Origin of the sequence: Pedobacter gandavensis, from assembly GCF_032677645.1 — a bacterium.
Lineage (GTDB): Bacteria > Bacteroidota > Bacteroidia > Sphingobacteriales > Sphingobacteriaceae > Pedobacter > Pedobacter gandavensis_A.
Genome location: NZ_JAVTSB010000001.1, coordinates 460,980 through 804,642, shown reverse-complemented (window position 1 = coordinate 804,642; position 343,663 = coordinate 460,980). Strand labels below are relative to the sequence as shown.

At 41.7% G+C, this 343,663-nt stretch carries 299 protein-coding genes and 2 tRNA genes; 161 read left to right on the top strand and 140 right to left on the bottom strand.

What is annotated here, in order from left to right:
- The first annotated feature begins 200 nt into the window (after positions 1–200).
- The 4 genes from nagA (at position 201) to R2Q66_RS03480 (ending at position 4,492) form a co-directional block, all read left to right on the top strand.
- Positions 201–1,307: an N-acetylglucosamine-6-phosphate deacetylase gene (gene nagA / locus R2Q66_RS03495; protein ID WP_316746607.1), complete on the top strand. Its 1,107-nt coding sequence runs from the start codon at positions 201–203 to the stop codon at positions 1,305–1,307.
- A gap of 38 nt (positions 1,308–1,345) precedes the next feature.
- On the top strand, positions 1,346–2,053 hold the full coding sequence (pyrH, locus tag R2Q66_RS03490; protein ID WP_265840319.1) for a UMP kinase: 708 nt from the start codon (positions 1,346–1,348) through the stop codon (positions 2,051–2,053).
- A gap of 40 nt (positions 2,054–2,093) precedes the next feature.
- Entirely contained in the window at positions 2,094–2,657 is a 564-nt protein-coding gene (gene frr / locus R2Q66_RS03485) for a ribosome recycling factor (RefSeq protein ID WP_182960357.1), read from the top strand.
- 86 nt (positions 2,658–2,743) lie between these two features.
- Entirely contained in the window at positions 2,744–4,492 is a 1,749-nt protein-coding gene (locus R2Q66_RS03480; protein ID WP_316746606.1) for an ABC transporter ATP-binding protein, read from the top strand.
- 40 nt (positions 4,493–4,532) lie between these two features.
- On the opposite strand, the gene R2Q66_RS03475 is transcribed toward R2Q66_RS03480, so the two are convergent.
- From R2Q66_RS03475 to R2Q66_RS03450, 6 genes are all read right to left on the bottom strand, one after another.
- Positions 4,533–5,807, bottom strand: a complete 1,275-nt coding sequence (locus R2Q66_RS03475) for an MFS transporter (RefSeq protein WP_316746605.1) — start codon at positions 5,805–5,807, stop codon at positions 4,533–4,535.
- A 66-nt stretch (positions 5,808–5,873) separates the two neighbouring features.
- Complete coding sequence (locus R2Q66_RS03470; protein ID WP_316746604.1) at positions 5,874–6,506, bottom strand: thiamine phosphate synthase; 633 nt, start codon at positions 6,504–6,506, stop codon at positions 5,874–5,876.
- 6 nt (positions 6,507–6,512) lie between these two features.
- Complete coding sequence (locus R2Q66_RS03465; RefSeq protein WP_410479371.1) at positions 6,513–8,942, bottom strand: TonB-dependent receptor; 2,430 nt, start codon at positions 8,940–8,942, stop codon at positions 6,513–6,515.
- A 297-nt stretch (positions 8,943–9,239) separates the two neighbouring features.
- Complete coding sequence (locus tag R2Q66_RS03460; RefSeq protein WP_316746602.1) at positions 9,240–9,782, bottom strand: ATP-binding protein; 543 nt, start codon at positions 9,780–9,782, stop codon at positions 9,240–9,242.
- Positions 9,766–10,383 (bottom strand): nicotinamide riboside transporter PnuC, encoded by a 618-nt coding sequence (gene pnuC / locus R2Q66_RS03455; RefSeq protein ID WP_316746601.1) that lies wholly within the window; start codon positions 10,381–10,383, stop codon positions 9,766–9,768. Before pnuC ends, R2Q66_RS03460 begins: the two co-directional genes overlap by 17 nt.
- 58 nt (positions 10,384–10,441) lie before the next feature.
- Positions 10,442–10,966, bottom strand: a complete 525-nt coding sequence (locus R2Q66_RS03450; RefSeq protein ID WP_316746600.1) for a hypothetical protein — start codon at positions 10,964–10,966, stop codon at positions 10,442–10,444.
- Between the two features lie 421 nt (positions 10,967–11,387).
- Here R2Q66_RS03450 and R2Q66_RS03445 point away from each other — a divergent pair, with 421 nt between their 5' ends.
- The gene (locus R2Q66_RS03445; RefSeq protein WP_316746599.1) at positions 11,388–11,705 is read left to right on the top strand and encodes a carboxypeptidase regulatory-like domain-containing protein; all 318 of its coding nucleotides are present in this window, start codon (positions 11,388–11,390) and stop codon (positions 11,703–11,705) included.
- Between the two features lie 233 nt (positions 11,706–11,938).
- Positions 11,939–14,755, top strand: a complete 2,817-nt coding sequence (gene carB, locus R2Q66_RS03440) for a carbamoyl-phosphate synthase large subunit (protein WP_316746598.1) — start codon at positions 11,939–11,941, stop codon at positions 14,753–14,755.
- Between the two features lie 103 nt (positions 14,756–14,858).
- Here the strand turns inward: carB and R2Q66_RS03435 are convergent, their stop codons facing one another.
- The 7 genes from R2Q66_RS03435 to R2Q66_RS03405 all read right to left on the bottom strand — a co-directional run bounded on the left by R2Q66_RS03435 (position 14,859) and on the right by R2Q66_RS03405 (position 21,751).
- Complete coding sequence (locus R2Q66_RS03435; protein WP_316746597.1) at positions 14,859–15,815, bottom strand: DUF3137 domain-containing protein; 957 nt, start codon at positions 15,813–15,815, stop codon at positions 14,859–14,861.
- Entirely contained in the window at positions 15,815–16,372 is a 558-nt protein-coding gene (locus R2Q66_RS03430) for a LemA family protein (RefSeq protein ID WP_316746596.1), read from the bottom strand. Before R2Q66_RS03430 ends, R2Q66_RS03435 begins: the two co-directional genes overlap by 1 nt.
- 66 nt (positions 16,373–16,438) lie before the next feature.
- Positions 16,439–16,906, bottom strand: a complete 468-nt coding sequence (locus R2Q66_RS03425) for a DUF4920 domain-containing protein (protein WP_316746595.1) — start codon at positions 16,904–16,906, stop codon at positions 16,439–16,441.
- A gap of 360 nt (positions 16,907–17,266) precedes the next feature.
- On the bottom strand, positions 17,267–18,643 hold the full coding sequence (gene radA / locus R2Q66_RS03420) for a DNA repair protein RadA (RefSeq protein ID WP_316746594.1): 1,377 nt from the start codon (positions 18,641–18,643) through the stop codon (positions 17,267–17,269).
- Positions 18,644–18,768: 125 nt separating this feature from the next.
- Positions 18,769–20,319, bottom strand: coding sequence for an Rne/Rng family ribonuclease (locus R2Q66_RS03415; RefSeq protein WP_316746593.1), 1,551 nt, complete (start codon positions 20,317–20,319; stop codon positions 18,769–18,771).
- A gap of 250 nt (positions 20,320–20,569) precedes the next feature.
- Positions 20,570–21,445, bottom strand: a complete 876-nt coding sequence (locus R2Q66_RS03410; protein WP_316746592.1) for a tetratricopeptide repeat protein — start codon at positions 21,443–21,445, stop codon at positions 20,570–20,572.
- 3 nt (positions 21,446–21,448) lie between these two features.
- Positions 21,449–21,751 (bottom strand): HU family DNA-binding protein, encoded by a 303-nt coding sequence (locus R2Q66_RS03405; RefSeq protein WP_062550757.1) that lies wholly within the window; start codon positions 21,749–21,751, stop codon positions 21,449–21,451.
- A 172-nt stretch (positions 21,752–21,923) separates the two neighbouring features.
- On the opposite strand from R2Q66_RS03405, the gene mutY reads away from it, so the two are divergent.
- Both mutY and R2Q66_RS03395 read left to right on the top strand, forming a co-directional pair.
- Positions 21,924–22,976, top strand: coding sequence for an A/G-specific adenine glycosylase (gene mutY, locus R2Q66_RS03400; RefSeq protein ID WP_316746591.1), 1,053 nt, complete (start codon positions 21,924–21,926; stop codon positions 22,974–22,976).
- Between the two features lie 11 nt (positions 22,977–22,987).
- Positions 22,988–23,416, top strand: coding sequence for a single-stranded DNA-binding protein (locus tag R2Q66_RS03395; protein ID WP_316746590.1), 429 nt, complete (start codon positions 22,988–22,990; stop codon positions 23,414–23,416).
- 145 nt (positions 23,417–23,561) lie between these two features.
- On the opposite strand, the gene glmS is transcribed toward R2Q66_RS03395, so the two are convergent.
- The 3 genes from glmS to R2Q66_RS03380 all read right to left on the bottom strand — a co-directional run bounded on the left by glmS (position 23,562) and on the right by R2Q66_RS03380 (position 27,816).
- Positions 23,562–25,400 (bottom strand): glutamine--fructose-6-phosphate transaminase (isomerizing), encoded by a 1,839-nt coding sequence (gene glmS / locus R2Q66_RS03390; protein ID WP_316746589.1) that lies wholly within the window; start codon positions 25,398–25,400, stop codon positions 23,562–23,564.
- Positions 25,401–25,480: 80 nt separating this feature from the next.
- Positions 25,481–26,962: a DUF4270 domain-containing protein gene (locus R2Q66_RS03385; protein WP_316746588.1), complete on the bottom strand. Its 1,482-nt coding sequence runs from the start codon at positions 26,960–26,962 to the stop codon at positions 25,481–25,483.
- Between the two features lie 23 nt (positions 26,963–26,985).
- On the bottom strand, positions 26,986–27,816 hold the full coding sequence (locus tag R2Q66_RS03380) for a glycogen/starch synthase (protein ID WP_316746587.1): 831 nt from the start codon (positions 27,814–27,816) through the stop codon (positions 26,986–26,988).
- A 148-nt stretch (positions 27,817–27,964) separates the two neighbouring features.
- On the opposite strand from R2Q66_RS03380, the gene panC reads away from it, so the two are divergent.
- From panC to R2Q66_RS03365, 3 genes are all read left to right on the top strand, one after another.
- Positions 27,965–28,804 carry a pantoate--beta-alanine ligase gene (gene panC / locus R2Q66_RS03375; protein ID WP_316746586.1) on the top strand — a complete coding sequence of 280 codons (840 nt, stop codon included), beginning with the start codon at positions 27,965–27,967 and terminating at the stop codon, positions 28,802–28,804.
- 45 nt (positions 28,805–28,849) lie between these two features.
- On the top strand, positions 28,850–29,200 hold the full coding sequence (gene panD / locus R2Q66_RS03370) for an aspartate 1-decarboxylase (protein ID WP_062550751.1): 351 nt from the start codon (positions 28,850–28,852) through the stop codon (positions 29,198–29,200).
- 97 nt (positions 29,201–29,297) lie between these two features.
- On the top strand, positions 29,298–30,437 hold the full coding sequence (locus R2Q66_RS03365; RefSeq protein WP_316746585.1) for an acyl-CoA dehydrogenase: 1,140 nt from the start codon (positions 29,298–29,300) through the stop codon (positions 30,435–30,437).
- Positions 30,438–30,720: 283 nt separating this feature from the next.
- On the opposite strand, the gene R2Q66_RS03360 is transcribed toward R2Q66_RS03365, so the two are convergent.
- Complete coding sequence (locus R2Q66_RS03360; protein WP_316746584.1) at positions 30,721–31,068, bottom strand: phage holin family protein; 348 nt, start codon at positions 31,066–31,068, stop codon at positions 30,721–30,723.
- Between the two features lie 18 nt (positions 31,069–31,086).
- Here R2Q66_RS03360 and R2Q66_RS03355 point away from each other — a divergent pair, with 18 nt between their 5' ends.
- From R2Q66_RS03355 to R2Q66_RS03300, 12 genes are all read left to right on the top strand, one after another.
- Positions 31,087–31,521 (top strand): hypothetical protein, encoded by a 435-nt coding sequence (locus R2Q66_RS03355; protein ID WP_316746583.1) that lies wholly within the window; start codon positions 31,087–31,089, stop codon positions 31,519–31,521.
- 175 nt (positions 31,522–31,696) lie between these two features.
- Positions 31,697–32,161: a ribosome assembly cofactor RimP gene (gene rimP, locus R2Q66_RS03350; protein WP_316746582.1), complete on the top strand. Its 465-nt coding sequence runs from the start codon at positions 31,697–31,699 to the stop codon at positions 32,159–32,161.
- A 2-nt stretch (positions 32,162–32,163) separates the two neighbouring features.
- Positions 32,164–33,399, top strand: coding sequence for a transcription termination factor NusA (nusA, locus tag R2Q66_RS03345; protein ID WP_316746581.1), 1,236 nt, complete (start codon positions 32,164–32,166; stop codon positions 33,397–33,399).
- Between the two features lie 116 nt (positions 33,400–33,515).
- Complete coding sequence (gene infB / locus R2Q66_RS03340) at positions 33,516–36,584, top strand: translation initiation factor IF-2 (RefSeq protein ID WP_316746580.1); 3,069 nt, start codon at positions 33,516–33,518, stop codon at positions 36,582–36,584.
- Between the two features lie 214 nt (positions 36,585–36,798).
- Complete coding sequence (locus R2Q66_RS03335) at positions 36,799–37,728, top strand: glycosyltransferase (protein ID WP_316746579.1); 930 nt, start codon at positions 36,799–36,801, stop codon at positions 37,726–37,728.
- 50 nt (positions 37,729–37,778) lie between these two features.
- The gene (locus R2Q66_RS03330; RefSeq protein ID WP_316746578.1) at positions 37,779–38,720 is read left to right on the top strand and encodes a glycosyl transferase; all 942 of its coding nucleotides are present in this window, start codon (positions 37,779–37,781) and stop codon (positions 38,718–38,720) included.
- A complete protein-coding gene (locus R2Q66_RS03325; RefSeq protein WP_316746577.1) occupies positions 38,720–39,085 on the top strand; it encodes an FdtA/QdtA family cupin domain-containing protein in 366 nt (121 codons plus the stop codon). Before R2Q66_RS03330 ends, R2Q66_RS03325 begins: the two co-directional genes overlap by 1 nt.
- The gene (locus R2Q66_RS03320; RefSeq protein ID WP_316746576.1) at positions 39,082–40,164 is read left to right on the top strand and encodes a DegT/DnrJ/EryC1/StrS family aminotransferase; all 1,083 of its coding nucleotides are present in this window, start codon (positions 39,082–39,084) and stop codon (positions 40,162–40,164) included. Before R2Q66_RS03325 ends, R2Q66_RS03320 begins: the two co-directional genes overlap by 4 nt.
- An 8-nt stretch (positions 40,165–40,172) precedes the next feature.
- Complete coding sequence (locus R2Q66_RS03315) at positions 40,173–41,345, top strand: TDP-N-acetylfucosamine:lipid II N-acetylfucosaminyltransferase (RefSeq protein ID WP_316746575.1); 1,173 nt, start codon at positions 40,173–40,175, stop codon at positions 41,343–41,345.
- On the top strand, positions 41,345–42,064 hold the full coding sequence (locus R2Q66_RS03310; RefSeq protein ID WP_316746574.1) for a GNAT family N-acetyltransferase: 720 nt from the start codon (positions 41,345–41,347) through the stop codon (positions 42,062–42,064). The genes R2Q66_RS03315 and R2Q66_RS03310 overlap by 1 nt, the downstream gene beginning before the upstream one ends.
- A 16-nt stretch (positions 42,065–42,080) precedes the next feature.
- On the top strand, positions 42,081–43,217 hold the full coding sequence (gene rffA, locus R2Q66_RS03305) for a dTDP-4-amino-4,6-dideoxygalactose transaminase (RefSeq protein WP_316746573.1): 1,137 nt from the start codon (positions 42,081–42,083) through the stop codon (positions 43,215–43,217).
- Between the two features lie 27 nt (positions 43,218–43,244).
- Positions 43,245–44,342, top strand: a complete 1,098-nt coding sequence (locus tag R2Q66_RS03300; RefSeq protein ID WP_316746572.1) for a glycosyltransferase family 1 protein — start codon at positions 43,245–43,247, stop codon at positions 44,340–44,342.
- Here R2Q66_RS03300 and R2Q66_RS03295 read toward each other — a convergent pair.
- Genes R2Q66_RS03295 through R2Q66_RS03280 form a run of 4 tightly spaced genes read right to left on the bottom strand, consistent with a single transcriptional unit; the run spans position 44,339 to position 48,490 of the window.
- A complete protein-coding gene (locus R2Q66_RS03295; RefSeq protein WP_316746571.1) occupies positions 44,339–45,058 on the bottom strand; it encodes a glycosyltransferase family 2 protein in 720 nt (239 codons plus the stop codon). The genes R2Q66_RS03300 and R2Q66_RS03295 overlap by 4 nt on opposite strands.
- A 12-nt stretch (positions 45,059–45,070) precedes the next feature.
- Complete coding sequence (locus R2Q66_RS03290) at positions 45,071–45,877, bottom strand: glycosyltransferase family 2 protein (RefSeq protein ID WP_316746570.1); 807 nt, start codon at positions 45,875–45,877, stop codon at positions 45,071–45,073.
- Entirely contained in the window at positions 45,858–46,643 is a 786-nt protein-coding gene (locus R2Q66_RS03285) for a glycosyltransferase family 2 protein (protein ID WP_316746569.1), read from the bottom strand. Before R2Q66_RS03285 ends, R2Q66_RS03290 begins: the two co-directional genes overlap by 20 nt.
- 5 nt (positions 46,644–46,648) lie before the next feature.
- Positions 46,649–48,490: an ABC transporter ATP-binding protein gene (locus R2Q66_RS03280; protein ID WP_316746568.1), complete on the bottom strand. Its 1,842-nt coding sequence runs from the start codon at positions 48,488–48,490 to the stop codon at positions 46,649–46,651.
- Between the two features lie 153 nt (positions 48,491–48,643).
- On the opposite strand from R2Q66_RS03280, the gene meaB reads away from it, so the two are divergent.
- From meaB to recG, 6 genes are all read left to right on the top strand, one after another.
- Positions 48,644–49,537, top strand: coding sequence for a methylmalonyl Co-A mutase-associated GTPase MeaB (gene meaB / locus R2Q66_RS03275; RefSeq protein WP_316746567.1), 894 nt, complete (start codon positions 48,644–48,646; stop codon positions 49,535–49,537).
- Between the two features lie 411 nt (positions 49,538–49,948).
- Complete coding sequence (locus R2Q66_RS03270; protein WP_316746614.1) at positions 49,949–51,274, top strand: OmpA family protein; 1,326 nt, start codon at positions 49,949–49,951, stop codon at positions 51,272–51,274.
- Positions 51,275–51,353: 79 nt separating this feature from the next.
- A complete protein-coding gene (locus R2Q66_RS03265) occupies positions 51,354–51,488 on the top strand; it encodes a DUF6728 family protein (protein WP_316746566.1) in 135 nt (44 codons plus the stop codon).
- 22 nt (positions 51,489–51,510) lie between these two features.
- Positions 51,511–51,897, top strand: a complete 387-nt coding sequence (locus R2Q66_RS03260) for a RidA family protein (protein ID WP_316746565.1) — start codon at positions 51,511–51,513, stop codon at positions 51,895–51,897.
- Between the two features lie 3 nt (positions 51,898–51,900).
- Positions 51,901–52,812: an EamA family transporter gene (locus tag R2Q66_RS03255; RefSeq protein ID WP_316746564.1), complete on the top strand. Its 912-nt coding sequence runs from the start codon at positions 51,901–51,903 to the stop codon at positions 52,810–52,812.
- A 4-nt stretch (positions 52,813–52,816) separates the two neighbouring features.
- Positions 52,817–54,922: an ATP-dependent DNA helicase RecG gene (gene recG, locus R2Q66_RS03250; protein WP_316746563.1), complete on the top strand. Its 2,106-nt coding sequence runs from the start codon at positions 52,817–52,819 to the stop codon at positions 54,920–54,922.
- 18 nt (positions 54,923–54,940) lie between these two features.
- Here recG and R2Q66_RS03245 read toward each other — a convergent pair whose 3' ends face one another.
- Positions 54,941–56,158: a serine hydrolase domain-containing protein gene (locus tag R2Q66_RS03245; RefSeq protein ID WP_316746562.1), complete on the bottom strand. Its 1,218-nt coding sequence runs from the start codon at positions 56,156–56,158 to the stop codon at positions 54,941–54,943.
- A gap of 333 nt (positions 56,159–56,491) precedes the next feature.
- Here R2Q66_RS03245 and fumC point away from each other — a divergent pair, with 333 nt between their 5' ends.
- From fumC to R2Q66_RS03220, 5 genes are read left to right on the top strand one after another with little or no spacing between them, the layout of a single operon-like run.
- Positions 56,492–57,889, top strand: coding sequence for a class II fumarate hydratase (gene fumC, locus R2Q66_RS03240; RefSeq protein WP_316746561.1), 1,398 nt, complete (start codon positions 56,492–56,494; stop codon positions 57,887–57,889).
- 19 nt (positions 57,890–57,908) lie between these two features.
- Entirely contained in the window at positions 57,909–58,403 is a 495-nt protein-coding gene (locus tag R2Q66_RS03235) for a fumarate hydratase (RefSeq protein ID WP_316746560.1), read from the top strand.
- A gap of 44 nt (positions 58,404–58,447) precedes the next feature.
- A complete protein-coding gene (locus R2Q66_RS03230) occupies positions 58,448–59,254 on the top strand; it encodes a S1/P1 nuclease (RefSeq protein WP_316746559.1) in 807 nt (268 codons plus the stop codon).
- Between the two features lies 1 nt (position 59,255).
- A complete protein-coding gene (locus R2Q66_RS03225; RefSeq protein WP_316746558.1) occupies positions 59,256–59,705 on the top strand; it encodes a low molecular weight protein-tyrosine-phosphatase in 450 nt (149 codons plus the stop codon).
- Between the two features lie 17 nt (positions 59,706–59,722).
- Positions 59,723–60,286, top strand: a complete 564-nt coding sequence (locus tag R2Q66_RS03220; protein WP_316746557.1) for a DUF1543 domain-containing protein — start codon at positions 59,723–59,725, stop codon at positions 60,284–60,286.
- A gap of 265 nt (positions 60,287–60,551) precedes the next feature.
- Here the strand turns inward: R2Q66_RS03220 and cphA are convergent, their stop codons facing one another.
- Entirely contained in the window at positions 60,552–63,167 is a 2,616-nt protein-coding gene (cphA, locus tag R2Q66_RS03215; RefSeq protein ID WP_316746556.1) for a cyanophycin synthetase, read from the bottom strand.
- Positions 63,168–63,438: 271 nt separating this feature from the next.
- Here cphA and R2Q66_RS03210 point away from each other — a divergent pair, with 271 nt between their 5' ends.
- The 4 genes from R2Q66_RS03210 (at position 63,439) to R2Q66_RS03195 (ending at position 68,222) form a co-directional block, all read left to right on the top strand.
- Positions 63,439–64,314, top strand: coding sequence for a cyanophycinase (locus tag R2Q66_RS03210; protein ID WP_316746555.1), 876 nt, complete (start codon positions 63,439–63,441; stop codon positions 64,312–64,314).
- Positions 64,315–64,339: 25 nt separating this feature from the next.
- Positions 64,340–65,182, top strand: a complete 843-nt coding sequence (locus R2Q66_RS03205; protein WP_316746554.1) for an isoaspartyl peptidase/L-asparaginase — start codon at positions 64,340–64,342, stop codon at positions 65,180–65,182.
- A gap of 20 nt (positions 65,183–65,202) precedes the next feature.
- Positions 65,203–65,883, top strand: coding sequence for a hypothetical protein (locus R2Q66_RS03200; RefSeq protein WP_316746553.1), 681 nt, complete (start codon positions 65,203–65,205; stop codon positions 65,881–65,883).
- Between the two features lie 176 nt (positions 65,884–66,059).
- Positions 66,060–68,222 (top strand): carboxy terminal-processing peptidase, encoded by a 2,163-nt coding sequence (locus R2Q66_RS03195; protein ID WP_316746552.1) that lies wholly within the window; start codon positions 66,060–66,062, stop codon positions 68,220–68,222.
- Between the two features lie 69 nt (positions 68,223–68,291).
- Here R2Q66_RS03195 and R2Q66_RS03190 read toward each other — a convergent pair whose 3' ends face one another.
- A complete protein-coding gene (locus R2Q66_RS03190; protein WP_316746551.1) occupies positions 68,292–69,221 on the bottom strand; it encodes an SPFH domain-containing protein in 930 nt (309 codons plus the stop codon).
- A gap of 148 nt (positions 69,222–69,369) precedes the next feature.
- Here R2Q66_RS03190 and R2Q66_RS03185 point away from each other — a divergent pair, with 148 nt between their 5' ends.
- Entirely contained in the window at positions 69,370–69,555 is a 186-nt protein-coding gene (locus R2Q66_RS03185; protein WP_316746550.1) for a hypothetical protein, read from the top strand.
- Here R2Q66_RS03185 and R2Q66_RS03180 read toward each other — a convergent pair whose 3' ends face one another.
- Together R2Q66_RS03180 and R2Q66_RS03175 are read right to left on the bottom strand one after the other, a co-directional pair.
- Positions 69,556–70,668, bottom strand: coding sequence for a CapA family protein (locus R2Q66_RS03180; RefSeq protein WP_316746549.1), 1,113 nt, complete (start codon positions 70,666–70,668; stop codon positions 69,556–69,558).
- Positions 70,669–70,750: 82 nt separating this feature from the next.
- Entirely contained in the window at positions 70,751–71,305 is a 555-nt protein-coding gene (locus R2Q66_RS03175) for a C40 family peptidase (RefSeq protein WP_265840375.1), read from the bottom strand.
- A 226-nt stretch (positions 71,306–71,531) separates the two neighbouring features.
- Here R2Q66_RS03175 and pdhA point away from each other — a divergent pair, with 226 nt between their 5' ends.
- The 3 genes from pdhA to hisS all read left to right on the top strand — a co-directional run bounded on the left by pdhA (position 71,532) and on the right by hisS (position 75,680).
- Positions 71,532–72,527, top strand: a complete 996-nt coding sequence (gene pdhA, locus R2Q66_RS03170) for a pyruvate dehydrogenase (acetyl-transferring) E1 component subunit alpha (RefSeq protein ID WP_316746548.1) — start codon at positions 71,532–71,534, stop codon at positions 72,525–72,527.
- Between the two features lie 30 nt (positions 72,528–72,557).
- Entirely contained in the window at positions 72,558–74,219 is a 1,662-nt protein-coding gene (locus R2Q66_RS03165) for a pyruvate dehydrogenase complex dihydrolipoamide acetyltransferase (protein WP_316746547.1), read from the top strand.
- A gap of 75 nt (positions 74,220–74,294) precedes the next feature.
- Complete coding sequence (gene hisS, locus R2Q66_RS03160) at positions 74,295–75,680, top strand: histidine--tRNA ligase (protein ID WP_316746546.1); 1,386 nt, start codon at positions 74,295–74,297, stop codon at positions 75,678–75,680.
- A gap of 8 nt (positions 75,681–75,688) precedes the next feature.
- Here the strand turns inward: hisS and R2Q66_RS03155 are convergent, their stop codons facing one another.
- The 6 genes from R2Q66_RS03155 to hutU all read right to left on the bottom strand — a co-directional run bounded on the left by R2Q66_RS03155 (position 75,689) and on the right by hutU (position 81,999).
- Positions 75,689–76,156, bottom strand: coding sequence for a nuclear transport factor 2 family protein (locus R2Q66_RS03155; protein ID WP_316746545.1), 468 nt, complete (start codon positions 76,154–76,156; stop codon positions 75,689–75,691).
- An 11-nt stretch (positions 76,157–76,167) separates the two neighbouring features.
- Complete coding sequence (locus tag R2Q66_RS03150; RefSeq protein ID WP_316746544.1) at positions 76,168–76,560, bottom strand: response regulator transcription factor; 393 nt, start codon at positions 76,558–76,560, stop codon at positions 76,168–76,170.
- A 269-nt stretch (positions 76,561–76,829) separates the two neighbouring features.
- Positions 76,830–78,272: an SDR family oxidoreductase gene (locus R2Q66_RS03145; protein ID WP_316746543.1), complete on the bottom strand. Its 1,443-nt coding sequence runs from the start codon at positions 78,270–78,272 to the stop codon at positions 76,830–76,832.
- A complete protein-coding gene (locus R2Q66_RS03140) occupies positions 78,269–79,573 on the bottom strand; it encodes an AarF/ABC1/UbiB kinase family protein (RefSeq protein ID WP_316746542.1) in 1,305 nt (434 codons plus the stop codon). Before R2Q66_RS03140 ends, R2Q66_RS03145 begins: the two co-directional genes overlap by 4 nt.
- A 5-nt stretch (positions 79,574–79,578) precedes the next feature.
- Positions 79,579–80,232 (bottom strand): TetR family transcriptional regulator C-terminal domain-containing protein, encoded by a 654-nt coding sequence (locus tag R2Q66_RS03135; protein WP_316746541.1) that lies wholly within the window; start codon positions 80,230–80,232, stop codon positions 79,579–79,581.
- 111 nt (positions 80,233–80,343) lie between these two features.
- Positions 80,344–81,999 (bottom strand): urocanate hydratase, encoded by a 1,656-nt coding sequence (gene hutU / locus R2Q66_RS03130; RefSeq protein WP_316746540.1) that lies wholly within the window; start codon positions 81,997–81,999, stop codon positions 80,344–80,346.
- Between the two features lie 76 nt (positions 82,000–82,075).
- On the opposite strand from hutU, the gene R2Q66_RS03125 reads away from it, so the two are divergent.
- Both R2Q66_RS03125 and R2Q66_RS03120 read left to right on the top strand, forming a co-directional pair.
- Positions 82,076–82,408: a hypothetical protein gene (locus R2Q66_RS03125; RefSeq protein ID WP_316746539.1), complete on the top strand. Its 333-nt coding sequence runs from the start codon at positions 82,076–82,078 to the stop codon at positions 82,406–82,408.
- A gap of 354 nt (positions 82,409–82,762) precedes the next feature.
- On the top strand, positions 82,763–85,063 hold the full coding sequence (locus R2Q66_RS03120) for a TonB-dependent receptor (RefSeq protein ID WP_316746537.1): 2,301 nt from the start codon (positions 82,763–82,765) through the stop codon (positions 85,061–85,063).
- Positions 85,064–85,175: 112 nt separating this feature from the next.
- Here R2Q66_RS03120 and hutH read toward each other — a convergent pair whose 3' ends face one another.
- Positions 85,176–86,684, bottom strand: coding sequence for a histidine ammonia-lyase (hutH, locus tag R2Q66_RS03115; RefSeq protein ID WP_316746536.1), 1,509 nt, complete (start codon positions 86,682–86,684; stop codon positions 85,176–85,178).
- 84 nt (positions 86,685–86,768) lie between these two features.
- Between hutH and R2Q66_RS03110 the strand changes: the two genes are divergently transcribed.
- A complete protein-coding gene (locus R2Q66_RS03110) occupies positions 86,769–87,758 on the top strand; it encodes an alpha/beta hydrolase (RefSeq protein WP_316746535.1) in 990 nt (329 codons plus the stop codon).
- A 66-nt stretch (positions 87,759–87,824) separates the two neighbouring features.
- Here the strand turns inward: R2Q66_RS03110 and R2Q66_RS03105 are convergent, their stop codons facing one another.
- Positions 87,825–88,604 carry a zinc-dependent peptidase gene (locus tag R2Q66_RS03105; protein WP_316746534.1) on the bottom strand — a complete coding sequence of 260 codons (780 nt, stop codon included), beginning with the start codon at positions 88,602–88,604 and terminating at the stop codon, positions 87,825–87,827.
- 3 nt (positions 88,605–88,607) lie between these two features.
- Positions 88,608–89,621 (bottom strand): Gfo/Idh/MocA family oxidoreductase, encoded by a 1,014-nt coding sequence (locus R2Q66_RS03100; RefSeq protein ID WP_316746533.1) that lies wholly within the window; start codon positions 89,619–89,621, stop codon positions 88,608–88,610.
- Between the two features lie 172 nt (positions 89,622–89,793).
- On the opposite strand from R2Q66_RS03100, the gene R2Q66_RS03095 reads away from it, so the two are divergent.
- Entirely contained in the window at positions 89,794–90,165 is a 372-nt protein-coding gene (locus R2Q66_RS03095; protein ID WP_316746532.1) for a hypothetical protein, read from the top strand.
- Positions 90,166–90,250: 85 nt separating this feature from the next.
- On the opposite strand, the gene R2Q66_RS03090 is transcribed toward R2Q66_RS03095, so the two are convergent.
- The 7 genes from R2Q66_RS03090 to R2Q66_RS03060 all read right to left on the bottom strand — a co-directional run bounded on the left by R2Q66_RS03090 (position 90,251) and on the right by R2Q66_RS03060 (position 98,880).
- Complete coding sequence (locus R2Q66_RS03090; RefSeq protein WP_316746531.1) at positions 90,251–90,931, bottom strand: OmpA family protein; 681 nt, start codon at positions 90,929–90,931, stop codon at positions 90,251–90,253.
- 182 nt (positions 90,932–91,113) lie between these two features.
- A complete protein-coding gene (locus tag R2Q66_RS03085) occupies positions 91,114–91,812 on the bottom strand; it encodes an ABC transporter ATP-binding protein (protein WP_316746530.1) in 699 nt (232 codons plus the stop codon).
- On the bottom strand, positions 91,809–93,287 hold the full coding sequence (locus R2Q66_RS03080; RefSeq protein ID WP_316746529.1) for a DUF5687 family protein: 1,479 nt from the start codon (positions 93,285–93,287) through the stop codon (positions 91,809–91,811). Before R2Q66_RS03080 ends, R2Q66_RS03085 begins: the two co-directional genes overlap by 4 nt.
- Position 93,288: 1 nt before the next feature.
- Positions 93,289–94,569 (bottom strand): replication-associated recombination protein A, encoded by a 1,281-nt coding sequence (locus R2Q66_RS03075; protein WP_316746528.1) that lies wholly within the window; start codon positions 94,567–94,569, stop codon positions 93,289–93,291.
- A 12-nt stretch (positions 94,570–94,581) separates the two neighbouring features.
- Positions 94,582–95,988, bottom strand: a complete 1,407-nt coding sequence (locus R2Q66_RS03070; protein WP_316746526.1) for a DEAD/DEAH box helicase — start codon at positions 95,986–95,988, stop codon at positions 94,582–94,584.
- Between the two features lie 122 nt (positions 95,989–96,110).
- A complete protein-coding gene (locus tag R2Q66_RS03065) occupies positions 96,111–96,893 on the bottom strand; it encodes a DUF4197 domain-containing protein (protein WP_316746525.1) in 783 nt (260 codons plus the stop codon).
- Positions 96,880–98,880: a YfbK domain-containing protein gene (locus R2Q66_RS03060; protein ID WP_316746524.1), complete on the bottom strand. Its 2,001-nt coding sequence runs from the start codon at positions 98,878–98,880 to the stop codon at positions 96,880–96,882. Before R2Q66_RS03060 ends, R2Q66_RS03065 begins: the two co-directional genes overlap by 14 nt.
- 99 nt (positions 98,881–98,979) lie before the next feature.
- Between R2Q66_RS03060 and R2Q66_RS03055 the strand changes: the two genes are divergently transcribed.
- Both R2Q66_RS03055 and R2Q66_RS03050 read left to right on the top strand, forming a co-directional pair.
- A complete protein-coding gene (locus tag R2Q66_RS03055; RefSeq protein ID WP_316746613.1) occupies positions 98,980–99,558 on the top strand; it encodes a sigma-70 family RNA polymerase sigma factor in 579 nt (192 codons plus the stop codon).
- Positions 99,548–100,789, top strand: a complete 1,242-nt coding sequence (locus tag R2Q66_RS03050; protein WP_316746523.1) for a carboxypeptidase-like regulatory domain-containing protein — start codon at positions 99,548–99,550, stop codon at positions 100,787–100,789. Before R2Q66_RS03055 ends, R2Q66_RS03050 begins: the two co-directional genes overlap by 11 nt.
- Before the next feature lie 154 nt (positions 100,790–100,943).
- Here the strand turns inward: R2Q66_RS03050 and R2Q66_RS03045 are convergent, their stop codons facing one another.
- The 6 genes from R2Q66_RS03045 to R2Q66_RS03020 all read right to left on the bottom strand — a co-directional run bounded on the left by R2Q66_RS03045 (position 100,944) and on the right by R2Q66_RS03020 (position 106,091).
- Positions 100,944–101,954: an inorganic phosphate transporter gene (locus R2Q66_RS03045; RefSeq protein ID WP_316746522.1), complete on the bottom strand. Its 1,011-nt coding sequence runs from the start codon at positions 101,952–101,954 to the stop codon at positions 100,944–100,946.
- 12 nt (positions 101,955–101,966) lie between these two features.
- The gene (locus R2Q66_RS03040) at positions 101,967–102,608 is read right to left on the bottom strand and encodes a DUF47 domain-containing protein (RefSeq protein WP_265840400.1); all 642 of its coding nucleotides are present in this window, start codon (positions 102,606–102,608) and stop codon (positions 101,967–101,969) included.
- Between the two features lie 146 nt (positions 102,609–102,754).
- A complete protein-coding gene (locus tag R2Q66_RS03035) occupies positions 102,755–103,780 on the bottom strand; it encodes a sensor histidine kinase (RefSeq protein WP_316746521.1) in 1,026 nt (341 codons plus the stop codon).
- A 34-nt stretch (positions 103,781–103,814) separates the two neighbouring features.
- The gene (locus tag R2Q66_RS03030) at positions 103,815–104,462 is read right to left on the bottom strand and encodes an HD domain-containing protein (RefSeq protein WP_316746520.1); all 648 of its coding nucleotides are present in this window, start codon (positions 104,460–104,462) and stop codon (positions 103,815–103,817) included.
- 61 nt (positions 104,463–104,523) lie between these two features.
- Positions 104,524–104,784, bottom strand: coding sequence for a helix-turn-helix transcriptional regulator (locus R2Q66_RS03025; protein ID WP_316746519.1), 261 nt, complete (start codon positions 104,782–104,784; stop codon positions 104,524–104,526).
- 122 nt (positions 104,785–104,906) lie between these two features.
- Positions 104,907–106,091: a class I SAM-dependent RNA methyltransferase gene (locus R2Q66_RS03020; protein ID WP_316746518.1), complete on the bottom strand. Its 1,185-nt coding sequence runs from the start codon at positions 106,089–106,091 to the stop codon at positions 104,907–104,909.
- 72 nt (positions 106,092–106,163) lie between these two features.
- On the opposite strand from R2Q66_RS03020, the gene R2Q66_RS03015 reads away from it, so the two are divergent.
- The 3 genes from R2Q66_RS03015 to R2Q66_RS03005 all read left to right on the top strand — a co-directional run bounded on the left by R2Q66_RS03015 (position 106,164) and on the right by R2Q66_RS03005 (position 109,549).
- Positions 106,164–106,529, top strand: a complete 366-nt coding sequence (locus tag R2Q66_RS03015) for a DUF3127 domain-containing protein (protein WP_062550689.1) — start codon at positions 106,164–106,166, stop codon at positions 106,527–106,529.
- A 486-nt stretch (positions 106,530–107,015) separates the two neighbouring features.
- Positions 107,016–108,854 carry an ATP-binding protein gene (locus R2Q66_RS03010; RefSeq protein ID WP_316746517.1) on the top strand — a complete coding sequence of 613 codons (1,839 nt, stop codon included), beginning with the start codon at positions 107,016–107,018 and terminating at the stop codon, positions 108,852–108,854.
- Positions 108,854–109,549 carry a response regulator transcription factor gene (locus tag R2Q66_RS03005; RefSeq protein ID WP_316746516.1) on the top strand — a complete coding sequence of 232 codons (696 nt, stop codon included), beginning with the start codon at positions 108,854–108,856 and terminating at the stop codon, positions 109,547–109,549. Before R2Q66_RS03010 ends, R2Q66_RS03005 begins: the two co-directional genes overlap by 1 nt.
- Here the strand turns inward: R2Q66_RS03005 and R2Q66_RS03000 are convergent.
- Both R2Q66_RS03000 and R2Q66_RS02995 read right to left on the bottom strand, forming a co-directional pair.
- Positions 109,546–110,319 (bottom strand): GLPGLI family protein, encoded by a 774-nt coding sequence (locus R2Q66_RS03000; RefSeq protein ID WP_316746515.1) that lies wholly within the window; start codon positions 110,317–110,319, stop codon positions 109,546–109,548. The genes R2Q66_RS03005 and R2Q66_RS03000 overlap by 4 nt on opposite strands.
- A 4-nt stretch (positions 110,320–110,323) precedes the next feature.
- On the bottom strand, positions 110,324–113,131 hold the full coding sequence (locus R2Q66_RS02995) for an outer membrane beta-barrel family protein (RefSeq protein WP_316746514.1): 2,808 nt from the start codon (positions 113,129–113,131) through the stop codon (positions 110,324–110,326).
- 208 nt (positions 113,132–113,339) lie between these two features.
- On the opposite strand from R2Q66_RS02995, the gene R2Q66_RS02990 reads away from it, so the two are divergent.
- Together R2Q66_RS02990 and R2Q66_RS02985 are read left to right on the top strand one after the other, a co-directional pair.
- Complete coding sequence (locus R2Q66_RS02990) at positions 113,340–114,860, top strand: arylsulfatase (RefSeq protein ID WP_316746513.1); 1,521 nt, start codon at positions 113,340–113,342, stop codon at positions 114,858–114,860.
- A 164-nt stretch (positions 114,861–115,024) separates the two neighbouring features.
- Positions 115,025–117,310 carry a helix-turn-helix domain-containing protein gene (locus tag R2Q66_RS02985; RefSeq protein ID WP_316746512.1) on the top strand — a complete coding sequence of 762 codons (2,286 nt, stop codon included), beginning with the start codon at positions 115,025–115,027 and terminating at the stop codon, positions 117,308–117,310.
- On the opposite strand, the gene dapF is transcribed toward R2Q66_RS02985, so the two are convergent.
- The gene (gene dapF, locus R2Q66_RS02980) at positions 117,311–118,096 is read right to left on the bottom strand and encodes a diaminopimelate epimerase (RefSeq protein WP_316746511.1); all 786 of its coding nucleotides are present in this window, start codon (positions 118,094–118,096) and stop codon (positions 117,311–117,313) included. It abuts the gene before it with no gap.
- A 222-nt stretch (positions 118,097–118,318) separates the two neighbouring features.
- Here dapF and R2Q66_RS02975 point away from each other — a divergent pair, with 222 nt between their 5' ends.
- The 4 genes from R2Q66_RS02975 (at position 118,319) to R2Q66_RS02960 (ending at position 123,561) form a co-directional block, all read left to right on the top strand.
- Positions 118,319–119,854 (top strand): Do family serine endopeptidase, encoded by a 1,536-nt coding sequence (locus R2Q66_RS02975; protein WP_316746510.1) that lies wholly within the window; start codon positions 118,319–118,321, stop codon positions 119,852–119,854.
- 224 nt (positions 119,855–120,078) lie between these two features.
- Entirely contained in the window at positions 120,079–120,759 is a 681-nt protein-coding gene (locus tag R2Q66_RS02970; protein ID WP_316746509.1) for a succinate dehydrogenase cytochrome b subunit, read from the top strand.
- A gap of 29 nt (positions 120,760–120,788) precedes the next feature.
- Positions 120,789–122,768, top strand: coding sequence for a fumarate reductase/succinate dehydrogenase flavoprotein subunit (locus R2Q66_RS02965; RefSeq protein ID WP_316746508.1), 1,980 nt, complete (start codon positions 120,789–120,791; stop codon positions 122,766–122,768).
- 22 nt (positions 122,769–122,790) lie between these two features.
- Positions 122,791–123,561, top strand: coding sequence for a succinate dehydrogenase/fumarate reductase iron-sulfur subunit (locus tag R2Q66_RS02960; RefSeq protein WP_316746507.1), 771 nt, complete (start codon positions 122,791–122,793; stop codon positions 123,559–123,561).
- A gap of 81 nt (positions 123,562–123,642) precedes the next feature.
- On the opposite strand, the gene R2Q66_RS02955 is transcribed toward R2Q66_RS02960, so the two are convergent.
- From R2Q66_RS02955 to R2Q66_RS02940, 4 genes are all read right to left on the bottom strand, one after another.
- Positions 123,643–125,661 (bottom strand): TonB family protein, encoded by a 2,019-nt coding sequence (locus R2Q66_RS02955; protein WP_316746506.1) that lies wholly within the window; start codon positions 125,659–125,661, stop codon positions 123,643–123,645.
- Positions 125,658–126,035: a BlaI/MecI/CopY family transcriptional regulator gene (locus R2Q66_RS02950; RefSeq protein ID WP_316746505.1), complete on the bottom strand. Its 378-nt coding sequence runs from the start codon at positions 126,033–126,035 to the stop codon at positions 125,658–125,660. The genes R2Q66_RS02955 and R2Q66_RS02950 overlap by 4 nt, the downstream gene beginning before the upstream one ends.
- A gap of 173 nt (positions 126,036–126,208) precedes the next feature.
- Entirely contained in the window at positions 126,209–127,780 is a 1,572-nt protein-coding gene (locus R2Q66_RS02945; RefSeq protein ID WP_316746504.1) for a M28 family metallopeptidase, read from the bottom strand.
- A gap of 226 nt (positions 127,781–128,006) precedes the next feature.
- On the bottom strand, positions 128,007–128,180 hold the full coding sequence (locus R2Q66_RS02940; protein WP_316746503.1) for a hypothetical protein: 174 nt from the start codon (positions 128,178–128,180) through the stop codon (positions 128,007–128,009).
- A 309-nt stretch (positions 128,181–128,489) separates the two neighbouring features.
- Between R2Q66_RS02940 and R2Q66_RS02935 the strand changes: the two genes are divergently transcribed.
- Both R2Q66_RS02935 and R2Q66_RS02930 read left to right on the top strand, forming a co-directional pair.
- On the top strand, positions 128,490–129,518 hold the full coding sequence (locus R2Q66_RS02935) for a sensor histidine kinase (protein WP_316746502.1): 1,029 nt from the start codon (positions 128,490–128,492) through the stop codon (positions 129,516–129,518).
- Positions 129,515–130,270 (top strand): LytTR family DNA-binding domain-containing protein, encoded by a 756-nt coding sequence (locus R2Q66_RS02930; protein ID WP_316746501.1) that lies wholly within the window; start codon positions 129,515–129,517, stop codon positions 130,268–130,270. Before R2Q66_RS02935 ends, R2Q66_RS02930 begins: the two co-directional genes overlap by 4 nt.
- A 29-nt stretch (positions 130,271–130,299) precedes the next feature.
- Here the strand turns inward: R2Q66_RS02930 and R2Q66_RS02925 are convergent, their stop codons facing one another.
- From R2Q66_RS02925 to R2Q66_RS02915, 3 genes are read right to left on the bottom strand one after another with little or no spacing between them, the layout of a single operon-like run.
- A complete protein-coding gene (locus tag R2Q66_RS02925; protein ID WP_316746500.1) occupies positions 130,300–131,034 on the bottom strand; it encodes a lysophospholipid acyltransferase family protein in 735 nt (244 codons plus the stop codon).
- Between the two features lie 18 nt (positions 131,035–131,052).
- Positions 131,053–131,607, bottom strand: a complete 555-nt coding sequence (locus tag R2Q66_RS02920; RefSeq protein WP_316746499.1) for an NUDIX hydrolase — start codon at positions 131,605–131,607, stop codon at positions 131,053–131,055.
- A 14-nt stretch (positions 131,608–131,621) separates the two neighbouring features.
- Positions 131,622–134,114 carry a TonB-dependent receptor domain-containing protein gene (locus R2Q66_RS02915; RefSeq protein ID WP_316746498.1) on the bottom strand — a complete coding sequence of 831 codons (2,493 nt, stop codon included), beginning with the start codon at positions 134,112–134,114 and terminating at the stop codon, positions 131,622–131,624.
- 99 nt (positions 134,115–134,213) lie between these two features.
- On the opposite strand from R2Q66_RS02915, the gene R2Q66_RS02910 reads away from it, so the two are divergent.
- The gene (locus R2Q66_RS02910) at positions 134,214–134,813 is read left to right on the top strand and encodes a thioredoxin family protein (RefSeq protein ID WP_316746497.1); all 600 of its coding nucleotides are present in this window, start codon (positions 134,214–134,216) and stop codon (positions 134,811–134,813) included.
- Positions 134,814–134,901: 88 nt separating this feature from the next.
- Here the strand turns inward: R2Q66_RS02910 and R2Q66_RS02905 are convergent, their stop codons facing one another.
- Complete coding sequence (locus tag R2Q66_RS02905) at positions 134,902–135,183, bottom strand: ATP-dependent Clp protease adaptor ClpS (protein ID WP_316746496.1); 282 nt, start codon at positions 135,181–135,183, stop codon at positions 134,902–134,904.
- A gap of 77 nt (positions 135,184–135,260) precedes the next feature.
- Here R2Q66_RS02905 and R2Q66_RS02900 point away from each other — a divergent pair, with 77 nt between their 5' ends.
- The gene (locus R2Q66_RS02900) at positions 135,261–136,310 is read left to right on the top strand and encodes a beta-ketoacyl-ACP synthase III (RefSeq protein ID WP_316746495.1); all 1,050 of its coding nucleotides are present in this window, start codon (positions 135,261–135,263) and stop codon (positions 136,308–136,310) included.
- Between the two features lie 19 nt (positions 136,311–136,329).
- Here the strand turns inward: R2Q66_RS02900 and R2Q66_RS02895 are convergent, their stop codons facing one another.
- From R2Q66_RS02895 to dcd, 4 genes are all read right to left on the bottom strand, one after another.
- Positions 136,330–137,205, bottom strand: coding sequence for an SDR family oxidoreductase (locus R2Q66_RS02895; RefSeq protein ID WP_316746494.1), 876 nt, complete (start codon positions 137,203–137,205; stop codon positions 136,330–136,332).
- 3 nt (positions 137,206–137,208) lie between these two features.
- Entirely contained in the window at positions 137,209–137,970 is a 762-nt protein-coding gene (locus R2Q66_RS02890) for an enoyl-CoA hydratase/isomerase family protein (protein ID WP_316746493.1), read from the bottom strand.
- A gap of 7 nt (positions 137,971–137,977) precedes the next feature.
- Positions 137,978–140,671, bottom strand: coding sequence for a carboxypeptidase-like regulatory domain-containing protein (locus R2Q66_RS02885; RefSeq protein WP_316746492.1), 2,694 nt, complete (start codon positions 140,669–140,671; stop codon positions 137,978–137,980).
- Between the two features lie 90 nt (positions 140,672–140,761).
- Entirely contained in the window at positions 140,762–141,298 is a 537-nt protein-coding gene (dcd, locus tag R2Q66_RS02880) for a dCTP deaminase (RefSeq protein WP_316746491.1), read from the bottom strand.
- Positions 141,299–141,364: 66 nt separating this feature from the next.
- Here dcd and R2Q66_RS02875 point away from each other — a divergent pair, with 66 nt between their 5' ends.
- From R2Q66_RS02875 to R2Q66_RS02855, 5 genes are all read left to right on the top strand, one after another.
- Positions 141,365–142,006, top strand: coding sequence for a 4'-phosphopantetheinyl transferase family protein (locus tag R2Q66_RS02875; protein ID WP_062550659.1), 642 nt, complete (start codon positions 141,365–141,367; stop codon positions 142,004–142,006).
- Between the two features lie 10 nt (positions 142,007–142,016).
- The gene (lipB, locus tag R2Q66_RS02870; protein ID WP_316746490.1) at positions 142,017–142,712 is read left to right on the top strand and encodes a lipoyl(octanoyl) transferase LipB; all 696 of its coding nucleotides are present in this window, start codon (positions 142,017–142,019) and stop codon (positions 142,710–142,712) included.
- 76 nt (positions 142,713–142,788) lie between these two features.
- Positions 142,789–143,253: a DUF5684 domain-containing protein gene (locus tag R2Q66_RS02865; protein ID WP_316746489.1), complete on the top strand. Its 465-nt coding sequence runs from the start codon at positions 142,789–142,791 to the stop codon at positions 143,251–143,253.
- Positions 143,254–143,265: 12 nt separating this feature from the next.
- Positions 143,266–143,598, top strand: a complete 333-nt coding sequence (locus R2Q66_RS02860) for a DUF2752 domain-containing protein (RefSeq protein WP_316746488.1) — start codon at positions 143,266–143,268, stop codon at positions 143,596–143,598.
- Positions 143,599–143,644: 46 nt separating this feature from the next.
- Complete coding sequence (locus R2Q66_RS02855) at positions 143,645–144,334, top strand: SGNH/GDSL hydrolase family protein (protein ID WP_316746487.1); 690 nt, start codon at positions 143,645–143,647, stop codon at positions 144,332–144,334.
- 81 nt (positions 144,335–144,415) lie between these two features.
- Here the strand turns inward: R2Q66_RS02855 and R2Q66_RS02850 are convergent, their stop codons facing one another.
- From R2Q66_RS02850 to miaB, 11 genes are all read right to left on the bottom strand, one after another.
- On the bottom strand, positions 144,416–145,843 hold the full coding sequence (locus R2Q66_RS02850; protein ID WP_316746486.1) for an L-serine ammonia-lyase: 1,428 nt from the start codon (positions 145,841–145,843) through the stop codon (positions 144,416–144,418).
- Between the two features lie 96 nt (positions 145,844–145,939).
- Complete coding sequence (locus R2Q66_RS02845; RefSeq protein ID WP_316746485.1) at positions 145,940–146,596, bottom strand: MgtC/SapB family protein; 657 nt, start codon at positions 146,594–146,596, stop codon at positions 145,940–145,942.
- Positions 146,597–146,648: 52 nt separating this feature from the next.
- Complete coding sequence (locus tag R2Q66_RS02840; RefSeq protein WP_316746484.1) at positions 146,649–147,674, bottom strand: PorP/SprF family type IX secretion system membrane protein; 1,026 nt, start codon at positions 147,672–147,674, stop codon at positions 146,649–146,651.
- A 2-nt stretch (positions 147,675–147,676) separates the two neighbouring features.
- Entirely contained in the window at positions 147,677–153,649 is a 5,973-nt protein-coding gene (locus R2Q66_RS02835; RefSeq protein ID WP_316746483.1) for a PKD domain-containing protein, read from the bottom strand.
- A 133-nt stretch (positions 153,650–153,782) separates the two neighbouring features.
- The gene (gene groL / locus R2Q66_RS02830; protein ID WP_316746482.1) at positions 153,783–155,420 is read right to left on the bottom strand and encodes a chaperonin GroEL; all 1,638 of its coding nucleotides are present in this window, start codon (positions 155,418–155,420) and stop codon (positions 153,783–153,785) included.
- Between the two features lie 58 nt (positions 155,421–155,478).
- The gene (gene groES, locus R2Q66_RS02825; RefSeq protein ID WP_316746481.1) at positions 155,479–155,772 is read right to left on the bottom strand and encodes a co-chaperone GroES; all 294 of its coding nucleotides are present in this window, start codon (positions 155,770–155,772) and stop codon (positions 155,479–155,481) included.
- 238 nt (positions 155,773–156,010) lie between these two features.
- Entirely contained in the window at positions 156,011–156,364 is a 354-nt protein-coding gene (gene secG, locus R2Q66_RS02820) for a preprotein translocase subunit SecG (RefSeq protein ID WP_316746480.1), read from the bottom strand.
- 14 nt (positions 156,365–156,378) lie between these two features.
- Entirely contained in the window at positions 156,379–157,422 is a 1,044-nt protein-coding gene (locus R2Q66_RS02815; RefSeq protein WP_316746479.1) for a hypothetical protein, read from the bottom strand.
- A 31-nt stretch (positions 157,423–157,453) separates the two neighbouring features.
- Positions 157,454–157,972, bottom strand: a complete 519-nt coding sequence (locus R2Q66_RS02810) for an LptE family protein (protein ID WP_316746478.1) — start codon at positions 157,970–157,972, stop codon at positions 157,454–157,456.
- A 4-nt stretch (positions 157,973–157,976) separates the two neighbouring features.
- Positions 157,977–159,206 carry a sigma-54 interaction domain-containing protein gene (locus R2Q66_RS02805; RefSeq protein WP_316746477.1) on the bottom strand — a complete coding sequence of 410 codons (1,230 nt, stop codon included), beginning with the start codon at positions 159,204–159,206 and terminating at the stop codon, positions 157,977–157,979.
- 19 nt (positions 159,207–159,225) lie between these two features.
- Positions 159,226–160,674 carry a tRNA (N6-isopentenyl adenosine(37)-C2)-methylthiotransferase MiaB gene (gene miaB / locus R2Q66_RS02800; RefSeq protein WP_316746476.1) on the bottom strand — a complete coding sequence of 483 codons (1,449 nt, stop codon included), beginning with the start codon at positions 160,672–160,674 and terminating at the stop codon, positions 159,226–159,228.
- Positions 160,675–160,844: 170 nt separating this feature from the next.
- Here miaB and R2Q66_RS02795 point away from each other — a divergent pair, with 170 nt between their 5' ends.
- The 9 genes from R2Q66_RS02795 to R2Q66_RS02755 all read left to right on the top strand — a co-directional run bounded on the left by R2Q66_RS02795 (position 160,845) and on the right by R2Q66_RS02755 (position 171,972).
- A complete protein-coding gene (locus R2Q66_RS02795; RefSeq protein ID WP_316746475.1) occupies positions 160,845–161,645 on the top strand; it encodes a TIGR04325 family methyltransferase in 801 nt (266 codons plus the stop codon).
- Complete coding sequence (locus R2Q66_RS02790; protein WP_316746474.1) at positions 161,638–162,642, top strand: glycosyl transferase; 1,005 nt, start codon at positions 161,638–161,640, stop codon at positions 162,640–162,642. The genes R2Q66_RS02795 and R2Q66_RS02790 overlap by 8 nt, the downstream gene beginning before the upstream one ends.
- Before the next feature lie 65 nt (positions 162,643–162,707).
- Positions 162,708–163,187: a hypothetical protein gene (locus R2Q66_RS02785; protein WP_316746473.1), complete on the top strand. Its 480-nt coding sequence runs from the start codon at positions 162,708–162,710 to the stop codon at positions 163,185–163,187.
- 9 nt (positions 163,188–163,196) lie between these two features.
- Entirely contained in the window at positions 163,197–163,808 is a 612-nt protein-coding gene (locus tag R2Q66_RS02780) for an RNA polymerase sigma-70 factor (protein ID WP_316746472.1), read from the top strand.
- Positions 163,809–163,813: 5 nt separating this feature from the next.
- Positions 163,814–164,815, top strand: a complete 1,002-nt coding sequence (locus tag R2Q66_RS02775) for a FecR family protein (RefSeq protein ID WP_316746471.1) — start codon at positions 163,814–163,816, stop codon at positions 164,813–164,815.
- A complete protein-coding gene (locus R2Q66_RS02770; protein WP_316746470.1) occupies positions 164,815–167,364 on the top strand; it encodes a TonB-dependent receptor in 2,550 nt (849 codons plus the stop codon). Before R2Q66_RS02775 ends, R2Q66_RS02770 begins: the two co-directional genes overlap by 1 nt.
- Before the next feature lies 1 nt (position 167,365).
- Positions 167,366–168,196, top strand: coding sequence for a hypothetical protein (locus R2Q66_RS02765; RefSeq protein WP_316746469.1), 831 nt, complete (start codon positions 167,366–167,368; stop codon positions 168,194–168,196).
- Between the two features lie 86 nt (positions 168,197–168,282).
- Complete coding sequence (locus R2Q66_RS02760) at positions 168,283–170,109, top strand: hypothetical protein (protein ID WP_316746468.1); 1,827 nt, start codon at positions 168,283–168,285, stop codon at positions 170,107–170,109.
- 33 nt (positions 170,110–170,142) lie between these two features.
- Positions 170,143–171,972 carry a hypothetical protein gene (locus R2Q66_RS02755; RefSeq protein ID WP_316746467.1) on the top strand — a complete coding sequence of 610 codons (1,830 nt, stop codon included), beginning with the start codon at positions 170,143–170,145 and terminating at the stop codon, positions 171,970–171,972.
- Positions 171,973–172,019: 47 nt separating this feature from the next.
- On the opposite strand, the gene R2Q66_RS02750 is transcribed toward R2Q66_RS02755, so the two are convergent.
- The 4 genes from R2Q66_RS02750 to R2Q66_RS02735 all read right to left on the bottom strand — a co-directional run bounded on the left by R2Q66_RS02750 (position 172,020) and on the right by R2Q66_RS02735 (position 179,112).
- The gene (locus R2Q66_RS02750; RefSeq protein WP_316746466.1) at positions 172,020–173,084 is read right to left on the bottom strand and encodes a phytase; all 1,065 of its coding nucleotides are present in this window, start codon (positions 173,082–173,084) and stop codon (positions 172,020–172,022) included.
- A gap of 51 nt (positions 173,085–173,135) precedes the next feature.
- Positions 173,136–174,389: a right-handed parallel beta-helix repeat-containing protein gene (locus R2Q66_RS02745; protein ID WP_316746465.1), complete on the bottom strand. Its 1,254-nt coding sequence runs from the start codon at positions 174,387–174,389 to the stop codon at positions 173,136–173,138.
- Positions 174,390–174,446: 57 nt separating this feature from the next.
- Positions 174,447–177,221: a TonB-dependent receptor gene (locus R2Q66_RS02740; RefSeq protein ID WP_316746464.1), complete on the bottom strand. Its 2,775-nt coding sequence runs from the start codon at positions 177,219–177,221 to the stop codon at positions 174,447–174,449.
- 280 nt (positions 177,222–177,501) lie between these two features.
- Positions 177,502–179,112: a tetratricopeptide repeat protein gene (locus R2Q66_RS02735; protein WP_316746463.1), complete on the bottom strand. Its 1,611-nt coding sequence runs from the start codon at positions 179,110–179,112 to the stop codon at positions 177,502–177,504.
- 204 nt (positions 179,113–179,316) lie between these two features.
- Here R2Q66_RS02735 and R2Q66_RS02730 point away from each other — a divergent pair, with 204 nt between their 5' ends.
- A complete protein-coding gene (locus tag R2Q66_RS02730) occupies positions 179,317–180,609 on the top strand; it encodes an ATP-binding protein (protein WP_316746462.1) in 1,293 nt (430 codons plus the stop codon).
- Between the two features lie 2 nt (positions 180,610–180,611).
- Complete coding sequence (locus R2Q66_RS02725) at positions 180,612–181,217, top strand: hypothetical protein (protein WP_316746461.1); 606 nt, start codon at positions 180,612–180,614, stop codon at positions 181,215–181,217.
- A 72-nt stretch (positions 181,218–181,289) separates the two neighbouring features.
- Here the strand turns inward: R2Q66_RS02725 and R2Q66_RS02720 are convergent, their stop codons facing one another.
- The 5 genes from R2Q66_RS02720 to R2Q66_RS02700 all read right to left on the bottom strand — a co-directional run bounded on the left by R2Q66_RS02720 (position 181,290) and on the right by R2Q66_RS02700 (position 187,946).
- A complete protein-coding gene (locus R2Q66_RS02720; RefSeq protein ID WP_316746460.1) occupies positions 181,290–183,410 on the bottom strand; it encodes a S9 family peptidase in 2,121 nt (706 codons plus the stop codon).
- A gap of 98 nt (positions 183,411–183,508) precedes the next feature.
- A complete protein-coding gene (locus R2Q66_RS02715) occupies positions 183,509–184,573 on the bottom strand; it encodes a branched-chain amino acid aminotransferase (RefSeq protein ID WP_316746459.1) in 1,065 nt (354 codons plus the stop codon).
- 120 nt (positions 184,574–184,693) lie between these two features.
- Positions 184,694–185,656 (bottom strand): tryptophan 2,3-dioxygenase family protein, encoded by a 963-nt coding sequence (locus R2Q66_RS02710; RefSeq protein WP_316746458.1) that lies wholly within the window; start codon positions 185,654–185,656, stop codon positions 184,694–184,696.
- 9 nt (positions 185,657–185,665) lie between these two features.
- Positions 185,666–186,964 (bottom strand): HAD-IB family phosphatase, encoded by a 1,299-nt coding sequence (locus tag R2Q66_RS02705; RefSeq protein WP_316746457.1) that lies wholly within the window; start codon positions 186,962–186,964, stop codon positions 185,666–185,668.
- A gap of 4 nt (positions 186,965–186,968) precedes the next feature.
- The gene (locus tag R2Q66_RS02700) at positions 186,969–187,946 is read right to left on the bottom strand and encodes an NAD-dependent epimerase/dehydratase family protein (RefSeq protein ID WP_316746456.1); all 978 of its coding nucleotides are present in this window, start codon (positions 187,944–187,946) and stop codon (positions 186,969–186,971) included.
- A gap of 74 nt (positions 187,947–188,020) precedes the next feature.
- On the opposite strand from R2Q66_RS02700, the gene R2Q66_RS02695 reads away from it, so the two are divergent.
- On the top strand, positions 188,021–189,202 hold the full coding sequence (locus tag R2Q66_RS02695; protein WP_316746454.1) for a formimidoylglutamase: 1,182 nt from the start codon (positions 188,021–188,023) through the stop codon (positions 189,200–189,202).
- Positions 189,203–189,296: 94 nt separating this feature from the next.
- Entirely contained in the window at positions 189,297–190,445 is a 1,149-nt protein-coding gene (locus R2Q66_RS02690) for a TlpA disulfide reductase family protein (RefSeq protein WP_316746453.1), read from the top strand.
- A gap of 93 nt (positions 190,446–190,538) precedes the next feature.
- On the opposite strand, the gene R2Q66_RS02685 is transcribed toward R2Q66_RS02690, so the two are convergent.
- The 9 genes from R2Q66_RS02685 to R2Q66_RS02645 form a co-directional block, all read right to left on the bottom strand.
- Positions 190,539–191,399 carry a HipA domain-containing protein gene (locus R2Q66_RS02685; RefSeq protein ID WP_316746452.1) on the bottom strand — a complete coding sequence of 287 codons (861 nt, stop codon included), beginning with the start codon at positions 191,397–191,399 and terminating at the stop codon, positions 190,539–190,541.
- A 61-nt stretch (positions 191,400–191,460) separates the two neighbouring features.
- Positions 191,461–191,796 carry a HipA N-terminal domain-containing protein gene (locus R2Q66_RS02680; RefSeq protein ID WP_316746451.1) on the bottom strand — a complete coding sequence of 112 codons (336 nt, stop codon included), beginning with the start codon at positions 191,794–191,796 and terminating at the stop codon, positions 191,461–191,463.
- A complete protein-coding gene (locus tag R2Q66_RS02675; protein ID WP_316746450.1) occupies positions 191,793–192,011 on the bottom strand; it encodes a helix-turn-helix transcriptional regulator in 219 nt (72 codons plus the stop codon). Before R2Q66_RS02675 ends, R2Q66_RS02680 begins: the two co-directional genes overlap by 4 nt.
- 97 nt (positions 192,012–192,108) lie before the next feature.
- Positions 192,109–193,377 carry a sialate O-acetylesterase gene (locus R2Q66_RS02670; RefSeq protein WP_316746449.1) on the bottom strand — a complete coding sequence of 423 codons (1,269 nt, stop codon included), beginning with the start codon at positions 193,375–193,377 and terminating at the stop codon, positions 192,109–192,111.
- A 2-nt stretch (positions 193,378–193,379) separates the two neighbouring features.
- Positions 193,380–194,288 carry a hypothetical protein gene (locus tag R2Q66_RS02665; RefSeq protein WP_316746447.1) on the bottom strand — a complete coding sequence of 303 codons (909 nt, stop codon included), beginning with the start codon at positions 194,286–194,288 and terminating at the stop codon, positions 193,380–193,382.
- A 5-nt stretch (positions 194,289–194,293) separates the two neighbouring features.
- On the bottom strand, positions 194,294–195,748 hold the full coding sequence (locus R2Q66_RS02660) for an MBOAT family O-acyltransferase (protein ID WP_316746446.1): 1,455 nt from the start codon (positions 195,746–195,748) through the stop codon (positions 194,294–194,296).
- Between the two features lie 2 nt (positions 195,749–195,750).
- Positions 195,751–196,158: a VOC family protein gene (locus R2Q66_RS02655; protein WP_316746445.1), complete on the bottom strand. Its 408-nt coding sequence runs from the start codon at positions 196,156–196,158 to the stop codon at positions 195,751–195,753.
- Between the two features lie 25 nt (positions 196,159–196,183).
- Positions 196,184–196,420 carry an acyl carrier protein gene (locus tag R2Q66_RS02650; RefSeq protein WP_316746444.1) on the bottom strand — a complete coding sequence of 79 codons (237 nt, stop codon included), beginning with the start codon at positions 196,418–196,420 and terminating at the stop codon, positions 196,184–196,186.
- Positions 196,421–196,433: 13 nt separating this feature from the next.
- Complete coding sequence (locus tag R2Q66_RS02645) at positions 196,434–198,158, bottom strand: HAD-IIIC family phosphatase (protein WP_316746443.1); 1,725 nt, start codon at positions 198,156–198,158, stop codon at positions 196,434–196,436.
- Positions 198,159–198,617: 459 nt separating this feature from the next.
- On the opposite strand from R2Q66_RS02645, the gene R2Q66_RS02640 reads away from it, so the two are divergent.
- The 3 genes from R2Q66_RS02640 to R2Q66_RS02630 all read left to right on the top strand — a co-directional run bounded on the left by R2Q66_RS02640 (position 198,618) and on the right by R2Q66_RS02630 (position 200,808).
- Positions 198,618–199,490, top strand: coding sequence for a DUF6266 family protein (locus tag R2Q66_RS02640; protein WP_316746442.1), 873 nt, complete (start codon positions 198,618–198,620; stop codon positions 199,488–199,490).
- An 89-nt stretch (positions 199,491–199,579) separates the two neighbouring features.
- The gene (locus R2Q66_RS02635) at positions 199,580–200,587 is read left to right on the top strand and encodes a hypothetical protein (RefSeq protein ID WP_316746441.1); all 1,008 of its coding nucleotides are present in this window, start codon (positions 199,580–199,582) and stop codon (positions 200,585–200,587) included.
- 14 nt (positions 200,588–200,601) lie between these two features.
- Positions 200,602–200,808, top strand: a complete 207-nt coding sequence (locus tag R2Q66_RS02630) for a hypothetical protein (protein WP_316746440.1) — start codon at positions 200,602–200,604, stop codon at positions 200,806–200,808.
- A 52-nt stretch (positions 200,809–200,860) separates the two neighbouring features.
- Here R2Q66_RS02630 and purD read toward each other — a convergent pair whose 3' ends face one another.
- Both purD and R2Q66_RS02620 read right to left on the bottom strand, forming a co-directional pair.
- A complete protein-coding gene (purD, locus tag R2Q66_RS02625) occupies positions 200,861–202,132 on the bottom strand; it encodes a phosphoribosylamine--glycine ligase (RefSeq protein ID WP_316746439.1) in 1,272 nt (423 codons plus the stop codon).
- A 278-nt stretch (positions 202,133–202,410) separates the two neighbouring features.
- The gene (locus R2Q66_RS02620) at positions 202,411–203,652 is read right to left on the bottom strand and encodes a hypothetical protein (RefSeq protein ID WP_316746438.1); all 1,242 of its coding nucleotides are present in this window, start codon (positions 203,650–203,652) and stop codon (positions 202,411–202,413) included.
- 717 nt (positions 203,653–204,369) lie between these two features.
- Between R2Q66_RS02620 and secA the strand changes: the two genes are divergently transcribed.
- From secA to R2Q66_RS02580, 8 genes are all read left to right on the top strand, one after another.
- On the top strand, positions 204,370–207,681 hold the full coding sequence (secA, locus tag R2Q66_RS02615; RefSeq protein WP_316746437.1) for a preprotein translocase subunit SecA: 3,312 nt from the start codon (positions 204,370–204,372) through the stop codon (positions 207,679–207,681).
- Positions 207,682–207,751: 70 nt separating this feature from the next.
- Complete coding sequence (locus R2Q66_RS02610; RefSeq protein ID WP_316746436.1) at positions 207,752–208,210, top strand: SPOR domain-containing protein; 459 nt, start codon at positions 207,752–207,754, stop codon at positions 208,208–208,210.
- Positions 208,194–209,381 carry a M20 family metallopeptidase gene (locus R2Q66_RS02605; protein ID WP_316746435.1) on the top strand — a complete coding sequence of 396 codons (1,188 nt, stop codon included), beginning with the start codon at positions 208,194–208,196 and terminating at the stop codon, positions 209,379–209,381. The genes R2Q66_RS02610 and R2Q66_RS02605 overlap by 17 nt, the downstream gene beginning before the upstream one ends.
- The gene (locus tag R2Q66_RS02600; protein WP_316746434.1) at positions 209,381–210,322 is read left to right on the top strand and encodes a hypothetical protein; all 942 of its coding nucleotides are present in this window, start codon (positions 209,381–209,383) and stop codon (positions 210,320–210,322) included. The genes R2Q66_RS02605 and R2Q66_RS02600 overlap by 1 nt, the downstream gene beginning before the upstream one ends.
- Before the next feature lie 20 nt (positions 210,323–210,342).
- A complete protein-coding gene (locus R2Q66_RS02595) occupies positions 210,343–211,008 on the top strand; it encodes an SGNH/GDSL hydrolase family protein (RefSeq protein WP_316746433.1) in 666 nt (221 codons plus the stop codon).
- 56 nt (positions 211,009–211,064) lie between these two features.
- Positions 211,065–213,065: a DNA primase gene (gene dnaG / locus R2Q66_RS02590; RefSeq protein WP_316746432.1), complete on the top strand. Its 2,001-nt coding sequence runs from the start codon at positions 211,065–211,067 to the stop codon at positions 213,063–213,065.
- Positions 213,066–213,428: a YraN family protein gene (locus R2Q66_RS02585; RefSeq protein ID WP_316746431.1), complete on the top strand. Its 363-nt coding sequence runs from the start codon at positions 213,066–213,068 to the stop codon at positions 213,426–213,428.
- 7 nt (positions 213,429–213,435) lie between these two features.
- Positions 213,436–214,512 carry a glutaminyl-peptide cyclotransferase gene (locus R2Q66_RS02580; protein ID WP_316746430.1) on the top strand — a complete coding sequence of 359 codons (1,077 nt, stop codon included), beginning with the start codon at positions 213,436–213,438 and terminating at the stop codon, positions 214,510–214,512.
- A gap of 74 nt (positions 214,513–214,586) precedes the next feature.
- Here the strand turns inward: R2Q66_RS02580 and R2Q66_RS02575 are convergent, their stop codons facing one another.
- Both R2Q66_RS02575 and pgi read right to left on the bottom strand, forming a co-directional pair.
- Entirely contained in the window at positions 214,587–215,126 is a 540-nt protein-coding gene (locus R2Q66_RS02575) for a DUF4251 domain-containing protein (protein WP_316746429.1), read from the bottom strand.
- 75 nt (positions 215,127–215,201) lie between these two features.
- The gene (gene pgi / locus R2Q66_RS02570; protein ID WP_316746428.1) at positions 215,202–216,848 is read right to left on the bottom strand and encodes a glucose-6-phosphate isomerase; all 1,647 of its coding nucleotides are present in this window, start codon (positions 216,846–216,848) and stop codon (positions 215,202–215,204) included.
- Positions 216,849–216,969: 121 nt separating this feature from the next.
- Here pgi and R2Q66_RS02565 point away from each other — a divergent pair, with 121 nt between their 5' ends.
- The 4 genes from R2Q66_RS02565 to R2Q66_RS02550 all read left to right on the top strand — a co-directional run bounded on the left by R2Q66_RS02565 (position 216,970) and on the right by R2Q66_RS02550 (position 220,937).
- Positions 216,970–218,274: an amidohydrolase gene (locus tag R2Q66_RS02565; RefSeq protein WP_316746427.1), complete on the top strand. Its 1,305-nt coding sequence runs from the start codon at positions 216,970–216,972 to the stop codon at positions 218,272–218,274.
- 83 nt (positions 218,275–218,357) lie between these two features.
- Entirely contained in the window at positions 218,358–218,858 is a 501-nt protein-coding gene (locus R2Q66_RS02560; RefSeq protein ID WP_316746426.1) for a hypothetical protein, read from the top strand.
- Positions 218,859–218,939: 81 nt separating this feature from the next.
- Positions 218,940–220,017, top strand: a protein-coding gene (gene prfB, locus R2Q66_RS02555) for a peptide chain release factor 2 (protein ID WP_316746425.1) whose coding sequence is annotated in 2 segments (ribosomal slippage) — positions 218,940–218,999 and positions 219,001–220,017 — 1,077 coding nt in all. Because the reading frame shifts where the segments join, the coding sequence is not laid out codon by codon here.
- Positions 220,018–220,019: 2 nt separating this feature from the next.
- Positions 220,020–220,937: an alpha/beta hydrolase gene (locus R2Q66_RS02550; protein WP_316746424.1), complete on the top strand. Its 918-nt coding sequence runs from the start codon at positions 220,020–220,022 to the stop codon at positions 220,935–220,937.
- A gap of 1 nt (position 220,938) precedes the next feature.
- Here R2Q66_RS02550 and R2Q66_RS02545 read toward each other — a convergent pair whose 3' ends face one another.
- On the bottom strand, positions 220,939–221,808 hold the full coding sequence (locus R2Q66_RS02545; protein WP_316746423.1) for a transglutaminase-like domain-containing protein: 870 nt from the start codon (positions 221,806–221,808) through the stop codon (positions 220,939–220,941).
- A 44-nt stretch (positions 221,809–221,852) separates the two neighbouring features.
- On the opposite strand from R2Q66_RS02545, the gene R2Q66_RS02540 reads away from it, so the two are divergent.
- Positions 221,853–222,635 (top strand): class I SAM-dependent methyltransferase, encoded by a 783-nt coding sequence (locus R2Q66_RS02540; protein WP_316746422.1) that lies wholly within the window; start codon positions 221,853–221,855, stop codon positions 222,633–222,635.
- A 47-nt stretch (positions 222,636–222,682) separates the two neighbouring features.
- Here the strand turns inward: R2Q66_RS02540 and R2Q66_RS02535 are convergent, their stop codons facing one another.
- The gene (locus R2Q66_RS02535; protein ID WP_316746421.1) at positions 222,683–223,816 is read right to left on the bottom strand and encodes a BamA/TamA family outer membrane protein; all 1,134 of its coding nucleotides are present in this window, start codon (positions 223,814–223,816) and stop codon (positions 222,683–222,685) included.
- 161 nt (positions 223,817–223,977) lie between these two features.
- Between R2Q66_RS02535 and R2Q66_RS02530 the strand changes: the two genes are divergently transcribed.
- From R2Q66_RS02530 to R2Q66_RS02435, 20 genes are all read left to right on the top strand, one after another.
- Positions 223,978–224,958 (top strand): deoxyhypusine synthase family protein, encoded by a 981-nt coding sequence (locus R2Q66_RS02530; RefSeq protein ID WP_316746420.1) that lies wholly within the window; start codon positions 223,978–223,980, stop codon positions 224,956–224,958.
- A 252-nt stretch (positions 224,959–225,210) separates the two neighbouring features.
- A complete protein-coding gene (locus R2Q66_RS02525; RefSeq protein WP_316746419.1) occupies positions 225,211–226,506 on the top strand; it encodes a cytochrome c3 family protein in 1,296 nt (431 codons plus the stop codon).
- A gap of 44 nt (positions 226,507–226,550) precedes the next feature.
- Positions 226,551–229,622 (top strand): TAT-variant-translocated molybdopterin oxidoreductase, encoded by a 3,072-nt coding sequence (locus tag R2Q66_RS02520; RefSeq protein WP_316746418.1) that lies wholly within the window; start codon positions 226,551–226,553, stop codon positions 229,620–229,622.
- A gap of 23 nt (positions 229,623–229,645) precedes the next feature.
- Positions 229,646–231,118, top strand: coding sequence for an NrfD/PsrC family molybdoenzyme membrane anchor subunit (gene nrfD / locus R2Q66_RS02515; protein ID WP_316746417.1), 1,473 nt, complete (start codon positions 229,646–229,648; stop codon positions 231,116–231,118).
- Between the two features lie 2 nt (positions 231,119–231,120).
- Positions 231,121–231,657 (top strand): DUF3341 domain-containing protein, encoded by a 537-nt coding sequence (locus tag R2Q66_RS02510; protein WP_316746416.1) that lies wholly within the window; start codon positions 231,121–231,123, stop codon positions 231,655–231,657.
- Positions 231,650–232,237 (top strand): cytochrome c, encoded by a 588-nt coding sequence (locus tag R2Q66_RS02505; RefSeq protein WP_316746415.1) that lies wholly within the window; start codon positions 231,650–231,652, stop codon positions 232,235–232,237. The genes R2Q66_RS02510 and R2Q66_RS02505 overlap by 8 nt, the downstream gene beginning before the upstream one ends.
- Positions 232,238–232,251: 14 nt before the next feature.
- Positions 232,252–233,466 carry a quinol:cytochrome C oxidoreductase gene (locus R2Q66_RS02500; RefSeq protein ID WP_316746414.1) on the top strand — a complete coding sequence of 405 codons (1,215 nt, stop codon included), beginning with the start codon at positions 232,252–232,254 and terminating at the stop codon, positions 233,464–233,466.
- Between the two features lie 68 nt (positions 233,467–233,534).
- The gene (locus tag R2Q66_RS02495) at positions 233,535–234,773 is read left to right on the top strand and encodes a cytochrome c oxidase subunit II (protein WP_316746413.1); all 1,239 of its coding nucleotides are present in this window, start codon (positions 233,535–233,537) and stop codon (positions 234,771–234,773) included.
- Positions 234,774–234,793: 20 nt separating this feature from the next.
- Positions 234,794–236,674, top strand: coding sequence for a cbb3-type cytochrome c oxidase subunit I (locus R2Q66_RS02490; RefSeq protein WP_316746412.1), 1,881 nt, complete (start codon positions 234,794–234,796; stop codon positions 236,672–236,674).
- A gap of 92 nt (positions 236,675–236,766) precedes the next feature.
- A complete protein-coding gene (locus tag R2Q66_RS02485) occupies positions 236,767–237,825 on the top strand; it encodes a COX15/CtaA family protein (protein ID WP_316746411.1) in 1,059 nt (352 codons plus the stop codon).
- A 14-nt stretch (positions 237,826–237,839) separates the two neighbouring features.
- Entirely contained in the window at positions 237,840–238,715 is an 876-nt protein-coding gene (gene cyoE, locus R2Q66_RS02480) for a heme o synthase (RefSeq protein WP_316746410.1), read from the top strand.
- A gap of 10 nt (positions 238,716–238,725) precedes the next feature.
- Positions 238,726–239,316: a heme-copper oxidase subunit III gene (locus R2Q66_RS02475; RefSeq protein WP_062550594.1), complete on the top strand. Its 591-nt coding sequence runs from the start codon at positions 238,726–238,728 to the stop codon at positions 239,314–239,316.
- Between the two features lie 30 nt (positions 239,317–239,346).
- Complete coding sequence (locus R2Q66_RS02470) at positions 239,347–240,054, top strand: cytochrome c oxidase subunit 3 (RefSeq protein ID WP_316746409.1); 708 nt, start codon at positions 239,347–239,349, stop codon at positions 240,052–240,054.
- 19 nt (positions 240,055–240,073) lie between these two features.
- Positions 240,074–240,424, top strand: a complete 351-nt coding sequence (locus R2Q66_RS02465) for a cytochrome C oxidase subunit IV family protein (protein WP_316746408.1) — start codon at positions 240,074–240,076, stop codon at positions 240,422–240,424.
- On the top strand, positions 240,424–241,131 hold the full coding sequence (locus R2Q66_RS02460) for an SCO family protein (RefSeq protein ID WP_316746407.1): 708 nt from the start codon (positions 240,424–240,426) through the stop codon (positions 241,129–241,131). The genes R2Q66_RS02465 and R2Q66_RS02460 overlap by 1 nt, the downstream gene beginning before the upstream one ends.
- A gap of 23 nt (positions 241,132–241,154) precedes the next feature.
- Positions 241,155–241,724 (top strand): DUF420 domain-containing protein, encoded by a 570-nt coding sequence (locus R2Q66_RS02455; protein ID WP_316746406.1) that lies wholly within the window; start codon positions 241,155–241,157, stop codon positions 241,722–241,724.
- Positions 241,725–241,860: 136 nt separating this feature from the next.
- Entirely contained in the window at positions 241,861–242,109 is a 249-nt protein-coding gene (locus R2Q66_RS02450) for a hypothetical protein (protein WP_316746405.1), read from the top strand.
- A gap of 51 nt (positions 242,110–242,160) precedes the next feature.
- Positions 242,161–242,559 (top strand): DUF983 domain-containing protein, encoded by a 399-nt coding sequence (locus tag R2Q66_RS02445; protein ID WP_316746404.1) that lies wholly within the window; start codon positions 242,161–242,163, stop codon positions 242,557–242,559.
- On the top strand, positions 242,556–243,218 hold the full coding sequence (locus R2Q66_RS02440; protein WP_316746403.1) for a DUF2461 domain-containing protein: 663 nt from the start codon (positions 242,556–242,558) through the stop codon (positions 243,216–243,218). Before R2Q66_RS02445 ends, R2Q66_RS02440 begins: the two co-directional genes overlap by 4 nt.
- A gap of 5 nt (positions 243,219–243,223) precedes the next feature.
- A complete protein-coding gene (locus tag R2Q66_RS02435; RefSeq protein ID WP_316746612.1) occupies positions 243,224–244,066 on the top strand; it encodes a flagellar motor protein MotB in 843 nt (280 codons plus the stop codon).
- 92 nt (positions 244,067–244,158) lie between these two features.
- Here R2Q66_RS02435 and rfbC read toward each other — a convergent pair whose 3' ends face one another.
- Genes rfbC through R2Q66_RS02420 form a run of 3 tightly spaced genes read right to left on the bottom strand, consistent with a single transcriptional unit; the run spans position 244,159 to position 246,848 of the window.
- On the bottom strand, positions 244,159–244,713 hold the full coding sequence (rfbC, locus tag R2Q66_RS02430) for a dTDP-4-dehydrorhamnose 3,5-epimerase (RefSeq protein WP_316746402.1): 555 nt from the start codon (positions 244,711–244,713) through the stop codon (positions 244,159–244,161).
- A gap of 7 nt (positions 244,714–244,720) precedes the next feature.
- Complete coding sequence (locus tag R2Q66_RS02425; RefSeq protein ID WP_316746401.1) at positions 244,721–245,023, bottom strand: DUF4286 family protein; 303 nt, start codon at positions 245,021–245,023, stop codon at positions 244,721–244,723.
- Between the two features lie 16 nt (positions 245,024–245,039).
- Complete coding sequence (locus tag R2Q66_RS02420) at positions 245,040–246,848, bottom strand: tetratricopeptide repeat protein (RefSeq protein WP_316746400.1); 1,809 nt, start codon at positions 246,846–246,848, stop codon at positions 245,040–245,042.
- A 229-nt stretch (positions 246,849–247,077) separates the two neighbouring features.
- Between R2Q66_RS02420 and R2Q66_RS02415 the strand changes: the two genes are divergently transcribed.
- From R2Q66_RS02415 to R2Q66_RS02405, 3 genes are read left to right on the top strand one after another with little or no spacing between them, the layout of a single operon-like run.
- The gene (locus tag R2Q66_RS02415; protein WP_316746399.1) at positions 247,078–248,973 is read left to right on the top strand and encodes a prolyl oligopeptidase family serine peptidase; all 1,896 of its coding nucleotides are present in this window, start codon (positions 247,078–247,080) and stop codon (positions 248,971–248,973) included.
- A 10-nt stretch (positions 248,974–248,983) separates the two neighbouring features.
- Complete coding sequence (locus R2Q66_RS02410; protein WP_316746398.1) at positions 248,984–250,651, top strand: HAMP domain-containing sensor histidine kinase; 1,668 nt, start codon at positions 248,984–248,986, stop codon at positions 250,649–250,651.
- Positions 250,652–250,656: 5 nt separating this feature from the next.
- The gene (locus tag R2Q66_RS02405; protein WP_316746397.1) at positions 250,657–251,346 is read left to right on the top strand and encodes a response regulator transcription factor; all 690 of its coding nucleotides are present in this window, start codon (positions 250,657–250,659) and stop codon (positions 251,344–251,346) included.
- Here the strand turns inward: R2Q66_RS02405 and R2Q66_RS02400 are convergent.
- The 6 genes from R2Q66_RS02400 to R2Q66_RS02375 all read right to left on the bottom strand — a co-directional run bounded on the left by R2Q66_RS02400 (position 251,343) and on the right by R2Q66_RS02375 (position 258,066).
- Positions 251,343–252,221 carry a hypothetical protein gene (locus R2Q66_RS02400; RefSeq protein WP_316746396.1) on the bottom strand — a complete coding sequence of 293 codons (879 nt, stop codon included), beginning with the start codon at positions 252,219–252,221 and terminating at the stop codon, positions 251,343–251,345. The genes R2Q66_RS02405 and R2Q66_RS02400 overlap by 4 nt on opposite strands.
- 17 nt (positions 252,222–252,238) lie before the next feature.
- The gene (locus R2Q66_RS02395; RefSeq protein WP_316746395.1) at positions 252,239–253,516 is read right to left on the bottom strand and encodes a metallophosphoesterase; all 1,278 of its coding nucleotides are present in this window, start codon (positions 253,514–253,516) and stop codon (positions 252,239–252,241) included.
- A 36-nt stretch (positions 253,517–253,552) separates the two neighbouring features.
- The gene (locus R2Q66_RS02390; protein ID WP_316746394.1) at positions 253,553–255,052 is read right to left on the bottom strand and encodes a sigma 54-interacting transcriptional regulator; all 1,500 of its coding nucleotides are present in this window, start codon (positions 255,050–255,052) and stop codon (positions 253,553–253,555) included.
- 25 nt (positions 255,053–255,077) lie between these two features.
- Positions 255,078–256,175 carry a vWA domain-containing protein gene (locus tag R2Q66_RS02385; protein ID WP_316746393.1) on the bottom strand — a complete coding sequence of 366 codons (1,098 nt, stop codon included), beginning with the start codon at positions 256,173–256,175 and terminating at the stop codon, positions 255,078–255,080.
- A 211-nt stretch (positions 256,176–256,386) separates the two neighbouring features.
- Complete coding sequence (locus tag R2Q66_RS02380; RefSeq protein WP_316746392.1) at positions 256,387–257,268, bottom strand: cupin-like domain-containing protein; 882 nt, start codon at positions 257,266–257,268, stop codon at positions 256,387–256,389.
- A gap of 252 nt (positions 257,269–257,520) precedes the next feature.
- Positions 257,521–258,066, bottom strand: a complete 546-nt coding sequence (locus R2Q66_RS02375) for a fasciclin domain-containing protein (protein WP_316746391.1) — start codon at positions 258,064–258,066, stop codon at positions 257,521–257,523.
- A gap of 124 nt (positions 258,067–258,190) precedes the next feature.
- Between R2Q66_RS02375 and R2Q66_RS02370 the strand changes: the two genes are divergently transcribed.
- The 3 genes from R2Q66_RS02370 (at position 258,191) to R2Q66_RS02360 (ending at position 262,573) form a co-directional block, all read left to right on the top strand.
- Positions 258,191–260,053, top strand: a complete 1,863-nt coding sequence (locus R2Q66_RS02370) for a DUF1800 domain-containing protein (protein ID WP_316746390.1) — start codon at positions 258,191–258,193, stop codon at positions 260,051–260,053.
- Positions 260,054–260,076: 23 nt separating this feature from the next.
- Positions 260,077–261,342: a DUF1501 domain-containing protein gene (locus R2Q66_RS02365; RefSeq protein ID WP_316746389.1), complete on the top strand. Its 1,266-nt coding sequence runs from the start codon at positions 260,077–260,079 to the stop codon at positions 261,340–261,342.
- Positions 261,343–261,421: 79 nt separating this feature from the next.
- Positions 261,422–262,573, top strand: coding sequence for a formylglycine-generating enzyme family protein (locus tag R2Q66_RS02360; RefSeq protein ID WP_316746388.1), 1,152 nt, complete (start codon positions 261,422–261,424; stop codon positions 262,571–262,573).
- A gap of 35 nt (positions 262,574–262,608) precedes the next feature.
- On the opposite strand, the gene R2Q66_RS02355 is transcribed toward R2Q66_RS02360, so the two are convergent.
- Complete coding sequence (locus R2Q66_RS02355; protein WP_316746387.1) at positions 262,609–263,925, bottom strand: DUF3472 domain-containing protein; 1,317 nt, start codon at positions 263,923–263,925, stop codon at positions 262,609–262,611.
- A gap of 161 nt (positions 263,926–264,086) precedes the next feature.
- On the opposite strand from R2Q66_RS02355, the gene R2Q66_RS02350 reads away from it, so the two are divergent.
- Positions 264,087–267,245, top strand: a complete 3,159-nt coding sequence (locus R2Q66_RS02350) for a glycoside hydrolase family 2 TIM barrel-domain containing protein (protein WP_316746386.1) — start codon at positions 264,087–264,089, stop codon at positions 267,243–267,245.
- Between the two features lie 152 nt (positions 267,246–267,397).
- On the opposite strand, the gene R2Q66_RS02345 is transcribed toward R2Q66_RS02350, so the two are convergent.
- From R2Q66_RS02345 to hemW, 3 genes are all read right to left on the bottom strand, one after another.
- A complete protein-coding gene (locus R2Q66_RS02345; RefSeq protein ID WP_316746385.1) occupies positions 267,398–267,721 on the bottom strand; it encodes a phage holin family protein in 324 nt (107 codons plus the stop codon).
- A gap of 70 nt (positions 267,722–267,791) precedes the next feature.
- Positions 267,792–268,577, bottom strand: a complete 786-nt coding sequence (locus tag R2Q66_RS02340; RefSeq protein ID WP_316746384.1) for an SDR family oxidoreductase — start codon at positions 268,575–268,577, stop codon at positions 267,792–267,794.
- A 16-nt stretch (positions 268,578–268,593) separates the two neighbouring features.
- Entirely contained in the window at positions 268,594–269,736 is a 1,143-nt protein-coding gene (hemW, locus tag R2Q66_RS02335) for a radical SAM family heme chaperone HemW (RefSeq protein WP_316746383.1), read from the bottom strand.
- A 157-nt stretch (positions 269,737–269,893) separates the two neighbouring features.
- On the opposite strand from hemW, the gene R2Q66_RS02330 reads away from it, so the two are divergent.
- Positions 269,894–271,315, top strand: coding sequence for a sensor histidine kinase (locus R2Q66_RS02330; protein WP_316746382.1), 1,422 nt, complete (start codon positions 269,894–269,896; stop codon positions 271,313–271,315).
- 9 nt (positions 271,316–271,324) lie between these two features.
- Positions 271,325–272,008: a LytTR family DNA-binding domain-containing protein gene (locus R2Q66_RS02325; protein WP_316746381.1), complete on the top strand. Its 684-nt coding sequence runs from the start codon at positions 271,325–271,327 to the stop codon at positions 272,006–272,008.
- A 63-nt stretch (positions 272,009–272,071) separates the two neighbouring features.
- Here R2Q66_RS02325 and R2Q66_RS02320 read toward each other — a convergent pair whose 3' ends face one another.
- Positions 272,072–272,653 carry a YdeI/OmpD-associated family protein gene (locus tag R2Q66_RS02320; protein ID WP_316746380.1) on the bottom strand — a complete coding sequence of 194 codons (582 nt, stop codon included), beginning with the start codon at positions 272,651–272,653 and terminating at the stop codon, positions 272,072–272,074.
- Between the two features lie 208 nt (positions 272,654–272,861).
- Between R2Q66_RS02320 and R2Q66_RS02315 the strand changes: the two genes are divergently transcribed.
- The 8 genes from R2Q66_RS02315 (at position 272,862) to gldN (ending at position 280,624) form a co-directional block, all read left to right on the top strand.
- Positions 272,862–273,662, top strand: a complete 801-nt coding sequence (locus tag R2Q66_RS02315) for a Fic family protein (protein ID WP_316746379.1) — start codon at positions 272,862–272,864, stop codon at positions 273,660–273,662.
- A 102-nt stretch (positions 273,663–273,764) separates the two neighbouring features.
- Positions 273,765–273,887: a hypothetical protein gene (locus tag R2Q66_RS02310; RefSeq protein WP_316746378.1), complete on the top strand. Its 123-nt coding sequence runs from the start codon at positions 273,765–273,767 to the stop codon at positions 273,885–273,887.
- 66 nt (positions 273,888–273,953) lie between these two features.
- Positions 273,954–274,937 carry a DUF4271 domain-containing protein gene (locus tag R2Q66_RS02305; RefSeq protein WP_316746377.1) on the top strand — a complete coding sequence of 328 codons (984 nt, stop codon included), beginning with the start codon at positions 273,954–273,956 and terminating at the stop codon, positions 274,935–274,937.
- Positions 274,938–274,954: 17 nt separating this feature from the next.
- Positions 274,955–275,725, top strand: coding sequence for a uroporphyrinogen-III synthase (locus tag R2Q66_RS02300; protein WP_316746376.1), 771 nt, complete (start codon positions 274,955–274,957; stop codon positions 275,723–275,725).
- 222 nt (positions 275,726–275,947) lie between these two features.
- Entirely contained in the window at positions 275,948–277,309 is a 1,362-nt protein-coding gene (locus R2Q66_RS02295) for an SUMF1/EgtB/PvdO family nonheme iron enzyme (RefSeq protein ID WP_316746375.1), read from the top strand.
- Between the two features lie 31 nt (positions 277,310–277,340).
- A complete protein-coding gene (gldL, locus tag R2Q66_RS02290) occupies positions 277,341–278,150 on the top strand; it encodes a gliding motility protein GldL (RefSeq protein ID WP_316746374.1) in 810 nt (269 codons plus the stop codon).
- A 45-nt stretch (positions 278,151–278,195) separates the two neighbouring features.
- Positions 278,196–279,734 carry a gliding motility protein GldM gene (gene gldM / locus R2Q66_RS02285; RefSeq protein ID WP_316746373.1) on the top strand — a complete coding sequence of 513 codons (1,539 nt, stop codon included), beginning with the start codon at positions 278,196–278,198 and terminating at the stop codon, positions 279,732–279,734.
- A gap of 8 nt (positions 279,735–279,742) precedes the next feature.
- The gene (gene gldN / locus R2Q66_RS02280) at positions 279,743–280,624 is read left to right on the top strand and encodes a gliding motility protein GldN (RefSeq protein WP_316746372.1); all 882 of its coding nucleotides are present in this window, start codon (positions 279,743–279,745) and stop codon (positions 280,622–280,624) included.
- A gap of 71 nt (positions 280,625–280,695) precedes the next feature.
- Here the strand turns inward: gldN and uvrC are convergent, their stop codons facing one another.
- Genes uvrC through R2Q66_RS02265 form a run of 3 tightly spaced genes read right to left on the bottom strand, consistent with a single transcriptional unit; the run spans position 280,696 to position 287,543 of the window.
- Positions 280,696–282,501, bottom strand: coding sequence for an excinuclease ABC subunit UvrC (gene uvrC, locus R2Q66_RS02275; RefSeq protein ID WP_316746371.1), 1,806 nt, complete (start codon positions 282,499–282,501; stop codon positions 280,696–280,698).
- 24 nt (positions 282,502–282,525) lie between these two features.
- On the bottom strand, positions 282,526–284,751 hold the full coding sequence (locus tag R2Q66_RS02270) for a transglycosylase domain-containing protein (RefSeq protein WP_316746370.1): 2,226 nt from the start codon (positions 284,749–284,751) through the stop codon (positions 282,526–282,528).
- Between the two features lie 2 nt (positions 284,752–284,753).
- Positions 284,754–287,543 (bottom strand): tetratricopeptide repeat protein, encoded by a 2,790-nt coding sequence (locus R2Q66_RS02265; RefSeq protein WP_316746369.1) that lies wholly within the window; start codon positions 287,541–287,543, stop codon positions 284,754–284,756.
- A 111-nt stretch (positions 287,544–287,654) separates the two neighbouring features.
- On the opposite strand from R2Q66_RS02265, the gene R2Q66_RS02260 reads away from it, so the two are divergent.
- From R2Q66_RS02260 to R2Q66_RS02215, 10 genes are all read left to right on the top strand, one after another.
- On the top strand, positions 287,655–287,876 hold the full coding sequence (locus R2Q66_RS02260; protein WP_316746368.1) for an AtpZ/AtpI family protein: 222 nt from the start codon (positions 287,655–287,657) through the stop codon (positions 287,874–287,876).
- Between the two features lie 51 nt (positions 287,877–287,927).
- Complete coding sequence (locus tag R2Q66_RS02255; protein WP_316746367.1) at positions 287,928–288,317, top strand: hypothetical protein; 390 nt, start codon at positions 287,928–287,930, stop codon at positions 288,315–288,317.
- Positions 288,318–288,331: 14 nt separating this feature from the next.
- Positions 288,332–289,486, top strand: a complete 1,155-nt coding sequence (atpB, locus tag R2Q66_RS02250; protein WP_265840546.1) for a F0F1 ATP synthase subunit A — start codon at positions 288,332–288,334, stop codon at positions 289,484–289,486.
- A 40-nt stretch (positions 289,487–289,526) separates the two neighbouring features.
- Positions 289,527–289,736: an ATP synthase F0 subunit C gene (gene atpE, locus R2Q66_RS02245; protein WP_062551197.1), complete on the top strand. Its 210-nt coding sequence runs from the start codon at positions 289,527–289,529 to the stop codon at positions 289,734–289,736.
- 77 nt (positions 289,737–289,813) lie between these two features.
- The gene (gene atpF / locus R2Q66_RS02240) at positions 289,814–290,308 is read left to right on the top strand and encodes a F0F1 ATP synthase subunit B (protein WP_316746366.1); all 495 of its coding nucleotides are present in this window, start codon (positions 289,814–289,816) and stop codon (positions 290,306–290,308) included.
- 31 nt (positions 290,309–290,339) lie between these two features.
- Positions 290,340–290,888, top strand: a complete 549-nt coding sequence (gene atpH, locus R2Q66_RS02235) for an ATP synthase F1 subunit delta (RefSeq protein ID WP_316746365.1) — start codon at positions 290,340–290,342, stop codon at positions 290,886–290,888.
- A gap of 52 nt (positions 290,889–290,940) precedes the next feature.
- Positions 290,941–292,515, top strand: coding sequence for a F0F1 ATP synthase subunit alpha (gene atpA / locus R2Q66_RS02230; RefSeq protein ID WP_265840549.1), 1,575 nt, complete (start codon positions 290,941–290,943; stop codon positions 292,513–292,515).
- A 28-nt stretch (positions 292,516–292,543) separates the two neighbouring features.
- Positions 292,544–293,428 carry an ATP synthase F1 subunit gamma gene (atpG, locus tag R2Q66_RS02225; protein ID WP_316746364.1) on the top strand — a complete coding sequence of 295 codons (885 nt, stop codon included), beginning with the start codon at positions 292,544–292,546 and terminating at the stop codon, positions 293,426–293,428.
- 155 nt (positions 293,429–293,583) lie between these two features.
- Positions 293,584–293,799, top strand: a complete 216-nt coding sequence (locus R2Q66_RS02220) for a hypothetical protein (RefSeq protein WP_316746363.1) — start codon at positions 293,584–293,586, stop codon at positions 293,797–293,799.
- Between the two features lie 144 nt (positions 293,800–293,943).
- Entirely contained in the window at positions 293,944–294,795 is an 852-nt protein-coding gene (locus R2Q66_RS02215; RefSeq protein ID WP_316746362.1) for a DUF4349 domain-containing protein, read from the top strand.
- On the opposite strand, the gene ruvC is transcribed toward R2Q66_RS02215, so the two are convergent.
- Positions 294,788–295,351, bottom strand: a complete 564-nt coding sequence (ruvC, locus tag R2Q66_RS02210; protein WP_316746361.1) for a crossover junction endodeoxyribonuclease RuvC — start codon at positions 295,349–295,351, stop codon at positions 294,788–294,790. The two genes, R2Q66_RS02215 and ruvC, sit on opposite strands and share 8 nt — an antisense overlap.
- 43 nt (positions 295,352–295,394) lie before the next feature.
- On the opposite strand from ruvC, the gene R2Q66_RS02205 reads away from it, so the two are divergent.
- The 7 genes from R2Q66_RS02205 to R2Q66_RS02175 all read left to right on the top strand — a co-directional run bounded on the left by R2Q66_RS02205 (position 295,395) and on the right by R2Q66_RS02175 (position 302,540).
- A complete protein-coding gene (locus R2Q66_RS02205; protein WP_316746360.1) occupies positions 295,395–296,372 on the top strand; it encodes a lysylphosphatidylglycerol synthase domain-containing protein in 978 nt (325 codons plus the stop codon).
- The gene (locus R2Q66_RS02200) at positions 296,350–297,486 is read left to right on the top strand and encodes a glycosyltransferase family 2 protein (RefSeq protein WP_316746359.1); all 1,137 of its coding nucleotides are present in this window, start codon (positions 296,350–296,352) and stop codon (positions 297,484–297,486) included. Before R2Q66_RS02205 ends, R2Q66_RS02200 begins: the two co-directional genes overlap by 23 nt.
- Entirely contained in the window at positions 297,486–298,577 is a 1,092-nt protein-coding gene (locus R2Q66_RS02195; protein ID WP_316746358.1) for an ABC transporter permease, read from the top strand. Before R2Q66_RS02200 ends, R2Q66_RS02195 begins: the two co-directional genes overlap by 1 nt.
- Before the next feature lie 74 nt (positions 298,578–298,651).
- A complete protein-coding gene (locus R2Q66_RS02190) occupies positions 298,652–299,263 on the top strand; it encodes a ribonuclease HII (RefSeq protein WP_316746357.1) in 612 nt (203 codons plus the stop codon).
- Positions 299,264–299,281: 18 nt separating this feature from the next.
- Positions 299,282–300,484: a glycosyltransferase gene (locus R2Q66_RS02185; RefSeq protein WP_316746356.1), complete on the top strand. Its 1,203-nt coding sequence runs from the start codon at positions 299,282–299,284 to the stop codon at positions 300,482–300,484.
- A gap of 208 nt (positions 300,485–300,692) precedes the next feature.
- Entirely contained in the window at positions 300,693–301,772 is a 1,080-nt protein-coding gene (gcvT, locus tag R2Q66_RS02180; RefSeq protein WP_316746355.1) for a glycine cleavage system aminomethyltransferase GcvT, read from the top strand.
- A 51-nt stretch (positions 301,773–301,823) separates the two neighbouring features.
- Entirely contained in the window at positions 301,824–302,540 is a 717-nt protein-coding gene (locus tag R2Q66_RS02175) for a 2-phosphosulfolactate phosphatase (protein ID WP_316746354.1), read from the top strand.
- A 30-nt stretch (positions 302,541–302,570) separates the two neighbouring features.
- Here R2Q66_RS02175 and R2Q66_RS02170 read toward each other — a convergent pair whose 3' ends face one another.
- On the bottom strand, positions 302,571–303,374 hold the full coding sequence (locus tag R2Q66_RS02170; protein ID WP_316746353.1) for a patatin-like phospholipase family protein: 804 nt from the start codon (positions 303,372–303,374) through the stop codon (positions 302,571–302,573).
- 28 nt (positions 303,375–303,402) lie between these two features.
- Positions 303,403–304,383 carry a gliding motility lipoprotein GldB gene (gene gldB, locus R2Q66_RS02165; protein WP_316746352.1) on the bottom strand — a complete coding sequence of 327 codons (981 nt, stop codon included), beginning with the start codon at positions 304,381–304,383 and terminating at the stop codon, positions 303,403–303,405.
- A 104-nt stretch (positions 304,384–304,487) separates the two neighbouring features.
- Here gldB and R2Q66_RS02160 point away from each other — a divergent pair, with 104 nt between their 5' ends.
- Both R2Q66_RS02160 and R2Q66_RS02155 read left to right on the top strand, forming a co-directional pair.
- Positions 304,488–305,159, top strand: a complete 672-nt coding sequence (locus R2Q66_RS02160; RefSeq protein WP_316746351.1) for a porin family protein — start codon at positions 304,488–304,490, stop codon at positions 305,157–305,159.
- 33 nt (positions 305,160–305,192) lie between these two features.
- Positions 305,193–306,833, top strand: coding sequence for an NAD+ synthase (locus tag R2Q66_RS02155; protein WP_316746350.1), 1,641 nt, complete (start codon positions 305,193–305,195; stop codon positions 306,831–306,833).
- Positions 306,834–306,977: 144 nt separating this feature from the next.
- Here the strand turns inward: R2Q66_RS02155 and lnt are convergent, their stop codons facing one another.
- The 3 genes from lnt to rsmI form a co-directional block, all read right to left on the bottom strand.
- Positions 306,978–308,651, bottom strand: a complete 1,674-nt coding sequence (gene lnt / locus R2Q66_RS02150; protein ID WP_316746349.1) for an apolipoprotein N-acyltransferase — start codon at positions 308,649–308,651, stop codon at positions 306,978–306,980.
- A gap of 72 nt (positions 308,652–308,723) precedes the next feature.
- The gene (locus R2Q66_RS02145) at positions 308,724–309,392 is read right to left on the bottom strand and encodes a PH domain-containing protein (RefSeq protein WP_316746348.1); all 669 of its coding nucleotides are present in this window, start codon (positions 309,390–309,392) and stop codon (positions 308,724–308,726) included.
- An 80-nt stretch (positions 309,393–309,472) separates the two neighbouring features.
- Complete coding sequence (gene rsmI / locus R2Q66_RS02140) at positions 309,473–310,192, bottom strand: 16S rRNA (cytidine(1402)-2'-O)-methyltransferase (RefSeq protein ID WP_316746347.1); 720 nt, start codon at positions 310,190–310,192, stop codon at positions 309,473–309,475.
- 120 nt (positions 310,193–310,312) lie between these two features.
- Here rsmI and serS point away from each other — a divergent pair, with 120 nt between their 5' ends.
- Positions 310,313–311,584, top strand: coding sequence for a serine--tRNA ligase (gene serS, locus R2Q66_RS02135; protein ID WP_316746346.1), 1,272 nt, complete (start codon positions 310,313–310,315; stop codon positions 311,582–311,584).
- Positions 311,585–311,721: 137 nt separating this feature from the next.
- Here the strand turns inward: serS and R2Q66_RS02130 are convergent, their stop codons facing one another.
- From R2Q66_RS02130 to ileS, 5 genes are all read right to left on the bottom strand, one after another.
- Positions 311,722–312,036 carry a hypothetical protein gene (locus R2Q66_RS02130; protein WP_316746345.1) on the bottom strand — a complete coding sequence of 105 codons (315 nt, stop codon included), beginning with the start codon at positions 312,034–312,036 and terminating at the stop codon, positions 311,722–311,724.
- A 202-nt stretch (positions 312,037–312,238) separates the two neighbouring features.
- Positions 312,239–312,943, bottom strand: coding sequence for an SIMPL domain-containing protein (locus R2Q66_RS02125; RefSeq protein ID WP_316746344.1), 705 nt, complete (start codon positions 312,941–312,943; stop codon positions 312,239–312,241).
- Between the two features lie 168 nt (positions 312,944–313,111).
- The gene (locus R2Q66_RS02120; protein ID WP_316746343.1) at positions 313,112–313,714 is read right to left on the bottom strand and encodes a lipoprotein signal peptidase; all 603 of its coding nucleotides are present in this window, start codon (positions 313,712–313,714) and stop codon (positions 313,112–313,114) included.
- Positions 313,714–314,097 (bottom strand): TraR/DksA family transcriptional regulator, encoded by a 384-nt coding sequence (locus R2Q66_RS02115; RefSeq protein WP_062550535.1) that lies wholly within the window; start codon positions 314,095–314,097, stop codon positions 313,714–313,716. The genes R2Q66_RS02120 and R2Q66_RS02115 overlap by 1 nt, the downstream gene beginning before the upstream one ends.
- Before the next feature lie 4 nt (positions 314,098–314,101).
- Positions 314,102–317,494: an isoleucine--tRNA ligase gene (ileS, locus tag R2Q66_RS02110; protein ID WP_316746342.1), complete on the bottom strand. Its 3,393-nt coding sequence runs from the start codon at positions 317,492–317,494 to the stop codon at positions 314,102–314,104.
- Between the two features lie 239 nt (positions 317,495–317,733).
- Between ileS and R2Q66_RS02105 the strand changes: the two genes are divergently transcribed.
- Positions 317,734–318,078, top strand: a complete 345-nt coding sequence (locus R2Q66_RS02105; RefSeq protein ID WP_316746341.1) for an isoleucyl-tRNA synthetase — start codon at positions 317,734–317,736, stop codon at positions 318,076–318,078.
- An 88-nt stretch (positions 318,079–318,166) separates the two neighbouring features.
- On the opposite strand, the gene R2Q66_RS02100 is transcribed toward R2Q66_RS02105, so the two are convergent.
- Complete coding sequence (locus R2Q66_RS02100; RefSeq protein WP_316746340.1) at positions 318,167–320,551, bottom strand: phosphocholine-specific phospholipase C; 2,385 nt, start codon at positions 320,549–320,551, stop codon at positions 318,167–318,169.
- Between the two features lie 218 nt (positions 320,552–320,769).
- Here R2Q66_RS02100 and R2Q66_RS02095 point away from each other — a divergent pair, with 218 nt between their 5' ends.
- Positions 320,770–322,227 (top strand): PQQ-dependent sugar dehydrogenase, encoded by a 1,458-nt coding sequence (locus R2Q66_RS02095; protein ID WP_316746339.1) that lies wholly within the window; start codon positions 320,770–320,772, stop codon positions 322,225–322,227.
- Positions 322,228–322,258: 31 nt separating this feature from the next.
- On the opposite strand, the gene eboC is transcribed toward R2Q66_RS02095, so the two are convergent.
- Both eboC and R2Q66_RS02085 read right to left on the bottom strand, forming a co-directional pair.
- Entirely contained in the window at positions 322,259–323,152 is an 894-nt protein-coding gene (eboC, locus tag R2Q66_RS02090) for a UbiA-like protein EboC (RefSeq protein ID WP_316746338.1), read from the bottom strand.
- 267 nt (positions 323,153–323,419) lie between these two features.
- The gene (locus tag R2Q66_RS02085) at positions 323,420–324,571 is read right to left on the bottom strand and encodes a glycoside hydrolase family 105 protein (RefSeq protein WP_316746337.1); all 1,152 of its coding nucleotides are present in this window, start codon (positions 324,569–324,571) and stop codon (positions 323,420–323,422) included.
- A 327-nt stretch (positions 324,572–324,898) separates the two neighbouring features.
- On the opposite strand from R2Q66_RS02085, the gene R2Q66_RS02080 reads away from it, so the two are divergent.
- Both R2Q66_RS02080 and R2Q66_RS02075 read left to right on the top strand, forming a co-directional pair.
- Positions 324,899–325,720: an ATP-binding protein gene (locus R2Q66_RS02080; protein WP_316746336.1), complete on the top strand. Its 822-nt coding sequence runs from the start codon at positions 324,899–324,901 to the stop codon at positions 325,718–325,720.
- 19 nt (positions 325,721–325,739) lie between these two features.
- The gene (locus R2Q66_RS02075; protein ID WP_316746335.1) at positions 325,740–326,843 is read left to right on the top strand and encodes a DNA alkylation repair protein; all 1,104 of its coding nucleotides are present in this window, start codon (positions 325,740–325,742) and stop codon (positions 326,841–326,843) included.
- A 54-nt stretch (positions 326,844–326,897) separates the two neighbouring features.
- Here the strand turns inward: R2Q66_RS02075 and R2Q66_RS02070 are convergent, their stop codons facing one another.
- The 6 genes from R2Q66_RS02070 to R2Q66_RS02045 all read right to left on the bottom strand — a co-directional run bounded on the left by R2Q66_RS02070 (position 326,898) and on the right by R2Q66_RS02045 (position 331,388).
- Complete coding sequence (locus R2Q66_RS02070; RefSeq protein ID WP_316746334.1) at positions 326,898–329,141, bottom strand: S41 family peptidase; 2,244 nt, start codon at positions 329,139–329,141, stop codon at positions 326,898–326,900.
- A 521-nt stretch (positions 329,142–329,662) separates the two neighbouring features.
- Entirely contained in the window at positions 329,663–329,785 is a 123-nt protein-coding gene (locus R2Q66_RS02065; RefSeq protein ID WP_316746333.1) for a hypothetical protein, read from the bottom strand.
- A gap of 200 nt (positions 329,786–329,985) precedes the next feature.
- Positions 329,986–330,063: transfer RNA gene (locus tag R2Q66_RS02060), tRNA-Val, on the bottom strand.
- 48 nt (positions 330,064–330,111) lie between these two features.
- Positions 330,112–330,189 (bottom strand) — tRNA-Val (locus R2Q66_RS02055).
- Between the two features lie 127 nt (positions 330,190–330,316).
- Positions 330,317–331,042, bottom strand: coding sequence for a DNA repair protein RecO (recO, locus tag R2Q66_RS02050; RefSeq protein WP_316746332.1), 726 nt, complete (start codon positions 331,040–331,042; stop codon positions 330,317–330,319).
- Positions 331,032–331,388, bottom strand: coding sequence for a diacylglycerol kinase family protein (locus R2Q66_RS02045; protein WP_316746331.1), 357 nt, complete (start codon positions 331,386–331,388; stop codon positions 331,032–331,034). The genes recO and R2Q66_RS02045 overlap by 11 nt, the downstream gene beginning before the upstream one ends.
- 230 nt (positions 331,389–331,618) lie before the next feature.
- Between R2Q66_RS02045 and rlmF the strand changes: the two genes are divergently transcribed.
- Entirely contained in the window at positions 331,619–332,584 is a 966-nt protein-coding gene (gene rlmF, locus R2Q66_RS02040; RefSeq protein WP_316746330.1) for a 23S rRNA (adenine(1618)-N(6))-methyltransferase RlmF, read from the top strand.
- 41 nt (positions 332,585–332,625) lie between these two features.
- Here the strand turns inward: rlmF and R2Q66_RS02035 are convergent, their stop codons facing one another.
- The 3 genes from R2Q66_RS02035 to R2Q66_RS02025 are packed head-to-tail and all read right to left on the bottom strand — an operon-like array spanning position 332,626 to position 334,894.
- Entirely contained in the window at positions 332,626–332,931 is a 306-nt protein-coding gene (locus R2Q66_RS02035) for a hypothetical protein (RefSeq protein ID WP_316746329.1), read from the bottom strand.
- 5 nt (positions 332,932–332,936) lie between these two features.
- Positions 332,937–334,223, bottom strand: a complete 1,287-nt coding sequence (locus R2Q66_RS02030) for a DUF2130 domain-containing protein (RefSeq protein WP_316746328.1) — start codon at positions 334,221–334,223, stop codon at positions 332,937–332,939.
- Positions 334,208–334,894 (bottom strand): metal-dependent transcriptional regulator, encoded by a 687-nt coding sequence (locus R2Q66_RS02025; protein WP_316746327.1) that lies wholly within the window; start codon positions 334,892–334,894, stop codon positions 334,208–334,210. Before R2Q66_RS02025 ends, R2Q66_RS02030 begins: the two co-directional genes overlap by 16 nt.
- A 105-nt stretch (positions 334,895–334,999) precedes the next feature.
- Here R2Q66_RS02025 and R2Q66_RS02020 point away from each other — a divergent pair, with 105 nt between their 5' ends.
- Positions 335,000–337,279, top strand: a complete 2,280-nt coding sequence (locus R2Q66_RS02020) for a TonB-dependent receptor (RefSeq protein WP_316746326.1) — start codon at positions 335,000–335,002, stop codon at positions 337,277–337,279.
- Between the two features lie 23 nt (positions 337,280–337,302).
- Complete coding sequence (locus R2Q66_RS02015; RefSeq protein WP_316746325.1) at positions 337,303–338,445, top strand: putative sensor domain DACNV-containing protein; 1,143 nt, start codon at positions 337,303–337,305, stop codon at positions 338,443–338,445.
- A gap of 11 nt (positions 338,446–338,456) precedes the next feature.
- Here R2Q66_RS02015 and R2Q66_RS02010 read toward each other — a convergent pair whose 3' ends face one another.
- Positions 338,457–338,615 carry a hypothetical protein gene (locus tag R2Q66_RS02010; RefSeq protein ID WP_316746324.1) on the bottom strand — a complete coding sequence of 53 codons (159 nt, stop codon included), beginning with the start codon at positions 338,613–338,615 and terminating at the stop codon, positions 338,457–338,459.
- A gap of 315 nt (positions 338,616–338,930) precedes the next feature.
- Here R2Q66_RS02010 and R2Q66_RS02005 point away from each other — a divergent pair, with 315 nt between their 5' ends.
- Both R2Q66_RS02005 and R2Q66_RS02000 read left to right on the top strand, forming a co-directional pair.
- The gene (locus tag R2Q66_RS02005) at positions 338,931–339,299 is read left to right on the top strand and encodes a PadR family transcriptional regulator (protein ID WP_316746323.1); all 369 of its coding nucleotides are present in this window, start codon (positions 338,931–338,933) and stop codon (positions 339,297–339,299) included.
- Positions 339,296–340,849: a PspC domain-containing protein gene (locus tag R2Q66_RS02000; protein WP_316746322.1), complete on the top strand. Its 1,554-nt coding sequence runs from the start codon at positions 339,296–339,298 to the stop codon at positions 340,847–340,849. Before R2Q66_RS02005 ends, R2Q66_RS02000 begins: the two co-directional genes overlap by 4 nt.
- Positions 340,850–340,855: 6 nt before the next feature.
- On the opposite strand, the gene R2Q66_RS01995 is transcribed toward R2Q66_RS02000, so the two are convergent.
- Positions 340,856–343,573 carry a carboxypeptidase-like regulatory domain-containing protein gene (locus R2Q66_RS01995; RefSeq protein WP_316746321.1) on the bottom strand — a complete coding sequence of 906 codons (2,718 nt, stop codon included), beginning with the start codon at positions 343,571–343,573 and terminating at the stop codon, positions 340,856–340,858.
- Positions 343,574–343,663: the final 90 nt, after the last annotated feature.

Sequence of the window (343,663 nt, the reverse complement as noted above, 5' to 3'; positions counted from 1 at the left end):
AGACTTTTTTACAAAGCTATACTGTTCTTCAGATTACAGGATATCTTTCCTGCTTCCCGGGAACTCTAACGGCTGCCAGCCGGTTCCGCTTCGACTACCGCCATTTAAGAGCTTTCATATCCTTTCTTTATTTACTGTCGAAATAATCCATTGATATCTTATTCCTCGCTTATATTTGAGATTCTTAAACACATCTAATTATGATCGCGATAACCAATAGTCAGTTTTTTAATGAAGAGCCGCTCTTAAAAGGTCAAACCATTTTTATTGAAGATGGAAGGATAAATCGAATCTCTAATGAAGAGATTCCTGAAGGTTATCAAATTATTGATGCTGAAGGAAATTATATCAGCCCTGGGTTTATTGATCTTCAGATTTATGGTAGTGGTGGTAATCTTTTTTCTGCCTATCCTACTGCTGAAACTTTAAAACAGATGGATGAAGACTTGTTGGCTAAGGGTACGACCAGTTTTTTAGCTTGTGTAGCAACGAATAGCCCGGAAGTAGTGTACCAATGTCTGGATGCTGCGAAAGTATATCGTAGCGAGGCTAAAGGTTTTTTAGGACTTCATCTGGAAGGGCCGTACATTAATCCAAAGCGCAGAGGTGCGCATATAGAAGAATATATTTACAAAGCTACTTTAGATGAGGTAAAACATTTACTGGAGTATGCAGATGGTACCGTTAAAATGATGACCATAGCAGCGGAGTTACAGGACGAGGAGGTGATCCGTTATTTGGTGGATCAGGGAATCGTATTATCATTAGGTCATAGTGATGCTGATTTTAACCAGGCTACAGCGGCTTATAACAGTGGATTTAAGACAACCACACATTTGTTCAATGCGATGCCTTCAATTCATCACAGAGCCCCTAATTTGCCTGTAGCAGTCATGAATCACCCAACTGCAATGGCTAGTATCATCGCTGATGGCTGTCATGTGGATCTGGAGGTGGTAAAGATGACTTATAAAGCGATGAAAGACCGCCTGTTTCTAATTACAGATGCAGTAACGGCATGCGCAATCGGACCTTATCAGCATGTACTGAAAGGCGATAAATTTGTGACTGCGGATGGTACGCTTTCCGGTTCAAATATTACCCTTTTACAAGCCGTTCAGAATTGTGTATCACATTGTGATATTCCTGTAGGAGAAGCTTTAAAACTCGCCTCAGAAATCCCGGCACTATTAATGGGTATTTTATCTAGAAAGGGCGCTTTAAATGTAGGTAGCGATGCTGATTTACTGTTTTTATCTCCCGGACTACAACTAAAGAAAGTTTTTGTAAAGGGTTTGCACATTTGAGCCCTGATTAATTAAAACAAATAGTTATTTTTGGACTCATGAAGTATAAACGGATTCTGCTGAAATTAAGTGGCGAGTCGCTGATGGGCGATAAACAATATGGTATTGACAATGAGCGTGTTAAACAGTACGCTGAAGACATTAAGGCGGTACATGATGAAGGCCTTGAAATAGCAATTGTTATTGGAGGTGGTAATATTTTTAGGGGTTTAAGCGCCGAAAAGTCAGGAATGGATCGTGCACAGGCTGATTATATGGGAATGTTAGCTACCGTAATCAACAGTATGGCACTGCAGGATGCATTGGAAAAAGTTGGTCTTAAAACCCGCTTACTAACTGCAATTAAAATGGAGCAAATCTGTGAACCATTTATCCGTAGAAGAGCTGTACGTCACCTTGAAAAAGGTCGTGTAGTGATTTTTGGTGCTGGTACAGGTAATCCATATTTCACAACAGATTCTGCAGCTGCTTTAAGAGCAATCGAAATTAAAGCTGATGTTGTATTAAAAGGAACACGTGTAGATGGTATTTATACTGCAGATCCTGAAAAAGATCCTACAGCTACTAAATATGAAAAAATTTCTTTCAAAGAAGTTTATGATAAAGGATTAAACGTAATGGATATGACAGCCTTCACCCTGTGTGAAGAAAATGAACTTCCTATCATCGTTTTTGATATGAATAAGACAGGTAATTTCATGAAAATTGCCAAAGGTGAAGAGATTGGGACACTTGTTAAGGTCTGATTCTAATAAATTTTATATTTTTGGTTAAATTTTACAAAACATGAATGACCTCATAAAGAAACAACTACAAGATGCTCAGGCAAACATGGACAAAGCTATTGACCATTGTGAAGCTGAATTGACAAAAATTCGTGCGGGAAAAGCTTCTGCAGGGATGTTGGATGGCATATTTGTAGATTACTACGGTAGTGCTACCGGCTTATCTCAAGTGGCAAGTATCAACACACCGGATGCGCGTACTATTCTGGTTCAGCCTTGGGAAAAAAATATGTTAGTTCCTATTGAACGTGCCATTATGGAAGCGAACATTGGAATCAACCCTCAAAATGATGGTGTCGTGATCCGTTTGGTCGTTCCTCCACTAACTGAAGAGCGTAGAAGAGATCTTGTTAAAAAGGTAAAAGAAGAAGCAGAACGTGGAAAAATTACCATTCGTAATATCCGTAAAGATGCCAACGAAAAGATCAAGAAGTTAAAAGGCGAAAGCGTTTCCGATGATGAAATCAAAACCGGAGAAGGCGAAGTGCAAAAAATAACTGATGCATATATTATCAAAGTAGATAAACATGCGGAAGCAAAAGAAAAAGATATCATGACGGTTTAAGACCCGATTTATAATTTACTTGTAATTTAAAGGGAATGGGGCTGATGCTTCATTCCCTTTATTTATTTTTGGCTAGATTTAATTAAATGAAATTACTACTCGAATATTTACGTGCTCATAAATGGGTGGTTGCATTAGCGCTTTTACTGGCTGCAATCAATATCGGCTTCTCCTTACTGGACCCATACATCACTGGAAGAATAGTTGATGAGTTCATTCAAAAGAAGGATGTGCTGAATAGAAGCGAATTCGTCTGGGGGGTACTCGGACTGGTTGGACTGAGTGTCGGTGCAGCTATGGTTTCCAGAATTGCCAAAAATTTTCAGGATTACTTTACCAGTATTATTGTTCAAAAAGTTGGTGCAAGTATGTATGCTGATGGACTGAAACATTCTCTTGAATTGCCTTATCAGGTGTTCGAAGATCAGCGAAGCGGAGAAACACTTGGGATTTTGCAAAAGGTACGCCTGGACTCAGAAAAGTTTATTACCGCCTTTATCAGTATTCTCTTCGTGAGTTTAATTGGTATGGTATTCGTAATCGTGTATTCTGTTACGGTAAGTTATAAGGTTACACTGGTCTATTTTTCTGCAATTCCTATCATCAGTTTTGTAAGTTGGTACCTAAGTAGAAAAATTAAAACTATTCAAAAGACTATCGTTGCTGAAACCACTGCATTGGCAGGTTCAACCACCGAATCTTTGAGGAATATAGAACTTGTAAAAAGTCTCGGCCTTGCCAATCAGGAGATCGAAAGGTTGAATAAAACGACTTATAAGATTTTAGGACTGGAATTGAGAAAGGTTAAATATGTAAGAAGTATGAGCTTTGTGCAAGGAACAACAGTCAATTTTGTACGTAGTACGATGGTGGTGGTGTTATTGATCCTGATCTTTGAAAACACGATTTCTGCCGGTCAATATTTCTCTTTCCTGTTTTATTCATTCTTTCTCTTTGGACCTTTACAGGAACTTGGAAATGTAATTCTATCCTGGAGGGAAGCAGAAGTTTCTCTGGGGAATTTCAAGAAGATCCTAAGTACGCCATTAGATGAAAAACCGGTAAACCCAGTTAAACTAGGGAAAATTACTAGCCTTGAGTTTAAAGATGTGAATTTTAGACACCTTACGGGTAAGCACAATGCCTTAAATGATATTAATTTCCGTACCCATAATGGGGAGACGATCGCATTTGTTGGGCCTTCCGGATCTGGAAAAACGACCTTAGTTAAGCTGTTGGTTGGTCTTTATCAGCCAATAGATGGCGATGTGTTATATAATGATACTTCCAGCAAAGCGATTGATCTGGATATGCTGAGGGAGAAGATTGGTTTTGTAACCCAGGATACACAGCTTTTCTCTGGAACGATCAGAGAAAATCTCCAGTTTGTGAGACCTGATGCTACGGATGAAGATTGCCTGAGGGTGATGAAACAAGCCGCTTGTAACAACCTGTTAGCGCGTGCAGACAAAGGTCTGGATACGGTGATTGGTGAAGGTGGCGTGAAGGTTTCCGGGGGAGAAAAACAACGTTTATCTATTGCCAGAGCATTATTACGCAGACCTGATATCCTGGTTTTTGATGAAGCAACGTCTTCTTTAGATTCTTTAACTGAGGAAGAGATTACCGCTACGATCCGTGATATTTCTGTGCAAACAAACCATATTACGATCCTGATTGCCCACAGACTTTCTACGATTCGTCATGCAGACCGCATTTTTGTTTTGGAACGTGGACATATCATCGAACAAGGTAAACATGAGGACTTATTGGCCGAAACAGGCTTGTATTATGCCATGTGGAGACAACAGGTAGGGGAAAGAATAGAATACTAATCCTGATTGCCAGACAAGCTTTGGCGTTAAAAAGGTGAGGTTAATTTTGCTGGTCGTTGATTTCCTGCAAGGTTAACTTCATCATTCCTTTAGTCTTCATATAGGTAATTCCAGCCACAAGGATCGTCATACTTCCTCCGAATACGACTGCAGGGACAGTTCTCATGAGTTTTGCAGTGAGGCCGGACTCAAAGGCTCCAATTTCATTAGAAGAACCAATAAACATGCTGTTTACTGCGGAGACCCTACCGCGCATTTCATCAGGGGTGAGTAATTGCATAATGGTCGATCTGATAATCACACTGACGCTGTCGAATGCGCCTTCCATGAACAAAAACACCAGGGTCAGGTAGAAGTTTTTCGATAAGCCATAGCAGATAATGCTGGTTCCAAATCCGGTTACTGCAATCAGCAGATTTCTCCATGGTTTGTTCATTGGCGAGAAACGGGTCATCGCCAACATGGTAATCACGGCGCCACTGGAAGCAGCAGCCCGCATAAAACCGAGTCCTTCGGAACCAACTTTTAAAATATCGTTGGCAAATACCGGAAGTAGCGCCACCGCTCCGCCGAAGAAAACGGAGAAAAGATCTAAGCTCATCGCACCCAACATCATTTTATTTTTAAAGACAAAGTGGACGCCTTCAGTCAGACTTTTCACAATACTCTCTTTAGGGATATAGGTAGGTGGGTGTGGTTTTAAGAAAAATATGCAAATGAGGGCAATGCTGATGAAGGAAAGGATGACAGCATAGGTGGCAGTAATGCCATAGAAGCCATAGATTAAACCTCCTAGGGCTGGTCCCAAAATAGACGCAGCCTGCCAGCTGGAGCTGTTCCAGGTACTGGAATTCGGGTAAAGCTTTTTAGGGACAATTTGTGCCATCAGTGAAAAGGTTGCCGGACTAAAAAATCCTCTGGCAATTCCGATTCCAAAGACCATCAAGTACATTATTGGCACAATATAATCTACAGGTACATAGGCATGCATTTGTTGGGTGGTTACCACTAACATGATCAGTGAACACAGAAATACGCCGCTAAATATTTTCAGTAAGAGACCTCGTTTTTCTGATTTGTCGGCCACATAACCGCCATATAGTGCAATGCTGATTGCAGGAATTGCTTCGCAGAGACCAACGAGTCCGAGGGCTAAGGGGTCTTTGGTGAGGTGGTAAATGTAAAATCCAATGATGACTGCCTGCATTTGATAGGCAAACGTAAAAAAGAAACGCATTCCGAGGTAGGATCGAAACTCCCGGTATCGGAGTGCAGCGTATGGATCTGGTTTTTCTGTGGGTATATAGGCTTCCAAGAAGGTTGTATTTTTAACAAATGTATGTTATGGTGTTTCAATAACATACACTTGTCAAAAATAATATTACATGATACTGTCATAAAATTCGCTGTAAGCAGCGTACATATCTTCTGCCTGATTGATGGCAGCAGAAACGGCAATTCCGAAAATGCCTGTCAGCATTAATGGATCTACGTCACTTAAGGTAACACCGCCAACGGCGAGCACTGGTAAGTTGATATCTTGTGCTTTTAATGCTTTCATAGCCGTTGCATACCCTTCTACACCTAATAATGGCGCGTTGTTAGGTTTGGTTGTGGTGGTATAAAACGGTCCGAAGCCAGCGTAATCTGCGCCTTCTTTTGCCAGTCTGATTAAGCCTTCTAAAGTATTTGAAGACCCGCCAATCGTAATTGCTTCTCCGAGTTGTTCACGAAGTTTTACAAAATCTGCATCCATATCTTCTATATGAAAACCCTGGATATCGGCTTCTCCGTTCAGATGAATATGATCGGTAACGATCAGGGTAGCTCCCCAATCGTCACAGATTGCTGCAATCGCATTGATATCGTCTAAAAGTTCCTCATCGTTTTTAGTCAGACAACGGTACTGAATCCATTTTGCACCAGCGCTACAGGCAATATTTGCTTGTTCAATATGGCTATGCTGATGGATATCGTGAGTTATAAATTGTAGCTTTTCGATGAATTTCTTCATAAGTTGTTAAAATTTGAAATTTAGCGAAAGTAAAAAATTAGTTCCGGCCTGGGCATAATAAAAATTCTCTGTAGTGATATTTCCCTGGTAGGCAGAGCTATAGGTATAACCATTGCTCTCGTATTTTTCATTAAAGATATTGTTTACCAATAGGCCAACATTGATGTTTTTGATGCCTTTAAGCTGGAAATCATAACCTATTCTCGCGTTATTTACCCAATAGGAATCCAGTTTTCTGCTGTCATTTTGCGTATTGTCCAGGTATTGTTTGCCAACAAATTTGCTTTGTAGCGCTGCTGCAAAACCTTTGAAGGGTTTGTAGACCAGTTCTCCAGCAATGACAGATTTTGGCGAGAAAGAGATATCGGTGTTTTTGTAGTCGGAAGTGAGCAGGGTTTCTGAACCATCATCTTCATATTGTGTTACATAATTGATATAGTTCTGGATTTTATTCCTGCTAAAAGCGGCATTGGCGTTTATAGCAAATTGCGAACTCAGGATATAAGACGCATCCAATTCAACTCCTACACGGTAACTTTTATCTACATTCTGACGGTAAGCATCTGCGAATTCATTGATTTCTCCGGTAAAGATCAATTGATCTTTATAGAACATCCCATAAACATTCAGGCCCAGGTTTAGTCTGTTTTCTTTGTAACGGTAACCCGCTTCTAAATCATGAAGACGTTCTGCTTTAGGAGATGGCAATCCTACTTTTAGGTTGGTAAAATCATCACGGTTGGGCTCTTTATTGGCCACACTAAAGGAAGTGTAAACATTGCTTTCCTCATTGATAAAATAGGTTGCACCTACTTTAGGATTGAAAAAGTGGTAAGTATTGTTAAAATCAAGCTCCCTTAAGTTCTTGTCTTTTCCGGTGATTTTATAGTTGACAGTCCGGTATTGCAGGTCAGCAAAAAGGCTCAATTGCTCTATTGGGCTATAGCTTACTTTACCAAAGGTGTTGAAATCATTTTTGTTTCCTTTACCATCATAATAATGATCGGTGTTGTTACTGGTGGAAGGATATTTTGCCCAGATCACTTCTCCGAAATGTTTCCCTCTGTATTCATTATATGCACCTCCAAGCGTGAAATTCAAGTTAGATTGCGGCTTATAGCTAAGCGCATAAGTAGCACCATAGAAATCATTGTCTAACCAACGGCGACGAATTAAATCCGACCTTTTTTGAATAGCCCCATCCGCATTCATGGGAGGTAAGCCATATTTGCTCAATTTTTGATCGAATTTATATTCTTCAAAATACCCCTTTCCATCGGTATAGTGTAAGGCGGCGTTGAAAGAGAATTGCTCATTCACCTGTTTGGCATAAAGCGCCTGATAATGGTTTTGTGCGTAGTTGTCGGTCTGGTCTTTATAGGTAAACGAGTTGTAGGTTCTGTTCCCTGAATTCAACAGGTTCTGTGTTTGAATTTCATTAAATTCCTGACGTTTGCTGAAATCCAGCATGCCCTGTACATCACCTTTTAATCGTGCTTCAGGAATACCATCCCAGGCCTGGTAAGTTTTTTCCGTTCCGGAGAAGACGTTCAGACGAAGCAGTTCATTTTTTCCATGGTAGGCACCGGAAAGGTAGTACGATTTTAAATTTGAGGCTGCACGGTCGATAAAACCATCAGATATAATTCGGGAAAGTCGGCCATCGAAACTCCATTTATTGTCGATTAAACCGGTTCCTAATTTCACTGTGTTTTTAAGGGTATTGAATGAGCCATAAGTATTGTTTAGTTCTGCGTAGGCAAGTTCTGAAGGCGCGCTGGTCTGGATGTTCAAGCTTCCGCCAAAAGCACCGGCACCATTTGTAGAGGTACCAACACCGCGTTGGATTTGCACATTTTCGATAGAAGAAGCAAAATCCGGCATGTTTACCCAGAATATTCCCTGACTTTCACCGTCATTGTATGGAATTCCATTAATGGTCACATTGATTCTGCTGGCATCGCTACCTCTGATTCGGATGCCTGTATAACCGACACCTGCACCCGCATCGGAGGTTACGACTACTCCCGGGGTGTTGTTTAAAATAAATGGCAGATCCTGGCCGAAGTTGTTCTCTTGAATCTCCGCTTTGCTGATGTTTTTATAGGTAGTAGCGGATTTATCGTTGGCACGTGTGGCGTTCACGATCACCTCGTCTGCAAGAAAAGCAGTAGGTTTAAGGCTGATATTTTCCACCAGATCGGAGGTTAGTTCCAGGTTTTTTTCTGTGGTCTGGTAGCCGATAAAACTGACCACTAACGTATAACTTCCTGCTTTAAGGTTTTTTAGCTGGTATTTTCCCTGCCCATCAGCGGTTACGCCAAAAGATTTTCCTTTTAGGCGGATGGTTGCACCCGGTAATGCCTGATGGTTTGTTTCGGACACAACTCCCGAAAGCGTAAACTGTGCCTTTGTTAATACAGGCAACAATAACATAGCTAGCGCTATGGTCAATAACTTTTTCAATTCTTTGTTTTTTTTAGTTAAACCACTGTAAGTAAGGGGCACTTACAGCCCAGTTAAACTCCATAACTCCAATCCCTCCGCCGGCATTATCCGGATCAGGTGCATATATCTGTTTGTCGATATAATGGGTATGCTCTCAGCCTGTTTTTGTGTTTTTTACAAAACAAGGCACCCCTTTTTGATGGGTCAAAGGTATTGATAAAAATTGAATCTCCTATAGGGGGGACTTTGTTCCCGTTTTTTAGGCCGGATTTTCAGCGGGGAGGATTAAGAAAGCGCTTTACTGCCTTTTAGAAAATCGGCTACAGCAGTGATGGCATTGTTTAATCTCTCTTCAGTTCCGTTGATCACGACATAATTTGCCCTTAAGTTTTGCAATTCCTGATGCCATACCTGCATAAAATGTTCCCGTTTATGGGGGAAATCACGCAGTGGATCTTCCTGCCAGGGCAGGTCAATATCCATAAGCAGGTATAAATCATAAGTATGAAGTGGCAGTGCATTTAAGACCACTTCCGGTGTGTTTCCAAAAACCTCATCGCTCCAGACTTTAACCGTAATAAAAGTAGTATCACAAAATATCAAATCTTTTTCCGCAATGGCGAGGATGGATTCTTCCAGGGCTAATTGTCCGTGGTACATATTTACTTCATCCTGTAAATTGCAGGGTTCGGTTAAAGCAGCGCAATAATAACGCGCATACTCAGGCACCCAAAGTGTCTGGTAATGTTTGGCGAGTTGTTGCGCAATGGTTGATTTTCCTGTGCTTTCCGGGCCAACGATGGCGATTTTCTTAATTGGTTTGTTCACGGTACGTTTTCCTCCAGTCTATATATCCTTTGATGGCAATGGCGACCAGGAAAGCATAAAATATGGCACTTAAATTTAGATTTTTGTAAATATATAATGGGATATAGCAAAGATCAACAACAATCCATAGAATCCAATTTTGCAGGATTTTTCTACTGAGCATGAGTTGTGCTACAAAGCTGACTGCGGTACAAAAGCCATCTTCATAAGGTACGTTGGTATCTGTAAAATGATCCAGGAATAGTCCGAGGGCAACAGATAAAATGACTATAGATCCAATGGCCAGCCACCAACCTTTTTTCGACAGATTGGTTACCGGTTTATCATGAACCTGTTTTTTTCTGATCCAGAAATACCAGCCATAGAAGGCGGTAAAGAGAAAATAGAACTGCAAGGCCATGTCTCCATACATCTTTGCGTCTAAGAATACCCAGGCATAAGCAATCACGCTGATGATCGAAATTGGCCAGCTCAGTACATTCTCTTTTGTAGCCAGGTAGATGCAAATAAATCCGGATACTACGCCCAGCCATTCCAGCCAGGTGGTATGAATAAATTGATCAGCGATTAGCTGAAAAAATGAAGACTCAAGAAATAACATGAGCCAAAAGTAGTTATCCTAAAATTATTTGCATCATAAAAGCTATATGGGAATGTGGTTAATTGTTTGTTTTCGGAGAAGTACTAAAGCTCAATGATACGCGAACGCTAACATCGGTGGTTGTTTTTTCTCTTAACACATATTCCATTCTGATACTCAGATTTGTTCCTTTAACATAGTTGTCCAGGAAGCGGGAGTTGTCGATATCCAATACCAAACCGGTACCAATATTTTGTTGTACATCCGTTCTGGAGGCCACCATTACTTCTTCACCTTTTTCATTGGCTACAAATAATTTCACAGATTTGAACATGCCTAAACTTTTGCTGGCAGGATTACTGGCTTCCATTTTTGCAGAGGCGATTCTGATTTCTTTTACATAGTTTGTACCGTTTTGATTTCCAAAAACCTGGTCGAAACTTGTTGCGGCAGAGCTGGTAGAGATCGTGGTGTTACTTTTTGTACCTGCCGGAATGACTACCGTTGCGTTATAAGGGAAAGAAGATTTTATCAGGGATTGTACTGTAGCACAGCTCGAAAGCATAACAATTGCGGCTGCTACTACAGGGAATACTTTTTTCATTGGGTTATACATTGTTCTCATTTGATATGGTATATTTCAGATAGGAACGGCAAATGTTGTTCCAAATTGCCTCAGTGCGTATTTTACAACCAGTTTTGCCATCTCCGGACTTGTTTTGTCAGGTAAAAGAAGTGGCTGCAAAAACTAAATTCGGATGAGGAGGCAATAAGTTATATCTCATGCGTTTAAATTATAGCGGTGACAAATTAATCTGGAACCAGCTTTTAGCTGCAGGCAGATTAAAACATAATTCCATGCCGCTTGTAGTTATATAGTATAGCCGGAACGAACAAGGAGAACCGGGAACTAACAACTGAACCCCGTAAGGGGGGGGCAGAACAAAGTAACCAGCGGCATAGCAAAGTAAAACAAGCGCATAAAGAAGTAAAAACTATATAATTTAAATCTAAAATTTATCATAATGAAAAGGCTTAAATTGAATTTAATCGTAGTGGCAGGACTTTCATTTGGTTTATTGGCATTCAGTGCCATCAGAGAGGGCGGTATCCAGGGGAAAGTTAGTCCTGCGGAAGGCGCCTCTCAGGTATTGGCCATTGCAGGGAGAGACACCTTACGGGCAACTGTGAACAATGGGACCTTCGTTTTTAGTAAGGTTAAAGCGCAGACTTATACCGTTATTGTAAAGGCAAATCCGCCATATAAAGACAGTTCTGTAGAGAATGTTGCGGTGGTAGATAGTGCTACAACGGATGTTGGAGAGATTAAATTGCTACAGTAATTTATAGTAAATGATTAAAAGGGCTTTAGGTTAATTTCTGACGCCCTTTTTTATTTGAACTGTTTTTTAAAAAACAGCATATTTTTAAGGATCAAAAACGTAACTTTGCATCCCGACGGAAGAGTCGGGATATTCCCCTCGCACAGCAGAGAAAATCTCTAGACTATTCTGGTCTTTTAGAATGCAATTTTTACCAATTTCACTTATACTAACTTTAGACTTTTTAAAGCCTTATGCCTAAAGACACCTCCATACGCTCAGTATTAATTATCGGATCGGGACCTATTATCATTGGTCAAGCCTGTGAATTTGATTATTCAGGATCTCAAGCTGCCTTATCCTTAAAGGAAGAGGGGATTGAAGTTTCGATCATCAACTCTAATCCTGCAACCATCATGACCGACAAGGTGATTGGGGACCATGTATACCTTTGGCCTTTAACGGTAGACTCCATTGAGCAGATCCTGATCGAAAGAAAAATCGATGCAGTTTTGCCTACCATGGGCGGACAAACCGCTTTAAACCTTTGTAAAGAGGCAGAAGAGCGTGGTATCTGGGAAAAATATGGTGTTAGAGTAATCGGGGTAGACGTTGCCGCGATTGAGAAAACTGAAAACAGAGAAGCCTTCCGTCAGTTGATGATTGACATAGGTGTAGGTGTTGCGCCATCCAGAATTGCAAACTCCTTCCTAGAAGGTAAAGAAGCAGCTCAGGAAATCGGTTACCCACTAGTAATCCGTCCTTCTTATACATTAGGCGGTTCAGGTGGTGGTTTCGTGCACAAGAAAGAAGAGTTCGACCACGCTTTACAACGCGGATTAGAAGCTTCTCCAACGCACGAAGTATTGGTAGAGAAAGCAGTAATCGGATGGAAAGAATATGAATTGGAATTGCTTAGAGATAGCAATGACAATGTAATCATCATTTGTTCTATTGAAAACTTTGATCCAATGGGAATCCACACCGGAGACTCGATCACAGTTGCACCGGCAATGACTTTATCTGATCGTTGCTACCAGGATATGCGTAACCAGGCCATCAAAATGATGCGTGCCATTGGTACTTTCGCTGGAGGCTGTAATGTTCAGTTCTCTGTGAATCCTGATAATGATGATATTATTGCGATCGAAATCAATCCAAGGGTATCACGCTCTTCGGCATTGGCAAGTAAAGCAACAGGATATCCGATCGCAAAAATCGCTTCTAAACTAGCCATTGGTTACAACTTAGACGAGATCGAAAATCAAATTACAAAAACAACTTCTGCCTATTTCGAGCCTACACTGGATTATGTAATCGTGAAAATACCTCGCTGGAACTTTGATAAATTCAAAGGTGCCAACATGGAACTGGGATTACAAATGAAATCAGTAGGAGAGGTGATGTCTATCGGACGTACCTTCATCGAAGCACTACAAAAAGCTTGTCAGAGTTTAGAAATTGGCAGAGCCGGATTAGGTGCAGATGGTAAACATAACAGAAGCATCGAAGAGATCATGCACGGTTTGGAGCATCCAAGCTGGAATCGCCTGTTCTTAATCAAAGATGCCATGACTATGGGCGTTCCTTTGGAGTCTATCCGTAAGGTAACGAAAATCGATAAATGGTTCCTTTCTCAGATTCAGGAATTAGTACACCTGGAAGTTGAGCTAAAAAGATATTCTCTGAATAATATTCCTAAAGATTTCTTCTTCACGTTGAAACAAAAAGGATTCTCTGATATCCAGATTGCTTACCTGTTGGGTAATGTAACGGAAGATGAGGTTTATGACCGCAGAACAGCTTTAGGCATCAAACGTGTGTATAAAATGGTAGATACTTGTGCAGCGGAATTTGCAGCGCAAACCCCATATTACTACTCTACATTTGAAGAGGAAAACGAATCGATCCCAACAAATAACAAAAAAATAATTGTATTGGGTTCAGGTCCTAACCGTATCGGTCAGGGTATTGAATTTGACTACTCTTGTGTACATGGTTTGCTTGCTGCTAAAGAAAGCGGTTTTGAAGCAATCATGATCAACTGTAATCCTGAGACAGTTTCTACAGATTTCAACATGGCTGATAAGTTATACTTTGAGCCGGTATTCTGGGAACATGTTCGTGAAATCATTGAACTGGAGAAACCAGTAGGTGTGATCGTTCAGTTGGGTGGACAAACAGCCTTGAAAATGGCGGAGAAGTTAGAGCAACACGGCATCAAAATCATCGGTACATCTTACAATGACATGGATGTTGCAGAAGATAGAGGTCGTTTCTCAGACTTATTGAAAGAATTAGAAATTCCTTATCCAAGATATGGTGTTGCTGAGAACGCTGAAGAAGCGATTATCGTTGCACAGGAAGTAGGATACCCGGTATTGGTAAGACCAAGTTATGTATTGGGTGGACAAGGAATGAGCATCGTGATCAATGACGAAGACCTGGAGAAAGCAGTAGTTAAACTACTAGGTGATCTTCCTGGAAACCGTGTATTGATTGACCACTTCTTAGACAGAGCGGAAGAAACCGAGTCGGATTCTATCTGTGACGGAGAAGATGTGCATATCATCGGTTTAATGGAGCACATTGAGCCTGCAGGGATTCACTCAGGTGATTCCAGCGCGGTATTGCCGCCATTCAGTTTATCTGAAAAGGTAATGAACGACATGGAGACTTACTCTAAGAAAATCGCAAGAGCACTAAACGTAATCGGTTTACTAAACATTCAGTTTGCAGTAAAAGACGAGAAAGTTTATGTGATCGAAGCGAATCCAAGAGCTTCAAGAACCGTTCCTTTCATTGCTAAGGCTTACGACGTTCCTTATATCAATATCGCTGCTAAAGTGATGTTGGGTGTGAACAAATTGAAAGACTTTACCATCGAAAGAAAACTGGTAGGTTATGCGATCAAAGAACCTGTATTCTCTTTTGACAAGTTCCCTGAAGTTGTCAAGGAATTAGGTCCGGAGATGAAATCTACAGGGGAGGCTATCAGGTTCATTAAAGACCTGGAAGATCCTTACTTCAGAAAGTTAGTTAAAGACAAATCGATGTACTTATCGAAATAAATAAAAGAGTCCCGAAAGGGACTTTTTTATTTTAAAAGCTTTTTTAAAGCGAATATCCTCTTTGGAGCAACAAGTGCTGTCCGTTCGCAAAGTGGAATAATGGCTAGGCTCTTCCCCAGATTCGGGTGTTTAAATCCAGCGTTTCAATCACCCGGTAAACATGACGTACCAGGGCCATATCTTCCTGCATCACCTCATCATCCAGCAGGCTATTGAATAGTGGAGCTTCAAAATAATTCTTAGTTAATGGAAAGGCTATATTTACCTGATTTCGGATAAAAGAGAGGCTGATGGTGTATCTACACCTTTCGTTTAGTTCCAGGATCGACTCCATCATTAGCGGTGTCAGGATATAACGTGCTTCAATCTGATCTGAAGAATGGGTGATAAAATGCTTGTCAAATTCCGTGTTTTCTAACTTAACCAGCGTCTCTGAGCTGGAGAATACCGGGATATTGGTGGTAAACCATTCCGTAACGCTATCTCCAAATACTCTGGATTTAACGAGTGTTGCCCCTTTAAAATTCTTGTTAAAGTCAGCCTGAAAGATCACTCCGCGAAAAATATCATGCCAACTCTCCTGGCGGCCGTTTTTAGTGTTTCTTACCTGCTTGTATTTTGCGTGGACTTCCGAAAAGCTAAACTTTGTTTTTCCGGAATTTCCAAACACCAGGTCTTCACTTTTATAGCTATCCGGCCTTCTGTTGTACAATAAAGAACGGATGAACTCATTTTCATTTAAGCCGCTTTCAGGATCAATTTCCAGACTTTCGTCGATCATTTTCAGGGCCTCCGCAATCAGCTTTCGCTTAAAATCCAGGCGGTACTCGTCTATTGCTTTGCTGCCTAGGGCGATCAGGACAAAACCGGTAATAAAGCATAGTACTCCGGCAATTCCGATCAGGGAAATCCCGGATAAAAACCCAAACACAGCAATCCCGGCACCGGCGATGCAAAGGCCTACATGTATAATTCTCTTCTTGCGGAGTTCTTTGCGAGTGAGTTCTAAAGCAGCCAATACCTCCATTGAGGAAGGATTCAGGTAAGATTTTGTAGCCATTAACGGTTAAAAAGATCTTTTGCGTTGAGGCTCGTACGTTCAGTTTCCGGAATGGAGAGCACCGTTTTGGGCGTGTAATTCATCATTCCTGCAATGATACTGCCCGGAAACATCATGATGGCGTTGTTATAATCTGTGACTGCGGCGTTATAAGTCCTTCTGGCGGCAGCGATTTGCTCCTCGCTTTCGGTCCAGGTACTTTGTAGGTTTATGAAATTCTGGCTTGCTTTAAGGTCAGGGTAGTTTTCTACATTAACCATTAATCCACCTATTTGCTGACTCAGTTCTTTGTCCAGGTTCAATTTATCTTCATTACTCAGGTTGGGCGTACTGGCACGGTTCCGTAGGGCGACAATCTTTGTGAGCAGATCTCCTTCATATTGCATGTACTGTTTTACGGTTTCCACAAGGTTTGGGAGTAGGTCGAAGCGCTTTTTAAGCATTACATCAATAGCCGAGAAGGCGTTATCCGTTTGGTTCTTTTTTGCGATCAGGGAATTGTACATAGAAATTCCGATGAGTGCAAGGACCGCAATAATGATAATAGCAATGATCATAAATGAAAGTTAAGAGGTTAAAGAGTAGGGGAAGATATAAAATTTCCCTGAAAAAACAGGTTGCTGTTACTCCAGGATTACTACACCTTTAGCTTCAAAAGCCAGTTCTTTCTTTGGGGCGTTAATTTTTGCAACTTCTTCGGCAGATTTATGAGCATCTTCTGCATAATGGCGTAATGTTTCTACGGAGATGGTTTGTTTTTTAGCGAGACCATCCAGGGCTACTTTTTTACCTACGATATCCATCGGCATAAAGAATGCATAATCTTTGAAGGTGATGCGCATAGATTCACCTGAAGGAGTTTTCAGCGTCATCCAGCAGCCTTTTTTCTGGCAAACCTCTACTACTTCTCCCGTAATTTTCATTGGAACAGTTTTTTGATCGCCCATCGCGGCTTCTATTTTGGAAACAGGAAGTAAATTACCGGCGGTTACGCCATTTCCGAAGGATTTGCCGGGAATACCGGCAGTATCCTGTGCCAATGCACAAAAGGACATCGCGCAAAAGCTCAGACTTAGTATTAATTTTTTCATATGGGGTTAGAATTAAAAAGTTGATATTCTATTTGTTAACAGTAAAAATATCAAATTTTTCCTATACTGGACCTAACCAAAAAGCTATAAAACAAAAAAATCCTCGTTATCTATCGATAACGAGGATAATCATCCCTATTGTTGTTAAATCATAAATGATCAACGCTTTACATTAGACAACTTACAGGCCGGTTTTTAAAAACACTCTTCGTTTTTACTAAACAACTGATAATCAGTGCTATTTGAAGTAATGTGGCTTTAGGCGCCAAATATCAATGGGGAATAATATCCCCAATATGTAGAAATTGCATCAGAAAATTCCTCATATTGGGGAAATGTTCCCCCAAATAGAATTTATTCTTATCCAAATAGCAAAGAAAACACGTCTTCTATTTTGCTTACCGGAGTCAATTCTATCTTATATCGTTCGGTGATCAGGCCTTTCATATTATAGCTGGAGATAAAGATCCTTTCAAAGCCTAGTTTTTCCGCTTCCGAGATCCGTTGTTCAATGCGGTTAACCGCTCTGATTTCTCCGGAAAGTCCAACTTCAGCGGCAAAACAAATCTTGGAAGAGATAAAAATATCTTCATGAGAGGAGATAATCGCGACTAAAATCGCCAGGTCAATCGCGGGGTCTTCCACTTTAATACCGCCGGCAATATTTAAAAACACATCCCTGGTACTCAATCGGAAGCCGCATCTTTTTTCCAGTACAGCCAGCAGCATATTCATCCTTTTGGTATCGAAACCATTAGAAGAGCGCTGAGGCGTTCCGTAAGCGGCAGCACTCACTAAGGCTTGCGTCTCGATTAACATCGGTCTGGCGCCTTCTAAAGTGGCTGAAATCGCAATTCCACTCAGCTCTTCATCCCTTTGCGATAATAAAATCTCCGAAGGGTTAGAAACCTGCCTTAAACCGGTGCTGTGCATCGCATAAATCCCCAGTTCGGCTGCAGCGCCGAAACGGTTTTTAATGGAGCGTAAAATCCGGTAAACATGGTTCCGGTCGCCTTCAAATTGTAATACCGTATCCACCATGTGTTCCAGGACCTTAGGTCCGGCAATGGCGCCATCTTTGGTGATGTGGCCGATTAAAAACACCGGGGTATCCGTTTCTTTGGCAAATCTCAGCAGCTCTGAAGTACATTCACGAACCTGGGAAACACTCCCTGGTGTGGCATCAATATGCGAAGAATGTAAAGTCTGAATGGAATCTACAATCAGCAGATCCGGGTTCAGTTCTTCAATCTGTTTGAAAATATTTTGAGTAGAGGTTTCCGTCAGGATATAGCAATCAGAGGTCGGGTTGGAGATAATCCTTTCCGCTCTCATTTTTATTTGTTGTTCACTTTCTTCACCGGAGATGTATAAAATCTTTTTTCCGGGGATATTTAAGGCCAGCTGAAGCATTAAAGTCGACTTTCCGATACCAGGTTCCCCACCGATTAAGATGACAGAACCGGCCACCAGACCACCGCCTAATACACGATCCAGTTCCAGATCACCGGTTAAAATCCGTTCCTCAGTAATCGAGATAATGTGGTCTACTTTATTCGGTTTATTGACCCTTGTAGTGGTGGTAGAAGTTTTCCAGGCAGGCACTTTCGAGCCGGCTTTTTCGATTACTTCTTCTACAAAAGTATTCCATTCGTTGCAGGAAGGGCATTTGCCGAGCCATTTTGCGGTTTCATGACCGCAACTCTGACAGAAATATGCTGATTTAGTTTTAGCCAATTTACAGGAGTTTTAATGAAGTACGAATTTAAGATAATTCGGAATAAAACAGGTTTAAAAATCCCCTAAAAGCAAACAGGCCTGTTCCAAGAGGAGCAGGCCTGTTTAAAGAAATTTTATCGTGATTATAATTTAATCTCTTCGTCTTTAGACGAGATAAAATGGAATTCAGTTAGGTTATAAGAAGGAACCGCCTTGACTTTGATTCTTTGTCCGAATTTAAAGAACCACTTCCATTGTAAAGATATAAGCCCTTTTTTGATGTAAGCCTCAATATAAGGGTGTACACAAAGTGTAATATTTTTTTCGTTTTGCTCCTGCAAAATATAGGTCAGATTGTTTTCGATGTCATCCATCAATACAATGCTTGCCTTAATTTCACCCGTACCGTCACAGGTTGGGCATTTTTCACTGGTTACGATGTTCATTTCCGGTCTAACGCGCTGGCGTGTGATTTGAACAAGGCCAAACTTACTTGGAGGAAGAATGGTATGTTTCGCACGATCCAGGAGCATGAGTTCCTTAAGGTAGTCAAACAACATCTTACGGTTAGCAGGCTTGTGCATATCGATAAAATCGATCACTACAATACCACCCATATCACGTAAGCGTAATTGTCTCGCAATTTCTTTCGCCGCTTCTTTATTTACCTGAAGGGCATTTTCTTCCTGATTTTCTTTGCTTGCCGTTCTGTTACCGCTATTCACGTCAACAACATGCAATGCTTCGGTATGTTCTACAACTAAGTAGGCACCACCGGCCAGGTTTACTGTTTTTCCGAAAGCATTTTTAATTTGCTTTTCGATACCGAAGTGTTCAAATATCGGTTCTTTATGCTTGTAGATCTTAACGATCTTCTCCATCTCAGGAGAGATTTCATGCACATAAGAGCGAATGTCTTCGAACAAATTACTGTCATTCACGTAAACGTTGGTGAAGTCGGTACTTAAAATGTCACGGATAAGCGTGGAAGTACGGTCCATTTCTCCCCAAACACGTTTTGAAGGTTCTGCATCGGGCAACTTTTTAATAAAGTTTTCCCATTTGGTTACAGAGTCCAAAAGGTCTTTTTGAAGTTCGGCAACGCCTTTACCTTCAGAAACCGTTCTAATAATCACTCCAAAGTTTTTCGGCTTGATACTTTCGATAATCTTTTTGAGGCGATTACGTTCCGTATTGCTTTTAATCTTTTTGGAAATCGAGATGACATTAGAGAAGGGAACCAGCACAATATAGCGTCCTGCTATAGATAAGTCTGAACTTAAACGTGGCCCCTTTGTTGAAATTGGTTCTTTGGCGATTTGAACTGGTAAGACAAGATTCTTGCTGACCACTTCAGAGATCTTCCCAGCTTTGTTAATGTCTCCTTCTAGCTTGAAATTATCTAATAAAGTTCCGCTAACAGAGCCATTACGCTTGATTTTAGTAAGCTTAATTAAAGATTGTACTTGTGGACCCAGGTCGAAATAATGCAAAAAAGCATCTTTTTCGTAACCTACATCAACGAACGCAGCATTTAGACCAGGCATAATTTTCTTTATGCGGCCCAAATAAATATCACCTACAGCGTAGTTGTTATTGATGTGTTCCTTATGCAGTTCTACAAGCTGTTTGTCTTCAACTAAAGCTATGGTTACTCCCGAGGGAGATGAATCTATAATGAGTTCCTTTACCAAAAGCTACAGATTTTAAGGCGATTAGCCTTATTAACACATGGACAATAAAAAAAATATTGCTACCAACAATTAAGGCTACGATCAAATCCTAGCCTTAGTTGTTGAGCAAAACATTAAGAAAACCTATTTTTTCTTATGTCTGTTTTTTCTTAAACGTTTTTTGCGTTTGTGGGTAGCCATTTTATGTCTCTTTCTTTTCTTACCGCTTGGCATAATTTTTGGGTTTTAAATATTTTCGTAAATCTGTTTATTATTTTTTATTCTTTAACGCATTCACTTTATCATCGATAAACTTCGACAAGGTCGCGTTTGCAGCTAATTTTTTACTCTTTTCGTAAGCTTCAATAGCTTCCGTGTTTTTTCCAAGGTTTTCATAGGCCGTTCCCAGATAGAAATACGCATCTGGCGAAGGCTTCATGGCAATGATATTTTGGAATCTGGTTATTGCTTTATCAAATTGTCCCGACTTCATAGCGAAAGTACCTAAGCTCATATTTGCTTTTAAGTTCTTTGGATCTTTCTTTACAACGTCCATTAACATCGCTATCCCTGCCATTGGGGCGCCCATTCCGTTAACGATGGTAATTCCAAGGCCTGTTTTAGCATCATTACTGTTGGAGTCTATTTTCACTGCATTGGTGTAAGCGAAATTCGCTTTTTGCAATAATGCAGGTAATAATATACTATCACGGGTGTTGTCAAATGCCTTCATAAAAGTATCACCGGCAGATAACCAATTGTTCAATGTAGGTTCTTTGCTGGCAACGATTTCCAAATATAAGGCACTTGGAACGGTTTGCTCTAAATCATCCCATTTCTTTGCTAACAATTTTGCTTCGGCAGCTTTATCGGCTTCAGAAGCGCTGTTGTATGCATTTTCAAGGGCTACGATTTCAGCGGCTAAACTCGCATTGATGGTGTTTTTAGCGACAGTTGAAACCTCCTTAAGGTTGATTTCGGCTGTTGCAGGGGCTTGTGCCGACATAGAGCCACCGGCAGGAGTGCTGCTGGTTTGTTCTTTAGGCTTTACCAACCCTTTAATATCCCGTGTAAACAAAAACGCTACAAGCAGTACAACTGCTCCTATCAATATGGCTTGTTTAGTTCGGATATCTTTTATCATCATGAATTAGGCTTCTACGCTAACTATTTTTGAATTATTTTTCACTTTATCAACAAATACTTTTGCTGGTTTAAAGCTTGGAACGAAGTGTTCCGGGATAATAATTGCAGTGTTTTTAGAAATATTCCTTGCAGTTTTTTGTGCTCTTTTTTTAACAACAAAACTACCAAAACCCCTAACATATACATTTTCTCCACCAATCATGCTGTTTTTGATGACCTTGAAAAATGCCTCAACGGTTTCTTGTACATCTACCTTTTCAATTCCTGTTTTCGTTGATATTTCTGAAATAATATCTGCCTTAGTCATATTCTCTGTTATTAATTTATAGTGTGTTATATACTTTATAAGTGTTTTGGGGTTGCAAAAGTATTGCTTTTTAATGAGATAGGAAAATAAAAGATGATTTATTTCCACCCGGGAGTATCACTGAATTGCAAGTTTTAGTAAAAATAAATATTTAGCGTGTATTTTTGCGGTTATGAGTTTTCAGAGAGAAATCGTTAAATGGTATTCCGTCAATAAAAGGGAGCTTCCCTGGAGAGACACTACTGACGCCTATGTGATTTGGCTGTCTGAAATTATTTTGCAGCAAACGCGTGTAGAACAGGGTTTACCTTACTTCCAGCGGTTTTTGCAAAACTACCCGACCGTCAATGATTTTGCCAATGCCACAGAGGCTCAGGTACTTAAATTATGGCAGGGATTGGGCTACTATTCCAGGGGCAGAAATATGCTCTTTACCGCAAGGCTGATTCAGGAAAAACACGCAGGTATTTTCCCTACAAAATATACCGAGCTGATTCTCCTGAAAGGGGTAGGGGAGTACACTGCGGCCGCAATTTCTTCCTTTTCGGCCAACGAATCCAGGGCAGTGCTGGATGGCAATGTGTTCCGCGTATTGTCGCGTTATTTTGGGGTAGAAACGGCCATCAATAGTACCGAAGGAAAGAAGGAATTTACGGCCCTGGCCAATGCCTTAATTGAGGATCAGAATCCATCCATATACAACCAGGCCATCATGGAATTCGGCGCCTTGCAATGCAAGCCAAAATCACCGGATTGCAGCAGCTGCCCGGTACAGTCGGGCTGTGATGCCCGGGCGAATGACCGTGTTAATGTATTGCCTTTAAAACTAAAAACCTTAAAGAAGCGGACCCGGTATTTCAATTATTTTGTGTGTCAGGAAGGCGAAAACCTATTGGTGAAAAAACGGATTGCCGGTGATGTATGGCAGGAATTATATGACTTCCCCTTAATCGAAACGGAAAAAAATTACCTGGAAATTCCGGAAAGTTTTCTGCCGGAATTAAAAAATAACTTTGGCCCCGACTGTCTGATTACGCCAATCTCTGCACAAAAGCATTTGCTGACTCACCAAACAATATATGTTCAATTTTTTGGTTTAGACAATTATATCATTAACTTTAATAAGAATGCAGAAATAAAATGGGTTTCCCTGGCAGAATTTGAGGAGCTGCCTCAACCTAAAGTAATTACCAATTTTATGAATTCCAATTCAATTAAACAGTAAAAATAGATTCCATGTCAGGTATTAACAAAGTTATTTTAGTCGGACATTTAGGCAAAGATCCTGAAGTTAGACATTTAGAAGGAGGGGTAACTGTCGCTAGTTTTCCATTGGCAACATCAGAGACCTATAACAAAGACGGTAAGCGAATAGAGCAAACGGAATGGCATAACATTGTTTTATGGAGAGGGCTGGCAGAAGTAGCCTCAAAATATTTACAAAAGGGGAAATTGGTCTATATTGAAGGCAAGCTGAGAACGCGCTCTTTTGAAGACCGTGAAAAGGTAAAGAAATACGTAACAGAAGTGGTGGCGGAAAACTTTACGATTCTAGGTAGAAAAAGCGATTTTGAGCATACGCCGGTGACCACTGAAAACACCACACCAAAAAGTGAGACGGAATATCTTGATCCGAGCGAGGTATCAGGAGATCTGCCGTTTTAACCGGGAACAACATCCTGAAGAGAAAGGCATCATCCTGATAAAGGATATATCACCTTGATGATGGGTGTAAAAAAATTATAATGGCTGGAAGCTTTCCTCAAAAAGGGAAGATCTTCCAGCCATTTACTGTTTTAGGTGTTTAAAATTATTCTACGGTTACAGATTTCGCCAGATTTCTTGGCTGATCTACATTACAACCGCGCATTAAAGCGATGTGGTAAGACAACAACTGCAAAGGGATTGTGGCCAGTAAAGGCAGGAAAGCCTCACTAGAATCCGGAATCTCGATGCAATAATCTGCCATTTTCCTCACTTCAGTATCACCTTCAGTTACAATCGCAAGTACAATACCTTTTCTTGCTTTTACTTCCTGAATGTTGCTAATCACCTTCTCATAAGAAGAATTTTTAGTGGCAATTACCACAACCGGCATTTCCTCGTCAATTAAGGCGATAGGGCCGTGTTTCATCTCAGCTGCCGGATAACCTTCCGCATGGATGTAAGAGATCTCCTTAAGCTTTAAAGCGCCCTCTAGCGCCACAGGGAAACCGCTACCTCTTCCAAGAAATAGACAATTTCTCGAATCCTTGAATTTTGCAGCAATTTCTTTGATCAAATCATTAGATTCCAGTGCTTTTTGAATCTTATCTGGAATCCCATCTAATTCTGTTAGCAGTTCTACCAATTGAGATTTAGTGATGGTTCCTTTTTGTTGTGCCATATAGAAAGCCATCAAGGTCAGCACCGTTACCTGAGCGGTAAATGCTTTGGTAGAAGCCACACCTATTTCCGGGCCGGCATGGGTATAAACGCCCGCATGCGTTAAACGTGGAATAGAAGAACCGACCACATTACAAACGCCAAAAATGGTAGCGCCTCTTTCCTTGGCCATTTCAATAGCTGCCATGGTATCCGCAGTTTCACCGGATTGAGAGATCGCGATCACGATATCTTTTTCGGTGATAATTGGATTTCTATAGCGGAATTCCGAAGCATATTCTACTTCAACCGGAATCCTTGCATACTCTTCAATCAGGTATTCGGCCACCAGACCAGCATGCCATGAAGTACCACAGGCCACGATAATGATCCTGTCGATATTTTTCAGTTTCTCGGCATACTCCTTAATACCACCCAGTTGAACCAGACCTTCTGCCGGATAAATCCTGCCACGCATACAATCACGGATAGAGCGGGATTGTTCAAAGATTTCTTTCAGCATAAAATGCTCATAGCCACCTTTTTCCAGCATTTCCAGTTTCAGCTCCAGGGCCTGAATGTAAGGCGTTTGCACCACATTGTCGAGGCGTTTGATCAGCAACTCATCACGTTTTACCAAAGCAACCTCATTGTCGTTCAGATAAATTACGTTTTTAGTATACTCAATGATCGGTGTGGCATCAGAAGCGATAAAATATTCGCCGGCACCGACACCGATAACCAGGGGACTACCCTTTCTGGCGGTAATCAATTGCTCCGGCTGATCCTCATCCATTAATACAATGGCATAAGCACCCGTTACCTCATTTAAGGCCAGTCTTACGGCTTCAAAAAGATCTGTGTTTTCATTTTTGTAGATCTCTTCGATCAGGTGTACCAGTACTTCCGTATCGGTATCACTTTTAAATTCATGCCCTCTGTGGATCAGTTCTTCCTTTAGGGTCGCATAATTCTCGATGATCCCGTTATGAATAATGGATAACTTTCCGCTGTTAGAGGTATGGGGGTGAGAGTTCCGGTCGGAAGGAGCACCATGGGTTGCCCACCTGGTATGTCCGATACCGATAGTTCCCGAAAGGTCTTTTCCTTCAGAGAATTTCTCCAGTTCCTGAACTTTTCCTGCTTTTTTATAAATATTTAACCCCGTTTCATTGATTAGCGCAATTCCTGCACTATCATAACCGCGATATTCCAATCTTTTGAGTCCTTTGAGGACGATAGGCCAGGCTTCCCTGTGACCAATGTAACCAACAATTCCGCACATAATAAAATATGTTTTAAAAAATAAATCCCCCGAAATTAATGAATCTCGGGGGATATGAATATGCTTGTGGTTAAATTATTTTAATTCGCTGTCTTCAATTTGGTATAGAAGATATTAAGTTTCATTCGCTTTGTTCCGGCAGGCGCATCTTTTACCGGGCCATACAGGACAGAACGGTCAGCGGTGCTGGCGAAAGGAGAAACTGAAAATTCTGAAAACGCAGTTGGAGAGATGAAAGTACCGTAATCTTTGGTTTTTCCATCTAACAAGTCCTGAATATAGGCTGTGATGCTAAATACGTATCTTCTGTTTACAGAATCAAAGTATCCACCAAATTCTGCAGCAGTTGCAAGCGCTCTTGCATCGCCGTAATAAGCCGGACTAGAGCTCGTAGCTGGTGTAGAACGATCATTGTCGGGAACATTGGTTAATAAGCCAGCGGCACTAAGTCTCACTAATCTTAAGCGTTGTGCAGGTTTAAAATAAGCATCATCAGCCGGATCTACATCAATCACTAATTCTGCTTTGTTAACTGCTACTTTAGAACCAGCGGTTAAGGTTTTAAAAGCACTAAAATCAAAAGTGATTTTGTTTTTTAAACCCGTTAAGCCTTGTACATACGTTCTATCGTATTGCTTCGGAGATAGATCTGCCAGTTGTTCTTTAACCGTTGTTGTGCCTGTGTAATCATGTTTCACATAAGCAACTACAGGATTTCTAATATTATCAATCGGGAAAATTACAGAAACCGTATCCTGGGTGTTTTGTGCTAATCCGTCTTTTTTATAATAAATCTGAAGTTTAGCACCGTTATTCACGTCGGTTACTGGTGCAAGGTTGAAAAATGACATGGCACCCGGACCGCTTGCGCTGGTCACATTTACATACACGCCATTAAAGGTATTCACGAACAAATCGTTTCTCGAATACTTTAGTGTATCCATTTTGGCGATTCTGTTCTGAATTTTCAAAGGGTCCAGTTTTATTCTCAGCTGAGGGGCTACCAAAGCTGACGTATCAGGTTTTCCGGTAACGATATTGACTACTTTAAAGCTACTGTTTGGGTATTGTTTAATGTTTACACGTTGACCTAAATCACCATCAGTACCAGGAATCGTTTTATCTCCCCAGTTTGTAGAGCTTAAATATTCGGAGCGTAAGGCTAGATTTTCATTCAGTTGTCTTACGGTAAAAGTAAAATTCTGAGTAGAATCTCCGTAGAAGTTGCCTGCATAAGGAAGTACCAATACTGCAGAATCTACCTCGACATTTTTTCCAAAACGGTAATCGACTACGGTAGGCATATTGACTACCATTGCAGTACCGGCGGTGCTTTCACCGAAGATCGGATCATGCATAATCCCAATCGGGTATCTGATGAGTCCGGCAGCTCCAATAGGCTCCTCCGTCATCGTGCGGGAAGTCAGGGTTGTATTATCGTATAAGTCGCCGGTAATGGTTGAGCCATCTGGTGGTAAACCGATTGTGTTGTTATCTTTACACGAAGAAAAAAGAAAAAGACCTATCAACATGGTTAATAAGTCTTGTTTTGTAAATTTCATATTTAAATTAATAATACCTGAGTTTATGCTATAGAAACCAATTCTTCATCCGAAATCTCTTCATATAATGAATAGAAGTTTTCGAAATCCTCGGTTAAATTAAAGGCTAAAGTTGGTTTATTAGAATCTTTAACAAATTTTAACACATTTGCATCAATATTATCATGCGCTAATACTACTGCGTCTGAGTAAGTAATGGCACCAATATGAAGGGTGTTACAATCGGCATTTTCGAACATTTTAGTGTCCTCAAGCGTCATGGCATTCATTACCGCTTTCTTATGAAGATCTACGTGCAGCTTTTCAGTAAAGCAGTTCTCATAGATAGAATAAACTACTTTCGCATTTTTGAAGGTAGGGTCATTCTTATAAGAAGTTTTGATGTAAGCAGGAACTAAAGAAGTCATCCAGCCATGGCAATGAACAATGTCCGGAGCCCAGCCTAGTTTCTTAACAGTTTCCAATGCGCCTTTACAAAAGAAGATTGTTCTTTCATCATTGTCCGCATAGAATTTTTCTTCTTTGTCTCTGAAAACGTATTTGCGTTGAAAATAATCTTCGTTATCCAGGAAATACACCTGCATACGTGCAGCTGGAATTGAGGCAACTTTAATAATTAACGGGTTGTCATTATCATCGATGATAATGTTCATTCCTGAAAGACGTATCACTTCGTGCAATCTATTCCTTCTTTCATTAATGTTCCCGAATCTAGGCATCAGAATACGGATTTCAAATCCTTTATCCTGCATCGCCTGTGGTAGTTGACGGGTTATTTCTGAAATTTTAGTGAGTTCAAGGAAAGGCGACATCTCGTGTGTAACAATCAGTAGCTTCGTTTTGGCCATCTCCATATTCTGTAAATAAATAATTATGTTAAAGAAAAGATTATCAAGGGGCAAAGATAAGCAAAATAATAACATTTATCAATTATATAGGCGAGATGTTTTGTTTGGAATGGATTATTAACCAACTTTGCCCCTTGAAATTTTATAGGCTAGTTTGAAAGTTATAAACACCATCGCAGCGTTAAAGTCGTTGCTTGAACCAATAAAATTGGGTCAACAGAAAATTGCTTTAGTGCCTACTATGGGTGCATTGCACAAAGGACATGTATCCCTGATTAAGATTGCACAGCAACATGCTGATGTAGTGGTTTGCAGCATCTTTGTAAACCCGACACAGTTTACAGATCCCAAAGATCTGGAGAAATATCCCCGTCCTTTAGAACACGATATGCAAATGCTTTTAGCAGCAGGATGCGATGTGGTATTTATGCCTTCGGTGAAGGAAATGTACCCTGAACAAGAAGAATGGCACATTGATCTGGGCCCGGCAGAGTTCTTACTCGAAGGGGAATTCAGAAGAGGACACTACCAGGGTGTCACTCAAATTGTACATAAACTGTTCAGTGCGGTAAACCCTGACATCGCTTTCTTCGGACAAAAAGATTTCCAGCAGGTGCTGATGATTGAAAATATGGTGGCTTATTTTAAGCTTCCGGTTCAGATCGTTTCCTGCCCGATTATCAGAGAAGAAGACGGCCTGGCGATGAGCTCCAGAAACATACATTTATCTGCGGAAGACCGTAAAAATGCATTGGTTTTGAGTGAAGCGCTGGATTATGTAAAATCTAATTTTAAAAACCTTGCGATTCCGGAATTGCTGGAAAACGCGAAAAATATGATTACCGGCATTCCAGGTGTGGAGCTTGATTATTTTACCATTGCAAACGGTAAAACCCTGCTTCCGGAAACCGATAAAAATCAAGCGGATTTAGTGGCATTAGTGGCCGCAAAGGTCGGTCAGACGCGTCTGATCGATAATATGCTGCTGAATTGACAATCCATTAAACACCCTAACCACAATTTTTTGTAAATTTGAATTATGATTATCGAGATATTAAAATCGAAAATACACCGTGTTAAAGTAACCCAGGCAGAATTGAACTATGTAGGTAGTATTACTATCGATCAGGATCTGATGGATGCTGCGCAGATCATTGCCAATGAAAAGGTGCAGATTGTAAACAATAACAACGGTGAGCGTTTTGAAACTTATGTAATTAAGGGCGAACGTGGGACAGGTATTGTCTGCCTAAATGGAGCAGTAGCCAGAAAAGTACAGGTTGGTGATATTCTGATCATCATGTCTTTTGGTTCTTTACCAATTGAAGAAGCGAAAAAATACCACCCTGTTTTAGTGTTCCCTGATGATAACAATCGCCTTTTAAAATAGCAGGAATGTATATCGCATAAAATAATACTATGCAGCCATAGTAATCTGACCTGGAAATACTAAATTTGGCGGTACGTATATTTTTATCTATATAATTATGCTATTTCAATTAAGTGAAGAACAATTGATGATTCAACAGGCCGCAAGGGATTTCGCACAGACTGAACTTAAGCCCGGGGTTATCGAAAGAGATGAGCACCAGAAATTCCCTGCAGAGCAAGTAAAAAAGCTGGGCGAACTTGGATTTCTGGGGATGATGGTTTCAGAGAAATATAATGGCAGCGGGCTAGACGCGCTATCTTATGTCCTGGTGATGGAAGAGTTGTCGAAAGTTGATGCTTCTGCCTCCGTGGTCGTTTCCGTAAATAATTCTTTGGTTTGTTATGGACTGGAATCTTATGGTTCTGACTTTCAAAAAGAGAAATACCTGAAGCCACTGGCTTCCGGCGAAAAAATCGGTGCTTTCTGTTTATCAGAGCCTGAGGCCGGATCAGATGCAACTTCCCAGCAAACCACTGCTGTGGATATGGGCGATTATTACCTGCTAAACGGTACTAAAAACTGGATTACCAACGGAAATACCGCTTCCACCTATCTGGTGATTGCGCAAACCGACCGCGCTTTAAAGCATAAAGGAATCAATGCCTTTATCGTAGAAAAAGGGATGGAAGGCTTTACCGTGGGTCCTAAAGAAAATAAAATGGGAATTCGTGGTTCTGATACCCATTCACTCATGTTTAATGATGTTAAAGTTCCTAAAGAAAACAGGATTGGCGATGATGGATTTGGTTTTACCTTCGCGATGAAAACCCTGGAAGGCGGACGGATAGGTATCGCTGCACAAGCCTTAGGGATTGCCGCAGGTGCTTACGAACTGGCTTTAGCCTATTCCAAAGAACGTAAATCTTTTGGTAAGCCGATTGCAGATCATCAGGCGATTGCCTTTAAACTGGCAGATATGGCTACCAGTATTGAAGCAGCGAGAATGTTGGTGTATAAAGCGGCATGGTTGAAAGATCAGGGCCAGTCTTATACCCTGGCGGGTTCTATGGCTAAACTATATGCCTCTAAAGTAGCAATGGATGTAACGGTTGAGGCGGTTCAGATTCATGGCGGTTATGGTTTTGTAAAAGAATACCATGTAGAGCGTATGATGCGCGATGCCAAAATCACCCAGATTTATGAAGGAACTTCGGAAATTCAAAAAATGGTGATTTCCAGAGAAATATTAAGATAACTTAGTCTATCATTAGAAAAAGGGCAGTCGATTGACTGCCCTTTTTCATTAAAAGCGCTTTTTTACTGCCCTCAGCGTGGTTCCGGATTGTTGCCTGGTTACAGCAGGGGAAGTAGTCGGGTTGTGGTCGGGAAGAGTGGCATCTTCAGATAGGGTTGCGAAAGGGTTGCGAAAGAGTTTTCGCAGCCTTGCTTAGGGCTTTTGGTATGGCAACCCTATCGCAACCCTTTCCAGAGCCCCTGAAGGCTGGACACTCTTCCCGCACACAACCGGAGCGCTATAATTAGTCTCTATCTGTGCCAAGTACCGAACCCAGTATACTTTTGATGACGGCTACCACGATGGCTAATAAGGTGGCTGCCCAGAAGCCACTGGTATTAAAGGTGGTCATCAGATTATCAACCAGTAAAATCATAAGGACGGTGATGATGAAAGATACGAGTCCGAGGGTTAAAATATTAATCGGTAGCGTGAAGATCCTCAGTATGGTTCCAATGGTGGCATTGGCCAGAGAAATCAGCACTGCGGCAAGCACGGCAGTCCAGAAACTGTCTACGTGTACACCGGGAATAACTTTTGCGCCTAAAAATACGGCGAGACCCAGGATTAAAATTTCCAGAATAACCTTCATAATGTTTAATTTAGTGAGATGTTTAAAAATATTGTCAGGCTGGTCATGTTGGCAGTTGTGCCCTTTTTCCTTGCCGGCTGTTCCGATACAAATAATAAGCCACTTTCTATAGAATTCTCTGCAGACAGTTCTTCGATTGTGTTTAGGGAGGTTGATCCGAGGGGATTGGTGGCTTTAAAATCGATGGAAAACAGGGATTCTGTGTTACAGGATTTGGTTTCGGTGTTACAAACGCCATCGGAAAAAGATTCGCTGATCAGGGAGGAAGCGTTGGCGGGTTCGATTGAACTGGGCGACAGCAGCCTTGTGTTCAGTCCGATACAACCTTTTGTAAAGGGCCGGGCCTATTTGGTGATGACGCATTTGAATGTTCATTTTGCAAAGCCGGAAGAAATTATCAAAGGAAAATTAAGCTATACCATTAAGCCGCAACAAAAGGTGTTGTACAGGTAACAGAGCGGTTTGTGGGGCATGCTTTCCGTTCCGTATCTCGCTGAAAAAGTTGCACATACCGTACATATATCGTCATTTCCATTTTTATAATGTAAAAATATTTCATACCTTTGCCGTGTAATATAGGGCAAGAGGGGACAGGCGTCCCCTCTTTTCTTTTATTAGCAAATTGGTTATGCAAGCAGAAAAAAGAGTAACAGAGTTAGTTGAAGAGAAGATTTCGGATAGACCGGAGTTGTTTTTGGTAGAGGTAAGAATGCTTCCAAACAATAAGCTTATTATTCATGTTGACGGCGATGAAGGGATTAGTATCCAGGATTGTGCAGCGATCAGCAGACATGTAGGTTTTCATTTGGAAGAAGAAAATACCATCGATAAAGCTTATAATTTAGAGGTGTCCTCACCGGGTGTTGGTGAACCATTGAGACTTAAAAGACAATATGTGAAAAATATTGGCAGAGAGTTGAGTGTGAAACTAAGCGGTGGCGAGATTAAAGAAGGCAAGTTGCTTTCTGTTGAAGATAACGGCATAACCATTGAGGCGAAGGTTAAAGAAAAAGGTAAAAAAGCGACGCTGGAAACAACCAGTATCGACTTTAGTAGTATAACAGAAACAAAGGTTTTAATTTCATTTAAATAAAAATGAGCAATATTAATTTAATCGATTCATTTCAGGAATTCAAAGAGTTCAAGAACATCGACCGTCCTACAGTGATTAGTGTGCTGGAAGAGGTATTTCGCAGTATGTTGCGTAAAAAATACGGTACAGATGAGAATTGTGACGTCATCGTTAACCCGGACAACGGGGATTTGGAAATCTGGCGTACTAGAAAGGTGATGGAGGATGGTTTTTCTGAAGATGATGACCTGGAGATCGAACTGTCTGAAGTAAAGCGCTTAGATCCTGAGATGGAAGTTGGCGACGATTACATTGAGCAGATCACTTTAGAGAGCTTCGGACGTAGAGCAATTTTAGCTGCACGCCAGACGCTGGTATCTAAAGTATTAGAACTGGAGAAAGACGAGATCTTCAAAAAATATAAAGATAGAGTTGGTGAGATTGTAACCGGAGAAGTTTATCAGGTTTGGAAGAAAGAAACATTGGTGCTGGATGATGAAGGCAACGAGTTGATGATGCCAAAAACGGAACAAATCCCGGCTGATTATTTCAAAAAAGGTGATACTGTTCGCGCGGTAATCCTTAAAGTGGATATGATCAATGCAACTCCAAAAATTATCATCTCAAGGATTGCCCCTGAATTCTTACAACGTTTGTTTGAAATCGAGGTTCCTGAGATTTTCGACGGATTAATCACGATTAAGAAAATCGTGCGTGAACCAGGAGAAAGAGCTAAAGTTGCGGTGGAGTCATATGATGACAGAATTGATCCGGTTGGTGCTTGTGTGGGTATGAAAGGTTCCAGGATACATGGTATCGTTAGAGAACTTAAAAATGAGAACATTGATGTGATTAACTTCACGAACAATGTATCCTTATATATTACCAGAGCATTAAGCCCGGCAAAAATCACTTCTATTAAATTAGATGATGAAACTAAACACGCTTCGGTATATTTGAAACCGGATCAGGTTTCATTGGCTATCGGTAGAGGTGGACATAACATTAAATTAGCTGGTAAATTAACCGGTTATGAGATCGATGTTTATCGTGAAGCAGGTGAAGAAGATGAGGATGTGGATATTGAAGAATTCTCAGACGAAATCGACAGCTGGATCATTGATGAATTAAAATCAATCGGTTGTGATACCGCAAAAAGTGTACTTTCACTTTCAATTGACGAGTTGGTAAAACGTACCGACCTTGAAGAAGAAACCGTCAAAGAAGTGATGAGTATATTAAAATCAGAGTTTGAATAAAACGTTAACTTGAACAGTCAAAATTATGTGGCCATTAAAAACAAATCACATACCCATGAAATAAACAAGAATAAACGTTACTTTTGTATAAGAATTAAAAGAAAAATAGGATATCAATGTCAGACGACAAACCAATAATTTTATTTAAAGCAGTTAAGGAACTTAACGTAGGCATAGCTACGGCCGTTGAGTTTTTAGAAAAGAAAGGCTTTTCTGTTGAGAATAAACCCACTACTAAGCTCTCCCGCGACATGTATAATGCGCTGTTGAAAGAGTTTCAGGGCGATAAGATCGTAAAAGAAGAAGCCAATCAGATTGTTATTGGTAAAATTCGTCGTGATGAGCCGGAAGCAACTGAAAAAGTTGCGGAAGCACCTAAAAAGAATGTAGAATTCGAAAATGAAGGCATCTTAATCAAGAACCTTCATTCGTATACTCCTCCTGTAGAGAAAGCTAAAGAAGAAACTCCGGCAACACCGGTGGCTCCGATAGTGGAAAAAACAGAAGAGAAACCTGAAGAGGGAGCATTGCCGGGTGTGAAAATAGTAGGGAAAATCAATTTAGACGATTTAAACACTAAAACCCGTCCGGTAAAGAAAGACGAAGCACCTGAAGTGCCTCAGCCAGTGGCTGAAGTACCTAAAGTTGCGGAACCAGCACCAGCACCTGCTCCAGCGGAGAAAGCACTTGTAGAAGAGAAAGCAGTTGAGAAACCAGTAGAAGCTCCAAAAGCGGAAGTGGTTAAACCTGTGGAACAACCTAAGGTGGAAGAGACTCCAAAGCCTGTTGAGCAACCTGTTGCTAAAATAGAGCCAGAAGTAAAAGAAACTCCAAAACCAGTGGAAGCACCAAAAATAAGTGAAACGCCTAAAGTAGCAGAAGCCCCAAAAGTTGAAAAAACTGATGGCGTTGAAGTAATCAAGGCACGTTCTGTAAAACTATCAGGACCAAACATCATCGGTAAAATTGTATTACCGGTAACACCTGATCGTAAATCATCACCTGTAGCCTCATCGGCCGACAGCAATGATGCAAAGAGAAAGCGTAAGCGTAAAAAGACTCCAGGCCATCCTGGCCAGGGAGGTCATACTTCCGGTGGAAATCAGACAACGGCAGCTGGAGCTGCAGGAACAGGCACAACAGCGCCAAAACCTGCACCGACATTTACCAACAGACCTGATTTCAGGAACAATACGAATAACACTGCCAACAGGCCAAACTTCAGGAACAACAAACCGGGATCTCCTGGTAACGGTCCTAAAGAAGAACCTACGGAAAAAGAAATCCAGGATCAGATTAAAGCAACACTTGCACGTTTAAGTGGAGCAGGTAAATCTGGTAAGTTCGCACAACGTGCAAAATTACGTCGTCAAAAACGTGATGATGTTGCACTTTCTGCAGACGAAGCAGCAATGGAATTAGAGTCTCAATCCAAAGTATTAAGGGTGACGGAATTTGTTACGGCAAATGAGTTGGCTACGATGATGGATGAACCGGTAACAAAAATTATCGGTACTTGTATGAGTCTTGGTATGTTCGTATCCATCAACCAACGTTTGGATGCGGAAACCTTAACAATTGTTGCGGATGAGTTTGGTTACGAAATTCAATTCGTGAAACCAGATGACGAAAGTGATATTCTGATCGAAGAAGAAGATAGCGAAGAAGATTTAGTACCAAGAGCACCGGTTGTGACTATTATGGGTCACGTCGATCACGGTAAGACTTCCTTACTAGATTATATTCGTAAAGCAAACGTAGTGGCTGGTGAAGCCGGTGGTATTACACAGCACATTGGTGCTTATATGGTAACCACACCTACAGGTAAACAAGTAACTTTCTTAGATACTCCAGGTCACGAAGCCTTTACAGCGATGCGTGCACGTGGTGCGAAAGTTGCAGATATTGCCATCATTGTGGTTGCAGCGGATGATGCAGTAATGCCTCAGACTAAAGAAGCAATCCAACATGCTCAGGCAGCAGGCGTACCATTGGTATTCGCCTTTACCAAAATTGACAAACCGGGTGCAAACTCAGAAAAAATACGCGAGCAATTATCAACAATGAATATCCTTGTAGAGGATTGGGGAGGTACTTTCCAGTCTCAGGAGATTTCAGGTAAGAGCGGACTAAACGTAGACTTGTTATTAGAGAAAGTATTATTAGAAGCAGAAATGCTTGATCTTAAAGCTAACCCTAACAAACGTGCTACAGGTAGTGTAATTGAAGCAACATTAGATAAAGGTCGTGGTATCGTTACTACGGTTCTTGTTCAGGCAGGTACTTTAAAAATCGGTGATCCGATCTTAGCGGGTAGTTATAGCGGACGTGTTAAAGCGTTGTTTAACGAACGTGGTCAGAAAGTTGATAAAGCAGGCCCATCAGTACCGGTACAGGTATTGGGTATGCAGGGTGCACCTACTGCAGGTGATAAATTCAATGCATTAGAAAGTGAAGTTGAGGCCAGAGAAATCGCCAACAAACGTCTGCAGTTAATGCGTGAGCAGGGTCTTCGTACTCAGAAACACATTACTTTAGATGAGATCGGTCGTCGTTTGGCTATCGGTAACTTTAAAGAACTGAACCTGATTGTTAAAGGTGATGTGGATGGTTCAATCGAGGCATTATCTGACTCATTATTGAAACTGTCTACGGAAGAGATTCAAATCAATATCATTAGTAAAGCGGTAGGTCAGATCTCTGAATCTGATGTATTGTTAGCTTCTGCTTCTGATGCGATCATCATCGGTTTCCAGGTTCGTCCTTCGCCAGGTGCGCGTAAGCTTGCTGAAGCGGAACAAATTGACATCAGACTTTACTCGATCATCTACGATGCAATCAATGAGATTAAAGCCGCGATGGAAGGTATGTTGGCTCCGGAATTTGAAGAGAAAATCACCGCTAACGTGGAGATCAGAGATACCTTCAAAATCACTAAAGTGGGTACAATTGCAGGATGTATGGTATTGGATGGTACGATCACTCGTAACAGTAAGATCCGTATCGTTAGAGATGGTGTAGTAGTTTACACAGGTGAGCTGGCTTCGTTGAAACGTTATAAAGATGACGTGAAAGAAGTATCAAGAGGCTACGAGTGTGGATTGAACATCCAGAACTTTAACAACATCGAAGTAGGCGACATCGTTGAAGCTTACGAACAAGTTGAAGTAAAAAGGAAACTCTAAGTAAAAAATAATTTAAACTAAAAGGGTTGCGATTTAAATTAATCGCAGCCCTTTTTCATTTTAGGCCATAACCGGGGTCGTTTTTTTTTCGGTCCTTCGGTTCAGTTTATGTAGAAAGGATAGGGAAATCCTGAGTTTCGTTGATGATTTTGTATCTTTGGCTGATCTTTTTTATCAAGCTCGTTCGAATTTTTAAAATTACCAACCCCTCTATATGGCCTTAGCTCCAATTGTAGTGTTTTGTTATAATCGTGTTGCCCACCTGGAAAAGGTTATAGAATCTTTATTAGCCAATGAGGAAGCTGCGAATAGTAATTTAATTATTTACAGTGATGGGCCTAAACAGGAAGCGGACAAAATTGCAGTAGCTAAAATTAGAGCTTACCTTCCACATATCAGGGGTTTTGCGAGTCTGAAAATCATTGAACAACCTGTTAATATGGGCCTTGCTGCTAATATTGTGATGGGGGTCACAGCTGTTGTGAACCAATATGGTAAAATTATTGTAGTGGAAGACGACGTTATTCTGTCGCCGTATTTTCTTTCTTTCATGAATGATGGCTTAAGCCGTTATGAAAATAATAAAGAGGTGGCCTGTATCTGTGGGTATTTATATCCGGTTAAAAAACCAGTTCCTGCAGCCTTTTTTATTTATGGTGCTGATTGCTGTGTATGGGCAACATGGAAAGATCAATGGGAAATATATGAGCCTGATGGGTTAAAACTCTGGAATAAGCTTCAGGAAAAAGGAGCGAATTGGAGGTTTGATTTTGAAGGATCTTATCCTTATACCAAAATGTTAGCGGACCAGATTAAAGGACGGAATAACTCCTGGGCTGTCCGTTGGTATGCCTCTGCATTTGTACTGGATAGATTGACACTCTATCCTGGCAAATCCCTTGTAGAAGACAAAGGCTGGGATGATACAGGCGTTCATTGTGAGGCTACAGATGCTTTTGATGTTGAACTGCATAACGAGCCAATTTCACTGGATGGAATTGTTGTGGAACATAATCAACAGGCTTATCAGGCTTTCAAAGATTTCTTTTTTACTTTACATAACTGGTCCCGTTTTAAGCGCTTTAGAAAGTTATTTAAGCTGCGACTAAAGTATTTTTTACGACTAAATAAAGTTCCTTCTTAAGTATGTTGAATTTTTGTACCCTATTTAACTCGGTTTACCTAACCCGTGGAATGGCAATGTATCGCTCCCTGGAGCAGCAATGCCCGGATTTTCACCTCTATATCTTTGCCTTTGATGATCGCTCGTTTGAACTGTTAACCGAGCTTAACTTAAAAAAAGCAACGGTAATTTCCTTAGCTGAATTTGAGGATGAATCGTTATTGAATATAAAAGCAAGTCGCACAGCAGCAGAATATTGCTGGACTTGTACGCCTGCTACCGTAAGCTATTGTCTCCATACCTATCAATTGTCTTCTTGTATTTATATTGATGCAGACCTCCTGTTTTTCTCCGATCCGGCAATATTAATTGCAGAAATGGCTGCTGAGGAATCGGTGTTAATTACAGATCATCGCTACAGCCCTGAATATGATCAATCAAAAACAAATGGTAGATATTGTGTGCAATTTGTGTATTTCAAAAATGATCTGCGCGGCAGGAAAGCACTGGACTGGTGGAGGGCTGCCTGCATTGAATGGTGCTTTAACAGAATTGAAGATGGTAAATTTGGTGATCAGAAATATCTTGATGACTGGTCAGAGCGTTTTGAAGGCGTTCATGAGCTACAGCATTTAGGTGGTGGAGTAGCCCCATGGAATGTTCAGCAATATGATTTCAGGAAAGAAGGCCCAAACGTAACCGGTACGGTAATTTCCGGCGGCAAACGTTTTGAACTGGTATTCTATCATTTTCATCATTTTAAGTATTGTGAACAAAAGGCCTGGTCTTTGGGACCTTATACCTTGACAAAATCCGATATTAAAACGATATATAAGCCTTACGTTCAGGCATTGAATGAAGCAAAAGATGTATTGCTAACCCTAACAGGGGGAGAATACTTTCATGAAGTGACGGAAATTCCCAGGATTAGAAAATCACTGCGGAGAATGTTCCATTTCCATTGCTTTGGACATATAAACAATTATTATTCCACTAAATATTTAACAAAATAATGGCTTACGATATTTGTTTGAAAACTTTCACGGACGAACGTGGAAATCTTACGGTTATTGAAAAGGTAATTCCTTTTGATATGAAGCGTATCTTTTATATCTATGGAGTTGACGGCTCAGTACGTGGCGGACATAGACATCATAAAACTATCCAGGCAGCGATCTGTATTCAGGGAAGTTGTGTGATTAGCAATAATGATGGAACGAATAAAACAGACTATCTTTTGGACAGTCCGGATAAATGTCTGATCCTGGAAGCTAAAGACTGGCATCAAATGAAAAACTTTACCAAAGATGCAATATTGATGGTTTTGGCCTCGGAATACTTTGACAAGGACGACTATATTTATGAAGATTACATATGATAGAATATGAGGATTTAAAGAATTTAAACCGTCCGTTTTTTGCGGAGTTTGAAGCTAGCTTTCATGATACTTTAGAAAGTGGCTGGTATATCTTAGGTAAGAATGTCGCTAAATTTGAGCAGGAGTTTGCTGCTTATTGTGGGACTTCTCATTTTGTTGGACTAGCTTCAGGTCTGGATGGACTTGCGCTGGCTTTAAGGTCTTTCGGCTTTAGCCCGGGTGATGAGGTTATCGTTCCTTCCAACACTTATATCGCTACCATTTTATCTATCATCCAAAATGGATTGGTACCGATATTGGTAGAACCAGATATTCATACCTATAATATTGATCCTAAATTGATCGCGGAAAAGATCACTAAGCGTACCAAAGCAATTATGGTGGTGCATTTGTATGGCAAGGTTTGCGATATGGACCCGATCCTGGCTTTAGCAGATCAGCACCAGCTTAAGGTGATTGAGGATTGTGCGCAGGCACATGGTGCCATGTTTAAAGGTAAAAAAGCCGGTAATTTCGGTAATTTTGGCGCATTTAGCTTTTATCCTACAAAAAATCTTGGTGCATTAGGTGATGCAGGTGGGCTAACCACAAATGATGCGGAACTGGCAGCTCAGATTAAAATGCTGAGAAACTATGGCTCTAAAGAGAAATATATCAATGAAGTTGCCGGTTATAATTCCAGATTGGATGAAGTACAGGCAGGTTTTCTATCCCTGAAATTGAAATACCTCGATGACATCAATACTCATAAAAGGAAATTGGCCTCGCTGTATTTAAGTCTTCTGAAATCAGATTACATTTTACCGGATGTTCATCCTGATTTTTATGATGTGTACCACATATTCAACATCAGACATCCCCGACGAGATGAGTTGAAACGTTATTTGTTGGAAAATGAGGTGAAAACAGAAATTCACTATCCAATTGCACCGCATAAACAGCAAGCGATGAAAGGCTTAATTAGTGGAGAATTCCCCATTTCTACCGAAATACACGAAACGACTTTAAGCCTACCCATCTCTTTTTCACATGATGAAAATGATGTGCTAAAGGTAATTGATCTTTTAAACCGGTTTTAAAATCAGCTATGAATTATCACTTAATGATAGACGACAAGTTTATTAATGATTTTATTATTGATGCAGAAGCTGCTGCACCGAATCAAAATGTCTTTATAATTGATGCGGGCCCTCATCAGATCAGGCATGTAAAATCTGATCTGGCAATCTTTGCTCCTTATCATAGTCCTCTGTTTTTAGAGACAATTAAAAATATTCAGGAAAATGATCAGGTATTTATTCACTGGGCCTCAGATGCCGCGATTAACTTCGTGCTTCAATTGCCGGAAAAGATAAAAACAGGCTTGTTCTTTTGGGGTGGGGATATTGTCGAAATACCTTACTCCATCTATAAAAAAGATATCTATGGACGGCTGTCTTTGAGGTATTTTGAAAAATATGAGGAACGTCCTAAGGTAAAATGGAATCCCCTAAAACCAAAGCGGTTATTCCGGACTTTAAGCAACAGATATTGGAAGTATAAAGCCAATGAACAAAAGGTATTAGAGACTAGAATCGCCTTTTTTGCCAGACTTAATTATTTTTTCAACTGGAATATTCTAGATTTTGACTGGATTCTAAAAAATTATCAGACTATAGCGGTTTATAAGTACTTTTTCTATAATTTCAATCCCGTTCCGGCTCAGGAACTGGTTGCTAAAGCAAAGATTAAGCAGGAATATACAACGATTTTAATCGGGAATTCTGACACGACAACTAATAATCACATGGAAATACTGGAAACGCTAAAAAAGTTTAAATCTGAAGCGATTAAATTGGTGATTCCATTGAATTATGGCAATAAAAAATACGGTGACCTGATAGAAAAACGAGCGGTAGAAATTTTTGGCCGGGATAAAGTCATCGCACTGCGTAATTTTATGGACAGGGATGCTTATTATAGTATTTTAGATAACGTTGATCTTGCCGTGATGAACCATTACCGTACACAGGCTGCTGGAAATACCCTCGCACTGCTGTATCGTGGTAAAAAAGTCTTTATCCATGAGCGAAGTAGTACCTATCAGCTTTTAAATACAAATAACGTACAGGTGGGAAATTCTGCGACCATAGCTGAAATGAGCTTTCATGAATTTTCAAGTGTACCTACAGCAGATAGTATACAACATAATATCAAGGCAATTGATCAGCTGTTTAGAATAGAAGAGAAGAAAGCGGTTTTAAAAGATGCATTAGCCTAATGATTAATTCGATGAATGCACAATACGAAATGCTGACATGGGATACGGAGTTTTTTGGTTACCCTGTGGCAAAAATTAATGGCGGATGTTTGTCGGACGAAGAATTGGAATTTTGTCTTTTGAACTTAAACACCAAAGCGAAACTGGTTTATTATTCCAGCGAAAAACCTTTGGAGTCTGATCGGATATTGCATGAATTTAATGGATTGCTAGTAGACAAAAAAACAACTTTTGTCAAAGAGAACCCCCGTCCTGCAACGCTAAATCCGGCAATTGTGGAGTACAATGCCGATATGCCATTAAATGAATTGATTGATTTAAGTCAGGCCAGTGGCGTATATTCCCGATACAGGATCGATCCGCGGATTGAAAATGAAAAATGTGATGACTTATACAAACAATGGATATTAAACGCTATCCAACATCAGCTGGCTGATCGGGTCCTGGTTTATCAAATAGGTCAGAAACTTGCCGGATTGATCACCTTAGGTACAAAAAACAATAGAGCCGATATTGGTATTGTTGCGGTACAAGCCAGGGAACGTGGTAAAGGAATTGGTAAAGCCTTGTTAAGTGCAGCGGATGTATTCTCAAAGGAAAAAATGCTGACTGCAATACAGGTGGTTACGCAAGGCGCAAATCTTCCTGCCTGTGCCCTCTACCATTCTGCGGGTTATGAGGTGAGGAAAGTAGAATATTTTTACCACTTTTGTTTATAACAACTAATTATTTTTAATGATTCCTTTCAATAAGCCTTATCTAACCGGAAAAGAAATGCATTATATGTATCAGGCAGTAATGTCTGGTAAGTTATCCGGGAACGGTATATATACGGAGAAATGCCAAAAGTTGATGGAACAACAGTATCAGTTTGCGAAAGTATTACTGACCACCAGTTGTACCGATGCCCTGGAAATGGCCGCTATTTTAATTGATATCCAACCGGGTGATGAGGTCATCATGCCATCTTATACTTTTGTATCCTCTGCAAATCCTTTTATTTTAAGAGGGGCTAAAGTGGTTTTCGCCGATAGCGAGACAGATTCCCCTAATTTGGATGCGGACTTGTTAGAAGGCTTAATTACGCCTAAAACAAAGGCAATTGTTCCGGTTCATTATGCCGGAATGGCCTGTGATATGGAAAAAATAATGACCATCGCCGAAAAGTATAATCTATTGGTCGTAGAAGATGCTGCCCAGGCTATAGATTCTTATTGTAATGGCAAACCCCTGGGTAGCTTTGGGCATCTTTCCGCTTTTTCTTTCCATGAGACAAAAAACATTATTGCCGGTGAAGGTGGGATGCTCGTAATTAATGATGCAAGATTTGCAGACCGTGCAGAAATCATCTGGGAAAAGGGAACCAACAGGTCTTCCTTTTTTAGAGGTGAAGTAAATAAATATGGTTGGGTAGATATCGGTTCTTCTTTCCTGCCCTCAGAAATTACTGCCGCATTTTTATATGCGCAAATGGAAAACCTGGAAGACATTCAGCAGCGAAGAAAATCGCTTTGGAATTTGTATTTCCAGGAACTACAGGTGCTTCAGGACCAGGGGCAATTGAAGCTGCCTTTCGTTCCTGCTTATGGAACCAATAATGCACACATGTTTTACCTGATCTGTAAGGATGCAGCAGAAAGAACAGCGCTGATTACACACCTCAATGCCCATAAAATACATTCGGTATTCCATTATATTTCCCTGCATACCTCCCCTTATTTTGCGGATAAACATGACGGAAGGATGCTGGATCACGCAGATCATTATACGGAATGTCTGTTGAGATTACCTTTGTTCTATGAATTGGAGCAGCAACAGGTCAGTTATATTGCAGATTCTATTAAGGAATTCTATGCGCAACGGTCTTTGTAATCAATAGCTATTATTTAATCTAAGCGCATGAAAATTTTGTACGACTACCAGATGTTTGATGCACAAAAATTTGGTGGAATATCCAGGTATTTTGCTAACCTGATTTCCGGGATGAAAGCTTATCCCGAAATGAAGGAAAAAGTATCGGTACTGTTTACGAATAATTACTACCTGAAGGATAAAAAGAAATGGAAATTTGATCATGCTGCATGGAGGTTGCTCTTTAAAAACCCCAAAAGGCTGACCAAATGGAACAAGAACTACAGCAAATTCTGTATTAAAAAAGGAGATTATGATTTGTTCCATCCAACTTATTATAACCCGTATTTTCTGAAGTTTCTTGAGAAAAAGTTTGTCATTACCGTTCATGATATGATTTATGAATTGTATCCTCAGTATTTTGGGGCATTAGACCATACCCCTCAGAATAAGCGTAAGGTGATCGCTGCTGCAACGCATATCATTGCAATTTCTGAAACCACAAAGCAGGATTTAATGCGCTTTCTGGAGGTGCCTGAAGAAAAAATTACGGTAATTTATCATGGGCATACGCCCATTCGAAATGAAAATGAACCAGCGCTGGACCTGCCTGAAAACTACGTCCTTTTTGTAGGGAGTAGAGATGATTACAAAAACTTCGGTCTTTTTTCAGACGCCATGGCTTTGCTGATGCAAAAAGACGAAACCTTACACCTGGTTTGTACGGGAGGAGGGGTGTTTACTGAATCTGAACGTGCAGCACTCCAAAAATTAGGGATATTAGCACGCACAGGGCAGTACCAGGCCAGCGACGAGGGGCTGTACTGGATCTATAAAAAGGCGAGGTTGTTTGCCTACCCATCCTTATATGAAGGTTTTGGATTGCCAATTCTGGAAGCTTTTGAGGCTGATTGTCCGGTAGTACTCAGTGATACGCCGTCTTTTGTAGAAGTAGCCGCAGATGCAGCCCTGTTCTTTGATCCGAAGGATCCTCAGCAGATGGCAGATGCCTTTTTACAGGTGCTGTCAGATCAGGAGCTTTCTACCCGGCTCATTGTCTCCGGCAGAAACCGGTTAAAAGAGTTTAGCATGGAAGATTGTGTGGCCAGAACAATAGCAGTCTACAAAAAGTGCGGAAAGAATTAATCCGCTCTGTTAGGCTCTTTTCTGTTCAGTAGCTTCCATTTTAAAAGCTTAAATACAAATCTTGCCCAGATTTTTACACCGAAATACTTCAAAATTAATTGTGCCTTTTGCTTTTCAAATAAGGCGTCTTTTTGGACAGAAGAAATTCCTGTATGGTTGAAATTGGCAATGATGTAGTCTACAAATTCAATGTTAATCGCTGGATCTGCATAGCATTTCATATTCAGATGATGATCTGCTGAAATGCGGAAGCGTGGATCAAAAGTATATTTATCAAATACTATTTTAGGGTAAATCATAGCTTGGTGGCAAATCCCTGTTTTTGCCTGACTGTATGGGGTCAGATGGCCTAAGTATTTGCCTCCTCTTGCCAGCACACTTCCATAGTAAATGGTGTTCGGATCTTTAAGTACCTTCGCCATTTTGTCGAAATCCGGAAGTAGCGTATCGTCAGCGCCGATGAAATAAACCCAGTCTCCGGTGATCATTTTAAGCGCCTTGTTCATCGCATCATAAATACCGTTGTCTTTTTCACTTATCCATTTGCTAACCACATCCGGATTCTGTTTGATGATATCAAGGGTGCCGTCTGTACTTGCTCCATCTACGATAACCACTTCTAATGGACTATACGTTTGTTGCTTGATGCTATCAAGACAAGCTTGCAGGTCCTTTTCGGCATTATAGGTGACAATGATAATGGATATTTTATTCATGATGAGGGGTAATTATAGATATTGTGATAAACCTGTTTTACAGGTTTTCACCTGATTTGTAATGGTGTCGCTTAATATCGCATCATTGATGCTCAGTTGGTTTCTCTGCGCTTCGGGATGATAAATATGAAAAACAACGGCACCAAATTTTAATATTCTTTTGCGAATTCCTGAATTGATGAGCCTGATTGCCAATTCGCTGTCTTCTCTTCCCCAGCCTACAATCGCTTCATTATAACCATTCACATTTAGCAGATCTTTTCTCCAGAAAGCCATATTACAGCCTCTAACGTAAGTCATTTGCTTTGCCTTATATCTACTGGCCAGGAAAGTGCTTGCCGGATAGCTTCTTAAGCCATTGGAGAAATTTGTGATGCCTTTTGAAAAGACAGAAACAGCTGTACGCTGTTCCGCAATAAGTTTTTTCGACAATGCGTCAGACATCTGTACCCGGGTTCCAGAGACGAAGGTCCCGGTCTGTGCAAATCTGGCATGGTCTGCAATAAAGTTTTCTTCCAGAATCAGATCTCCATCAACCTGAACAATATATTCCTTTGAAGCTTTTGCGATCGCTTTATTCCTGATTTTAGACAATTGAAATCCATTGTCTTCCTGCCATACATGGATTAGAGGGATGCTGAATTTTGACCGGAAACTTTCGATCAGATCAGTGGTCTCTGCTCTTGAACCATCGTCGGCAATAATGATTTCATCCGGCATCAACCGTTGATTCAGGACACTGGCTAAACAAAGGTTCAGGGCCTCCGGCCAGTTGTATGTCGCAATAAGAAGAGAGATACTAGGCTTGTTGGTAACCATTGGCACAGGTTTTTAATTGATGTTGAAGCGTATAGCGTACCGCATCAGCATGATGAGATTCATTTGTTCTGGAAGCCTCAGGATGAGAAAGATGAAATTGAACCGCTTTGAATTTCACTATCTTTTTTAGGATTCCATTATTGATAAATCTAGCCGCCAGTTCTTCATCTTCATGACCCCAACCCTGTAAGTCATTGTTGTAGCCATTGATCAGGATGAAATCCGATTTCCAATAAGCCAGATTACTTCCTCTAACACTATTTGAGTTGTTTCTTTTTTTCTCCAGCAGGAAGGCCAGTAAAGGAAAACGAATGGCATTGAAGCGGTTGATAATGCCTGGTGACAGCCAGTTAAACCGGGTGATTTGCTGTTTGTAAACCTGAGAAATCCGCGCTTCTGAGATGTGCGCACGTGTTCCGCGGACAAAGAAACCCTGCTCTATGACGCTGTAATGGTCCTCGATAAAATGAGGATTCAAAATGACATCCCCATCTACTTGTACAATATAGCTTCCTGAACTGCTTTTTATGGCTTTGTTTAATACAATTGATTTTCTGAATCCATTGTCCTCATGCCAGATGTGTAGCAGGGGAACAGGAAAGTTTTTTTGTAGCTTTTGAATTAAAGCCTTGGTTTCTTCGCCTGATCCATCATCAGCAATCAAGACTTCTAAAGGAAGTTGTGTTTGATTTTGAATACTTTGCAGGCATAAATCAAGGGCTTTTGGCCAGTTATAAGTTGCTACAATAAGAGAAACTGCAAGCATATCGGTTATTCTGAAAAAGTTTGCATATCAATTAACCTTCTGTATAATCCGTTGTAGTTAAGCAGTTCGCTATGACTTCCGGATTCGATCACTTTGCCATTTTCTACCACCACAATCAGGTCCGCATTTTGAATCGTTGATAAACGATGCGCAATGATTAAGGAAGTTCTGTTTTCCATCAGCTTATACAAAGCATCCTGGACCAGTTTTTCTGATTCAGTGTCCAGCGCCGAGGTTGCTTCATCTAACAGCATCAAAGGAGGATTACCAAGTATGGCTCTGGCAATACATAGCCTTTGTCTTTGTCCACCTGATAAACGAATTCCACGATCCCCGATAGAGGTTTCGTAACCTTCGTCGGTATTCATAATAAAGTCATGTGCATTGGCAATTTTGGCGGCTGCCATCACTTCATCAGCTGTGGCATCAGGTTTTGCAAAAGCAATATTGTTAAATATGGTGTCGTTAAATAAAATAGATTCCTGGTTCACAAAACCCATCTGGCTCCGCAAGGATGCTACTTTTACCTCTCGTATGTCTATCCCATCAATCAGGATTTTACCTTCCTGTGGCTCAATAAATCTAGGGATCAGATCCATCAGCGTAGATTTACCACCACCAGACGGGCCAACAAGGGCAACCGTTTTACCTTTGGGGATTTCTATATTGATATGATCTAATATCTTTTTCTCCCCATAAGAGAAGGAAACATCTTGTAAAACGATAGACGAATTGAAAGATTTTATTTCGATTGCCTTTGGACTATCTACAATTTCTGGTTTCTCATCAATCAGGTCAAGCACTCTTTTCCCTGCGGCAAGACCACTGTGTATCCCACTGAAAGCATCAGAAAGTGCTTTTGCTGGTCTCATCACCTGAGAGAATATAGCAATATAGGCAATGAACTCTGAGGAGGTTAAGTCGGATTTTCCGGTTAAAACTAAGGAGCCACCAAAATATACAATTCCTGCGACCATCATCACGCCAAGGAATTCGGAGACCGGAGAAGCCAGTTGTTGTCTTCGAACCATCTTTCTGGTAATGTTCGAATACTTCACGTTTTCCTGATGGAACCTGTCTTTTACATAGTCCGTAGCATTAAATGCTTTCACAATTTTAATCCCCGAGAGTGCCTCATCAAGGTATCCAATCATATTGGCAAAAGTTTCATGTGCCTGTGTAGCCTGTTGTCTTAAACGTTTTACAATTTTGGCAATGATTAATCCGGAAAGCGGAATGATCAGTAAAGAAAAAAGTGTCAGTTTTACTGAGATAGAAAAAAGTAGCACAATATATACAATGAGCGTTACCGGTTCTTTAAATACAACCTGCAGCGTATTGGTTACGGTGAATTGAACAACCTGTACATCAGAGGACACTTTAGAGATGATATCGCCTTTACGCTGACTGTTGAAGTAACCTAAATGTAAGTTCATTACATTGTTGAACACATTTTTACGTAAATTCAACAAGGTATGTACCCGTAGATCCTCCATTGTTTTTGCAGATAGATATCTGAAAATGTTGGATAGGAAAACAGAAGCCACAATCATCAGACAGACATACTTTAAGGCTTGTGCATCACCATAATTCAAAATAAAATAATCTGTTAACTCTCTGAATTTAGCCATGATGTCCCACCAGGATTTCTCTTCAGTAATCGCAGGAGCTGCTGCTACAGCAACTTCAACAGCCTTTTTATGGTTAAATAAGGTGTCTAATAAAGGGGCCAGTAAGGCCAGATTTAACGTGTTAAATAAAATATATAGAAGTGTTGCAAACACATAAGGGATTGCAAACTTTTCTATTGGTTTTGCAAAGGATAGTAACCTGAAATAGTCTTTCATCAAGAATTTAAAATTTCCCAAAGGTACATAATTACATGCAGGTATAAAACAGGACCAGGGAAGGCTGATTTCGGGCGGGATCTTTCCGGAGTATTGATTTGATTCCTTATTATTGTATATAATTCTGTTTTTTGCATCAAACAATTTTTAGGAATGATTAATAAGGAGGGCCTGCTGAAAGGAATTACACAAGCGTCTTTTATCGCTTTGGCCAGAGCATTAACGCTGGTGGAAAATGATATTGCCCCTGCGGCAGAACTATTGCGGTCTCTGGAGTTAAATCAGACGCCTGTGATTGGGATCACCGGCCCTCCCGGCGCAGGGAAAAGCACGCTGGTTAATGCCATCACGAAACACTTAACGGAACAAAATAAAAGAATCGCTATTCTGGCGGTAGATCCGACTTCCCCTTTCAACTTTGGTTCTTTGCTGGGCGACCGTATCCGGATGTCTCAACACTTCAATAATCCTAACGTATATATAAGGTCTATTGCAACACGTGGTGCTTTGGGTGGGATTTCTGCCAAAACCATAGAAATGGTGGATGTGATTAAGGCCGCCAACTTCGACGTGATCTTCGTGGAAACGGTAGGCGTAGGGCAATCGGAAGTGGAAATTGCCGGATTGGCAGATAAAACGGTCGTTGTGCTTGTTCCGGAATCCGGAGATGAGATCCAGCATATCAAATCCGGTCTGATGGAAGTGGCCCAGGCTTTTGTGGTGAACAAGGCCGATCGGGAAGGTGCCGATACTTTTGCCAATAACCTAAAGAAGCTGGTGTATCAGCAACATCAGCAAATTCCTGTGTTTAAAACTGTGGCAGACAAAGATACCGGCGTTACAGAACTCTGTAGCTGGTTGCTCGAACCCACTTTAGCGGATAATCCACGCCGGCCTTTTTTAATGGCAGAAAAGGCGCTGAAGATTATTCAACATTACCGGATGGCCGGTTTAGACAAGCAAGCGCTGTTGCTTGCCATCACTGCCGCGCTGAAAGAACCGGACTTTAATATTTATAAATTTACTGATAACTGGACGAGGTCTTAAGATTCCCGGATCGGTTGTCTACACGCATTGTCTGGAAAAAAGGATTCTGGCTTAAGCCCGGCAGGACATTTTTGTCAAAAGAGGAAAATTTTATACCCTGATTTTTTATTCGGTGTGTTTTTTACACTTTATACCTGGTTTTGGGTATAAAGGCTCAATTTTTTGACAAAAATATGCTTATCGCCTTGTTTTTCAGTGTGTTTTAATTTTTTAAAACAAAAGCATATCTTCATTTGTATATTCTTATTTGGAAAAATAGGAGCGTATAGCCGCTTTAGTTTTAGCCGATTAGTCATGCCTGGAAACTTTGGAACGGAGTTTGTATATCTATTGTGGGAATTTAAAAAATTGTTTAGTTTTGCTACGCAAAAAATTATACAATTAATTTGTTTAACCTTAAAAAAGAAAATTATGAATTATTCTACTTTAAAAAAGGGTGTTGCGGTATCTTTCGTAGCATTAATGGGAGCAACGACTCTTGCTAATGCACAAGAAACTCCAGCTACTTCTTCTTCAGCCAAGGTATTTGGTGGAAGAGGTCAGTACAGATCTTGGTCTATTGGTGTTAACGGTGGTGTTTTATCTCCATTCTTAGCTATCGGTGGTACTAACGATTTCAACCGTGCTGACGTGAACTTAGGTTACGGTTTATCTTTAAGAAAACAACTAGGTCATGCATTCGGATTAGAAGGTAACATTTTCCGTGGAAAAGTTTCTGGTACTAACAAACAAGTTGCAGGTGCGCTTCCAGCTGGTATCAAAGATTTCGAAACTGAAATGCAATACTCTATTGACTTAAGAGGTGTTGTTAATGTAGCTACTGTAGATTTCTTACGTCGTGAGAACTCAGTAAACTTCTTCGTAACTGCTGGTTACGGTTTAGTTGCTTACAACCCAATCGTTAATGGTGTTGACAACAAAGGTAAATTTGGTGAAGACAAAGATAAAGACTTCGTAAAAGAAGCTTACATTCCAGTTGGAGCAGGTGTTAAATTTAAAGTATCTGACCGTGTGTCATTTAACTTAGGTTACACTATGCACTTCATCGATGGTGATAATTTTGACGGAGTATATGCTAAAGCAACTACTAAAGATAAATTCTCATACGGTTATGCAGGTCTTGAATTCTCTCTGGGTTCGAAATCTAAACCAAACCTTGACTGGGTTAATCCTTTAGCTTTAATGTATGATGAATTGAAAGATCCTTCATTACGTCAAGAAGTTGAAGCATTAAAAGTTCGTGTATCTAGCGTTGAAAAATCTGTTGAAGATTTGAAAAAAGATTCTGATGGAGACGGTGTTTCTGATCAATTCGATAAATGTGCAGGTACTCCAGCAGGTGTTGCTGTTGACGGTTCAGGATGTCCTCTACCTAAAGTAGAAGTTGCTGTTGTTGACGCTTCAAATGTAACTGGTTTCGAAAGAATCCAATTTGAATTTAACTCTTCAGTTCTTAAAACTGATTCATACCCTACTTTAGATAAATTATCTTCTGTATTGCGTGATGGTGGTGGTAAAGTAACTGTAAACGGTTATGCTTCATCTGAAGGTACTGCTGCTTACAACTTAAAATTATCTAAAGACAGAGCTAACTCTGTGAAAACTTACTTAGTTAACTCTGGAGTTAATGCTAAACAAGTAATCACTAAAGGTCATGGTGAAGCTAATCCAATCGCTTCTAACGATACTGAAGAAGGTCGTATCCAAAACCGTCGCGTTGAATCTGCTAGAGACTAATTATCTCTAAGTAAATATTAAAAAAAAGAGGGCTTCATTTTTGAAGCTCTCTTTTTTTTATGCCTACATTTGCCGGTGTATGTATCTATTTAGAAAGAAAGATCCGAACCGACCAACCAATATCAACCTGAAAATTATGCACGTCATTAATGCCGTTGCAATCGCAGTTTTCGTAGCTGGCCTGCTGTATAAGCTGATCAGCTGGCTTTCCTAGAACAAAATAAACCCATATAATTATGAAGCAAATATTCAATACCGACGATGCACCAGCTCCGATTGGTCCTTACAGCCAGGCTGTAAAAGCAAATGGTTTCCTTTTCTTATCAGGCCAGATCGCAATCAATCCGCAAAATGGTGAACTAAACATGACTTCCATCTCTGAAGAAACACATCAGGTGATGAGAAATATTAAAGCTGTTTTATTGGAAGCTTCTTATACCTTCGGTGATGTCATTAAGACGACTATATTCTTAACTGATATGGCTTTGTTTGCTGAAGTGAATGAGGTATACGGTTCTTATTTCGATAGCAAAAGCAATTTCCCTGCACGTGAAACCGTTGCCGTTAAAGGCTTGCCTAAAGGTGTAAACGTAGAAATTTCTATCATCGCTTCTAAAGGATAAGTTTTGGGTAAATCTAATCTGAGGTACTTCTTTGCGGGCATCCTGTCTTTCGCTATCTGGGGGTTTTTCTCCATTCCACTAAGAAATTTAAAGGCTTTTCCTTCCGAGGAAATCCTCTATTACCGGATCTTTACTTCTCTGGTTTTTCTGTGGATTGCGATACTGGTATTCAGGAAAAAGCAAATTAGAAAAGACCTGGATTACCTGGCTGGTTTAAGCAGAAAGGATAAGAACACGGTGGCCCTGCAAATTGCGGCCTCTACAGTCCTGCTCACTTCAAACTGGTACACTTATATTTATGCAGTCAATAATGTCAGTCTTCAATCGGCAGCCTTTGCTTATATGGTTTGCCCATTGATTACTGCGTTTGGTGGGTTCATCCTCCTCAAAGAACATTTATCGAAGCTAAAACTGATCTCCCTGGCCATCGCTTTAGGGAGTATCATCCTGCTGGCCAGCGGTTCCTTTGTAGAGGTGATGTGGTCGGTCATCATTGCTTCCCTATATGCATTTTACCTGATCATTCAACGGAAAATGCAAAACCTGGATAAGCTCAATGTACTGGCTTCGCAAATTGCTCTTGCCGTGATTCTGATGCTGCCCTTTTACCTGTTTCAACATGGCGGTATTCCTGATTCTGCCTGGTTCTGGAGCAATATCATTGTCGTGGCGGTATTCTTTACCATCATCCCCCTTTTCCTCAGCTTATATGCGCTGATCGGAATACCTTCTTCTACTTTAGGGATCATCATTTATGTAAATCCCATTATCGCCTTTAACGTAGCCATCTTTTACTTCGGAGAACAGGTAGATTCCAATAAACTGATCGCTTATTTGCTGCTGGTGGTCTCTGTTATCGTATTTAATTGGAGCATCATTAAAGATATCCTTACCTTTAGGAAAAAAAACATTTAAGGTCTTGTTTGCTTCCAATCTAGATACTACCATCGAATATCTTAAAGGCGTAGGGCCTAAACGTGCGGAACTCCTGCAAAAGGAGTTGCGTATTTTCACCTACGATCACCTGCTCAATTATTTTCCTTTTCGTTACATCGACCGTACCCGTTTTTATAAGGTAAATGAGCTGAACAGCGAATTACCCTACGTCCAGGTGTTGGGTCGGATTACCGGAAAAGAACAGATTGGGGAGAAACATAAAAAGAGAATCGTTGCCCGCCTTACCGATGAAACCGGCTCTATCGAACTGGTCTGGTTTCAAAGTCTGAAATATGTAGATGAAAATGTACAGCGTGGCAAGGTATATATCGTTTTTGGGAAGCCAACCGCTTTTAACGGCGGATTTAGCATCTCCCATCCGGAGCTGGAAAACTATCCAAGACCAGCCACCATCACCGGAAATTTAAGGCTGCAGCCCGTTTATAATTCCACAGAAAAGTTAAAGAAATTCTTCCTCGATAGTAAAGGGATTCAGAAACTTCAGGCCCTGGTGATCGAACAAAACCTGGGCGAAGTGAAGGAAAGTCTGCCGGCTTATATTCTGGATAAATACCAGATGGTGACTAAAAAAGAAGCGATCCTGAGCATCCATTTTCCAAGGGATGTGAAGGCTTTAAAAGGTGCAGAACGCCGGTTAAAATTTGAAGAACTTTTCTATATCCAGCTACAGCTGTTGCACAACAAGCAAATCAGGGAATGGAAGTTTAAAGGGCATCCTTTTAATGCGGTAGGAGATAGTGTAAATACTTTTTATAAGGATATACTCCCTTTTGAACTTACAGGCGCGCAGAAGCGGGTTATTAAAGAAATCCGGACAGATACGCAGCGTGGTGTTCAGATGAACCGCCTGGTGCAAGGGGATGTAGGAAGCGGGAAAACGGTTGTGGCCCTGATGAGTATGTTGCTGGCTAAGGACAATGGTTTCCAGGCTTGTATGATGGCACCTACGGAGATTCTGGCGCGTCAGCATTATGAATCTATCACTTCGCTTTTAGCGGGTCGTCTGGCCAGAGTTGGCATCCTGACGGGAAGTAGTACCAAAAAACAACGCACACAATTGCATGCGGAACTGGAAGCCGGAGAAATAGATATCCTGGTCGGAACCCATGCCTTGATTGAAGATAAAGTAGTGTTCAAAAACCTCGCTTTAGTGGTGATTGATGAGCAACACCGCTTTGGGGTAGAACAACGCGCTAAACTCTGGCGTAAAAACGTGATCCCACCGCATATCCTGGTGATGACCGCCACGCCGATTCCACGTACCCTGGCCATGACGCTATATGGAGACCTTGATGTTTCTTCGATTGATGAACTGCCGGTAGGTAGAAAACCGATTGATACCCGTCATTTCTTTGAAGGTCAGCGACTGCGGATGTTTGGTTTTATGCGGGAAGAAATCGCTAAAGGCCGACAAGTTTACGTGGTTTATCCCTTGATCAAAGAAAGTGAGAAACTGGATCTTTTGAATCTCGAAGCTGGAATTGAGCAAATGAGCTATCAGTTTCCCCGCCCGGATTTTCAGATCAGTATTGTCCATGGTCAGATGAAAAATGCCGAGAAGCAGTTCGAAATGCAGCAGTTTATCGATGGTAAAAGCCAGATTATGGTAGCTACTACGGTAATTGAGGTTGGGGTAAACGTGCCGAATGCCTCGATTATGATCATTGAGAATGCGGAACGTTTTGGGCTTTCACAGCTCCATCAGTTGCGTGGACGTGTGGGCAGGGGGGCAGAACAGTCTTTTTGTATCCTGATGTCGGGTAATAAACTGGGTGCAGATGGTCGTCTTCGTTTAGATACCATGGTAAAGACCAATAATGGTTTTGAGATTTCGGAGATTGATTTGCAATTGCGCGGTCCCGGAGACCTGACCGGTACTCAACAAAGTGGAGTATTGGAATTGAAACTGGCCAATCTGGCAACAGATCAATTGATTTTACAGGAGGCGAGAGCCACTGTAATCGATATTCTCGCGGGAGATCCACAGCTGGAACTCCCGGAAAACAGTCTTTTAAAAACATACCTCGCTAAAAGAAGCAGAGGTATTGCTTTAGATAAAATTTCTTAATTCGGAGCTGCCGCGATTTTAATCCTCGTCGCTGCCAGGTATTGACCCTGTGCCAGTATATGCGCCTTTTCTGATAACCGGCATGCCAAGGTGTTTATAGAGTTCGTCTAAATGCATTAAGCTGCCATTGGTTAAGTTACCCAGGAAGATCACCACAATGTTCTTTTGTACATCACGCACATAGATGTGTCTGAAACCATGCCACCATCCCGTGTGGTACACTACTTTTCTACCATTCTCGCCATCAAACATTCTCCAGCCGTAACCGTAGTTGAAATGACCATTGATTGCTTTGTTATGGCCGGTATAAGCAGAATCTAAACTTGCTTTAGTTAATAAACGGCCATTCTTTAAGGCTTTGTCATACAATACTAAATCGTGTATCGTACTGTAAATTCCCTTATCACCAACAGGGCCATCCAGGAAGTTCTGTACTACAGAATATCTCCAGCTGCGATCGTGACCAACAACATCCACAGGGATTTTAGGGTATACCGTAGTAGAGTAAACGTGTGTGTTTTTCATTCCCGCAGGTTTGAAAATATGCTCCATCATATAATCCGAGTAAGGCTTGCCGGTCACCTTTTCGATGATTGCTGCCAATACCATGTAATTGGAGTTGTTGTAATGAAAACGGTTGTCGGGTTTAGTATAGCGGTTAGGCTTATACTCGGCAATCAGGTTCATGACATCATTATTGCTCATTGGTTTTTTCTTGTCTTTCCAGATGCCATCTGTAAAATAAACGTAGTTCATCATCCCGCTACGGTGGGTCAGGAGCAATTTAACATTGATTCCCTCATAAGGAAAGTTCGGGTAAAATTTCTTCACATCATCTGTCAGCTTTAATTTTCCCTGCTCAATCAATTGCATGATCGCCGTTCCGGTAAAGGTTTTGGTGATAGAAGCCAGTTCAAATTCAGAATTGATCTTTAAGCTGTCGCGGTGTAGGTAATCTGCCCATCCAATTGCTTTTTCGTAAAGAATCTTGCCATCTTTGGCAACCAGCATATTGCCGTTAAAGCCGTATTTTTTATGTAGGTTCTGTACAAAGTCAGCAATCCATTTATCGCCTTTGGCAGGATTATACACCAACAGCAAGCTGTCGGCCTTGTCATCTTCCACCGTTCGCTCTTTACTTGGCTCTGCAAGTACCGCGGGTTTTTTAGAATTTGAACAGGAAAAGAATAATAATGTGGCTACTGAAGCTACGGCTAGAATATTACGATACGTCATGAATAATGATGGTGCTTTAAAGACCCGAAAAATAAGGAATATTAACCTTTTAAACGTAAAAGAGTTTTAAACATTATCAGCGCCTATTATTTAGCCTCCGAAATTGCCTACATTTGTTCAAATGAGCGTTTTACAGGGGATTTTTCCTGGATTCTGCTTTCGGTTTCCGGGATATTCAGGCCTTCGGAAGATCTGGCAGCAGATTCCTTAAAAAAAGAAAGCCTGGTTTACTGTTGCTGCTGCGTAAATTTTTCTTTACAGCATCAGGACATTGGAGAATAGCGCTACCATTAAATTATAAAAAACTAAATTTGTCATCACAAAAAAAACACTATGAATTTTAGAACTGAACACGATACCATGGGTGAAGTGCAGGTACCTGCCGATAAATATTGGGGGGCTCAAACTGAACGTTCACGTAATAATTTTAAAATAGGTCCGGAAGCTTCGATGCCAAAGGAAATCATACATGCTTTTGGTTACCTGAAGAAAGCAGCAGCCTTAGCAAATACAGAGTTAGGCGTATTAACTGCAGAAAAAGCAGCATTAATTGCTTTGGCATGTGATGAGGTGATCGCTGGTACTTTAGATGAGCAGTTCCCTTTAGTAATCTGGCAAACAGGTTCGGGAACGCAAAGTAACATGAACGCAAATGAGGTGATTGCCAACCGTGCGCATGTACTAAACGGTGGTACACTTGCCGATGCAGCTAAAGTTTTGCACCCGAATGATGATGTGAACAAATCACAATCTTCCAATGATACTTATCCAACAGCAATGCACATCGCTGCTTACAAACAAGCAGTAGAAATTACCATTCCGGGATTAGAAAAATTACGCCACACTTTAAGTGTGAAAGTAGCAGAATTCAGCGACATCGTTAAAACCGGCCGTACCCACTTTATGGATGCTACGCCTTTAACTTTAGGACAGGAATTTTCAGGATATGTACAACAGATTGACAACAGCGTTAGAGCCATCAAAAATGCTTTAGTGATGATTGCTGAGCTTGCGCTTGGTGGTACAGCTGTTGGTACAGGATTAAACACGCCAAAAGGATATGATGTATTGGTAGCTGCTAAAATCGCAGACCTTACCGGACTTCCTTTTGTAACGGCTCCGAATAAATTTGAAGCCTTAGCAGCACATGATGCGATGGTAGAATTGTCGGCGGCTTACAAACGTACTGCGGTTGCTTTAATGAAAATTGGTAATGACATCAGAATGTTGAGCTCTGGTCCACGTTGTGGTATCGGTGAAATCATCATCCCAGACAATGAGCCGGGTTCTTCTATCATGCCAGGTAAAGTTAATCCTACACAACCAGAAGCATTAACGATGGTTTGTGCGCAGGTAATGGGTAACGATGTCACTGTAGGTATTGGTGGTAGCAATGGTCATTTTGAACTGAATGTGTTTAAACCGGTGATTGCAGCTAATGTATTACAATCGGGCCGTTTGATCGGTGATGCCTGCGTTTCTTTCAATGATAAATGTGCAGAAGGTATTTTACCAAACTTACCGGAAATTAAAAAACACTTAGAGAATTCTCTAATGTTGGTTACTGCTTTAAACCCTTATGTAGGTTACGAAAATGCGGCTAAAATCGCTAAGAAAGCCCATAAAGAAAATAAAACGTTACGTGCAGCAGCAATTGAACTGGCTTTACTAACCGGCGAGCAATTCGACGAGTGGGTGCGCCCGGAAGATATGGTTGGCAGTTTAAAATAATTTATAAAAATACCCGGATATGTGGAGATTGATGTTAACCCTTTTACTGATTTCAGGCCTGTTTGCTGCTTGCACCAGACTGCCGAATGTACAAGGAAAAGGTGAGGCTTTTTTACAGGGTGTTTGGAATCAGGATAGTATTCCCCATAAGGAGGAGCTGCTGAATTATACGCAGCATAAGTTTAAATTTACCTGTGATTCGTTCTACGTAGATTTAATAACGCACTCCAAAGTGAATTACTATTCTGATTCTTGTTTTAACAATGGCGTTTGGAAAGAATATGCCAAAGGAGTTTATGAGGTCCGCAACGACAGTCTGATTCTGGAAGGCACTTATACCAAGGCCAATTATAAACAAAAGGTAGTCGGTTGCTATCAGATCGGAAGATATGTGAGAAGCTTTTTTGTCAAGTCCTTCGAACCAAATAAATTGTCGCTGGTGAATGCCAGTGACCAAAGGGAATGCAACCTGGTCTTGAAAGAAAAGATCGTTTGCGAACCCAAAGCGTTATAAGTAATCCTGTTATAAAAATAAACGCGCTCTAAATACGAATTCTAATGAACACAAAATCTATCAAAAGATCATTGAAAGTTGCCTTAACCGTTGCGGTTATGGCGTACCTGCCTCTAAATGCAAATGCATGGGGAATGCTTGGCCACCGTATCGTCGGACAAGTTGCAGAAAGTCACCTGTCAAAAAAAGCCCTTAAAGGCGTTAGAGGTGTATTGGGATCCGAAAGTCTGGCCATGGCGAGTAACTGGGGTGATTTCATTAAATCTGATACCGCTTATAATTATATGTACAACTGGCATTTCGTAAACCTGCCTGGCGGACTAGATAAACCAGGTGTTTTTAACTTCCTGGATACAAATAAGGAAGCCAATGTATACAACAAGGTATTGGAAATGACTGCTATCCTGAAAAACGAGGCAAGTACTCCAGATCAGAAAGTGTTGGCCATGCGCATGTTGGTTCATATGGTTGGCGATTTAAATCAGCCAATGCACACTGCACGTAAAGAAGATCTTGGTGGTAATAAGGTCTATGTGACCTGGTTCGGTGAAAAATCTAACCTGCACAAGGTTTGGGATGAAGCCTTAATCGGTTACCAGCAGTTAAGCTATACGGAATATGCTGATGCGATTAATCACCCGACTAAAGAACAACTGACCACATGGAAAAGTAATTCTTTAAAAGATTTCGTTTATGGTTCTTATGAGGCCTGCAATAAAATCTATGCAGAAACTAAACCAGAATCGAAATTAAGCTACAAATACAATTATGACTTCGCAGGTCTGCTGGATGCACAATTGCTGAAAGGTGGTATCTGTTTAGCCAATATCCTAAACGAAATCTATAGCTAATATGAAAATATTAATGGTTTGTCTGGGCAATATCTGCCGTTCTCCGCTAGCGGAGGGGGTGATGCGCCATTTAGTAGTAGAACAGGGGCTCGACTGGGAGATTGCTTCTGCCGGTACCGGCGATTGGCATATCAATCAGCCTGCCGATAAAAGGGGGATCGCCATTGCCAGAAAGTATGGCTACGATATCTCTAAACAAAGAGCCCGACACTTTAATCCGGAGCATTTTGAGGCTTACGACAAGATTTTAGTGATGGATCAGCAGAATGAAAAGGATGTCCTGAGACAGGCAGAAGCCGCAGAACATAAAGAGAAAGTAATGCTCTTTTTGCCAAACGACCTCGAAGTTGCGGACCCTTATTTTGACGATAAGCTATTTGAACCCGTATTCCTGCAAATTGAAGCCCGTTGCAGACAAATCATTGAAGAAATCAAATCACAATCCCTATAAATAGCCTCGCTTATCTTATGGAATCACCTAAACTGTTTATGCTCATGCTGGGTTGTAAACCGGCAGCTCGTCGGATTGAACAACATGATATGCTCTTCTCTATCGGAACCGAATTAAAGGATCTGAAACAAGAAATTCTTGATTTCTGGCCTGAAGCAGGGGAGAAGATTCATGTGGATGCCTGGCGTGAAGTAAATACAGTAGATGGCTATAAGATTGAAGTCGTACCTAAGGCTGCTCTAAAAGAACAGGAACAACAACATAAACTGTTTTTTATGAACCTTGGCGGCTATAAAGTCAATGAGTTCGATGAACCGCATTATAAGATGCTCATCGTGGCGCCTGATCTGGCAAATGCCATTCAGCAAGCCAAACAAACCGCATTTTATAAACATACCGGTTTTGAAGGGGCAACCTCTCATATCGATGATAAATACGGCGTAGATGTAGATGATGCTTTTGAAGTGGTAGATGTGCTACCCGAATCACTAAAAAACAATTACGAACTGAAAATCACTTTAGCAGAAGGATTAGTGGCTGATGAAATTCATCTGGGTTACTTTAAACTCAGCAGAATCTAAGAAACGCCGGCAAATTGGCAATCTGCGGGGTACTCTGGAAACTGTCGGCAACCTGAGGGAAATTCCTGCAATCTGCGAGAACTCTGGCAATCTGGATAAACTCCGGCAATCTGCAAACTGAGTAAAAATATAAAACGGGGATTCTTCTTTGAAGACCTTTGAATATTTGCGTTTCAGCAAAGATTCGAGGCTGAAAAGAGAAATCCCCGTTTTAATATCCTGCAGGGTCCCCGTTCTAAACCGAGGGGGAACCCTACAAGATTTTTTATACCCCAAATTCTTTATCCAGGTAATCTGTAACTTTAACAATCGCATCGTCAATCGTATCACTTAATATCGTGAAAAATGAACCCGGACGCGCAGTTGCCATAATATATTTCAGACAATCATCCCCATTATTATTGATGATAATGTCCATATCTGGTTTCACCTCACGAATCCCTGTAATCAATAAATCGATCAGTTCCTGCGGCGGTCTGCCACGAAGATATTTCTCCTGACAAATGATAATTTTATCAAACATCTGAGCAGAAATCTTTGCAATTTCCAGATTGTCAGAATCTCTTCTATCCCCTGTAGCAGAAATCACACCGATATGTTCCGTAGCATCCACTGTTTTCAGGTAAGACTTGATGCCATTGAAACCATCCGGATTATGCGCAAAATCTACCATGATTTTGAACTCTTTGAATTTGAAAGTATTCATCCTGCCTGGTGTTTGTGCAGCAGAAGGAATGAAAGTTTCCAAAGACATCCTGATGTCTTCAATTTTATAACCACAAAGGAAGGTTGCAAGCGTTGCAGCCAGTACATTCTGAATCATAAACTCTACGCTGCCACCAAAAGTTAAAGGCACATGCGTCACCTTTTCTACCCTGATTTTCCAGTCGCCTTTTTTAACCGTGATGTATCCGTTTTCGTAGATCGCAGCAATACCGCCTGCTTTACAATGTTCTACAATGACCGGGTTTTTCTCGTCCATACTGAAATAGGCGATGTTACAATCGGCAGCATTGGCAATTTTAATACAGTATTTATTGTCTGCATTTAACACGCCCCAGCCGCTTCTTTTCACAGAACCGATGATCACAGATTTCACTCTGGCCAGATCATCCAGGGTATGGATATCAGAAATGCCTAAGTGATCTTCCTGGATATTGGTGATGACACCGATATCACATTGGTTGAAACCCAGACCTGCTCTAAGGATTCCTCCTCTGGCAGTTTCTAACACGGCAAATTCTACCGTTGGATCTCTAAGGATAAACTCGGCACTTACCGGTCCGGTGGTGTCACCTTTCATCAACATGGTATTCTGCACATAGATCCCGTCGGAGGTTGTAAAACCTACTCTGGTACCATTGCTTTTCACAATATGCGCGATTAACCTTGTTGTTGTAGTTTTACCGTTAGTTCCGGTTACGGCAATAATTGGAATTCTGGTATTTTTCCCCGGAGGGTATAACATATCAATTACCGGAGCAGCTACATTTCTTGGCAAGCCTTCGCTTGGGGCAAGGTGCATTCTGAAACCTGGTGCAGCATTTACTTCCAACACAACGCCACCATTTTCTGTAAGGGGTTGTGTTAAGTTTTCTGCCATGATATCAATACCGCAAATGTCCAGTCCGATTACTCTGGAAATGCGCTCAGAGATGAACACATTTTGAGGGTGAACCAGGTCAGTTACATCAATTGAAGTACCACCGGTACTTAAGTTGGCGGTAGATTTCAGGTATACAATTTCTCCTTGCGGAGGAACTGTTTCCAGGGTATATCCTTTTTTATCCAGTAAGTCCAGGGTATCCCGGTCTACACTGATTTCGGTCAGTACATTTTCATGTCCGTAACCTCTTCTAGGATCAAGATTTTCTTTGTCGATAAGCTCCTGAATGGTCAGTTGGCCGTTTCCGGTCACATGAGCAGGGACGCGAAGTGCTGCGGCAACCATTTGATGATCGATCACCAGGATTCTGAAATCATAACCGGTAATAAACTTTTCAATGATCACTTTCCTCGAATAGTTTTGTGCGTATTCGAAGGCAGCTTTGGCTTCTTCATCAGTTTTTACATTGATGGTGGCACCTTTTCCGTGGTTTCCGTCTAATGGTTTAAATACCATCGGGTAGCCTACAGCAAGGATGGCATTGTCCAGATCTTCCGGATCCCAGATCGTTACGCCTTTGGCAACGGGAATCGCAGAATCCTGTAGTAAACGTTTGGTTTCATCTTTATTGCAGGCGATATCTACTGCGATAGAGTTTGTTCTTTCGGTCATTGTGGCACGGAAACGGACTTGATTTTTTCCGTAACCCAATTGCACTAATGAACTTTTATTTAATCTGATCCATGGAATATCTCTGGAGATGGCTTCATCAACGATAGATCCTGTACTAGGACCCAGGCGTTCCAGTTCTCTGAGTTCACGCATCTTTTGGATGTCATGCTCCAGGTCGTAATCTGTACCGGCGATTAGCGCTTCGGCAATTCTTACGGCAGATTCTGCGGCGTAAAGACCTGCTTTTTCTTCTAAATAGCTGAAGACAACATTATAAATTCCGTCTGTTTTAGTTTGGCGTGTTCTGCCGAATCCGGTGTCCATTCCGGCAAGGGTCTGGATTTCTAAGGCGATATGTTCAATCACATGGCCCATCCAGGTTCCTTCTTCGATCCTCATGAGTAAGCCTCCGGGTTCGCCTTTTGAACAACGATGTGTATACAGGGTAGGTATTAATTTTTCGATTCTTTCGCCAAATCCCTCAATCAAATTGGTAGGATACTGTTCCATCTCCTCCAGATCCAGTCGCATTTGAATTAATTTTTTTCTTTTGATAGACCATATGTTCGGTCCGCGTAGCACCTGTATGCCTAGTATTTTCATTCTAAATTTGTTATTTTGTGTTGGTAGTGACCATATTACGGGGAAGTTATCAGTTTCTGGGATAGGGTCGAACGGAGAGATTAAAGTAAGAATATTTTTCGAAAAAACCCCTATCAACCCGGTTAAATCCAGGGAATATATTTTAGGTGAATTAACGGACGGATTATTGTGCTAAATCGAAATGTTGATAGGGGAAAATATTGATAAATAATTCATTGTTATTGAGCATTACCCTATATATTTGAAATTTTTAGTAACGAAAAGATTTATAATGACTCCGAAGGGTAAACTAATAATTATAGGTGGTGCAATCAACACCGGAAGTTTCACAGAGACAACTTTTGGATTGCCCCAGAACATGAATTTCTTTGAAAGAGGAATTCTGAAGAAAATTACGACGGAATCTATAAAAGGCACTGCATCTCGTTTTGAAATTATAACTACAGCCTCTTTGATTCCTGAAAGAGTAGGAGAGGAGTATATTAAAGCTTTCGCGCAACTGGACGTTCAGGATGTGGGTGTTTTAGACATTATTACCAGAGAACAAGCCAATTCCGAGGAAAACTGTGCAAGGATCAGAGCCGCAGATGTGATTGTTTTTACCGGTGGTGATCAATTGCGTTTGTCTTCTATTTTTGGCGGTACGGCGATTCATCAGATTCTGCTGGATAAATACCAGGACGAAGCCGTGGTGATTGCAGGAACTTCGGCAGGTGCTGCCGCAAGCTCTAAAAACATGATTTACCAGGGAAGTAGTAAAGATGCTTTGCTGAAAGGGGAGGTTAAAATTACCGGTGGATTAGGTTTCATTGACGGCGTCATTGTAGATACCCATTTTGTACAACGCGGAAGAATTGGCCGGTTGTTATATGCAACGGCAAGTAGCCCCGGCATCCTTGGAATCGGTTTAGGGGAAGATACCGGCCTGTTTATTTCCAATGGAAATATCATGGAAGCAATCGGATCAGGCATGGTGATTCTGGTAGACGGCAGAAATATGACCGATACCAACCTGACTGATGTAGAAATGGGACAACCGGTTTCCATCAGCAACATGACGGTTCATGTGATGTGTGACGGCGATATCTATGACCTTCATGATCATAAATTAACCATCCATCACCCAAAAGTAGTCCCGATAGATTAACATTGATTCCTCCTAAATCATTAAAATGAAAATTATTATTCATGGCGGTTTTTTCAGTGAGTCTGGAACCAACCAGGAAACTAAAATAGCCAAACAAGAAGCCTTATCGGCTATTGTAACGGAAGCACATACCTATTTAAACACCCATACGGCATTAGAAACCGTAGTTTATGCAGTAAGTTTATTAGAAGACAATCCACTTTTTAATGCTGGATTAGGTTCACAGATTCAAAGCGATGGTGAGCTGCGGTTAAGCGCATCCTTAATGGATGGTAAAAGTCAGAAATTCTCTGGTGTAATCAATATTCAAAATGTTAAAAACCCGATACAGATATCCGAAAAGCTACTTAGTTACGATGATCGGGTATTGAGTGGCAATGGTGCATTAGATTTTGCCCGTAACCAAGGCTTTGAATTTTTTGATCCCGTGATTCCGCAGAGAAGACAGGAATATGAGGAGAAATTAGCGCAATCTTCCAGATTAGGGACCGTAGGTTGTGTCGCTTTAGACGCAGCAGGTAATCTTGCTGCGGCAACCTCTACCGGAGGTAAAGGATTTGAAATTCCTTGTCGTGTGAGTGATTCTGCCACTGTAGCAGGGAATTTCGCCAATGAACATGCTGGTATTTCCTGTACCGGCGTTGGAGAAGATATTGTGAGCGCCGCATTGGCCGCTAAAATTGTGACCCGTGTAACTGACGGCTTTACGCTGAAAAATGCCTGTGATAAATCATTTGATGAGTTAAAAGTTATTGATGGTTTTGCCGGGGTTATCGGCATTAGCGCCGCTGGCGAATTGTACCATACCGACTCCCATCCCTATATGGTATGGGCAGCATTTGACGGTAGTTTACAGGTGTTTAACTAAATTAGTTATATCTTTACAGGATGAACAAACTTTGTGTAGTTATTCTTTTCCTACTCCTTTCAGGAAAGGCAATGACACAAACCACTACTTTTCTTCCTCAGGAACCACCAGCAACGAGCGGCGCAATTAACATTGTAACCTCCAGTCTGGAAGAGGCGGATGGCAATACTTATTTTGCTGAAGCCCTGAAGAATGAAAGAAGAGGTGACCTCAATGATGCCCTTAATCTATACACTAAGGCGGCATTTGAGTTCAATTCCTCGAAACTTTTTGTTCGTTACGGAGAAGCGCTGATGAAGCTCGGCAATATTCACCTGTTGATGAATCATTATCCCGAAGCCGAACAGGTAATCCTGAATGTAGCCTTAAAGAACTATTCCAAAATTGGCAGTAAAACCGGCCAGATGGAGGCTTACTTCCAGTTGGGCAGAATTTATTTTGCGGCCAATAAACTGACACAATCACTTTGGTTTTATACCCAGCAGGGCATCCTGGCCAAACAGCTCAATAACAATAATGCTTATGTAGAGTCTGTTATCGGCATTGCCCAGGTCAAAATCAAGAAAAAAGAATATAATCTCGCTGTAAAAGACCTTAGCAGAGCAGAATTGCTGTTGAAATCAGGCAACAATGTACAGTTGAAGAACAGAATTAAGGAAACAAGAGCGCTAATTCCCTCAAAATTAGTCGCTAAGAAGTAATCCGCCAAACCCGCTAAATTATCAGCATCCTATGGGTTTTTGTATAGGTTTTTTAATTACTTTTGATAAGTTTACAGAAAAGAGACGGTAATAATACTGTCTCTTTTCTGTTTATTCGTGATATTGGTATCATATTAGTTGTGGATTATAAAATGGATTTTAAATTATTCAAAGAAATGTTAAAAAGAACATTACTGGTCATCTTTACTGCTGCTGTATTGGCATGCCAGGCCTCCCCAAAGCCACAACCGCAAGTTAAGGGTGTAACTAATATTGTACCCGACGAACGCCAGGCATTAGTTGTTAGAGAGGTTGTAGGCCTGATCGAAAACTATAACTACAAAAAGATAAAGCTCAATGATTCTATTTCTTCTTTGATTCTTGATAAATATATCAAGGATCTGGATCCATATAGATATTATTTTCTGGCTTCCGACATTAAGGATTTCGAACAGTTCAGGTATACCCTGGATGATGATTTCAGAAATGGCGACCTGAGTGCTCCCTTCTATATCTTTAACGTTTATCTGAAAAGATACAATGAATGGCTGAACTATACGCTGGAACAGGTGAAAGGTAAATATGATTTCAAGGAAGATGATACTTATGTATTTGACCGCGAGAAAATGCCATGGGAAACTACTTTAGCTGGCTTACAGGACATCTGGAAGAAAAAGGTAAAATACGACCTGGTGAACCTGAAAATCGCAGGTACGCCACAGGCAAAAAACATAGAAACACTGACTAAAAGATATGAAAACCTAAAGTCTCAGACCAATAAGGTGAACAATCAGGATGTGTTTCAATTGATCATGGATGCTTTTACAGAAACCATCGATCCGCACACCAATTATTTTAACCCAACAAATGCGCAACAGTTCAATGAAGATATGGCGCGCTCTTTTGAGGGAATCGGTGCCCGACTTAAACTGGAAAATGACATCCTGAAAATTGATGAAGTAATTCCTGGAGGTCCTGCTTTCAAAAGTAAATTATTGAGTGCCGGCGATCGTATTGTGGGTGTTGCACAAGGTAATGGCGAATTTGAAGACATTATCGGCTGGAGAATTGACAACTCAGTTTCTAAAATAAAAGGCCCTAAAGGCACTAAAGTAAGGTTGAAAATCATTCCTGCCGGACGTGAGCTTTCCTCTAAACCGGTCATCATTGAGTTAATGAGAGAGCGCATTGTGATGGAAGACCAGTCGGCTAAGAAAACTGTGAAAACAGTGATGTCTGAGGGTAAACCTTATAAAATCGGGATCATCAGAGTTCCTGCTTTCTATGCGGATTTTAAAGCGGCCAATGCCGGTGATCCAAACTACAAAAGCACCACTCGTGATGTGAGACTGTTGATTGATACGCTGAAAAACAAAGATAAAGTGGATGCTATTGTGATGGACTTACGTGCCAATGGTGGTGGTTCATTGGTGGAAGCAATTGATTTGACTGGCCTGTTTATCGATAAAGGTCCGGTAGTACAAGTGAAAAACACGAAGAACGAAATTGAAGTCAATGAAGATACCAACCCGGGTGTAGCCTGGAATGGTCCACTGGGTGTAATGGTAGATAGACTGAGTGCTTCGGCCTCTGAGATTTTTGCCGGTGCCATCCAGGATTATGGTAGAGGTGTGATCATGGGAACCCAAACTTATGGTAAAGGTACCGTGCAGTCTTCTATTGACCTGAACAGACTGGTTAATCCTTCGCTTTTGCAAAAGATTGCCGCTTTGGTTAACAAGGATGTTAAAACGACCATGACTGCTAAAGACGGTTCGCCAATTCAATTGGGACAGATTAACTTAACCATGGCTAAGTTTTACCGTGTAAATGGTAGCAGTACTCAGCATAAAGGCGTAATGCCGGATGTTCAGTTCCCTTCGCTTTATCCAATGAACAAAATTGGTGAAGATACAGAGCCATCAGCATTGCCTTGGGATGAAGTGCCTAAGTCGAACTTCGTGGCTGTAGCAGACCTGACTCCATTGAAACCGGAACTGATCAAAAGACACGAAGAAAGAATGTCGAAATCTTTGGACTATAAAACACTGGAACAAGATATTGCAGACATGAAAAAACGTGACGGAGAGATCTCGATCACTTTAAATGAAAACAAACTTAAAGCAGAACGCGATAGTCTGGAGACAAAATCGCTGGATAGAATCAACAAGTTAAGAGCTTCAAAAGGTCTTCCTCCGGTTAAAAAAGGAGATAAGGTGAAGAAAGAAGAGAACGTTGACTTTATTGAAGATGAGAGTTTACAGATCATGGCCGACTTAATCAAGTTAACTGATCCTAAGAAAACGGAATTGGTTACCAGACCAGGCGGTTTTAATTAGAAAATATAGCTTATAAAAAAAGGGGATGCCACAACGGCCATCCCCTTTTTTTGTGCAATGATATGCTGATTATTTGTCGTCTTTGTTTTTCTGAATCTGCATGGCCATCATTTCTTTCATGGTTTTATTCATGCCCTCTGTGGAGCCATCCAGGAAGATCACATTGCCATCGCTGTTTTCTGCGAAATGCTTGATAGATTCTGTCCACATGGTGAATAAGATCACGGAGATATCCAGATTGGCTTCTTCCATTTCCTGTGCGGCTTTGGTCATACCATGTGCAACTTCTGCACGGAATAAGGCGATACCTTGTCCGCGCAACTGAGCAGCTTCTCTTTCCGCTGCTGCGGCAATTTTGATGGCATTACCATCTGCTTCCGCACCTTTGGTTTTAGTAATCAACAGCGCCTGACCTTCGTTTTCTGCTGCTGCTTTTAAGTTGTTTGAAGCCACAACTCTACTCATCGAACGCATAATTTCATCATCGAAAGTAATGTCGTTCAACTGAAGATCCTGTAAATGATAACCCCAGCTTTCCAATACCTGGTCGATCTGGTGCTTTACATGGTCTACAATCTCATTTCGCTGCGCCAATACATTGGCTTGTCGCTGGGTAGCGACATAGGCTCTGATCGATCCTTCAATCGTCCGGATCAGGGCTTGCATCAGGTTGGTGGCATCCACAAACTTAAAGGCTACGTTTTTAATAGTTTCCTCATCGTGATTGAGTACCGAATAAAGCAGCATGGCTTTAAAGTATACATTGGCTTGGTCTTGTGTAACCGCCTGGAACGATAGCTCTACAGAACGGTTCTGTATCGAGATTCTCGATTGAACAACTTCAAATAATGGGATTTTGAAACTCAAACCCGGTCTTAGCAACCGTTGGTATTTTCCAAAAATTGTAACGACAGCAATGGTTCCTTGTTTTACGGTAACAATGGAGCTGGCTAAAATAACTAGTGCGATAAACACTATAATTAAAAGTGTAAGGTTCATAATGAAGCGTTTTTGGTGAATATGCTGGCTTCAAGATACGAAGAATTCTGATTTTCAGGTGATTCTGAATTGTATTCGCAATGATGGTGTCATTAGAAAAGAGTTGAGGCATAGATTTTGCCTTGTCATCATAAATAACACAAACCTTATGAATGTAAAACGCACTTTCGGAACAATATTAACCATCCTGGGTATTGTAGGACTTATTTATGCCGGTTATGGTTTCGTGAAGCATAGTCTGCAAAGCAGAGAGCTGATCGTAGCTGGAATTATTGGGTTGATCTTCTTTGTATCCGGTATTGGACTGGTGAAAAATACTAAGGACGAATCGTAACTATTTTTTACGGCTAATTTTACCTTCTTCAGAGAAGTCAAGCTGGTGGCCAGGGAAATCTGTATTGGTCAGGTGTTTTATTTTATGAAAAGCGCCATCCTGGTCGTCCAGTCTCAACCGGTTGATTTTATCCTGCTTTACAGAGATGACATCGGCCGACAGAAAATCGCCTTCGCCGTTTAATTTGATCTGAAGGAGTGGCGCAATGCCATTAGGGCCTTTCAGACTGAACATTCCGTACGTACAGAAGTTGCCCATACTGTAAGCGATGAACTTATTTTTGTACAATTCTACGGCTCTGGTTACATGAGGGCCATGGCCCAATACGATATCCGCACCGGCATCAATCACCCCGTGTGCAAAACGATAAACATCGCCACGGTTTTCATTGTAAAATATTTCATTTGCTCTCGGAACATGCTCAAATCTGGCACCTTCCGCACCGCCGTGAAAAGAAACAATAACTACGTTTGCCTCTTGTTTTAAGCGAGTTACGAGTTCTTTGGCTGCGGCCAGGTTGTTGATAGAAAGGGTGTTTTCATTCGGTGCAAAAGCACAGATCGCGTATTTTACGCTGTCGATTTCAAAGATCTGGAAAGGATGAGACTGTAAGCCCGCATAATTAATCTGTAAAGAATCCAGGATGGCCATGGTGCGTTTTCTGCCTTTACTGCCAAAATCGCCCACATGGTTGTTGGCAATACTCAGCACATTAAATCCGGCATCTTTAACAATTCCGGCATAGCGTTCCGGCATTCTGAATGCAAAACAGCTGTTGCTGACCGTGTCTTTACACTTAGTAGATTTCCCGGTATTCAGGAAACAACCTTCCAGGTTTCCGAAAATCAGATCTCCTTTTAAATAGGGAGCCACTTCCTGAAAACTGTTTACCGCATCATCAGCAGGAAGATTTGCTTTGGTAGGATAGGCAGAACCGAGCATGATATCGCCAACAGCAGTAATCCTGATGGTGTCTTTTTTTACTTTAACCTTTAGTGGGATGGTATCGGTTTGAGCCAATGAAACGGTAGGTACACTTGCGCGGTTTCCCTCGCAGCTAAATAACAATAATGCGGACAAACACAGTAGGGCAAGTGTATTTAATGATTTCATGAGTAAGCGTTGTTTTTTTTCATAAAAAAAGTCCTCCCGGTATGATATGGGGAGGACTCAATGTCTTGTGGTTTGTGAAGGATTATTCCTCCATCAGGTCGTTTTTCACAGGGTCCAGAATTCTGCCACCTTTGTAAAAATACCTTGAATAGTAAGGGTCGTTTAAATTGCTGATCACTACTCCACGGCTGGAAGAAGCATGAGCGAAGCGGTTATCGCCAAGAAAAATACCAATATGCGTAATGCTGCGGCTTTTGATCTTGAAAAATACCAGATCTCCTTCTTTTAACTCGTCTTTTGGCAATGGATCTACCATGCTAAAAATGTCGCGTGAATTGCGGAGTATAGTGGTGTTGAAAACTTTATCGTAAATCGCTTTTGTAAAAGCGGAACAATCAATGCCTTTCTTGGTATTTCCACCGAATCGGTAAGGAGTACCTATCCATTCGTAAATGAATTTGTAAAGTTTGATGTTTGAAGTTGCATCTACTGCAACACCCATTACCTGAGAAAAATATTGGGAAGCTAAATTATCAGGGTCTTCTAATTTATTGGTTTCTTTTGATTTTGTCTGTGCATGTACGGCTGAGAGGCTGCAGGCGACAATTAGGGTAGAAAACAAAAATCTTTTTATCATACTCTTAAGTTTGGGTAATAGACACTTACACTTAAACGTACACCACTGGGGCTTATTGTCCGGTGTCAAAACTATGTATTTTACAAATGTTATCCAAATGTAAACGGTTTAAAAGCAAAAGTTATCCACATTTTTTGTAACCTTAGTGTTCATTTTACAGGTTTTTGTTCAATATGTTGCAATAAAAAAGTAGATTTGCTCTTGTAAATAAAACCAATACCCAAAAATGAGTGCAGTAGAAATTAATAAAGATACCTATCTGAAGTGGTTTGAGTCGATGTTGCTGATGCGCAAGTTCGAAGAAAAAACAGGTCAATTATACGGACAACAAAAAATCCGTGGTTTTTGTCATCTATACATCGGTCAGGAAGCTGTCGTAGCCGGTGCTATTTCGGCGTTAAGACCAGAAGATTCTATGATCACCGCATACCGCGATCACGCACATGCCCTTGCAAAAGGTGTAAGTGCAAACAGCATTATGGCTGAGATGTACGGTAAAGCAACAGGATGTTCAAAAGGTAAAGGTGGTTCTATGCACATGTTTAGCAAAGAGCATAACTTTTATGGTGGACATGGTATCGTTGGTGGGCAGGTTCCATTAGGAGCAGGTATCGCTTTCGCTGAGAAATATAAAGGCACAAAAAATGTAAACGTTTGTTACATGGGTGATGGAGCTGTTCGTCAGGGCGCTTTACACGAAGCTTTTAATATGGCCATGTTGTGGAAATTGCCGGTTATCTTTGTTTGTGAGAATAATGGTTATGCCATGGGTACTTCTGTAGAACGTACTACAAACATGACTGATATATATAAAATAGGTTTAGGTTTCGATATGCCATGTGCTCCTGTAGATGGTATGGATCCTGTAGCAGTTCACACTGCAATGGATGAAGCTGCGCAACGTGCCAGAAATGGTGACGGACCAACCTTCCTGGAAATCAGAACTTATCGCTACCGTGGACATTCTATGTCTGACCCGGCTAAATATCGTTCTAAAGACGAATTGGAAGCTTACAAATCGAAAGATCCAATTGAGCAGGTAAGAGAAACTATTCTTAACGAAAAATATGCTGATCAGGCATGGATCGAAGAGATCGAAGCAAAAGTGAAACAAATCGTTGATGATTCTGTTAAATTTGCGGAAGAGTCTCCTTGGCCGGAAGCATCAGAATTATTTACTGATGTATACGTTCAAACCGACTATCCATACGTAACAGATTAATTTAGAACGCATTTCATTTAATAATATAGAATGGCTGAAATAGTTAGAATGCCCAAAATGAGCGATACCATGACCGAAGGTGTGATGGCTAAGTGGCATAAAAAAGTTGGCGATAAAGTTAAAAGTGGCGATGTAATGGCCGAAGTGGAAACCGATAAGGCAACCATGGATCTTGAATCTTACTGGGATGGTACCATTTTATACATCGGTGTAGAAGAAGGTCAATCTGTTCCTGTGGATGCAGTTATCGCTGTAATAGGTAAAGAAGGAGAAGACTATAAAGCGGCATTAGCGGCAGAAGAAGGTGCTGCGGCTCCTAAAGCTGAGGCTGAAACTAAGCCTGCTGAAACAGCTGCTCCGGTTGAAGATAAAAAAGAAGCAACAGCAGGAATTACGGATGCTGATCTTGAAAAGATCGGTGTAACAGTAATCAGAATGCCTTTGCTAAGTGATACCATGACTGAAGGCGTGATCGCTGAATGGCATAAAAAAGTTGGTGATAAAGTTAAAAACGATGATATCCTTGCTGATGTAGAAACCGATAAGGCAACTATGGAAGTAATGGGTTACGCTGACGGAACTTTATTGCATATTGGTGTGGAAAAAGGTGCTGCCGCGAAAGTGAATGGCATTATGGCAATTGTTGGCCCGGAAGGAACTGACATTAGCGCTTTCCTTAAACAAGGTGATGCACCTGTTGCAGCAGCGGCTGATAAAAAAGCTGATGCAGCAGTAGCGGAATCTGCTCCGGCTTCGGTAGCAGCAGAAACTACAGCAGCTCCTGCTGAAGGATCTGACCGCGTAAAAGCGTCTCCTCTTGCCAAGAGAATTGCGAAAGACAAAGGTATCGATCTTGCTAAAGTTGCAGGTAGTGCTGATGGCGGACGTATCATCAAAAAAGATATTGAAAACTTTAAACCAGCAGCGGAAGCAGCAGCCCCTCAGGCAGCAGCAAGTGCAGCTCCAGCGGAGAAATCAGCTTCAGTAAACATTCCTGCGTTTGTTGGTGTAGAGAAATATACAGAGAAACCAGTTACGCAAATGCGTAAAGTGATCGCGAAGCGTTTAGCGGAAAGCTTGTTCACTGCACCGCATTTCTACTTAACGATGGCGATTGATATGGACGGTGCAATTGCTGCACGTACCAAAATCAATGAATATTCTCCGGTAAAAATCTCTTTCAATGACATGGTGTTAAAAGCAACTGCGATTGCTTTAAAACAACATCCTAATGTAAACTCTTCATGGTTAGGCGATAAAATTCGTTACAATGAGCATGTGAACATTGGTGTGGCTGTAGCTGTTGAAGACGGTTTATTAGTTCCTGTAGTTCGTTTTGCTGACGGAAAATCATTGTCGCACATCTCTGCGGAAGTGAAAGACTTCGCACAACGTGCTAAAGCTAAAAAATTACAACCATCGGATTGGGAAGGTTCTACATTCACCATTTCTAACTTAGGAATGTTCGGAATTGAAGAATTTACTGCCATCATTAACCCACCTGACGCTTGTATTCTTGCGATCGGAGGAATCTCTCAGGTTCCTGTGGTTAAAAACGGTGCTGTAGTTCCAGGAAACGTAATGAAAGTTACTTTAAGTTGCGATCACCGCGTGGTGGATGGTGCAACAGGATCTGCTTTCTTACAAACACTAAAAGCATTATTAGAAGAGCCAGTAAGACTATTGGTTTAACTAATATCCTAAATAATCTAAAAAGCTGCTTCGGCAGCTTTTTTTATGCCTGTTACTTTTTGTACTTTTGTCGCTATGTCGAATATTAAACCTTCTCTAGTTAAAGGAACCCGTGATTTTTCACCCCAGGAAATGGTCAAACGCAATCATATTTTTGATACCATAAAGACGGTATTTAAAAAGTATGGCTATGCCGAAATACAAACCCCAACGATGGAAAACCTGAGTACTTTAACCGGTAAATATGGAGATGAGGGCGATAAACTGATCTTTAAGGTGCTAAATAGTGGTGATTACCTTTCTAAAGTAAAACCAGAACTATTGGCAACTGCCAATTCAAATGCCATCACTTCCTCCATTTCTGAAAAAGCATTGAGGTATGATTTAACCGTGCCTTTTGCCCGTTACGTCGTGATGCATCAGAATGACATTTCCCTGCCTTTTAAGCGCTTTCAGATTCAACCGGTATGGAGAGCTGACCGACCACAAAAAGGTCGCTACAGAGAGTTCTATCAGTGTGATGTGGATGTAGTAGGTTCGGATAGCTTGTTAAATGAGGCGGAATTCGTATTGATCTACCAGGAAGCTTTGAGTAACCTGGGTTTAAAAGACTTCACGATTAAATTAAATAACCGCAAAATCCTTTCCGGGATTGCAGAAATTATAGGTAAACCAGAGTTGATTATTGACATGACGGTTGCCATCGATAAACTGGATAAAATCGGCCTGGATGGCGTTAGTAAAGAGCTGCTAGAACGTGGTTTTACAGAAGCAGATCTGGAGAAACTGAAACCGGTTATCTTATTACAAGGGACCAACGAAGAAAAACTGGAAAGCCTGCGTACCGTATTGGCGGAGTCGCCAACCGGAATGAACGGGATTGCAGAGATCGAAACGGTCTTCAAATACCTGAAAGGATTGTTGCAGACTACTCCGGAACTTAAGCCGGATCTGGAACTGGACATTACCCTGGCACGTGGTTTAAACTACTATACGGGCTGTATCTTCGAAGTGAAAACCAACGAAGCTGCAATGGGTAGTATCGGTGGTGGTGGTCGTTATGATGACCTGACTGGTATGTTCGGACTTAAAAACCTAACCGGTGTAGGGATTTCTTTTGGTGCAGATCGTATTTATGATGTGTTGCTGGAACTGAATCTTTTCCCTGAATCTGTTGCTGCCGGAACGAAAGTCCTGATTAGTAACTTTGATGAGGCGGCAGAATTATTTGCCTTGCCTATCGTACAACAACTGAGAAACGCCAATATCGCAGCCGAACTTTACCCGACTGCTGCAAAGCTGAAAAAACAAATGAGCTATGCGGATGATAAAAATATCCCTTACGTGATTTTGATTGGTAGTGATGAGTTAGAAAGTGGTCTTTTAACATTGAAAGACATGCACAGTGGTGCACAGGAAAAATTATCCCTGACTGATATCATTGAAAAAATTAAAGATTAATCTCCGGATTAGTTTTTTGACATATAAGCGGCCAGTTTAGCGCTGGCCTGCTTTCTTACCTTGTTTCTGAGGAAGGAAGTCCAACCCAATAACATTCCGGTAATGCCCAGCGATTGTTTCGACCATTTATAGAAGTCGAACTGATCCCTGTGCCGGATGATTTTTCCGTTTTCGATCACAAACTGTGCATCAATCTGGTTAAAAACCTTTCTTCCTGTTGCCGAAAAAGTGTAATGCGCATCCCAATGGGCAGTAGCGCCATTTTCTGTGGCTTTAACCGCAGAAAATTCCACACGCATATCTTTTCCGCTTTCAATCAGCATCGCCCACATGGCGCGCAGTTCTGTCGCATTTAGATTGGTAAATACAGGGTCGCTGAAAGTTGCCTGATCGCTGTAGCAATGCTGCATGCCGGCAATATCCTTATTTTGAAATGCCGTATAGAATTTGGTGATGAGTTCCTGATTGGCGTTCATAGGCTTAAGATCTAGTAGACTTTTCCGGCAAGAATGCCCTCGATTCTATCGAGCAAATCGTCAATATCAAACGGTTTAGCTAAAAAACCATTCGGCTTAAAAGCACCATGCTGGATATTGGCTTCGGTATATCTTGCGGAGATCATTAATACGGGAATTTCCGCGGTGTTGGTGTCAGATCTGAGTTGCGTTAACAGTTCTCTGCCATCTCCATCAGGGAGCATAATGTCCAAAATGACAAGATCTGGCTTGCTTTGTTCAATATGGCTCATCATGTTGATGCTTTTGTGGAGACCGGTAACTTTATATGCTTCGCTTTGTAAGATCAGCGTGATGACATCAAGTATGGCATGATTGTCCTCAACGACGAGTATGTTTTTGTAAATTTTAGAGCTATTTGCCAAAATCGGGGGGGGTTGGATGTAATACAAATATATTTAACAGGATTGATTTGTTAATACATTTACTCGTTTTTATCAACAATTTCAGGTAAAAACATTTGCCAACAGGGAATAGGCTTAGATAGGGGGTATGGATTGGAATAATGTGGTAAATGTTGCGTTATTGTAAATAAAAAACATAAACCGATGAAACCTTTTGTGTTTTTGAGTGTCTTAGTATTAAGTTTTAGGTTTTTAAGGAAGGTGCAATTGTGGCGATTGTGCCTTTTTTATTACCCCTTAAACTCCGTTATTCGCCTGGCCATCCCATTGAAAATAAAGATATGGAAAGGAAACATCGCGTACCAGTAGACCCTTCCCCATAATCCGGAAGGGCGGAAGGTGGCAATCTGCGACAGGAAATATTGCCCATGAAATTCAATGATTTTAAATTCTAACCAGGCTTCTCCGGGGACTTTCATTTCCGCAAATAGCAACAAACGTTTGTGTTGCTGATCGGCCAGTAAAACCCGCCAGAAATCCAGTACATCGCCGGCATGGATGGAGGTATTGCTCGTTCTTCCCCTGCGGGTACCTACGCCGCCCATCAGCTTATCCAAAAAGCCCCTTAAATTCCATAACCAGTTGGCATAATACCAACCGCGGTTTCCGCCGATACTCCAGATGTTTTCAAATACTTCCTGTGGATCTCTTGTAAAAGGCATTTTAACCTTATACTCCAGGGTTCCGTTTTGTGGAACTTTAACCTGATCCATGAAGCTCGTATCCAGATAACCCCGGTTCAGGGCATCTTTCCAGCTGGAAACAATAGCGTTTTGCTCAATTTTCTCAAAAGCAAGCTCCAGGGTTTTACGGTAGGCTAAACAGCTGCCCGGAATCACCGTATGGATGTTATTTTCTTTACAAACCACCTCGTTTTTCATGCTGTCTACCAGACTCCTCGCCAAAGCATAGGGAACAGAAGTGACCATGTTTAGCCAGAGCGAAGATAAGCGGGGTGTAAGCAAGGGTAAGGTGATGATGAAGCGCTTTAAATGCCTTACTTCTGCGTACTGTAGCATCATTTCTTTATAACTCAGAATGTCTGGTCCTCCGATGTCGAAAGTCTGCCGGAGAGCTTTCTCATTTGACAATACGCCACTTAAATACCGGAGTACATCGCGTATGCCTATCGGCTGGCATTTAGTTTTAATCCATTTCGGGGCTACCATGACCGGTAATTTCTCCGTCAGGTCTCTGATGATTTCGAATGATGCGCTTCCGGAGCCGATAATAATCGCTGCTCTTAAAATGGTAAAAGGAATCCCCGATTGTGTTAATACCTCCTCTACCGCCAGTCTGGAGCTTAAATGTTCCGATAGCCCGGAGTCGTTCACAATGCCGGTCAGGTAAATTACCTGCTGGCATTGGGTAGGTTTCAGACATCCGATAAAGTTTTTTGCTGCGCGGCTTTCCAGTTCGGAAAAGCCATGTTCGCTGGCCGACATAGAATGGACCAGGTAATAAGCCGCAGTAATATCGGCTGGGATTTCTATTAAGCTTTCTGGTATGAGCAGGTCTCCACTGATAATTTGTACCTGATCACCAAAATCTGAGGCCTCTGCAAAACGCCTTTTATCACGAACCATACACACCACTTCATGCCCTGCTGCCAACAGCACAGGGAGTAACCGGGTGCCGATATAACCATTCGCACCTGTCAGCAGGATTTTCATTTTAAGGTATGGGGTTGAAAAGTATCCGTTTGTACCACAGACTTTAATTCCTGTAAAATGGTGTATAAGCCGAAATTGGTACGGTTCACATAGATGAAGTGTTTTACGCCTCTGGCCTGTTTAAATTCAGGCATGGTGGCCACTTTTTCCGCATATTTATACAGTTGATCAAAGAATTCAGGCTTACTGAAATCGAAGGTTTTGCTGGTATATGGTCTGGCAAAAAGTTCGATCATCTCACGGTAAGCCTTATAATAAAACTCAATCTGACTTTCGGTATCTTCGGGATGAATCATTTCCAGTTGCCTGAAAGCGACAATGGTTTTCGCTTTGTCCTGCAGCACATCTGTGGAGATCAGGGAGAAGAACGGATAGTAAAAATCATCCGGCATTTCCTTGATACAGCCAAAATCAATGACTCCCAATTTCTCATCGGGCGTGATCATGAAATTACCCGGATGTGGATCCGCGTGTACGGCTCTGAGTTCATGCTGCTGGAAATTGTAAAAGTCCCAAAGGGCTTGTCCGATTTTGTTTCTCAGCTCCTGTGAAGGGTTGGTTTTCAAAAACTCTTTCAGGTGCAAACCTTCAATCCAGTCCATGGTGATGATCCGTTTTTTGGAAAGTTCAGGGTAATATTTAGGGAAGACCACATTTTGTAAATGGCTGCAAGCTTCGGAAAACTCGATAGAGCGACGTACTTCCAGCTCATAATCGGTCTCTTCCAGTAATCTTTCTTCTACTTCTTTGATGTAAATATTGAGGTCTTTTTCGTTCATTCCCAACAGGCGGAAAGCAAAAGGCTTCACCAGTTTCAGGTCCGAAGAGATGCTGTCGCCAACACCGGGATATTGTATTTTAACGGCTAAGGTTTTTCCGTTTAGCTCTGCCTGATGCACTTGTCCGATGGACGCGGCATTGCTGGAATGCAGGTTAAATTTATCGTAAATCTGCTCCGGAGTTTTTCCGAAATGCTTGCTGAAAGTTCTGACGATGAGGGGGCCGGAAAGGGGAGGTGCATTATATTGCGACTGAGTAAACTTGTCGATATAAGATTTTGGCAGGATATTTTTATCCATACTCAGCATCTGGGCAACCTTTAAAGCACTGCCTTTAAGTTCGCTCAATGACTTATAAATATCAGTGGCATTGTCTTCATTTAGCTCATCTCTGCTCAGCTCCGGGTTAAATAATTTCTTAGAATAATGCTTGATATAATTACCACCAATCTGAATTCCTGTTTTTACAAACTTCGCTGATCTCTGTCCCTTCGTTACCGGAATACTCCCTTGTTCTTTCATGAATTTTATAGTCCCATCTTTTCTTTAAAGTTTCCGTTTCTGGATAAGAATTTCCCGTATTCCAGGAGGTTATCCAGCGGAGAGCGCTCAAATAGGTCGAAGGTTACATTGACACCTTTTTCAATGACTTCATCAGTTTTTTCAAATCCGGCACTGTCGTCAGTGGTCCAGAAGTTAACGATAAAGCCAAATTGTACCCAGACTGCGTCTTTATAACGCTTGCTTAAGAATTTGCGGTTGGCCAATTCGCCACTTTCCAGGCCTTCATTGATCACTCCTTCTGCGAAGTTCTCAAAAATCGGCCTTACGCCAGATAAAACCGCTGGTGTACCAAACTTATTCTGGTGTTTTTTTAAGCTATAGATGATGAAACTCCGGTGTCTTTTTAAAACTTCTACAAAGCTGTAAAAGAAAGAAAGGATTTTCTCTCTTGAAGAGTACTGGCTCCAAACTTCCTGCGCTTCGATTGCATGGATCGTTTCGAGGGTAAGTTCTACCCAAAGATTCTTTTCAATACTTTCAAAAGAGGGGTAGAAGTCATAAAAATCCGTCTCCGCAATCTTTAGTTTCTTAACAAAGCTATATACTGATGCGGGTTGTTCGCCATGGAGAAGTACATAATCAATGTACCCGTTCTTGATTTGTTGCGCAGTTGCCATTCCTTTTTATTTAATAAACGTTAAAGCGGTCTGCTTAGTTTCGCAGACCGCTCAATTTAGCTTATTATTCCATCACGGTTTTGTAATAAAATGTAAGGCGTCCCGCGGTGTTTATTTTAAACCCAGTCTATGTTTTCTTAAGGTGTCTTTTGCAATGTCATAACCAGCATCTGCATGTCTGATTACGCCCATAGCCGGATCATTATGCAATACGCGTTTGATCCTGATGGCAGCATCTTCAGTGCCATCGGCAACGATCACCATCCCGGCATGAATAGAATATCCGATGCCTACGCCGCCACCATGGTGTAAAGAAACCCAGCTGGCACCACCGGCAGTATTGATCAGTGCATTGAGGATCGGCCAGTCGGCAACGGCATCAGAACCATCCAGCATGGCTTCCGTTTCCCGGTTTGGAGAAGCCACAGAACCGGTGTCTAAATGATCTCTGCCAATCACTAAAGGCGCTTTTACCCGGCCTTCAGCCACTAATTTATTAAATGCCAGACCGGCTTTTTCTCTTTCTCCTTGTCCGAGCCAGCAAATTCTTGCCGGTAATCCCTGGAAAGCGATACGTTCCTGAGCCATGGTAATCCATTGCTTCAGACTCTCATTTTCCGGAAAAAGTTCCAGAATTACTTTGTCAGTTTCATAAATATCCTGTGGATCACCACTCAGTGCGGCCCATCTGAAAGGACCTTTTCCCTCGCAAAATAGCGGACGGATATAGGCAGGAACGAAGCCTGGAAAGTCGAATGCGTTTTCTACGCCGGCTTCCAATGCCCTTCCGCGCAGGTTATTCCCATAATCAAAGGTAATAGCGCCACGATCCTGCAAGGTCAACATCTGACGAACGTGTTTTGCCATCGTTTCATAGCTCTTTTTCACATAAGTCTCCGGATCTGCTTTGCGCAAATCGTTGGCTTCGGCTACGGTTAATCCCTCCGGGAAATAACCGATCAAAGGATCATGTGCTGAAGTCTGATCTGTCAGCGTATCCGGGGTAATGTTGCGGTCAATCAGTCGTTGGAGTAAATCTACCGCATTGCAGACTACGCCAATCGACAAGGCTTTTCCGTCTTTTTTATAAGCTAATGCTTTATCAATAGCGGTATCAATATCATGTTCAATTTCGTCGATATAACGTGTTTCCAGGCGCTTTTGAATGCGCCATTCTTCCACATCTGCGGCCAGACAAACGCCCTGATTCATGGTAATCGCTAAAGGTTGCGCGCCACCCATTCCGCCCAATCCGGCAGTCACGTTTAGCGTACCTTTCAGGTTGCTGTTGAAATGTTTTTTGGCCAAAGCCGAGTACGTTTCATACGTTCCCTGAACGATTCCCTGCGATCCGATGTAAATCCAGGACCCTGCGGTCATCTGTCCGTACATCATCAGGCCTTTATCTTCCAGCTCATCAAAATGTTTTTGCGTAGCCCACTTTGGAACCAGTTGCGAGTTCGAGATCAATACCCTTGGGGCATCTTTATGGGTTGGCAAAACGCCAACAGGTTTCCCCGACTGGATCAATAATGTCTCGGTATCTTCTAAATTCTGAAGTGCTTTAATGATTAATGCTAAAGCTTCCTTATTTCTGGCAGCTTTTCCACGCCCTCCATAGACGATCAGCTCTTCCGGCCGTTCGGCTACCTCGGGGTCAAGGTTGTTCAGTAGCATTCGCAATGCAGCTTCCTGTACCCATCCTTTACAAGTCAATGTATTTCCGGTTGGGGTTTGTCTTTTACTTAAATCTAAACTTAAATCCATTATGCGGTCATGTAAGGGCAATGTTATAAAACAAATGTATGTAATTATGTGAGATTGCGTATTTTAGCCCTCGAAATTGAAAAAGCGCCGTCAACATATCCATCAAATATTATCCATAGCCTTGCTTTGGGTGTTTGCGATAGCTTTGACGCCTTTTAGCGCCTTCCACCACCATGAGGAAGAAGTGCATTGCCAGAATGAAAAAATATGTACCCATAAATTACACGTTGGGAGTCATGTAGAAAACTGTCTGGTTTGTGCCGCACATTTCGAAAAAAACTACCTGCAGGAACAGACTCAGTTTCAGGTTTACCTGGAAACAGTCCCTGTCATTAAGCATTATGCTTTATTAACCGGTTCTTATACCGAACTCATTAGCACCTCACTCCGGGGTCCTCCAACCGTCTAATCTTTTTCTTTTCCTTCGGGTGATTTTTCCTTTAGGAGATTTTCCTCCGGGAGATCAAATAGCTTGTCAATTTTAGGGATTGGCCAGGTTGCTTATACTGGATTTTCAGGAATTTTTGCTGTTTTTAACGGTAGCTGTGGCTGCGGGATAGGAAAAATTAGAAACAGGCTAAGGATTTTCCTGGTCTCCCCGTATTTTGATCTTTGGAGGATGGCTGATCATAGCCGCAAAACTCAATTTATCATTTATAAAACTGGCTTCGGCCAATACAATGCTTTGCGCAATAGTATAGTGTACAACGCAGCATAAAACTGTACAATGAAACAGCGCAAAGCATCACTACACACCAAACACATGAAAAAGATACATCTGGTATTAATGGTTTTACTATACACCCTTTTCTCGGCTCCTGCATTTGCTGCCGGACTAGCAGAATTCAAAGGTAAAGTTACCGATGCCGACACTCAGGAGCCATTAGTTGGCGCAACGGTCTACATCAGCGATTTAAAAGCAGTGACCAGCACCAATGCCGAGGGAGAATTTATTCTTAAAAATATCCCTGCCAAAGGGCGATTCCTGCTGGAAGTCCGCTTTATCGGCTATAAAACCTATTCGCAAATCGTAGACTTGAGTACGATCAACAAGTTAAACATCGCTATGGCACCCTCTGCAATAGAAAGCGCGGAAGTGGTGATCACGGGCTCGCCATTTAGTGCGAACAACAAAACCAACAGTTTATCCGTCGTTTCTATAGGTAAAGATAAGCTGGCGCAGGCTGGCGGAACAAACCTGGTAGACGCGATCGCTAAAGTACCGGGGATATCTCAGGTGAGCACTGGCGGTGCGATTTCTAAACCAACCATCCGTGGATTGGGCTACAACCGCGTATTGACCATGGTTGATGGAGCAAGAGAAGAAGCACAACAATGGGGCGATGAGCATGGAATTGAAGTAGATCAGTTTTCTGCGGCAAGAATAGAAATCCTGAAAGGCCCGGCAAGTTTACTCTACGGCTCTGATGCTTTGGGTGGTGTGATCAACATTATCGATGATCTTGTTCCGCCTCCAGGCACGTTTAACGGTAATTTTACCAGTACCTATGCGACAAATAACGGATTAACTGCTTCTTCATTAATGCTTCAGGGCAATGACAATGGCTTCGTCTATCGCGGTCGCGCTTCCTATAAAAACGCGTATGGCTTTGCGTATAAAGATGCGGTAGTGCCGAATTCTGGTTTCAACGAATTCAATTTAAACGGGATGGTGGGTTTAAATAAGAGCTGGGGATATTCTCATTTGACTTTCTCCCGCTTCCACACCAATATTGGTTTAGTAGAACACGGGCCTAATGAGCAAGGCGAATATGTAAACGAAGAAGGCGAAGTGATCCCAAAAGCCGAAGCACAGGAACGCAGAATCGGATTGCCTTTCCAGAACATTAACCATTACCGCGCGGCATTAAACAGTAATTTTATTCTCGGAACCGGACAGCTGAAAACAACTTTTGCTTTTCAACGCAATATGAGGAAGGAATTTGAAGAAAGTGCCACAGAACCAGGACTAAACTTAAACCTGAATTCTTATACCTATGATGTAAAATATTACTTCCCGAATGCGGGGAAATGGGAGCCGGCAATCGGTGTTCAGGGCATGTACCAGAATAATGTGAATAAAGGCGATGAGTTCCTGATCCCTGATTATAATAGCAACAATGTCGGTGCTTTTGTGTACCTGAAACGTAATTTCGAAAAAGGAGCCTTCAATATTGGTGCCCGTTACGATTACAAAAAGGTAAATGGGAAAGCACTTTCAGTAGATGGGGAGCCTTTATTTACCGCTTTCGACAACCAGTTTTCTAACGTTTCCGGATCTGTAGGTTTTGCGTATGAGGTAGCTAAAAACCTCGTGTTAAAAGGAAATGCCGGATCTGGATTTCGTGCCCCGAATATTGCCGAACTGGCAGCAAATGGTCGCCATGAAGGAACATTCAGATACGAAATCGGGAATTCAAACCTGAAACAGGAAACCAGTTTACAATTTGACCTGGGACTGGAATACACGGCCAATTCGGTTACTTTCGGACTAAACGCCTATGCCAACCGCATCTATAACTACATCTACGCGGGTAATTTTAACAATGAAACTACCGGAATCACCGATGGTGGAGGCCTGACAGAAACCTTGCCGGTTTACCGTTTTGTGCAAACCAATGCCGACCTGATCGGGGGAGAAGCCTCTATGGATTTCCACTTGATCAAATCGCTGCATTTTGAAAACTCTTTTGCCTATGTCAAAGGAACTAACCGCGCAAATGATCAGCCCTTGCCTTTCATTCCGGCAGCATCGATCAATAACGAATTGCGTTTCGAACCAAGTATCAAAGGCCTGGCCGGAACCTATATGAAAGTAGGCTTAACCAATGTGTTGAAACAAGCGCGTTTCGATAGTTTTGAAACTCAAACGGATGGCTATACGCTGTTAGATGCCGGAATCGGAACCACGATCAATACTAAAAAAGGGAAACTGAACCTCTGGGTAACCGGACAAAACCTATTGGATACGAAATATTTTAACCACCTGAGCAGGTACAAAATGGAAGGGATTTACAATGCCGGACGTAATGTAACCTTCGGGATCAGCGTACCGTTCTTATAGGCGCTAATTGCAACATCAGCAAAGCAGCTGTCTCCTGAAATGAAGTGAACCCCAAAAGTTAGACAAAAACTTTTGGGGTTCACTATTTGTGAAGACAGCCGATTTGATTTTATTAAGCCTCTTTCGTTTTCAACAAACCTTCTTTTGTTCTCAAAAACACCACCGAAGCGGCGATATCAACCGCCAGCAAGCGATCTGCTTCATTAAAAGAAACAAAGCCCCGGTAATCTGCATGCAAAGCTGCTATCGCCTCAGAAGAGCGTAATGGCTTCCTCAGGTCTAAAGCCTGAGCGGCAGTCAATAATTCAATCGCTAAAATTCTTTCCAGGTTATTAACTACGCGTAAACACTTCGTTGCGGCATTTGCACCCATGCTCACATGGTCTTCCTGACCGTTACTGGAAACAATGCTATCCACCGAAGCTGGCGTACATAACTGCTTGTTTTCGCTGGCAATGGAGGCTGCGGTATATTGCGTAATCATCAAACCGGAGTTCAATCCTGCGTTTTTCACTAAGAAAGGCGGTAATCCCCGCTGACCGGAAATCAATTGAAAAGTCCTTCTTTCTGAGATAGAACCTAATTCTGCCAGGGCAATACAAAGGAAATCCAGGGTTAAAGCCAAGGGCTGGCCATGGAAATTCCCTGCAGAAATAATACGGTCTTCTTCCGGAAAAACATTGGGGTTATCGGTCACGGAATTGATTTCCGTTTCAAACACCGAGCGGATATAATTGATGCTGTCCTTACTTGCCCCATGCACCTGAGGTACACAGCGGAAAGAGTAGGGGTCCTGCGTTTGCTTGCCTGGTCTGCTGATCAGCTCGCTTCCGGAAAGCCATTTCGAAATGCTGGCTGCGGTATGTAATTGTCCGGCATGAGGCCTGATGACATGACTAAAAGTTTCAAAAGGATCGATTCTGCAATCAAAACCATCAATAGACATGGCAGCAATGGCATCGGCCCAATTCATCAGGGCTGAGGATTTCAACAAGCAAAATACGCCGTAAGCACTCATAAACTGTGTTCCGTTGATCAATGCCAGGCCTTCTTTCGATTGTAACTTTAAGGGTTCCCAACCTAATTTTTCATAGAGATTCGAAACCGCTATCTTTTCTCCCTGATACCAGACGATACCTTCGCCAATCAGGGGAAGGGCCAGATGAGCAAGGGGAGCAAGGTCGCCGGAAGCGCCTAAAGAACCCTGGGTATATATCACTGGTAAAATATCATGGTTGTAAAAGTCGAGCAGCCTGGAAACTGTGGCTAAGGCAATGGCAGAATGGCCATAACTCAGCGACTGGATTTTTAGCAGTAACATCAACTTCACGATCTCTGGAGCGACCTCTTCACCGGTTCCACAGGCATGGGAAAGCAGCAGATTATGCTGCAGCTGAGAAAGCTTTTCTGATTCAATCTCTACGTTTTGCAAATAGCCAAAGCCGGTATTGATCCCGTAAACCGGCCCCTCATGACGGGCTAACTTTTCGTCCAGGTAGCTTCTGCATTGTTCTATTTTTGCGATAGCTGCATCGGATAATTGTAGCAAAGTTTTCTCGGCGATAATCCTGGAAATCTGATCCATAGTTAACCGCTCCAAACCTATTTGGTGACTGCTCATACATTTTATATTTCCCCAAAAATATAAATAATGCTTAAGTTTAGAACTTTCAGTACCTATTATTGTTTTCCCTAAAATCATCCTATGTTTTATCAGAAATTTGTGCTTTACTTCTGCTTACTTTTCAGTGCCACAGCGAGTTTGGCCCAACAGGCAGATACCCTCTCTATCTCCTTAGAAAACGTTAAATACCCTTATCCAGTCAAGTATTTTCCAATTCATACCGAAGGACAGGATATCAATATGGCCTATATGGATGTGGCGCCTCAAGGCAAAGCGAATGGTAGAACAGTAGTATTGTTACATGGTAAAAACTTTGCTGGATACTACTGGACAAGCACGATAAAAGCATTGAGCGACCGCGGATTTAGAGTTGTGGTTCCGGATCAGATCGGCTTTGGCAGATCATCCAAACCATATATTCATTACAGCTTTCACCAGTTATCCCGCTGGACAAAACAATTACTGGACACCTTAGGCATTCAGAAAGCGAATATCCTTGGCCACTCGATGGGCGGAATGCTGGCTACCCGTTTCGCATTGATGTATCCTAAAAATACCGAAAAACTATTACTCGAAAACCCGATAGGCTTAGAAGATTACCGCAATTTCATCCCTTACCTGAGTACGGATCAGCAATACCAGAACGAATTAAAAGCGACGCCTGAAAGCGTAAAGAAATACTATCAAAGCTCTTATTTCACCGTTTGGAAACCAGAATACGACGAATTGGTTCGCGTTGCAGGTGGCATGACGAAGAGTGCAGATTTCCCAAGACTGGCCAGAGTTAACGCCATGACCTATACCATGATTTACGAACAACCGGTAGTCCACGAATTTATCAATGTACGTGTCCCTACGGTGTTGTTTATTGGAAAAGAAGACAAAACGATTGTTGGAAAAGGGCTGTTAAGTCCGGATCAACAGGCTCTACACGGACAATACCGGTTTTTAGGTAAGCAGACCGCTGCTAAAATACCAGGTGCAAAGATTGTAGAATTCGAAGGCTGCGGGCACATTCCACATATAGAAGTACCCACAGAATTCAATGTTGCCGTATTAGGCAGTTTATAAAACATAACTGGCAGTCCTATAATGGGCTGCCAGCTGTAAAAGTTTAGAAGTAAGCTATAAAAATAGCTAAGAAGCCTTCCCTGCCAGATCCTGCGAAAATATCTCCGACAAGCTTTCATAAAGCTCCGGGTGTTTCGACTTAAACTGATCTGGCTTTTCAAAGAAATATTCCGATACTACTGCAAAAAACTCCGCCTCATTGGTGATCGCATAAGGGTTAATATCTGATTTTCCCTTTTCAATTCTTTTCATCTCCTCATGGATCATTCTTACCCATGGCATCACATATTCGTGTCTCATCAGGTTTTCAGGGATACCATCAGTTGCACCGTCAGATTTATCCAGCAAGTGTACAAATTCATGAATGGCCGTATTCTCTTTATCCGCTGCATTGGAAAATCCTTTGATCAAGGCCGCTCTGGATAAGATCATTTGTCCGTTCATATAGCCAGAACCAACCATGCCTAAGATATTGCGCTGACCGCCTTCATACTGGAAATCCTCGTTAAAGGTATCCGGGTATAACAGGATATTGGTCAGGTTGCGGTAATGCCATTCCTCAAAACCAAATACCGGAATCACGGCACTGGAAGCAATCAATAACTTATCAAGTACAGTCACCGGAGTGCCTACACCTTCAATTTTTACCTCTGCCAGAAACGCAGAAATGCGTTGCTCAAACTTTAAACGGTCTTCTACGGTGAGATGCTGGTAATAAACCACATGCTGAAACAGCATCTGCTTATCTTCTTCGCTTAACATCACATAGTTTCGGTGACTGTCTTTTCTAAAGATAAAATAGATCACCAGCAGTAAGATCGGGATTAGTATAAAAAATGCCTGCATGGGTTAAGCCTCCAGTATTTCCAATTGTGTAATCACCTGTTCTTCGGTTACCGGGTAAGCCTCATTGTTCACAATGGTCTGATAAACCGCTTCAAATAAGGGCAGGTAACTGCCTTGCAAAGCAGGAATCTCCTGTGTAGTCTTTTTACCATCGGCATCCAGTAAATACAATTTACCTTCCGTTCCCGGGGCCTCAATACCATAAGCAGGGTCATTAACCTTCATGCCTGCCAGCAATTGCGCTTCCTGGGCATCCGCTCTAACCTTATGTAAAGAACCACTTGTTCCGTTGATTACAAATGCCGGTAAAGATTCTACCACCATCATATTCGAATGAACAAATACATTGACACTATTTGGATAACTCAGGTGAATCGAGAAATAATCGTCAACCTGTGTATTTACGCGGTTTTTACCCAGTATCTTATGAAAAGCATCAGGCTTACCGAAAATACTCAAAGCCTGATCCAGTAAATGCGGACCAAGGTCGTACATCAAACCAGCGGCAGCAATCGGGTCCTCTTTAAAGCTTTTTACGCCAATCGTAGAACGATATCTGTCGTAACGGAAATGTACTTCTGAAAGTTTCCCAAGTTTTCCGCTTTCAATCACTTCACGAACCGCTCTGAAATCACTGTCCCATCTTCTGTTTTGATAGAAAAGCACTTTCCTGTCCAGCGTTTTTGCCAGGGCAAGAATCTCTTTTGCTTCTTCCACCGTAGCGGTAAAGGGTTTTTCTACTAAAATATGTTTCCCTGCCTGTAATGCTTTTTTAGCATAATCATAGTGGGTATTGTTTGGCGTATTGATGATGATCAGTTCAATTTGTTCATCGGCCAGTAAATCTTCGATGGTATTATAGCTGATGATTTCAGGATAATCTGCAGCTGCATTTTTTTGATTTCGCTCGGTTACGGCACGTAAGGTAAAACCGGGATGCGCCTGTACAAAAGGGGCGTGAAATACTTTTCCAGACATCCCGTAGGCCATCAGACCGGTTATGATTGTTTTTTTCATAGGTATATTATTGTTTTTCAATGGTCATGTATTGATCATCTGCCAATAGTTTTATCGGTGTAAAAGCCTTTTTTCAACTACTCAGGTGATATAGGCTAAAATAGTAAAATCAGGGGCTAAACCCTTAATTTTATTGTAATAATGCACAAAGCTTAATTTGTATCTTTGAGGCATGAAACCTGCAGAAATACACGCGAAATGGAAAGTTTTGCAACAAAAGATAGCTCAGGAGTTTGATTCTGATGTACCCGATTTAAAGGTGATTTTGTTTTTAATCGGTGTACAGGAGTTGGGCAAAGGACCTGGCAAGTATAGTAAAAGACAAAAGGAAGAGTTAATGCACATTGCAACCTGCCGTTTATTGAGTGAAATGGGTTTTTATGAACTGGAAGGATTGGACCAGGATGGATGGCCACATTGGAAACTCACGAAAGCCGTTCCCTCATTTGCAATGATGGAGCAGGAGTTGTTACTAAAATCCCTTGCGGTATCTTATTTTGAAGATATCTACGGAACGCCGGAACAACAGGAAGAAGAACACTAAGCTGAGTAAAAATCTGATCACATAAAAAACCCCGAAGTACAATGTACGACGGGTTTTTTAACTTTATAGGTAGATGTGGATGTTCTTATTTTCCTTGTTGAGTCGCTTGTTGTTTCAATTGATCATTGGCAACAATTACCACTTCAACTCTACGGTTAGCAGCTCTTCCAGCCTCAGTGCTGTTGTCAGCAATTGGCTCAGACATACCTTTACCGATAGTGATTAAACGTGATCCAGGAATACCCTGAGACACTGCATAAGCTTTAACTGCTGCAGCTCTACGCTCAGAAAGACTCATGTTATAAGCTTCTTTTCCGATGTTATCAGTGTGACCAATTACTTTAACGTCCGTTCCCGGATATTTAGCAAGAGAAGCAACTAAAGCTTGTACATTAGCTCTTGCAGCTGGAGTTAAGTCAGATTTGTCGAATCCAAAAAGGATACCACTATCAAACTTCACGATAATACCTTCACCTTCACGGATTACTTCAGCATTAGGGATTGCATTTTGAATCTCTGCAGCTTGTTTGTCCATTCTTTTTCCAATAAATCCACCGGCAGTACCACCAACAGCAGCACCAATGATAGCCCCAACAGCAGTGTTACCCGCTTTTTTTCCGATAAGAGCACCTAGAACACCACCTGCAGTAGCACCAATACCTGCACCTTTTTGTGTTTTAGTTAAGCTATCACAGCCCTGGAATGTCATTGCACCCATTGCTAATGCGATACTAAATGCTGCTATTTTAAATCTTGAAGTAATCATAGTTTTATAATTTATTTTACTAAGACCGTTAATCAAACGGAATGCCAACTTTCGTGTTTTGTAAAATTATTGTGTCATAGGAATAATTTAACAGCTAAATGTCAGGAAAAAGAGAAGCCAGGGCCTAAGACCTGGCTAAAACAAGATTTAATACTGACTATAATTCTGTACAATGCCAGATCTTACTCTGCAAAATAAGCTTCCAGTTCACTTAATGTCGTTTCTGTTTTGTGTATATCTTTGATAATCACGCCTTTTTCCATTAAAATAATCCTGTCACATACGTCAGTGACATGGTTTAAATCATGACTGGAAATCAGGGTAGACATCTGGCGTTCTGCTTTTAGGGAGCGGATCAGCGTTTTCAGGCGGATCTGCGTGGTTGGGTCAAGGTTGGCGAAAGGCTCATCCAGAATCAACAGATCCGGATTTTGCATTAAGGCCGCGGCAATCCCGATCTTATTTTGATTTCCTTTAGAGAAGTCCCTGATATACTTGCCTTTCTTCAAAACTTCCCCGTTGAAGAAGTCCTCAAATTGGAGCAGAAATTCGGTTACATCTGCTGCGGTCATCTGATGAAGACTCGCAATAAACATAAAATATTCTTCGGCAGTGAGGTAATCAATCAGAAAACCTTCATCAAGATAGGAAGCGGTATAATCTTTCCAGCTGTCAGTGCTATCCACCAAGTCGCCTTTAGAGCGGATTTCTCCTGCGCTGGGGCGGATCAGATCCAGTACCATCCTAAACATGGTGGTTTTCCCTGCTCCATTGTTACCCACAATTCCCACAGTTTCCCCGGCATTGATCTGTAGGGATTCAATATCGACAACGGTTCTATCGCCGTAAGTCTTTTTTAAGTTTGAAATTTCTAAAATCATGATTTTTCTCTAAAGCCTGCTGCAATTTTGTATTTTCTCTTATTAAACTCTTTCACTAAAAAATCTATCCAGAAGCCCCGGGTCAGGAAGCCGGCAAGGCCGAATAATCCTAAGGCCAGCAGTCCCCAGTAAGGATGGCCGCTCAGAGAAAGGGGAAGGAAGATCAGGAATGGGCATAAAAAATAAGGGATACCCAAGATCCACTGACTGGCGCCTACGCCCTGGTAATTGAAGGCTGCCGCTTTACTAACATCGATGGCTTTATAATTCCGTGTGGCAAAGTACAACACGATAATTGTCCCTATCCCGACATTATAAAGGTATGCGGCCAAATGAATCACCAGTATTTTCCAGCTGATGAATCCATATAAACAGCTCAAAAGCGCAACCAATGTGGAAAATAGTGTGAATAACAGGAATTTCGCCCTGAAAAAGTCTTTGATGTCAATCTTATTCGCCATCAGGCCATCGAAATGTGCGGCCTGCCAGCCAAACATGAATTGCCCGTAAACACTGATCGAACTACCCGTCATGAATACAGCGGCAAAAATCATGATGCCAATCTGGTCCTTATCTAAGGCCTCTTTTTTATAAAACAGTAAGCCATAAAATAACAGGAGCGAACTCATGGTGATCGCAGAGCGACTTCTTTTATTTCTGAGAATCAGCTTAATTTCCAGGGCCACTAACGTACCTACCTTCCCAAAACGATTCAGAAAGGGGTAATCGGTACTGGCTTTTTCCGCTTTTGCGCTACTCAATTCCTCTACATATAGGTTACTGCGCAGATAGCGGGCATTGGCTACAAACATCAGCGCTGCTAATACGGTAAAGCCCAGTGCAGCGAAAGGATAATCGGTAATAAAGTAAAATACGGTATTTGAAATCGCGGCAATAGAGAACACTTTGAAATATTCCAGTAAGGCGAACCCAACGATCACCAGCAATACAATGGGTACCAGGGTCAGGTTCTGAATGCTCAGTCTTTTGATATATAAAGCCGCATAATTGTTAAAGATCATCAGGGAAAAGATGGCTACCACATACATCAGCGCGGCTAATGGACCATAGATCTCCGATATTGCGGTTGCGCAAAAAGGCAGGAATAAAAATAGGGGTAACACGTTAAACGCAGAAAACAGGGCGCTTACATTTAAAAAGTTAACGATCTTTCTCTTTGGAATTCTCAAATGAAGATAGGGAACAATGGCCAGGGTTGGCAAATCCTGCAATTGCATCCGCATCATAAAATCAACAGCGAAATAGTAAAGAATGAAGCCATTGAAAACATCAAACACATTTTTCTTAGGGAAAATCTGCTCGATAAAGCCTTCTAAGCCGATGCCCAGGAAAAACGCGGCCCCCAGTAGGTATAAGACTACAAATCCGATGAGCAACTGCGTCGCAATTGTTCCACCTTTATTTTTTGAGCGCCAGAAGGATTTCCATTGATGGTCCAGAAAGGTTGAAAGCATATTAATAGTTGTATTTATTTTTCCAGTTTTGTCGTAGCTTCTCCCTCAGTTTATCTTCCGCAGGGTTTTTCCCCGGGTCATATAATTTAGTGCCGCTCAACGTGTCAGGGAAATACTCCTGTTCTGAGAAATTCCCTTCAAAGCCATGTGCATACTGGTAGTCTTTACCGTATCCAATCTTTTTCATCAGCTTGGTTGGCGCATTGCGAATATGTAATGGGACTGGCAAATTGCCGGTTTGTTTCACCAGGGCCTGTGCTTTATTTATCGCCTCATAAGCGGCGTTGCTTTTTACCGAAGAAGCCATATACGTTACGGCCTGAGAAAGGATGATTCTAGACTCCGGAAAGCCAATGACATTGACCGCCTGAAAACAGTTGTTGGCCATTAAAAGCGCATTTGGATTGGCATTACCGATATCTTCGGAGGCCAGGATCAACAATCTTCTGGCGATAAAAGAAGGATCTTCACCACCTTCAATCATTCTGGCCAGCCAATACACAGCGGCATTGGGATCGCTACCCCGGATACTTTTGATAAAAGCGGAGATGATGTCATAATGCTGCTCGCCTGCTTTATCGTATAAAGCCAGGTTCTGCTGGGCATGTTTCAACACATTCTCATTGGTCAGTACAATCTTATCACCACCGATGCCATTAACGGCAATTTCCAGCACGTTTAATAACTTGCGGGCATCTCCACCGGATAAACGGATCAGGGCCTCATGTTCTTTAATCGTGATGTTTTTGGTCTTCAGTACCTGATCCTGTTTAATTGCTGTTTGCAATAAACCGGACAGTTCTTCTTCATCCAGGGACTTTAAAATGTACACCTGCGAGCGGGAAAGTAAAGCGGAAATTACCTCAAAAGAAGGGTTTTCGGTGGTTGCACCGATTAAAGTGACTAGTCCTCTTTCTACGGCACCCAGTAAACTGTCTTGTTGTGATTTGCTGAAACGGTGGATCTCATCGATAAAGAGAATCGGAAGACCCATGAAACTATTTTTGAGCGCTGCGGCCCGGTCGATCACGTCCCTGATGTCTTTTACGCCGGAATTGATGGCACTCAGGTTAAAAAAGGGACGGTCTAAAGTTTGAGATATAATGTAAGCAAGCGTAGTTTTCCCAACACCCGGCGGGCCCCAAAAAATCATTGATGGGAGCTGCCCGCTTTGAATGGCTTTACGCAATACGGCATCAGGGCCTACTAAATGCTGCTGGCCCACATATTCATCCAGATTTTGAGGGCGCATTCGCTCTGCTAAAGGAGGTAGGTTTTGCATAATCAGTAAGTTTTATTCCTGGTCTTTCGTCGCACTGACAGTTCCTGAATCAGGGCTGGCAGTAACGGCTGTATTGGTGGTATTAGTTTTTACGCTTGTATTGGTGTTCGCTGAACTTTCTGTAGCAGCAGTATTTGTGCCAGAAGGAGCAGCAACAGCAGCACTTTCTGAAGTTCTTGCAGCACCTGCAGGTTTTCCTTTAGGTTTTTTGCCCCATACTTTACGTTGTTGTGGCTTTTTGCGGTCAAATTTCTTTTCTCCTGCAAAACCTTCCGGAGCATCAGCCGGAACTTCTCCGAAATGTTCAGGAAGCGGCATTCTGTCGATCGTTTTTTCGATCAGTTTTTCAATATTCGCAAATTTACGCTTGTCTTTTTCATTCACCAGGGTGATTGCAGTACCGGTAGTTGCGGCTCTGGCCGTCCTTCCGATTCTGTGGATATAATCTTCCGGATCATGAGGTACATCAAAATTGATCACCAGACTGATCCCTTCCACATCAATTCCTCTTGATAAAACATCTGTTCCAATCAATACCGGAACACGTTTATTCTTGAATTCCGATAAAATGGCCTCCCTTTCTTTTTGCCCAAGATCAGAATGGAAAGCTTCTGCTTTAAATCCTAATCCACGGAATACCTTACCCAGGTTCTTTACTTTTTCCTTCGTAGAAGCGAAAATCAGAATGCTTGGAAACTCTATATTTTTCATGAGTTCAGTCAGTAATTTAACTTTCTGAGAGTCATGAACAAGGTAAGCTTGCTGGTTAATTCCTGCTGCCGGTTTAGAAATCGCGATACTGATTTGCTCAGGCTCATGAAGTAATTTAGCGGCAAGAGTTCTTATTTTTGGAGGCATCGTTGCGGAGAACAATACCGTTTGTCTTTTCTTAGGAAGGAAGCTTACGATGCGCATAATGTCATCATAAAAACCCATGTCGAGCATTCTGTCTGCCTCATCTAAAACCAGGTGTTGCAACTGATCCAGTTTCAGCAATCCAGAAGAAAGATGGGAGATTAAACGTCCCGGAGTGGCAATAATGATATCTACACCTTCGCGCATAGAGCGTTTTTGTTGCTCATAAGCGATACCATCTCCACCACCATAAACCGTTAAAGAGCTGATGTTGGTGAAATAGGAAAGTGCTTCTACCTGTAAATCTATTTGCTGTGCAAGCTCACGTGTAGGCGCCAATATCAAGGTATTGTTATGGCGGTTTTCCGTCATGCTGATCATGTTCATGATCGGCAATAGGTAAGCACCGGTTTTCCCGGTACCTGTTTGTGCGCAGGCAATTAGATCTTTTTTATCTAGAATTAGCGGAATAGCTGCTGTTTGAATAGGCGTCGCATTGCGAAAACCCATGGCTAGTAAACCCTCTAATAAATCAGGGTTAAAATTAAAATCTTTGAAATCCAATATACTTCTGTGTTGTTAGTATTATCCTATAAAAGTAACCTTTTATTTATGAGATGTCTAATGTTTTTTATGTGGTGGAGTACATGCATGGGCTTGATTATTAATTTATAAGCCCATGCTGATTACTTTTTCTGGTCGGCGTAACCGAATACTTTTTGTAAAAGCGGGGTCGACCTAGCACCCAGATTGTCTCTGATTTTAAGCTCTTCCTGAGCCACCTGGATAAACATGCCCTCTATCGCTTTTTGAGCTACATAGCTGGACAAGTCGGTATTTACCGGCTTCACCAGGGGAATTTTATTGTACTGTTTAGTGGCATCGCCCCAGTATTTTGCCGCACCAACTTTACTTAAGCTGCTCGTAATTACCGGTTGAAATTTCTCCATCAGCTGCGAGGTGGTTACTCTTTTAAAATAGTTGGTTGCGGCATCTTGCTGCCCTAATAAAATATTGGTTGCATCCGCAATCGTCATCTGTTTAATGGCCGAAACGAAGATCGGTTTCGCCTCTTTCGCTGCATCTTCTGCCGCTCTGTTTAAGCTCAAGACCACATTATCGGCAAGAGAACCCAAGCCAACGCTGCGTAAGGTTTTTTCTACCTTTAGTGCTTCCGGTGGGAAGAGGATTTTTACGGCAGCATTGCCCATAAATCCATCTTTGGCCGACAATAAATCTGCGCCTCTGCCGATTCCTAATTCTAATGCTTCTTTAATCCCGAATCCGATTTCAGAAGTACTTGGTGTACCCGTTGTACCGGTTACGCTATTGGCTGTATTGGTCGTTGCAGGTTTTGTAGCTGCGCTTACTTTTTTTAATATTTTACCGAGTTGTGTTTGACTTTGCGCTTCGATGCTGCTCAGACTAATTAAGCAGGTGGCGATCAAATAAATGCTAGTTCTTTTCATTGACTTTGTTTGTGTTTTCAATACTAAGCAAATCTTTGGCCAATAAAGCAGTCGACTTTGCTAATTTTAAAAACTCAGAACGGTAACCCTCTGTATCTTTTCCCTGTGCGGCTTCGGCAAGGCCGATTACCTGTTCAAAACTAGCACCCTGTTTAAAGTCCGACTGGCGTAATAGCAGGCCAAACTCTGCCACTGCGGCAGCAAAGCGGAAATTCTCTGAAGCACGGGCAAATGGAAAGGTCGTATCCAGCACTGCCTTTTGCAGCAACTTGCTTTTATCGCCATCCGGTTGTTTGTAACGCATTTTTACCGTCAGCATTTCCGGATTGTTGTTGGTGCTGCTCAAAGCCTTATTTTCCTGATATTTTAAAGGATCAACGGAAGGGGTAAAGCTGCTGTTGACGCCGTAAGGGATGATTTCATAAAAAGCAGTCACCGTATGTCCGGCACCCATATCACCCGCATCTTTAAGGTCGTCATTAAAATCTTTATCTTCCAGCAAGCGGTTTTCATACCCGATTAAGCGGTAAGCCTGAACCTTTGAAGGATTAAATTCTACCTGCAATTTCACGTCTTTGGCCACGGTAAACAGCGTGCCGCCAAACTCATTGATCAAGACCTTTCTGGCCTCCGTAATGTTGTCGATATAAGCATAATTTCCATTGCCTTTATCGGCAAGGAGCTCCATTTTGCTGTCTTTGGTGTTGCCCATGCCATAACCCAATACGGTTAGGAAGATGCCGCTTTTTCTTTTGGCTTCAATCAGCGTTTCCATTTCCTGATCACTGGATATACCTACATTGAAATCCCCATCTGTGGCAAGGATTACCCTGTTGTTGCCCTTTTTGATGAAGTTTTCTGCGGCTACTTTATAAGCCAGTTCTAAACCTTCTCCACCGGCAGTAGATCCACCAGCTTCTAATTTATTCAGCGCATCTTTAATGGTGGTGGTTGCAGAACCCGGGGTAGAAGGGAGTACCAAAGCCGATCTTCCGGCATAGACTACGATCGCTACGCGGTCTTCCGGACGCAACTGATCCGTCAGTAATTTGAAAGAAGAAACCAGTAATGGCAGTTTATTCGGTTGGCTCATCGAACCAGACACATCAATCAGGAAGACCAGATTGGCAGCCGGCAAATTCGCTGTTTTTATTTTCTTAGCCTGTAAGGCGATTTTTACTAGTTTATGTTGTGGATTCCAGGGAGCTGACGCGATTTCTGTCAGGATATTTACCGGATCATCTCCCGTAGGCTGCGGATAGTTGTAATCAAAATAATTGATCATTTCCTCAATCCTGACGGCATCTTTAGGCGGCAAACCACCATTGTTCAGGTAACGGCGCACATTGCTGTAAGACGCTGCATCCACATCAATTGAAAAGGTAGAAAGTGGCGTTTTTAGCGCGGCCTGAAAAGGATTCTCCACAATTGGGGCATAACTTTCTGTATTTCCGAACTGGCCTATCCTGATGCCGGGTTGTTGACTGCCAACGATATTTGTGCGCATGCCAGGGTATGCATTATATTTTTTCTGCGACTGGTTAATATGGGCAATTCCACGGATCATGACCTGTTGTTGTTTACCTTTAGTCATGACCATGGCCTGGTTCATCACATTATTTGAGGAATTGGACTGCGGATTCGGGTTAACCACTATAACTTCTTTCAAAACAGGAGGTTCGTATGATTCCGTTCCAATGCTCAACTGTACATTTAATGTCGTTTTCTTAACAATGCTGAGTCTTTGCGCCAGATAACCCGGTTTATTGAAAATCAGCTCCAGTTCCCTGTCTTCTAAAAAGAGCTCATAATGACCGTTTTTATCGGTTAAGGTTTTTTTACTCCCGGAAATATTGCTGACTTCTACGCCGGCAATTGGTTTTTTAAGGCCGAATTCAGTGACCGTACCTTGTATTTTTTTTATCGCGGAAGCATTAAATCCAAGTAGTACGAGTACAAGGAAAAGAGGGAAGAAAAACTTTTTCATAATTTCAATGGTTTACACAATGATGTAAGCTTTGACGAATTTCCACACCATTCTCAGAAAATATTTTTATACTTGATCGAATTATGTCCCAGACCGCAATTGAAGTTTATTAAAAATACAACCAGAATCCAGGAGCAGGACGATGCTGCTTTGATTGCCCGATATAAAATCAGTGGCGATCTGGAGTCATTGGGTCTGCTTTACAGTAAATATATGCACCTGGTGTTTGGGGTTTGCCTCAACTACCTGAAAGATGAAGAGCAAAGTAAGGATGCCGTGATGCAGATCTTCGAAGAACTCGTCATCAAACTGAAGGTCCACGAAGTGCAAAACTTCAAAAGCTGGCTTCATGTGCTATCCAGAAACTACTGTTTAATGGCCATCCGTAAAAATTCTAAGCATACCACCGTTTCTATGGAAGACAGTTTTGTGGAAAACGCGGAATTTGTGCATCTTGATCTTGATGATACGAAGGAAGAGACACTGACCGTGATGGAACGTTGTATGGAGAAATTGCCGGAAGAGCAGCGCATTAGTGTGCAATTGTTCTATCTGGAAGAGAAGTGTTATAAAGAAGTTGCAGACCTTACCGGATATGAAATGTTGAAGGTAAAGAGCTATATCCAAAATGGAAAGCGGAACTTGAAAATTTGTATAGAAAGGAATAGTGGTGAATAATGATTGGTTAGATATAGGAGTTTTAGAAGATTATCTGGACGGTAAGCTCGACGCAAAAACCATGAACAAGGTGGAGCGGGAAGCACTGGATGATCCCTTCGTTGCAGAAGCTTTGGCCGGACTCAGTGCCTCGCCGAAGCGTTCTCTGGCGTCGATTTCTTTGCTGCAAAAGCAGCTGAAGGAACGTGTTGCAGAACATCATGTGGCTAAGAAAACAAAGGTAATTACCTGGCAAAGGCTAAGTATTGCGGCAACAGCAGCAGTATTGTTTATCTCGGTGAGCATCATCTTCTGGATGAAAGAAGCAGCCAGAGAAAATCAGCTCGCCAAACAAGAAAAAGAAGTTGAGGTTAGTATCCAGCCTGAAAGCACGCAGTTAGCAGGGCCTTCGGCTCCAAAAGCAGCGCAATCCATTGCAAGTGCAGGAGCAGCAGCCGATGCAACAACTCCTTCCGCGGCCTCAGCCGCAGATGTAGTCGCTAAAGACGCTGTGGTAGCAAAAGCATTAAAGGAAGCAAAGCGTAACAGCTATGCGGTAAATACGAAGAAAAAAGCAAAAGCAGCAGTCAGTACTGATGAAGCAGCAGCTGTAACAACAAATACGGAAGCAATAACCACGGAGGCAGCAAATAGGGTGGCAGCGGTTATGGCAGCACCAATAAATGCTGATGCCAGTCGGATGGCAAAAACATCGGATTTAAACGAAGTAATGGTGGTCAGAGGAATCCAGGGTAAAGTTGCTTCCACAGATGGAACACCGGTTGCCGGTGCCAAAGTTACTGTGATCCGGGGATATGCTGTAGTTCCGGCAATAACGGATAGTAACGGTGCTTTTAAAATCCCTGTAGATAGCTTAACGAAAAATTATACCCTTGCGGTGACTCATCCGGGCTTTGCTCCCAATACTTTGGTTGCCCGATTAAATGCTCCGGTAGAAGTGAAGTTAAGAAAGCAAATCATGATCGGATCAGCTTTTAACCCTGTTGTTGGCTGGGAGAAGTACAACCAGTATCTGGCAGAAAACAACCGCCTGACTAAAGAAAATACGCTTGGTGCCACTGTCCAGCTCAGCTTTCTGATTGGAAAAGACGGCAAGCCTTATGATTTCAAAATACTAAGAAGCCCTGGTGATCAATACAATAAAGAAGCGATCAGGCTGATATCGGAAGGGCCTAAGTGGGAGTTACCATTGAGTCCGGAAGCAAGAGTGCAGCTAGGCGTCAAGTTCTAACCGGCCGCTATAAGGACAGTACCAAATCCAGTATGCTTAAAAATAACAGACATAAAAAAAACCGGAACAAGCGTTCCGGTTTTTTTGTGGGATAAAACCCGATATGATTTTTGCTATGCTGCGGATTAAACTGCAGCTCAGACCAATCTTAATACTAAAAGAAAAGGTGGATCACACTGAATACAAGTGCGGCAAGCGTAGCTGATACCGGAATGGTTAATACCCATGCCCATAATAAACTTACGGTTACACCCCAGCGTACTGCGGATACTCTTTTCAGTAAACCTACCCCAACAATAGATCCTGTGATCGTATGTGTTGTAGATACAGGGATACCAAAATGTTCGGTGATACCTAAGGTTACGGCACCGGCAGTTTCTGCGGCAACGCCTTCAAAAGCATTCACTTTAGTAATTTTAGAACCCATAGTTTTCACGATTTTCCAACCACCACTCATTGTTCCTAAAGCGATTGCCGCGTAACAAGAGATAGGAATCCATTCCGGCATCGTATCACCGGTTTTAAGGACATTTGCGGCTACCATGGCTACATAAATGATACCCATTACTTTTTGAGCATCATTACCACCATGCGTAAAACTCAGGGCAGCAGAAGAGATCAACTGTAATCTTTTGAACCATTTTTCTGCAACTGAAGGCCGCGCATTTTTGGAAATATGAAGGATAATAATAGATATAATCACGGAGATCACCATACCGATAACGGGAGCGAGCACAATAAAGGCTACTACTTTCAGAATCGGCGCAAGGTTAATTGCTTCCATAACACCTACACCTAAGGTAAAAGCTTTAGCCATACCGGCACCAGCAAAACCACCAATCAGTGTGTGTGAAGAACTGGAAGGAATTCCGAACCACCAGGTAAAAAGATTCCAGGTGATGGCAGCCAGCAGGCCGGCCAGGATTACCTCCAGGGTAATGAAGTTTTCCACTACCGTTTTCGCTATTGTATTGGCTACTTTGTGGTCAGTGAAATAAAAATAGGCAGCGAAATTAAATAGCGCAGCCCAGGCTACTGCCTGAAAAGGTGTTAATACTTTCGTGGATACAATGGTAGCAATAGAGTTTGCTGCATCATGAAAGCCATTGATATAATCGAAGGCAATTGCCAGGACAATTACAACGACCAATAAGGTAGTTACCATTTTATTGAAGGTTTAAGCGTTCTTTACCAAAATAGATTCCAACACATTTGCTGCATCCTCACATTTATCTGTAGCCATTTCTAAGGTCTGTAATACCTCTTTTTGCTTGATCAGCTCAATTGCATTGGTCTCAAATTCGAATAAACGAGCAATGGCAAGGTTCGTCACATAGTCAGCTTGATTCTCACCACTATTGATTCTTACACAAGCATCAGCAATCACGCGAATGTTTTTGAAACTTCTCAATTCTTTAATCGCATTGTTCAGATCAGTACACATTTCTACTAACAATTCTGCTAGTTTGATCATTGCATCACCAATATGAACAATATTATAAAGCTCAATATTACTTGCAGAAGCATGAATATAATCCGCAATATCATCCACTGCACTAGCCAACGCATGGATATCTTCCCTGTCGAATGGTGTAATGAAGTTCTTGCTTAATTCTAAGAAGATCGAATGGGTAATGTCGTCTCCAACATGCTCTAAACGTTCTACCTCTTTAATGTATTCTTTTCTTTTTTCAAGATCTGTTGAACTTAACGCTAGTAATAGTGCCTCAGAAATTTTCAATACATTGCTACCTGCCTGCTCAAATAATGGCTGGAACTTTTTGTCTTTTGGCGTGAAGAACTTAAAAATGCTATTCATCTGTTATATTATATTTTGTTTTAATTGTCAGATGAAAACCCGCATAACGCCCTGGCCATCCTACTTATAAAATATGATACAAAAGTATGAGTGTAATGTTAAGTTAATGTTAAGTGTTAAGATATTTTGCAAAAGCTTTGTCATTGTTAACCAATCTTTTGCAGGGTAAAGGCAAAAGTGGTCCCGATTTGCAAAGTGCTTCTTACCGAAATAATCTGTTGGTGTGCCTCCAGGATATGTTTTACGATGGCAAGGCCGAGCCCGGTACCGCCTTCTTGTCTCGATCGGTGAGAATCGATTCTATAGAAACGTTCGAACAGGCGAGGGAGGTGTTTTTCTTCAATTCCAATCCCGTCATCCGTCACTTCAATCAGATATTGGTCATGAAGTTCGAAAATCTTGATGGCCGTAGAGCCGTTTTCCCTGCCATATTTGATCGAATTCTGAATCAGATTGATCATGACCTGACGAATCTTCTCGCGATCCGCATTGACATAAGCAGGGTGGGTGTATTTGTCCTTGAAGGATATTGTGATGTTCTTTTTCTTCGCCTTGTCTTCCAGGCCTTCCATCACCTCTTTAGCGAGCACTACGAAATCGAACTTGGTATAATTAATCGGAATCTCACCGGTTTCTAATTTAGAGATAGAATCCAGGTCGTTGATCAGGTAACTTAAGCGTTCTACATTGTTCTCCGCTTTTTTCAGAAACTTCTGCGCCATTTCCGGATCATCGAGCAGACAATCCTGCAAAGTCTCAATATAGCCTTGTACGGCAAATAAAGGCGTTTTAAATTCATGAGAAACGTTCGATAGAAACTCCCTTCTGAACTGTTCCTGTTTTTTCAGGACATCAATTTCGCGTTTCTTGGCACCTGCCCATTCCTTCACTTCCTGCTCCACATCATTGATGGGGTCGCTGCTCACATATTCTCCTAAAGCATCTTTTAAGTCTTTTCCCAATTTTAAATTGTGAATCATCTTATAAATCAGCACGATTTTAGAATAAATGTATTTTTCCAGCAGGTAGTAAAATACAATGAAACTGGTGATAAAGGCTGCCCCGAAAGAAACCGCCATAAAATACCAGTCTTTTTGAAAATAGAAATTGACTAAGCCTATGGAAAGGCCTACTGCCATGGCAGCAATGAGAACAAGGACGCTTAACTTCATGCAGGCAATTTACAATTTAGATTTAAATTACACGTTAAATCTTTCCTTCCCACTCTTTATAGAAATGATCCAGATAAAGGAGCATAAAGTCATGACGCTGAGCCGCAATTTCTTTTCCTGTACCGGTCTTCATCAGGTCTTTTAACCTCAGAAGTTTCTCATAAAAATGATTGATGGTAGGGGAGCTGGAGTTTTTATAAACTTCCTTGCTCATGTGCATGTCTGCTGCAATTTCAGGATCATACAATACCCTGTTTTTATAACCACCATAGGTAAATGCACGGGCAATCCCGATGGCGCCAATGGCATCCAGGCGATCTGCATCCTGTACAATGTCTAATTCCTTAGATTGGAAAGTGACTGTACCCAGGCTGGCTTTATAACTTAGATTACGGATGATTTTTTGGACATGGTCGATTTGTTCCGGGTCTAAACCCAGTTCGGTTAGGAAATCTCCGGCCATTTGGGGGCCGATTTCTTCATCGCCATCATTAAACTTCGGGTCGGCAATGTCGTGCAGCAGCGCGGCCATGGCCACAATGAGTTCGTCGCCTTTCTCCGTTAAATTGATAAGCAGGGCATTCTTGTACACACGCTCGATGTGAAACCAATCATGCCCGGCCTCTGCGCCTGCTAAAGTTTTTTTAACAAATGCGATTGTCTTCTCCAGTAACACTTCCATAATCCTCTTGCTTTGCAGCAAAAGTATCTGAAATCAACCAAAAAAAACAGGTTGTGGAGAATTATCCGGAAGCTCTCAGGGCTTCAACGAATTCTGCCGGTTTGAAATAAAGTAGTTGGTTTGGCTTAACATCAAGGATGTTAGCGATTTGACATAAGCGCTCTACAGTTAATTTACTGTGGCCTAGTTCGATTTTGCTGTAAGCATTTTGAGAGATGTGAAGTTTGGCAGCAAGATACTCTTGTGTCAGTGACTTGATCTTTCTGATCTTTTTGATCGTCGATGGGATCTCTCTTACGTTGATGTCGATTTGTTCGTTCATGGTTTAAAGGGGAAGTTTAGTTTACAATTTATTCTATTATATATTACTAATATATAAACCTATAAACGTAAACTAAACTGGAATAGATTTAAAAAATGAAAATAAATCTAAATTTCTCTAAACTATTCCGCAATCTCCTTAACTTCTGGTCTTCTGGTACCGTCATACAACTCATATTCGAGCATACGGCAATCCAGTTTACCATTGTAAAATTCTATCTTTTTGGTGGCTTTAAGGCCGATTTTCTTTGCAAGGTCTGGGTTTCCGGTAAAAATATATCCGAAATATCCTTTACATTCCTGCTTCATAAAATCTCCTACTCTTTTGTAGGTTGCTTCCAGTACAGAATGTACTCCTAAACGCTCTCCGTATTCCGGATTGAAAACAACCACACCTTTTCCGCCTTCAGGAACTTTTGTTTCTGCGAAATCGCAAACTTCAAAAGTAATCAGGGTATCTACGCCGGCAGTTTGTGCATTTTTGCGACTGATATCAACGGCATCTTCGGAAAGATCTGTTGCAATAATCGTCAGGTCTACATTTTTAATCACCTGTTCTTTCAGAATACGGCGTTCTGCGAAGAACACTTCTTCATCATAACCCAGGATGTGCATAAAACCGTAGTTCATACGGAATAATCCAGGGCGACGGTTGGTAGCCAGCAAAGCTGCTTCAATAGCCAGTGTTCCTGAACCACACATCGGATTAACGAAAGGTGATTTTTGATCCCATTGCGTACTCATGATCACACCCGCTGCCAATGCTTCTAACATCGGTGCTTTTCCAGGGATTTTACGGTAACCGTGTTTGGCCAGCGTTTCTCCGGAAGTGTCCATAAAGATGTCCGCCTCACTGTCTTTCCAGTAAAGGTGTACCACCGCTTTATTGGCATCTGATCCTGAATTCGGACGAATTCCTTTTTTGTCTTTAATTCGATCTACAATCGCATCTTTTACTTTTAGATTGGCAAAAAGAGGCGTCGTTATGGTTGGGTTATCCACATTTGACGTCACCGAGAAGTATCCCGAGAAATCAATCAGCGATTCCCACTCCATATCTACCAGCTCCCGGTATAATTCCTCCGGGTTGTTGGCTTTGAAGCTTTTTAGGCAATATAAAATCTGACTGGCACACCTCAGGTTTAAATTCAACTTGATGCATTCCGTAAGGGTTATATTTAACTCCACTCCAGTAGGGAAATCCCTAACAATAGTGTAGCCCAGGGCTTTAACCTCTTCCTGAAGATATGGCGATAATCGCTTGTTGCAGGTTAAGATAACCTTGCTTTTTGTGTGGAAAACTTGCATAATATATTGTGCGAAGTTATCAATAAAAATATAGAGATTTGAACTTTGTACGAGAATAAAATAGTAAATGTTATGGAAATAAAAGGAAAAGTGCATGAAATTGGTGCATTACAACAGGTAAGCGAGACTTTTAAGAAACGTGACCTGATTATAGAATACGCAGAAAATCCTACTTATCCAGAGTACATCAGATTTGAAGCTTTACAAGATAAAACAGCTTTATTCGATAGCTTAAAAACTGGTGACGACGTAGAAGTTTCATTTAACCTTCGCGGTCGTCCATGGACTGATAAAACAGGAAAAACATCATATTTCAATAGTCTGGTAGTATGGCGTATCAACGCCCTGACTCCAGGTGCAGCAGCAGCAACACCAGCTTATGCTCCACCAGCAGATTTGAACAATGCTCCAGGTGAGGAAGACGATCTTCCTTTCTAAAGATCTTTTTTAAACGATAGACAAATTGACCACGAGCCTGTCCGATTATTCGGACAGGCTTTATTTGTTACCTTGCAGTTCTTAGGGAGTGTTCTGGTATTATTACTATAGTGCTGCTATACTGGTGCTGGTTGATGAGGAGTTGCCGGAGAGTTGGCGGAGCGTTGGTTAGGGGAAGCCTACGGCAAACCGTTACCAGCCCCTCTGCAACCCTTAAACAACTCCCCGCCAACCAGCACTACTATACCATCTATACCCTAACGGTATTCAATCGCTGCCTTCGCCAATCTGGTGCCATGCCCTCCGCCAGTGTCCCCGTATTTATTTTTTCTCCGGAAAATCCTGAAGTTAGTTTGAAAATCATTTTCCGCATGAAATGCATTAAATGGAATTTAAGCACCGTAAATTAGGCCCAATCAGCGTGTTAAAAAGTGTTAAATAACCAGGTTTTTGCCCAACCTTAGCTATTTTTGGGGTATTCCATAAATGAAAAAAAGAAGTCTTTGGTTAATCACCGCTCTAATGACCGTAGCCTTGCTTGGGGTCTTTGTAATGCAATTGTATTACATCAGGGAGGCGTACGCCTTAAAATCTCAGCTTTTTGAACAAGAGGTTAGTCAGGCTTTAAACGCTGTGGTTAACAAAGTGCAGAAGCGCTATGCCGCCACCCACCTCTACAAAAAAGAAGATCAGCTGAAAGAAGAAAGAGAAGCCGAACTGCGGGATAAAGCCCAGATTCTGGTCGAATTTAAAGAACAGCATAAAGTCAAAGAAGAACGCCGGAAGTTAGAACAGCAAAAGAAAATCATTGCCGATCTGAACATGCAGGACAGTGTGATCCGCAATACCTATCTGAATCCGACCATCATTCCCGAGCAGGAATATTTATCCATGGCAAGTGTAGAAAATGATAAAAAATCTCCTTTGCAGGTAGATATGAATTTTGGAGTGGATAAGGCCGGAAATGTGGTTACCGCCAATGTGAATCAAGTCTATATTCCCGAAAAATCACAAACCTTCCGGGTGTCTACCGATAAACTTCCGGATAGTATCCGATACCTTGCTTTTAATCCTTTTACTAAAAAACCATTGCTGATTACGCTGCCACGCGTTTCTCCAGACATGGTGTCTAAGTTTAAAATTGAAGATGAGATGGAGAACCAGAAATTTTCCAGGGCTTTTAAAGACCTGTTAAAAGATACGGTGATCATTAAAACCAATAGCCTGAACTACCTGGAAGATGTAGCCAGAGAAATGCGTCAGGAAAATGTACCGATGGATGAGCGGGTACCCAGAGATGTGCTGGATACCCTGATCAAAACGGAGCTCCTCAACAGGAACATCAAGCTCGACTATGATTTCTGGGTGAAAATGGCCAGCAAAGATTCTGTAGTCTACCGCAAGGTGGCGCAGGATAGCGGCGTGCCTGATCCTGCAAATCTGCATACAGTGACCCTGTTTAGCGATGATATCTTTAGAGATCCCGGACTGTTATACGTCACTTTCCCGAAAGAAGATTCTTTGATATTCAGCAACCTGAGCGTCACGATGGCCTCCTCAGCCGGTTTATTACTCGTACTCGTCTTTATTTTCGCTTATACGATTTACACGATCTTAAAGCAGAAGAAAATCTCGGAGATGAAAACCGATTTCATCAACAACATGACGCATGAGTTTAAAACTCCGGTGGCCACCATTATGATCGCCAGTGAGGCCTTAAAAGATCCGGAGATCACGGAAGACAAGAACAGAGTGAAAAGACTGGCAGGGATCATCTATGATGAAAACGTGCGCCTTGGAAATCATATTGAAAGGGTATTGAGTATCGCCCGTCTGGAAAAGAAAGAATTGAAACTGGAAGAACGCCTGGTGGATGTCAATGAGCTGATCCTCGTGGTGGTAGACAGTATGGACTTGCAGTTGAAAAAGAAAGGAACAGATTTGAAACTGGATCTGGGGGCTAAACAACCCATGATTTTAGCGGATGAACTGCACCTTTCCAATGTCATTTATAACCTGATTGATAACGCCAATAAATATAGCCCCGGAATCCCTGAAATTAGAATCGCCACCAGAAATACCGCTAAACATCTGGTGATTGAAGTGGCGGATGCCGGCATTGGCATGACAACCGAAGAAACAAAACGTATTTTTGATCAGTTCTACAGAGTGCCTACCGGCAATTTGCATGATGTTAAAGGATTTGGCCTTGGCCTCAATTATGTCCAGGATATCATTCAGCAGATGGAAGGAAAAATTAAGGTGCATAGTGAAAAAGACAAAGGCACTGTATTTGAAATAATCTTACCCCTAAACCGTAAATAATGAAAAGAATTCTATTGGTAGAAGATGATCCGAACCTGGGTTTACTTTTGCAAGATTACCTGCAATTGAAAGGGAAATTTGAGGTGGTACTTTGTGTGGATGGTGAGGAAGGCATCAAGGCTTTTTCTAAACAGGACTTTGACCTTTGCATTCTGGATGTCATGATGCCTAAGAAAGATGGTTTTACCCTGGGAAAAGAGATTAGAAAGATCAACCAGCAGGTGCCCATTATTTTTGCTACGGCGAAGGCCATGATAGAAGATAAAGCTTCGGCATACGACCTTGGGGGAGACGATTATATCACCAAACCTTTTCGTATTGAAGAATTATTGCTGCGCATCAATGCGCTGTTGAAAAGGGTATCTACCAAAGAAGCTGTAGAACAGGCTCCGGTAGAAACGCAATTCCAGATCGGCGATTATACCTTTGATTATACGACGCAGCTGATTCACTATAAAGGACAACAACAAAAACTCAGTACTAAAGAAGCAGAGTTACTGCAATTGTTGTGTTTAAAGAAGAATGCGGTACTGACCAGGGAAGAAGCTTTATTGAGCATCTGGCATGACGACAATTATTTTAATGGTCGCAGTATGGATGTTTTCCTGAGTAAGTTAAGGAAATACCTTAGGGAAGACCCTAAGGTAGAAATCCTCAACGTACATGGAAAAGGTTACAAATTATTGGTCAACTAGATCGTCAGGGCTTTTAGCACAGTTTGTGCATAAGAGCCCCAATCTTTTAATACCCCGTTCAGGGTATCATTTAGTCCTTTTGTATTTACGGCCTTACCTTTTACCGGCGCTTTTAATTCCGCTGCGGTAACAGGTTTGTCTTTAACGGAGGTGGCAAACCAGCTCACGTTTTCATGTGGCAGGGCCACCCCGAGGATCATGCCCGGTAAGCCGGAGAATGATTCCGGTCCGCCGGAAACAGGGATTTTATCCGTATAGAAAGCCACCACATAGATCGAGTCCATGATGATTGCATTGGCTCTTCTACACTCATATCCGGCAATATCTCTGGTCTCCGACGTCAGCTTCCAGTTGATCTTTCTCAAGCTGTCTCTGACTAAAAATGTTTCTTCAAATACTTTCTTTTGAGTAATGAAACTGCTGCTCGCCAGGTCGCTGAAAATGGTGTTATTCTGTGTGCTGTTCGGGTCAGATCCCCAAAATCCACTCACATCTTTTCCGGTATCCGGAAGCGGTGTGAAGAGCGACTTGTCATTTGAAAATGTCAATGTGCTTTTCAGAATTTTAAACTGTGGCTGATTTTTCTTGTAGGAATCATAAGCAGGTTGTAAATAGGTTTCATTGTCCTTGTTGATGCGCTTTTTAAGCGTTGCCCACATATTTGTTTTGCGTTCAAATTCAATGACTCCATCCGTAGTAAAGCGTACATTTTGTGCAAAGCTGCCCATAGATCCGAGCAGTATAGTCAGGGTGATTAGTGTCTTCTTCATTTGATTATTGTTTTGGAGCGCCTCCGCCCATTTTATTGAAATCCCAGATCAGTGATAACATAAAGTATCTCGTGATGGTATTGTATCTTCTTTCGGTAATTAAATTGCTGTTGGCACTTCTGCTGAAACCCGTGTTTTGATTTAAGAGGTCATTGCCGGACAGCGAAAGTTTCAGGTCTTCTGCTTTGAAGAACTTTTTACTGATTGCTGCATTCCAGATGAAACGCTCAAAAGTCTGGTTAAAGGATTTTGTTTTCCCACGGTATTGGTAATCTCCATCCGAGGCTATCTCAATTTTTCCTGGCAGAAAAACGTTGAAACCCATGTTTCCGTTGAACTTCCAGCCGTTGTCATTCAGGTTTTTCTGTAAGGAAGTTCCGCTAAGGGTATAAGCAGGTCCTGCGGAAATATAGAAGTTGTACTTTTTTTCTTTGTATTGTGAAAGTCTAAGTCCTCCTTCGTAATTCATGTTGTTGGTGGTATTGAATTCATTGTTCACCATGCTGTAACTGGTATTTCCAGATACCCCTCCATTTATGCCGGCACGTAAATCCAGAAACTTAATCTTCCGGTCGTAATAAACATTAGCCCGGTAACTGGTTGGCATTTTTCCTTCAATATTGATCGGTTTGTAGGTGTTTTTACCTTCGGCATTGGTGGTCGTTGAATTCGCGATGGCATTGGAAGTGAAATTCACATTGGCGTTAACCCAAACTGATTCGCCGCTCATCACTTTGTAATTGCCAAAATTGACACTCATCCCATTATTGAATGAAGGCTTTAAGTCGGGATTTCCATCGTAAATATTTAACTGGTCATTGTTCACTCTTACCGGTTGTAGTTGCGTGATACCTGGCTGATTGGTATTCCCATAGTAATAGAATCTAAATGATTTTTGCTGGGTAAAATTATAAGTATAGGAAGCCTGAGGGTTCCAGTTGGTGAACTTTCGGTTAAAGCGCTCTTGTGTTAGTCCGTCTATTTGTTTGAAGCTCACATCCGCAACTTTACCACCGAAGTTGAAAACGGTCTTGCCTTGCTTGTAATTGAAGGTTGCCCCCCCCTGATTAGACACCTGGTCTAGTTTAAAGTCATTACTGAATTCTCTATCCAGAATGGTATAATCACCATTGGCATCCTGATTGAAAGAACTTCTGTCGGAAGTTCCATGATTCAGACTCAGTCCGTAACTAACCAAAACCGACCATGATTTAGAAAGTGGCTCGGTATAAGTGGCATTGGAGCTGAATTTGGAATTGCTGTTGTGGGAGGTCTTGTATTGATTTAATAAAGAGTCTCTTGTGAAATCTCCATTTAAATCGAAGTACTCGGTTAGGGAGTAAATATTACCTTTATTATTACTTTCGGTAATATTTTGTGCCAGGGCTAAAGAGAAGGTACGACCTTTTTTCTTTAGCTTTTGGGTGTATAAAATGTTGGCATTTAAATCTCTCTGATCTCCTTTATTGTTGTTGATGGTTTTACTGTTGTTGATGGCAGTCCCGTCTAACCGATCACTAAAAGCAGAACCTTCGGAATCAGAATTGTTGTTCTTCAATAATCCGTCTACACCTACTTTAATGGTCGCATTGCTATCCAGGGCGATGGTATAGGCGATGTTTGCCTTTTGACGGAATAAGCGCTTGTCTGATGTTTGTTGCGAAGTACTAAAAATAGCAGGGGTTTCTGATCCTGCAGGCAGGTTATTCTGCGTCTTGCTGCTGCTCAGAGCGGATACATTAATCTCGCCAATTTTATAACTGGTATTGATACTTTCTTTGTCTTTATTCCATTTATTGGAAAACTGAGCGCCGCCACTTTTAGTTTTAGGCATCCCTTCTCCACTGTATTGGCCATCATAAGAATCTAAACCGTCATCACTGCCTCCACCGGAAAACATATACATTCCGTCGTCACTCATCTGGAAGTTACTCGTGCCAAATTTGTCGTTATCACTCCAGGATAAGCCGGTTTTTCCGTTGTTCGCCAGGTTTCCGAAGGCTGCAAATTTCTTCTTGCCCTTGAAGGCATTGATCATGGCTTGTCCCGAATAGAAATCATCGGTTCCACCGCCAATATCTACTTTTCCGAAATAACCTTCTTTTTTATCTTCTTTCAGTTTGATGTTGATGGTTTTTGCTTTCTGACCATCATCGATACCGGTAAATGCAGCCTGATCGCTGGTTTTGTCGAATAGCTGTACTTTGTCTACCATGTCGCCACGTAGGTTTTTGGTCACCAGGGTAGGGTCATCACCAAAGAATTCTTCCCCATCTACCAGGACCTTATTAACCGCCTGGCCCTGAGCTGTGATTTTTCCATCTTTATCTATGGTAATGCCGGGCAGTTGTTTCAACAGGTCTTCTACTTTAGAATTGGGTTGAATTACATAGGCTGCGGCATTAAATTCGGTGGTATCCCCCTTCATTTTAATCGCATTGATGTTTCCTTTGATGATCACATCCTTTAAAAGCGTTGATTTTAACATCAGGTTCAATTTCCCAAAATCATGTATCTTTTTAGCATCATCTAAGCTAAAGTCCTCTACGTAATCGGCATAGCCGGGGTAGGAGACGAGGATGATGAATTTTCCGGCTTTCGGGGGATTGAGTTTAAAGGCTCCGTCTGCACCTGAACGGGCATATTTGACGAGTGTGGAGTCTTTTGCATTTAAAATAGCGATCGTGGTGTTCACCATTTTGTAAGTCGCGGCGGTGTCGGTAATCACCCCCTTTACTTCGTAATTACTTTGCGAGAACACTAAAACAGGGCAATAGCAAGCTAAAAATAGTAGGAATACTTTAAGTTTCATTTTTGGTTATTTGGATTAACCTAAGTTATAACTAAATATTTAGTGATAGCTATTGGAAAATGACGTTTTCTGTTAAATAATGTTAAAGCTTAAAAATCATTGATATAGCATGATATTTTTTGAGCTAAACCCTTTTTATTTGATCGTTTGAGGGGATTGAGCGTTTTGTAATATTGTTGTTTATATTGGCCTTCCTTAAACTACACACATGAATAAGAACCTTTTAACCCTTTTTTTGATGGCATTGGCTTGTACAGCCTTTGGCCAGACGGCAAAGAAAACCGCTAAAAACCGACCCAATGTTATTTTTATTTGCGCGGATGACCTTGGTTATGGCGACCTGAGTTGTTATGGCGCCACAAAAATCAACACCCCGAATTTAGATCGCCTTGCGGCAGCAGGAATTCGCTTTACCGATGGTCATGCCACTTCAGCAACCTGCACACCTTCGCGCTATGCCTTCATGACCGGTCAATATCCGTGGCGGAAAAAAGGAACCGGTATTTTACCCGGGGATGCTGCTTTAATTATACCTACCGATAAAACGACCCTACCCAATCTGTTTAAAAAAGCAGGATACCAAACCGGAATCGTCGGTAAATGGCACCTTGGAATAGGGGAGGCTGTGGCCAAAGACTGGAACGGAGAACTGAAACCCGGACCAAATGAGGTGGGCTTCGACTATTCTTTCATTTTCCCCGCTACTGCGGATCGTGTGCCAACCGTGTTTCTCGAAAACCATAAGGTGCTGGCTTTAGATGCCAATGATCCGATTGAAGTGGATTATGCTAAAAAGGTAGGGAATGATCCAACCGGAAAAGACCATCCTGAATTGCTGAAAATGCAGAGTTCGCCAGGACAAGGACACAACCAGACCATCGTGAATGGCATTGGCCGGATCGGCTATATGAGCGGTGGTAAGATGGCCAGATGGGTCGACGAAGAGGTTTCTACTACCTTTTTGAATGTTGCACAGGGCTTTATTGAGAAAAATCAACAACAGCCTTTCTTTTTATATTATGCCTTAACGGAACCTCATGTGCCCCGTATGCCGGCTACCCGATTTAAAGGGAAAAGTGGTTTAGGCTTACGTGGTGACGCGATTTTACAGTTAGACTGGACGATTGGCGAAATCATGAAACAGCTGAAATTGCTGGGCATTGATAAGAATACCATGATTGTGTTTACCAGTGATAATGGTCCGGTACTGGATGATGGGTATCAGGATGAAGCGGTAACGAAACTGAACGGGCATACGCCTGCCGGTGTGTTGCGCGGTGGCAAATACAGTGCGTTGGAAGCTGGAACCAGAGTTCCTTTCATTTTAAGCTGGCCAGGTCAGGTTCAGCCACGGGTCTCCTCAGCGTTGGTGAGCCAGATGGATTTAATTGCAAGTTTTTCAAAATTGATCGGACAGCCGATTCCTGCCGGCGATGCGACGGATTCTGAGAATTTACTGGATGCTTTTATGGGAGAATCCAAAAAAGGCAGGTCGGTATTGGTAGAGCAAGGGGCTTCCATCTCTCTTTTGAAAGACGGCTGGAAATATATTGTTCCTGGAAAAGGCGCTGCTTTTATGCAGGATGTAGGAATTGAAACGGGAAGTTCGCCTGTTGCTCAGTTGTATCATCTGACAGAAGATTTAGGAGAAAAAAACAACCTGGCTTCTAAATATCCGGAGCGCGTAAAAGAAATGGCAGCCGTCCTGGAAAAGATTCAGGCGCAGTAATAAAACGTAAAAGGAAGCTTATAAAACATTTTAGGAGCCCGGCATTTGTCGGGCTTTTTATGTCGTAAGACGATTGATTTTTAATCATTAATAATTAACAGCATTCTTCTTATCTTTGGGGACAACAATTTAAAGATGGTTTATTTTTAATTGATGCCCATAATATGTCTGAACAAAACCCCGCCGAGCTTGCCGCTAGATTTGTAAACTATACTTCTAAACACATCTTTCTCACAGGAAAGGCCGGCACCGGAAAAACTACCTTTTTGCGTAATCTGATCGAGCTGACTCATAAAAAGACAGTGATCGCCGCACCAACAGGTATTGCAGCAATTAATGCTGCGGGTGTAACCATTCATTCTTTATTCCAGCTGCCTTTTGGCACCTACCTGCCTAAAGCTCCGGCCGCAGATGGTGATCACTATAACCAGCAGTACAATACGCCCAAATCTATCGTCCGCCATTTAAACATGACTTCTTCTAAAAGGAAGGTGCTGATGGATATGGAATTGCTGATCATCGATGAGGTGAGTATGCTGCGCGCAGATTTACTGGATGCCATTGATATGGTGTTGCGCTACATCAGAAGGAACAATACTGCTAGTTTTGGAGGGGTACAGGTCTTGTTTATCGGGGATTTACACCAGCTGCCTCCCGTCGTGAAATCTTCGGAATGGAACCTGTTAGGGCAGTTTTATAACTCGGCCTATTTCTTCGATGCCCTTGCCCTGCAAAATAATCCGCCCATTTATATCGAGCTGGAAAAAATATACAGACAGGCAGATCAGGTGTTTATCGACCTGCTCAATAACCTGAGAAATAATGAGGTGACGGCTCAGGATGTGGCCTTATTAGACCAATATTATCAGGCTGATTTTAAGCCAACCGTAAACGATAAATACATTACTTTAACCACCCACAATAATAAAGCCGATACCTTAAATAAGGATAGACTGAACGAGTTAAAAGCTTCTTCTTACCTGTACACGGCTAAAGTAGAGAATGATTTTAGTGAATACGCCTATCCCGCAGAGCATATTTTAGAGCTTAAAAAGGGGGCACAGGTGATGTTTATTAAAAATGATCCAACCGGTGAACAGCGTTTTTTCAATGGAAAGATTGCCGTGGTTACTGAACTGCGTACTGACCTCATTGAGGTGCAGGCAGAGGGAACCAATGAGAAGATCATCCTGGAAAAATACACCTGGAAAAATATTAAATATACCACGGATAAGGTGACCGGAGAAATTGAAGAGGAACTGGCTGGTACTTTTACCCAGTATCCTTTGAAACTCGCCTGGGCAATTACCGTGCATAAGAGTCAGGGTTTAACCTTTGATAAAGCAATTATCGATATCGGGAGTGCTTTTGCCCCCGGACAGATTTATGTGGCGTTATCGCGCCTGCGTTCCCTGAATGGACTGATCCTGACCTCCAGAATTTCAGGTTCCGGTATCCGCCAGGATCAGAATGTGTCTTTCTTCTCGAAAACTAAAGAAAACCAGTTGAGCCTGGATACCCAGATCCTGACCGAAAGCGATGCCTTCCTGAGGACTTACCTCTTGCAGTGTTTTGATTTGACACCCCTGGATAATTACGTGTATGAGCATGTACATTCTTATACCAAAGACATTAATAAATCTGCCAAGCAGAAGCATGTGAAATGGGCCGGACAGCTGTTGAAAGACCTGACGGAGGTAAAGGGGAATGCGAATAAGTTCCTGAGCCAGATTCAACGCATGTATGCCGTGGATACACCGGAAGGCAGAACTGCTTTGCTGGAAAGAACCATTGCTGCGGAAAACTATTTCAACCCGATTGTAGTAGGCTTCTCGAAGCGCATATTTGAGCGTATGGAGTTGGTGAAACAGGATAAACAGGTAACGGCCTACCTGACCGAACTTTTAGAAATGGAAGCTTTGTTTTATGATCAGTATAAGAAAATAAGAAAAGCGACGGCCATGCTGAATTCTACCATCAAGGGGACGGAATTTACCAAGAAAGACGTGACTGCTTTGATGAGTCAGGAGGAAAGAGCGGCTACGATGGCCAAGGTTTTTGCGGTTCCGGGTAAGCTTGATTTTACTGCTAAGAAGGCTAAACCTGCTGCTAAAGGAAAAACGGCTGCGCCAAAGGTTGAAAAAGAACCTAAAGTAGATACGAAAGAGGTTTCTCTGGAAATGCTGAAAGCGGGAAAAACATTATCTGAAATTGCTTCTGAGCGTAAAATGGTCATCGGTACCATCGAAGGACACCTTGCTTTTTATGTGGCCAAACATGAGGTTTCCGCCAAAGATATTATCGGTAAAAAGAAGCTGGATAAGATTCTGAAAGCGATTCAGGACTTAAAGACCCTCCAGATGAATCCGATCAGGGAACATCTGGGTAGGGACTATACGTTTGGTGAAATCAAAATTGGTGTGGCGGCACACCTTGCAGAAGGGGAGTAGTTAGACGATAACTTCTCCTTTGAAAACCTGTACTGCCGGTCCGCATAAAAATATATTGCGGAATTTAGCGCCGTCATAATCAAACTGGATGCTTAAATCACCTCCCAGCACTTTGATTGGGGTTTCTATATGTCCGGCTTGTTTTAAATGTTGCGCCATGGATAAGGCTACTGCAGTTACACCGGTTCCGCAAGCATAAGTCTCATCTTCTACGCCTCTTTCGAACGTGCGTACAAAGAAATGATCCCCCTGATTTTCTACAAAGTTTACATTGATCCCTTCGGTTTTATAAGTGTCGTTATTACGGATCTCTTTTCCTTCAGTGAAGACATCCTTGTCCTTTAAGCCAGTCACTTGTAATACATAATGTGGCGAGCCAGTATTTAAAACATAGGCATCTCCATCTTTTTCTATGGTATCGATGTCGATCATTTGAAGGTTTACCCAATCGCCTTCAGCTGAAATTTTGGCATAATGTGGGCCGTCGACTGCCAAAAATTCAGTTTCTATATCAATGATGCCCAGGTACTTGGCGAAGGCGACGATGCATCTTCCACCGTTTCCACACATGCTTCCCAAATTTCCGTCGGCATTGAAGTATAACATCTCAAAATCGTGATTTTCGTGGTTCTGAAGTAGCATCAATCCGTCCGCTCCGATACCAAAACGCCTGTTACACAGGTCTAAAACCGTATTATTATCCTTATATTGGAAAGATAAATCGCGGTTATCAATTAGAATAAAGTCATTTCCTGCGCCCTGGTATTTAAAGAAGGTGGTTTTCATAAACGGTATGTGCTTGCTATTTTAACATTTTTTAACAGTTTTAATCGGCTGTTACTAACGCAAATATCGTTGATCTGGTATTAAATTTGACTAATCCATTGAAAAGAAAAGTTCTTAAGGGGTAAAAAAAATAAATGCTTCTGGCTTTTCGTCAACCGGATAGGTCGGTTGAACCAGAAGGAATTGGAGTTTATTGATAACATACAAAAAAAAAGGAGACAAATGAAAAAAATAGGATTGATAGCATTGGCCGCACTATTTGGTGGAGCGGCTGCATTGGGTGGCTATAAATTATTAGAACATAATCCAGGTGGTCAGACCTTCGCTGAACAGCAAAAGGTACTTTTTGCCAATAATCCTGTGAAGATTTCTTCAACAGGTGCGGTAGATTTTGTACAGGCTGCAGCAGCGGTATCGCCTGGTGTGGTACACATTAAAACTACTTATGGTGGTAAAAGTTCGGAGCAGGCTGGCGGTTCTCCGGCAGATATGTTCGAAGAATTCTTTGGCCGTGGTGGCCGTAGTATGCCTCGTGCGCCTAGAGCAGCCTCAGGTTCCGGTGTTATTTTAACGCCAGACGGGTATATTGTAACCAATAACCACGTAGTAGAAAATGCAGATAAAATTGAAGTGATCCTTTCTGATCGCCGTAAGGTGGTAGCTAAGGTAATCGGAACCGACCCAAATACTGACCTTGCCTTAATTAAGGTAGAGGAAACTGGTTTGCCAGTGGTAAAAATGGGTAACTCTGATAATGTGCAGATCGGTGAATGGGTATTGGCAGTAGGTTTCCCGCTGGATCTTCAAACTACCGTTACTGCAGGTATTGTGAGTGCCAAAGCCAGAAGTATTGGTATCCTTGGAAGACAACAAAATCAGTTAACAGAACAAGAGTATGAAGAATACCGCAGAACTGGTAAAGCACCTCAACGTGTAAACAGCAGTATTGAGTCTTTCATTCAGACTGATGCCGCGATTAACCCTGGAAACAGTGGTGGTGCCTTGGTGAATGCAAATGGGGAGCTGATTGGTATCAATGCCGCGATTGCTTCACAAACCGGTACTAATGAAGGCTATGGTTTCGCTATTCCAGTGAACCTTGCTAAAAAAATCCTGGATGATTTCAGGAAATATGGTACGGTAAAACGTGGATATATTGGTGTTTCTTTCGTGCCGCTTGATGCAGATGTTGCAGAAAGTCTGAAAGTTAAAGACATCAATGGTCTATATGTTAAAGAAGTAGTTGCCAATGGTGGCGGTGCCGCTGCGGGTATCAAAGAAGGTGATATTATCAAAAAGGTGGAAGGTATGCCAATTTATGATTCTCCTGATCTACAGGAAAAAATTGGTAGAATGAGCCCTGGTGATAAAATTAACCTGACCATTTTAAGAGATGGTGCGTTGAAAGATATTAGCGTAACCTTAAAAGGTGAAAGTAGTGTGACTGCGCCAAAAACTGCAGCATCAGGAAAAGCGACAGGTGCAACAATTGCTAAACTAGGTGCGGGTTTTGCACCAGCGCCAGCGCAACTGAAAGCAAAACTAGGTGCTAAATCGGGTGTAGTAGTTACTGCTATTGAGCCGGGTAAATTATTCGATTCTCTGGAAATTCCAAAAGGATTGTTAATTACTGCGGTAAACGGTAAGCCGGTAAACTCTGCGAAAGATGTAGAAGCCGCATTACCTTATTCGAAAAACGGAATGACTACGATCACTGGTGTAGGTGCCGATGGTCAGAATTATTCCTTCACTTTCTAAGGAACAGATTTTAATAAATGATTTAAACGGGAAGCAGTATTTTACTGCTTCCCGTTTTTTTTTTTGCTGGCAAGATGCCATTTTCTGAGGAATGAGGCGGGTTTTAGCTAGATATAGAGTAGAACGTTTCTAAATAACCCAATTGTCGGTTTTTTATGACAATCCTTAACCAATTAATTCTTTTATTAAATACTTTTGCATGAATAGAACTAAAATACAATCAAATGGCTAGTTTCGGAAACGCTTTTTCCTCGTCTATAGGAAAAAAACTAATAATGGGTATCACCGGCCTGTTTCTTATTTCATTTCTCGCAGTTCACTGCTTTATCAACTTATTGATATTTGTAAATGACGGTGGCTTAACCTTCAATGTAGGGGCACATTTTATGGCTACTAACTGGCTGATCAGAGCGATGGAAGTCGTGTTGATGGCAGGATTATTAGCACACATTATCCAGGGTTTACGTTTGGTTTTCCAAAATCAGGCTGCCCGTCCGGTAAAGTATGCAGTAGTTGATGGCGCAGCAAACAGTAAATGGTATTCCAGATCAATGGGGTTATTAGGAACGATCCTTTTAATTTTCCTGATCGTGCATTTATCTGACTTCTGGGTAGTTTCTCGTTTTACAGGGATTCCTACAGTAGATGCTGCTGGACATGAGAACCTTTTTGCAGTAATGGTAGCAAGATTCCAAACCCTTTGGGTAGTGATCTTATACGTACTTGCTATGGCTTCTTTATGTTACCACTTATTACATGGTTTTGCTTCTGCATTCCAGACTTTAGGATGGAACCATAAAACGTATACGCCAATAATAAAAGCAGTAGGAGTATGGTATTCAATTATCATCGCCATTCTATTTGCGATTATGCCTGTTGCTATTTACGCAGGTTTTATTAAATAATTTTTGAACTTATATAAAGCTTAAATAAAATGGCTGAATTAAATGCAAATATACCGGAAGGTGATTTAATGGAAAAATGGACTAAATTAAAGTCCTCTATGCCATTGGTTAACCCGGCAAATAAAAGAAGCATCGAAGTTATTGTAGTAGGTTCAGGGTTGGCAGGTGCTTCTGCAGCAGCAACTCTAGCTGAAATGGGCTATAAAGTGAAGTGTTTCTGCTTCCAGGATTCACCAAGAAGAGCGCACTCTATCGCTGCTCAGGGTGGTATCAATGCCGCAAAAAATTACCAGAATGATGGTGACAGTACTTACCGTTTATTCTACGATACCATTAAAGGTGGTGATTACCGTGCCCGTGAAGCTAACGTTTACCGTTTAGCTGAAGTGAGTGCGAATATTATAGATCAGTGTGTGGCACAAGGTGTGCCTTTAGCAAGAGAATATGGTGGTCTTTTAGACAACCGTTCTTTTGGTGGTACACAGGTTCAAAGAACATTCTATGCTGCGGGTCAAACTGGTCAGCAATTGCTTTTAGGAGCATATAGCGCTTTAGAGCGTCAGATTGGTATGGGTAAGGTTGAAATGTTTACCCGCCATGAAATGATGGACGTTGTGGTAATCGATGGTAAAGCTCGTGGTATCATTGCCCGTAACTTAATCACCGGTGAACTGGAACGCCATTTCGGTCATGCTGTATTGTTAGGTAGTGGTGGTTACGGTAACGTTTTCTACCTTTCTACGAATGCAATGGGTAGTAACGTAACGGCAGCCTGGAAAGCACACAAAAAAGGTGCATTCTTCGGTAACCCTTGTTACACACAGATTCACCCTACTTGTATCCCTGTTTCAGGAGATCACCAAAGTAAATTAACCCTGATGTCTGAGTCATTACGTAATGACGGAAGAATCTGGGTGCCTAAGAAAAAAGGTGATGACCGTTCTCCAATCGATATTCCTGAAGAAGAAAGAGATTATTATTTAGAGCGTAGATACCCTGCTTTCGGTAATCTTGTACCTCGTGATGTGGCCTCCCGTGCTGCTAAAGAACGTTGTGATGCAGGTTATGGTGTAGGTAAATCTAAACTGGCTGTATTCCTGGATTTCAAAGCAAATACAGAACGTTACGGTCGTATTGAAGCAAATAAACAAAACCTTCATAATCCTGATAAAGAAACCTGCATGCGCTTAGGCCGTGAGGTAATTAAGGAAAAATATGGTAACCTGTTTGATATGTACAAGCAAATCACCGGAGAAGATCCTTATGAATTGCCAATGCGTATTTATCCTGCGGTTCACTATACCATGGGTGGATTATGGGTAGATTACAACCTGATGACTACAGTTCCCGGATTGTATGCTATGGGTGAAGCTAACTTCTCAGATCATGGTGCTAACCGTTTAGGTGCTTCGGCATTGATGCAAGGTCTTGCAGATGGTTACTTCGTGATCCCGCTTACAATTGGTGCTTACTTATCTAAAGAGATTGCTACTAAAGCAATTCCATTGGATCACCCTGCATTCGTAGCGGCTGAAGCTAGTGTGAAAGGTATTGTAGATCAGTTATTCGCGATTAAAGGAACTAAATCTGTAGATCATTTCCATAAGAAATTAGGAAAGATCATGTGGGATAAATGTGGTATGGCACGTAATGCTAAAGGATTAACGGAAGCAATTGCGGAAATTCAGCAGTTACGTAAAGACTTCTGGTCGGATGTACGTGTTCCTGGTGAAGCCAATGAATTCAATCCTGAATTAGAAAAAGCTGGTCGTGTGGCCGACTTTATCGAGTTAGGTGAGTTGATGTGTATCGATGCCCTGAACAGAAATGAATCTTGTGGTGGTCACTTCCGTGAGGAATACCAGACAGAAGAAGGTGAAGCACTCCGTGATGATGAAAACTATGCTTATGTATCTGCATGGGAATACAAAGGAGATGTGACTTTCAGCCTGCATAAAGAGGAGTTGAAGTTCCAGAACATCAAGGTTGCACAAAGAAGTTATAAATAAGAAGTACTAAAATCTCAATATCATGAGTACAGGAAATATGAATTTAACGCTGAAAATCTGGCGTCAGAAGAATAGCAAAACCAATGGTAAATTGGTGGATTATAAGTTGTCAGAGATTTCTCCTGATATGTCTTTCTTAGAAATGTTTGACGTGTTGAACGAGGAGTTGATTTCTAAAGGTGATGAGCCGGTTGTTTTTGATCACGATTGTAGAGAAGGTATCTGTGGTGCCTGCTCTATGTACATCAACGGCCGTCCACACGGACCAAAAGAAGGCGTAACAACTTGTCAGTTGCACATGCGTTCTTTTAAAGATGGAGATACTATCGTTGTGGAACCATGGAGAGCGAAAGCTTTTCCGGTCATCAAAGATTTAACGGTAGATCGTACTGCATTTGACCGCGTTATTGCAGCAGGTGGATTTATTTCAGTGAATACAGGTAATGCTCAGGATGCAAACAACCTGCCTATTCCAAAAGTACAGGCGGATTCAGCTTTCGAAGCTGCTGCATGTATCGGATGTGGTGCTTGTGTAGCAACCTGTAAAAATGCTTCTGCGATGTTATTCGTTTCTGCAAAGGTTTCTCAGTTGGCGCAATTGCCTCAGGGACAGCCGGAACGTTACCGCAGAGTTCAAAGTATGGTAGCGCAAATGGATGCCGAAGGTTTCGGTAACTGTACCAATACCGGTGCTTGTGAGGCAGAATGTCCTAAAGGAATTTCTTTAGAGAATATTGCACGCATGAATAGAGACTTTTTATCAGCAAAATTTGTATCTGAGGAATCTATTTAATAGCTTTAAATAACGAGACAAGGATATTTAACACGAAAGCCCGGCTATTACAGCTGGGCTTTCGTGTTTTAAAGGGGATTTTTATTGGTCTTGCTGATTTGTGGTGGTTTGTTTGGGGGTACTAATTTTTTTTGGTTCGAAGTCGAAAGTTGTCGTTTTTTTGTTGGTCACCAGGATTACGCCATGGATCGCCTCCGTGCCATATAATTTAGTAGCAGCTGTTGATTTCAGTATTTCTACCGATTCAATATTATCCGGATTAAGATCCTGCATTCTCAGGTCGGTTTTCTTTCCGTTGATATACAGCAGGGGTTCGTTGCCAGAATCCAGGCCTAAACCTCTGAGCGTTACTTTAGTGTAGCTGAGGCCTTTACCTTTAATCATTCCTGTTTTCTCCGCTTTATCCGTCTCTGGTGTAGATAGCGTGAAACTGATCGGGATATTGAATTTCACACGAACCAACTTGTTATTTGTGACGCCCGGAATCCATTTTGGCGATTCTTTTAAGACTCTTACCGCCTCTTCATCGGTGCCACCGCCGAGTTTTCTTTCTACTTTAATATCCACCAGTGAGCCATCTTTTTCTACAATAAAGGATAAGAACACTTTGCCTTGTATATTTTTATCCTGTGCTTCTTTAGGGTATTTGACGGTTGACTTCAGGTATTTATAGAAGTTCTCCATACCACCTGGAAAGGTAGGTTGCTGTTCGATGGAAACAAAGTCGTACACCTTTGTGTCATTTGGATCATTGCCTACTTTAGCCATATCAATGGCTGTTCTTTTCTCGCCCAGGCCGCCAAAAGTGGTGATTGTTACCGGAGCCAATCTGGTAGCGCCTTTTACGGTAGCCAGGGTTGGGTTTTTTACAGGTGCTTTACTGCCCGACAATCTGAATTGTACCGGAAGGGTATAAGTCCCGTTCTGGGCAGCGGTAAAGCCTTTATAGGATATCAGGGCTTTCAGCACTTCGCCTTCAAATCCTGAGCCTAATTTGTTCGGTACACTGATGATCTCAGGATCGCCGTTTTTTAGGGTAAATTTAATGAGGGTATTGCCTTGTTCTCCATTTGACCTGGCCTCGGAAGGATAACGCAGGTTCATTTTTAAGTAGTTATAGAATTTTTGCCAGGCCGGATCTTTTGGATCAATGGTTTGAGCAGCAGTTGTTCTTTTTGTGGTCATGCTGGCCGTTACGGGTGCAACAATCACTTCTTTTACGATCGCTAAGGGCTCGTTTAAAGGAATCTCTTCTGTTACAGCAATGATGGTTTCATTACTGCGGATGGTGGCCGCAGAAAGCATCAGCGTGATGGCAAAAAGAGGGAGAACCAATCCGTATTTCAATATGGCTGTTCTGGTGGATCTTTGTTTATGTAGCATAAATATTCTCTTTTTTAATAGTGATTTATTAAAGAAAGTATTGGTCAGGGTATGCGGTGCAATGCTAAAGGCCCTACTCAGCAACAATAAGGCATACTGCTCCTTGTCTCCCTGAAATTTAGCAGCTTCCTCATCTGCCAGGTATTCATGGGTGTTTTTAACGGCGGATTTGTAACCATAAATGATGGGATTGAACCAGGTAAATATGCTCAACAATTCAAAAAACAACACATCCAGACTGTGCAGCTGACGGATATGAATCTCTTCATGCCTGTTGATGGTGTCTAACTCCGGAAGCGCCGGGTCTATCCTTTTTTTAGTAAAGAAAGAAAAGGCGTTTCCGGTAGTTTTCCGCTTTAAAAGACGGGACACTGTAGCCAGTTTATAGAGAAAGAGGAGGGTGAAAACCATTATACCTGCGATATAAACCAATACCAGCAGATTACCGGTGCTGAACCTTTCGGGGGCATCCGGACTGACACTCACCTGCACAAACTCCTGGAGCTGATCCACCCCACTATAAATAGGCTGGGCTACGGGTTGTCTGGTAAACCATTCGATGCGTAAAAAAGGAATGGCTAAGGACAGGATTCCAGACATGATCAGGTAGAGCCTGTTCATGTTGAAATAAGTCTCATTTGCTAGAAATAGTTTATAGAAGCCAAAGAATATCACTAGATAGATATTGGCTTGCAGGATATAATGTGCCCAACTCATCTCGGTCTGTTTTTAATTTTGTTAATCATTTTAAGAATTTCATCTACATCGCTCAGGTCTAGTTTCTCTTCTTTTACAAAGAAGGAAAACATGCTTTCCACTGAATTTTCAAAGTAGTTTCCCAATAGCTTTTCTGTAGCATGGCGCTTGTAATCCTCTCTGCTGATGAGTGGGAAGTACTGGTGCGATTTCCCGAAGGCCTCATGCCCGATAAAGCCTTTTACTTCCAGTATCCTGATGATCGTGGATACAGTGTTATAGGCGGGCTTTGGCTCTGGTAAATAATCCATTACTTCTTTCACGAACCCCTTTTCCAGTTGCCACAGAATTTGCATAATCTGTTCTTCTGCTTTTGTTAAATCTTTAATCTCCATCGTGTTTATTTTTTACCGGTGTTAGCTTAGGTCTCCTGTCTGTTCGTCAACATACATTATAACTAAGACCTTAGTATAAACTTAAAACTAATATTTTAGTTTTCATAATATTTGTCAGTTTATTTTTTAGCGGAAACAAAGAAACCTCCGTGATGGAGGTTTCTGAGCTGTATTTATTTTTTTGGAGCTTCCGGTGCTTTCGGCAGTTCCTTTCTGGGAATCTGTTCTTTTCGCTCTGCGGTATGGTATACAAAGGTCGCTACAATGGTGGCAGCTCTTTTTAAGTCTTCTTCTGCTAAACGGTCGTAAGTGTCCTGGTTGCTATGGTGGGTACGGGTATTATAGTCCATCGGGTCCTGAATAAACTGGAATCCGGGGATGCCCAGTGCATCAAAAGCAAGGTGATCTGTGCCGCCGGTATTGGCCAGGGTTACGGTTGTTGCATTGAGGTCTTTGAAAGGACTCAGCCATTCTTTGAAAATAGGGGCAGCAGCGGTATTTCCCTGAGCATAGATGCCGCGGATGGCACCAGTGCCATTATCGAGATTGTAATAGGCAGAGATTTTTTTCTGGTCTTTGGTCAGTACCATGGTTTTTGGATCTCCAAAATGTTTGGCTACATACCCTCTGGAACCGAATAGTCCTTGTTCTTCGGAACTCCATAAGGCGATCCGGATGGTGCGTTTTGGTTTAAAGTTGATGGCTTTCAGGATACGCATGGATTCCATCATGACTGCGGCACCTGCGGCGTTATCGGTAGCGCCGGTTGCAGAATGCCAGGAGTCGTAATGGCCGCCAATCATTACAACTTCCTCTTTTAGTTTGCTGTCGGTACCCGGAATTTCGGCAATGACGTTGTAGCCTTGTGGGTCCTGGTTGTAAAAGGAAGTTTTGATATCGGCTTCTATTTCTACTTTTTGTCCGGCTCGCAATAAGCGTAAGATGTGAAGGTAATCTTCTGCAGAGATTTCCAGTTCCGGTGAAACTTCCGGTGCATTTAAGGCAAAAGAAGCACCATTGCTGGTAAAGAAGGTGCCATAGCTTCCTCTGGCGTAAGAAAGAATCAGGCCGACCTGTTCTTCCTTCATAAAGGCAGCCATAGCGGCACGTGTGGCTCTCATTTTCATCATCTGGGCCATCATGTTATTTACAGCTCCGGCTCGCGGAGCGCGCTGCCCTGAAGCTTGTATCTCGGCTTCTGCCATTTTGTTTAAGGTGGAGTCGGTATAGCGGACTACATCCGGTTTGTAGGAAGGGGCTAAAGGCTGCAGGGTCATCTGATCGAAGAGCACGATTTTGCCGGCCAGTTTTCCTTTATAAGGGGCGAGGTCGGTGATGGTATCGGCTTTGATCAGGATCACTTCAGATTTGATGGCTCCCTTGGTACCGGGTGTCCAGGCTTTTGGCGCGCCAATGATGGCATGGTAGTAAGGAAGGGTGGTGGCGGCATAGTATTTATCGATCTGCCAGCCTTTGCCGAATTCTCCCCAGGCTTCCAGGTGTACGTTTTTTAATCCCCATGCGGTGAATTGCTGAACGGCCCAGTCCTGGGCACGTTTTAATCCCGGGGAGTTGGAAAGTCTTGGTCCGGCTACATCTGTGATCTGAAATGCGATGTCCATTATTTTGGAGTTTTCCAGGCCTTCCTGACGGATCTTTTGTATCGCGGGTAGGTCTGCTTTTTCCTGTGCAAACAGGGAGATGCTGCAACTGATAGCCAGCAGTGTTAAGGTCAGTTTCTTCATATGGTTAGTTTGGTTGCTTTCTGGTTGAATACCTGAATTTACGGCAAATGGTGCTGACTTTTATTTTCTTCGCTAAATTATTACAGGAGGGAGGGGGGATGGCTCTAGCCTTAAAAAGAAAATGGCGGTACAAGACCGCCATTTTCTGACACTAACTAAAACTAAAAACTATATATTTTTCCCTCAGGCGCAGTATGGCTTACTGCTCCGAAGTGGTGGAAATTCTTTATTTAAAAGAAATGTTGCTCACTTGTACAATTCCTTTTACAGAAGTACTTGCTTTTGCTGCGATCTCTTCATCTTGTGAATGACTGATGCTAGACGCAATGGTTAGCACCATCATCATGAATACTGGTACCAATAACAATAAGAACGGTGATACATTTGCTAATCTTTTCATGATGTTTGTATTTATAGATGCAGTTTTCATAATCGTTTCGTTTTGATGAAACAAATAGAACAAAATTTTAAATGCTGCTAAAATCTTTTAGACCAAGCGTAAATTATCCTAGATAAACGCCTGTTTCGCGTTGTTTTGTGATTAATTGGTTCTTTTGTCGGGTTGGTAGAAAAAAAAGGCCTGTTCGTCGAAAGCCATTGCCTGAAATAGCCGGAAAAATTTACTTTAGACCTGTAAGTTATGGCCTGTGGAAATTCGGGACAAAGGAAATGATCCGGGCCATATACTTTAGATCATTAAAATCATTCCATGAAAAACAAAGGCCCTCTTATTGTCCATCTCATTTTTTGGGCGTTTATTTTGTTCCTTCTCGTCCTGATCGTACTATCTTCTAAAGAACCTCAAACTGTTTATACTGTCGCTGTTAATTTTGGGTATTCCGGACTGATCAATATCTCCATCTTTTATATCAATTATACTTTACTGATTCCGCTGCTGGTTAAAGAGCAAAAGAAATATGGCCTGTATATGGGGGCTATTTTACTGCTGATTGTAGTGATGAGTGCCATCAAAACGGTATTGGCAAGTTTAAATGCAGATATCGTTCTACAGATGACGGATCATGGTAAAAAGGAATTTATGGCCCTGGGTAAGTATGCCCTGGTAGCCATTTTTACTTCCGGCTTTTTTGTGGTGATCAGCTGTCTGCTTAAATTCGGGATCGATTGGTTTGGCAATGAACGCATTCAAAGGGATCTGGAATCGGAGAAGAAGGAAATGGAGCTCCAGTTTTTGAAGTCGCAGTTAAACCCACATTTTCTTTTCAATTCCCTGAATAATATTTACTCCCTGGCCTACCAGAAATCAGATAAAACCGCAGATGCGATCATGAAGCTTTCTGAGATCATGCGCTATATGATTTATGAAAGTAATGACAGCTGGGTTTCCCTCAGCAAAGAAATCGAATACCTGCACAGTTATATTGCCCTGCAGAAACTGAGGTTCAAAGACGGTGCTGCGGTACAGTTTGAACTGAATGGTGAGATCGACGATCAGCAGATTGTTCCCCTCATTTTAATCTCTTTTGTGGAGAATGCCTTTAAGCATGGAGTGGCCAATGATCCTAAAGATCCGATCCGGATTAATATCATCGCCAATCAAAAAATCCTCCATTTCAGTATCACCAATAAGAAAAACCAACACAATAAAGATGAGGTGGGTGGCGTAGGCCTCAACAATGTAGAGCGAAGGTTACAGTTGTTATATCCTGATAGATATAAATTAAATATTGTAAATTCGGCTACCCATTATACGAGTGAATTAATGCTAGATTTATGATGAAATTAAGATGTATTGCGGTCGATGATGAACCATTGGCGCTGGATATTATAGAGGATTATGTGTCAAAAGTACCATTCTTAGAATTGGTCAAAAGAACAGAAAACGCGATTGAGGCCTTACAATTGGTACAGGCCGGTGGGATTGATTTGGTTTTTCTGGACATTCAAATGCCTGAATTAACCGGGATTCAGTTCCTGAAAATTGCGAATGGCAAATCTAATTATATCCTCACTACCGCTTACTCTCAATACGCTTTAGAAAGTTATGACCTGAATGTTTCGGATTACCTGTTAAAACCAATTGCGTTCGACAGGTTCTATAAGGCCGTAGAAAAGGTGCACAATCAGCAGCAGAAGAATCAGGAGCAAGCTCCTCCTGCACCGGTTGCGGTTGCCCCGGTAGTAGCGGCAGCGCCTGCAGCACATCCGGTTCAGGACTTTATCTTTGTGAAAACCGAGCATAAAATCCAGAAGATTCAGCTGGATGACATCCTTTATATCGAAGGGTTAAAAGATTATATTTCTATCTATACGAAGGCAGAAAGGGTAATTACCCTGCAAAACATGAAAAAGATGGAAGAAACCCTGCCTAGCAGTCAGTTTATCAGGGTGCATAAATCTTATATCATTTCCCTGGATAAAATTGAAAGTATTGAACGCAGCAGGATCACCATTTTCGGTAAGGTTATTCCAATAGGAGACACGTACCGCGATGAGTTTTTCAAGCGTATCGACAATAAGAATATTTAAGCTTACCGACAGGTAATTTTAAGGAAAGGCTATTGGCCCAGTTTGTGGCGAATGGCCTTTTCTGCTTCCTGAGTTACTTCTTCAGGATTTTTACCGGCAGGTTCAATCGGTGTTAATACCGTCCAGCGGATCTTTTCCCCGAAGCTTAATGGATATCCTCCATATTGTACCATTCTCCAGGAGTTTTCAATTGCAATTGGCACAATCAGTGCATTCGGTACTTTTTTGAGTAAGGTAGCAATACCGCCTACATGGAAGGGTTTCAGATTTCCGTCTTTGGAGCGTGTGCCCTCCGGAAAGATCATGGCCGACCAGTTGTTTGCTTTCATGCGTTCTCCCAGCTTAATGATTTCCCCAACGGCCTGTTTGCTGTCTTTACGGTTGATATTGGCACCACCACCGTGTTTCAGGTTGAAAGAGATCGAAGGAATTCCCTTAGTCAGCTCAATCTTCGAGATAAACTTCACATGGAATTTTCTTAAAAACCAGATCAGACCCGGGATATCGTACATGCTCTGGTGATTGGCAATAAAGATAATCGGACGGTCGGTTGGCAGTTCCTGATCATTGATGAAGGTAATTGAAGCGCCCATAAACAGGTCGCAATAGGTAAGGCAGAAATTAAGGGCATCTACCGAAGCTTTATGTGCTTTATAGCCAAAAACATGGAAGCAAATCCATTGTACAGGTTGAAAAACCAGTAAACTGAGCAAGAATAACAGGTAAAAGATCGGCGTAAATATATATCCTAAGAACTTATGCATAAGGTGGCTATGGTATCGTTAAATATGAGTTTCCTGAAGTATTATTTTGGTTTTTAGAATGGCGGCAACGCTCATGCTATCGGTAATTTCTCCGTTTAAAACCATCTGGTAGGCGGCTTCGAAAGGGAGTTTACGGATTTGAAGTTCTTCGGTTTCTTCTGGAGCAGATTCGCCCATGGTAAGGCCTCTGGCGATATAGATAATGGCCAGTTCATCACTCACGGAGTTAGAAAGGTGCAGGCGTTGGATTTCTGTCCATGCGGTAGCAATGATGCCGGTTTCTTCCTGTAGTTCGCGCTTTGCGCTGTCTAAAGGATCTCCGTCTAAGGGGCCTCCGCCCTCAGGAATTTCCCAGCTATAGGCTTTCAGTGGAAAGCGATATTGGCCAACAAGCCAGGTGTTCAATTCCTCATCTAAAGGAAGGATTCCTATGGCGTAGTTCTTAAAATGTACCTCGCCATATATTCCTTTGCCTCCGGATGGATTGAGCACCTGGTGTTCTGTTAGTCCGATCCAGTTATTTTCATAAACCTTACGGCTTTCCAGCGTAGTCCAGGGATTGTTTTCTTCCATGGACGCAAATATACTTAAAATGATTCTTCATCGGAACGCATTTCCGACTGGTCTGATTTTTTGGTTTTCTTAGCCTTGAAATCTGTTTTTCCAAAACGGTAAGAGAAAGTTAAACTTCCCATGGTGCCTTGCATGAAACGTCTGAAATCAACCACTGAATTGGCAGTGCTGGTGGTCATGCTCCAGGCACGGGTATTGAAAAGGTCTCTTACATTCAGACTTAAAGATGCTTTCTTGTTTTTGAAATCATATTTAGCACCTGCATCTACGCCGTACATCGCGTTTCTTGTTCCCTGAGCCATTACCTGACGTGCACGGTAATCTCCTTTGATCTGTAAAGTAACGTTGTAAGGTAAAACGATGTTATTGGTTAAGTTGGCATTCCAGGTAAATCCGGAGTTCTCGATGATTCCAAATGCGGGTACACCATCGATTTTACTCTGGTATAAATTGGCATTGGCTGTGAAATTCCAGGCTTTCATCACATCAAAACGACCGATTAACTCCAGTCCGCTGGACAATTCTTTCGTTAAGTTTTCAGGAGTAGTAATGGTAATACCGTCCTGATCAGGTTCTGTTCTGATTCTCTGGATCACATCATTGGTCTGACGCAGGTAAGCGGTAGAGATAAAGGTGATCTTTGGCCAGTATTTGCTGTAGCTCAATTCAAAGGCATGTACATCCTCCGGTTTAAGGTTTGGATTACCCTGACGGTAGTTTAAAGGATCTGAAACGTCCAGGAACGGGTTCGTATCCCAGCCTCTTGGTCTGTTCACTCTTCTGCTGTAGCTCAGTTGTAATTGTTGTTCTTTGGAGAACTTCTGGGTTAAAAAGATACTTGGATATAACCTGGTGTAGGCTACTTTTCCAGGGATGTAACTCAGTTGTCCGGCATTGTTGAACACGCCTAAACGGGTGTCTAAGGTGGCGTCTTCTGCTCTTAAACCTACCTGATAACCGAAGTTTTTAACGCTGTTCTGGTAGTTGGCATAAATTGCATGTACCTGGTCTTTGCTGTTGAAATCATTGGTTAAATCCAGATTCGGACGGTATTCCCCGGCAATATTGTCGAACATTTCGGAGAAAGTACTGTTCTCCGCAATGCGGATCTGGCTGCGGTAACCGGCTTCCACTTTTCCTGTTTTACCAATAGGAAGGGTATAATCGGTCTGGAAGTTGTAACTCCTGTTGAGGCCGCTTCCATCGTTGCTAATCAGTTCAGGAAGTTGATTTACCGGGACACCGTTGAGGTTGTAAATATTGGTATTGTACAATTGTAAATTGTCGTTGTTTCCTTCGGAGAAACTTACATTGAAGGTTAGTTCTTCTCTTGGTTGTTTAAATTTATGGCTGTAATCAAGGTTCAGGTCGTAACTACCGCCCGATCCAAGATTGGTATTTGTTCTTCTACTCAGCTCTATTGGCTGATATAGCGGGTTTAACTTGTCTATCGTTAGTAATTCAGTTCTGTCATTGTCTCTCAGGTTAAAGCCCGCAGAGAAGCTGATGACGTCCTTATCGGTCAGGTAATAATCCATTCCTGCTTTCGCATTGTGTCCTTTATCTAAAGATTTGGAGTCGGTATTCTGATTGGCGAAGGCAATGGTGGAGTTCGGATCCAGGTAGTTGATGTTGTTATAACCACCGCCAAGACGGTTGCCATAGCGGTAACTGTAATTTCCGTAAAGGTTTACTTTGCTGTTTTGGAAACTTAAACTGGTACTTGCGTTATAGTTGTCGCGGTTACCGGCGGTTAATGCCAGACTTCCGTTTAATCCTAGTTTCTTGTTTTTCTTTAATACGATATTGATGATACCCGACTGTCCTTCGGCATCGTATTTTGCAGATGGGTTGGTAATCAGTTCCACACTTTCAATAGAACTTGCCGGAATAGATTGCAGGATTTGCGCCACATTTCCGCCGGCAATCAGTGAAGGCTTTCCGTCGATCAGGACTTTCACCCCTGTAGAACCTCTTAAGCTTACATTTCCGTCCATATCCGATTGTACAGAAGGTACGTTTTGTAAAAGATCGGAGGCCGAGCCACCTTCACTCACTAAACTCTGGTCTACAGAAAATACTTTTTTATCTACACCCAGTTGCATGGTGCTTTTTTGTGCGGTAATGTTGACTTCACTTAGGGCAGTTCCTTTGGCAGTCTTCATTTTGATGGTACCCAGGTTGATGTCTTTGATGGCGCCATTGATCGATATAGAATCTCGGACCATGGTCTGGTAGCCTACATAGCTTAATTTAAAAGTGAAAACACCTTTAGGAAGGCCAACAAGAGATAGGTTTCCGTTGATGTCAGTTTGTGCGCCTTTAACGATGGCTTTGGTTTTCCGGTCAAGGATAACTGCCGAAGCAAATGGAATGGTTTCATTGGTGTTTGCATCTACCACCTTCGCGGTAATCTTACCGTCGCCGGTAGTCTGGGCATTAAGTTTTACAGTTGTAATACAAATGGCAAGCGTTAAAAATAGTACTTTGTGTAACGGATTCTTCATCGGAACTTTCTCTCTTAGTTTTGGTTTTGTTTAGGATGGACAAAGAAAGGGGCCGGAAGTTTAAAAAGGGAGTCGTAACTATTTTATTACAGCTTAAACATGATTAATTACAGTAATATTTTTGATAAAGAAGGAATCAGCTATGCTGATTACCGTGAATTGGTGAATGATTTGTTGTCGCAAAAGAAAACAACAGGCGAAGATCATAGCGAGGCTATGCTCCACTATACGAAGATGAATGTGCAGAGAATGAACCGGGTAGATAAAACAGTGAGTTTGAATCCTGATTTAATGGAAGCCCTGCAAAACCTGAAAAAGCAATACCGTTTTCTGGTAATTTCTGAAGGATGGTGTGGCGATGCCGCGCAAATTGTTCCGGTATTTAATAAGATTGCCAGTGCTTTTCCGGATAAAATAAGCCTTAAATTTGTTTTGAGGGATCAGAATCTGCCGTTAATTGACGCGCATTTGACGAATGGTGGCCGTGCAATTCCCGTATTACTGATTTTAGATGAAACCGGAAAGGTAGTTACGCAATGGGGTCCAAGACCGAAAGTCTTACAATCGCTGTTAGCCGAATGGAAGAAAGAAAGTACAGATATGATGCTCATTGCCGAGCAGCTTCATGGCTGGTATGCCAAAGATAAGACGCAAAGCACACAAGAAGAGCTTAAGGCGGTCATCCAACAACTCGATTAATCTGGTTTTCATAAACCGGATCAATCGATTCCATAAAATCAATAAGTAAATGGTTTAAACCATTTAAAAAGAAGAAATAAAAGAGGGTTTAGTCGACAGTAACGGTTAAACCTTCTTGCTGTAAGATTTTACGGTAAACTTCCATTTCAGTGAAGGATCCTTCTAATACCGCACATTTCCCTTTGTTGTGGACTTCCAAAGCAATTTTCTCGCCCTGATTTTCCGAATAATCCAGGTATTTCATCATGCAGTAGATGACATGGTCGAATGTGTTTATATCATCATTCCAAAGGATTAACCGATGCACGGTTTTTAAGGAGGTTAATATCTCTTCTAGTGTAAAGGTTTCTTCTTTTGTTTCTGTTGACATCTTACAAAAATAAGCTAATTTCAAAATAATGTTGTAGTTAAAGTTTATTTTGCTTAAAATTTGTATTAAATCCAAATATGATGCATCGTTCAAAAATCGCCGGAATAGGTTATTACGTGCCTAAGAATGTTTATACCAATGATGATTTGTCCCGTTTCATGGATACAAATGATGCCTGGATACAGGAACGCACAGGAATAAAAGAGCGCAGATTTGCAGATCGCCTGGAAGAAACCACCACCACCATGGGGGTAGAAGCTGCGAAAATTGCCATCGAACGTGCAGGAACTACGGCACAAGACATCGACTTTGTCATCTTCGCGACCCTAAGTCCGGATTATTATTTCCCTGGTTGTGGTGTTTTGCTGCAACGCGAAATGAAAATGAAGGAGATTGGCGCTTTAGATGTCAGAAATCAATGCTCCGGTTTTGTGTATGCCCTTTCTATCGCAGATCAGTTCATTAAAACGGGGATGTACAAGAATATTCTGGTGGTCGGTAGCGAAAAACACTCTTTTGCCATGGATTTTGAAACCCGCAGCAGGAATGTTTCCGTGATCTTTGGTGATGGGGCAGGAGCAGTCGTTTTGCAGCCTTCCACAAAAGACGGACAAGGCATCATGAGCACACATTTACATAGCGATGGTGCTGATGCTGAGATTCTGGCCATGTATTACCCTGGTGCCAGTGCCAATAAGTGGCTGAAAGATAAACCAGGTTACCCGGATCAGGAACTAGGTGGTTTATTTATGACGACCGAACAGCTGGAAAGCGGCGCTGCACTGCCTTATATGGATGGTCCTGCGGTATTTAAAAAGGCCGTAGTGAAGTTTCCGGAAGTGATAAAAGAGGCATTGGAAGCCAACAACCTGACACCTGCAGATCTGGACATGCTGATTCCACATCAGGCAAACCTAAGGATCAGTCAGTATGTACAGCAGTTGCTGGGACTGAGCGATGATAAAGTATTCAATAACATTCAGAAATATGGAAATACCACCGCGGCTTCTGTGCCGATTGCTTTGTGTGAAGCCTGGGAAGCGGGGAAAATTAAAGAAGGCGACCTGGTTTGCCTGGCCGCCTTTGGATCAGGTTTTACCTGGGCCAGTGCTTTAATCAGATGGTAATATTTTAACTGCTAAAGGATTAACTTCCTTTAGCAGATTTTGTCATTTGGGCAAACATATCCCACATATCATCCGGTATGGCTTCCAGTCCGTTAAACTGACCGGCACCTTGCAGCCATTCTCCGCCATCAATACTGATGACCTCGCCATTGATATATCCAGCGAAATCGCTGATCAGAAAGGCCGCCAGATTGGCTAACTCCTGATGTTCTCCAACACGTTTCAAGGGAACCCTGTTTTTAAAGTCGAACTTCTCTGCCAGATCTCCCGGTAACAATCGTTCCCAGGCACCTTTGGTAGGAAATGGTCCCGGTGCAATGGCATTGGTACGGATGCCGTATTTACCCCATTCTACAGCCAGAGAACGCGTCATAGCCAGTACACCGCCCTTTGCACAGGCAGAAGGAACTACATAACCAGAGCCGGTAAAAGCATAAGTGGTGACAATGTTTAACACATTGGCAGTTTGTTTTTCCTTGATCCAGTGCTTGCCAAAAGCCAGCGTACAGTTCACAGAACCTTTCAATACAATATCAATTACGGTAGAAAAAGCATTCGCAGAAAGCCTTTCCGTTGGGGAAATAAAGTTCCCTGCTGCATTGTTCAACAAGACATCTACGCGGCCAAAGGTTTTCAGGCTTTCGGCAAGCACGTTTTCTACCTGTTCATACTCGCGAACATCGCAGACTACGGCTAATACTTTGCCTCCGGTTTCTTTTTCCATTTCTGCGGCCGTCTTTTCCAGCACATCAGCTTTTCTGCTGGTGATCACCAGATTGGCGCCCAATGTCAGGAAATACATCCCCATCGCTTTGCCAAGGCCGGTTCCGCCGCCAGTGATTACGATAGTTTTTCCTTTTAAAGCATCATCTCTTAACATAGGTTGGTTGTACATAAGCTATTTTTTTTGCAGGTTATCAATGATGGTTTTCAAAATGTTTCTGGTGGTTGGTGCCCACCATTGTTTTAACATAATAGCCAGTGCTTCGGTTTGGTTGGCACGCGTTGCAGCAATCAGGTCTTTTCTGATGTTCAGCTTGCTTTGCTCCCAGGTGTTTCTTTCCATGGCCATATATTTTCTGATCTTGCGTTCCGCTGCGGTAATGATGCTGGCAGGATTGATTAATTCATCTACAAGACCGATTTGAAGGGCTTCGTCCGGTGTAAAAAGTTTACCTTCCAGTAAGCTTCTGCTGGCATTTGCGCTGCCAATCCAAAAGGAGTACAGACTGAAAATACTGCCTGGAACAATGATGCCAACCGGCACCTCATTTAGGCCGATAATGGCTTTTCCTTCCGACATCACCCTGTAATCGCAAGCGAGTGCAATAACGCATCCTCCCGCCGGACTGTGCCCATTGATAGCGGCAACCAGTGGTTTGCGGAAAGCGGTCAGGTTAGCGGTAAAGTCAAGGAATAAATGCCAGAAAGACTCAGCCTCTTCTTCCGAATAACCATAGAGTTCGATTAAGTCTAATCCCGCAGAAAAGAAGTTTTCTTTCCCGGTGATGATTACTCCGGCAATATTCGGGTCCGAAGCAATACTGTTCATCATATCATTCAGCTCGGTGATCATCTCACGGTTTAAAGCGTTCGATTTTCCACGGTCCAAAGTAATCAGTGCTAAATGGTCTTTTATGGTGACTTTTATCGTATTCATATATTTATTATTTTACTTCATAAGTATAAACTGTTCTGGCCAGGTGTCCCATCAGGTCCATTCCTTCTAAAACTACCCTATAGGTTCCCGGTTCGTCGGTATTGAAGAAGGTAAAATTAGTTTTTCCTTCCATACCGCTGATCAGTTGTGGCCCCCAATATACGGTAGATCTTAGATCCGGAGCCCTGTTAGGCTCATCAACATCGTATTTAGGCATGTAAAAATCCTTTGGAACGCTGTATCCTTTAGGACTAATAACGATCAGGCCAGGGGTAATCGTACTTGAATAATTACCAACGCCACGTTTTGTAGTGATCACCAACACACCACCTGCGCCTCCGGTGCCATAGATGGCTGTGTTTCCAATTGTTTTAAGAATTTCTACGGTTTCAATATCAAACACATTCACATCATCCAGATTGGCATCTTCCAGACGCATGCCGTCGAGTACAATAGACATAGGAATCCTGCCGCCGTTTCTCATCAGGTAGGCCTTGCCATTCATAATGGTTAGTCCGGCAACACGGCCTTGCAAACACATGGAAAGCGTGGGGCAGGTACTCAGCTGTTCTGCGGTAATGATCGCATCGGCCCTGCCTGCCCCGTTTAAGTTTTGGGAATTTTTAGCCTGCTGCTTCTGCTGTGTAATTTTTACCTCTTTCAACTGGAGTGTTTTTTGTAACAGCCCACGCTTACTCTGGTCATCGAAATAGCTATTGCTTTGTTTCAGGTAGGCCGATAAGGCCTCGTTCACGTTGATTTCGATATCTCCGGTATTCTTGCTTTTGGTAACCACTTGTCCCGGAACAGCATCGATCTTAATATCCAGTCGTTTTTTGCCATTATCCGTTCTTGCCTGAACGATGAATTTAGGATAATCGATAAAAAGCAGGTTGTCGAAGTTAAACCTGCCCCTGGCATCTGTCAGCGTATCCAGTGAGAAGAAGCCACTTGCCGTAGAAATCAGCGTGACTTTGGTATTAGGGGAGGGTTTGCCGGAGTAATTGGTGACCACACCGCTAAAGCCCAGCGATTTTTCCGGTTGAAACCTGATTACCGGGGGGCTGTTGCTGATCACATTTTTCCATAATATCCGGTTCCATCCTTGCGTTAGCATCAGGTTATCCATGTTTTTGACCACTTCCGGACTTTCATTGATAAAGTAGTAATTAGGCTTTTCAATATAACCGATCAGGTCTTCGCTGAGTAACAGGTTGCTGAGGATATTGCTTTCAGTTTCTGGTTCCGGTGCTACCGCCTGATTATTGGTAACCGATACAGAGAACATTCCGGGTACTGGCTTGCCGTTAAAAGTACTGTTGAGCTTGATCTCTACTTTCTCCCTTTTCGCATATACGGTCTTGTCTGTAGTCAATTGTATATTGGCACGATCTGCTGAATTGTAAACAAAAGCAAGGCGTTCGGCAATAGGATGGTCGCTTTCAGTAAAGAGGGTAAGTTGTAAAATACCCTCCAGGAGTTCCTTTTTTGGGATATTTATGGTCGCCAGCTGATCAGTGATGTTGATCACCGGACTGAACAGTACATTGCCATTGTGCTGGCCAACAAGTCTGAGTTTTACCGGCCCGCTCAGGTCGGCACTTCTCATGATTTTGATGGTTAATTTTTCCGGGTCAGTAACCATTACGGTCATGCTGTAACCGGTAGGTTGTGTTGCCGGCAGGTTGATGTCTTTTTCGGAGCCATCCGCAAATTTAACCTTTGCATGGTATTTTACCCCGTTTTGTGGGTTGATCACGAAGCTCCCCATACCCAGGTGTTTGGTTTCAAAGTTGTTGATTTCCAGTCCGGTTTCATCCAAAATAACCCCGCTGATGTTTTCCCCAAGGCCGGAGGAATTCACTGCTTTTACCGCGATTTTGGTAGGGAGACCATCGATCAGGTTTCCGCTTTCCGGAAAAAACTGGACGTCCACCACGCTGGAGGTTGCTTTAATCGGGATTTCACGGGTTACTTTCTTGTCCTCCGGTAAACTGATGGTGGCAATAATCCTTCCTTTTTTATGGAGTTCCGGTTGGTTGTTTAAGAAGCTGATGGAGATTTCTCCCTGGTTGTTGGTGGTTGCCTTGCCTTTGAGGGTACTTTTGGAATCTAGCTGTACCTCATACCTCACCTCATTGCCGGCATAAGGATTGCCATCTTTGTCTTTGAAGATGATGCTGGCATCAATCTTTTCGCCTTTATCTTGTTTGCTGTAGCTGTAAGTCGTATTTGTGGAGACCGTGTTGGTCCAGGAGTAGCCTATTTTGATGGTCTTATCGAAGAAGAACTCCGGACCCGTGTTTCGCATCCATTGCGTATAGGCGCGGATTCTGTAATTCCCTGCTGTGAGCGTATCCGGCAGTGCAAAGTTGCCCCAGGTTGCTCCGGCAATTACCGGAAGTTTCAATTGTTGTCTGATGGAGTCTCTTTCGTTGATCAGCTCTACGTATAATATTTTGCTGATGTCGGAGGGTTCCTGAGTAGTTGCATTATAGAGGTAAGCTTTAAACCAGATGTTATCGCCGATGGCGTAATAGGGCTTGTCGAGGTGCAGATGGACTTTTTCCTGAGGATACTTTTGATTGAATTCCTTCATTCTTTCGAGGAGGATATCAAAGTTATCATTCAGTACTCCTGCCGCAAAAGCGAGGAAGACGCCGGTAATTAACAAAAGAGGATAAAGAAATTTACGTTTCATAAGTTATGAGCATTAATAACAAATAATAAAGCCTCAATATAACAAAATATTGAGGCTTAAAGTAAATTTAAAAGAAAGAGAATTAAGCAGTTAGAATTCGTTTTTCCACATCATGCTTTCCACTGGTCTGGTGGTCTTATTGTTATATTTTGCGTCTCCTTTAGTGTTGTACATGGTTTCAATTTCGCCGTCTACACCGAAATAGATCAATTGACCAATCGGCATACCTGCATAAATTCTTACCGGTTGCTGGCAGGAAATCTCCAGGGTCCAGGTATTGCAGAAACCTACATCGCCTTTTCCAGCGGTTGCATGGATGTCTATACCCAGGCGTCCAGTGCTGGACTTACCTTCCAAAAACGGAACATGTGCATGAGTTTCGGTATATTCCAGGGTTACGCCCAGGTACAAGGTACCCGGTTGCAACACAAATCCGTCTTTCGGGATCTCGAAGTTTTCGATTTTATTGTGCTCCTTTGCATCCAGGACTCTATCTACATAAGTAGCCAGGTATTTGCCTAAATGTACGTCGTAGGAGTTTGTACCCAGACATTCGGGTTTAAAAGGTTCAATTATGATGGTACCCTTCTCAATTTCTTCGAGAATTCGTTTGTCGGAAAGTATCATTTTATCAAGTATTGGGCTAAATTATGATTAATTTAAGATACTTTTGCATAGTTTTCTAAAATAGAGATGCCCGTAGTTTTTAATAAAAATATTGACGAGAATACCATACTTGCTGTATGGAAAATCGAAGAGACCGAAGAGCAGTTGCTTTCCGGCCTACAATTGAAACAGCATGAGCTGGATTTTATTTCCTCTTTAAGCAACGGGAAACGGTTGCTCCACTGGTTAAGTACCCGTGTGCTGCTGAGAACCATGCTAAATACATCTGAATACATTGATTGCCAGATGGATGAACATGGGAAGCCCTTCCTGCCCAACCTCGATTACCACATCTCCCTGAGTCATTCTTATGATTATGCAGCGGTGATTATTGGTAAAAACAGGAAAGTTGGCGTAGATATCGAATTGATCAAACATAAGATCAAAAGTATCAGACACAAGTTTCTTTCTGATATCGAGCTTGCTCAAAAGCAAATTGGAGATAATATCAATGGCCTGTACGTTTGCTGGTGCGCCAAAGAAGCCATCTATAAATGGAATGGCAGAAAAGGTCTCGAGTTCAAACAAGACATTTACATCAAACCTTTCAAGCTTAAAAATGAAGGTAGTCTGAATGCGTTGGTCACACTTCCCGAGGGAATGAAAGAGCTAACCGTCAACTATTTCAAAACCGCCGACGGCTATATGCTGGGTTATGTAGTCGCTTAATTTTCAAAAGATGAATAAGAAAGTAGAGTTCATAGATTGGGGACTGACTGATTATCAGGAGGCCTGGGACAAGCAGGATCAGATTTTTACGCAGACAATAGCGGTTAAAACCGGTAACAGGAACAATGATACGCAGCTGGAAACACCCAACTACCTTGTTTTTGTAGAACATCCCCATGTGTATACGCTTGGTAAAAGCGGTCATCCGGAAAATCTGTTGCTGGATGAGCAGGGGCTGATCGAAAAAGAAGCTACTTTTTATAAAATAAACCGGGGTGGCGACATTACTTACCATGGCCCCGGACAAATTGTAGGTTATCCGATTCTCGATCTGGATAACTTTTTCACAGATATTCACCTTTATCTCCGCACCCTCGAAGAGGCCATCATTTTAACGCTTAAAGATTACGGTATTGAGGCTGGCAGATCAGCTGGCTTTACCGGTGTTTGGCTGGATGCAGATAACGATAAAGCGCGTAAAATATCTGCGATGGGTGTGAGGTGCAGCAGATGGGTAACCATGCATGGCTTCGCTTTCAATGTCAATGCAGACCTCAATTACTTCAAAAATATTGTCCCTTGTGGCATCGATGATAAAGATGTGACTTCCATGGAACGTGAACTAGGACGTAAACTGGATATGGAAGAAGTGAAGGGTATTTTGAAAGGACATATCGCTCAGTTGTTCCAAATGGAGCTTTTCTAATATTCTTTTTCGTTAATCGTAATCATTTCTTGTTTTTTTGCGTGCAAAGATTATCTTTACTATAAAAAGACAAAATATGGATTACAATAACGCTGTTTCCGATGGACTCGGAATTTTCTCAATAGCCGGTTCATTACTGATGCTGGTCCTGGCTGTGCTGAATATCGTCGGCATGTGGAAGATATTCGAAAAGGCCGGAAAGCCGGGCTGGGCTTCAATCATCCCAATCTACAATTTGATCGTCCTGGTGGAGATTGTTGGTAAGCCAACCATCTGGATTCTCTGGCTCCTGATCCCATGTACCGCCCCGATTTTTGGTATCTGGCTGACGAACTTATTGTGCAAAAGCTTTGGTAAGGATGTGGGATATACTGTTGGAATGTTACTATTACCTTTCATCTTTGCACCTATGTTAGGCTTCGGACCGGATAAATACCTTGGCCCTTCTGCTGCGGAAGCACAAAGATTCAATGGCATGAACAACCCATTTGGAAACGGAAACAACCCTTTTAATCAACCACCAACTACGCCTCAGGCTTAATTGTTTAACTTATTGATATATCTGCGATTCGGCTGGTCTTCTTTTATAGCTCAGGCGGATCGCTTTTTTATTCCCTGCCCAATCAAATATCTGACGGGGCTCGATTGTCCGGGATGTGGCTTTCAAAGGGCCATACTGGCCTTAATCCATGGACAATGGCAGGAAAGTTTCCAGCTTTATCCGCCAACCATACCATTATTGCTCACTTTCAGCATCGCTTTGCCGGCTCATTTCTTTGCTAAGGGTAAGTCCGATACGCTGATTAAAGTGCTCTTCCTAATCACAGGAACAATTATCCTGATCAATTACGGTTATAAAGTGTTTGCCGGGCATCTTCATGCCTAGCTTATCGTGCTAAAACTGTGGCACCGCCTTTCCCGTATATCTATTTATGAAATCCTTCCTGATATCTCTTTCCTTATTGCTATTATTGGCTTGTGGAAAAAACAATGCAAAAACTATGATGCCTACAGATACCCTGACCTATTTAGCCATTGGCGATTCTTATACGATTGGAGAAGCCCTTCCACTGTCCGGCAGTTTTCCGCACCAGCTGCGTAAAGGTTTAAAAGAAAAGGGGCTCCAGGTTGGCACTCCCTTGATTATTGCCAAGACAGGCTGGACAACAGCTGAACTACAGGAGGGGATCAAAGCCGCAGCATTACAGTCGAAATTTGACATCGTTACTTTGTTAATCGGGGTAAATAACCAGTACCGTGGTGCATCCAAAAACGTATACCGTACAGAGTTCAGGGATTTGTTGGAAAAGGCCATCGCATTTGCAGGAGGGAAGAAATCACATGTATTTGTCGTTTCGATTCCCGATTGGGGAGCTACTCCTTTTGGTCGTCAAAGTGGTCGGGATACAGAAACGATTGCACAGGAAATTGATGCTTTTAATGCAATCAACAGGGAAGAGACCCTGGCGGAGGGCGTCAGTTATACGGATATTACACCGGCTTCGCGCCTCGCAAAATCTGACGAATCTTTAATCGCTTCAGACGGATTACATCCTTCAGAAAAAATGTACAAGGATTGGGCAGATCAGCTGGAACCAAAAATATTAAAGGGCTTAAAATAAATTAAGCCCTTTAATCATGAACTGAGTCAAAATGATGAAACAGGTTTATTCGTATACTTCGTGATCAATAGGTTGAAGCGCTTAACATTCCGGCAAACTGATTGGAATGTTAGTGGCTAAACCACCATCTGATGTTTCTTTATATTTAGAGTTCATATCCAATGCCGTTTCCCACATGGTATTCACTACCGCATCTAAACTTACTTTTGCCTTATCAGGATTACTTTGCAGGGCCAGTTGACTGGCAGTAATGGCTTTAATTGCGCCCATGGTATTTCTTTCGATACATGGAATCTGTACCAGACCCCCAATCGGGTCACAGGTTAAACCTAAATGGTGTTCCATTGCGATTTCTGCGGCCATTAATACCTGACGTTGTGAACCACCCAGAACCTCTGTTAATGCGGCTGCGGCCATTGCGGAAGATACTCCGATTTCTGCCTGACAGCCACCCATGGCTGCTGATATGGTTGCTCCTTTTTTGAAAATGCTACCGATTTCAGAGGCACAGGCAATAAACTGCACGATTTTCTCTTCGGTATAGCCATCGCAAAAGGCAATATAATATTGTAAAACTGCCGGGATTACACCCGCAGCACCGTTGGTAGGCGCAGTTACGACACGGCCAAAGGAAGCGTTTTCTTCATTCACCGCCAGGGCAAAACAGCTTACCCAATCCAGTATATAGTTAAAACCATTTCCACCGGCTCTGACGGCCATCAACCAGCTGTCGTAATTCGTATAGGCATGGTTGCCCACTAATCTCTTATTCAAAGCACAGGCTCTTCTCGCAACGTTTAGTCCGCCGGGTAAGAAGCCCGCAGTATGACAACCGCGGTAGGTACAGTCCTTCATCACATTGAAATGTTGCATGATGCCTTTTCTGGTTTCCGCTTCGGTACGCCAGGCCAGCTCATTCTCCATCACCACTTCCGAAACTTTCAATCCGGTAGTCAGACACCAATGTAACAGGTCTGCTGCTTTCTCCACAGGGAAGGGTAGCTCTACCTGTTCTTTATCGCTGCCGCTTTCTCCTTCTTTCACTACAAAACCGCCACCTATAGAATAATAGGTTTCAGAAATGGCTTTGCCGGTATTTAAGAAGGCTTGAAAAGTAACCGCATTGGGGTGGAAGGGAAGGCTTTCAAAGAAAAGGAAAACCAGGTCTTCCTCGTAAGTGAAGCTGATGTTTTTCTCACCGTTTAGGTTCAATACTTTGTAAGTTTTGATCTCTTCTACGGTAGAATCAATAGAATTTACGTCAAAAGTTACCGGATCTGCGCCAATTAATCCCAATAGGATGGCTACATCTGTTCCGTGACCTTTTCCGGTTTTAGCGAGGGAACCGTATAGTAATATCTTAACCTGATCTACTTGTTCCAGTAGATCTTTTTGTTTTAATAAGGCAGTAAATTGTTGAGCAGCCCGCCATGGACCTAAAGTATGTGAGCTGGATGGCCCAACACCTATCTTAAAAATATCAAAAACTGAGATCTGTTCCCTTTGCATATTACAAAGCTAATATAGTTCAGGGACATTTCAGGCTATTTTTTGGAGGGTTCAGGCCATAAATTACGGTGAAATGATTTTACCAGACCATGGACCTTAAAAATCAAAGGCAATGATCTTTTTGTCCTGGAGCATCCGGTCTACAAATTGCTTGTGGTTTTTTGGACTTCCAATCGCAACCCAGGTCCCGCTAATGGTGCCATTAGCCAGTTCCTGTTTCCCTCTGCTCAGTCTTAATCCGGAACCTTTAAGGTCTTCTTCGTATTTCTCAAGACTCTCATCTTCATACTTTTTAACGATGCGATACACCCGTTTGGTGAAGCGTCGTTCCACCATTTCCTCCAGAAAAGGGAAGACCAGCAATGCCGCAAGAACAATTAAGGTGACGCCGGTGGCCTGTTCATAATAACCGGCACCGGTGGCCATGCCTATTGCAGCAACAATCCAGATCACACAAGCGGTAGTGAGCCCCTTAACCTGGTTCTCTTCTTTAAAGATAACTCCGGCACCCAGAAAGCCAATTCCGGTAACGATATTAGAAGCAATCCGGTCATGGCTTGTCAATCCGATTTTTATCGATAAAATGGTGAAAAGGGTAGAACCCAATCCGATCATAATCATCGTTTTCAATCCGGCTTGCTTGCTCCTGAGCTCCCTTTCTGCACCAATCAGACCACATAAAAGGGTGGCCAGTAAAAACTTGTTTACTTCGGTCTGCGTGAGGAAGTGGCTGCTTTCTAAAATATTATTCATAGCTTAATTCTTAGCTAAAGATAACAAAGATTTTCCTGAAAGTAGATGCCGGTTAATAGAAGTCATAACAGCGTAGTCCATTAAATTTATTATAACTGGAACTGTTCGGGAAATACTTCTCATAACCGATACTTGCTTCCGTTGTTCCACTGGTATTGGTATAATTGATGCCGGAAGTAGTGGCGTCATGACTGATCCCTAGCCTTAGTTTTTCGCCATTGCGATTGCCTTTAAACAAGTCAAATGTCAGCGAGAATACAATTGCGTCCGGGCCGCTTTGTGAGTTGTTTCGGTACCAGAGTCCGGTGCTTACACTTTTGTATTTAAACTGTGCGCCCACACTCAGCGAACTGGATTTATCCTGTTTGTAATAGACAACCGAAGGGATTACATAAGGGCCTTCATCATCGCCATAACCACTATATGGGTTTAAAGAAAGGCGGTAACTGGCATTGGCGGTAAAGCGCATGGGTAGCTTGGCTACGGTTCCGGTAAAGGATTCATCGGGCTGATTGAGGTGATGAACCCCTAGTCCGATCATGAAATTATGGATGATAATATTGGTGCCTGCTGCGGCATCAAAGAATATTTTATTGTCTATTTCCGGCGGTTGAGCCGAAGAAACACTTCCTGGAATGTAACCTAAGCGACGGTCGATCTGATCGGAGAACACCAGTTTATTCCAGTTGATCTGGCGATTGGTGAAACCGGCCTGTACCCCAAAAGACATCAGAAAATCATCCGTTCCTACGCTGTAAGCATAGGTCATGGCCGCATTGTTTTTCACCAGAAATGCCGTCCCTTCACTGCTGCGGTTAAAAATCACGCCTACACCGCCTGCAAAACTTGGAATGTTTAAGTCGGCGGAGGCCGAGATATAAGATAGATCGCCACTAAGTCCCGACCATTGATTTCTATAGATCAGGTTCATGCGGATATCTCCTTCAAACTGTCCCGTTAAAGCAGGATTGAGGTATACCGGTGCATTAAAAAACTGGGAATAAATATGGTCTTGTGCCTGGATATATAAGCTGGAGCCCATCATCAGGATCGCCATTGTCAGTTGCTTTATTTTCATGGTTATCTGATTAAATGTATTGCACCAGTGCGTTTCGGGGCAGATTTGTCGTAAGTCATGCCTTTCCATTCTGTTCCATTGATCATTTTGACGTCTATTTTCCAATAGTATACGCCTTGTGGCGCCGGACTACCTTTAAAATTGCCATCCCAACCTTCTGCGGGTCTGCCTTCGTCTAATTTGGTGGTTTCCCAGACCAGCTCTGCCCATTTGTTGAACACGCTGAATTTCCAGGAAGCAATGCCAGATCCTTTGGCGCTAAAGGTTCTCAATTCCGGAAATTCGCTGCCGGGAATAAAGGAGTTCGGTACAAACAGGTATCCCGGAACACCTTTTATCGTCACATGTTTAAAAGTGCTGGTAAAACAACCCTGTTGGTTGAAAGTGGTTAAGGTTACTTTATACGTTCCCGTATCCGGATAAGTATGGATTGGATGCTGTTTCTCCGAAGTCGTTCCATCTCCGAAATCCCATGCCCAGGTGCTCGGACTGCCGGTACTTTCATCTTCAAATTTGAAGGTATAATCAGGGATGCTGATGAGGGTAGATGGGTTCACATAAAATGCCGCTACTGGTGGCGGAACGATACGGATGTACTGATTTCTGCTAACCGAGATGCTACAGCCGAGGATGTTGGTAGCGGTTAGAGTTACCGTATAATACTCCTGATCTCCACTGTAAACGTGCTTAGGTTCAAATTCTTTGGAAGTTGTGCCATCACCAAAGTCCCATACATAGCTGAAGCCATCCTGAGTGGTGTTTTTGAATTGTACGGCAAGTCCGGCACAACCCAGGGTGATATCTGCATGGAAAGCGGCAAGGGGCTGCTCCAATACTTCAATTTCCTCCTCTTCAGTGATTTCCGAGCAATCGTTAAAAGCGGTCATTTTAACGGTGTATTTACCTGGTTTGGTAAAGATATATTGGACGATTCCAGGTTCAGTGGTATTCAGTGCTCCACCATCTCCGAAGTCGAAGGTAAAACGCGTTGCCCCGATAGAGTTATTGTCGAAGTTTACGGTTAATGGCGCACAGCCTTTTTTCTCTTTGGCGTCTACCACCAGTTCAGGGGTAATGTTTTGTGGAGAAACCTGGATGTTGTATGTTTTTGTATCCGTTCCGCATTCGTTAACTGCGGTCATTATAACCACAAAAGTCTTCGTTACCGTGGTGTTGTAAGTATGAGTTTGGGGTAGTTTACTGGTGGTGGTCACCGTCGGACTACCATCACCAAAGTCATAAGTGTAGGTGTTGGTTCCTCCCGGTGAGGTATTGGTGAAATTAACCAGCATTGGCGAACATCCTACCGTTTTACTCGGAGAGAATACAGCAATCGGCTTTGCTTTAACCAATACGGTAGCGTTAAAAGTACTGTTGCCACAGGCTGTAGTAGCCGTCAGGGTAATGGTATAGGTTTTATCTTTTCCTGTTGGATCAGCTAAGAAAATCACATCTTCAGGCTGGATCAGACTTGAAATGGTGCCATTTCCAAAATCCCAATGGAAAGTTGCTCCCGTAAGGGAAACCGAGTTGTTAAAGAATTTTACGGTTAATGGCCCACATCCTTCCTGTACATTCTGCGTAAAGGAGGCCGGTACTTCCTGAATCGTACTAAAATCATGGTCGAAAGCACTATCCGTACAGCCCTGGCTACTTGTGGTCACCAGCTTAATGTTTACAGTTTTGTTGCTTTCCGTGATTTTATAACCAGGGAAATTGACTCCGGTACCAATCACAACTCCATTAGCAGACCAGGTATAGCTGGCATTGCGATCCGGATAAGGAACGGTCGTAATGTTGATGTCGAAAGGATTACAACCTTTATCTAAAACCCAGGTAAATTCGGCTTTGGCGTTTGGTTTAACGGTTACTTTTACCGGATTACTCATACTTGTCAATGCGCCATCACAGAACAGTGTTTTCACTACGCGGCGATAGTAGGTCGTGTTGTTTAAAGCTAAAATATTGGTGTAATCTTTTTGTATTTCACCAGGCAGGTCTGTCCATGCTGTACCATTGGTGCTGGATTGCCATTGGTAAAAGAAATTGTTGTCAGATCCTGTGGGAGTTGAGCCGGTTAATCCTATCGGAGAGACTCCGCTGCAAATGGTCTGGTCTGCAGTAATGGTATTTCCGCTGATTGGCTCCTGTGCAATCATTCTAATGGTATTGCTTAATGTCTGACAAGCGCCACTGGTCATCGTTCTTCTGAAAGTCAGTGTGTTCGTTAAGGTGTAAGTTAAGCTCGCGCTTGTTTCAGGAAGCGTGACGAAATTAGTTCCATCGGTACTGCTTTCCCATTTGTAGGTATAGATTCGGTTACCACCTGTAGAAACCTCGTCATCAAGGGTGATTGTTTTTCCATTACAGACTTCCGATCCGTTATCCGTACTGATCACATTGGTGATTTCCGGCAGATTTGTAACCTTGACTTCGTCCGATGTTGGTCCACAAGCCGAATTTCCGGTGATCGTCCATCTGAACACATAAGTTGTGCCAGGCTCCAGGTTTTTAGCGCTGGCTGTAGGACTTGTTGCATCAGAAAACTCAACATTTGGCGTGCTGGAAATAACCGTCCATAATCCGGATTCTCCATTAGCAGCGATTGGCATATTACCCGCAAGTACTGTGGTTCCCTGGTTACAAAGCTCCTGAGGCGCTCCCGCATCCGCTTTGGTATCCGCAGGGTTTACCGTGATTTTTATGACGTTCGTAAATTCTTCCGCGCAAGTTCCGTTTTTAACGATTGCTCTGTAATAGGTTGTGCCGGTAATATTGGTATAACTAAGTGAGGCGGAGGTATTGGCGATATCCGTCCAGCTCGTCTCATCTATTGAACTTTGCCATTTCACAACTGCGCCGGTGTTTCGGGTTAAATTCAGGACTCCGTTATTGCGCCCCTCGCAAACGGTAGCAGTTCCATCAATAACGCCCGCTATTGTTGGAAGATTGATCTTGATCTCTACTTCCGAAAAATTAGCAGGGCATTGACCCGAACCTGTAATGGTCCATCGGAATCTAAAGGTTTCTCCTGCGCTGAGGCCGGTAACTTGTGTGTTATAAAGTGTGGGATCTGAAATGGCAGGTAATGCTAGTCCTGTTTGTCCTGAAACGAGTGTCCAAAGCCCGGTTTCTGTTCCATGACGGGGTTCATTTCCTTCCAGCGTATAGCTGCTGGCACCGCAAAACTCTTTGTTTTGACCCGCTGTTGCAGTAGTTACTTTTGGGTCTACCTGTACGATGACTATAACGGCCTGGCCCGGACAATCGGTTCCTGATGAATAAGGAGTAATCGTATAAGTTACCGTACCTCTGGTGGTTCCGTTATTGGTGAGGATTTGGTTAATCACGTTCGATGTTGTGGCTGTTGTCTGATGCTGATTTCCGGTGATTTCTAATGGAGCAGAGGAAACACTGGTCCATTTATAGGTAGTTCCGCCGGGTAAATTTGTACTTAAAGTGATTCCGGTACTGCTACCGCTACATATTTCAGGCGCTACTGGATTGGCAGTAATGACAGGTTTTGGGACCACAGTAACCGTCAGTTTAAATGGTGTTCCATCACAGTTATTCGCCTTAGGCGTAATGGTATACACAATTACCGCAGAAACCAGAGGATCAGTATTGATGATGGTCTCATCGATGGTACCTCCCGAACCAAAACTATTGCCTGTGGCAGTTCCTGAAGTAAGTTGGGAAGTCCAGGTAAAGCTGCTGCCAGAAATACTTGAAGTCAATACGTAGTCGACAGGGCTACCTGTACATATCGTCTTAGTGGCATTTACTCTGGTGTTATTTGGGAAAATTGTAATCTCTTTACTCCTGGATATAGTCTTGCAATCTCCGGCTAAATTGGTCGTCAAGGTAAAGATTACGGTTGCTTTGCCATTAATACGTTCCTGTGCAGTAGGTGTATAGCTGGTGATTTTATTGTCGGGGCTACTAAAAGTTCCTCCTCCTGTTAGCGGCACAGACCATTTTGAGCTCACATAATTATCGTTAGTCGTTCTCCCTTCTAAATCCGCATCAGCAGCATAACAAATTGGATCAGGGTCGATAAATATCGAAGGTACGGGTGCTTCTGTAAAGGTGATTTTTTGTTGCCTGATGATGGTATTACAGTTGTTTGTATAAGTCAGCTTAATCGTGTACACCCCATAATCCTTGAAGTCTATAACAGGATATTTACTAGTCGCACCATTTGGGGCTACAAATGCGTATGCCCCGCCGGTTACCTCCCAGGTATAGGTTCCGGGGATATCATCCTTTGCAGTACCACTGATTAGTGTATTTGTCTCGCTCCCGTTAGGGCCAAAGGTAAAAGTTCCTTTTGCACACAATTCAATATCGGGAGATAACGTCGCCAGAGGTTCTCCATCAACAATAACTTTCTGTATCGCTGAAGTCTTTGCACAACCCCCATTACTGATGGTTAATGAGATGCTGTATTCACCTGGCTGAGTAAACTTAATCTGAGGCTCTTTGCCATTTTTTCCATTGGCATCAATAAAAGTAACTCCTTGTGCAGGGCTTACATTCCAGGTATAAGCAGGTGTAGTTCCGCAGCTATTATCTAAGATCGAGCGATCTGTTGTTGTAATGGTTCCTGGGGTTAGGCAGATTTTAGTGCTTGACAAATCAAACTTTGGCTCTGGAGGGTCCTGTATACATATTGTCCGTTCAAAGATCTCTGCCTGACAACTGCCTTGAGTGGTAGAGGTCAAAGTGATTTTGTAAGTTCCTTTTTCAGTAAATATATGCGTGAAATTGTAACTTTTTAGTTTGTCGATCTCTACTGGTTCATCGTTGATGGACCAGGTGTAGTATAACGTATTGTCATTACATCCCGGAGAATCCTCATCACCCTTTTTGCCAGGTGTAGACTCGTTTATAAAAGTCATCACGGAACCTTTACAGCCTACGGGGCTATAGGCAAATTTATTAGTTGGTCTGGTAAAAACTCCAGCAATAGTTGAAATTGGTGTACCTATACGGGTACAAAAGGGGCTTTCCAAATTTACATTAATTCCAAATACATTGTATTTGGTGGAACTGCCGGATTGATAGACTTTTCCACAGGACGACTCCGTGAAAGTATGTCTTACTTTATTGTCGCCGGTTTTAATATCGCAAATTGTATAGATATCAACTTTAGTGTCTCCCCAATCTATTTTGTAAGTGTTTCCAGGGAAGTTTCTATTGATTCCATTTGGCCCATCCACAGTTACCACATATTCAAAGGAGCCGGTGGGGTAGCATACTGTACTTCCTGAAGTGGTGGTGAAAGCCGTAATTGCGGGGTTATTGATTAAAAAGTAAGCCTGGGTTCCAATGCTTCCATCTGGCATCTCCACCTTGGCAAGGATCGTATAATGTGCCTGTTTTGCCGTAAATATGTTGTTTTTTATGACAGGAGTATAGGTTAACAGGGATGCGGTTCCTCCGTCTAATTCGTCGGTAATGGTGGCCGTAACTTTATCTGATGTTGATTCATTACTAAGGTTAAATGGTGTGGTTCCTGGGTTTGAGTTACAGGTTCCGAAAGTTAAAGGATTCTCGCTGATGGTTTTCGCTACAGAACTAAGGGCAGCTATCGCGACGGTACCATTCTTAATTTCAAATGAAGCTGATGTTGAGTTAAGTGCTGGTTGTTGAGTAGACCGGATTTGTAACTTGTAACCCGTACCAGCAGGCGTTCCGTTAGGAATTGTTCCATTTACAAATGTTGCGTAAAAGCCCGTATAAGTTCCAATTCTGTTGTTTGCGTTAAAGCTACCTGTATTGTCAGATAAATATAGTTCAAAAACGTTTCCGGGGCGGAGGCAGGTTCCTTCAGTTATCTTGAAGGTGGCCGCGATGCTGGAACCTGGTGTATAAGGTCCCGGATCAACGGTTCCAATCACGATTTGTGAATAAGAATTCAAGAACGTAGTAAAGAATACTACAAGCGTTAACAACAGCGAACGTTTTGCCATCTAAATAAAATTTAGATAAATTTAAAACTTTTTGTGCTAATGTTAACAATGTTTATTAATTACTAACGTTGTAACATCAAAAAAGCCCCAGGATCGAAATCCTGAGGCTTTTTAAATGTTATTGGGGTTAGATTTACATCATTCCGCCCATACCACCACCCATTGGAGGCATACCTGCACCAGCAGGAGCATCTTCTGGATCGTCAGCTAATACGCATTCTGTTGTTAACAACATAGCTGCGATAGAAGCTGCGTTTTCTAATGCTACACGACCTACTTTAGTTGGATCGATAACACCGGCAGCGATTAAGTTTTCATATACATCAGTACGGGCATTGTAACCGAAGTCACCAGTACCTTCTTTAACTTTCTGTACTACGATAGAACCTTCAATACCTGCATTCTGACAGATTTGACGTAATGGCTCTTCGATTGCACGTTTAACGATTGCAATACCAGTAGTCTCATCATCATTCACACCTTTCATGCCTTCTAAAGCTTCGATTGCGCGGATGAAAGCAACACCACCACCTGCAACGATACCTTCTTCTACAGCTGCACGAGTTGCATGTAAAGCATCATCAACACGGTCTTTTTTCTCTTTCATTTCAACTTCAGAAGCTGCACCAACGTAAAGAACTGCAACACCGCCAGCTAATTTAGCCAAACGCTCTTGTAATTTCTCTTTGTCATAATCAGATGTAGTTGTCTCGATTTGAGCTTTGATCTGGTTAACGCGAGCTTTGATGTCTTCAGATTGACCTGCACCATTGATGATAGTTGTATTGTCTTTATCAACAAGAACTTTCTCAGCAGTACCTAAATAAGTTAGGTCAACGTTTTCTAATTTATAACCTCTTTCTTCAGAAATTACAGTACCACCAGTTAAGATAGCGATGTCTTCTAACATTGCTTTTCTACGGTCACCGAAACCTGGAGCTTTAACAGCAACAACTTTCAGAGAACCACGGATCTTGTTCACTACTAATGTAGCTAATGCTTCGCCATCTAAGTCTTCAGCAATGATCAATAATGGTTTACCTGTTTGTACTTGTTTCTCTAAAATTGGCAACAATTCTTTCATGTTGCTGATTTTTTTGTCGTAGATTAAGATGTAAGGGTTTTCTAATTCCGCTTCCATTTTATCTGCGTTAGTTACAAAGTATGGAGATAAGTAACCACGGTCAAACTGCATACCTTCAACTGTTTTTACTTCAGTTTCAGTACCTTTTGCTTCTTCTACAGTGATTACACCATCTTTACCTACTTTGCCCATTGCCTCAGCAATTAGTGAACCGATAACCTCATCATTGTTTGCTGAAATAGAAGCAACTTGTTTGATTTTGTTATTGTCTTCACCTACTGTTTGAGATTGTGCTTTTAAGTTAGCAACGATTGCAGTAACCGCTTTGTCGATACCGCGTTTCAAATCCATTGGATTTGCACCAGCAGCAACGTTTTTAATACCAGCAGTTACAATTGCTTGTGCCAATACAGTTGCAGTTGTTGTTCCGTCACCTGCGATATCCGCAGTTTTAGAAGCAACTTCTTTCACCATTTGAGCACCCATATTTTCGATAGGATCTTTTAATTCGATCTCTTTCGCTACAGTAACACCATCTTTAGTAATAGAAGGTGAACCAAATTTCTTGTCAATAATTACGTTACGTCCTTTTGGACCTAGAGTTACTTTTACCGCATTAGCCAAAATGTCAACTCCTCTTTTCAGGGCGTCACGGGCTTCTACATTATATCTTACTTGCTTTGCCATTTTAAAATATTGTTGTTAATGATTGATTGTAATAAGGTTGAATAGGTTAATTCAACGACTAAAGTGTAGCGTAAAGGTCAGATTCACGCATAATTAGATACTCTTTACCTTCGAAAGTAATTTCAGTACCACCGTATTTACCATATAATACCACATCTCCAGCTTTAACGCTCAATGGCATTAAGTTACCAGTAGCCTCGGCATATTTACCAGGACCAACTGCAACTACAGTACCTTGTTGAGGTTTTTCTTTAGCTGTATCAGGGATAAAGATACCCGAAGCTGTTTTTTCTTCGGCAGGAGCAGCTTCAATTACTACTCTATCTGCAATGGGTTTAATGTTTAAAGCCATAACTTATTCTGTTTTTAATTTTAAAATTAATGTAAAAGTGTTAAGTGTTCCTGGTACATCAGTTTCTATGCCAGAGGGGTTGCCTTGCCAAATTTACACGGCATTGTCAGCTAATAGATTAGACGAAAACTATTTTCGTGTCAGACTGGCAGAATTGTGGATAAAGGAGAGAAAAATGAAAGCATAAAAAAAGTCCGGCATTTACATACCGGACTGTAGATATCTTGTGGATAATCTCTTATTTCTTTGTCGTATCAGGAGTAGCAGTTGCCGGAGCTGTAGTAGCTGGTGCAGCGCTTCCTAGTGGAGATGGTGTAGGCGTTTTGTCCAAATGTTCCTGGATTTTAGAATCTACAGCTGATGCCGATGATCCACCTGTTTTTGCAATAGTCGTAATAGATAAAGTAAGTACAACAACTAATGCCAATAATACCCAGGTACCTTTTTCAAGAACATCACCTGTACGTTGAACGCCAAACATATTGCTGCCGGTGCCACCTGTTGCAAGGCCACCACCTTTAGGGTTTTGAATCAAAACAAATAGACCTAAGGCAATGCAGACAATGATTAGTAAAATAATTAAAAATAGCATAATCGGTTATATGGTTAAATTTTCTTTTCTATGGATTGGATAAGGTCGGCAAAGTAACGGCTTTTTTCTGGAAACTTCAAACTTAATTTTTCATAAGTCTCTATGGCCTTGTCGTAAAGCATTTGTTCAATGTAGATCTTAGCCAGTGTTTCAGATACAAGGTCATTATGGTCCTCTGCGCTCTTTTTAGCCTTGTTTTCTGTGTTGATCAGCTCGGCTTTCGGCGGACTGATCTGCGGATCATTCTTCAGGAAGCTGTCAATAATCGCAGTTCCTTTATTGTTCAGATTCCCCGGATGGTATTCCGTTGCAGGCTCTTCTGCCAGCGGACTCTGTATATGGAAGATGTGCTCCACATATTGTTGTTGCAGTTCGTTCGATTTGCCTGCCTCTGCAGCATGACCTGCCTGGGTAGCTTGATCTGCCGGAAATTCAACAGCCACCTTTGGCGTAGTATAAGGCTGGAAAATCTGCTGGTATTCTTTTCTGGTTTTATGTAACCACCACAAAAAGGTGAAAGGTAACTGGTCGTCATCATACTTGCTAACCACCACCGGATCTTCCTGATTGGCGATTTCTCTTTCCAATGCCGCAAGGCGTTCCTCTTCGCGTAACACCGCTTCAGGAACCGGCTCCGGACTAAAGTTATCCTGGAAAGCGAAAAAGTCAGTAGAAACAATGTTCTCCAATACGAAATCGTCAGTCTCCGCTTCCGAAGGCACCTCATCCAGCAAAACCTCATCTAAGGTTTCCGGCTGATTGCTCAACTGGTCAAAAGCAGGAGAAAAAACAACATTGAATTTAGTGTCTACCAGATATTCCGGCTCGTTCAGGAAATTATGAAGCAATTGCCCATTGGTATATAAGGCTGCGGTAGCAAGAACACTGTTCTTTTCTATACTGTCCAGACTAGCTTTCGCCAGTAAAAGATGTAACGGCTGAAAATACGGATATTTCGACACCAGATCTTTGAGCATAGGCGCATGATCGGGTCTTACCTTTTCAGGTTCCGCTAATAATACTTCCAGTTCTTGTCTCATGTCTATTTCCTGCTCCACGTTGCTAAGTTAACAATTGCATTTTCAAAAGCTACCAATTTTCAAATGCACGGTTAAAAATATCCTGTGTGATTAAATCAATCACTTTTTTATTCAAATCTGGTTCCTGCTGACTAAAATTACCCGTATTCGGGAAATCAATAAAGCGTTCAATAGGCTCCTCAAAACTTAACTTAGGATTGATGTTATCGGTGTATTTTACATTTACACGAATCGTCATCCTACTCATTGGAGAAGTATTCGCAGCTGATCTGCTGTTATTTGCATCAATAATCGTAGTCGGGCGGATGTCGTAACTGGTAATGTTACCAGAAAAAACCGCATTAGGATTATTTGTCGTAATGTTCAGACTACTCTGGTTACGAATCGTATTCTTCAAAGCCTCTGTCAGGTTAATCGCCATACTCGGAACAACTAAAGTAGCGTTGTTCTCAAAAAAGAGCACGTTCACCGTTTTCATTTCCTTAGGGATAGAAGTCCCGTTAAATTTAATCGAGCAGGAACTGAAACCGAATGCAACCACAACCAGTAACAATAATATCTTTTTCATTGGGCTAGTTTAAATTCAGTTCTTTAATTTTTCTATATAACGTACGCTCCGAAATACCAAGCTCCTGTGCCGCAAACTTGCGTTTTCCCTTGTGTTTCTTCAATGCTTTTTTGATCAGATCAGATTCTTTATCGATCAGCGACAAAGACTCTTCCACTTCTTCCGCTTCCTGCGTATAGTTATAATCTAAAGGGGCATTCTGAACCGGCTTTTTAATCGTAAAAGTAGGCTCATTAACCGTCTGGTCTACCTCCTGGTACAGCTGATTGATGTAATGCGTGTTGTCTGCGATCACATGGGAAGTGTTTCCGCCGCTTTGAATGATCTCCGCAACCAGTTTCTTCAATTCCATCATGTCCTTTTTCATGTCGAAAAGTACCTTGTAAAGGATATCGCGCTCGGTATAATCTTCCTTCGTACTACCATTGATTGCCATTGGCAGATTAGCAGCAGTTTCATTAGGAATATAGTTTGATAAGGCCGCAGCCGTTACATTACGTTCCTTTTCTAAGACACAGATCTGCTCGGCAATGTTTTTCAGCTGTCTCACGTTACCCGGCCAGCTGTAATTACTAAGCATTTGTATCGCATCTGGTTCCAGCTGAATTCCCGGACTTCTGTATTTATCGCTGAAATCAGCAGAAAACTTTCTGAATAAAAGGTAAATGTCTTCCTTACGCTCATGTAAAGCAGGAATGCGTAAAGGCACCGTATTCAATCGATAGTATAAATCCTCACGGAATTTACCAGATTTTACGCGGTTATACACGTCAACGTTAGTAGCCGCAATAATCCTGACATCAGTTTTCTGTACTTTAGAAGAACCTACACGCAGGTATTCGCCACTTTCCAGAATTCTCAGTAAACGAGCCTGGGTACCCAAAGGCAATTCCGCAACCTCGTCTAAAAATATTGTCCCCCCGTTGGCCACCTCAAAATATCCTTTACGGGCTTCATGAGCACCGGTAAAAGAGCCTTTCTCATGTCCAAAAAGTTCTGAATCTATCGTTCCTTCTGGAATAGCGCCGCAGTTGACCGCAATAAAAGCACCATGTTTGCGGGTGCTCATCTGATGAATGATATGAGAGAATACCTCTTTACCACTTCCACTTTCTCCGGTAATTAATACAGACATGTCGGTTGGCGCAACTTGTCTGGCAATATCTATTGCCCGGTTCAATAGCGGAGAGCCGCCGATGATGCCGAACCGGTTTTTAATGTCTTGTATGTCCAAAGTAATTTGTCTTTATTGATTAAACAATTTCAGGTACTTCAACGGCAATGGTTCCTAATAAGGTGGCAGAGGTACAACGGTCAATGTAAACATTAACATATTGCCCGCCTTTAACACCTGGTGTTGCAGGGAAAACCACCATCGCATTCTGGTCATTTCTACCGCAAAGGTCAAGGTCAGATTTTTTGGAAGTACCCTCCACTAAAATTCTAACAGTTTTTCCAACAAATTGTTGTAGGCGCATTAAAGAAGTTTCCTGTGCTTTCAATAATATCTCCGCTAACCTGCGTTTTTTCACCGGTTCAGGGATATCATCTGCCAGTTTTCTTGCGGCAAGTGTACCTGGTCTTTCAGAATAAGAGAAAGTAAAGGCGAAGTCGTAACCTACATAATCCATGATGCTCAGGGTTTCCTGATGCTCTTCTTCCGTTTCTGTACAGAAGCCGGCGATGATATCTGAGGAAATTGCGCAACCAGGAATGATTTGTCTGATGGCTTCGATTCTATTGATGTACCATTCTCTGGTATAAGTTCTGTTCATTAATTCCAATACCCTGGTGCTTCCGGATTGGATTGGCAGGTGGATATAATTACAGATGTTATCGTATTTGGCGATGGTATACAATACCTCGTCCGTAATGTCTTTAGGGTGTGAAGTAGAGAATCTGATCCTTAATTCCGGACTGATCAAGGCTACTTTTTCCAGTAATTGTGCGAAGTTCACTTCGATTTCCGCAGTTTCTTCCGCATCAGCACCTTTCCATTTGTAAGAATCTACATTCTGTCCAAGTAAAGTCACCTCTTTATAGCCTTTATCGAATAAATCCTGTGCTTCTGCAAGGATCGAATAAGGATCTCTGCTACGCTCGCGTCCTCTGGTAAATGGAACTACGCAGAAAGAACACATATTATCGCAACCACGCATGATCGAAATAAATGCGGTAATGCCATTGGTATTTAACCTAACCGGGCTAATGTCTGCATAAGTCTCCTCGCGGGACAACAATACATTGATGGCTTTATGGCCATCTTCTACCTGGTTGATCAATTGAGGAAGGTCGCGGTATGCATCAGGGCCAACCACCATATCCACCAATTTCTCTTCTTCCAGAAATTTTGATTTTAAACGTTCTGCCATACAGCCTAAAACGCCAACTACCAATTTCGGGTTTCTACGTTTCTCCGCAGAAAACTGCGACAGTCGGTTGCGGACTCTCTGCTCCGCATTTTCGCGGATAGAGCAGGTGTTGATAAATACTACATCTGCTTCATGATAATCACTAGTGGTCTCAAAACCCTGATCTTTTAAAATCGAGGCAACAATCTCACTATCTGCGAAATTCATCTGGCAGCCATAGCTTTCAATGTACAATTTCCGGCCATTAAGGACCTCTGGTGCATCAATAACTAAAGCCTCGCCCTGGCGCTCTTCATCGTGTGTCTTATCGGTAAGCTGTAAATCAATCATAAATGGTTAACATTTTTCTGGGTTCCAAAAATACACAAATAATTTTAGAAATGACAAAGTGGCAGGGTCTTAAACGGAAAGAAAATTTCTGAAAATACTTCGGGAAAGGTATAGGACTTTTTTAGGGATCGGTTGTCCTTGTGGTAAAACCGGATAAAATCCCATTAGATATGTTTAAAAGCCTCTTCGCAAAAAGTCCGAAACAGCTGTATGGCTGGTTTGGTGATTACCCTTCCTGGGCGGATGTAGCCGCAGAAACCAGCGGATATGACGCAGGGCTGATCCTTGAAAAGACAAAAACAGCGATTCTGAAAGTCAAAAACGGGGAAGCGGTCTACGAAAGAGACTCGGTCAACTTTGAAGAAAAACAATACCCATTCCCCTTAATCTCTTTTTTGCTGCATACTGCTGCGGTACAAAAGAAACCGCTTCATGTGCTTGATTTTGGAGGCTCACTAGGCAGTACCTACTTCCAGATTAAAGAATTTTTAACACCAGAAATCTGTGCCAGCTGGAATGTGGTCGAACAGGAACACTATGTAAGCACCGGAAAGGAGCATTTTGAAGATGATCGCCTTAAGTTTTACTACAGCATCGCCGATTGCCGGAAAGAAAAATCCATAGACCTCGTGGTGCTTTCTTCTGTAATGCAATACCTGGAAGAACCCCATGAGTTTCTGGCGGAGCTGCTGAACCATCAGTTTCCTTTTTTACTGTTCGATCGTACCGCATTTCATTATGGTCATCAGGATCGGCTCACCCTGCAAATTGTGCCGCCCGAAATTTATGCGGCTTCATACCCCGCCTGGTTCTTTAACCAGCCCCGTTTTATGAGCCACTTCCAGGATCAATACCAGCTGGTCGCCGAATTTACCTCCTACGTAAAAGGAGAAGAAACCATGCAGATCAATGGACTGGAATTGGGTTACGACAAAGGTTTTTACTTTCAAAACAAATCAACATATGCTTAACTTCTGTACACTTTTTAACACGACTTATTTTTCGCGAGGTTTGGCTATGTATCGTTCTCTGGAGCAAACCTGCCCCGATTTTCATTTATATATCTTTGCTTTTGATTCCCATTGCTATGACGCATTGTCGAGTATGGCGCTTCCAAAAGCAACCATCATCTCCCTGGCGGAGTTTGAAAATGAAGCTTTATTGGCGGTAAAACCGACGCGTACAGAACAGGAATACTGCTGGACTGCCGCTTCCAGTACGATTAAGCATTGTATCGCCTATTTTAACCTGGATCATTGTACTTATGTAGATGCAGACCTGCTCTTTTTTAGTAACCCACAGGTTTTAATCGATGAGATGGGCGAAAAATCAGTGTTGATCACCGAACATAGATACACACCTTGTTATGACCAGTCGGCCACAAGTGGCATTTACTGTGTACAATTTATGACCTTTAAGAATACGCCCGAAGGGATGGAGGTCTTAAATTGGTGGGTGGATGCTTGTTTAGCCTGGTGCTATGCCCGGATGGAGGAAGGTAAATTTGGAGACCAGAAATATCTGGACGATTGGACAACGCGGTTCAGCGGGGTGCATGTGTGTCAGCATTTGGGCGCAGGTATCGCGCCATGGAATGTACAACAGTATAATTTTAAGCTTCAATCAGGGAAATCCAGGGGGCAGGTTCTGGCAGATCATCAGGAATTTGACCTGGTATTTTACCATTATCATGGCTTTAGCTATTCCTCCAACAATAGCTATATGATTGCACCTGCCGGATATCAGCTCGGCAGAAATCAGATCAAACACATTTACAAAGCTTATGTAAGGGCATTGTCCATCGCAGAAAGCCAGATTAAAATTACGGTAGAGGGATTAACCCCTTATCATATTAATAATGAATTTGCCTGGGTGAGAAAGGTTTTATCCCGTTATCTGGTGTTTTTTGTGCTGGGTTATTATAAGAATTTTTACACCAAAAGATCTTTTCAATATGGTTTTATATAATATTAAAATCTAGCCCTAAGGATCTTCAATATATTAGTATTTTAGTTGCCTGTTAAAATATTAATATGAGGGGTGTTAAAGGTCAGGGATTTACGTTATTCAAAATAGGGGTGTTCTGGATGATTATGGTTTTCGGTAGCTGTAAAAAGCAATCGGAAACCAATCAGAAAATTAAACCTCCGGTGAGGTCGTATGTGGTTACGGCAAGAGTAGATAAAAAGGGAACAAATACAGATTCGGAAGGTAAGGCCGTATTGAAAGGCAAATATGACGAAGGGAGTAAATTGTTAAGCTATTCTTTAGAGTATGAAACAATTGTTCCGGATCAGATCAGTCTTAGAAATGGGGTGAAAGGCTCTAAAGGAACCTTAATCCAGGAGATTAAACTGCCGGCAGGAAGCACTAACCCGGTTCCTTTATCGGGAACAATTGTATTAACACCCTTGCAGGAGCGTAATCTCCTGAAAGGATATTGGTTTGTAGCCATCAATACCTTACAACGATCACCTGAAATTTCAGGTGTCCTTACTTTGAAACAAATTTAAGGGCAGATCATGACTAACGAACCGATGAATGCCGCGCCTGATGATGATGTATTGCTGATGAATGCCATCAGAAATAAAGATAAAAAGGTGTTTGAAACCTTTTATAAAAAGTATTACCGGCAGCTGTTTGTCCTCGCTTATAGGTATGTAGGGAACACAGAAGCCGCAGAAGAAATTGTGCATGATTTGTTTATTAATATCTGGAATAAAGCCAGTCAGTTCAATATTCAGTATTCGATGAAAAGCTATTTGTTCAGGTCTATTGTAAATGCCTCTCTTAACTTCCTGAAAAAGGAAAAAAATGAGGCGGCAAAGCAAAGAGGCTATATTAACCTTCAGCAGCCCGAAGATCCGGAGGAGGATCGCCAAAAGGAAGAAGAGTTGCTGTTGAAAAAGCTGGAAGAGGCTTTGGAATTGCTGCCACCCAAATGCAAAGAGGTGATGTACCTGAGCCGCTTTGGTAAATTAAAACAACAGGAAATTGCAGATCAGATGAACATTTCATTGAAAACTGTGAAGAACCATTTGACCTATGGCTTTCAGAAATTAAGATTGGAGCTCGGGAAGTCCGGAGCCATACTGATGTCGATATTCCTGTTGCTAAAAATGATTTTAAGATAACCCGAATGAATACTAATGAAAATAATGAATCGTTTATTTTTTCTCTGATCATAGAAGATCTCGAAGAATCAATCAGCGCGGAAAATATACTCATCCTGAACCAATGGAGGGAGGCGGATGCGGAAAATGAAAAAACCTATCAGGAATTTCATAACCTCCAAACCAACCTGGATAAGTTGGCGGAAGGTCATGTGCCTGATGTACAACAATCCTGGAATACATTGGATCAGAAACTTAAGCAACAGGAAGCTCCGGTAACCATGGGGATAGTCAAAGGAAACAGCAGGCATTATTTCTGGATGAAAGTTGCGGCCGTATTCCTCGCTTTATCTACACTCGGTTATGGCTACTTTTTCTGGAAAAATAAAGAGGTGCTGATCAATACGGGAATGGCAGCAGTCAGTAATGTGGTACTTCCGGATGGAACTACGCTGAAACTGAATGCCGGAACCACCATCAGCTATAGCAAAAACAACTTCCTTTCTGATCGTAAACTGGTGCTGGTCAAAGGAGAAGCATTTATACAGGTGGCCGCCAATTCCGCTTCGCGCTTTAGAGTGGATTTAGGTGCAGTAGAAGCCAAAGACATTGGAACACGGTTTAATATCAGCAGAAATGTGGTAAAAACTACGGTCATTGTAGAAGAAGGAGAAGTGGAGCTGACGGAAGCGGGTACTTCCAGAAAAGTGAACCTGACAGCCGGTAAAATGGGCATCTACGATGTAGCTGATAAAACGCTGAATGCGTTGGATAACCCGGACCCTAATTATAAAGCCTGGCTCGACAAAAGGTTTGTTTTCACCGAGGTTCCGCTGCAACAGGTGCTGCAGCAACTGGAGAAAGTATACCAGGCTAAAATTGAGATCGAAGGAGAAAGTCTGAAAACTAGAAAACTGACGGCTAAACTACAGTATCAAGACCTGGATACTGCACTGGCAGTGGTCTCAGCTTCTTTAGATTTAAAGCTGGCTAAGGCCGATGGTAAATACGTTTTATCCCTGAAATAATGACTGGCGTTTCGCGGATCTTTAGCCTCTTTTTATGGTTATTTGTGTTTGGTTCCTCCGCTGCCTTTGCGCAGCAGAAAACAAGATTAAATCAGCCGGTCACTATCCACAGTCCTGCGGATTCCCTCATCAGGGTATTACACCTCTTAGAAGAAAAAGCAAAATGTAGCTTTGCCTTTGATCCGGATCTTTTGAGAAATAAAAGAACCGTCCCGCTCAATTTGAAGCAAATCCCATTGTCGGCCGTTTTAAGCCAGGTCCTGTTCGGGACTAATCTGGGCTTTAAACTGGTGGGCGAGGATATCGTGATCAGCCCCCTGAAAGAAATTCAATGGACCATCAGCGGCCATGTCAGGGACCAGGCAAGTGGAGAAGTGTTGATCGGTGCTACGGTTTATATTCCCGAACTGAGTCTGGGTGTCAATACCAATCAATATGGTTTCTTCTCTTTGCTGATTCCCGAAGGCAGCTATCAGCTCATGGTGTCCCATACCGGTTTTCAAACGCGTGAAGAAAGGATTCGCTTAGATCAGGATCTGCAAATTAATCCGGAACTTATCTTAAAGACCAATCGTCTGGAGGAAGTAGAGATCAAATCCAGTAACCTAAATCCCAATCCGATCCTTTTAAATAAGCAGACTTTTGGCCCTGCTCAGTTGAATAATACCGCGTATTATGCCGGAGAAACGGATGTGGTGAAAAAACTGCAAATGCAAAATGGCATCAAGGCCCTTTCTGAAGGTAGCTCCGGAATGTTTGTCAGAGGGGGGAATTCCGATCAGAACCTGATTTTACTGGATGAGGCCATTGTGTATAATCCCTCACATTTATACGGATTGGTCTCTGTTTTTAATCCGGATGTGGTCAATAATGTCCAGGTTTACAGAGATTATATCCCCGCAAATTTTGGGGGCCGCCTTTCAGCTGTGGTGATTAACCGCATGACCGAAGGGAACAATAAAGAGTATCATTTAACCGGGGGAATCAATTTCCTTTCTGCTCGTATCGCTGCGGAAGGGCCCATCGTAAAGGATAAAGGCTCTTTTATTTTCGCCTTCAGAAGAAGTCTGCTGGATGTATTCCGCAGCAACTTTAAGCTGTTCAATCCATTTTCCGTTTATTATGATATCAATGCCAAAGCAAACTATACGCTCAATCAGAACAATACTGTTTTCTATTCTGTATATGCCGGAAAAGATAAGTTGCTTTCCGAAAATGCCTATACCAACAACTGGGGGAACCTGACTTCCACCTTCCGCTGGAACCATATTTTTAACTCTACCATCTTCCAGAATGTATCCCTGATCTATAGCAATTACAATAACGTGCTGGACTTGAATGCCGATACTTTATCGCAAAAAACACAATGGCAAACCCGGGTGAGGGATATTACCCTGAAAGCAGATTATACCTATTACCTCAGTCCGCTGAATCAGATTAAATTTGGTGCCTCTGCTATTTATCATCAGTTCAATCCCGGTGAGGTAAAGCAATCTCCAAATGATGAGTTTAACATCCGCGGAGACCAGAGCTTCGAGGCGGCCTTGTATTATGCCCAGCGCCTTAGTTTAAGTCCGCATTTTGAACTGGATTACGGTCTCCGCCTCGGTATGTTTAAAAATAATGAACGGCGTAATAACCTGTTTGATTCCCAGGGAAACCGGTTGGAAGGACATGAGATTAAACTATTTGTCAACCCGGAACCACGCTTGAATTTCAGCTACCTGCCCACAGCGGAGCAGCGCTACTTTTTTACGTATAACCGGAATTACCAATACCTGCAACTGATTCAAAACAGTACCCTGGCCTTTTCTTCCCTGGAGCCCTGGATCCCTGCCTCAAAAACGATTAAACCGCAACATTCAGATTATTTCTCCCTGGGCTATCGCTACATTCCCAACCAGTATATCTGGTCTGCAAATGCTTATTACAAAATGATGGACCACCAGTTGGAATTGATTGATCATGCCCAGATCATCAAAAACCCGGAGGTGAGAAAGCAGTTAAGGCCGGGCAGTGCCAGGGCTTATGGCCTGGAGCTGGAAATGACGAAAACGGAAGGCCGGCTTTCAGGAACGATTGCTTACAGCTATTCCAGGGTATTCCGGGAAATTGAAGAGCTCAATTTCGGGAAGGAGTTTGTAGCCAATTATGACATCCCTCATGAGCTCAAAATTACTGCCAGATATGAGTTCAATAAACGCTTGTCTTTCCAGAGTTTCTTTATTTATTCCACAGGGAGACCCTTAACACTTCCGGTCGGTTTTTACCAGCATGATGGTTTAAACGTACCGATTTTTGAAGAAAGAAATACCAGCAGATTTCCGGTGTTCAGCAGAATGGATGTTTCTGCACAATACCAGTTCCGAACCAAAATGCCGGGCCAGCGATTCCTGTCCAGCATTCTTTCTGTGGGTGTTTACAACCTGTATAACCGTAAAAATCCTTTATATTACCATTTGAATTCTTCTTCCTTTGAAGCAAAAAAGAGTAGTATTGAATATAGTTTAGGGTTTTATCCATGGATCGCTTATAGTTTCAAAATTTAAGATGAGAGGAGTTTATTTGATCATAGGCATGCTGTTGTTAACGGGGCTTTCCGGCTGTAAAAAAACATTGGACGACCGGTTTTTGAGCCCTAAACGCCAATACGATCTTGCTGTAGAAGGGGGGATCAATACCCGTTCCACTACGCAGTATATCCGGCTATCGAAACCCGCTTTAACTACAGATGCAGAGCCTACACCCATTTCGAAAGCCCAGGTTACCGTGGATGATGGTAAATCAGAAATGGTTTTTAAAGAATCTGCTACCGCTGGTGTTTACACGGCAACCAATAAGAACGAACCTAATTATAATGGCGCTTATACGCTTAAAGTGCTCTACAACGGACAAACTTATACGGCCATCGATACTTTGAGACAAGTAGTCAATATTGTAGATGATTTTTTGCCGATTTCTATGAAAGCCATGGGGGATGGTACTTATACCGGCACCATCCCAAAACATACCTTTGGTTATCTTAATCCCAATAAATGGTTAATCTCTTACCTGGATATTCCGCTATGGAATCCCGGCAAGTTCGACCAGTCCAAATATTATAGTTATACCCATTTTCTGGGCTCCCCAAACTCTTTATACCCCTTAAATAACCTGAAAAGAAACTTTGTGTTGGGGAAAGACGATAATATCACCATTTACAAATTGTCACTTTCTGAGCGTTATGCCAAATACCTTTACGATGTGTTTATGGAAACAGATTGGAGTGGATTATTCTCTGCGGTGCCGGTAAATGCTACTGGAAATGTGACGGGAAATGCGCAAGGCTATTTCTATGCCGTAGATGTAGTTGCGGGTAGATATAAAGCCAGCGAACTTTAAGCAATCCCTCATGGGGCTCTTCGATCATGGCCTCCTGCTTTTATTTATGGCCTCGATATTGCAGTACTTCTGTAAAGACGCAGCGTATGAAACAAGAGGAATCAGGAGAAAAATCAGGGAAAAGGAAAGTATGGAAGTGGTTGGCGGGGATTTTAGCCCTGATTGTTATCCTCATTGGAGGAACTGCAATTTACTTAAGTGCCAGATGGAAACCCTTAATTTCGGAAAAGCTGAAAGCAGGAATCCAACAGGGTTCTATAGGTCTTTACAACCTGGATTTTAAAGATATCCACCTCAATCTGCTTACCGGAACCGCTTCATTAGACGAAGTGAGCCTGAGTCCTGATACCACCGTTTTTCATCAGCTCAAAGCCGTAGGGCAGGCGCCCATCCATTTGTTTCAATTGAAAGTGAAAAAGCTCCAGGTCAACCACCTCGGACTGGTCAAAGCCTTTTTCCATAAAACAATCCACATCAATAGCATTGTCCTAGATCAGCCTTCTATCAATATGATGCATTATCAGTTGCCAAAGAAGAAGAAAGATACCAGCAGCAACAAAACCCTTTATCAGCTGCTGGCTAAAAGCCTGAAATCTCTGGATATTGATGCCATTCGTATTAAAAACGCCGATTTTGATTATATCGATGGTGCCAGTGGCCAACCATTACACCGCATTAAAAAGTTAAACCTGACTGTAAAAGACTTCCTGATCGATTCGGTTTCCCAGTTTGATACCACCAGGTTTTACTATACAAAAGACATCTCTTTTGAAGTTAACGGCTACCAGACTAAAGATAAAATGTACCTCACAAAAGTGGATACGATTTCCGGATCTGTGGCGAAAGGAACAGTCCTCATTAAAGGGTTTAAGATGACGCCAAGGTATCCTGACCTGGCCTTTAGCCGGATGTTTAAATATGGGAAAGACCGCTATAACCTGGACTTTGAGCAGATCAGCCTGTCCGGGCTCGACTTCCCCGGTTTCTATGAGGATAGGGTCTTTCATGTGAAAAATGTCACCATAGGCCCCGCAAAAGCCGGTATCTTCTTAAACAGGGAAATGCCCGCGCCTCCAAACCTGGATAAAGGCAGGAATTTTCCTCATATGGCTTTAAGGAGGTTGAGCTTGCCAACTATTGTAGATACCCTAAAAATCGATAATATTGACCTCGCTTATACCGAGTACAATCCAATTAGTCAGCAAAAAGGAACGATCTATTTCCAGAATCTAAAAGGAAAAGTGCTCCATGTAACCAATGATTCCCTCAGCGTTGTAAAAAACAACCATGCAGTGGCTAATCTGAGCGCCCTGGTGATGAAGAAATCAAAGATAGAGCTCAGGATAGATTTTAACCTGACAGATCCTAAAGGTGCATTCCATTATTCGGGAACTGTGGCCCCGATGAACCTTACCGATCTGAATGCCATTTCCAAACCGCTGGGATTGATAGAAATAGAATCCGGAAAAATGCAGAAAGTAGCTTTCGATATCCAGGCCAATACTAAAGGCTCCAAAGGGAAGGTTCATTTTTATTATACGGATCTGAAAGTAAAACTGCTCAAAGAGGGGGAGGATGGCGCCCCGCAACAGAAAAAAGGATTGCTGTCTTTTCTGGCCAACGAGCTGTTAATCATTGATGCCAATCCTACCAAAGGTGAAGCGCCAAGAACGGCAAATATCACCTTTGAACGTTCCCCCGCAGCTTCTTTCTTTAATCTATTGTGGAAAGGAATCTTTATTGGGATGAGGGAAACTGCCGGCCTGGGGATCGTTCCGGTGAAAACTCCCGAGAAAGCAATGGAAGTGATTCAGGATAAGAAAGAAGAGCGCCGGGAAAAAAGAGAAGCACGTAAAGAGAAAAGAGAAGAACGCCAGCAGAAAAGAGCCGAACGAAAGGAAAACAAGACATAAAAAAACTATCTTAGGATATCAGGTACCCGGCCTATGATTGAAAAACTACGCAAGCACAAGAAAATACTAATCCGAACAGCCGCTGGCCTGGTCTTATTGCTATTGATCATGGGCCTTACTTCAAGATACCTTGCTTTTAAATTTAAGCCATTAGTTAAAGCGCAGATCAAAGAGTTGGTATTGAAGACCACAGATAGCTTGTACCATATCGAATTTACGGGTATCCGGATGAATCTGCTGACTGCCAATGCTTCGCTCACGGGGGTAAAAGTGATCCCCGACCTGCGGATTTTCAAGAAATTAATCGCCCTGAAAAAAGCGCCCAATAACATCTATCACCTGGAACTGGAGAAAATCGAGATCCGGAATTTTCACCTGTATACCTTCCTGCGTTACCGTAAATTAAACATCAGCGAACTGCGTCTGGATCATCCGGATGTGGTAATGGTGAACCAGCAATTCGATTTCAATGAGGATAAAGCCCCAATGCCCAATACCTCTCCCTATGATTACATTTCCGAATACCTGAAAGAATTTGCCATCAATACCGTTAATTTCAACAACATCAGCTTTAAATACATCAACAATAACGGCGTTAAACCACAGGCCGACTCAGTGCAAAACCTGAACATCACCTTGAAAGATTACCTGATAGATCCGCATTCTTCTCTGGATAAAAGTAGGATGTACCTGTTGAAAAATGTAGTCATCAAACTGAATAATTATACTTTCGCTACGCCCGATAGCTTATATCATATCAGCTTAAACCAATTGGATTTTGCCACTTCTACCGGTAAACTCAATATTAAAAGCCTGGGGGTGATTCCGAGGTACAGCGAAATGGAATTCGGGAAAACACTGGGTTATGCAAAAGACCGTTACCATATTCAACTGAGCGACCTGAGCCTCGAAGGCATCAACCTGCCTTTGTATATCCTGAAACAGGAATTGATGGCTAAAGAAATGACCGTCGCAAACGGTTCAATTAAGGTCTTTAACAATAAAGCGCTACCGCCACTGATCAGAGAAAAGATCGGACGTTTCCCACATCAGCTGCTACAAAGGGTAAATGGGAAGTTGAGTATCCAAAAACTTAATCTGAGTAATATAGGCGTTAGCTATGCTGAGTATGATACAGACAGCCAGCAGAAAGGAACGATTACCTTCGAAAACACTTCCGGCAGTTTTAGCAATGTGACCAATGTGCCAAAAGATAAAGCTAAAAACCCATGGATGACGGCTAATCTGACCACTTACCTGATGGGGAGGGGAAAGCTGGATGTCAACTTTAAGTTTAACCTGGATGCCAAAGATGGCGCCTTTTCTTATTCCGGGGTACTCGGCCCAATGGATGGACGGGCGTTAAACCGCATCACCAGACCGCTGGGGATGATCGCCATTAAAAGCGGGGAAGTGAAGCGCCTCGAGTTTCAGGTGGATGCCAACGACCGCGAAGCAAACGGTCTGATGAAATTTGAATACTCTGAGCTTTCTGTCAACTTACTGAAAAAAGAAGCCGGAGAAAGTCGCCTGGTCAGGCAGGGCTGGATGTCTTTTCTGGCCAATGCCATGATCTTAAATCCCAATAACCCGGGCAAAGACGGCAAACTCGTGACTGCAAAAATCCACGAAGAACGCGCTAAAAGTGCTTCTTTCTTTAGCTTTATCTGGAAATCTTTATTCCTGGGCATCAAACATAGTGTGGGGGTAACCGAAGAGAAGGAGCAAAAGATTAAGACGCAGATTGCCACTTTTGAGCAGATCAAACTCGATAGGGAAGCCAGACAGGCCAGAAGGGAAAAGCGGAGATTGCTGCGGGAAAGGTTGCAACGCGAAAGGCTGAAAGCCAGAAAAGGTCATTAGCTGGCAGGCAGACCGGGAATTGCCTGCCGCCAGCGTTTAAATAAACCCTATTTGTTAACGTTTAATAACTTTTGGGCAAGGTCTTCCCAACGGTAATATTGAAAGGTTTTATCATCGCTCATCGCTACAAATAAACCATGTTGAAAGTCTTTATTTAAAGGCTTCGAGTAAGTCTCCGAACCGTCGCTATTGTTGGTGGATACCGGAATGCTGGTGATCAATTGATGGTCATGCGGACTCGATTTACCTTCCCTGTTAAACACCTGGAAATGGTTTGCTGCCTGATCTGACACCAGGATATAGCCTGTAGAATCAGAGGTTTTGTAAATGCTGATTCCTTCATTATCTTCTTTAAATCCGGTGGTCGCAAATAGCGCCAGTTCTTCATTTCCTTTTGCAGGATCTGCATGGTACTTTCTTACGCCAAACTGCTCATCCGAATAATAGATATAGCCCAACTCATTGTCTACCGCAATCGACTCGATTTCTTTCTTACCGCTATACTTACCGAACTTTCTCTTTAAGCTGGCTTTTAATTTTCCTGTGCCGTCATCTTCCAGTAAATACTGCCATAAATAACCATCCGCCGGACCGGTCTTACGACCAACAATCGCATAAATCTGTCCCTGAGGATCGGTATACATCGCAACGCCCATCAGGTCGCGGTACATCTCTTTATCTTCTCCTTCAAACATGTCCAGTCCACCATTATCGATTGCTTTCATATCCGGTAAAGAGAATACACGAAGTTTATGCGTCATTCTTTCCGTGGTAACCGCGATGTCTGTTTTCTTGCCGCCCAGGTTTAATCCATAAGCAACATCCACATTGTTTGGTCTTTTCAAACCTTTCACCACCTTATCTTTGATCACTTTTCCTTGTAAATCGTACACATAAAGGCCGCCGTTTTCGTCTTTATCGGTACCAATCACTAAAGATTGGGAAGAATCTGCCGGGTTTACCCAAATGGCAGGATCGTCTGAATCAAACTGTACCGGATCAGAAGTGTATAGTGGTTTTATCGCATGAGGATCTTTCTGTACAGAAGAACAGGAAACATGAAGGGTAAGGAGTAAAGCGGCAACAGAAAGGATGAAATTCGGTTTGTTCATTATAGTTTTCGTTAGTATTTAAAATCAATTGATTAATCAGGTTTTATCAGATTAGTTGGTACCGTAAGCGCCGATATAATTTGCCGGAGCAGGGGAGGTATAAAGGTTTCCGTTCAGGGTTAATCCTGCGGCATGGTGGCGGAAAAAATCCGTCTTTCCTTTACCGATTGCCGGAGAACCAGCGTTCAGGTGGAAATTCCATGCGGTATTGAAAACAGGGTTGTCCACGGGATTAGTTACCGGATAATTCAGGAACTTAGGATCATTTGATCCGGCAGTTTTTCCAATGATATCATTAGTACCTGCAACAATATCTTTTGAAGGTTGAAACTGATCTACGGTCAGCTGACTTTCGCCATAATACAGGTTGTTGCTAATTAAAGAACGTGCATCTTCCGGGTTTTTAGCATCTCTTTTGATCCCAAAACGCGTATTGGCGAAAAGGTTGTTCATCAGGTTTACCCTAACCGTAGCTTCTATCCAGATAGAGCCTCCTTTAGCGGTAGGTCTGCGCCATCCGGTATTGATAAACGTATTGTTGTAAGCCACTACAAAAGTCTGTGGGTTTCTATCGCCACTGTTAGAAAGTTTCAAAGCGTTGGTATTGGTGCTGTAAACCAGGTTGTACGAAACATCGGCAAGACATCCGGATTTCAGGTTGATCGCCTCACCACCGGTTACGCCTGTGGTATAAAACTGATTGTTCGAAAAAATGATCTTTCCACCTTCAATATAGGTGCAATCTTCCTGTAGGTTTCTGAAAATACTGTTCGTGACCACCAGTTTTCCATTCACATTGGAGAACCAGATTGCCGGTAAGTTCTCACCGCTTTTCGCTTTATAGAGGCTCATTTTTACCGAAGTAGAAGCGTCAGTGGTGGTTGAGCCTGCATATTCTATAATCGTGTGGTTCAAGAGCAATTCTGTACAGCTTGGTGCGGCCAGAATGCCACCCCATAACCTGCCGAATTTATTTTTTTCTGTTCTGGAGCCCTCAGGAATGGTAAACCTGATCGGAAATTCTGCACTACCTTCGGCATACAGGTTTCCTTTAACAATGATTTCAGGTTTAGCCAGCGTATCCATAAGTACGGTTACACCTTCTTCAATAGTTAGGGATTGCCCCTCCGGAATAATGATATCCCCTTTAATAATTTGCGTGCTTCCTCTTTTCCAGATGCCGGAAACCTCGCCAATGGCAGAGCCGTTTCCAGTATCCGGATCTACATCGCTATTGGCTTTTTTGCAGCTGCTGAATCCGACTAATAATACCGTCAGGCCCATCAATATTTTTGTTGCTTTCATCTTGGTCTTTATATTTTTATGAAATGGTCAAATGATCAAATGTGTTTAGGAAAGCGCTTATAATTTATAGCGAAGGCCTAATAAGTAAGTCTGCTGATAGTGGTCGTTACGGATCAAAGTTTTGCCGTCATATTCTGTTCCGGTGTTGCCATTGGCTTCCGTATTGGTGCCTTTGATGAACAACTTTAATGGCGTGTTCAACAGGTTTCCTGCTTTCACAAATACGCTCAGGTTGTTTTTAAACTTTTTCTCTGCGGAAAGATCCAGTTGTACAAAACCTTGTTGCCACAGGTCATTGTCTAAGAACTGAGAAACGGTATTGATCCTCGGACCGGTGTAAGAACCTGCTACCTGTGCATCCCAGCCGCTTTTGCTGTCTTTGAAAAGCAGGGAAAGGTTAGCAATATGTGCCGACTGGCCAAATAAAGGTCTGCTTTGATCCACTATGATTGGCTTTAGGTCGCCATTTTCATCACGCATTCTCGATGTTTTAGGCGTGGTGATTTTAGAATGGGTATAGGTGTAATTGGCTTTAAATCCGAACTTGTGAATGAACTTGATGTAATCTAATTCCAATCCGTAGTTCTTCGCATTACCGAAATTCCCTGGCATATAATACGTGTCCTGTGGACGGATAGCGTCTGGCTGAAAGCTGTATTCTATCGGGTTTTCGATGTTTTTATAAAAGGCACCCACCATCAATTGATCTGTACTGTTTGGAAACAACTCATAACGAATGTCAAAGTTGTCCGCAATAGCACGTTTCAAATCAGGGTTTCCTCTTTCTTTATAGTCATCCTGAACCACTCCGATTCCCGGAACCAGTTCATAGAAACCCGGACGGTTTAAAGAGCGGAAATAAGAAGCACGAAGGGCTTGATGTTTAGTCAGTTTATATTTTAAGTTCATGCTCGGCAACAGGTCTGTATAAACTTGTTTGCCATCCGGGCGAGGTTGTGCGCCTGGAAATAACATCATATAACTTTGATCCGTATGCTCCATACGCAGTCCGCCAACTACCTGTAAGTCTTTTACCGTAAAGTTGAACATCCCGTAAGCTGCGGCTAACTTTTCAGCAGCATCATAAGTCAGGGAATTATCAACGGCTCCTGTTGGGTTTTTAACTGTCCAGGCAATTTCCGTATAATTGTTAAAATCTCTGCCAAATAAGGTGTTTGGATTGCTGGCAGTCAGCGTATATTGATTGAAGAAACTGCTGCGTTGTTTATCGCGGTACATTCCTCCGGCACTGAACAACACGTTAATCCCCCCGATAGGCTGGGTATAATCGATGTCCAGGTAACCGGCTTTATCTTCTTCCGTGCTGCGTTCCCAACGGCGGGTATGGGCATCACCAATGGCAGGAACAAAAGTTTTGCGATCTACAAAGTTCTCACGAACTCCTAATATATTGATGGTACTCTGATCTGGAACCTCATTCTTAGCCGCAGAATATACTGCCGACCAGCGTACTTTTAGCCTTTCCGGAATCAGCTGATGATCACCTTGTAAAGTGGTGTTGTAGATCTGTTGCTCCGTAAAGCGGGAACGGGTGGCAAAGTTCAGCTTGGCATTTCCTTTTTCCGGATCATAATCTGTACTGAAATCTGTTACTTTAGAATCGCGCAACTGGTAGCTGTTCAAATCTACATAAGCATTGTATAAACTCAGCTTATGGTCTTTATTGAAGGTGTAATCCAGTTTAGCATGGGCACCATAGCGCTTTTGCTGCTCAGAATATTGTCTTTCATCCTTACTCATAATGGTACCTACCTTATTTGCGGCCGCCACTACACTGGAATTGTAAAAGGTACTGTTGCTACCTCTGTAAGTGTTCTGGTAACTTCCGGCAAGTAAAACCCCTAATTTATTGTTCAGGAAACGTTGTCCGATGGATAAACCACCCACTACATTTGGTGCCGGATGTTTGGTTTTATAATCCACCATTCCTGTCGGGAAATCCAGTGGTGTTGCTTTATAATCTTTCCCGTGTTGTTCGTATGGGGATTTGCTGTTGATGCCGCTATGGCCGAAAGAAGTAAAGCCGCGATCTATAAACATCTGACTGTAACCAGTGGCGAGATTGACATCAAATTTTAATTTATTGGGTGCATCTTTCATCACCATATTGATCACACCACCAACGGCATCACCTTCCATATTTGGGGTCAGTGTTTTAGAAACTTCTAATCTTTCTAACAGTTCCGCAGGGAAAATGTCTAAAGGTACATAGCGGTATTTGTTATCCGGACTAGGGATTTTAATCCCGTTAACCAGGGTGTAATTGTAACGTTTATCCATTCCGCGAAGAATTGCATACTGGCCATCGCCGCTATTGCTTCTTTCTACAGATACACCGGAAACGCGTTGAATCACATTGGCAACGGTTAGGTCTGGCGAGATTTCCATGGCCCTGCCGGAAACCACATTGACCAGCTGCAAGGCTTTTTGCTCAATCCTTCTGGCTGTTTTTTCAGAAGAACCGTCTCCCTTTGCAGAAATTGAAACTTCACTTAATGCCTTGGCATTGCTTTCGGCCAGGTAAATTTTCAGTACCGGATTGTCTTCTTTTAGAACCACTACTTGTTTAAGTAAGGTTTTGTACATTAAGTACGATACCTTTAAGTTATACGTTCCGGCAGCAGGGTGTTTGAATTCAAAGGAACCATCTAAACCGGTTAAAACAACAAGTTTTGTATTTTCCAGTTGTACGGATGCACCGATCATGGCTTCTCCGGTTTGCTGGTCGTAAACATAACCTTTCAGGCCTGAGGCATGTGCGACAGTAATGCTAAATAATAGGCAAAAAAGAACGGGTAATAGTGTCTTCATTTTCTGATTAATTTTGTTGTGTTTGTTTTTTTACTGTGGTGATTTTTTTGTTTTTGCTAACGTTCCTCAAAAGTGAATATCGGCTAGCGAGTCTGGAAATTATGACCGTAAACAAAATGTATACAGCGTTACCGGGTAGGGAAACAAAACGCATACAGCGTGAACATGGATTATTTAACTTATTGAAAATGAGTTGATTTTGTGTAACAGGAATCGCCATTACCATTTGATTAGTGTAATGTTAAGAAATTGTTAATCAGTAGCTTTTCCCTGAAAACCATTATAAAGTCTGAATAAAAGTACTCAGGTTTTCTCCCTGTGGAAGGTTCAGTTTCTTCCTCAAACGGTACCTTGCCACGCGTAAACTGTCCTGGGAAATGCCAAAAAGAACGGCCATATCTTTTGAGCTCAGGTTCATTTTAATCAGGGCCACGAGGCGAATATCATTGGCCGTAAGGTCATCGCAATGCGCCTTCAAATGGTCGAAAAATGTCTGGTGAATCTGTTCAAACATCCGGCTGAAATCTTTCCAGTGCTGATCCTGATTGATGTTCTGGTTGATGCGCTGAATCAATTGCTGCAAGGCTTTTTTCTGGTCTCTTTTGTCGTCTTTAACCAGGGCTTCTATGGTGCTGCGGAGCTCTTCTAAAAACTGATTGCTTTGAATGGCATGCAGGGTGGTATTGGTGAGTTCCTTACTTTTCAGTTCTAAAGCATCTTTGATGGCTTCATTCTGTGTTTCAAATAAACGTTGGTTTTGCTCGTTGAGCTGTTGTTCATTTCGCAGTTTCAGTCGCTGCCTGCTGATGATGCTGGCGGCAAGACAAAGGAGTAACAGGATGATGAGGATGGTGGCAATCAGTAAAATCCGGTCGGTAGATTTCTCCTGTTCAAATTTGGCAATGGCATCATCTTTTTGCTGAATTTCAAACAGCGTTTGTACCAGAGCGAGCTGTTTATTATTGTCCTCTGTAAATATTTTCAGGAAGATATCGCGGCCCAGTTCGCTGTAATGGTAAGCGCTGTCGTAACGCTTCATCAGGTCGAAAGTTTTGGAAAGATCGCGATAAGCGCTGCTGAGTTGATACTGGTCGTTCATGGCCTTGGCCATGCCTTCAGCCCGCTTTGTATAGGTTAAAGCCTCTGGATAGCGGCCGGTCTTGCGGTATACATCACCGATGTTATTGATGATTTCAATCTGGCTCTGCAGGTTCTTTTCTTTGATGTTTCCATCGAGTGCCAGGGTATAATATTTCAATGCGGAATCTAGATGGGGTTTGTCTTCATAGATGCTTCCAATGTTTTCATAAATCTTCGCGATCCCCTGTTTATCTTTTTCTTTATGGTACACCGCTAAGGCCAGTTGCTGGTATTTCATGGCTGCGGGGTAGTTCTGGGTTTTCTCGTAAGTCTGCCCGATGAGGCCATAGGAATCGGCGATCCCTTTTGTGTTTCCAGATTGCTGATATAACTTTAGCGCTTCCTGGAATTTTTCGAGTGCAATGCGATACTGACGCACATAGTAATAGGCTTCCCCGATCTTGTTCAGGTTTCCGGCAAGCTGTGGCAAGGCATTTTCCTGGCGGAAAACCTGATCCGCTTTATAATAGTAATTGATGGCCTGCGCATAGGCTGCCTGGAAGTAAAACAGGGCGCCAATCTGTTGGTAACATAGGCCTGTTGTCAGGAAATCTTCTTTTTTTACCGCCTCTTTTAAGCGTTGTTTTAGCTGCAGAAAAGCCGTGTTTGGTGTTTTCTGAATCAGCGTATCTACCAGTGGGTTGATCGGTTTTTGAGGCCTCCCTGCAAATGTTGGAAAGGCGTAAAATAAGGCAAAACATAGGGCTGTGCCTATCAGGCTGCGGAATGCTAAGGTAGTATGTTGTTTCACATCCTAAATTTAACGGGCCTGATGTTAAGGTATTGTTAAATGAGAGAGAATGGGGGGCTTAATAAGCATGAATTTCATCTAAGTCATGAATATGGAAGTTTCTTTGTTGTGATTATGTTTAATGTGAATTTATTTGTTTCGTATTTACTCAAATGTGACTGCATATAGTTATATTTGCGTATTAAACGTTGTAATTTGTTTCGTATGGTAATTAATAGGGTTGTGGTTGGAGGGTTGGCGAACCTTGATCGTTTTGAGTTGGAACTGTCAAAATTTAATGCACTTGTGGCTTTAAATAATTACGGGAAATCGAATGTGATTGCCGCAATCGACTTTGCGATTGATTTTATCACAGCAAGTTCTGCTAAGAAGGACGGCATGATGGCTTTTAAGCCCTACATTCCAAATAATATCCATAACGATGAATTACCTTTTGATTTTGAGATCGAATTCGAGATCGGGCCTAAAAAGGATCCGAAAACTGTAGTATACGGCTTTTCATTCGACTGGATTAAAAGTCAAACACAGCCAGGGAAAATAATCAGATCCGAGTTTCTAAAGGTTAAGATGTCTAAATCTGAACCCAAATTCAAAACGTATATCAGTAGAGAATTTGATAAGGCATTATATCTGCCTACAGCTTCGGGTCGTTGTGATAAAGCGGTTAAAATTAAACCAGGCGAATTGGTCATCAATAAGCTCCTGAATTATGATGAACTCTTTTATCTGCCGGTTTTGGAAGCGGTGAATCAAATCTCCGTACTTCATGTGAATACACTAGACCATCCGGATAAATTCTTTAGAAAAGTAGGGAAGGATGTGGTTAAAACAGCCTATTCACTGGAAGTGCCCACGGAATCTGATGTTGCTTTTTTTATGTATAGTCTCCTGGAACTAAAGTCTCCTTTTTATGAGATCTTTAGCGATTCCATTAAAACACTATTACCTGCTCTGGAATACTTCGAGCCAATAGAGATTGATTTCAGATCGGAGACAGAGCGGAAGCGGTTGAATGTTCCGGTAGAGTTTCCAGAGAAAATCTATGATGTACGTATCAAAGAACACAATTCCAATCAATATACCTCGATTCATCGATTGTCTTCCGGTTCACAAAAAATGTTCTATGTGCTTGCTATGGCGGTTGCCGCAGAAATTAATAAAGTGCCGCTAATTACTTTTGAAGAACTGGAAAACTCCATCCATCCTGGCCTGCTTCAAAAGCTTTTACAAATTCTGGATGGTATACTGGAGCATACGAAGGTCATGATCACCAGTCATTCTCCGTACCTATTACAATACCTGGGCACTGATCAGATTAGTATCGGTGTTCCTAATCAAAAAGGTTTAGCCACGTTCAGAAAGATCAAAAAGACCAAAATGAAGAAAGTAGCCGCAATGGCAGCCGAAGTAGGAATCTCTATGGGGGATCTTATTTTTGACGAAATGATTGACAGCGCGATGGGGGAGTCGGATTTACTTAATGAATTGTGTGATTAATTATGGCAATTCTCGCAGTACTATTCGTTGAGGGAGAAACGGAAAAGGAATTTTATACTGCGTTGCTTCAATATTATAAAGCGCAGTCCGGAAGTAAAATGGTCTCCTTTAAGATCATTAATGTCAAAGGAATAGGCAAGTTCGAAAGCAAAATGATCCTGAAATTGCAGAATGATATTTTCAATACAAATAGCCCTAAGGATGTTAAGGTTGCAGGTTGTTATGATACCGATGTATTTGACTTTGCAAAACGGCCCCCTGTTAACTGGGAGAAAGTAAGAACAAGACTAACTGAACTGAAAATTCACTCGTTTGTTGAAGTCAGAGCAAGTCGGATGTTAGAGGACTGGTTCCTTGCCGATCTTCCGGGGATTTGTAAGTTTTTGAAGATTAAAGCGGTAAAGCGCGCAGAAGGGAAGGATGGAAATGATAAACTGAAGAAGTTATTTAAAAAGGGTAATAAGCTTTACATTAAAGGAACTCCAACCATTAAATTTATTCCATCTCTGAATTTGGAAACCATTCGTAGCCATGCTGCAAGCGAGTTAATCCCACTGGAAAAATTGCTTAACGTTACCCTGGTAAATAAAAAGGCCCTGAACGTTTAAACATCCAGGGCCTTTCTCATTTAATTTTCTTTGGAGAAGTACGATCCTAGAAAATGTACTCCTTTACAAACCTTAGTTCAACAAATCAGCAGGAACTGGTTTCTCTAACAAGTGGTCATAGTAAAAACGGATTCTTTCCGCTTTATCATGAGGCGTTTTTTTACCACCCCAACCATGGCGACCACCAGGATAAATCATCAGTTCAAAATGCTTGTTCGCATCCTGTAGCTTGTCTACTAATTGAATGGTATTCTGCATATGCACGTTATCATCCATATCGCCATGCATGATGCGCAATAAACCTTTGTATTTATCAACATAGGTCAACACAGAGCCGTTTTTATAACCTTCAGGGTTTTCCTGTGGCGTATCCATGAAACGTTCCGTATAATGACTGTCGTACAGCTCCCAGCTCGTAACCGGTGCACCTGCAATCCCGAAATCGAAATCATTGGCACCCATGGTTAAAGCCATACAAGTCATGTAACCACCATAACTATGACCCGTGATCAATAGTTTTTTGTTGTCCACATAAGATTTCGCTTTCAACCATCTTGCTGCGGTAGTATAATCTTTCATTTCCCATTTACCCAGGTTACGGTGCATTAAAGCGACACCTTCTTTACCGAACTGACCGGAAGCACGGTGATCTACTGCGATCTGGATAATCCCTTCATTAGACCAGTACTGAGGCGCTGTACCTTTCCAGGTATTCGTTACCGTACCGGCATTTGGGCCACCATAAATACTCATGATCACCGGGTATTTCTTGTTCGCATCAAAATCTGTCGGGTAAGTAATCACTGCTGGTAACTGGTAACCATCATCCGTAGGAATGGTGATCATTTCCGTTTTACCGAAGTTATACTGTGCGAAATCAGCAGATTTACTGTTGCCCAATTCCTTTACAATCTTACCCGTATTGTCTAATAAAGTACGCTTTGGTGGCGTCGTTACATTAGAATAAGTGGTAATGAAATAACGGCCATTTGGCGAAAGCTGGATCTGGTTGGTATACTCACCGAAAGTCAGTCTTTTCAGGTTTTTACCATTGTAATCTACGCGGTAAAAATCAGAACGTGTAGAAGCCTCTTTGCGGGCATTGAAATAAACAACTTTGTTTTTCTCGTCTACATGAACTAAGCTCGTCACCTGCCATTTGCCGGAAGTGATCGGGTTGATCAGCTTTCCTGCTAAAGTATACAGGTAAAAATGTGCCCAACCCGTTTTATCACTTTTCAGGATATAGTGTTTTTTATCTTGTAAATATTCGATACGACCATCATAATCCAGGTCAACCCAGGAAGATTGTTTTTCGTCATAAATCTCTTTTTTACTACCGGTACCAGGGTTCACCGAATAGAATTTCAGGTTATCCTGACCGCGGTTCATCCATTGCACCATCAGGCTGCTGCCATCAAAGCTCCAGTAAGGCGTACCAAAATACTGGTCGTCTTTTTCATTGAAATCTGCCCAGGTCACTGTGCCACCGGCAACAGGAACGAAACCTACTTTCACTTCCGGATTTGGATCACCAGCTTTAGGGTATCTTGTTTTCTCTACATAACCATGCTGACCGGTAGAACCATTAATCGGGAACATCGGAACTTTAGTATCATCGAAACGCATGAACGCAATGTTCTTGCTATCCGGCGACCACCAGAAGGCTTTATATTCTGTTGGGCGACCTAAAATCTCCTCAAAATAAACCCATGAAGACCAACCGTTATAAATCACATCGGTACCATCAGTTGTATATCTTGTTTCTTTTCCAGTCTCCACATCTACCGAATATAAATCGTTATCGCGGGTAAAGGCGATGTATTTACCATCCGGAGATAGGGTAGGGTTCTTTTCTTCTGCTTTAGTGTTGGTCAGTTGTTTTGCGGCTTCTTTTCCATATTGAATAAAAACATCGTTGTTTCTGATGTTCACATTTACATTGCTTTTTGGAGCAGGCGTATAAGGTGTTTTAGCACCTGTTTTGACATCTACCGCGTATAATTTACGATCGGTAGCATCCATTTCAATGTAATGGTTATCGTCCGACCAGCCATTGACCATATTCATCGGCTGGGTTAAGGATAGCGCTCTGCCCATGGTTTGTTCCTGGCTCAACCTCTTCAGCTGTGCCTGTACCGTATAGCTGAAGCAAAACGATGCCGCTAAACTGATAAGTACTGTTTTTTTCATTTAATTGTGTGTTAATGTTGATACTAAACCTAATAAAAAAAAGGCGCCCTGGTTCAAAGGCGCCTCACAAAAATTATTTACAGCAACGTGCTGTAAATTTACAAGATGAAATTCCATCCGAATTCGTCCGGAGCAAGTCCGTAGCGGATGTCATTTAATGTTTTTGCAATACCCGAAGAAATGGTACGTGTAGCAGGATCTGTTAAAGTATACAATTTACCTTCGTAACCGATTTCACCGATTGGCGTTACTGTAGCGGCAGTACCAGCTGCAAAAGCATCTGTTAAACGACCGTTTTCAATACCTTCAATCACTTCTTTCACGCTCACACGTCTTTCTTCCACTTCAATACCTGCATGTTTCGCAAGTTTGATGATCGTATCACGTGTTACGCCGTCTAATACCGTACTTCTTACCGAAGGCGTTACCAGTTTACCATCGATCACAAAGATCAGATTCGCTGTTCCAGCTTCTTCGATAAACTCATGCGTTACGGCATCAGTCCAGATTAACTGGTCGAAACCAGCTTTCGTAGCTTCCGCAAACGGGAATAACGAACGCGCATAGTTACCAGCAGTTTTGGCAAAGCCTACACCACCTTCGTCTGCACGGGTATATTCAGTTTCAATTTTTACTTTTAAAGCTTTGCTGTAGTAAGGACCTGTTGGAGTCGTTAACAAACAGAAAGTATATTTATCTGAGGCTCTAACACCCAGGTAAGGATCTGTAGCGAACATTACCGGACGGATGTATAAAGAATAACCATCCTGGTTAGGTACCCAGTTTTTGTCAATATCGATCAGGGCTGCAATACCCTTCATGAAAACATCCTCATCAATCGCTGGCATCGCCATACGAGCTGCTGATTTATTAAAACGCTCAAAATTCTTGTCCGCTCTGAAAACACTAACCGTATCATCTGGCTGACGGTACGCTTTCATGCCTTCAAAAATCGCCTGTCCATAGTGAAGGGCAGAGATTGCCGGGCTCATTGGAATCGGGCCATAAGGAAGAACCTGTAAGTTTTTCCATGCGCCATCTTCATATTCGGCAATAAACATGTGGTCGGAAAACACCTTTCCGAAGGGAAGTTGTGAAAAGTCTGTTACAGTTAGTCTGCTTTGTTGAGTTTTCGTGATGGTTATATCCAGTGTCTCGTTCATTTCAATTCGTATTTCTGTAGGCAAATCTAATAAAAAATGCCACGCTTATTCGTTTTATTTGTATTTAAAAAGGGCTCTTATTGGTGTTTAAGATACACTAAGCTCCCTTGTTTACCCGGCTTATCCCCGCAGGTCTTTCAGCACATTGATTACCCAGCCTTTACCCCATTCTTCGATTTGTTCTTCCGTCCATAGGAAAGGGTAGAATATTCTCTTTTGAAAACGTGGAGGCAGGTATTTCTGCCAGTTGGTCCCGCCGGTTGCTGCAATATCTACCGGATCTCTTTCCAGATAACGCACCGCGGATTTATAATGAGAAAGCGGCCATTCTACATTCACAAAAAGATCCAGTTTTCTCAGCTCATCAGCTAAAGCGCTGACATCCTGTCCCTGATCTTTCAATTGATGGTAAAGTGCAGAAAAATTACTTTCTTTCCGGTCTTTCACCAATTGTAAAAATTGCGCTGCATATTTATGGATAAACTGCTTTAAAGTGAGCGTTTGCTTACCGGTAGCCAATTCTGTAGCACCAGCTTTCCAATAGATATTTTCGAACTGCTCTTCAATGGAAGCATCTTTCAATTGTTCTCTTTTATCTTTCTCCACCAGGCGGATAAAATCCGTCGCACAGATTTCTATCATCCGGTACTGGCCAGATTGAAAACCGCTTGCCGGTAGTAAAGACATGCGGAATTTAAGAAACTGTTCTTTTTCCATGCCGTTTACCATCACCTCAAAAGAAGAAACCAAAGCCGTAAAATAGGCGTTGATCCTTTTCACGCGGTCGGTAAAAAACGTAACCGTTAGTGTTTCTTTGGCGGCGGCAATCTGGTTGAATTCGTGTAAACAAAGTTTAAAATACAACTCTGTAATCTGGTGGTACATGATAAAGATTTCTTCGTCCGGGAAGGAGGTTTTAGGATGCTGCAAACTGAGCAGCGTATCCAAATGAATGTAATCCCAATACGTTAAGAAATCTGCATATAGTAAACCGTCCAGGTAGGCCGACATATCCTGGCCCATCGCTGCATATTTTTCCTGCAGCTTGTCCAGTTTGTCTTTAATTTGTGGGGTCAGTTCCATGATGAATTACTAATACAATACCCTGAATTTAATAGTATGTTCAATTTTCTTCAACGATTTAAAAACCTGTTTGTCGTATTCAGAATTGATGTCGGTGATCACGTATCCGATCTCCGGATTGGTCATCAAAAACTGCCCGACAATATTAATGTCGTGTTTCGCAAATACGGTATTGATCTTCGCCATAATCCCAGGAACATTCTGGTGAATATGGATCAGACGGTGTGATTTCTCAATCCTTGGCAACTGTAGGTTAGGGAAGTTATTACTCAAATGAGTAGTTCCTGTATTCATAAAGTCGATCATTCGCTTAGGAATGAAATTCAGATTTCTTGGGTTTGATTTTAAATCGTCAAATACCACCACACCTTGTTTGGTACAGGTAGCCAGATCGATTTTGTTTTTCGATTGTCCCAGGTAACCAATGGTCTTTAATTTCTCCGCTCTGGTCAATTGATCCAGGCTTAGTTTCTCGCCATCAGCCAATAACAACATGTGTACATCGGCAATATATTTCTCTTCAAATGAGGTTTTATGACGGATAGAAAAGCCATCTTTTTTCAGCAGGGCGATACTTTCCGGGTTTACATCCCCGATCACCAGGCATAAGATTCTGTTTTTAGGGTATGAAATCGCCCTTGGCAAGTTGTTAACGTATAAAAACTCGTCGAAACTTGGCGTTACATGGTCTGCTTTTTTAACAATGCTTTCTCTGGAAATATTTTCCGTAAAGGCATAGAACTTTTTAATCAGTCCGCTTTCTCTAAGCTGGAAATCAGAATAGCCATCACCGATACCATAAAGATTACCTTCCAGGTTCAGCTGCTGCATTAATTTCACTTTACCACCTTCCTCACTTAAAGGATTGGAATGGTCGTAATCTATGATTTTACCATCGCCTGTGGTGACAAATGTATTGGCGTAAATATTTTCTTTTTTGATGTGATATTGGCTCACCACAGGGGTGATAAACTCTTTAAAACCACCAGAAACGATCAAAACTTCATCCGCATGTTTCTTAAAGAAATCCGCATTACGGGAGAAAGAGGCAGACACCTTTTTCTTTAAACGGGTAATCAGTTGCTTCAGATGGTCTTCTGTAGCTTCCAATAATTTTACCCTTTGCGCCAGGCTCTCGCCGAAAGAAAGTTTTCCTTCCATGGCCAGGTTGGTATAATCCTCAATCTTTTTAAAGATAGCTTCCTTATCCGGATGCTTTTTCAGGGAGATACGGGCCAGCTCATCCAATGCCTCTACCTGGGTAAAGGTGCTGTCGAAATCAATGATGTAAATGTTCTTCTGGTTCATAATTTTAATGAAGTGAAACCTGTTTCAAGGCCTGGCAAGTTTCTGCCACGCTCTGATCTAAGGGTTTAAAGGTTATTCCAATCGTATCAATTATCTTTTTATTGCTGTATAAACTTTCATTCAGGCTGCTTCTGGCGGCATCACTGGTTAAGGCAGCAGGCTTTCCGGTAAAAATAGAAGCCAGTTTTGCAGCCCTCCAGGCGATGCCCAGCATCCATGGTTTGGCCTCTTTTGAAGGCGCTTTAACGCCAAAACCCTTCGCGATCTCCGCAAAGAAACGCTGGTAATTATAATTTTCCGAAGAGATGGTAAAACGCTCTTCGCTGATGTTACTATTCATTAAAGCGACCATACTTTTGGCCACATCTTCCACATCTACCAATCCGGTTGCCCCTCTGGTATAATAAGAAAGGCCATCTCTGACCAGCTTAAATATCGCGCCGCTACCTTCAAAACCAGCACCGCCACCAATAATCACCGATGGATTAACGATGACAGCTTCCAGTCCTTCGGCAATGCCACGCCAGACTTCCATTTCTCCTTCATATTTGGAGATGGCATAGCTATGTGCTTTGGAGTCGTATTCCCAGAAATCTTTTTCGGTAATCAGTGCGCCTTTTTTAGCATTCCCTAAAGCGGCAACAGAGCTTACATGCAATAGCCTGGCCTGATTTTCTACGCAAAGGTTCACCACATTGCTGGTGCCCTCAATGTTTACTTTCAGTAATTTTGCTTTGTCTTTAGGATCAAAAGAAACCATTGCTGCACAATGATACACCTGTGTAATGCCTTCAAAAGCATCCTCCAGGGTAGAAAAGTCGTTCAGGTCTGCAACAACCCAGCTGATCAGGGTATTGTCTTTCAATAAGGCCGGAATCACAGAATGCTCCCGCTTTAATGCCCTGAGCTTAACCCCTTGTCCCGTAAGTTGATGTATTAATTCTGCCCCTAAAAATCCAGTAGCACCGGTAACCAATATCATTTTATTATTTTTAGGATGTTCATTAAAATATGATCTCAAAAATAGATATTTGACACATACCTTTATAATACAATATGTCATTATCAGATTTTTTTTCAGCAGTCAACCCCGATAAATTTGCACCGAAACAAGGATTCTATGCCAGTCAGCTAGGTTTAAAGGTCGGATTCTACACCGATAAATTTCCGGAACTTGGCGAAAATCAATACGATATTGCCATTTTTGGCGTACTGGACGACCGTGCTGCGGTAAATAATGAGGGTTGTGGGCTTGGTCCGGACTACTTTAGGGCCCAGTTTTATGCCTTACATGAGGGTGCTTTTGAAAGCAGAATCATCGACCTTGGAAACATCAAACCTGGTGCTTCCATTTCTGATACCTATATCGCCGTAAAAATGGTGGTTGGGGAACTGATCAAACTCAACATAATTCCGGTTATTATGGGCGGCGGACAAGACCTGACCTACCCGCAATATCTGGCTTATGAAAGTCTGGAGCAAAAGGTAGACCTTGTGGTGGTAGACAGTAAATTTGACCTGGACGAAGAAGACCAGGAAGGACTTGCCGCAAAATCTGATACCTATCTCAATAAAATATTATTACACCAACCCAATTACCTGTTTAACTTCAGTAATGTGGGTTATCAGACTTATTTTGTGAATCAGGACAGCCTGAAGGTCATGAGTAAGTTATATTTTGATGCCCACCGACTGGGAGAATTTAGCAATGACATCACTTTAACGGAGCCGATTATCCGCAATGCGAACATGATTAGTTTTGATATCGGGGCCATCAGGTCTTCTGATGCCGTGGCCAATGCCAATGCCGGACCGAATGGTTTTTATGGCGAACAGGCTTGCCGCATTACCCGATATGCAGGGATGAGCGATAAGCTGACTTCCATCGGTTTTTATGAGTTTAATCCGGCCTTTGACCAGAACGGACAAACGGCTTTATTACTCGCACAAATGGTCTGGTACTTCATAGAGGGCTTTTATAACCGCAAAAAAGATTTCCCACTGACTCCGAAATCGCAATACCTGATTTACCGTGCCAGCTTAAATGATGGCTCCGGAGATATGCTTTTTGTGAAGAGTAAAAAGTCCGACAGGTGGTGGATGCAGGTGCCTTACCCATCCGGGATTACGCAGAACGAGCGCTACCATTTAGTGCCTTGCCGTTACGACGATTATACGATGGCCGTAAATGGGGAAATGCCGGATCTATGGTGGAGGACCTATCAAAAGCTATTGTAATTTTACATAAGTTCTCGCGTTATTATCTTTAGGCTTCCTTATATTTGAAGCATAGCCCCCTTATAATTTTTAAACTAACGAAAATCAATATTAAATGAAAAGAACACTAATCGCTGCGATTTGCTTATTGCCAATTGCAGGTATGTCGCAAGGCAAATTTACGGTTACCGGTAAAGTAGGAAACTTAAATGCACCTGCTAAAGCTTATCTGGCTTATAGAGTTGGGGCAGATCAAAAAACTGATTCCGCTGCGATTGTAGGTGGTAAATTTACTTTTCAAGGTCCTTTAACGGGTATTGCTCAGGCGCAAATCTTTGTTAAACACAACAATGATGTGGTTGATCCTGAAAAACGTGTGGCACCTGATGCCCTGGCGTTTTACTTAGAGCCAAAAGAAATTCAGATTGTTTCGGTAAAAGATTCTATCATCCACGCTACTGTAAAAGGTTCTAAAGTGAATGATGATAACGCAAAATATAAAGCGCTGACTAAAGCTGTTACAGCGAAAAGTGCCGCTTTAGTAGCAGAATACCGTAGTAAATCACCGGAAGAGCGTAAAGATGAGGCTTACATGAAAACGGTTTATGCACGTGATGAAGCGATTCAAAAAGAATTAGAAGACATCAATAAAGCGTTTATTGCCGCTAACCCAACTTCTTATGTTGCTTTAGTAGCTTTCCGTGGTAGTTTAGGAGAAATTGATCCGGCAGTAGATGAGCCGATCTTTAACAAGTTCTCTGCGGAAGTTAAAAACACAGACTTAGGTAAAAATATTGCTGGTATGTTTGCTGCGGCAAAAAAGACTCAGTCTGGACAAATGGCGATAGATTTCACACAGAATGATGTGAATGGCAAGCCAGTGAAATTATCTGATTTCAAAGGTAAATATGTGTTGCTTGATTTCTGGGCTTCATGGTGTGGACCTTGTCGTCAGGAAAACCCTAACGTAGTGGCTGCCTTTAATAAATATAAAGACAAAAACTTTACCGTTCTTGGTGTTTCTTTAGACCGTCCGGGTCAAAAGCAAGCCTGGTTAGATGCGATTGAAAAAGACGGTTTAGCCTGGACAAATGTGTCAGACTTAAACTTCTGGAACAATGCAGTAGCAAAAACTTATGGTATCCAGTCGATCCCTGCAAATTACCTGATTGATCCAACTGGAAAAATCATTGCTAAAAATGTAAGAGGCGAAGAATTACAAGCTAAACTTGCGGAAATTTTTGGTGCAGCAAAATCTAAATAATAATACGGTTCAGGAGCAATCCTGTTTTGAATAACGAGCAATGGCTACCCAAAAGGTAGCCATTCTTATTTTATGGTTTTTTGTAAGCGGATGTTATTCTGCTAACCTTTTAACTTTTTCTGCCCATAAAGTTTTATACCGGGCTTTATAGTCCTCGCTTATATAAGACTGGTCGATCATTTGAAAAACCTGTTCCTTGTTCCTGCTATATTTTTTGAAGATTCTTTTAACAACAGGGGCCGCAATTTTCAGCACCTCCGCCAGTATTTCAAAATCTTTTCTTCCTAAATTTTTCTTTTTTCCGTTTAGTTTTAGTGCAACCTCTTCTTTGTCCTTTGGATTGATCAATTGCGCATTGATCAGGTCGTATGCTGGTGAAAGTTGGATTTCATCTTCCAGATGGAGGATAGAAAAGTTTTTCAGGTGCATATCATTGTTGCCGGATAGAAAAGAGAAAATCAGCAATTCAAAATAGCTCATGACTTCCAGTCCGTAGTTTGTGCAGTACTTTTGGATCAGTTTTCCACAACGTTCATAAGAACTATCATATTTTTGCTCAGTCTGAAATTCACCCAGCTGACAGAAATCTTCCATGTGGATTTTTTTCCCATCCTGGCGGTCAAATCTTTTCGCAAGGTATACCATTTGGCCGTCGGAGGCTTCCAACAAGCAATGTTGACAAGTATTGATCTTGAAAATTTCGGCCAGATGCATCGTCAGGTCTTCTACTTCGGGCATCTGTGAGTACTGCGTATTTTGAGGTTTTAAAATATAGTTTCCCCATAATCCTACAATCGTGAGGCGTTTACCGATTCCGGGAGCATTTTCCAGCTCCACAGAAAGCTTCGGCTGAACTCCGGTTAAGGCGATTCTTTGGTTAACTGTTGCTTTCGCAAGTTCATCCAGCAGTTCTTTATTTAGTGTGAGTACCGGAAGTTCGGTGGTGTTGAACATTTTTTTACAACAGCCAGGATGGTGGCTTCCTTTGCTGAGTTCCTGATAACAAAAAGGGCATTTATTCATCGTTCATTTCCTCCTCTCCAAATACGGTAACCGCTCCGATGGTATCCTGACATAGGGTAACGAGGAGTTGAAAACGGTCTGTAGTTTTAAATTTCCAGTAGTCTTTTGCGACAGCTAATAACCATCCTTCCGGAATTAATCCGTCAAAGAAAGGGAATAAGATACTGCTGTTATATGGGTAAGTAGAAATAGGTAAGGTGAGGCTGATTGGTTTGGCCTTCGGGTTTGATAAGTACACAGGATCATAGCTGAACCGGTAGCCAGCATCTGTTTTTTCAAGATACCCGGCCAGGGTCTGGTTATAAAGTATTTTCGCTTTCCTGATCATAGTTCATCCTCCTCCGGGCGGTCCATATCTGTAATCCCTACCTGCTTGCCAAATAAATACAATACCTGATTTACTTTGTCTAAGCGAACAGTAGTTTTGCCCTGTTCTAATTCCCTGATAAAACGAAGACCGACGCCAGATTTAAAGGCAACATCCACCTGAGTGAGCTTTAATTGCTTTCTTTTTGCCTTAATAAACGTTACAATTGGATTCATGATATACCCTTTAGGGTACTAATATACGAAAAATCAAGAAATAATACCCGATGGGGTATATTTATGCTAATAATCGGTAATTTATACCCTAAAGGGGTTAGTTTACCAACACATCAAACTGATAAGCCCAATTGTGCAAAGGATAAACCTTTTTCTGGATTGTTGCAGTAAGCGTTTGCCCTTGCGAATCCCTGAGGTTACCTCTGGGCCCATTTTTAAAGCCACTTTTCTCTTTATTGCCATTTACAGCATACCTGACCCTGGCTCCGGAAGGAGATTCTTTGCAATGGAGTTTCAATACATTGTCTTTTAAATGCACCTTTTGGAGGATGTTCTTGTTTTTGGAGTTCACTACGCTAAAGCCATAATTGGCGGCATATTTTATGGCGGCTGTATCCAGCACCAATGGCGGTACAGGCACCTTAAACCGGATCAGTACAGTATCACCGGAGATTTTAAAATGATCCGGCAGGAGGCCAATACCGGGTTTAGATTCCAGGACCCTGATTACCGATAATCCGGTCAGATAACCCAGTCTCTTTTGCGAAATACCATCAATATGTACGCGTTCATCCACAAAGGAATACGGGTAAGTAGGTCCGCTGGCTACAAACAGGCTGTCACCGGTAATCAGTTCTACCTGTGCCTGTGGAATGGCAGTCTCCCTGCTGTTGAACTGGTTTTCGTCGAAATCCTTCGAAAGCGTTAAACAATTAGTTTGATAGGTCACGCAAACCACATCTTCCCGCTGTTTGGTAATGGCCTTCACATCACGGTTTAAATCCACCTGGAATTGCTTCAGGTCTTTTTTGTAATTCTTTGATTTTACCCAGACAATATCGTCTTCGCCTTGCATCCAACAGAACGCAGGAACGATAAATTTCCAGCCCTTATCCTCTGCCTTTTGATAAGCACCTGCTATTTCGTCCAGGAACTTTTGATAAGCTTTCGTTCCTTTACTGATTTCAGCGATGCCGGAAGCGCCTTGTCCGCCGGGAAAGGTAGCAATCAGCACGCTATCGCCATAGCCCTTTTTTTTCAGGTGTGCCGCAATCACTTCCGCCATGCCATAAACAGACAGTTCAAAAGAGCGGCGTTGGTCATTGACCACCTTCTTTATCCACTGTTTGAAAGGTGTTTCCGAGTGGTATCCGAAATTTTCATCCAGATTTTCGGTACGTACCGTATGGTTTGTCAGCGACGCTAAAGTATCAAAATCTGTAATTCTGATGGCCTCCTCGCCGAGCGCTAAACTCTGCCCGTAAACAGGGATGGCCAGGACAGTCTTTTTTTCCGGACTTTTAGTTTGGCAACCTGTAAAAGCTAGTATGACTAGCAGCAGGCAGCAGGAGATGTGCTGTTTCATGGCTATTTGATATATTTTTTCAACTCAGTAGCGATTAGCGAAGAATACTTTTTTGCACCGGTTTCATTGAGGTGACCGGGATCAAAGAAATTACGGGCATTGCCGGTAATACCCGCCTGCTGATAGGTATTGATAAAAGGAATATGGTTCTTTTTGGCGATGCTGTCCGGAATCTGGAACAAATTGGTTTTTTCTACGGCATACATCGGCGAATAGATCAGGATTAGCTGGATCTTCTTTTCTTTACATTTATCGATAAAGGCCTGGAGATATTTCAGTTTGTCTTTACTGACCGGGAAATCAAATTTCTCCGGCTTAACGGGTACTAAAACCGTGTCTAGTTCACCGTATAAGACTTTAACACCTTTGTCGGCCTCCGCAGTACGTTCGCTGATATTACCCACCAGGAGGTTTGCAAATTCGCCATTATAGCGGTACAAATGAGATACCTCACCTTTGTAATAGTATCCTGCTTTTTTCAAAACGCTATCACAACCCGGACTGTAACCAATAAATGGGGTCAGTGGCCCTACAGCTTCTATCGTAGAGAAAGGCGTTTCCAGGTAATCGGTTGGGTGTATTTCCAGGCAGATGGTTTCCGGAGTATATCTTTCCAGGATATTACTAAGTAAGCCGTATTGAAAATAAATGTTGCGCATTCCCCATAAACCGGCATTGTAGACGCCCTTTTTCAGGGTATCGCTAATAATGGACGGGATATAATGGTGGTGTGCTCTGGAACTACCCATAATCACAACCGGTTCATTCATCTTGTAGATCACCGTATTCACTTTATGCTCGTTGGTGGTACTGGTGGTTTTATAAAAAATATGGACGACAAAAGATAAGGCTCTGTCGGCCACAAATGTGATCAGCAAAATGATCAGTAATCTTTGTAAGAATTTTCTCATCTCCATTAAAATTTAAAATAGATGAATTGATTGCCATCGAGTATGCCAAAAAACAGGATTAAAAGGATATAAGCGGAGATCGTCAGTTCATAACGGTATTTCGCGATAAATCCGGTTTTAAAAGCCTGTTTTTCAGGGAAGAATTCATCTCTGAAATCTTTGCAGAACAGGATAAACAGACACAATAAGCCATTCACCAGGGTCGTGAAATCCAGGAATAAACTGCCCCAATTGGTAGCGATTTTATACATGATATTTCCGGCTTCCGCCAAATTGGTAGACCTGAACAGGATGAGACCTAAGGCGACCAGTAAAAAGGTGCCCAGCATTTTCAGGGTACTGCTGAAATCCGGGAAACCACTAGCATTCTTTTTGATTTTACTCTTTTTAAAGAAGGCACCAGACAGCATCAAGGGGATGTACAGCAAGCCATGATAGAGGCCAAAGATGGCGAAAGTCCAATCCGCACCATGCCATAATCCGATCAATATGAAAGTGATGATGATGGCGAAAATAGATCCCCATTTTTCAAAATTCCTAAAGCGGATATTTAGCGGCATGAACACATAATCGGTGAGCCATCCGGTAAGGGAGATGTGCCATTTGCGCCAGTATTCGGCAATATTTTGCGAGAAGAAGGGGCGTTTAAAGTTTTCCGTAATTTTCAATCCAAGTAAGCAGCCTACACCAATGGCCATTTCAGAATAACCGGCAAAGTCGGCATACATCTGGATGGGGTAGAGTAGGGAGGCAAAGGCCAGGGAGGTTCCATTATGGTGAATGGAATTGTCGAAGATCGCATCAACATAAATCGCCAGCCGGTCTGCCACACACATTTTCATGAACATCCCCCAAAAGATTCTTTTCAAGCCAATAGAAGCCAGGTCGTAATCTAAGACCCTGCCAACAGCCAATTGCGCCAGAAAAGGTTTCGGGCGGTCGATAGGACCGGAAAGGATGGTTGGGAAAAAGGAAATATAAGTCGCGAAATCTACGAAGCTCCTTGCGGGTTCGATATGGCCGCGGTGAATTTCGATGAGGTAACTGATGAGTTTAAAAGTGAAAAAACTGATCCCCAGGGGCATCAGGATATTAAAGGTGCTCCAATGTGTTTGGAGACCGATGGCATTGAAAAAGTCGCTGAACGACTTAATGAAAAAGTTGAGGTATTTGAAATAGAGCAATAAGCCAATGCCGAGGGCGACACCCAGGGTAGTCAGGCCCGAAGCTAATTTTTCATTGCTTTCCTTATATTTTCCGATGGCCATGCCCAGGCCGTAAAAAACTACGGTTGCGCCAAGCAGCAAGGGGATCATTTGCCATTCTGCGAAGCCATAAAAGAAATAACTGGCAAGGAGTAGCCAAATATTTTGTGCGGTAGCTTTACCTTTTAAAGGAAAAAAGTAAACGGCAAAAACGACCACAAAAAATATTAAGAAGTTGATGGAATTTACGACCATTATTAATGTTTATTTACCAATTCTATAAATCCTACGTCTTTTTTATAGAGGTAGCAGATGAGTCTGTTTTCTAGTGCGATGGCCTCCACAGGGCGGAATAAGGGGATGAAATCCAATGTTTCTACCAGTTCTTCATAAGCAAGATGGATGTCTGGTACTTCATAACAGACATGGTAAGGGGCAACGCCGGTTTTCTTTAATATTTTATTCACTGAAGACAGCTCATCAACAGGCTGAATCAGTTCTATTCTTGGAAAGCCTGGTTTGTTCAGGAAGCAGATGTGAACCCTTTGGATATCATCTTCAATAATTTCAGTAGCCTGGTAGCCGGTTTGCAGGTAAAAACCGGAGGTATTGGCTATGCTATCGGTTACATAGCCAATGTGATGAAAAGTAGAATCTTTGAGCACCGTTATTTTTTTGTTAAGCGTTTAATTATTTACTGGCAATACAATCGATCATTTCCGACACATTTTTCCAGGAAAGGATTTCTTTAGATGTGAATTTAATTTTCATTTCTTTTTCAATGCCTACAATCAGCTGAATGTGTGTCAGGGAATCCCAATCTTCTACATCATCTGCGGTGGTTTCAGGAGTTAATACAATCTCTTCGTTATCCAATACGTCGCGGAAAATATCCTGCACTTTTACTAAAATCTCATTACGATCCATTGTTTTTGTTGTTTTATTTGTGGGTAATATAAAATTCTTTGCTTTGGTGTTGCGCTACTTCCAGTTCGAACTGCAATTCGGCTGTTCCTTCCAGTTGCTGGAAGCCAAGTTTTGGATAGTGAGCGGCTACCATTTGATTTTTTGCGGTTGGAAGGTATTCCCCAACGAGGCGTTTGAAGCCATTTTCTTTGGCATAGGTGATGAGCCTGTCCAGGGTAAAATCTTCCATTCCACGTTTCAATACCCTGCAGCTCATAAACCAGGTGTCAATAAAGAGCGTTTCCGGATCTTCTTTCTTTAGGATAATGGCGCAAATCAGGCCGTTCTCCCCAAATTTATCGGAAAGGTCGAAAGAGAAACTTACATACTGATCATCCTGACCTAAAGACTCAATTTCGGCTTCCGTATAGCGCACGGTACGCAGGTTAAACTGATTGCTTCTTTGCGATAACTGGGCTACACGAACCTTGTTAAAAGAATCAAAGTTTTTAACCTCCGAAACCATGTTCAATGATTTCAGGAAATCGGCTTCATTGGTAAATGTTTTCAGCAGGGAAGCGCGTTGGTGTTCTACCTGATATTGTGCGGTTCTTTCGGCATCTGCATTAGAATAGGATGCGGTTTCAAAAAGGTTCAGGGAATACAGGTATTCCAGGTATTCTCCCGGGTCTTCCGGAAGTTCAGGAACGGTAATTTCAGGTACGTTTTCGCGGACGATATTGCGTTCAAAAGGATTGTCGTCCAGGAATACCATGGAATCGAATCCGATATTGAGGACGCTTTGAATCAATCGGATGTTATCCGCTTTATTGTCCCAATTGGCTACAAATACTGCGATATCATCCATTTTCAGCACCATTTCCGGATTGAGTTCAAAAGGAGCTCTGGCCTTATCTTCGTCGTTTTTACTACACACGGCGATGATAATGCCGCGATTTTTAAGTTTTTTAACCCATTGCTGAAATTCGGTAAATGCTTTACCGATTCCTAATCCATGACCTACCTGAATATTTTCCCAGCCATCATCACCAACGATGCCGCCCCAGGTGGTATTGTCGAGATCCAGGATCAGGCATTTCTTGAATTTTCCTTCTATGGCACATAGAATGTCCAGTGTCCGGGAAGCTACATAAGGGAGGATATCCAGACTGAGCACCATTTCGGTACTGACATAAACATGGCTATTGAACATCTGATCACGGCCGAATTTATTTTGCAATCCTGCGATATCGCAGATGAAAAAATTCGGATACTCCTGAGCGATCTTCATCAGTTCAAAATTCAGCTTACGCAGCTGAAAGGTAAAAGAGGAAGGTACTTTGGTGGCATAACTTCCAAAAACGGTATCTTCAATTTCAGGGTAGTTGTAATAAATGATCCGGCCTGAAACAGAATTGCAGAGCATCCGGATAAAATCCAGACGGTCATCGGCCATATTTATTTGTTCTGCCGGACTGGTGGTACTATATTTTTCCAGGAGTTTATGTGTGGATTGAAACACGATAGAATAATCGGCTGCAAACTCATAAAAATCTGAGGTAGGGTCTAATACTTGTCGCTCGATCTGGTTATACTCGGCTTCAAATAAATCAATGTTATAGTTTCTTTCATAGCCCATTCCTTGAATAGCTACCGCTAGAAATTGAGTGGCTGCATCGCCCAGGAGGGCAACTTTCCGTGTTGGAAGGGAGCCAGGGTCTTTTTTTAAGTTTCGTTTAAGTTCTTTAAAAGATATCATATAGGTATAAAGCGCAAGCTAAAGTCTAAGGTGTCTATTTAGATAAATATGCTACCCAAAACTGGTCAATGTGTTTACGAAAATAGCTATTTTTTCTAATTAAGAGAAGATGAAAATATCGCTAACATGCTGGCATAGTGTTATTTTATCAGCATGGAAAGAAGGCTGAGGATTTTCGGGGAAGAGGATGGTTAAAAAGGGAAAAAATCGACTTGGTACTGCATGGATATGCTGTTGATTTATGGGGGGATTGAGGCTATTTTGAAAGTGGTTTGCTAGGGCCTCAGCCGGCCTCATGCCCTGTTAGAGGCCTTTTTTAGCCTCCCCATCTTTTTTAATCCTGAGACTCTTTCCTTCTAATTTGTCCATTCTTCTATTTTTAGCTAATTTTTTTTGGCGGTTGTTTACTGATTTAATTTTGTCCAACTTGGACTGAGTAAACAATTAAATTTTAATATTATGTCAGTTTCAAGAAATGGAATGCATGGCTACCCAAGCGGTAAGCTAGGCAATGTGGTCTCTTATATGTTAAGAGGTCAATTGGTTCACAGAACCGTAGGTAAACCCGGCAAACCTAGTCCGAAACAAAAGGCGAATCATGAGTCTATGCGGGTAATCACGCATTTTCTGGGTCACTTTAAAGATTATCTGAACAATGGATATGAGCTGGAAGCCCGTGGAACGATCAGAAATCAGCACAACCTGGCGGTATCCTACAATAAGAAAAATGCTTTGCAGGGGGAATATCCGAACATCAGCATCGATTATGCTAAAATACAATTCAGTAAGGGTACGTTACAGAACCCTGAAGGCCTCCGTATGGAGAAAGTGGAAGGTGGTTTACAAATCAGCTGGGATCCTTTGTATCAATCCGGAATGGGTTCGCAATATGATGACTGTCTGCAACTGGCCGTTTATTTTCCAAAAAGCAGGAGGCAGAAAATAGAGTTGAACTTTTCTAAAAGGGAGATGGGGACTGCTTTTCTAGCTTTAGCCGAGGAAGAGCTGGAAAGTTCTATGGAAGTATACCTGTTTTTAAGTGCCGCAAACCATGATACGGTATCAGATACCATCTATCTGGGCAACCTGAACGGTGCTTTTGAAAAACCAAAAATCAAGGTAAAAACAGCTGGAAAGGCAGGGGAATTAGAAAATGACCCGGCAGCGGATTTGGCGGCGTTAGCACGATATGAGCAGGTAAGCGCTCAATATAAGGCCCAAATGAAGCTCAAACCCGAAGAAAGGCTATCGGTAAAAGTATTCCGGAATTTGGAAACCGAATATCTGGTACTGGCGAATAGATGGGGATCCAGGGTCATGAAACCCGGGTAATACCCCGTTTATTTTTAATTGCCGGATAGCGGAATTATATTAATTTTGGTCGTCGTTTATTTTTACGATTTGAACCATAACAACAAACTATGCGGATTCGCTTATTATTGACTTTTGCGGTACTATGTACAGCTATGAATACCTATGCCCAGGAATTAGAGGGAAATTTAAACTTTCACGGTTTTGTTGATAACAGAGAATATGCGAAGTCGAACCGCTTCTCTGAGACTATTTTTGGTATGCGGATTTCTCCGGAAGTCGGCCTTTTGATAGATAGTACCCACAGAATCAGGATTGGTTTCAATGCGCTTCATGAATTCGGTTCTCCGAAGTTTACAGCCAGCATTGCACCGGTCGCTTATTACCAGTATATGAAGAAGAACTGGAACTTCTTTATGGGTGCTTTCCCCAGACAGGGACTGATCTCCGACTTTCCACGTGCCATCTTAAATGATACGTTAAACTATTACCGCCCTAATATCGAAGGGATGTTGGTGAAATATGAGAATGAAAACTGGAAACAAATCATCTTTATTGACTGGACCAGCAGACAAACGGGTACGGCAAGAGAGAATTTCATCTTTGGCTTTTCAGGAACGTATAAAAAAGACCTGTTCTTTGTTTCCCATCATGCGATGATGCTCCACAATGCAGGTCCCGGGATTCCGATTCCTGATGACCATGTGGAAGATAATGGTGCAGCAAGTGTAAAAGTCGGACTGGATCTATCTAAAAAGACCTTTCTGGATTCATTAACCTTGAGTGCTGGTGGAATGATCTCCTTTGAACGCGTACGTACCGTAGGGAGCTGGAAAACACCTAAAGGGATGTTGCTGGAACTGAATATGGAATACCATAAGTTCGGAATCGTCAATTCCTTTTATAAAGGAGAAGGCCATCACCTGATTATGGGCGATAAATTCTATACCGCAAAAACATATAACAGAACAGACCTGACCTGGAGACCAATTGTTTATAAAAACCTGGAAGCTAAACTGGCGCTGTCTTTCCACTTTGTAGATGGGGTGATTGATAGTCAGCAAGCCTTCGGATTAAGGTATAACCTTTCCGGAAGCAGATCCTTGAAAAGGAAGTAAGCCCGCTTTCTTATATGAAGCGGGAAAGAAAGATTGCGATGGTAGTTAACCATGTTAAAATGGAGGATGAAGACGATCTTGATGTTTTATATTGGTCAGGTAAGACTGCTTCCGAACGTTTATCTGAGGTCGTTCGTTTAAGAAAAAACTATTATATCTGGCTGGATGGTGTCTTTCCTGAGAAAATAGAAAAGGTAATTCAGCAGCGGAAATTACAATAAAAAAAGCGGCTTGTTCCAGAACAAGCCGCTTTTTTATGTCCATGATTCAGACTTACATTAAGTCAAAACCAATATCTTCTCTGAAATATTTGCCATCAAAGTAAATGCGTGCTGCATCACCTGTAGCGCATTGCAAAGCTTCAAACTGGCTATCCTGCAAACTGGTCACGGCAAGTACTCTACCGCCATTAGTTTTCACGATACCACCTTCTAAAGCTGTTCCTGCCTGGAATACATGAGAATTGCGCACATTTTCAATGCCGGTAATCACTTTCCCTTTTTCGTAATCACCAGGATAGCCACCTGCAACGATCATTACGGTTGCTGCATTTTTAGGGCTGATGGTTAATTTGTAATCTTTTAATTTCTTTTGAGCAGTTGCCATGAACAGTTCTACCAGATCGTTTTCGATACGTGGAATAACGCTTTCCGTTTCCGGATCGCCCATTCTGCAATTGTACTCTATAATTAAAGGCTCATCACCAACTTTGAATAGACCAAAGAAGATAAAGCCGGTATAATCAATTTTGTCTTTCTTCAAACCTTCAATCGTAGGAATGATGATTTTCTGCTCTACTTTATTCAGGAAAGCGGCATCAGCGAAAGGTACCGGAGATACGGATCCCATTCCACCAGTGTTCAGGCCGGTATCTGCCTGACCGATTTTTTTATAATCTTTCGCTTCAGGAAGGATCACATAGTTTTCACCATCTGACAATACGAAAACAGAAAGCTCTATTCCGGTAAGGAATTCTTCAACCACCACTGTGCTTCCGGCATTACCGAATTTACCACCCAGCATCAGCTTTAATTCTGCCTGCGCTTCTTCGATGCTTTCCAGAATCAATACACCTTTTCCTGCGGCTAATCCGTCTGCTTTTAAAACAATCGGAAGGGCATGAGCGGCAAGGTAAGCCAATCCTTCTTCCAGGTTTTCATTGCTGAAAGACCTTGATCCTGGTGTTGGGATACCATGGCGAGCCATGAATTGCTTAGAAAAATCTTTACTTCCTTCCAGGATCGCACCTTCTTTTTTAGGGCCGATCACAGGGATATGTGCTAATGAAGCATCTTTGGCAAAGAAATCATGGATGCCATTAACCAGGGGTTCTTCCGGGCCAACTACTAAAAGTTCAATAGCTTCTTTTAATGCAAAAGCTTTAACGGCTTCAAAATCATTAGGGTTCAGACTGATGTTTTTCCCGTAAGCACCGGTACCACCGTTGCCTGGTGCAATAAACAGTTTAGAACATTGAGAAGATTGGCTCATTTTCCAGGCTAATGCACTTTCTCTGCCGCCAGAACCTAATAGTAAGATATTCATCTATGTATGATTTGTTGTTTGAATTGTTAGGTGGATCGGGTATCTGCCCGGTTCGTAGCGGCAAATATACCGCTTTAGCTAAATTATCACTGGTTAAGTTGAATATTAAAAAGTTCGAAGAAGTTTGAACTTTTAAATGATACTACTGAGTAGTGGATCCGACGGGTTGGAGCGTAATTATTATAGAGGGTTGTTGATGGAATAGACTAAAAACAGCTAACAGATTTTAACCTGCTAGCTGTATAGTGGATCTTTTTAATGTTGCTTAAAAAAGTTGATTAGGGCTGCACCACAGGAGGTGTTGGCGTAATTGGGACATCACCCGGAAGTTGTGCGTGACCAATATGTACAACCTTCCCATCTATTACCTGATAGTATTTGCCAGAGGTATAATCTTCCTGCAAAATGTAGAAGGCATCTGTCAGCTTCACAGTTAAACTAGAGTCTGAATAATACTTGCCTGTGTATGGGCTGTAGAAGATTCCCGTACTAAAAGAGTAAGGCTCGAATCCATTTCCGATAGCTGTGTAGACGGTAGTGAAGTAGGCCATTGAAGGGAGCGGTGTTGGGAATAGGAGCGGTTGACCTATGGGAGTGGGTGGACCATCCTTTGCGTAAGCAATCTTCACAACTTTTCCATTTAGGATTTGGTAATACTTGCCCGTGTTGTAATCTACATTCAGAATATAATAGGCATCCTGAAGCTGTTGATTAAAACTAACATCAGAATAATATTTGCTGTCACCAGGATTATAGAAAAGGTCAGTACTAGGATATGGTTCTAGTCCCGTTCCAATAATGGAGAAGTTTGTTGTGTAATAGATTGTTTGTTGAAGTGGTGTAGGGAGAATAAGTGGGGTGTTAGGGTCGATCGGAGGATACATACTTCCCGGACCAGATTCAACACCCCAATAACAGTTCATAAATTCATAAATCATTATTGCGGTTCCAAGGTGGCCAAGACCGAATCTTGCCGCAACCTTTCCGACAGCCCTCATTATTAGCTTTCTAGTGCCGTAAGTATTAAAGTCTCGTTCAACGGTACTTTCAAGAAGATCTCGTATGTCGTCCCCACCTAATGCTGTGATCAGGCAATCCATAGCAGGCCCATCTGGATCATTTTCGTTTAATACATATAAGACTAATCCGAGTATGGCAACTTTTGGGTCATTCATACTGCCGTACTCTTCTGTGATTTCTAGATTTGAAAAACCGTAACTGTTCAATAAGGTTCCTGAGTTATTAATAAGCGGTGCTAATAATGCTGCTGCCTGAGCTTCTGTGAGGGGTGGAGTAGCCGGAGCCCCTGTTACAGGAGGTGCCACGCCAATGAATTCCTCGAGACTATTGTTTAATTGAGGTAAAGAGTTGCCGAATTTCTGTAAAGCTAATCGTTGTGAGGAATTTGGAAGTTTTTTTTCTGATTGTGTCTGGTCTTTTTGAATGGACTCGGTTTTTTTACAGGATTGTATTCCGAAAACAAAGAGTAGTATGACTACTAAGAGATTAATTTTTTTCATTTAGTTGGTTTTTTGTAGGTTTTATGGTTTATTTTTTTGTAAAAAAAGACTAATAATCATAATTAGATTAAGTGGTTTCTAATTATATTTTATGGTTAAGTTTTTTTGAAATTAAGGAGGGATAGCATTTTGATGCCTCCGTTTCTTGATGACTGCGGCTTTTTTTTGGTTTAAAATCATGTTTATGTTTGTTTTTCAGTAAGTTATGAAATTATCGGTTAGTTATTGTGTGATTATGAGAATAAAAGTGTTTTTTTAAACAAAAATTTATTATTTTTTTGATAAAATATATGTGATTGTTGATCCTTTTATGATCGTTAGATTAATTACGGTGGAATTCTATTTAATCACTTGGAAGCTTATTGATTTTATAGGTTGCAAGGACAGATGGTTAAGTTTCTTCTCTTTTTATTAGATGGATCGATCTGTTTTTCAATACTTCTCCAATAATAATTTAAAATACCTTTATTAGGTGAATGACCAAATTCATACATTTTCGCTGATTTTTAAAAGAAAGAATTGACTCCCGGGGAAAGGGATGCGGTGGAGGTGTTTAACAATGTTTTAAATAAAATCGCGATGCTAAAGCAAATTACAGGATATTTTGTAATTTTAGCGCCCGATGACTGCCATTCTGACTTGTAGTTTGATATGGCCTGGTTGTTGTAAATTGTAGGGTTCTCAATTAGTAATAAACAATAAACACAAACATAGAAGATGTTAGGATTTTTAACCAAAGTATTTGGAAGCAAATCGGAAAGAGATATTAAGGCTTTACAGCCTATAGTTATCAGGATTAACGAAGAGTATTCGAAGCTTTCTGTACTGAGCAATGATGAGTTGCGTAATAAAACGGTTTATTTTAAAGATGTTATTGCACAGGCTTTAGCGGATATCGACGGAAAAATCACTGGCTTAAAAGCGGAAGGTGAAGGTCAGGTTTTGTCATTGTCTGAGAAAACAGCTTTATATGATCAGATCGATGAACTGATTAAAGAACGTGATAAAGAATTAGAAGTAGTATTGTTAGACCTTCTTCCACAGGCTTTCGCGGTGGTTAAAGAAACTTCAAGACGTTTCTCTGAAAACCCACGCTTAGAAGTGACTGCCAGTCAGCACGACAGAGATTATGCGGTTCGCAGAAACAATGTAGTGATTGAAGGTGATAAAGCTTTCTGGGCAAATACCTGGGATGCTGCCGGTACTGAAGTGAAATGGAACATGGTACATTACGATGTTCAGTTGATCGGTGGTATGGTACTTCACAGTGGTAAAATCTCTGAGATGGCTACGGGTGAGGGTAAGACTTTGGTAAGTACATTACCTGCTTATCTGAATGCGCTTGCTGGTAAAGGTGTTCACATTGTAACAGTGAATGATTACCTGGCACGACGTGACTCGGAGTGGAATGGTCCTTTATTCGAATTCCATGGTATTAAAGTAGATTGTATTGATAAGCATGAGCCAAACTCTCAGGAGCGTCGTGATGCTTACCTTGCTGACATTACTTATGGTACCAATAATGAGTTTGGTTTTGATTACCTGCGTGACAATATGTCGCAGACTCCAGATCAGCTGGTGCAACGTAAATTGCATTTCGCCATGGTGGATGAGGTCGATTCAGTTTTAATTGATGATGCCCGTACGCCTTTGATCATTTCTGGTCCGGTTCCTTTTGGAGATCAACATGAATTCCATGAGCTGAAACCAAGGATCGAAAGATTGGTTGCTGCACAAAGAGAATATGTAACTAAAGCTTTAAATGAAGCTAAGAAATTAATTAATGATGGTAAAGCCGGAACCGAAGAAGGTGAAGGTGGTTTAGCACTTTTACGTGCACACCGTGGTTTGCCTAAAAATAAAGCATTGATCAAGTTTTTAAGTGAGGGTAGTGTTAAACAAACCTTATTGAAAACTGAAAATCATTACATGGCTGATCAGTCGAAGAACATGCCGAAAGTAGATTCGGAATTGTACTTCTATATTGATGAGAAAAACAACCAGGTTGAGCTTACGGAAAAAGGTATTGAGTTAATCACCAAATCTGGTGAAGATGCTCATTTCTTCGTATTACCGGATGTAGGTACTGAGATCGCTGAGATCGAAAAATCTGATTTGAGTAATGAAGAGAAAATTGCACAGAAGGATGCCCTGATGCGCGATTACTCGATTAAAGCAGAAAGAATTCACTCGGTAAATCAATTGTTGAAAGCTTATACTTTATTCGAAATGGATGTAGAATACATCATCGATGAAGGAAAGATCAAAATTGTTGATGAGCAAACCGGTCGTATCATGGATGGTCGTCGTTATTCTGACGGTTTACACCAGGCGATCGAAGCAAAAGAAAATGTGAAAGTAGAAGATGCTTCACAGACTTATGCGACAGTAACACTTCAAAACTTCTTCCGTATGTACCATAAACTTTGTGGTATGACGGGTACAGCGACTACGGAAGCTGGTGAGTTCTGGTCGATCTATAAACTGGATGTAGTGGAAATCCCTACAAACAGAGTGATCTCGAGAATTGACCACCAGGATTACGTTTACCGTACGGTTCGTGAAAAATACAATGCAGTAGCAGAAGAGATCGTTAAATTAACTCAGGCAGGCCGCCCGGTATTGGTAGGTACTACTTCAGTTGAGATTTCTGAGTTGTTGAGCAGAATGCTAAAACTTCGTGGTATTAAACACAATGTGTTGAACGCGAAGATGCACCAGAGAGAGGCAGATATCGTAGCTGAAGCAGGTCAGGCTGGACAGGTAACGATTGCAACCAACATGGCTGGTCGTGGTACGGATATTAAACTAGGTGCTGGTGTTAAAGAAGCAGGTGGTTTGGCTATCGTGGGTACAGAGCGTCATGAGTCTCGTCGTGTAGACAGACAGTTGCGTGGTCGTGCCGGTCGTCAGGGTGATCCGGGTTCTTCTCAGTTCTTCGTTTCTCTTGAAGATAACTTAATGAGGTTATTTGGTTCTGAAAGAATCTCTAACATCATGGTGAAAATGGGTATCGAAGATGGTGAAGTAATTCAACATTCGATGATTACCAAATCTATTGAGCGTGCACAGAAAAAAGTAGAAGAAAATAACTTTGGTATCCGTAAGCGTTTATTAGAGTACGATGATGTGATGAACTCACAACGTACCGTAATTTATGCGAAACGTAAAAATGCCTTGTTCGGTGAGCGTTTAGACGTAGACATGAACAACATGACTTTTGACGTTGCGGAAGATATCGTTACAGAATATAAAGAAGAAGGAAATTACGAAGGTTTCAAACTGGAAGTGATCAAAAACTTCTCTGCGGATACAACGATCGATGAGGCAGAATTCAGTGCAAGAAACGTACACCACTTAACAGATAAATTATTTGATGAGGTGACTGCTTTCTACGCCAGAAAATCTGAAGGTATTATCCAACAGGCAATGCCGGTATTGAATCAGGTGTTTGAAGAGCGTGGAGAACACATCGAGCAAATCGTTGTTCCTTTTACTGATGGTATCCGTAGCATCCAAGTGCCGGTTGGCTTGAAAAAAGCAATCGACAACAATGGCCGTGAGGTGACTAAATCATTCGAAAAAACAATTGTACTTGCCCTGATCGATGAATCATGGAAAGAGCATTTGCGTGAAATGGATGAGTTGAAGCAATCGGTTCAGAATGCGGTATACGAGCAAAAAGATCCACTGATCATTTACAAAATGGAAGCCTTTAACCTGTTTAAAAACATGTTGAATGCCGTAAATAAAGAAGTAGTTAGTTTCTTATATAAAGGTGGTATTCCAATTGAAACAGATCCTAATGACGTTAGAGAAGCTCAGGCACCAAAACCTGCTGCGAGCAAATTGAAAACGACAAAAGCAGATTTCGAAATTTCAGTTGGTAATGAGCCAATGACTATGGAAGATACGCGTGAAGCTGCTCCACAGGTGCCAATCCGTAAAGAAGTTACGGTTGGAAGGAACGATATGTGTCCTTGTGGAAGTGGTAAGAAATTCAAAAACTGCCACGGCGCAGGATTGTAATTTGTAATACACATTTAGAATGCCGATTTTTGTAACAAAAAATTCGGCATTCTTTTTTTTAAGCCCTTTCATGAAGAGATTATTCACCCTTATATTTTGTTGTTTTTCCATTGCCCTTTTTGCCCAGCAGAAAGGAACCGTAGTTGTGATTATCGATCCTATGATTGATAGCCTGATTGCGAAACGCGTGGCTGTTTATTCAAAATCGCCAGGCGCTGCTACCGGTACTCCGGTTAAACCAGGAGCGGCTATTGTGAGCCAGATGGGTTACCGCGTACAAATATTCTATGGCTCCGACAGGCGCCAGGTGTTTGCGGAACAAGCCCGGTTTAAATCGGCTTACCCAAACCTGAATACCTATATTACCTATAAAGAACCTAACTATTATTTGCGTGTTGGTGATTTTAGAACGCGTCTGGAAGCCCAGCGTTTGCTAAATGAACTGAGACCGATGTTTCCAACCCTGTTTATTTTCAGGGAGAAAATAAATGCACCTAACTTAGATTATAGCAATGACAATGAAAGATAAGATCCAAACCCTTGCGCTTGATATTTTTGATCAGGTGAGAGGCTACCGTCAGCATATTCATGCCAATCCTGAACTTTCCTTTAAGGAGTTTGAAACTTCAGCTTATATTAAAAGTCACCTGGAAGAATGGGGAATCCCCTATACCGAGATGGCCAATACAGGCGTAGTTGGATTGATTACCGGCGGGATCCCTTCTGATAACATCATCGCTTTGCGTGCGGATATGGATGCGTTGCCAATTATTGAGGCAAATGACAAACCTTATGTTTCAAAAAATCCAGGGGTAATGCATGCCTGCGGTCATGATGTACACAGTTCTTCTTTATTGGGAACTGCTTATATCCTGAACAGCCTGAAGGCAGAATTTGCAGGAACGATCAAATTGATCTTTCAACCGGGTGAAGAAGTGTTGCCAGGCGGTGCCAGCATCATGATTAAAGAAGGGGTGTTGGAGAATCCTAAGCCTCAGGCGATCCTTGGGCAGCATGTAATGCCGTTAATCGATGCAGGTAAGGTTGGTTTCCGTTCGGGCATTTATATGGCTTCTACGGACGAATTATACGTTACTGTGCATGGTAAAGGCGGACATGGCGCACAACCGCATCAGAATATTGATCCGGTACTGATTGCGGCTCATATTGTAGTCGCCTTGCAACAGATTGTGAGCAGAAATGCAGATCCACGTTTGCCTTCGGTACTTTCTTTTGGAAAGGTACAGGCCAATGGGGCAACCAATATCATTCCCAATGAAGTGAAAATGGAAGGTACTTTCAGAACACTAAATGAGGAATGGCGCAAGGAAGCGAAAAAACTAATGAAGAAAATGGCGGAAGGCATTGCGGAAAGTATGGGTGGCAGCTGTGATTTTAACATCATGAACGGTTATCCTTACCTGATCAATGAGCCGGTATTGAGTGATCATGCACGTGCGCATGCAGAAGAGTATTTAGGGAAAGAGAATGTGCTGGAACTGGATATCTGGATGGCTGCGGAAGATTTCGCTTATTATTCGCAGGTGACTGATGCTTGTTTTTACAGGTTAGGTACCGGGAATAAGGCAAAGGATACCTGTTATTCTGTGCATACGCCGAACTTTGATATTGATGAAGATGCGTTGAAATTGTCTACGGGCTTAATGGCTTATCTGGCTTTAAAGCAATTGGGTAATTAATGAGAAAAATAGGGTTGTTAGCGGTTTGCACCTTGTTTTTTGCGAAAGGTTTTAGTCAGGAGATTCCACGTTTTAACCCGGATACGATCAAAACCATCCAGCTGGATTCTGTGGTAAGTATCAGCTCGCAGAAGTTTGGGGTGGAAACGTTTATCAATGCCATCATTACCGACAATAGCTTTTATCAGGCTTTCCGGAACATGAAGAAGTATGGCTTTATGGCGGAAAACAGGATTTATACCTACGATAAAAAGAATAAGGTAAACGGTAGGATTTACCGTAAAATCAGGCATAACCCGAAAGGGCCGGTCAAGATGGAATACCTGGTTAAACAGGATACCGGACAGGTGTATAAGAAAAACGGTAAATACCAGTTGTATACGATAGAGATGTTCGATTATATCTTTATGAATTCGTACAAGTCGGAATTTGTGTCTGAAGGCCCAATGACGACCGGTAAAGGTGCCGAAAGTAATGAGAGTTATAAGGATAAACTGAAAACGCTTATTTTTGCACCGGGAAGGCCGATTAAAGGCTTGCCGTTTATTGGGAGTAAAACAGAAATCTTTACGGCCAATATGCGCCAGTATTACGATTATAGCTATGCCAGTGGCACTTACCTGGATTCTATTCCGGTATACCGCTTCAAGGTGACGGTGAAACCGGATCTAAGTAATGGCACCAAAGATGGCTTGATGATTAAGGAACTGACCACTATTTTTGACCAGCGGACTTTCGAGATTCTAGGTCGTTATGTGGATATGAAATACAGCAATATGCTGTTTGATTTTAATGTGCAGATGAATATAGAAATGAGTTATTTTGGCGGGGAGAAATTGCCCACCAAGATCACTTATCAGGGGAATTGGGATCATGTCCTTAAAAAGGAAGAACGGGCAAGTTTTTTAATTGTCCACAAGGATTATACTAACGGAAAATAGATCGCTAAAAATTAATTCCCATGAAATATATTCAAAAGTTAAGCCTGCTGCTAGCACCTCTGGTGTTGCTTGTTTTATTTACTGCGATGAATGTTAAACCTAAAAAGATCATTTTTTTTGGTGATTCTATCACCCAGATGGGGGTAGAACCCGGTGGTTATGTAGACTTAATCCGCAAATCACTGGATCCCTTGAAATATGAGGTGATTGGATCAGGCATTGGTGGAAACAAGATCTATGATCTTTATTTACGAATGGAGCAGGATGTGCTGGATAAAAAACCAGACCTGGTGGTGATCTATATCGGAGTGAATGATGTATGGCATAAGCAATCGATGCATACGGGGACGGATTATGATAAGTTTATTACCTTTTATCAGGCATTGATCCATAAGATTCAGGCTACTGGTGCAAAGGTGATTTTATGTACCCCTGCCGTGATTGGAGAAAAGAAAAATGGAGCGAATGAGATGGATGCGGACCTGGATAAATATGCAGGAGCAATCAGGGAACTCGCCACGAAAAATAAACTGCCGCTAGGTGACCTGAGGGATTTGTTTAAAACCTATGCGGAGAAAAATAATCAAGCAGATGTTGCCAAAGGAGTTTTAACGACTGATGGTGTACATTTGAATGATAAAGGGAATCAGGCCCTTGCAGATGTATTAATCCCTATGATTAAATAAGCAAAGGGAGAAATTATAAAGGTGATCAGTGCAAGAGATAAATAAAATATTAAAGAATGATTAATCAGGATACCATCAGCAAAATCATGGAAACCGTCCGCATTGAGGAAGTGGTTGGTGATTTTGTGTCTTTAAAAAAACGTGGTACCAGTTTGATCGGGAATTGCCCTTTTCACAATGAGAAAACACCCTCTTTCCACGTTTCTGTGGCGAAAGGGATTTACAAGTGTTTCGGTTGTGGTAAAGGTGGTGATTCGGTCCATTTTATTATGGACCATGAGAAGTATTCTTATCCGGAAGCCTTAAAGTTTCTGGCTCAGAAATACCATATTGAGGTGGAGGAGACGGTACAGTCTCCACAAAATATTGAGGCCCAGAATGCGCGGGAAAGCTTATACATTGTTTCGGAATTTGCGGCAGGATTTTTTGCCAATGAACTGTGGACAGGGGATCAGGGCAGAGCCATTGGTCTGAGCTATTTTAAAGAGCGCGGATTCAGGGAGGATATTGTCAAGAAGTTCCAGCTGGGGTATTCTCCGGATGTCTGGGATGCCTTGATTCTGAATGCTGTTTCGGCAGGACATAAAGAAGAATATCTGGAGAAGACAGGTTTGGCCATCAGAAATGATAAGGGCAAACTGTATGATCGTTTCAGGGGTAGGGTGATGTTCCCGATTCATAATTTTACGGGTAGGATCATCGGTTTTGGCGGTAGAACGCTGAAAACGGATAAGAATGTCCCTAAATATGTCAATTCTCCGGAAAGTGATATCTACCATAAGTCGAATGTGCTTTATGGTTTATTCCATGCGAAAAAGGCCATCCGTGATACCGATAACTGTTATCTGGTAGAAGGTTATGCAGATGTGCTTGCTGCACATCAGGCAGGAATAGAGAATGTGGTAGCCTCTTCGGGTACTTCCTTAACTACGGAACAGATTCGTCTGATCGGTCGTTTCACGGAAAATGTAACCATCCTTTATGATGGCGATGCTGCGGGGATTAAAGCCTCATTGCGTGGATTAGACATGATCCTGGAGGAAGGACTGAACGTGAAAGTCGTTTCTTTTCCTGATGGACATGATCCCGATTCTTACATGCACCATGTAGGTTCAGGTGAGTTTAAAAAATACATTGAGAACAACCGTAAAGATTTTATTCTTTACAAAGCGAATATCCTGCTGAAAGAAGCGGGTTCAGACCCGATTAAAAGGGCTGGAATCATCAGGGACATTGTAGAAAGTATTGCAAAGATTCCGGATGATATCAAGGCTTCGATTTTCATTAAGGAGTGTAGCAGTCTGTTGCAGGTGGAAGAACGCATTTTGCTTTCTGAGCTGAATAAGATCAGGATGGCGAAATTCAGGAAATCTGGTTCGGGTAATCAGAGTTCCGGAAACCAGGGGCTCGGTTCTTCAGGTTTTCAGCAGCAAAATCAGTATCAGCCTTATCCTGATGGTCCGCCGGACAATCTTTTTGAGATTCCCGGTGCTGCCGCAGAAGCTGATGAAGCGGCTGCCGCCGAAGAAAGCGACCGCTTGCAGGAGCAGGAGGTGGTACGTCTGTTACTGGCTTATGGCCATGAACTGGTGACCTGGGATAAGATCGATAACATGTATATCGGTTCTTTTATCATGCAGAATCTGGCGGATGTGAGTTTTACTGATCCGACTTGTAAAAGTATTATTGATACCTATAGTGAAGAAATAGAAAATGGCCACCTGCCGGTAGCCAGCCAGTTTATCAACAATGAGGACCGGAAGATTGTAGAGCTGGCAATTACGCTTTCTACTTCTCCTTATTCGCTGAGTGAAAACTGGTACAATAAGCACAATATCTATGTCAGGGATGAAAGTGTCAATTTAAAGGCGACCGTTCTTGGGGGGATTTTCCACCTGAAAAAAGGAAAGGTAGCCCGGATGCTGGCCGACATTTCCAAAGAAATTAAAACAGAGCAGGATTCCGTAAATCTGGAGATTCTGATGCAGCGTTTTATGTTTATGAAATCCGTAGAAAGGGAGATTTCTAAGTTCCTCGGAACAGTGATTTTAAAATAAATGGCGGCACACAATGAGCTTGGTAAACGTGGGGAGGAAATCGCCAGATCGTATCTGGAGGATGCAGGTTACCGCATTTTAAATGTGAATTGGAGATACGCCAGGGCAGAAGTTGACGTTATAGCTGATCAGGGAGGAACCTTGATTTTTGTAGAAGTGAAGACACGGAGCGCCACAGATTTTGGGGAGCCGGAGGATTTTGTAGACCGTAAAAAGGAAAAGCAACTGGAATTCGCTTCCTCTGCCTACATTGAATTGAAACAACATCAGGGGGAAATCCGTTTTGATATTATTGCCATTACTTTTGAGCACATAAATAGTTATAAAATTAATCATATTGAAGATGCATTCTGGCCAAGTTAAAAAAATCATGAGTTTATCTAAATTAGTCCTTTCGGCCTGTTTATTATTGAGCGTTTCGCTGGTTATTTCCTGTAAAGACAGTCCTGTGGTTGGTTCTGGTGTGAGTTTCAAATCTCCGGAACAAGGACAAAGTTTCCCTTTGGGAACTGAGGTTAAAGTGGCTTTGGAAGTTCCTTCGGGAAGTACCATTACTTCTGCGGTTTATACCCTGGATGGAAAGCCGGTGGCTACGAAGAACAATGCAGATCCGGTTTCGATCCCTACAAAGGGACTTTCTTTAGGCTATAAGCTGATTACAGCCGTTATAGAGGAAGATGGAAAGAAAGATACATTAACGATCAACTTTGAATTAAAGTCGGCTGTAGTGCCTGCGCAATACGGTTACAAGGTAATTAAGACTTTTCCTCATGATACGTCTGCTTATACACAAGGACTGGAGTTCCATAACGGCCGCTTTTTAGAAAGTACCGGTCAGGAAGAACATTCTTCGGTAAGGTGGGTAGATGTGCCAACGGGTAAAATTTTACAGCAAACAAAATTAGCTGACCAGTATTTTGGAGAAGGTTCAAGTCTGGTTGGTGATAAGGTGGTCATGCTGACCTGGCAAAACCGATTGGGTTTGGTATTTGACGCGAAGACTTTGACGCAGCAGTCTACTTTCCCATATCAATCGAGCATGGAAGGCTGGGGATTATGTTTTGATGGCCAGCGGTTGTATAAATCTGATGGTAGCAACAAGATCTGGTTCCTGAATAAAGACAATTATAAAGAAGAGGGTTATATTGAAGTTTACAACAATTATGGTGCGGTTCCTCAGTTGAACGAGCTGGAATATATTGATGGTAAGATTTATGCCAATGTTTATACGAAAAATGTAGTAGTGGTGATTGATCCGGCAACGGGTGTGGTAGAGAAAGAGATTGATTTCACTGGTTTACTGCCGGCAGGGTACTATACGGATGAAGTAGATATCGCCAACAATGTGCTGAATGGCATTGCCTGGGATAAGGCAGGGAAACGTTTATTCGTGACCGGCAAGAAATGGCCGCATATGTTCCAGGTTACTGTAGCGCCGAAGCCTTAATTCTTTTTATAATATAAAAAAAAAGCCGTCGTATCCTGGATACGACGGCTTTTTTGCATTTCTTATTGTTTTGATTATTTAGGTTCAGCCTTTACTTCTTTAGGTTCAGAAATGACCCCGTTAAAAGTAATCGGTTGTCTGTTCAGGCTATTCACATTTAGCGTAGCATAACCGCTTGGAGACACACTTAAAGAAAGACTGCGTACGTCTTTGGCGTCTTTAGGAGTGATGTCAATGATCCATCCTCCTTTTTTCTTAGCGGTGGTTTTATAATCGAATTTTTTAGACTTAAATTTTATACCTGAATCATCTGGATTCATGGACGCTGTGTATGCTCTTCCATAATAAGGCAAGTAGGCTTCTACACTGTCCTTGCTGATGATCAATTGATATTGAGATCCATTAAGCTGAATCATACCACCACCCATGCCACCTGGCATTCTGCTCAATACTTTGTTTAGATCAGCATTGGCCATTGGAGTCGCAGAAGTTGCTTCAAACACAAGATGCTTATCAGCAATCAGTCTGGCAGTAGTTTCTTTATCTGTTTGTGCCATGACCTGAACGGTCGTGAAAACAATAAGAAGCGCTAACAAATTTTTAAATGTTCTCATGATCATATCCTTTTTATTTGGTTAGAACAAGATAGCGCTTAAAAGGTTTAATTTTAAGCGCTATTTTTTTTGAGATTATCTCCAGTTTTTATACTGATTGATCAAACCGTTTGTAGAAGCGTCATGAGACTGAACTTCCTGATCTCCTTCTAGTTCCGGAAGAATGCTCTTGGCCAATTGCTTGCCAAGCTCTACTCCCCATTGGTCGAAGCTAAAGATGTTCCAGATGATGCCCTGAACAAAGATTTTATGTTCGTAAATCGCAATCAGACTACCTAAGCTGAAAGGGGTAACTTTCTTCAATAAGATAGAGTTGGTTGGTCTGTTTCCTTCGAAAACTTTGAATGGTGCCAGTTTCTCGATTTCTTCGCTGGTTTTTCCTTCTTTTTCCAGTTCTGCGACTACCTGTTCTTTAGTTTTGCCATTCATCAACGCTTCTGTTTGCGCGAAGAAGTTGGACAATAAGATCGGGTGGTGATCTCCTAATGGGTTTAAGCTTTGTGCAGGAGCAATAAAATCACAAGGGATTAAACGTGTTCCCTGGTGGATCAGCTGGTAAAAAGCATGTTGCCCGTTGGTTCCCGGTTCTCCCCAGATGATCGGTCCTGTTTCATAAGTGACGTCATTGCCATTGCGGTCTACATGTTTACCGTTACTTTCCATATCTCCTTGTTGGAAATAGGCCGCAAAGCGGTGCATGTATTGATCGTATGGTAAAATGGCTTGTGTTTCTGCATCAAAGAAGTTGATGTACCAGATGCCAATCAGGGCAAGAATCACTGGTACATTGTTTTCAAATTCTGCATTTTCGAAATGCGTATCGGCAGCATGTGCGCCTGCAAGTAATTGCTTGAAATTGTTGAAACCAATACTCAATGCGATAGGAAGGCCAATGGCACTCCATAAAGAATATCTTCCACCTACCCAGTCCCAGAATTCGAACATGTTATTGGTATCAATACCAAAGGCAGTAACGTCTTTTGCATTGGTAGATAAGGCGGCAAAATGTTTGGCTACATCGCCCTGCGCTGCGCCGCTATTTAAGAACCAGTCCTTTGCACTGTTGGCATTGGTCATGGTTTCCTGTGTGGTAAAAGTTTTAGAAGCAATCAGGAATAAGGTAGTTTCCGGATCTACATTTTTTAAGGTTTCAGCGATATGCGTTCCGTCGATATTAGAAACGAAGTGCATATTTAAATGGTTTTTATAAGCTTTTAGTGCTTCTGTTACCATTACAGGTCCTAAATCAGAACCACCGATACCGATGTTTACTACATCTGTAATGGCTTTTCCGGTATAGCCTTTCCATGATCCGGAGATGATGGCCTGACTAAATTTATCCATTTTCTCCAATACATTGTTCACCTCTTCCATGACATTTTTGCCATCTACAAGAATCGGATCGTTGCCCTGGTTGCGTAAAGCGATGTGAAGTACCTGACGGCCTTCTGTCTGGTTGATTTTATCACCCTTAAACATGGCTTTGATCGCCTCATCTAATTTACATTCTCTGGCCAGTTGCATTAACAATGCCATAGTGGTATCGTCAATTCTGTTCTTTGAATAATCCACAAGGATGTCATCAAACAGGATAGAGAATTTCTCAAAACGGGAAGCATCTTCCGTAAATAGATCCTTTAAGCTTTTTTCATTGATACCGATAAAGTGATCGGTCAGGTATTTATAAGCTGCAGTTTCTGTAAAGTTTATCGTTGGTAGCATGATATTAGTGTTTTTGTAAATGTAGGGGTTTATTTTATTTGCTGAAATGACCTTTATAATATTTCTATCGGAATTGAATATCCGCTCATTATCTTATATTTAACGTATAAAATTTAGATTTATGAAAAGATTTTACTTTGTGCTGTTCGTTCTATTTAGCGTGACGGCAGTTGCGCAAAAGCAAAACCTCAGACCTGAGGTTTCAAAAAAGGCTTTGAGCATTGCACAGCAAGTGATAGACTGGCGTCGGGATTTGCATGAACATCCGGAATTGGGAAACCAGGAAACGCGGACTGCTGCCATTGTAGCCAAACATTTAAAGTCGCTGGGAATAGAGGTGCAAACAGGCGTGGCGAAGACCGGCGTGGTTGGGATTCTTAAAGGTGGAAAGCCTGGTCCGGTGGTGGCGCTTAGGGCAGATATGGACGGTTTGCCGGTCACAGAACGCGTGGATTTACCTTTTGCTTCTAAAGTGAAAACAATATATAACGGACAGGAAGTAGGCGTAATGCATGCTTGTGGCCATGATAGTCATGTGGCTATTTTGATGGGTGTGGCCGAGGTGCTGGCTTCGATGAAAAAGGACATCTCCGGTACGGTGAAATTTATCTTTCAACCTGCGGAAGAAGGGGTGCCTGAAGGAGAAGAAGGTGGTGCTGCATTGATGGTGAAAGAAGGGGTGCTGGAAAATCCGAAAGTCGATGTGATTTTTGGACTGCATATTAATTCGCAAACACCGGTAGGTGAGATTACTTATCGCCCGGGTGGGATTATGGCTGCGGTTAATGATTTGAAGATTACGGTGACCGGCAAACAGGCGCATGGTGCTTATCCATGGAGTAGTATTGATCCGATCGTGATTTCTGCACAAATTGTGAATAACCTGCAAACTATTGTGAGTAGGAACCTGAATGTGACGGAAAATCCAGGGGTGGTTACGATTGGCGCCATCAATGGAGGGATTCGTTCTAATATTATTCCGGAGAAAGTGGAAATGTTAGGAACCATCCGGAATTTCAGTAAGGAAGATGAGGCGATGTTTATAGAAAGAGTGAAGACGATTGCTACAAAAACGGCAGAAGCAGGTGGGGCTACGGCAGAGGTGAAGATTCCTTATAGCAACCATTATCCCGTTACGTTTAATGATGTGGCTTTAACGGAAAAGATGTTGCCAAGTTTGCAGGCTACTGCCGGTGCAGCTCATGTGCGTTTGAAACCTCCGGTAACCGGGGCAGAAGATTTCTCTTTTTACCAGGAAAAGGTACCTGGCTTGTTTATTTTTCTGGGCGGAATGCCTAAAGGACAAGACCCCTTGAAGGCACCATCACACCATACGCCAGATTTCTTTATCGATGAAAGTGGTTTTGGTTTAGGAGTGGAAGCGCTTAGTAACCTGGTACTTGATTATATGAATCTGAAAAAATAAGGTCCCTGATTTGATTTAACGGTCATATTAATTGATTATATTTAAGATACTAATATTAGTACATCACCTAGAAAAACAATTTTATGTTAGAAAATTTGAATGAACTGGTTAAACAAAGTGCTCAGGATGCCATTGTGAACAATAGTGAGATTCCGAACGAGCAAAATGAAGCAGCGATTCAAGCGGCTTCCGGTTCTATTTTTGACACCTTGAAACAACAATTGTCGTCCGGAAATATTGGTAATCTGGTGGATGCCTTTAAGGGTGGAGATGTGGCGAATTCGTCCGTGGTAAAGGAGGCTTCCTCTGGCTTTATTGATAAGTTATCAGGAATGGGGATCAATATGGACTCGGCGAAAGCCATTGCAGCTTCGATTATTCCGGGCGTAATGGATAAGTTGGTGAGTAAGACAAATGATCCGAATGACAGTTCTTTTAATCTTCAGGATATGTTAACGAAGATTTCAGGACCTGACGGGAAATTTCAGTTGTCGGACCTGACGAACTTGTTTAGCGGTAGTACGGAACCCGGGAAAGAAGGGGAAAGTGGTATCGTTGATAAGCTAAAAGGACTTTTCAATTAGGAAAAAGGTATTTTAAAGGGGTTCTGTGCTTGTTTTTTAAAACAGGGACAGAACCTCTTTGTATTTTATATATTTGTGATTATGACAAAAGAACAAATTCAGGATTTAAGGGACAGAGTAGCGTCGCTGAGGAGGCATCTTTGACGTAGAAACACGTCTTGAGGAAATTTATATAGAGCAGGAACTTACCCTGCAAACCGACTTTTGGGATGATCCTAAAAAGGCGGAAAAACATTTGGCAGGTATCAATTCCAAGAAAGTATGGACGGATGCCTGGCAGGCAGTAAGTAAGGAGCTCGAAGATACTGAGGTGATGTTTGAATTTCTACAATCTGGTGATGCCAGTGCGGAAGAAATGCAGGAGCAGTACAACCGTTGTTTAAACATGGTGGAAGAACTGGAACTGAAAAACATGTTGAGTAGTAAGGAAGATCAGCTTCATGCGGTAATGCAGATTACCGCCGGTGCCGGTGGTACCGAAAGTTGCGATTGGGCAGCCATGCTGATGCGTATGTACATCATGTGGGGCGAGAAGAATGGTTATAAGGTAACAGAACAGGATTCGCAGGAAGGGGAGGTGACGGGTATAAAATCGGTTACGCTTCAGTTTGCCGGAGACTTTTCTTATGGTTATCTGAAAGGGGAGAATGGGGTTCACCGTCTGGTGCGCATTTCGCCTTTTGATTCCAATGCCCGCAGGCATACTTCTTTTGCTTCCGTTTATGTGTATCCTTTAGTAGATGATACGATTGAGATTGAGGTGAAGGATTCAGAAATTGAGTTTGAGACTTTCCGCTCCGGTGGTGCTGGTGGACAAAATGTGAACAAGGTGGAAACGGCTGTCAGGTTGTACCACAAGCCTTCAGGTATTGTGATTAAAAACCAGGAGTCACGGTCGCAGTTGCAGAATAAAGAGAATGCAATGCGCTTGTTGAAATCGCAATTGTATGAAGCGGAAATGCGCAAGCGTATGGAAGCAACCGCTTTAATCGAAGGTTCTAAAAAGAAAATCGAATGGGGATCGCAAATCAGGAATTATGTGCTGCATCCTTATAAGCTGGTTAAAGATTTACGGACTAACTACGAGACTTCTAATGCCCAGGCGGTATTGGATGGTGATTTGAACGAATTTTTGAAAGCTTACTTAATGGAGTTTTAAATATGAGATACCTTACTGTATTATTGATGACCAGTCTTTTTGCTACAAATAGCGCGATGGCGCAGGAAAGTATATCGATTTATCCCGGAGCAATTCCGGGGTCGAAGCCTACACCTGCGGATTTTAAAGAGCTTTCTGAAACCGGGAAGGATGGGATCATCAGGGTCAGTAAGGTATCTGTACCAACTTTAAAGGTGTATTTGCCTGCTGCGGATAAAGCAACAGGTGCTGCCGTGATCATTTGTCCGGGGGGTGGTTATGGGATATTAGCCATTAATCATGAAGGGGACAATGTGGCGAAGCGTTTCAATGAAATCGGCGTTGCCGCGTTTGTCTTGAAATACCGTTTGCCGGATGATGCGATTATGGTAGATAAGTCTTTCGGGCCTTTGCAGGATGCGGAACAGGCGATTTACCTGTTGCGGAAGGATGCTGCCAAATATGGTGTAGATCCTTCGAAAATCGGGATCATGGGTTTCTCTGCCGGTGGTCATCTCGCAGCTACGCTGACAGTACATTATAAGGATGTTAAAATAGAGAATAAAGAGGGGCTGAGTCTTCGTCCTGATTTTTCGATGTTGATTTATCCGGTGGTCTCCTTTCTGGAGTCGCCACATACAGGTTCTGCGAAAAATCTGGCAGGCCCAAATACAACAGCTGCGCAAAAGGAATATTTTTCCAATGAACGCCATGTGGATGCAGCAACTCCGGTTACTTTTCTAGTGCATGCCAATGATGATCATGCGGTTCCTGTGGAGAATAGTATGTCTTTTAACAGGGCAATGGTGAAAGCAGGGAACAAGTCTGAATTGCATGTTTACCAGGGCGGCGGTCATGGTTTTGGATTGAACAACAAAACTACGCAGGATCAGTGGTTTGATCGTTTAGTAAATTGGATGAAATCTAATAAGATTATTTAAGTTAGATATTAGTCTTGTTGAGGATATCCTGTAACTCTTTCAGTTCTGTTACTTTTTCTGTTGAGCCCAGGTTTTCATAAGAGGAGATCAGGTTTCTGATGATTCTTCTGATGATTTCTACATTGCTACATGGGGCATAAAAGCCAGGCATAGGATCAAGGTTCAGCTGGCGAAGGAACTGGTCTACATCATGCTTGCCAAAAATGGCACCTTTATTAAAGGCATTGATATAAAATAGAACGCCAAATTCATGGTCTTCTCTTTTACTTTCATCAATATAGCCGAGGATAAAATGTTGGGGTAAGTTGACACCATAGACCGGAATATCCAGTTTTTGGGCAATACTGGAATAGATAATGGCTAAGGATATCTGATTTCCTTTTTTACTGTCCAGTACCTGATTGATGTAAGAGTTTTGAGGGTCGTGGTGATTTTTTGTGTTTCCGCTGAAACCATATACATTATAGAAGACGTGATTGATGAGTTTGATTTTCTCAATAGAACTCATTTCATATTGCAATCCGATCCAGATTTCCCGCTTGATCTCCTCCATCTGGAGCTTGATCTTTTCTTCATTGAGGTCAGGGTATTGATATCTGTTGACTACCAATGCACCCTGAAGCAAATCGAAAGCACCACTTTGATACCAAAGATTGAGGTCTTCTTTAACGCTGTTGAATTGGATTTTATGAACTACGTTCTCGATTCTTTCCTGTAACAAGCTATCCAAAGATTGTTCCCATGCATTTTCCAGAAAATGAACCACCTCTTCTCCATACTCCAACAGGCGTTTCTCAATATGTTCGAAGATCTCCGGATCGGGATCGTCCAGCAATTTGACTAAAGCACTTATTTCTTTACTATTTTCCATTAAACATGCAACTTAGAATCATGTGATTGCTTATTTTTGTAGCTATGGTTTTCAATTTTATCAGCGACTATCTAAAGCACCGATTGACTTCAAAAAGCAGACATGGTACTCATTCTCCTTTCGTTTATAAGCTCACAGATGAGGTAATTTACGATTTTAACGCTAAAAGTGATTACAAAAGCATTGAAGCGCAAAGAAAAAAACTTTTAAATGACGATTCTTTAATTACGGTGACAGACCTTGGAGCAGGTTCTCATTTGAATAAGAACCGGACTAAAAAGGTGCGACAGATCGCAAAAAATGCTTTGAAGAGCCCCAGGTTAGCGCAGTTAATTTATCGCCTTGCGAAAGAAAACCAGCCAAACCATATTCTGGAATTGGGTACTTGTCTGGGCTTGACCACTTCCTACCTATCCAAGGCTTGTCCGGAAGCAGATATTGTAACCATTGAAGGTTGTCCGGAAACGGCAAAAGCGGCTTATAAGAACTTTCAGGATCTGGAACTCGAAAATGTAGAGTTAAGGGTAGGAAATTTTGACAATTTGCTTCCTGACTTCATTGAACAGGCAGATCAACTGGATTTCGTTTACGTAGATGGGAATCATAGAAAGGATGCCACGCTCAATTATTTTAACTGGTGTTTGCCAAAAGTACATGAGGGTTCGCTATTGATCTTTGATGATATTTATTGGAGCGAAGGAATGAAAGAAGCCTGGGAAGAAATCAAGAACCATCCTGAGGTGACCATTACCGTAGATTTATTCTGGATCGGATTGGTATACTTTAAAAAGGGACAGGCAAAAGAGCATTTTAAGATTAAGTTTTAAAGGATAGCTTCTTGACGAAGCTATCTATGTGCTGATGGAGCCTCCTTTTAAAATGCTTCGGCCAGGGTGAAATAGAAACCGCTCTGGCGTTTTTCATGAATACGTTTTTCTCCGACTGCATAATCCATGCGGACACTCAGTCCTTTTTCAGGATCGAAGAAGTATCTTCCACCAAGTCCGTAAGAGGGTTTGAAGTTTTTGGCTGCAAAACCGCCATTGGCGAAAACCTGTCCGGTTCCGGCAAAGACTACTGCCCCGAAACGGTTATTATAGCGGTAGCGCAGTTCTGCCTGGCCGGCTAATAAATTTTGATCGCGGTAACGCCCGGTATAATATCCCCTCATCATTTCATCATTCCCCATTTGCGGTAATAAATAGAAAGGTATGTTTTTTCCCTGCACGGTATGGAATAAAGCATTTACGCCTAAAACGAATTTAGGACTAAGCGACCAGAAGTTTCTAACGTTTGCTTTGATGACACTTCCGGTAAAGCTTTCGCCTGACCATAGGTCTGGTGCGTATTGATAAGCGATGCGGCCGAGAAATCCTTTGGTAGGGTAGTTGTTGGAATTCCGGGTGTCGTAGCTTTGTGAGACACCTATATAAGCAACATTGCCACCTAAACGCTGATTGAGGTCTGGATCGGTCTCGAATAATCCACCTGTGATTTCGTCTTTGAAGTTATAATTCTCAAATCCCAGAGAAAGTCCGGTATAGGCATGTTGTACAATTTTCTTTTCTGCTTCGAGCATGATTCGGGACTGTCGCTGTACGAGACGGTCTGAATTTGCAAATAAGGTTTCATTGCCTATTCCGAAAAAGTCGAAAGGCATTCTTTTAAATCTGAATTCTGAAATGAAATGGTAATCGTTGCCTTTGGTCCAGATATCGCTTTTTAAAGAGAAGTTGTATTGTCCTTTGGTTGATACGGAAGCGACTCCTGAAAAGTTAGAGCTGCGGTTGGTGCTGTCTTTTCTGTCGAGGTAAGTAGAATATAGTGCGCCGAGTCCGAATTCTGCTCCGATTTCCTGGGAGTAGCGGAAGATGGGTACGGGCATAAAGCTCGCTCTGCGTGAGCTATCTGTTTTTTCTGATAAGTATCGTTTGATAAATTTCTTTTGTGCGGATGCGTTTGCGACGGTAATGATCAGTATAGTGATGCAAAGCGAAATTCTCTTCATTGGCCTAAAATAGGGAAAGATTTATATAATTTGTGTTACCCGGGATCCCCTAGCAAGATTAGCGCCAGTAATTGTGCTGCTTTCACTTTTAAAGCGGGGTTAGGATTAGTCCTTTACGATTATTTGCCTATTTTTGCGCTAACAACAAAATTTAATCAAAAATGAGTACGAAAAGAGGACCTATCTCGCAATTCATGGAGACAAATTATCTCCATTTTAATGCGGCAGCTATGATGGATGCGGCTAAAGGATACGAAACACATTTGGATGAAGGTGGTAAGATGATGATTACGCTTGCAGGCGCAATGAGTACTGCAGAGCTGGGCATCTCTTTAGCTGAAATGATCCGTCAGGATAAAGTTTCGATTATTTCTTGTACTGGTGCCAACCTGGAAGAAGACATCATGAACCTTGTTGCGCATTCTCACTACAAAAGAGTGCCTAACTACCGTGATTTAAGTCCACAGGACGAGTGGGATCTTTTAGAAAACCATTACAACAGGGTTACAGATACTTGTATTCCTGAAGAAGAGGCTTTCCGTAGATTGCAGAAACACATCAATAAGATCTGGAAAGATGCAGAAGATGCAGGAGAGCGTTTCTTCCCGCATGAGTTCATGTACAAGATGTTATTGAGTGGTGATCTTGAGCAATACTATGAGATTGATCCTAAGAACTCCTGGATGCTTGCAGCAGCAGAGAAGAACTTGCCGATTGTAGTACCAGGATGGGAAGATTCTACGATGGGAAACATTTTCGCTTCTTATGTGATGAAAGGTGAAGTTAAAGCGACTACTGTAAAAGGTGGTATTGAATATATGGGTTATTTAGCAGACTGGTACATTAAGAACAGTTCTGGTAAAGGAATCGGATTCTTCCAGATTGGTGGAGGTATTGCTGGTGACTTCCCGATTTGTGTTGTTCCAATGTTATATCAGGATATGGAAATGCAGAATATTCCATTCTGGAGCTATTTCTGTCAGATTTCTGATTCGACTACTTCTTATGGATCTTATTCAGGAGCAGTACCGAACGAAAAAATCACCTGGGGTAAATTAGATATTAGTACGCCAAAGTTTATTGTAGAATCAGATGCAACAATCGTTGCGCCACTGATCTTTGCATGGATATTAAAAATGTAAATTGAATTTACAAATATTGTCAATGTGAGGTTGGCTGGGAAGAATCAGCAGTTTTTCGAAAATTGCTGATTTTCTTCGTTTAAAGCCCCAAAAACAAACTATTTAGATTGATTATAAATTGTATTTACTGTCATTTATTTGTCATTGGTAAGTTAATAAATTTTACTTTTGTGGACGTTTTGGTGTAGAACCTAAGTTCGGTTACCAAAGGCGGTTTACAAGTTTTTTAAAAAATAGCATAAAATACTCATTATGAGGGATATCTCATTGATCATTAGAAGAGTTTGGAAGTCGGCATTTATGTTTACGGCTTTATCTGTTTTAATCGTTTCTGCAACACAAGCGCAAGATGTAGTGGAGGGAAGGAAAATATTTAAAGATAAATGTTCTTCTTGTCACCAATTAGACCGTAACAGTACAGGTCCGGCTTTAACTGCCAAAATGAACGAGCTAGACGAAGCCTTTACCATTAAATGGGTAAAGAACTGGAAAGCTTTAGTAGACGCAGGCGATAAGCAAGCGATTGAGGCGGCGAAGTTCTCTCCATCGGAGATGACGACGTTCCCTACCTTAACGGACGACCAAATTAAAAACGTTATCGCTTACGCTAAAGCGGGCGAGCCTAAGAAAGAAGGCGATGCAGCAGCAGCAACTGCTACAGTAGATGAAGGTGTATCTGATTTTTCTATCGCAGGTATCGTTACTATTATCTTAATATCCATTGCGGTATTGGTGATTCTAGGACGTGCGATTAAAATGTTAGAGCGTTTAATCTTAAAGAAGCAAGGTGTTGAAATCTCAGAAGAGGACGATGTTCCTTTAACTGTAGGTGTTCGCAGATTATTCAAAAACAAAAAATTTGTATTCTTCTTTATTCTATGTCTGGTAGCTGCTTTATCTACTTATGGCTGGATGGCGATGTGGAATACAGGTGTACACACTGGATATCAGCCGGTACAGCCAATTAAGTTCTCTCACGAATTACACGCCGGGACGAATCAGATTGACTGTCAGTACTGTCACTCAGGTGCATTTAAATCTAAAAATGCTTCTATTCCATCTGTGAACGTTTGTATGAACTGTCACAAATCGGTACAGGCTACTGAGAAGTATAACGGTGAGATTTCTCCGGAGATTCAAAAGATCTACACTGCAATCGGTTACGATCCTGCAACTTTGACTTACGACAAGTCTAAAGAGAAACCAGTAGAATGGATTCGTGTTCACAACCTTCCTGATTTTGCTTATTTCAACCACTCTCAACACGTTGTTGTAGGTGAGGAGGCGATCAGAAAACAAAAAGGTCTTCAACCAAATGAGCCGGTATGTTTCGCATGTCACGGTCCGGTGAATACCATGGAAGAAGTATATCAGTTTTCTCCGCTAACGATGAAATGGTGTATCAATTGCCATAAAGACGCTGAGATTTCAGGTAAAGACAATGCTTTCTATTCGAAAGTGATTGAAGCCCATGAGAAAATCAAAAAAGGCGAAAAGATTACTCCAGCATTACTGGGTGGTTTAGAGTGTGGTAAGTGCCACTATTAATAAGAGTTTAATAAGAACGTTCGATAAACAGTAATATAGCTTAAATGGAAAGCAATAAAAAATACTGGAAAGGCTTAGAGGAGTATAAAAACACTCCCGATTTTGTTGAAAACAACAAAAACGAATTTGCTGAGCCCCTTCCAATAGAAGATGTTTTAAATGAAGCAGGGTTAAGTACGGTAACCCCGCGCAGGGACTTTTTGAAAGCATTAGGTTTCGGCCTTGGAGCGGTAACGCTTGCTGCTTGTCAGGAAGCTCCGATTCATAAGTCAATTCCTTATGTCATCAGACCTGAAGAGGTAGTTCCGGGTATCCCGAACTACTATGTATCAAGTTTCAACGGACAGAGTGTGTTGGTGAAAACCAGAGAGGGACGTCCAATTAAGATTGACGCAAATCCTAATTCAGGAGTATTCAATACAGGTACAGATGCACAGGCGCAAGCTTCTGTTTTAGACCTTTATGATGTTTCTAAATTACATGGTCCTGTTTTAAAGGATGATGAGAAAGTAGCATGGGCTAAGATTGATGAGTTCGTTAAAGGCGAGTTAAACAAAGCACAGGCATCAGGAAAGAAAATCCGTTTGGTTTCTTCTACAGTAAGCAGTCCTTCTACTAAAGGAGTAATTGCAGACTTTACTGCTGCTTATCCTAATACTAAGCACGTACAATACGATGCAGTATCTTATACTGGTATTATCAAGGCAAATGAAAATAGCTTCGGTAAAGCAGTAGTTCCACAATACAGATTTGACAAGGCTGACCTGATCGTAAGTTTCGCGGCAGACTTCTTATCTACCTGGATCAGCGGTGAAGAATTTACTTCACAGTATGTTGCAAACAGAAATCACAAGTCTTTAAAGGCTGGTAAAATGTCACGTCACTTCCAGTTCGAAGCTGGTATGAGTGTAACTGGTACTAACGCTGATACGCGTGTACCGATTAAACTTTCAGAAGAGGGACCTGCATTAATTACCTTATATAATACCATTACCGGTAATAACTTAGCTGGTGCTGCTTTACCAAACAACGTAACTGCTGATAAAGCACTTAAGTTGGTGGCTAAAGAATTGTTGCAAAACAAAGGAAAAGCATTAGTAGTCTCAGGTTCAAATGATGTATCTACTCAGATTCTGGTAAATGCGATCAACGCTGCGATTGGTAGTTACGGTACAACGATCGACTTAGACAATTCTTGCAAACGTTACGCAGGTAATGATGCAGAATTTAATGAGTTCATCAATGAAATGAACAGGGGAGAAGTTGCTGCGGTATTCATCTTAAATGCAAACCCTGGTTATGATGTAGCAAATACTAAAGCTTTTGCTGATGCATTGGCTAAGGTTGCTTTAAAAGTTTCGTTCGCTGATCGTAAAGATGAGACGTCGAGCTTATGTGATGTAATTGCAGTTAACCATAACTACTTAGAGTCATGGGGTGATGCAAGTGCTTACGAAGGTACTTACTCTATCATTCAACCAACGATCAATCCAGTATTCAATACCCGTCAGGCAGAAGAGAGTTTATTGATCTGGTCTGATAATGCAGTTAAAGATTACTTCCAGTATGTGCGTAACAACTGGGATAAGAACATCCTTCCTGTATTCGGTAAAACCTGGAAAGAAGTATTACAAACTGGTGTATTCATTGCAGCAGCTAAACCAGCGGGAGCTTATAGCTTCAACCTGTCCTTAGCAGCAGTAATTCCTACCATTTTAAATAACAGCAAATCATTAGCAAAAGATATCGAGTTACAGGTTTACGAAAGTGCAGCAATGCGTGATGGTAGACATGGTAACAACGCTTTCTTATTAGAATTGCCTGATCCGGTTTCGAAAGTAACCTGGGACAATTATATTGCTATTGCGCCTAAGTTCGCTGAGAAATTAGGTTACAAAGAATTCGATATCGTATCTGTAAAAGCTGCAAACGGTTATACTATTGACTTACCTGTGTTGATTCAACCGGGACAAGCACAGGGAACTGCTTCTATCGCTTTAGGATTTGGTAGAACGATGACTGGTAAAGCTGGAAATAATGTAGGTAAAAATGCTTATCCTTTTGTAAGCTTCAGCAATGGTACTTCTAAATATTCCACTACTGTTCAATTAACAGCAACGGGTAACAGAGAAGAATTGGCGCAAACACAAACGCACCACTCTTTCGAAGGAAGAAACATCATTCGTGAAGCTACTTTCACAGAATACAAAAAGAATCCGGCTGCAGGTTCAGGTAATGACCATGCAAAACATAAGACTTACGATTTATGGCCAGCATATGAGAAATTAGGTAATAACTGGGTAATGGCAATCGATTTGAATGCTTGTACTGGTTGTGGTTCTTGTATTGTTGCCTGTAACGTAGAAAATAACATTCCTGTTGTAGGTAAAGATGAGGTTCGTAAGCGTAGAGATATGCACTGGATCCGTATTGACCGTTATTACAGCTTTAATGTGGAAGCAGATGCACATGCAAAAGGTCATGGCGATCATGGTACTGGTATCAATGCGGTAACTGAAGAGAAAGAAATTGCTCATTTAGATAACCTTGATAACGTATCTGTAGTTCACCAACCGATGCTTTGTCAGCACTGTGACCATGCTCCATGTGAGACGGTTTGTCCGGTATTGGCAACAGTTCACTCTTCAGATGGCTTGAACCACATGGCTTATAACCGTTGTGTAGGTACACGTTACTGTGCGAATAACTGTCCGTATAAAGTGCGTCGTTTCAACTGGTTTAACTACTGGAATGATTCTCGTTTCGACAACTACCTGAACAATGAATTTACACACCTGGTTCTTAACCCGGATGTAACTGCCCGTTCAAGAGGTGTTATGGAGAAATGTTCTATGTGTATCCAACGTATCCAGGCTGGTAAGTTAACTGCTAAGATGGAAAAACGTCCATTAAAAGACGGTGATATCAAAATGGCATGTCAGCAAGCGTGTTCGGCAAATGCGATCATCTTTGGCGATGCCAATGATCCTGAGTCGGAAGTATCTAAAGCATTACGTAGTGAGCGTATTTACTATGTATTGGAAGAGATCAACGTACAACCGGGTATAGGTTATATGACAAAAATTAGAAACACAGATACAACAGTACAAGCGTAAGCTGATATTAAAGAAAATAAATTATGTCAGGACATAAGGAATCAATATTAAGAGAGCCATTAATCACCGGCAATGATATCACGTATGCAAAGATTACGAATGATATCTTAATGCCAGTTGAGAACAAGCCTAACAGGGCATGGTGGATAGGATTTATACTCGCACTATGTGGTGCCACACTATGGTTGGTATCCGTTGGATATACCTTCTGGTTTGGTATCGGTGCATGGGGATTAAATAAAACAGTTGGATGGGCATGGGACATCACCGGATTCGTTTGGTGGGTAGGTATCGGTCACGCAGGAACACTGATCTCTGCGGTACTACTACTCTTCCGACAGAACTGGAGAAATTCCATTAACCGTTCTGCAGAGGCGATGACCATCTTCGCCGTTATCTGCGCCGCTACGTATGTAGTATCCCACATGGGTAGACCATGGTTGGCTTACTGGGTACTTCCATTACCGAATCAATTCGGGTCATTATGGGTAAACTTTAACTCTCCGCTGGTTTGGGATATGTTTGCCATCTCTACTTACTTCTCGGTATCACTATTGTTCTGGTATACAGGTTTACTACCTGATATCGCGACTATCCGTGACCGTGCTGTAGGAACGAGACGTAAAATCTATTCTATCCTTTCTTTCGGATGGTCTGGTAACGTAAAAACATGGCAACGTTTTGAGGCGGTATGTATCATCTTAGCGGGTATCTCTACGCCTCTGGTACTTTCGGTTCACACGATTGTATCTATGGACTTTGCTACCTCGGTAATTCCGGGATGGCATACCACGATCTTCCCTCCATACTTCGTAGCAGGGGCGATCTTCTCCGGATTTGCAATGGTGTTAACGTTATTACTAGTTGCACGTAAAGTATTAGGTCTTGAGAACTACATCACTATGTTCCACATTGAATCGATGAATAAAATTATCATTCTAACGGGATCTATCGTAGGTGTAGCTTATATCACCGAGTTTTTCATTGCCTGGTACTCAGGTTCAGAATACGAACAATACGCTTTCATTAACCGTTCAACCGGTCCATACTGGTGGGCATACTGGATGATGATGACGTGTAACGTAATCTCTCCTCAGTTGCTTTGGTTCAAAAAGATCCGTACTAATATCGCAGCGACCTGGATTTTATCTATTGTTGTAAACATTGGTATGTGGTTCGAACGTTTCGTAATTATCGTGACTTCATTACACCGTGATTATATCCCTTCAAGTTGGGCGATGTTCTATCCAACATGGGTAGATGTAGGTGTCTTTGTAGGCTCAATCGGAGTGTTCTTTACCTTGTTCCTTTTATTCTTAAGAGTATTACCTTCTATTGCAATTGCAGAGGTGAAACTGTTACTGAAGAGTGCAAGTGAGCAATCTAAAATGGAACAAATTAAAGAAGGTCATCTGGACAAAGAACACGTGAAAGAATACGTAGAGTCTTTAGAGAAATTTGATAGTGTTAAACAAGAAGAATACGCAAAAATATAACAATGAGTAATATCAAATATATTTTAGGCAGTTTTGGTGATCCTGACGAAATGATGCACGGCATCGACCAGTTACAGGCAAATAACATTAAAGTACATGATGTTTATACACCAATGCCTATTCACGGCATCGAAGCTAAATTAGGGATCAAAAGATCCAGGTTGGATATTCTTGCATTCTTTTGCGGGGTAACCGGAACCATTTCTGCATTCGCATTAATCTACTTAACCTCGGTGGTAGATTGGAAACATAATATTGGTGGTAAACCAGCTTTAGCACTTCCGGATTTTATTCCGATTATGTTTGAAGTAACGGTTTTATTCTGTGCATTCAGTTTAGTAGGTGCTTATTATGCTTCAACGCATTTATTCCCTGGAAGAGCACCTAGAGTAATGGACTTAAGAGCTACGGATGATAGATTTATCATCGCTGTAGATGCTAAAGAAAATACCGATCATGATAAAATTGATGGTTTATTAAAAGATGCAGGTGCTTTAGAAATTAAGCACAATGAAAGGAAGTATATCAGCTATGAATAAGAATAAAGTAGTTTTAGCCTCATTTTGTATTCTTGCCAGCGCTGTTGTCTTTTCAGCATGTAAAGATCACCAGAAACCAGGTTTAGAATATGCAAGGAACATGTATGATCCGATTGCCTATAATCCAGATCAGCCAAACAAAAACTTTAAGAACGGATCAACGGCACAAACACCGCCAGCCAATACTACCCCGGTAGGGTTTAACAAGTATGACGATTTTCCTAATACTAAAGAAGGATATGAAGCTGCTGGTGTTAACCTGGTAAATCCTCTTCCTGAAACAGAACAAAATCTGATTGCAGGAAAGCATTTGTTCACGGTATTCTGCTCACCATGTCATGGTGAAAAAGGAGACGGACAAGGTCACCTGGTTAAAATCGATAAAATTAGTGGTATTCCTTCTTACCATGGTGATGCAGCTTCATCACGTGGTGGTTTGATGAAAGACCTTTCCGCAGGAAAAATTTATCATACTATTGAGTATGGTTTAAATAACATGGGTTCACATGCCTCTCAACTATCTCCTGATGAAAGATGGAAAGTAGTGATGTATGTTCAACAATTACAAAAAATACAATAGAAAAGCACAAATAAATGGGAACTCACAATTATAATTTAACTGAGCAGTTTGAGTTTACAGGTAAAGCAAAAACCTTAAGTCTGATCGCTATTGCCCTTGGGGTACTAGCTATAGGATATGGCTTTTCGGCTAAAGCGCTTCATGAGCGTACTTTTGCAAACTTGTTACTGATGGCTTACTACTTCGCATGTGTTTGCATGTCAGGTGCATTCTTTCTTGCTGTTCAATTTGTAGCACAGGCTGGTTGGTCTGCTTCTATATTACGTGTACCACAGGCGATGGCTAAAACCTTGCCGATTGCGGTTGTTATTTTAATCGCAGTAATGGCAGCTGGTTTGTACACACACAACTTATATCATCACTGGAATGCTCCGGGTTTAACTGATCCAGACAGTCCTGATTATGATAAACTAATCGCTGGTAAGTCGGCTTTCCTTAATGTGCCTTTCTTTATGGCACGTCAGGTAATCTTCTTAGGTGTTTATTCCTTCTTCGCAGTTTGGTTCGCTAAGCTATCCGTGAATGAAGATTTAAAAGGCGGTTTAGATTCTTACAGAAAAAGTTTTAAATACTCTTGTATATTCTTAGTAATCTACGGTTTCACTACACCAATCTTTGCTTTTGATACCATCATGTCTCTTGAGGCACATTGGTTCTCTACGATGTTTGGTTGGTATAACTTCGCAGCAATGTGGGTGAGTAGTTTAGCGACTATGGCCATCATCATTATCCTGTTGAAAAAAGCAGGTTACATGAACTGGGTTAACAATAGTCACTTACACAACTTAGGTCAGTTTATCTTCGGATTCTCTATTTTCTGGACTTATGTATGGTTCGCTCAATTTATGTTGATCTACTATGCAAACATTCCGGAAGAGACTGTTTACTTCTACAAAAGATTTGATCATTACCAATTCTGGTTCTACCTTAACCTGGTATTAAACTTCTTAGCCCCTGTATTATTATTAATGGACAGAGACAATAAGAGACAAGAAAATATCATGTTAACCGTTTGTATCATCGTATTGTGTGGTCACTGGGTAGATTATTACCAAATGATTATGCCGGGAACTGTTGAAGAACACCATGGTTTCGGTATTATTGAGGTAGGAACTGCTGTAGGGTTTGTCGGATTGTTTACCTTTACCGTTTTAAGTGCGCTGAGTAAGCAACCTTTAATCGCAAAGAACCATCCGTTCTTACAGGAAAGTTTGAATCACCACTTGTAATAGGTGATCTGAATAGAGTATATAAATTAATAGTATTATAGAAGTACAGCGTTACTACTTTTAAGGAAATGAGTTTAAGAAAATTTATAAGTAACAAAACAATAGCGGCACTAGCAGTGATTCTTACTGTTTTTGCAAGCACAAGCGCATTTGCACAAGCTGCCGGCGCTGCCGCTGAGACCGTAGCCAAACCTATTGATATGGGTCCGGTTTATAAAACGGTTATATTTTATACCATGGCATTTCTGCTGGTTTGCTTATTTGTAGCAATCATTGGAAAAGCATTAAAGGTATATGAATTGACCCGTGAGGCTCAGGATCAACCGAAAGGTATCAACTGGAATACGGTAAACGGAGTTCTGTTTGCCTTGTTTCTGATCGTAGGTCTTTACGGTGTTTATTGGGAATATACGGTTCATGGTAAAATGATCCTTCCTGAAGCAGCTTCAGAGCACGGTAAGAAAATTGATCAGATGTTTAACATCACGTTGATCATTACGACTATCGTATTTATTGCTACGCACATCATCCTATTTGTTTTTGCTTATATCTATAGAAGCACAGGAAAAAGGAAAGCATATTATTACCCACATAACAACGCTTTAGAGCGTATCTGGACAATCGTTCCTGCATTGGTATTAACCGTGTTGGTTTTGATGGGTTTCTTAACCTGGAGATCGATTTTCTACAAAATTGAAGATCCAAATAACAAACCGTTAAACATTGAGATTACTTCTTCTCAGTTTGCATGGGCGATTCGTTACCCAGGAGCGGATGCTGTTGTTGGAATTAAGAACTACAAGTTGATTAACTCTATTAATGCATTGGGTATTGATTTTAAAGACAAACATACTTTAGATGATCAGTCTGCTGATGAGATGGTGATTCCTGTAAACAAACCAGTTCGTTTAATTTTGACTAGTAAGGATGTATTGCACAGTTTCTACATGCCTCACTTCAGAATTCAATTGAATACAGTACCAGGTATGACTTCTTACTTCGAGTTTACACCAACCATCACTACTGAAGAGATGAAAGTGAAAACTAACGATCCTAAATTTGCTTACTTATTCTTATGTGCTAAAATTTGTGGTGAAGGTCACTACAAAATGCAGAAAGAAGTTAGAGTGGTTTCGCAAGCTGAGTATGAGGCATGGGTTAAAAAACAGCCAACTTATTTAACAGACGATTTGAGAAAAGAGTTTAACCTGCCAGTAGCAGCAGCACCAGCTGCAGTTGCACCAGCAGACAGCGTAGCAAAAGACACTTCTGCAGTTAAAACAAATCAATTAGCTTTAAAAAAATAATAATACTGGAATAGCACATTATGTCAACTATATCATTACACGATACACATAACCACGATAGCCATGATGATCATGGGCATCACAAAGAGACCTTCTTAACGAAGTATGTCTTTAGTCAGGATCACAAAATGATCGCTAAGCAATTCCTGATCACAGGTATTATTATGGCGGTTATTGCGATGGGTTTATCTATCCTGTTTCGTTTGCAACTGGCATGGCCAGAGAAAAGCTTCCCTATCCTGGAAACATTCCTTGGATCATGGGCTGAAGGCGGACGAATTAAACCGGATTTCTATCTGGCATTGGTAACGATACATGGTACCATCATGGTATTCTTTGTATTGACAGCCGGCCTGAGTGGTACATTTAGTAATTTATTGATTCCTCTTCAGATAGGGGCAAGGGATATGGCATCGCCATTCCTGAACATGTTATCTTACTGGTTCTTCTTCGCAGCTTGTGTGATCATGATGAGTTCATTCTTTATCCAAACTGGTCCGGCAAGTGCGGGATGGACAATTTATCCTCCACTATCAGCTTTACCAACAGCGATCAAAGGTTCTGCTTTAGGTATGACTTTATGGTTGATCAGTATGATCATGTTTGTTGCTTCTTCTCTTATGGGTGGTATCAACTATGTGAGTACTGTATTAAACATGCGTACTAAAGGTATGGATCTTTGGAAAATGCCATTGACGATCTGGGCTTTCTTCTTAACCGCAATCTTAGGTGTACTTTCTTTCCCTGTATTAGTTGCAGGTGTGGTATTGTTAATCTTTGACCGTAGTTTTGGTACAAGTTTCTACCTTTCTGATATTGTTATGGGTACTCAGGTATTACCTAATGAAGGTGGTTCCCCAATCCTTTGGCAACACTTATTCTGGTTCTTAGGTCACCCTGAGGTTTACATCGTAATCATGCCAGCTTTAGGTATCTCATCAGAGGTTATTTCAGTAAACTCTAGAAAACCAATTTTCGGTTACCATGCGATGATTTATTCATTGATCGGTATCACGGTATTATCATTCATCGTTTGGGGTCACCACATGTTTGTGACGGGTATGAACCCGTTATTAGGTGGGGTATTTATGATCACTACGTTGATTATTGCGGTTCCTTCAGCAGTAAAAACTTTCAACTACCTGGCTACTTTATGGAGAGGTAATATCAGATTCACTCCGGCAATGTTATTTGCTATTGGTTTGGTATCTTTCTTCATCTCTGGTGGTTTAACCGGTATTTTCTTAGGTAATGCTTCTTTGGACATTAACTTACATGATACGTATTTCGTTGTTGCCCACTTCCACTTAGTAATGGGTTCTGCTGCGATCTTCGGTATGCTTGCAGGTGTGTATCACTGGTATCCTAAAATGTTCGGTAGAATGATGAGCAGCAAATTAGGTTACCTTCACTTCTGGTTAACTTTTATCTCTGCTTACTTAGTATTCTTCCCACTTCACTTCTTAGGTTTAGATGGTGTACCTCGTCGTTACTATGCATTTACTGAGTTTGAGTTCATGCAAAAATGGTTAACAGTGAACGTATTCGTTACCTGGGCAGCTATTATTGGTGCATTGGCACAAGTAGCTTTCTTATGGAACTTCTTCTACTCGATCTTTAAAGGTAAAAAAGCACCTCAAAACCCTTGGGAAGCTAATACTTTAGAGTGGACTACACCAGTAGAGCATATCCATGGTAACTGGCCGGGAGAGATTCCAACAGTATACCGTTGGCCATATGATTATAGCAAGCCAGGTTCTGATGTGGATTTCATTCCTCAGACGGTTCCTTTCTCTCAGACAATGTCTTCTAACATGCCTCACGATTTTGAAGGTAATACAGAAGCTGAGCGTATCCAAAGAGAATGGGAAGCTAAAAACCCTGTAGTAACAGAAAAATAGATCATACATCGTATTCAAAATACACAATGGGGTATCTGCAGTAGGTAAATACTTACAACAGATGCCCCATTTTTTTTAATCTAACACCAACCATGGTTTCCAAAGCTGAAAAGAGATTTATCAGGCTTAACCTTCTCACCATTATAGTCACCTTACTGTTAATTCTGGCAGGAGGAATTGTACGAAGTACAGGTTCTGGCATGGGTTGTCCGGATTGGCCAAAATGCTTTGATCAGTATATTCCACCGACTCATATATCACAGTTACCTGCCAATTATAAAGACAAGTATGTTGCTGAACGTGTCGCGAAAAATGAACGTTTTGCGAAAACATTAGAAAAGATGGGAAAGGCACATCTTGCGGATAGTATCCGTCATGATGCCTCTATTTTACAACCGGAAACTTTTAATGTGGCTAAGACATGGACGGAATATTTAAACCGTTTAATGGGTGCATTCACTGGTTTCTTCCTGGTAGGCTTATTGGTTTATTCCTTTTCTTATCGTAAAACCGCCACAAGAATTCTCGTATTGAGCATTCTGAATGTGATCATCGTAGGATTTCAAGCCTGGTTAGGTTCAATTGTAGTTTCTACTAATTTAATGCCCTGGATTGTTACGGTACATATGCTACTGGCACTGGTCATCCTGGCTATTTTAGTTTACACTTACAATTACGCCAGACAGCTACATGAACAACAGGTAGTGATCATGTCTAATATTGGATGGTTAAAGATCCTGACTTTAGCTTCGGTTGCCTTAAGTACCATCCAGGTAGTATTAGGTACAGAGGTTAGGGAAGCGATTGATGCGATTTCAAAAAGCATGATGTATAATGACCGTGGCAGTTGGGTTAGTAAAGTAGGGGATGTGTTCTCTTATCACAGAGATGTGGCCATTCTGGTTTTGATACTTAATGTTGTGATTTATAAAATTGTAAAAGATAAGTTTAATGGTAAAGCCACTGCGCTGTTAGTTGGTAATGGAATTGCCATAGTTTTAATCATCCAGATTGTTACGGGCTTATTATTGTCTAACTTTGCGCTGCCGCCATACGCGCAGGCATTACACATTCTGTTTTCTACGGCATTGTTCACCTTACAGTATTACCTGTATTTACTGGTGTATAGAACAGATACTTACCATCAATAATAATTTTATATAAATTGAAACAGTTTTTAGCAGATTTTTCTAAGCTCATTAAATTCAGACTAACTTTTCTGGTTGTATTTTCCGCATCAGTTACCTTTTTAATTGGCTCTAAAGTGCCGGTCGACGGCATGAGTCCGGATATTAACTGGACAAATTGGTTGATCCTGATCGTGGGTGGTTTTCTGGTTACCTCCGCAGCCAATTGCTTTAATGAAGTAATTGAAGTGGATTTGGATAAACTAATGACCCGTACTAAAGATCGTCCGATGCCTGCTGGCCATATGACTACAGGACAAGGATTGGTTTCTGGTTTGGTGATGGGTTTAATAGGTACCTGGTTATTGGGTAAACTAAATATTGAAACCGGATTACTTTCCGTTTTTTCTATCTTCTTATATGCTTTCGCTTATACTCCTTTGAAAAGAAAGAGTCCAATTGCGGTTTTTGTAGGTGCTATTCCAGGTGCTTTACCTCCGCTAATCGGATATGTAGCTGCACATGGTAAAATAGATCAGATCGCAGTTATCTTATTTTTAATCCAGTTTGTATGGCAGTTTCCACATTTCTGGGCCATTGCCTGGGTATTGGATGAGGACTATAAAAAGGCAGGTTTTAGGCTGTTACCTACTACTAAGCCGGACAAGACCAGTGCTTTTATTACCTTTTTAAGTACACTGATTCTGATTCCGGTAAGCTTAATGCCTACGTTTTATGGTTTTGGTGGTTATTATATTGCAGGAGTATCTATCCTCGCCGGGCTGGTTTTTGCCGCGCTGGCGTTCAAAATGTGGATGAATGTGGATGTGGTAAGTGCGAGAAGGGTGATGTTTTGCTCTTTCTTCTATCTGCCCATCGTTCAGTTGGTTTTATTGTTTGATTTTATAGCTTAATAATTTAAATATGGTACATACGTTAAAAGAGCAGGATGTAAAATATGAGGAGGTGGTCAACTCAAAACCTAAGAAGTTTATTCTTTGGTTATTTGTAGTGTCATCAACGATCATGTTTGGGGGCTTTACGAGTTTTTACATCGTATTTGCAGCATCAAAAGGTAAAGGTCATGGATTAGTACTTCCAGATGCCTTTATGTACAGCACATTGATTCTAATCGGTAGCAGCATCTGTCTGTTTCTTGCCGCCAAGGCATTAAAGGCCGGAAATATCGGTTCTGAGAAAATTCTTCTTTGGGGAACGATGGCATTGGCGTTGGTTTTTGCGTATCTTCAGGTAGATGCATGGAGCACTTTATACCAGACAGGCGCAACATTAGTGAATAATAATGCAGCGATATCGTTAATTTATATCGTTTCTGGATTTCACTTATTGCACATTTTTGGTGGACTTTGTTTCATATTGAATTGTATATTCGGTGCTTACGGTGGGATATCACTACCAAGAGCGAAATACAGAATGGAAATCGCCTCTATATTTTGGCATTTTATAGATATATTATGGATATATCTGTATGTTTTTTTACTTTTGAACAGTTAGATTTGTTAACAAACTATTACAATTTATAAAATGAATTCATTATCACAATTAGATCAGGTAAAAACTACTCCTTGGAGCGGAGGTCGCTCGCCGTGGTCGGTAGAGTACGGTAAATTAATGATGTGGTTTTTCTTGCTATCTGATGCATTCACATTCTCGTCATTATTGATTTATTATGGAGCGCAACGTTTCACTAAGTTAACCTGGCCAGATCCGGATTTGGTTTTCCAATCCATTCCTGGTATTGTAGATACAGGCGCACCATTGGTGTTCGTAGGTATTATGACTTTTATTCTGATCATGAGTTCAGTAACCATGGTATTGGCTGTGGAAGCTGGTCACAGACGTGCTAAGAAAGAAGTAATCTGGTGGATGGTAGCTACTATCATCGGTGGTTTCATGTTCTTAGGCTGTCAGGCTTTAGAGTGGACACACTTATTCCATGAAGGATTTGGATGGGGAAAAATTCCTCCGATGGAAACACTTCACCACTTGTTTAACGGAGAGGTTTCAACCGTATCTGCTTTACAGTTTTCAAATCTATTCTTCACAATTACAGGATTCCACGGTTTCCACGTATTTACCGGAGTACTTATCAATATCATTATCCTGATTATGACCATTAATGGTACGTTCGAAAAACGCGGACATTACCTGATGGTGGAGAAAGTTGGTTTATACTGGCACTTCGTTGATTTAGTTTGGGTATTTGTATTTACATTCTTCTATTTAGTTTAATCATTCAATAAAAAATATTATGTCAGATCACGCACCTAGCACAGAGCACGGACACGGAGAACACGAAGGTTTATCCAAGAAAAAAATATGGCAGGTATTTGGTATTCTTTTACTGATCACAGTAATTGAATTCTTTATCGCCCTTTGGGTATTGCCACATGGTTATATGAGCCATGGTGTAGGTAACTTCTTTTACATCGCGCTTACATTAGTGAAAGCATTTTATATCGTTGCTTACTTCATGCACTTAAAGTATGAGAAACTTGGGCTGCAATTGGCCTTAACCGTATCGTTTATTTTTATATTCTATTTTACAACATTAATGCTAATTGAAGGCGGATATCTGCATCTTCATATGCCCCTTGTTTAATGAGTAGTTCACAAATAAAAAAAATATTAATCCTGGTCACCATTTTAGCGGTACCAGGATTTTTGTATTATTTACTACAGGAAAAAGGGAAGAACCGGTATAAACCACTTCCCGTATTTGGCCCCAAAGAGGTGGCAGCTACCTTTCATTCTGTGAAGGGTAAACAAATTCCTGACACCATCTATCATCTTGTTCCGGACTTTAAGTTGGTTAATCAAAAAGCCGATACCATCAGCTGGAAAAACTACGAAGGAAAAATCCTGGTTTTGAATTTATTCCATACTACAGGAAATGCCGGAGCGGTGAGTTTTGCCAATAAGGCGATGAAGGCTTTTGAGGCTACTTACGATCACAATAAGACCGTTAACTTTGTTGGTTTAACTATCGACCCTACACGGGATACACCAGAGGTACTGGCAAAATACGCGCAGGCACTGGGTGCAATGCCCGGGAAATGGGATTTGTTGACTGGTGATAGCACTACGATTTACAGTTTAGTGAATAAAGGCCTGTTTATCGATGCTCATCAGGAAGTCGAAAAAGGGGAGCCTAAATTTGTGTATAGTAATATGTTTGTCTTGCTGGATCCTCAGCGACGTATTCGGGGTTATTATCCTGCGAGTAGTCAGGAAGCGCTCTCTCAGCTGAATGATGAGATCAAAGTATTGATCACAGAAGAATTAAGAAACAATAAAGACGGAAGGTAATCCTTTCAAAATACCACAGTAAGATGAATAATGATAAGTTTTTCCTAAGACTAGTTTGGATTGTAACCGCAGTTGTTCTGACTGTTGTGATTGCCTTGAAACTGGTTCCACCTCCAAGTAATAAACCTGCTTTCATTTATTTGTTGCCTCATATTATCGGTGGAATCAATGCGCTCTGTTCAGTTTTACTGATCGCGTCTCTGATCTTCATTAAAAAGGGAAACATTAAAGCACATAAAATTACGAACATCACGACCTTTCTTTTGTCGGCCATATTCCTGGTTTTTTATATCCTCTTTCATTTGTATGAGAAGGATACCAAGTTTGGCGATATAGACCACAATGGTATCTTATCTGCGGCAGAACTTGCAGCAGTGGGAAGTACCAGATATATCTATTTCTTCATTTTAGCCACGCATATTATCCTTGCAGTGGTGGTATTGCCTTTAGTCCTGGTGAGTTTTTACAGGGGCTTAACGATGCAGGTGGAGCTTCATAGAAAGATTGTTCGCTGGTCGTATCCTGTGTGGTTGTATGTAGCGGTAACCGGCGTAATTGTCTATCTGATGATCTCTCCGTATTACAATTTCTAGGCTTCTGTTTAGAGTTAGAAATTAAGCAAATAACGTATTTAGGTTGCCGGGTTCGAATCCGGCAACCTTTTTTTATGTGATATTTTTTACAATAGCAATTGCCTTATTCTTAGCGTTCTTTCTCTATATTTGCTGGATGAAAAAGATAGTTTTTATCTTCCTTTTTATGGTCACGATGTTGATCTCTAATGTCCCTGCTGCAAATGCACAATGTGCGATGTGTACTGTTAGTGCAGAGCAAAGTGTAAAAAACGGGAACACACAAGGAAATGGCCTGAATTCAGGAATTCTTTACCTTTTATCTATTCCTTATTTGTTAATTACCGGAATGGGTATCCTTTGGTATGTTAAATTCCGTAAGAAGAATACAGAAGAAGTCGCTTAATATTTTCGAAACCCATTCCCGCTCATCGCCTGTTGCGATTTACTGATCTTTATGAAGAAAACGTCAAAATTGTACGCAGTTGTGCATGGTAAATGCCCACAATGTCGCAGAGGCGATATTTTCACCGGTAGTATGTATGGTTTTAACATCCAGCGTACCAATACCAATTGCAGCCATTGTGGTTTCAGGTTTGAGATTGAGCCGGGCTATTTTTATGCAGCGATGTATGTGAGTTATGCGATGAATTGCGCAGAAATGATCAGTTTGGGAGTTGCCGCCTATATATTGTCTGGAGGCTGGCTGGATTATGAATCCTTCTGGATGTACATTACTGTAATCTTTACGGGATGTTTAGTTTTGGCACCTTTTAACTATCGTTATTCCCGCGTGATGTTATTACATTTTCTATCTCCAAAAATTAAGTACAAACCGGAATTCGATAAACCATGATTAAACCTGAGACATTCGCTTTTATCACCGATGTAGCCCGAAATAACAACCGGGAGTGGTTTGCGGAGCACAAAGCAAGATATGAAAGTGCAAAGGAAGATGTATTGGCCTTTGTAGATCAGCTGATCCCTGTACTCGCAGGAATAGACCCTCATTTTTCTATAGATACCCCTGCAAAGAAATGTTTGCTGCGTATTTACAGAGATGTACGGTTCAGTAAAAATAAAGATCCCTATAAAAATAACTTTGGAATTTCCTTTAATATCAAGGGTACCGGTATTCATGGTCCTGGATATTATCTCCATCTTCAACCTGGGGAATGCTTTTTAGGGGCAGGTTTCTGGATGCCGGAAGCTCCTGTACTTAAAAAAATCAGGGAAGAGATCGATTACAATGGCTCAGAATTTTTGGACCTGATTCATGCTAAAAGTTTTGAAAGTACGTTTAAGCTAAGTAAAGAGGATACGTTAAAAAATGCACCTAAGGGATATGAGCTGGATCACCCTCAGATAGAGTTTCTAAAGTTGAAAAGCTTTGTTGCGGTTTGTCCTTTGCCGGATAAAGCGTTTTTACAACCAGGAATCGTTGATCAATTGAAAACAGCCTTTGAAAGTGTATATCCGTTTATATTATTTTTGAGAAATGCCGTAGCGCAATAATTATGATGAGAAGAGTTGCTTTATTTTTAGGTGTTGGACTGTTTGCCTGTGCATTCAGTGCTTGTGTGGTTTTATCACCACAAAAATATAAGTCCTTATTGGCAAAACAAGATTCGTTGAGTTCAGGTTTGGATCAGTCTCAATTGAAAAATGAATATCTGGAAGAGTTGATCAGCAGATTGAAAAAAGATACTACTGGGCTTAGTGCTTCATTAAATGATCTGAGAGGAAAGTATTCTGAAATTGACGGTAACTATGCCAAATTGAAGGATAACAGCTCTACAGAGATCAATAAGCTATCTCAGGACCTTAAGAAAAGGGAGCAGCGTTTAAAAGAAGTAGAAGAGATTTTGCGTAAACGTGATGAGGCAACGAATCAATTGAAAGAAAAGCTGCAACAGGCTTTGCTGGGCTTTACGAAAAGCGGCTTAACTGTAGAGATTAAGAACGGAAAAGTATACGTGTCTTTAATGGATAAGTTATTGTTTCCTTCGGGCAGTATTGTAATTGATGAAAAAGGAAAACAGGCTTTAACGCAGCTGGCGGCTGTATTAAAAGAGCAACCAGAGATTAATATCGCGGTGGAAGGTCATACTGATTCTCAAAAGATCAGCAACCTTGGCCAGATTAAAGACAACTGGGATCTGAGTGTGCTGAGATCGACTTCTGTAGTAAGATACCTGACTGAGGTCGCAAAAGTTGAAGGTGTAAGGATGACTGCCACCGGAAAAGGGGAGTTTCAGCCATTGGCCTTAAATACCAGTGCGGATGGAAGAAGTAAAAACCGTAGAATAGAAATTGTACTTTCTCCGAAACTGGATGAGTTGTACAACCTGATTAAACAATAAGATCAATATATATCAAATACAAAGGCCGTTAGGATAATCTCCTAACGGCCTTTGTATTTGGTTGAATTTCAGTTATAGAATTGATTCTTTTCTTAGAAAGGGCTGCTGAAATCTTTGAATGCAGGCAGAACCAGATCCTTATCAGAAAGTAAAAGATCTTCCAGAGCAATATCTTTACTCCAGTTGATGTTTAAGTCAGCATCATTCCAGATGACACCTATTTCTGAATCCTTATCATAGTAATTACTTACTTTATAAGTAAAGATTGTTTGATCTTCCAGTGTTAAGAAGCCATGTAGAAAGCCTGGTGGAACCCAGAGTTGTCTATGGTTTTCTCCACTAAGTTCTATGGTGAAGTGTTGTCCGTAAGTAGCAGAGTCTTTTCTGATGTCGACTGCAACGTCTAATACCTTACCCTGGATCACTCTTACCAGTTTTCCCTGTGCGAAAGGAGCTTTTTGGGCATGTAAGCCACGTAAAGTACCTTTCTGAGAAAAAGATTGATTGTCCTGAACGAAGTTGACATTAATGCCGGCTTCTGAAAGGGTTTTTGCGTTGAAGCTTTCATAGAAATAGCCACGGTTGTCTTTCCAGACTTTAGGCTCTATGATCAGCAGATCAGCAATAGGGGTTTCTAAAATATTCATATTATGATTAATCGATGATTTCCATTAAGGTTCGAAAAGCAACAAGTTGATTTTCAAATTTTTCAGTAACTTCCGCTTGTAAGGCAGGGGCAAAGTTATTCTGGTAATCCAGGTACGAGTCCATATCTACTGCTGTATATTGTGCGCAATAAGTAACACCCTCATTTGGAGAGTCTACCACTTTTAATAAACGGTAAGAAACAAATTTCTCTGTGGCCATTACAGCTGGAACATGTGATTCCTGCATCCATTGCAACCAGCGATCCGCTGCTGCATCTTCAATTATTGAGGTAACATTGTATACTAACATTTTGCAAAGATAGGAACTATGTACCAATAATATCTCCGCGAAGTTTCCTAAAACGCTTACGTGCTTCGGTGGTGTACATACTACCCGGATAATCGTTGATCAGCTTCTGATATACGGCTTTAGCTTGTTCGGTATCTTTCAGATTGTTTTCATAAAGACCGCCTAGAATAAACAAAGCATCATCTGCCCAGATACTGCTGTTATGCTTTTCAGTGAGTAGCTTTAGCATGGTAATTGCCTGACTGATGTCGCTGTCTTTAAGGAATATTTTTGATTTGGCCATCAGGATATCGTCCTGTAAACTGTTGTTTGGGAAGGCGATATCGATACTGTCTAATTTGGCCATGGCCTGAGGAGAAAGATTTCTAAACTCCAGCATTTCTGCATCTGCGTACATTTTTAAGGCGCTAGAGTCTGTTGGCGACTGTAGATTGTCGGAAATGAGCAGGCTCAGGTTGAGCGCATCGTTTGCGATCAGCTGGGAGGTTGAAGCTTTGAGGATATCTGCCTGTGATTTTGCATAGGCGAAATTACCCTGGTAATAGGATAACCTGGCCGAGCGGTATCGTGCTTCATTGCCAATGGCGAGGTTTTCAAATTGTTTCGCTACCTGTTCATAAATAAGAATGGCTTCCCAGGGTTGTTGTGTCAGGATGTAGAGGTCTCCGAGGTCGAGTTTTAGCTGACCGAGCTCTGTTAGCGGGAGGCCGGGAATTTTAATAGCTTCTTCTAATGCTTTTTCTGCGGTATCCAGGTGATTCAGGTAATAGGCCTGTAGGTTTACCCATTTTTTTAAAGCAAATATTGTTTGTGGTGTTTTACCATATTCATCAAGAATGGATTGATAAGCTGCTACCAATTCTGCAATGGCATTCTTTTCATATTTACCGGCAATTAAAAGCTCATAACGGGTGTTAATCAGCTCAAGCTTGGCTGGCAGGTAATACTCATTTTCTTTTCCTTTTAATAACAGGTATTCATAAGCTTTAATGGCAACCGGGTAAGCCTGGTTGGTTAGAAAAGTATTTGCCGCCTGGTATAGAATACCGCCATCATCTTTGATGCGTTTATCCTGGGCAATTAACTGTCTTAATGCCATTTCATATTCCTGCTGTTGCAGGTATTGCCAGATTAATAATTTGGTATAGATTTCCGTCTGAGGTTCTTTCTGGATTTTCTTCAATAATGCGCTTTGCAGGAGTTGGTAATCGCTGCTTTCTTCAAATACTGTGGCGAACACACTTTCTGCTTGTGGCAGAAGTTGCGGCATTTCCGGCAGGGCCTCCAGGTATTCCTGAATGAGCATTTGTTTGTCTTTTTTATATCGATAAATGCTCAGTAGCTCAAAAGTGAAAGGTTTATTGCTTTTTAAGAGTTTCCTTCCTTGGAGGAAAGCGGTAATGGCAAGGTCGTAGGCCTGGAAGTTGTAAAACTGGGTGGCAATTTCGCGGATTTTGAATTCATCTGCGGGCAGGTTGCTGAGGGCCTCCATATATTGCTTATTGGCTTCCTGCGTTTGTCCTTTCTCCTGAAATAAGCGACCAAGAGCAATGCCATAGTTCAGGTTTTTTGGATTTTGCTTCAAGGCTTTTCTGACCAGTTTCTCTGCCTCTTCAAATTTCCTGATTTTTAAAAGGCTGCTAAAATACAGTTCAAAGTAAGTTTCATTATTACTCTTTTTATATAGCTTTTCGAATAGCAGGGAAGCCTCCTGAAATTGTCCTTGCTGGTAATATTGATAAGCGAGGGCATCATCCGTATGGTCTTGTGCAGCGCAAAAGAGTTGGAGCAGGCAGAAGGTAAAGACTAAAACTAGTTTCTTCATGGATGGGCTTAAAACAAAACAGGAATCTAAAAATAACGATTTAAAGGCTAATGTAGCGTGTCTTGTGACAAGATTAATACCGGGGGTATTTTAAATGTTACGGATTTATATTTTCATAGCCCAAAAAAGTATTTATATTCATCAGTTGCGGAAATCTAATAGTAACAATATTGGTGTATAACTGCTATAGACAGGTTGGGTTCCGTAGCTTTGTTAGCGATAAAATAATATGATGAGATATAAAAGATACTTTCTCCTGTTTTTAATATCTCTTGCTTTTGCTTGTCAGCCGAAGGAGGGAGGGGAGCGCATTATTCCCCTGGATGACTTTTTTAAATCCCAGGACAGAATGACGTATCGGGTATCCCCGGACGGACAAAACCTTTCTTATCTGAAATTGGAGGGCCAAAGTTTAAACCTTTACATCGAAGATATTGCCTCGGGAAAGGCTAAAAAGATTACCCACCTGGAGGATAAAAATATTGTTTTTTATTTCTGGCTGAGTAACCATGAACTGATTTATTATAAGGAAGTGGATGTAGCGAAAAGGCGTTCAGATATATTCATTATCAATAAAGAAGGAGCAAATGAGCGTCAGTTGAGTAGTAATGAAAAAAGTAGGATGCGGGTGATCGAAGATCAGCTGATTGATGATAAATACCTGTTGATTTCTTCCAATAAAAGAGATTCTACTGTTTTTGATGTTTACCGGTTAAATGTGCGGAACGGGAGTATGCAAATGGTGGCTAAAAACCCCGGAAACATTACCGACTGGCGTACAGATTCTGAGGGTAAATTAAGGCTTGCCGTAAGTACGGATGGTGCAAATACCACGATGTTGTACCGTGCGCAGGAAGGTCAGCCATTTAAGCCCATCATGACCAATAACTTTACAACCACCTTTAGACCAATTGCTTTTAAACACGACCGGCCGAATATCATCTATGCTATTTCTAGTGTAGGCAGAGATAAAAGCGCCCTCGTAGAAGTGGATTGTAATAGTGGAAAAGAGCTCAAAGTCCTTTTTGGAAATGATTCGCTGAACATCACGGACGCTCAATATTCCAGAAAAAAACAGCAGATGTCTTTCGTTATTTATGAGACCTGGAAAAAGGAAAAGCATTATATGGATACGTCCATAAAAGCACTTTATAAAGACCTGGATGCACTTTTGCCTAAAACAGAAACCAGAATTTTAGACCGTGATCAGGCAGAAAATGTATTCGTACTGCGCACCTTTACCGACAGAAACCCGGGTTCTTATTATCTCTATTTTGCTGATAAGCGTAAGCTTAAAAAGCTAAGTGATTTTAATCCTGCGATTAAGCAGGAGGAAATGAGCGAGATGAAACCGGTTAGTTTTCAGTCGAGGGACAGCCTGACCATTAACGGTTACCTGACTTTACCGCTTCATCTGAAACCAGAACAGCTCCCGGTGGTCGTTCTTCCTCATGATGGTCCTGTAGACCGGAATTTATGGGGGTATAATGCCGAAGTGCAGTTTTTGGTGAATAGGGGTTATGCGGTGTTTCAGATCAATTATCGTGGTTCTTCCGGTTATGGGAAAGCATTTATGACCGCTGGATTTAAACAATGGGGCGGAAAGATTCAGGACGATATCAATGATGGCGTCAGATGGCTGATCGAGAAAAAAATTGCCGATCCTAAAAGGATTGGTATATATGGTGCCGGTTTTGGGGGTAATATTGCGTTGAACAGTGCGTATCAGAATCCAGGAATGTATGCCTGTGCGGCTTCCAATTCGGGGGTAATTAATCTGTTTGCGTATTTAAAATCAATTCCGCCATTCTTAAGTAACAGTTTGCAGATGTATTATGAGATTGTCGGAGATCCGTTAACAGATGTAGATCAGATGCGCAAGGCTTCCCCTTTGTTTCAGACAGATAAGATCAATATCCCCGTGTTTATCTCTCAGAACGTAAAAGATCCGAATGCGAATGCCGCGGAGACCTTACAATTTGTAAAAAATCTTAAAAAGAGAAATGTGAATGTGACCTACCTGGAGAATGAAGGGATTGGATTTCCGACTAAAAATCTGGAAAGCAGACATCAGTTTTATACTGCTCTCGAACAATTTTTAGAAAGCAACCTTAAAAACAGGTAAATTCGGATCAATGACTGCAGAGAAAAAAACAGGCTATCGTAGAAATTTTTCTTTAATCCTTACTTTCATCATACTGATGTCTGTATTGTTTTCCTTTTCCTTGTATCTCGCTTATAATTTTAGCAAGAAATACATAGAGAGTGAGTTTGTGTCTGAGAAAGTGAACGTTCTCGAGCAAACGATTAAACCATATAATGATTTCTTTCAGAAAAAACTACCAGAAGTCTCTTACTATAATGGCTACCTGGATTCGGCTACTGCCGCCAGCTTTGTAGACACCGTATTACTGGAATATCCTTTCGTATCCAGGGTTGTTTTTTATGACTCAGAAGTCAGGAATACCCCGGTTAACGATGGATTAAATACCGGTAAATTTTCCTTTGGCCCTAAAGATATCTATCAGTTCGGGAGTTTAATCCCATCCGATTCTGTGCGGCTTTTTTCCAGATCTAATACCCGTAGTTTTATTGTTGGGGATGATTTTAATTCCCTTGCGCTGAAATTAGCCTCTTATATTGAGAGTCTGGATACCAATAAAGTGCCCAGTCAGGATGAGTTGTTTAGCAATTTCAGTAATGTTCGTTCCAATAAAATTACGTACTTAAATATCCCGAGACCAGAAGATCTGAAGGTCTATAAGCGGATGTTGAGGGGCACATTAGATCCGCAGCCGGTTTATCAACAAGATATGCTTTCCTTCCATCTGGATCCTTATAAGCTTAAAATCATCAATTCCAGACCGCTTTTATACCAGCATATAAAGATCCAGCCTTCTACGTATGATCCTTTAGATACCTCGGAGACCTATCTAACCACGGAGATTACTTTACCAGGTGCTTTTTCGGATTATAAGCTCTACTTCCTTTCTTCCAAATCATTTGTAGACCGGGAGATTCTCAGTTATTTTCTGCCTATTGCTGCTGCGATTCTGGTCTTCTACGGAATTGTGGTACTAGTTGCGTTTTTAATTTATAGAAACCTGAATATTAATCAGCGGATGTTCAAATTGCAATATGATTTTGTAAACAACCTCACGCATGAGTTTAAAACACCCGTCAGCGTGATAAAAATAGCAGGGAATAACATTAAAAGTGCGACCTCCCTCAGCGATAAAGAGCTGAAACTTTATGGCAAAATACTGGATGAAGAAGCAGATAAGCTGAATGGCTTAATGAATAAACTACTGGCCTTCACGCAAATTGAAAACAAGGCGATTCAGCTCAACCGTGATGAGATCTATATTGAAGATTTTATCGAAAGTACGGTAGAGTCGCATAAATTGAAACATCCTGACTTCGACTTTACCTACGAGGTATCTGGATTTACCACTTTTGTGACCGATCCGGTGCTTTTGGGCAGTCTTTTTGATAACCTTGCGGAGAATGCCTATAAATACTCTCCACCAGAGCGGAAGAAGCTACACATCAGTGCCCGCCTGATTAAAAACAGAGTGGTGTTCCGGTTTACAGACCATGGGATTGGTATTCCTTCCTCCGATATTAATAATATCTTTAAGAAGTTTTTCCGCATTCAAAACCAGTACAACCAGAATGGAAGTGTTGGCCTCGGATTGGCTTTCTGTAAGGAACTTGTTAACTTTATGAAAGGCGAGATTACCGTAAAAAGCAGGGTGAATAAAGGAACAGAATTTAAAATTGTACTACCATATAACGATTAGAAAGTATGTCTAAAGGAATTAAAATATTAATAGTTGAAGATGATGAGAACCTAAGGTTTTTAGTGGTCCACCGTTTAAAAGCAGAAGGATATGATGTTCTGGAGGCTGGTGACGGGGAGGTTGCAGAAAAAATGATCATGGCAGAAAAGCCGGATATTGTTTTGCTCGACTGGATGTTACCTGGTAAACAAGGTTCAGAAGTTTGCGAAGAAGTTCGTAAACAGGGTTTCGAAAATCTGATCATCATGATGACTGCCAAAGCGCAGGATGTAGATAAGATTGATGCTTACAATTTCGGCGTTTCCGATTATGTAACGAAGCCTTTCAATATGGACGTATTGGTTGCTATGCTTGACAATAAGGTGAAGTTCTTATTGAACAATGACCGTTCAGAAATCCATCGTTTTGGTAATATGGAGCATCATCCAAATATCCATACCTTATTCAGGAACGAAAAGAAAATCGAGCTGACTATTTTAGAAAATAGAATCCTACTTTATTTCTTAAGAAACCCGAATAAAGTGATCAACCGCGATGAGCTGATGTTGGTAGTTTGGGGTTACAACTCTGATGTAAACACCAGAACGCTGGACATGCACATTGTGCGTCTGCGTAAAAAGATAGAACTTAACCCGGATAATCCTCAGTTGTTACAGACGGTAAGAGGAGTAGGTTATCGTTTTAATCCTGCTTAGAAAAAACTCAGCAGGACCAATAAAATGTATTGCAATAACATCATACCATCCAAATACAGAAAATAATAGTATTCATTTTTTTCTGTATTTGATTTATAAATCAACCAGCCTGTTAACCCGATGGTAAGCGCAAGCGAAATTACCTCGAGGTTGACAGTTTGCCGCAGTAAGAGCAGCAATACCAGGTATCCCCCAAGCAGAAACTGACAAAATATAAAAGCCTTCTTATCTCCTGATAAGGCAGGGATGGTCTTCAAAGCAACGATTTTATTTTGAAAAAGATCTCTGAGGTCAAATGGAATCGTGATCGCTGCAATAAACAAAAAGCGCATAGCTACCAATAGCAAGGTTTCTCCGGTGGAGACATTGACCAGCTGGTTATGTTCGGTCTCCACAACAGGGAGCAAGACACAACTGATGGACCAGATGAAAGCGACCAGAAACAGCTTAATCAAAGGGATATTCTTCAATCCTATTTTCTGACCGTCTAAAGTTAGAAATGGAATGTTGTAGCTAATGGCTAGCACAACGGTAAAAAGCATCAGCAATTTCCCTTCAATACTTAAATAAAGCAGTCCCAGGGGGATGAGGCAAAGAGCCGAAATCAGCGTAATGGAAATGATTAAGCGATGGTGTGAAAAGATCCAGCGAACCCTCATCAATGGAGAATTTGCAGGATCTTTTGGTGTGGAAAGCAGCATACTGAAATTATACAGCCCTAATGTGCCGAAGAAAATAATCGCAAGGATATATTTATCCGGGGGCACCTGGAGTAGATGATAAGTAACCAGGCCTTGAGCAACTGCGCAAATGGCAATAAACAAATTGCTGAACAGCAAAAAATCAAGGCTGGAAAACAGTATTTTCTTTACCATAAAAGCTGAAAACTTATCTAAGCACGTTTCAACTCAAATATCGTGATTTCCGGTAACATTCCAACCCTTCCAGGATAGCCAAGAAAGCCATATCCCACATTTACATAGAGTTGCTGTTGTTTTTCCTGGTAAAGACCGGCCCATTCGTTATAAATATATTGCACCGGACTCCATTGAAAATCTTCCGTTCTTACCCCGAATTGCATCCCATGGGTATGGCCGCTAAACATGGCATCTATCTGCGGATATTCAGGTAAAACCTGTGCTCTCCAATGCGAAGGATCGTGTGATAATAATAGTTTAACCGGCAGATCGTCCGTGTCTTTAGTGGCCAGGTCCATTCTTCCGAATTTCGGAAATCTTCCCGTACCCCAGTTTTCGATACCCAGGATTCCGATCTCTTCACCATTTACCTTCAGGCGTCTGTGTTCATTCATGAGTAAGTCCCAACCCATTCTTTCATGGGTTTTGATCACTTCCTGAAGGTTTTTGGTTTTGGCAACAGAAGGGCCTTTTCCAAGCTTATATTCTCCGTAATCGTGGTTACCTAAAACGGAATACACCCCTAAAGGTGCTTTTACCTTTTTAAAGATATCCTGGTAATCTCTCATTTCTGTAGCGAGGTCATTGACCAGATCGCCTGTAAAGAATACTACATCTGGTTTTTCTGCCATCAGCATTTCCACACCCCCTAAAACCGCTCTGGGATTGTAAAAACTTCCGGAGTGGATATCGGAGATTTGCGCTAATTTCATGCCATCAAAGGAGGCAGGAAGGTTTGGCAGGATCAGGGTGCGACGGATGACTTTATAATCATAAGCGCCTTTAACGATGCCCCAGCTTAGGGAAGTTAAAGGAATTGCAGCGGTAACCAATCCCGCTTTGACCAGAAAAGAAGAACGGCTGATGGGTTCTCCAGGTGCAGGCTGGGTAATTGTTTCCGGAAGCGCAGGATCTACAAGCGGACCTGTTTTCGGTTTTGTAGCTCTGGACAACCTGATGATAAACCTTCTGAGATCGTCTACAACCAAAAAAGGAAGTAGTACCAGCTTACAGGCAACCGTTAAGAAATAAGCGACCAGGATCACCGATTTCAGGCTTAAAAACAGGTTTGCATAGAAGGTGCTGAAAACACCAACCAGCAAGACAAAAGTATAGCCCCACCACAGGACGGTAAACACCTTCCGCGTTCCGGGTTTCCAGTTTTTGAAAACACTAAGAATAGCGCGGAAGCAGTAATAGTCGAAGGCTAATAGTAATACTGATAAAAATATAAAGACGGGTAGTCTGCCCATTTGTTGCAATTATAAAAGTTATTGGTGTAGTTAAAATTATCTGAAATCCATATCATCTTCATCCTCATCGTCCGAACTGGTATTGAACAGGCTGTCGAACATATCAGAAAACCCAAAACCACTCAGCAGGTATTTTTTGTTCAGCTGTGAGTATTCTGCCAGGCCATGTAATACAAATTCCATCATCAGTAAAGTCTGATTTGCGGTTAATTTCGGGTGGAACTGTTTCACCAATTCGTTTAATCCATCCACCTGCATCAATTCCTTTTTGTATTTCGCCAGGGTCAGCTGATCAGAAATGTCCAGGGTATTTCCCTCCGTAAACCATTCTGTAATGCGGAAATATGGGTTAGCCGCTTTACTCTTTTTCGCTTTCTCGGGATCCGGGAAATGACGGTTGAATAAAGATTTAATCGCTTTTCCGATCAGTGTATGGGCTACTTTTGCCGGACCTTCCAATTCACCTTCATAAACCAGCTCGATTTTTCCGGTGATTGCAGGGGTAATTCCTGTTAAATCCGACAACCTGACAAAAGTGTTTTTTTCCTTATTGATGAGCATTCTGCGTTCGGCAGTACTGATCAGGTTTTCATAAGCAGAGATCGTTAACCTGGCGGAAACACCAGATTTCTGATCGATAAATTCGCTCTGTCTGGCTTCAAAAGCAACTTGTTCTACCAGGTCTTTCAACAGGCTATCAGCTTCAACAGTTTCTTTTTGATCGGCTGTTAATTTCGCTTCCTGGGAAGTAATTTCTCTGGAAATGGCAATTGTTTTCGGGTAATGTGTCAGGATCTGACTTTCAATACGGTCTTTCAGAGGCGTCACAATGGACCCTCTATTGGTATAATCTTCCGGATTAGCTGTAAATACAAACTGTACGTCCAGTGGTAAGCGCAGTTTAAAACCTCTGATCTGGATGTCTTTTTCCTGAAGCATATTGAACAGGGCTACCTGAATTCTGGCTTGCAGATCTGGAAGTTCATTGATCACGAAAATACTACGGTGTGCCCTTGGGATTAAACCAAAGTGAATCACCCTTTCATCATTATACGTTAATTTTAGGGTAGCGGCTTTGATGGGATCCACGTCTCCGATTAAATCGGCAACGGTAACATCTGGTGTGGCTAATTTTTCCGTGTATCGCTCGCTACGGTGTTGCCAGCTTACCGGCGTATCGTCTCCATGAATGCCGATCTGATGTTTTGCATACCATGAAATTGGGTTCAGCGGATCATCGAAGATCTCACTTCCGGCAACATAAGGAATATATTCGTCCAGTAAGTTGACCATCAGTCTGGCAATTCTTGTTTTTGCCTGGCCTCTTAAACCCAGCAATAAGATGTTATGTCTGGATAAGATGGCTGTTTGAAGTTCCGGGATAACCGTTTCATCATACCCTAAAATACCTTCAAAACCGGCTGTATTACTTTGCAGCTGAGTGATCAGGTTTTTACGAAGTTCGTCTTTTACGGTAATCGACTTATAATTGGAGGCTTTTAACTGGCCAAGTGTTTTTATAGTGATGTGATCCATGGGATGTCTTTATGTTGAGGAGATGCTATCGAACTGTTTTTCTTCTGTTTTTTATGTAATCTTCAAAGATGTATTCCCCTAATCCGTTCAGGGAGCTATAGAAAGCCCTTCCTCCGTTAATTTGGGTAAATTCCCTCACAAACTGTTGTAAGTAGGGGTCTTGAGCGATCATAAAGGTCGTAATTGGAATATTCAGGCGTTTACATTGGGCGGCCATATTGAGGGTTTTATTGACCACCTTTCTGTCCAGGCCAATGCTGTTTTTATAGTAAGTACCATTTTCTTTCAGACAGGTAGGTTTCCCATCGGTGATCATGAAAATCTGTTTGTTATGCGTTTTGCGACGTCTTAACAAATCTGCGGCAAGTTCTAATCCGGCATAAGTATTGGTGTGGTAGGGGCCTACCTGCAAATAGGGCAGGTCTTTGACGGTAATCGGCCAGGCATCATTACCAAAAACGACGATGTCCAGGGTATCCTTTGGATATCGGGTTCTGATGAGTTCTGCAAGCGCCATCGCTACCTTTTTTGCCGGAGTGATCCGGTCTTCTCCATAAAGTATCATGGAATGAGAAATATCGATCATGAGGACGGTTGAAGTCAGGGTTTTGAAATCCTTTTCTTCTACTTCCAGATCGCGCTCGGTGAGCGTGAAATTACCGATGCCATGGTTGATTTGTGCATTATGGATGGAGGCAGTCATGTCTATCTGATCCAGTGGGTCACCAAAAGTATATTCCCTTCTGTCGGCATTTTTTTCTTCGCCAATCCCGGAAATATTGGTGTTATGATTCCCCCGGCCAGCTTTTTTAAGCTTGCCAAAGATTTCTTCCAGGGCAGATTGCCGGATGGTTTGCTCAGTTTTGGCGGTAATGCTCATATCACCATTTACCGGATTCTCCTTCAGATAACCTTTATCTTTCAGGTCGTCAATAAAGTTACCCATCCCATAATCGTTATTGGTAAACTTGTATTTTTTGTCCAGTTCATTCATCCAGGCCAAAGTTTCTCCCGCATCACCGGCAGTATAATTGAGCAGCTGAGTGAAGAGCTTTAGCAATTCATCGAAACCACCTTTCGGTAAGTCATCTGGCTGAAAATTAGAAAAATGGAAACCTCTCATATATTCGTTATAAACGGAATATCGAAGGTAAAAGTTTGAAAAGGGAGTAATGTTATCCAGTTGTAAAAATACCCGGGCAGCAAGAGTGGCCTAAAGGGAATTTGAAGGAAGCGCCGGATATGGGAGATAAGGGCCGGATCAGGCTAACTGATCATCGAATTATATTTAATTCAGGGTACAACAGCAAGCGTACCCTGAATTAAAAAATATATTATTTAGGCTCGCCTTTGGCAAGTGCGCGCTCTGCTCTTTTTACCGCAAGTTTTTCTCTGTATTTCGCGTAAGGGGCTTTAAAAGCCATTTTCAACATACTATCCAGTCCGCCTTTGATCGCCAGGTTGAACACACTTTGTGCTTTTCTGACTATAGAAGCATCCCATGCTCTTAAGCTTAGGGAGAAAGAACCGTCCAGATATTTCATCCAGTGCCACATTCCTGTAGGCATAAATAAGGTATCACCATGTTCCAGGAACACTTCATAACCTTCCACGCCTTTTAAAGCAGGGAATTTCTCGAAATCCGGGTTTGCAACATCATAATCTTCTAAGGCATAAGTTGCATTAGGGATACAGTATAACCTTTTCTTCCATTTGTTATCGAACAAAATGATGTGTTTTCTTCCACCAAAATGGGTATGGAAAAGGTGAGGTAAGTCGATATCGTAGTGTAAAAACGTAACCGAGTTAGAGCCACCGAAGAACATGGCAGGCATACTTTCGATGAAACCACCCATTAGATCTTTCGGCAATACGATGTCTTTAACCAGGCTAGGCACATGCTTAAACAGGTTAAAGAAAAATATGCGAAGTTCAGTAGGCTCTCTTTTGATCAGGTCCAGGTAATCACCAAAACGCATTTCTGCTACAGAAGCATTGATAGGTTTTGAGGGATCTGCTTTAGAGTTGTCCATCAAGCTGACATTTAGATCGCCGGCAATTTCTTTTAAATAGTCAGTCGTCCATTTTTCTCTGGCTGGCCATGATTTGGTCAGACCTTTTATAATTAAAGGACGTCTCGGATCTAAATAATTCTTTTTGAAATCCTCAGGACTAATGTTCTCAACGGTATCTACCGGCTTTAAGATAAAGCTCATAATTATCAAGGTTAAAGGACAAAAGTGTAAATTAAAATTTAAACTTATCCATCTGCGAATAATTATTTTTGTATGATTTAGCCGTTGGCGGGTTAATTTATCATGCTTTCGGATCCGGAAGCGCATTGCAGGCTCTTCTGGTTACCTGAAAAAATTAATCCTGTTCTCCGACTCAAATCTTTTCCGAATGGGAAAACATTTAAAGGTCTTCGAACAGGATCAATTTTCCCTGTTGAATAAGGAAGGTCCTGATTATTTAGGCATCAACACGGTATCCACAACGTGGATCACACCATTTTTCTGCATTACATTGGCGATGGTAACGGTAGACATGCCACCTTTTTCATCTTTCAATACTAACTTATTTCCATCCATCCATGCCCATAATTTTCCACCGCTTGCGGTAGTGAATTCAGCTTTACCTTTTCCGGCTTTGATGGCTTTTGCGATATCGGCAGCGGTCAGTTTTCCGGGAACAACGTGGTAAGTAAGGATTTTGGTTAACAAAGCTTTGTTTTCTGGTTTAACTAACATTTCAACTGTTCCTGCCGGAAGTTTTGCAAATGCTTCATTGGTAGGTGCGAAAACAGTGAATGGTCCTGCTGATTTTAAAGTTTCTACCAGTCCGGCAGCTTTTACTGCTGCAACAAGGGTGGTATGGTCTTTAGAATTTACGGCATTATCAACAATGTCTTTATTGGCATACATCGCTGCGCCACCAACCATTGGATTTTTCTGTGCTTGTGATGTAAATGCGATAGCTACGAAAGCAATTACGGTAAAGAATGTTTTTTTCATGATAGTAGTTTTTGTATGGGCAGATACGAGGAAATCTTCGGGTCGGTTTTTGTTATATTTAAAAAAGCATTAATCTTTTTTCTATTCTGCTGGTCATAAGAATTATACCTCAAACAACCAAAGTATGAAAACACCGGTAAAGGTTATTTACTCATTTATAGCTGTTCTGCTCTTCACCATATTTTTCTGTTCTTTTAAAAATAGTGGCTCAGTGGTTTATAAGCCGGCTTTTCCTTACCGACAGGCGGGATTGACGGAGCGTCAGGCAGCAGCACATTTACTGAGCAGGTTTAGCTATGGGGCGAAGAAAGGGGAGGTAGATGCCGTATTGAAAATCGGATTGGAGCGATGGTTTCAGCAACAGCTGGAGGGTACACTTCCCGATGATAGCCTGAATTTATTATTGAATAAATATGAAGATATAAATTTGACGAATACCGAAGTCGAGAATAAATATCCAAGAGCAAACAGGGTATTAAAGCTAGCCATACAGGATGGATTTATCAATAAAGATTCCGTTAATAAAGGGGATCAGCCAGCGTATCGTGCCCAGATCCGGGCCTATATGGCGCAAAAAGGATTGAAGCCGGAACAGGAATTAATAAGACAATTTATCAATCAAAAGATACTAAGAGCGGCTTATACGAATAATCAATTGAAAGAATTGCTGACCGATTTCTGGTTCAATCATTTCAATGTATCGCTTACCAAAAATCAATGTGTAGCCTTTGTTCCTGCCTATGAACGCGATGTGATCCGTCCTAAGGTGACGGGGAAATTTGAAGATTTACTCCTTGCAACGGCTAAATCGCCGGCCATGCTCATTTATCTGGATAATTTTAGCAGTACCGGAACTCCGGTAAAAAACAACCTGAATCAGCCTTTGATGAATAAGAAAGGGAAACCGGTACCCGCAAAACGGAAATCCGGAGGACTGAATGAAAACTATGCGAGGGAAGTGATGGAGCTGCATACCATGGGCGTAGACGGAGGATATACCCAATCGGATGTGACCCAGGCTGCAAGAGTATTGACCGGCTGGACTATGGCACCAATGGGTGAAGAAGGTTATGGATCGGGGATGAAAAAGATTATTGATCAGGTAGGGGAAGAGAATTTGAAACAAAGGGGTTTTGTAAGAGATGGCGACTTTTTATTTGTTCCAAACCGACATGACAATGAAGCGAAAACCGTGTTAGGAAAGGATTTCCCTGCCGGAGGGGGCTATGAAGAAGGCCTTGCCTTATTTGACTTATTAGCCAATCATCCGGCAACCGCCAAATTTATCAGTAAAAAAATAGCCACCAGGTTCGTCAATGATCATCCTGCGCAAAGCCTGGTGGATAAGATGGCAAAGACTTTTAGCAAAACCAAAGGGGACATCCGACAAGTGATGATCACCATGGTTTCGGCTCCCGAATTCTGGACTAAAGATGCCCTCAGAGAAAAAACAAAATCACCATTTGAATTGACTATTAGTGCCCTCAGAGCATTGGATGCAGATATTACACAGCCTTATCAGCTCTTCAGCTGGGTCAATAAAATGGGACAAAAAATGTATTATTATCAGGCACCTACCGGATTCCCGGATCAAGGACAATACTGGATTAACACAGGCTCCTTGCTCAATAGAATGAACTTTGGACTGGCCATTGCCGCCCAGCGTATTCCGGGTGTCCGGATAAATCTTGCGGCATTGAACGATTTTCATGAACCGGAAAGTGCCGAAGCCGCCTTACTAACTTATGGGAAAATGATGATGCCTGAGCGCAATCTAACGGAGACTTTTAAAAGACTTAAACCGATGCTAAATGATCCTTCACTGACCAATAAAGTAGCGGATGCAGCAGATAAAACCGCGGGTAAAACGGATAAAAGCACCATGGAAGAACAGCAGCCGGTGGGGCAAAAGGAAAAAAATAACAATGCCATGTTGGCGCAGGTAGTGGGTGTAATCATCGGGTCGCCTGAATTCCAGCGTAAATAAATCGTAAATAAACTAAGAACATCATGACTTCAAGAAGAGGATTTATAAAAAACGGTGGACTGGCGTTATTCGGCTTCGGTATTGGCGGAATTCCAGGTTTTCTGACAGAAGCAGTCGCCAATACCAGCGTTCCGGGATTATTCAACAGGAAGAAAATACTGGTTTGCATTTTCCAACGTGGGGCAATGGATGGGTTGATGGCCGTGAGCCCATTTACCGATCAATACCTGCAACAAGCGCGACCAAATTTAATGATGAGCGCTGCCAAAGCCACCAAAAATACCCCCTTAATAGATCTGGATGGCCGTTTTGGGCTTCATCCCTCCATGGCAGCCTTCGAATCCGTATTCCGGGATAAGCGCATGGGAATTGTGCATGGCATCGGATCTCCCAACAATACCCGGTCTCATTTTGATGCTCAGGATTACATGGAATCTGGTACTCCCTTCAAAAAAGGGACAGACAGCGGCTGGTTAAACCGGGCGGTAGGTTTATTGGGGCATGATGGTGCAACTCCATTTCAGGGCGTTAGCCTGACCTCTTCCTTGCCAAGGTCCTTTTATGGCGCCAATCCGGCACTGGCCATCAGCAACCTCCAGGATTTTAATATTCAAATGAGAGGGAATAGGAATGGCGCTAATCTGGCAGCCAAAAGCTTCGAAGATTTATACGATCAGACCTCCTCAGAACTGCTCAAGGATACCGGAAAGGAAAGCTTTGAAGCAATAAAGATGTTGCAGAAAACCGATACAAAGAATTATAAACCGGGCAATAACGCGGTATATCCGAACACGGCGCTGGGCAATTCCCTGAAACAAATCGCACAGCTGATCAAAATGAACGTAGGCATGGAAGTGGCCTTTGCAGAGTCTGGTGGATGGGATACCCATTTTAACCAGGGCACCGATACCGGCATTTTCGCCAGAAATGTAGGCGACCTTAGCAATAGCATCATGGCCTTCTGGACAGATATGGGAACGCTACAGGATGATGTTACCGTCATGACCATGACCGAATTTGGCCGTACCGTTAAGCAAAACGGAACCGGTGGCACAGACCATGGCCGTGCTTCCTGCAATTTCATTCTCGGCAATGGGGTAAGTGGCGGACTGGTACATGGGAATGTGCAGCCGATGGCCATAGAAAACCTCGAAGATGGTAGAGATCTGGCCGTAACCACCGATTTTAGAAGCGTGTTTTCTGAGGTGGCAGACCGTCATTTGAACCTTCATAACGATAAAGTACTTTTCCCCGAATGGGATGGGACTAAAATTGGCGTGATGAAATAAGAATCAGCTCAGATTTTAATATTTTATCATTAATTTGGCCTTGATTAAGCTGAGTTCAGGATCGTTCCCCCGTATTTTTATGAAGAAAGAATTTTTGTATTTGTTTTTAGCATCGGCCATGATGGCCTGCACTCCACAAGGTGACCATAAAGGGGGAGCTACAGCTTCCGAAACTAATGGCGAAACGACGGAGAGAAATCCTACAGATTCTACCTGTTGCAATTCCAACCTTCCTAAAAGATACGGTGTCCTTCCGGATGCAACCTCCCTTTCCAGCGGTAAAAGGAACAAATTTAACCATACCGGCATGAAACTTATTCCTGCGGGCTCCTTCAAAATGGGTGCTTCGGATAAAGAAGGACGCAGAGACGAATACCCTGCACATGAGGTAAAAATGGACGGTTTCTGGATCGATGAAACCGAAGTGACCAATGCTCAGTTTGCCGAATTTGTAAAGGCAACAGGCTACCTGACCCAGGCAGAGCAGAAACCGGATTGGGAAGAAATCAAAAAACAACTGCCTCCAGGCACTCCAAAGCCATCAGACGACCAATTACAACCCGCATCATTGACTTTTTCTCCGCCAAACGGACGTGTAGACATCAACGATGTTTCACAATGGTGGAGCTGGACTCCCGGTGCCAGCTGGAGACATCCTCAAGGCCCAAATAGCAGTATCAAAGGAAAAGAAAATCACCCTGTAACCCAGATCTCCTGGTTTGATGCAAATGCTTATGCGAAATGGGCAGGAAAGCGATTGCCAACCGAAGCGGAATGGGAATATGCGGCCAGAGGTGGACTAAAAGATAAAAAATACCCATGGGGAGATGAAGACCTGACTACAGGAAAGGTAAAAGCGAACACCTGGCAGGGAGAATTCCCCTATTCAGATAAAAAGACCGATGGTTACGGCAATGTTGCGCCCGTAAAATCATTCGCTGCAAACGGCTATGGCTTATACGATATGGCAGGAAATGTATGGGAATGGACAGCCGATTGGTACCGTGAAGATTACTATCAAAAACAACAACAGCAAGGGATGGTAAGCAATCCTAAAGGACCAAAAGATAGTTATGATCCGCAGGAACCAGGAATCCCTAAGAAAATCATCAGGGGAGGTTCATTTATGTGTCACTCTTCGTATTGTAAAGGGTATCGGGTAACTTCCAAAATGAAGTCTTCGATGGATACAGGACTGGAGAATACCGGTTTCCGGTGTGTGTCCATGTGATATTCTTGAACCAGTCCTGATCTCGTGCTACCTACCTATGGCAGCTTATTGAAATCTATTTCAGGATGTGTTTTTCCTGTAGATTTCCTATGAAATGGCGTCTTAATGGGTGTGAAATCATTAAAGAAACCGCAATTTTTCAAGTAGAAAGAAGTACCGTCTGTACCGCCGGTATAGTCTTTTCTGTAATTGATTCTGGCTGTCGCATCCGCTGTGAATACCACATCAGTTACTTCATACCATTTTCCGGAAGTATCAACTGCCCATTGGTTTTTATAATCGCCTCTGCGCGACTGAGCACCTGTTGGTGGAGAGAAGTTTTCCAGGAAAGAATAGATGCCCTTTAAGTATACTGCTGCTTGTGGACGATCAAAACTAGCCACCAATTGCCAGTCGCCTTTTTCAAGATCCTTGAAGTAAGCCGTATAAGTAGTGGTGTTTTTTGATGGATTAGGCTTTGCATGGGTCAAAAACGCATAACTCTTACCCGCTTTCCATGGGTAATACATATAGCTTTGTCCGCCGGAACCTTCATTACCGAATTCTCCGGTTTTGGTGGTATTTCCTTTTTTCAACAGTACAATCTTCATGCTGTCAGGGATAGATTTCGGATCATCCGTAGTAAACGGGCTCCATACAGAGAAAAGTACCCTGCGTTCTGTCGGAGAGTTTACCTGCATGCCAAAATAACCACCGCTAAAGCCGTTGGCCATATAATAAGTACCTACTTTATCTTCGCCCTCAGGAACCATAATTTCATTATAGAACCATTCTACTTTTTCCGCTGCTTCCGCAGGAATAACATAGTTTAAATGTACGGATGGGCCTCTTCTGCCCCAGTGAAAATAACCACCATCGCTATTTTTTACGTAAACAGCGCCTTTGGAAAGGGCAGAGCCGCTCACTAATAAGTCCGAAACTTCGGCAAATACTTGTCCGGTTTTACTGATACCTTTCAGCTCTACTTTAACATAACCCGGTGCTTTGATATTTACCTTACCTAAGGGTATAATCTCCGTTTTCGTGTTGTTTAGTGTTTTAGTAAAAGTCTTTCCGGCTACGGTAACGCTGATTTTGCTGTTTCCTTCCGGAACGCTTAGTTTGAGCGATAAATCGGCTGTTCCTACAGTCTCTGTTCTAAAATAAATGGCAATTACATCGGAGGCCTGATTCCAATTGGTTAGGCCCTGATCTTTAATCCTTGCAGTGCCGCCTTTTTCTACATATGCATTGCCTCCTAATGGGATGGTGATGCTTTCAGGCTCGATTTCAGCCCTGCTTCCGGCAAAGGACGCCGGAAGGATCAGTAGCTGAAAAGCAAGAAGGAATAAGCTTAATTTCTTCATGTTCATTTGTGTGTGTATTGGTTTCTTAGTGGTTTGTAAGATGAAATTAGGAAAAGAGAAAGTAAAAGAAGGAACAAAAACCAGTCAAACGTTTGCGTTGCCCATTTAGGGCGTTATTATCTAAAATATAGGTACGTTCGATTAAGCAATACAATCTAAACACATAAATGAGAACAATTTTTACCACACTATCCTTATTATTGGCCTCTTCGGCAGTAATGAGCCAGCAATTACCAACGGAGTTGCAAACTCCAGAGGTGGTTTCTGTAAACAGGATGCCTATGCGTGCTACGGCATTTGCTTATGAAAGCAAGGCATTGGCATCAAAGCGTGAAAAGGAGAAGTCGAACTACTTTCTAACCTTAAACGGACAATGGAAATTTAACTGGGTACAAGACCCGAGACAACGTCCGCAAGAATTTTTCAAGACTACTTTTGACGATACAAAATGGGATAATTTTAAAGTTCCGGCCAACTGGGAAACCAATGGTTATGGCTTACCGATCTACGTAAATCACCCTTATGAATTTGCAGGTCGCAAATTGATGGGAGAGAAAATGAACCCTCCATTCGATATTCCTGAGGATAACAATCCGGTAGGATCTTACAGAAAGAAGTTTACCCTACCAGAAAACTGGGATGGCCGTCAGACTTTCATCCACCTTGGTGCCGTAAAATCTGCTTTTTACATCTGGGTGAATGGTAAGAAAGTTGGTTATAGCGAAGACAGCAAGCTTGCTGCGGAATTCGATATTACCAAATACCTTAAAAAAGGAGAAAATCTGGTTGCTTTACAAGTTTACCGTTGGAGTGACGGTAGCTACCTGGAGTGTCAGGATATGTGGAGAATCTCTGGTATAGAGCGCGATGTTTACCTTTATTCTACGCCAAAAGTAGATGTAAGAGATTTCAAAGCGATTGCTACTTTAGATAAAACCTTCAAAAACGGATTACTATCATTTGAGGCAGAGATCAACAACTACAAAATTGAAAGAGGAACGCTTCACAGTACCCCGGACACTTTTTCTGTAGCTTTAGAACTGGTAGATCCAAAAGGAAAAACCGTTTATACAGAAGAAACAAAAGGTATAAACAAAGTTCTTGGAAACTATAAAGCGAACGTAAAGCTACAAACGGAAATCCCGAATGTTGCGGCATGGACAGCGGAGACGCCAAACCTTTATACTTTATTCATCTCCCTGAAGAACAAAAAAGGAGAAGTACTGGAAGTGATTCCACAAAGACTTGGTTTCCGTACGGTAGAATTGATTAACAACAATTTCCTTGTGAATGGTAAAAGAGTGTTCTTTAAAGGCGTAAATCGTCATGAGCACAATGCGACACAAGGGCATACCTTAACTAAAGCAGACATGTTGAAAGACATGGAAATGATGAAGAAACTGAATGTGAATGCCGTAAGACATTCTCATTATCCACCGGATCCATTCTGGATGGAGCTTTGCGACGAATACGGATTATATGTAATTGATGAGGCGAATATTGAATCTCATGGTCGTTATTATGACCTTGCTTACACGCTTGGAAATGATAAAGAATGGAGAATGCCACACATGGAGCGTATTACCAGAATGTATGAACGCGATAAAAATCACTCTTCAGTAATCACCTGGTCATTAGGAAACGAAGCTGGTAACGGTAGAAACTTCTATGAAGGTTATGATTGGTTGAAAGCACATGACGGTCGCCCGGTACAATACGAACGTGCGGAAGAAGATTTCAATACAGACATGATTGTTCCTCAATATCCTGATCCAAACTGGTTGAAAAGCTATGCGAACAGCAAGCCAGACCGTGCTTTGATCATGAGCGAATTTGCACACATCATGGGAAACAGCCTTGGTAACTTTAAAGAGTACTGGGATGTGATCGAAAGTCAGCCAAACCTGCAAGGGGGATACATCTGGGAATGGATTGATCAGGCGATTGATACTGTGAAAAACGGAAAACGCATCGATGCTTATGGTGGTGATTTCCCACTAAGTGGTCCGGTAAATGAAAACTTTAGCGACAACAACTTTAGCGTTAAAGGTGTGGTTACGAATCACCGTGGCATGACTCCAATGGCCGTAGAGGTGAAAAAGGTGTATCAATACATCAAAACCAAATACAATGGCAACAACACCATCAGTGTAAACAACTCGTATTTCTTCAAAGGACTGGAGAATGTGAAGTTAAACTGGGAGTTGTTAGAGAATGGCAAAATCGTTGAAAAAGGAACTCAAAACGTACTTAGCATCGCGCCAAGGACTGAAAAAGAATTGAGCTTGCCGGTTAAAACGAAAGCTAAAGCAGGATCAGAATACTTCCTTAACGTATATTACGACTTAAAAACAGCAGAACCTTTCCTTCCTTTAGGATACACGATTGCAACGGAACAATTTGCCTGGAATGGTACGCCACAAGCGGTAAATCAAGGCACAGCAACCGGTACCTTAACGGTAGAAAAAGCAGCTGGAAAAACCCTTGTTAAAGGAAAAGACTTCGTAGTAACGTTAGACCTTGAGAAAGGAATGATGACTGGTTATACTGTAAAAGGTACTCAATTGTTAACTGAAGGCCCACAACCAGGTTTTTGGCGCGCACCAACAGACAATGATATCGGTGCTGGTTTTAACAGTAAACTTAGAAAATGGAGAACAGCTTATGCAGATGCTAAAGTAAGCGCTGCGGAAGTAACTACTGCTCCTTCCGGCGAAGTAACTGTCGTGTTTAAAAAAGATCTGGTGGATGGTGATGCTACGGTAGCACAAACGATTACCATCAGACCTGACGGTGTGTTAAAAGTAAACAACCGTTTTACGGCCAATAAAGGTAAATACCCTTTAATGCTACGTGTGGGTAATGATTTACAGTTAAACGCAGGATTGAATAAAATCAATTACTATGGTCGTGGACCAGGTGAAAACTATTCAGATCGTAAAACAGCTTCTTTTGTAGGGGTATTTAACCAAACCTTAGACGAGCAATACTTCCCTTACGCACGTCCTCAGGAAAGCGGAAATAAAACGGAAGTACGTTGGGTTAACTTCACAGATAAAAAAGGAAAAGGACTAAGTTTCGGTATGGTAGATAGCCTGTTGAGCTTCTCTGCACTGCCTTACAGTGTGGATGATCTTGATCCTGAAGTGAATAAAAAACAATACCATTCTGGTGAATTAGTGAAAAGAGACCGCATTTATATGCACTTAGACTTAATTCAGAGTGGTTTACAGGGGATCGACAGTTGGGGTTCTATGCCGTTAAAAGCATATAGGGTTCCTTTTGCTGCACATGAATACTCTTATTGGATCAAACCAATTAAATAATAGCCTATACCAAAAGCGGCCTTTCGAATCAATCGAAAGGCCGCTTTTTTATGCAGTTTTGTTTTATAACCGGATGTTTTCTAGCCTATTAAAAAATATTTGCGCAAACGTTTGCGCCTGATACCCCCGGCTTCTCTATAACTGCCTGAATTTTAAAGGATCACACCAACGATAGCCATCACTAAAGCGATGATCAGCGCAGGAACAAATCCGGTAATTTCGAAATCGTCAAACAGCTTGTCTGCTAATTTGATCATCAGAGCCGTTACCACTAAATGAACAAAGAAGGATAGAAATCCCAGGGTAACTACATTCAATGGCACCCTTAATATCCAGCCTAAAGTAGCATTTAGTAAGCCAATTACTAAGGCAACAACGATTGCCGTCCCGTAATTTTTAATTCTTACGCTAGGGAGTACATAAGTCATGCCCAGTAAAATACCGGCATTGACAAGGAGAGTGATGATAAAATTCATAGCTTTATTTTTGAAATTCAAGGGTTCAAAAATCAATCCAAAAATATTACCGGGCAGCCTTGTCAGCTGATTAAGTCACACTCGCTGTTCTAATGTACTTCGAGAACTTTAGGGGAAAGAATCGTTTCAACCAAACTCCTTTAACTTCTTTTCCGCCAATATAAACTTCTTCTTTGCGTAGTTTGACTGCTTTTACAATCATCTGAGCACAGATTTCCGGCAACATGCCAGCCTCTTGAGCTGCGTCCATGGTTCCTTGTGGCGTACCTGAAGGTGTTAGGGCGTTAAGCGTAACGTTGGTTTTAATGAAACCCGGACATACCAGGGTAATGTGAATCCCCTGATCATACACTTCCGACCGTAAGGAGTCGAAATAACCGTGTAAAGCGTGTTTAGAGGCCGAATAAGCAGAGCGTAGCTTTGTGCCAAACTTGCCTACCAGACTACTGATGCAAACGATATGACCGCCGCCGTTGGCAATCATCACCGGTAATACAGCTTTGCTTAAAGCTACCGTACCCCAGAAATTAACGTTCATCAGACGCTGTTCTACGGCAAGGTCAGTTTCTAAGGCCAGTCCGCGCTGACTAATCCCGCCACTATTGATCAACAGGTCAATCTTTCCAAAAATCCGGATGGCTTCTGTTGCTTTTTCCGCCAGTGCATCGGTGTTTTCCAGATCCAGCGACAATACATGCACGTTCATTTTACTTTTACAGTTGCCTTTTACGCGGAACAATTCATCCCTGTTGCGGGAAGAAATGATCAGTTTTGCACCCTGGTCATTATAGGCGTAAACCAGCGCTTCTCCTATACCGGATGAGGCTCCGGTGATCCATATCACTTTATCTTTCATTGCTGTAGGGCTATTTTTAACGGTGGTCTTCCGGAATGATGAACAATTCTGAGGCAATATGATCGGCAAATAACTTCCCGTCTAAGGTTAAAGTTAAGTGATCATGCTCATTTACCAGCCATTTTCTTTCGATAAATGGTTTGATGCTTTTCAGCGTATCGGCCAGGAATATCTTGCCAAAATCGGCAGTAATTTTATCCAGACTGGTTCCCCACATGGTGCGTAAGGAGGTCATGATGTATTCATTAAACCGGTCGTACAGGTCTAATGTTTCTATGGTTTCAGGCAAACGGCCTTCTCTGATGTCACTTAAATAAGCCGCATTGTTGGCTACATTCAGGTAACGCGTATGGCCATCAAAGCCATGTGCAGAAGGGCCGATGCCCATATATGGGATGCCACGCCAGTAATTGGTGTTGTGAACCGCATACTTACCGGGCTTTGCAAAATTAGAAATCTCGTAATGTTCAAATCCGCCTTCTTTCAGCTTATCGATCATGGTGATAAACTGCGCTGCACTTTGTTCCTCATTTACCGGTGTTTGTTTGCCTCTTTTGATGGCACTGGCAAGCGCGGTCTTTGGTTCTAGGGTTAAGGCATAAGCCGAAATATGTGGCGTTTGAAACTCGATGGCTTTATTGATATTACTCAGCCATTTCTGGTCGGTGAGTAGGGGATAGCCGTAAATCAGGTCAATGCTTAAATTCTCAAAGCCAGCATCCTGACTTCTTTTGATACAATCTTCAGCTTCCTGTGCATTGTGCGCACGGTTCATCCAGATCAGGTCTTCCTCAAAGAAAGACTGGATTCCAATGCTGAACCGGTTGACTGGCAATTGTCTCAATTCCTTGATTTTTTTAGCATCCAGGTCATCGGGGTTGGCTTCAATCGTAATCTCTGCATCCGAAGCAATAGAAAAATGTTTGGTCAAGGTATTGAAAATCTTTTCAAATGCTGCGGTAGGGAGTACGGAAGGGGTGCCTCCGCCAAAGTAAATACTGCCAATCTGATGGTCGGCAACTCTGTCCTTTTTCTTGATAATTTCTGTGCAAATCGCATCAGTCATCTCATCAACGTATTTTAAAGAGGTGCTGAAGTGGAAGTCGCAATAAGTACAGGCCTTTTTGCAAAATGGAATATGGATATAGATACCGGACATCTGACAAAAGTAAATAATTTAAAGGGCTAACGGGATTGCTGGTGTAATTTTTAGTTTATCGCGTTCATCACATTTTTTGGCTGGTTGATCACATTTTTACAGGAGGCATTGTTTGCTTTTGTACTATTGTGTCAGTAAAAATTAACGCCTTAAGATAATGTATAAACATGCAAGTATTAAATTTAAAAGTGATGCCGCCAGGACTGAATTCTGGATTGTTACCGGATTTATTGTAGCCGCATTATTGTTAAACATAGTTGATATTCTACAGATGAGCATACCGGTACTTGTTAATACCCGTCCTCCGGTTAGTGGTCTGTTAATCGCTTCAATATTTAAGCACCTCCTCATTTTTATCAGTTATCTGTTGCTTTGTTTTTATGTTACCCCTGCCTTTGAGAAGCCACAAGGACGCGCGTCAAATACCCTTTTTGTTTTTGCATTTATTGCGCTATGGTTTACAGTAGATGTTATCAATATCTACTTTGCGGCTTTGCTGGCGATCAAAATGCTGCTCCTGTTTTTGAACAGGAACAAGGAAAACAAAGAGAATGCTTTGTGCTATGAAGCGGCTCTGCTTGTGGCTTGCTGGATGCTCCTCACCATGAGTTTATTATTTATCCCTATTCCCATCAAGCTTAAATATTTTTTTATGTACGAGGGGCCGGTTGCCATAGTCCTTTATTTGTTTGTGGTACATCGCTTACTTCCCTGGATTTCCTTAAAAAAGTTTAAGTTCCTGACCTATTTTTCGCTGATGTTGTTAATCACGATTTTATCAACCCTGGTCATCTTAGCAGGATCCTTCGGCCTCTGGCTTGCAGATCAAGGAGTGGATAATCTGAATATTGAAATTGGCGTTATTGGCAATGCCTTAACTCAGTTACTCCTGATCATGCCCCTGGCCTGGATGATTTACAATAGCCGGAATGCGAAACAAGAGGAGGAGATTAAAACACTCAAAACCGAACTGGGGAAGTCAGATGCCAGTCTTAATTTTTTAAAATCACAGATCAATCCGCACTTTTTATTTAACGCATTAAATACTTTGTATGGCACTGCGCTACAAGAAAATGCAGATCGTACCGGGGAAGGGATACAAAGATTGGGGGATATGATGCGGTTTATGCTGGAAGAAAATATCAAGGATCAGATACTGCTGTCAAGGGATATTGATTATTTAGAGAATTACATATTGCTCCAAAAGTTGCGGGTGGCTACCTCCCCAAATATAACGATCGAGACAAAGATTGAAGCTTACGATGGCCAGCTTATGATCACACCAATGTTATTGATCCCCTTTGTAGAGAATGCTTTTAAGCACGGGATTAGCCTTTTAAACCCATCATACCTAAAAATAACTCTGCAAACCAAGGGTGATACGCTCTATTTTGATGTGCATAATAGTATTCATATCAGAAGCGAAAGTGATCCGGAGAAAGGTCAGAGCGGAATCGGACTGGAGAATGTGAAACAAAGGCTTACTTTATTGTACCCCAACAAACACGAACTCGTCATCCATGATAATGGCAAAGAGTTTTTTATCCACCTTAAGCTGGAGTTGGCGATTAATAATTAATTTTAAAGGATGATAGCTATTGCCATAGATGATGAACCGATTGCGCTGGAGGTGGTCAGCTCACACGCTGCTAAAGTTTCTTTTATCGAGTTGAAGGCTACTTTCACCAATGCGTTTGAAGCGATTGTCTATTTACAGCAAAACAAAACCGACCTGATTTTTCTGGACATTAAAATGCCTGATATCAGCGGAATTGATTTTTTGAATAGCCTCAGTAATCCGCCGATGGTGATTTTTACAACCGCCTATTCTGAACATGCGGTCAAAAGTTTCGAGCTTGATGCGGTTGACTATCTGCTAAAGCCTTTTTCATTGCCCCGTTTTTTGAAGGCCTGTAATAAAGCACAGGAACTTCATGCTTTACGTACCAGACAAGATAAAGAGGAATTGACAGCTATTTTTGTAAAGGACGGCTATGCACAAGTTAAAGTCCAGCTGGATGAGGTCTTGTTTATTGAAGCTGCAGGGAACTACAGCAAAATATATCTGGAAGGCGGCAGGTTATTGAGTACGAGGGTGACCATTGCTGAGATGCAAGGGTTGTTGCCTGCTCAACGGTTTATACGCACACACAGGGCTTTTATAGTGGCCTGTGATAAGATCAGTAGGTTTGATCGGGCAGAGATCAGTATTCGTGAGCATACCATACCCATTGGAGCGATCTATTCGCAGTGTTTACAAAGTTTTTGTTAGCACAATACCAATTTTTCGTCAAGCTATAGCTTTATTTTTGATCGTGTTTTTAATGGGAGTGTTTTATCTAAACTGCTTCGGCTTCAGTTTTTGAGCTGCAAGCTCCACGATTTCGGTAATTCTTTTTTGTCTGGTTTCTGGTCGTTTGGCAAGAACAACCCATTGAAGTATCATTTTTTTAACGGACTTGCTGAGGCCGTCAAAATAGTCTGCTGAACCTGGTTGTAATTGGAATGCTGCTTCCAGATCTGTCGGTATCATCAATTCCTCAACCTCGTCCATCAGGGACCATGAGCCGTTTTTCTTCGCGACTTCAATACTTTTTAAACCTGCTTCTGCCATTAATCCTGCTGCGATCAACTGCTCAACTTTTGCTTTGTTAACCTTCGACCAGTTGCTGGTTGGTTTTCGCTTACAGAAGAATTGTACAAAACTTTCAGCATCAACCGTTTTTCGGGTACTGTCAATCCAGCCAAAGCAAAGTGCTTCGTTTACTGCATCGCTCCAGGTGATACTCGGTCTGGAGGATTTTTGTTTATACTGAACAAGCCAGACAGATTGGCTCGAAATATGATTTTCTGTTAACCAATTTCTCCACTCTTCCTGGTTTGCCGGGCAAAAAGTGGCTACTTCCTTGTGTGGCATGATATCATTGTGATTAAACGAATACTGCCTACTAAAATACAGAATTGATCGGCTTAACAAGCAATGACTCGGTAAAACTGTTCTCAAGATGAGTGAAGTAATAATAGTTGTCCGGCCGCTCAATCTCTCTAATCGGATTGCAACCAGTTTTCAGCTGTTTCCTGTATCTTTGATGTAATTGAATTTTACTTAAACCGGCAATTCCTAAATGGACGCACTACTTAAAAAATATGATTCCCTGGTATTGAATTACAACAAAGTGATTGTGGAAAGCTTTAATCCGGTAGATTTTCAGGAATACAATGAGATTTTATTTTCCGCTCATAGTTGTGCAGTGGAGGGAAATACCTTTACGGTAGCGGAAACATCCGCGCTTAAAGAGCAGGGGTTAAGCCTGAAACTACAGAACAAATCTTTGTATGAAGCACATGAAATTCTCGATCATTTCAAGGCTTACGAATTTTTATTTAATAACCTGAGCCAGCCTTTAACGGAAGACCTGATTAGACAAACACAGCAGATTTTAACGCAAAATACCCTGAAATTTGCCAAAGGCTTCGAGCCTGGTGAATATACAGATACGCAAATGGCTGCGGGAGATACTGTGTTTGGAGATTATAAAACCAGTATTGCGCGTATGCCTTCCTTAGTTGCTGCTACACAGGAGGCGATTGACAAAGCTGAACTTCATCCGCTGGACATTAGCGCCAGGTTTCACCAATTTTTTATCTATCTGCATCCCTTTCCTGATGGAAACGGGCGTACTGGCCGCTTGATCTCCAACTTTATACTGGCGAAGTTCAACCAACCCCACGTCATTATTGGCGCTGTGGAAAAAGCCAGCTATATTGAAGCTTTGAAAAGTTCAGCTAAACACAAAGACACTCAGATTTTAACCGCCTTTTTCGCGGAAACTTCCATGTATAGAATGCAACAGGAAATAGACCAGAAGAAAAACCTTACCCGGAACTTCATCATGAGCTTTGATCCGCCAAAAAAGAACAAATAGTGTTCTAGTATTGGTCGGGAAGAGCGTTTATTCTTGTTAGGGTTGACTAAACTTTGGGAAAAGGTCTGGATAGTAAAAGGTATACCAAAGTACCAGCAACCTATGACGAACCCTTTCCATCCCCTATCTGAAGATGCCACTCTTCCCGACCACAACCCGACCACTTCCGCTGTGCTTTCTCAAAACCAGGATTGCTGTACTACCTTGTATCCGGGCGATACTTGATAATCGCTAAAACCACATCTGAAAACCGTTGGGAAACTAATACATATTTAACCTAAATTTGCAGCAATGAATTTAAATCGCATCATCCTGCTGCTGTCCTTTCTTTGTATGGCTAGCTTTTCTAAAGGTTACGCTCAGACTCCTGATCTTGCTGCGGATACGCTGCAGGTAAGCCCTGCATTTCCTAGGAAAGTATTGAAGGATGCCGCATATTTTGCGAGACAACGATTTGTGACCGATTCCATCATCACACATACCTGGATATTGCCCGATTCCCTGATCGATAAAAACATCATTATCGACAGTATCATCAAAGCAAATTCTACCGGCCGTACCGACCTGTTGCACCGCTACCGGGAAATCGGGGATTTAAAGAAAATTTCTTCCATCCGGACCGGCAAACCATTGCCGAAAGGAGAGCGCTGGGTACTCGCTGTACTGGTGGTTTTGCTCGCGATATTCGCCGCTTTAAAAATTTCTTTCTCCAAACAATTGCAAAGTATTGTGCAGTCATTCTTTAGTAATCGGGTGCTGAATAACCTGAATAGGGAAGATAATTTGTTTACTTCCTGGCCTTTTCTACTCCTGTTTGTACAGTTCGGATTCACTTTAGGTATGTTTTTTTACCTCGTTTCTCAGTATTATCACCTCTCTTTTGTGAGTAGTGGTTTCCAGTTTTACCTGAGCATTTCTATCCTGATTGTCGTGTTATATGTCGTGAAAATTCTCATTTTACGTCTTTTAGGGTATCTCTTTGAGGTGCAAAAAGCCGTAAATGAATACGTTTCCATATTATATTTAAGTTACTTTAATCTATCCTTAGTTTTCATTCCCCTGGTAATTGCTTTTGCCTTATCTCCTTTAAGGTATGGATCTTACTATGTAGTAGCTTCTTTTGTACTTCTCGCAATTATCTTTATTTTTCAGTTTATTAGGGCAGGGATAAATATATTATCTCATTATAGATTTTCTAAAGTGTATTTGTTTTTGTATTTTTGTGCCCTCGAAATTTGCCCTATATTAATATTAATCAAGGCAATAGGATTTTAAAGCGGTAATTAGGTAAAATGCAAGAAAAGACAGAAGATAGGTTACGTAAAGTGAAAAGTATACTGATCACCTTACCAAAACCGGAAACAGAGAAGTCTCCTTATTTTGATTTGGCAAAGAAGTACAACCTGAAAATTGATTTTAGATCATTTATTCATGTTGAAGGCATCCCAGCCAGAGATTTCAGAAAAGACAAAATCACTTTGAGTGATTTTACTGCAGTAGTGTTTACCAGCAGAAATGCCGTAGACCATTTTTTCAGAATTTGTGAGGAAATGAGATACGACGTCCCCGCTGACCTGAAATATTTCTGTATTTCAGAATCTACCGCTTTGTACCTCCAAAAATATATCCAGTACAGGAAACGTAAGATCTTTTTCGGTAAACAAACAGCTGCTGATTTAGCAGAAGTGTTGAAGAAACATTCTAACGATAAATTCCTTTACCCATGTTCTGATATGGCTACGGAAGATACCATGAACTTCTTACAGAAAAATGGTTACGACTTTACCCCGGCCGTATTGTTTAGAACAGTAGTTTCTGACCTTTCTGATCTTGCCGAAGTTTTTTATGATGTGATCGGATTCTTTAGTCCTTCCAGCATTCAGTCGCTCTTCACCAATTTTCCGGAATACCACCAGAACAATACCCGCTTTGCAGCATTCGGTGTAAATACCCATAAAGCAATAAGTGATGCTGGTTTAATCGTAGATATTGCTGCACCTTCACCGGAAGCTCCATCCATGATTATGGCCATCGAAAATTATATCAAAAAATCTAATAAATAACGTCAAACGGTAAATTGCGCGCTTTAGCGCAATTTATTCTATTTTTTTTTTGAGGGTTAGGACTTTTTACTTTGAAGTAGAAATCACTTTCCTACAGGCGTTTGATGCGTTTCTCTGAACGGATTTCTCTGTTCATTATTATACCTCCCCGTATTTTTATGGCTTATTAGTTGTTAATGTGAATCTTAATATATAAAATTGCTATAAAATTGATGCGAATATATGAGGAGAAACGTCTACTTTTTGGGAATTATAGCAACCATACTTCTAGCTAGCTGCGGAAAAGGCGGCCAGGGCGAGTTGGTGGGGGTATACAATAAGAAGTTTAAAAATAACCGTGTACCTTTAGGAATGGTGTATGTGCCACCAGGAAGAACCTTAATTGGAATGTCTGATGAGGACATTAACAATTCGCAGACTTCCCCAAGTCGCATGACCTCTTTTAGCGCCTTCTTCATGGATCAAACGGAGATCTCTAATGCAGAATACCGACAGTTTGTAAACTGGGTAAGGGATTCTGTGGCAGTCACCACACTCGGTCCAACTGTAGCCGCTAATTTTTATAAACCAGTTCCTGCCAATGCAGGCCCTACTTCTGCTTCCGAACGTAATATAGACTGGAAAAAAGTAGGCAATGGCTCCCTGTTATGGAGTCGGAAAAATGGTGGCTTCGGCGCCAAATTAACCGATATGTATTATAGCGGTGCTGATGCCTTACCCGGCAGAACAGAAATCGACGTTAGAAAGCTGAGATACGCTTATAGCTATAAAAGTACCGATCTGGAAGCCGAAGGCCGTAAAGATCCTACTAAAAAAAGACAGGATTTTATCGTCACTTACTCCGATCTTCCTGATCCTGAAAAATCAAACCAGTTTCCTTCTGTAAATGTTTACCCGGATACATTAGTCTGGAAAATAGATTATTCTTATTCTCAGAATGATCCTATGGTGAAAACCTATTTTAATCACCCTTCTTATGATGATTATCCGGTAGTAGGCGTCAACTGGGAACAGGCAACTGCATTTTGTGTATGGCGTACCCGCTTCTATGAGTCGGTAGCCGTAGCCAGAAAACAACCACTAAACTCCAGACCAGAATACCAATTGCCAAGTGATGCGCAATTTGAATATGCGGCAAGAGGTGGTAATGTGAAAACAAAATACCCTTGGGGTGGCCCATATATCCGCAATACCAAAGGATGTATGCAGGCGAATTTTAAAGTCGGACGTGGAAATTATTCTGATGACGGTGGTTTATATACCGTTAACGTGAAGTCTTATTTCCCGAATGATTACGGCTTGTACAATATGGCTGGCAACGTTTCTGAATGGACCGTTACCGCTTACAATCAATCAGCAGCTCCTTTACTGCTCGATTTCAATCCAAACTTTACGTACGTTGCTAAAGCGACAGATAGCAAGTATCTGAAACGCAAAGTAGTACGTGGTGGTTCATGGAAAGATATCGGATTTTTCCTTCAAAACTCTGTTGGTACTTATGAGTACCAGGATCAGGCCAGATCTTATATCGGCTTCAGATGTATTTCCGCTTACCCGGGATCTGATATCAGGAATAGAAACTAAAAAACAATATATACCAAACTCATCCTAAAAAATGGTAGCAAACCGTAAATTCGATAAAATGCACCTGGCTATATCGCTCGGAGCCAGCGTAGTTATTCTTGGCGCGCTTTTCAAAATCCTTCACCTTGGTGGTGTATGGGGTAATTACATGATTGGAATTGGATTAGGCGTAGAAGCAGTTTTATTTGCTTTAACCGGATTCATCCAGCCAGAACCAGAACCAGCATGGGAAAGAGTATACCCTGAATTGAAAGACGACTATACCGGCGAATTGCCAACAGCAACGGTAAGAGGCGGCGGACAAGGTTCAGGATTTTCTTCTACTGCGGCATTGGATAAAATGTTGACAGATGCCAAAATCGGCCCTGAATTAATCGAAAGTCTGGGCAATGGCCTACGTACTTTTGGTGAAAAAGTAGCCACCATCTCTAATGTAGCTGACGCTTCTACCGCAACAGCAGAATTTGCTGGAAAGGTGAAAACCGCTTCTTCAAGCTTTGATGCCTTAAATGGTGCTTTCTCTAAAGCAACAAGTCAACTGGTAGAAATCGGCGAAAGTGCCGGTGCTTCTAAATCATACCATGAGCAGGTGAATGCTTTAGCTAAAAACTTAGGCGCCCTGAATGCAGTTTATGAATTAGAATTACAAGATTCTACGGCCCACCTGAAATCAATGAACAAATTCTATCAGAATATCGCTACAACGATGGATAACTTCAATGATTCTATGGAAGATTCTAAACAATTTAAGGAAGAAGTTGGGAAACTGGCTAAAAACTTAGGTTCTTTAAATGCAATCTATGGTAACATGTTGTCGGCAATGAATCAGCCACGTGTTTAATCCGTATTTAATTAGTGTTCATTTAATCATCAGACTTAATTAAAAATGGCAGGAGGAAAACAATCTACAAGGCAGAAGATGATCAATATCATGTATTTGGTATTGTTAGCGATGCTTGCCTTGAACGTATCGGATACGATACTTAATGCTTTTAAGAACATCAATGATAGTTTGCTGACTTCAAAAAACAATGTCAGCAGCAGCATCGATCAATTGTTCGCAGCATTTCAAAATACAAAACTTAAAGAAGAGCCTGGAAGGGCACAGCCAATCTGGGATAAAGCCAATAAAGCAAAATCTTATGCCGGTGAACTGAATGATTATATCCAGAAACTGAAAGATCAGTTTGTGGTAGAAGGAAAAGGTATTGATCCGGAAACCGGTGATTTAACGGAACGTTCTAACCTGGATATCGCTCAGGGCATCATGATCAACCAGAAAAAAGGCGAAGAACTGCAAAAGAAAATCAATGAAACCCGCGAAAAGTTAATCTCTTTACTTCCTGAAAAAGACCGTCAGCATGTGACTTTCTCTTTGGAAGCTAAAAATGCAGATAAACCAATCAACGGTAAGAAAAACTGGGCAGATATTAACTTTGGTGAGGGTACGCCTTTAACTGCTGCAAATACAATCCTGACCAAAATTCAGTCGGATGTGAAAAATGCTGAAGCTGAAGTCGTGAAGAAATTATTCGGAGACATGGATAAGGCATTGGTTAACTTAGATCAGTTTGACGCGGTTGCGGTAGCACCAAGTTCTTATGTGATCCAGGGACAACCGTATACCGCGCAGGTGTTTTTAACCGCCAGCGATTCGAAGTCTAACCCGGATATCTCTGTAAACTCAAGCCCGCTGTCTGTAAAAGATGGTAAAGCAACCTATTCTGGTAACACAGGTAGTGTTGGGGTGTTCAAATGGTCTGGTACCATCCGCGTAAAACAAACAGATGGTAAAATCGTAGAATATAAAACTCCTGAGCAATCTTATCAGGTAGCAAAACCTTCTGCAACGGTTTCTCCGGATAAAATGAATGTGATTTATGCGGGTATTCCTAACCCATTCTCTGTTTCTGCAGCAGGCTTTCCAATGGAAAGTGTAAAAGCAAGTATAGACGGTGGAACCATCTCTGGTGGTAGTGGTAAATTTACGGTTAACGTAAGTGGCTCACAGGTAGGAAAAGAAGTGAACATCAACGTTTCTGCAAACTCAGGTGGTAAGTCTTTAAACCTGGGCTCTCAGAAGTTCCGCGTAAAAGCTTTGCCAACACCTAAAGCTTTGGTGAAAGGTAAATCTGGTGGTAGTGTAGACCTGGAATGGCTTGAAAATGCCGGCCTGCTGGATACGCAACTGGACGATTTCGTTTTCGATGTAAAATATAGGGTGATTAGATTCGGTGCTACTTTTATCAACCCGAGATCTGATGCCGTAACGATACAAAATAGTGGTGCAGGATTTAATGGCCAGGTTAAAGGGGCGTTAAACTCTATTAAACCAGGCGCAACAGTGATCTTTAAAGACATTGTTTGTGAAGGCCCTGATGGTCGTCAACGCGTATTGGATGGCATCACTTTTAGTGCAAAATAGGATTGATTATGAAAAACATTTTAAGTATTTCGGCATTACTGTTATTTGGATTAACGGCATCTGCACAAGATGTAGTTCCTCCTGTGGCTAAACCTACAGTAAAGAAGGCTAAGATAAAGACGCCACCAAAAGACGGATTTACAGCCAGAAAAGATATAGATAGTGCCATCATGGTGCCTTTTGCCGATGTGAGAGAAGAGGATGTGTTTTACTCGAAAAGAGTTTGGCGTGAGATCGATTTAAGAGATACCATCAACTCGGTGTTGAAAGCAGAAGGTGCAAGACTTATTGATGTTTTACTCGAAGCAGTAACCAATGAGGAACTAACGGCTTATTCGCCGAAAGATACCACCTCCGGAAAATTGCTGGAAGACAATGATGCTTTCAAGATTGCCATGACTTCAACTGAGGCACTTCAAAGTATGCGCGGCGTATCAGAAGGAACTCCGGATGCAACTACAGGCAAGATTGCCGAACCAACATTAAAAAGATTCAGACCGGATGAATTCCTGAAATACAGGATTAAAGAGGACTGGATTTTGGATACCAAACGCTCGGTTTTTGAACCTAGAATTGTAGGTATTGCCCCAATGAAAATGGTAGAAGGCAACTGGCAGCCGGTTTTCTGGATCTATTATGAGGATGCAAGAGAACTGCTGACTAAGAAGAAACTGATGAATCCGGGTAATGATGCTTCGGTTCTGACTTTCGATGATTTCTTTGTGAGACGTTTATTCTCCAGTTATATCGTGAAAGAAACGAATCCAGGTAATAAAACGATTGTGGATATGTTAGGATTAACCGACATTAAGGATCCAAGGAAACTATACGAATCAGAAAAGATTAAGAAATCTATCGCAGACTTTGAACAAAGTCTCTGGGAATATTAATCCATTAGCACATAAAAAAGTCCGGTCTTCAAAAGAGACCGGATTTTTTTATGAATATGAATTTCCTTGTGTTAGGAATTTTCTTTGTTGAAGTAATTGGTGAGAGCTATCAGTTGCGCTTTGTTCAGCACTTTCTGCAATTCCGCAGCATCTGCCTCACGGATCTTTTTAACCGATTTAAAATGACGCAGGAGTTTATCGGCAGTCGTTTTACCAATGCCTTCTATGTCTTCCAGTTCGGTCTTTAAAGTGCCTTGATCACGTTTCTTACGGTGGAAGGTAATTCCAAATCTGTGGGCTTCATCACGCAGTTGCTGGATCAGCTTCAGACTTTCCGATTTCTTGTCCAGGTACAAAGGATAAGGATCACCGGGGAAGAACAATTCTTCCAGTCTCTTGGCAATACCAACAATAGCAACCTTGTGTTCTATACCCAGCTTTTTCAAGCTGCTCACCGCAGAGGATAACTGGCCCTTACCGCCATCAATGATGATCAGTTGAGGCAATGTGCCCTCTTCTTCTAACATGCGCTTATAGCGCCTGTAAACGGCTTCTTCCATGGTGGCAAAATCATTGGGCCCTTCCACAGTTTTCACGTTAAAATGTCGGTAGTCTTTTTTCGATGGCTTCGCATCTTTGAACACCACAATCGCAGATACGGGATAAGCCCCCTGGAAGTTGGAGTTGTCAAAACACTCGATGTGTTTAGGCAGTTCGCTCAGTCCGAGGTCTTTTTGCAGTTGCGTCAGGATGCGGTCTGTTCTCAGATCCGGGTTCAGTTTTTCATATTGGTTCAGTTTCTCTTTTTTGAAAAACAACACGTTTTTCTGAGAAAGCTCCAGCAGATTTTTCTTTTCCCCGAGTTTAGGAACGGTAAACTTGATATTTTTATCCTCCAGTGCGATTTCAAAAGGAATCACAATCTCTTTGGAAGTACTGTTAAATCTGGTGCGGAATTCCGTAATGGCCAGCGTCAACAGCTCTTCATCGGTTTCGTCCAGTTTCTTTTTAATCTCTATGGTTTGGGTCTGAATGATACTCCCATTCATCACCTTCAGGTAATTCACAAAGGCATAACGCTCATCGGACGCAATGCTCACTACATCAAGATTGGTGATGGAGCTGCTCACAACGGTAGATTTGCTCTGGTATTTTTCGAGCATCAGGAGTTTCTTTTGATACGTATGGGCAAGCTCAAAGTTTAAATCCGCTGCCGCATCTTTCACAATTTGTTTGACCTCCCTGATCACAGTCCCGATCTTTCCGCTCAGAATGTCTTTGATCTCCTCAATATTCCGGTTGTAATCTATGGCATCCTGGTAGGCCTGACAAGGGCCTTTGCAGTTTCCGATCTGGTATTCCAGGCAGACTTTAAACTTACCATCATTGATGTTTTTATCCGTTAGGGCCAGATTGCAGGTACGTAAGCTATAGGTTTCTTTGATGACGTCCAGAATGGTGTGCATCATGCCTACAGAGGCATAAGGGCCAAAATAGGTAGAACCATCTTTGACCATGTTCCTTGTCCAGAATACCCTTGGGAAAGGCTCTTTCTTGATGATAATCCAGGGGTAGGTTTTATCATCCTTCAACATGATGTTATACCTCGGCTGATGCTTTTTGATCAGGCTGTTTTCCAACAACCAGGCATCAATCTCGGTATCCACAATGGTGAAGGTGATTTTCCTGATTTTAGAGACCAGCACCTTGGTTTTCCCATTGAGCTGTTTGTCCTGGTTAAAATAAGAACCCACCCGGTTTCTCAGGTCTTTGGCCTTGCCGATATATATTAACGTATCCTCCGCATCCCAATACTGGTATACACCAGGTTTATGGGGAATGTCGGCCAATACTTTTTTATACTCAAAAGTACTCATGGAAATCGCTTAATTTAAGAAAAGCTAGAATCCTAGCTTCTCGTCCAGTTCAGAAGGTTCTTCCTGTTGTTGCTGGTATTGATCACAGTCGAAAGTAATGGATGTTCCATTTTTCGGCGCTTCAAAATCAGCTTTACTCATGTTCAGGGTCTTACTGGCGTATACACGTTTCATAAATCCTGCGTAGATCGGTAAGGCAGTAGCTGCACCAGAACCTTGTCGGGTACTGGTAAAGTGGAAGGCACGGTCTTCACAACCTGTCCATACACCAGCAGCAAGCTGTGGCGTAATGGCCATAAACCAACCATCGGAATTGGCATTCGTAGTACCGGTTTTTCCACCGATAGGACCGTTTACGCCATATTTTCCTGCTAAACTCCATCCTGTTCCATTGGTAATTACACCGCGCAACATTCTGGTCATCACATAAGAAACTTCTTCAGAAAGTACAGGCACTGGAATCGGGGTATCATTAAATAACACCACGCCATTTTTATCCTGTATTTTTAAGATGTAAGTCGGTTTTTTCCAGATACCTTTATTAGCGAACACACTGTAAGCACCTACCATATCATAGACCGAAGCATCAAAAGAGCCTAAAGCAATAGAGGGAGAGGCGGGTACTTCAGAAGTAATCCCCATTTTCTTAGCTAAGTTAGCTACGGCAACTGGTCCTACCTGTTTCATCAGGTAAGCGGCAATATAATTCTGCGATAGTGCCAGTGCTTTTTGTAAAGTCAGGTATCCCGGAACGGTTCCGGAAGATCTCGGGGTCCATGGCGGACTACCCGGCGTCTCAATCGTTACCGGCTCATTGAGCACGCTGAAACATGGAGAATATCCGTTTTCAATGGCTACAGTATACGTGAAAGGCTTCGCTGTAGAACCTACTTGTCTGGTTCCCATCTTTACCTGATCGTATTTAAAATGTTCGAAATTGATACCGCCAACCCATGCTTTCACATATCCGGATTGTGGATCCATCGCCATCATGGCATTTCTCAATAGTAATTTATAGTATTTTACAGAGTCGATTGGCTTCATCAGCGTATCGATATTTCCTTTCCAGGTGAAAATGCTCAGTCGGGTAGGGGTATTGAAATCTTTGGTAATTTCTTCCGCGGATTTGCCTTCCAGCTGCAAAGCTTTGTATCTGTCGGATCTTTTTACACCCTGATCAATCTGCAATTCTTTTCCTTTGAAAGGATTTTTACCTTTCCAGCTCTGGAAGAAAGAAGCCTGGAGGATTTTCATGTATTCCTTTTGTGCCTCTTCCGCATAAACCTGCATCTCGTAGTTAATGGAGGTGGTAATTTTAAGACCATCCCTGTCCAGATCGTAAGGTGTGCCATCTGATTTTAAGATCGAACGCTCCAGAAAGAGCTTTTTGATGTCGCTTTTTACAACTGTTCTGAAATAAGGTGCAATACCGTCATTTACCGTAGCCGCGCTGAAACGAAGACCTAATGGTTTATCGATTTGTTTTTCATAATCCTGCTCGGTTAAGAAATCCGCTTTCACCATTAATCCCATAATTGTATTTCTACGGGCCAATGCGCGTTCCGGATTACGGGTAGGAGAATATCTGGTGATTCCTTTCAGGATACCAACCAATGTGGCGGCCTGACTAACCGTCAGTTTATCCGGAGTGGTATCGAAATATACTCTGGCTGCTGATTTAATTCCATAAGCCTGGTTTCCGAAATCTACCGTATTTAAGTACATCACAATGATTTCTTCCTTTGTGTAGTTACGTTCCAGTTTTACGGCAATCACCCATTCCTGGAATTTTTGCAGGATACGCTTGGCGAAGTTTTTCTGCCTTCCTTCTTCAGAAAAAAGGTTCAGGGCCAGCTGTTGCGTAATGGTACTTCCCCCTTGTTTCTTACCGATTAAGGCATAAAAAAAGATGGTAAACGTACGTTTAAAGTCGATTCCCGAGTGTTCTTTAAATCGAATGTCTTCCGTTGCAATTAATGCATTGATCACATTCGGAGAGATCTTGTCATAGGTGACATTAGACCTGTTTTGTACGAAGTAAGTGCCCAGAATTTTGCCATCTTCTGTGATGACTTCTGAGGCTTGATTGCTTTTAGGATGTTCAATGTCTCTGAAAGAAGGAAGTTCACCGAACAAGCCAAAACCAACGGAGACGATAAAAAGAGCGAATAAAACGATTCCTGCAATTAAGAGCTTCCAGATGTTGAAATTATACCTTCTGATGTCTTCTTGCGAAAGTGGTTTGTTCATTGTTAATAGTTGTTTTTATAAAATTCAAGGTACTTTTTCAATAGGTCCTCGCTGCTGATTTTATCAAAGTTTTCTTTACTGATGATAAAGCTGTTGTACAGGTTGGCAGGAACTTTCATGATCTGTTTTAACTGTGGATTTATACCCTCAGCGTACGTTTTTGCGTCGTCGAAAGTACCAAAGTTTCCTACAAATATAAGCTGATCATTGTCAAATTCCTTCAATTGATGACGGAGATTGTTTTCTGCGTAGTTTCCACGGTTAAATTGACCGATGCCAAAACGGGAAGAACTTAGGGTTAAAGAGCCGTCAGCCACATGTACCACGTAATAATATTGTTTAGAGATTGCGGTATTAAAAATTCCATCTGCTTTAACTGCCGGTGTTGGTACCACTGGTTTTTCTACCGCTGGTGTTTCTTTTACTGGTTTTTCAGCGACCGGATTTTGTGGGACATCAGGAATTAGCTGTGGAGGCCCCTCGCCCTCACCGGCTTTAGCAGCGATCTTCATTGGGAATTGTCTGGCAAAGAAGGTCGGTTCATTCGAGTCGAAATCAGTAAGGGCAATGGCTCTTTTTCTAAATTCTTCCAGATGCTCGTTGATATAACCCAAATGATCTTTTACTAATGGTACAATCAACTGATCGTTCGGGAAGTTGATTTTGATCTTTTCAAAAGCAGTAATAAGCTGGTCTACATGCGAAGTTCTGCCGATGGCAATGGCTTTTAAATAGGCAAATTGTGGTGCTAAATAGTTATCAGGACTGGCTAACAGGACTTCATCTACTTTCAGGATCACATTGGCAAAGTCTTTTTGCTCATACAGTTCAAACAGCGCATTGTACTGCTTGTTGATCGCTACTTCTATTTCTGATTGTTTCAGCGAGAAAGATGGGTCAAGGATGGTTTTTGCATAAGAAGAACTGGCGAAATCTTTCAGTACTTTCTGCTTATAAACCTCCGCTTTTGCGGGATCTAAGGTTTTATTCGCTAAAAACAGTCCGTAGTAGATAGAAGCCAGACGGTCGTTTGTCGGGAATCGTTTCAGGATTAACTCATATACTTCTGCTGCTTCTTTAGGGCTGTTCAGCTCTTGCAGGTAGAAATTGGCGATTTCGTAATAGGCTTCCAGTACTTTCTGGTCTGATTTTGCCAGTAAGGCTGGTGTAGTCGGGATTTCCGCAATCATTGCTTTCATTTTCGAAGCAGTATCCGTTAAGGCTTCCCCGATATGGTCTGGATTTACGACTGCATTATTGGTTGCATAGTTCTTGGTAATGCCCTGATTGGTCTCCTGAGCCGAAGATTTAATGCTCTGGCGCCAGTTGAGTTCGAGCTTACGGTTACCCCATTTCTTTTTAAAGTCGTTAAAGCCCGTGCTGATTGCAGTGGGGTTGGCAAAGTAAAAATTGCTTGGTGCAGGGCCCTTTTTACGCGGATCATTGCCGGTAGGGAAGGGATTTTGCGGAATATTACTGACCTGGCTTGTCGTTTTCTCTGGCGCAATTACCGGATTAAGCAGCAAGCGAACCTTCGCCAAACGTTCCGTTTCCGGTAATTTGGCCAGCGATTGCAGGGTGTCCTGCATGGCAATCAGTTCGTAACGATCCGTTAGGTACTGCAGATTCTGATTCTTTTTTACAATCTGTTCATAACCCGGATAAGATTTTGGTAAGGTGTTTACCGTGCTGTCATAATAGGCTTTTGCATTCAGGTAATTGTGGAAATGCTTGAAATTCAGGTCGGCAATCTTTAAATAAGAAAGTCCTTTCTGATACATGTTTTTGGTGCTGTTGCGCAGGGATAACTTATAATATTTATCGGCCTCCGTATAATTTTCATCACGGGCATAACTTTCTGCCACCTGATAATAGATCTGGTCGTGGTAATCTTCGTTTTTATCGTCTTTAAGCATGGCCAGCAGTTGTTGCTGCTTATTGATTTTTATACCACTCATAAAGGCATTCAGCTTAATGCGGTTAAGATTCGCATTAAAATACATTTCAAATGGGGCATTACTTTTCTCTACTTTACGGTAGTAACGCAGGGCTTCATTGAAGTTTTCCTGTTTTTCGTACAACTGCGCGAGGATGTAATTCCAGCGGATGCGTTGTGGTTTAGAGGGATTGGCACGGATCGCTTGTTGCAGCATTTCGATGGCTTCTGTGGCCATACGCTGGTGGATATAGATCTGTGCAATGGTAGCCAAAGGCTCTGCTTTATGGCTTTTCAGGCTGGAAATCGTGTTAGATAAGGTATCCAGTACTTTGGCTGCTTCACTGTATTTACCCAGTTGCATCAAACTTCGGGCTTTCCAGTCTAAGGCGATCACCTTGCTTTTGATCAGACCAGGATAGGTTTTGGCAGTATAATCGAAGTATTCTTCGGCATTAAAGTAGTTTCCTTTATAATAATTGGCTTTGCCGAGCAGGAGGTAAGCGTCGTCCTGGTAGTTGCCATAGGTTTTTTCCAGGAGGAGTACACGGGCTTTTCTGATGATTTCCTCCATGTCGGGCATACTGCCACCGGGCTGATCACTGAAAATATCGTAGGCTTCCGGATTAATGTAAACGGGCAAAACCTCGTCGTAGTTGTCGGCATAGGCTTCTGTCAGCTCTTCCTGGTGTTGATCCAGGATCAGATTGGCATTGTATATATAGTTATATCTGGAAGTCAGGTTTTGCATGGCCCTGCTTGCGGCAGTATCCTTATTGGAACTACAGGCGTATAAAAGGCAGGAAAAGCAGATAAACAGGGTTACCTTAAGAGAGTTGATTGCGTAATTTTCCAAAAAAAATAGGTTGAGTTAGATCTTATAAACAACAAAATATATACAAAAGTATTTTATTCAGGACGAAGTTCTTAACAATTTAGGTTTTATTTGTATTAGATTTTTATTCTTATGGACCCAAACGAAGAGAAAAAGAACGTTAATAATTTCGCGAAGTATTCTTCGATCAGTTTTCAAATGCTGGCTACAATTGGCCTTTTTGCGTTTGCAGGCTATAAAATTGATGAATATCAGCAGAGTAAGCAGCCGATCTACACGGCTATTCTAGGACTTTTAGGAGTAGTAGTGTCTCTGTATCAGGTTGTAAAACAACTAAATAAAAACTCAAACTGATTATTTAAAGCCGTTGTAAATCCTTACTTTTGTAAAAAAATAGATACTGATTTGAGTTTAACACGGTTTACCCTTTATTATTTAGCGTTTTGCGCCTTTTTAGGTGGCATCGCTTATGCCCTTCCTTCTTTATTTCCCGATCAGTTGATCATAGTACCTAAATTCTGGCTGGTGTTTGGCTTCATTGCCGGGATCACCTATATCGCTTACGGCGTGGCAGATTTGGGCTTAAAACGAGATCCCGATGTTGGCGTAATGGCCATAATGGGCTCGATTGCCTTGAAGATGATTTTCGCCATGGCTTTTGTACTGATTTACAGCCTTAAGAGCAAGGAAAACGGCTTTGTTTTCGTGCTGAACTTTTTTTCTTTATATTTATTGTTCAGCTTCTTTGAAATATACTGTTTGTTACGTAACTTGCGCCACCAAAATAAAAAGTAAAAATCTGCGAGTAAATGGATTGTAGCCACGTTTTTGAGTTTAAAGTGAAGAGGTTAATTGTTGTTTTTACGCTCTTTCTAGCGTTTTTTTCTGTTACACCTGCTGCTTTCGCACAGGTTGACACAGCACAAGTAACAGAAGGTTCTCATGCCCAGCCGGCAGCTGAGAAAAAGTTTGACATTGGTAAGTTTGCGCTTCACCACATTGCGGATTCGCATAGTTGGCACGTAATCGGACATACCTATATCGACCTTCCGGTAATTTTGTACACCAAAGCTGGTGTTGTAAACTTCAGTTCTGCTGATTTCACCACGCTGGAGGACGGAAAAGTTGTTCGCGATGATGAAGCTAAAGTAGTAGTAGAGCGGAAAGGACAACGCTTTGTGAAGATGCACGAGAAAATCTATTATGCATCTGACGTTGCCAATGAGCACGGTCAGTTTGTAAATTTAGATGAGAAGCATCATGCCACAAATGCACGCCCGCTGGACTTGTCGATTACAAAGAATGTCGTGACCTTGTTTATTTCTATTATCATTCTATTAGTTGTGTTCTTAAACGTAGCTAAAGGGTATAGAACTAACAAAGGAAAGTCACCAAAAGGAATCCAGTCATGGATGGAGCCTATCATCTTGTTTGTACGTGATGATATCGCTATCCCTAACTTAGGTCATAAATACGAGCGCTTTATGCCGTACTTATTAACCGTGTTTTTCTTTATCTGGTTTAATAACATGTTGGGCTTAGTTCCATTCTTACCTGGTGGTGCCAATTTAACTGGTAACATCGCAGTAACGATGATCCTTGCATTGGCTACGTTCTGCCTGACGGTGTTTAACGGTAATAAATATTACTGGAAACACATCTTCATGCCTGATGTACCATGGTGGATGTATATCGTTATGGTTCCGGTAGAATTGTTCGGTATCTTTACCAAGCCTATCGCCCTGATGATTCGTTTGTTTGCTAACATCACTGCAGGACACATTTTGGTGTTGTCATTAATCTGCCTTGTGTTTGTATTTAACAGCTTATACATTGCGCCAATCTCTATCGCCTTCGCTGTATTTATCGGTGGAATCGAATTGCTGGTAGCATTCATCCAGGCCTTTATTTTTACGATCCTGTCTGCCCTGTTTATCGGTATGGCAATTGAAGATCACCATTAATTAGAATAATTTTTAACAACAATTAATATATAAAATCATGATTACAGGAAGTATTGCTGCAATTGGTGCAGGATTAGCTGCGATTGGCGCTGGTCTAGGTATCGGACGTATTGGTGGTTCAGCTATGGACGGTATTGCTCGTCAACCAGAAGCTGCCTCTAAAATTCAAACTGCAATGTTAATCGCTGCTGCCTTCGTTGAAGCTGTTGCGCTTTTCGCAGTAGTAGTTGCCCTAATGGGTAATGGCTAGAAATTAAACGGCGCCAGATAGCAATATCTGGTGCCATTTATTGTTAAAAAAGAACAAAATATTTTATACATATACAGATGGAATTATTATTACCTGAATTCGGCCTAGTTATCTTTCAATCCATTGCTTTCTTATTGCTAATGTTCCTATTGGCAAAATTTGCCTGGAAACCTATTCTAGCAGCAATTAAAGAACGCGAAAAATCGATTGATGAAGCTTTAAGCAAAGCTGAATTAGCAAAACAAGAAATGGCTCGTTTAACTTCTCAAAACGAAGAGTTAATGAAAGCTGCCCGTGCAGAACGTGACCTGATCTTGAAAGAAGCGAAAATGCTGAAAGACAATATCATTAATGAAGCAAAAACTTCTGCTCAGACTGAAGGTGCTAAATTAATTGAGAAAGCGAAAATCGAAATTGAGAATTCAAAGAAAGCTGCATTAGCTGAATTGAAGCACCAGGTTTCTTCTTTATCATTAGATATCGCAGAACGTGTATTGCGTAATCAATTGCAAGACAAAGCTACTCAGCAGGATTTAGTTGCTAATCTTTTAAAAGACGTTGAATTAAACTAGTCTGTAGTTTATTTAGCCAAATTAGATAAAAATGTTAGAAAATAAAGCAGCATCGAGATACGCCAAATCAATGATTGACCTTGCTAAAGAGCAAAACTCTCTGGAAGAAATCAAAAATGATATGGTGCTTTTAGATCAGGTGATCGATCAGAATCCAGAATTGGAAGCTATCCTTAATAACCCTATCGTTCCCTTGAATAAAAAAGCCGGAATTTTAGAGGATGTATTTGGTGACAAAGTAAATGTGGTAACCAAAGCCTTCTTTAAACTGGTAGTTAGCAAAGGACGTTCAGCGATCTTATTTGGAATGGCAAAATCCTTTATTCAGCAATATAATGCCATCAAAGGGATTGTTACTGCAGAAGTTACTTCGGCAATCGAGCTGACTGATGCAAACAGAACAGAGATCGTAGCTTTGGTGAAAAAAGAAGTAGGCGCTAATGAAGTTGTGATTAACGAAAAAGTTAATGAGAAACTGATTGGTGGATTTATTTTAAAAGTTGGAGATAAGCAATTTGATGCGAGTATCGCCAGCGGTTTGAATAAACTTAAAAAAGAATTTGCTCAGGGCATTGTTTAACCTGAGTATTTAAAAATAGAAGATAACATATACTAAGAAATAATATAAAATTATGGTAGAGGTAAGACCAGACGAAGTATCGGCAATTATCAGGCAACAATTGGCGGGCTTTAAATCAGAAGCAGAACTTGAAGAAGTTGGTACCGTATTGCAGGTGGGTGATGGTATTGCCCGTGTTTATGGTTTAACTAAAGTTCAATCCGGTGAGTTAGTTGAATTTGAAAACGGCTTACAAGGTATTGTTTTGAACCTTGAAGAAGATAATGTTGGTGTGGTTTTATTAGGCCCATCTGACACGATCAAAGAAGGTGATACGATTAAACGTACTAAGAAAATTGCCTCTATTAAAGTTGGTGAAGGTATGTTAGGTCGTGTAGTTAACACGATGGGTGAGCCAATCGATGGTAAAGGACCAATCATTGGACAGACGTATGAAATGCCTATCGAGCGTAAAGCTCCGGGTGTAATCTACCGTCAGCCAGTTACTGAACCTTTACAAACAGGTATCAAAGCGATTGATGGTATGATTCCAATCGGTCGTGGTCAACGTGAGTTGGTTATTGGTGACCGTCAGATTGGTAAAACTGCGGTTTGTATCGATACTATCATCAACCAAAAAGAATTTTATGAAGCAGGTAACCCTGTTTACTGTATATATGTAGCTTGTGGTCAAAAAGCAAGTACTGTTGCAAACGTAGTACGTACATTAGAAGAAAATGGTGCAATGCCTTACACGGTTGTTGTTGCTGCTTCTGCTGCTGAACCTGCTCCATTGCAGTTCTACGCTCCTTTCTCAGGTGCTGCGATCGGTGAATTTTTCCGTGATACAGGTAGACCAGCTTTAATTGTTTATGATGATTTGTCTAAACAAGCTGTTGCTTACCGTGAGGTGTCGTTATTACTTCGTCGTCCACCGGGCCGTGAGGCTTATCCTGGTGACGTGTTCTACCTTCACAGTCGTTTATTAGAGCGTGCTGCAAAAATCAACTCTAACGATGACATCGCGCAAGCAATGAATGATCTTCCGGAATCTCTGAAAGGTATCGTTAAAGGTGGTGGTTCATTAACTGCGCTTCCTATTATCGAAACTCAGGCTGGTGACGTTTCTGCTTATATCCCAACGAACGTAATTTCAATTACTGACGGTCAGATCTTCTTAGAAACTAACTTGTTCAACGCAGGTATTCGTCCAGCTATTAACGTTGGTATCTCGGTATCTCGTGTAGGTGGTAATGCGCAGATCAAATCAATGAAAAAAGTTGCTGGTACTTTGAAATTAGACCAGGCTCAATACCGCGAGTTAGAGGCATTCTCTAAATTCGGTTCTGACCTTGATGCAGCTACTAAATCTGTACTTGATAAAGGTTCACGTAACGTGGAAATCCTTAAACAAGGTCAGTTCTCACCAGTTACTGTGGAGAAACAAGTAGCAATCATCTATATTGGTACTAAAAACTTAATGCGTTCAGTTCCTATCAATAAAGTAAAGGAATTTGAAGCTGAGTACTTACAACAATTGGAGTTACGTCACCCAGAGACTTTAAAAGCTTTAAAAGCTGGTAAATTTGATGATGCAATTACCGGAGTATTGGAAACTGTAGCAAAAGAGCTTTCCAGCAAATACTAAATTACTCTTGACTGAAGAATAAAAAAGAATGGCTAATTTAAAAGAAGTAAGAATTCGTATAACATCGGTGCAATCTACACAGCAGATCACCAAGGCCATGAAAATGGTTTCGGCTGCGAAGTTGAAGCGTGCGACCAATGCGATTGTTCAGCTACGTCCGTATGCTACAAAGTTGAAAGAAATCCTAGGAAATCTTTCAGCGAGCTTAGAAGGATCATCGTCTCCGTTTATTCAGGAACGTGAACCAAATAAGGTATTGATTGTAGTGGTTTCTTCTAACCGTGGTTTAGCTGGTGCCTTTAACATGAACGTGATTAAAGAAACCAACAATTTAATCTCGGAAAAATATAGCGAACAATACAAAAAAGGTAACGTAAGTATCGTCGCTATCGGTAAGAAAGCACATGATTTCTACGAGAAACGTGGATACAAAGTTATTGGAAATAATCATGAAGTATATGCTGCGCTTACTTTTGAGAATGTAACAAAAATCACGACTTCCATCATGGAAGGCTTTGAAAAAGGGGAATTCGATAAAGTGGAGTTAGTATACAACAGGTTTAAAAATGCGGCAGTTCAGATCTTAACAACTGAACAGTTATTGCCTCTTCCTAAAACTGAAATCGCCGAAGGTGCAGCAGCTGCTCATGCAGTTGACTATATCATGGAGCCTTCTCAGGAGGAAATCGTATCGCAGTTGATCCCTAAGTCGATCAAAACTCAAGTATACAAAGCCGTATTGGATTCTCATGCTTCTGAGCATGGTGCCCGTATGACTTCAATGGATAAAGCAACTGAAAATGCTGGTGATTTAATTAAAGCGTTAAAGCTTTCTTACAATCAGGCACGTCAGGCTGCGATTACTACAGAGCTTACAGAGATTGTAAGTGGTGCAGCTGCACTAAACGGGTAATCTTCCATCAACGTATTAAAAGCCCTTATCCTTCACGGATAAGGGCTTTTTTTATATAGATCATTTCCGTTTAATCAGAAATTGAAATTTATCCCGTTGTTATACCGCTTTTTGGTTAATTAATATTATTTTTGTGCCATAAATAGAAAAACACTATGGAACAGATACAACCGCACAATACTCCTAGCATGAAAAGAGCTAACGAGACATCTATCTATAAATTAATGGCTGTAGGAATTGTAATTAGCGTAATAGGCGTTTATTTGCGTTTTGCTGGTGATTCAATGACTTTGTCATTAGTATCATGGGCGATTTTGTTTATCGGTGCTTTCATCGCTTGCAAAGGCGTATTCAAGATATTGGCTGCTTAGTTTTAATTAACTATCATCTCTGAAAATCCTCCTCAACTTCGGTTGCTGAGGATTTTTTTTTGCCCCCGGTTTTTAAAGCGCGTGTTTTCTTAGGTTACCTTATCAGCTACGCTGTATTAAGAAGAAACCTAACTATTGAGCCTTATGAAAAAGTATCTTGTTTATTGTTCTGTTGCCCTCTTATTTGTAGCCTGTAACCAGGGAAACAAGGCCCATAGGGAGGATACCTCGGATGCCGTAAGTAGCCTCGCTGTAATTCCAGACAGTACCATGGCGGATAAAATTATCAAGACTGCCGATATGCGCTTCCGCGTTAAAAATGTGCAGCAGACTAAAGTTAAACTCGGCGAACTGATCAAAGCTGAAGGTGGTACCCTGGCCGAATTCTCTATTCACAGCGATGTATACCAATCGGAGAAAGTGCGTTATTCTACCGATTCTTTATTGGAACTGACTTCTTACCGTACCGAAGGCTCCATTGTAGCCAAAGTACCCGCTGATAAGTTAGACGACTTTACCAACAAAGTAGCAGGGATGGCCGTATTTGTAGACCAGCAGTCGATGAAATTCGATGATCAGAGCATTGCGTACCTATCCAATCAATTGAAAAACCAGAATAGGGTAGAGGCCGTGAATCAGTTAAATAAACACGCCAATAAGAAAAGTAATAATGTAGAAACTGCCCTCGAATTGAAGGATGGTTATGTAGATCAGAAGATCGAAAATATGAGAATCAATGAGCGTGTGAAATATAGTGACATCACGCTTTCTTTTTATCAGGACAATACCGTGAAAAAACTGGTAGTTGGCAATGATAATTTATCAGATTACCGCCCCTCGTTTTTTAGAAGGTTAGGCTTGAATATTCAGAATGGATGGGTAATCTTTATGGAGTTCCTGTTGATCTTAGCGAATCTATGGATGTTGATCCTGATTGCTGTAGCAGGTTTTCTAGCCTTTAAGGCTTACCGTAAAAGCAAAAAAAGGGTTATTTAACCCTTTTTTTGTTGTCTTTAGCAAAAGCTTCCCATCCGGTATAAGATTTACCGGATCCGGAAGTGCTTACCCTTTGAAAGGAATGGCAAACGGCTACAGCCAAACCATCGGTTGCATCTAAAAACTGCGGGGTTTCCTTAAATTTAAGTAAAGTTTGTAGCATCGCTGCCACCTGTTCTTTTCCGGCACTGCCGCTTCCGGTAATGGATTGCTTGATTTTACGCGGTGCGTACTCTGTGATCGGAATGTTTCTGGAGAGTGCTGCTGCCATGGCTACACCTTGCGCACGACCTAATTTAAGCATCACCTGGATGTTTTTCCCGTAGAAGGGAGCCTCTAGTGCCATCGCGTCTGGCTTATACTCGTCAATCAGCACTATGGTCTTTTCAAATATGCGTTGAAGTTTTAAGAAATGGTCATCCAAATGATCCATCCGGACGATACCCATGCTAATCAATTCGATCTTACTTCCCTTTTCCAATATCACCCCATACCCCATAATCGAAGTGCCCGGATCAATCCCGATAATCACCCTTTCCTTTTTTTCCACCAACATAGAACAATATTAAGCATATTTGCACAGAGTAAAAGCAAAAAAGTTGACATCACAGTACAAAAAAATAGTTTCTTATATTCTTAAAGCCGGAATTGTTCTTTTCGCATTTTGGTTTGTGTACAGCAAACTGACGGAGAACAAGAACCTGGAGGATTTCAAAAATCTGCTCAGTAAACTTCCGCAATGGGAAATCGTATCTGTCATGGGATTCGTGATGTTTCTGATGCTGGTAAACTGGGGACTGGAGGCCGTAAAATGGCAAAGGTTGATTTCCAGTGTGGAACGGATTAGCCTCTGGAAGGCGGTTTCATCCGTGTTTTGCGGTTTAACCTGGGCCGTATTTACTCCCAATAGGATCGGCGAATATGGTGGAAGGGTGTTTTTCCTGTCGCCCAAAAGAAGGATAATTGGCGTGGTAGCCATGGCCGTTGGTAACATCGGACAAATGGTGCTCACTAATGTTTTCGGCGCTATCGCTTTCTGTGTCTTCGTCTACCGCTTTGTTAAAATAGATCCACTGCTGTTTTATGCCCTGGTCTTCTTTGCATTGATCTTTTGCTTGTTCTTCCTGATCTTTTATTTTAACATCAAATGGCTGAATGGACTTCTACTTTCCTTCAAGTTCACCCGAAAATATAAAAAGTTTTATAGCATCCTGGCGAGGTATCAAAAGAAAGAACTGCTGAGAATTCTTTCGCTTTGTTTTTTAAGATACCTGGTCTTTAGTACTCAATATTTCATCCTGTTTTTCTGGCTGATCCCCAACCTTCATTATATGGAAATCCTGATGATGGTGAGCATTCTGTTCTTTGTACAGTCTACTTTACCTTCCCTGGATCTGTTTGACATTGGGGTGAGGACCGCAACCGCTTCTTATTTCTTTAGCTCGATCACAGATCAGGAAGTCGCAGTGATTGCGTGTACGGCCAGTATCTGGCTGATAAATATTATTATTCCTGCTATATTAGGCACTTATTTCGTATTTAAACTTAACTTTTTTGGAAATTCACAGCGTAGCTAGTTATATCACAGCTATTTTAACGGTCTTATATGTGTTTGTCGTGTTCAGCTTCATCAGAGGATGGGCTAAACTGAGCTTTTATCAGCCAAATAAGCCCGCGCTTAAAACTAAGGTCTCCATTTTGGTGGCCGCCCGTAATGAAGCGGAAAACATCAGGAAAACCCTGGATGATCTTTGCGCACAGTCTTACGACAAAGCACTTACAGAAATCATTTTTATAGACGACCATTCTACGGACGATACTGCCGCAATCATCGGGTCTTACGCCGCGAAAGGTGTAAAACTGATCCGCTTAAATGAAGACCGTGCACTCAACTCTTATAAGAAAAAAGCCATACAGACGGCCATTGGTCAATCTACCGGCGACCTGATCATTACCACAGATGCGGATTGCCGGATGGGTAAGGACTGGTTGAAAACGATTATCGCTTTCTATGAGGAGAAAGATTATAAAATGATTTCCTCGCCCGTGGCTTACTTTGAAGAAAAGAGCTTTTTTGAACGTGCGCAGGCCTTAGAATTTCTATACCTGATTGGTTTGGGTGCTTCTACGATCGGTAATAAAAAACCTTCTACCTGTAACGGGGCCAATCTGGCTTATGAAAAAGCAGCTTTCTATGAAGTTGGCGGTTTCAAAGGGATCGATGATCTGGCTTCGGGGGATGATGAGTTGCTGCTACATAAAATGGCAGCACGTTATGATAACAATATTGGCTTCCTGAAAAACGAGGATGCGGTAGTTTATACGCATGCAAAGGAAACACTTGGGGAGTTTATTCAGCAAAGAAAGCGCTGGGCCTCGAAAAGTACGCGCTATAAAAACAAGGCGATTATCGTGCTTGGAGTAGCCATCTGGTTATTCAATGTGACCATCCTGTTAAATATCGCCATTGGCTTATTCATCGGCTTCTACTTTAAACTGGCATTGGCGCAATTGCTGATCAAGATTCTGGTAGAATTTATATTTTTATACCAGGTTACCGGCTTCGCAAAAAGGCGGGAATTATTGGTGTTATTACCGATACTTAATCTGATGCATATCCTTTATATCGTGTATATTGGGGTAGCAGGAAATTCAGGAAAATACAATTGGAAAGGCCGAATGGTTAAATAATGGAAAACAACAGTAGCCCGTCGAAGGAAGTATGGAAGCGGTTTAAGCAGAACAAAATGGCTTTCTCCGGACTATTGTTTATTTTATTCCTGATGTTGATCGGGATCTTTGGTTACCTGATTACACCAGATCAGACGCCTTTTGCCAATACCATGCACTTACAGCTGAGTAATAAAAAGCCGGGACGGAGCTTCGATTTTCTGATCGTCAGCAGAAACCCGGATGTTAAAAAGGTAAGTGTTTTCGAAAAGATGTTATTCGGACAAGAGTCTGATTATAAAAGCATTCCAATTACGGCTTACCGGGAATCTGGTGGTCAGGTTTATGCCAGGGAATATATCGGGGATGATGAACAGGCGGAAGAGTCGGTTTTCCCCTTGCTGAAAGGTGAAAACAGATACAGTCAGACTTTTTGGCTTGGCACAGATGTCTATGGCCGCGATTTACTGAGTAGACTCATGATCGGTGTTCGCGTTTCTTTATCGGTTGGCCTGATGGCTGTCCTCATTTCTCTTTTGATCGGAATTAGTTTAGGTGCCTTAGCTGGTTATTTCGGCGGAAAAACCGATGCCTCCATCAGCTGGTTCATGAACGTGATCTGGTCCCTTCCTTCTTTATTATTGGTGATTGCCATTTCTTTTGCCTTAGGAAAGGGCTTCTGGCAGATATTTATCGCCGTTGGCTTATCTACCTGGGTAGATGTGTCCAGATTGGTCAGAGGGCAGGTGATGGCCCTGAAACATGTAGAATTTGTGGAAGCCGCAAAAGCGCTCGGTTATTCTACGCCCCGCATCATCATCAAACACATGTTGCCCAATATTGCCGGACCTATTCTGGTGCTGGCCTCCGCAAATTTTGCCGCCGCAATTCTATTGGAATCCGGATTGAGCTTTCTTGGATTTGGCGCACAGCCGCCTATGCCCAGCTGGGGTGGCATGATCAAGGAACATTATGGTTATATCATTATGGATGCCGCATACCTCGCTATTTTGCCTGGTCTGGCCATTATGATCACCGTATATGCTTTCAATCTCCTGGCCATCGGCCTCAGGGATGCTTTCGATGTGAAATCTCAGCATATTTCTGTTTAATAACGAGGGTTTTCGGTTAAAAGGAAGGTGATTTCGACCTGGCGGGAAGGGCTTTAATTTATTAACTTTGTGGGATGCTGTTAAACTGTTACCAGAACGAATTAGTGGAAGCCGGCTGCGATGAAGCAGGTAGAGGTTGTCTTGCAGGCCCTGTTTTTGCCGCCGCCGTGATTTTGCCGAAAGATTTTCCTGCCGGTCAACTGAACGACTCTAAAAAACTGAACCATAAACAGCGGGAAGCCTTAAGGATCATCATCGAAAAAGAAGCGCTGGCCTGGGCAGTAGCCGAAGTTGACCATCTGGAAATCGATAAGATCAATATCTTAAATGCGTCGTTTTTAGCCATGCACAGGGCGATAGAAAAGTTATCCGTACAACCCGAATATCTGGTGATTGATGGGAACCGTTTTAAAATGTATCCGGAAATCCCGCATGCCTGTATTGTAAAAGGAGATGGTAAATACCTGAATATTGCCGCCGCGTCTATCCTTGCCAAAACACATCGTGATGAGTATATGGAAAAAATTGCGGAAGAATATCCGGTTTATGAATGGAAACAAAACAAGGGATATCCAACTATTGTGCACCGCAATGCGGCTTTAGCACATGGCTTATCCCCATACCATCGAAAAACTTTCAATATTTCGAGACCTCAGCTGGCACTGTTTTCCGAAAGCGAAGGATAATTCGTATTTTCACATAATTTGAAAGCACTCATCCTCACCAACAGAATACCCTTTCCGCCCAATAGTGGCTATCCGATTGTGGTTTACAATACCATCAAAGGATTGTTGAATCTGGGGGTTGAAATCACTTTGTTTAGTATCAACCCTAAGAAATATCACGTAGATGTAGAAGAGATCTATGATCCTTTGTTTGAGCGTGTCAAATTTTACACCGTTGATCTGGATACGGGGGTTAATGTTTATGGGGCTTTGCTCAATATCTTTTCCAATCAATCTTACAACGTTTCCCGTTATTATGATGAGGATGCCGCCCGTTTATTAGGCGATGTCTTGAAGGAAAATGATTTTGATATCATCCAGTTTGAAGGGCTTTTTGTGGTGCCTTACCTGGATGTAGTGAAAGAAAACAGCAAGGCGAAAGTGATTTATCGCGCCCATAATATTGAGTTTGATGTATGGGAGCGCATCGCGATGACGGAAAAGTTTAGGCCAAGAAGAAGTTACCTTCAATTTCTTGCGCGCCGTTTGAAAGTTTATGAAACAGAACAGATCAATCGTTTTCATCAGGTTTTCGCGATTTCTGAGCAAGACAGGCAGAGCATTTTAAGGTTCGGTTCGGCAACGGCTCTGGAAGTTTTTCCGGTAGCACTCGATTTTGAAAAATATGTAACGGATCCTGCGAAAACGAGTTTCCCTACCTTGTTTCATTTGGGAGCCATGGACTGGCGCCCCAATAGGGAAGGATTGGAATGGTTTCTGGACGAAATCTGGCCGGATATTGAGAAGCTGAATTCTGAACTCCGCTTTTATATCGCCGGGAAAAATATGCCACAGCAGTTTTTTGAATATGATTCTGACAACCTCGTGGTAGAAGGGGAGGTCTTTGATGCCGTAGAATTTATCAATTCTAAAGCCATCATGATTGTGCCTTTGTTGTCAGGAAGTGGCATGCGTGTGAAAATTATTGAAGGGATGGCCATGAGCAAATGTATCATTGCCACCAGTATGGCTGCCGAAGGCATTCGCTGCGAACATGGAAAAGATATCCTCATCGCAGATACCGCGGATGAGTTTTATCGCGCCATCCTGCAATGTATCACCAACCCTAAAAAATGGAAGGAAATTGGGGAAAACGCAAGGAAAACTGTGGAAAGAGACCATGATGTCAAAATCATCGCCCAAAGAATGCTGAATATCTACCAAAAATTACTTACTGTTTAATTTTTACGTACTTTTGCCCACGTTTTTGGCCTGTTAAAGGGTGAATAACTGGATAAAGCAGGCGAAAACAAGCAGAACTTATAAAAATAATAATCCCGGTGAAAGCCGCCTTTTTAAGGTAATTTTCATCGCCATATCATAAAATTATTCCAATGGACAGGCTCGGTTTCCGATCGGTCCATAACCGTTAAAAAACAAAATTATTCTAATGAAAAATACCGCATTAACAGAAAAACACATTGCATTAGGGGCTAAAATGGTGCCTTTCGCAGGTTACAATATGCCAGTTCAATACGAAGGTATCAACGCAGAACACGCAACCGTAAGAGGTTCTGTGGGCGTTTTCGACGTAAGTCACATGGGCGAATTCATCGTTAAAGGTGAAAATGCACTGGACCTGATTCAAAGAGTAACCAGCAATGACGCTTCAAAATTATATGACGGTAAAGTACAGTATTCTTGTCTGCCGAATGAAGATGGTGGTATTGTAGACGATTTATTGGTTTACAGAATGGACGAAACTACTTATATGTTAGTCGTGAATGCTTCCAACATCGAAAAAGACTGGAACTGGATTCAGAAATTCAATGATAAAGGTGTAGAAATGCACAATATCTCTGACCAGACTTCTCTTTTAGCAATTCAAGGTCCTAAAGCAGCAGAAGCTTTACAGAGCTTAACAGAGGTAGATCTTGCTTCTATGGAGTATTACAACTTCGTAAAAGGAACTTTTGCAGGTGTTGAAAATGTGATCATTTCTGCAACCGGTTATACTGGTGCTGGTGGTTTTGAGATTTATTTCGACAATGCACATGCTGATGTGATCTGGGATGCCATCTTCGAAGCTGGTGCTCCTTTCGGTATTAAGCCAATCGGTTTAGGTGCCCGTGATACTTTGCGTTTAGAAATGGGTTTCTGTTTATACGGAAATGATATCGATGATACGACTTCTCCAATTGAAGCAGGATTAGGTTGGATTACTAAATTCAGCAAGAAATTCACCAATTCTGAGGCTTTACAAGCACAAAAAGAAGCTGGTGTTGCCCGCAAATTGATTGGTTTTGAAATGATCGACAGAGGTATTCCCCGTCACGATTACGAGATTGTTGATGCAGAAGGAAATGTAGTTGGAAGAGTAACTTCAGGTACACAAGCTCCATCTTTACAAAAAGCAATCGGTATGGGTTATATCGATAAAGCTTTGGCTAAAGAAGGTACTGAGATCTATATCAATATCCGTAACAATAAAATTAAAGCGAAAGTGGTAAAATTCCCTTTCACTAAATAAGCAATAGAAAATAACATCATTTAGCGACACCCCATTCCATTACCCATACCCATGCAGAAAAGTATAGAAGTTTGTTTAACGCCAGCATTATTAGATCTTTATTCGATAGAAGACCGTGTAGTGGTGGTTATTGATGTGCTGAGAGCGACCTCTTCAATGGTCTATGGAATTGACAATGGGGCCAGCGCAATCATCCCTGTCGCACAGGTAGAAGATTGTCTGAATTACGCAAATGAAGGTTTTCTATTGGCCGCAGAGCGAAATGGAGAAGTGGTTGAAGGCTATGACTTCGGCAATTCTCCATTTTCTTATTCCCATGAGAAAGTAAATGGGAAAACAATTGTACTCACTACAACCAATGGTACCAAAGCTTTACACCTGGCCAGAAAAAGAGCGCATCAGGTGGTTATCGGGTCGTTTTTAAACCTGAAATCACTTTGTGACTATCTGCGCGTACAGGATAAAGGGGTGCTGTTACTTTGTGCCGGCTGGAAGGATAAATTCAATCTGGAAGATACCCTGTTTGCCGGTGCTGTTGTGCGCGAATTGCGCAAAGACTTTTTACATTTCGACGATTCATGCGTTGCCGCAGAAGATTTGTATGATCTGGCAAAAGATGATTTGAGAAGTTACCTTCATAAATCCTCGCACAGTCATAGATTAGCCGAATTGAACATTGAAGAAGATGTGAAATTCTGTTTGCAGCTGAATATCTGTACCGCTATTCCGGTGTTAATCGGTGATAAATTGGTGCCGCTGGAAGCATAGTTCTCCCGGGCTTCTGTAAAGACTCAGGTTTTATCCTTCTATTTCGATAGAACCCTGTTTAAAGTTCAGAATTAGTTCCTGCAGGCTTTCATTGGTCTGAATGGTCTTTAAAGTCTGTTCGTAGGCCAGCCAGTAAATGGTTTCTGCTTTTTTCATATCGAAAGTGCTGATATCTCCCATACCTGTAGGTTCTACAATCGCATTGCAAAATGCAGACTTCTGCTCTGTATCTTTATTTATAGACATCACACCTGCTCTTTTCATGAGCGTAGAGATGTTGGTGATCTTATCTACTTTAGTCAAATGATTACAGGAAGAACCGATGATATAATCGCAATCGCTCATTAGAGGTTCTATCGGAAAGTTGTTCAAAATCCCGCCATCAACATACATCTGATTGTCGATCATGATCGGTCTGAAAATCCCCGGAATACAACTGGAAGCGAGCACCGCCCTGATTAATGGCCCTGAGGTAAAATAAACCAGTTTGCCTTCGCTAAAATTGGTAGCAGCAATGGTTAGTGGAATTTTCAGGTTTTCCATACGGTCTACCGGAAGGTGTTCCTGCAACAATTCCTCCACATGCTCGATATTGATCAGGCCGAGGGAACCTAAAGCTGGTCGGATAAACCGGAATAGTTTTGCTTTAATAAAGATATCAAGGCCGGCTTCCGGATCGATTCCTGAAGCAAAAAATGCACCTGCAATAGAACCAGCACTGGTTCCACTGATGTGGCTAAACTTAATTCCTGCATTTTTTAAAGCTTTTAAGACACCCAGATGAGCGATGCCTCTGATCCCTCCACCTGATAAAACTATTCCTACTTTAACCATACGTTTTTCTTTATCCCAATTACTCCTGCTATTTAGGTTTATATTTTGATAAGTTCAATATTTTTTGAGGATCTTTTTCTGCCATTAGCTGTTGAAGCGTGATATCCTTATTCTCCTCCATATATTTCCGCACCATTTGCCAACCCATCCAGACTCCTAACTTTGGTGCTGATTCCTGTTTGTCTCCTAATCCAGGTGTAAAAGGGCCTTCCCCTAAAAATACTTGTATCTTTTGATAATCGGTTTCAAACAACAAATTGTTCTGCAATAAATAGGCCCAGATGTCAACTTCGTAGGTTTTACACCAATCTATTTGTGATTTGGTATAGCCAATCTTAACAGAATCCGGTACATTGTCAGGTAATACCTGGTCCATGAAATATAAGATCTTGCCATTCTGAACCATTTTCGACAATAAAGTACGGTCTTCATCTTTGGCGGGGAATAAATCCTCACGGGCATAAGTTTCCGTTACTCTGGGCACCACATATTCCGGACTAAAACGACGGGAGAGATAAGTAGGTACGCTTTGTACGATAGCCCCATAAAACTTGCTTTTTTTACCAAGGAACATGTCTAATCCAATTCCGAGATAATCATCACCAATAGGGGTTTGTACTGCAAATCCGGAGACAAAAGAAATCATTCTTGGAATCCTCGCATTCGGATAATAATGTTTTACATATTTAAAGGTTTGTGTCAGGTCTTTTTCAATGTTGTCCATGTTTTTGAAAACACTGTCGGCTTCTTTGTTCAGGTCGGTATAGGCCTGATCTTTATAAAGGGTAGTTAAAATCTCGGTACTGCTATAACTCGGGTCGCCAACCATACGGTGTACGTAATCCTGGTAAAAAGCACCATACTTTTTTTGTAGCATTTCATCGGTCTGTTGCAGGTCTTTCGATTTTCCCTGATACAGGTCCTGATCGAAACGTTCTACTTTTATATCCAACTTGATATCACTCACATCGGGCTTACCGGCCTGCTTACATGAAAAAAAAGCAAGCATAGAAAGAAAAAATAGATAGATTTGGCTGGGTTTTACGTTATATATCATTAATAGCAAATATATAGACATCCCGGAGGAAAATTACAACACATATTGACTGAAAAATGAAAAAAACATACCTTATTTTATTCTTACTGGTATTAACAGGACAACTTTTCGCCCAGCAAGGCGGATCTCCATATTATGGGTTTAGATTAGGCTTAACCGCGCATCCTACTTTAGGATGGGTGAAGCCAGAAGTGGGGAAAGCTGAAGGCCTGGCCATGGGATTCTCTTACGGTTTACTGGGAGATTTTAATTTCGCAGAGAATTATTCCTTTGCTACAGGACTAACGATCACGACGATTAACGGTAAAAGTACGGAGATTAACGCCAGACCTTATTTTAATTCTGCGGAAGGTGGAACTACGGCCTACGACTTAAGATACCGTTTACAATACATCGAAGTTCCATTAACGATTAAGCTTAAAACCAATAAAATCGGCCCTTTAAGATGGTACGGACAATTTGGTATTTCCAATGATTTTAACATCGGTGCTAAACAAAACGCCTCAACGTTAGGTAAGAAAGTGGAGAATGATAGAAACATTTCTGACTATACCAGGTTTTACCGTGCAGGGATGGTGGTTGCCGCAGGTGGAGAATACGATCTTGATGATCGTACCAGTGTAGCGATCGGTTTAACCTTCAATAATGGCTTAACCAATATTGTTAAAGATGGCGACCGCAGGGCTAAAAACCATTATGTAGGCCTTAATTTAGGCGTTTTCTTTTAAGGAATTACGAATCAGATTTTTAAGTACAGACACATGAACATTGCACTGGCACAACTCAATTACCATATTGGGAACTTCGAACACAACACGAAAAAGATCATTGAACATATTGAACTGGCAAAAGCAAAAGGAGCCGACCTGGTGGTCTTTGCCGAACTTGCCGTTTGTGGTTACCCTGCAAGGGATTTTTTGGAGTTTGATGAGTTTATTGAATTGTGCGAAAAGGCAGCCGCAGAAATTGCGACCAAATGTCATGGCATTGCCTGCATCATCGGCTTACCGGTAAAAAACGATGTGCTGGCGGGGAAAGATCTTTATAATGCGGCCTATTTTATCGAAGATGGTCGTATTAAAAACATCGTAAAGAAGGCCTTGTTGCCTACTTACGATGTGTTTGATGAATACCGTTACTTTGAGCCAGCCATTCATTTCGAATGTATTCGTTTCAAAGGACAAAAGATTGCACTGACCATTTGTGAAGATTTATGGAACATCAATAACAATCCTTTATACGCTTCTTCGCCGATGGACGAGCTGATTCGTCAGAAGCCAGACTTGATGATCAATATTGCCGCATCACCTTTTTCTTATTGTCATGATGATGAAAGGGTCGTGGTTTTATCGGATAATGCGAAAAAATACAAATTGCCATTGTTGTATGTGAACCAGGTTGGGGCGCAGACAGAGATCATTTTTGATGGTGGTTCGATGGTATTTGACAAGAAAGGAAAACTGGTTGATGAGATGCCTTACTTCCGGGAAGCGCTGAAAGTTTATGAACTGGAGGGTGGTCATTTCAAAGGTCTCAGCTCGATTGTACATGAAGCAGCACCGGATATTGAGCAGATTTATGAGGCTTTGGTCTTAGGGATCAAAGATTATTTCGATAAATCAGGCTTCAGTAAAGCGGTATTGGGACTTTCAGGGGGCATAGACTCGGCAATTGTTTGCGCTTTAGCTTGCAGAGCACTTGGGCCGGAAAATGTGATGGCGGTGCTCATGCCTTCTAAATATTCTTCCGACCATTCTATTGACGATGCTTTAGATCTGGTTAAAAATATCGGTTGCAAGCATGAGATTGTTCCAATTGCTCCGGCAGCGGATGCTTTTGATCAAATGATGGCACCAGCTTTTCAAGGATTGCCTTTTAACCTGACAGAAGAAAATATTCAGGCCAGGTGCAGGGGGATTATCCTGATGGCTATGTCTAATAAATTCGGTTATATCTTATTGAATACTTCGAATAAAAGTGAGTGTGCGGTAGGTTATGGCACTTTATATGGAGATATGTGCGGTGCAATCGGCGTGATTGGCGATGTGTACAAGATCCAGGTTTACCAGTTAGCAAATTATATCAATAAAGACGGAATCGTGATTCCGGAGAATTCGATCGTTAAACCGCCATCGGCAGAGCTGAGACCGGGACAAAAAGATTCGGACTCCCTGCCGGATTACGATATCCTGGATAAAATACTTTTCCAATACATCGAATTGAAACAAAGTTCTACCGCAATTATTGCACAGGGCTATGACGAAGCTTTGGTGAAAAGGATTCTGAAAATGGTGAATAATGCGGAATTTAAGCGTTATCAGACACCACCGATTTTAAGGGTGTCACCAAAAGCATTTGGAATGGGCAGAAGGATGCCGATTGTAGGGAAATACCTTTCTTAGGAATTAGTAATTCTAATCAATGGGATGATTCTAAGTAGTTCCACAATACTGTCAAAAGAAAAGCGCCTGAATTTTTATGATTCAGGCGCTTTTCTTTTGATGAAGAGTTTCTCTTTTGAATAGGTTTCCCTGAATTAAGGGCTCTTAAACTGCTTTTTTAACCCATTTCTTATAAGGAATGATCAAAGCTAATACCACCGCAATCATCGTAAACAGTTTCGCAATCAGGTCGCCATTCTGAACGTAGAAAGTCAGGTCACTATTCAGGTTGATGTCTGCTTTTAATGCAGTACGCGTCCACCATTTACTTTGTTTGATGATGTTTCCTTTTTGATCAATAAAAGCGGAGATTCCGGTGTTCGCAGAGCGGACTACCCAGCGTCTGGTTTCAATCGCGCGTAATTTCGCGTATAAGAGGTGTTGATCTTTTCCGGAAGTGTTTCCCCACCAGCCATCATTGGTGATGATAGCGATGAACTGAGCGCCATCCTTAACGGATCTACCTACCCAGTCTCCCCATAAAGATTCATAACAAATCACGGGAGCAACGCCTACACCGCTTTGTGCATAGAATACGCCAGGGTTTTCCTGCCATCCCCAGCCACCAACGGTACCACCCAGTTGTGCAAAAACAGGAGTCAGGAAGGCCAGTGTTTCCGGGAAAGGCATTTTTTCTACGCCGGGAACTAATTTCGATTTATGGTAGAACTGCACATTTGCAGAGTTCTCTACCTGCATTGCGGCATTGAAGTTGTCGATATATAAACCACTGTTCGGGTCTAGCTTAGCACTTATCGTTTGTTTATCATTATACACCTTAATACTTTCAATTCCGGTGATCAATGTGCCGTTTTTATACTTCGAAATAAAGTCCTGAAGCAGGATGAAATCCGGATTGCTTCTGATTCTGTCTTCGTCGCTATAATTAGGAATCGCCGTTTCCGGCCAGATGAAATATTCAGTGTTTACCTGTCCTACAGAATCAGAAAGCTTGGTAAGTACGCGCAATTGCTCTTGTGTAGAAATGCCACCTAGTTTTTGATAGGGATCGATGTTCGGCTGAACAGTTACCACATTTACCGGTACAGATTTTTCTGTATAGGTCGTATACCGGATTAATGATGCTGCAATAGGGATCAAAATCACCGCTGCAAATATCATTACCGGTTTAAATTTAAGCTTGCCGGTTTGAGTTTTCCAGGCCTGATAAGCTTCAAAAGCAAGGATATTACTGAGCAGAATCCACAAAGAACCGCCATATACTCCGGTAAATTCATACCACTGCACCAATTGGTGACTCGCAGCAAAACCGTTTCCGAGGGTCATCCAAGGGAAAGCAAGATCCCAGGTCTGGTGGAGGTATTCCATCGCAATCCAGAAACTGATTAATCCGGTATAAGCGACCCATTTACTGGTGTACTGGCCTAAACGGTAATACAACCAAAAAGCAAAAGTCATCAGTAAAGCACCCAGACCATAAGGAATAAGTGAAATCAAGAAGGCTACAAAAGGGTTGTTATATGCACTAACGGCATTGTAAACCCAGTAAATACAAGCCGTATTCCAAATCAGGAAGGTAAGTCCGGCAGTTAAAAATACTTGTTTTCCTTTTTTTGCTTTGTTACCAGGAGCAGCATCCATAGAGCCAGCATTATTACCCGTTGTAACGCTATTACTATTGCGGATTTTCGAAATGGCGATTAGCAAAGGCACCAGACCAACCAGTAATAAAGGCGTGGTAAAAGGAATAGGCGGCCAGGCCAGCCACATTAAAAATGCGCTTAATAAGGCAAGGAGCGTAGTTTGTTTTGAATTCATTGGTGTTGAAATGGGGGATGGGGTAAAAGAAACTGCCAGCGGGTGCCGGCAGTTTTTATTTTTTAAAGCTCATTAAAAGCTGTCCAGAATGTCTGCTTTTTTCGCTTCATATTCTTCCAGTGTAATCAATTGTTTATCATACAATGTTTTTAATTTTCTCAGTTTCAGCGTAGTTTCATCTTCCGGTTCTTCTACAGGAACAGGGGCTGTATATGGGGTAACATAAGGCTGCGCTACCGGAGCAATAAAGGCAACTGACTCTTCCTCTACAACAGGGACTGGAGCTGTGCTAACCGTTACCGGCGAGGTTGAAGAACGTCTTTCCTCTAATTCTATTTGTCTTTGTTGTTCTTTAAAAGCTTCCAGTTGCTCATGAGCAGCCTGGTATAATTTACGGGCCTGTACTTTTGGAATATATTCGGTAATGATATTTTCGCCATAAGTAGGGACACAGATAAATTTAGAGCCAAAGATTTCCTCTTTAAAAGAAACCTCTTTGATCGTTTTCCAGGAGATATCTTTGAAGTTCATGGTGATCCCGAAATTTCCCGGCTCGCAATAGAAAATACGTTTATTACTTACCACAATGCAGGTAGGCAGTAGATTTACGGCAGGTCTTTTTTGAACCGCCATATAAATCAGCTCCTCATTTGCACTGAGCATATCATTTAGTTTTCCTAAAACCTTTTCAACGGCTTTCGGATCTTGTTCGTCACTTAAAAATCTATCAATTAATATCATATAAATGCTTTTTAGAATACTATCAAAAATTGAACCTGAAATGTGCCTCTTTTAACCGGGAACGCGTCAATGTCTGAGGATTAATCTTCTTCTGACTCCTCCTTATTATATTTCGACTTCTTCACCGGTTCTTTTCCGGCGATACAAATTACGAATTCACCTTTCAGAATATTGTTCTCAAAATGTTCTTTGATTTCCAGCAAAGTACCCCTTACCGTCTCTTCGTACATTTTTGTCAGCTCTCTGCTCACGGAAGCCTGACGGTCTTCGCCACAGTATTCTGCAAATTCTTCCAGGGTTTTCAATAATCTATGCGGACTTTCATATAGAATAATCGTACGATCTTCTTCTGCTAACTTCTTAAAACGAGTTTGTCTGCCTTTTTTTACCGGCAAAAAGCCTTCAAAAATAAAGGTATCGGCAGGGAGACCAGAGTTCACCAAAGCGGGTACGAAAGCCGTTGCACCAGGTAAACATTCTACGGCAAGGTCATTTTTTATGGCCTCTCTTACCAGGAAAAACCCGGGGTCAGAAATCGCCGGAGTCCCTGCATCAGAGATCAGCGCCACATTTTTTCCTTCTTTCAGAAATTTGATGATCTCAGAAGTTGCCTGATGTTCATTATGCTGGTGGTGAGAATATGCTTTTTTATCGATCCCAAAATGTTTGAGCATCGGCGCACTGGTACGCGTATCTTCGGCCAGAATTACATCTGCCTCTTTTAAAATCCTTATCGCCCTGAAGGTCATATCCTCAAGGTTGCCAATCGGCGTGGGAACAAGAAATAATTTGCCTTCCATAGTATTTTTGTCGTCAGCTCCGCCAAAATCGAGCAGCTGTGGAAGGATATTATCCTACAGATGCCTGATGGGGGTTCGCAATGACGTTTAAGTTATTATCTTTGTTTAAAATATAAAATAATGCTGCAAGTTAACTATATCCGCGAAAATAGAGACAAAGTTTTAGAACGACTGAGTGTACGTAAATTCAAACAACCAGAATTGGTTGATGAAATTATTAAAATTGATGAAGAGCGTAGACAAGCTCAAACCTCCTTAGATTCACTTTCTGCGATTGCAAATGCCAGTGCTAAACAAATTGGCGAGCTGATGCGTACAGGGAAAAAAGAGGAAGCGGAAGTATTAAAGTCGGAGACTACAGCGAATAAAGAGCAGATCAAAAATCTTTCAGAAGTACTCACTGCTGCAGAAGAGAAATTGTTTCAATTGATCGTTCAATTGCCAAACTTACCCCATGAATCTGTAGCTACAGGAAATACTGCCGAAGAAAATGAAGAAATATTTATCCACGGTGAACCAGTCGTATTGGGCGAAAACGCAGTACCACACTGGGAACTGACTACCAAATACGACATCATCGATTTCGAACTGGGTGTAAAAATTGCTGGTGCAGGATTTCCGGTATATAAAGGAAAAGGTGCGCGTTTACAAAGAGCCCTGATCAACTATTTCCTGGACAAAGCAGTTGATGCGGGTTACAGGGAAATGCAGGTGCCACATTTGGTAAATGAAGCTTCAGGCTTTGGAACCGGACAATTGCCAGATAAAGAAGGACAAATGTACCATTCAGGTGTAGACAACCTTTACCTGATTCCTACCGCAGAAGTACCGGTAACGAATTTATACCGTGATGTGATTTTGAAAGAAGAAGAACTTCCGGTTAAAAATACGGCATATACGCCATGTTTCCGTCGCGAGGCTGGATCTTATGGGGCACACGTAAGAGGTTTAAACCGCTTACACCAGTTTGATAAAGTAGAATTGGTGCAAGTAGTACACCCGGAAAAGTCTTATGAAACCTTAGAGCAGATGAGTGCTTATGTACAGGACTTATTAAAGGACCTTGGCTTACACTTCCGCGTTTTACGTTTATGTGGTGGCGATATGGGCTTTACTGCCGCCATGACTTACGATATGGAAGTATGGAGTGCAGCACAACAACGCTGGTTAGAAGTTTCTTCTGTTTCTAACTTTGAAACTTACCAGAGTAACCGCTTAAAATTAAGGTTTAAAGGTGCTGCAGGTAAAGCGCAACTGGCACATACCTTAAATGGAAGTGCATTGGCATTACCACGTATTGTAGCTTGTATTCTGGAAAACAACCAAACCGATAAAGGAATTAAGATTCCTGAAGTATTGGTAAAATATACAGGATTCGAATATATCGACTAATTCCGGATAAGGAATACCTGAAATAAAAGAGAAGGCCATGATTATATCATGGCCTTCTCTTTTGAAAACATTCTGAAAAACAAAAAAACCTTCTCCATGACGGGGAAGGTTTTTTTATTCATCGGTAGATGATACTATTATAAAATTAAGATTAACAACAGAATGATAATGATAATCGCGCCAACAGAAAGATAAACACCACCACCTACAGCTTTAGATTGTTTTTTCAACTCTCTAAGTTCTTTACGCAGTTCTTTTTTCTCTGTTTTGGATAAATTAGATTTATCCATCGACCTGATTTCCTCTACACGTTCTGTAATTCTTTTCAATTGAACCTGTTGTTCCGCGGTCATTTCCGTTTTACTTTTTTCAGGTTTCCCAGCCGCAACAACAGTGTTTGCGCTAACGCCCAGCATAAAAATTAAGGCTAATGAGTAGATGAATTTTTTCATGTGATTAAGGTTTTATAACTTACAATTACCTGATAAACAAAAAACCTACCAAAAAATATTGGTAGGTTTTTTATTAAGGATTCTGAGCTTCAAAAGCTGTTAATTTTAGTATGCCTGAGGCATATAGGAAATATAAATTAATTTCTATGCCGGCTGCTAAAACTAAGCGAACAAACAGAAAGTGTGTGTTCCACAGGTCAGCTTACTTAATTTCAAACACCGTATTCATGGTGTAATTCAGTTTAATCTTTTTGAAATCGATCTCCGGAGCAGGGGCACCGGCCATATCTGCACTTTCTGACGATTTCATCATCATCACATTGCGGTACATTGGCTGTGGGAAAGACTCATTGTTCAGCTCCTGAATGTCAATTACGCTTCCTAACTTATCGCCAATAGCTTCCACCAGGTAAGTTGCTTTTGCTTTCGCAGCTTGCAGTGCTTTAATTTTCAATTCTTTTTTCAAGGCTTCAATTTTCGAATAATCGTAGCTATCGATATTGGTATAAGCAACGCCTTTCGGATCGATATCGCCAATGATCTCATTGAATTTATTCAGGTCGCCTACTTTTAAACGGTATTGTTTGCTCACCAGAAAATCAGGATTTTTCTTTTTCTGTGCTACGGTATAACCCGATAAATTATTGATTGTTAAATTCTCTTTTGGAATTCCAGCTTCCTGAATAGCGGTATACAACTGGTTTTCTAAAGTAGTGATGTCTACTTTTTTCTTGCTGTTGTTATCTTTTAAATATTCTTTCAGGGAGATGCTGATGTAAATGATATCCGGAGTAACCTCTGTTTCGGCAGAACCGCTCACACTAATCTTTTTTCTCAGGTCTACTTGTTGAGCCATGGCACTTAAACTGAATAAGGCAACAAAGGCAAGGGCAAATAACTTTTTCATAATAGATGTTTTTCTTGTAATGTATTTGGTAAGAAGATGTAAATATCGGACCAATTCCATAGCAGTCGCTGATATAATTTATCAAATATCGTTTAACTCATTCATAATGAGAAACAAAAAAGCCCGTAAAGCAATTGCTTTACGGGCTCATCAGATTTTATATTTTAATTAATCTTCTGCGATTTCATTGTTAATGCCAATCTCTTCATTGATCTCTTCCTTGAAGTAAGACTTCTGATAGATCAGGATCAACACCACACCAATAGAAATGGCTGCATCAGCAAGGTTAAATACCGGTCTGAAGAAGATATAATCTTCGCCACCCCAGATGGGTACCCATTTAGGAAACACGCCTTCTACCAGCGGGAAGTAGAACATGTCTACTACTCTTCCATGAAACCAACCAGCGTATCCGTAGATCTTACCATAGAACACTGAGTCAATAATATTGCCCAATGCGCCGGCGAAGATCAGGGCTACATTCATAATTAAGCCTCTGTGGTATTTTCTCTGGATCAGGTAATGTAAACCATAACCGATACCTGCTACCGCAGCAATTCTAAATAAAGAAAGGGATAGTTTTCCAAATTCTCCACCAAATTCAAGCCCGAAAGCCATTCCATTGTTCTCCGTGAAGTGGATAATACACCAGTCTCCGATAATCTTGAACTCCTGTCCAAGGTACATATTAGTCTTTACCCATGTTTTAATCAGCTGGTCGGCGATTAAAATCAAAAAGATAATCAATAAAGGTTTAGTGTATCCCTTCATTAGCTCTGCTTCAATTTTGCTTCCATACTCAGGGTCGCATGAGGAACCGCACGAAGACGTTCCTTTTGAATCAGCTTACCTGTTTCGCGGCAAATGCCATAAGTTTTGTTCTCAATACGTACTAGTGCCGCTTCAAGATTTTCAATGAATTTCTTCTGACGTGCAGCCAGCTGATTCAATTGTTCTTTCTCTAAAGTTGCAGAGCCATCTTCTAAAGTTTTATAAGTTCCTGAAGTATCTTCAGTTCCGTTAGAGTTCGGGCTACTTAATGAGCTGGTCAGTGAAAGAAATTCTTCTCTCGCCATACGTAGTTTTCCTTGAATAAGTTCTTTAAACTCTTGAAGTTCACTATCTGAATACCGTGTTTTTGTAGCTTTTTCCATAATATTATTGTTTTGCGATCGAAATATCTAGTTCAACATCATCAATGACGATTTTGTTTCCACCTTCTAAATTATCTATTAAATTAATTTTATCCGCTAAAGTTTCTGAACAAATATATATTTTATTTTCAGCTACTGCACTGGCAATCAGATTATCGTTCTGTAAAGACACTGTAATGCGATCTGTAACTTCAAAGTTTAATTCTTTTCTTAAGTTCTGGATTCTATTTATTAGCTCACGCGATAAACCTTCTTGCTTCAACTCCGGAGTAATCGTAACATCTAAAGCCACCGTTAAGTTACCCAGATTAGTTACTTGCCATCCCGGAATGTCTTCTGCAATGATCTCCACATCAGACAATTGAACCACGTAAGCCGTGTTTGGAATCTGGTATTCACCAGTAGCTTCAAAACCAGCTAGATCTTCCGGACTCATGTTACTGATCAGGTCGGCCACCATTTTCATTTCCTTACCAACCTTAGGCCCTAAAGCTTTAAAGTTAGGCTTGATTTTTTTCTTGATGAAACCTGCAGTGTCTGTAATATACTCAATTGATTTAATATTGGTTTCCGACAAAATCAGCTCTTTTACCAATTCTACCTGCTCCTCAAATTTCTTATCCAATACCGGAATTAAAATCTTCGCTAAGGGCTGACGAACATTAATGCTGCTCTTTTTACGTAAAGAAAGCACCATCGAAGAGATGTTTTGTGCCAGTTCCATACGCTCGTTCAGTGAAGTATCAATCAAAGAAAGGTCTGCTTCATTCCACAACGTTAAGTGAACAGATTCTAAAGCATCTTTAGCCGTTACAGAAAGATTCTGGAACAACCAATCCGAGAAGAAAGGTGCTACCGGCGACATGATCTGTGCGATGCCCGTTAAACAAGTATATAAGGTCTCGTAAGCTGCTTTTTTATCCGCAGTCATCTCACCTTTCCAGAAACGGCGGCGTGATAAACGGATATACCAGTTACTCAAATGCTCATCTACAAAAGTCTGGATCGCTCTCGAAGCCTTAGTAGGCTCATAAGCCTGGTAGTTTTCATCAACTTCAGCAATCAGCGTCTGCAATAAAGATAAAATCCAACGGTCTAATTCGCTACGTTCCGCGACAGGCGTTTGATTTTCCTCATCAATCACAAACTTATCAATGTTGGCATATAAAGCGAAGAAAGAATACGTGTTATAAAGGGTGCCAAAAAACTTACGGCGAACCTCATCGATACCATCCGTGTTAAATTTAAGGTTATCCCATGGTGATGCATTGCTGATCATGTACCAACGTGTTGCATCCGCACTATAGGTCTCAATTGTACTGAAAGGATCCACACCATTGCCCAATCGCTTAGACATTTTGTTGCCGTTTTTATCCAGTACCAAACCGTTAGAAATTACGTTTTTAAACGCAACACCAGGATTTCCTACTCTTTCATTGATTGCTTTAATTTCCTCACTAGACTCACTTAACATCACCGCAATGGCATGTAAAGTAAAGAACCAGCCACGTGTCTGATCCACACCTTCGGCGATAAAATCAGCAGGATAAGCGTTTTCAAATTCTTCTTTGTTCTCAAAAGGGAAATGCCATTGTGCATAAGGCATGGCACCACTGTCGAACCAAACGTCGATCAGGTCTAACTCACGGACCATTCTTTCGCCGTTCTCAGCAGTCAGGATCACCTCATCCACATACGGACGGTGCATGTCTTTCAGCTCAAAACCAGCTTCCATATACCCTGCGGCAACAGATTTCTGAATTTCAGCATTCAATTCTGCAACAGAACCGATACATTTTTCCTGCTTACCATCTTCTGTACGCCAGATCGGTAGCGGAGTACCCCAATAGCGCGAGCGCGAAAGGTTCCAGTCTACCAGGTTTTCCAGCCAGTTGCCAAAACGGCCTGTTCCGGTTGCCTCAGGTTTCCAGTTAATGGTTTTATTTAAAGCCACCATTTTCTCTTTTACAGAAGTCGTTCTGATGAACCAGCTGTCTAGAGGGTAATAAAGGATTGGCTTATCAGTTCTCCAGCAATGTGGGTAACTGTGTTCATATTTCTTAACGTCAAAAGCTTTGTTGTCTTCTTTTAATTTGATGGCGATTAATACATCAGTAGGTTTAAAATCAGCAGCAGCACGCTCTTCGTCCGAATAGTATTCTTCTTTTACATAGCGACCGGCAAAATCAGTCACCTCATTTACAAACCTACCTTGTTTGTCAACTAAAGGCGCATCATTACCATTTTCATCTTTGATCAAAACGGAAGGAACACCAGCCTCTTTGGCGATACGAAAATCGTCTGCACCAAATATTGAAGCGGTATGTACGATACCAGTACCGTCTTCTGTAGTCACAAAATCACCAGAAATCACGCGGAAAGCATTGGCTTCCAGATCCTCATTCGTTACATAAGGCATCAATTGATGATAATGTAAACCAATCAGGTCTTTACCGGTAAATTCTTTCGCAATAGTCCATGGGATCAGTTTATCACCACCTTTATAATCTTCCATCGCAATTGCTGCGGCATCCGCTTTAAAGTGTTTTCCTACCAGATCTTTGGCCAGAATCACACTTACCGGAAGGAAAGTATAAGGGTTAAACGTTTTCACTTTCACATAGGTGATTTTCTCGCCAACGGCCAAAGCACAGTTGGAAGGTAAAGTCCATGGGGTAGTAGTCCAGGCAATGATTGCCGTTTCTTCTGCTGCATTTTCAAAAAGATCAGCCATCAAAGGATGATTCTGGTCTTTTTTAAGGAAAAACTGAGCCGTGATCGAAGTGTCTTTCAACATTTTGTACGTACCCGGTTGGTTCAGCTCATGCGAGCTTAATCCCGTTCCTGCGGCAGGAGAATAAGGTTGTACGGTATAACCTTTGTATAAAAGGCCTTTGTCGTAGAACGATTTTAAAATCGACCATAAGGACTCAATATAGTCGCTTTCGTAGGTTACATACGGGTTTTCTAAATCTACCCAATAGCCCATTTTTTCGGTCAGGTCATTCCATACATCTGTGTATTTCATCACCTCCTCTTTACAGGCCGTATTGTATTCTTCTACGGAAATTTTCTTTCCGATATCTTCTTTAGTAATACCTAATTTCTTCTCTACAGCAAGCTCAATTGGCAATCCATGGGTATCCCATCCGCCTTTACGCTTTACCTGATATCCTTTTAATGTTTTGTAACGGCAAAAAATATCTTTAATTGCACGCGCCATCACATGGTGAATCCCCGGCATTCCGTTTGCAGAAGGCGGGCCCTCATAAAACGTGAATGGGTTCGATTTTGAACGCGTAGAAATACTCTTCTCAAAGATGTTTTCCGCCTTCCAAAATTCAAGTATATCTTTTCCTATTTTCGCTAGTTCCAGCTGTTTAAATTCCCTATACATCAATCAAGTATCTCCAAAAAATTAAGGTTGCAAAGTTACATTTTTAGAATTTAAAAACGCAGTTTTATCCACAGCAATACGCCGGGAACCCCCGCAAACCGAAGGTTATTATTATTCAGCACGTAAATTAGGAAAAAAAATAGATTTATATGTTCGTTAAGGGGGTAGCGGCCGATTTCTTTTTAAACAATTGGTTTGGTTTTTGTTAACACTAAAGCCTAAACTAATGACCTCCTATTATGATCAAAGTAATGAAACTTCAGAAAGCCGTATACGCCATTATCCTGGGGGTAATCGCATTGGTTGTCTATATCATCATGGCGACAACAGATCAGCTGGGCAGCAGATATGCACTTGAGGTTTCAGGTGTGTTTTTCATGGCCGCCGCTATTCTTTTCCTTTATCCCTTATGGACTGCCAAAGAAGATGAACTCGGTAGGGTAGAACTCGATCCGGAGAAGCAGGAAGAAATGGACATAGCACAGGAAATTAAAGAGGAACAAAAAGAAATTAAAGAAGAACTGGAAAAGGAAGAACTTGAAATTGTACCGGAAGCGAACCCGGCAACAACGGGAATAAAATAACCCCCAAATCTTGTTAAAATCCGGGGGTTATTCAATTGATCCTTGTTCAGGATGCTATCTTTAGGATGAAGTCTTTTGATGATGTTTTTTAAAGAACGCCTCCCATATAAGGGTCAGTAATTCCCACTTCACCGGTTTCTACATGGCCGGCATAGTGTTTACTAAAACCAGCATGGCCATCCACTTCAATGGAGAAATCGTACCATGACCCGCTTTTTTGTAAATCAACAATCACTTTTGCTTTCCCTTTTGCCGGTACTGTAATCTCCTGATTTTTGTTCTTTTGATAAGTCAGGTCTTTAATTTTTACTTTTAATGGCGAAGAACCCTCATTTTCCAGTAACAACTGGATATTTCCGGTGCCTTTTTTGCTCAGTAAACCGGAAACTTCATAACCGCAGCTTGTTTTCAAAGCAGGATCATGCTGATTTCCTTTAAACTGGCGGAAAAACCCATTCGGACCATTGATACACAAATGATAATTGTCTTTTTCAAAATCAGAAAGTTTCAATTGATCTGCAATATGATCACCGGCAACTACCGCATAAGACCAGGTTTTCCCCGGAGCATGGTGATAATTGACTCTGCTGTACATTGAAAATGGTGCACCTACCGGCACTAATTTTTGTCCGAAATTACCTTTCCCCGACTCAAAATCTACCACAATGGTTTTCTTATCCGCATTCAGGTGTGCATCAGCAAAAAGCTGGTAGGGTAGCGCACAAGCAGGTTTTGTTCCTTTTTCCTGTTGCGGCATGGCCGATGGGGAAGCAGCATCAAAAGCATCGTGACTATTGATCGCAGCAATCTCGGCTGCGGTTAAAGCATCCGGTTTCACCTGCGCCGGTTTATTCTTTGCATTCTGAATTCCGGTGATCACCGTTTCTTTTTTCAAAGCTTCCAAAGGCTTCGCCATAGCTGCTTTTGCAGGTCTGAAAACAGAAGTTAAATCTCCACAAATCGCCCTTCTCCAGCTGCTGATGTTTTTACTTCTGATATTTTTACCGGTCTTCTGACTGACAAAATTTTCTAAAAACATCAAACAGGAAGTATGGTCAAATACCTGCGAATTCACAAAACCGCCCTTGCTCCATGGAGAAGCAACCACCATCGGAACGCGGTAACCCAATCCAATCGGACTGTCTTTTTTCAATTCATAATCCGGGGAAATGTCAATCTTCTCTGAAACTTTTCCGGAACCGGCATCGCCGGGTTTCGGCACCACATAAGGAGGAATATGGTCGAAATAACCATCATTCTCATCGTAAGTCAAAATGAAAATTGTCTTTTTCCAAACCTCAGGGTTTTTCGTCAGGATATCTATCGCCTCAGAAACATACCAGGTGCCATATAGCGGAGAACTGGTATGGTCAGAAAACCTTTGTGGAGCCACCAACCAGGAAACGGTAGGTAATTTTCCGTTGTCTACATCGGAACGGAACTGATGAAATATATCGTTTTTCGGGATGTTTACCGTTTGCGCAACCCCTTGATCATCCGTAAAGGAGAAAGGAGCAAGCTCCAGGTAATTTTCTGCTGCATTGATGTTACTGGCGAAAGCTTTGTCGATCAGGTTTTTCTCCCTATCGGTCAATTTATTGTATTTATCGGTTACTTCTGCCGCAGTAAGAGGCGGTTTAGACGTTTTATCGCCATTTTTTCGGAAGTAAGCCGCAAGTTTTACATTGTAGCGTTTCACATATTCAATGGCATTATCGCCATAATTACCCAGCCAATCGTCTACTGTATTTCCTGGAATATCGGCTGTCCAGATCTCATTCTGATAGATTTTCCAGCTTACGTCATTGTCCTCCAGTAATTCCGGGAAAGTATCCCAGTCTACAAAAGCATTCTCCCGGGATTCTGCCTGGGAGTTGTTGACTGCCGCAATGGAAGTTCCGTTTTGCTCCGGACGAATCGTCCCCGTCCAGAAAAACAACCGGTTTGGCGTAGTACCGGTTAAGGAAGAGCAGAAATTATGGTCGCAAATGGTGAAGGCATCAGCCATGGCATAATAAAAAGGAACATCAGTTCGGTCGTAATAACCAAGGGCCATGTGCGATTTTACCGGTACCCATTTGTCGTATTTACCATGATTACGCGCGGCCAGTTGGTCGGACCAGGAATGTGGTAATCCACCTTGCCAGGTGATTTTAGTCTTATTGATGTCTACGTGAAAAGGAGCGTAAGTTTTTCCGGCAGCATCTTTCTGTAGCCAGACCTTATCTTGATTTGGAAGGGTAAATGTTCTCGGGTCATTAAAGCCGCGAACCCCTTTCAATTTTCCAAACATATGGTCAAATGATCGGTTTTCCTGCATCAGGAAGACCACATGTTCTGCATCGCGAAAGGTAGAACCCGGATCAGCACTGATGGCCATCGCCTTTTGGATAGACATGGGAATAACGTTTGGGAGTCCGGCAGCACCCGATAACAAGGCTGCGTTCTTTAAAAATGATCTTCTTGAATTCATGTTGGTTTGTAGGTGTGTCTGTCCAAATGTAATAAGATTGACCATAAAAAGTAATTTTCTAAACCAAAAAGGGCGACTATGGAGCTAAAGATGTTACAAAGCCGGAAATGATCACCTTAACGTAACAATTTTTATAGAAAAGCTTCACATTTGAGCTGCCGTTTTCTCTGGATTTATATGTATTTTACGTGTCTAAACACACTAAACCGATTTTTAATATGATAAAGTATCTTGGCAGCGCACTCGTTCTAGGGGGCGTCTTGACAACCTTAATGAGCTTTGATGATACCCCTCAGCTCAAAGCTCCGGTAAAAGCATTCAAAAAATCAAGCCTTACCGATCCTCGTTTCCTGGAAGAAAAAGCGGCCCTAAACTATCGTAATTTCTGTGGCGGTTGCCATGGAGAAAAGATGGATGCTTTTGTAGACCGACAATGGAAACATGGAAACAAAAAAGAAGACCTCGTGAAAGCCATTAAACACGGTTATGCCAATGAGGGAATGCCTTCTTTCGACTCCGCATTTAACGACAATGAGATTAAAGAACTGGCCGATTATATCTTAAAAGGCATCAAAAATGTAGACCGCTATGCGGGATCAGGCAAGCCAACCAGCAATGTTTTTAAAACCGAAACCATGACCATCCGTCTGGATACGGTAGCCAAAGGAATGGATGTACCCTGGGGAATGGCTTTCCTGCCTAACCAGGAGCTATTGGTAACCGATCGTACCGGCAAACTTTACCGCATTGGAAAAGACAAATCGCTACAAACTATCGGCGGCCTCCCTGCACTTTTAAATAAAGGACAAGGTGGATTGATGGACGTAGTCTTAGACCCGAACTTCGCTCAAAATAAAACCATATACCTTTCTTATTCGAAAGCTAAAACAGAAGATGGAGCAGTATTGGCCACTACAGCCGTGTTAAAAGCGAAACTGGAAGGCAAGCAACTGGTCGATCAGAAAGATATATTTGTGGCTAAACCATGGTCGCGCACCCAGCATCATTATGGTTCCAGACTAGCTTTCGGTAAAGACGGATATCTATATATCTCCGTTGGAGAACGTGGCAATGAAAAAGAAAATCCTCAGGAGATCAAAGGAAATGATTTAGGAAAGATCCACAGGATTAAAACTGATGGAACCATCCCGGCCGACAATCCTTTCGTGAAAACTCCAGGTGCTGAAGCTTCCATCTATACTTATGGAAACAGAAATCCACAAGGAATGACCATCCATCCGAAAACAGGAGAAATCTGGGAAAATGAGCATGGCCCAAGAGGTGGCGATGAGATCAATATCGTGCAACCGGGTAAAAACTATGGCTGGCCATTGGTCACCTATGGGATCAATTACAATGGAAAAGTGATTTCTGAAATGTCCGAAAAAGAAGGGATTACCGCACCAATTCATTACTGGATTCCTTCCATCGGACCAAGTGGTATGGCTTTCGTAACCGGAAACCGTTATAAAGGATGGGAAGGAAACCTGCTGACTGGCTCTTTACGTTTTCAATACCTGAACAGAAGTGTGCTAAAAGATAATAAAGTGACTAAGGAAGAGATACTTTTCAAGAATATCGGCAGATTAAGAGACGTAAGAATGGCACCAGATGGTTATATCTACATTGCAGTAGAATCTCCGGGGATCATTTACAAACTGGTACCGGTTAACTAGCTTTTAGAACCCGGCTTTTAAGTCGCAGGTTTTAACTAACGGTAAAGTTTTTATTGAGCCATAAGGATAAAGGGAGTAATAACAGGATCGCCAATGCAATATACCAGATGCCAAAAGCGCTGGCCCATGCGGCATTGAGCAGGATAAGTGCAATTACTCCCGCCTTTACTGATTTGTCGATGTTCTCCCCGATAGGATTATCCAGCGCTTTAAATAAAGGTGTAAAAATCATCAGGTAAAAAGGAACCACAAACAGGATCGTCAGGAGGAAATAACCCTTGCTATTGGCGATAAACAGGATACAAGCAATCACAAAAGCATATAAAAAGGCGGCAAGATATAAGGTAGTTTTACTTTTATCGTCGCCTTTTCTTCTGTTGATGATGGTGAGTGAAGCAATGTAAACAATAGGAATAATGGCGATCACCAGCCACCAGATTTCCGGAGACCTGGAAAAAATACTCACCCCTAAAAGGAGGTTTAAACCTCTGCATAAACCCATCGTAACGGGGCCCATCACGGTCAGGTGTTTCGACCATTTATCATAAGTTAGGGCGGTAATCAAAATCAGTAAGGCAAGTGCCAGGGCAGTCAGGTTTACTGCTGCCGCTGCAACAACGCCCACTGTAAAGCATATCCCCCCAAATACTGCCGCATCATTCTTACTAATCGCACCACTTGGAATTGGACGCCCCGGACGTTCTTTCTTGTCTTTTTCGGCATCAAATACGTCATTAAAGATCACTCCACCGCTATAAAGTCCCAGCGTAGCAATACAAAGCAAGAAAATAGGAAGGAGGTGTTCGAAATCGAAAGCAGTGGTTAAAAAGTATCCTGAAATAGCTACGCCGGCAAGCACATCTGCAACAGACGTGACCAGATTGGCCGGGCGCATGATGGTGATATAAGCGATTTGGTTCTTCACAGGATTTCAGTTTAAATATGGTCGGTTTAAATTATACGATAACACTGAAAAGCCAGGTTCCTGCCGTATAACAAAGTAAATTAAGTTTAGGTTGGTTTATTACTGCAAATAAACAGATAAAAAAACCTATTTAACCCTGATTTATTCTTTTGCTGACGTTTTTTCTACTGAAAATAGGGGCTAAAAGGTAGTTTTTCTAAAAATAGTAACAATTTCATAGAAAATGTGGGTTTTAGCCCCCGTGTTTTGTTTTGCTGAACTGTATTTTTATTTGCTGAGTAATGCGGTAGCGCACCATAAAATCGGTGCCTGTCCATGAAGGTCGCCTGTGTTTCGTTTCCTGTCCAGGTAATACTGGCGGTCATTCTTTTTGTTGGTTCCTTCACAGACATCAGAAACATCAGCATCGGAGTTGATATAGCTAATCAAACCTAACCAACCGTTTCTAGCGGCCTGGCCATAGGTTTCTTTGTCCAGCCAGCCATTTTTAACCCCTTTAATCATGGCGAAAGTGAACATTCCTGTCGAAGAAGTTTCCGGCCATGCTTCCGGATCATCGATCAGCTGGTTCCACATTCCATTTTTACCTTGATATTTAAGCAGGGAAGCCATCATATCGGTGTATCCTTTCATGATTCTGGCCCGGTTTGGCTGTTCTTTCGGCATGGAGCTGAGTAACTCGGCCATACCTGCTGCCATCCAGCCGTCGCCTCTTGCCCAGTAATACGGCACATCCGGTGCATGGTAAAATAAGCCGTTTGGTTTTTGAAGTTCGTCCAGATAAAACACCATTTCTTTAGCGGCACGATCAATGTATTTTTGATCTCCGGTAGCGCGGTAAGCCTGCGCCTGCAAGGCGGTGATCATATACATATCATCGATCCACAGCCTGGTTTGCCAGGTATAGCCTTTATTGTAAAAATCGTGGGATTCCTCTTTTACCCTTGGCCCTTCGGGTGGTCCCCATTGTTTATCCGCAATGGCGAGGCCCATATCGAGGTATTTCTTGTCTTTTGTCTGTTTGAACAACTCCAGGGGAACAGCGCCAAAAACACTGTAATCCACATGATCCGGTGTCGGAATCATTTTGGCTTCTACTCCGAAAAACGGTTCAAAACGATCTGCCAATTGCTTAACCAGCGTTTTATTTCCGGTGGATTTTGCAAAAGTAAGGGCACCATACCAGGCCACAGATTCCGGATAAGTGATCACCCTTGGCGGCCCTGGTTTATTGAAATTAGTATGCGGAGTGGCCACGAAGCGTGCGGCAACCCGGGCACCAATCTCTTTTGGAGAACTACCTTCCGGCCAGTTTTTTAAGTCTGCGGCTTTCGATTGTGCATATAAACTATGGCCTCCGCAAAGGAATAAGGAAAAGATAAGGCTGGTTAGGCGGGTCATGATAGCGCTGTTGTTCATGAGGTTTCTTGGTTTGTTTTTGCCTGGTCAGGGCGTTTATATGGGTCTGTTTTCTCTTTCTTCAGGTATTTAAAGTTAGCTTTTATTTGATCTCCTGAAAGTCCGGTGTGTTGCTGATTGCCTTATATTTAACTATTTACGATGATAATCGATCGTTTTTGATGATATAGTTTACTAATTTGCTAACTTGAAATAGTAATTTTAAGCTCAGAATTATTTAATTGCCTGTTTTATTACTGAAACAATACCTTCAGTCCTAAATAATACCTTTAACGCCTAAATAATCATTCAATTCTTAAACCCCAAGCCTTAAACCAACCCATAAACATGAAAAAATACTGCTTCTTAACCGCCATGGTCTTTTTGTCCATCTCCCTCAAAGCACAACAGCAACTGGTAAAAATCTGGGAAACCGATAGTGTGGTCAATATGCCGGAATCCGTGTTACACGATCCTAAAGCCAATATCCTGTATGTTTCCATCATGGGAAACGGGCCGGATGAAAAAGATGGCATTGGAGGAATAGGGAAGATGCAGCCAGATGGAAAAGTGATTAACCTGGACTGGGTAACCGGACTAAACGCGCCAAAAGGCCTGGCGAAATTCGGCAACCTCTTATATGCTGCGGATCTGACGGAAGTAGTGGTGATTGATATTGCCAAAGCAAAAGTGATCCGAAAAATCCCGATTGAAAACACCAAATTCTTAAATGATATCACCGTAAGCGATAAAGGAATTGTCTACGTATCTGATACCAGAATGAAAAAGATCTTTAAGATTGAGAAAAACGTTCCTTCGCTATATATGGACAGTCTGAACGGGGTAAACGGATTAAAAGCCATAAAAAAAGACCTGTATATTCTGGCCGGTAAGCAATTCCTGAAAGCAGATGAAAACAAAAAGATTACTCAGATTGCGGTATTACCTGCTGGTGGCGACGGACTAGAACCAGTCGGAAATGGTGATTTTATCTGTTCAAGCTGGGGCGGTTATATCTATTATGTAACTTCGGACGGAAAATGTGAGGTCTTATTGGATACCCATTTAGAAAAGAAAAACACGGCTGATATTGCCTATGATCCTATAAAAAAGGTGGTTTTTATCCCTACTTTTTATAAGAAATCAGTGATGGCCTACCAGTTGAAATAATAATTACGACCTGCAATTTATGAGTAACCTTCTTAAAAACATTTATTCTCCGGCATTTTATCAGCGGCTTTCGGACGTATTGATCAAAACCATTCCTGCTTTTGATCAAAAGAAATTCATCCTTGAAATCTTTGATGAGGACTTTGAAAATAAAGAACTGAAAGCAAGGATGAGACATACGGCAAAGGTGTTGCATCAATTTCTTCCTGCGGATTATGGGGAAAGGGTGAACCTGATTGCCGAAACTGTTCAGGCGCTTCGTGAAGCGCATCAGGCGGAAGATAGTCTGGCCTATATGTTCCTGCCGGATTATATTGAAACCTATGGCATCGATGATTTTGAAAACTCTGTGAAAGCCATTGCTTTCCTAACGCAGTTTGTCAGCTGTGAATTTGCAGTAAGGCCCTTTATGCTGAAATATAGCGATCGCATGCTGGCTCAAATGACGGAATGGTCTTTACATGAAAATGATAAGGTGAGGCGGCTTGCCACGGAAGGTACGCGGCCAAGATTGCCCTGGGCAATGGCCTTACCGGCATTAAAGAAAGACCCGAGACCGGTATTTCCCCTGTTGGAGAATCTTAAAAATGATCCCTCAGAATGGGTGCGGAGGAGTGTAGCCAATCACCTCAATGACATTGCCAAAGACAACCCTGATCTGGTCATTGAAATTGCAAAGCGATGGAAAGGAAAACATAAAGAAACAGATGCGATCATTAAACACGGCTGCCGGACTTTATTAAAGCAGGGTCATGTAGAAATATTAAAACATTACGGACTGGAAAGTGAAGAGGTGCAGGTCAGTAATTTCCTGATCGCAACGCCGGTTACGCCAATAGGTGGCGATCTTCATTTTTCATTTGATCTGTTCAATGAACGCGCAGCAGCGCAAATCATCCGCTTAGAATACGGTCTTTATTATAAAAGGCAAAATGGCAGCTGGTCTAAAAAGGTGTTTAAAATCAGCGAAAAAAGCTATGCTGCGGCCGAAAAACTGAATGTTACCAAAAAACAGAGCTTTAAATTGATTACCACCAGGAAGTTTTACCCCGGAGTTCAACAGTTGTCGATTATTGTAAACGGGGTAGAAAAGGTGATCAAGGACTTTGAATTAAGGGAATAAAGCAACAGCTGTTAACCTCAAATACCTTCTTGTAAAGAAAGTATTTGAGGTTATTTATTTTTTAAGGAATTCGCTTTCTTTTTTGAGAAATTCGACTGCTTTCAGGAGCATTAAATCTTCTCGTTTTGTAATGGATTCCCTGGATTGGGTACTATAAATATCAGGGATCACCCCCTTTAAGTGATGCTTGCTGCCATCAGAGTTTTTAACGAGATTGCCGCTGTAATAGAAAACCAAATTACCAGGTAGGACTGCAATGTTTATATCTCCGTTTGTTCCTGCGGTTGGACTGCCCATAATGGTGCCCAAATTAAAATCCTTAACTAAGCCTAACAGCGATTCAGCTGCACTTATTGCAGACTCATCGGTTAAAAACACCAGCTTTCCGGTGATACTGTTGGCCCGGTTTGGAATATAAGTTTCTACATTTTCCTGATAGCTGATGTTTTGGTAATCAGGGTATAAGATCTTCGGAGTAAATATCCGGTTTGCAACTAGTGTATCCTTAATTATGGCTTCAATGAGGTCCGTACTGATGGATTGATCCTTTACGTAGCCTCTAAAGTCGAAGATGATGGACTTTGCAGTTTTTAGTATTTTAATATTATTGCTGTCCACTCCATTTCTGCCGGGATCAAAATAATAGGTGTCCGGATTGATCCAGCCATTGTTGCGTTGTATATAGCCGCTGTTTCCAGGTGTAAAAGCCTGGGGTGGCAGGTTTGCTGGGAGTACAATATCTTTTATTTCCTGGTTTCGTTCTATTTTAATCCTGATGGAATCACCTTGCTTTCCTTGTACCAATCCCGGAAGCGCATAGATCGTTCTACTTTGCGTTGAACCGGAGAAGAAATTCATTAAGGAGTCTACTTTCTTCCGGACAGGTATCTTATCTAATTCAAGGATCACATCTCCTGGTAGAATGAGGTTGCCTAAATCATTTGAAAGTAGATCTTTTACCATGATTTGGTCTTTGATTTTAATCAGTGAAATCGGTGCGCTGTAAATTTCCTCCTTCCAGTCTTTGATATAGTTGAACATATGGGCGTCCTGATATGGAGCAGACATGCGCTTGATCGTTTGTAAAAAAGCAGCCGTTGATTGTGGTTTACTTACCGCTTGAAGCGCTTCTTCCAGAATTTTCTCCGGAGCGACTTTCACGTCCTGCCAGTAGGGGAAAGAATGTTTTAATATATTCCATAAGATGATGACATCTGCTAACCTAACTTCTCGAAATTCAGACCCGGATTTACTGAAATGATTTTTCGTAACCAGGTTGGGGATGCGCTCAGTTTGTTTCAAATGATTAGCAACGGGATAGGTAGCCGTATCATTTCCATACAATACCATGGGCATTAAGAAGCGGATCCCAGTAACCAGCTCCTTGTCTATATAGTCGCCAATGTTCAGATGTTGCTCATAAAGCGGTAGGTCTGTGTCTGTTCTAAGCTCTAAAACAACTTGTTGGATATGCTTTTTGGCCTCAACAACGTTCAAATCACTGCGTTGTACGGGAATAGGATAAGTATTTTTGCCATCTATAATTTTAAAAGACGACTGATCGAGGGCTATCGGAATCCCGAGATTTGTTTTTAAATTAAAAGAGATCATTCGGGTCGAATCGCCTATTTTTCCTTTGAAATGATAGCGTTGATTTTGATCCTCATTAACCGGGGTCTTTGTGCGGTTACTTTGGTTGCTGGCATCTGAAAAATTAAAACTGGCTTTTTGTTTAAAGGTTTGGTCAGTTTTCCTGGCTTCAACACTGTACTCGTAGGTCATACCCTGGTATTTACTGACCTCTATATGACCTATTAAAGGAGTCTGAATATCATTTCTTTGCTCAAATGGAGAAACCCGGTTGAGTTTGATGCTGTAGTATGGGCGGTCCATGAATCCACTAAATAGATTAAAGCCAAGGTGTTGCCAGGATATTTCCCGATAACCATTGAGATTAGCCGGCGTAATTTTTTTCAGATTAAAGGCCACTTTTTTTCCTGAGGGATAGACTTCAGCACTTGGCGCAATGGGCTGAAAAATGGAATTTAGCTGATCAATAAGTTCTGCATCATTTTTAGCATTTAATACAAACTGACTTCCGTTGATGGCAATATTGTCCCAGGCACCCAGTTTGGATTCATCAGAGGGATGAAAATACTGAACATATCCATAAACTTTTGAAAAGGCAGTCAGATTTCTTACCTGCTGTTTTGTGAGTTGCGAAAACGTATATAATGGAAAAAGCAGCAGCCCTATTGGAGCTATGATTGTTTTCCGCAGGAGCTGGTTAATTTTCATTTGAGATAGTTAGCGTGTGTCTTAGTGTAATCTTTCCCTTGATTTCTTAAAAATGATCAATTTTTTCCTGTATTAAGGATGTAATGGGAGATAAATTAAAATATTTTGCATATAAATTTATCTGGTTATGAATTTCAGCGGTGTTTTTTTTAGGATTTCTTTATTTCAGGTAGGTTATGCACCTATTCTTAACAGTTTTCCAACAGGTTATACACAAGGTTATCCACAGGATTTTTCGGTTTAATTTTCATTTATTTAGCTGTAAATCAATGATTAGTTGTTTTGTGTTTCTGCAGAAAATGTGGATAACTCTTAGCAGCTGTTGATTACCATAAATGTTAGTTACTCCCTGATTATTTGTGCTGATGTCTGATCAGCAAATGCTGGAAGAACTGGTTGAGGGGTTTGTAGGAGGATTAATGGAGCACTGCTGAATGATGGCTATACCATAGTTATAGTTGTGCTGGTTGATGAAGAGTTGATCAGGGGCTGGAGAGGGGTTCCTGACGGTTGATCAGGGCTTATACCTGAGCAACCCTCCGGCAGCTCTCCGGCAAGCCCTGGTTAACCAGCACTACTATACCAACAGTATAGCGGTAGTATAGCTGTTGTCCTTGTCTTTTACCAGGAAAGTCTGGTTTCATTTGATTCTAAGTTAGGTATTTAATCCTTACTAGTTTAGTTTCAGGAATTTTTCTACTGCTTTCGCGGTTTTTAGGTCATGCGATTCGCAGCATCTTATTAACGCCTCCTCCACAAGTTTTGGGATTGATCCATTTTGCCCTGCCCGGCCTTGTTGTAAATTTTGGGCATAAAAAAACCTTCCAGAAGATCTGAAAGGTTTTGGTGGGAAATGAGGGGTTCGAACCCCCGACCCCCTCGGTGTAAACGAGGTGCTCTGAACCAGCTGAGCTAATTTCCCTTTTGGTTTACTCTTTTTGTTTTAAAACAGTTGAGTGTCTGTTTTTATTGGTGGGAAATGAGGGGTTCGAACCCCCGACCCCCTCGGTGTAAACGAGGTGCTCTGAACCAGCTGAGCTAATTTCCCTTCTGCTGTACTCTATTTGTAGTAAATACCAGCTGAGTAAGCCGTTTCCGTTTTGCAAAGTTACCTTCGTTTTGGGATTGCAAATATACACCCTTAAATCAGTTTTGCAAAAATATTTTAAACTATTTTATGATAATATATCTTCCAGGACCTGATGTGAGCGGATTTCTCCAAAAGAAGCAGTGTGTAAGGTATAGTAAATCAGGATTTTATCAAGTATTCTTCTGCGTGTTTTATTATCTAACTTTATTTCAATTATTTTTTCAAAAGGCAAAATATAAAGTGAAATAAACAGTGCCGCATCGTCCTTTTCGATAAAATGAGGATGCACCGGAGGTAAAGATTTAAACTCACCTTCCTGTAAATCGAAGAAACTTTGGTCGCTTTTTGTCTGTGTACTCGGTGCAAAACCCAGGTAACGCGACAATTTTAACAGGAAAGCCAGGTGAAAATTCACATTTGAACCTTGAGATTCGTCGAACCAACACACCGCATTGAAGATAAAATCAAACAAATATTCATCGGTCATCTGCTGACGGATACTTTTATACAGCACCTCATTCAGGAACATGGCCATCGTACTTTTCAGAATATCATAAGGAATGTTGCGAAAAATAGGGGAAGGTCTCAGTTCAGAAATCCGCTGAATACTGGAATTTACTTTATGGTACACCACCATATCTACCAGGTGCAGGGGTTGCAACATGTTCATCCGGATCTTTGCTCTGGGCTTTTTTACGCCGTTGATCAGGTACGATTGCATCCCGAATTTCTCGGTAAACATCTGCACCACCACGCTACTTTCACTATATAGCGTTGTTTTTAATACGATACCACGGGTTTTATGCAGCATGAGCGATTTTTGGGTAGAAAATGATCAATCCAATCAAAATAGCGGTAACCGCGGCAATCAATACTGCTCCCGCAGCCACATCTTTAATGATTTTTGCTTTCGGATGGATGTCCGGAGAAACCAGATCCACCAGAACTTCTACTGCCGTATTGAACAATTCGGAAAGTAATACAATCCCGGAGGCTGCAATAATCCAAAGCCACTCTGCCGTATTCAATTCAAAATACCATCCGGCAATGCCAACAATCGTTAGCGCAGCTAAATGGAACCTGAAATTAAACTGGCTCTTGCCGGCGTAAGCGATTCCAGAAAACGCGTAACCAAAACTCTTGATAAATTTAGTCATAGCTGTGGTACAATTTCTATTTTGTAACCCTGCAAAGTACGTCATGCTTTCCTGGATATCCAATTATTAAATACGGGATCGTGTTTTAAAATTTGTTAACAATAGCTTAATCTTCTGTGCCGGAGTATGGCCAAGCGATCATAAGGGAGTCATGACTGTGTTTAAGCTCAAAATAATCAAGAGTCAAAATTAAAATAACCTTACCTTTGGCGATCATTTAGCCGAAGGTAATGTCTATGCAAAAAAACGAGTTACACCCAAGAAACAAGCACCGTTCCAGGTATGATTTTCCGGAACTGATTAAATCATTACCGGAATTAGGCCCTTTTGTGGCGGTGAATCCTTATGGTGATGAATCAATTGATTTTTCGAATCCCATGGCGGTGAGGTTGTTGAATAAGGCGTTACTTAAACATTTCTATCAGATAGACCATTGGGATATTCCTGAAGGGTATCTTTGTCCGCCAATTCCGGGAAGAGCAGATTACCTGCATTACCTGGCGGATTTAATGGCTACCGGAAATGATAATGCAGTGCCGAGAGGTGCAAAAGTTAAAGGACTAGACATCGGTGTTGGTGCCAATTGTATTTATCCGATCATCGGTCATCAGGAATATGGATGGTCTTTTGTAGGCTCTGATGTAGATGCTTATGCGGTAAAATCTGCTAAAAACATCGCAACCGTCAATCCTTCTTTAGCTGCTGCGGTATTTCCAAGGGTACAGCCTCATAAAAATCAGATTTTTAAGGGGGTGATTAAGCCGGGCGAGTTGTTCGATTTCACGATGTGTAATCCTCCTTTCCATGGTTCTCCGGAAGAAGCAATGGAAGGATCACAAAGAAAAACCAGAAACTTAGGGACGCAAAGAGGTAAGACTCCTGTGCTTAATTTCGGCGGTATGCAGGCGGAATTATGGTGTGAAGGTGGTGAAGTAGGTTTCATTAGAAAGATGATTCAGGAGAGTGCAGAGATCGGTAAACAATGTTTCTGGTTCAGTACACTGGTTTCTAAAAGTATGCACCTTCCATTTATATATGCAGCTTTAGATAAGGTTGCTCCGGTGGAGATCAGAACAGTAGAAATGGCACAAGGGCAGAAGATCAGTCGTTTCCTGGCCTGGTCGTTTTTAACGAAAGAAGAGCAGGTAAACTGGAAAACAACACGCTGGTCGCAAAAGAAAGCAGCTGATAAATAAAGAGAATATATTTTAACGATTATAAAAAAGGCAACGGCCGCTTAAAAAATAAGCACCGTTGCCTTTTTGTTTTTGAAAGCGCCAAGCGGCGCTTCCGTTTCTATATGTTTAAAGAATAAGGTATCGCTTTCTTTGAAGCGCTTTTTCATCATACAATAAAGGTGAAGACATTTGATCCAGTTCAGGGCCGTGGCTTTATCTTTCCATATTTCAGGGTATAAAAACACCTCATTTCCTTGAATCCGGATCACATTTTTCTCTTCCAGTTCTTTTACATTCGCAATGATTTTTGCGGTTTGTGCCGCCAGATTAGCGGTATTCAGGACTTTCTTTTTTGCGTAAATCATCGGTATTATTCTAATAATAATTCGTCATCTTCATCGTCGGTCAGGCTCAGTTGAATGGTATCCGTACCCGCAATTCCTTCAATAGAACCGCGGATATGTGCCGCATTCAGCATCACTTTTTCCAGTTGTTTTTCTCTTGCTTTCCATAGTTTTTCCATGGCATCGCGTTCTTTCTGAATCGATAATTTCATGCTCATGAAACCTTCTCTGATGGCTTTCCATTGTTCAGAAAACTCATTGCTGGTCAGGTAATCGTATAACATGTGCATTTTATCACCACGGTTTTCCTGTGATTTTACAGCGCCAAATAGCTTCACAATACCATCCCTGAGGATGTAAGAAACCGCTTTTACCTCCTCGAATGAACAAATCCAAACACCGTCTTTTTCGCCAAAGCAATCCATTCCTTTCGGATAGGTCTGGGTTACAATCACGGCCACATCTACGCCCATGCTGCGCATGTCCTTTTTCAGTTTCTCAATCCATTCCATCGAGAAATCCTTGGTACGCTTACTTTCATAAATGATCTTTCCGCATTCCTGGCCAAACTGATTCCTGACATGGTGCACACAATCTGCACCCCTTACACCTTTACCAACCTCAGCAATCAGGTCGAAAGGGAAGGCATTACGCAATAGTTCTTCTAAGATCAGCTCCTGAACTTCTCCCTGCAACTGCATCGATCCCTGTTCTGCCTTACGCTTCATTTCTTCCGCCAGCTTTTTCTGATCATCCAGTTGCTTTTCCAGTTCTTTTACGCGAAGCTGATGCTCGGTATCTTTCAGGTTATTCTTTTCAGACTCCTGCTTTCTGATCTGCTCGATCATTTCCGCACGCTGCTCCTGTAGTTTGCGTTGCAGCTGAAGTTCCATCTCTTCTTCTTTTTCCTTCATCGCCTTCTCCTTCATCAGGAAATCCAGCTCTTTTGCACGGGCAAGTTTCAGCTTTTCTTCCGATTCCTTCTGTGCATTGTCCATCATGGCCAGCTTATTCTCAAAATCACTGGCAATACTTTTTCGCAAGGTTTCTTCCAGCGCAGTCTGCAAGACCTTTTTTTCCTGCGCCAGCTTTTGCTCAAAGGCTAATGCCTGTGCTTTTTGCTGTTGCTCAAAAGTCTGTTCCTGTTCTTTCTGTTGTTGCGTTAATTTGCTCAGTTTCTGCTGGTATTCCTCATCCTTTTGCTTCGTAAAAGTTACCATCTTCTCTCTGAGGTCTTTCTTATATTCCTCAGCCATTACTTCTTCTATTGGAAAAGTATGCGCGCAATTAGGGCATTTTATTTCTGTTGACATATATTCTGATGGAGGGTGATGAATAAACTTTCTGCGAACTTCATAGACACGTTTCTGGCTTCCTGATCTGAAATCTGGATGCTCATCGAACCGTCGAAATCTATGCGTTCTAATACTTTTATTGGGGTGCCAATGGTAATTTGTAGTTTTTCCAGGTATTGCAGGAATACCGTAGAAGTGTCTTTAACGGCTACCACCTGACAAAGCTCACCTTCTTTGACTTCCGAAAGGAGGATTTTCTCTAATACGGGAAGGTCGCCGTTGGCTTTAGGAATCGGATCACCATGGGGATCAAATTCGGGGAATCCAAGGAACTCTTCCAGCTTATCTACCAGCTTGGCAGACTGGATATGTTCCAGTTGTTCGGCCACTTCATGAACTTCATCCCAGCTGAAATCGAGCTTCTCATAAAGAAATGTTTCCCATAAACGGTGCTTTCTTAAGATCGCAAGGGCTTGCTGCTTTCCGGATTCCGTCAGTAAGATCTTTCCATATTTCTTGTAATTGACCAGCTCTTTCTCCTTTAGCTTTTTCAGCATATCCGTGGCGGTAGCAGGCTTTACACCTAAATGAGCCGCCATTTCATTGGTGCCAGCCTCAGGCTTGTCCTCGTTTTGAAAGCTGAGTTTCAATAAGGCTTTTAAATAGTTTTCTTCCGTGTAAGATAGCATGCTACAAATATAAAACAATAAATGTCAAATAACATTTGTTAGGTAAGTCTAACTTTTATAGTTTTGTAATGTTTTGTTAGTCTAACTTTTATTTAAATACATACCATGAAACCAGTTTCTGCTCTTTATCTTGTCGTTTTGCTGTTGTTGGTCAGTAGTTTACCCGCGCTTGCGCAAAATGGTGGTATCTCCGGCAGGGTGATCTCGGAAGGGAATCCAGTTCCCGGGGTCAATATCAGCGTTGGCCAGCCAGCTATCATGGCAACTACCGATACGGCTGGTTTTTATGAATTAACGGGGGTAAATGCAGGGACTTATAAAGTTCAGGCTTCTGCAGTTGGCTTTAAGAAAATGGTAAAAAGCGTGGTGCTGAAAGCCGGAGAAAAGCTACACCTGGACTTCGACCTGAGTAATTTTCAGAATGATTTGAATGAGGTGGTCGTTACCGGAACGTTAAAGGAAGTGAACCGCCTGGAAAGTCCGGTGCCGGTAGAAGTGTATACGCCTGCTTTTTTCAGGAAAAACCCAACACCCAGTATTTTTGATGCCCTGCAAAATGTGAATGGCGTAAGGCCACAACTGAACTGCAACATTTGCAATACGGGAGATATTCATATTAACGGTTTAGAAGGGCCTTATACCATGATTTTAATTGATGGGATGCCTGTAGTGAGTAGCTTATCGACCGTTTACGGCCTTTCCGGGATTCCGAATTCGCTGGTGGAACAGATCGAGATTGTGAAAGGGCCAGCCTCTTCTCTATATGGGAGTGAGGCTGTGGGTGGACTGATTAACATCATCACTAAAAAACCACAGAATGCGCCATTGTTTTCTGCGGATATTTTTGGAACCACTTACAATGAATGGAATGTAGACCTGGGCTTGAAAACGAAAGTAGGGAAGGCCACCGCATTAACCGGGATCAACTATTATAAATTCGGTAATGTGGTAGACCATAACCATGATAATTTTACCGATGTGACGCTGCAAGACCGGATTTCTGTGTTTCAGAAATGGAATTTCCAGCGCAAAGAAAACAGATTATTTACGTTAGCAGGCCGCTATTTATACGAAGACCGCTGGGGTGGCGAAACGAATTGGAACAAATCTTACCGTGGCGGAAATGAGGTGTATGGCGAAAGTATTTATACGAAAAGATGGGAGCTGATTGGAAATTATCAGTTGCCGGTAAAGGAGAAGCTGTTCTTTGCTTTTTCTGCGAATAACCATGACCAGGATAGCCGCTACGGTGATAAATCTTATATCGCTACGCAAAAAGTAGCTTTCGGCCAGCTCACCTGGGACAAACAGATCAAGTCGCACGATTTACTGGTAGGAGCAGCATTACGCTATACTTATTATGATGACAATACGCCGGCTACGGCCCTGAATAACCCGGCAAAGAACATCTTTCTGCCAGGGATATTTATACAGGATGAACTACGTCTGAATGATAAACATACGGTGCTTGCGGGTTTCCGTTACGATTACAACTCTTTACACGGTCATATCCTGACCCCAAGAGCTGCTTATAAATGGAAGCTGAACGAGCGGAATATCCTCCGTTTAAATGCGGGAACTGGCTTTAGGGTGGTCAATATTTTTACCGAAGACCATGCCGCTTTAACCGGTGCCAGGGACGTGGTGATTGCCGCAAAGCTGAAACCGGAGAAAACTTACAATGTGAATCTGAATTACCTGCGGAAAATGTATGCTGCGGATGGGACGTACTTCGGTATAGAAACCTCTGCATTTTATACTTATTTCAACAACCGGATTATTGGTGATTTTGATACCGATCCGAATAAGATCATCTATGATAACCTGGATGGTTATGCGGTGAGTAAAGGTTTTACGGCCAACCTGGATCTGGCTTTAAACAACGGACTGAAAGTAGTATTGGGAGGAACTTATCAGGATGTGGCGACTTATGAGCATGGGATTAAGAAACAACAAATCCTGACGGAGAAGTTTTCCGGCAACTGGGCGGTGTCTTATAAGATCAGGTCTTTGGATCTGGGAATCGATTATACGGGCAATATTTACACGCCAATGCGACTGCCATTGCTGGGCCCGCTAGACCCAAGGGAGGAGTTCTCCCCGGTCTGGAGCATACAGAATATCCAGTTTACTTACACCGGTTTTAAGCGTATCGAATTGTATGGAGGTGTAAAAAACCTGCTGAACTGGACACCGAACCGTGGAAATCCTTTTATCATCGCAGGTGCGAACGATCCTTTCGATAAAAATGTGGTTTACGACGACAAGGGGCAAGTAAAACCCACAGAAAGGAATCCTTATGGCTTAACATTTGACCCGAATTATGTGTATGGACCCAATCAAAATATCAGGTTATTTTATGGCATAAGGTATACCATAAAATAATAGGAAAAGTTTAACTTTAGGGCATGATCTACTACTCGACCTACCAGGCAGCAAGGGTGATTGCCCCAAAAGTTGAAGCTATTTTTGCAGCACATCTTGCTGCTGCCAGAGAAAGTGGAGAGGATGATCTGGCACCATTACCCACTGCAAATGTGGTTGAGGCTATCATAGACGCCACTTTTTGGGCTAGTTTGCGCAAAGAGGAAGGTCATTCGCCCAAGATTTCTCTGGCTTATCTTCCGCCACATCAGGCAGGAAATCCCTTACTTTTTAAACACCGTTTGCCTTTAAGTGCAGGAATCCTGACCAAAATTGCACCGGGTGTAGAGCGGGCAGGGATTCATCTGGGCGTTTGGATGGAGGATGATGAGCTTTTTATCTGGGGTACAACGGTGAGCATTCCTAATTTCTGCTTTGTACTGGACGTTTCTGAACCGGCTTTACTTGTGATTAAACACCGTAGGATCTATGGATTTGGCAAGTTTACCAATATCGCTGTCCTCAAAGGAGATCAGGTGAAAATGGTGGAAGAAAAGCATACCGATATGCGGGATTGTCCGCCAATGCTGCTTTCTTTATTAGACCTTACCGCGCCTTCTTACTGGAACGATTCGGTCAATGTAATGATTCAGCTGGCTGTTTCTATGCGTAGTCATGGACGAGGCGGTACTTTGCTGATCGTGCCCAATGAAACCAACCACTGGTTGCAATCGATTATCAAACCGATTCAATATTATATACAACCCGCCTTTACCGGCCTTTCTAAACTGTTGCAGCAAGACCGTAAGGAAGCGAGTCAGATTTTCTGGCAAACGGCCCTGAAACGGGAAGTGGAGCATTTGGCAGGCTTAACAGCAGTAGATGGTGCTACGGTGATCAGCACGGATTATGAGCTTTTGGCTTTCGGGGCAAAAATCGGACGTGCAAAGGGTAAGGATAATATCGATGAGATTTCTTTTTCGGAACCAATTAAGGGAGGGGATGCGATTGTGGTACACCCGACAAAGGTTGGTGGAACAAGACATCTTTCGGCGGCACAATTTGTCCATGATCAAAGGGATGCGACCGCTTTGGTGGCCTCACAAGATGGCCATTTTACGATTTATAGCTGGTCGGTTTCGCAATCCAGAGTGCAAGCACACAGAATCGATACCTTGTTGTTGTAATATATCCTTATTTAAGAAAATATAATCGCTCCAACTATCGTTGCCAGCAGTAAAAAAAGCAATACAATCCGATCTGCATTAACCCATTCTTTTTTAGTTAATACTCTGCTGGTCTTTTCTTTATTTTGCCTTGCAAAAACATGAAATATGGAAAATGATTTACTTAACATAGGTAGTGGTTTTTAAGTAGATGTACCTGGTTTATTGCAAACTGCGAGCCAAAATGCTCCTTAAAGCGCTGAATGTTAAGAACTCGTGTTTTTCATTGGATTTTACCTGTATTTAGTTGGTTTTTACACTCATAATCAGGTATTTGACTTTGTTTATTTCTCCACACTGTACTCTTTTTGAGTCTTTCCTGTAAATTCTTCTGATTTTCGATATTAAAAATAATTGAACTGATTATCAGTGTGTTGTGTTTATATTTTGACTTTATATAGTACTATGTATTGCATATTACTATATAAAACACATAACTTTGAATTATGATAGCAGAAAATACGCAAACACAAATGCGAAAGGGCATACTGGAATACTGTGTGCTCCTGATCATATCCAGAGGTGAGATCTATGCTTCCGATATTATCGCAGAATTAAAATCGGCCAAATTGCTGGTGGTGGAAGGTACTTTGTACCCTTTACTGACCCGATTAAAGAACAACGGGTTACTGAGTTATAACTGGGTAGAATCTACCTCTGGTCCGCCCAGAAAGTACTACCTGTTAACCCCGGAAGGAACCGCGATTCTTAGTCAGCTGGACCGGACCTGGCAGGAACTGGCTTATGCCATCACCACTTCTAAAAAAGGAACGGATCTGGAATCTCAAACCCAAATAAACTCAACCAAATCATGAAAAAGACTTTAAATATAAATATCGGCAACTCGATCATCCACCTGGAGGAAGATGCTTACGAAATGCTTACGGTTTACCTGAATGAGGTAAAACAACATTTTGCAAAGAATGCAGATGATTTTGAGATTGTCACAGATATTGAGAATCGTATTGCGGAAATGTTCGGAGAAATCCTGACGGCACAGCAGAAGCAAGTCATCGATATCCAGGATGTACAATCGGTGATTGCCCAAATGGGTTCTGTAAAAGATTTTGAAAACTCCGAAGCGGAAGAGGAAATCGCCGGAAACTTTTCCGCCATGCCTCCTCATGACGGGGTTAAAAAACTATACCGTGATACGGATCAGGCGATGATAGCCGGTGTATGTGTGGGCTTAGGTTATTACCTGAATATCGAAGCACGCTGGATCAGATTGGCCGCATTGATCTCTATGTTTATTGGTGGTTCCGGCATCCTGATTTACCTGATCATGTGGATCGTAGTTCCAAGGGCAGAAACGAAGTCTGAGAAAATGGCGATGAGGGGCGAAGAAGCGAATTTGCGCGGCTTTATGAACAGTCACCAGAATCCATTGCTGAAACAATCCCGTGGTTTTCTGGCGGAGTTCTTTGAGTTCCTTGGGAATTTCGTTAACGGTACAGGAAAGGTTATGCTTAAACTAGTGGCTGCTGCGGTAGTGATTTTTTGCTCTTTTTTACTCCTGATGTTAATCGTTGGTTTGGCGGGTGTACTGGGCATATGGGATGCAGATGTATATGCTTATTTCCCTTTTAATATCATTAACGAGAGCTATTTCAGCACCATGATCTTCGCTGTATTTATTGCGCTGCTGGTTCCAATCCTGGCATTGGTACTGTTCTCCATCCGTGTTGCTTTTAATGGGAAGGCCATCAATAAAATGCTTTCTTATAGCTTACTGATGATCTGGTTACTAGGTGTGGCGGTGAGTGTATTCTACATTGCCAAAGTAAGCGCTGAGTTTAAAGAAAGTGCTGAATTTGCACAGGTAAAAGAATTGGTACCGCATAAAACGATAGTTTTAGCAATCGATAAAACGAGATTTTTTACCAAAGAAGATAGCGTGAATTATAGGATTGATCCGGTAGATTATAAAGGACGCAGAATTTTGAACGATGGAAGAGGGCCTTTTGATCAGCCAAGAAATATGAGGTTGAATATCGATAAAAGTCTGAACGGAAAGATGATCCTTTCGGAAAACTATAGTTCACAAGGCCGGACTTTTGAAGCGGCATTGAGAAATGCGCAGAACATTCATTATGATTTTAAACAGGTAGATTCGGTATTGAATTTCAGCTCTGATTTACAACTGATCAAGAAAGCCAATTACCGCGGACAAGAAGTGTCGCTGACGTTAAGCGTTCCAGTGGGCACCCATTTAAAGATCAATCGTGATTTCAATCGCTATTTAAATGGGTACAATTTCTGGGACTGTGTGGAGGATGACAATCAGGAATTTTCTGAATGGGTCATGACCGAAACTGGTTTAACTTGTCTGACTGAACGTAAACACGAAGAGTCAGACCAGTAAAACCTATTATTTTACAATGTAGCGGTAGACAGAGCGGCTGATATTGCCATATTTGTCTACCCCTTCAATTACTGCTTTATACGTTCCTCTGCCATCGGCATTCCAATACTCTAAAACTAAAGGTGCAGTACCATTGGTATTCACTTTAGGATTCCAGTAAATGGTTGTTCTCAGGTCGTTAAAGTTATACGTGTTAGCCGGATTGATGTATTTCGGCATATAAAATTCGCGTTGTTTGCTAAAGCCTTTCGGATTAAATTTAAGCATATTTTCTTTAGGCAGCAGTTTCTTTAAGTCCGCAATACTCATGTTACTTTTTACCACTTTCTTGGTGTTTACCACCAATACGCCATTGGTATTGTACATCCTGTTTACGGTTCCCAGATCATCTTTGGTAAAGACCTCTACCGTTTCTACTTCCTTCGGATTTACACCTAATAAAGCATTAAAATCCAAATTCATTCCATTGATGAAAATCGCTACCGGAACTCTGCTTCCCTGGTTATAATCGCGGGTCACATAGAAGTTGTTCTCGAAAAACGTTAAACCCATGGCCATCGTTTGTAAACACAAGGCCAGCGAATTACAGTCTTTTAAGCGGTCGCCTTCAATTACGGTCGCATTAATAGAACTTAATCCTGCAAGGTTGGAATGGTCTGCATGACTAGGTCTTTTTACTTTAGCGCCTTCAATTTTTACTTCTTTCAGCGTGCGCAGGAAGTTGTATTGTTTCTTACTATTGGTCAGGTAAGCAGATAAAGTACTGTCGATATTGTCTGCTGAACCTACATGGCTCCTGTTTTTCCCTACTTCAGGCAATGGTGAGCTGTCCAGCATGATCATCAGGTTAGAACCGTTGGTGCTATATTTTGCATTGATCAATACTTCCGAAGAATCAGGGATAGTCAGGTTACCAAAGGCAAACAGACCTGAAGGACTGGTCATCGTTTCTGCCGAGATACCAGTTCCCGGAACCGTTAAGCGTAAGGCACCTTTTCTAACCGGCATTCCTGTACGGTCTCTTAACGTACCGGTGATGCGCATGTCCTGCTCTGGTAAGAAACTGATTGGCGGGGTTTTCCCAGCTAAGATATCTTTCATGGCAAAACGACGGAACCCCTGGGTTAACAGAAGTAAATCCAGGTCTGCCTGTTTCTTCTCATCCGTTTTATGGAAATAATAATTAGGTTTTTCTACATAACCACGGAGATCCGAAGTCAGTAACAAGGAACTTAAAATCGTCGTTTCTGTATCCTCATCCACCGGAACTTTCGATTCGTCGGTTACTGATATCGAGTAGCTGCCTTCCAAAGGTTGGGTGGCCAGTTTTGGAGCCAAGGTTAGTTTGACTTTCTGTCTTGGCTTATAGGTTGGTAAATCTGATTTCAGCGATAAGTTGTCATTTGAGGGATAGTTGAAAACCAGACGCTCATTTAAGGGCTCGCCGCTTTCAGAAATCAGGGTCACCTGTACAATGCCTGCAGGGAATTTCTCCTTAGGGATTTTCGCTGAGTTTACTTGTGTAGCCAGACGGGTTTTCGCAGCATAATAAATGATGCCTCCCTGTGTAGCGATAATGAAATAGGGTTTTCCGGTGTTTTGAGCGAAATAAGCATCATTGGCGAGGATTTTCAGGTTAAAGTTAACCGGATCAGTATTGGTGATCTGAGTAACGATTCCTGAGGCTATTCCTTTTGGCAGGTCGAAGCTTTTGGTGCTGCCATCTTTATAGGTAATGTTTGCTTTATAGCTTTTATCGGCTTCGGAGTTCAGGTAAAATGAACCCATTCCTAAAGCATTGGAGCTGAAAGTTGATAAGGTATTTCCGGTATTGTCGGTCAGGGTTCCTGTTAAAGCAGCACCAAGACCTTTAGAATTTAGTGATTTAAAACTGACTCTTACGGCGAGGCCATTGACCAGTTCTCCGCCTTCAGGGAAGAATTGCAGGTCATTGTCTGATTTAACAGGTCTTAAGCTGAAAGTGGAAGTCAGGATTTCTTTATCCGTTAAGCTCAGTTCTGTGATCAGTTCGCCATTGGTGATGATCTCGTTTTTACGGGGTTCTATTTTGATTTTCAGGATTCCGCTCTGGTCGGTGGTTCCTTTACCTTTACTCACCGTTTCATAATTAGAAACGACTTTCCAGTTGACTACTTTATTGGCCATGACCACTTTATCCGCGTTTTTAAACTGAATAACCGCGTTTATGCTCTGATTTTTATCCGTTTGGGTATTGGTATAGTTGAAATGGGTGATCAGTTGCTTTTCTATGGCTTCACCAATAGGGATGGTTTTCTTGAAGAAATAGGTATCGCCAAAGTTCATCATCCAGATGGTGTAGGCTTTGATGTAATAGTTCCCCTGTTTGTAATTACCCGGTGTTAGCGGGATATTTCCAGCGGCTACACTGTTGACTGCCGGTATTTTCAGGGTTTCTACCAATGAATCGCGTTCATTGATAACATCCACATAGACAATTTTGCTGAGTTGCGATGGAATGTTTTGTTCCATGGTCAGGTAAGCTTTAAACCAGATCGTATCCGCAACGCTATAATAGGGCTTGTCGAAATGTACATAGACCTTTTCTATGGGTTGCTCGTCGGAGAGTTTTTTGGTTTTGCTAATGATGTTGTTTAAAACAACACTGTCCTGTTGTGCCTTTGCAGAAAAGTGCAAAGTTGTGGATAGCAAAAGAAAGGCAATAACGAAGTTTATCAGTTTCATCAAAATAATTAAAGACGGTTAATAGGGCTAATATATTCATTTATGAAGTGAATCGCCTTATGCTGAGTGATGTTTAACATATTTTGACAT

What these genes read in the sequence shown, in the direction of transcription:
- nagA (WP_316746607.1), top strand. Translation starts at nt 201, where the DNA reads ATGATCGCGATAACCAATAGTCAGTTTTTTAATGAAGAGCCGCTCTTA.
- pyrH (WP_265840319.1), top strand. Translation starts at nt 1,346, where the DNA reads ATGAAGTATAAACGGATTCTGCTGAAATTAAGTGGCGAGTCGCTGATG.
- frr (WP_182960357.1), top strand. Translation starts at nt 2,094, where the DNA reads ATGAATGACCTCATAAAGAAACAACTACAAGATGCTCAGGCAAACATG.
- R2Q66_RS03480 (WP_316746606.1), top strand. Translation starts at nt 2,744, where the DNA reads ATGAAATTACTACTCGAATATTTACGTGCTCATAAATGGGTGGTTGCA.
- R2Q66_RS03470 (WP_316746604.1), bottom strand. Translation starts at nt 6,506, where the DNA reads ATGAAGAAATTCATCGAAAAGCTACAATTTATAACTCACGATATCCAT.
- R2Q66_RS03465 (WP_410479371.1), bottom strand. Translation starts at nt 8,942, where the DNA reads ATGTTATTGTTGCCTGTATTAACAAAGGCACAGTTTACGCTTTCGGGA.
- pnuC (WP_316746601.1), bottom strand. Translation starts at nt 10,383, where the DNA reads ATGTTATTTCTTGAGTCTTCATTTTTTCAGCTAATCGCTGATCAATTT.
- R2Q66_RS03450 (WP_316746600.1), bottom strand. Translation starts at nt 10,966, where the DNA reads ATGAAAAAAGTATTCCCTGTAGTAGCAGCCGCAATTGTTATGCTTTCG.
- R2Q66_RS03445 (WP_316746599.1), top strand. Translation starts at nt 11,388, where the DNA reads ATGAAAAGGCTTAAATTGAATTTAATCGTAGTGGCAGGACTTTCATTT.
- carB (WP_316746598.1), top strand. Translation starts at nt 11,939, where the DNA reads ATGCCTAAAGACACCTCCATACGCTCAGTATTAATTATCGGATCGGGA.
- R2Q66_RS03435 (WP_316746597.1), bottom strand. Translation starts at nt 15,815, where the DNA reads ATGGCTACAAAATCTTACCTGAATCCTTCCTCAATGGAGGTATTGGCT.
- R2Q66_RS03430 (WP_316746596.1), bottom strand. Translation starts at nt 16,372, where the DNA reads ATGATCATTGCTATTATCATTATTGCGGTCCTTGCACTCATCGGAATT.
- R2Q66_RS03425 (WP_316746595.1), bottom strand. Translation starts at nt 16,906, where the DNA reads ATGAAAAAATTAATACTAAGTCTGAGCTTTTGCGCGATGTCCTTTTGT.
- R2Q66_RS03410 (WP_316746592.1), bottom strand. Translation starts at nt 21,445, where the DNA reads ATGATGATAAAAGATATCCGAACTAAACAAGCCATATTGATAGGAGCA.
- R2Q66_RS03405 (WP_062550757.1), bottom strand. Translation starts at nt 21,751, where the DNA reads ATGACTAAGGCAGATATTATTTCAGAAATATCAACGAAAACAGGAATT.
- mutY (WP_316746591.1), top strand. Translation starts at nt 21,924, where the DNA reads ATGAGTTTTCAGAGAGAAATCGTTAAATGGTATTCCGTCAATAAAAGG.
- R2Q66_RS03395 (WP_316746590.1), top strand. Translation starts at nt 22,988, where the DNA reads ATGTCAGGTATTAACAAAGTTATTTTAGTCGGACATTTAGGCAAAGAT.
- glmS (WP_316746589.1), bottom strand. Translation starts at nt 25,400, where the DNA reads ATGTGCGGAATTGTTGGTTACATTGGTCACAGGGAAGCCTGGCCTATC.
- R2Q66_RS03385 (WP_316746588.1), bottom strand. Translation starts at nt 26,962, where the DNA reads ATGAAATTTACAAAACAAGACTTATTAACCATGTTGATAGGTCTTTTT.
- R2Q66_RS03380 (WP_316746587.1), bottom strand. Translation starts at nt 27,816, where the DNA reads ATGGAGATGGCCAAAACGAAGCTACTGATTGTTACACACGAGATGTCG.
- panD (WP_062550751.1), top strand. Translation starts at nt 28,850, where the DNA reads ATGATTATCGAGATATTAAAATCGAAAATACACCGTGTTAAAGTAACC.
- R2Q66_RS03365 (WP_316746585.1), top strand. Translation starts at nt 29,298, where the DNA reads ATGCTATTTCAATTAAGTGAAGAACAATTGATGATTCAACAGGCCGCA.
- R2Q66_RS03360 (WP_316746584.1), bottom strand. Translation starts at nt 31,068, where the DNA reads ATGAAGGTTATTCTGGAAATTTTAATCCTGGGTCTCGCCGTATTTTTA.
- R2Q66_RS03355 (WP_316746583.1), top strand. Translation starts at nt 31,087, where the DNA reads ATGTTTAAAAATATTGTCAGGCTGGTCATGTTGGCAGTTGTGCCCTTT.
- rimP (WP_316746582.1), top strand. Translation starts at nt 31,697, where the DNA reads ATGCAAGCAGAAAAAAGAGTAACAGAGTTAGTTGAAGAGAAGATTTCG.
- nusA (WP_316746581.1), top strand. Translation starts at nt 32,164, where the DNA reads ATGAGCAATATTAATTTAATCGATTCATTTCAGGAATTCAAAGAGTTC.
- infB (WP_316746580.1), top strand. Translation starts at nt 33,516, where the DNA reads ATGTCAGACGACAAACCAATAATTTTATTTAAAGCAGTTAAGGAACTT.
- R2Q66_RS03335 (WP_316746579.1), top strand. Translation starts at nt 36,799, where the DNA reads ATGGCCTTAGCTCCAATTGTAGTGTTTTGTTATAATCGTGTTGCCCAC.
- R2Q66_RS03330 (WP_316746578.1), top strand. Translation starts at nt 37,779, where the DNA reads ATGGCAATGTATCGCTCCCTGGAGCAGCAATGCCCGGATTTTCACCTC.
- R2Q66_RS03325 (WP_316746577.1), top strand. Translation starts at nt 38,720, where the DNA reads ATGGCTTACGATATTTGTTTGAAAACTTTCACGGACGAACGTGGAAAT.
- R2Q66_RS03320 (WP_316746576.1), top strand. Translation starts at nt 39,082, where the DNA reads ATGATAGAATATGAGGATTTAAAGAATTTAAACCGTCCGTTTTTTGCG.
- R2Q66_RS03315 (WP_316746575.1), top strand. Translation starts at nt 40,173, where the DNA reads ATGAATTATCACTTAATGATAGACGACAAGTTTATTAATGATTTTATT.
- R2Q66_RS03310 (WP_316746574.1), top strand. Translation starts at nt 41,345, where the DNA reads ATGATTAATTCGATGAATGCACAATACGAAATGCTGACATGGGATACG.
- rffA (WP_316746573.1), top strand. Translation starts at nt 42,081, where the DNA reads ATGATTCCTTTCAATAAGCCTTATCTAACCGGAAAAGAAATGCATTAT.
- R2Q66_RS03300 (WP_316746572.1), top strand. Translation starts at nt 43,245, where the DNA reads ATGAAAATTTTGTACGACTACCAGATGTTTGATGCACAAAAATTTGGT.
- R2Q66_RS03295 (WP_316746571.1), bottom strand. Translation starts at nt 45,058, where the DNA reads ATGAATAAAATATCCATTATCATTGTCACCTATAATGCCGAAAAGGAC.
- R2Q66_RS03290 (WP_316746570.1), bottom strand. Translation starts at nt 45,877, where the DNA reads ATGGTTACCAACAAGCCTAGTATCTCTCTTCTTATTGCGACATACAAC.
- R2Q66_RS03285 (WP_316746569.1), bottom strand. Translation starts at nt 46,643, where the DNA reads ATGCTTGCAGTTTCTCTTATTGTAGCAACTTATAACTGGCCAAAAGCC.
- R2Q66_RS03280 (WP_316746568.1), bottom strand. Translation starts at nt 48,490, where the DNA reads ATGAAAGACTATTTCAGGTTACTATCCTTTGCAAAACCAATAGAAAAG.
- meaB (WP_316746567.1), top strand. Translation starts at nt 48,644, where the DNA reads ATGATTAATAAGGAGGGCCTGCTGAAAGGAATTACACAAGCGTCTTTT.
- R2Q66_RS03270 (WP_316746614.1), top strand. Translation starts at nt 49,949, where the DNA reads ATGAATTATTCTACTTTAAAAAAGGGTGTTGCGGTATCTTTCGTAGCA.
- R2Q66_RS03265 (WP_316746566.1), top strand. Translation starts at nt 51,354, where the DNA reads ATGTATCTATTTAGAAAGAAAGATCCGAACCGACCAACCAATATCAAC.
- R2Q66_RS03260 (WP_316746565.1), top strand. Translation starts at nt 51,511, where the DNA reads ATGAAGCAAATATTCAATACCGACGATGCACCAGCTCCGATTGGTCCT.
- R2Q66_RS03245 (WP_316746562.1), bottom strand. Translation starts at nt 56,158, where the DNA reads ATGACGTATCGTAATATTCTAGCCGTAGCTTCAGTAGCCACATTATTA.
- fumC (WP_316746561.1), top strand. Translation starts at nt 56,492, where the DNA reads ATGAATTTTAGAACTGAACACGATACCATGGGTGAAGTGCAGGTACCT.
- R2Q66_RS03235 (WP_316746560.1), top strand. Translation starts at nt 57,909, where the DNA reads ATGTGGAGATTGATGTTAACCCTTTTACTGATTTCAGGCCTGTTTGCT.
- R2Q66_RS03230 (WP_316746559.1), top strand. Translation starts at nt 58,448, where the DNA reads ATGAACACAAAATCTATCAAAAGATCATTGAAAGTTGCCTTAACCGTT.
- R2Q66_RS03225 (WP_316746558.1), top strand. Translation starts at nt 59,256, where the DNA reads ATGAAAATATTAATGGTTTGTCTGGGCAATATCTGCCGTTCTCCGCTA.
- R2Q66_RS03220 (WP_316746557.1), top strand. Translation starts at nt 59,723, where the DNA reads ATGGAATCACCTAAACTGTTTATGCTCATGCTGGGTTGTAAACCGGCA.
- cphA (WP_316746556.1), bottom strand. Translation starts at nt 63,167, where the DNA reads ATGAAAATACTAGGCATACAGGTGCTACGCGGACCGAACATATGGTCT.
- R2Q66_RS03210 (WP_316746555.1), top strand. Translation starts at nt 63,439, where the DNA reads ATGACTCCGAAGGGTAAACTAATAATTATAGGTGGTGCAATCAACACC.
- R2Q66_RS03205 (WP_316746554.1), top strand. Translation starts at nt 64,340, where the DNA reads ATGAAAATTATTATTCATGGCGGTTTTTTCAGTGAGTCTGGAACCAAC.
- R2Q66_RS03200 (WP_316746553.1), top strand. Translation starts at nt 65,203, where the DNA reads ATGAACAAACTTTGTGTAGTTATTCTTTTCCTACTCCTTTCAGGAAAG.
- R2Q66_RS03195 (WP_316746552.1), top strand. Translation starts at nt 66,060, where the DNA reads ATGTTAAAAAGAACATTACTGGTCATCTTTACTGCTGCTGTATTGGCA.
- R2Q66_RS03190 (WP_316746551.1), bottom strand. Translation starts at nt 69,221, where the DNA reads ATGAACCTTACACTTTTAATTATAGTGTTTATCGCACTAGTTATTTTA.
- R2Q66_RS03185 (WP_316746550.1), top strand. Translation starts at nt 69,370, where the DNA reads ATGAATGTAAAACGCACTTTCGGAACAATATTAACCATCCTGGGTATT.
- R2Q66_RS03180 (WP_316746549.1), bottom strand. Translation starts at nt 70,668, where the DNA reads ATGAAATCATTAAATACACTTGCCCTACTGTGTTTGTCCGCATTATTG.
- R2Q66_RS03175 (WP_265840375.1), bottom strand. Translation starts at nt 71,305, where the DNA reads ATGATAAAAAGATTTTTGTTTTCTACCCTAATTGTCGCCTGCAGCCTC.
- pdhA (WP_316746548.1), top strand. Translation starts at nt 71,532, where the DNA reads ATGAGTGCAGTAGAAATTAATAAAGATACCTATCTGAAGTGGTTTGAG.
- R2Q66_RS03165 (WP_316746547.1), top strand. Translation starts at nt 72,558, where the DNA reads ATGGCTGAAATAGTTAGAATGCCCAAAATGAGCGATACCATGACCGAA.
- hisS (WP_316746546.1), top strand. Translation starts at nt 74,295, where the DNA reads ATGTCGAATATTAAACCTTCTCTAGTTAAAGGAACCCGTGATTTTTCA.
- R2Q66_RS03155 (WP_316746545.1), bottom strand. Translation starts at nt 76,156, where the DNA reads ATGAACGCCAATCAGGAACTCATCACCAAATTCTATACGGCATTTCAA.
- R2Q66_RS03145 (WP_316746543.1), bottom strand. Translation starts at nt 78,272, where the DNA reads ATGAAAATCCTGCTGACAGGTGCGAATGGTTATATCGGCACCCGGTTA.
- R2Q66_RS03140 (WP_316746542.1), bottom strand. Translation starts at nt 79,573, where the DNA reads ATGAAAGAACAAGGGAGTATTCCGGTAACGAAGGGACAGAGATCAGCG.
- R2Q66_RS03135 (WP_316746541.1), bottom strand. Translation starts at nt 80,232, where the DNA reads ATGGCAACTGCGCAACAAATCAAGAACGGGTACATTGATTATGTACTT.
- hutU (WP_316746540.1), bottom strand. Translation starts at nt 81,999, where the DNA reads ATGGATTTAAGTTTAGATTTAAGTAAAAGACAAACCCCAACCGGAAAT.
- R2Q66_RS03120 (WP_316746537.1), top strand. Translation starts at nt 82,763, where the DNA reads ATGAAAAAGATACATCTGGTATTAATGGTTTTACTATACACCCTTTTC.
- hutH (WP_316746536.1), bottom strand. Translation starts at nt 86,684, where the DNA reads ATGAGCAGTCACCAAATAGGTTTGGAGCGGTTAACTATGGATCAGATT.
- R2Q66_RS03110 (WP_316746535.1), top strand. Translation starts at nt 86,769, where the DNA reads ATGTTTTATCAGAAATTTGTGCTTTACTTCTGCTTACTTTTCAGTGCC.
- R2Q66_RS03105 (WP_316746534.1), bottom strand. Translation starts at nt 88,604, where the DNA reads ATGCAGGCATTTTTTATACTAATCCCGATCTTACTGCTGGTGATCTAT.
- R2Q66_RS03100 (WP_316746533.1), bottom strand. Translation starts at nt 89,621, where the DNA reads ATGAAAAAAACAATCATAACCGGTCTGATGGCCTACGGGATGTCTGGA.
- R2Q66_RS03095 (WP_316746532.1), top strand. Translation starts at nt 89,794, where the DNA reads ATGAAACCTGCAGAAATACACGCGAAATGGAAAGTTTTGCAACAAAAG.
- R2Q66_RS03090 (WP_316746531.1), bottom strand. Translation starts at nt 90,931, where the DNA reads ATGATTACTTCAAGATTTAAAATAGCAGCATTTAGTATCGCATTAGCA.
- R2Q66_RS03085 (WP_316746530.1), bottom strand. Translation starts at nt 91,812, where the DNA reads ATGATTTTAGAAATTTCAAACTTAAAAAAGACTTACGGCGATAGAACC.
- R2Q66_RS03080 (WP_316746529.1), bottom strand. Translation starts at nt 93,287, where the DNA reads ATGCTTTCAACCTTTCTGGACCATCAATGGAAATCCTTCTGGCGCTCA.
- R2Q66_RS03075 (WP_316746528.1), bottom strand. Translation starts at nt 94,569, where the DNA reads ATGCAAAACCTACCTCCTTTAGCAGAGCGAATGCGCCCTCAAAATCTG.
- R2Q66_RS03065 (WP_316746525.1), bottom strand. Translation starts at nt 96,893, where the DNA reads ATGAAAAGAACTAGCATTTATTTGATCGCCACCTGCTTAATTAGTCTG.
- R2Q66_RS03060 (WP_316746524.1), bottom strand. Translation starts at nt 98,880, where the DNA reads ATGAAAAAGTTTTTCTTCCCTCTTTTCCTTGTACTCGTACTACTTGGA.
- R2Q66_RS03045 (WP_316746522.1), bottom strand. Translation starts at nt 101,954, where the DNA reads ATGGTAACTACCTTATTGGTCGTTGTAATTGTCCTGGCAATTGCCTTC.
- R2Q66_RS03040 (WP_265840400.1), bottom strand. Translation starts at nt 102,608, where the DNA reads ATGAATAGCATTTTTAAGTTCTTCACGCCAAAAGACAAAAAGTTCCAG.
- R2Q66_RS03035 (WP_316746521.1), bottom strand. Translation starts at nt 103,780, where the DNA reads ATGAAGTTAAGCGTCCTTGTTCTCATTGCTGCCATGGCAGTAGGCCTT.
- R2Q66_RS03030 (WP_316746520.1), bottom strand. Translation starts at nt 104,462, where the DNA reads ATGGAAGTGTTACTGGAGAAGACAATCGCATTTGTTAAAAAAACTTTA.
- R2Q66_RS03025 (WP_316746519.1), bottom strand. Translation starts at nt 104,784, where the DNA reads ATGAACGAACAAATCGACATCAACGTAAGAGAGATCCCATCGACGATC.
- R2Q66_RS03020 (WP_316746518.1), bottom strand. Translation starts at nt 106,091, where the DNA reads ATGCAAGTTTTCCACACAAAAAGCAAGGTTATCTTAACCTGCAACAAG.
- R2Q66_RS03015 (WP_062550689.1), top strand. Translation starts at nt 106,164, where the DNA reads ATGGAAATAAAAGGAAAAGTGCATGAAATTGGTGCATTACAACAGGTA.
- R2Q66_RS03010 (WP_316746517.1), top strand. Translation starts at nt 107,016, where the DNA reads ATGAAAAAAAGAAGTCTTTGGTTAATCACCGCTCTAATGACCGTAGCC.
- R2Q66_RS03005 (WP_316746516.1), top strand. Translation starts at nt 108,854, where the DNA reads ATGAAAAGAATTCTATTGGTAGAAGATGATCCGAACCTGGGTTTACTT.
- R2Q66_RS03000 (WP_316746515.1), bottom strand. Translation starts at nt 110,319, where the DNA reads ATGAAGAAGACACTAATCACCCTGACTATACTGCTCGGATCTATGGGC.
- R2Q66_RS02995 (WP_316746514.1), bottom strand. Translation starts at nt 113,131, where the DNA reads ATGAAACTTAAAGTATTCCTACTATTTTTAGCTTGCTATTGCCCTGTT.
- R2Q66_RS02990 (WP_316746513.1), top strand. Translation starts at nt 113,340, where the DNA reads ATGAATAAGAACCTTTTAACCCTTTTTTTGATGGCATTGGCTTGTACA.
- R2Q66_RS02985 (WP_316746512.1), top strand. Translation starts at nt 115,025, where the DNA reads ATGTCTGAACAAAACCCCGCCGAGCTTGCCGCTAGATTTGTAAACTAT.
- dapF (WP_316746511.1), bottom strand. Translation starts at nt 118,096, where the DNA reads ATGAAAACCACCTTCTTTAAATACCAGGGCGCAGGAAATGACTTTATT.
- R2Q66_RS02975 (WP_316746510.1), top strand. Translation starts at nt 118,319, where the DNA reads ATGAAAAAAATAGGATTGATAGCATTGGCCGCACTATTTGGTGGAGCG.
- R2Q66_RS02970 (WP_316746509.1), top strand. Translation starts at nt 120,079, where the DNA reads ATGGCTAGTTTCGGAAACGCTTTTTCCTCGTCTATAGGAAAAAAACTA.
- R2Q66_RS02965 (WP_316746508.1), top strand. Translation starts at nt 120,789, where the DNA reads ATGGCTGAATTAAATGCAAATATACCGGAAGGTGATTTAATGGAAAAA.
- R2Q66_RS02960 (WP_316746507.1), top strand. Translation starts at nt 122,791, where the DNA reads ATGAGTACAGGAAATATGAATTTAACGCTGAAAATCTGGCGTCAGAAG.
- R2Q66_RS02955 (WP_316746506.1), bottom strand. Translation starts at nt 125,661, where the DNA reads ATGAGTTGGGCACATTATATCCTGCAAGCCAATATCTATCTAGTGATA.
- R2Q66_RS02950 (WP_316746505.1), bottom strand. Translation starts at nt 126,035, where the DNA reads ATGGAGATTAAAGATTTAACAAAAGCAGAAGAACAGATTATGCAAATT.
- R2Q66_RS02945 (WP_316746504.1), bottom strand. Translation starts at nt 127,780, where the DNA reads ATGAAGAAACTGACCTTAACACTGCTGGCTATCAGTTGCAGCATCTCC.
- R2Q66_RS02940 (WP_316746503.1), bottom strand. Translation starts at nt 128,180, where the DNA reads ATGAAAAGATTAGCAAATGTATCACCGTTCTTATTGTTATTGGTACCA.
- R2Q66_RS02935 (WP_316746502.1), top strand. Translation starts at nt 128,490, where the DNA reads ATGAAAAACAAAGGCCCTCTTATTGTCCATCTCATTTTTTGGGCGTTT.
- R2Q66_RS02930 (WP_316746501.1), top strand. Translation starts at nt 129,515, where the DNA reads ATGATGAAATTAAGATGTATTGCGGTCGATGATGAACCATTGGCGCTG.
- R2Q66_RS02925 (WP_316746500.1), bottom strand. Translation starts at nt 131,034, where the DNA reads ATGCATAAGTTCTTAGGATATATATTTACGCCGATCTTTTACCTGTTA.
- R2Q66_RS02920 (WP_316746499.1), bottom strand. Translation starts at nt 131,607, where the DNA reads ATGGAAGAAAACAATCCCTGGACTACGCTGGAAAGCCGTAAGGTTTAT.
- R2Q66_RS02915 (WP_316746498.1), bottom strand. Translation starts at nt 134,114, where the DNA reads ATGAAGAATCCGTTACACAAAGTACTATTTTTAACGCTTGCCATTTGT.
- R2Q66_RS02910 (WP_316746497.1), top strand. Translation starts at nt 134,214, where the DNA reads ATGATTAATTACAGTAATATTTTTGATAAAGAAGGAATCAGCTATGCT.
- R2Q66_RS02905 (WP_316746496.1), bottom strand. Translation starts at nt 135,183, where the DNA reads ATGTCAACAGAAACAAAAGAAGAAACCTTTACACTAGAAGAGATATTA.
- R2Q66_RS02900 (WP_316746495.1), top strand. Translation starts at nt 135,261, where the DNA reads ATGATGCATCGTTCAAAAATCGCCGGAATAGGTTATTACGTGCCTAAG.
- R2Q66_RS02895 (WP_316746494.1), bottom strand. Translation starts at nt 137,205, where the DNA reads ATGTACAACCAACCTATGTTAAGAGATGATGCTTTAAAAGGAAAAACT.
- R2Q66_RS02890 (WP_316746493.1), bottom strand. Translation starts at nt 137,970, where the DNA reads ATGAATACGATAAAAGTCACCATAAAAGACCATTTAGCACTGATTACT.
- R2Q66_RS02885 (WP_316746492.1), bottom strand. Translation starts at nt 140,671, where the DNA reads ATGAAACGTAAATTTCTTTATCCTCTTTTGTTAATTACCGGCGTCTTC.
- dcd (WP_316746491.1), bottom strand. Translation starts at nt 141,298, where the DNA reads ATGATACTTTCCGACAAACGAATTCTCGAAGAAATTGAGAAGGGTACC.
- R2Q66_RS02875 (WP_062550659.1), top strand. Translation starts at nt 141,365, where the DNA reads ATGCCCGTAGTTTTTAATAAAAATATTGACGAGAATACCATACTTGCT.
- lipB (WP_316746490.1), top strand. Translation starts at nt 142,017, where the DNA reads ATGAATAAGAAAGTAGAGTTCATAGATTGGGGACTGACTGATTATCAG.
- R2Q66_RS02865 (WP_316746489.1), top strand. Translation starts at nt 142,789, where the DNA reads ATGGATTACAATAACGCTGTTTCCGATGGACTCGGAATTTTCTCAATA.
- R2Q66_RS02855 (WP_316746487.1), top strand. Translation starts at nt 143,645, where the DNA reads ATGAAATCCTTCCTGATATCTCTTTCCTTATTGCTATTATTGGCTTGT.
- R2Q66_RS02850 (WP_316746486.1), bottom strand. Translation starts at nt 145,843, where the DNA reads ATGCAAAGGGAACAGATCTCAGTTTTTGATATTTTTAAGATAGGTGTT.
- R2Q66_RS02845 (WP_316746485.1), bottom strand. Translation starts at nt 146,596, where the DNA reads ATGAATAATATTTTAGAAAGCAGCCACTTCCTCACGCAGACCGAAGTA.
- R2Q66_RS02840 (WP_316746484.1), bottom strand. Translation starts at nt 147,674, where the DNA reads ATGAAAATAAAGCAACTGACAATGGCGATCCTGATGATGGGCTCCAGC.
- R2Q66_RS02835 (WP_316746483.1), bottom strand. Translation starts at nt 153,649, where the DNA reads ATGGCAAAACGTTCGCTGTTGTTAACGCTTGTAGTATTCTTTACTACG.
- groL (WP_316746482.1), bottom strand. Translation starts at nt 155,420, where the DNA reads ATGGCAAAGCAAGTAAGATATAATGTAGAAGCCCGTGACGCCCTGAAA.
- groES (WP_316746481.1), bottom strand. Translation starts at nt 155,772, where the DNA reads ATGGCTTTAAACATTAAACCCATTGCAGATAGAGTAGTAATTGAAGCT.
- secG (WP_316746480.1), bottom strand. Translation starts at nt 156,364, where the DNA reads ATGCTATTTTTAATTATTTTACTAATCATTGTCTGCATTGCCTTAGGT.
- R2Q66_RS02810 (WP_316746478.1), bottom strand. Translation starts at nt 157,972, where the DNA reads ATGAAAAAGATATTATTGTTACTGGTTGTGGTTGCATTCGGTTTCAGT.
- miaB (WP_316746476.1), bottom strand. Translation starts at nt 160,674, where the DNA reads ATGATTGATTTACAGCTTACCGATAAGACACACGATGAAGAGCGCCAG.
- R2Q66_RS02795 (WP_316746475.1), top strand. Translation starts at nt 160,845, where the DNA reads ATGTTTAAAAGCCTCTTCGCAAAAAGTCCGAAACAGCTGTATGGCTGG.
- R2Q66_RS02790 (WP_316746474.1), top strand. Translation starts at nt 161,638, where the DNA reads ATGCTTAACTTCTGTACACTTTTTAACACGACTTATTTTTCGCGAGGT.
- R2Q66_RS02785 (WP_316746473.1), top strand. Translation starts at nt 162,708, where the DNA reads ATGAGGGGTGTTAAAGGTCAGGGATTTACGTTATTCAAAATAGGGGTG.
- R2Q66_RS02780 (WP_316746472.1), top strand. Translation starts at nt 163,197, where the DNA reads ATGACTAACGAACCGATGAATGCCGCGCCTGATGATGATGTATTGCTG.
- R2Q66_RS02775 (WP_316746471.1), top strand. Translation starts at nt 163,814, where the DNA reads ATGAATACTAATGAAAATAATGAATCGTTTATTTTTTCTCTGATCATA.
- R2Q66_RS02770 (WP_316746470.1), top strand. Translation starts at nt 164,815, where the DNA reads ATGACTGGCGTTTCGCGGATCTTTAGCCTCTTTTTATGGTTATTTGTG.
- R2Q66_RS02765 (WP_316746469.1), top strand. Translation starts at nt 167,366, where the DNA reads ATGAGAGGAGTTTATTTGATCATAGGCATGCTGTTGTTAACGGGGCTT.
- R2Q66_RS02760 (WP_316746468.1), top strand. Translation starts at nt 168,283, where the DNA reads ATGAAACAAGAGGAATCAGGAGAAAAATCAGGGAAAAGGAAAGTATGG.
- R2Q66_RS02755 (WP_316746467.1), top strand. Translation starts at nt 170,143, where the DNA reads ATGATTGAAAAACTACGCAAGCACAAGAAAATACTAATCCGAACAGCC.
- R2Q66_RS02750 (WP_316746466.1), bottom strand. Translation starts at nt 173,084, where the DNA reads ATGAACAAACCGAATTTCATCCTTTCTGTTGCCGCTTTACTCCTTACC.
- R2Q66_RS02745 (WP_316746465.1), bottom strand. Translation starts at nt 174,389, where the DNA reads ATGAAAGCAACAAAAATATTGATGGGCCTGACGGTATTATTAGTCGGA.
- R2Q66_RS02740 (WP_316746464.1), bottom strand. Translation starts at nt 177,221, where the DNA reads ATGAAGACACTATTACCCGTTCTTTTTTGCCTATTATTTAGCATTACT.
- R2Q66_RS02730 (WP_316746462.1), top strand. Translation starts at nt 179,317, where the DNA reads ATGGTAATTAATAGGGTTGTGGTTGGAGGGTTGGCGAACCTTGATCGT.
- R2Q66_RS02725 (WP_316746461.1), top strand. Translation starts at nt 180,612, where the DNA reads ATGGCAATTCTCGCAGTACTATTCGTTGAGGGAGAAACGGAAAAGGAA.
- R2Q66_RS02720 (WP_316746460.1), bottom strand. Translation starts at nt 183,410, where the DNA reads ATGAAAAAAACAGTACTTATCAGTTTAGCGGCATCGTTTTGCTTCAGC.
- R2Q66_RS02715 (WP_316746459.1), bottom strand. Translation starts at nt 184,573, where the DNA reads ATGAACGAGACACTGGATATAACCATCACGAAAACTCAACAAAGCAGA.
- R2Q66_RS02710 (WP_316746458.1), bottom strand. Translation starts at nt 185,656, where the DNA reads ATGGAACTGACCCCACAAATTAAAGACAAACTGGACAAGCTGCAGGAA.
- R2Q66_RS02705 (WP_316746457.1), bottom strand. Translation starts at nt 186,964, where the DNA reads ATGAACCAGAAGAACATTTACATCATTGATTTCGACAGCACCTTTACC.
- R2Q66_RS02700 (WP_316746456.1), bottom strand. Translation starts at nt 187,946, where the DNA reads ATGATATTGGTTACCGGTGCTACTGGATTTTTAGGGGCAGAATTAATA.
- R2Q66_RS02695 (WP_316746454.1), top strand. Translation starts at nt 188,021, where the DNA reads ATGTCATTATCAGATTTTTTTTCAGCAGTCAACCCCGATAAATTTGCA.
- R2Q66_RS02690 (WP_316746453.1), top strand. Translation starts at nt 189,297, where the DNA reads ATGAAAAGAACACTAATCGCTGCGATTTGCTTATTGCCAATTGCAGGT.
- R2Q66_RS02685 (WP_316746452.1), bottom strand. Translation starts at nt 191,399, where the DNA reads ATGTTCAACACCACCGAACTTCCGGTACTCACACTAAATAAAGAACTG.
- R2Q66_RS02680 (WP_316746451.1), bottom strand. Translation starts at nt 191,796, where the DNA reads ATGATCAGGAAAGCGAAAATACTTTATAACCAGACCCTGGCCGGGTAT.
- R2Q66_RS02675 (WP_316746450.1), bottom strand. Translation starts at nt 192,011, where the DNA reads ATGAATCCAATTGTAACGTTTATTAAGGCAAAAAGAAAGCAATTAAAG.
- R2Q66_RS02670 (WP_316746449.1), bottom strand. Translation starts at nt 193,377, where the DNA reads ATGAAACAGCACATCTCCTGCTGCCTGCTGCTAGTCATACTAGCTTTT.
- R2Q66_RS02665 (WP_316746447.1), bottom strand. Translation starts at nt 194,288, where the DNA reads ATGAGAAAATTCTTACAAAGATTACTGATCATTTTGCTGATCACATTT.
- R2Q66_RS02660 (WP_316746446.1), bottom strand. Translation starts at nt 195,748, where the DNA reads ATGGTCGTAAATTCCATCAACTTCTTAATATTTTTTGTGGTCGTTTTT.
- R2Q66_RS02650 (WP_316746444.1), bottom strand. Translation starts at nt 196,420, where the DNA reads ATGGATCGTAATGAGATTTTAGTAAAAGTGCAGGATATTTTCCGCGAC.
- R2Q66_RS02645 (WP_316746443.1), bottom strand. Translation starts at nt 198,158, where the DNA reads ATGATATCTTTTAAAGAACTTAAACGAAACTTAAAAAAAGACCCTGGC.
- R2Q66_RS02640 (WP_316746442.1), top strand. Translation starts at nt 198,618, where the DNA reads ATGTCAGTTTCAAGAAATGGAATGCATGGCTACCCAAGCGGTAAGCTA.
- R2Q66_RS02635 (WP_316746441.1), top strand. Translation starts at nt 199,580, where the DNA reads ATGCGGATTCGCTTATTATTGACTTTTGCGGTACTATGTACAGCTATG.
- R2Q66_RS02630 (WP_316746440.1), top strand. Translation starts at nt 200,602, where the DNA reads ATGAAGCGGGAAAGAAAGATTGCGATGGTAGTTAACCATGTTAAAATG.
- purD (WP_316746439.1), bottom strand. Translation starts at nt 202,132, where the DNA reads ATGAATATCTTACTATTAGGTTCTGGCGGCAGAGAAAGTGCATTAGCC.
- R2Q66_RS02620 (WP_316746438.1), bottom strand. Translation starts at nt 203,652, where the DNA reads ATGAAAAAAATTAATCTCTTAGTAGTCATACTACTCTTTGTTTTCGGA.
- secA (WP_316746437.1), top strand. Translation starts at nt 204,370, where the DNA reads ATGTTAGGATTTTTAACCAAAGTATTTGGAAGCAAATCGGAAAGAGAT.
- R2Q66_RS02610 (WP_316746436.1), top strand. Translation starts at nt 207,752, where the DNA reads ATGAAGAGATTATTCACCCTTATATTTTGTTGTTTTTCCATTGCCCTT.
- R2Q66_RS02605 (WP_316746435.1), top strand. Translation starts at nt 208,194, where the DNA reads ATGACAATGAAAGATAAGATCCAAACCCTTGCGCTTGATATTTTTGAT.
- R2Q66_RS02600 (WP_316746434.1), top strand. Translation starts at nt 209,381, where the DNA reads ATGAGAAAAATAGGGTTGTTAGCGGTTTGCACCTTGTTTTTTGCGAAA.
- R2Q66_RS02595 (WP_316746433.1), top strand. Translation starts at nt 210,343, where the DNA reads ATGAAATATATTCAAAAGTTAAGCCTGCTGCTAGCACCTCTGGTGTTG.
- dnaG (WP_316746432.1), top strand. Translation starts at nt 211,065, where the DNA reads ATGATTAATCAGGATACCATCAGCAAAATCATGGAAACCGTCCGCATT.
- R2Q66_RS02585 (WP_316746431.1), top strand. Translation starts at nt 213,066, where the DNA reads ATGGCGGCACACAATGAGCTTGGTAAACGTGGGGAGGAAATCGCCAGA.
- R2Q66_RS02580 (WP_316746430.1), top strand. Translation starts at nt 213,436, where the DNA reads ATGAGTTTATCTAAATTAGTCCTTTCGGCCTGTTTATTATTGAGCGTT.
- R2Q66_RS02575 (WP_316746429.1), bottom strand. Translation starts at nt 215,126, where the DNA reads ATGAGAACATTTAAAAATTTGTTAGCGCTTCTTATTGTTTTCACGACC.
- pgi (WP_316746428.1), bottom strand. Translation starts at nt 216,848, where the DNA reads ATGCTACCAACGATAAACTTTACAGAAACTGCAGCTTATAAATACCTG.
- R2Q66_RS02565 (WP_316746427.1), top strand. Translation starts at nt 216,970, where the DNA reads ATGAAAAGATTTTACTTTGTGCTGTTCGTTCTATTTAGCGTGACGGCA.
- R2Q66_RS02560 (WP_316746426.1), top strand. Translation starts at nt 218,358, where the DNA reads ATGTTAGAAAATTTGAATGAACTGGTTAAACAAAGTGCTCAGGATGCC.
- R2Q66_RS02550 (WP_316746424.1), top strand. Translation starts at nt 220,020, where the DNA reads ATGAGATACCTTACTGTATTATTGATGACCAGTCTTTTTGCTACAAAT.
- R2Q66_RS02545 (WP_316746423.1), bottom strand. Translation starts at nt 221,808, where the DNA reads ATGGAAAATAGTAAAGAAATAAGTGCTTTAGTCAAATTGCTGGACGAT.
- R2Q66_RS02540 (WP_316746422.1), top strand. Translation starts at nt 221,853, where the DNA reads ATGGTTTTCAATTTTATCAGCGACTATCTAAAGCACCGATTGACTTCA.
- R2Q66_RS02535 (WP_316746421.1), bottom strand. Translation starts at nt 223,816, where the DNA reads ATGAAGAGAATTTCGCTTTGCATCACTATACTGATCATTACCGTCGCA.
- R2Q66_RS02530 (WP_316746420.1), top strand. Translation starts at nt 223,978, where the DNA reads ATGAGTACGAAAAGAGGACCTATCTCGCAATTCATGGAGACAAATTAT.
- R2Q66_RS02525 (WP_316746419.1), top strand. Translation starts at nt 225,211, where the DNA reads ATGAGGGATATCTCATTGATCATTAGAAGAGTTTGGAAGTCGGCATTT.
- R2Q66_RS02520 (WP_316746418.1), top strand. Translation starts at nt 226,551, where the DNA reads ATGGAAAGCAATAAAAAATACTGGAAAGGCTTAGAGGAGTATAAAAAC.
- nrfD (WP_316746417.1), top strand. Translation starts at nt 229,646, where the DNA reads ATGTCAGGACATAAGGAATCAATATTAAGAGAGCCATTAATCACCGGC.
- R2Q66_RS02510 (WP_316746416.1), top strand. Translation starts at nt 231,121, where the DNA reads ATGAGTAATATCAAATATATTTTAGGCAGTTTTGGTGATCCTGACGAA.
- R2Q66_RS02505 (WP_316746415.1), top strand. Translation starts at nt 231,650, where the DNA reads ATGAATAAGAATAAAGTAGTTTTAGCCTCATTTTGTATTCTTGCCAGC.
- R2Q66_RS02500 (WP_316746414.1), top strand. Translation starts at nt 232,252, where the DNA reads ATGGGAACTCACAATTATAATTTAACTGAGCAGTTTGAGTTTACAGGT.
- R2Q66_RS02495 (WP_316746413.1), top strand. Translation starts at nt 233,535, where the DNA reads ATGAGTTTAAGAAAATTTATAAGTAACAAAACAATAGCGGCACTAGCA.
- R2Q66_RS02490 (WP_316746412.1), top strand. Translation starts at nt 234,794, where the DNA reads ATGTCAACTATATCATTACACGATACACATAACCACGATAGCCATGAT.
- R2Q66_RS02485 (WP_316746411.1), top strand. Translation starts at nt 236,767, where the DNA reads ATGGTTTCCAAAGCTGAAAAGAGATTTATCAGGCTTAACCTTCTCACC.
- R2Q66_RS02475 (WP_062550594.1), top strand. Translation starts at nt 238,726, where the DNA reads ATGGTACATACGTTAAAAGAGCAGGATGTAAAATATGAGGAGGTGGTC.
- R2Q66_RS02470 (WP_316746409.1), top strand. Translation starts at nt 239,347, where the DNA reads ATGAATTCATTATCACAATTAGATCAGGTAAAAACTACTCCTTGGAGC.
- R2Q66_RS02465 (WP_316746408.1), top strand. Translation starts at nt 240,074, where the DNA reads ATGTCAGATCACGCACCTAGCACAGAGCACGGACACGGAGAACACGAA.
- R2Q66_RS02460 (WP_316746407.1), top strand. Translation starts at nt 240,424, where the DNA reads ATGAGTAGTTCACAAATAAAAAAAATATTAATCCTGGTCACCATTTTA.
- R2Q66_RS02455 (WP_316746406.1), top strand. Translation starts at nt 241,155, where the DNA reads ATGAATAATGATAAGTTTTTCCTAAGACTAGTTTGGATTGTAACCGCA.
- R2Q66_RS02450 (WP_316746405.1), top strand. Translation starts at nt 241,861, where the DNA reads ATGAAAAAGATAGTTTTTATCTTCCTTTTTATGGTCACGATGTTGATC.
- R2Q66_RS02445 (WP_316746404.1), top strand. Translation starts at nt 242,161, where the DNA reads ATGAAGAAAACGTCAAAATTGTACGCAGTTGTGCATGGTAAATGCCCA.
- R2Q66_RS02440 (WP_316746403.1), top strand. Translation starts at nt 242,556, where the DNA reads ATGATTAAACCTGAGACATTCGCTTTTATCACCGATGTAGCCCGAAAT.
- R2Q66_RS02435 (WP_316746612.1), top strand. Translation starts at nt 243,224, where the DNA reads ATGAGAAGAGTTGCTTTATTTTTAGGTGTTGGACTGTTTGCCTGTGCA.
- rfbC (WP_316746402.1), bottom strand. Translation starts at nt 244,713, where the DNA reads ATGAATATTTTAGAAACCCCTATTGCTGATCTGCTGATCATAGAGCCT.
- R2Q66_RS02425 (WP_316746401.1), bottom strand. Translation starts at nt 245,023, where the DNA reads ATGTTAGTATACAATGTTACCTCAATAATTGAAGATGCAGCAGCGGAT.
- R2Q66_RS02420 (WP_316746400.1), bottom strand. Translation starts at nt 246,848, where the DNA reads ATGAAGAAACTAGTTTTAGTCTTTACCTTCTGCCTGCTCCAACTCTTT.
- R2Q66_RS02415 (WP_316746399.1), top strand. Translation starts at nt 247,078, where the DNA reads ATGATGAGATATAAAAGATACTTTCTCCTGTTTTTAATATCTCTTGCT.
- R2Q66_RS02410 (WP_316746398.1), top strand. Translation starts at nt 248,984, where the DNA reads ATGACTGCAGAGAAAAAAACAGGCTATCGTAGAAATTTTTCTTTAATC.
- R2Q66_RS02405 (WP_316746397.1), top strand. Translation starts at nt 250,657, where the DNA reads ATGTCTAAAGGAATTAAAATATTAATAGTTGAAGATGATGAGAACCTA.
- R2Q66_RS02400 (WP_316746396.1), bottom strand. Translation starts at nt 252,221, where the DNA reads ATGGTAAAGAAAATACTGTTTTCCAGCCTTGATTTTTTGCTGTTCAGC.
- R2Q66_RS02395 (WP_316746395.1), bottom strand. Translation starts at nt 253,516, where the DNA reads ATGGGCAGACTACCCGTCTTTATATTTTTATCAGTATTACTATTAGCC.
- R2Q66_RS02390 (WP_316746394.1), bottom strand. Translation starts at nt 255,052, where the DNA reads ATGGATCACATCACTATAAAAACACTTGGCCAGTTAAAAGCCTCCAAT.
- R2Q66_RS02385 (WP_316746393.1), bottom strand. Translation starts at nt 256,175, where the DNA reads ATGAGAGGTTTCCATTTTTCTAATTTTCAGCCAGATGACTTACCGAAA.
- R2Q66_RS02380 (WP_316746392.1), bottom strand. Translation starts at nt 257,268, where the DNA reads ATGAGCTTTATCTTAAAGCCGGTAGATACCGTTGAGAACATTAGTCCT.
- R2Q66_RS02375 (WP_316746391.1), bottom strand. Translation starts at nt 258,066, where the DNA reads ATGAAAAAAACATTCTTTACCGTAATTGCTTTCGTAGCTATCGCATTT.
- R2Q66_RS02370 (WP_316746390.1), top strand. Translation starts at nt 258,191, where the DNA reads ATGAAAACACCGGTAAAGGTTATTTACTCATTTATAGCTGTTCTGCTC.
- R2Q66_RS02365 (WP_316746389.1), top strand. Translation starts at nt 260,077, where the DNA reads ATGACTTCAAGAAGAGGATTTATAAAAAACGGTGGACTGGCGTTATTC.
- R2Q66_RS02360 (WP_316746388.1), top strand. Translation starts at nt 261,422, where the DNA reads ATGAAGAAAGAATTTTTGTATTTGTTTTTAGCATCGGCCATGATGGCC.
- R2Q66_RS02355 (WP_316746387.1), bottom strand. Translation starts at nt 263,925, where the DNA reads ATGAACATGAAGAAATTAAGCTTATTCCTTCTTGCTTTTCAGCTACTG.
- R2Q66_RS02350 (WP_316746386.1), top strand. Translation starts at nt 264,087, where the DNA reads ATGAGAACAATTTTTACCACACTATCCTTATTATTGGCCTCTTCGGCA.
- R2Q66_RS02345 (WP_316746385.1), bottom strand. Translation starts at nt 267,721, where the DNA reads ATGAATTTTATCATCACTCTCCTTGTCAATGCCGGTATTTTACTGGGC.
- R2Q66_RS02340 (WP_316746384.1), bottom strand. Translation starts at nt 268,577, where the DNA reads ATGAAAGATAAAGTGATATGGATCACCGGAGCCTCATCCGGTATAGGA.
- hemW (WP_316746383.1), bottom strand. Translation starts at nt 269,736, where the DNA reads ATGTCCGGTATCTATATCCATATTCCATTTTGCAAAAAGGCCTGTACT.
- R2Q66_RS02330 (WP_316746382.1), top strand. Translation starts at nt 269,894, where the DNA reads ATGTATAAACATGCAAGTATTAAATTTAAAAGTGATGCCGCCAGGACT.
- R2Q66_RS02325 (WP_316746381.1), top strand. Translation starts at nt 271,325, where the DNA reads ATGATAGCTATTGCCATAGATGATGAACCGATTGCGCTGGAGGTGGTC.
- R2Q66_RS02320 (WP_316746380.1), bottom strand. Translation starts at nt 272,653, where the DNA reads ATGCCACACAAGGAAGTAGCCACTTTTTGCCCGGCAAACCAGGAAGAG.
- R2Q66_RS02315 (WP_316746379.1), top strand. Translation starts at nt 272,862, where the DNA reads ATGGACGCACTACTTAAAAAATATGATTCCCTGGTATTGAATTACAAC.
- R2Q66_RS02310 (WP_316746378.1), top strand. Translation starts at nt 273,765, where the DNA reads ATGACGAACCCTTTCCATCCCCTATCTGAAGATGCCACTCTTCCCGAC.
- R2Q66_RS02305 (WP_316746377.1), top strand. Translation starts at nt 273,954, where the DNA reads ATGAATTTAAATCGCATCATCCTGCTGCTGTCCTTTCTTTGTATGGCT.
- R2Q66_RS02300 (WP_316746376.1), top strand. Translation starts at nt 274,955, where the DNA reads ATGCAAGAAAAGACAGAAGATAGGTTACGTAAAGTGAAAAGTATACTG.
- R2Q66_RS02295 (WP_316746375.1), top strand. Translation starts at nt 275,948, where the DNA reads ATGAGGAGAAACGTCTACTTTTTGGGAATTATAGCAACCATACTTCTA.
- gldL (WP_316746374.1), top strand. Translation starts at nt 277,341, where the DNA reads ATGGTAGCAAACCGTAAATTCGATAAAATGCACCTGGCTATATCGCTC.
- gldM (WP_316746373.1), top strand. Translation starts at nt 278,196, where the DNA reads ATGGCAGGAGGAAAACAATCTACAAGGCAGAAGATGATCAATATCATG.
- gldN (WP_316746372.1), top strand. Translation starts at nt 279,743, where the DNA reads ATGAAAAACATTTTAAGTATTTCGGCATTACTGTTATTTGGATTAACG.
- uvrC (WP_316746371.1), bottom strand. Translation starts at nt 282,501, where the DNA reads ATGAGTACTTTTGAGTATAAAAAAGTATTGGCCGACATTCCCCATAAA.
- R2Q66_RS02270 (WP_316746370.1), bottom strand. Translation starts at nt 284,751, where the DNA reads ATGAACAAACCACTTTCGCAAGAAGACATCAGAAGGTATAATTTCAAC.
- R2Q66_RS02260 (WP_316746368.1), top strand. Translation starts at nt 287,655, where the DNA reads ATGGACCCAAACGAAGAGAAAAAGAACGTTAATAATTTCGCGAAGTAT.
- atpB (WP_265840546.1), top strand. Translation starts at nt 288,332, where the DNA reads ATGGATTGTAGCCACGTTTTTGAGTTTAAAGTGAAGAGGTTAATTGTT.
- atpF (WP_316746366.1), top strand. Translation starts at nt 289,814, where the DNA reads ATGGAATTATTATTACCTGAATTCGGCCTAGTTATCTTTCAATCCATT.
- atpH (WP_316746365.1), top strand. Translation starts at nt 290,340, where the DNA reads ATGTTAGAAAATAAAGCAGCATCGAGATACGCCAAATCAATGATTGAC.
- atpA (WP_265840549.1), top strand. Translation starts at nt 290,941, where the DNA reads ATGGTAGAGGTAAGACCAGACGAAGTATCGGCAATTATCAGGCAACAA.
- atpG (WP_316746364.1), top strand. Translation starts at nt 292,544, where the DNA reads ATGGCTAATTTAAAAGAAGTAAGAATTCGTATAACATCGGTGCAATCT.
- R2Q66_RS02220 (WP_316746363.1), top strand. Translation starts at nt 293,584, where the DNA reads ATGGAACAGATACAACCGCACAATACTCCTAGCATGAAAAGAGCTAAC.
- R2Q66_RS02215 (WP_316746362.1), top strand. Translation starts at nt 293,944, where the DNA reads ATGAAAAAGTATCTTGTTTATTGTTCTGTTGCCCTCTTATTTGTAGCC.
- ruvC (WP_316746361.1), bottom strand. Translation starts at nt 295,351, where the DNA reads ATGTTGGTGGAAAAAAAGGAAAGGGTGATTATCGGGATTGATCCGGGC.
- R2Q66_RS02195 (WP_316746358.1), top strand. Translation starts at nt 297,486, where the DNA reads ATGGAAAACAACAGTAGCCCGTCGAAGGAAGTATGGAAGCGGTTTAAG.
- R2Q66_RS02190 (WP_316746357.1), top strand. Translation starts at nt 298,652, where the DNA reads ATGCTGTTAAACTGTTACCAGAACGAATTAGTGGAAGCCGGCTGCGAT.
- gcvT (WP_316746355.1), top strand. Translation starts at nt 300,693, where the DNA reads ATGAAAAATACCGCATTAACAGAAAAACACATTGCATTAGGGGCTAAA.
- R2Q66_RS02175 (WP_316746354.1), top strand. Translation starts at nt 301,824, where the DNA reads ATGCAGAAAAGTATAGAAGTTTGTTTAACGCCAGCATTATTAGATCTT.
- R2Q66_RS02170 (WP_316746353.1), bottom strand. Translation starts at nt 303,374, where the DNA reads ATGGTTAAAGTAGGAATAGTTTTATCAGGTGGAGGGATCAGAGGCATC.
- gldB (WP_316746352.1), bottom strand. Translation starts at nt 304,383, where the DNA reads ATGCTTGCTTTTTTTTCATGTAAGCAGGCCGGTAAGCCCGATGTGAGT.
- R2Q66_RS02160 (WP_316746351.1), top strand. Translation starts at nt 304,488, where the DNA reads ATGAAAAAAACATACCTTATTTTATTCTTACTGGTATTAACAGGACAA.
- R2Q66_RS02155 (WP_316746350.1), top strand. Translation starts at nt 305,193, where the DNA reads ATGAACATTGCACTGGCACAACTCAATTACCATATTGGGAACTTCGAA.
- lnt (WP_316746349.1), bottom strand. Translation starts at nt 308,651, where the DNA reads ATGAATTCAAAACAAACTACGCTCCTTGCCTTATTAAGCGCATTTTTA.
- R2Q66_RS02145 (WP_316746348.1), bottom strand. Translation starts at nt 309,392, where the DNA reads ATGATATTAATTGATAGATTTTTAAGTGACGAACAAGATCCGAAAGCC.
- rsmI (WP_316746347.1), bottom strand. Translation starts at nt 310,192, where the DNA reads ATGGAAGGCAAATTATTTCTTGTTCCCACGCCGATTGGCAACCTTGAG.
- serS (WP_316746346.1), top strand. Translation starts at nt 310,313, where the DNA reads ATGCTGCAAGTTAACTATATCCGCGAAAATAGAGACAAAGTTTTAGAA.
- R2Q66_RS02130 (WP_316746345.1), bottom strand. Translation starts at nt 312,036, where the DNA reads ATGAAAAAATTCATCTACTCATTAGCCTTAATTTTTATGCTGGGCGTT.
- R2Q66_RS02125 (WP_316746344.1), bottom strand. Translation starts at nt 312,943, where the DNA reads ATGAAAAAGTTATTTGCCCTTGCCTTTGTTGCCTTATTCAGTTTAAGT.
- R2Q66_RS02120 (WP_316746343.1), bottom strand. Translation starts at nt 313,714, where the DNA reads ATGAAGGGATACACTAAACCTTTATTGATTATCTTTTTGATTTTAATC.
- R2Q66_RS02115 (WP_062550535.1), bottom strand. Translation starts at nt 314,097, where the DNA reads ATGGAAAAAGCTACAAAAACACGGTATTCAGATAGTGAACTTCAAGAG.
- ileS (WP_316746342.1), bottom strand. Translation starts at nt 317,494, where the DNA reads ATGTATAGGGAATTTAAACAGCTGGAACTAGCGAAAATAGGAAAAGAT.
- R2Q66_RS02105 (WP_316746341.1), top strand. Translation starts at nt 317,734, where the DNA reads ATGATCAAAGTAATGAAACTTCAGAAAGCCGTATACGCCATTATCCTG.
- R2Q66_RS02100 (WP_316746340.1), bottom strand. Translation starts at nt 320,551, where the DNA reads ATGAATTCAAGAAGATCATTTTTAAAGAACGCAGCCTTGTTATCGGGT.
- R2Q66_RS02095 (WP_316746339.1), top strand. Translation starts at nt 320,770, where the DNA reads ATGATAAAGTATCTTGGCAGCGCACTCGTTCTAGGGGGCGTCTTGACA.
- R2Q66_RS02085 (WP_316746337.1), bottom strand. Translation starts at nt 324,571, where the DNA reads ATGAACAACAGCGCTATCATGACCCGCCTAACCAGCCTTATCTTTTCC.
- R2Q66_RS02080 (WP_316746336.1), top strand. Translation starts at nt 324,899, where the DNA reads ATGAAAAAATACTGCTTCTTAACCGCCATGGTCTTTTTGTCCATCTCC.
- R2Q66_RS02075 (WP_316746335.1), top strand. Translation starts at nt 325,740, where the DNA reads ATGAGTAACCTTCTTAAAAACATTTATTCTCCGGCATTTTATCAGCGG.
- R2Q66_RS02070 (WP_316746334.1), bottom strand. Translation starts at nt 329,141, where the DNA reads ATGAAAATTAACCAGCTCCTGCGGAAAACAATCATAGCTCCAATAGGG.
- R2Q66_RS02065 (WP_316746333.1), bottom strand. Translation starts at nt 329,785, where the DNA reads ATGAAACCAGACTTTCCTGGTAAAAGACAAGGACAACAGCTATACTAC.
- recO (WP_316746332.1), bottom strand. Translation starts at nt 331,042, where the DNA reads ATGCTGCATAAAACCCGTGGTATCGTATTAAAAACAACGCTATATAGT.
- R2Q66_RS02045 (WP_316746331.1), bottom strand. Translation starts at nt 331,388, where the DNA reads ATGACTAAATTTATCAAGAGTTTTGGTTACGCGTTTTCTGGAATCGCT.
- rlmF (WP_316746330.1), top strand. Translation starts at nt 331,619, where the DNA reads ATGTCTATGCAAAAAAACGAGTTACACCCAAGAAACAAGCACCGTTCC.
- R2Q66_RS02035 (WP_316746329.1), bottom strand. Translation starts at nt 332,931, where the DNA reads ATGATTTACGCAAAAAAGAAAGTCCTGAATACCGCTAATCTGGCGGCA.
- R2Q66_RS02030 (WP_316746328.1), bottom strand. Translation starts at nt 334,223, where the DNA reads ATGTCAACAGAAATAAAATGCCCTAATTGCGCGCATACTTTTCCAATA.
- R2Q66_RS02025 (WP_316746327.1), bottom strand. Translation starts at nt 334,894, where the DNA reads ATGCTATCTTACACGGAAGAAAACTATTTAAAAGCCTTATTGAAACTC.
- R2Q66_RS02020 (WP_316746326.1), top strand. Translation starts at nt 335,000, where the DNA reads ATGAAACCAGTTTCTGCTCTTTATCTTGTCGTTTTGCTGTTGTTGGTC.
- R2Q66_RS02015 (WP_316746325.1), top strand. Translation starts at nt 337,303, where the DNA reads ATGATCTACTACTCGACCTACCAGGCAGCAAGGGTGATTGCCCCAAAA.
- R2Q66_RS02010 (WP_316746324.1), bottom strand. Translation starts at nt 338,615, where the DNA reads ATGTTAAGTAAATCATTTTCCATATTTCATGTTTTTGCAAGGCAAAAT.
- R2Q66_RS02005 (WP_316746323.1), top strand. Translation starts at nt 338,931, where the DNA reads ATGATAGCAGAAAATACGCAAACACAAATGCGAAAGGGCATACTGGAA.
- R2Q66_RS02000 (WP_316746322.1), top strand. Translation starts at nt 339,296, where the DNA reads ATGAAAAAGACTTTAAATATAAATATCGGCAACTCGATCATCCACCTG.
- R2Q66_RS01995 (WP_316746321.1), bottom strand. Translation starts at nt 343,573, where the DNA reads ATGAAACTGATAAACTTCGTTATTGCCTTTCTTTTGCTATCCACAACT.